This window comes from Rhodococcus sp. 5G237, assembly GCF_053764735.1.
The window spans coordinates 1-459,006 of record NZ_JBSNCD010000004.1; the positions used below are offsets into that span (position 1 = coordinate 1).

The window sequence follows — 459,006 nt, forward strand, 5'->3', positions numbered from 1 at the left end:
TCGGCAGCGGCGGCAGCGTCGGGACCGGCACTCCCAGCCCCGGGATGGTCGGAACCGGAGCGGGTGGAGGTTCGGGGGCCGGGGGGACCGGGCGCGGCGAATAGGTCGTCGGAGCCGGCTCCGGCTCGACCGTGGTGGTAGTCGTGGTGACCTGCGTGGGCGCCACCGCCGGCGCGGGGTTCTGCCGCGGCGCACCGGTCGTCGGGGGGGTGTACGACTGGGTCGGGCTCGTCTCGTCGGTCGACGAACTCGCGAAGCCGGTGCTCAGCGCCACCCCGATGACCGCGACGACCGCGAGGGCCGTGCCCGCGATACCGGCGCCGGAGATCTGCTTGCCGCTGACCGACGGACCGCGACCGGCCAGCGTCGACCACCACGGCTTCTTCGCGTCGGCGGACTCCGGCCCGGGTGCGGCGGCTGCGGTCGTCTGCGCGGGGGCCGCAGCGGCGACGACCGGGATTTGTTCGGTCTCGGCGCTGGTCGACGACGGGCGGCCCGGCACGATGCGGGTGAGGGTGCTCGCCGGCTGCGAGTTCGCAGGCTTCGCGGCGGCCATCGCCCCGCCCTTGGCGAGGACGAGTTCGGGCTCGTGCGGCACCACCAGCGGCAGTCCGAGCCACGAGCGCAGCACCTCCTGCACGAGCGGGATGTGCGCGCCGCCGCCGAGCAGGACCACGGCCTCGGGGTTGCGACCGGCACGGGAGATCACCTGGTGCACGAACTGCGCTGACGACTCGACGCACTGCGCGATGAGCGGATCGAAGGTCTCGCGTGACATGAGCACGACCCCTGCCGCGCCCGGCACGGCCACGGTCTCGCTCTGCGAGAGCTTCTCCTTGGCCTCGCGGCACTGGGCCGACAGTTCGTCGTCGGTGGCGGGATCGTCGGGGCGCCACACACCGTTGGTGTCGAGTTGGTGGTCGCGGATCACGTTGTCGAAGACGCGGCCGCCGATGCTGTCGGTGCGTTCGGCGAGCACCTCGCGGGAGACGAGGTCGACGACGGTGACGGTGAGCCCGGCGTCGCCGAGATCGTAGAAGACGGCGGTGTTGCTGCCGAGTTCGCCGGTGGCCTGCAGATAGGTGACGGCGGCCTCGGGTTCGGAGACGAGCAGGTAGCGGTCGATGTGTTCGACGGTCATCGCCGCACGCAGGCGCTCGGCCTGGGCCTGGTCGCGGTAGACCAGTCCGACCCGCTCGACCGGATCGCCCGCGACACCGGTCTGGAAGAGGACCCCGAGAGTGCCTGCCGCCAGCCGCGCCGGATCGTCCTTACCGGTTTCGACCACCTGGAACTGGAACCCCGCCGTCGGGGTCGTTCGATCCACCGGCCGCACCACCCGAACGGCGCTCTCCCCCACGGTCACACCGAGAATAGAACTCATCAGCCGCCTTCGACGTTGGATGCGCCAGCCGCGTCAGCTTCCCCCGGCGCCCGAAATCACCGACGATGGTACAGAACGTTACCGATCGGTCACGAGGGCCGTTCGGATGACGTACACCGGGACCGAGCACTCCGCAGATGTCTCCTGAGCGTCCGGGAGACGTCTCCCATAGGATCGCCGAATGCGGATTCTCTATGTGTGTACCGGAAACATCTGCCGATCACCCACCGCAGAAAGGCTGACCACCGCCTACGCGGCCGAGGCCGGTCGCGACGACCTCTCGGCGCACAGCGCCGGCACCCGGGCGATGGTCGGCTACGGCATGGAACCCACCGCGGCACTCGTGTTGCAGCAGCTCGGAGGCGATCCGGACGGATTCGCCGCGCGTCGGATCACCCCGCAGATCGCGGAGGACTCCGACATGATCATCACGATGAGCGAGCGGCACCGCGCCAAGGTCGTCCAGCTCGCACCGCGCAGGATGCGCGTGACGTTCACGCTGCGCGAGGCCGCCAGGCTGCAGAACGCCACCGGTGCGCGGACCATCGCAGAACTGACGACGGCCCGGGCGCAGATGTCTGCGCCCGGGCCGGAGGACATCGTCGACCCGATCGGCCGTGACGAGGAGACGTTCGTCACGGTCGGATCCGAGATCGCCGATCTGTTGCTACCTCTCCTCGCCGCTCTCCGAGCCTGAGTCGTTCACCGGGCGCCGCGGTGCGTGCACCACGGGTCGCGACAGCGGCTCGGCGGCGGAGTACGCCTGCGGCGCCTGGTAGGGCTCGCTGCCGTACCGCTCCGATGCCGGCTGCGGCGCCGGCGGGAACTGCTCCGTAGCGCGGTAGTGGTAGGCGTCGTTGCTCGGTGCCGGGTAGGCCTGCGTGGCCGGCGGCTCGACGTGACGGTGACCGTTCTGCGGCCGGGCCGGTCCCTCGACGGGTGCCTGTGCCTGCGGGGCCGGCTGGGCGGCCGGTGCAGTCGGGGCCGGTGCACCGACGCGCTGCGTCGCCGGCGTGCTCGTCTGGGCGGCGACCGCAGCGGCGCTGTCCTTGTCGGAGCTGTAGTAGTACCGGTACTCGTAGGCACTGCCGCGACCCTTGGTCGGGGTCATCGCCAGGATCGTGCCCAGCACGGGGGCGTTGACCGCACGCAGGTTGCCGACGGCCCGCGCGAACTGCTCGCGAGTGGTCTTGCCGTACCGCGCGATGAGCAGCGCACCGTCGGCGATGCTCGTGAGGATCGCCGCGTCGGTGACGGGCAGCAGCGGCGGCGCGTCGATGATGACGTAGTCGAAGCGCGACCGCAGGTCCTCGATGACCTCCCGCGCATGCGCGGAACCGAGGAGCTCGGACGGGTTGGGCGGCAGCCCGCCGGCGGCGAGCACCCACATGCCGTCGAAGCGCGTCGGCTGCAGCACGTCCTCGAGGGAGGCCTGGTTCGCCAGCACGGTCGACAGGCCGGCGTCGCCGAGCGTGCCGAGGTACTTCGTCACGCGCGGACGGCGCAGGTCGGCTTCGACAAGCACCACGGAGTGGCCGGCCTCGGCGAGCACGAGAGCCGTGTTGACGGCCGTGGTGGTCTTGCCCTCACTGGGCAGCGAGCTGGTGATGACGATCGCGCGCGGCGGGTTGTCGACCTCGAGGAACTGCAGGTTGGTCCGCATCTCGCGGTAGGCCTCGGCGTCGCCGCTGTTGGCGTCGGCGAAGACGATCGCCGGCTCTTCGTGCCGGGCCTTGTCGAGCGGGATCACACCCACCACACCGGTGCCGGCGATGTCCTCGACGGCGTTGCGGTCCTTGATGGTGTTGTCGAGTCGATCGCGCAGCACCGCGAGGGCGATACCGAGCAGCAGACCGACGGCCAGGCCCAGCGCGACGTTCCGCGTGGTCTTCGGCGTCACCGGCGACGACGGAGTGGCCGCGTACTGCTCGACCACCACGCGGGCGGTGGGCGGGCCGCCGTCCTCGGGGGTCTCCAGTTCGCGGGCCATAACGACGAACTCGTCCGACAGCGCGTTGGCGAGGTCGCGGGCACGTTCGGGCGACTCGTCGGTGACGGCGGTGTCGATGAGCACCGTGTCGGGGGTGGACGAGGCGGTCACCATGCCGGCGAGTGCCACGGCCGACAGGTCATCCAGACCGAGCTTGTCGAGGGTGCGCTGCGCGAGGGTGGTGCCCTCGAGCAGTTCGGTGTAGGAGGTGACGCGCTGCTGCGAGAACAGGTTGCCCTGATAGATCTCCTGCACCGACGCGCCCGACGATGTCGACACGAACAGGCGTGTCTTGGCTTCGTACTGCGGCGTGGTCAGCAGGGAGGCGCCGAGAGCGGCAAGGACCGCCACCACCGTCGTGACGGCGACGATCTTCCACCTCGCCTGCAGAATTCGCAGGTAATCATGTACTTCCATCAGGGCGTCTCCCTCGTTGCGGTAACACTGCGTGCGCACCCGGTGGGCGCGGTGTGGGGGTCGTCGTGGCGCTCGAGCACGCTGTCGAGCACCGGGCCGATCGCACGCACCGCGTCCGGATCGGCCAGTTCCGAGTGCGTGAACGGCACCGGATGTTCGACGACGAGACCGCGCACATATCGCTGCCAGGTGGCAACGAGATCTGGGTGCCGGTCGAGATCGGGGGCGGCGACCACCAAATCGATGTCGCCGTCGTATTCGCTGAGGGTGTGCCTGCGCACCGCGGCTTCGACGGCCTGGGCGGCGGCGTCGGTGCGGCGCCGGACCTCTGCGACGAGTTCTTCGGGCAGCCCGGCGATGTCGGGCACGTTCTCTGCCGCGGGGTGGGGCTCGGCAGGCACAGTCTCGGGCGTGAGCGTGTCGAGCAGCACTACCGCACCGACCTGCTCTCCGCGCTCGCGCAGTTGCACGGCCATCTCGTGTGCGATGGTGCCGCCCACCGACCAGCCCAGCAGGTGGTAGGGACCATCGGCCCTCACCTTACGGATTTCGACCACATACCGCGCGGCGAGTTCGCCGATGCTGTCCGGAATGTCGTCGAAGCCCGTTGCCTGCAGGCCGTATACGGTGCGGCCGTCCAGATGCGGTGCCAATCCTGCGTACATCCAGGCGAGTCCGCTGATGGGGTGCACGCAGAACAGCGGGGGCCGTTCGTCGCCGCGACCGGCGATCTCGACGATGCTGCCGAGCGGGTCGCGCTCGTTATTGCTGCGGCCGTGTTCGATCCGGTCGGCGAGAGCGGCGAGATCCGGGCTGGTGAACAGCCATTCGACGGGGACGTCGGTGCCGAGGGCCTCGCGCAGCTCACCGGCCATACCGACGGCGCCGATGGAACTGCCTCCGAGGTCGAAGAATCCGCGATCGGCGGAGATCTCGTCGACGGGCAGGTCGAGGTGGGCGGCGAACACCGCGGCGACGGTCTGCGCGATGCGTCCCTGCGGCGCCACGAGCGGTTCGTCGGTCGCGGCGTCGGGTGCGGGCAGCGACGCGCGGTCGACCTTGCCGGACGGCAACAGCGGCAGCGCGTCGACGACGGTGATGCTCGCCGGCCGCAGGTGCCGGGGCAGGTCGGCGACGAGCGCGCGGCGCAGTGCCGAGACGTCGGGTGCGGCGCCGGTCTCGGGCTGGATGTAGGAGACGAGCACGGTGTCTCCGGCCCGTCCGGAATGCGGCACGGTGACGGCCGCGGCGACTCCCGGGCGGGTCAGCAGAGCGGCGTCGACCTCGGCGGGTTCGATGCGGATCCCGTGGATCTTCACCTGATTGTCGATGCGGGCCACGTGATCCAGTACCCCGTTCGGCAGGATCCGAACCAGGTCGCCCGTACGGTACAGCCGCGACCCGCCGTCGCCGAACGGATTTGCGACGAATCGTGTTGCGGTGAGACCGGATCCGTAGCGGTAGCCGCGGGCGGTGCTGTCGCCGGTCACGTAGAGCTCGCCGACGGTGCCGCGCGGCACGGAGTGCAGGCGCGAGTCGAGCACGTAGGCGGTGGCTCCGGCGACGGGCGTGCCGATGCTCGGCTTCTCGTCGCCGCTCAGCGGAGCGGAATACGAGACGGCGACGGTGAACTCGGTGGGTCCGTAGCCGTTGACGATCCGGTGCCGCGACCAGCGGCCCACCAGCGCGCCGGGCAGCGACTCGCCGGCGGCGACGATCGTCGTGGGCTCGAATGCCTCGGGGTCGAGTGTGCCGAGCACAGTAGGTGTGAGGTTGAGGTGCGTGACGCGCTCGTCGACGATCAGTTCCTGCAAGGGTTCCCCGGCGAAGGTGTGATCGGGCGCGATCACGAGGGCGCCGCCGTGCGCGTGGGCGGAGAGCAGTTCGAAGACCGCGGCGTCGAAGGTGTGCGAGGCGACCTGCAGCACGCGCGATTCCGGACCGAGGTCGAGCAGGTCGGTCTGCACGTCGAGCAGCGCCGCAAGCCCGCGGTGGGTGACGTCGACGCCCTTCGGGGTGCCCGTGGTGCCGGACGTATAGATCGTGTAGGCGAGGTCGTCGGATGTCACTGCGGGACGCGGCGGTTCGACGGCGTCGAAGTCGATGCTGCGGTCGGCGGTGAGGTCGAGCCACGTCACATGTCCGAGTTCGCGGTAACCGACGGTCAGGCCGATGCGGGCGCCGGAGTCGGCGAGGATCGCAGCACTGCGGGCGTCGGGCTGGGTGAGGTCGACGGACACCCATGCCGCACCGAGTTTCGTGATCGCCCAGACGGCGAGCGGCCAGTACTCGCTGCGCGGCACGGCGATCGCGACGAGGTCTCCGCGTCGCACACCGTGGGAGGCGAGCACGGACGCGATCTCGTCGGCGCGGGCGTCGAGTCCGCCGTACGTCCACGCGACGGTGCCGGAGCGCACCGCGATGCGTCCGCGATGCCGCTCGACGGAAGTCTCCAGGATCTCGAGCAGCGTGCGCGGCGCGACGGCCGGAGCCGACAACGGTGCAGGCACCGGCACGGCGAGATCACCGACGGCGCGGTCGGGTTCGGCGAGCGCCGCGGCGAGCATCGCGACGAGGTCGGTGAGCATCGCGTCGCCGGTGGTGTCGTCGAACAGATCCGTCGCATAGACGAGGCGCAGGTCGAGTCCGGCCTCGCGCTCGACGAGTTCGACGACCACGTCGAACTGCGCGGCCGGTTCCCCGGCGTCGGTCTCGGCGATCTGCACGTCCGGCAGCTGCGGCAGCACCTCGCCGGCCTCGACGCGGTGCGTGAGCAGCACCTGGAAGAGCGGGCTGTACGACGGGGCGCGGCGCGGCGCGAGGCGGGCGACGACCTCGTCGAACGGCACGTCGGCGTGTGCGAGCGCACCGAGGTCGGTGGCCCTCGCCTCGCGCAGCAGGTCGGTGAACGGGCGGGACGGGTCGACGGCGGTGCGCAGCACCACGGTGCCGACGAACATGCCGACGAGCCGGTCGAGGCGCGCATCCGTGCGACCCGCGATCGCCGTGCCGACGGCGATGTCGGTGCGGCCGCTGCGACGCGCGAGCATCGCGGCGACGACGGCGTGGACGAGCATGAACACCGTGACGTCGTGGCTGCGCGCCACATCACGCAGGCGACGATGCGTCTCGGCGTCGATCGTCGAGACGATCTGCGCGCCACGGTGGCTCGGCTGCGCGGGCCGCGGCCGGTCGGCGGGCAGCGGCAAGGGGCTGTCGGGCAGGCCGGCGAGTGTGGTTGCCCAGTAGTCGAGTTGGCGGGCGGCGAGGGATGACGGGTCGGCGACATTGCCGAGCAGTTCGTGCTGCCAGCGCGCGTAGTCGCCGTAGGTGACGGGCAGCGGCTCGAAGACCGGTGCCTCTCCCCCGCGACGCGCGGCGTAGGCGGCGGCGAGATCGGTGAGCAGCGGACCGACGGATGCGCCGTCGAACGCGATGTGGTGCACGGCGGCGGCGAGGATCCAGCGGTCGGGTTCGACGTCGAACAACCGGATCCGCATCGGTGCCTGCGCGGTGATGTCGAAGGGCGTCGTGATGGTGGCGGTCACGGCCGCGGCGACATCTTCCGGTGCGGAGTGTTCGAGCACCGGCGGGTCGACGGGCACCTGCACATCGTCGATGAAGGCGGTGCGCAACACGCGGTGCCGGTCGACGACGTCGCTCACCGCGGCGGCGAGTGCGTCGGCGTCGAGCTCGCCGGTCAGCGACAGCACGACCGGCACGAGATAACCGGCGGTGCCGGTCTCGGCACGCGCGACGATGCCGAGGCGGCGCTGCGCGGGGGCGATCGGCGCCGGGCTGTCGTCCTCGTAATGCCGCAGCGCGATGCGGTGGTCGTCGCCGGATTCGATGCGGGCAGCGAGCGCGGCGAGGGTGGGGGCGGCGAGCACCTCGCGCACGGGCACGTCGGTGCCGAACGCCTCGCTGAGCCGCGCGGCGAAGACGACGGCCGAGAGCGAGTCGCCGCCGGCGGTGAAGAATCCGCGGCGCGCGGCCGGTCGGGCGCCGAGCACATCCTCGGCGACGGTGACGACGAGGTCCTCGGCGTCGGTGAGCGGCCGGTCGCGGGCGGCGTCGTCGTCGAGTGCGGCGGCGTCGTGCAGTTCGAGGGCGGCGACGTCGAGCTTGCCGTTGGGCGTGAGGGGCAGTTGGTCGAGCACGTGCACGCGGGTGGGCATGCGGTGGGGCGGCACGACGAGCGCGACTCGCGCGGTGATGTCGTCGGCCGACAGGTCCGGTCCGGCCGCGAACGCGACGAGCGTGCCCGCCACCGCGACCACCGCGGCCTGCCGGATGCCGGGCTGGGCGAGCAGCGTCGCCTCGAGTTCGCCGGGTTCGATGCGCACGCCGCGCACCTTGAGCTGGCGGTCGGTGCGGCCGAGATAGCCGAGGGAGTCGTCGACGCGGCGGTGGACGCGGTCGCCGGTGCGATACATGCGCGTGCCGCCGGGAGCGGCAATGAAACGTTCGGCGGTGCGGGCGGGGTCGTCGAGGTAACCGGCGGCGAGGCCTTCACCGGCGAGGTACAGCTCGCCGACGGCTCCGGCCGGGACGGGGCGCAGCCGCGCGTCGAGCACGTGGGCGACGGTGCCCGGCACGGGCCGGCCGATGCTCGGGCGGGTGCCGGGTTCGATGTCGACGAGGGTCGCGACGATCGTGGCTTCGGTCGGTCCGTACGCGTCGAGCATCACGCGGCCGTCGGCCCAGCGTGCCGCGAGCGACGGCGACAGCGATTCACCACCGGACGCAACGACCTTCAGGTCGGGCAGGCCCTCGGGGTCGAGAGTGCCGAGCACCGTGGGGGTCGACAGGTAGTGGGTGATGCGCTGGTCGGCGAGGTAGCGGTGCAGGTCCTTGCCCGCGTAGACGTCCGGGGGTGCGACGACGAGGGTCGCGCCGGTGGTGTGGGCGAGCAGCAGTTCGAGCAGTGCCGCGTCGAACTCGGGTGAATAACCGTGCAGCACGCGGTCTCCGGGCTCCACCCGGTAGCGCGTTGCCACTTCGGCGGCGAGCGGGGCGAGTCCGCGGTGCGTCACCGCGACCCGCTTCGGGGTGCCGGTGGATCCGGAGGTGGACACGACGTAGGCGGTGCCGGGCAGGCAGCTCTCCCCCGCCTGCCGCGAATGGGTGAAGGCCGCACCGGTCTTGGTGATGGCCCACAGGGTGCGGATGTAGTCGACGCTGCGCGGTGCGTCGATGCGCACGATCCGGCCGTCCCGCGCACCCTCGGCACGCAACTCGTCGGCGAGCGCGTCGGACTGCTCGTCGAGTTCGCGGTAGGTGAGCGATTCGCCGTCGCCGCGCAGGGCTTCCCGGTCGGGATGGGCACCGGCTGTGGCGCGCAGCATCTCGGCGAGCGTGCGTGCCGGGGCCGGCTCGCCGCCGTCGAGAGCCGAAGCCGGGGCGTCGACGGCCACTTCACCGATGGTTCTGCCGGGCGCGCTCGCCAGTGTGCCGAGCAGCGCGACGAAGCGGGTGGCGAGCAGTTCGGCGGTGCGGCCGGCGAAGCGGGCGGCGTCGAACACGAGCGTGCCGGTGTAGCCGTCGGGGCGCGGGGCGAGCGTGAACTGCAGGTCGAACTTCGGTGTGTCGTCGAGGACTTCGCGGGCCTCGACGGTGAGCTCCCCGAGGGTGATCGGGTCGAAGCCGAAGTCCTGCAACGCCAGCGCGACCTGCGGTGCGCCGCTCTGCCGCTCCGACAGCAGTTGCTCGTACGGCACGGCGACGTGGTCGAAGGCGGCGACGTCGAAATCGCGGACCTGGCCGAGCAGTCCGGCGAACGACATGTCGGGGGCCACTCGGGCGCGCAGCACGAGCGTGTCGAGGAACGGTCCGACGAGGTCTTCGAGCTGCGCCCAGCGACGTCCGCCCACCACGGCGGCGACGGCGATGTCGTCGCTGCCGCCGAGTCGCGCGAGCAGCACCGACAGTGCGGCGTGCAGCACCATGAACTCGGTGGCGCCATGCGCGCGGGCGAGTTCGGCGAGCGCGTCGCGTACGTCGGCGGGCACCGTGAAGTCCACGCTGCGCGCACCGGTATCGGTTCCGGAGGCGTCGGCGGGCAGTTCGGTGACGGTCAGTCCGTCGAGGGCGCGCCGCCAGTGCTCGACGTCGCGTTCGGGGATGCCGCGTTCGGCTTCCCACAGGGCGTAGTCGGCGTACTGCAGCGGCAAGGGCTCCCACTGCGGGGTGGTGCCGTCGACGCGGGCGAGGTAGGCGATGGTGAGGTCGCGGAGCAGTGGCCGCAGCGACGTGCCGTCGGCGATCGAATGGTCGACGTCGAGGTACAGCACGTGCTGGTCGGGGCCGGTGCGTTCGAGTCGCACACGCCACCGGTCGCTGCGCGGCGCCTCGTGGACCTGCTGGTACACCCCGTCGCCGTCGACGATGTAGTCGGTGCGCAGGATCTCGTGGCGCAGCGCGATGTCGCCGAGCGCGGCCTGCAGGGCGCCGAGGTCGAGCGGTCCGCTCAGGTTCACCTCGCTGCGCAGCCGGTACGCATCGGGTGCAAGGGAACTCAGACCCCACAGGCGGCGCTGGGCGCGGCTGAGCGGGATCCGTGCCGGTCGCGGCGACACCGCCACGGGCCCGGCGTCGGTGTCGAAACCACCGGCGTCGAGGGCGGCGGCGAGCGCGTCGACCGTGGGGTTCGCGAAGACGGTGCGCAGCGGCACGGCCGTGCCGGTCTCGTCGCGCAGTCGTCCGACGAGGACGGTGGCGAGCAGCGAGTTGCCGCCGACGGCGAAGAAGTCATCGGTGCGTCCCACCGCGGTGCCGTCACCGAGCACGTCGCCGACGATCCGGGCGACCAGCGCTTCGGTCTCCGTGCGCGGTTCGCTGCCTTCACCGGCGGTGGGTTCGGGCAGTGCGGCGGCGTCGACCTTGCCGTGGGAGGTGAGCGGGATGGCGGCGAGCGGCACGATCGCGGTGGGCACGAGATGAGCGGGCAGGACGGTGCGCAGCTGCGCCCGCAGGTCTGTGTCGTCCAGGTTATTGCCGTCGAGGTCCTCGCCGGTGACGTAGGAGACGAGGCGACCAGATCGCACGAGGGTCACGGCCCGGTCGACGCCGTCGAGCGCGGTGAGGGCGGTGTCGATCTCGCCGGGTTCGATGCGCACGCCGCGCAGCTTGATCTGGTTGTCGCTGCGGCCCACGAATTCGAGGGCGCCGGCGCGGGTCCAGCGCACGAGGTCGCCGGTGCGGTAGCGGCGGCCGCCGGGCCCGGCGACGAACCGCGAGGCGGTGCGCGCGGCGGCGTCGCGGTAGCCGGACGCGAGTCGCGGTCCCGAGACGTACAGTTCGCCGACCACACCGGCGGGCACGGGACGCAGCCGCTCGTCGAGGACCTCGACGGTGACGCCGCGGACGGGGGTGCCGATGACGATGTCGTCGCCCGGTCGCAGCGGCTGCGAGTTGGTGACGAACATCGTGGCCTCGGCCGGGCCGTAGCTGTTGACGAGGGTGCGCCCGTCTCCCCAGCGATCGACGATCTCGCGGGTGAGCCGGTCGCCGCCGAGCACGAGGGTGCGCAGCGCCGGCAGGTCGCGCACCGGCACGGTCGCGAGCGTCGACGGCGTCATCACCGCGTGGGTGATCGCGGCGCTGTCGAGCAGGTCGCCGAGGGCAGCGCCGCCATAGCTGTCGGCGTCGGCCACCACGAGCGTCGCTCCGGAGATACCGGCGGTGAGCATCTCGAGCATCGCGGCGTCGAACGACGGTGCCGCGACGTGCAGGACGCGATCCCCCGGGAAGGCTGCGAGGTATTCGCCGATGTCCTCGGCGAACGCGCTCGCGGCGCGCTGGGTGACGGTGACGGCCTTGGGGTGTCCGGTGGTGCCGGAGGTGAAGACGAAGTAGGCGGGGGCGTCGGGTGCGGGATCGACGACGTCGGCGAGCGGTTCCTCGTCGTCGGAGGTCACCTCGAGCCACCGCACGGTTGCCGGAAGTGTCGGCGCTTCACCGACTCCCACGCGCACGTCGGCGAGCATCTCGGCCAGGCGCGCTGTGGGGGCGGTGGGGTCGACGAGCATGGGTGCGGCGCCGGCGCCGATGATGCCCCACACGGCGAGCACCGACTCGAGCGAGCGCGGGTAGGCACACGCGACCGGATCGCCCGGGCTCACCCCGGCGAGCTGGAGGCGCGCGGCGAGAGCGTCGGAATAGTAGAGCAGTTCGGGATACGACAGTTCGCGGTCGTCGTCGATGATCGCGAGTTCCTCGCCGCCGGCAGCCGCGCCCTGCGCGAGCCACTGGCGCAGCGACCGGGGTGCGCCCGGCACAGCGCCGATGGTGGGCAGGCCGGCGGCGCCGTGCAGGTCGATCTCCCCGACCCGCACATCCGGATCCGCGACGGCCGCACTCAGGATCGTGCGCAGGCGTCCGGCATAGGCGGCGACGGTGTCGGCGTCGTACAGGTCTGTGCTGTAGAAGAATTCGAGGTCGATGCCGTCCTGCTGTTCGGTGACGGTGACCTGCACGTCGACGTTGACCGTTTCGGTGTCGACTGGCGCGGCGGTGACGTTGAGGCCGGGCAGCGCGAAGGTCGACGCGACGGGTCGTGCCTGCGACACCGCGATCTGGAACAGCGGGTGCCGCGCTTCGCTGCGGGCGGGCTGCAGCTTCTCGACGAGCGTCTCGAACGGTGCGTCCGGATTGCTGTAGGCGGCGAGGTCGCGGCGGTGCACCTGTGCGAGCAGGTCGGTGAAGGTGGCGTCGGGGTCGACGTCGGTGCGCAGCACGAGGGTGCCGGCGAACATACCGACGACGTCGTCGAGCTGCGGGTCGCCGCGACCGGAGACGGCGGTGCCGATGGGGATGTCGCGACCGGCACCGTGCCGCGCGAGCAGAGCCGCGAGGGCGGCGTGCAGCACCATGAACACCGTCGCGCGACCCTCACGGGCCAGCGTGTGCAGTCCGCGGACGAGGTCGGCGTCGAGTGAGACGGTATGGGCGGCGCCGTGTCCGGTGGGCTGTGCGGGGCGCGGCCGGTCGCCGGGCAGGGTCACCTCGTCGGGCAGGTCGGCGAGTTCGCCCAGCCAGTACTGGATCTGCTCGTCGGCGACGCTGCGCTGCCACCGCGCGTAGTCCGTGTACTGGACGGGCAACTCCGGGAGTTCGGGGGTCGCGCCGGTGAGGCGGGCGTCGTAGGCGACGGCGATGTCGCGCAGCAGCGGCGTGAGCGACCAGCCGTCGGCGGCGATGTGGTGCAGGACGACGAGCAGCACGTGCCGGTCGGGTGCCGTCCGGTACAGCCGCATGCGGGCCGGGGGTTCGACGGTGAGGTCGAAGCCGGTGGTGGCGTAGTCGCGGACGAACTCGTCGAGGGCGTCTTCCGGCACGGCCACCGGGTCGAGATCGGGGCGCGTGGCAGGCAGCACGGTGTATTCGTCGGCGGCCGGGTAGACGGTGCGCAGCGTGCGGTGCCGTTCGAGCACGTCGGCCACGGCAGCGGCGAGGGCGTCGACGTCGAGGTTCCCGTCGAGCCGCACCGCGAAGGGCAGGTTGTAACTCGGGGATGCCGGGTCGAAGCGGTTGATGAACCACAGGCGCTGCTGCGCCGCCGACAGCGGAGCCGGTGCGTGGGGGTCGGCGACGAGACGCGCACGGCGAGCAGGCTTATCGCTTCCACTGGTTATGTATGAGGTTAGAGACGCAATGGTCCGGTTCTCGAAGACGTCGCGCACGGTGACGCCGGTGTCGAGCACGTCCGACAGGCGACCGGCGAGGCGCGTGGCGAGCAGCGAGTTGCCGCCGAGGTGGAAGAAGTCGTCGTCGGCGCCGAGGGTCCCGGGGGCGATGCCGAGCAGTTCGGCGCACACGTCCGCGACGAGTTCCTCGACCGGTCCGTGCGGTGCCGCTCCCCCGCCGGCGGTGACGTCGGGGGTGGGCAGCGCGGCGCGGTCGAGCTTGCCGTTGGCGGTGAGCGGCAGTGCGTCGAGGACCACGGCGGCCGACGGCACGAGGTAGTCGGGCAGGCTGCGGCGCAGGTCGCGCAGGGCCGCGGTGGCGTCGCCACCGACGAGATAGGCGACGAGGCGGTCGTCGCGCAGCAGCACGACGGCCTGGCGCACGCCCTCGCTGCGCAGCAGGGCGGCTTCGATCTCGCCGGGTTCGATGCGATAGCCGCGCAGTTCGATCTGCTGGTCGGCGCGACCGAGATAGTGCAGGGCACCGCCGGTGTCGCGGCGGCCGAGGTCGCCGGTGCGGTAGCGGCGGGTGCCACCGGGGGCGGCGACGAAGCGCGTCGCGGTCTGGCCGGGGCGTCCGCGATAGCCGCGCGCGAGTTGGTCTCCGCGCACGTACAGTTCGCCGATCGCGCCGGGCAGTGCGGGTCGCAGCGACGAGTCGAGCACGTCCACGGCGAGACCGGGCAGCGGCGCACCGATGCCGGTCGCGGTGGCGTCGCCGAAGGTCACGTGCACGGTGGTCTCGGTGATGCCGAACATGTTGACCGCCCGCACATGCGGATGGCGTTCGGCCCACGGGCGCACGCGCGCGGGGTCGAGGGCTTCGCCGCCGAAGATCAGCAACCGCAGGTCCTCGAGCGGCGCGTGGTCGGTGGCGGCGAGCTGGTAGAAGGCCGTGGGGGTCTGGTTGAGCACGGTCACCCGGTTGCTCATGAGCACGTCGACGAAGGCCGCCGGGTCGCGCACGGTGAGGTGGTCGACCGCGACGACGGACGCGCCGGTGGCGAGCGGTGCCCACATTTCCCACACGGAGAAGTCGAAGGCCGGCGAGTGGAAGAAGGTCCACACGTCGTCGGCGCGCAATCCGAATTCGTCGACGGTCGCGGCGAGCAGCGAGAGCACGTTGCGGTGCGTCACCTGTACGCCCTTGGGGGTTCCGGTGGAGCCGGAGGTGTAGACGATGTAGGCGCCGAGATCCGCGACGAGCGGGAAGTCGAACAGGGCACCGTCCTCGAGGCGACCGGCGACCTCCGGGTCGTCGAGTCGCACCGTCGGCACGCGGACGTCGGTGAAGTCGCTGTCGGTGACGACCAGCGTGGGTTGCGCGTCGTCGAACAGGGCCTGCAGGCGCGTCGCGGGATGCGTGACGTCGACGGGCAGGTAGATGCCGCCGGCGCGGGAGACGGCGAGGATCGCGACGACGAGGTCGGGGGTGCGCGGCAGTGCGACGGCGACGACGTCCTCGGCGGTGACGCCGCGTTCGCGGAGGAGTTTGGCGAGCGCGCCCGAGCGCGACCACAGCGCGCCGTAGCTGAGGGAGTACCCGTCCCCCACCACGGCGACGGCCGCCGGATCGTCGGCCACGCGTTGCGCGACCAGCTCGGGCAGCGACTCGGCCGAAAGTTGTTGCACGACGCCGACGGGGGTGAGGTCGGCGTCGCCCAACTCGATACCGCCGACCGACACAGCCGGGTCGGCGGTAACGGCATCGAGGATACGCACGAACCACGACTGCCACTGCACAATCGTGTGCGAATCCACAAGTTCGTCCGCGTACGTAAGGATCGTCTCCAAACCGGCGGGCACACCGGTCTCGGAACGCCGTTCGCGGACGGTCAGCTCGAGGTCGACGCGGGCCGTGCCCACCGGGATCTCGCGGATCGTCGTAGAGCTGCCGGGCAGCGTGAACTCGTCGAGCGAGAACGATTCGTACGCCAGGATGACCTGGAACAACGGGTGGTGCGCGTCGGTGCCGGCACCCACCGCGTCGACGATGCGATCGAACGGCACGTCGGCGTGGGCGAAGGCGTCGAGATCGGCGCGGCGGGTATCGGCGAGGAGGTCGGCGAAGGTGCGGCGCGGATGCACCCGCAACCGCAGCGGCACGGTGCCGACGAACATGCCCACCACGTCGTCGACCGCGGCGTCGCTGCGTCCGGAGACCGGCGTGCCGATGGTGACGTCGTCGGTGGCGGCGAGCGCCGACAGCAGCGTCGCGAAGGCCGCGTGCATCACCATGAACGGCGTGACGTCGTGGGCGCGGGCGAGCTTGTCGATCGCGGCGTGCAGTTCGGCGGGGATCGTGAAGCTCGCGCGACCCGCGGTACCGGTGGTCGCCGCGGTGCGGGGACGGTCGGTGGGCAACGCGAGCAGCGGCGACGCGTCGTCGAGGGTCTGCTTCCAGAAGGCGAGCTGCCGGGCCACGAGGCTGTCGGGGTCGTTCTCGTCGCCGAGCACGACCCGGTGCCAGCGCGCGTAGTCGCGGTAGGTGACCGCCGGTGCCGGCAGGTCCAACGACTCCCCGTCGCGGTGGGCACGGTAGGCGGCGACGGCGTCGCGGCCGAGCGGTAGCAGCGACAGGCCGTCGGCAGCGATGTGGTCGATCACCACGGCGAGCACGTAGCCGGAATCCGTCCGGTACAGCCGGGTGCGGATCGGCGGATCGACGGTGAGATCGAAACGCGCGCGAGCGAATTCGGCCAGCTCCGCGTCGAGGTCGGTGCCGGCGTCGACGGGCTCGAGATCGAGCGTCACCGACGACAGCACGTGCTGGCGCGGGCCGGACGGGCTGTCGGGGAAGACCGTGCGCAGCGAGTCGTGGCGGGTCAGCACGGTGGCGGCGGCCGCGCGCACGGCGTCGAGATCGGTGTCGGCGTCGAGGTCGAGCGCGAAGGCGATGTGGTCGCCGCCGTCGATGCGGTCTGCCACGTCGAACCGATTGAGCAGCCACATGCGCTGCTGCGCCGGTGCGAGCGGCGCGTCGCTGTCGTCGTCGATGTGCACGAGCGGCAGGTGCTCGCCGGTGGGTTCCTCGGCGAGCAGGTTCGCGAGTTCGGCGACGGTGGGGTGCTCGAAGATGTCGCGCACACCCACCCGGCGACCCGCGACTCCCCGCAGACGCGCGGCGAGCTGGGTCGCGAGCAGCGAGTTGCCGCCGACGGCGAAGAAGTCGTCGGATCCGGCGACGCTCGGCAGGTCGAGCAGGTCGGCGACGACACCGGCGACGAGTTCTTCGGTGGCGCTGCGATATCCGTCGGTGCGGGTCGCGGTGACCACCGGCTCGGGCAGCGCGGCGCGGTCGATCTTGCCGGTGCTGGTGAGCGGGAACGCGTCGAGCACGGTGACGGTCGCGGGCACCATGTGCCGGGGCAGCCGCTCGGCGGCCCACTCGCGGATCTCGTGCGGGTCGAGGCGGCCGTTGCGGCTGTGCACATAGGTGGCGAGGGTGTCGCCGCGCACCACGGTCACGGCGGTGCCGATGCCCGGGTGGGTCTGCAGGGTCGCGTCGATCTCGCCGAGTTCGATGCGGAAGCCGCGGATCTTGACCTGGTGGTCGCTGCGGCCGACGAATTCGAGAGCGCGGTCGTCGTCGTGTCCCGTCCAGCGCACGAGATCGCCGGTGCGGTAGAGACGTCCGGTGCCGAACGGGTTGGCGACGAACCGGTCGGCGGTGAGCGCGGGTGCGTCGAGGTATCCGCGGGCGACGCCCTGTCCCCCGAGATACAGCTCGCCGGTCACACCCTCGGGCACGGGCCGCAGACGTTCGCTGAGCACCACCGCGGTGACGCCGACGAGGCCGGTGCCGATGGTGAGCCGGTCGCCGGGTTCGAAGGGTTCGCTCGACGTGGCAAGCACCGTCGTCTCGGTGGGGCCGTAGACGTTGAGCAGGGTGCGGCCGGGTGCCCAGCGTTCGGCGGTCTCGACAGGCCATGCCTCGCCGCCGATCGCGATGGTGCGCAGGGCGTCGAGTCCGGTGGGGTCGAGCTGGGTGGGTACCGAGGGCGTCGAGAACCAGTGGGTGATGCCTTCGGTGCGAAGCAGTTCCACGAGTTCGTCGCCACCGAACAGGTCGGGGGGCGCAACTACCAGCGTGCCGCCGGAGGTGAGCGCCAGGACGTATTCGAGCACCGCACCGTCGAAGGCAGGTGTAGCGAAGTGCAGCACCCGCGCTTCGGTGGCGGTGTCGGAGACGGCGGGCAGGTCGAAACGTTCCACGAACGACTGCGCGAGCGGGCCGAGTCCACGGTGCGAGACCACCACGCCCTTGGGCCGGCCGGTGGAGCCCGAGGTGTAGACGACGTAGGCAGTGTTGTCGACATGTAGCGGGCGCACGCGATCCGTGTCGGTGATCGGGCGGGTCTCGCCCTCGACGGTGAAGGTGATCGGCTCGACCCCGTCGGGCAGCGCGACATCGCCGTCGACGATCGCGTACCGCGCACCGGATGCGCCGAGCAGCTGGGCGATGCGCGCGGCGGGCTGGCTGGGGTCGACGGGCACGAAGGCCGCGCCGCTCAGCGCGACGGCCGCGGCGGCGAGCACCGACCGCGTCGACCGCGAGAGCACGACGGCCACGCGGTCTTCCGTCCCGATGCCCCGCTCGATCAGCGTCCACGCGAGCGGGCGTGCCGCGGTGCGGATCTCGACGGCCTGTCCACCGGGTTCGGTCACGCAGGCCGGCGAGCGGTCGATGATCTCGGCGAAGGTTGCCTCCGGGCCGGGTTCGGCCGGTTCGACGGAGAGGGTGCCGAGGTCGAGGTCGCCGACGGGCAGCGACGGATGCTGCGCGACCTGCTCGAGCACTCCGCTCAGGCGGGTCACCCAGCGGGCGATGGTGTCGTCGTCGAACAGTTTCGTGTCGTAGACGAGACGGCCGGTGAGCGATCCGTCGCGCAGTTCGCGCAGCGAGATCTCGAGGTCGAATCGTGCCTGCGACGAGGCGATCTCCTGCGGCCGCACCGTGAGGCCGGGCAGTTCGAGGTCGGGCACGTCCACGTTGTCGTAGGCGAGCATCACGTGGAAGGGCGAGAAACCGAGGGCGTCGACGACGTAGTCGAACGGCACCGTGGCGTGCGCGAAGGCGTCGAGGTCGGTGTCGCGGGCCTGCGCGAGCAGCGACGTGAACGGCTGTGCCGGGTCGACATTCGTTCGCAGCGTGACGGTGCCGACGAACATGCCGACGAGTGCGTCGAGGTCGGGGTGGTCGCGACCGGCCGTTCCGGTGCCGATGGCGATGTCGTGCCCGGAGGTCCAGGCGGCGAGCCACACGGCGACGGCGGCGTGCACGGCCATGAAGGTGGTGGCGTCGTGCGCGGCGGCAACGGACCGCAGTGACGCGACCTGCTCGGCCGGCACCGTGAAGTCCACGGCCGCAGCGGGACCGAAGCCGCCGTTGCGAGGACGGTCGGTGGGTAGCGGCGCCGCGTCGACGAGGCCGTCGAGTGTGCGTGTCCAGTAGTCGATCTCGCGACCGGCGCGGGTGTCGGGTGCCGCCGGATCGCCGAGGCGATCGAGATGCCACTGCGCGTAGTGCCGGTAGTGCAGCGGCAGCGGCGTCCACGCGGGCGCCTCCCCGGTCGTGCGGGCGAGGTAGGCGGTAGCGACATCGACGGTGAGCGGCACGAACGACGCACCGTCTAGCGCGATGTGATGGGCGACGACGGCGAGCACGTGCTTGTCGTCGGCGAGTCGCAGCAGGCGGATGCGGAACGGGATCTGCGCGGTGAGGTCGAACGGTTCGGCGGCCCACTCGGTGATGAGCGCTTCGACGTCGCCGTCGGCCGCTTCGGGTTCGAGTGCGAGACCGGTGACGGCACGCTTGAGCGGCAGCACGTCCTGCACCGGGCCGTCGAGCTCGAGGCGGAACAGTGTGCGGAGGGTTTCGTGCCGGTCGAGGACGTCCACCACCGCGGCCTGCAGCGCCGGCAGGTCGAGGGCGCCGTCGAGGTGCAACGCGAACGGCAGGTGGTAGGCGGCCGGGTCGCCGTGTGCCCGGGCAAGCAGGAACAGTCGGCGCTGCGCGGGAGCGAGCGGCGACGGTCCGATGTCGGGGGTGGCGACAGGTCGCGATTCCGATTCGGGTCGTTTCGCCGCGGCGGCCGCGAGGCGGGCGACGGTCGGGTGGGCGAACACGTCGCGCAGCTGCACGTCGCGGCCCAGTGCGGCACCGAGACGGGCAGCGAGTTGCGCGGCACCGAGCGAGTGACCGCCGAGCGCGAAGAAGTCGTCGTCGGCTCCGACGTCGTCGATGCCGGTGAGTTCGGCGAACAGCTCAGCGACGATCTTCTCGGTCGGGCCGTTGGGCGGCCGCGATCCGACGGCCACGGCGCGCTCGGGTGCGGGCAGCGCGCGCCGGTCGACCTTGCCGCCCGGCGTGAGCGGCAGCGCGTCGAGCACCGTGATCGACGACGGACGCAGATAGGTGGGCAGATCGTCGGCGAGACGGACGGTGAGGTCGGCGGGGTCGACGTCGCCCACGACGTAGGCGGCGATGTGCTCGCCGTGGACCGTGACGGTCGCGGCCTGCACCTCGTCGAAGGAGACGAGCGCGGCTTCGATCTCGCCGAGTTCGATGCGGTAGCCGCGGATCTTCACCTGCTGGTCGGCGCGGCCGAGGAACTCGAGGTGACCGTCGGTGGTCCAGCGGGCGCGGTCGCCCGTACGGTACATGCGCCCACCGAACGGTGAGGCGACGAAGCGTTCGGCGGTGAGGGCCGGTGCGCCGAGGTAGCCGCGCGCAACGCCCGGTCCCCCGAGATACAGCTCGCCGATCACTCCGGCGGGCACGGGATGCAGACGGGAATCGAGGACGACGGCGGTCATGCCGTCGATCGGCCGGCCGATCGGCACACCCGCGCCGGGCTGCAGCGGGTCGCTGAGCGTCGCGAGGATCGTGGTCTCGGTGGGCCCGTAGGCGTTGAGCATCGTGCGGCCGGTGGACCAGCGGTCGGCCACGGCCTGCGGCAGTGCTTCGCCACCGGCGTCGAGAACCTGCAGGTCGGGCAGGCCGTCGTCGGGGGTGACGGCGAGGATCGCGGGTGCGGTGATCGCGTGGGTGACCGCTTCGCTGCGCAGCAGGGTGGCCAGGGCCGGTCCGCCGACGGCGTCGGGCGGGCAGATCACCAGAGTGGCGCCGGAGTCGAAGGCGAGAAGCAGTTCCTGGAGCGACGCGTCGAAGGACGGCGACGCGAGGTGCAGCACCCGCGATGTCTCGTCGGCGCCGTAGCGATCGCGCAGCGTCGACACGAGCGCCGACACACCGCGGTGGCCCACCGCGACGGCCTTCGGGGTGCCGGTGGAACCGGATGTGTGGATGACCCACGCCGTGTTGTCGACGTGCAGCGGCCGCAGGCGATGCTCGGCCGTGAAGGTCTCAGCGGAGCCGTCGACAGGCGGCGCGATGCGGGTGACGTGCTCGGGCAACGCCGGGTGGTCGTGAGCGACAGCGATCCGCACGTCGCGCAGCACCTGCTCGAGGCGACGGGCGGGAAGTTCGGGGTCGAGCGGGGTGTAGGCGGCGCCGGTCTTGGCGACGGCCCACAGTGCGACCACCGAATCGATCGAACGGGGCAGCAGCACCGCGACGCGCTCTTCGGGGCCGGCACCGGCCGCGACCAGCGCATGTGCGAGCGCGTCGGAGCGAGCGTCGAGTTCGCGGTAGGTGATGCTGTCGTTTCCGTCCACGACGGCGACGGTGTCGCTCGCGGCGTGGCGGGTGAGGACGTCGGGCAGCAGTTCCGGCTCCGGCGCGGTGCGTCCGTGGGCGGGAGCCAGGCCGTCGAGTTCGGCCGGGTCGGCGAGGGCGAGATCGCCCACCGCGACGCCCGCGTTCTGCACGAATTCCTTCAGGAAGCCGCGGAAACGGCTGTGCAGCGACGAGAGGTGCTCGTCGCTGTAGAGATTGGGGTTGGCCTCGAAGTCGACGCGCATCGTGCGGCCGGCGACGCCCGGGTAGACGTTGACGGCGAGATCGTCGATCGGACCGCTGGACTGGTGGTGGTACTCCCCCGTCACGTCGCCGAAGGCGATCTCGGGATGAAACATCATCAAGTTGACGGTGGGGCCGAACGGGCTCGCCGCCTCGTCGCGGGAGCGGCCGAGGCTGCGCAGATCCGCGAGCATGTCTTCGTACCGATACCGCTGGTGGCGCAGGGTGCTGCTCAGTTCCACCTGCACGTCGCGGATGAGCTCGACGGGTGTGGTTGCAGGATCCACGCACAGGCGCAACGGCACGACGTTGGCGAGCACACCTGCAGACCGACGCAGCGCGGCGGTGGTGCGAGCGGAGACGGGCAGGCTGAGTACGACGTCGACCACGCCCGTCGTCCGGGCGAGGAACGCGCCGAACGCCGCGAGGACGATCGGCACGTTGGTGGAGTTCGCGTCGTGGGCGAGCGCCGAGACCGCGGCAGCCGTGTCGGCGTCGAGTTCGGAGTTCGTCCGCCGCGCCGGCACCCCGAGAGGGGCTTCGTGATCGACGAACGACACGGATTCGGGCAGGTCGGCGAGGCGCTCGAGCCAGTGCTGGCGATCGGTGTCCTGACGCTTCGAGCCCACATAGGCGGCCTCGACATCGAGAATGTCGGCAATCGGCATCGCCTTGAGCGGCGGCGCGTCGGAGCCCGAGACCCACGCCGAATACAACTCGGCGGCGCGGTTGAGCATGTTGACCGCGCCCTGACCGTCGAGCGCGATGTGGTGGACGTAGCTCGACAGGAAATAGCGGTCGTCCGCGATGCGCAGCACCGTGGTGGCGATGAGTCGGTCGCTCAGCAGGTCGAGGGGCTTCGTGTACTGCTCGGTCATCCAGCGATGAGCTGCAGCTTCTGGGTCCTTCTCGGACCGCAGGTCCAGATAACGCGGCGAGTCCTCGATATCGGGGACGACCTTCTGAAACGGCTTGCCGTCCTGTTCGACGAGCACGAGAGTGCCCGACTCGACCTCGCGCGCAGCCTGATTACAGGCGTCCCGAACCAGGTCCGCGTCGAGATCACCACGGAACTCCACGTACTGCGCCGTGGTGAACGGTATGTCGGGATTCAGTTGCTGCGCGAACCACAGGCCCCGCTGACTCGGGGACAGCGGAAGTAGATGCACCACGCTCCCCTCGTCCTCCCGACACAATTCAGGACACGGGAAGTGCAGAACCCTCCCCTGTCATGCGATCGTGGACGGAGCCTCCCAACTCCACGGTCACGATCACCGTGCAGAAGTTTACTTACAGTCACTGTTACCCACCACTTGAACGGTCGGCCAGATCGAATCGGGTTATCGTCTCGAGCGGAAACCACGAAGGGGGCACAAGCGGCGTGAACGATGTTACCGGTGAGTCAGTTTCGCCCGAACCGCGTCGACGCAAGGTGCGTAGGCGCCTGTCGGACGAGGAGATCGCAGCTCAGCGCAAGAAGCGCCGGCGCGTGCAGATCGGCTGCGGCGTAGGCGCACTCGTTGTCGTCGGATTCATCGGCTGGCTGGGTTATGAAGGCCTACAGGCGAAGTCGAACCTGGAAAAGGCACAGAACTTCGCGACGCAGGCGAAAGACGCACTGCTCGCAGGCGATACCGATAAGGCCCGCGTCGTCGCAGGCGACGCCGATCGTTACGCCCAGGACGCCCAGAGTTCGGTCGACTCGGTGCCGTGGCGTATTGCCGGCGCTGTTCCATTCTTGGGGAGCCCGTTCGATTCCACCCGCCAGATGACCACCATTGTGAGCGGTCTCACAGAGCAGGTTCTCCTCCCCGCGGTCGACGCAGGTAGCGCCGTGTCCCCCGATCAGTTGATTTTGGACGGTGCACGAATCAATCTTGCGGCTCTCCGCGATGCCGCGCCCGTCCTCGAGACGACCTCTGCGGCGATCACCGACCTCGACGAGCAGGCCCAGAACGTCGACAGCACGTGGCTCGGGCTGATCGACGACGCGCGGGTCGATCTGCAGGACCAGGTGTCCGAGTTGTCCGGCCTGCTGAACAACACCTCGCTCGCGGCACAGGTCGCGCCGGCGATGCTGGGCGCGGACGGTCCGCGCAGTTATTTCGTCGGTTTCCAGACGAACGCAGAGGCACGCGGTACGGGTGGACTCCTTGGCGGTTTTGCTGTCATTCGCGCGAACGACGGGGCCGTCTCCGTCGACGACGTCACGAGCAACCGGGAACTCCGGTTCGACTATGACCCGATCGACCTCGGCCCTGATTTTCAGCGCGCCTACGGTCACAGCCGGCCCACGCAGGACTTCCGCAACAGCAATGTGAGTCCGCACTTCCCGTATGCGGGCCAGATCTGGCAATCGATGTGGCAGCAGGAAACGGGCCAACGCATGGACGGAGCGATCGCGACCGATCCGGTGGCGTTGAGCTACGTCCTCGATGTGGTCGGTGACGTCACGCTCCCGAGCGGAGAGAAGATCACCGCGGAGAACGTGGTCGAACTGACCGAATCCACAGCGTACGCCCGCTTCGGCGACGATCAGACGGCCCGTAAGCGCTACCTGGAGACCGTGGCGAAGACTGTAGTTCAGAAACTCACAGGAAGCATCACCCGTCCGCAGGCGCTGCTCGAAGCACTGGGGCGCGCTGCGGGCGAGGGACGGCTCGCCGTATGGAGTTCAGCTCCGGACGAGCAAGCGGTACTGGAAACAACCCCGCTCGGCCACATCGTCCCCGACGACCCGGCTCCGTACGTCGGCGTCGTAGTCAACAATCTCGGCGGAAACAAGCTCGATTACTACCTGCAAAGAGCGATCGAGTACACCGCCGGACCGTGTGACGATGAGACTCGCGATTCCAAAGTCACTGTGCGCTTAACGAACTCATTACCAGACGGTGATTACACCAATTATGTCGCCGGCATGTTCGACAATCCCGTCGACGCCCCTGTAGGCACAAATCTCACTGACCTGGGCCTACTCGCCACACAGGGTGCCCAGCTTAAAAAGGTCACAATTAACGGCCGCCCAGGGTTCGCGTATACTTCCACGGAGCGTGGGCACCCGATGTTCAATATTCAAGCCGCAATTCCCCAAGGCGAGACGGTGGAAGTCGTCTACGAACTCACCGAACCCGTATCCGTCGGCGAACCTCAAATGCCTATACAGCCGCTCATCGACGAACCAAGCGTCATCCTCAATGCGCCAACATGTGGATAACCGTCCACCAAATACGCCAATAAGCGCAGCAAACCTCGTCCAAGATTGAGTATTTCGAAGGAAAGTCATGAAAAAGTCAGTTGCCATCATCGGAACCCGAGGATACCCGAGCTATTACGGCGGCTTCGAGACTCTCATCAGGCAACTAGCCCCTTACCTATCAGACCAAGGATGGGACGTCACCGTCTACGGACGGGACGGCGCCACCAAGGCCGACGATCCTGAAGTTGACCCAACCGTAAAAACTGTTGTCACGAAAGGAATCGAGTCGAAATCGCTCAGCACCCTTTCTTATGGACTGTCCTCCAGCGTTCATGCGACCATCAAGCGTCCTGATGTCGCCTTGGTTATGAATGTGGCAAACGGCTATTGGCTCCCCATCCTCAAGGCTCGCGGTATTCCTACGGTGGTCAACGTCGATGGCATCGAGTGGGAACGCGCAAAGTGGGGGAAGAAGGCAAAGACAGCTTTCAAGGTGGGCGCTCGCCTAACTGCTAAATTTGCAGATCGAATCGTAGTTGACTCCCGCGCGATCGGTAAGCGTTGGGAAGAAGAATTCGGCCGTTACGGCGATTTCATTCCTTACGGAGGCTCGCGCCCCGGCACTCTAGAGCCAGTAGCAGATCTTACCCCTGGCACCTATGCGCTTATGGTTGCCAGGTTTGTTCCAGAAAATTCGGTGGAAGAATTCTTTGATGCTACCGAGGAGATAGCGAAGGACCGAGACGTGGTTATTGTTGGCTCCTCCGGGTACGGTGGTGAACTCGATGAGAGAGCCGACCAGTTGTCTAGGAACTCTTCGCGAATTCATTGGATGGGCCATGTGAGCGATGATAGAAAACTATTCTCTCTGTGGCAGCACGCAGGTGCATACTTCCACGGTCATAGCGTTGGAGGAACTAACCCCGCTCTTGTACAAGCCATGGCTTGCGGAGCTCCCATCGTCGCTCGCGATACTGTATTTAACCGTGAAGTGCTTGGTCCGGACGGAAAATTCGTCGCACTTGATTCCGCTAACATTGCAGCCTCCCTGCTTTCAGTAATTAACGACAGAAATCTGCAAAATCGATTGCGAGCCAACGCGTTCGACCGCCAGGCTGCCGAGTACACCTGGGAAATTGTTTGCAAGAACTATGAGACGTCGCTTATTAGAGCCATGAAGCATGACTAACGCGTAATCAGTCATAGATTTCAGAGTTCAAAGGGTGGTCCCGGCAGTGCATGGACGGCTTTACTCTGCTTATCCGGTCCGACCTAACCTCAATCTTTCGCGCGGATCACGTGCCGGCCTGAGCGGATTCGGATTGGATACGGAGACCGTGGATCCGGTGTGCATCCACGGTCGACTGCCCGACACGGTCGGGTGACGCCGAGGTCCACGGCCTCGAAAATGGTTTCCTTTCGTCTTGATCGGACAGATACGTGCAGGTCACGCAGGCGCAGGAAGTGCCTCCAGCCGGTTCAGGCCGGCCACGAGGACATCGATATCGGGAGCTGTCGCGGCCAGCCGCAGCCGAACACGGCGGGCATGCCGGGCGACGCGACCGGCGATCGACAACAATCGCAGCCGCAGCCGCTTCGGCTCCCACCGCCGGGCCGCGACATCGGTCAACGCGAGCATCTGCATCCACGCGATCAGTTCACATGCGAGTTGCACGAGCGCCAACCAGATCCGATTCTGATCGAAACCGTGCAGCGGAAGATTCTGCAGCCCGGTGACTTTGGCTGTCCGAATCCGGTCCTCGCACCGAGCCCGACGCCGATGTCGCAGCTCCAGATCCGGGAGTTGCCCTCGGCGGGTATTGGTCACGAACGCGGTCAGGCGTAGGCCGTCACGGTCGGTGAACCGTAACTGCGCACCCGGATGCGGGCGCTCCTTCCTGACGATTACCCGCATGCCTTTCGGCCACGACGACAGATCGAGCAGGCCGGTCAACTCCGTCACCCAGGCGCCGTCGCGGACCTGTCCGTCCGAGTCGTAGGCCGGGGTCCATGCCTGGTCCGGGACGAGTTCGAGTGCGGCGACCATCGTCTCGGTCAATCCGAACCCCACCGAATACGACAGCCGCCGTTTGGTCAGATACTCGATCAACCCGTGGGTGCCGCCGGCCCCGTCGATACGCACCAGCACCTTCTTCCCGACCCGATATGCCGGGTCGACCGGCAACTGTGCGAGGGCGTCCTGCACCACGGTGATGTGATCGGCGGCGGTATTCGACCCCGAGTTACCCGGCCGCAGCAGCATCGCGACGGGTTCACCGGTGCCGCCTGTGCCGTGGTCGACGAACGCGCACAGCGGGTGGAAACCGAAGCCTCGCTTGAACGTCGGGGCGGCCTGTTCCTTCTCGGAGTGCGCGGTGACCAGCGTCGCATCGATGTCGAGGACCAGCGGATGCGCTTCGTCGATGGCGTGGTCCGGTGCCGACGTGCCGGCGGCGGCCCAGGCGTGGGAGCGGGCGGTGGCGCGGGCGCGTCCGATCGCGGCGAGCGCGGTGTCGGCGTCGGTGGCCAACACGCTGATCAGGCGGGAGACGGTCGGGTCGGAGGCCACTGCGCCGAAGATCTCCGGGTGAGCCCGCAGTTGTGCGATGTCGGCGAGGCAGTCCCCACCGATCGCCAATGCTGTCGCGAGATCGAGCACGATCTTGCCGGGATCGTGTCGGGCCAGCGGTTTTCGATACGGTGCGAGCTCGGTCGTCAACGCCGCAGCGAGGCCGGTCTTCTCCGCGGTGCGCAGCAGCAGGACCGTTCCGGCCTGCGACACGACGCCGGTCCCGGTGGCCGATGCGGACACGCGTGGGTAGGGGGACGTAGACTTGCTCACCTGAATGGTGCTCCTCGAACTGGTTGAAACTCGACCCTCAGCAAGTCGAATTATCCCAGTTCAGGGCACCATTCTTCGTATTCGACACGGGTGTCCGCTCGATCAGCACGAAAGCCCGAGGCTAATGGGAGCTACCGATCCCCACGACTGTGGCAAGGTTCGGTGTAGGTGGCGACCGGTGGATAACACTCTCAAGACCAGGCGTGGCCGTCCCCGAGCAGTCGGGCTGATGCCTGAACTCAGCCCGTGTACCCGCCGGTCGTGAGGGAAGCGGTGATCGCTGATGGGATGACGTACCCCGATGCCGTGCGTGTCGGTGAGTACTCGAGCCATGAGGTCGCCGACTGCTTTCCTCCGCTACCGGACCGAAAAATAGTGGATAGCAGCCTGTTCGGAGGGTCACTCCATGTTGTTCATCGGCGATGACTGGGCGGAAGGCCATCACGACATCGAGGTCGAAGACGACGTCGGCCGCCGGTTGGCGCGGATACGGCTGCCCGAGGGCGTCGAGGGGCTGGCCCGATTGCACGAGGTGGTGGCCGAACATCTCGATCCTGACAGGACCGGCAGCAGTGACCTCCCCGAGGGTGCGGTCGTGGTCGGGATCGAAACCGATCGTGGGGTGTGGGTGTCGGCGCTGCTGGCCTGTGGCTATCAGGTCTATGCGATCAACCCGATGTCGGCGGCACGATATCGGGAACGGCACGGCACCTCGGGAGCCAAATCCGACGCCGGCGACGCTCACGTTCTCGCCGAGATCGTCCGGCTGGACCGCGGCCATCACCGCCAGATCGCCGGGGATTCCCCGCAGGTCGAAGCCCTGAAACTGCTTGCCCGGGCCCACCAAGGCCTGATCTGGGACCGGACCCGGCACCTGCAGCGGATGCGGTCGGCGCTCCGCGAGTACTTCCCGGCCGCATTGACCGCGTTCGACAACCTCGCCGCCCCGGACACTCTGGCATTGCTGCGCAAGGCTCCCGATCCGGATCGCGCAGCACGACTGACCACCGCGCAGATCACCGCGGAACTGGCCCGGGCGCATCGGCGCGGGGACCGTACCACCAGGGCCACCCGCATCCGCGATGCGCTGCGGGCACCGTCGCTGCGGCAGCCGGCTGCAATCGAACATGCCTACGCGGTCGTCGTGGCCGGGCAAGCGCGCATGCTCGAGCACCTGGCCGAGCAGATCGAGGAGCTCGAGCAGGAGGTGAAGCGCAGTTTTCGTGGGCACCCGGCCGCTGAGATCGTCCGCAGCTGTCCCGGTCTGGGGGATGTGCTGGGCGCCCGGGTGCTGGCAGAATTCGGCGACGATCCGCACCGATACCGCAATGCCAAAGCCCGCAAGAACTACGCCGGGACCTCCCCGATCACCCGAGCATCGGGGAAGAGGAAGACGGTGTCGGCGCGCTACGCCCGCAACAAGCACCTGGCCGATGCGTGTCACCAGTGGGCGTTCTGCTCGATGAATACCTCACCGGGCTCGCGCCTATTACGACGCTCTGCGGGCCCGGGAGGTCGGCCACCATGGCGCGCTTCGTCAGCTCGGTAACCGGCTCGTCGGGATCCTCCACGGATGTCTCAAGACCGGCACGATCTACGACGAAAGCACCGCCTGGCCCCAAGTTCCCACACAAGCCGCGGCTTGACACAGATACGCCAGGGGATGTCTGAGTTAGCTCACATCTTCGGGATGAACGATGGCTTACGTCTGTGAACTGCAGTTTCTCGTCGGGATCGGTCTGATTTCACGCACTAACGACGCTGGTTCTAGGCTCGGCGGGTGGCGTTTGTCAGTAAGGTGCGCACCAAGTCCGGGGCCACGGCTGTGCAGGTCGCCTGATATGTGGGTGGCCGGCAAGAGATTCTCAAACACATCAGTTCCGCCTACACCGACGTCGAACTCGGGATGCTTCTCGAACGCGCTCGTGCCTCGCTCGAAGCCGGCCAGCAGGCCCTCGACCGGACGTCACGCCCCAGATTCCCGTGGAAAAAGCCGCTGGTCACCGGGCAGAGCGCACTGCTCGAACCTGCAGCTGAACCTATGCAGGTTGATGCGCCGGGACGTACCGAATCGACCGGGGCGGTGCTGCTGCGGCAGGTGCTGGCCGAGGTGTACGACCAGCTCGGCTTCGGGATCGTCGAAGATGCGGTGTTCCGGGATCTGGTGATCGCCCGCATCGTCGAACCCGGTTCGAAACTCGACGGCGGCCGAGTCCTGCAGGATCTCGGCGCGGACCCGCCGAGCTACGCGACGATCAAACGTCACCTCAAGCACGTCGTTGAGCGAAACTACCGGGACCGCATCGCCGAGAAGTGCTTTGCTCATGCCGCCAAAACCGGCGGCCTGAGCCTGTTGTTGTACGACGTGACGACCTTGTACTTCGAGGCCGAGAAAGAAGATGACCTGCGCAAAGTCGGGTACTCGAAAGAACGTCGAGTCGACCCGCAAATCGTCGTCGGATTGCTGGTGGATCGCACAGGTCCCCGCTCGAGATCGGCTGCTACGAAGGCAACTCCGCCGAAACACACACCATCGACCCGATCGTGCGGCAGTTCCAGGCCCGCCACGACCTCGACGGAGTCGAGATGGTCGTCGCCGCCGACGCCGGGATGCTGTCCGCGTCCATCTCGCAGCGTTGGACGAGGCCGGGCTGAAGTTCATCGTCGGCTCCCGCGCCACGAAAGCGCCCGGTGATCTCGCCTCCTACTTTCATTGGAACGGCAATGTTTTCACCGACGGGCAGATCATCGACACGATCACGTCACGGCACGGCCCCTCCGTGGTCGACAACTCTCGCAAGCGCGCCGAACCGGTATGGGCTCGGGCGGCGCATCCGAATGCGTGGCGGGCGGTGTGGCAGTACTCGCGCACCCGCGCCGCCCGGGACGAGAAGACACTCAACGCGCAGGAAGCCCGCGCCCGGGGCCGTGGTCGACGGGGACACCGCACCGAAGTCAACGGGATTGGTGAAGACGACTGCGAAAGGCCGGCGACTGGATACTGCGTCGCTCGAACGAGCCCGGATGCTCGTCGGGCTGAAGGGATATGTCAGCAATCTTCCTGTCTCACTGATGAATCCGGGCGAATTCATCGGTAAGTATCACGAGTTGTGGCATGTGGAGCCGACGTTTCGGATGTCGAAGACGGATCTGCGGGCACGGCCGATCTTCCACCGCACCCGCGACGCAATCGAGGCGCACCTCACGTGGTGTTCGCGGCCTTGGCTATCTCACGGGTGGTCCAGGACCGCAGCGGCCCCGCGATCGGCAAGGTCGTCTAACTGCTGCGACCGCTACGGTCGGCAACCATCGCGATCAACGGAACCCGACACACCTCCCCACCCGACGTCGACGCCGACAGGCAGACCCTGCTCGACCGGATTTCGCGGCCTGAACTCACGCACTACCGATATGAGCCAACTATGGAGATCTCGGCCGCTGAACAGGAGGTTCTCACCCGTCTCGGGTTCGAATCGGGACACTAAGCCAAATATCCTAACTCGGGTCTTAACTCGGGAGCGGGGCGGCGAGTTCGCTATCGATACGGGCCGATCCGAGGCGCTCGAGGACCTTGTCACGGCGGCCTTGCTTGACCACGATCTGCACCGCGGTCTCTCCCGAGGCGGTGCGGACCTTGCGCGGATACAAGCGGCCACGAGGCGGAGTCGACCGAGCCGTTACTGTACCGTTTTACGAACACGAACCGCCGCTACCTGCGCAGATACACCGACTACACCGAAAACCGATTCGCGTGGTGCGACTCAGGACTGAGGCGCCCCGATTGCAAGACGCGATGCGACCGAACCCGACGTGCGAACGGGAACCCCGCGCAGGCAGGCAGATGTTCCAGAAAGAACGAATCCTTGGGCAGCGCTGGCGTACTAGAACGGGCAATCGGCGAATCCAGTCGCAGACAAAAGAAACTTGGGCTCTCTCCCCGCACCACGACGCCATACCGCGAAAACCGCGCCGTCGATCTCCGCTTGTCTCACTTCAAGACCCGAACCAACTGAACGAAATCCGAACGTCGAAGTAAAAGGTCGGACCCTCTTATCCTAAGCGCCAACAGGACTATCACAAGTAGCGAGAAGTAAGCAATCGTGGACGCAAATGCAACGCCAGGAGCACCCAACCGAGGAGCCAACAGATACAACCCACAGAGACCAACGACCAACGAGACGACCTGACTACTCGTCATCATCCCTCCTCTTCCACGTGCCGCGAGCATCATGGAACCCACATAAGCTGTCGTCATTGCGACCGATCCGATTAGCGAAACCACCACTACTGGAATCGATCCCGAGAACTCGGCACCAAAGACCAACGGCACGACAAATGGACTAAGCACCCCAAGACTCAACGACACCATGAACGACGCGAGAAAACCCGAGCGCAATCCAAACCCTGACAGGCCACTCAAATCCTTCGCCTCCGCCTTAGCGGATTCGTTGAAGAAATGCGCACCTAGGGCATGTCCCACGCTCAACGGAATCGAGCTAATGGTAACTGCCACAGAATAAAGGCCGGCGCCATAAGCGCCAATCAGAGGGAGGACCAGTAGTTGATCAAGTCGATTCGACGCCGCCTCGGCGATCCCACTGCCCGCATATTTTATTCCACCCGCAAGTAGAGACCGCCGACTCGCGCGTGGACCAAGAAACGTAACGCGAGTTAGATATATCCCGAGACCACAGGTCACCAACGAACCCAGAATATTAGCACACAGCACGACGGGCACGGACAGAACACTGAATGCGAAGGCAAGCGCAACTAGAAGCACATATACTATCGATTGTGCCACCTGAATTGCAGCTACGGCACGATAGCGCGACAAAGCTATTAGAGCACTTTGATCGCAAAGCCAGCTGACGGTCAAAGGGGCACATAGCGCCCCGGTAAACGCTACCAACGCCGCTTCTGAAGACATCGACCTAAAAATAAAGACGCTCAACAGAAACGCAATCAATCCGGACGGCACAAACATCATGACGCTTAAATCTCGTGATGCCCGGATAATCCTCGACCAATCACCTTTCACCGATGCACGGCGAACTTCAAGCGGTACTCCGAGCGACACCAGAATGGGAACAAGAGCGAATGCAGCCAGCGCCGTAGCCGCTTCTCCTCGACCTTCAGGGCCCAACGCTCGCGCAATCACCGGCGCCGTAATAAGCGTCAGAAACATAGCCACAATCCGACTCAAGGCAATCAGCGAAACTGAATTTGTGCCGACTAGCGTCCTCACTCGCCCATAGCCGGCGACCAAGCCCACCTTCACGGCCGCTGGCCAATGCTTCCGAGCGCAATCGATCTTCTTGCCGTACCGACAATCGCCCGAAGGGTTCCAACCGGATTCCGTAGCGAAAGTCGTAAGAGTTCGTATCCGTAGTATCGCGGAATCCGCTTGCCGGACAGGAGCCGCCCCATCAATCTCCCGAGCAAGAAAAACTTTCTCTCAACCTGCAAGGGCTGAATCTTGGCAACATCATCCAAATTAACGCGCGATAGGACAATTATGCCATCCTCGGCTGCCTCCATCAGAATTTGGTGACCTCGCGCTGACCGCGCGATTACAACCGAGTTCCCGTCATCGTCATCAAACTTCGGATACCCACTCTCGTCAGCCAGCCAATAATCTCCGACGGATATATCTGCGTCGGAACCGGTACCATCGACACATAGCTTACAACGCCACTGAATATCCCTACCGATGTGACGACCCCAGGACTCGTCGTAGGACATTGAGACGCGTTTTCCACCACCTACGGCAACGAACTCCCCGGGCCAACCCTGCCCTCGATAGCGAACCTCGCTCACTACCGGGGCAGGAATACCTAGGAACTCAACCAATTTTTCCGTTCCAGTTTGACTTGGAGTACCTGCACAAAAGAAAGAAAGCCGTAACGGTCGGGCATCATCGGAGATGCCGACCGCTCGGTTTAATCGAGAAACGGCCGAAACTTCACACGGCTTCGCAACGAGCACACTATTCGCGTCATAGGGGTCAAACGCTAAAAGGTTCGATACGGGAGCATAGCGGGATCCAGCCGCAGAAATCGCGGACGTCGACTCTGTAATCCGGGTAGGCATCGTTCGCTTGGGATCACTGGTGCCGCTAACACTTGCCGTCACCGAATTAATGTCATCTCTCGTCAGGAGCCAAGCACTCAGGGCCGTCAGCACACCGCCACTGCTCCCGCGATACCGTATGGTGGGATCCGAAGCATACCCCTCCCAGGCGGAAATATAGGCGCCAAATACAGCATGAGACTTCTCGTCTCCATGCTTGGGTGCGTCCAGCCTTATTCCCGGACACACAGCCCTAAACGTCGATGCCTCTTCCCTTACTTGCCTTCTATCCGCACCTTCTTCGACGACAAAAGGCCTCAGAAAACCATCTTCACTAAGGTCCATAGAGACTCTCGGAGAAATCAACGAGCAAGCGCCGCACCCAGTGCAGTTCCCGTTCCTGACTACCCGACGAATTGATCTGCCAAGCTTGTCTACCACGCCCAGAGCCTTCCAATGCACAATTCAAATTCACCAAATCTGTTGACTCACCCACTATTGGAAAGGAAGGTGATAGCCCAATTCGTAGGTAAGTTCGCGAGAGCGTTCACCTATCGGCCGAGCAGGAACCCCACCGACGATTGTGTACGCGGATACATCGCGCGTGACGACCGCCCCAGCCGCGACCACCGCGCCTTCCCCGACCGTAACTCCAGGAAGCAGCGTGGAACGGGAGGCGATATAGGCGCGGTCTTGAATTTGAACTTCCCCACCTACCACGCCAAAATCCGGCGCATTTGGATCGTGCTCAAGCGTAAAGATTTGAACATGTCCGCTAATATTGACATTCGACCCGATTTTGATTCCACGGCGTCCGTCAAGGAAGCAATCGTTTCCCACGATCGAGTTCTCGCCAATACAAATTCCTTCCGGTGCAAAAAACACCGTCCTCCAATGCATCGACGTTCCGGTCCCGATCTTGACTCCAAACAGATTGCGATACACAAATAATCGGAACCGATGATTAGGCACACGACCTACTAAAAATATGCAATACAGCCGAAACCCTCGTAGGATGTCGGCAAGCTTGCGAAGGTAATTCATATATAATCCTATCGTGAAAGCGTATGACTGGCGTCTAGTACCCGACGCACCGCAAGGTCGCGTATATCTTGCGCGATCGAATCCGTACCCATTACCTTGGGGAGGACCGCAATGGTATCTTCCACGATGCGTGGATCGCGCCGACGTAGATCAAAATAGTATTCCCAACCTAAGTCGGCAAGAAGAGGTTCGAACTTCCGAGAGTAGGCCCAAGGAATTGCGGGGACTCCCGTTGATAAGGCGTTTAATGCCGCGTGCATGCGCGACGCAATAAGCACGTTAGCACCCGAAATCTCTGCCCTCGCATGATCTAGATCAGTTGGCTGCACAACCCGAAAGTCTTCTCCGGTGGATTTCTGAAGCTCCCTGATCGCGACCATGTCATTATCGGCGTTGTCCGAATCAAGGACGTGCGCCAGCAATGTTAACTCGTGACCACTTTCTTTAATAGATGCGACCAGGCGGGTAACTACAGAACGGTAGTAGACCGCGTCGACGTGCGGATTCTCATTCCAAAGAAGCCCCGAGACATTCAAGATCACGTCGTGCCGACACTTATCGGTCGGCTGTTCGATCAGAAAAACCACATCGGAACCATGCGTAATCACTCCGCTATGAATTCTCCTGGCAGTGTTGACGCTGACCGAATCACGTCCGATGACAAGCGCGGCATTGCGTATTGACCAACTAGCCAACGCCGTGGCCATCTTATGCTCAAAAGGACCAACTGTCTGAGGACCCATAACGAGCGGGATGCCAAGCCTAGACACCAGATTGCGCAGCAAGCTCATTTCCACGTGACGGCGCATTCCATATATGTCTGCGAAGCTGTCGCCGGCGCCCGTATCGATCACGAGGTCGAATTGCGACAAAAATCGTGTGAGGGTCGACGAGCCACCAATAGAAGCACCAACGATTGACTTCAGACCCAATCGAGGACTTCCGCCTATGCCGCCATAGCTCAGAAATTCGACGCTCGCTTCGGGCGCCAGCCGTCTTGCTAGTTGCCGAGTTCCCGCCGCTAGTGCCTGGACACCCAAATTCGTGCTGTTCTGATCAGCCCACAACACCAATATCCGTTGGAAGTCGTTAACGTCGCGCAAATTGTCCTCTTCCTGGAGCGGCAAGCGCCAAACCTGGCCCTATTGAAGCCTGGTATTGGCCGATACTCGGTTCGGGTTGCACAAGACGGTTTAGGTTGCGGTTTGCAATTACGGCACTGACGCCGGCGCCTAACACCATCCAGTAGTAATTTTGGTACTGAGTAATAGGTGCAACAGTGAGAATTAGTGGAATCTGAGCTATTAAGGCGATAGAGAACGGCTTCGAGCCATCTTTATACCCTCGCCACGCAACAAATATCACACCGGCTATATAGCACGCTGCCGCGAACCATCCCAGGTACAACCCTACGTACAAAACACCATTGTCGATGGAATAAAAGCTCGACCACACATATGTTACGCCATCCGGAGCTGGTACCCCCCCGGGAGCCAGACCTATGAGTCTGACTATGTTCATTAGATCGAGTAAACCTTCTCGGTACGCAGTACTGTCGGTTAGTTCAGCGCTATTCTCGGCCTTAGAGATGCGTTGGAGGAATAAGTTGCTGCCAATCCACGTCGCTAGTCCCATCCCGACTGAACCAGCGAACTTCGCAATCCCCGAAGCATTGGAGGCGACCAGTGTAAGAATTAGTACAATGACTCCTGCGACCATAGAGCTACGGCTTGACGTAGCGACAATGCCTAAAAGAATCCCTGCGATCATCACTTTGTCAGAGATTCTTGATCTCATGGCCAAGGCAAAGGGAAGGAGAAGGCACAGCGTAGCGCCCAGCGAAATTGAGTGACCAAACGTCAGCTCAGCCCTGATCTGGCCGCCGCGTTCCTGCAGCCCCATCCAGGGCCCGTCTCCACTTCCGAGCCTAAAGATGAATAAGGTCGACACATTAAACTTCAGCAGCATTTGAACTAAGGCTAACCAGCCGAGTATTCCCCCTAAGCGATTTGCAACGCGAGAAAAATTAGCCCCGGCGAACATGAACCGGCCAGCCGCATAGCAGGAGACCCATTCAAATAGTACTTGAGTTGTCAAGTGAAGCGGCGACGAAAATAGAGCTGTTGCTACTATCGCAGTGATCGCTAACGCAAGGACCGAGGTGTCGCACCAGTGCCAGGTAACTTTTCGTCGCCCGAGTAGGACTAGCACAATTCCAAATGAGATTATTGCCGCAAATGGGATTCTGTATCCGACAAACTGAAATGAAATCCACGGTGGAACCAGCGCGACACTAAGAATCCATACGGAGAGGATCGCATTAGGCTTATCCCTCAAGGAGACCAACAACAACGCGACTGCGAGAGTCCCGATGAGGAGGATACTCATATAGGGCCCGAAGAACGGGGTCGCAATAGCTAAGAGCAATCCGATAGCGAGGGACCCTAGCGACCATTTTGTTGTCATCATGATCCCCCAAGGCTGTTTTCTTGGGCCACCCGAATCCATCCCTCGTCGATGATTTTCGTCGCATGGTGGCGCCGGTCGTAAATTGTTTGTTTGTCGAGTGCTAAAACCCGTCGGACAGCTTGAGGCCAGTCCTCGTCGTCCTGGACGAAGCCTGGCCAATCCTCACCGAAAAGTTCTTCGATATGTTCATGTCGTGGTGCCACCACTGGAACCCCGGACTCAAAAGCGCGCACTGCGACGCCACTTTGAAAGAAATTTGAATACGGGACTACGATGCAGCCGGCCGTTTTGATGAGGTGATCGAACTCCTGTTCTGGCAAGAATTTGTCCGAAACGAACCAGCCATCCACGCTTGGCCATTGCCTCCCATGGATCTCCAGAGGGGCACGCAGGTTTTCCCAACTCGCTGCGATAGCTACGAGTGGCCACAGTGTACGTGCTTCCTTATACTGCCCGAGAACTCGAACTGCCGCCTCTTCAGCACCTTCCGGGCCTTCCGTGGAAGGAACCGACAACGGATGGCTCGCGATGATCGCCTTTACCCGGGAATTATCCCACAATGCCTCAGCTGCGTGCCTCGTGTGACATAGGGCAGTGATATGAAAACGCGAACTGATCCAAGAAAAAGCCCGCTTTGCAGGGCGCGAATGACCTAGCTGAGCTCGTAGTGGCGTGGGATCGTGGTGGATCAAGATTACATGATTTCGCTTGGCCAAAAATATCCACGTAATTATATCCAGGTATCCAAACAACGGCCATACTACGAGGATAACTTGATTTTGGTGGCGTGTAGCCATTCTAATCCGTCGGCATAATATTGCCGTCGCAACTCTGACCTTCTTGAGGATACCGACTTGCCCGTCGCCTGGCTCAGAAATAATTTCGATACGCTCGACTTTAACCCTACGAAGGGTGTCTGCTAATTCGGCTTGATAATGAGCCAATGTAAGTGGGAGCGGATTCACGATCACCACTGCAGCGGTATTCGACATAGATCAAGTTACCCCTCTCGGATTGATCCGTGCTGCAGCCTCAACCGTCCGGTTAAACCATCGAAGATTCCCCAGGCGCGGGCCCTTAGACGCTCCGTGCTCATGGATGGGAGATCTCTGAGCACCATCTTCGCAGCGGAACTCAGGCATGAAAGAAGTACGTTTTTCATGCCTTTTCTCTTTCGCCAGTACATTATTTGGTTTCTAGTGCCAAAATATATCGGGGTGGTGTTGGTATCCTGTGACGCGTACGCGTTCCGGATGCAGGCTACAGTTCCGATCGCCCTTATGCGAGATCCGAGATCGACATCTTCCCAATAGAGGAAGTAGTCCTCGTCGAATCCTTTGACCTCGCGATAAGCAGTGGATTCAACAAGGAGACAGGCTCCATCTAGCCAATCGGTGCTGGTTGGCTCGGGCGGCGTCAGACGATGATATACATTACCTTTGACGCCTATTCCGCCTCCAGCGGACCAGATTGTCTGGGTCTCTCCGCGACGCAAGATTGGGCCAGCGAGTGCGTGAGAGCCAGAACGTAAGCCTTCGACTAATCGCTCGACACAATCGCGCTCAAGAATTACTTCGTGGGTCATAAACAATACAAGAGGATACTCTTGCCCGAGGGCCTGGAAGCCGGCATTCATTCCCCCTGCGTACCCTTTATTCTCGGATAAGGTAACCGTCAATACATTAGAGCTACCCGAAAATAGCTCCTCGATGACGCCATCGCCGGATGCGTTATCTACGACTACGATCCGCGACGGCGCGGAAGTCTGGCCTTCAAGCGCATGGATCGTTTTGGCGATCGACGGGCCGAGTCGGTAATACAGAACTACAGCACCGTAGGAATTGTTCTGCGCCTGTACGGAGTTAGGATGTCGAACAGAAACTGAATCGTTCATTCGCTCCATCGTTTCGGTTTTACGACCTTCTGCACCGGCACGTTTTTCATCTCGACCCACTAATGCAATCCCGATCGATACTTGGCGAATACCATAGTGTGGTGTTTGCGGCCATACGCCTTGTAGGCATGACCGCTGTCTCCGGCCGCGTCAGCTGACCGCGGAGGCATGGCGGTGCGTGGTTTGGGGCCGTGCGATCGTGATAGGAAATAATCCCGCCCCCGAGCCAGGCTCGACCGGCGGAAGACCCAAAAACTCTGCATTCTGAGTTTTGCGTTTGCGCCTCGATTTGCGGCTGCGTACACGATAAATAGGCGTCGTACGAGCCCGAGAGATCTCTGTCGGCTCGCCTTTTACAACACCCCTTCGGCCGCGATGGCGACGGCTCAGTCGGGACGTGTAGCAGGAGTCGGCGCGCCTCCCACTCCAATCGTGCGAACGTTCTTGGCATGCGGTTCCTCCCCGAAATCCGCTGCGGATGCCACTCCGCTCATACCTGATGGGCTCGGTCGCCAACGACACGCAACTTCCTCCCCAGGCGTTGCTTGTGTGGCGACACGGCCGGTGGGCCGTAGATCCATATCCTTAGGCATCTGGTGCCAGTTCGCATCTTATAGCCTGCTCAGTTCGCGTCCCCCATGCTGATGGCGAGCAGACCTGTGGTGCGGCCGGGACTCGACTCTCCAAATAACCGCAGTTCTAAGCGAGGTTCCCTGTATGAGGCGTCACCGTGGTCGTCTTAGGACTGTTGGTCAAACGCCCTTACTGTGTCCAGAATCACAGTTCAATGTGGTTCTCTGCGACTTCTAGGGTGGCCGGCAGGCCGCCGACGCGCCTCAAGACGACTCGGTTGAACGAGAGCGCCCACCGACCTACCGGGGCGGATTAATACTTGTAACCGCATGAGGTGCTGATGCCGAGGACTCGGTTCGGCTGCACGACTTACTCATCACCAACGGGGCAGCATTCGCCCGGCAGCGGCTTGCGCAAGCGTCGGAGCCGCGCGGTCCTTCGAAGACAGCTCATATTCGAGAAGCGCTCCGTCACGCCCGACGGTTGGCCACTCGATACCTAAGTCCGGATCGAGAGGATTGATCTCGTGTTCGTGGTCGGGATCATAAGGAGTCGAGCACAGGTACATCACTGTCGAGTTGTCTTCCAACGCAAGGAAGCCATGTCCAAGTCCCTCGGACAGGAAAATGGCACGTCGGTCTCGCGTGTCGAGCAAGACCGAATCCCACTGCCCGTAGGTGGGCGATCCCATGCGCAGGTCCACGACCACATCGAGCACAGATCCGGATACGCAGGTCACGTATTTGGCTTGACCAGGCGGTACATCTGCGTAATGGATGCCGCGGAGCACCCCAGCAGCCGAGACCGAGCAGTTTGCTTGGGCCACATGCAGGGTTCGTCCAGCGGCGTCGGAAAATGTGGCTTGTTTAAACCACTCAAGGAACACGCCTCGGTCGTCACCAAACAGTTGAGGCGTGATTTCCCAGGAGCCCGCAATTTTCAGTTCGCGGTATCGCATCTACTTCTAACCCTTTCCTCGATTGAGCAAATCAAGTAGATAATTCCCGTATCCCGACTTAAGTAGAGGTTGTGCCAGTTCAGATAATTCATCGTCTGTGATGAATCCGCGCCGCCATGCCACCTCTTCAGGCGCACCGATCTTCAGTCCCTGGCGTTGCTCGATTGTGCGCACGTAATTTGACGCATCAAGCAGCGAGTCAAAGGTGCCGGTGTCGAGCCAGGCTGTGCCCCTCGGAAGCACCTCTACTTGCAGTTTCCCTGTCTCAAGATAAGCGCGATTTATATCGGTAATCTCATACTCGCCTCGCGCTGACGGCTTCAACGATCTGGCAATCTCGATGACGTCGTTGTCGTAGAAATACAGACCTGGCACGGCATAGTTAGACTTGGGGTCGGCTGGCTTTTCTTCAAGGGAGAGCGCTCGCCCGCCATCGTCGAATTCGACAACACCATAAGCGGTCGGATCCGAGACCCAATAGGCAAATACTGCTCCGCCGTCGATATTTCCGAATCGAGTGAGCTGCGTGCCCAAGCCGGGACCGTAGAAGATATTATCGCCGAGAATCAAAGCCGCTGGCTCACTACCGATGTGGTCCGCACCAAGCAAAAATGCTTGCGCCAAACCGTTCGGTGTCTCCTGAATTGTGTAATCAAGGTTTACACCGAATTTGGATCCGTCACCGAGCAGTCTTCGAAATTGCTCCGCATCATGCGGGGTTGTGATCATCAGGATGTCCCGAATCCCCGCGGCTATAAGCGTTGACAGTGGGTAGTAAATCATCGGCTTGTCATAGACGGGCGTCAGCTGCTTGCTTATCCCAACAGTGATCGGATGCAACCGCGAACCGGTTCCCCCGGCCAAGATGATTCCACGCATGACGAACAGTGTTTCATCTCAACACGCTTGCGGCGAATCGACCGTGAACTACAGCCGCGGCCCATGGATCGCAAAGCGCGTAGTTGTACATCCGTCAAGTAACAAACTCGTCTCACTCCCGGTAGGGTCTGCGTGCATGAGGCTGCTCGTCACCGGCGGTGCCGGATTCATCGGTGCAAATTTCGTCCATCAGACCGTCGCGGAACGACCCGACACTCAGGTCACCGTGCTCGACAAGCTCACCTACGCCGGCAACCGCGCCTCCCTCGACCCCGTCGCCGACACGATCACCTTCGTCCAGGGCGATGTCGCCGACGCCGACCTCGTCGACCGGCTCGTCGCCGACACCGATCTGGTGGTGCACTTCGCCGCCGAATCCCACAACGACAACTCGCTGGCGAACCCGGCGCCGTTCGTGCAGACCAATCTCGTGGGCACCTTCACGCTGCTCGAGGCCGTCCGCAAGTACGACGTGCGCTATCACCACATCTCCACCGACGAGGTGTACGGCGACCTCGCCCTCGACGACCCCGCTCGCTTCACCGAGGCCACCGCCTACAACCCGTCGAGCCCCTACTCGTCGACCAAGGCCGGTTCGGATCTGCTGGTACGCGCCTGGGTGCGCTCGTTCGGCGTCCGCGCGACCATCTCCAACTGCTCGAACAACTACGGCCCGTACCAGCACGTGGAGAAGTTCATCCCCCGCCAGATCACCAACGTGCTCACCGGCGTACGCCCCAAGCTCTACGGCACCGGCACCAACGTGCGGGACTGGATCCACGTCGACGACCACAACAGTGCCGTGTGGACGATCATCGAACACGGACAACTCGGGGAGACCTATCTGATCGGAGCGGACGGGGAGACCGACAACCGCACCGTCGTCGAAACCGTCCTCGAGCTGTGCGGCAAGGACCGCAGCGAGTTCGATTTCGTCACCGACCGCCCCGGCCACGACCTGCGCTATGCCATCGACGCGACCCGCCTGCGCACCGAACTGGGCTGGCAGCCCCGCTACCGCGACTTCCGTGAAGGCCTGGCCGCGACCATCGACTGGTACCGCGCCAACGAGCAGTGGTGGACGCCACACAAGCACGCCACCGAAACTGCCTACGGATCCATTGAAAAGATACTTTTTGGTAACTAATTTTGCGACCCGGCAACTTTGAAAGCCCGCCCGGGATAAATACCTAAATTGGGGCATGCACGAGGTAAAACTTAATTGGTCGCACAACTGACTGATTCGAAACTTCGCTGTCACATAAACGAACACAGTCGAACCTCGCGACTAAAACGGAGCAATGAGGCACCGCTCCTCGTAGGGGTTGAACAAAAATTAGGCTGGAACAGACTCGAACTTCAGGGGATTGATGCGCATGACGGACTCTAAGTCCCGGCTCAGATGGATGGATACGGTCCGAGGACTCGCTATTCTTCTGGTAATTGTCTGGCACTCCGTAGCCATCCCAGCACTCTTTGGATACGATATGCCGGTATGGCTACGATCCATTAACGATTTTTTCTTGCCGTTCCGAATGCCCGCATTGATGTTCTTGTCGGGATTCCTGCTTCAAAAATCCCTCAAAAAGCCCCTTAAGTCCTACTACACTGGCAAGTTAAAGATGCTTGTCTGGCCCTACTTGATCTGGGCGTTGATACATTTAAACATGTACGAGTATCAAACAGCACTCTTTAATCCACGAAGTTGGATTGCCACTGGGTACCTTTGGTTTCTCTTCTACATCACGTGCTTCTACTTCGTTGCTCCTATTGTTCGCTCAATAAATCCCGGCCTAGTTGCAATTGCAATGGCACTTGGATCACTTGTCGCACCCGAAGGATTGATTAATCACTTTCTGTATTTTGGCACATTTTTCTTCGCGGGACATTGGGCAGGTGTGCATTCGGAAAGGTTTGAGAGGATTCTTGCCAGCAAAAGGTGGGTAGCCATTGCGGGACTATTGGCCCTCTCGATAGGTGCAGCGTCGTCCATATTTGGCAAATCCCTTGCTTACCGAGCTGAGCTCGCGATTTTCAGCATGGGCGGGGTTGTATTCATCATCTGGGCCGTCAAGTCAATTCAGAAACGTGACCGGATCAGTGCTATTTCTTTTATCGGTGAGCGTTCAATCGTTTACTATGTTACTCACTTCCCCCTCATGCTAGGGATGTTTTACATTTTTAAAGAACTAGGCGTTGGCAATATCGAACTAATTTCCATTTCCGGGATATTAATCTCTTTGACTGTCGGGTGGGCAATGGCGCGGTGGTACCGGACCCCTCCAATCAAGTGGCTCTTCCAGGCTCCCCACATTCCTGGGACAGCACGGAAGCAAGTCGGCCAGCCTCGCCCGACCGCATCCGGCGATGTCATCCGAACAGATGAAACCCGAGATCGAGCGTAACGCTTGGTCACCTAATCTCGACGTGAGGGCGTGACCCTTGTTCGCTTAATTACTATGTGGCGAGAACTCATTGCGCAGACTCGTCGACCTCTGCATGAACCGTGGCCCTGCGACAGATGCCGGAAAATCGTCGAGCCGGGAAATGGCGTTCGACGCCGTTACCCGGGACTCGTCATTGTGTACTGCAGCCACGAATGCGATCTTGAAGACCAACTTGATTGCCTTTGAGCTTAGCCACTGGCCGTTGTTTCTAGGGTCTATGTGCCTGTCTAACTAACGCATGGGGGGGTCGAGCAAGACGTACAGGTGGACGAGCGCGCTTAGGAATCTGGTCACGAGACTGCATACTGCGCGCCAGTCACATCAAGATTCACTGCTAGATTGCAACCCACTCACCCTAGGCGCCCGCAACTCTTATAATTATACTTCGGATGACATTGCTGATGCGCGAACGTTAGCACTTCGTTTTTATTCAAATATTTTTGATCGCTTTCGCGGGTATACCCCCATAGACCGTATTAGCCTTACAATCGCTGGAAACGACCGCTCCTGCAGCAATAATTGCGCCTTCACCGATCGTTACACCGGGAAGAATAACAGCGCACGCTCCTATCCACACCCCGTTCTTCACTACGATTGGGCGGGACACTGCATCACCTGCCCTACGGGTGGCGCTACCAACCTCGTGGGAACTAGTCACGAAGGTCACGCGCATACCGATAGCGCAATTGTCTCCAATTTCGATTGGGGCACTTGTATTGAACATGCAATCATAATTTACAAAAGTTCCGTCTCCAATGCTGATCTTGTTACTCCCAAACCATACATGAGGAGAAATCGACGCCGAACCAATGCGCATCCCATAAAGACGAAGAATATGGGCGCGAAATGGTTTAGGAATCAGCGACGACGCTATGAATCGATTGAGTACGATATCTCGCCAAAGTCCCGGCCAGAACCGCTGAAGGAGCGTCATATGATCGCCAGAAGGCCGAGGCACACCTGTCGCTCACCGAGATGCATTTTTGCGCCCTCCATATCCATTAGCACCTTGCCTCTCCCATCAGGATCCTCCCTGCGTGCGCTGATCAACCGTTGCTCGACGGAACCATCTCATCGAGATCTAGGCAGATTATCCTGTTGACTAATGGTGCACCAATTAAACTGCCACAAATTAGATAACCTTCGGCGCCTCACAGTCGGTCGACACTACACACATCCGGTAGAGTCCCGAGCAGACTTTTGCAGCCACATTCGAGCGGTCACCTCATCGAAGTGCTCGCTGAAGCTCAACAACCGTGTACCGAACTTGCATGAGGATTCAGCTCGCATCAGCTCTAGAGGGGAGGCGACATCACCACTATGGAAGACGCAGCTAGAGAGTGCAATGTGATCCGGACGGCGGTGGTACCGGCGGCAGGGATGGGGACTAGGTTCCTGCCGGCCACAAAGACTGTGCCGAAGGAGCTCTTGCCGGTGGTGGACACACCGGGCATCGAACTCGTCGCGACGGAAGCCGCCCAGTCGGGAGCTCAACGACTTCTCATCGTGACGGCTCCCGGAAAGGACGGAGTCGTCGCGCATTTCGTCGACGACTTCGACCTTGAGAAGCACCTCGAAGCGAAGGGCAAGCTCAAACTGCTCAAGAAAGTACGACGGGCGCCCAATCTGCTCACGGTGGAATCGGTTGTCCAGGAGAAGCCACTCGGCCTGGGTCATGCTGTCGGTTGCGCGGAAGCTGCTCTGGAACCGGACGAGGACGCGATCGCTGTTCTCCTGCCGGACGACCTCGTGCAACCGAGCGGCATCCTGGAAACGATGGCTCGTGTCCGCGCCAAGCGCGGAGGAAGCGTGCTGTGCGCCATCGACGTTCCGAAGAGCCAGGTGAGCTCATACGGCGTATTCGAGGTCGAGGAAGTTCCCAACGTCGCGAATCCGGACGTTTTACGAGTCCGCGGCATGGTGGAGAAGCCGGCTCTTGCCGATGCTCCGTCCACACTTGCCGCCGCCGGCCGCTATCTGCTGGATCGTGAGATCTTCGAAGCCTTGCGTCGGATCAAGCCGGGCGCAGGCGGGGAACTTCAACTCACCGACGCGATCGCACTGCTGATCGAGGAAGGTCACCCGGTCCACGTCGTCGTGCATCGCGGGACTCGCCACGACTTGGGCAACCCGGGTGGATATCTCCGGGCAGCGATCGATACCGCTCTCGACAGCGAGGAATACGGCGACGGCCTCCGTAAATGGCTCCACCAGCGGCTGGACTTGGACGCCGACTGAGCAGGATGCGGTCGAATCACATCGATGGGACTTAGGTCCCTTCCTCGATATGCCGTATGACCCCGGTTCTGGTTAAATCCTCAAGTGTGTTGCCTCCCCGCAACATGCCCCTTCCCCTCCCCGGGAATCGGCGGCACCTGAGCCCCGCTGGCTCCTCCCCTCTGCCAGCGGGGCTCGCGCTGCTTGGGGATACCTATAGGCGTTGACGCCCCTCCGCATGGGTGCCAAGATGATCAACTACGTACTCGAATGCGTGTGCGAAAAACTGAAAACAGATGGCCCGCCGCGACTGGCATCGCGACGGGCCGGATGTCCGACTATGGAGGAGTCGAACATGCGTCAGCATACCCACGTGCAGGTGACATCGTGAGCATCGAAGCCATCACCTGGGCGCTCGAACGCGCCGACATTCCGTCCCCAACTCCTCCCGGCATGCCATCGGCGCCGGCGCTGACAGTGGTGCTACTCGGCCTGGCAAATCATGCGTCCCGGCATGGCGCGGATGCGTATCCGTCCGTGCGGAAGCTTGCCGGGTACGCCCGCATCAGCGAACGCCAGGTGCAGCGTTGTTTGAAGGCACTCGCCGCTCTCGGCCTCATTTCCACAGGCGACCAGGAGCGGATCGCGGCGACAATTCCTCGCGAAGACCGCCGCCCCGTCCTGTACAACCTCTCGATGAAGCGAGGTGACACGTCGTCACCCCGCAGCTCTGAACGAGGTGACAAGACGAAGCGCTACGGGGTGACAGGAACGACCGAGCGGGGTGACACCCCGGTCACCCGAACCGTCCTTGAACCAACAGATGAACCTGCTGCACTCCCCCACCCGACACATCACACCCGCGATGCAACACGCGCGCAGCAACCATCTCCCATCGACCGATTGGCCACGGCGTGCCGCCGGGCCGGCCTGTCTGCCCGGTTCGACACCCTGACGCAGGCGAAGTGCACCCTCGTCGAGCAATCGATTGACACTCACGGCGTAGATGCTCTCGTCCGTGCCGCGCTCGAACGTCATCGACCGTGGGACCCAGCTCGCTCCGCAGCGGCCTGGATCCCGATCTGGCAGTCGCTGCAACCACCCCGTCCGAAACTCCCGCCACGATGCGGTCGGTGCGATGAGTACGGCTGGTTGCCCGACGACGAACTCGGACGTGCAGTGCGGTGTCCATGCCGCCAAGTGGCGTCGCACAGGATTGCCACTTCACCCCGGGAGACGATGCTCTTGGCAGCATGAGCACACTGCCGCTGTCGGCCGTGCGCTGGCGCCGTAGTTGCCCTCATAGCAACGCATTCCGATCCCTTGATTGGTGCTGCGAGCGATACGACGACGTCGCGAATCAGACATCGCCGATTCCTTCTCTCGGTACCATGAGCCCGTATTTCGTGGAAACGAGCGGCGGCATGCCGCGGAGGATGTGAGGCAACTGGCACCCGAGGAAATCGAACATCGTCCGATCGCAGTGTGCGTGGTTGGGACTGGCGCGATCGGGCAGACGTTGATCGACGCTCTGCACGCCGGCTCAGTGCCGGAAGTAAGCCTCACGGCCGTGTTGAACTCACGAAGCAGCCCTGAGGAAGCCGCTGCTGCGTTCGACGCTGCCGACATCGTGGTCGAAGCTGCCACGGTCGATGCAGCCCGGACAGTGCTAGCCGAAGTGGTGAAACGCGGTAAGGACGTCATCGTCTGTTCGTGTGGAGTCTTCGCCGACCGCGGCTTCGAGGTGGAATCGTTCGGCTCCGGACCAGGCCGTGTACTGCTCCCGACGGGTGCGATCGGCGGTTTCGATGTTTTGGCCGCAGCGACACGAGCAGGAACCGGCGGCGCACGCCTGACCCACACCACGATCAAACGACCCAGTGCACTCGGCATCGAAGAACATCTGGACGCAGAACGTACCGTATTCCGAGGATCTGCCCGAGAGGCTGCGCTGGCCTTTCCGCGAACCTCGAATTCGTCGGTGGCTCTCGCCCTTGCGACGCTCGGGCTCGATCGGGTCGAGGTGGTGGTCATTGCCGACCCCGCCGCTGCGAGCACACGCCACGTCGTCGAGTGGGAGTCGCCGCTCGGCCGGTACGAGTTGACGTTCGAGAACGCGATCGACCCGGCGTCGAGTGGACGGACGTCTTCGATCACTGCCTGGTCGGTGATCGAGGTGCTTGCTGCGCTACCGCTCGGGATCGGTCCGGGCGCGGTCGTCATCGGGCCTTCCCGTAGGTCGTAGCCGACCCAAGAGGATCCGAACACTCAACGAGGGCGATTGTCGCTTTCGCGTGCTTGGAGCAGAATTTCGGGACGAAAGTCCCAGGCGCCCGGGCGGAATCGTAACCACTTCTGTCACATTCGGGTTTCCTGATGGTTGCCTGGGTAGCGGCGCGTGAACGGGTGCTGTACACAGTGTGAAACACCACATTTCGCAGGTGAAGGTGTAACTCCCTACCGGGAGTGGCAATTCGGTTTCACCTGACCTACTCGCACCCTGGAGCAGCCTGTGACGACATCATCGCTTTCGGACCGACCGGCACGGGTACTTTTCCTCGGCACCCCTTCCAGCACCGTCGCACTCGACAGGTGGACAGAACTGCAGGAGCGCCTCGACCTCGCGGGGATCGAGACCACCACCGCTTTCGAAGGCGAGGTGGACTACGCGATCCTCACCGAGGACATCCTCGACGGCTACTGCACCGCCGCCGAAGCTCTCATTCTTCAGAAGCTCCGTGCTCGTGGGATCACGTGCGCAAGCACATGCGCCGGCCCCGAGCAGATCCTCGCCGCGCTGGCGGAAACCTCGGCCGACGTTGCTTCTGTCGTGCCGATCTCGGCAGCCCGGGGAAGCACTTATCGGCACGCTGTATCCAGCGCAGTCTGAAACTCCAGAACGAGTCGTGCGCGCTAGTGGAGATTCACTGGCGCGCACGACTCGTTGATTACGGCTCGTTCTACGGCGACGGCATCCCGCCGTTGACGTGGATCGTCGCACCCACCACGTAGCTCGATTCGGGCGATGCCAGGAACACGTAGGCCGGCGCCAGTTCGGTCGGCTGCCCCGCACGTCCGAGCGGGGTGTTCTGCCCGAACTCGGGCAGCTCTTCCTTCGGCTGACCGTCCGACGGCTGCAGGGGCGTCCAGATCGGTCCGGGCGCAACCGCATTCACACGGATGCCCTTTTCCGCCAGCTGGGTCGCCATGTTCTTCGTGAAGTTGTTGATGGCGGCCTTCGTCGACGAGTAGTCGATCAACGCCGGCGACGGCTGGTACGCCACGATCGATGTGGTGTTGATGATCGTCGAACCCGGCTGCAGATGCTTCAACGCCGCACGCGTGGTGCGGAACATCGCGAGGATGTTCACCTGGAAGGTCTGCTCGAGCTGATCGTCGGGCAGGTCGTCCAGCCCTTCGACCGCAATCTGCTTTCCGGCATTGTTGACCAGGACGTCCAGTCCGCCGAGCTGCTCGACCGCCTGGTCGACGACGTCGGAGCAGAACGAGGCGTCCTTCAGATCACCGGGAAGCGTGATCGCCTTACGACCGCTCTCGCTGATGATGCGAGCGACGTTCTTTGCGTCAGGTTCCTCGTCCGGCAGGTACGAGATCGCGACGTCGGCGCCCTCCCGTGCGAAGGCGATGGCAGTGGCGGCACCGATGCCCGAGTCACCACCGGTGATCAGTGCCTTACGTCCTTCGAGTCGGCCCGTGCCTCGATACGAGAACTCGCCGATGTCGGCCTTGGGCACCATGTCGGCGTCGAGTCCCGGCTCGGGCTGATCCTGCTTCGGCGGTGAGATGGACGGGTAGCGAGTAGTCGGATCCTGGAACTTCAGTTGATCGGTCTTATTGGTGTGCACGTCTTGTTCAGCCATGAGTACCGCCTGTGAATCGGTGTGGTTCGAAGTGCTCGAAAGCTTGTTGCAAGTGGCTTCCCGGGGCGATAGACCCGCAAACCCCGGCACCCGCTACGACTTCTTCCACGACAGGGACTCGGACGTGTCGACGGCGGGTGAAGACTGACCCCCAGACGGCAATCGAAAACTGATCCCCTCGGAGATGCTGACCTCAGTCGAGGTCAGGAGGAAGCGGGTGTTGTCTGTGGAGGACTGGGCCGAGATCCGGCGACTGCACCGAGCCGAAGCAATGCCGATCAAAGCGATCGCCCGGACGATGGGATGCTCGAAGAACACCGTCAAGCAGGCTCTGCGATCGGCAGGACCCCCGAGATATCGGCGGGCCCCGAAAGGCTCTCTCGTCGACGAGGTCGAACCCCGAATCCGGGAACTGCTGACGGTGTGGCCGACGATGCCGGCCACGGTCATCGCCGAACGCCTCGGCTGGCAGCATTCGATCCGCATCCTGCGCGATCGCGTCCGTGAACTGCGTCCGGCGTATTTGCCGCCGGATCCGGTCTCGCGTACCACCTATCAGCCCGGCGAGATCGGGCAGTGTGATCTGTGGTTCCCCGACATCACCGTGCCGGTGGGTTACGGCCAGCACCGCACCGCTCCCCGGCTGCCGGTGTTGGTGATGGTCACCGGCTACTCCCGTACCCTCTCGGCCCGGCTGCTGCCGTCCCGGCGCGCCGAGGACCTGTTCGCCGGCTGGTGGCAGTTATGCCGTGGGCTCGGAGCAGTGCCCCGGACGCTGGTGTGGGACGGGGAAGGCGCGATCGGGCGATGGCGGCGCGGTGGCGCCGAGCTGACCGGTGAGTGCCAGGCGTTCCGCGGCACCCTCGGCGCCCAGGTGGTGATCTGCAAACCCGCCGACCCCGAAACCAAAGGGCTGGTCGAACGCGCCAACGGCTACCTCGAAACCTCGTTTCTGCCCGGCCGCACCTTCACCGGCCCGCAGGACTTCAACACCCAACTGCAGCGATGGTTGGAGACGGCGAATCGGAGGCGGATGCGGGTGCTCGGCTGCGCTCCCGCCGACCGGATCGCCGCCGATCGGGCGGCGATGCTGCCGTTGCCGCCGATCGCCCCGACGGTCGGATGGCGCCGATCGTTGCGGCTCCCACGCGATCATTACATCCGGCTCGACGCCAACGACTATTCGGTGCATCCGGCCGCGATCGGCCGACGCATCGAGCTCGTCGCCGGACTCGACCGGGTGCAGGCATTCTGCGACGGCCGGATCGTGGCCGACCATTCCCGCTGCTGGGCCACCCACCAGTCGATCACCGATCCCGACCATGCGGACGCCGCCCGGGCGCTGCGCCGCAGCCGACTGTCGATCGTCCCGGACCCGACCTCGGTGGAGGTCGAGCAACGCCGGCTCCGCGACTACGACACGCTGTTCGGACTCGACGACGAGGCATCGGGATGAGCACCCATCGCACGGCGGCGGAGCTGACCGCCGAGATCGCCTATCTCACCCGAGCGTTGAAGGCGCCGACGCTGCGGGACTCGGTTGATCGGCTCGCCGATCGTGCCCGTACCGAATCGTGGAGTCACGTCGAGTTTCTCGTCGCGTGCCTGCAACGCGAGGTCGCCGCCCGCGAAGCCCACGGCGGGGAAGGACGTATTCGCAGTGCCCGGTTCCCGGCCCGCAAGAGCCTCGAGGAGTTCGACTTCGACTACGCCCGTGGTCTGCGCCGGGAGGTGCTTGCGCATCTGGGCACCTTGGATTTCGTCGCGGCCAAGGACAATGTGGTCTTCCTCGGGCCACCGGGGACCGGCAAGACGCATCTGGCGATCGGGCTGGGGATTCGGGCGTGCCAGGCCGGCTACCGCACCTTGTTCGCCACCGCCGCCGAATGGGTCGCGCGGTTGGCCGAAGCACACCACCAGGACCGGCTGCAGCAGGAACTGGTTCGTCTGGGCCGCTATCCGCTGGTGATCGTCGACGAGGTCGGCTACATCCCGTTCGAGCCGGAGGCGGCGAATCTGTTCTTCCAGCTCGTGTCCTCGCGCTACGAGCGGGCCTCGCTGGTAGTCACCTCCAACAAGCCGTTCGGTCGGTGGGGTGAAGTCTTCGGTGACGACATCGTCGCCGCCGCGATGATCGACCGGCTCGTCCACCACGCCGAGGTCGTCGCCCTCAAAGGCGACTCCTACCGGCTCAAGGACCGCGACCTCGGCCGCGTCCCCACCGCCACGCCGGACGAAGCATGAGACCCGGCGCAGCAGGATCCGATACGCGATGATCATCCGGTGCAGTCCAACGGCGTGGTCCAGGTCGACCATCACCAGTTCAGCTTCGGCGACCCCACGGTCGACACCCTCGATCCGATCGCGCAGGGCACCTTGATCGATGTCGGTGACGGGGCCGTCTCGTTCTACACCGGCATCGCCTACGGCCCGGTCCGCGTCGGTGTCGAGCTACTCGATCAACCTCCGACCGATCCTCCGCAGGAGGACTGGGAGGTCATCGAGGAAACCACCCTCTCGGCGACACAGGCGATGGTCGTCTCCGCTCTCGACGGCACCGTCTGCACCACCATCGATCCGGTACCGGCGGGCACCTATCAGCTGCGAGCACACGCTCGTGGCCGCGACGCTCATTTCGGTCTCGACGTCGACGAGATCGTCGAGGATTATCTGATCTGCCTGTGGCCCACCAGCACCCGCACCACGGATGCGCAGGTACGAACACTGCGTAAGACCGACACCGCGTGGTCACCGCAGCCGCAGGTCGACCGCCCGGAACCGTCCCGGGAGTATGTCTACGTCCGGGACGAATCCGGGAAGGTGATCACCGTGCCCCCGCGCAGCCGCGAAGCGCTGGCCGTGCGCTCCGTCCTGCACACCTTCGGCGGAAAACCGCTCACGCCGGCTCTCGAGGCGATCTATGCCGCCCGGCACGTCGCCGGACTGGACCGCGACCTCATTGACCGCGTCGAAGCACTCGACGCCGACCGGCAACGCGCCTTCGCCCGCTGGTGCGTGCACCAAGCATGGGAACGCGCCGGACTCGTACGGTCCCCGTGGTTCCGCCAACGGCTCGCCGACATGGATGCAGGACAACCCGCCCACCCGGACTTCATCGCCAGCACCAACGCCCGCAACCGACTCGACACCGACCCGCGGATCCGGCTCACCCTCGTATCCGGGCTACCTGCGAGTGCGGAGCTCGTTCAGCAGTACGAGGCGATGCAGGCGTACGCACGGAGCATGTATTCCGAGGCGATACCGCTCGAGTCGGCGATCGAAGCGCTGCGGCACGCCGCGCAGACCTACGGGATGGACTATCCCGAGTTGTTCGCACATGCCCGCAGCGACTTCTTCGGCGACCACACCACAAGTGACCCCGAGAATCGCGGACCCGGTGATTCCTGACCCCATACGCAACGGGTCAGATTTCATCTGCCGCTAGGGGGTCAGTCTTCGATTGCCGTTGACACGACGAGCGCTCACCGAGAACGATCAGGGCTTGTCCACGCGACGCGCATGCTTCGTGAAGGTGTATCTGCGTCGCTTGGTGCCACGCCTCCGACGTCGAATCCCCTTCGGTGACGCGCGCTCCCCCTCGACCGGCGACTGCGCGTCTCGTAGGACGGGACGGGCAGCCACGTCGAGAGCCGACCAGCGCTCGACAGGGGATTCGCGTTCGTCACGCGTGCGGATGATTCGACCGAGAATCATCGCGACGGCAACGGAGACGACGATCCAGCCGAGCAGAGCCCAGAGAATCCAATGCACGACCTGGACAACGGTCCAAGTCTCACCATTGTTACGCCATCACGCGGACTTCACCCCGAAATTCACCCCATGAGGAGCCCTCGAACGCTTCCGAACTCGGAGAGAGTGCGCCGAAGAACAGAGAGACCCCGCCGGAAGGGCATGCGAGTAACCTTCCGGCGGGGCTCGACGTCACCGTGCAGGGGACGGCGACAGCCTGAAACACTACCGTGAAGTTGATCTTGGGGCGAGAATCGCTCGATCGAAGGTCAGTACGCGCCTTCGCTGGCGGCGACCGCCTTCACGGTCTTCATGATGATCAGCACGTCGGAGACCATGGACCAGTTCTCCACGTACGACAGGTCCAGACGCACCGACTCGTCCCACGACAGATCCGACCGGCCACTGACCTGCCACAGGCCCGTGACACCCGGACGCACCAGCAGGCGACGCTTGACCCGACCGTCGTAACTCTCCACCTCGCGACGCAGCGGCGGGCGCGGACCCACCACGCTCATCTCCCCGCGCACGACGTTGATGAACTGCGGCAGCTCGTCGATGCTGAACCGACGCAGGACCCGACCCACACGGGTGACGCGCGGATCCTCCTTCATCTTGAAGAGCAGGCCTGCGCCCTCGTTCTGATCGAGCAATTGGTCGACCAGCTTGTCGGCGTTCTGCACCATCGAGCGGAACTTGATCATTCCGAACGGAGTTCCGTCGAGTCCGATGCGCTCGGACCTGTAGAAGATCGGGCCGCCGTCCTCGAGCTTGATGAGCAGCGCTACGACAGCGAAGACCGGAGCCAGGCACAGCAGCGCGGTGAGCGAGAACGCGAGGTCGAACAGACGCTTCCCGCTGCGCTTCGCACCGTGATAGCTCGGCTTCTCCACATGGATCAGCGGCAAGCCGGCAACCGGGCGCATTTCGATGCGCGGGCCGGCGACGTCGACGACGCCGGTCGCCACCACCAGATCGGCGCGCTCGGGTTCGAGCTGCCACAGCAGGTCGCGGATGCCCTCGTGGCCGAGGGTCTCGGTGGCGGTCACCGCGACGGTGTCGGCCCCCGAGGCACGCAACGCTTCGACGACGGTGTTCTCGTCGCCGTGGATCGGGATCTGCCGACCGTCCACATCGATGCTCTCGCCCGGCACACCGGAATAGCGCGGCACGCACACGCCCACCACGCGATAACCCTCACCACTGCGACGCTGGAACGTGCTGGCCATGTGACGAACTGCGCGAGCACCGCCCACCACCAGCACCGACGTCGTGAACTCGCCCTTCCGGCGCCGACGTGCGACAGCCCTCCGCCAGACCCACCGGAAGAACAGCAGACCCGCCAGACCGACGGGCAGAGCGATGGCGAGATAGCCGCGGGCAAGCTCCATCCGGAAGATGAGCGCCACGATGGCGACGAGGCCGAAGAGATTGAGCGTCGCAGAGACGACGCGCTGGTACTCCTCGAAGCCGGCGCCGATCACTCGTCTGGACCGCGTACGGAACAGTGAAAGAAATGCGATCCACGCGATGCCGAACGCGATGGAGATGAGCGTGTAACTCAGCGTTCCGACGCCGTCCATGGTGACGAGCGAATCCTGCCCGAACCGCGTCACGTGCGCGAGCACGATAGCCAGCACGACGACCGCACTATCGGTCAGGAACAGAGTGTTGACGTAGGACTTCTGCCAGCTCCACCTGTTGGATGGTCCACCGACGACCGACTCGCCGGCACTGCTGTCGAGACCGGAAATACTTTGCACAGCATCGTAGTTCGTGTGACGAACTGTGGTCATGACGGAAGAACCCTCACAGTGTGTCTCCTCCCCGAGACGCGTCGACGCTCGAGCACCTCCCTGCACTCGGACGTCGACAACCCCGTATATCGAAGCCGCGTCCTCCGTAGCGGCCCCGATACGTTATGCGATTGAGATCGTCTCACAGAACTGTTGCGTGCGCGCGACAACAAAAGGGAAGTTATCGAGAAACTTATCCGTGAGTAGCGTGCTCGGGGTCGAGATCGAGGCGCCGGAGCGTCTGGGCGTTGAGCGCCACGACGATCGTCGACGCCGACATGAGCACCGCAGCCACGGCCGGGGAGATCGCGACACCGGCGAAAGCGAGCACCCCGGCCGCCAGCGGAACGGCGACGACGTTGTATCCGGTTGCCCAGAGCAGGTTCTGCCACATCTTGCGATAGCTCGCGTGCGAGAGCTCGACGATCGACAACACCGCCCGCGGATCGTTCGCCGCAAGGACGACGCCGGCCGACTCGATCGCGACGTCCGTGCCCGCTCCGATCGCGATGCCTACGTCGGCCCGCGCGAGGGCAGGCGCGTCGTTGACCCCGTCACCGACCATCGCGACGGTGTGCCCGCGCTTCTGCAGCTCGGCGACCTTCGCGTCCTTGTTCTCCGGCAACACTTCGGCGAACACTTCGTCGATGCCCAGATCGGCGGCCACGGCATCGGCCACCTGCTGGGCATCACCGGTGATCATCGCGACCGTCACGCCACGCGCATGCAGCGCGTCGACGGCCTGGCGGGATTCGTCGCGCACGGTGTCCTCGAGCGCCACTGCCCCGAGTACCCGCCCGTCGGAGGCGACGTGCAGCACCGATGCGCCGCGTCGTACCCATCCGTCAGTGACAGCGGCGACGTCGTCGGGCACCGACAGTTGCAGGGAGCTCAGCATGGACGGTCCGCCGATCGTCACCTCCACTCCGTCGACCAGTCCACGCACGCCACGGCCGGGCAACGAGCGGAAGTCCGTCACTGCCGTCCGCTCTGCCGACGGCACGCGGGCATCGGCAGCCGCCAAGATCGCTCGCGCGACCGGGTGCTCACTGTCGGCTTCGACCGCTGCTGCCAGGGCAAGCAGGTGCTCCTCGTCGGTCCCCGCCGTCGCGACGACACCGGTGACCTCGTGCTTGCCCTGCGTGAGGGTGCCGGTCTTGTCGAACAGCACCGCGTCGACGGTGCGCATGCGTTCGAGCGCCAGCCGATCCTTGACGAGCACACCCGCCCGCGCCGCGCGCTCGGTCGAGATCGCGATCACCAGCGGAATCGCAAGACCCAGCGCGTGGGGGCACGCGATGACCAGGACGGTCACGGTGCGCACCACGGCTTCGTCGAGATTGCCGAGCAACGTCCATACCAGGAAGGTGAGGGCACCCGTGATTGCGGCGAAATAGAAGAGGAAGGCCGCGGCGCGATCCGCCAACGCCTGCGCGCGGGACGAGGATGCCTGGGCGTCGGCGACCATGCGCTGGATGCCGGCCAACGCGGTGTCCTCCCCCACCGCCGTGATCCGCACCCGCAACGCGCTGTCGGTGGCGACCGTGCCGGCGACCACCGTGTCGCCGACATCGCGGGTGACGGTCTTGGACTCGCCGGTGACCATCGACTCGTCGACTTCGGCAGTGCCGTTGATGACCGTGCCATCGGCGGGCACGCGTGCTCCCGCGCGCACGAGCACCACGTCGTCGAGGGTCACTTCGTGCAACGGCACCTCGACCACGCCGTCGTCGGTGACCTTCTCGGCGGTGTCGGGCAACATCGCGGCCAGTGCTTCGAGTGCTCCGGAGGCCGAACCCAGCGCTCGCATCTCGAGCCAGTGACCAAGCAGCATGATGACGATCAGCAGTGCCAGTTCCCACCAGAAGTCCAGGTCGAAACCGCCGACCTCGAGAGTCGTGGCCCACGACGCGACGAAGGCCACCGTGATCGCCATGGCGATGAGCAGCATCATCCCCGGTCGGCGGGAACGTAGTTCGGCCCAGCCGCCGGTCAGGAACGGCACGCCGCCATAGAAGAAGATGACGGTGCCCAGCACGGGTGGGATCCACTCGACGCCCGGAACATCCGGGAGGTGATAACCGAAGAGCTCGGCGACCATGTGGCTGAAGACCACGACCGGCACCGACAGGATCAAACTGACCCAGAACCGTCGCCGGAACATCTCACCGTGCGCGCCGTGCCCTGCGTGACGATCGTGACCGGCGTGCTCGTGAGTGTGTTCGTGCACATGCTGGGACATCGACAGCTCCTGACTCGGCCGGCGGGACGAACCCGCGACGCGGATCGGCTACAGAGTGGTCAACAACTGACGCATCGTGTCGATTTCCTTCTGCTGGGTGTCGGCGATGGTGCGGGCCAGCTCGACGGTATCGGGGTACTGCCCGTCCTCGATCTCGTCCTGCGCCATCTCGATCGCTCCCTCGTGGTGGACGATCATCTGCTCCAGATACAGGCGGGCCGCGTCGACACCCTGCGCGTCGGACAGTGCCTGCATGTCCTGCTCGCTCATCATCCCGTCCATGTGCGGCATGTCGTCCATGTGCGGCATGCCGGGCATGTCGAGTCTGTCCATCCGGGGAGTGTCCTCCCTGTGCATGGGCGGCATGCCCCACTCGTCGAGCCACGCCTCGAACTGCTCGATCTCGGGTTGTTGCTCTGCCTTGATCTGCTCGGCCAGCGCCCTCACCGGCTCCGGGATGCCGTCCTTTGCCAGCAGCATGTCGCTCATCTCGATGGCCTGCGCATGGTGCGGGATCATCATGCGCGAGAACATCACATCGTCCTGGTCGAACCGCGCGGAGTTCGCCTCGGCGGATGTCGGAGCCGAAGTGGCGGTCGCCGTGGTTGCTTCGTTGCCACTGGAATCACTGCACGCAGACGTCGTGAATGCCACTGCCAGCGCGATCGCACCGGCGGCCAGAGCCTTCTTGTTCATGGCATCCACCCTCGCGTGTGCGCTCCCGGGTTCCGGTGGAGATCTCATGAAGATTTGCTCAAGAAGTGCGGGCACATCGTCAGCACCACGGCGGGTGACGATGATGGATCCCATGCCTTCCTCTGTTCGCCCGACGGGACCATCCGGCGGATCCACACCCGCCCCGAGCTCGACCGGCCGGATGCGAGCCATGGTCGTCGAGGACGAGGAGTCGTTGGCGAAGCTCGTGGGTTCGTATCTCGAACGCGACGGCTTCGACGTGACGATCACCGGCGACGGATCCGAGGCCGTGACCCTCGCGCGGCAGGTCGACCCCGACATCCTGGTGCTCGACCTCGGCCTACCTGGACTCGACGGTGTCGAGGTGTGCCGGCAGCTGCGAACCTTCTCCGACGCGTACGTCGTGATGCTCACCGCGCGCACCGAGGAAGTCGACACCCTGATCGGTCTGTCCGTCGGGGCAGACGACTACCTGACGAAGCCGTTCAGCCCGCGCGAACTGATGGCCCGCATCCAAGCGATGCTGCGTCGTCCTCGGACCACCGCGCGGGTCGTAGCGTCCGCGAGTCGGCAGACCCGGACGTTCGGGGAGCTGTCCATCGATGTCGACGGACGGGAGGTCGCCGTGCGCGGCACACCGGTCGCGCTCACCCGCACCGAGTTCGACATCCTCGCTGCCCTGGCGCAGGACCCAGGAGTCGTGTTCACCCGGGCGCAGCTCATCGCGGCCGTGTGGGGACAGAACTGGGTCGGCGACGACCACCTCGTGGACGTGCACATCGGCCATCTGCGCCGCAAACTCGGCGACGATGCGAACCAGGGACGTTTCGTGCGCACCGTCCGCGGCGTCGGCTACCGGATGGGTACAGGACGATGACGTCCGGCTCCCCCACCGCGACGAGTTTCGGCACCCGCCTGTTCCTCGCGCTCGTCGCCGTCGTCGTCGGATGTGCCGTCAGCGCATGGCTGGTCGCGTCCGCTCTCGCTCCCGGGATCTTCCACGACCATCTCGGACAAGCGGGCATCGATCACGATTCGAGCCAGGCCGCCCACGTCGAAGAAGCCTTCACCTGGGCCATCGTCCTCGCGTGGGGTCTGGCGGTCGCGATCGCGGTGCTGTTGGCCTCGGCGGTCAGTTGGTACATCGCGCGACGGATCCAGCGTTCGCTCGACACGGTGACCACCTCCACCGCACAGATCGCCGGAGGTCGCTACGACACCCGCGTCCCCAGCCCCGAGCTCGGCCACGAATTCGACGAACTGGCAACCAGTTTCAACGAGCTGGCACGACGCCTCGAAGCCACCGAAATCACAAGGCGCAGAATGCTCGCCGACCTCGGGCACGAAATGCGCACACCCATCGCCACACTCGACTCCTATCTGGAAGCACTCGAGGACGGCGTCCGCACTCTCGACGACGACACCCGGCAGATTCTGCGAGCCGCCACCCACCGGCTGAACCGCCTGGCACAGGACATCACCGCAGTCTCCCGGGCGGAAGAGCACCTCACCCGCATCCATCGGGTGCCCACGACCACCGGCGCCCTCGTCGCCACGGCGGTCGACGCGGTGCGCGAGCAGTACGACGGCAAAGGCGTGACGTTGCAGGCCGAGGTCGTCGAATCTGCGCCGGTGACGGTCGATCCCGACCGGCTCGGGCAGGTACTGGCGAACCTGCTGGACAACGCCCTACGGCACACACCGGTAGGAGGAAACGTCACCGTCGCCACTCGCATCCTGGGCCGCGGCCGAACGGAGATCACCGTGACCGACACGGGCGCCGGCATCGCGCCCGATCACCTCGACCACCTCTTCGACCGGTTCTACCGCGCGGACACCGCCCGCGACCGGAATCACGGCGGCAGCGGCATCGGCCTGACGATCGCGCGGGCACTCGTCGAAGCCCACGACGGTCGCATCCACGCGCACAGTGACGGACCGGGTTGTGGAGCCCGGTTCACTCTGGAACTGCCGACGGCGAGTCAGGCGTAATTGGACAGGACGAACTCGGTCAGCCCCTTCCGGACCGCTTCGACCGCGTGCTTCTGCCCGCGCTTCAGCACGAAGCCGGGAACCGGAACCTTCGGTTCGAGCGACATGGTGACGTGCACCCGGGTGCCGCGCGCGATCTGCTCCAGCGCGTATTCGCCGTCCTGACTGCGCTGCATCGCGCTCTCGACGAGCGTCCACGACGTCGACCGCTCGGTCCAATCGTGCTCGATGGTCTGGGTGTCGGAGAAGCCGAGCAGCGACAGGGTCATGCGGATCCGGAGCGGCCGGCCGTCATCGTCCCGGGTGAGCACCTCGACGCTCTTGTGCGCCGACGACCACTCGGGAATGCGCTCGACATCCTTCAGGGCGCGCATCACCTGCTCGGGTGTGGCCTCAATGTCGAATCGATCGGAGACGCTGGCCGCCATGTCGGGTCCTCCTCGTCGGAAACGCGGTACATCCACCAGATGACCCCGGATGCCCCACGCCGAAACCCCGCCGACGGTGCCGGCGGGGTTCGGGCCGCGCTGTCGATCAGCTGTCGACGCGCACCTCGTCGCCGGTGATGAGGAAGGTCATCAGGTCGGTGCCGACGGTCAGCGGGCCGTCGTAGTTCTCCCGGGTGCGTTCGACGAGCATCTCATCGGAGATCCCGGGGACGCGGCCCGGGATGCCGTTGACGATGTGGCTGTACACGGCCATCTTCGGCTGGGTCTGCTCGAAGATGTCGCCTGCCTGCTGCGGGTTCGTATGGTGCGCGTACACGCTGGGCAGCGCAGACGGATCCTCGAAGTCGGCCACCTCGTGCACCAGCACGTCGACACCTTCGCCGAACTTCAGGACGTTCTCGGTGGGCACGGTGTCGCCGCTGATGAGCACCGACTTGCCCGCATAGTCGACGCGATAGCCGACCGCCGGCTGGATGGCACCGACCGGATCGTGCTCCACGGTGAACATGGTGACGGTGACGCCGTCCTGATCGAAGACGACGCCGTCTTCCGCGAACTCGTGCGATTCGATCGGCGTGGTCGCGGGATCGACTTCCTTGTCCGCGACGCGCACGTCGATGTCGTTGCGGTAGGTGCTCTGCATTCCGTCGCCGATGTTCCGGACGCCGACGGGTCCGTAGAGCTGGAAGGCACCCTCGCGCCCACCGAGCGCCGGGACGTAGCTGCTCATCCAGAGGTCGGACAGGCCGTTGATGTGGTCGGAGTGGAAGTGGGTGAGGAAGACGGCGTCGACCTGACCGACCGGAACGCCGGCCTGCGTCAGGCGCACTGTGGCTCCGCGTCCCGCATCGAAGACGAGGTTCAGTCCGTTGGCCTGGACCAGCGTGGACATGCCGTAGCGCTCGGTGCTCGGCACCGGGCTGCCCGTGCCGAGCAGCGTCACGCGCATCTCGCCCTCGGCGGGAGCTTCGGAGGCCGGGTGAGCGGAGTCCGTGGGCCAACCATCCGACGCCGTCGTTTCCTGGGCTGCGGGTGTCTCCTGAGCTGCAGATTCACCGGAGCTGCAGCCCGTGAGTGCGAGCGCGAGAACACCCGACACCACTACTGCCGCCGTGCGGATCCGGCCGAATTCGAATGAGCGTCGTGACACCGAAGGTTCCTTCCAAGGGAACGAGAGATTCTGTACGCACTGCGTACGTAGTGAACGCTGTGCGTACATACTGTGCGGGTCATCACAGCGGAAAGTCAAATCACGGTTGCGTGTCGGAGATCGAGAACAGCCTCGGAGTCGAAACCCCGAGGCCGTTCCGATCGAGCTGCGGTCAGTTCTGCATGAGGACCTGCTGGCTCTTCACCAGCGGATACGACGCCAGTTCGCTCCCGTCGAGGTCCTCTTTGTGCATGTCCACACCGGTGATCTGACTGTTCTCGTAGGTGCGGTAGTAGTAGATGCCCCTGCGGGTGTTGCAGCACGACGAGTAGATGGTGATCTCGTACTTGTCGTCGAGCCGCACACATCCCCGCTGCTGCTCTACGGAGCCGAGGATGTGGAAGAACTGGCTGATCGCCTCGGACTCCGAGTCGCCTGATACCGAATTCACCTTGGTGAAGGCGGCCTTGACGAAGCGCGACATCGACGACAGGTCTCCCGGCAACCCCACAGCACCGAGGCCGCGACTGTAGGTATCGAAGGGGATCTCCTTCGAGAAGCGCGGCTCGGGTGGATCGACCGACAGACTCATGTAGTTGTTGATGTTGAACAACTGGATGTCGAAGGTCGGATTGTTCGTGAGGACCTGGATCGGGTTGTCGTGGACCTTCAAGCCCTCGGCGACGGATTCGACGGTGATGGACTCGTCCCGGTCGGAAATGATCCAGTGCAGCGGAGACGGCGGGAACTCCTCACTGAACGCAATGTCGACGATGCGCACGTCCGCAAGCGCGTCCCGCACCTGCGCGACGGTCTCGAACTGCCCGAGCACCCAGGGGATGAACTCGAACGACGCGACATTCGTCCCGTCCTCCGAAACGGGCTTGTAGTCGGCATTGTCGGGGAAGTTCAGCCCCGCCATGCTCAAGCCCTTCTCGTTGGTCGCGTCGTAGTAGAGCGGATAACCCTCGGCAACCGTCGCCATGCCGATCATGGCGTGATGCGTGTTCAGTGGCGGTGCCTTACGGAACTCGAACGGGAAGTTCCGCGGCGTGACCGTCACCGCTTCCCGGTAGGAGTATTCGAGGTCGAGATTCCGGCCGAAATAGTGGTCCTTGGCGGTGTAGTTGGCGGCTGTGCACATGCGGCTACCTCCGAACTGTTTCGTCCCACGGTATCGGCATATGCGTGGACGCATGGCGGTTCGGACGGTCCCATACGAGAACGGCCCCGGAGTCGAACTCCGAGGCCGTTCTCTTCGCGCTTGCTCAGTAGGCGCCGTCGCTGGCGAGCACTGCCTTGACGGTCTTACCGATGATCAACACATCCGAGACCATCGACCAGTTCTCCACATACGACAGGTCCAGGCGCACCGACTCGTCCCACGACAGATCCGACCGGCCACTGACCTGCCAGAGCCCGGTCACACCCGGACGCACCAGCAGACGACGCTTGACCCGACCGTCGTAGGCCTCCACCTCCCGCCGCAACGGCGGACGCGGACCCACCACACTCATCTCCCCGCGAATGACGTTGAGGAACTGAGGGAGTTCGTCGATGCTGAACCGGCGCATGATCTTGCCGATACGGGTGACGCGGGGGTCGTCCTTCATCTTGAACAACGGACCCGCACCCTCGTTCTGCGCCAACAGGGTGTCGACCATCTTGTCGGCGTTGGTGACCATCGACCGGAACTTGATCATCCCGAACGGCGTGCCATCGATACCGATGCGCTCGGCCTTGTAGAAGATCGGACCCCGATCCTCGAGCTTGATCAACAGCGCGACCACCGCGAACACCGGCGCCAACGCCACCAGCGCCGCGCCGGCGAAGACCAGATCGAAGATCCGCTTCCCCGACCGCTTCGCCCCGTGATAGCTCGGCTTCTCCACATGGATCAACGGCAGACCGGCCACCGGGCGCATCTCGATCCGCGGACCCGCGACATCGACCACACCGGTGGCGACGACCAGGTCGGTGTCGAGCGGCTCGAGCTGCCAGACCAGATCGTGCAGACCATCGCTGCCCAGGGTCTCGGTGGCGGTGACCACCACCGTGTCCGCCCCCGACAACTTGAGCGCCTCGACCACTGAATGCTCGTCACCGTAGATAGTGATCTCCCGGCCGTCGACATCGATCACATCCCCGGCCGCACCCGAATAGCGGGGCACACAGACACCGACCACGCGGTAACCCTCTCCGTCCTTCCGGGAGAAGGTGCTCGCCATGTGCCGCACCGCCCGCGCACCACCGACCACCAGCACCGACGTCTGGAACTCACCCCGAGCACGCTTACGCGCGACCACCTTCCGCCACAACCACCGCGACAGCAACAAACCGGCAAGACCCACCGGCAACGCGATAGCAAGAAAGCCGCGCGCGATCTGCTGGTTGGCGATGAGCGCGATGATGGCGATGGTGCCGAACATGGCGAGCGTCGCCGAAATGACTCGCTGATACTCGTCGTAGCCGGCACCGATCACTCGACGCGACCGCGTGCGGAACAGGCTCAGTGCGCCCAACCACGCGACGATGATGGTCACGGACGTCAACGAGTACTCGAGTGCTGCGCCCTCCCCGGCCAGCAAGAGTTCCTCGGATCCGAACCGCACCCACTGCGCCAGCAACACGGACAGCACCACGGCAAGCGCGTCCGTGACGTAGAGCCGCTTGACGTAGGCGTCCTGCCACCTCCACCGGTTGACGCCGGTGCCGGGCGACGCGTCCGCGGGGGCACGGTTCTGTGCACCCCGCGGAGCGTCGAACGGGTCGACCCCTCGATCATCGACCGTCGTCATCCCGCAGTCCTCCCCATAAGTGGTGTCTCCTCCCCGAGACAAAACTTTCCCGACGAGTCCAGCCCCGGCGTTGGAACCGGACTCGAGCGAGCGTTACCCGAACTATCTCTGAGAAATAGCTGAGCGTTACGTGTGAACTGAAGTCTTGTCGCAGATCAGCCGGGAAATCCAGACCCATCGTCCGAGACGATCGTGGGGTTGTGTCCTGTGTTCGGTTGAATCTCTTGGGCTTCGAGCGCGTATACCTGCATGTAACCCGAACAGCGGAGGCATCCTGAGTGACGTTAATCACGTTTATGTAGTGCCTAAAATTCGGCTTCGCCAGCTATATGGAAAGCGTGTTTCTGTTACTTCAGGTTGCGCAATTCGAGTGCCCGCGTAGTTGGACGAGGGGCCTCGTAATGCACCTTTGGGTCGATCGAGGCCGTTCTGTCCCCCATTCAACGTACAGACGACCCGAGAACCGAAATGCGACAGTGAGCCGTCGCGCCCTGTGCCCTGCCCGATCAGAACGGAGACGCCGTGGCGAACAACGCGCAAGACATCGCTCTTGGCATGCTTCTCGACGCTGTCGTGGTACGCGCTCGGCAACAAGCAGTCGACGAGCGCATCGCCGATGAAGAGAGGGAACGTCAACGGCAAGCCGCCGAGGTCCGGAAGCGGGCGGAACTCCGCGCGCAAGAGGAACGCGAACGCCGGGACAAGGTCCGACGGGTTCTGGGCCAAGGGGGTGCGCTGCTCGGGTGCTCGATCGTGGTTTGGTTGATCACTCCGATCGTCGGATCGATAGGAGCGGCCTTCAGCGAGACTATCGACAGGATGGTGTTCCTCGATGGCGACACCGGTGATACCTCGGGAAGCGGCCCCTTCGCCCTCTACAAGCTGTTGGCGATACTCCTTCTGTTCATGGTCGCGTCGTTGATGATGATCGGTCTGACTCTTCCCTTTCCGCGTGGAGGCGAAGTCTTGTCCGTTCCCGCCCTCGGTGGGGGCGCGATCGGACTTTTGATCCTGCTGTCCGAAGTCTTCACCGGCTCCGGCTCCGAATCGAGCTGGTGGTGGCCACCGATGCTTGCAGTCGTCTTCCACCTCGCATACGGCCTGATCCGCAAGTTGAACGAAGCCGGGCCGGCCACGTCGGCGAACAGATGAACTCTTGGAGCACACATGAGCGGTCCCAAAGGAGTCTCCTACCGAGTCGTACCTGAATCGGAGCTCAGGGAGACAGCCCTTCGCAACTGGCGCCTCACTTTCGGTAACGTCGAGTACTTCTGCACACGGGCGCGTGCTCTGGGACATCCGGATCTCACCTTCACCGCCGGCGCGCCACCCAGCGGTAGCTCGACCGAGGTAAACGCTGCACAGATGCACCTGCAAAGCAGGTTGGATGAGGCACAACGGGAACTCGACGCTCGATTGATGCAAGAGCGGAATCGCAGAATCGAACACGACCTGCAGCACGTCCTCGAGCAACTCGCACGTGAAGAAGAGAAGACATACCGTGCAGCAGCTCACGATCGGCATCATCAAGCGAACAACGCCCTCGACCCGTCGCGGGAGACAGAAAAACGAACGCGCATCGCCGAGCAGGTAGCTCGAAGACTGCACCGACTCATCGCACCCAGCTCGGAGCTCGAAGCACGGGCGAAAGGCATTCTGCAGGGCGACGTCGACCGTGCACCGATGCTGCTGGACGATCTCGACTCACGCATATCTGCTTTCAATCGAACAACCGAGCAGATCCAACGAGACCGACAACGTCTTGATGCTCTTCGGAACGAATCGGAAGTACTTCCCCCCACCCCCGCGCTCGAAGCACTGCTGCGTCACGCTGCCCGAGAAACCGAGAATGGTCGAACCACGACATCGGTATTGGACAATGCCTCTCAACTCGTCACCTCTCTACTCGAGCAACATCGCGCAGAACGGAACCGGAAGTTCGTCCTGGAGTCGGTCACCGCGTCGTTGGAGAACCTCGGTTACACGGTGAGCCCGGTGGACGTCGAAGAAGCCCACACTGTCGTCCTGCAACGTGCCGGAAACGGAGGACACGGGATCCGAGCTCACGTCACGGCCGACGAGATCAACCTCAGGACGGTTGCTTTCGACGACACCGAGGCGGTCGCAGACAAGGCAGCAGACGAGGCACTGTGCTCCGCACTCGACCCCCTCCTCGATTCGTTGAACGAGAGAGGGATCGAGGCCGGCCGTATCCGCCGGACGCCGGCCGGGCTGGTTTCCCCACAGCATGTACGGAGGTCGACCACCATCGCTGCGGGGAACGGCACCCGCCAAACACAACGCAGACCTGCCGAACGGAACACTGAAGGTGGTAGATGAACGAGTCGACGACGGTGCGTTTCACCGGAACCACCGATCGAGGCCTGGTCCGCACGAACAACGAAGACTGCATCGGCTGGAACGGCTGGTCGCTCCGCGGGCGCGCCCCCGCACCGCTGGCTCTCGAGATCCGCATCGAGCGGCCCACGGTCATCGTCGTAGCGGACGGAATGGGTGGACATGCCGGCGGTGAAGAGGCCAGCCGCATAGCGTGCGAAGTGCTCACTGCTCCGGGAGCACTCGTGCACAGTGAGTCCGCGGCGGCGACGCGCGAGCCGATACGCGCGCTGATCCAGGAAGCGTCCGACACGATCAACTCTGCAGCAGAGGAAAACCGAGAGCTTCACGGAATGGGATGCACGGTCGCAGGAGTCGTCGTACACCCGAACGGTTCGGTCCTGGTATTCAATGTCGGCGACTCGCGGGTCTATCGCGTCGAAGGTGAGTATCTCGCCCAACTCACAGTGGACCATCGATCGTCATCGAGCAACGCCCTCACCCAAGCTCTGGGTGGCGGACGCCGAGTCGTCCTCGAACCGGACTTCTTCGACTGCCACATTCCGGACGGTCCCGGTCTCGTTCTCTGCACGGACGGTCTCGATGATTACGCAGATCAAGCGGCGATGGAAACCGCGTGCGTCGAGAATCCGGTCGACCTACCGCTCGTTCTACGCGATCTTGCCTTCGCCGGCGGTGGAGGCGACAACGTCACTGTGGTTCAGCTGACTTGCACTTCGAACGATTACTCTCCCGCCCCCACGACCCCAGGAGACGACCATGACTGACGTGACAAGACTGGATTCGGGTGGGAATGCGGAGCCGGCTCGGACCCGCTTGGACGGCGTCGCGCCGCCCGCGAGCGCGGCGACCAGGATCGACGGGCCGACGCCAACCCCAGCAGGGGAAAGTGAATACCATCGAGATCGACTTCCGCCTGCCCTCGCCGAGCGCTTCCGTATGCGCCGCGAACTCGGCCGCGGTGGCGAAGCGAACGTCTGGCTGTGCGAGGACGAGAACGGCACCGAAGTCGCCATCAAGCTCTTCCACCATCCACCGACCTACCGGACGGACTTCGGAACACCCGAGTACGAGGCACAGTTTCGACCCGATTGGTCTGTGAAAGTCTACGAACGCGGTTCCTCCCACGGTGTTTTCTACGAGATCATGGAGTACTGCGACTACGGCACTCTCGAAGATCACATGACCCGGTTGGGCGGGAAGGCTTCCCACAAGGCAGCACGGGACATCGTGTCGCAAATCGCTACCTCTCTCCACGGGATGCAGACACCAGTCAGTGGACGACGGTTGGTGCACGGAGATATCAATCCGAAGAACATTCTCGTTCGTTCGGTCGCTCCCCTCGACCTCGTTCTCACCGACTTCGGACTCAGCGTCGATCTCGCGGGACGCTCACGCCTGTCGAACACCGGCAAGGGCACCATCGCGTACAGTGCCCCTGGCGCGCTGAAGGACTTCACCCAGGCCGCTGATTGGTGGAGCGTCGGAATGACGATGTACCAAGTTCTGGTGGGTCGCAATTACTTCCAACTCGAGGACGGCCACTGGGTCAGCGAGGATCGGATCGAGAACGAACTCAACATCCGTGACATATCGCTCGGGGCGATCGACGACTTGAGCATGAAGGACGACGACAAGCAGCGGTGGAAGTTGTTACTTGCCGGGCTGCTCACACGCGATCGAGATTATCGCTGGGGGTGGAGCCAGATCGAAGCCTGGCTCGAGGGCCAGTCACCCACGGTTCACCGTCTCATCGACGTCGACGGAGGGGTCGAATTCGGTGTCGGCACACCGACGCCCTCGGGACGCGCATCCGAACCGTTCGTGCTGCCAGGCGTCGGTGAGTTCTTCGATCCCGCTGAACTCGGACGGGCGATGGCGGAGAACCCCAAGAATACGGCTCGAGCGGTCAGTGGGCGCGGTCTCCAGGCATTGCTCGCATGGTTGACCGACGAAGCAAAGACCGGTGCTCCCTATTCGGATCTGAAGGTCTACAAGGATGAATGGGGACCGGACGAAGTAGGGGCATACTTCATATCCCAACTGAGCCCGGAATCTCCGGTCATGTACCGCGGCCATGCCGTTACGACCCCCGCAGATCTCCGTTCCCTCGCCGACGCGGAAGACGCGGATGACGTGATCACCAAACTGTTCGACTCGGCGTTGATCGCCGGGTTGGGTGTTGCGGACTCACCCCGCAGCGGTTACAAACTCACGAATGCGAACTGGCACGATATTGTGAGCGAAGCACTGGACCTGGCCGCCACCACAGGAATTCCCCTCACGACGGGTGAACGCACGCATATCCTGCGCCGCGCGCTACTCCTCGCAGCGTCTCCCGGCACGGTGGCCGACCAGTACGTCGAGAGTGTCCGGAACAGGCTCTCCCAACCGGATCTACACCCGGCGAAGGACACCGGATGGTTCGCCGCAATATGCGAAGGAACCGTGTTCGCTTGAGCGATCGCCCTGCAATTAAGAATCGGGACTCCGCCGGCCGCGTCGACGTCGATGCGGCCGGCGTTCGTCACCTGACGGCAAGTCCGCCGTTGCCCGCCTCGGCGAGGTTCGTCGACACGACGCGTCCGTCGGTAGTACGGGCGTTGAGCCACACCTGAGAGCGATCGTAGGCCCAGATCTCGAGACCCGAGTCGAAATATGTGTCGTTCGTCTGGGGGAGGTACACCCACATGTAGTCATTACCGGTGTCCTGGAACTCGGTGCCGTCGCGGAGAGTGAACTCCCCCATGAATTGCCAGCCGGCATAGACAAGAAACCGGTTGCATCCGTCGCCGGCGTAACCCATTTCGCTGCCGAGATACATCTGCCACTTCGTAAGATTGGTTCCTGCAAGTTGATCGGCTTCGGTGGGGTACTCGTCGAACTCGAATCCGTACCCACAGTTGAAGTACCTCGACTCGAATGGGAACTCCGTCGACCGCAGCTTTGCAACCGACTCTGCCTCGGCGGAATCGAAAAGCGAGGAGGCCGTCGACGCCAGCCAGAAGCCACCGATCACGAGAACCACACCGAGGACTGCAGCTACAACTCGCCCGGTCCACGGACGTAGTGCGAGCACTGCTCCGGCGAGAAGTCCGAGGATCGCCCAACCGGCCAGAAGTTCGGCCCAGAAGTACGGCAGAATCGGCCGGATCTCGGCGTCGAACACGCGAGAATCCTCTTGGAGAAACCATCCGCGCAACAGAAAGTGGCCGATCAACCACGGCACGACCAGGGTTATCGCCGCAAAGCCTGCCACCCCCATCACGTTCGAGTCGATCGAGCGACGTCGGCGAAGAGATGCTTCCTCTGCAGCACGACGTTCGGCTTCGAGGCGTTGCCGCTCGGCCTCCTGCGCTCGTCTGCGCTCCTCCGCCACCTGGTTACGACGTTCCACTTCGAGTTGAGCCGCGTGCACGGCTGTGGCATCGGCCAGGACAGCGCGTGCCAACAAGTTGTGGTCGACGGTCACGTCAAGTCCTCACGTCTATGGGTCACTGGTGGTTTCGCAGTTCGAGCACGACATCGGCGGCGAGGCGTAGCTCCTGACCCGGGCGGATCTCGTACTCTCGCTGCGGTTCGATGCGGATTCCACCGACGAAGGTCCCGTTTGCCGAATCGCTATCGGTGACGAAGAAGGCCGTTCCGTCGAATCGCAGAATACCGTGCATGCGAGAGACATTCGTGTGGCGGGCGAAGACCGAGGATGTCGGGTAGGCCTCGTCGCGCCCCAACAGCAACGTGCCCCCAGAGGAAATCTCGAGTGTGCTGTGTCCTGCGACAACGACCGAGGCACTCCTCGACGACTCTCTACTCGGTCCGTCGATTCTTGTGGCGGGTCCGGAGGGTCCGGGCTCGGGGGAAGCTGCAGACACGTCTTCATTCGGCTCCGGGAGGTCCCAGAGATCACTTCCGCAAGAAGGACATTGTGCATAGAGCATCCTGTCGGCGGCAGCGCCGCACAAGCACGTGACGATGTCGGCACTCATGAGAGCCACGACGTTCGATCGAGAACGATTCCGCGTTCGGCAAGGTTCTTCCGGAGCAGGGACATGTCCCCGTCGAGCGGGATCCCCACCATCCAGATCGTGTTGTCGTCCACATGTACTCCGATCTGTTTCCGTTGCACACCGTAGGTTTCTTCCAGAGTTGTCATCGCGTACCGCCGGCGACCGAGATCGGTGCGGGCGTCGACGACCTGGTTCGACGATCCACGCAAGGCGGTTCCGGCTGCCGAGTCCCTCTCGTACGGTCCGCTGACGAGAACATCCGCCCCGAGGAGGCGTGGTACACGCGCATCGGCATCGTCTGCGTCCCGCCCGGTGTACACCAGGACGTCGAGGAGACGCGGCCGGTCACGCCGCCAGACGTCGATGCCGTCCAGCAGGTAGGCGAGCGCGTCCGGTTGATCGGTGGGTTCTCCACCGGAAATCGTCACGCCGTCGACGTCATCGTCGAGTGCGCCGAGCCAGTCCAGCACATGGTCCACGTCGCACTCCATGGACCGGTCCGCGGGCCACGTGTCCCGCGATATGCATCCTCGGCAATACACCGTGCACCCCTGGAACCAGATTCCTGCCCGACGCCCGTAGCCGAGGGTGGTGACGGGATAGTGCAAACGCGACAACAGCATCTTGGTCACGACAGGGACACCACCCAACCCGTCGACTGTTCGTCCAGGGATGCCACGGTCACGCACCCCGGTTCGTCGTCACGTTCGAACAGTGCTCGCGACAACGGATTGATCAGCATCGTCTCGACGACCGTGCCGACTCCCCGGCCACCGAAGTCCAGGCGCTCGCAGGCAGCCGCAATCAACTGCTTGATGACGACGTCCGATACCGTGACCTGCACGCCGGTGATGCTGTGAACACGTTCGACCACGTTGCGTACGAACAGGGGGACCAAGGCCTCTGCTGTCTCGGGCGAGATGAAGTCGAACACCACGATATTGTCGCCGATACGATTGAGAAGTTCGGGGCGCCCGATCTCCTTCGTGAAATGCTCGGAGACCGCGGCGCGAATGGTCGAATCCACCTCGGTGTACGGTCGGCCACGGGCAACCACAGGTACGCGCTCTCCGTACTCGTCCGTGCGATAGACACCGAGATTGGACGTGAAGACGATCAAGGTTTCCGAGAAGTAGACCGTCGATCCGTTGCCGTCGGTCAAGCGACCGTCTTCGAGGATCTGCAGGAACTTGTCGAGAATCCGCGGGTGGGCCTTCTCGATTTCATCGAACAAGAGCAAACTGAACGGGTTGTGACGCACGGCGTTGGTCAGTTCCCCGCCGCTGTTGTGCCCGACATATCCAGGAGGAGCACCGATCAACCTGGCTTCGGCATGCTCGGAGGAGAACTCGCTCATGTCGAAACGAACGAACGCATCCTTACGGCCGAAAACCAGCTCGGCCATGGACTTTGCCAGTTCCGTCTTGCCTACGCCGGTCGGGCCGGCGAAGAACAGGATGCCCTGCGGTCGCGAACTGTCGCCGGACCCCTGGGCGCCGGTCAGACCGGTCGTCGAGCGGATCAGGATGTCGACAGATTTCCGAACGGCAGGACCCTGGCCCAGCACACGTTCGCCGAGATACCTGGCACCGTCCCGAATACGTTGTTTCAACGCCGGATCCTGCCATGGGTTGTCGGGGACGCCCACACGGAACGTCCGGACGGCGTCCTCGATCGAGGTGGCCGGAATCCGCCGATCGATTGCGAGACGGTTGATCTCCATGAGGGACCGCAGAGTAAGTCCGTTCGTGTGAGCGGCGTACCGCTCGACGACGGACTCACGGGTGGCAGCGTCCATCTCCGAGGCCCCCGGTAGGGACGACACAAGACTTGCGGCCACGGTACGACGGTTCCCGAAGGTCGGTGCGGGGATGGAGATCACCCGGACTGCATCCGTGCTCACCAACCAGTGAGGGAGATCGTTCTCCTGGTCGATCAACCAGAACACAGGGTTGTAGAGGGGGGTGAGGTGAGGACCTGCCACGGCATTCCGACGAGCAGTGGTGACCAGCTTTTCCGCTGTAACAAGGACGCGGTGGAAATCCGGGTCGGTGAAGTCCGGCCCCGGGGTGAGACGCGACGCGTTCTCGACGACGAGGCACACCGCCTGTTCGGACTGAGTGACCGATTCCAGCAACCTCTGCAGTAGGGCAAGATCGGAGTCGTTCGAGCCGGCCGTCGAACGCGCCTGAGCCAGAACAGCGGCTGCCACCCCTGAGGGATCTGTGCCGAGTACGCGGGGACCTCCGACGATGTCGAACACGATCTGCGCGGTATGTCCTGCGATCGACAGTAGGGTTCCGACTGCATCGAGCACCGTTGCGAACCGCGGGTGGGGCACGCCCGGCCGGGGAAGTACGACGTAATCGCGGAGATTCCCCGTGATGGCGATCTGTGGATTGGCCGCCAGTGCCACATCGACTTCCCGCAACCAGTTGGGCAGATCGCGAATGTGTTCGGGCGTCAGACCTGCGGTGGTCATGCCTGGTTCACGCTGCCCGAGGAGCTGTTCGACCCATCGGAAGATCTCATGCGCATCCTCGTTCCGGACGTCGAAAGTATCGGGCTCACCACAATTACCGTTTCCGTTCGCGCGATGCAGTACTCCGTTCGGAGGACATACGCGCTACACGGCTGCCCTGTCGCATGAACGGACGACAGAAAACCATGCATGGAAATGCAAGTGTGAAAGGTCGCGAAAGCAAGGGTCGCAACGGTTCGACAAGGAAGGATCCGTGTGGAAGCGCTGGGTGTCGTCCTGGTCCTGGTAGGAATGGTCTTCGTATACCGCCTGCTCCTCGGCAGATCGTTGGTACCCCACGTTCCTTCCCGTGTAAGTACCGGAGCTGGTGGCGCGACATTCTCGTTCGAGGACATCTTCGCCGGCGTGCTGGCAGCCCTGGCGGTTGCGACGGTCTTCGCCGTGACCGGACAAGGGTTTGCGGGGTTGATCGCCGGTGCACTCGTGGGTGTCATCACCGCACTCGTCTCGGCGACTCACGTGGAATCACCTCTCCGGACCGGAGTCGAGTTCTGCTATACCCTCGTCGGAGTCGTCGCGACCGTTCCCGCACTACAAGCGCTCGTCGCGTCCGAGGATTGCTATGGTCCGGTCGATCGGACCCTCAGGATCGCGGCATTGTTACTGTTCGGTTCCCTGTGGCTGCTCAGCCTCGTTGCCACAGTGCTCAGTAGACGCGCCCCGCACACGATCTTCGCGTCCATGGGCCTCGGCGTTTTCGGTTCGATCGAGGTTCTGGCCATGCTCGCAGGGCCGATCGGGGTGACGACGGTGCAACGCGACGGGATCCTCATCAGTCTGTTCATTGTGGCGTCGATAGCACTCGGGGCTCTGACCGGCTACCGGCCACGCCTCGTACTTGCCGTCACCGGCGGCTTCCTGGCCCTGGCAAGTCTGGTGGAGGTCACGGTTTCACCGACACCCGGCTGCGGGTCCACAACGTCGTGGGCCGCTGCAACGACGGTCGGCGGGTTTGCCGTCGCGTACGTCCTCGCAAGTCGCGTGGTACAGCGATGACACAGAAGATCCCGGGGTTCGGTTCGTACAGCAACCGTTCCGACGAACCGAGGAATACGATGACGCCCTCCCGCAACCAGGTTCCGGCCTCGTTGATCGGTTCTGCGCTGGAAAGCTCGACGGCGATCCGTCCCGACCACCTCGACTGGGTCGTTCCCGAATGGTGGGTGCCCCTCAATGGCAGACGAACCGACATCTCCCGCCAGGAATTGATCACGCTATGGGTGAAGCAACCTCCACCCCCCAACGGCAGTACATTCCGAGACCCGCTCAACGGATGGTGCACCGATGCGGCCACCGTCGAGTGGGTTCGTGAAAGGTACACGGCCTACGCGGTTGCGCGCTTGAGGGACAAGCAGTCCCATGTGGTCGAGGATGTGAACGGCTGGAACCGTGTCTCTGCGCTGATCGCCGAGTATCTCGACTCCTTCACCCGTTTCTCTCTCGGCTTTGCGTCCCTCGCCAAGTCGTACAGGCCCAGCGCACTACCGAAGACGTACTTCCCGGGGCGGACACAGACTGCGCGACGGCAGGCATTGAGTCTGCTCCTCGACGAAGCGTCTCGGAGTCCGGTTGTCACGGCGGTGAAGTGGGCGATGATCCACGACGACGAAGGCGGACTCGTGTTCGAGAGTCGCGCGAACGCCGATCGTTTCCTCGCCGATCCCGAACCCTACCGTCCTGCGATCGCCGCCGCGGTCATGCGCGCCTACGGATCCAAGCTCCTCGAACTCGTTGCGCGAGTCGACGACCATGATCTGTTCGACGATACGGTCCGCGAAGCCGTTGATCTGCTCGCCGACACGGCTGAGCGAATCCGCGACGAGTTCGGTGACCTCGACGAACCCCCGCGTCGGCTCACGCCCGAAGAGGACACTCTTGTACGCGAGTACATGAAGACCGCGCCGAGCCGGTGGCTTGCAGGTGAGGATTCGACCGGCACCGTCAGCTCGCGAACAAGCGAACACTGGCCCGATATCCTCTCCCGTGCTGTGGAGCGCACGGGGAAGGCTTTGCGGAAGGCCGTAGGGCAGGACAATCTCCACTTCAGCCCGGCTCCGGACGGGGTGGTCCTCCACAATCGCGCAGAACGGTCGCTGGCCGCGAGCATCTTCTGGTCGAGTGTGCGGTTCGCAGCACGCGATGTCCGGCGAGAGATCGTGCGTGAAAGGACCCGCAACACGACTCCGGTCATCACTTCCAGTGATCGTCACACCCCGACCCGCACGGAGCATTCGCCTCGTGGAGGACGCGAATACAACCTCGTCGACGCACTGGAATACCTCCGTCATACACCCCTCCGCGAGTTCAAGGCCGTTGGCGGCACCTATGCAGGTCCTGACGGATGCTGGGAGAAAACCGTCGCCAGCGGCTTCTTCACCACAATGCTCGGGCAGGCGGCGACGCTCGCAGTATCCACGCGCACTATCGGGCCCGCTGTACGCGCCTATACGCTGCAACGATTCGACGCGGACGACCCGTCCGACACGATCCGTTCCACGGATGAGGAATCCGCAGCCCTCGTGGTGGCGCTTGTACTGGAATCGATCAATGCTGCACGGATCGATGCCACCAGCAGACCGGGGATCCGGCCTTCGATCGCTCGTCGCGTGACCGAGTCCATCGATGCGTACAATCGCCGAATCACGATGAGCGGGACGGCAACATCATGAGCACTCCATCCACCGAGCGCCATCCTGTGCTGAGGGCCGAAGACGGGACGGTCTACTGGCACTCCCCTGTTGCGCCGGCGGTCGCGGAAGTGGCTGTAACCCTCGCGCCCGGCATTCGGGTTGAGGTCGATGCTGCAACCCCTGCACATATCCTGGCTTGGGAACTCGACAGCCATGCCGAGCCGTCGATACTCGCCAATGCCGTCGGGGATGCGACGGTGTCCGCAGAGGTGAGGAATGCTCGAGCAGGTACGTCCGCCTCCCTTTCTGCTCTCCGACTCGCCGAGAATTGGGCCCGCCTCGCTCTCACCATTGCCGTCTCGAGGTGGTCTCCGAAACCGATGAACGAGGCAGCACTTCTTCTCGATGAAGCAGCAGCGCACCAGCAGACCGGTAACAGAATCGCCGCAGCCCGCCTGGTCGCCTTGACGACACCGCTACTGGAGAATCTCGGTCACCGAAGACTGGAAGGACTCCTGGCCGGTGGACCGGGCAACGAACTCACCGCGATCGCACAATTGGCCGCCGACTCGGTTTCGGACAAGTTCTGGGGCGCAGAAGTACGTGTTCTCGCCGACCGACTCCGAGCTGAGGTCCCTTCGACCGATGAGGTCGATCGTTGGGCACATGGACTGATCGACGAACAGACCGGCGCCTCGGCACTGGCGTTGTCCGCGGACACACGTGGTGAACCCGAACCCGAACCGATGTTCGTCGTACGTTCTCATCGGATAGACCCACATGTAGTTCCGGCACGCGTATTCGGCTGGGCCGGAGCCGAATCGCCCGAGATGTTCGCCGAATATCAGCGCGGGGATGCACACGTTCTCGTCTCGTTGCGACTGGCAGATCACCTCGACCCGGGAGTGCTCTACGAGGGGCAATTTCTTGCCTATGCAGCCGACAGAACCACCGGCCGGCTCGTCTCCACGGAGCCGATGACGAACGACGACGACCGGATGCTCGTCGCGACCCTGCCGCTCTTCGGACACGAGTTCGACTCCTTGGTGTTCGGTGTCTTCGAATCGGACACCGACATCCGTGCGCTCCGCACCACCCCATTGAATCGCGAACTCGCGTACATCGATCGGCTCATGATCGACGCCTGGACACACCACCGGACGGCGCTCGCATTACTCCACTCCCTGGATTCATCTGCAGGGGATAGCACCATCGATTCGGCCCAGGACTCCGCCACAGCTCTGATGGCCCAGGCCCGCGCGAGCGCGGTGAACGCGCGTAACCGCATCCAGGCGACGATCGCTTCCCTGCCCTCGGACGCCACGGCGATTGCCGATTTGCTCGTCGCGCGGCTCGACGCGATACAGCGATACGTCGTGAGTCTGCGACGAACAGCGATCCCCGACGACGGCATGCGTCCCTTACTCGCCGAAATGCTCCCGATCGAACCGTGGGACGACAATCTGTGACGACCGCGACGAAAGTACACGAAGTTCTCCTCCGGTCAGCAGACGTCGGTCCGACCTACCTCTCGTGGACATGGATGACGGAACCGTTCATCTCGAATGCCCACCGGTTCGAGACGGACATCCTCGACGCCGTCCTCGGAGAGTTGGACGATGCGCTGCCGGCCCCTCTCGTCGGTGAGGACCCCGAAGTCGCTGTACTGCGGGCCCTTCGCACGGGCGCATTGGCAGACCGAGACCGGGAGGCCACTCTCGCACGTCGTCTCGCCGACGCTCTTCTTCCCGGACACCTGCTCGCGCAGATTCTGCGATACGTCACCGCCGGAGAGCGAGTACGCATCCGTCTGACACCGAGTCCCCGTCTCGCACGAGTGCCGTGGGAGATCCTGATGACCGACGACGGTCGGCGTCTCGTCGAGTTGGCCGAGATCCGTTACGACCCACCGGCAACTGTGCATGCCCGGCGCAGTGTTCGACCGAAATCATGGCGGCAGGTGTGCGATCGCCCTGCATTGCTCGTGATCGATCCTCTTCTGGCTCCGAGCACTCCGGCGAGCCAGGTTCTGGTCTCGCATTCCGACCGTGCGCCATTCGTCCGACGTCTCGAGGAACTCCGAGATGCCGGGCACGCCCTGTGGGAGGACGAGGAAGCCGTTGCACCGATCAACGGTCGCGTGACACGACTGGAGCTTGCCTCGGCGCTGCGAACCGAACGGTCGCGCCTGTTCTACTTCGGGCATGTGGACTCCGAACCCGACACGCCCGGATCTGCGGCGCTGCTGCTGTCGGACGAGCCTGCACCGCTCAGTGCCCTCGATATCCTTCTCGGCGCGGAAGTGTCGTCCGGGTCCCGAGCGGGAGCCCTTGCAGCTCACGGGTGGAAGATGCCGCCCCGGGTGGCTGTGATCGGATGCGAGGGTGGTGCCGACTACCGTGCGATCGAAACGTTTGGTCTGGTAATCGCCATGATCGACTCCGGTGCCGAACTCGTATCGACCACACGATGGACGATGCCTACGGACGCAGCCTTCCATGCGGCGTACCCGACACTGGCCGCCGACGTGCGGCCGACTACTGCCCTCGCGCTCGAGGTCGATCGCGCCCACATGACCGACGATCCGGTCGCGGAGTTGAATCGATGGCAACGTGCGCAGCTCGACGAATGGCGGAGACACGGAAGTATCGGGGAGTCTCCCCTTGTCTGGGCCTCACTGACGCACACGAGTGCCCCCGCCCGCTGACCGTTCGGAGGTCGGCGGCCAGGGGCACTCGTCGCGCCCGAGGTAGGCGCGATCACGCCGGTTCGCGACCTTCACACTTCCGGTCGTCGTGCTTGCCCGAGCAGGGGCACTCGACGATGCCGTCCTCGACAGCCCGCTTCAGCAGATCGATCTTCGAACCCGCGGCCCGGCCGGCGTTGCGGTACTTGTCCCGCGCACGTTGCAGATGCGTCGCGACGGTGCACTGCGCCAGAAAGTTCGTCTCCGCCAGCTGGGACCGCGTCAGACCCGATACGTAGCCGGCGACGATCCGACGCTCCACGGGAGACAGAGCAACCCCCGACGAAGGCGGCGGAGCGAGCAAGCAACGCAGCAGCGCGTCGAGCTGGGCGCGCCCCGCCTGCGGCGGAAGGAATCCGTCGACCGGGACACCGGGGATCGGTTCCGGTTCTGCGAACACGATCACCTTGCTGCGGTGGAAGGCAGCCGCACGACGATGGCGAAGAAGGTCGGCGCGGGACATGAAGAGCAACGCTCCGGCCGGGACAGGCAACGCAGCAGCGTCCGCAACCCGAGTCGGGTAACCGAGTTCGGTGGCGATAGCGGCGATGCCGTCCCGCAGGAGCGAAGGCGTGCCGACTACTACCAGGGCCGGTTCGTGAGCCGTATCGAACATGGGTGCGCCTTTCGCGATGTACTACGGCACATCAGTCGGCGGTGCCTCCGATGTGCCCTTACATCACAGAAACCGAACCCCGACGGTTATCTCACGGCGACAACTCCGTCACGACGCACAGCTCCGTACGCGGATTCAGCGGCATCCAACTGGGGACCGAGTGCAATGTGACCGTCGGGCATTCGTAACCTCGGCGGAGGAAGTAGCGGCAAACGTGGATCGATGAGGGCTGCCGAGCCGGCAGGTGACAGTATGCGCGCAGGCCCTGAATCTGCATCCGGACCTCGGGAACCCTCCGAGCCGTCGATGGGCCGTATCCCCTCGACAATGCTTGCGTCGAGCACCGCGCGAGTCATACCGGCGATTCCGGTCTCGGCGTCCGAATTGCTATCCCTATCCAGATCGCGTTCCGACGAGTGGATTCCGGAGTTCACGATCGACTCCACAAGGTCCGCCAACAACGCGGTATTTCCCGCCTCGGTCGCCCACTCGAAGACGGCCGCCATGAACACACGCGTCGTCTCCGCCCACCCGGCTCGGTCGCGGGCGGACGCGAACGAGAACCTCTGCGCGTCGATGAACAGAAGTGGCGGTAGGCCCCGCTCGAGTGCTCGAGCGTAGTCCGGCGAACCGGTTCCTCGCGATTGTTCCAACTCCGCTGCGGCTACCAGGAAGTCGCACCGGGCCACCTGGGGAAGTGCGTCCTGGACGGCGAACATCCTGCGCGCGGACCGAAGGTAGTGAAGAGCCTCGTCATATCTTCTCGACGAGACCGCGAGCATGCCCTGGTTGGTTGTCGAGATGGCGTTCTGCCATGCGAATTCCGGACGATCGCCGTATACCGCCTGGGCCGCAGCGAACTCGGCCTCTGCCTCTGCGTACCGGCCGGTGAGTATGTAGACCGCCGCAAGGTTCTGGAGGCACTGAGCCGCGCCCTCGTCGTACATTTCTGCCAGTGCCGTCGCCGCTCTACGCAACTGCGTCTCTGCCCGGGGGTAGTCCTTCATGCCGAAATAGATGCAGCCGAGGTTCGCATCGCAGATCGAGACCTGATGAGCGATGCCCGCAGTCTCACAGATTGCACGCGCCGCGAGGGTCGCTGTTTCGGCGGCAGCCCACTGCTGCAGCATCATGTAGACGACAGCGCGATGGGAGTCGAGAACTCCCATCTGGTACCTGTAGGTGTCGCCGTAGGTCGCATATATCGAGTGCGCCTCGTCGAACAATTCTGCAGCGCGCGCATAACCACCGGTGCGGTACTGCCCGATCCCCAGAGACTGCAGCACTGCGGCCCGCTTCACCACGGGCCCGGACTCGCGGTAGTACCGATCGGCCACGTCGAGTTCTCGTTGTGCTTCGACGTACTCTCCGGCGAGCGTGTGCGTAGCACCGAGTTCACTGCGGCAATCTGCGACGAACTCCCCCGAATCCTCGGCGGTCTGCCCGATGCGGATCGCAGCACGAAATGCGTCCACCGCCTGCCCGAATCGCCCTCTCGCGCGATGGAGCGCGCCGACGAGTCGGTGATACACCGGCATGGCGTCGACATGACCCTCTTTGTCGAAGACACGACTAGCCGACTCGAGAAGAGTTTCGGCCGTATCGAGCCGCCCCGCATCCAGGAGCGTGCCGGCCCGATAGACGTCGCATTCTGCGACCTCGAGGGCGAGGTCGTTCGTTGCGAAATAGTCGCGTGCTGCTCTGTACAGCGTGTCGGCTCGGTCGAACTCTCCGAGATCACCGAGGTGTCGTGCGCGCTCGACGTCGAATGCCGCCGCCAGTTCGTCGTCGCCGACAACGCGCAGGGCACTCGCGGTCGTCTCCAGGGACAGGAGGATTGCAGGTACATCCTCGCGAACGCGATGGAGATGCAGCAGATCGATCTCGCATCCGACGACGGACTCATGATCGCCGAGACCCGCAAACTCCTGCCTGGCAGTTCGCAGCGCAGCCTCCGCATCCCACGTCCGCCCGAGTGCGAGAAGCGCTGCTGCCGAATCGACTCGGCACACCGCGGCACGACCGCTCTCTTCGAGACTCTCGAACAGTCGAACTGCCTCCTGAAGTACCTCGGCGGCTTCGGCATCGCGGTCGCTTCGGCACCACGCGACTCCGAGCATGTTCAGGCACAAGGCGACGTCCGCAACATCCACGAGATGCCATCGCGCCTCGTCGAGCAGTCGCGCGGATTCCTCCACGTCACCGCTTGCGAGAAGAAGACGTCCGGCTTCCATGCTGCAGATCGCGAACTGTTCGAGGTTCCTGCAGTCCCTGTACAGCTCTACGGCAGCGCGGAAGGCTTGCAGGGCATCGTTGTCGCGACCGGCCTCCTCGTACGCCTCGGCCAGCACTGCCGTGCACAGCGCCACTGCTTCCGGATCCCCGCCCCTGCACTCCTCGAGCGCGTCGCGCAACAGCCCGATCCCGCGCTGCACGTCACCCTCGTCGAGCATCTCCAGGGCTAGATGGAACGGCGCAGGAAGAGACAGAGCGGCCTCATCGGAAGACGTCACGATACCTCCAAGGAAAATCCCGGAATCGTTCTCCGAGTGCGCAACATGATTCCACGATTGCCGAAGAACTGCACCGGCAGGTCCATCCCCTCGAAATGGGCCCGCCGGTGCTTCTCCCTACGGAAGCAAGATGAAGGACATTCCCGGAATATCCTTGACCGTCCGCGTGTTCCACTGGCCGACCCTGCCGCCGTAGTTCATCTCCGTGATCGTCACGTAGACACCGTCGGCACGGTGTTCGACGCGGTCAACCCACGCGACGTGCCCGTACGTACGATCGGCGTAGTGGACGCCCGGCTGGAACACCACGATCGATCGGGGCTGGGCATCGGCGACGACCGTCCAACCGGTCGCCCTCGCCGATGCCGCCCAGTCCTTCGCGTTACCCGACAATGCCGGGTAATGACGATTGCCCGAGGCGACGAACCACTTGTGGTAGGCACCCCACGTGCATTGACCCGAGACACCCGTGTTGGTGCCGCGGGTCTGCCCCGTCGCACGACCCGCTGTAGCCGGAGCTGCGCTCGAGCACGCCGGCACCACCGGGTTGTTGGAGCCGGTTTCGAGCATCGCGTCCGTGACGTACCCGCCGCCGTCGAGCTTGTTCCAGATGTTCGTGGTGACCCCGAAGGGGCCACCGCTGAAGCTCCGACCACGCACGTGGCACACGATCGTGACACGGGTCTTGTTGGGAATGGTGCGGATGATCCGGGTGTTCGTCCCGGCGCCCTCACGGACGTTGATGGGACCGGCACCCGTGGTGACCGTGACCGTCCTGGGGTTGGCATCGGCGGGCGGGGCGAGAGCGATGCCGGCCGAGAAGACCGCTCCCATGATGACCGGCGCCGCGAGGGCGCGCATCCACATCGTGCGGTGAGAAGTAGCGTTCATGGCGAAGAACCTTTCGGTCCGAAGGACCACCGACTTGCGGTGGCTTACGCCTCGGAAACCGAACCCCGAAGATTCGTACTGTCGTACATTCGACCGATACACACCGAGGACACTTCCGGCCTACCGTCACCACGGGCCGAAGTTACTTCGAGACAAAGGATTCGACTATGCCGTACGAACCACGCTGCCGGGATTGCCAGGCCGGACGGTGCTCGACCTGCAAAGGTGAGGGGAAGATCTGGGGCGCGTTCGGGAATTGCACCTCGTGCCGAGGACAGGGCGGTAGGCCCTGCGCTCGCCACCGTTGATCTGCACTCCTGCACAGCCGGCGTTCCTCGGGACCACGATGAATATCGTGGTCCCGAGGAACGCTCGTGTTGATCCTGGCCGGATACTCCGACATGACGAATGATCGCACCTGCACGAAGGGTCATCCCGCCGATCTGGGAAGGCCGACAGGATGACCCAGGAACTCCGTACAGCTCCGAAGCTCACCGATCAGGTCGGATCGGTGAGCTTCGGAATTACCGCAGGCATGCGGTCGATCAGCCGAAACCGTTCTCACGAGCCAAGGCAGCTGCGTAGGCTTCTGCATCCTGGCGAGCCCGGTCTCGCGTCATCACATGATCCGGGCACCTGCACAGGTCAGGATTCCGGAACTTGGGGAGAAAGAGCAGGATCGGCCACACGAACGAGATCGGAAACACGCTGCTGAAGATCGCGTCCGCTCCGCCGTTGATGACCTTCTTGTACACGCCGTGGCGGCGCTGCCAGTACCACTTGCCGACGGCCATTCCGACCATGACGTAGATCGCGACTCCGATGAAGAGTTCCACGTTCTTCAGTCCTTTCAGTGTACGAGCGTCCGAACCAACTTCGAACCGGACGATGAACGACACGGAAATGTTTGCACGAGAAGTGCATTGCAATCTGTCCTGCGTCCGGACGACACGAGGTTCGTACACATTCCGGCACGAGCAGAAGTGCATCCGCGACCCGCGGGGTATATCTGCGCACCGATGTCCCGCCAGTCGATGGACCTCACGACTGGCGCTCTGAAGGATCTCACTGGGAATGCGGTGAGGACGTTCCAGGTTCGCAGCGCACGACCGACGACTGTGGCCACACCTACGTCGCAGACATCCTTCCGTACGGAAGCGGCTGACCGGCGAAAGTTGACGCGCTGAAACGGGATTCGCCCAGCCTGTTGCAGGGGCGAATCTCGTTTCACCGCGTCAACCTGTGGGGGTCAGACGCCCTCGGGCGCGAGCACGATGTCGAACCGGGCCTTCGCCCAGGATCGGTCCCCCAGATCGCGTCCGTCCGGCGTCGGCGTGCCCGGCGCCTGCTGCGCGAATTCCTTGACGAGCGAGTCCTTCACGCCGAAAACGCTGTCGCCGATCTCGAGCTGCGGGTCGCCGTCGACGAAGATGTGGGTGACCAGGGTCCGCAGCTCATCGGCGCTGACCATGAAGTGCAGGTGCGCGGCACGCATGGGTAGGCGGCCGGTGGCCTCGAGCATCTTCCCTACCGGACCGTCGTGGGGGATCGGATACGGGACGGGCGTCAGTGCCCAGAATCGGTAGGCACCCTGGTCGTCGGTGAACAGATGCGCGCGACCCGCAATACGCCCGTCGGTGTACTGCACGTCGTAGAAGCCGTCCTCGTCGCACTCCCACACCTCGATGCGGGCGTTCGGCACCGGGTTGCCGTCGGTGTCGGTGACGGTGCCCTCGATCCAGCACGGCTGGCCCGCAGCGCCGCCGGCCATATCGCCGCCGAGCGGGATCTCGGGTGCGTCCTCGACGAAGAACGGACCGAAGACGGTCGCGTCCGTCGCTCCCTTGTACGCCTGGTTGTTCACCGCGATGGTCTGCATCGACGCGCCGAGAACGTCGGAGAGCAGGACGAATTCCTGACGCTTGTCGTCGGTGATGTGTCCGACGGCGGTGAGGAATTCGATGGCCTTGTTCCATTCGGTCTCGGTCAGACGCACGTCGCGGATGAAGGCGTGCAGGTGCGTCGTCAGCGACTGCATGATCTGCTTCAGCCGCGGGTCGGGGGTGTTGTCGAAGGACGCCAGCACCCGGCCGATCAGTTCTTCCTCGAGCGCCTGCTGGGCGGGGGTGGTGCGGGTAGCGGGTTCGGCGGTCATGACCGGTGTCCTTTCTACGACGGGAGGTTGTCGCCGGAGTGCGCTCTGCGGAGCAGGTCGCGCAGGTCGTCGGCGGAGACGGAGCGGGGATTCGACGGGGGTACGACGGGCAGGATCAGTTCGACCGCTTCGTCGATGTCGGCTTCGTCGAAGCCGTAATCCTTCAGTGCGCGCGGAGCGTTCAGCTCGGCGCGCAGCGCGTTCAGGCCCGCGACGGCGGTGTCGGCACCGAAGGCCGCGGCCATCCGGCGTTCGGCGTCGAGCGCAGCCGGTGCGTTGAACGCCAGCACGTAGGGCAGCACCGTGGCGTGGGTCTGGGCGTGCGGCAGGTCGTAGGCGCCGCCGAGAACATGACAGATCTTGTGGTGCAGGCCCGAGCCGGCGGAAGCGAATGCCACTGCCGAAAGGTAGGCGCCGTAGAGGGCCTGCTCGCGCCCGTCGAGATTCGAAGGATCGGCTTGGATCGCCGGCAGGCCTCCGGTGAGCGCCCGGATGCCTTCGGCGCCGAGGGCACGGTTGATCGGGTCGGCGCGCGGCGCCCACATGGAATCGACGCAGTGTGCGATGGCATTGAGGCCCGACGCCACCGACAATTCCGCCGGCAGCGACAGGGTCAGCTGCGCGTCGTAGACGACGCTGACGGGCAGCACCGCTGCATCCACACCGGTGGTCTTGCGCGACGCCTCGGTCAGACCCCACACGTCCGTCGCCTCGGATCCGGCGTAGGTGGTGGGCACCGCGACGATCGGGATACCTGACGTGAGCGCGACGGCCTTGGCGAGTCCGGTGGTCGAACCACCTCCGACACTCACGAGCAGATCGATTCCGTGCATTGTTGCGACGGCCCGGGCAGCCTCCGCACGTTCGATCGGCACGTGCGGGGCGACACCGTCGTGGAAGACGGCGACGTCGATGTCGCGGCACACCTGCTGCGCCACGGCCTTTTCGGCGGGTGAGGCCACGACCATCACGCGGGTCGCGCCGAGGCGGGACACTTCACCGGCAACATTCTCTGCCGACCGTCCCGCCCCGAACAACACGCGTTGGCCGAGGGTGACGTGGTGGAAATCCATAGCCATGGTCGATCTTCCTTTCACGCGACCGGAGCGGTCGCGTCGACGGTCAGGTGGAGGCCGGCGAGAATCGTGTCGAGCGACGTCTGCAGCCCGGCAGCGTCCGACGCGGTGGCCGCGACATAGAAGTCGGGGCGCAGGATCACGAACTCCGCTCCGATCTCGTCCAGCCATGCGTTGTACGTTCCGTCCACGTCCGTCACGTCGCCCTCCGCTTCTCCGATACGCACGCAGCGACCGTCGAGAGCGGCCCACCGCTGCGTCTGTTCGTCGCTCAGCAGGTCCGCCGGCGATGCGCCACGGCCCAGGATGATCCATCCGCGCCCGACCACGTCGTCGAACCGTCCGGCGCGGCCCTTCGTCTTCACGATGCCCTGCACCGACAGTTCTCCTGCGTGCGCGGTGCCGGCATGCCAGATGCCCGGGCCCAGGGAGGCGATGTCCGTGTCGACCGGGACGCCGTCGGACGATGCGGCCTCCGCGATCATGCGGCGATCTCGCTCGGCCGCTTCTTCTGCGCCGGCGATGCAGATGACCTGGCCGAGACGCATCGAGAAGTCGATGTAGTGGCGCACGTGGCCTTTGCGTTCGGTGCCGTACGAGTCGAGGACGGCGTCGCCAGCCCGCCCCGACAGCACCAGGTCGAGGCGCCACGCCAGGGCGACGGAATCGCGCAGGCCGGCACACATGCCCTCACCTGCGAAGGGCGGCATCAGATGCGCGGCGTCACCTGCAATCAAACCCCTTCCGCGACGCCATGTTTCGGCCCATCGCGCCTGGAAGCGGTAGACCGCGGAGCGTTCGAGCTCCGCATTGCCCGGATCGACGCCCCACGGCTCGAGCAACCGCCAGGCGGATTCCTCCGATGCGAGTTCGGTCGGGTCCTCGCCGGGCAGCACCATGTACTCCCAGCGACGACGGCCCGGACCGCCCGGGACGATGGTCGTCGGTCGCGCCGGGTCGCACAGCTGCCAATGGGTGGGACCGAGGTCGGGCAGGTCCCCCTTCGGGATCATGTCGAGGATCAGCCAGTCGAAGAAGAATCCGTGGTCGGTGAAGTCCAGGCCGAGCGCGTCGCGAACGAAGCTGTTGGCACCGTCGGCACCCACGACGTACTGGGCGCGGATCCGTTCCTGTGTGGAGCTGCCGGCCACGTCCGTCACGATGCCGCTGACCGTGATGCCGTTCTCGTCTTCGTCGAGTCCTACAGCGGTCCAACCACGATGGATGGTCACGGTGGGAAGTTCGGCCGCGACCTCGCGCAGACGCTTCTCGAGCGCGGGCTGGGAGAACCAGTAGCGCGTACGCCACCCCGAGGCGGCAACGGACTTCCAGTCCACTTCGAGCAGGGTCTCCCCGGCGGCGTTGCGCCAGTAGTAGAGGTCGTCGTGGAACTCGATGGCCGGATCGTCGTCCGAATCGATGCCGAGAACGGCGAGAATGCGCGCGATCTCGTGGTCGAACGTCACGGCGCGCGGCTGGTCGTAGGGGGTGGGCCACTTGTCGACGACTGTGACGCGGTGCCCCTGCCGGCCGAGGAGGACCGCCAGGAGGGTGCCGACCGGTCCGCATCCGACGACGGCGACATCGGTGTCGAACTGCCGGACGCCGTCAGCGGGGAGATTGTGGATGTTCTTCATGGCGATGCGCCTTTCGGGGTGATCTGCGTCATACCGACCGACACCATGGTGACACGGAACTCAATATTGAGCAATCCCTCAGTTTTGATTACATGCTCAGACGTCCGTTCGGATGACGTACGGTACGGACGTGCCCGACCTGTCGAACGAAGCCGCAACGCCTGCCGCGTCGCGCCACCAGCGCCGACGCGAGAAGACCCGCGCGCGCCTCATCGAGGCCGCACGCACACTGGTCGCCGAACGAGGTGTGGACGCGGTAGGACTGTCCGACATCACCGAAGCCGCCGACCTCGGTGTCGGCACGTTCTACAACTACTTCGCGTCCCGCGACGAGATCGTCGAAGCCGTCGCCGAAGAATCCATCGAATCCCTCGGCTCCCGAATGGATTCGATGACGGAGGACATGCCGGATACGGCAGAGAGGTTCGCGTCGTCGCTGCGGCACCTCGTGCGGCACGCGATGAGCGACCCACTGTGGGGATGGTTCGTCGTCCGGCTCGGAATCGCGCACCCGAAACTCATCGGCATCCTCGGCCCGCGCGCCGCCCGCGACCTGCGCTACGGCGTCGACGCCGGACGTTTCACCATCACCGATATCGACATCGCGACCGCGTGTGTGTTCGGTTCTCTGCTGTCGACGCTGCACCACGTGGTGTCGGCACAGACCCCCGACAACATCGACGAGATCTACGCGCGGGCGATGCTGTGCATGGTCGGGATGGATCCCGCCGAAGCCGAGGAAGTGGCGACGCGCCCTCTACCGGAACTGCCCTGACGGGCGTTGTTCAGAGTCCCTTCAGGAAACTGAAGAAGCCCGGCGTGTGCACCTCACGCAGGCGGGTGAGCTTGCGGTAGGAGATCAACCAGACACCGTCGACCTTGCGGTATTCCTCGTGGTAGTGACCCCACCCGTGCAGCGACTCCTCGACGCCGTCGTTGTCCCACCACAGCTGGTCCTCCATCGCCCAGATGCCGCGGGCCGTGGTGGCGGATTCGAGGACGATCTCCGGGCAGTGGCCGTGGTGCGCCGAGGTGATCGACACGGGCCCGTCGAGGAAGTTGCTGATGGCGCGGGTGAGCGCCTCGCGACCCACCACGCGACCGGCCTCTTCACCGGTGCGGGGCTGCTTGTCGCTGGGGAGTCCGCCCCACGTCTCGCTCACCACGTCCTCGGTGTGCAGAGTCGGGTACAGCTCCCACTGCTTGGTGTCCATCACCCGCAGCCGAGCTGCGAAGACCTGCTGGATCTCGTGGATGGCGAGAAGCTGTTCGGCCGCAGACAGATCACTGATCGGGCGGGCCGTGGTCTCGGTCATGGCGATCCTTCCGGAGCAGGCGGTCACCGGCCTGTCTACCGGCCCTCGGACGCAATCTCCTGCAACGTCCCGCTGATCGGAACAACAGTCGGTCCGTCGAAGGGGGCGGACCCCATCCGTGTTGCCCGGATGTCCCGTTCAACGGAAACATCGGTGCGCGATCACATCACGGGCTGGGACTGTTCGATACGCCACACCTGCACAGCGCAGGTCGCTCCGTTACGCGGAGCACCCCCTCCCACACAGTCCCGGCTCACAGCAGCCGATCCCAGGAAGAGTCACCGTCATGGGTCAGGTATTGGACAGGATCATGCAGCACGCGGACGAGATCCGCGCCGAGGGTGTCGAGGGCGACAAGCTCATGCGCCTCACCGACACCACCGCGAAGCGCCTGCGTGACTCCGGCATCATCCGCACCTTCCAGCCGAAAGAGTACGGCGGTTTCGAAGGCCACCCGCGTGAGGCGGCCGAGACCATCATGGCGCTCGGTGCACTCGACGGCGCGACGGGCTGGGTCGCCGGCATCGTCGGCGTTCATCCGTGGGAGCTCGCCTTCTTCGACCCCAAGGCCCAGGAGGAGATCTGGGGCGAGGACAACGACATGTGGATGGCCTCGCCGTACGCACCGATGGGTGTCGCGGTGCCCGTCGACGGCGGATACATCCTCAACGGCCGCTGGTCGTTCTCGTCCGGCACCGACCACTGCGGCTGGATCATGATCGGCGCCGCAGTCGGCGACAAGGACGGCAACCGTACCGGCAAGGTGCTGCACGTCGTGCTCCCCCGCTCCGATTACGAGATCGACCAGGACAGCTGGAACGTCATCGGCCTGCGCGGCACGGGTTCGAAGGACCTGATCATCAAGGACGCCTTCATCCCCGAGCACCGCACGATCGACGCCGACATCGTGCTCAGCGGCAACGGCTGGCGCCACGCGGGTCGCGACGAGACGCTGTACAAGTTCCCGTTCTCGTACATCTTCCCGCTGGGCATCACCTCGTCGCTGATCGGCATGACCGAGGGCGCACTGGCCTGCTACATCGCAGCGCAGAAGGAGCGCGTCCAGGTCACCGGTGTCCCCATCAAGGAGGACCCGTACGTCCTGTACGCCATCAGCGAGGCCGCTTCCGAGATCTCCGCGTCGCGACTCGCGCTGCTCGAGACCGTCGACCGCTTCTGGGACAAGACGGACCGCGGTGAGGAGATCAGCTTCGAGGAGCGCGCCATCGGACGTCGCACCCAGATCTCGGCCGCGTGGCGCGCCGTGCGGGCGATGGACGAGATCTTCGCGCGTGCCGGCGGTGCAGCGGTGCACCTGAAGACTCCGATGCAGCGTTTCTGGCGCGACGCACACGTCGGCCTGACGCACGCCATCCACGTGCCCGGCATGATCTACCACTCCGCAGCCCTGACGCAGCTCGGTGGCGACCCGCAGGGTCCCTACCGCGCGATGATCTGATTCCCCCCTTCACTTTCGAGGACGATGACATGACTGAACTGAGAGGTCTCGGCTACCTCCGCATCCAGACGCAGGACGTGCCGCGTTGGCGCGCCCTGCTCCTCGACGGGCTCGGCATGGCCGAGGGAACCGGCCCCGAGGCCGACGGCTTCTACGCCCGCATCGACGAGCGCCGCTCCCGCATCCAGGTGCTGCCCGGCGATTCCGACAAGGCCCTGGCCGTGGGCTGGGAGGTGCGTGACGAGTTCGCGCTCCAGCGAGTGCGCGAGGCCGTCGAGAAGTCGGGACGCACCGTCGAGGTGCTCTCGCACAAGGAAGCGACCTACATCGACGCCGAGGGCGCCATCGCGTTCGAGGATCCGGCCGGAACCCGCCTCGAAGTGTTCTTCGGGCCGGTTCTCGACCACAGCCCGGTGGTGACGCGGTTCGGCGGACGTTGGGTGACCGGCGGCCTCGGCCTGGGTCACGTCGTGCTGCCGACGGCGAACTTCGCCGAGACGTACGAGTTCTACACGCAGGTTCTCGGTTTCCTGCCGCGCGGCTCGATCCGTCTCGACGAGGACGGCCTCGTGCGGGTCCGCTTCCTCGGTATCAACGAACGCCACCACAGCCTCGCGCTGTGCCCGGCTCCGCCGAACGAGGAACCCGGCCTGGTGCACCTGATGACCGAGGTCGACACTCTCGACGCGGTCGGCCAGGCCCTCGATCGGGTGAACAAGCTCGACTTCTCGATCTCGTCGACGCTCGGCCGGCACACCAACGACAAGATGATCTCGTTCTACGTCCGCGCACCCGGCGGCTGGGATCTCGAGTTCGGTACCGAAGGCATGCTCGTCGACGAGCGTCACTACACGTCCGAGGAGATCACGGCGGATGCGTATTGGGGCCACGACCAGTCGGGATCCGAGCCGCTGAAGGCGTTCCTGCCTCCCATTGCCTGACATCCCACGGGCCTGTCCGACGAATGCACCGCGACTTCCGGTCGCGGTGCATTTTTCGTCGGTCTTGAAATTCGTTCTTCCGCAGAGCTCCGAGTGGCGCTACAGTCGTAGATACTCATTGATCGGTCGATCAATCAACGACACGCCACGGAGAAGACCATGTCCGAAGTCCTCCCCACCCCCTCGTCCGTCATGGACCGCGTCGGCCTCCTGCTCGAACCGTTCCGCGACACGGACGGACTGACCCTCACCGAACTGTGCCGACGAACGGGCTTCCCCCGCTCGTCGGCCCATCGCATGCTTCTCCAGCTCGTGCGGGTCGGATGGATGCGTCGCAGCGGCACCACCTATCACCTCGGCCCGAAGATCGTCGAGCTCGGCGCCCTCGCGCAGGCACACGACCGGATCCACAGCGCCGCCCTCCGCTCGATGTACGACCTTCACAGAGAGACCGGTCTCGCCGTCCACCTGACCGTTCTCGACGACGACCAGGTCGTCTACCTGGAGAAGGTGAGCGGCGCGCAGTTCACCGACACCACCTGGGCGGGCCAGCGGCGTCCCGCCGAGGACACCGTCGCCGGCCTGGCGCTGCTCGCCCGACGCGACGGGCACCATCCTGCGCTGAGCGGCCCCGACGGATACACGCTCGCCGGTGGTGTCGTGTACGGCGGTGAATGCTTCCGGCACGCCGTCGCCGCTTTCGCCGCAGGGGACGGGGAGATCGCCGCACTCTCACTTGCCGGCCCCGTCGAGGCGCTCGGCGAAGACGCGACCCGGCGGCTGCGTCGGGCAGCCGACCACCTGGAAGCGACCCTGACCGCGTGACACCACGCCCTGTCCACAGCCCCGTTGATCAATCGATCAACGGACGGTTCCGGCACATCGTGAGGATGCCATGACACACACCGACGACTTCTCCAACGCCTTCATCGCCCGCGTGGCCGGGCTCCTGGACGAGTTCCACACCGGCGATCGCCTCACCCTCTCCGAACTGTCGACGCGCACGGGCCTGCCCCGCTCGTCCACCCACCGGCTGCTCACCCAGCTCGCCGAGCACGGCTGGGTGAGCAAGCGCGGCAAGACCTACGCGCTCGGACGCACACCGCTCGAGTGGGGCGCGCTGGCGAGGAACCACGACCGCCTGCACCGAGCGGCCCATCCCGTCCTGCACGACCTGCATTCGGCGACAGGTCTCGTCGTACACCTGGCGGTTCTCGAAGGTGGCGATGTGCGCTACGTCGACAAGGTCGGCCGCGGACCTGTCGCACTCCCCTCCCGCATCGGCGGACGGCAGCCGGCGCATCGCACCGCACTCGGAAAGGCCCTTCTGGCCCACACCCGGATGCACGCCGCCTATCCTGCGACCGGATGCACGTACGCCACTGCTCCGAGGGCTGAGAATTTGCTCTCCCGCAACGAGATCGCACGTATCCGCGAACGCCACGTCGCGCACGAGTGCGGGGAATCGTTGCCGGGTATCGCATGCGTGGCGGCGCCGATCGGAAACGGGCAGATGTGCGTGGGAGCGCTGTCCGTGACCGGACCCGTCGACATCGTCGACACCGTCAGCCTGGCCACCCCGGTCCGGCTCGCGGCACGGGCCGTCTGGCGCTCCCTGTCCCCGGCCGATTCCCAGCCACACCTCGGCCGGCCGATGGCTCAGCGCACCAGCGCCTGACCTCCGTCCACCGGAAGCGAATGGCCCGTGATGTAGCGGGCCGCCTCGCTGCACAGGAAGACGACCGCGGGCCCGATATCGGTCTCGGGATCACCGAGTCGACCGAGCGGGATCGAACTCGCGTATGCGGCAGCTTCGTCCGGCTCGCGTTCCGCCCACTCCTGCATGGCCACCGAATCGGCGAGCGGAAGAATCGAATTGACGCGGATCCCGTCCGCCGCCCACTCACAGGCGGCGGTGCGGGTGAGAACCCGGATCGCTTCCTTCGCGGCGGCGTATCCACCCGTGCCCGAGGGGTTCCACCGGATACCGGCCGCCGATCCGAGATTGACGATCGAACCACCGCCGCGCAGGTGCGGGTGGCACGCCCGCATCATCCGCCAGGTGGCGGTCGGGCCGGACTCCATCCCGTCGCGGTACACGGCCTCGTCGAGTTCGAGCAGCGTTCCCGGAGCGGGTGATTGCGCGTTGTTCACCAGGATGTTCAGGCCACCGAACTCCTTCACCACGTCCGCGACGGTCGCCTCCACGGCCGCCGCGTCGGTCACGTCGCACACGTACGGCACCGCACGGCCGCCCCGAGCTTCGATCTCGACCGCGGTGGCACCGATCGTCTCCGCGGTGCGCCCCACGACGGCGACCGAGGCGCCGGCCGCGGCGAGCGCAAGTGCGATCCCTCGCCCGATGCCCTGGCCGGCGCCGGTCACGAGGGCGGTGCCACCCGCGAGGGGGGTGGTGGGAACGATCGGGTCCATGCGGGTCACGGCCATGCATACTCCTGAAGACGTCGGGACGGGACTCCATTGATCGGTTGATCAATGAATGTGGCAGAATACGGTCCGGAACAGGCCTCACCCAGGCCTTACGAGAGGACGACGGTGGACCCGCAGGAGCGTAAGAGACAGATACTCGACAGGTCGGCGGAGATCTTCGCCCGCAAGGGTGTCACCGCCACCACCATCCGCGAGATCGCCGATGCGGTCGGTGTCTACTCCGGAGCGCTCTACCACTACTTCCCGTCCAAGGAAGCGATCGTCACCGAGCTCATCCGCGAGTACATCACCGACCTCAACGAACGGTGCCGCGAGGTGCTCGCCCGGTCGCTACCGCCGGTCGAGCGACTCGAGGCCTTCACACAGATCGCGCTGGAAACCTCCGAGGACTATCACGGCGCGACCTCCATCTGGCGACGCGAGGGCGAGTACATGCGCGAGCGCGTCGTCGAGGCCGACATGGTCTCCTCTGCCGACGCCATGGAAGTCGCATGGCGCGAGGCCATCCGGGACGGCATCGCGGAAGGGGTCTTCCGCACCGACATCGATCCCGAAGCGTTCCGGGAACTGATCTACGACGCGGTCTGGCATGCCTCCCGCTGGTACCGGCCCGGACCGAACCGCACCCTCGCCGATCTCTCGCGCACCATCGTGTCGTTGTTCGTCGACGGCTTCCGCCGACGCGACACATGATCCGCCCCGCCGCGTACGGCGGGACGGATCATCGGATCACTCCGCCGAACCGCTGAGGTTCTCCTCGACCTCCTTGTGCCACGACTCGAGCGCACGGGAGGTGTCCACCTCGAACTCGAAACGCTGCGTCATGTCCGGCGTGACGTCCTCGAGGTCGACGTAGAACTGGTTGTACCAGCGACGCAGCTGGTAGACCGGGCCGTCCTCCTCCGTGAGGAGCGGATTCTCGATGCGGGACTTGTGCTTCCAGATCTCGATGTCCTGGGCGAACTGCTCCTCGAGACCGTCGGTGAACATCTTCGCCATCTCGGCGGCCTGCTCCTCGGACATGCCCTCGATCTTCTTGACGATCGTGCCGAACTGCAGCACGAACGAGTTGTTCGTGACCGGGTAGTGGCAGTTGATCAGCTTCGACTCGATGGTCGTGCCCTCGGAGACCGTGTAGATCGTATCGAGCATGAAGGACGGACCGTAGTAGAAGGCGTCCGAGATCGTCTGCGCCTCCGGCAGATCCATCTGCACACCGGTCTTGATGTCGTCGCGCCCGTAGGAGCGCATGTGCTGGCCGGCGATGTGCCCGTCGAAGACGTTCTTGAAGTACTCGGGCATCTGGAAGTGCACGTAGAAGAAGTGCGCCATATCGACGACGTTGTCGACGATCTCACGGCAGTGCGATCCCTCGACGTGGATGGTCGTCCACGTCCAGTCGCTCCACTGCCCGTCCTCGTAGCCCTCGATCTCGGGGATCGCGAGCTCGGGAGTGGGCTCACTACCCTGCGGGCAGTGCCAGACGAACAGAACGCCGTTGCGCTCCATCGTCGTCCACGCCTTGGTACGGCCGAGCTTCGGCGTGCGGCGCGCGTACGGCACCGCTTCGCAACGGCCCTGGCCGTTCCAGCGCCAGTCGTGGAACGGGCACGCGATGGTGTCGCCCTTGATCTCGCCGCGCGCGAGGTTGCCGCCCATGTGCCGGCAGAAGGCGTCGAGCACGTGCAGCTTTCCTGCCGTGTCGGCGAAGACCACCAGGTCGGTGCCGAACACCTTGACCTGATGCGGCTTTCCGTCACGGAAGTTCTTGGCGAGGCCGATGCAGTGCCATCCGCGCGCGAAGCGGGTGGGGTTGGTACCGGGATCGATGTTGCGGATCTCGATCCGCTCCTGGGGGACGGTCATGGTTTCTCCTGGGCTGGCAAGGGGTGAAGGCGAACGGCGGTCACCGGGCTGAGGTGACTGCCTCCGTGGAAGCGAGAGGAGCGATGGCGGGGTCGACTCGGTGGCCGGTCCGGATCACCCCGTCGGACACCGCCTCGTCCACCGTGCGGTCGAGTGCCTCACAGCGCATCACGTAGGCACCGGGACCGCACGCGGCGGCGGCCGCGATCTCGCGGCATGCCTGCCTGGCCTCGTCGGACCACTGGATACTGGTATGAGCGGGGCTGTACTTCGCGACGAGCACGCGAGCGTCACAGGTGTGACAGGCGAGCGACTGCATTGTTTCCGGTTCCCTTCCTCGGATGAGTCGAGAGTAGGAACCGCGATGTGGGCGGCGACACAGCTTTTCAGCCCAGCGGGACAATCGCTCTTCCACCGATCTCCCGGCGACTGCGTCAACGTGGGAGTAGGCGGGGGATGCGGACGCGGAAGGTCGAGCCGGCGCCCTTCTCCGACTCCACCTCCACCTTCCCGCCGTGCGCCGCGACCAGCGCTGCGACGATGGACAGACCCAGACCGCTCCCGCCTGATGCGCGGGTGCGGGAGGCGTCAGCGCGGTAGAAGCGTTCGAAGACGCGCTCGCGGTCGTCGGGGTCGAGGCCCGGGCCGGTGTCGGCGACTTCCAGAACAGCATCGGTGTCCGCGGTACCCACCCGAACGGTGACATCGGCGTCGGGTGGGGTGTGGGTCAGCGCGTTGGTGACGAGATTACTCAGCACCTGACGCAGACGGGCGTCGTCACCGAGAACCTCGGGAGTGCCTGGGCCGTCGATGATGTCGAGGGTGATGGCCCGTTCGGGTGCGACGGCACGCGCGTTGTGCACCGCGTCGGCGGCGACGGCGAGCAGGTCCACCGGGGAGCGGTCGAGCGGGCGTTGTTCGTCGAGTCGCGCGAGCATGAGCAGGTCTTCGACGAGCAGACCCATGCGGCGGGCCTCGCGTTCGATGCGTTCCATGAGCATGCCGGTGTCGGTGCTCGCGCCCTGCCGGTACAGCTCGGCGAAACCGCGGATGGTGGTGAGCGGGGTGCGGAGTTCGTGACCGGCGTCGGCGACGAAGCGACGCATCTTCTCCTCCGAGCGTCTCGCCGACTCCTCGGATGCCGCGGTCGCTGCGAATGCCGATTCGATCCTGCCCAGCATCGCGTTGAAGGTCACCGACAACCGGCCGATCTCGGTACGGGGATCGCCCTCGGGTACCCGCTCGCTGAGGTCGCCTTCGGCGATCGCTGCAGCGGTGCGCTCGACCTCGTCCAACGGACGCAGACTCATACGCACAACGACGCCGCCGGCCACCGCCAGCGCGACCAGCACGACGGCACCGATCACCGTCTGCAGCACGACGAGCCTGTCCACCGTCTCTTCGGTCTCGGCGAGGCTCATGCCGACCGTCGTCACGACACCCGACGCGTTCTCGGTGCTCATCACCCGCCAGTGCGGACCGTCGTCGCCCACGGCCCCGACGGTGACCGGCCTGCCCGTCGGGTCGTTCGCCACGTCGGGGGCGGTCGACTCGTCGTTGACGACGAACAGCACCCGGCCGTCGGCGTCGACGGCCTGCACGTAGAAGGGGCTCGGTGGTCGCCGGGAGTTGGGGGCGTCCAGCGGGGGCGCCGGTGGTGGTCGGTCGGGTCGCGCCCAGGTGCGTGCGGCCTCCTCGAGGTCGCGGTCGACACGCGAGAGCAGGGAGTTCTGCAGAGCCGACGTGACCGCGACACCCGACGCGAGCAGACCTATGCCGGCCAGGAGCACCAGGGCGGCCACCAGCGTCCAACGGAGTGGCAGCGCCCGTAGGCGGTTCATGTGCGGGGTTCCCGCATCACATAGCCGACGCCGCGCACGGTGTGGATGAGGGGGACGTCGCCGGTGTCGACCTTGCGTCGCAGATACGACACGTACGACTCGACCACCCCGACCTCACCGCCGAAGTCGTAGTTCCACACGTGTTCGAGGATGCGGGGCTTGCTCAGCACCGTCCCGGCGTTGAGCATCAAGTACCGCAGCAACGTGAACTCGGTGGGCGACAGCGACACGGGTTTGCCGGCCTTGAAGACCTCGTGGGTGTCCTCGTCGAGTTCGAGGTCGGCGAAGGTGATGCGCGAGCTGCGTTCGGCCTCGGACACCTTGCCGGCGCGACGCAGGATCGTGCGCAGCCGGGCGATGACCTCTTCGAGGCTGAACGGTTTGGTGACGTAGTCGTCGGCGCCGAGCGTCAGCCCCGCGACCTTGTCCTCCACGGCGTCCTTCGCGGTGAGGAACAGAACGGGCGCGTCGATGCCGTCGGCGCGCAGGCGACGCAGCATGCCCATGCCGTCCATCCCGGGCATCATCACGTCGAGGATCACCGCGTCGGGCCGGAAGCGACGCGCCTTGTCGAGTCCTTCGGCGCCGTTGCTCGCGGTCTCCACCTCGAAGCCCTGGAACTTCAGGCTCACGGACAGCAGTTCGACGATGCTGGGCTCGTCGTCGACGACGAGCACGCGCGCTTCGGGAATCCGGTCGGTCACGCATCGATTGTCGCGGGTGAGGCTGACGCCCCGCTCGAGGAAGCCTGGCAGTTTCCTGTGAGTCTCCCGATTGCCAGCGAACTGCCAGGAAACCTCCAAGGCTCCTCGAGGTGACGGGTGTGTGCTGTCGGGGTGAACAACGGCTTCCAGCAGACCGCGAGCAAACTGCACGCGTTCAACCGGTACGAGATCAAGTACTTCGTCGACGAGATGAAGGTGCCCGAGCTGCGGCGCGAGCTCGCCGCCCGGATGGACACCGATCCGCACTCCCCACACGGCGGGTATCCGGTGACGTCGCTCTACTACGACACCCCGGATCTGCGGTTCTACTGGGAGAAGATCGAGGGCCTGAAGTTCCGCCGCAAGGTGCGCATGCGGCTGTACGGAGATCCGGCCGCGTGCACCGACGACACTCCCGTGCAGGTCGAAATCAAGCAGCGCGTCAACCGGGTGACCCAGAAGCGTCGCACCGCCCTCCCCTACGGCGTCGCCCTGCGATGGCTGAACGGACGTGAGGACATCGAGTGCGACGACTCGCAGCGGCCGTTCGTGAACGAGGTCTCCGGCCTCATGGGGAATCTGGATCTGCGACCGATCGTGACGACCGGCTATCTGCGCGAGGCGTTCGTCGGACGCGACGCCGACCTCGGCCTGCGCGTGACGATCGACCACAAGGTGCACGGCCGCGACCGCGACTTCCACTTCGCGTCCGGCGCCGAGAACCGCTTCATCATCCCGCCGAAGCTGGCCATCGTGGAACTCAAGGCCAACGAGCGGGTGCCCTACTGGGCGACGGATCTGACGGCGCGGCTGGACATGTCGGTGATCCGGGTGTCGAAGTACTGCCAGTCGGTCGAGGCGTTCGGGCTCGCACCCCGGTCCCGTTTCGGCGCACCGGAATTGGTGCTGCCGGACGGCTTCGATGCGCGGGTACCCGCAGATCTTCTTTCCACCGAACCGATTCCGGTTCGCTGACTTTCCCTTTTCCGAAACAAGGACGGATATGAATTTCGATTTCCAGGATCTCAGTGGCACGTTCACGACCTTCGACATCGTGGTGTCGCTGGCGTTGTCGTTCGTGCTGTCGAGTGTGATCGCGTGGGTCTACCGCTACACGCACAAGAACGTCTCCTACAGCCAGTCCTACGTGCAGACGCTGGTGCTGGTCGGCATGGTCATCGCACTCATCATGCTGGTGGTCGGATCGAACATCGCCCGGGCGTTCGCTCTCGTCGGCGCGTTGTCGGTGGTGCGATTCCGCAACGCCATCAAGGAAACCCGTGATGTCGGGTTCATCTTCCTGGTGATGGCCATCGGCATGACCACCGGTACCCGCTTCTACGTGCTCGCCATCGCGGCGACCGTCGCGATCTGCCTCGTACTGCTGATCATGAACAAGTTCAACTGGTTCAAGCTCGACGTGCAGCGTCAGGTGGTCAAGGTGCAGGTGCCGCCGGAGCCCGCCTACACCAGCACCGTCGAGGACGTTCTCATCAAGCACTGCAGTGAATACGAGCTGGTGTCCACCGAATCCGTCCGCGCCGGCGCCCTGGTGGAGCTGTACTACACGGCTCAGTTGAAGAAGGGCACGAGCTCGAACGACCTGATCGCCGCTCTGAGCGCCGTCAACGCCGGCCAGCGGGTGAGCGTCCTGACCGGATACGACCAGACCGACCTGTGATGACGGCACCGACCCCGCGGCGCCGTTTGCGGCACCGGATACCGACCTCACTGCGTCGGCACTGGAAACTGCCGGTGGCGTTCATCGCGTTCGTCGCGATCGTGGCCACGGCATTCGGAACGACACGCGTGCGGCCCTACATCACCGGCGACCCGACGATCATTTCCTCGGATATCACCGAGAACGTCTCCGGCACAGTCGATTTGTTCGACACCTCCGTCACACACGAGTTGTCGATCGAGATCGGCGACGCCGAGTACGACGACATGATCTCCGCATACGAGAAGGACGGCGACAAGGAGTGGGTGGTCGCCGATGTGATCATCGACGGCACCCGCATCGACGACGTCGGTGTGCGACTGAAGGGCAACTCGACGCTGCGCGGCCTGCAGGGCGAGAACGGTGAAGGCCCGGGCGGCTTCGGACCCCCGGAAGGATTCGAACTGCCCGAAGGCTTCGAGTTGCCCGAAGGCTTCGATCCGGCACAAGGCCCACCCGAGATGGAGGGCATGACTCAGGTGGACCCGGAGGATCCGACCTCGCTGCCCTTGCTGATCCGTTTCGACAAGTACGTCGACGGTCGCGCCTATCAGGGCATGACCGAGCTGTCGGTGCGGCCCGGCTCACCGGTGCTCAACGAGGCGATGGCGTTGTCGCTCACCGCCGAGACCGATCAGCCCACCCAGCGGTACGCGTACACGGTGTACTCGGTCAACGACAGCGCCACCGCGACGCGACTGGTGCTCGAGCATCCCGACGAGCAGTACGCCAACTCGCTGTTCGACTCCCCCGGCTATCTCTACAAGGCCGATGCGTCGTCGCGGTTCGAGTACGTCGGCGACGACCAGTCGGACTACGCCGACCAGTTCGAGGAGATCAATGCCGCCGATTCCGGGACGCTGCAACCGATCATCAGCTTCCTGAAGTGGATGGACTCTGCCGACGACGCCGAGTTCGACGCGCACCTCGCCGACTGGGTCGACGTCGAGTCCTTCGCCCGGTACGTCGCCACCCAGAACCTGCTCGTCAACTTCGACGACATGGCCGGACCCGGTCAGAACTACTACCTCTGGTACGACCTCGACACGAAGAAACTGTCGGTGGTCTCGTGGGATCTGAACATGGCCATGCAGGGCGATACGTCCGCCGGCCCCGACGACACCATCTCCATGATGGGCGGCACAGGGCCGGGTGGTCCCCCACAGGGCATGCCGGGCGGCGCGCCACCCGAGGGGATGCCTCAGGGCATGCCACCCGGAATACCGGGAGGCGACGGTGGAGGTCGCAGCCCAGGCGGCGGCAATACCTTGAAGACCCGTTTCCTCGACTCCGACGCCTTCGCGGAGATCTACCGCCAGGCGTACCAGGAACTGTCCGAGCAGATCTACGGCAACGGTCTGGCGCTCGAGGTCCTCGACGAGGTGGCGGCGTCGGTGCCGACCTCCGACGGACTCACCGCCGCGGCGCTGCAGGAGAGCGTCGACTCGATGCGCTCGTGGATCGAGGAACGCACCCAGGCACAGCTTCAGTGGATCCAGCCCCGCTGAGCGGGGTCGGATCCACCGAAGTTACGGATACTGTCGGCCCATGACTTCCGAAGAGATCCTGCTCGTCGAGCAGCGCGATTCCGTCCGCATTCTCACCTTCAACCGCCCGGAGGCGCGGAATGCGCTGAGCTCGGCGCTCATCGATGCCCTGCGCACCGAGATCGCCGCCGCGGAGGTGGATGACGAGACGAACGTCGTGGTCCTCACCGGCACCGACCCGGCCTTCTGCGCCGGACTCGACCTGCAGGAACTCGGAGAAAGCGGAGGCAACCTGTCGCTGGTCTCCGGCGCCGACCTCCCCGTCGGTCATCCATGGAAGCCCATCTCCAAGCCGATCATCGGTGCGGTGAACGGTGCCGCCATCACCGGCGGTCTCGAAATGGCGCTCGCGTGCGACTTCCTCATCGCGTCCGAGCGCGCCCGCTTCGCCGACACCCACGCGCGCGTCGGTGTCCTGCCGGGGTGGGGACTCACCCAGCGCCTGCCCGCGGCGGTGGGTCCTGGCTTCGCGCGTCGCATGAGTCTGTCCGGCAACTTCGTCGGAGCCGAAGAGGCGCTGCGCGCGGGCCTGGTGACACAGGTCGTCGCGCACGACGAACTGCTCGACACCGCGGTGGAGCTCGCGCGGACGATCGCAGGCAACGACCAGCCGGGTGTGCGGGCGTTGCTCGCGTCGTACCGGCGCGCGGAGGAGCACGTCGTCGAACCTGCTCTGCGAGTGGAGCAGCAGACCTCGGAAGCGTGGATGCGGGAGTTCTCGCCGTCGCGGGTCGCCGAGCGACGGGCTGCGGTGATAGAACGCGGAAAGTCCCAGAACGCCGTGAATCCCAAGTCCTGAAACGCCCATAATTAAAGGACATTCCGGGTTAATCGGACAGATTTATCACGGAAGGATAACAACTAGTGACGGCAGGTAACAGGCTCTGACACCTTCGCGAAGTATGGGACGGAAGTGAATTGATCTTGCGGATCTTTCACTTCCCGCGTCCGTTCGCGGGCGTGCCCATCCACATCAACACGGAGGTATTCCTATGCTGCTCGGTTCTCTCGCCGCCACCGTCGGTGCTGCCGTCGCCGGCCTTCTGACCCCGGTCCTCGGTCTGCTCGCGGGCCTCGGCATCATTCTCTGATATCCGCCCGGATCGACTCCGCGCCCGCACTCCCCCTGTGTGCGGGCGCGGTTCGATCTATTCGGACGGATCCACCTCAGGAGTCCGAAAAACCGTGTCCTCGTCACGCTTTTCGGACATCCGCTTCTCGAGTTCGTCCTTCTCGCGCTGCGCCATCTCGGGGTCGACGTCCTCACCCGGGACGGGTCCGGGATCTGTGGCCGGCGCGCCCTGACCGGGATCGGCCGCGTCGATCTCGTTCGAGCCGGTGTTCTTGATCGGGAGAAAAGGTTCCATGCTTGCCATGGATACGGATTCCCGACACCGATGCGCGCAAACAATTACTCCGGCAACGGAACGTTCTGCAGTCGCAGCTGACCGCGAGCAAGGACCTTGCCGGTCGCGGTGTCGGTGATGATCACCAGCCACAGCTGCTGAGTCCTGCCCTGCTGCAACGGTTCTGCCGTGACCGACGCGCGGCATCCTGTCGTCGAGCGCAGGAAGTCGGTCGAGTTGTTGACGCCGACGGCGAACTGACCGCGCTCGAGTACCGCAGCGCTTGCGCCGATGCTGCCGGCAGTTTCGACGATGGTCGCGTAGAGCCCACCGTGCACGACTCCCCACGGGGTGTGGTGGTCGGGGCCCAGGTCGACGTATCCGGTGACCTTCGTTCCGGTGGCTTCCTCGACGACGAAGCCACTCGCCTCGACGAAGCGGCTCGGCGGCTTCTGCCCGTAGTCCTCGATGGTCGGACGGGCCTCGGTAGTTCCGGTCATGACAACTCCTCGTTCACGCTGACTTCGATAACCACAGTTAGCCACCGCAGAGGTCTGACTGTCAAGGATTAAGTCAGCTACCCTGTGGGCATGCAGTGGCTCGACTACAGCACCGACAACTGCTCGGTCCAGCGCACGATGGACGTCATCGGCGAGAAATGGACGATGATCGTTCTCCGCGAAGTGTTCAACGGCGTGCGACGTTTCGAGCAGATGCGTCGGCACACCGGCATCTCCGACCCCGTGCTGTCGGCCCGGCTGCGCACCCTCGTAGACGCCGGAATCCTCGACACCGTCCCCTACCGCGAGGAAGGCCGCCGCACGCGCAACGAGTACCGGCTCACCGACAAGGGCCGCGATCTCTACCCGATCCTCGTCGCCCTGCTCCAATGGGGGGACAAGTATTGCGCCGACCCTGAGGGTCCGTCGCTGCTCATCGAACACCGCGACTGCGGCGCTCCGGTCGAAACGGTCGTGCAATGCGCCCACGGCCACGGTCCGCTACGGCCGAGCGAATCGCAGACCCGGCCGGGTCCGACCGCGCGAAAACTCCCCGAGGGCACGAAAACATAACGAAGTGGATTTTCGATCCGCGGCAGTGTTTCGCGCCGAGGCGGTGGGTACTCCTGGCTCAGCGTCCCGGTGCGGACGCAGTCCGGATAACCGAACGACAGGAGGAACACATATGCACTTTGGATCTCTTGCGCTCCTCGGCGGACTGCCTGCGAAACCGGGCATCGCCCACTGAGCCGGCGCACGCCGCGTCCGCATCCGTGATGGGTGCGGACGCGGTCGTATGTGCGATGAATTTTCTGTGCGATGAATTTCTCGGGCGGCGCGGGTCGGTATGGTCACCGACCCAGAAGGAGCCGACATGCCCGAATTCGTCACCCACTCGATCGACGTCCCCGGCGCGACTCTCGTCTACGACATCCGCACCGTCCCCGGCGACACCACCCCGCTGCTGCTCGCCGGATCCCCGATGGACGCGAGCGGCTTCACCGGCCTCGTCTCCTACCTCGACGACCGGACGGTGATCACCTACGACCCGCGCGGCACAGGCCGCGGCACACGCACCGACACGTCGATGCAGTCCACCCCCGCCCTGCACGCCGACGATCTGCACCGGATCCTCGTCGAACTCGATCTCGGTCCCGTCGACGTCTTCGCCAGCAGCGGCGGCGCAGTCAACGCGCTCGAACTCGTCTCGCGCTATCCGGAGCAGGTGCGCACGCTGGTCGCGCACGAACCGCCGATCGTCGAACTGCTGCCCGATCGCATCGGGGCCGAAGCGGTGTGCGACGACATCCGCGATACCTATCAGCGCAGCGGCCTCGGGCCGGCCATGGCCAAGTTCATCGCCCTGGTCAGTTATGAAGGTGAGCTGACCTCCGATTATCTCGACCGGCCCGCTCCGAACCCGTCCGACTTCGGCCTGCCCACCGAGGACGACGGGACCCGCGACGACGTGTTGCTGGGCCAGAACTGGATGTCGTGCACGGGTTACCACCCCGATCTCGATGCTCTGGCGAACGCGTCCACGCACATCGTCGTCGCAGGTGGTCGCGAGTCGGTACGCCAACTGTGCGGCCGCGCCTCGGCAGCGCTCGCCGAGCGGCTCGGCACGAATCCGACGCTGTTCCCCGGCGATCACGGTGGCTTCATGGGCGCCTCAGAGGGTATGCCCGGCGATCCTGAAGCTTTCGCCGCCGTGCTCCGCGACGTGCTCCAACCGAGCCGCGTGTAATCCGCCCGATCCGCTCCCGCGCGCGTCGCGGTTCCCGCTTTCCGGAGGTCACCATGACCGAACCGCACTCCGGCCGTCCACCCGTGGTCGACCTCGCGACCTGGCAGGCCGCGCGCGACGAACTCCTCGTTCGCGAGAAAGCCCACACCGAGGAAGGCGACGCCATCGCCGCGGCTCGCCGACGACTCCCGATGGTGGAGTTCGACGGAACGGTCGAGGTGGTCGGGCCCGACGGCCCGGTCCCCTTCCTCGACCTCTTCCAGGGTCGCAACGAACTCGTCGTCTACAAGCACATGTGGTACGACGGCGCACCCCCGCAGGGGCAGTGCGAGGGGTGCACCACCACGGCCTGGCACGTCCGCGACGCCGTCTACCTCAATGCTCGCGGCGTGTCGCTCGCATTCGTCACCACCGGCCCGTGGGAGGAAGTGGCAGCGTTCGTCGAGTTCATGGGCTACACGCAGCCCTGGTATTCGGTGCGCGACCTCGACGAACCCGTGGGCGGAGCGATGGGTTATCTCACCTCCTATCTCCGGGACGGAGACCGGACCTTCCTCACCTACTCCACGACGGGTCGCGGCACCGAACGGGCCAACAGCTCGGCCGGCCTGCTCGACATGACCCCGTACGGGCGCGGCGAGAGGTGGGAGGACAAACCCGAGGGGTGGCCGGAGGGGAACGACCCGTGCTGGTTCTGGCGCGCCGACGCCGACGGCAACGCGACATGGGACGAGACGAGCCGCCCGGTGCCGCAGTGGATCCGGCCCGGTGCGACTCCCGTCGAGACCCTCGGGAGGCAGGGCAACTGGCACTGACCATCCGCGACCGGTACTGGTCACACCGACGGTGCCGCGCGCCTACCGTGGAACGAGGTGTTCCCGACGAAGGAGTGTGCGTGGCGGAATCGTCCGGGTCGAATCGTCCCGAGTCCGAATGGAACGGCCGGGATTGGTACGTGAACTTCGGCGAGCGCAGCCCGTCACGGAATTGGGACGACGGCCGCCGTTACGGTTTCGTCGCCGCCGGCGGTGGCCGCTGGTATTCGGATTCCTTGCAGGAGTTGCCGGTCGGTGGCCACGTCTTCGTCTACATCCCGAGGAGTGGGTACGTGGGCATCGGCGTCGTGACCGGCCCGGCGGCTCCGGCCGACGAGGCGACGCTCGTCGTCGACGGTCGGCCGGTACCGTTCCGCAGCCTCGACCTGAAGGCGCCGTACATCCACGAGAGCGAGGGCACGGACCCGCACGAGGACCACCGCGAGTGGATCGTACCGGTGCAGTGGACGCACACCGTCGCACGCGAGGATGCCTTCCGCATCCCGGGCCTGTTCGCGAACCAGAACTCGGCGTGCCGTCTGCGTCACCGCTTCACCGTCGACACCGTGACGTCGTTCTTCGAGAGCGATCCGGATCGGGAATCGGACTCCGCGCTCGCCTAACTCGAATCCGACGAGTGCAACCGCCACGGCACACTCGTCACCATCACCCCGGGCTGGAACAACAGGCGACTCTTGAGCCTCAGCGCGCTCTGATTGTGGAGCAGGTTCTCCCACCAGTGCCCGACGACGTATTCGGGGATGAAGACGGTGACCACATCACGCGGTGAGTTGCCCCGCACCCGTCTGACGTAGTCGAGCACCGGTCGTGTGATCTCCCGATACGGCGATTCCAGGACCTTCAGCGGAATCGTGATGTCGCTGGCCTCCCATTCGCGCACGAGAGCACGGGTGTCCTCCTCGTCGACGTCGACGGTGATCGCTTCGAGGGTGTCGGGATGGGTGGCCGAGGCGTACGCGAGCGCGCGACGAGTCGGGTGATGCAGTTTGGCCACGAGCACGATCGAATACGTGCGGCTGGGCAGCAGGCCGTCCCAGTTGCCGGCGTCGAGTTCGACGGCCACGCGTCGGTAATGGTGGTTCACGGCCCGCATCGTCACGAAGACGGCCACCATGGCGAGGATCGCGATCCACGCACCGGCAACGAATTTCGTGATGAGCACGATGACCAGGACGGTCCCCGTCATCACCAGACCCATACCGTTGACGACGCGCGAGCGCTGCATTCTCCGGCGGTGACGTGGGTCGGTTTCGGTGACCAACAGGCGGGTCCAATGACGCACCATGCCGGTCTGGCTCAACGTGAAGGAGACGAACACCCCGACGATGTAGAGCTGGATGAGATGGGTGACCTCGGCGTCGAACACCCAGACGAGCACGATCGCCGCGAGGGCCAGGAAGACGATGCCGTTACTGAACGCCAGCCTGTCGCCTCGGGTGCGCAGTTGCGTCGGCAGGTGTTTGTCCTGCGCGAGGATCGACGCAAGGACCGGGAAACCGTTGAATGCGGTGTTGGCGGCGAGGACGAGGATCAACGCGGTCACGGCGGTGACGAGGTAGAAGCCGAGGGGGAAGCCGGTGAAGACCGTCTCGGCGACCTGCGCGACCAGCGTCTTCTGATGGTATCCCTCCGGCGCCCCGAGCACTTGCGTCGCGGGGTCGGCGGCGACGACGACGCCCAGCCGCTCGGCGAGGACGATGATGCCCATCAGCAGCGTGATCGCGATGGCACCCAGCATCAGCAGCGTGGTGGCGGCGTTGTGCGATTTCGGTTTCCGGAAGGCCGGCACCCCGTTGCTGATGGCCTCCACTCCCGTCAGGGCCGCGCATCCCGACGAGAACGCGCGGGCGAGAAGAAACGCGAAGGCCAGTCCGGCCAGGTGTGATTGTTCGGCGGCCAGTTCGTAGTGCGACGACTCGGCGCGCAGCGGGGCGTCGAACACGACGAGACGCACGAAACCCCAGACGAGCATCACCCCGATGCAGAACATGAATGCGTAGGTGGGGATGGCGAAAGCTGTGCCCGCTTCGCGGAGTCCCCGCAGATTGACTGCGGTGAGGAGAGTGATCGCGACGATCGCGAACAGCACCTTGTGGTGTTCGACGAAGGGGATCGCCGACCCGATGTTCTGGGCCGCCGACGAGATCGACACGGCGACGGTCAGCACGTAGTCGACGATGAGCGCGCTGCCCACCGTCAGGCCGGCCATCGCTCCGAGGTTCTTCGTCGCTACCTCGTAGTCGCCACCCCCGGACGGGTAGGCATGCACGTTCTGCCGATAGCTCGCGACCACGACGACCAGGACGACGGCGACGGCGAGACCGATCCAACCGGAGAACGCGTAGGCGGACAGGCCCGCCACCGACAGCACGAGGAAGATTTCCTCCGGTGCATAGGCGACGGACGACAGGGCGTCGGACGCGAACACCGGCAGGGCTACGCGTTTCGGCAACAGAGTGTGGCCGAGGGTGTCGCTGCGCAGCGGCCTTCCCAGCAACATCCGTTTGGTGACGTTGTCACGGCCCTTGTGGATGGTTACGGCCACGACCATCGACTCCTGTCCGGCGCATACCCGCGCACGCAGAAGCGAACGGTACGCTTGTATTACCACGCTCGCCACGGGTGCAGATAGAGCGAATTCACCCCGTCGATCACCCGTCGGCAACGTTGGCAGATGAAAGAATCGTGGGTAGCGTGGAGTCGTTGTTGCTCCTCGCAACAAAGCGTGCCGCGTCTCCTCCCCTTTGACACGGCACGGACGGACCCCGTCGGCCCCTCCCCTCGTTAAGCCGACGGGGTTCTCTCATTGATTCCCGCCCGTATGGCGGTTCACACGTTTTCGTACAGAACGGTCCGTTTTACGGATTTTGCGGTGATCCCGTGCAGCGGCAGCAGAACTTGACTCCTTCACCGTGCGCGCGGTCGACTGCTTTCCTTCACCACGCTCACGATCCGGAGAACCCCGATGACCGATTCCATCCTCGAGCTCTACGTCGACGACGGACTGTCCGACGAGGAAATCGATCAGCAGAGGGCCACCTACGGTCCGCTCACCGAGGACGTGCGCGAGCTGATCCAGCTCGCACTGCAGACCCGTGTGGATGCCGACGATGTCGAGCGGGCACGGGAACATCTCGCAGCCGCGCGCGAGATCCTCGAACGCGACCGGGAGAACGGCCCGTACGGCACCCGGTTCAACGACTCGGGCCGATTCCGTAACTGGGGAAACGCCGCAATTGGCCTGCGCAACGCCATCGCCCCGATCGGCGACATCCACGAGGACGACGACGGACGTGTGTGGACGGAGGTCCACCTCGGTCCCGTCTACGAGGGGCCGGCCGGGCACGTGCACGGCGGGGTCTCCGCGCTGCTGCTCGACCAGATCCTCGGCGACGCCGCGCGCATCTCGGGATATCCGGGGATGACGGGCACGCTCACCATCCGCTACCGCAAGCGCACCCCTCTCGGCGCTCTGCGCGTGGAGGCGAAACTCGACCGCGTCGAAGGGCGCAAGGCGTTCGTCGTCGGGCACATCGCCGACTCGGAGGGGATCTGCGTGGAAGCAGAGGGCATCTTCATCGCGCCGGTGTGGATGGTGCAGCAGCGCGACTCGTTCGCGGAGCCCCCGAGGCCCGAATAAGCTCACAACCGAAAAGTGAGGCTCACAACGCCATGGGTCGACCACCAGGGTTGTGAGCCTCACCTGCGCGTTGTGAACCTCGGGACGAGGCAACTCTTCCGTCGGCGCTCGCATAATGGCAATATCACTCTCATGAGCGAGAATAGCATTTCCGCAAGCCTGGGGCCGTCGGTGACCATGAGTCAGCACACCTTCACCGCCGACTTCGGCCTGACGTCGCTCCAGGTGAGCAAGGAACGCGCCGTCATGCGCGTCGACCTGCACGACAAGCTGCGCAACGACGCCGGCGCCGCAGCACTCGGGATGCTCACCACCGTGGTCGACATCGTCACGTCCACCCCCGCTCTCGCCGCGTGCAGCCCGGACTGGACGGCGACGCAGGACCTGTCCATCCACACCTCCGAACCCCTCACCGAAGGGCCGGTCGTCGTCGATACCCACCTGGTGCGCATCGGCAAGAAGACCGTGCACGTCGCCGCGGAGATCTTCGACGGGTGCGGCATCACCGACATGGGTGAGCTCGTCACCGCCCTCGACGACGGCGCGCTGCGCCCGGCAGGACGCGGCCTCGTCACCTTCGCGCGACTCCCCCGCGCCGCAGCGGCCGGCTCGGACCACTACAACCCCGGCGAGTGGGTGGGCGCCATCCGCGAGTATCCCAGCGAACACGTCGAAGGATCGATCTACTCCCGTCTGGGGATGCGCACCCTCGACGCACAGACCGGCGTACTCGAGCTCGACCTCACTCCGTTCGTGGCCAATATGATCGGCACCATCCAGGGTGGCGCCCAGGCACTGCTCGCCGAGCACGCGGCGCACACCGTCCTCCCGGGTTTCGTGGCCACCGACATCCAGGCCCACTACCTGTCGCAGGTGAAGGTGGGGCCGGCACGGTCGCACGTCACAGTGGTCCGTGAGACGAAGGACCACGCGGTCGTCGACGTCCGCCTCGTGGACGCCGGAGCCGACGATCAGGTGCTCGCCCTGACGACGGTCACCCTGCAACGCCTGAGCTGATACCCATGTTGCGAGAGTCACGACTTGCGACTCGGTGGGCCCGGTTCCTCCGCCAGTACAGTTGATCGATATCCGGCAGGAGCGAGAGGAGTCGACCGTGCAGAATGCCGTGTTCTACTCGCTCGTCGCGATGTGCTCGTTGTTCGCCTCGTCGACCTGGTGTCTTTCGCGCCCTCATCTGCTGTCGAGCGCGGCCGCGCTCGTGGCCTCCGGACTCTGGGTGCTGATGAACGGCCCTCTCGAGGGGCGCGTGCTGTACTCGGTGACCCCGAACCACGGGTTGACCGAAGCCGATCTGCTCTCGGGAGTGGGTGTGTGCATTGCCGCCTGGGGGCTCTGGGCGACGCGGAACCGCCGACGTCGTCGGCGTTCGCAGCGGCCGTCGTCGTACCGCCGGCATCCGGACGGGTCCCGAGCGATGCCGACCCCCGTCTTTCCTGCGCAGAGCGATACCGAAACCGGTCCCATCCGTCGCAAAGCAGGATGAACGTTCCGGTTCGGGTCCGAGAAGATTTCTCAGGTCTCGTTTCAGTATCGACCCTGGACGAGTGCCCAGACGTCACCTAAGCTCCAAAGCGGCCACGGCGTAGGTGGCCGTGTCTCCCTAGAGTCCTCCCCGACACAGGAGATACAGCGCGAGGCCCCGCCGGCTCCTCCCCTCGATTCGCTGGCGGGGCCCTTCCCTGTCTGCCTCCCCGACGACAGGGGCAGATCGAATGGTAATCGGGTCCCCTCGTCCGATTCGTCCTGTGTTGGGACGAAACGCCGGGCAACCCTGTGACCTTCGTCTCTGCGGCGCTGTTCACAGCATAGAGCAATCTGCTCACTTGCGTGCATAGATCTTTCTCGGAATTCACCGAAGGTCGAGTCGCAGAGTCTGTTCTGCAACTTTCGCGCGCTTCGTACACTTTCCTCAGGCGCGATCCGTCAGTTCCGTGTGCCCGGCCTGACGTGCGCAGTGCGCGCAGCAGTAGACGGCCTCCGCCGACTCCACGCCGTGCCCGAGGATGCGGCAGTGGCAGTGGGCGCACTGCGGTGCCATCGCGGTGATCGCGCACTCGAAACTGTCGAAGGTGCCCGAGACATCCCCACGCGTGAGGGTGAAGGTCTTGTCGTAGTCGTTGCCGCACGTGTCGCAGGTGGCCATGACTCTCCTCCTCTTCCGGCATCGCGACCGGACGGCGTCCGGTCTCCTTCCGATCGGGTACCCGCAACCGCCGGAACACACGAGCCCGCCCGCACCGATTCGGTGCGGGCGGGCTCGTGGACGACGGATCTATACCGGTTCGGGTTCCTTCGCTTCGTGCTTCGCAGCTTCCTGCTGCGCGGCCTCGAGCTTCAGGCGCTGTCCGAGCACCGACTTGCGGCGACCGTAGACGAAGTAGATCGCCACGCCCAGGACCATCCAGACGGTGAATCGGATCCACGTCTCGACCGAGAGGTTGAGCATGAGCCAGCCGCAGGCGAGGACCGCGAGGATCGGGACCAGCGGCACGAGCGGCACCCGGAATCCGCGGGGCAGGTCGGGGCGGGTGCGACGGAGCACCATCACGCCGACGCACACCAGAACGAAGGCGAACAGGGTGCCGATGTTGACCATCTCCTCGAGCACACCCATGGGGAACACCGCGGCGAGGACGGCCACGACACCACCGACCATCAGGGTGATGCGCACGGGCACACCCTTGTGGTTCGTGACGGCGAGCTTGCGGGTGACGAGTCCGTCACGGGACATCGCGAACAGCACGCGGGTCTGGCCGAGCATCATCACCATCACGACGGTGGTGAGGCCGGCGAGACCGCCGATGTTGATGGCCATCTGCGCCCAGGTGATGCCGTGGGCCTCGAAGGCCGTGGCCAGCGTCGCGCTGCCGTCACCGACCAGCTCGCTGCCGGTGCGCAGGTCGGTGTACTTCACCATGCCGGTGAGCACGAGGGTGACGCCGACGTAGAGGACGGTGACGATCGCCAGCGAACCGAAGATGCCTCGGGGCAGTGCCTTCTGGGGGTTCTTGGTCTCCTCGGCGGTGGTGGCGACGACGTCGAAGCCGATGAAGGCGAAGAAGACCAGGCTCGCCGCGGCGAGGAGGCCGTACCAGCCGTAGGTGCTGCCGCCCGCGCCGGTGAGCGCCGAGAACAGCGACTGGTGCAGACCGGACGCGGTGCTCTCCGCTTCCTCGGGCTGCGGGACGTACGGCGAGTAGTTGGACTTGTCGATGTAGAAGATGCCGACGACGATGACGAGCAGGACCACCGCGACCTTGATGGCGGTGACGACCGCGGAGACCCGCGACGAGACCTTGGTGCCGATCGCGAGGATGATCGTGATGGCGCCGACGATGAGCAGCGATCCCCAGTCCACCGTGATCGGTCCGAGGTCGATCGACGCGTCTCCGCCGAACATGCCCCCGAGATACATCGACCATCCCTTGGCGACGACCGCGGAGGCGAGGGCGAACTCGAGGATCAGATCCCATCCGATGATCCAGGCGACGAATTCACCGAAGGTGGCATAGGAGAAGGTGTACGCGCTGCCGGCGACCGGTACTGCGGAGGCGAACTCCGCGTAACACAGGGCGGCGAGACCGCACGCGATCGCGGCGAGGACGAACGCCAGCGAGATGGACGGTCCGGCGAGATTGCCGGCGGTGCGGGCGGTGAGGGTGAAGATTCCGGCTCCGACCACGACGGCGACGCCGAACACGGTCAGATCCTTGGCGGTCAGTTCTCGTCGTAGCCGCGAACCGGGTTCATCGGTATCCGCGATCGACTGTTCGACGGATTTGGTCCGCCAGATGCCGACTCCGGGCATTGTGTGCTCCTCGGGGTGATTGCGGCGCCCACCACGCCCGGTCCGGGCGAGGGGTAGGCATGTCGCTCACTTCGCGCGCATTACGTTGCAGCAAGCCGTGTTTGCGTGAGCATTTGATGCAGCAATCATGGCACTGGCTCGTGAAGTGTCAATATCTTTCTGTTCGGCTGAGCATTATGCTCGAGTGGTGACGCGCATCACAACGGAAAGGGTGTCATCGTGTTCAGTCTCGACCGGCTCGACGCAGCTCTCCTCGGAGAGCTCACTCGCAACCCCCGGGCAGGAATCGTCGATCTGTCGGCGAAGCTCGGTGTCGCCCGCAACACCGTGCAGTCGCGCATCAGGAAACTCGAGGAGTCCGGTGCCGTCACCGGATACCGACCGGTCGTCGACCTGCCGAAGCTCGGCGTGCCGCTGCAGGCGTTCATCGGCGCCGAACTCGTCCAGGCACGGATGGGACACGTGATCGCCCAATTGGGGCGATTCCCCGAGGTATTGGAAGTACACGCGACGACGGGCCGGGAGGACCTCCTGATCCGGATGGCCGCGCAGTCCCAGGAGGACCTCCTGCTGGTCCTCGAGCGGATCCACGCCATCGAGGGCGTCGCGCACACCACCACGACGCTCGCGCTCACCACGCCGATCGAGTACCGGACGCAGCCGCTCGTCGAGCACATCACCCGCGATGCGGGGCACGGCCGTTCGTCGTCGCCCGGGCAATCCTGACAGCACGAGAAGGGGAGGCACCTCGCGGTGCCTCCCCTTGTTCCCCTGTGCGGATCAGTTCTCTGTGCGGATCAGGCAGTATCGATGCGCCGCTCGGCGATGCGGTTGGCGGCGGCGCCCGGCGTGACGCCGAGAGTGCCGGAGACGTCGAAGATCTCGGCGGTGCGGTCGAAGATCGACTCCACCCGCTCGCGGACGACCTCGGCGGCGGATCCGTCGACCTCACCGGCGACCTGGATCAGTCCGCCCGCGTTCGCGACATAGTCGGGCACCCAGACGATTCCGCGCTTACCGAGCAGTCCCTCCACCTCGGGCTGCGCGAGCTGGTTGTTGGCCGCACCGCACACGAGACGTGCGTCGAGGTGGGCAGCGGTGGTCGAGGTCAGCGTGCCACCGAGCGCGCACGGGGCGTAGACGTCGGCGGACGAAGCGACGACGTTGTCGGTGACCTGCGCCGGGAACTCGTCGACCACGCGGGCGATCGCAGCGGGGTTCACGTCGGAGACGATCACCTCGGCACCGTCTGCGACGAGCAACTTCACGAGTTCGTATCCGACCTTGCCGAGCCCCTCGACGCCGACCGTACGACCCGCGAGAGTCGTTTGGCCCCAGACCGTCTGCGCTCCGGCGCGCATGGCCTGGAAGACACCGAGTGCGGTCAGCGGTGAGCTGTCGCCGGATCCGCCGGCAGCGACGGTGCGCCCCACGGCATGGGCGGTGTGCCGGCCCACCACGTCGAGGTCCTCCGCGCGGGTTCCCACGTCGGCGGCGGTGATGTAGCGACCACCGAGCGACTCGACGAATCGTCCGTAGGCGGCGAGCAGTTCGTCGGTCTTGTCCGTCTTCGGATCCCCGATGATGACGGCCTTGCCGCCCCCGAGGTCCACGCCCGACACCGCGGCCTTGTAGGTCATGCCCCACGACAGTCGCAGCACGTCCTCGAGCGCCGACATCTCGTCCGCATAGGGATAGAAGCGGGTGCCGCCCAGGGCGGGACCGAGTGCGGTGGAGTGGATCGCGACGATCGCGCGCAGCCCGGTGGCCGCGTCGTGGTGGAAGACGACCCGCTCGTGGGGACGGTCGGTCAGGCGGGCGGAGCGGCCGAACACGCCGTCGGACGTGGTGAACTCGGGGAGGTCGAGGGCAGAAGTGGTCATCGGTGGGTTCCTTTGCAGCAGACGGTGTTCGTGCGTCAGAAGTCGGTGTCGACGCCGAGCTCGGCGAGGCGGGCCCGGTACTGCTCCACGGAGCGGAGCTTGACGTCCTCGTAGCCGCGCACCATGTCGGGCAGAGCCGCGATCTCGACGGCGCGGTCGTAGGAGTCGACGTGCAGGTCGGCGGCGAACCGCTGGATCGTTGCGGTGTAGTGGGCGAGCAGAGCACGCTCGACGCGGCGGACGTGGGCGTAGCCGAAGGGATCAAGCTTCGTGCCGCGCAGACGCTTCGCCTTGGCCAGAGCCTTCAGCACGACATGCGATTTCGGTCCGAAGCCGACCTTCTTCTCGCGGCCGAGTGCACGCAACGCCGGCGGGTGCAGGCGGTAGGTGAGCTTGTGCCCACCGGGGACCTGGCCCTGCACCTCGTCGAGGAAGGCCGGGTCGACGAGCATGCGGGCGACCTCGTACTCGTCCTTGTAGGCGGTGAACTTGAACAGCCCACGGGCGACGGCCTCGCTGAAGTCCGTGCGGTTCGTGACGCGCCGCTCGGCTTCCCAGGCTGCCTGCACCTGCCCGATGTAGCGGGCGGCGAGCGCTTCGCTCTGGAAGTCGATCAGCGACGCGGCGCGGATGCGCACGAGTCGCTCGACCTCACCGGTGAAGGTGGTGCCGGCGAACAGACGCTCCGGCGCGACGGTGGCGGCACGCTCCGGGCGGGCCGGTTCGGTCGCGGCGGCGAAGGCCGCGGGATCCGCGACGGCCACCCGGCCCCACCGGAAGGCGGCGATGTTGGTCGCGACGGCCACACCGTTGATCTCGATGGCCTCCTCGATGGCCTCGGCGGGGATCTCGAGTCCACCGAGCTGATGGGCGGCGCCCACGACGAGGAAGTTCGCGGCCGAGGTCTCACCGAACAGCGCCTGCGCTGCGGCGAGGGCGTCGAAGGAGACGGTCGTGCGGGTCGCGGTGTCGAGGCGGGCGAGCAGGTCCTGCTCGTCGGGGTGCCGGACCGAGCGGTCGTAGACCATGTCGCCCGTGGGGACGCGGCTCGTCGAGGCGACCGCGACGGTCTCCTCCCGGTTCGCGTAGGCGAGGTTCTTCGGCTCGGTCGCGGTGAGCAGGTCGAGCGCGAGCAGAGCGGTGGCACCGCCCGGGCCGACGCGGTTGCCGGGCTCGAGTCCGTCGGCGGCGAAGCGCAGGTGGGAGACCACCGGACCGGCCTTCTGGCTCATGCCGATCTGGTCGAGCGACTCGACCTCGAATCCGGCGCGCAGGGCTGCGGTGGCGAGCACCTGGTTGACGGTGACGATGCCGGTGCCGCCGATGCCCGCGAGGAAGACGTTGCGGGTTCCCTTGGGGGTGTCGATGGCGGCGTCCGGGATGCGGGGCGGGGTCGGAGCCTTGCGCCGCTTCGGCTTCTCGGGCGACGTCTCGACGGTCACGAAGGACGGGCAGTCGCCGTCGAGGCACGAGTAGTCGGTGTTGCAGGAGGTCTGGTCGATGCGGGTCTTCGAACCGAACTCGGTCTCGACCGGCTGCACCGACAGGCAATTGCTCTTGACGCCGCAGTCGCCGCAGCCCTCGCACACCGCTTCGTTGATGACGACGCGGGTGGTGCGGGCGGGCAGGGTGCCGCGCTTGCGCTGACGGCGTGCATCGGCGGCGCAGTGCTGGTCGTAGATGAGCACGGTGACGCCCTCGATCTCGCGCAGCAGCTTCTGTGCCTCGTCGAGCCGGTCGCGGTGCCAGACCTCGGTGCCGCGCGCGAGGGTGCGCTTGCGCAGACGCTTCGGCTCGTCGGAGCAGATGATGATCTTGCGGACGCCCTCGGTGGTGAGCTTGTGGGTCAGCGCCGGGATCTTCAGGGCGCCTTCGGCGTCCTGCGCGCCGGTCATCGCGACGACGTCGTTGTAGAGCAGCTTGAAGGTGATGTTCACACCGGCGGCGACGCACGCCTGCACGGCGAGCTGGCCGGAGTGGAAATAGGTTCCGTCGCCGAGGTTCTGGAACATGTGGCCGATGTCGGTGAACGGCGCCTGGCCGATCCACTGCGCACCTTCGCCGCCCATCTGGGTCAGGCCGGTGACGGCGCTGTCCTTGCGGCCCGAGAGGGTGACGAGGGTGTGGCAGCCGATACCGCCGCCGCCGATCGACCCCTCCGGCAGAGCGGTGGAGCGGTTGTGCGGGCAGCCGCTGCAGAAGTAGGGAGTGCGCTGGGTCGACAGCACCTCGAGCGACAACTGCGGCAGGGGTGCGGGGCCGAGTTCGACGTGGCCGCGCAGCACGCGACGCAGCGGGCCGCGCAGGCGACCGGCGGTGAGCTCACCGTCGACGGGCACGAGCGGGCGACCGTCGGCGTCCTTCTTGCCGACGATCTGCGGGGCGTTCGCGGTGCCGTAGAGGATCTCGCGGATCTGAGTCTCGACGAAGGCGGTCTTGTCCTCGACCACGATCAGTTCGTCGAGGCCGCGGGCGAATTCGCGGACGATCTCGGGGCCGATGGGGTACGGCATGCCGATGCGGAGCAGGCGGATGCCGGCGCGGTGCAGCGCGGCGTCGTCGACGCCGAGGTCGAGCAACGCCTGGCGCAGGGCGTCGAAGGTGGTGCCGGTGGCGGCGAGGCCGACACGGGCCTGCGGCGGGTCGACCTCGATCACGTCGAGGCCGTTGAGGCGGCCGTATTCCTGGACGATCTTCCAGCGCGGCCCGTAGAGGTCGGCCTCGGCGATGACGCTGTCGCCGGGCGCGGCCATGGGGCGCTGCTTGTAGACGAACGGCCGTCCTTCCCATTCGATCTCGGGGACCGTGATGGGCAGGTCGGAGATGGAGCCGTCGACGGACCAGGCGCCGTCGGCGACGTCCGCGACGATCTTGAGGGCGACGAGGCATCCCGAGGCACGCGACAGCGCGACGCCGTGCAGGCCCATCGTGACGATCTCGGCGGCGTTGCGCGGGAACAGGACCGGGATGCCGAGGGCGGCGAGGGACCGCTCGCTGACGGCGGGCACGGTCGACGACTTCGACGCGGGGTCGTCGCCCACCATGAGCAGCACGCCACCGTTCGGGTTCACCCCGTACATGTTGGCGTGACGCAGTGCGTCGGTGGCGCGGTCGAGGCCGGGGCCCTTGCCGTACCAGACGCCGACGACGCCGTCGTGGGTCGGTGTGCCGGCGCCGAGCTGTCCCTGGCTGCCCCACACGGCGGTGGCGGCGAGTTCCTCGTTGAATCCGGGTACGAAGGTGATGTCGTGCTCGGCGAGGACCTTCGGCATGCCGTGGAGCATCTTGTCGAGACCACCGAGGGGGCTGCCCTGGTATCCGGAGACGAAGGTCGCGACTCGGCGACCGTCCCGCATGGCCCGCACCTGCTGTTCGACGAACAGGCGGGCGATGGCCTGGACGCCGGTGAGCAGCACGGTGCCGGAGCCCGAGCGATATCGGTCGTCGAGGTCGTAGGGAAGTCGTTCGCTTTCGCGGATTACGGTCTCGGTCATTGCGTACCACCCGTCCTTCGTCGCGGCGTCCGATTGTGTCTGCGCCGCTTCGATCGCGTCATTTGGTACAGCAATGGTTGATTGAACTAGGCGAACTCGTCAACAAAAGATTTTCGAGCGCATCATTTCGCTCAAATGTGATGCACCGCACACACATGAAGTGTGCACGGTGCTCAGAATCATCGCCCGCGGCGGACGCAGGCGGTTCCACCTCTCCCCCCGGTTCACGAACCCGCCGAGGGGTGGACCGGGTTGCCATCGCCGCCGGGAGGGTAAATCCCTCGGTAGCCGGAAGCGGGGTCCGGACGCCGCACCCGGTGAGGTGCTGCCGGTTCAGACCTGCAGCCGGCAGCACCGTCCGGGCTACGCCGCCGAACCGGTCAGCGCGAACGGTCCATCAGACCGGTTCCCATCGCCGCCGTGGCCACGCCCAGGACGAACACGATCGCACCCACGATGACGTGGGACCAGATCATGGACGTACTGGTGTCGACGCCGCTGACCAGCCACGGCGACACGAACAGCCACAGACCGAGCAACGGCGCGACGAACGCCAGGCCGTGGGTGCGGCCGTAGGCCGAACCGAGTGCCAGGGCGAGCAGTGCGACCGCGAGGCCGCAGATCAGATTGGTGGTGGCGAGTGCCGTCTGATCGGCGAATCCGATGATCCAGGCGGATGCCGCCGCGTACAGACCGGCAACCATCATCAATCCGTCGGTGACCTGAGCTGTGGGCTGTTCACCCATCCGGTCGTAACGTTCGCGCATCTCGACGATGTCGGGATGGGTGTGCATTGCAGAATGAGCCGATGATGTCGACATTGTCCTCATCTCCTCGTGGGTGAGAAGTCCGAGGGGCCCTCCTGGGTCCGACACCATTATCGTCGCCCCGGGCGGGATGTTGCCGTAGGGTAGAAAGTCCCGACTTGGCGATCTCGGGCGGGAAGAACCGTATCGATCCGGCCCCTCAGGGGACGAGGACGGCAGCACCGCGCACGCGATCGCCGGCGAGATCCGCCAGCGCACGGTCGGCTTCGTCCAGCTCGTAGCGCATCGTCGCGACCCTGATGCGGTGCTGTCCGGCGAACGCGAGGAACTCCCGGGAATCCTTACGGGTGTTGGCGGTCACCGATCGGATCTCGCGCTCGTGGAACAGGTGCCGCTGATAGTTCAGCTGCGGTACGTCGGTCAGGTGGATGCCGGCGATCGAGAGGATGCCGCCACGGTCGAGCGCTTCGAGTGCGGGCGGCACGAGGTCGCCGACGGGTGCGAAGAGGATGGCGGCATCGAGGGGCACCGGCGGTGCGTCCGCGGCGCCCTGCACCGACGCGGCCCCGAGTTCGCGGGCGAGATTCCGCGCGTCCTCGCTCCTCGTCATGACGTGCACCTCGGCACCTCGCGCCAGGGCGACCTGCGCCGCGATATGGGCGCTGCCGCCGAAGCCGTAGATGCCGAGCCTGCCGCCGTCGGGGACCGAGGCGCGCTTCAGCGCGCGGTAGCCGATGATGCCGGCGCAGAGAAGCGGAGCGAGTTCGACGTCGTCGTATCCGTCGGGCAGCGGGAGGGCGTATGCCGCCGGTACGGCGACGAACTCGGCGTACCCGCCGTCCTCGTCCCAACCGGTGTATCTCGAATTCGGGCAGAGGTTCTCGTCGCCACGACGACAGTAGCGGCACTGCCCACAGGTCGACCGCAGCCAGGCAACGCCGACGCGGTCGCCGGCGGCGAACCCCTCGACCGCCTCCCCCACCCGATGGACCACACCGACCACCTCGTGCCCCGGGACGACACCCGCCCGGTGGACGGGGAGATCGCCCTCGGCGACATGCAGGTCGGTGCGGCACACACCGCACGCCAGCACACGCACCAGCAGATCGTTCGGTCCCGTCTCCGGAAGCGGGACGGATTCGAACCGCACAGGGTGACCGGCGACGGGGCCGGGCTCCACCACGCGCCACGCTCGCATCGATCGGGGCTCGTCCACGGCTCTCGCCTCCCGCGTATCTGTCGATCTTCCTGTGTTTGCCGATGTCGGCACCGGTGAACTCCTTCATACATGAGCAGCACAGACGGTTCTGCCGATCCGTACGACGCAGCCGAAGATCCCGACGCCGACCCCGACAACCTCCTCTCCAAGGCTCCGCAACAGCCCGACCAAGCGGAGGGCGAGGACGAACCGGACGAGACCGGCGATACCGGACATTCCTGACGATCCGAAGGAGATCCCGATGACCGAAACAGCCCACGAGGGCCCGAATTCCGGCGGCACGGATGTCGTCACCATCCTCACCGAGGACCACCGGGAGATGCTCGAACTTCTGGGCCGAGCGGAGATCACACTCGACGCGGAGGAGCGCCGCGATCTCACCGATGCGGCGATCGCCGAGGTGATGAGGCACTCGGTCGCCGAGGAGATGTTCGTCTATCCGGAGATGGAGAAGCACCTCCCCGGGGGCACGGAAGCCGTCGAACACGACAAGAAGGAGCACGACGAGATCGTGCAGGTGATGAAGCAACTCGAGGGCGCGGAAGCATCGAGTGCGGAGTTCACGACGTTGGTGAAGAAGTTACAGGATCTACTGCGTCACCACGCGAACGACGAAGAATCCGAACAGTTCCCGGCGTTGAGGACGCATCTCGGGCAGGACACCCTCGTGGAGGTCGGCACCAAGGTACAGGCCGCCAAGAAACTGGCCCCGACCCGACCGCATCCGTCCGCGCCGCATTCCGAACTGTTCCACAAGACCATCGGACCGGGGGTCGGCATGGTGGACCGACTGCGCGACGCACTGACCGGACGCAATACCTGAGCGTAGGAACAGGACGAGCGCACGGATCACGATTTCCATCAGGGCACCAGCCAGGTATCGAAATAGATTGTCACCGCCGATTTCTCGCCGTCCATCACCGAGACGGAGCCCGATTCGCCCCATTGCCTCCCGGCCTGGATCCGTACGTCGAGCGCGAAGGTGAACTCGTCGCCGGGTGGCGGATCGAAGGTCAGTTAGGCCGAACCGTCCCCCGCGGTCTCCGAGGACGCCTGTTCTCCATCTCTCCACGTTGACACAGAACCGGTGACAAACGGTGGATATCCATAGGGCGTTTGAGCTGCACAAGCAGGGGTAGTCGCACGTAGCACCACGGGCCAACCGAGGCGGCGTCGAGACCAGGCGTCACGGGGTGTCTTCACGGGCGCGTCTTCTCGCGCGACGCGTCCCCGCACGACAATCGGCATTCGAGGGAGCAACATGTTTCGTCACACAGACCATCTGCAGTTCGACGTCAAGCCGGAGAAGCCCGATCCCGTCTACGCCCGCAAGCTCCAGGAGCTGATCGGCGGTGCGTACGGTGAGATGACCGTGACCATGCAGTACCTGTTCCAGGGCTGGAACTGTCGAATGCCCGGGAAGTACAAGGACATGATCATGGACGTCGCCACCGAGGAGATCGGGCACGTCGAAATGATCGCCACCATGGTGGCGCGTCTCCTCGAAGGCGCACCCGCCACGGAGTCGACCAAGAACGCCGCCGCCGACCCCGTGGTCGCAGCCGTACTCGGCGGCATGGATCCGCAGCAGGCCATCATCTCCGGTGGCGGCCCCACTCTTTCCGACAGCAACGGTGTGCCCTGGAACGGGCGCTTCATCGTGGCCAGCGGTAACCTCCTCGCCGACTTCCATGCCAATGTCGCCGCCGAAGCGCAGGGCAGGGTGCAGACCGCACGCCTGTACAACATGACGGACGATCCGGGTGTCAAGGACATGCTCCGGTTCAACCTCGCCCGCGACACCTACCACCAGAACCTGTGGCTCGCGGCGATCGAGGAACTGAAGGCCGACGGCATCGAGCCCAGCCCGATCGCACCGAACGCATTGTTCGACGAGGAGCATTCCGAGCACGCGTCGAGCCTGTGGCACCTGTCGGATGGCGCGGCCGCCGATCAGGGCCGCTGGGCGCACGGAACCGGCCCCGACGGCACGACACCCATGTCGTTCCTCGCCGACCCGGTCCCGCTGGGCGATGTGGCGAGCGCCCCGCCGCCGGACCCGAAGCTGTACGCGACCTACGACGGATCGCAGGGCAAGCCCCGTTCTGCCGCAATGGGAACGGAGAAGGGCCTCATGGGCAAGATGAAGGACGCCCTCGACCCCGACAACCCCTGATCGATCGTTGCGACCCGACCGCCCCGGCTCCCCGCGAGCCGGGGCGGTTGCGCGTGAAAGTACCTTCCCCGCGGTTTGTTTCGTTACCGGTTTGTTTTGTGACGCAAGGGAGCGGGAAGGCTTCATCAATGAGCACCAACATCTTCGTCCTCGGACTCACCGACATCCAGCGCAAGGAACTGGAGACCGTACGCGGCGCCGACCAGCTGAGCTTCCACGGCCTCCTCGACTACGAAACATTGGTGGAGCCCGACGAATACGTGTTCGACGATCTTCTCGACGCCTGCCGGCGCGAACTCGACGACTTCCCCGGCAGCGTGGACGGGATCATCGCCCACTGGGACTTCCCCACGAGCGTCCTCGCCCCGATCCTCGCCGCCGAACGGAACATCCCCTCGCCGTCGCTGCGCAGCATCGTCGCCACCGAACACAAGTACTGGAGCCGTCTCGCCCAGAAGGAATCGGTTCCCGAGTGCGTCCCGCAGTTCAACTCGTTCGACCCCTTCGACGACAACGCCCTCGACAGCATCGAGCTCGACTTCCCGTTCTGGGTCAAGCCGGTGAAGTCGCATTCGTCGCAACTCGGATTCGAGATCCACAACGAGCAGGAGTTCGCCGACGCCCTCGTCGAGATCCGCGAGAAGATCGGACTCGTCGGTAACGCCTTCGACGAGGTCCTGCGCCGCGTCGACCTCCCCGACGAGATCGGGAAGAGCTCGGGCACCACCTGCCTCGCCGAGCAGGTCGTCAGCGGTATCCAGGCCGCCCCCGAGGGCACGATGTTCCAGGGACAGTTCAACGTCCACGGCGTGTTCGACATGCGCAAGGACGCCGCCGGGCACAGCTTCGAACGTCTCGACTACCCGGCGAGCACCGTGCCCGAGGACGTGCAGGCACGCATGATCGACATCACCGAGCGCTACCTGCGCCACGTCGGCTTCGACAACGGCTGCTTCAACTCCGAGTTCATGTGGGACGAGGAGAACGACAAGCTCTGGCTGATCGAGGTCAACACCCGGATCTCCCAGTCGCACAGCGAATTGTTCGCCAAGGTCGACGGCAGCTCCAACCACGAGGTGGCCATCGACATCGCCCTCGGCCGGCAGCCCCGGATGCCGCACCGGCAGGGCGAATACGCCGTCGCGGCGAAGTGCATCATCCCGCACTACGAGGACGGTATCGTCACGTCGGTGCCCTCGGAAGCGGACATCGCCCGTCTGCGCGAACGGATCCCCGGCGCCCTGGTGTGCATCGACGTCGCTCCCGGTGACCGGCTCGCCGATCTGCCCAACCAGGACGCCTACCGCTACGAACTGGGCACGATGTACATCGGCGCCGACAGTGTCGAACAGCTCGAGCAGCGCTATCACGAAGGGCTCGAAGCACTTCCGTTCACGTTCGATCCGGTGCCCGAGGACTAGGAGGACTACATGCGTACGATCACAGACCTCCCCCACGAGGTCCGTGTCATCGAGAACGTCTTCATCCCGATGCGCGACGGTGTACGGCTCGCGGCGCGGATCTGGCTGCCCGTCGATGCCGAAGCGAATCCGGTACCCGCTGTGCTGGAATACATTCCGTACCGCAAGCGGGATTCCACGCGTGGACGGGACGCGCTGAACCATCCCTACATGACCGGCCACGGCTACGCCTGCGTGCGAGTGGACATGCGCGGCAGCGGCGACTCCGACGGGGTGTTGCGCGACGAGTACCTCGCCGACGAGCACGACGACGCCTGCGAGGTCATCGAATGGCTGGCCGCCCAGCCGTGGTGCGACGGTTCGGTCGGCATGATGGGCATCTCGTGGGGCGGCTTCAACAGCCTGCAGGTCGCGGCGCGTCGACCACCGGCACTGAAGGCCATCGTCAGTGCCTCGGCCACCGAGGACCTCTACGTCGACAACATGCACTACATGGGTGGTTGCCTGTTGTCCGACAATCTCTCCGAGGCGACGGTGATGTTCGCCTTCAACAGCCTGCCTCCCGATCCCGCCATCGTCGGTGACCGCTGGCGCGAGATGTGGCACGAACGTCTCGAGGGCAGCGGCCTGTGGATCGAGAAGTGGCTCGAACACCAGCATCGGGACGACTACTGGAAACGCGCCTCCGTCAACGAGGACTACTCCTCGGTGCAGTGCCCGGTTCTCGCCGTGGGTGGCTGGGCCGACGGTTACACCAACGCCATCTTCCGGTTGATGGAACATCTCGACGTCCCCCGCAAGGGACTGATCGGACCGTGGGGCCACAAGTACCCGCATCTCGGGGTCCCCGGCCCGGAGATCGGCTTCCTGCAGGAGGTCGTGCGGTGGTGGGACCACTGGCTCAAGGGCATCGACACCGGGGTGATGGACGAACCGATGGTGCGCGCCTGGATGCAGGACTCCATCGAACCGAACCCGTCCTACGCGGAACGTCCGGGCCGCTGGGTGGCCGAACCATCGTGGCCGTCACCGAACATCGAGAACCGCCGCTACACCTTCGACCGGTACGCGCTGCACCCCGACGACGACGGCACCCTCACCGTCGACGAACGTCCCCTGGCACTGCAATCCCCTTTGAGTGTCGGCATGTTCGCCGGCAAGTGGGCGTCCTACGCCGCGACTCCCGACCTGCCGTCGGATCAGCGCGAGGAGGACGGCGGTGCGCTCGTCTTCGAGACCGAGGCGCTCGACACCACGACGGAGGTTCTCGGCCGTCCCGAGTTGGAACTCGAGGTCTCGTCCGATAGACCGGTGGCGATGCTCGCCGCTCGGCTGTCCGACGTCGCGCCCAACGGCGAGGCGACGCGCGTGACCTACGGGTTGCTCAATCTCACGCACCGCGACAGCAGCGAGAAGCCGGAAGCCCTCGAGCCGGGACGGCGCTACCGCGTCCGGATCGAACTCAACGGCATGGGCCACGTGTTCCCGGCCGGGCACCGTCTGCGCCTGTCGCTGTCCACCTCCTATTTCCCGCTGGCGTGGCCGTCGCCGACACCCGCGGAGGTCACGGTGTACACCGGTGGTGGTCTGCATCTGCCGGTGCGCCCGCCCCGACCGGAGGACGCGCACCTGCGCGAATTCGGCGAACCGGAGGCCGCCCCGGAACTCGGGATCACCCTGCTGCAGCCGGGCGAGCACCACTGGCGGACCACGCGCGACCTCGCGACCGGCGTGTCGACCCTCGACATCCTCGACGACCAGGGATCGTTCCGGATCGACGAGACCGGTACGGTCATCCGGCGTCGCACCCAGGAGTGGTTCAGTTTCGGGGGCAACGATCCCAACTCGGTGCGCGGCGAGACGCAGACCCTGCGCCGCTACGAGCGGGACGACTGGCGCACCGAGGTCCGTACCCGCACGATCCTCACGTCCACCCCGGAGGAGTTCGTGATCAACGCCGAGCTCGATGCCTTCGAACTCGACGACGATCACGGCGATCGACGGGTCCACTCGGAGAGCTGGCAGCGCCGGATTCCACGCGATCTGGTCTGACGACGGTGATCCGGTCTGACGGAATCACAACGGAAGCCCACCCCGCGACGTGGCGCGGGGTGGGCTTCCTGCGTTCTGCGCGAACCGTGTTCACGCGCTCCTGCGCGAATCGTTGCCGACGTCGAAGTGCTCGTCGTACCACTTCTTCGCCTCGTCGAGCACACCCCTGCTCAGACGGGCATGAGGCCGGACGTCGACGAGCAGCGGCTCGTGGTCGGGACCGCGCCCGACCATCCTGCCGGTCAGAAGCCACGCGAACCGTCCGTCCTCCTCGGCGAGCTCCGAGTACTTGCAGACGCGACGGGCGACCCAGTCCTTGACGGGCCGTCGCCACCATGGTTCGGGAGAGAGTGTGGTGGCCGAGAGCCCCGGCAGGGTCACGTTCGCCTCGTAGTCGCGGCTCGGTCCGTCCTCGGCGTCCGCCGCCGGCCCCTTCGAGTACCGCAGGTAGAGCAGCGGATCCGTCGCCAGATCGGCGAGCTGGTCGAGTGAGGTGATCAGCGGGATGTCGTCGGGATCGGGATGGAAACTTCGGACGGACGTGCTCACCTTCTCCTCCTCCTGCCGATACTCCAGGACGAATTCGAAGAGTTCCCCGCTCCCCTGCCGCGAAACCCCGCACCGCGGTCGGGTCAGCTCGGTCGGGTCAGTAGGCACCGTCGCTGGCGAGCACCGCCCGCACCGTCTTCACGACGATGAGCAGATCCTGCACCATCGACCAGTTCGCCACGTAGAACAGGTCGAGGCGGATGCGGTCGGCCTCGGACAGATCGGATCGGCCGGAAACCTGCCACAGTCCCGTCATGCCGGGACGCACGAGGATGCGGCGCGGAACGAAGCCCGGGATCGTCTCGCCCTCGCCGACCGCGAGGGGACGCGGCCCCACGAGACTCATGTCGCGAGCGAGGACGTTGAACAATTGCGGCAGTTCGTCGATGCTCGTGCGGCGGATGAACCGCCCCACGGGCGTGATCCGCGGGTCGCGGGCGGACTTGTAGAAGGTCGCGTCCTCCTGACCGGTCTGCGCGCGGACCGTATCGACCATCCGGTCGGCATCGACGACCATGGACCGGAACTTCCACATCCGGAAGACGCTTCCCCCCAGTCCGACACGTTCCTGCCGGTAGAAGACCGGGCCACCGTCCTGGAGTTTGATCAGCCCGGCGACCACGAGCATGACCGGTGCCGCGACAGTGAGGGCGAGCACCGCGCACACGAGGTCGAAGACCGTCTTGGCGAGTCGGTGAGACCCCCGGTACTGCGGCTCCTCGACGTGCACGAACGGCAGCCCACCCACGGGGTGCATCGACAGTCGCGGCAGAGCGATGTCGGTGACGCCGGGAGCCACTACGAGATCGACGCGGTAGGGCTCGAGTTCCCATGCGAGTTCGCCGATGTCGCCGTTGCCCCATTGGGTTCCGGCCGCAATCGCGACGGTGTCGGCTCCGGAGAGCTTGACGGCGTTGATCACGTCGGTCTCCGCACCGAGTACCGGGATCTCCTGGCCGGCGACGGTGATGGTGCGACCGCTCTCCCCGGTGTATCCGGTGGTGCAGACACCGACGACGCGGTAACCGGCCGAGGTGTCGCGGACGAACGATCCGGCCATCGCGTCCACCGCATGTTCCGAGCCGACGACGAGCACCGAGGTCCGGAACTCACCCCGGACACGGCGTCGTTCGATCGAACGACGGCACCACCGGCGTCCGAGCGGGAGAACGACCAGACCGACCGGCATGGCCAGCAACAGGTAGACCCGGATGGTGTCGAGGTCGGTGGCGAACGAGTCGACGACGAACGAGGCGATCGCGAGCAGGCCGAAGGTCTGCAGGGTCGCTCTCGTGACGAGCCGGTACTCCTCCTCTCCGCTGCCCACGACCGGCTTCTTACGAGTTCCTTTGAGCGCCAGAATCGCAAGCCACAGACCGGCCACCACGATCGCAGACGCGAGTCCGCGAGGCACCGAGGACACCGCGCCGACGGGTCCGCCGATCATCGTCCCGGCCCCCTGCGCCAGGACGACGATCGCGACGACGATCGTCGTGTCGGTGATCGCCAGCGATCGTAGGTAGGTGCGCTGCCATTGTCTGCGCGGGACACTTCCGTGGCCATCGCTCGTGTCGTGGGCCGGCGCGCGGCGACGCGCCAACTCGGGTCCGATCCCCATGCTTCTCCTGCTTGCCTACTCCACGCGAAGTGGCCCCGACAGCCAGATGAACGATTTGGTGATTATGTCCGTTTCAACACGAGAACGCGAATTACGTTCCAGTGCAACGGATCACAGTGACGTAGTTGATTCCACCCACGGAGGGCGAAGCTACACGCAACTCGAATTGCTTGTGCGCGTAGCTACTTCAACGAAGAACACATCCAGGGAGCAGCGACGAACGCAACTCGGTCGGCGACAATGAGCCATGACGATCCCCCATCGAACCCCATCAGCAGGCTCCCGACCCGGGAAAAAGGTACAACAGGGACGAACCGCCGACAAGAGGCCGACTACTCGTCGGTAGTATGACGTGAGTCACGCCCGGCCGACCTCCTCCCCGACCCAGTCGCGGATGCGCCGTCGAAAGTTCTCCGAGGACAGCGCGGCGACGGCATCGTTACGTCCCTTCGGCACGCCGTCGATCGCGGCGATGCACTCGGCGACCGCCTCCACCCTGTCCTCGCGGAAGCACAATCCGTCGACCCCTTCGGCAACCGTCTCACCAGCACCTCCGAGCGCATTGACGATCACGCGCGCTCCCGCCGCACGTGCCTCGACGGGCATGATCCCGAAGTCCTCCACCGCAGGAAAGACGTAGACGTGGGCCTGCTGGTAGAGCGCGTAGAGCAGGGCGTCCGACGGCCGCGCGAGCACGTGGACCGGCACCGTCGCCTCGGCGGCGAGTTGCCGCAGCCGGCTCTCCTTCGGCCCGGATCCCGCGATCACCGCCGGTACTCCGGCGAGGTCGGCGGCACGGATCACCCAATCCAGTCGCTTGTACGGTACGAACCTCGACGCTCCCAGTACGAAGGTCTCCGGAAGCCCCTCCAGCAGGGCGGTTTCGGCTGTGGACAGTTCGTCACGCCAGTCGGGCACCGACGAGATACGGGCCGTCTCGACGGGAGGAAAGATCACACGCGCCTCGACATCCCAGGCCCGCTCGATGCGGCGGCGCACGAAATCGCTGTTCGCGGCGAAGTGCGCACCCTCCCGGGCACGACGCCGATCGAGGACCCGCAACGGAGGTGCCGCGCACCGCACCGCGAGCGAGGCACCCCGATCGTCCAGCTCCGGATTCCACAGGTAGCGCGCCGGAGTGTGTACGTAGACGAACTTCTCGAACCCGCTCGGTGCGCGCCGGAAGGTCACATGATGAGCAAAGCAATGCGAGCTGACCAGGGCAAAGTCGTACGATCCGGGCCGGCGACGCCAGACGTACGGCATGGCCGACAGCGCCAGCGCCTTGCTCCGGCGCAGCGGCGTGCGCGCCAGCCCGCTCTCGTACACCGTCCGCCCCGGATACCGGTCGGCGTCGTCCCACAGGCACAGCACGTCGGCGTCGGGAAAGGTGCGAACGAACTCGTCGAGAACCTTCTCCGAACCTCCGTCGCGCGCGATCCATTCGTGCACCAAGATTCCGGGCACAACCATCCTTCCGAATACCCCGAGCCGATCGGGAAGGTACTTTATGACCCTGCCGGCGCCGAGAGGTAACGGGTCGGCACAATCCTTCGATACGAATACGTCCGAACGACAAGAAGATTCAGGGTCGAAGATGGGGTCGGGAAATCACCCCCTCTTTCACCCCCTCGACAGTGGAGGTCACGGAGTGGATGTGCGACAGGCGTCGTGGTTCGGCGACCCAGCGAGCCCACTCCTCGGCCACGTCCACCTTCCCGCCGATCGCCGCGCGCGCGGCGCGGTGGTGCTGTGCCCGCCTCTCGGCAAGGAACATCTCGACACCTATCGGGGCGTCAAGGCTCTCGCCGAGCAGCTAGCCGAGCGCGGGCTGGCGGCGTTGCGCTTCGACTACGCGGGCACCGGAGACTCCGCCGGCGATCAGGACTCGCCCGACGCGGTCGCGGCATGGCAGCGCAGTGTCGTCACCGCGGTGGAGACGGTCCGTGCGAGCGGCGCCGAGCACATCACCGTCGTAGGATTGCGCGCCGGCGCATTGATCGCGGCGACGGCGCTGCCGGAGTGCGGGCAGGTCGACGCCGTCGTGCTGTGGGATCCGATCGTGTCGGGCCGAGCGATGTTGCGCGAACAACGCGCTCTGTACCGGCTCGCCCTCGGCGCCGACGAGCCCGAGGACCCCCGGGTCTCGATCGTCGGCGGTGTCCTTGCCCCCGAGGCCGCCGAAGCACTCGGCACCTCGAAGATCGATCCGCGGGCGCTGACCGGCGCACGGTCCCTGCTCGCGACCCGGCCCACGGCCCGCGAGACCGCCGCGGTGTCGGCGCTCGCCGCCGCTCTCGGCGGTGACGAGATCTCCCTCGGCGCCCACGAATCCTTCGTCACTCCCAGCACACTCCACTCCGCGATGCCGACGGAGCCGCTCACTCGGATCGCCGACTGGGTCGCCGCGGGCGCGCCGGCCGCCACCCACGAGGTCCACTTCCCCGGCCGCGACCGCGCGGTCGTCACGACCACCGACTCCGGGCTCCCGATCCACGAGAGCGTCGAGTATCTCGGCCCGAACGAGATGTTCGCGCTGCGCACGCACGGTGTCGGTACCGAGGGGTTCGGCGTACCGCGCCCCTCCACCCCGACGGTGTTGTTCTTCGGCACCGCCTACGAGCACCGACTCGGCCCGAGTCGTCTCTGGGTCGAGCTCGCTCGCGAGTTCGCCGCGCACGGCATCTACACGATCCGGTTCGACCGCACCGGGGTCGGCGATACCGGCACGGCACACGGGGCGACTCCCACGCCGCTGTACTCCGGCGACTCCGACCGCGACGCCCTCGATGCTGTCGCCGCGCTCGGCGTCGATCCGCAGGACCTCGTGGTGATCGGGTTGTGCTCGGGTGCGTGGTACTCGTCATGGGTCGCCCTCCGGGGTGCAGCGCACTCCGCCGTGCTCGTGAACGTGATCCTGTGGTGCACCCACCGCCGGAAGTCGTTGCGGGCAGACCTCGGTCCGAACGCGCCCGACGTTCCGGCGATCGCAGCTCCGGCGGAACCGCAGACGGCGTCCCTGCGTGCCCGCATCAAGCCGTGGGCGCAGAAGTACCTGCCCTATCCGTTGTGGCTGCTGCTCGGCCGACTCGGCGTGACCCAGGTGCCCGAGGTCGGACTGGAGGCACTGCGTCGCGCGGGTGTGTCGACCACGGTCGTGCTGTCCGCCGAGGACCACCGATGGTTCCTGTCCCAGCGCGGAGAGGAAGGACTTCGCCGGGTACGCCGACGTGGCTTCACCGGGGACATCCTCACCGGTGAGGTCGGTGAGCACAGCGGTCGGCAGCGGGACGGCCGCGAATTCCTCCGCACGGCGATCACCTCGACCGTGCTCTCCCGGTTCCGGTCCCGCACCGCGGATCCCGCTGCAGGCGAGTACGTCTCATGACTTTCCTGCTGCTGCTCGCCGTTCCCGCCGTGCTCGTGCTGGGAGTGCTGCTCCGGCAGCGCCCCCAACGCGGGTTGCTGGCGATCGCTGCGCTCACCCCGTTCCACGGCCTGCTCGCGATCGTCCCCGGCGGTGAGTCCCTGTCGCCGTGGAAGGAGGGGCTGTTGCTCCTCACCCTCGCCGCGACCTTCGTAAGCCCGTACCGACGCCGGCTGCCGGCCCCGTCCTATCCGTGGTGGCCGGCCGTGGTCGCGTGGGTGGCGATCGGGGTTCTGTCGGCGCTGCTGGTCTCGGGACTCGCCGGCATCATCGCCATCAAGATCACCTACTTCTATCTCGTCATCCCGGTGATCCTGTGGCGAGCACCGTTCGACGCCCGCGACCGCGACCACCTGGTGTCGATCCTCATGGGCACCACGGCAATCACCGCCGTCGTCGGACTCGCGCAACAGGTGATCGGCGGTGAGCGACTCGCCGAACTCGGATACCGCTGGGACGAACATCTGCGTATCAGCGGCGGAATCCTGCGCAGTTTCAGCACGTTCACGACCCCCTTCGCCTTCGGCCTGTTCGTGATGATCGGGCTGATCGTGGGGTGTTCGGTTTCCTTCGCCGATCCGCACCGGCTCCGCAACAAGCTGTTCCTGTGCGCGACACCGGTCATGGTGCTCGGCATGGGTGTGACGATCGTGCGCGCCAGCTACATCGGGCTCGCCGTCGCACTGCTGTGGCTGGCGGTCCACCGCTACCGAGCCCTGTTCCTCGGCTTCGGCGCCGCCGCGGCGCTCGCACCGCTCGTCCTCTTCGCCGTGCCCAGTTCGATTCTCGCTCCGCTGTTCTCTTCGTCGAGCCTCGGTGAGCGCGGGGACGGCTGGTCGCAGACCCTGTCGTCGCTGTGGGTGCACCCCTTCGGTCAGGGTCTCGGCGCGACCGGCTCGGCTGCCGCCGACACGGTGGCGCAGAGCAACCCGATGCTGTCGGAACTGTCGTACACGGCAGCCGTGCAGTTCGGGTTCATGCCCTATCAGCCCGACAACTACTACATGAAGCTCGCCGTGGAACTCGGCCCGATCGGCGTGTGGCTGTTCGTCCTCGTACTCGTGTGCGCCGCGGTTTCGACGCTGCGTGCATCGCGGGTGCTGAGCGGGCAGGACGCCGCACTCGCACTCGGGGTGAGCGGCACGATCGTCGCTGCGGCGGTCGCCTCCACGGTGGCGACCTATCTCGAGATCTTCCCTCTCGACGTCTATTTCTGGTTACTGTTAGGAACTGTCGGATGCGCACTGACGCAACACTGGTCACCTCACCGAAGCTCGCTCACCGCATCGGATTCGGCGCCCTCGCACTCCGTCCGTCCGGCAGTGGAGTCCAGACCTACGTCCGCGAGCTGCTGACCGCGCTCGACCCGCTGCTCCCCTCGGCTGCGCTGCGCGCGACGGTGCAGTGCGATGCCACGGGTGAACTGCCCCCACGCGTGACCCCGTCGGTGCGGCCGGTCGCCGACGGGGTGCGACGGATGCTGTACGCCAAGATGCCCGTCCGCGGGGTCGACCTGTTCCACAGCCTCGACGTCGACCTGCCCGTCCTGTGCTCCGGTGTCACCGTCTCGACGTTCCACGACCTCGCCGTCTTCGACACCCCGTGGGCGTTCAGCAGGCACCGGGCCGCCGGTGAACGCGCACTGCTGCGCGATGCCATGCGGCGGGCCGACGTGCTCGTCGCGGTCTCGAACTTCACCGCCGAACGTCTCCACGCGCTGTGCGGCCGCGACGCCGTGGTCACCCCGCTCGCCCCCGCGGCGTGGGCGAAACCTCCCACCCCCGAAGAGGTACGGGACATCCGCAGGGCCTACCGGCTGCCCGAACGGTTCGTCCTGCAGGTCGGCACCGTCGAACCCCGCAAGGACGTCGCACTCGTCGCCGACGCGTGCCGCATCCTCGATATCCCGCTGGTGCTGGCCGGAGCCGGATCCACCGGACCGCACGCACCGGCCGGTTCGATCGGTCTCGGTTACGTTCCCACCGCGCATCTCCCCGCGCTGTACGCCGCAGCGACCGCCGTCGCATACGCCTCACGCTACGAGGGTTTCGGGTTACCGCCGCTCGAGGCGATGGCGTGCGGTGGGGCGGTGGTGACGAGCGCCGTCGGCGCACTGCCCGACGTCGTCGACGACGGGGCGCTGCTCGTCACCGAACACACCGTGACGTCGTGGACCGCGGCCCTGCGCGTCGTCGTCCACGACCGCGATACCGCGGATGCGCTGCGCACCCGAGGACGTGAGGTCTCGTCGGGCTCGACATGGACGCGCACCGCCGAGCTCACGCGCGATGCCTATCGCACCGCAGGCCTGAGAATCTGACAGGGCCGTCGCGTGGGTAGACATTCGCTGGCCGACCGGATGGCCGAAACCGTCGTGATGGAGCGGATCGTCGCGGCGCACGACCCCGGTGGCACCCTCCACGAACCGCAGACCCCCGAACTCGACGGGCGGGCCGCGCGACGCAACACCGTCGTGATGCTCGGCAGCCGGCTGGCCGTCGCCTCGATGGGCTGGGCCGGTTCGATGATCGTCGCCCGCGCACTGGCACCGGACGACTTCGGCAAGTTCTCCTTCGTCTTCGGGCTACTCGGGTTGCTGTCCGTCGTTACCGATCTCGGCGTGGGCCGAGTGGTGCTCGCCAAGCTCGTCGAATGCAATCCGTGGGAGGTCTCCTACGTCACCACCGCGTTCATTGCATTGCGCGGTGTACTCGGTCTGCTCGGGTACGCGCTGGCCGTCGGGTACGTGGTGCTGCTCGGATACTCGTCCGATGTCGTCTGGGCGACGGTGATCGCGGGTCTCGTCGTGGTGATCGCGACGCCCAACAACGCCCTGTCGGTGATGTATCAGAGTCGCCTGCGCATGGCGTCGGTCGCGATCGCCGAGACCTTCGGCCAGCTCGCGCAGCTGATCGCGACCATCGCCGCGGTGCTGTGGAATCCCGTGCTGCTCGTGCTCGTCGTGCCGGCCGTGATCAACGAGGTCGTCGGCGCAGGCATCCTCGTGCGCGGCGTGCGAGCGGGCAAGGCCGGACCCTTGCCCGCCGCACGTGCCCAGTTGTGGCGGTGGCGCGAGATGCTCGTCGAGGCGATCCCCCTCAGCATCGGTTTCGCTCTGCTCACCCTGCTGTCGAAGATCGACGTGCTGATGCTCGGGCGGATGGACACCTTCGACTCGGTAGGTCTCTACACCGTCGGATACAAGTTCGCCGACCTGCTGTCGATGGTGTCGTCGACCGTCGTGGGCCCGGTGACCACGCTGCTGGTCGCCACCTGGCCCGCGCAGAGCAACCAGTTCCGGCAGCGCACGCGGGAAGCGGCGATGCTCCTCGCGGTGCTGGGCGCGACCGCCACCGCGGCCTTCTGGTCGGCGGCGGACGGCGTGCTGTCCCTCCTCTACGGCGAGCGATTCGCCGAGGCGGCCGGCGCCTCGCGCATGCTGGTGCTCGGCAGCGCTCTGTCGATGCTCACCGAACTCGGGCTCATGGTGCTCATCGCGACCGGACGCCACCGTGTCTACCCGTGGGTGGCACTGGCTGCGCTCGCCGGGAACATCGGTGCGAACCTCGTCCTCATCCCCCGCATGTCGTTCGACGGGGCGGCGCTGGCGACGGTGCTCACCGAGGCCGCGATGCTCGTCGCGATCTGGATCGTGGTGATCCGGAGCGTCCGGATCAGGGGCCTGTTCCCCTTCACCCAGACCATGGCGATCGCGATGCTGGGTGTTGCGGTGGCCGTGTGGATGTCGCTCTTCGCGGAACGCTACGATCTTCCCTGGCCCGTCACCGCTGCTCTCTCGGCTGTCTGTGTTCTGGCCGGAACCCATGTCCTTCCCATCACCGGCGGGCTCGGCCTCGCCGGTCTCGTCAAGTCCCGTTGAGGTTGCAGTGTCCCTTTCGCGGTCGATGCCGCGTCGCGTGTCGCGGTCCATGCCGCTCCGCGCCGTTCTCACCCTTGTCGGTGTGTTCGCTCTGTCGTGTACCCAGAGCACCGAGCCACGCGACTGCCGAACCGATCTGACCGCCGACAGTCTCGGGGTCGCGACGGGAGCCGGCCTCGACTCCCTCGACTCCGCCGACCTCGACGCGTACATGTCGACGGTCGCCGACAGCGGCGCCGGCTGGATCCGGTTCGACATGGACTGGTCGATCATCGAACCTGCGCGCGGCCGCTTCGACTGGAGGGGCACCGACCGGGTCGTCGCCGCGGCCGACGCACACGACCTGCAGGTGCTGGGCCTGCTCACTCACACTCCGCGCTGGGCGCGGACGTCGGAGGCCGACCCCGGTGATCCGCACGGGATGCCCGCCGACCCCGGCGAATTCGGTCGCTTCGCAGGCGACGTCGCCGATCGCTACTCCGACAGCGTCACGCACTGGGAGATCTGGAACGAGCCGAACCTGACGGCTTTCTTCACCCCGCAACCCGATGTCGGCGCGTACGCCGACCTGCTCGTGGCGGCGTCGGACGCGATCCGCAACGTCGACCCCGGGGCGGTGGTGATCACCGGCGGCCTGTCCCCCGGCACCGACAACGGATCGGACATCGCCCCGACGACCTTCCTCACCGAGTTGTACGACGAGGGCGTGTCGTCGGCTTTCGACGTCGTGGGGATGCATCCCTACAGTTATCCCGCTCTGCCGTCCGACGCGTCGACGTCCGAGTGGAACTCCTTCTACCGCATGCGCGAGATGCGCACCGTCATGGTCGAGCGGGGGGATTCCGACAAGCCGATCTGGGCAACGGAGTTCGGGGCGCCGACGGGCACGGACACCGACGCGGTCGGGCCCACGGAACAGGCCGACATCCTGCGCGACGGGATCACCGAGCAGCGCGCGTTGGGATTCGTCGACAAGCTGTTCGTCTACAGTCTCCTCGACCGGGGCACCGAGGTGGCCGATCGCGAACAGAACTTCGGGGTCCTCGCGCACGACGGGGCACCCAAACCGGCCTGGGACGTGCTGCGCACGGCCGCGGTCACTCCGGGTTGCCTCTGATCAGCAGCGACTCGAGGTGAGGGCGTCGCGCGCCGCCAGGCGCAGGGGACGGACGAGGTCGGCTCCGAGATCTGCGGCGCGGAGGGTCCACCTATGGTGCGGTCGCGAGGTGGGGACGGCGACGATCCGCCCGACCCGGTATTCACCGTTCGCCCACTGCTCCTTGAATTCCGTCGTGCCGAGGAGGTAGTCGAAGCGGTCGATGCCCAGTTCGTCGTGCCGGTCGGCGAGGTGGCGCTGCAGCAATTGTCCGGGCTGGTAGCGGCGCACCTCGGGATGGAAGCGGCTCAACCACATCTCGGCCGTGGTTCCGGTGCGGAACATGATCTCGTGGGCCATCCACCGGTCGCCGATGAGCAGGCCCACGACGAGCAAACGGCCGGCGCGGGCTTCGGCGTCGAGCAGCGGCCGAGTGAACGCGGCGAACGGCGGCGCACAGAAGTTGTCGCGTCCGCGGTGTTCGTCGGCGGCCGCGGCAACCGCAGTGATGTCGTGCCATCTCTGCGCGAGATGGTCCGGATCGCACACCACTTCGACGGAGGCCGGTGTGCCCTCCCGTTCCAGCGATCGTTCGAGCCGGGACAGCGTCTTCAGTGTGCGTCGTCCACGCAACGATTCGGCGCCGTCACCGGTGGCGACATCGACGGTCAGGCACCGTTCGGTTCCGGCGATGTCGACGCTCCATCGAGGCGAGGCCTGCAGCATCTCCACCAGAGGGTCGGTGAGATCGACGTGGTCGAGTTGCAGTGCCATGTTCCGGTCGGCGATGCCGCCGAGCAGGTCGGCAAGCGCGGCGTCGTCGGTCGCGAGGAAGGTTCCTATCGTGGCGAGACCGTGGGCCGGGAGCCGTAGCGCGGTGACCCCGAGCCGGGTGCGGGTATGCAGGGGCGCGAGTCCGACGAGACGCCCGCCGCGCCGGACGGTGCACACGGCCGATCGGCCGCGTCCCATCCGATTCCAGGCCAGTGCGTAGGAGGGGCGGGTCGCGACGCGTCGCCCCGTCTCCTGTGCGAGGTCGTCCCATTCCGCGGAGAGCCGAACGGCCGACGCCTCGTCGTGGATCTCGAAACTCATGGTGCGCATGCACCGGAACCTTCGGTCCACAAATCCCGCATCTTCCGGCCTCCTGCTCGTTAGAGTGAATTCGCGGCGTCGGTCTGCCGCTCGCTCCACCGAAAAAATCGCAGGTCGGCGGCGCGGCGTTACGACCGATGCCGGAATTGTCGGGATTCTACTCCAGGAGAATCGATGGGTCGTCTCGCACGCGCCGCACTGGTCACCGCCCTCTCGTGCTCCCTCGCAGCACTCGCGGCGTGCGCCCCACCGACCCAACCGCCTCCACCGACGACCTGCACGACCGACGACATCGGAATCGCCGCCGGCGCACCGCTGATGTACCTGCCGGACTCCGAACTCGACCGCGAACTCGACGCGATCCGCGCGGTCGGCGCCCGGTGGCTGCGGGTGGACATCGACTGGTCGGTGATCGAACCGAACCGCGGGCAACAGAACTGGTCGGTGCCCGATCGCGTGGTGGATCGCGCTCGGGTACGCGGACTGGAGGTGGTCGGCGTCATCGCGTACACCCCGGTTTGGGCACGCGTCGCAGGTGGCGGCGACACGCACGGATATCCCGCCGACCCGGCGGCCTTCGCCGGCTTCGCTCGGCAGGCGGCACAGCGCTATTCGACCCGTGTGACCCACTGGGAGATCTGGAACGAACCGAATCTGACGAACTTCTTCCGTCCCCGTCCCGATGTCGGCAGGTACGTCGAGTTGCTCGCCGCGGCCGCTCCGGCCGTCAAGTCCGTGCAGCCGAATGCCCGGATCCTCAACGGCGGACTCGCACCGGCGGTGGACAACGGATCCGACATCTCCCCCGTCACCTTCGTGCAGCAGCTCTACGCGCGCGGGGCGCACCAGTACTTCGACATCCTCTCGGTGCACCCCTACAGCTATCCGGCGCTGCCGTCCGATGCGAGCACGCAGAGCTGGAACACCTTCTACCGCATGCGTCTGATGCGCGACACCATGGTGCAGTACGGCGACGCCGCGACACCGGTGTGGGCCACCGAGTTCGGTGCTCCCACCGGAACCGCCGCGAACGCGGTGAGCACGCAACGACAGGCCGACATCATCGCCGACGGCATCGCGGAGGCCCGCCGACTCGGCTGGGTGCAGAAGGTGTTCGTCTACTCGATGCGCGACCGCGGGACGAACCGCGCCGACGTCGAGCAGAACTTCGGATTGCTCTACCAGAACTTCTCGACCAAACCCTCACGCGCCGTGGTCGCTTCGGCCGCTTCGGGTTGTGCGGCCGCGAACGACACACTCGAATCCACGAACACGCCGGCCGACCCGGTGTGGTGAATGGATGTAGTGACGGTCAGGCGCCGAGCGCGTCGGTGACGCCGTCGAGGATCCGATCGAGGATCGGCCCCGACGTCGCGAAGTTGATGCGCAGGAAGTTGCGTGCCTCCGACCCGAATCGCACCCCACCGTCGGCGAGGACGCGTCCCCGATCGCGGACGGCCGACACCGGATCGTCGATGCCGAGCGGCCCGGTGTTCAACCAGGTCAGGTAGGTGCCCTGCGGCAGGTGATGCCGCAGGGCCGGGATCCGTTCGCGCAGAACCTCGTCCACCCGTCGGCGATTCCGGTCGAGGACCTGCAGCAGGTCGCGCTGCCACGCGTCGCCCTCGCGCCACGCGGCGAGCGTCGCGACGACTCCCGGAACCGAGACCGTCCCGTACAGGTCGAACGGTTCCGCGTCCCGGCGCTTCAGCAGGGTCTCGGAACCGTAGTGCACCACCGCGCACCGCATCCCTGCGAGGTTGAACGCTTTGCTGGCCGAGGTCAGTGTCACCGTGCGGGCAGCGGCCTCCGGCCCGAGCGAGGCGAACGGGATGTGCCGGTGCGGTTCGTAGATCAGCTCGGCATGGATCTCGTCGCTGACGACGAGCATGTCGAACCGTTCGGCGAGATCGGCGATCCGTTCGAGTTCCTCTCGCGTGAGCACCCGACCGGTGGGATTGTGCGGGTTGACGAGCACCAGCACCCGCGGACGACGCCGCGCCACCAACGACTCGAACGCATCGAAGTCGAGCACCCACCCGTCGCCTCGATCGACGAACGGAAAGTCGATCTGTTGCAGACCCATCCGTCGCAGCGACGCGAGGAACGGTGGGTAGTTGGGCGTCTGGATCGCCACCGCATCGCCGCGCGTGGTGCTCAGGTGCAGCACGAGCTGCAATGCCTGGATGAGATCCGTCTGCTCGCGGACCGCACCGGGATCGGGTTCCCAGCCGTAGCGCGTGCGCATGCGTTGCGCGAACTCCTCGCGCAGCGGCGTGCCGTGGAACCAGTCGGGATAGCCGAGATCGTTGCGGTCGACCAACTCGTGCAGCGCACGCGCGATCGGAGGTGCGACCGGGAAATCCATGTCGGCGACCCATGCGGGGCCAGCCCGTCGGCTGCCGCTCGTGCCCATTTGGCACCGGACCGCGCCGACAGGACGTCGAAGTCGAGGTCGTCGAACGCGGGCACCCCAGGACCGCCGACCGAGAGGCGCTCGTCGCTGGTCATGTGGATGAGAATCGCACGGTTCGCGGCGCTCCGCGCGCCGAAGTCAGGCGGCCGGTCGCTGGCCCGTGACGAAGAAGATCAACCGATCCGCGACGTCGACGGCCTGGTCGCCGAACCGCCCGTAGAAACGCGCGAGCAGGGCGGTGTCGACCGCGGTCCGGATGTCGCCGTCCCATTCGGGGCTCTCGAGCAGGGAGAGCAGTCGCGAGTGCACCACATCGAGTTCGGTCTCGATGGCGTGCGTGCCCTTGATCGTCTCGAGGTCGAAGTCCGTGAACGCGTCGCGCAGGATCGCGACGATCTGCGCCGCGAGATCGGCCATCCGGCGAAGATCGTCGCGCAGGAGATCGGACACCAGCGACTCGGGATGGCGACGCCGTACAACGCGCGCGATGTGCAGGCTCAGTTCGCCCATCCTGGTGAGATCGCTCGTGATACGAACCGCGGAGAACACCAACCGCAGGTCGGCGGCCACGGGCCCCTGCAGGGCGAGGATCCGCACCGCCCGCTCGGAACAGTCGGTGTCGAGTTCGGCGATCCGCGCGTCGAGATCGAGGGCGGCCTGGGCTGCGTCGAGATCGGTGTCGAACAGGGCGCGAGTGGCCAGGTCGAGCCCTTCGGCGGCAACCGCTGCAAGCTCACCGAGGCGTCCGACCAGGTCGTCGAGCTGTCCTCGGAACAACTCCCTCATGTCTCGCTCCCTCCGTCGCCCGGTTCACGGCACGTGTACCCGGCTGATCCTCGTTGCAGTCCTCGGAAGGAGCCTAACGACGCGCGTCGACGACGCTCTCTACGGCGACGTCCTCGGAGGACGATACAGAGCTCGCGCTGTCGTCCATGCGGGCGAGATGAGCCTTGATCCATTCGGTGCTTCCCGGCGTCGCGGTGCTGTGCTGCGGGGTGCCGGCAATGCAGATAGACAAATTGTTTCCCTCATCGTGACGCCGATGTGCTCGGCTGCGCAGGCCACACCCATCCCCTGGAGTGACCGCCATCACTATAGCTTGTCGGCGCGAAGCTTCAACTCGGGCAAGAACCCGATCAGTAGCGCGACGTCTCCCGAGGTTCGCCGTAACCGTTCTGCTCGGAGTAACCGTGCCCGTCCCGGTGGCCCGGGCGGTCGGCGTATCCGTAGTCGTATCCCTCGTCGTAGCGGTACTGCTGATAGGACCGATCCTCGGGCGGGACGAACAGCGACTCGGGCTGTGAAGACACCGGTGGCGTCGACACCGGCTGTGACGACACCGGTTGCGGGGCCCGATGACGGTCGTCGGGCACCGGGCGCGGTGCCGGCGCCGCGGGTACGGGTGCCGGCTGGGGTGTGGCAGCCGGGCTCGCAGGCGCCGGAGGTTCGGGAGTCGTCTCCACGGCCGTCTCGCGACGACGGGCCGGAAGGACGGGCACCAACTCGCGCCCGGCACCGAGCACGACGAGCCGAGTGGGCACCTCGATCTCGGCCAGAGCACGAAGTGTGTCCTCAGCCTGCGCTCGCTCCTCGGCACCGGCCTGCAGCACGATCACGGCGAGCGCGAGTCCCTCGGTGTTCGCCCTGGTCCACCACTGCTCCCCGATACCGCAGCACACGATCCGGTCGCGGGCATCGCCGAACGAGTCGGTCTCCACGGTCACGCCCTCCCCGCTCAGGAGGAGGATGTGGTCGCCGAGCGAGGCGCGCTGCTGCAGCATGACGATCGTGTCGAGCGGAAGTGCCTCCCGGTCGTCGCGCTCGACCTGCACGGCCGCCCGGTGTCGACGCGCGACCCGCCGTGCCCAGGCCGGACTGTTCGATGCTCCGAAGCGTCCGTTCAGCGCGACCAGCAACTCCGCGACGAGGACGAACACGGCGAGGAACGCGACCGCAGCCTCGGCACGCGGCATCGGGGACACCTTCGTCCCGGTACCGGCGGGCATCGACAGCACCTGGAGGTATTCGAGGCTCGCGCCCGAGCGTGCCTGCCGGAGCTGCTCGAGCCGCGCATCGAGTTCGGCCTGCACCACCGGATCGGCTGCGCTCTCCTCGTCGGCCGCGATACTCGCGGCGAGGTCGGCACGCAGACCGGCGACGACGGCGTCCAGTTCGGCGATGCGCGCGTCGAGGGCGACGCGATTGCGTTCGGTCTGCGCGCGGTCGAGCTGCGTGACGATCGTCTGCGCGAGCCGGTCGGCATCGACCTGCGAGTCGTCGCGGGCGGTCACGGTGAGCAGAGTGGGCGACGAGCCGTAGCCGACGTCGATCCTCGACGGCAGCTTCGCGGGATCCTCGTTCGTCTCGGTTGCGATTGCGGCCACGACCGCCGAGTCCTGCGACAGCGCGACGTACGGGGCGATGAGCTGCCCGAGGGTCGCGTCGTTGCCGGACACCGAGGACGACGAACGGATTTCCGCGACGAGCGACGATTCGTACACCCCGGGACCGCTGTCGCGGACGAAGAAGACCGCGATCGCGGCGAGCGCGGCGACGAGCGCGGCGGGCACGGCCACGCGGGCGAGATCGCGGGCATGCCCCACGAGATCGACGGTGGGAGGAACACCGAGCTCACGACGCAGTTCGGCGTCGCGGATGCTTCGTTCGGACACGATGCACAGGCCTTTCGCTGTCGCCCCGGGGAGTGGGCATGTCGCCAGTGTGTCGCGACGAATCGGGCAAATGTTACCGATCCGTACGTCAGTTGCCGAGCAGCCGGCGCGGGCGGGACCACATCTACAGCGTCGGTGCAGAAACGGCATCGACGGCACCCGCTGGAGGTGCCGCCGATGCCGTTACGTGCAGATCGGAGTGTGGACTCCGATCAGAGGTAGGCGCCGATCAGATCGCGCAGGAACTTGATCACGAACTGGAGCGGGTCGACCGGCTCCGGCTGCGACTGGGGGGCCGGCGGAACATTATCGGCCTGGGGCGCGGCCTCGCCCTGCGGTGCGGGCGCGGCCTCGGCCTGCGGCGCGGACTGTGCCTGCGGAGCCGACTCGCCCTGCGGTGCGGACTCGCCGCCGCCGACCGTCACGGAGATGCCACCGGTGAAGGGGCGACCGGACGCGTCGAAGATGTTCTCGTACTGCGCACCCGAGGCGTCCTGGCAGCCCCAGAAGACGTTGTAGGTGCCGTCGGTGATCGACTCCGGGCCGGCCTGCGAGGGTGCGCCGTCCTTGATGTACAGCGCGCTCGAGGTGCTCGTGTTGGTCACCGAGAAGCTCGTGCCGGCGGGCTGCGCGTCGATGCGGCCCGACGGATCGGCCGTGTCGACGGTGCCCGGCTTCAGGACGTAGGTGACGCAGGTGACGCCGCGGTCGACGTCGGCGCGCGTCAGATCGAAGTCGACGACGATGGCGCCGTTCTCCGCCTTCGCCGAGACGCTCGGACCCGCAGCGGACGAGACGCCCGGAACGACCAGTGCCAGCAGTGCGGCACCGGAGGCCGCGACTGCAGCCTTCTTCGCAACAGAATTCATCGATTTTCCTCCCCGTATTTCGATGTCGGCGACCACTTTCGTGAGCGGCACGCCGTCGACCGTGCCCGACGCGCGTAGAACGCGGGCACATATGCGAGAACGTTACCGCTAGATGTCGTTGCTGTCGCGACGAGGTGGGGCATCGGCCCGGGCGGCCCGATCCACATGCCCGAGATCACGATCCGGCTCCACGAGATCACGGACCCGCTGCTTGAGCGCGGCGATTTCGGGAAAACCCTTGTCCTCCTTGCGGTCCCACACGACCGTGTCGTCTACGACGATACGGAACACCCCACCGGTCCCGGGAACGAGCGCGACCTCGCCGAGCGCGGGACCGAAAGTGTTCAGCAGTTCCTGCGCCATCCAACCGGCGCGCAGCAGCCATTTGCACTGCGTGCAGTAGGTGATCGCGACACGGGGAGCCTGCTCGGTCATGAGCGACAGGATATCTCCGCCGGAAATAGGTGAAGCCCCGGCAATCGTGGTGGTGGATCGGCCGGGGCTTCTGCACGGACCGGTGATGGGGGGTAACCGACCCGTGCGGCCGTCCTCACATGGGGGGACAGGAGGACGACGCGGAACCGAGTCTAGACACGAGAAATTGTTACTCGCGAGTATCGCGCAGGCGGACGTCCGGCGTGTCAGGAAGCGACGGGAGGATTCGCAGAATCACGCTGTTCCCGCTGCATCTCGACGAGTTGTTCCTCCCTCTCGGAGACGAACAGGAACCGACCGACCGCGAGCGCGCCGAGAGCCGAGAGGCCCAGCCACGCCGCCAGCGCCGATGCGATCCACACCCACATGGCTCACAGTGTGCGCGAATCCGCCGCGAACACCAAACATCGGAGATCACAACATGGTTGCAAAAGCAATACTCGAGGACTCCTCACAATGTGACGCCCGTCTCCCACAAGGCGTTCACCATCGCGGGCACTGTCGTCTCGAGGTCGTGATGCTCCTCTACCCGGCGGCGCGCGGTGACGACGAGTTCGTTCCGCAGGTCGGGATCGGATATCAGTCGCTGCAACGCCACTGCCATGGCCTTCGCATCACCGGGTGGAACGAGCACTCCCGCACCGTCGGCCAAGTGCTCGGCGGTCCCTCCGTGATCGGTACCGACGACGGGCACACCGTGCGCCATCGCCTCGAGAGCGACCAGCGGCCCCGCCTCGGGTGAGGTGCTCGCCGAGACCATCACGTCCCAGACCGCGAAGACCTCGGCGGGATCGACGCGACCCAGGAACGACACTCGTCCGCGCAGGTCGGGGGCGTCTGCGCGACGCCGCAACTCGGCGAGGAAGGCTTCGTCGCCGGGGAACGGCTCCCCCGCCACGTCGAGGTGGGTGCCGGGCACCTCGGCCACCGCCTCGAGAAGGACGCGGTGCCCCTTCCACTCCGTCACCGACGCGAGGATGCCCACCCGCGCGGTCGAGCCCGCAGGAGATGCCGGCCTGGACGGAGGGGGCGGCGGGATCGGAACCCCGTGCGGTGCGACGACCACCGGATATCCGCATTCACGCACCGGGACCGCCGAGGCCCGCGAGACGGCGACCGCTCCCCCCACGGCTCCCCTGCCCATCCGGGCGACGATGCGTTGCTTCCGGGAGGACAGAGTGTCGTGCACCAGCCACCTGGCACGTTCCCGATGGGACGTGCCGAGTACCGCGAGTCGCAGGGAAGGCAACGCGAACAACGAGTTGCACACGATCCGAGGCCGCTCCGCGGCGAGCACGCAACGGAGTCTGCACGCTCCCACCAGCCACCGCACCGAAAGGCCTGCCAGTCCCGCGATCCGCCCGACTCCCGTCTGTCCCCACATGCCCAGCCGCGGTAACCGGACATGGATGCACCCGGCCGGAAGGGATTCGGCGAGCGGTCCGTCGGGACATGCCACGACGACCCGACGACCCTGTGCGAGGGCGACGCTGACGAGCATCAGCATGACCTTCTCGGCACCCGACCGCTCACCGGTGTGCCCGACGAACAACAACGAACGACTCACGGCGCAACAACCGTCCGATCGCTCGCCGGTTCCGCCACGGGACCTCCTGTTTCACCCGATTCATGGTCGTCGGCTGAAATCGATGCCGCGCCTGTTTTTGTTACAACAGCACAACGTCACATCGAATTCTCGCCGCGTCTGCAATATTCTCGTGACCCGACGCAATACGCTGTTCGGGTGACATCCCACCGAACCGGTCGCCGTTCCCGACGCAGCCTGATGCTGGCCCTTGCCGTCTCGATGACGTTGTGCGCGAACCCGATTACCGCTGCAGCGCAGGAGCCCGAGCCGACAGGAGCGACCGGTCCGAACGAGGTGACCTTCCCGACCCGCAATCTCGGCCTCGGCCCGGACATCGAATTCCGTGGCAATTCCGATATCGTCACGCTCACGGTTCCCGTCCCCGACGGTAATACTCCCGCTTTCCTGGACACCACCGCCCAGTTGCCCACGAATATCGCGCGCGGATCGATCGACGTCACCTCGGACGGACGCTTGCTCACCCGGGTGGAACTGCCGGCCGGTGGCGACATCGTGCCCCTGTCGATTCCACTCGCCGGCGCGAAGGTGGAGAACGACGCCGCGGTGATCTCGCTGGATCTGAGCCTGAGCGCCGTCGACAACATCTGCCCCCAGGACTGGACCCTCGGTTCGGTGCGGTTGCGCGACGGTGTGGTCCGGTACGCTGGCACCCCCACGCTCCCGTCCGTGGTCGCCGACTTTCTGCCACCCGTCCTCGAACGACTCGAGCTGTATCTGACGGAAGGACCGACGGACGCCGAGTCGACCGTCGCCCTGGATCTCGCCGCCGACGTGACCGCGCGCTATTCCGGACGTCAGGTGCCGGTGGACGTACGTGAACTGCCACCGAACGGCATTCCCCCGGCCGCCGACGGTCCGTTCGTCCGGCAGATCGTCGTCCGTGAAGGCGAGGAGACGGGAGTCGAGGTCGTGCCGGTGCCCGACGGGCCTCCCGCCCTGTACGTCCGAGGCGACGCCCAGACCCTCCTCGACCAGGGAGGCCTGGTGAACAGCATCCTGTCCGGTATTGCCGTCGGTTCCGACGTCGCCGTCGGCACCTTCGACGTCCCGCCCATCCTCGCTCCGGACTCGACCACCCTGTACGACCTACGAGTATCCGACCTCGAGACGAGCGGTCTCGGCCTCGCCGACGTACACCTGTTCCTCGACCAGGCCGAGTTCGGCCGCCCCGTCCGGGATGTCGCCATCGATCTGAAGGGCTCCTACACCCCCCTTCCCGCCGACCAGGGTGGGCTGATCACCGTCTCGGCCGGTGACGTCCAACTCGACGCGTGGGCAGCCGACGCGAGCGGCGTCATCGACCGCGTGGTCACGGTGCCGAACTCCTCCCTGGGGCGTCTCACCGACGTCACCGTCGCGCTCCGCACGACCGGTTCCCAGGAGCAGTGCGGTCTCCAGCAGCCCGTCACCCTCAGCATCGACGGCAACAGTCGCGTGTCGAGCACCGTCGCCGACCCGCCCGTTCCCGTCGGCTTCCCGTCGCTGCCCCAGACTCTGATGCCACAGCTGAACGTCGCCACCGCGGGTCGCACGCTCGTCGACGTCGGACGTGCCGTCGAACTCGTCGCCGGGCTCCAGTCGCTCACCACGCGCCCGCTGGATCCGACCTGGGTGTCGATCGACGACGCGCTCGCCTCGTCGGCGCCCGCGCTGGTCGTGGCGGCGAACGGCGTCATCCCCGAGCGACTGCAGTCGGAGTTGCCGCTCGTCCGCACCGAGGACCGCCGGTTCGAGGTCCGCAACGCCACCGGCGAGAACACCAGCCTCACTTTCGGCACCGAGGTGGACTTCGCCTCCCTGCAGGTCGTGCGCGACGACGGACGCACCGTGCTGGTCGCCACGTCCACCGACGTCCCCGAGGAACTCGATCGGACGATCGACTGGCTCTCCGCCGAGCCCGGCCGCTGGTTCGAACTCGAGGGCAGCGTGCTGTTCACCGCACCCGACCGCGATCCGGTCGCCCTCATCGATCCCCGGACCGAGGACGACGACGACGTCGACGCGGCGTCGCCGGGAACGAACAGCGCGGTGACCGTGGTGGTCGTCGCGGGTGTCGTCCTGCTCGTCGTCGGCGCGGCGGGCGCCGTGGTGTGGGCGCGCCCCCGCCGCCGCCCCCAGTCACGGTGAACGCCATGACCGCGACAGTGGAGCAACCGTCGTTCACCGAACGGTTCTTCACGAGCGCGCTGCGGCATACCACCCGCCGGTGGATCGTGATCGTCGCCGCGACGCTGATCGGCTTCCACTCCACCTGGCTGCAACTGATCGGAGAGATCCGCGCGGGCACCACCGGCGGTTACGTGCTGATCGTGCCGCCGCTGGTCGCGGTGGTCGCGATCGGCGTCACGCGCAGGCGCAGGAACGAACTGCCCATCCACGACCGGCAGACCGACATCATCACGTCGGTGCTCCTGCTGCTGATCGCGCTGGCGATCAAAGGCTTGCTGATGCCGAGATACGCGACGAACTACCAAGTGATGCACCTCGACGTGCTCGCCGCGTGGGTGTTCGTGTGCGGTGCGTGTGTCGCGATGTTCGGCCTGCGGGTGACCGCGGCGTACTGGGAAGCGTGGATGATGCTCTTCCTGAGCTCACCTGTCGTGTACCGCATGGTGCTCATCGAGTTCGGTGGCACGAAACTCGCCGCAGGACAGATCACCCTCGTGCTCGCCGCATCGGCGATCGGACTCGCCACGCGCCGCACCCGGGCCCGCGGATTCTTCTACGGCTCCGCGACATTCGTGACCGGTCTGATGGTGCTCGTCCTGGTCGATCAGCGGTGGCCGGACGCACCCATCGCCGTGTCGCAGTACGTGCCGGCGGTGGTCGCGACGGTGGTCGTCGGGGCCGGTGCCTATCTGTGGACCTACCGCGGGCTCGCGCCACGCACGCTGCCACCGAATCCGGTGTCGGTTCCCCAGGCCGTGCGCGGAGCGATGTGCGTCGCGGTGGCCGCCCTGCTCGCCGCACTCCTGCCGCTTCCCGACCAGCGCCTGACGCCGGTCTCGGTCGGGCCTCCTTACTCGGGCACCGCCACCCAGGTCGTCCCATCCGGATGGGTGCAGTTGTCGTCCGTCGACTACGACTGGCCCCGCGCATACTTCCGTCAGGGATCGGTGCTGCGCCGGCAGATGCTCCGGGCGGAGGAACCGAACCCGGAGTGGGATCGGCTGCTGCGTCCCCGCACCGTCGCCGTGCAGACCCTGCAGGTGCGTCGTGTCGGTTCGTTCGCGGTGTACCCCACCGAATCGATGTACGCACTGGGCAAATCACGGGTGAGCCCGAAGGAATATGTCGATCTGGGTCGCGGCGTCACCGCCGAGTACTTCACCGTCGTCGACGACAACCTGCTCCTGACGTGGAGCCTGCTCAGCTTCGTGTGGACCCGCAGCGACACCGTCGCCCAGCGGGTGAGCCTGCTGACGGTGGACAACCACGAACTCGATGCGCCGTTCCCACAGCCCGAGCCGAACACTGTCGCCAACGCACGCACTCTGATGCGAGTGTTGCTGCGCGGCAACGGCACCGTCGAGGACACCGATCCCGAGTACAAGGACCGTTCCATGCTCATCGACGTGGGTCGCGAACTCGTGGAGGCGCAATGGCAGGCCGAGTGAACGTCGGCTCGGGACACGATGTTCCGCCCGAAGACACCGTCGAGTTCGACGCCTACCGGACCGCGGCCCTGCACGAAGCGGTGCACGGACTGCGCGAACGCAGCCCCGTCTCGTCGGCGTCGGTCGCGTTCGTGCCGTGGCAGAAGTATCTCGGATTCGCGCTCGCCGGGGCCTTCGTTGCCTCGCTCGTCGTAGCGACGAAACCTACCCTGATCGTCTTCACCGTGCTGTGCACCTTCGGGTACATCGCGACCCTCGCCGACCGGCTGCTGCTGTTCACCCGCGGCATGGCGCGCGACGCGCAGTTCATCGTCGACGACGAGGAAGCGCTCGCCCTCACCGACGACCGGTTGCCGCCGTACACGGTGCTCGTCCCCGCTTACAACGAACCCGAGGTGGTCGGCGATCTGCTCGCTGCGATGGCCGCGCTCGACTATCCGGCCGACAAGCTCCAGGTGCTGTTGCTGCTCGAGGAGGACGACACCGTCACCATCGAGGCCGCGGAGAAGGCCGGGCTCGGCGAGAGCGTCGAGATCCTGCTCGTCCCGGCCGCCGACCCACGGACCAAACCGAAGGCGTGCAATTACGGACTGCACTTCACGACGGGCGAGATCGTGACGATCTTCGACGCCGAGGACCTCCCCGAACCCTTGCAGCTGCGCCGCGTGGTCGTCGTCTTCGACCGCCTCGGCGACGACGTGGCGTGCGTGCAGGCGAAGCTGGCCTTCCACAACGGAACCCAGAACCTGCTGACCGGCTGGTTCACCGCCGACTACGCACTGTGGTTCAACTTCATCCTCCCCGGACTGATGAAGTCGCACTCACCGATCCCACTGGGAGGCACGTCGAACCACATCCGCCGGTCGGTCTTCGACGAGATCGGCGCGTGGGATCCGTACAACGTCACCGAGGACGCCGACCTCGGCGTCCGGATCGCCGAATCCGGCTACTCCACCGCGGTTCTCGACTCGACCACGCTCGAGGAGGCGAACAGCGATCCGATCAACTGGGTGCGGCAGCGATCCCGGTGGTACAAGGGTTATCTGCAGACCTGGCTGGTCCACATGCGCCGGCCCGTCCGACTGTGGCGGGTCATCGGCACCGTAGGAATGCTGCGGTTCACCACCCTGCTCGCGGGCACACCGATCATCGCGTGCCTGAACATGGTGTTCTGGATGACGACGCTGTCGTGGCTGCTCGGACAGGCGGATCTCATCGAGGAGATCTTCCCGTGGTACGCCTACTTCCCCGCGTTGATCTCGCTCGTGTTCGGCAACGTCGCCGTGATGTACATGAATTTCGTCGCGTGTCGCGAGACGGGGCACGCGAACCTGTGGTGGCCGTGCCTGACCGTGCCGTTCTACTGGGTGCTCATGTCGATCGCGGCGATCAAGGGCACCTATCAGCTCATCCGTAATCCTTCCTACTGGGAGAAGACCTTCCACGGGTTGTCGTCGTGAGGGCCCGCAGCACGTGGGTGTTCTGGACCGCCTGCTCGATCTATCTCGTGGTAGGACTGTGGCTCGCGCTGGACGTGCAGTACTACCAGGGCGATTCGCTCAGCCGCGTGAGCGCCGCGCGGACGGTGCTCCTCAGTCGCGACCCGCACCTCGCCGCCATCGGCTTCGTGTTCACGCCGCTCACCGCGCTCGTCCAGGTACCCCTCCAGGGACTGTCGGCGTGGTTTCCCGCACTGTCCGCCTATGCCGTCACGGCGGTGCTCATGTCGGCGCCGTTCATGGCCGGTGCGGCGGTGCAGATCCACCGGGTCGCGTGCGATCGTGGATGCTCGCCTTGGTTCGTGTGGACGGTGACGGCGGTGTTCGCCCTGAACCCGATGATCGTCTACTACGGCGCGAACGGGATGAGTGAGGCGCCGTTCCTGTTCGCATTGTGCTGGGCCGCGCGTCGTCTGATCCGCTGGTGCAGCACCGACGACATCCACGACCTCGCGCTGACCGGAATCGCCCTGGCGCTGGGGTATCTCGCGCGGTACGACGCGCTGGCCGTCGGAGGGGCGGTGACGGTCTTCGTCGCGCTGCTCGTCCGGTACCGGTCGCGTCGCTACGCTCCCGGCTCGGGATGGCAACCGGCGATCATGGATGCGATCCTCGTCGCCGCTCCCCTCGCCCTGGCCTTCGTCGCGTTCGTCGTGACGAGCTGGCTCGTCACCGGTGAATGGCTCGCGCAGTTCACCTCGGCCTACGGCAACGCTGCCATCCTCGAGCAGAGCGGTGGCGGGTCGTCGGGCGGGCTCGGTGCGATCGCCTTCTCGCTCGCCGAGACCGTCGTGCTCGGACCGGCGCTACCACTGCTGATCCCGGTCGTGGCGGTGCTCGCGTGGCGGCGACGAGATCTCGAACCGCTCGTGCCGTTCGTCGTCTTCGGCGCGGTCCTGGGATTCGCCGCGCTGTCCTATGCGCGCGGGATGACCTTTCCGTTCCTGCGCTTCTACATCTGCGCGATCCCGCTGCTCGCGGTGTGGGTCGTGCAGCTGGCACCGCGACGCGGACTGCTCACGGCACGACGTCCCGGACCGCACGCCGTTCCGAGGACGGAGGACCGTAGCGGCGCGGCACCGTTGGGTGCGGTGCTCCTGGTGTGCAGTCTGCCCGTCACGTTCGTCGCGATGGGCTCGCCCACCCTGTCGCAGGAACAGCACGCGCTGCGCACGGTCCTGTTCCCGGACAACGACGATCCGTCCGAGGTGCGTGAGCAGCAGCGACGGGTGATCGCGGCGTTCTCCACCGAACGACGCATCGCCGAATATCTCGACGCGATGGACCTGCCGCCGGGCTCGGTGCTGATGGACACGGTCTACGGGTTCGCGATCTTCTCGGCCACCGAACGCCCCGAGACGTTCGTCATCCCTTCGGACTCCGACTTCACCGCGGTACTCAACCGTCCCTCCGTCTCCGGGGTCGAGTACATCCTGACCGTCCCCAACGAGGGCCGGGGAACCTCGGACGCCGTCAACCGCCGCTACCCCACCATCTACGAGACCGGCAGCGACATCGCGGTGCTCGAGCTCGAGATTCCCAACGACGGTGCCGACCAACCCGATTGGCGGCTGTTCCGGGTACTCGACCGTGCTTCAGCCTGAGCGGTGGTGGCGCCGTAGGACGTAGTGGACCGGGTCGTCCGGGCCGATGTCGTACGTGCATTCGTCCGTACGTGGATCGGGGACGAACGACCACATCAGTGCGCCGTCGGCCCCGAGTTCGCGGTACTGCGTGAGCGTGCGGTCGACGATGTCGGCACGCTCGTTCACCTCACGGCACGAGCCGGCCCGGACACCGAGTTCGGCGACGAGCATCGGCTTCGGCAACCCGTCGAGTCGCTGTTCGAGGAAGCGCGCGTCGTCGTAGTCGTGGTACTGCACCACATCGAGTTGCTCGGCGCCGGTGACGGTCGTGAAATCGTCGCCGGTCGAACCGCACTGGTCGCCTCCGATGGTGCCCACGGTGACGAGCCGGTCCGGGTCGTGCTCACGGACGATGCCGGCCGCGTCGTCGATCCAATCGCGGAGCAGCCGGGCACCGCCGGGCAGGCACTCGCGTCGTTCGAGGGTGCACTCGTCGTCGGTGCAGGTCGCGGTCTCGGGTTCGCCGATCAACTCCCACATCGCAACCACCGACGACGACCCCCACCGTTCGACGGCCGTCGCGACCCAGTCGTCGTAGGCGAGCACATGGCCCGGCAGCGGGTCGCGCCAACCGGTGTCGTACCAGTCCGCCGGCTTGTATCCGCCCGCGTCGCAATCGCTGTCCTGCGGGGCGAGAACCGGGATCAGGTACACCCTGTGCCGCTCGGCGGCGTCGAAGACGGCATCGAGCGCGGTGAAGTCGAGCGTGCCGCCGATCCGGTGCACAGCGTGGGACTGGAAGGCGTCGAAACGCACGACCGAGCGCGGTGCCAGTGCGCCGAAGAACTCGTCGAGATCCACCTCGGCACCGCATCCGTGGTTGACCTCCCAGCGGGTGCCGAGCTGGTAGGCGTTGAGACCGGCGGGCCACCACGGCCGGTCGTCGAGAACGAAACGGTCGCCGTCGGCGCGGACCATCGGGAGATCCTCGGGAGGCGAGGGGCGCGACGAAGTGTCCTGCGCACAGGCCGCGAGCAGGAGGAGCAAAATGGTGGCGACCGCAGCGACGCGCACGTCCAGAGATTAACCGCCACGGAGCCGTGTACGCAGGCACCCGGGACATCGGGTCGTCAGAGGTTGTCGAGCGTCCGGATGATCCGGCGCATGTCCTTGCTCTCGGTGTTGTGGACGAGGCCGACGAGGGCCGCCGTCAACGGGTCGGGGCGTGCGATGACCCTGCCGAGCACGGCGACGTTCCGGTCGAGGACGTCTATCGCGGCGGGGCGCAGGTTCGCATCCATCTGCGACAGCATCTCGGCCCACACCCATGCGGTCTCCCGCGCGCGGTCGAAGGCGAAGTCGAGGACCGGATGCACCGCGCCGACCGGTTCGAGGATCTTGATCAGGGGCGAGAACGACTCGATGGCGTCGCGCACCTTCGGCATCACCCCCGCGATGATGTCGTTGATCTTGTCGTAGTCGGTGCGGAAGGCGTCCAGTTCGTCACCCGACAGGTTCTCACCCACGACGACGGCGAGATCGAGATTGATGTGCGCGTTGATCCCCAGCAGCAGGTGTTGCAGCACGATCAACCGGTCGCGCTTCGCAGCGTCGAACGCGATCTGCCACGCTCTGGTCGGTGCGGTCGCTTCGTAGGCTTCGAAATAGCGGTTCGCGAACAGGGTGTCGATGCGGTTCATGCGATCCTTGTCCGCGAAGACGCCGGCCTTCACCGCCAAGGTCATCTGCCGATAGACGGCCGCGAAGCATCCCCGCGGATCACCGCGCTTCGCGGTCTCGTCGACGATGCCGTCGAGGATCCCGAGCACCTCGTCGAGGTCATTCGCATGCAGCGCCACGGTCCCCTCCTCCGTGCGGATGAGGATCATTGTGGACCCGCAGCTGCCGTCCCGGAAAGCATCGCGGGACGGGAAGAACTAACTGGGACGCGCGTCGGGGTGCTTGTGCACGAAGTTCAGGTACGCCTTCGACGGCGTGGGCCCGCGCTGGCCCTGGTACTTGGACCCGACCTTCGCGCTGCCGTAGGGGTGCTCGGCGGGGCTCGTCAGCCGGAACAGGCACAGCTGACCGATCTTCATGCCCGGCCACAGCGTGATCGGCAGGTTCGCGACGTTGGACAGCTCGAGGGTGATGTGCCCGTCGAAGCCCGGGTCGATGAACCCGGCCGTCGAGTGCGTGAGCAGACCGAGCCGGCCCAGCGACGACTTGCCTTCGAGGCGACCGGCGAGATCGGCCGGCAGGGTGCACCGCTCCATCGTCGACCCGAGCACGAACTCGCCGGGATGCAGCACGAACGGCTCACCCTCGGGCACCTGCACCAGCGACGTCAGTTCGTCCTGCTGCTTCGCCGGGTCGATGTGCGTGTAGCGCGTGTTGTTGAAGACGCGGAACAGGCTGTCGAGTTTGACGTCGACACTCGAGGGCTGCACGAGCTCCGGATCGAACGGGTCGATGCCCAGATGCCCGGAGGCGATCTGAGCGCGGATGTCGCGATCGGAGAGCAGCACGAGTAGAGGTTAACAATCTCCCCGTCGTGGGTTTCTACGTGGCCGAGTCGCGCCGCAGTTGGGCCGACATCGTGAGCAGCAGTTCGGTGCACTCCTCGACGACGTCGTCGTGACTCAGCGGCACGGTGCCGTCGAGCCAGGCCGTCAACGCCTGGGCGAGTCCGCCGACGACGTAGTGCGCCGCGAGATCGAGCCGGGGGCTCGGGGTGATGGCGTAGATGTTCTCGGCCTGAGCGGTGACCAGACCGGCGAACATGCGGGTCGAGTCGAGGCGCCGTTTCGCGAGCTGCGTGTTGGCCTGGCTGACGGAGAACAGCATGCGGCCGAGCCGCGGGTCCTCGTCGATCTCGCGGACGATGTTCTCGACGCAGGCCCGCACGATCGCGCGGTCGTCGTCGGCGGGTGCCGAGGTCACAGCGGCGAGCGTGCTCTCGGCGATGCGCTGGACGACGTGGTCGTAGACGGCACCCGTGAGCTCGTCACGGTCGGCGAAGCTCTCGTAGAAGTAGCGCGATGCCAGACCGGCGCGCTTGCAGACACCGCGCACCGACAGCGTGGCTTCCCCGTCGGCAGCTCCGAGGAGATCGAGACCGGCCTCGATCAGCTGCGCTCGCCGATCGGCCTGTCGTTCCTCGCCTGCGCGTCCACCGTAGAGCCGTCCAGTTGCCATGCCCCTATCTTCGCAGCGTCCGGTCTCCGTTCCGCGCAACCTCCGGTCTTTACCGTCGGCGCACATCTGAGTACAGTCGTGGTCACTTCGAACGATGGAGGGAATTCCGATGACGACGACCGTCGACAAGCCCGTCGGCCTGGACGACACGATGGACGGGCTCGGCCTGGCCGCCGGAGCAGCGAACATCATCATGCAGCTGTCGTGGCCCGGCGTCGGCTACGGCGTCTACGAATCCCGCGTGGAGTCGGGACGGCTGTTCGACCACCCGATCAAGCGCACCCGCACCACCCTCACCTACCTGGCCGTCGCAGCGCGGGGCACCGACGACGAGAAGCGCTTGTTCCGTCGCGGCGTCAACAAGGCGCACGCGCAGGTCCGTTCCACCGAGTCGAGCCCGGTCGAGTACAACGCGATGGATCCGGAACTGCAACTGTGGGTGGCGTCGTGCATCTACCGCGGATTCGAGGACGTGCACCGCGCGCTGTACGGGCCGATCCCCGACGACGCGATCGAGTACTTCTATCAGAACGGCGCGACCTTCGGTACGACGCTGCAGGTGCCGCAGCACATGTGGCCGAAGGACCGGGCGGCGTTCGAGCAGTACTGGGAGGACAACCTTCACAAGGTGAAGATCGACGACACGATCCGCGAGCACCTGCTGTCGATCGCCCGGATCGAGTTCCTGCCCCAGCCCGTCCCGGCCCTGTTCGGCAAGCTCAATCTCTTCTTCACCGCCGGCTTCCTGCCGCAGCTGTTCCGCGAGCAGATGCTGCTGCCGTGGACGCCGCGCGACCAGCGTCGCTTCGACCGCGTCATGCGAGCTCTGGGTGTGGTGAACAAGAGGCTGCCGGTCGCGGTGCGGGAGCTGCCCTACCGCGTGCTGCTGGCCGACATGCGGTGGCGGATCCGGACGGGCCGATCCCTGGTCTAGGGGTCCCGCGATCGACCCGGAGAGTCTGCTACAGTTTGCTCCGAAAGCTCGGGCCGGAGTCGGTGAGAATCGGCAAAAGCCCAGCGTGCCGATGTAGTTCAATGGTAGAACATCAGCTTCCCAAGCTGAATACGCGGGTTCGATTCCCGTCATCGGCTCCCACACGAAGGCCCCGACACGCGGTCGGGGCCTTCTTCGTTGTGGGGCGGGTCCGAGCCCGTCGTTCCTGCCGCAGGACGCTCCCGGCGCCGACTCGTGCGCGGATCACGACCGACCTTCCCGTACTGTGGGGGAATCGGGACCGTTCAGGTCCCCAATTGAGGGTGGCAACATGGCCGACAAATCGCCTCGCAGTTCGATGTCCAAGAAGTCCGGCAAGTCGCTGAAGGAAAAGCGCGCCGAGAAGAAGACCAGGACCAGCATCAAGGCCGAGGCTGAGATCGTCGCGAACGTCAGGAAGCGCTGATCTTTCTGAAGATGAAGGCCTCGACCGCACGGTCGGGGCCTTCGTCGTATCGAGTCTGTCGTTGTTGTCGATTTTCTCGCGTTCTTCGACAACAACACCTACCTCGACAGTCCTACCGGCGGCCTTCGAGGTACGAGCGGGCGGTGTCGAGGAGTTCGGGGAGCGAGCGGGTCGCGTCCAGGGTGACGCCGTCTTCGTCGGGTCCCAGCGGCTCGAGCGTCTCGAACTGGGAAGCCACCAGCGACTCGGAGAAGAAGTGGCCGCCGCGTCCGCGAACCCTGGACCGCACGACGTCGACGGGCACATCCAGATGGAGGAAGACGGCCGGGGTGCCGGCACGCAGGATGTCGCGGTAGGACCGCTTCAGTGCCGAGCACGCGACCACCGGGGTCTCGACGCTGTCGGCAGCGGCCGCGGCGACCGCACGCAACCACGGCTCACGATCCTCGTCGTCGAGCGCGCGCCCCGAGCGCATCTTCTCGATCGACGCGTCGCTGTGGTAATCGTCCGCCTCGATGAAGGCGCCGCCGATCGCGTCCGCGAGTTGCTTCGCGAAAGTCGTTTTGCCACATCCACTGACGCCCATCACCACAACAGCCATGCCACATCGTAACTTCGGGGAGGTTGTGGTCGCTCTCGTCGAAATTCCCGACCACGACCTCCCCGAAGTTCACTCGAGGTACGACGCGTAATCGGCGTAGGGCACCTGACCAGTGGGGCTCGCCTTGATGGCCTCGGCAACCTCCGGCGGGATGGGAGCCCAGTAGGCCGGCATCGCAGCCGCGAGGGAAGGACTCACGGCGTAGATGAGAGCGAAGTTCACGATCCACAGCGGCGGCGCCATCGACATGCCGACGGTCGAGACGACGTCGCCCTTCGTGTTGGTGACCAGCTGCGCGGCGCCGGACATCTGTTGCGCCGCAAAACCGAAGGCCGCCTCGATCGGGTACGCCGACCGGTACAGCGCCACCAGTGTGTCCGTTGCGTCGTTGTTGCGCAGCCAGGTGTCGACGTACCCGCCGGGCGCGATGAGCGTGTTGATCTGCCGTGTCGGCGCCGACGCGTTGGCCGGGCTCTGCAGTATGCCGTCGGGCGTCACGTAGAGGCCGTAACTACCGAGGACCGACGGGGTGGAGACACCGTTCACGTCGGAGTACAAGGGGCGGCCGGTCGTGTTGACGAGGATGTCGATGGAGCTCTGGATGATCTCGGCCGCCTCCTTGCTTCCGCCCACTCCCCCGCCGGTGGTGAAGTCGCGGGCCTGCTGCTCGGACAACGCATCCGACGGACGCAGCCCGATCTGCCGGGCGATGTCCTCGGCCCACTCCTGGCCGAGCGGGGCGTGCAACCGGGACGGGTCGGTGACCTGCGTCGGCGCCAGATGCTCGTAACCCGGTGCGCCGGAGAACGGGAGCGAGAAGCCGGTGACGTCGTCCGCAGATGCCGCGGGATTGACCCACAGGGCGAGCAACCCCATGAGCGCCACCACCGTGGCGGCTCTCCCTCCGCGTCTGTGCCGTCGGTCGGACTTCCGTGTGCTGCGCATAGGTCGACCTCCTGGGACACCGTCGCGATGGGGACACACGTGCGTATTTCAGTGAAACGCCGGGGTAAAGAGTGCGTCAATGCCCGCGCGGGGTGAATTGGGGGAGGATGTGGACGGTTTTCGCGAGATTCTCGGCAACGACCGCCCCCGACAAAGCAGCGTGGCCGCCACCCGGAAGGGTGACGGCCACGGGGCTGCAGTGACGCCTAGACGGTCGCAGCGACCGCTTCCTCGGCCTGGGCCGGGGCGCTCGTGCGGATGAGGTGGTCGAACGCGCCGAGCGCGGCAGTCGCACCCGCACCTGCGGAGACGATGATCTGCTTGTACGGGACGGTCGTGCAGTCGCCGGCAGCGAACACGCCGGGCACCGAGGTGCGGCCGTGGTCGTCGACGACGATCTCGCCGCGCGGGCTGAGTTCGACCGTGCCGGAGAGCCACTCGGTGTTCGGCAGCAGGCCGATCTGGACGAACACGCCGTCCAGCTCGAGGGTGCGCGACTCGTCGGTGGTGCGGTCGGTGTAGGTCAGGCCGGTGACCTTCGAACCGTCGCCGAGGACCTCGGTGGTGAGGGCGCTGACGATGATGTCGACGTTGGGCAGGCTGCGGAGCTTGCGCTGCAGCACCTCGTCGGCGCGCAGGACCGAGTCGAACTCGATGAGGGTCACGTGGGCGACGACGCCGGCGAGGTCGATCGCGGCCTCGACACCGGAGTTACCGCCACCGATGACCGCGACGCGCTTGCCCTTGAACAGCGGGCCGTCGCAGTGCGGGCAGTAGGTGACGCCCTTGTTGCGGTACTCCTGCTCGCCCGGCACGTTCATCGCGCGCCAGCGGGCACCGGTCGCGAGAACGACGCTGCGCGAAAGCAACCGGGCGCCGTTCTCGAGCTCGACCTCGACGAGACCACCCTCGGTGGGGGCCGGGGTGAGCTTCGAGGCCTTCTGGACGTTCATGATGTCGACGTCGTACTGGCGCACGTGGTTCTCGAGCTCGGCGGCGAACTTCGGGCCCTCCGTGTAGGGGACGGAGGAGAAGTTCTCGATGGCCATGGTGTCGAGCACCTGGCCGCCGAAGCGCTCGGCGAGAACGCCGGTGCGGATTCCCTTGCGGGAAGCGTAGATCGCGGCGGTCGCGCCGGCGGGGCCGCCACCGACGACGAGGACGTCGAAGGGATCCTTCTCGCTGATCGCGGCGGCGGTGCGCTCGGCGGAGCCGCTGTCGAGCTTGCCGACGATCTGCTCGAGGTTCATGCGTCCGGAGCCGAACAGCTCACCGTTGAGGAAGACGGTCGGCACTGCCATGACCTGGCGTGCATCGACCTCGTCCTGGAAGAGCGAGCCTTCGATCGCGGTGTGCTTGATGCGCGAGTTGGTCACGCACATCACGTTCAGGGCCTGCACCACGTCGGGGCAGTTCTGGCACGACAGCGAGAAGTAGGTCTCGAAGTGGAAGTCGCCCTCGAGGTCGCGCACCTGCTCGAGCAGTTCCACGGCCTCCTTCGAGGGGTGGCCGCCGACCTGCAGCAGGGCGAGCACGAGAGAGGTGAACTCGTGGCCGAGCGGGATGCCCGCGAACTCGACCGCGATGTCGGTGCCGACCCGGCGGATCAGGAAGGAGGGGCGACGGGTGGCTTCACCGTCGCGCACATGGGTGACCAGATCGGACATGCCGGCGATCTGATCGAGGAGGTCGGCGAGTTCCCTCGACTTCGGCCGGTCGTCGAGGGCCGACACGAGCTCGATCGGCTGGGTGACCTTTTCGAGAAGGGACTTCAACTGGGCGGCAAGGGAGGCGTCGAGCATGAGGATTCACTCCAGAGGTGGAAGAACTGTGACCGGAAGAGATGGGAGTCGGCGAACTTCTCAGCTCGAGCCGAGCGGACCCGGACGGTGCCCGGTGGCACGGGACGTTCGATCCCGTGCCACCGGAACGAATTTCCGTCGACGAATCAGATCTTGCCGACGAGCTCCAGCGACGGAGCGAGGGTGTCGTCGCCCTCTTCCCACTTGGCCGGGCAGACCTCGCCCGGGTGGCTGCGGACGTACTGAGCGGCCTTGACCTTGCGGACGAGCTCGGCGGCGTTGCGGCCGATGCCCTCAGCGGTGACCTCGGTGAACTGGACGACGCCGTCCGGGTCGACCAGGAAGGTGCCGCGGTCGGCGAGGCCCTGGTCCTCACGGAGGACCTCGAAGTCGGTGCTGATCTGCAGGGTCGGGTCACCGATCATGGCGTACTTGATCTTGCCGATGGTCTCCGACGAGCCGTGCCACGCCTTGTGCGTGAAGTGCGTGTCGGTCGAGACGGAGAAGACCTCGACGCCGAGCTTCTGCAGCTCCTCGTAGTGGTCCGCGAGGTCGCCGAGCTCCGTCGGGCAGACGAACGTGAAGTCTGCGGGGTAGAAGAAGAAGATCGCCCACTTGTCCTTGATGTCCTCGTCGGACACGGTCACGAAGGCGCCGTCCTTGAAAGCCTCGGCCTTGAAGGGCTTGATCTTCTTGTTGATCAGCGACATGTAAGAACCTCACTCGTCTCGATGGGGTTGACGGTTCAGACGTTATCCGCGAACTATTGATTGTGCCAATCGATAGTTTCTAGAAGTTCGATAAGAAAGGGCTATAACACGCCGTTCGACCAGGTCGTTGCTTTTCCTTCCTCACAAATGTGACAGAACACACAACCTTTGCGACAGGGCACTCCGGCCCGCCCGACAGGGAAGAATGGAACCGATGCACTCACGACCGAGCTACCGCCGCACCGGATCCGGTGAACCCCTACTCCTCCTGCACGGCATCGGCGCCACGATGGACGACTTCTCCACCCTCGTCCCGCGACTCGCCGAGCACTTCGACGTGCTGAACGTCGACCTACCCGGCCACGGTTCGTCGCCTAGACAGAGCGGCCGACCCACCGTCGGCGCCCTCACCGACACTCTCGAGGCGGAACTCGACGCCCACGGACTCGACCGGGTGCACGTTCTGGGCAACTCGCTCGGTGGACGACTCGCGATCGAACTCGCCGTGCGCGACCGCGCCCTGTCTGTGGTCGCCCTGTCACCCTCCGGACTCGGACTGCCGCCGGAACGCGTCTACCAGGGCGCGCTCATGACGACCGCGCGCCTGCTCAACAAGGTCCGCAGGCCGCTCATCGAACCGATGTCGCGCAGCGTCCTCGGCCGTACCGCACTCACTGCGGGTCTACGCGCGAAACCGTGGAAGACGACCCGCGCCGAAGCACTGGCGGTCAAGGGCGGATTCGCCGATTCGGCCGGTTTCTGGTCGATGCTGTGGGACGCGATCCTGACCGATGTGCCGACGGGACTCGACCGGATCGACTGTCCCGTCACTCTGGCGCAGGGCGTCCTCGACACCGTCGCGTCGGCGCAGACCGTGCGGTACGTCCCGCTGATCCCCGGGGCACGGTTCGTGCCGCTCCCCTGGGCCGGCCACGCGCCGCAGTCCGACCGCCCCGAGGCCATCGTCGACCTCGTGCGCCGGACCGCCGCGCGGGCGAGCACCTACTGCCGATAGGACTCGACCTCGTCGACCGGCCGTGCCTGCGCTTCGTCCGGATCGTCACCGAACTCGGCCTTCGCGCGACGCTGACGCAGCAGGTCCCAGCACTGGTCGAGTCGCTTCTCGACGGCGCGCAGGCGCTGCAGATCCTCGTCGCTCAGACCGTCCGAGCCCGTCCGCGAGCGCAGCGTCTTCTCCTCTTCCACCAGCTCCTCGATGTGCTGGAAGAGATCGTTCTCGTCCATGTGTGGCTCCCTCGACGTGGTGTTCCGACGGCATAGCCTGATCCGCCCGGAGTGAAACCGCCGACGGTTTCGCACCCGCCCGGCCGGGTATCTCCTCGACATGAGCATCGAAGACGGTCCCGGCGACACCCTCAGCCCCAGCGAAGGCCTCGACGCCGACGAGGTGCGGAACGACGACGGCGACGAGGTCGTCGATCCGCCCGAGGACTGGAGTGGAGCCGACAAGTTCGGAACGACCCAGCGTGAAGAGCAGGAAGGCGAGTCGCTCGACCAGCGTCTCGCCGAGGAGGAACCCGACGTCGAACCCGCCGAGCCGCTCGACAAGCCTGTCGCGGCGACGCCGGAGGACGAACTGACCGAAGACGTGGACGAGGTGGTCGACGACGCCACCACCGGCGCGCCCGAAGACTCGAAACTCGCGGACGAGGTCGACGGGGTGATCGTGGAGGATTCGCGCGTCGACCGCGGTCAGGTCAGCGGCGCGCCCGAGGACGGGGAGTCGATCTTTCCGATCGTGGAGTAGGAGTTCGGCGCACAACCTCCCCTTACTTCGCGCTACAGCACCTTCGAGCCGTACATCTCGCCGAGCGGGTCGGCGATCAGCTCGAGACGAACACCGTCGGGGTCGCGGAAGTACAACGAGACGTCGCTGTGTTCGACGAGCTCGACACCCGCGTCGATCAGCTTGTCGCGCAGGCGTTCCCAGGCGGGCAGGGCGACGCTGATCGCGATGTGGTGCAGACCGCCGATGACCTCCTGATAGGGGCCGACGTCGAGACCGGGGAAGTCGAAGAAGGCCAGCAGATTGCCGTTGCCGATGTCGAAGAAGAAGTGCGAAGAGCCGGGATAGTCGCGGTTCTCGATCAGCTCCGTCAGCGGGAACTCGAGGAGATCCTGGTAGAAGCGCACGGTCCGTTCGACGTCGCTGCTGATCAGCGCGGTGTGGTGCAGTCCCCGCGCCGACGACTGCGGGCGCGCGTCGGCGGGCTTCAGGTGCGCGTCGCGGATGAGTGCACGCCGACGCTCGAATTCTTCGGAGCGCTGCTGCTCGTCGGCGATCATCGATCCACCTTCCTCCCGATGTGGTTGCTTTCTCAACCAGGATGCTCCCAACTAGTTGCGTTGTCAACTAGTTGGGTCGAGGTGGTAGCACTTCGTGACCCGGGGAGTCACGGACCGAGTACGACGATCTCGTCGCCGTCACGTCTTCTTCACGAACATCCGATTCGCCCGTTCCCGCAGATATCGGGTGCGGACGATGAATGTGTCGGGGGCTCAACGCCGTTCCGAGGAGATCCCATGAACCATCGCAGGACCCTGCGTGCGACGGTCGCGTTGCTCGCACCGCTCGCACTGCTCGCCGGTTTCGCACCCGCCGCGAGCGCAGCGGCGGACACCGACACCCGAGGACTGTGGACCGTCAGCACCCGCGGAGACACCGTGCTGCTGAAGCTGATCTATACCTCTCCACCGGACGAGGACTACCCCTTCATCTGCGTCGCGGCGCTCGGCACCGGCGAGTCCGGAACCGCGGAGATCTTCGGAGCGAACTACCAGACCATCGAATTCACGGGGATCGCCGCGGGGCCCAATATCGCGACCGCCAGTTGCGAGGACAACGACGGGGAGCTGCGGCCGGTGGGCGCGATCGAATTCGACCTGCCCGGCCCACCGACCCTCCACTACGTCGCGACCGAGTCCTTCTGGTTCGACGACGCAGACGACTGAGCGTCACATCTTCGCGTCGCGGGCCATGACGAAGCTGTAGAGGCCGTAGACCGCGATACCGAGGCCCATGAGGACCAGCAGCACCGTGCCGAAAGGCTGCGAGCCCAACGTCTTCAGCGCGCCGTCGAGCCCCGCTGCCTTCTGCGGGTCGGCCTGGAAGACCGCGACGATCACCAGCACACCGACGAGACCGAGCGCGAGACCCTTCGCAACGTACCCGACGAGCCCGAGGCGCTTCACGAACATGCTCGGGTGGCTCTTCAGGTCGTCGACGAAGTTCTTCGACGCGCCCTTGTAGACGTGGTAGGCGCCCACCCCGAGGATGACGAGTCCCGCGACGACGAGGACGAACTTGCCGCCGCCGGACTGCAGCAGCTTCGCCGTCAGTCCCGCGTTCTGTTCACCGCTGGACTTGCCGCTGCCGCGGGCGAACCCGAACGCGGTGTACGCGAAGGCGAGGTAGACGACACCGACGCAGGCGGCCTTGAAACGGTCGAACGCCTTGTCCTTCATGTCGGCGCCGGGCTGTTCCGGCTCGGACGCCTTGCCGAAGGTCGCCTCGGCGAACCGCCACAGGCCCATCATCACGAAGACGACGACGGCGACCCACAACGCGATCTTCCCGCCGGGCTGCTCGCCCAGCTCCGCCATCGCACCGGACTGCGATGCCTCCTGCTCGCTGCGGCCGAACGCGACGCGGATCGCGAGGTAGCCGATGAGCAGGTGCACGATGCCACTGCCGACGTAGCCGGCACGGGCGAACTTCTCGAACACACCGTTCTGCGCGACGCGCTCGGCGGATGACGCCGCGCCACGCGATGCCGGGGCCTGACGGTTCACTCTCGTCTCCTCATCGGTCGGGACTGTCCCCTCGCGCTGTATTCCCGACACCGCGGACCACAAACGCGAACCGGCTCCTGTGGGTAGATTGGCGTCAGGTTCGAAACGCCGTCGATCGGAGGCGCACCGTGCGGATCGTCGAGGATGCTGTCGCCCTGGCCCGCCGGTGGGTGGAGGAATCGTCGGAGGTCGCACCCGACCGTGCGGCCCGCCGGCTCGCCGACGTCCTGAAGGATCCCCACGGACTCGAGTTCACGGTGCGCTTCGTCGACGAGGTCATCCGCCCCGAGGATCCGGCGACCGCAGCGCACGCCCTGGCCGAATTGTCCCGGAACATACCGGATTTCCTTCCCGTCCATCTCCGCGCGGCCGTGCGGGCGGGCGGCACGATCGGTCCCCGATTCCCCCACCTCGTCGTCCCTGCCGCGCGGCGCGCGCTCCGGGCGATGGTGGGTCACCTCGTCGTCGACACCGACGATGCCGCGCTGGGCCGGGCCATCGCACGACTGCAACGACCCGGCATCCGGCTCAACCTCAATCTGCTGGGAGAGGCCGTCCTCGGCGACGACGAGGCCCGCCGCCGTTTCGAGGGCACCCTCGCACTCCTGGCACGCGACGACGTCGACTACGTCTCGCTCAAGGTCTCGGCGGCCGTCGCGCCACACTCGCCGTGGGCCTTCGACGAGACCGTCGCGGACATCGTCGAGCGGCTCACCCCGCTGTACCGCCTCGCCGCGACCTCACCGACGCCGAAATTCGTCAACCTCGACATGGAGGAGTACCACGACCTGGATGTGACGGTCGCGGCGTTCACGACGCTGCTCGACCGTCCCGAGTTCCTCCGTCTCGAGGCCGGGATCGTGCTGCAGGCGTATCTACCCGACGCCCTGACCGCCATGATCGAACTGCAGCGGTGGGCGGCGGCGCGACGCGCACGCGGCGGCGCCGCGATCAAGATCCGGGTGGTCAAGGGTGCCAACCTGCCGATGGAACGAGTCGACGCGTCGTTGCACGGGTGGCCGCTCGCGACGTGGAACACCAAGCAGGAGACCGACACGAACTACAAGCGGCTGCTGCACTACGCGTTCACACCCGAGCGGATCGAGAACGTACGGATCGGGGTGGCCGGGCACAACCTCTTCGACATCGCCTACGCGTGGGAGCTCGCCGGTCGCCGGCACGTGCGGAACGGGATCGACGTCGAGATGCTGCTCGGCATGGCGCAGAGCCAGGCCGAGGTGATCCGTCGACACGTCGGCAGCCTGCTGCTCTACACGCCCGTCGTCCGCCCCGACGAGTTCGACGTCGCGATCTCGTATCTGGTGCGTCGACTCGACGAGGGTTCGGGGCAGGAGAACTTCATGTCGGCGGTGTTCGATCTCGCCGACGATCCCGCCCTGTTCGAACGCGAGGAGCAGCGGTTCCGCGCGTCGGTGGCGGCGCTCGACGAGGGCGTCCCCTCCCCCAACCGCACGCAGAACCGACAGGAGCCGCCCATCCCAGCGCCGGAGGTGTTCACGAACACGCCGGACACCGATCCGTCCCTGCCGCAGAACCGGGAGTGGGGTCGCCGCATCCTCGAGCGGGTGCCGTCGTCGAAGCTCGGCATCGACACCGTGCGTGCGCACACCCTCTCCTCCGAGGAACAACTCGAGCGCATGCTGGTCGACGCGACGGCGGCCGGTCGCGCCTGGGGTGCCCGCAGCGGTGCCGAGCGCGCACGGATCCTCGAACAGGTGGCCGACGTGCTCGAAGCGCGTCGCGCCGATCTGCTCGAGGTGATGGCGGCCGAGGGCGGTAAGACCCTCGACCAGTCCGATCCGGAGGTCTCGGAAGCGATCGACTTCGCCCGGTACTACGCCGAGCGGGCCCGCGCGCTCGACGCGATCGACGGTGCGCGGTTCGTGCCGTCGACCCTCACGGTCGTCACACCGCCCTGGAACTTCCCGGTCGCGATCCCGGCAGGGTCGACGCTCGGGGCGCTGGCCTCCGGTTCGGCGGTGGTCCTCAAACCCGCGACGCTCACGGCGCGGTGCGGGTCGGTGCTCGCCGAGGCGATGTGGGATGCCGGCGTGCCCCGCGACGTCCTGCACCTCGTCCATGCCGACGAACGATCGCTGGGCACGAAGCTCGTCTCCGACCCCCGCGTCGACCGGGTGGTGCTCACCGGTGCCTACGAGACCGCCGAACTGTTCCGTTCGCTGCGTCCGGGGATGCGGCTGCTGGCCGAGACGAGCGGCAAGAACGCGATCGTCGTGACGCCGAGCGCCGATCCGGATCTGGCGGTGCGCGACGTCGTGCAGTCGGCGTTCGGGCATGCCGGGCAGAAGTGCTCGGCGTCGTCGCTCGTGATCCTCGTCGGCTCCGTCGCGACCTCCCGCCGGTTCCGCGACCAGCTCGTCGACGCGGTGCGGTCGCTACCGGTCGGTCCTGCGCACGATCCGCGAACCCGTATGGGGCCGTTGATCGAACCGGCTCGGGGCAAGCTGCTCACCGCGCTCACCGAACTCGAGGACGGCGAGTCGTGGCTCGTCGAACCGCGACGGCTCGACGAGGAGGGTCTGCTGTGGACGCCCGGCGTGCGCACCGGGGTGCGACGCGGGTCGCGCACGCATCTCGTCGAGTTCTTCGGTCCGGTACTGGGGGTGATGACCGCCGCCGATCTGGACGAGGCGATCGCGATCCAGAACGAGGTGGACTACGGACTCACGGCGGGTCTGCACTCGCTGGATTCGGACGAGATCGCCCGCTGGCTCGATCGGGTGAAGGCCGGGAATCTGTACGTGAATCGCGGTATCACCGGTGCCATCGTGCGACGGCAGCCGTTCGGCGGTTGGAAGAAGTCGTCGGTAGGAGCCGGCTTCAAGGCGGGCGGGCCGAACTATCTCTTCGGCTTCGGTTCCTGGGAACCCTGTGTCCGGGACGAGGACGCGCTGCGCCGGGCGTTCGAGGACGACGAGCGAGCATGGACGTCGGAATTCGCTGTGGCACAGGATGTCACAGCGCTCTGGGCAGAGCGGAACCTGTTCCGGTACCGGCCCGTTCGCACACACGTACGCCTCGGTGAGGCGGGGCGGCCCGAGGAACTCGTGCGCGTACTCGGTGCCGCAGCCCGGGCGGGCGCGCCGGTCGAAATCTCTTCGGCTTTCGCCGTCGATCTCGTAAGATGCTCGATTACAGCACGTTTCGACGGTCGCGTGCGCGTGGAGAGTGATGCGGAATGGGAGGAACGGATCGTCGACGTGGCCCCGGCGCGGGTCCGTCTGATCGGTGCAGCGCCGCCCGGCGAATGGAACGCCCGATGCGACATCGCGGTGTTCGACCATCCGGCGACCGGATCCGGACGAATCGAAATGCTGCCGTTCCTGGCCGAACAGTCCGTCACGATCACCGCTCATCGATTCGGCACACCGAACCGGCTCACCGACGAGATCATCTGAAAACAAACCCCGAAGCGGTTCTGCCGAAGGCCCTGTGAACCCCGACACTGTGAGGTGGAATAGGAAAATGGATATCGCCACGACACCCCCGACCGAACGTCGCAAGCGCGCACTCGCCGCGGTGAAAGAACTGGGCCCCCAACGCACCGAGAAGGCCGTCGTCAAGGTGCGCTGCCCCAAGGGACACACCCTCGCCGCGGTCTACAAGACTTCCGAGGGACAGGTGGTGGTCTCCCGCAGTGGCCCGGGTGGACGCGGAAACCGCGATCGCGAAGCCACCCCGCACAACGGCACATCACTCAATTCGGAATTCGTGGACACCCTCGAGGCAACCCAGTTCGAGGACGACGAAATCCCCTCGGGCTGCGCGTGCGGTCCGCGAACGCTCTCGCGGAAGAAGATGCAGGACGCCGTCGCATCTCACGAACACGTCGTCAACCTGACCTGATCCCTCACAGACCGAACCGCAACTGCACCCGGAACACGTCGAGCACCTCGTCGACCCAACCCAGGATCGACAGCGTCGAATCGATGTTCTGCGGTGGCGTGCACACCAGGGTGTCGTGCCGGATCAGCCGATCGAAATCCACGGCGACAGGACCGTTTCGCACCGTTCCGTTCGGCGATCGGAATTCGACTCCGGCACGCACCATCACGTCGATGATCTCCTGCGCGAGGATCCCGTAGGCGACCGTCGTCGGGTGCACACCGTCGAGGGAGAACAACCCTCCACTGTCGCGACCGCCGTGACCGTCCGCCGACAGGAAACGTGTGTCGGGCACCGGATCGAGTGCGGCGAGCGCCGGCGGTAGCGGGTACGGCTGCCACCATGCGGGTCGCGCATCGAGGTCGTCGACGTAGCGGCGGGCGGCCAGGCGGTCGAGGATGCCCGCGGTGTCGAGCAGATACCAGTCCAGTCCCGCGCGACGCGCATCGGCGACCGCCTGGGTGATCGTCTCGTCGAACAGATCGATCGCGGCGTCGACCATGCGGGCCTGCGCACCGGTGATGTGTTCGTCGCGGCTCGCGTCGAAGCGGCGCGCGTCCACCCACGGCCGGGTGTAGTAGGGGAAGTACGGTGAGCCGTTCTTCGTCCCGATTCCCCGGGCGATGGGGGCGATGGTCACGTGCGGGACGGTGCACAGCACCACGTGCCGCGCGCCGATGTTCCGGAGCTTCGCGACGACCTCCGCGAACTCGCTGTCGAAATGCTCGGGTCGCCAGATCGTGTAGGCCTGTTTCGCGTCGAGGTCGCGGAAGTCGTCGCCGCTCCAGACGACCCGCAGTTCGGTGATGGTCCGCAGTGCATTGTTGGAACCGAGGAAAACGACGAGGGTCTCGATGCCCGCATCGGTGTCCTCGTCATGCTCGGCACCGAGTTCGGTGGCGACGTCGAACAGCGTCATCTCGCGACGCCGGTCGTCGGCGTTGGGGTAGACGTACAGCGCCGCCCGCTCCCCGTTGTTCTCGACGAGCTGCCGCACGAGATCGTCGCGGGGTGTGGCGATGCGGTCGGCGCAGTCGCGGGCGGTCTTCTGCAGCGCGTCGCGCAGATCCCAGCCGAAGCACGACAGGTTGTGGAGATATCCGACGAGCGGTGGTGTCGCACCGGGTCCGCGTTCCCAGTAGTCCTCGACCTCGTCCATGAAACCCCGCGCGGTGAACAGTGCGGTCGGCAGTTCCCATGGTTCGAGCGTGGATCCGTGCCGCTGCTCGATCCGGCGCAGCAGCACTTCGACGTTCAGCGGCAGTCCGCCCGGCCCGCCGAAGCGCGGGTACCGCAGGTCGGCGCCGAGCTCATGGGCGACGATCGCCGGGACGGAGACGTCGGTGTTGTAGATCGCGCCGCTCTGGAAGCCCTGCAGCAGGGAATCGCCGAGAGCCACCAATCGATGTGGTGGAGTGCCGCGGAAGGACCGGGGAACGTCGATGCCGAGCGTCGGGTCGAACACCGGCACCCGCGGCGGTTCGGCGGCACGGGCCACGACCGTGTCCGGTGTGCCGTCCGGGATCTCGTCGGCCGTCATCACGCCTCCTCAGCCCCCTCATCGAGGGTAGGCAGACAGCAACGTCGTGGTGGCCGGATCCGGCACCTCGTCGACGGCGAAGCCTGTCCGGGCCGGCGCGTACCTTCGGAGCATGAGCGACGCCGACTTCGCCCACACCGATCGCGCCGAGAAGAACCGGCGAGACAAGGCCGTGACCCTGGCCCGGTATGCATGGAACCGCGGCATCTCGGGAGCCGAACTGCTCGCCATGACCGACGAGACGCGACGCAAACTGGCACGGGCAGCGGATGCACATCCGCCGCGCACGATGGAGACCTGGGAACTCGCCGCGAGATTGATGGACGAGAAGACGGCGTGGGCGCAGAAGCACCCCGACCATCCTGCAGCGGTCCGCACCGACGAGGACGAGAAGATCATGTGGGTCAAACCGCCCGTGCGGTCCTGGTTCGAGTGACCGGGAGGAAATCGCCTTGCAGCAGAAGTTACCGAGTGCAACAATTCTCGATCGCCTCACTCCTGTGCAGGCCACCTTCACGTAACAGCTCGATATTCCTATTCCGACAGGAACACCGTGACCACCACTTCGGAACCACTGGTTCTCACCCAGCGACGGATCTGGATCATCTTCTCCGCGCTCATCGCGGGCATGATGCTCGCGAGCCTGGACCAGACGATCGTCTCAACCGCCATGCCCACGATCGTCGGGCAGCTCGGCGGCGTCGAACACCAGGCGTGGATCACCACCGCCTACCTGCTCGCGGTGACCATCGTGATGCCGATCTACGGCAAGTTCGGCGACGTCTTCGGGCGCCGGCACCTGTTCCTCATCGCGATCGGCGTGTTCACCCTCGCGTCCGCGGCGTGCTCGATGACCGACGACTTCTGGACGTTCGTCGTCTTCCGCGCGATCCAGGGCTTCGGCGGCGGCGGTCTGATGATCCTGTCGCAGGCGATCATCGCCGATATCGTGCCCGCGAGCGAACGCGGTAAGTACATGGGCCCGCTCGGTGCGATCTTCGGCCTGTCGGCCGTCGGCGGCCCGTTGCTGGGCGGCTTCTTCGTCGACCATCTGACGTGGGAGTGGTGCTTCTACATCAACATCCCGGTCGGGATCATCGCGTTCGTGATCACCTGGATCGCACTGCGCCTGCCGTCGAAGAAGCCCACGAAGCGGATCGACGTCCTCGGCGTGCTCACGCTGTCGCTGGCCACGACCTGCCTGATCTTCTTCACCGACTTCGGCGGCGACGCCGACCGCGGCTGGGACGATCCGCTGACGTGGGCGTTCGGCGCGGGTCTCGTGGTGTTCGTGTGCCTGTTCGTGCTCGTCGAGTCGCGCGCGCAGGACCCGATCATCCCGCTGTCGCTGTTCCGCAACTCGATCTTCGTCAACGCCACCGCCATCGGCTTCGTCCTCGGTCTCGGCATGTTCGCCGCGATCGCCTTCATGCCGACCTTCCTGCAGATGTCGTCGGGCACCTCGGCCGCGGTCTCGGGCCTGTTGCTGCTGCCGATGATGGCCGGTCTGATGATCACCTCGATCGGCTCAGGTCTGGCCATCACCAAGACCCAGCGCTACAAGATCTATCCGATCGCGGGTTCGCTGATCACCGCGGCGGGCATGCTGTGGCTGACCACGCTCGAGGGCGACACCCCGCTGTGGGTGATCTGCTCGATGCTGTTCGCCTTCGGTCTGGGTCTCGGCCTGATCATGCAGGTCGTCATCCTGATCGTGCAGAACGCCGTGCCCGCCGACGAGATCGGCACCGCGACGAGCTCGAACAACTACTTCCGCGAGGTCGGTGCGGCGCTCGGTGTGGCGATCTTCGGCACGATCTTCACCAACCGCCTGTCGGAGAAGCTCGTCGAGGTCTTCACCGCGGCCGGCGCGACGCCGGAGCAGGCCGGCCAGGCCACCGCGACCGTCGATCCGGCAGCGATGAAACTCCTGCCCGATCCCGTCCGCGAAGGTGTCATCGACGCCTACGCCGACTCGCTGGCACCGGTCTTCTGGTACCTCATCCCGTTCCTGCTCATCGCGTTCGTCCTCGCGTGCTTCATCAAGGAGATCCCGCTCTCCGACGAAGCACTCATGGTCGCGCGTGGCGAGGCCGTCGCCGACCCGTCGAAGACGGCGAAGGACGACGCCGTCGTGGTCGTCGAGGGAACCGAGGCCGGCGCGGACACTGCAGACAGCGGTTCGAAGCGGCCGTGATCGAATAGGTCCGGTCATCGGACGAGGGAACGGAGACGGCACGTGGGACGAACGATCACACCGGTTCGCGTCAAGGACGTGGTGATCGGTGAAGGCGCACCCACGATCGTCGTCCCCGTCACCGGCCGCACCCCCGAGGTGCTGCGCGAACAGATCGCGGCCGTCGCCGATCGGGCCGACGTCGTCGAATGGCGCGTGGACTTCTTCCACACCGTCGACGATGTCGCCTCGGTGGACGCGCAGGCCGGCGCCCTGGCCGAGCAGTTGCAGGGCACTCCCCTGCTCGCGACCTGCCGCACCGCGAACGAGGGCGGGGAGATCGCGATCGACGACGAGGCGTACGCCGATCTGACGGTCGCGCTCGCCGAGAGCGGCGCGGTGGATCTGGTGGACGTCGAGTACCGCCGCGACCGTGCCGCCGTCGAGCGGATCGTCGCGGCGGCGCACACCCGCGGTGTCGCGGTGGTGGCGTCGAACCACGACTTCGACGCCACTCCGCCGAAGGACGAGATCGTCGCGCGACTGTGCGAAATGCAGGAGCTCGGCGCCGACATCTGCAAGATCGCCGTCATGCCGCGGTCGACGGCCGACGTGCTCACGCTGCTCGACGCGACCCGCACCATGCACGAGGACCACGCCGACCGCCCGTTGATCACCATGTCGATGGGCGGTCTCGGCGTGGTGTCGCGGATCGCCGGGCAGGTCTTCGGATCGGCCGCGACGTTCGGGATGGTCGGCACCGCCTCGGCGCCCGGTCAGGTCGACGCCGAGGAACTGCGCTCGGTGCTCGGCCTCATCGACCGCGCCCTCTGATCACCACACGGCGGCGAGAGCGAGCCCGGCGGCCGCCGCGACGAGCGTGGTCGCGAGCGTGCCGAACGCGATCGCCGCGGCGGCGGCGTAGCGGCGCGCCACGATCAGACGAACGGAGTCGACGCTGGTCGTGCTGAAGGTCGTGTAGCCACCACAGAAACCGACTCCCGCGATCGTGAGCATCGCCGTGGGGGCGTCGTGGAACAGCACCGCACCGGCCAGTATACCCAGCAGCAGCGAACCGGTGACGTTGATCAGCACCGTCGGCCACGGCAGGGACGACCCGGAACGGGCACGCAGAGCGCTGTCGACGACGAAGCGGACGACCGCGCCGAGGCTGCCCGCCAGCGCCACCCACACCGCGATCATCGCCGTGCCCCTCGGCGATTCCCGAACCACGCGCCCAGCGCGACACCGACGCCGGTCGCGAGAAGGCCGACGAGCACGGTGCCCAGCGCGTAGGTCGCCGCGGCGAGCGGATGCCCGTCGCGCAGCAGCAGGTCGGTGTCGACGGCGAGCGCGCTGTAGGTGGTGAACGAGCCCAGCGCACCGGTACCCACTCCGAGCCGGGCCGCCTGCCGCCAGGAGGTGTCGGGACCGAGGCGGATCAGTGCCTCGAGCAGGAAGCCGAGCAGCAGTGCACCGAGGACGTTGATCGCGAAGGTCGTGACCGGCCAACCGCCGGACTCGACGGGCAACCACCGGCCGAGGCCGTAGCGGGCACTCGTCCCGAGTAGACCACCCACGGCGACCGCCGCCAGCGCCGACGGTCGCAGGTGCAGCGCTCTCGGCAGCGGGCGTTCGCCCCCGGTCAGTCCTGGTCCCACAACCCCAGAACAGTAGTGAGGATCTCCTCCGACGCCCCGAGACCCCCGAGATGACTTTCGCCGGGCAGGTGGTGGAACTGGGCGTCGGGCAGCAGGTCCACCATGTGCAGGCCGTGTTCGATCGGGATGATGTGGTCGGTGTCGCCGTGCCACCACCGCACGGGAACCTTCACGTCGGAGACGCGGAAACCCCAGTCGCGGGTGAACACGACGATGTCGGAGAACGGCGCGGAGATCTGACGTCGGCTGCCGTTGAGCAGGTCGTCGAGGAACATCGCCTTGAACTCGGGACGGGCGAGCAGGCGGCGGTCGGCCTCGGGTGAGAGCCGCCCGTACAGGTCGATGATCGGCGACGCGAACGGGCGCACCACGCGGATCGCCGCGCTCACCGCCACACCGATCGGGACGCCCGCGGTCTGCAGTGCCGGCGCGACGAAGGCGCCCAGCTTCATCAGGTTGCTGTCGATCGCCTCGGGACCGGCCACCGGGGCCACACCGCCGAGGACCGCGGCCGCGACGACCCGTTCACGCAGCGCATAGGCCGCCGCGAGGGTGTAGGGGCCGCCGCCGGACAGTCCGACGATAGCCATGCGGTCGACCCCGAGGGTGTCGGCGACGATGCGCAGATCGTCGCTGAAGGCGAGGACGTTCTCGTAGATGTGCGGCGTCGACGACCCGATCCCCGGGCGGTCGATCCCGATGAGGCGGACGTGGTTCCGTTCGGCGAAGGCGCGGGCCTCGATGGGAACCTGGCGACGCGCACCCGGTGTGCCGTGCAGCCAGAACACCGTGCGGCCCTGGGCCGACCCGAACTCGGCGAAACCGAGCCGGCGGCCCTCCCCGACCGCGACGGTGCCTTCGAGCTTGGGGCGTTCGACGTCCATGGCGCCAGCATGGCACGCACCCGCACACCCGACCAGCAACCGTCCCGTGGGACGAATCGACGCAACCGAGATGTGATGCACGCTACATTGGATCTGACAACAGTCAGCGTCAGATTCCGACCACCCGGAGATGCGCCCGTGACGAAGATGCTTGCTCCCCCACCTCCAGGCCTCGCTCCCGTCCCGGGCGACAGCGGCCTCCCCTACGTCGGCTACGCGCTGAAGTACATGCGCGATCCCATTGCGGCATATACGCATCGGTACCACGAGCACGGTCCGGTCTCGTGGTTCCGCTTCGCCGGCCGGCCCTGGGTGGTGCTGCTCGGACCCGACGCCGTCGGCGCGGCCCTGCAGAACCGCGACCGCGCGCTGCTGAACGGACCGGGCTGGCGTGCCCTGATCGGGCCGTTCTTCGACCGTGGACTCATGCTGCTCGACGGCGACGAGCACACCGCGCACCGTCGCATCATGTCGCAGGCCTTCACCCGCGACCGGCTGTCCCTCTACACCGACCGCATGCACCCGTCGATCGAACGGACCCTCGACGGATGGACGCCGCGCGACGACTTCCGCGTGTACCCGGCACTCAAGGAACTGACCCTGGGCCTCGCGACGGAGATCTTCATGGGCGGCGCCGAAGGGTCGTCCGACCGCGAGATGGACGAGGTGAACCGGGCTTTCATCGGATGTGTGCAGGCGGCCACCGCCATCGTGCGTTACCCGCTGCCGGGCACGCGGTGGCGTCGCGGCATCGTGGGACGGGCACGCCTCGAGAAGTTCTTCCGGCACTACCTCCCCGCGCGTCGCGCAGGGGACGGCGACGACATCTTCTCGGTGTTCTGCCACGTCGAATCCGAAGAAGGCGAACGGTTCTCGGACGACGACGTGGTCAATCACATGATCTTCCTGATGATGGCCGCGCACGACACCTCGACGATCACACTGTCGACGGCGATGCAGTATCTCGGCCAGTTCCCCGAATGGCAGCAACGCTGCCGCGAGGAGTCCGACGCGCTCGGCACCACCACGCCGAGTTTCGACCGACTCGACGAATTGACCTCGCTGGATCTGGTGATCAAGGAATGCCAGCGGCTCGTGACGCCGGTGCCGGGTGTCGTGCGACGCGCGGCGAAGGACACCGAGATCCTCGGCCACTTCGTCCCGAAGGGGACCCTCCTCAATCTCGGGATGCACTTCTCCCATCACATGCCCGAATTGTGGCCCGACCCGGAACGTTTCGATCCCGAGCGGTTCTCCCCGGAGCGCCGCGAGGACAAGGTGCACAAGTACGCATGGGCGCCCTTCGGCGGTGGCGCGCATCGGTGCCTGGGCATGCACTTCTCGGGAGCCGAGATCAAGACGGTGCTGCACCATCTGCTGTTGCGTTTCCGCTGGCACGTACCGGCCGACTACGTCGCGCCGATGAACTTCACGTCGTTGCCGTTCCCGAACGACGGGGGTCCGATCCACCTCCTTCCGAGGTGATCGGGGCGTAGAAAGAAGGAGTGACCGCCGCCGACGAACTCGACGAACGTTTCGTCACCGCGGTGCGCGCTCTGCCGGAGCACGCACCGCCGGAGCGGCGGGTCGACCGGCGGGTCGACGACGACCTGCTGATGCGGTACTTCGACGCCCAGGTGCAGTCGCGGCACCTCGATTTCGCGGCTCGCACCCTGCAGGGACGCGGTGAGGGTTTCTACACCATCGCGTCGGCCGGCCACGAATCGAACGCCGCGCTGGGCCTGTGCACGCGGGTGACGGATCCTGCTCTGCTGCACTACCGTTCGGGCGGTTTCTACGCGGGTCGCGCGTCGCTCGTCGAGGGCAGCACCCCGATCCGCGACGTGCTCGCCGGATGCGCGGCGTCCACGCTCGATCCGATCTCGGCCGGTCGGCACAAGGTGTTCGGCAACGCCGATCTGAACATCCTGCCGCAGACGTCGACGATCGCCTCGCACCTGCCACGGGCCGTCGGGCTCGCTCTCGCGTTACCGCGGATGCAGCGACTCGGGCTCGCCGCGGCGTGGCCGTGGGATGCGGTGGTGGTGTGCAGTTTCGGGGACGCCTCGGCGAACCACTCGACGGCGGTCGGCGCCCTGAACGCGGCCGCCTACTGCCGGCACCGCGGGTTGCCGTTTCCGTTGCTGCTGGTGTGCGAGGACAACGGGCTCGGCATCAGCGTGCCCACCCCGCCCGGCTGGCTCGAGCGGTCGCTGTCGTCGTATCCGGGGATCGAGTACCGGTCGGCGGACGGAGCCGATCCGGTGGAGATGCTCGCTACCGCAACCGATGCCGTGGAGACGGTACGGACGACCCGGGCTCCGATCCTGTTGCACGTGCGGACGGTGCGTTTCCTCGGTCATGCCGGTTCCGACGTCGAGTCGGCCTACCGCAGTCCATCGGATCTCGCCGCCGATCACGAACGGGACCCGCTGGTGGGCACCGCCCGCGAACTCGTCGCGCGTGGAGTGCTCGATGCTGCAGGGATTCTCGACCGGTACGAGCGGATCCGAGCCGAGGTCGACTCCGTCGCGGACTCACTGACCCGGCCGCCGCGACTGGCGACCGCCGCCGAGGTGATGCGACCGCTGGAATCCGGGCTCGTGCTCGTCGACGACGATCCGCATCCGGCCGGTGAACCACTCACGCTCGCCCGGGCCGTGACCCGCACGCTCGGGCAGCTCCTCGAGGAGGATCCCCACGCCTGTGTGTTCGGTGAGGATGTCGGCCTCAAGGGCGGGGTCTACGGGGTCACCCGAGGACTGCAGGAGCGCTTCGGACGCCTGCGCGTGTTCGACACCCTGCTCGACGAGCAGACGATCCTCGGCACCGCGCTGGGTTTCGCCGTCGCGGGCATGCTGCCGATCCCGGAGATCCAGTACCTGGCCTATCTGCACAACGCCGAGGATCAACTGCGCGGTGAGGCCGCGAGCCTGGCGTTCTTCTCCGACGGGCGGTACCGCAATCCGATGGTCGTGCGCATCGCGGGCCTGCCCTACCAGCGCGGCTTCGGTGGGCACTTCCACAACGACGATTCCGTCGCCGTACTGCGCGACATCCCCGGTCTCGTGCTGGCCGTGCCGAGCTCACCCGCCACGGCCGGCGCCCTGCTGCGCACGTGCGTCGAGCTGGCCCGTCAGGAGGGCCGGGTGTGCGTGTACCTGGAGCCGATCGCGCTGTACCACCGGCGCGACCTCTACGACGAGGGCGACGGACTGTGGCAGCAGGTCCCCGACACCGCCGGGCTTCCACTGGGATCGGTGTGCACCTACGGCGACGGGCGCGACGTGCTGGTGGTGACCTTCGGGAACGGGGTGCCGATGAGTCTGCGTGCCGTCCGTCGCGCGGGAGTCGCGGCGACCGTCCTCGACCTGCAGTGGTTGTCGCCGCTGCCGACGACCGCGCTGCTCGAACACGTCCGTCGCTTCGAGCGCGTGGTGGTGGTCGACGAGACGCGCCGCAGCGGAGGTGTCGCGGAAGCGGTCGTCGCAGCGCTCGTCGACGAGGCGTGGCAGGGCCGGATCGCGCGGGTCACCTCCCACGACAGCTACGTGCCGCTCGGGCCCGCAGCCGCGCACGTGCTGATGTCGGAGGACGACATCGTGCGGGCGCTGCTGGAGGCGTGATCAGCAGGAAGCGGTATCAGCAGGAGGAGAGGATCCGCGACATCGCGTCGTGTTCCGCCTGGGTGACCCACAGTTCGTAGGTCGTCTTCACCTCGATCTGCCGCACGACGTACTCGCAGTGGAAGGCGGTGTTCGGCGGCAGCCACTCCGACGCGTCGGAGTCGCCCTTGCCCTGGTTGGTGGGGCCGTCGACGGCGATCAGGTTGCGCGGATCGTTCGCGAGATTCCGCTTCTGCTGATCGTCCAGATGGCGGGCGCCCTTCTTCCACGCATCGGACAGGGCGACGACGTGGTCGATCTGCACTGCGGCCGAGGTCTCGACCCCGCGACGGAAGGAGATCGTCTTCCCCGTGTACGGGTCCTGGAGCGTGCCGGCGGTGACCGTGCACTGCTTCTTCCCGGGCTCGAAGGAGACGTCGACGAGGTCGCGCTGCAGGATGTCGTTACGGGTGTCGCAGCCGTTGCGCCCCAGGTCGACGGTCACCTCGTCGGTCCAGGCCGAACCGAACAGCGAGCGGTCGTAGCCGCTCTGCGATTCGGCGGGCCGGACGGACAGTGCCGCCAACGCCTCGAGCGCTTCGGAGGGGTTCTCGACCGTGCTCCCGCCGGGACCGGCCGGCTCGTCGTCCCCCACCGGTTCGAGGAGGACGACGACCACGCTGACCACGATGAAGCACAGGACCCAGACCCAGCGGGGAATGGACGACGTACGGGTACTCGCCATGTGTCGATACTGCTACGAAGTCGTACTGCTGCCGCTTTTCCTACTTCGCCAGCGGGGGCATCTTCACGACCTGGCCCGCGTACGACAGGCCGGCACCGAACGCGAGGAGCAGCGCGGTGGATCCGGCCTCGACCTGGCCGGTGCGCAGCATCTTCTCCATCGCCAGAGGGATGGACGCGGCGGAGGTGTTGCCGGTCTCGATGATGTCGTCGGCGACCGCGACCGTCTCGGGCAGCTCGAGCTGCTTGACGATGACGTCGTTGATACGCAGGTTTGCCTGGTGCGGGACGAAGGCGTCGAGGTCCTCGAGGGCCACGCCGGCCTTGTCGGCGATCTGCCGGGCGAACTTGCTCATCTCGAAGGCAGCCCAGCGGAAGACCGCGGTGCCCTCCATGATGATCCAGGGGCGCTTCTGATCGGGATTGTTCGCGAAGTCGACCCAGTCGGGTTCCTGACGGATCGCGTTGGCCTGCGAGCCGTCGGAACCCCAGACGGTCGGGCCCACTCCGACCTCGTCGGACGGGCCGACGACGACGGCACCGGCACCGTCGCCGAAGATGAAGCGCACCGAGCGATCGGTGGGCTCAGTGGTGTCGCTCATGCGCTCGACACCGACGACGAGCACGTGCTCGGCGGAACCGGCGCGCACGAGATCGGAGGCGACACCGAGGGCGTAACAGAAACCTGCGCAGCCCGCTGCGATGTCGAGGGCGGCGGCCCCGCCGGTGCCGATGCGGTCGGCGACGAGAGCCGCGGCCTGCGGGGTCTGGAAGGGGTAGGTGGAGGTCGCGACGATCACGGTGTCGATCTGCGCACCCGTGAGACCGGCGGCCGCGAGGGCCTGCTCGGCAGAGCTCGTCGCCATGTCGACGACCGATTCCTTCGGGTGTTCCTCGGCGAAGCGGCGCTCCTTGATACCGGATCGCGACTGGATCCATTCGTCGCTCGAGTCGATCTGCTCGCAGATCTCGTCGTTGGTGACGATGCGCTCGGGGCGGTGCACACCCAGACCGAGCAGCGCGCTGTTCCTCAGCGGGGCAGGGACAGCGATCTGTGCACCCATCAGACGAACTCCTCCTCCTCGATGTACCGCGTGTCGGCACATCGCATCCGGTCAACGATATCGCAGGTCACGGTTTCGTCACAGCGCTACCCCGACGATGCGCTTCCGTGACCCGTACCGCAAGTGGCCGTCTCGTTCACCGCACGCGGACTAGCGTCGCGGTATGGATGCACAGGACTGGAACGAGAAGTATGCGGCGTCGGAACTGATCTGGGGCGCGCCGCCCAATCCGGTGATCGTCGAACACGTGGCGTCGCTACCGCACGGTCGCGCCCTGGATCTCGGGTGTGGTGAAGGTCGTCACTCCTTGTGGTTGGCCACGCGTGGATGGGAGGTCGTGGGCATCGACTTCTCCGAGGTCGCCCTCGACAAGGCCCGCCGGATCGCGGCGCAGGCGCCGTCGCGTTCGCGAGACCGGCTCCGCTACGTCCGTGCAGATGTGACGGCCGACTCGTTCGAGGGCGAATATGACCTGATTCTCTCGGCTTTCTTGCATTTCCCTCCGCCACAGCGGAAGGCGCTTCTCGACCGCGCGATCAATTCACTGAAACCTGAAGGAATCCTCATATTCCTGGGGCACGACGCGATAAATCCCGAGGAGGGCGTGGGTGGACCACAGGACAAGGAAATCCTGTACACACCAACCGATCTCGTCGAGGAAATCGACGGCAGATTGGAAATCGGGATTGCCGAACGGCGATATCGGGAAACCGACGCGGGAACGGCTGTCGACGCGCTCGTCGTGGCGAGCAAACCACCTCTTGGCAGTTAGTTGCCCGACGAGTAACATGGAGATGTTACCGACGAGTAATAACTTGGGCGGTACTTGAAGCCAGCTGGACCGCACCACACTGGGAGACACCGACGACATGGGCCATTACAAGAGCAACCTCCGCGACCTCGAGTTCAACCTGTTCGAGTTCCTGAAGATTCAGAAGGTCCTCGAAGCCGGCAAGTTCGGCGATCTGGACGAGGACACCGCACGCGGCATCCTCGCCGAGGTCAAGGCGCTGGCCGAGGGGCCGGCCGCCGAAGGCTTCGCCGAAGCCGACCGCAACCCGCCGGTCTTCGACCCCGAGACCCATTCGGTGTCGCTTCCCGAGCCCTTCAAGAAGTCGTTCCGCGCCTGGTGGGACGCCGGTTACTGGTCGATGGGCATCCCCGAGGAGATCGGCGGCACCGACGCACCCCGCAGCCTCCTGTGGGCCGTCAACGAGATGATGCTCGGAGCCCAGCCTGCGGCGTTCATGTACGCGGCCGGCCCGGCCTTCGCGGGCGTGCTCTACGACAACGGCACCGATGAGCAGAAGCAGTGGGCCGCCACCTGCGTCGAGCGCGGCTGGGGCGCCACCATGGTCCTCACCGAGCCCGACGCCGGTTCCGACGTCGGCGCAGGTCGCACCAAGGCGATCAAGCAGGACGACGGCTCCTGGCACATCGAGGGCGTCAAACGGTTCATCACCTCGGCCGACTCCGACGACCTGTTCGAGAACATCTTCCACCTCGTCCTCGCCCGCCCCGAGGGCGCCGGCCCCGGCACCAAGGGCCTGTCGCTGTTCTTCGTCCCGAAGTTCCACTTCGACTTCGAGAAGAACGAGATGGGCGAGCGCAACGGCGTCTTCGTCACCAACGTCGAGCACAAGATGGGCATCAAGGCCTCCGCGACCTGCGAGGTCACTTTCGGCGGCCACGGTGTTCCGGCCCAGGGCTGGCTCGTCGGTGAGGTCCACAACGGCATCGCGCAGATGTTCGACGTCATCGAGCACGCCCGCATGATGGTCGGCACGAAGGCCATCGCGACCCTGTCGACCGGCTACCTCAACGCCCTCGACTACGCCAAGGAGCGCATCCAGGGCGCCGACCTGACCCAGATGTCCGACAAGACCGCCCCGCGCGTGTCGATCATGCACCACCCGGACGTCCGTCGTTCGCTCGCGATGCAGAAGGCCTACTCCGAGGGCCTGCGCGCCGTGTACCTGTACACCGCCGCCCACCAGGACGACGCCGTCGCCGAGCAGGTCTCCGGCGCCGACGCCGGTCTCGCGCACCGCATCAACGACCTGCTGCTGCCGGTCGTCAAGGGCTGCGGCTCCGAGCGGGCCTACCAGTACCTGAAGGATTCGCTCCAGACCCTCGGCGGTTCGGGCTTCCTGCAGGACTACCCGATCGAGCAGTACATCCGCGACTCGAAGATCGACTCGCTGTACGAGGGCACCACCGCCATCCAGGCGCAGGACTTCTTCTTCCGGAAGATCGCCCGCGACCGCGGTGTGGCGCTCGCCCACGTCGCCGGTGAGATCAAGAAGTTCGTCGAGCGCGACGACGCCGACCAGCGCCTGAAGAAGGAGCGCACGCTCCTGGCCACCGCCCTCGGCGAGACCCAGACGATGGTCGCCACGCTCACCCAGTACCTCATGGGTGCGCAGGAGCAGCCCACCGAGCTGTACAAGGTCGGCCTCGGTTCGGTCCGCTTCCTCGAGGCGTTCGGCGACCTGATGATCGGCTGGCTGCTGCTCGAGCACGCCGAGATCGCACTCTCCGCACTCGACGCCGGCGTCGATGCCTCGGACAAGGCGTTCTACGAGGGCAAGGTCGCGGCCGCGTCCTTCTTCGCCAAGAACGTCCTGCCGGAGCTGAGCGTCGCGCGTCAGATCATCACCGACGTCGACCTCGACATCATGGAGCTCGACGAAGCGGCGTTCTGATCGAACCGCTCACGGCGATAGCGCGATAGACGAGACCGACGTTGTGCGTGATTTCCCCACGGATTTCGCACACGACGTCGGTCTCGTCGTTTCGGGAGCAGCATTGACAACCTTTGTTGTCAGTAGCACTCTGAGCCCGTGACCATTACCGGCACGTCCACCACGACTCGGTACATGCGCGACCGCGAGAAGGCCGCCCGCATCACCGCACCCCTACGCCCGTTCGCGGGACGCGCTCCCGACGCCACGCCCGAGGAAGCGGACGCCCTGCGCCGTGCGCTGCTCGAGCGCGACGAACCGAGTGCCGAGTTGGTGCGGGCCATCCGGCGCGACCGCACCGTCACCCTCGCGCAGTTCCGCACCGCGCTCGCCGAGGGCATCGACGCTGTCCCCGACGCCCCTCCCGTGCTCCGGAAGTACTTCGAGATGCTCGAGGACACCCCCGACTGGGTCGACCGCGACAGGATCGCGCTCGGCGCCCGCACACTGCGCAGGGTCGGATCCGACGTCGGCGACGTCCTCGCATACGGCTCGCTGCTCGGCGGATACAACAACTCCGGTCCGCTGCCGGTGCTGACCTCGTCCGGTCGTCTCACAGGCGAGCGCACCCGTCGACGCATCGCCGAGACCGGGACGTGGTGGAACGGATGCGTCGCCGACGGCGGTCTCGAACGCTTCGGCGAAGGCTTCACGCTGTCGGTGCACGTGCGGCTGATGCACGCCTTCGTCGACTACCACCACGAGCACGACGGCGACTGGGACACCGAGTTCCGCGGGCTACCGGTCAACCAGTTCGACCAGGCCGGCACGCTGGGCCTGTTCTCGATCACCTTCCTGCTCCACACCCGCGTCCTGGGGGTGCGATACACCCGGCGCGAGGCCGAGGCCGTCCTGCACCTGTGGGCGTATGTGGGGTGGTTGATGGGCGTCGACCCGAAGTGGCTCCGGTTCGAGGAGCGCGCGGGACTGCGGATGATGTACCAGATCGGGTCGTCCTCACCCGCCGCCGACGAGAACAGCCACATGCTCGCCAGGTCGCTCGTCGAACTGCCGCTCCACACGCGGTATCCGCGTTTCCAGGCGTTGCGTCGACGGTACGAATACGAACGCGGGCTGTCGCTCGCGACGACACTTCTCGGCCCGTCCGGGGTCCTCGCGCTGAAGGTTCCGCTACGTCCGCCGTGGTATCCGGTGGGTCGCATCGCCGTGAACGTCGTCAAACACCATGTGATCGGCCGCTTCCCTGCCGGGAAGGCGTGGCTGCAGCGGCACGGCGAGAAACAACTGCGCGACGCACAGCTCCGCATCCTCGACGGCGAGATCCCCGACGTGGTGCCGCTTCCGGAGTGACGAAGTAAGGGGAGGTTGTGTGCGTGTTCTTCGCCGGAACCGCACACAACCTCCCCGAAGTTTCGAGGACGTCCGCTACTCCTCTTCGGTTCCACCCGCTGCAGGTGCCTCGGCTGCCGGCGCTTCGGCCGCAGGCGATTCGGGTGCGGGCGCCGGTGCGTCCTCGGCCTCGGCGTCCTCCGCTCCGGTGTCGCCGGAGGTCGCGTCGTCGCCCCCACCGGAAGGCTCGTCGCTCGGTTCCGGTTCGGGGCTGATGCACTTCACGATCGGGACCGGGTCGTACCGGACCGTGCGGGTCGCGTTCGAGATCTGCGCACCCGTCCGTGCGTCGGTGACGATCCGGGTGTCGGTGACGGTGAAGCCCTGCGCGCCGCTCGACGGGATGCAAGCCGAACCGGCGGGCAACGTGATCGTGTTGGGCGAGGTGAAGTTCGTGCGGTTGCCGGTGATCGACTGGACGTCGACGGTCTTGGTGCCCCAGATGCGCACTGTGATGTCGGAGCTCGTGCCGATCGTCTGGATCAGGACGCCCGTGTCGAACGGGTTGCGGAACTTCAGGTCGATGGCGCCGTCGTAGATCGTGGCCTCGCGGGCCGCCGGGTACCGGGAGATGTAGTAGCTGTGCTCGGTGTGCTCGACGTCCTCCATCCCGGCGAAGTAGGTCGCGTTGTAGAGGGTGGTCGCGAGCTGGCTGATGCCGCCGCCCACGGCCTTACCGGGACGTCCGGCCTCGATGATGCCCGACTCGATGTACCCCTGCGCCGCACCGCGCGGACCGGTGTAGTCGTTGAAGGAGAAGGTCTCCCCCGGCTTGACGATGGCACCGTTGATCTCCTGCGCGGCCAGCCGGATGTTGACGCCGGAGGCGTATTCGAAGCCGCTGGTGGTGAACTCCGAGACCACTTCCTTGATGCCGAGCTTCTCGGCGCCTTCGGTGGTGAGTTCGGGTTCGGCCTTCTTGTACACCGCGTCGGTGCTGCGGTCGCCCTCCTCCTTCAGCAGGTCGGGCAACCTCTCGAGGGTGACGGGCCAATCGACCATCTCGCCGGTCTCGCTGGGCACGATCGTCGGACGACCACCGTCGAGGACGATCCGCGCATCCTTCGGCTCCGTCTCCGACGGGGCGAGCTGCGGCGCGAGGATGCCGATCGCGGCCTCGGTGTTGTACTGCGGTTCGAGTCCGCCCGAACCGTCCGGCACGAACGACAGGACGGCGCCCACCGCATCGCGCGGCAGCACACCGACGGCCCCGTCGAGTCCCCGGACGACCAGATCCTGTGCCACGGCCGGAACGGCGACCTCCGCCAGCGCCCGGTCGAGGCCCTCGCGGGTGACGGTGACGTCGACGCTCTCGACGGGCAGCGAGACGTCGCCGTACGGCCAGCGCTCGGCGAAGACGTCGCCTGCGACGGCCACGTCGAGTTGCTGGCCGGGCTGCGGCGTCACCGGAACGGGTGTGCCGTCCTCGAAGACGATGTTGCCCTCGCGCGGTTCGTGCGCGGCGGCGGCAGCGGCCTTCTCGATGGCTGCGGAGAGAGCGACCTCGTCGCGCGTGGAGACCACGCCGACCTCGTCGTTCCCGAAGAACGACGCGAGTCGCGTGAACGGATTGAGCGGCTGCGAACCCACCTGGTCGAGCGTCGCGAGCCAGTCGATCCCGATCCCGGCCTCCGACGGCACGATCTGCCCCTGGGTGTCGCCGGCGGTGACGTCGACGGGCATGTCGAGACGCGGCGTCAGTTGCTCGGTGAGTTCGGCCTCGGCCGCGTCGAGCGACATGCCGCCGATCTCGACACCTGCGACGGTGACGCCGCGCGGCACCTTGCCCGACGACAACGCCAGATCCGCCACGTAGAACACGGCGAGCAGTGCGACGACGCCACCGACGACGAGCGCGATCGTGCGCCGGGGCAGATTCGATCCCGGCTTACCCGGTTCGTCGCCGTCTCCGCCGGAGCCTCCCGGTCCGCCGGTGGGCGGAGGAGTGACGGGAGGCGGCCCCTGCGGCGGCGGACCCGCCTGCATCTGCTGGGTCGGCTGGTCGCCCTGCGGTGGGTGGGCAGCCGAGGGCAGTGCCGTCGACGTGGGTGGGACGGGAGCCCCCGCCTGTTCGGGACCGGGTTGTGCCGGGTTCTGTTCCCCCTGCGAACGGAGGAGCCGATCGGTGGCGGCGGACGATCCGTCGTCCGGTGCCCGATCCCCCGGCGCGACGACCGGGATGACCGCGGTGGGCGCCTCCGAGGGATGGACGTTCTCGGTCGGGGGCTCGTCCGCGCCGGTGGAAGCTGCCGTGTTCTCGGTTCGGGCCTCTGCAAGAGCCTGCGGGGCAGCCATGACTTCGGTCTTCGGCTCTCCGACCTGCGTCTCCGCCGGTCCGCTCGCCTCCGGCGTTTCGGCGGCTGCCGGTTGCGGAGCCTCGGCCTGCGCCTCGGCCACCTCCCGGTGAGGATCGACCGCTTCGAAACGCTCGGTAGGAGCCGACGCACCCTCGGCCTCGCGAGCCGACTCCGCCGTCGAACCGACGTTCTCGGTTCGTGCGTCGTCGTGCTCGTGAGGGGACTCGTCGGTCCCGTTGCTGCCGCTCACCCGGATCCCTTCGCAAAGCTGGGCGCGCCGTCGAATTCGCGCGCCGACTACCTGGTTTCAAGGGTAGTGCCCCAGCTTCGGGCGGCTGCGCCCGGAATGCGAAGACCCCGCGTTGCTACCAGGTCGGGGGTCAGGCAGCAGCGCGGGGTCGCTGGGTCTATCGCTGTCCGTCGCGGAGCGTTACACACCGAACGGAACTTTTTTCCTCAACGACTTCCGAGGGGTGTCGATCAGGCCTCGAGAATCGCCGTCACACCCTGTCCACCTGCGGCGCAGATGGAGATCAGGCCGCGGACGGGCTTGCCGGTCTCCTGCTTCTTCTCGTGCAGCATCTTCGCCAGCGAGGCGACGATCCGGCCGCCGGTCGCGGCGAACGGGTGGCCGGCCGCCAGCGACGAGCCGTTGACGTTGAGCTTGCTGCGGTCGATCGAGCCGAGCGGGGCGTCGAGGCCCAGCTTGCCCTTGCAGTACTCCTCCGACTCGAACGCCTGGAGTGTGGCGAGCACCACGGAGGCGAACGCCTCGTGGATCTCGTAGAAGTCGAAGTCCTGCAGGGTCAGGCCGTTGCGCTGCAGCAGGCGCGGGATGGCGTAGGTGGGCGCCATGAGCAGCCCGTCGCCGCCGTGGATGTAGTCGACCGCAGCGGTCTCGGAGTCGACGAGGTAGGCGAGCACCGGCAGCTTGCGCTCGGCGGCCCACTCCTCGCTCGACAGCAGCGCGGCCGACGCGCCGTCGGTGAGCGGCGTCGAGTTGCCGGCAGTCATGGTGGCGTCACCGAGCTTGGTGCCGAAGACCGGTTTCAGCGTCGACAGCTTCTCCACCGACGAGTCGGGACGCAGGTTGTCGTCGCGGGTCAGCCCGAGGAACGGGGTGACGAGGTCGTCGAAGAAACCGCGGTCGTAGGCGGCGGCCATGTTGCGGTGGCTCGCGACGGCGAGCTCGTCCTGCGCCTCGCGGGCGATACCGAACTCCTTGGCGGTGATCGCGGCGTGCTCACCCATCGACAGGCCGGTGCGCGGCTCACCGTTGCGCGGGATCTCGATGCCGAGCATCGACGGGCGGACGTTGCCGAGCAGCTTGACCCGGTCGGCCGTGGTGCGGGCCCGGTTCAGAGAGAGCAGGAACTCGCGGAGCTGGTTGTTCACGGCGATCGGAGCGTCGGAGGTGGTATCGACGCCACCGCCGATACCCGCCTCGATCCGTCCGGCGGCGATGGCGTCGCCGACCGCGATGATCGACTGCAGGCCGGTGCCGCAGGCCTGCTGCAGATCCCAGGCCGGGGTGTAGGGGCTCAGCGCACTGCCGAGCACGCTTTCACGCACGAGGTTGAAGTCGCGGGCGTGCTTGAGGACCGCACCGCCGACGACGGCACCGAGGCGCTCACCCTGCAGGTTGAAGCGGCCGACGAGACCGTCGAGGGTGGCGGTGAACATGTCCTGGTTGGACGCGCGGGCGTACTTGCGGTCGGACCGGGCGAACGGGATCCGGTTGCCTCCGAGAACGGCGACACGGCGCTGCTGCGTGGAACGGGCTTTGGTGGTCACTGGTGTCTCCCGGTTTCGGACGGATTCGAATTCTGGCTACTATTCTTACTCACGGGTAAGTTTGTTGTCGAACACGCTTGCTGTCGAACACTGCACCGACGACCGAATCGAAGAAGGTGGAATCGTGGCCGAAGCCAAGGGCGCCCCCAAGCTCTACGCCCAGCTCATCTCGTCCGCACCCGGAGCGTTCCTCGCCAAGCAGTTCGGTCTGCCACAGCCCGAGAAGCTCCGGCGCTACCAGCCCGGCGAGCCCCCGCTCCCCGGCCCCGTCCTGCTCGGCGGCAACGGCCGCCTGGTCGAACCGATCCGCAACCTCCTGAGCGACTACACGTTCGCCGAGCCGTCCGACACGAAGTTCGGCGCACTCGTCTTCGACGCTACCGGCATCACCGACCCCGCGGGCCTCGAACAGCTCTTCACGTTCTTCCAGCCCACCCTGCGCAATCTCGCCCCGAGCGGCCGCGTCGTCGTCCTCGGCACCACGCCCGAGGAAGCCGGATCGGTCGACGAGCGCATCGCTCAGCGCGCCCTCGAGGGCTTCACGCGCAGCGTCGGCAAGGAACTGCGTCGCGGCGCGACCGTGCAGCTCGTCTACGTCTCCCCGAAGGCCGCGACCGGCCTGTCCGGTGTGGAGTCGACGCTGCGCTTCCTGCTCTCGGCGAAGTCGGCCTTCGTCGACGCCCAGGTGATCCGCATCGGTGAGGGCGACGCCACCGCCCCCGAGTCGTGGGAGCGCCCGCTCGCCGGCAAGGTCGCGGTCGTCACCGGCGCGGCCCGCGGCATCGGCGCGACGATCGCCGAGGTCCTCGCCCGCGACGGCGCGACCGTCGTCGCCGCCGACGTCCCCGCGGCCGGCGACGCGCTGACCCAGACCGCCAACAAGGTCGGCGGCACCGCCTTCGCGCTCGACGTCACCGCCCCCGACGCCGGCGAGAAGCTCGCCGCGCACCTGCTCGAGCGTCACGGCGGCGCCGACATCATCGTCCACAACGCCGGCATCACCCGCGACAAGCTGCTCGTCAACATGGACGCCGCCCGCTGGAACGCCGTGATGGGTGTGAACCTGATCGCCCCGCAGAAGATCACCGACGTGCTCGTCGAGAAGGGCGCGCTGAAGGAGGGCGGCCGGGTCATCGACGTGTCGTCGATCGCCGGTATCGCCGGTAACCGCGGCCAGACCAACTACGGCGCCTCGAAGGCCGGTGTCATCGGCCTCGTCCAGGCGACCAGCGAGGCGCTCGCCGACAAGAAGATCACCGTCAACGCCGTCGCTCCGGGCTTCATCGAGACCGCCATGACGGCCGCGATCCCGGTCGCCACCCGCGAGGCCGGCCGCCTGATGAGTTCGCTGCAGCAGGGCGGCGAGACCGTCGACGTCGCCGAGACCGTCGCGTGGTTCGCGAACCCCGCGTCGAGCGCCGTGACCGGGCAGGTCGTGCGCGTGTGCGGCCAGTCCATGCTGGGGGCCTAGATGGCACGGATCGAACTGCCCTCGCTGCCGTCGACCTTCGACATCTACAGCCGGGCCGTGCTCGGGGCACTGCCCGTCGTGGGCGCCTCGGGCGACAGCCTGCCCGACGACGTCCTGGTCCTGCGGTCGCTGAAGGTCGATCCCGACGATCTCGCCGAGTACACCAAGGTGTGCGGGTTGCGGTTCGGCGACAGCCTGCCGCTGACCTATCCGTTCGTCCTCACGTTCCCGCTCGTGATGAAACTGATGGTGTCGAAGGGCTTTCCGTTCGCCGCCGTCGGTTCGGTGCACGCCGAGAACGTGATCGAGCAGTTCCGGCCGATCTCGGTCACCGAGCCGCTCGACATCGCGGTGCACGCGGAGAACATGCGCGAACACCGTAAGGGCCTGCTCGTCGATCTCGTCAGCGAGGTCAACGTCGGACGCGAGCTGGTGTGGCGGCAGACGTCGACCTTCCTGCACCAGCAGCGCACGTCGCTGTCGGGTCAGCCCAAGCCGGAGCCGAAGGAGGAGGAGATCCCCCTGGTCCCCACCTCCACGCTGCGGGTCGACCAGAAGGTCATCGACCGCTACGCGGCGGTCTCCGGTGACCGCAACCCGATCCACGTCTCGACCCTGGGTGCCAAGGCCTTCGGATTTCCGAAGACCATCGCCCACGGCATGTGGAGCGCGGCGGCCACCCTGTCGGCAGTCGAGGGGCGGATTCCCGGCAAGGTGACCTACGCGGTGCGGTTCGGGAAGCCGGTGCTGTTGCCGTCGTCGCTGAGCCTGTACGCGCAGCACGTCGCCGACGGGTGGGATCTGGCACTGCGGCATCCGAAGAAGCAGTACCCGCACTTGACCGCCACGCTGCGGTAGGACGGGAACAACCCAGATTTCGGGCGGGACGGGACGCGATGGGGGCGTTCCGCCCCGCCCGAACCCTTGTGTGAATATCCTTGCGGCCGAAGCATTCCCGGCGAGAAGAATCAGTGCATCTGGTCGGAACGCTTGCGTCCCGCGAGACCGCGCCAGGCCAGGTTCTCGAGCAGATCCGCAGCCTGCTGCACGTCGATCTCACCGCCGGCGATGCGGTCGGCGACGGCCTCACCGGCACCGACGAGCGCGACGGCCATGATCGTGAAGTTCGTGTCGGGTTCCGGATCGCGCGTGCTCGATTCGAGCAGATGCGCGGTGAGTTCGATCAGCCGGTCGCGGCTGCCCTGTACCTGGGGCGCGAAGGCCTGCTGCGACAGCGCCTGACGATAGAGGACCATCCACGACGGCCGGTGCTCGTCGACGAAGCCGAGGAACGACTCGAGCGCGACCCGCAGTTGTTCACGCGGGGCGAGGGTGGGATCACCCGCCGGTGTGAGCGCCTCGACGAACCGCTGTCCCTCGCGGGCGATGCACGCCGCGAACAACTCGTCCTTCGACCCGTAGTACAGGTAGAGCATCGGCTTCGAGATCGACGCCCGCGCTGCGATGGCGTCCATGGACGTGTTGTGGAAACCGTGCTCGGAGAACACTTCGACGGCGGCGTCCAGCATCTGTTGCTCGCGGACCGCACGCGGCAGTCGCTTGGTTCCGCCCGCCATGACTCCTCCCGGACTCCTCGAATGAATTTCTTACTCTACGGTAGGAAGCCTGTGGTCGAAGCAACCTGCGACATTTCAGCAGTCCAGGGCGCCCTTCGCGCGTGTCACGGTCCGTACCGACTCGTCGACCCATTCCGGTGAGAGCGTGCCCTCCGCGACGACCTGCTCGAGATGGTCGAGCACGGCGGGCACCTCGTCGGTGGTCAGCCACAGTGCCTGGTTCACGCCCGCCACCATCGCGGCCTCGACGGCCTCGGTGATGCCGTAGGTGTCAGTGATCGCGCGCATCCCCGACAGGTCGTCGGTGAAGATCACGCCACCGAAGGCGGGGCCGCCGTAGGCACCCGAGCGGAGCAGGTCCACCGCTGCCGGGCTGATGCTCGCGGGCAGGCCGCCGGTCAGACCCGGCACGTCGAGGTGACCGAGCATGACGCCCACCTCGGGCGAGACCAGGCTGCGGTACGGCACGAGATCGCTCTGCTGCAGTTGCTCGATCGGCGGGGTCGTCACGGCACCGGTGTGCGAATCACCGGAGGCCGAGCCGTGACCCGGGAAGTGCTTGAGCACCGGCATGATTCCGGCGTCGATCAGTCCTCGCGCATAGGCGCCGGCGTACTGCGTGACGACCTCGGGATCGTCGGAGAACGAACGGTCGCCGATGACGGAGTCGTCGGGCTGGCTGCTCACGTCGACGTCCGGCGCGAAGTCGACGGTGATGCCCAGCGACTTCAGTTCCTGTCCGCGTTCGAACGCCATCCGGTAGGTCTCGTCGACCGTCATCGTCTGCGCCGTCACCCGCGCGGACGGATCGGGTCCGAACAGGTCGCCCACGCGCGACACGCGGCCGCCCTCCTCGTCGATCGTGACCATGAGCGGCAATGCGCTCTGCGCGGCCACCTGCGGCACGAGACCGTCGGTGAGCATCGACGCGTCGGTCCAGCTGCCGATGAAGATGCCGCCGATCTGCTCGGATTCGACGATGGTCTGCGCGTCGGCGGCTCCGGTGACTCCGACGTTGAGCAACTGGGCGAGCTTCTGCCGCAGCGTCAGCCGGGCGAGCAGATCGTCGCCGCAGGTCGCCGACGTCGCGGCCGCGGTCGCCTCGGTGGTCGTGGTGGTGGACGAGGCGGGCGCGGTGTCGGACGAGGCGGGCGCCGGGCTCGACGTCGTCTCGACCGGGTCGTCGCCGCCCGAATCGGACGAACCGCATCCCGCGGTGGTGAGGGCGACCGCGAGCACGGCGGCGACAGTGTGACGGATCCGCATGGTGCCGACGGTAGCGGACGAACCTCGAAGACCCACAGCTCGAACCTCCCCCAGGGACGCTCCGGCGGGTTAAGGTGCACCCGAGCATCCGAATCCGACCCAGGGGGTACGCGGTGGGCGCAGATCTGATCCTCATCGCCTACGACGGTTCCGAGAACTCGAAGCGTGCCGTGCAGTATGCGGGTCGTTTCCTCGAGTCGTGCCGCGCCGTCGTCGTCACCGCCTGGGAGCCGATGGTCCGGCAGGCCGCCCGCATGTCCGGCCTGTCCGGTGTCATGCAACCCGACTGGGTGCCCGACGAGGACAGCGAGGACGTCGCCCTGTCCGACGCCCGCATCACCAACGACGAGGGTCTCGAGATGGCACGCTCGGTAGGTCTGCACGCCGAGGGCCGCACCGTCGAGGTCGTCAACGCGGTGTGGTCGGCGATCATCGAGGCCGCCGACGAGCTGGACGTCGACATCATCGTCACCGGCACCCGCGGCACCACCGGTCTGCGGTCGCTGTTGCAGTCGTCGGTGGCCGATCACGTGCTCCGGCACAGTCACCGGCCGGTCCTGATCGTGCCGCCGGGTCGCTGACGCCCCGTACCGGGTCACCGGCGCCGGGTGCGGGCAGGGATATTGTCGATCCACCATGGACGGATTCCTGCTCTCGCGCGCCGAACGCTCGGTGCACGCCACCGGCACCCGCCGGTTCTTCGACGACGTCCACTCCGCCACGCAGGCACTCCGCAGCGGTAAGGCGACGATCGTCGTCGGTGCACTGCCGTTCTCGCGGCACCGTCCGGTGGCCCTCGCGCAGCCCGACGACGTCGAGATCGTCGACGGCCCGTGGCAGGCCCCTCCCGACCTGTCGGACCTGCCGCCGGTGCGGATCTCCGCCGAACTGCCGCTGCCCCGCGTGCACGTCGAGCGGGTGCGCCGGCTCGTGGAGCAGATGTCCCTCGGGGAGATGGAGAAGGTCGTCGCCGCCCGGCGGGTCACGCTCGAGGCCGACGAACCCCTCGACCCGCTCGCTCTCGCGGCCCGCATGATCGAACGCCATCCCGACGCGGCGACGTACGCGCTGGACCTGAGCGCGGCGGGCGAACGCTATTGGGGTCACACGCTGGTCGGGGCGACGCCCGAACTGCTCGTGAGCCGGCGCGGCGACACCGTCACGTGCCGTCCCCTCGCCGGGACCGCCGCACGCCGGGCCGATCCGGACGAGGACCGCCGCGCCGGTGAAGACCTGCTGACCTCGGACAAGAACCTCACCGAGCACGGTTACGTCGTCGACTGGATCCGCACCCGACTGGCCCCGCTGTGCAGCGACCTCGACATCCCCGACAAGCCCGAACTCACCGCGACACCCGATGTCTGGCATCTCGCCACGCCGATCACCGGCACCCTCCGCGACGCCGGCACCGACGCGCTCACCCTCGCCCACGTCCTGCACCCCACCCCGGCCGTGGCGGGCACCCCCACCGAGGCCGCGCTGGACGTGATCTCCCGGGTCGAGGGCGACCGGCGCTTCTACGGCGGCGCGGTGGGCTGGTGCGACGAACAGGGCGACGGCGACTGGTTCGTCGCCATCCGGTGCGCGGAGCTCAGTTCCGACGGCCGACGCGCCGTGACCTGGGCCGGAGGCGGCATCGTGGCCGATTCCGATCCCGTCGCCGAACTCGACGAGACCACCGCCAAACTGCGCACGCTGCTCGGCGTGCTGGGTGTGTAGCGCACCGCGGCAACGGTGAAGATCGACTCGGAGGCTCGCACCGTCCGCCGACGCCTTCCGGGGTGATAGTTTGGCGCGGACCGATAGACAGCGTGGCGGCCGGCGATGACTGCCTGCGTCACTGGAGATGGGGAGACGGAATGGGGAAGTTCCTGGGACCGGGCCTGGGTAGCGTGGTCGTCGGTGCCGTACTCGGTGCCGTGGCGGTCTTCGGTGTGACGGCCGCTGTGCAGGAGAATTCGCGCCCTCAGATCGATCGCAGTGGCAACGCCGATTCGTCCCTCCTGAACCAGGTTGAGTACGGCAGCCGCTGACGGCGCCGGCAACGCTTCGAGTTCACGCACGTACCGAGGCGAGACGGAGCTCCCGTCCGCCGAACCGCTGTCCCGCCGGTGGCTGTACGCAGTCACCGCGGTGGCGGTGATCCTGTCCTTCGCCCAGGTTCCGGGCCTGGTCGTCGCCGACACCAAGTACGACCTGACGCAGAACCCGATCGGATTCCTCACGCGCGCCGCTCACCAGTGGAGCAGTGTGGCGCCGCTCGGGCAGGTGCAGAACCAGGCGTACGGCTACTTCTTCCCGCACGGCTCGTTCTTCGCCGCGGGTCAACTTCTGCACATTCCCCCGTGGATCACCCAGCGGGTGTGGTGGGTGCTGCTACTCGTCGCCGGATTCTGGGGCCTCGTCCGCCTCGCCGAAGCCCTCGGCATCGGGAGCCGTAGCTCCCGTCTGATCGCGGCGACGGTGTTCGTGCTGTCCCCGCGCGTCCTCACGACGCTCGGTTCCATCTCGTCGGAAGCACATCCGATGATGCTGGCGCCGTGGGTGCTGCTACCGCTGGTGCGGTATCTGAACACGCCGAATCCGGGCTCGGCCCGCCGGCTCGCCGCGCAGTCCGCCGTGGCGGTGGCGCTCATGGGTGCGATCAACGCGGTCGCGACCGCCGCGGCCTGTCTCGTCGCGGCACTGTGGTGGGCCGCGCACCGCCCGAACCGGCGCTGGTGGCGCTTCACCCTGTGGTGGCTGCCGCTGTGCGTCGTCGCGGTGACCTGGTGGATGGTGCCGCTGCTGCTGCTCGGCCGCGTCAGCCCGCCCTTCCTCGACTTCATCGAATCGTCCGGTGTCACCACCGAGTGGACGTCGCTCGCCGAGGTGCTGCGCGGCACCAGCAGCTGGACGCCCTTCGTCTCCCCCGAACGCATCGCGGGCGCCGTGCTCGTCACGCAACCGGCCGCCGTCCTCGTCACCGGCGCTCTGGCCGCGGCCGGTCTCGCCGGCCTCGCGATGCGGTCGATGCCTGCGCGCGGTCGTTTCACCCTGATCCTCGTGGTGGGTCTCGTCGGCATGGGCGTCGGTTACGTCGGCGAGCTGGACTCACCGTTCGCCGAGCAGGTCCGGTTGTTCCTCGACACCGCCGGTGCGCCGCTGCGCAACGTCCACAAGCTCGAACCGCTCGTACGACTGCCGATCGTGCTCGGGATCGCGCACCTGTTGCGCGCCGTGCCACTGCCCGGATCGGTGCCGTGGTCGCGCGCCCGGAACGCCTTCGCGCATCCCGAACGCAATCCGACGGTCGCGGTGACGACGCTGATCCTCGTCGCGATGACGCTCGCGACCTCACTCGCGTGGACCGGGCGGCTCGCTCCGCGCGGCGCCTACGACGAGGTCCCCGAGCACTGGCACGCCGCGGCGGCCTGGCTCGAGGACAACACGAGCGAGCGCGGCGAACGCGCCCTCATCGTTCCCGGCGCGCCGTTCGGCAGCCAGATGTGGGGGCTCACCCGCGACGAACCGATGCAAGCACTCGCGTCGACGCCGTGGGCCGTGCGCGACGCCGTCCCGCTCGTGCCGCCCGGCGCCATCCGTGCCCTCGACGCCGTGCAACGCGACATCGCCGACGGTCGCCCGTCCGACGGTCTCGCCGCGACCCTGCGCGGTCAGGGCATCGGCTTCCTGGTGGTGCGCAACGACCTCGATCCCGACACCTCCCCCGCCGCGCGACCGGCACTCGTGCATCGCGCACTCGACGGTTCGCCGGGTATCGAGCGGGTCGCCGAGTTCGGTGACGACATCGTGTTCGACAACCCCGACGACTTCGTCACCGACGCCGACCTGCGACCTGCCTATCCGGCCGTGGAAATCTACCGCGTCGCCGAACCCGCCGCGGCGCCCGTCGGTCCCTACGTCGTGGACGTCGCCGACGTGCCGGTCGTGCAGGGCGGCCCCGAAGCGCTGCTGCGCCGCAACACCGCGCAGCCCGATTTCGTCGGTCCCACACTCCTCGCCGCCGACGCGGCCCGCGCGGGTCTGCCCGTCGACGAGCTGACGGTCACCGACACCCCGACGGACCGCGAGACGGACTACGGGCAGGTCGACCATCATTCGTCGACGATCCGCGCGGCCGACGACCCGCGCCGCACCCACAACGCCGTCCCCGACTATCCGGTGCCCGACACCGAACTCGTCCGCGCCGAATGGGAAGGCGCCCGCATCAGCGTGTCGAGCGCGGCGTCGGATGCCACCCAGCTCGGCGGCACGTCGGTCGCGAGCAGCCCGGCCGCGGTGGTCGACGGCGATCCGACGACCGGCTGGCACAGCAACGGTCTCGAATCGGCGATCGGCCAGTGGCTGCAGCTCGACCTCGACCGGCCGATCGAAGCGGGTCTGCTGCACCTGACGACGAGTTCCGGAGCCCTCGGCGATCCCGTCAAGTGGCTCGAGGTGTCCACCGACCGGGGCAGCACGGCGGTGCGCGTCGACGAACCGGGACGCGAACAGACGGTCGCGCTGCCGCTGGGCACCACCTCGTGGATCCGCATCACATCGGTCCACACCGAACGCGGCACGGTCGGCAACCAGTTCGGTCTCACCGAGGTGGTCGTCGAGGACTTCACCGACCGGAACGAACCGCACCCGATCGACATCCGTCGCCGCATCGTGGTGCCGGGCCCGGCCGAGGACGCCGCGGTGCGCGGATGGCAGCTCGGACAGGAATTCCCCGGCCGCGGCAGCTGTGTCGACACCGACGACCGCGTGCGCTGCGCGCGGGGACTCGCCACCTCCGCCGAGGAACCCGGCGTGTTCACCCGCACCCTGGACGTGCCGGAGGAGACCTGGGTCCGTCCGGAACTGCTCCTGCGCGGGCGTCCCGGGCCCGCGCTCGAGGATCTCGTGGACCGCTCGGATCGGGTCGTCGCGCGCGGTGACGCCGACGTCGTCGACCTGCAGGGCTCGGCGTTCGCCCTCACCGACGGTGATCCGCGGACGTCGTGGACCGCGGAGGAGAGCTCGCTCGAAGCAGGTGCGCCGCGGCCGTCGCTCACGCTGGAACTGCCCGAGGAACAACGCGTCACGGGATTGGACATCAGGGCGGCACTGGGAGCGCTGCCGGTCGCGCCGTCGCGGGTCGCGGTGAATCTCGGCAACGGACCGCAGGTGCGCGAACTCGACGGTGACGACACGACTGTCGACCTGACCCCGCACGTCACGGACCGGATCGAACTCACCGTGGTGCGCTGGCGCGACACCCTCGACCGCACCGTGCTGGGTTTCTCGAAACTCACCCCGCCCGGGCTCGCCGAGGTGTCGGTGCTCGGCGACGACGGGCCGATCGGGGCACAGGGATCCGTCTACGACGAGACGGTGACCGTCGACTGCGAGCGCGGACCCGTCGTGGAGATCGACGGGCGCAGCTACCGCACGTCGCTCACCGCGCGGGTCGCCGATCTCGCGGCGGGCGCGGAGGTTCCCGCGACGCTGTGCGACACCGACGTCGTCGGCACGAACCCGGGCCGGGTCGACATCGACGTCGATCCCGGTGCGGCCTTCGTCGTCTCGGGTCTGCGGCTCGACGTCCCCGGTTCCGATGCGCCCGTCGCGGAGCCGACGGAACTCGGCAAGGGCCGCTGGACGGAGAACCTGCGCGAGGTGACGGTTCCGGCGGGCGACGAGGACCGGCTCGTGGTGGTGCCCGAGAGCACCAACGTCGGCTGGGTCGCCCGCACCCCGGACGGTGCCGTGGCGACGCCGGTCGTCGTGGACGGCTGGCAGCAGGGCTGGATCGTGCCGGCCGGACCGGAGCAGACGCTGACCCTCGAGTTCGCGACCGACCGCTGGTACCGGCTCGGGATCTTCGGCGGGTTGCTGTTGCTCGTCCCGTTGTTCGCGGCGGCCGTGTGGCCGCGGCGGCGCGTCGACGATCCGGGCCCGATGCCGCAGACCTGGGGTTCGTCTGCTCTCGCGCTGACCGGTGTGCTGGTCGCGGCGACGCTCCTCGCGGGATGGATCGGTGCCGCCGTCGCGGTCGCCGGCGCGGTGGGGATCGGTGCGCTCGCGGTGCGCCGCGGACCCGACCTGGCGTCGCGCGTGCTCGTGGGCACCGCGGGCGGCGCGACGATGCTCGCGATGGCGCTGCTGTCCACAGGGCCGTGGCGATCACCCGACGGATATGTCGGGCACTCGTTCCTGATTCAGTTCGCGGCGCTCGTCGGCGTGGTCGCAGTGGGCCTGGCGGCGGTACCGCGCCGGGCCTTGTCCCAGCGGTGGAAGGCGGCCCGCGCCGGCTCCTCGACGAGGGCGTAGCTGACGGACGCGACGGCCAGGCTCAGCACGACCGTCACCGTCAGGACGAACCAGAAGTGCCCCGCGAAGGCCGGGATCCCGAAGACGGGGAAGACGATCGACAGCACCGCGAGGTGCCAGATGAACACGCCGTACGACCAGCGTCCGACGGCCAGCGCAGCCGGGCTCGCCAGGATGCGGTGCCGCCGGCGCGGCGCGAGGGTCAGCGGGGCGAGCAGCGCGAAGCTCATGATCGCGCCCAGGACGATCTTGGCGAGATATTCGGTGGGTGCGAGGTCGGTGAGCGTCTCCGGTCCGGCCAGCGGGGTGGCCGCGGCCGCGAAGGCGCCGACGGCGATCGCTCCCATCACCGCGCGCCGCGCCGCGAGCCGGTGCACCCACGTCTCGGGTCCGGTGACGAGTTCGGCGAGGATCATGCCTGCCGCGAACCAGGGCAGGTAGCCGGGCAGCCAGTTGGTGTGATTGATGTGGTCGGGGGTGCTCACCGGAACCCACGCCCACAGCAGCGACAGTCCGCTCACGGAAAGCAGCAGTGGGACGCGGTAGCGGGCAGCGTGCCCGCGCAGCCCACTCACCGCCAGGGCCAGCAGCGGCAGCACGAGGTAGAAGGCCACCTCCACCGACAGACTCCACATCTGGGTGAGGCCCTCGGTGAGGGTGAGTGGGACGAACACCTGCACGAGCGCAAGATTCGACCACCACACCGTCGCGCCGCCGCCCGCACCGGGCAGCAACCACAGCACCAGGATCACGACGGTCCAGTAGGCGGGGAGGATGCGGGTCGCGCGGGAGAGGAAATAGCGGGTCGTCGAGGGGGACGGTCCGAGCCCGCGGGCCGCCGCGGCGTGCGGACGCCACAGCAGGAAACCGGACAGGGCGAAGAACAGGGCGACGGCGAGGTCGAACCGTGCCCACACCCGGCCGATCAGCGGGTCGTGCACTGCGCCGGTCTGGAACGCGACGTGGGTGATCAACACACCCACTGCTGCGAAACCGCGCATCCCTTCGAGTGCAGGAAGGAATCCGCTCACGCTGCGGGTCCGGTCGGTGGTGGTGGTCATCGGGCACCAGTGTGCCGTGTCGCGGGGCGGCGGACAGAGCAGGATCGCCCGGAACGGGACGATCCCGGCAGCGACGAAGATCGACTACCGATCCGTCCCAGCGGTGAGCGGACGCGCATATTGCCATACCGGGCTGTTAGTGTCTGAGCTCACGTGGTGTTCGCGGGCCGGATGCCAGGCGATCCGTGCAGCCCTGCTGCTGCCGGTGGGGGTACTCGATGACGACCGTTGAGTGAGGAGAAAGCATGGCTGAGCGTTCGAGCTCCGGCCGGATACTGGCAATGATTCTGGTGGGCCTGGGGGCCTTCCTCCTGGTGATCGCGATTCTCGTGCCGACGTACACGCTCGGGAAGCTGAGGACGACACCGCTCGATCTCGAGGTGACCACGGTCGCCGAGGGCACGGGCGACATCCTCAACTCCCGTCAGCTGCTCGCCGGCAACGCTCAGGTCGATCGCGACGTGCCGATCGTCGCGCAGCGCTTCGTCACCGTCGAGGATCCTTCGGACGCCGAGATCATGACGCTTCAGTCCGGTCAGACTGTGCGACGACTCGACATGCAGGGGGACACGGGTCTGGTCTCCGCCATCGTCGACCGCGTCACGGTCGACCGGAAGACGTCCATGCCCGTCTCGGCGGAGGAGTTCCCGGATCGTGTGAGCACGGTCCAGGTCAACGCCGACCGGCCGCCGGTGGAGATCGACAACCGCGAGGGACTGCAGTACAAGTTCCCGTTCGACGTCCAGCAGGAGTCGTACCCGTACTACGACATCAACGCTCGCGACAATTTCCCCATCGACTTCGTCGGTGAGGAAGAGATCAACGGCATGAAGGTCTACCACTTCCATCAGGAGATCGGCCCGATCGACCTGTCGAAGGCCGACCGCGAGGTCCCGACCTACAAGCTCAGCCTGCCCGCCTCCACCTGGGGTGTCGGTGAGGGCGACGAGCCGATCACGATGACCCGCTGGTACAACAACACTCGCGACCTGTGGGTCGACCCGGTCACCGGCGTCGTCGTCAAGGGCCAGGAGCAGCAGGACCAGTACTACGCCCGCGAGGCCGACAAGCCCGAGGTGACCGTTCTGAACGTGACGCTCCCGTTCAACGAGGAGACGATCGAGTACCAGATCGAGCAGGCCAAGGACGGCCAGGACACCATCTCCCTGTTCGGCCGCACCCTGCCGATCATCCTCGGCATCCTCGGCGTCATCCTGCTGATCGTCGGCTTCCTGCTCGGCCTCCGCGGCGGCGGCAACCGTCGCCCGGCCACCGCGACCGGCGGTCCCGCTCCGGCAGGCCCGGCCACGACCACGGTCGGCCCGGCGCATTCGGCCGGCGCGCAGCGCGATCACACCGAGGACCGCACCGAGGTCATCCCGCGCCAGACCGATCCGAACGCGCAGCAGCGCGACTGGACGACCGATCAGACGCAGGAGATCCCGCGCACCGATCTGCGGAAGCCTCCGACGCAGGAGTGATCGTCCGGTAGACGAATCGAGCCGCCCCTCACCGATCCCGGTGGGGGGCGGTGTCGTTCGTGGGTGACTCATCGGTGGGCGGGATCGCCGCGTCGTCCGTGGACGACCGGGTCGCTGCAGCACCGCGCAGAGCGAGCACCGCGACCACCGCGGCCGTCGCGGCGGCCACACCGACGGCGACGGCGATGAACTGCCGCAGGGTCGACGCCACCGCGAACATCAGCACCGCCTCGAGGGCGAGTCCCGCCCACGCGACGAGCGCGAGATGCGTGCGCTCCCCGGCGATCGCCGACAGCAGCGCGCCCTGCAGGACGGCGAGACACGCGCCCTGCAACGCGAACAGCCACAGCAGCGACTGCACCGGCCCGTAGGCGTCGCCGACCAGCATCGGGACGATCGGTGCGCAGATCGCCGCGCCGGCGACGAGCACGGCGCCGATCGCGACGAGGACGGTGAGCGCCGACCGCACCGCGGCCGCCGACTGCGCGGGGTTCGCCATTCGCGGATAGAGCACCACACCGACCGCCTGCGGCAACCAGAAGGCGACCTTCGTCGCCACCGCCCCCAAGGCGTAGAGGCCCGCCGAATCGGGGTCGAGCAGCATGCGGGCGAGCAGCAGGTCGAGCGACGTGAGCGCGATGAGGGCCAGCTGCACCTGGGAGGCACGCAGCACCGCGCCGGCGGTCGGGACCGGTTCCGTCCTTCCACCCGACGTGCGGCCCACGAGCACGCTCGCGGCCAGCGCGACCACACCCGTGCCGAGCGCCCCGGCGAACAGGGCGGCGCCGGGACCGCCTCCGAGGGCGAGCACCGCCACGGCCGGCACCACCTTCGCGACGCCGGCGGCGGCCAGGACGGCGCTGAGCGCCGCGAACCTGCCCCTCCCCTGCAGCAGACCCTGTTCGGCGGCGAGGAGGACGAGCAGCGGCGCGGTGACGAGCGACCCGAACGCGCCCCCGATACTCGTGTCCAGCGCCCAGGCCACGACGGGCACGAGGAGCATCGCGACGACGAAGGCGAGCACGGCGCAGCGGTAACCGAGACGACGCAGCGCCGCGGCGCCGGTTCCGTGCACGGCCTCCCGGGCGACGACCGTCTGCAACGCCAGTGCCGGCACGGCGAGGACGAGCTGCGCGGCGAGCAGGCTCGCGAGTTCGCCGTATCCGGCGGGACCGAGCCAGCGTCCCGCCGGCAGGTGCAACAGATAGGACGCGAGGTTCGCGGTCATCGCGCCGACCGTCACCAGTGTCATGCCGGCGACGGCGGTTCCTGTCGCCGAACCACGGGTGGTCTCGGCACCCTCCGACGCGGGTCGGGGTGTTCGCGGCATCCGCTCATCCTCCCATCCGGAACGACACCGTATTCTGCCGCCATGTCCCGCCCGGAGTCGTCCCGCATGTCCACGACGGCGGCTCTCCCGGCGGTCTGGTCCCTCGTCCTGGCGGTCGCGGTGCTCGGTCCGTTCCTCGTCGCCCCCGGCTACCTGCTCTTCCGTGACGCGGTGAGCACTCCCCGATCGTTCCTCACCGATTCCGCCCTCGGTCTGTCCGACGCCGCCGCCCGCGCGGTGCCGCAGGATGCCCTGCTGGCGTGGGTGAGCACCGTCGTCGACGGTGGTGTCGCGGTCACGGCGCTGCTCGTCGCGTCGTTGTGGGCCGCGGGATGGGGCGCGGCACGGCTGGTCGCGGTGGTGCTGCCGGCGAGTGGAACCGGCGCCCGGCTCGTCGCGGCAACGGTCGCGATCTGGAATCCCTATGTCGCCGAGCGGCTGCTGCAGGGGCACTGGAGTCTGCTCGCCGGGTACGCCGCGCTGCCGTGGACGATCTGTGCGGCCGTCGCGATCCGGCGACGGAGACGCGGCGGGTGGGTGTCGCTCGCGGTCTGCCTGGCCGCTGCGGGGCTGACCCCGACCGGTGCCCTGCTGGCGATCGTGACGTCCTGCGCCGTCCTCGTCGCTCCGGGTGGACGGACGCGGGTGGTGCCGCGCGTGGGCGGCGCACTCGCGCTGGGTGTCGCGGTGTCGTTGCCGTGGCTGGTCGCGACGGCGCTCGCCGGTGGCGGCACCGAAGCGGACCCGGCCGGTGTACGCGCCTTCGCCGCCCGGGCCGAACCGCTGCTCGGCACGATCGGTTCGGTGGCAGGGCTCGGCGGGATCTGGAACGCCGAAGCCGTCCCCACCTCGCGCACCACGGCATGGGCGTTGATGGGCACCCTCCTGCTGCTCGCGGTGGTGGCGTGCGGGGTGCCGGCGCTGTGGCGGCGACGCAGGAATCCCGTGATCGTCGCGGTGGTGGTGCCCGCCGTCCTCACGGTGCTCGTCATCGCCCTCGCCGCGACCGGCCCGGGACTCGCCGTCGGCGAATGGGCGATGGTGAACGTGCCCGGCGCGGGACTGCTGCGCGACACCCAGAAGTGGGTCGCGTGGGCGATGCCCGCCTACGCGCTCGCCGCGGCGGCCGGCACGACCGTCCTCGCCCGGCGCTTCGCGGCGCCCGAACCGGTGTGGGCGACGGCCGCGATCGCCGCCATGCTGGTCGCGCTGCCCGACCTGGTGTGGGGTGTGGGCGGGCAACTGCGGCCCGCGCGCTATCCGGCGGGCTGGGAGAAGGTGTCGCAGATCGTCACGGCCGACGGCGGCGACGTGGCGGTGCTGCCCGCCGGCATGTTCCGGGTCTTCGACTTCTCCGGGCCCGTGCCGGTGCTCGATCCGTCCCCGCGCATGCTGCGCGCCGACGTCCTGCAGACCGGAACCCTGATCGTCGCCGAGGGCAGTGTCGCCGGGGAGGGTCGCCGCGCGGAGGACGTCGAAACCCTGCTGTTGTCCGGCGCGGATCCGAGTGCGCTCGCCGCCCGCGGGGTGGGCTGGGTGCTCGTCGAGCACGGCACACCGGGCGAATTGGGCGCCGCGAAGAGCACGCTCGGAGCCGTCGAACCCGCCTATCGCGACGACGATCTGAGCCTGTACCGGGTGGAGGGGGTCACCTCGACCCCGTCACCCCATCGCGCCCTGGCGATCGGGGCGCACGTGGTGTGGCTACTGGTACTGGCCGGCGGCGCTGGCTGCGCGCTCGGGCAGCGGGTCGGCGAGCATCGACGGCTCGTCGGCGCGCGGGAACAGTCCTGAGACGGTGTGCCCGAAGGTCGTGACGGACAGGACCTCGTGCACGCCCTCTCCCGTGGCCTCCCATGAGAACTCGCCGGCGCGGATGCGAGCCTTGTTGCCGAGCTGACGACGACGGTCGGCGTCGGCGAGCAGATCGGCGACGGCAGCGGTCAGTTCGGCGGGTGAGTCCACGAGCAGGCCGGTCACGCCGTCGATGATCGAGTCGGTCAGTCCCTTGGAGCTGCGGTAACCGATGGTGGGCACACCGTGCTGGGCGGCCTCGACCACCGCGAGACCCCACCCCTCCTTGCGCGAGGGCATCACGTGAACCCAGGCGCGGGAGAGCAATTCGTGCTTGCGCTGTTCGTCGACGTGGCCGTGGAAGGTGACGGCGTCGCCGATGCCGAGTTCGGCGGCCGCATCGCGGAGGTTCTGCTCCCACCAGCCGCCGCCGATGACGTCGAGATGCAGGCCCGGGACGGTGCCGCGCAGCGTCGCGACCGCGGCGAGGGCGTCCTCGATCTGCTTGTGCGGCACCAGCCGCGAGAGCACGCACACGCTCGGGTGGGCCGTGCGCGTGTCGTCGCCGCCCACCGCGACGCCCGCGGGGACGGCGTCGACACCGTTGCGGACCACCGCGATCCGCTCCCGATCGACGCCGAGAGCGCGCAGCTCGTCGGCGGACGGAAGGGAGACGGTGAGGTACTGGTTGCGGCGGTGTACGCGCGGCGACAGCGACGACTCGATCCACCAGCCGAGCTTGGCCATCAGCCTGCCCGCGACCGGCCACTGCTCACGATGGCAGTGGTGCACGAGCACCGTGACGGGCGCGCCGGCGACGAGCCGGGCGAAGAACGGGATGCCGTTCTGGGTGTCGATGACGGCGTCGGGGCGGATTCCGGCGAGGGGGCCGACACCGAATCTGCCCGCGAGGATCGCGGCGAGCGCGCGCGGGTAGACGGTGAGCCGTCCCCCGCCGCGGCTGACGGTGATGCCGTCGATCCGGTCTCGCTCGGCAGCTCCGGGATAGGAAGCGGTCCGCAGGACGACGCGGACGCCGCGCGCCGCGAGTTGCGCCCCGACCTGCTCGAGATACCGCTCGCTGCCACCGCCCTGCGGATGCCCGGTATCGCGCCAGCAGAGCAGCAGAACCTCCCGCACGCGGTGACCCCCCTGTATGTCGACTCGACCACCCGGCCGGGCAGATGTGACTCGGACGATGACAGGGACACAGTAGCGGGTGCCGGTCGGCGACAGGTGAGGGACGAGTGCGCGGCCCGCACTAAGGTGACTGGACGTGCCATCGACGACCCGACCCCGCACCGACGTGACCCGGCTGTTCGCCCGCCGCGCCACACTGCGCCGTTCCGTGGGGTTGCTCGGCAGCTTCCGCTTCGAGCAGACGGCACCCGAGAAGTTCTACGGCGGTCTCGCGCGCGACACCGTCGACCTCATCGGCGATCTCTACTCGGGTCTGACCGGCGCCGATCTGACGGGCACCACGGTCGTCGACGTCGGTGGCGGACCGGGCTACTTCGCCGACGCGTTCACCGAGGTGGGGTCGCGCTACGTGCCGATCGAGCCCGACCCGTCCGAGATGCACGCCGCCGGCCTGCAGGTCGGCGGTGCGATCCGCGGCTCGGGCCTGGCACTGCCGGTGCGTACCGGCTCGGTGGACGTGTGCTTCTCGTCGAACGTCGCCGAACACGTCGCGACGCCGTGGGTGATGGCCGACGAGATGCTGCGCGTCACGCGGCCCGGCGGACTGATGGTGTTGTCGTACACCCTGTGGTGGGGGCCGTTCGGCGGGCACGAGACCGGTCCGTGGCACGCCTTCGGCGGCGAGTACGCGGCCCGGCGCTACGCCCGCAAGCACGGCCGGGAGCCGAAGAACCGGTACGGGGTGTCACTGTTCGACGTGGGCGCGAGCGACGGTCTGCGCTGGGCACGTTCGACGCCCGACGGTGAACTGCTCGCGGCCTTCCCCCGCTACCACCCGAGTTGGGCGTGGTGGCTCGTGAACGTGCCCGGCGTCCGGGAGTTCCTCGTCAGCAACCTGGTACTGGTCCTGCGGCGACGCTGACCCGTCGCTTAGTGTCGTCGCCATGACCGCATTGGCCCTGGACGTCGGCGGCACCAAGCTCGCCGCGGCCGTCGCCGCCGACGACGGCACCCCGCTCGAAGCCCGATCCGTGCCGGTCCCCCGGAAGGACGTGTGGGGCGCGTGCGCGGGACTGTTGCGGGAGGTCGCGGAGATCGGCGAGGGACCGGTGACCGCCGTGGGTATCGCCGCGGCAGGACCGGTCGACACGAACGCCGGGACGATCGGTCCGATCAACATCTCCGAGTGGAGCTCCGGCTTCGCACTCGTCGACGCCGTGCGTTCCCTGTTCCCCGACGCCCGTGTCGATCTGGTGATGGACGGCGCGGCCGCGACCCTCGCCGAACAACGCTTCGGTGCCGGACGCGACGTCGCCGACCTGCTCGGGGTCGTGCTCGGCACCGGCATCGGCGGCGGTCTCGTGCTCGGCGGCCGGATCGTGCGCGGCCGCACCGGAAACGCCGGCCACATCGGGCACGTCGTCTCGCCCTACGGCACGACGGTGTGCGCATGCGGAGGGGTCGGCTGCATCGAGACCGTGGCGAGCGGCCCGTCGGCGGTGCGCTGGGCCCGTGCCCACGGCTGGGAAGGCCCCGACGGTGTCGCGCTGGCCGCGGACGCCGAGGCCGGGGTCGGCGTCGCCGCGGCGGCACTCGAGCGGGCCGGGACGGCACTGGGCCAGGTCATCGCCTCGGCAGCAGCACTGGCGGATGTGGGACGGGTGGTCGTCGGCGGGGGCTTCGCGCAATCGGGCGGGCACCTGTGGCGGCCGATGCTCGCGTCGGCGGCCCGGCACGCCCGCCTGCGGTTCGTACAGGACCTGCAGATCGTCCCCGCCGAACTCGGCGCACTGGGCACCCTCACCGGCGCATCGATCGTCGCCGCAGGTCACGACTGGATAACCTGACCCGGCACACCCGGCTTTCCGGCCTACCCTGAGGACCACATCGGAGTCCCGGCGGAAACCGGTAGCGGGCCGCCGGGATGCTCTGCGAGCAGATCGGCGGTACCGGATGCGGATTGCTGACATTTTGCGGAACAAGGGCTCGGCGGTGCACACGGTCGGGCCCGGCACCACGGTGTGCGAGCTCATCGGCGACTTCGCACGATTCAACATCGGCGCAATGGTGGTGTGCGAGGGCAAGAGCGTCGCCGGGATCGTCACCGAACGCGACGTCGTACGCGCCCTGCACGAACGCGGACCGTCGATCCTCGCCGCCCCGGCACACGAACTGATGTCCCGGACGGTGACGACCTGCCTGCCCACCGATTCGGTCGACAGTCTCGCCGAGACCATGACCGAACAACGGATCCGGCACCTGCCGGTCGTGGTGGACGCTCAGCTGGTCGGGATCGTCAGTATCGGCGACGTGGTCAAGAGCCGTATCGACGAACTACAGACCGAACGCGACCAGCTCGCCTCGTACATCCACGATGGCGGCTGACTTGTCGTTCCACGACGGTGGCTGACTTGCCGTTCCACGACGGTGGCCGAGAACTGATCAGTTCTCGCCGGTCGCAGCGTCGTCGGGAGCCGTGTCGCCGGTGGCACTCTCCTCTGCGGCACTGTCTTCGGTGGCGCTCGGGCGGTCGAGGATGCTCACGCTCATCCCGTAGGGCAGGAACCGCACCGAGCGTCGCGGGTCGGTGTTGCCCTTGAGCGTGCGCAGCGCGTCGAGTTCGGTGCGATGGACCTGGTCGACGCGGGCCACGCCGTCGTCGTCGGTGGTGTAGACGACCCAGACGCCGTCGCCCTTCTCACCGGTGGTCTCGGGCCGCGGCTGCGTGCGCGTCGGCGCCACCGGCGGTTCGAGGAACGAGAAGATGCGGTCCTTCAGTTCCCGCAGTTCCTCACCGGCTTCCCGCACCACGCGGTCGAGATCTTCGGGGTCGAACCCGAACGGATTGTTCTCCGCCATGACATGTCTCCTGACCGTTGGGCACCCTCCAGTGTGGTGACGGTCGCCGATTCGCGCCACCCGACTCCTCCCCCGCCCTACTGTGCAGCCGAGGGAGAAAGGAGACGTCCATGGTGAACGACACGGATCTGCAACATCTGAGGCGGTGCGTCGAACTCGCGGAGGAGGCGGTCGCGGCAGGTGACGAGCCGTTCGGGTCGGTGCTCGTCGACGCGGACGGCGAGGTCCTGGCCGAGGACCGCAACCGCGTCGCCGACGGCGACAGCACCCGGCATCCCGAGTTCACCCTCGCGCGGTGGGCGGCCGAACATCTCGAACCGGACCGGCGCGCCACCGCCACCGTCTACACCTCCGGTGAGCACTGCCCGATGTGCGCGGCCGCGCACGGCTGGGTGGGCCTGGGGCGGATCGTCTACGCGGCGTCCTCCGAGCAACTGGCCCGGTGGCTCGGCGAGATGGGTGTGCCGCCGGCGCCGGTCCGTCCGCTGCCGATCCGCGAGGTAGTGCCCGATGCCGTCGTCGACGGGCCCGTTCCCGAGCTCGAGCAGGCGATTCGGCTCCTGCACCGTCGCTGCCACGTCGGGGAGTGAGCCTTCCCGTCCAATCCGGTCTGGTCACCCCCTGGCCAATAGTTGTAACGTGTTCTAGTGTTCGAGGCCACACGAATACGGCCGATACACGAGCACAGCCAGGTGAGGAAGCGACATGACCGACTACGACAAGTTGTTCATCGGCGGCGAGTGGGTGGCACCGTCGACCGACGAGAGACTCGAGGTGTTCTCCCCCGCCACCGAGGAGCGCGTCGGCTCCGTGCCGGTCGCGGGACCGAAGGACGTCGACGCCGCGGTCGCCGCCGCCCGGCGCGCCTTCGACGACGGGCCGTGGCCGCGCACGTCGCCGGCCGAACGCGCACAGGTGCTCGCCAAGGCCATCTCGCTCATCGAGCAGCGCAATGACGAGATCGCCGGCGTCATCGCCTCCGAACTCGGCCAGCCGGGCCCCTCCGTCCAGATGGTGCAGATGACCCCGGCCCTGGGGACGCTGAACTACTACGCCGGACTGGCGGATTCGTTCAACTGGGTCGAGGAGCGGACCGGATCCTTCGGCCGCACCCGCGTCACTCGCGAACCGGTCGGCGTCGTCGCCGCCGTCATCGCGTGGAACGTGCCGCTGTTCCTGTGCGCCAACAAGATCGCGCCCGCTCTGCTCGCCGGATGCTCGGTGGTGCTCAAGCCCGCACCCGAGGCTCCGCTGGCCGTGAACCTCATCGCCGAGATCTTCACCGAGGCAGGCCTTCCCGAAGGTGTGCTGTCGGTGGTTCCGGGCGGCGCCGAGACCGGCGAGAACCTCGTGTCCCATCCCGACATCGACAAGATCACCTTCACCGGCTCGACCGCGGTGGGCAAGCACATCGGTGAGATCGCGGCGCGCAACCTCAAGCGCTGCTCACTCGAACTCGGTGGCAAGTCGGCGGCCATCGTCCTCGAGGACGCCGACCTCGACTCCACCATCGCCATGCTCGTGATGTCGGGTCTGATCAACACCGGTCAGGCGTGCGTCGGCCAGACGCGCATCCTGGCTCCGCGCTCCCGCTACGACGAGGTCGTCGAGAAGGTCGCCGGCGCAACCGCATTCTTCCCCGTGGGCCCTCCCGGCGACGAGGCCGCGCAGATCGGTCCGCTGATCTCCGCCAAGCAGCGCGACCGCGTCGAGGGCTACATCGCCAAGGGCAAGGAGGAGGGTGCCCGCGTCGTGATCGGCGGCGGCCGTCCGGCGCACCTCGACAAGGGTTACTTCGTCGAGCCGACGATCTTCGCCGACGTCGACAACTCGATGACGATCGCCCGCGAGGAGATCTTCGGTCCCGTGCTGTGCGTGCTGCCCTACGACAGCGTCGACGAGGCCGTGAAGATCGCCAACGACTCCGACTACGGCCTCGCCGGTTCGGTGTACACCACCGACATCGAGAAGGGTCTCGAGATCGCGTCGCGCGTGCGCACCGGAACGTACGGAATCAACTGGTACGCATTCGATCCCGGTTCGCCGTTCGGCGGGTTCAAGAACTCGGGCATCGGACGTGAGAACGGACCCGAAGGGCTCGAGGCGTTCTGCGAACTGAAGTCCGTGCTCTACCCGCCCGGCTACGAGGGCTGATCCCGCAAAAAAGGGGAGGATATGTGCGTTCTCGTCGGAGAACTCGCACATATCCTCCCCTTTTCGTGTTTCGGGAGGACGCGACCTCAGATGTACATCGCGGGATCGATGTACGTCGTCGGATCCACGAGCGGCTCGTGCTTCTTGCGGGACCGGACGGTCGCGGGGATACCAGTGGCGATCGAATCCGCCGGCACGTCGTGGGTGACCACGGCATTGGCGCCGATCGCGCTGTCGTCCCCGATCACCACCGGGCCGAGGACCTTCGCCCCCGCCCCGACGGTGACCCGGTTGCCCAGCGTCGGATGACGCTTCTCCTTCGCCAGCGACCGACCGCCGAGCGTCACGCCGTGGTAGAGCATCACGTCATCACCGATCTCGGCCGTCTCACCGATGACCACGCCCATGCCGTGGTCGATGAAGAAGCGCCGGCCGATGGTCGCGCCGGGGTGGATCTCGATGCCGGTGAGGAACCGGGTGAACTGCGCGAGGATCCGCGCAGGTCCCTTCAGGGCGGGCACCTGCCACATCCGGTGCGCGATGCGGTGCGACCAGATCGCGTGCAGCCCCGAATAGACGATGGCGTTCTCCGCGTCGCTGCGCGCGGCCGGATCGTGGCCGCGCGCCGACTGCAGATCCTCCCGGAGAGTGTGCAGGATACCCACGACGGCGATCAGTCCCGGATGTGCTCGAAGAGCGGGGTGGAGATGTAGCGCTCGCCGAAGTCGGGAACGACGACGACGATCAGCTTGCCGGCGTTCTCCGGACGCTTCGCGATCTCGAGTGCGGCCCACACGTTGGCGCCGGCCGAGATGCCGCCGAGGATACCCTCGTCGGTTCCCAGGCGACGGGCGACCTCGATGGCGTCGTCGAACTTCACGTCGACGATCTCGTCGTAGATCTCGCGGTCGAGGACCTCGGGCACGAAGTTCGCGCCGATGCCCTGGATCTTGTGCGGGCCGGGCTCACCGCCGGTGAGGATCGGCGAGTCGGCAGGCTCGACACCGACGATCTTCACGTCGGGCTTGCGGGCCTTGAGGGTGCGGCCGACACCGGTGAGCGTGCCACCCGTGCCGATGCCCGCGACGAAGATGTCCACGGCACCGTCGGTGTCGTTCCAGACCTCTTCACCGGTGGTGCGCTCGTGGATCTCCGGGTTGGCCGGGTTTCCGAACTGGCGGGCCAGGATGGCGTTCTCGGTGTTCGCGACGATCTCCTCGGCCTTCGCGACGGCACCCTTCATGCCCTCGGAGCCGGGGGTGAGGACGATCTCGGCACCGTAGGCGCGGAGCATCACGCGACGCTCGGTCGACATCGTCTCGGGCATCGTGAGGATGACCTTGTAGCCGCGCGCAGCGCCGACCATGGCGAGCGCGATACCGGTGTTGCCGGAGGTGCCCTCGACGATGGTGCCGCCGGGCTTCAGCTCACCGGACTTCTCGGCGGCGTCGATGATCGCGACACCGATGCGGTCCTTGACGCTGTTGGCCGGGTTGTAGAACTCGAGCTTCGCGGCGACGGTGGCGCCGGCCCCCTCGGTCAGACGGTTGAGCTTGACGATCGGGGTCCGCCCGACCAGCTCGGTGACGTTGTCGTAGATCCTGCTCATGCTCGATCCTCCTCATGGCCACACACGGCGGCTCGGGTCGCGGTCTCGGTCTATTGCACCATTTCGCCATCATCGGACGACTCGGCGGGCCCATCGATGTACGAACGTATCCGTACGCCGTCGTTATTCCCCGGCGAGTCGGCGTGTCTTCGCTCGGCTCGGCCTCGACGGGTTCGTGCCCGGCGAGATTTCGGACCGGCTCGACCGGGTTTGCCCGGCCACCGAGCACGGGTAGCCGACCATATGAGTCATCACGATCTTCCCGTCCCCGATTACGACGAACTGGCGCCGGGCACGCTCGCGCCGAGGATCCGCGCACTCGACGAAGCACAGTTGACGGTCCTCATCGAGCACGAGCGGAAGAACCAGAACCGGCCGAACTATCTCGAAGTGCTCACCGCCCGGCGCGACGAACTCGCCTCCGGCGCGGAACCCACCGGTGGCGATCCGACGAACGCCCCACCGGTCGACCACACGTCGAGCGGTTCACCGGTCGATCCGTCGCACTCCCCGGACGATCACACCCCGCTACGGCACGGTGTCGCCGAACAGACGCCGAAACGCGGAAAACCCTGACTCCACCGAACACCGAGTACCGGACACCGGCCCGAGCATCCGAACAAGGAGACCACCGTGGTCGACTTCGACAGAGTCGTGCAGAACGCAAGCCGAGTCGTGGAGAACGCGAACAGGGCGATCGACGACGCCGGTCGCTCGGTGGGCGGATTCGTCCGGCGCGCCGTCGACCGGCCCGTCGACGCTCGGAAACCGCAGACGGTGACCGTCGCGGCTCCACGGGCGCAGGTCATGCAGTTCTGGCGGGATCCCGAGAATCTGAGCAGAGTCTTCGGCGACCGCGTCCGGGTGGAGACGGTCGAAGCGAACCGGCTGCGCTGGACCTGGGAGGGCCCCGGCGGGACGACCTGGGACACCCGCGTCGACGTCACCTCGGAAGGACTCGCCTTCGTCGGCGAGGACGACGCGGACACCCCGGGCCCGCGCGTGGTCCTCGCGGTGTCCGACGCACCCCGGGGCGGCACCGCGATGACCCTGCGTGCCGAGGTTCCCGTCCCCGATCTCGTCACCGGCGCCCTGACCTTCACCGCGCTCTACCGTGCGCGAGCCCTCATGCAGACCGGTGAGATCCCCACCCTGCAGGGCAGTCCGAGTGCCCGTGAATCGGAAGGAGACGCGTGATGCGAGCCCTGTGCTGGATGGGCGTGAACGAGTTGTCGGTGGAGACGGTCGACGATCCCGGCCTGGTCAATCCGCACGACGTGATCGTGCGGGTCCGCCTCACCACGACCTGTGGGTCCGATCTGCACTTCCTCGGCGGGTATCTGCCGGGGATGCGGGAGGGCGACGTGATCGGCCACGAGTTCATGGGCGAGATCGTCGACACCGGCCCGGAGGTGACCACCGTGCGGGTCGGCGACCGGGTGGTCGTGCCGTCGTTCATCGGATGCGGGAAGTGCCCGTACTGCGCCGACGGCCTGCACGCGGTGTGCGACACCACCAACCCGAACGCCGCGATGCAGCAACCGGTGCTGGGCTATCCCACCGGCGGAATCTACGGCTACACCCACCCGTTCGGCGGGTACCAGGGTTCGCACGCCGAGTACATCCGCGTGCCCTTCGGCGACGTCAACTGCTTCCAGATCCCCGAGGGTGTCGGCGACGAACAGGCCCTGTTCCTGTCGGACGCGGTACCGACGGGTTACATGGGCGCCGACTTCTGCGACATCACCCCGGGCGACACCGTGGCGGTCTGGGGCGCCGGCGCCGTCGGTCTCATGGCCGCGGCAAGCGCGAGGATCATGGGCGCCGACAGGGTGATCGTGATCGACCGTTTCCGCGACCGCCTCGACCGCGCCGCGAAGAAGGTCGGCGCCGAAACCGTGAACTACACCGAGGTCGACAGCGTCTACGAGACGCTCCGCGAGAGCACCGGCGGACGCGGACCGGACGCCTGTATCGACGCCGTGGGCATGGAGGGTCACGGAACCGGCGTCATGCAGGCCTACGACAAGGTCAAGCAGGCGCTGCGGATGGAGAGCGACCGCGCGACCTCCCTGCGCGAGGCGATCCTGTCCTGCGGCAAGGGCGGAGTCGTGTCGGTGCTCGGCATCTACGGTGTCACCGACAAGTTCCCGATGGCGCTGCTCACGAACAAGAGCCTGACCCTGCGGACGGCGCAGCAACACGGCCAGCGGTACATGCCCACCCTGTTCGAACACGTCCTCGAGAGCCGCCTGGATCCGAGTTGGCTCATGACGCACGACCTTCCGCTCACCGACGCGGTGCGCGGATACGAGATGTTCAAGGAGAAGGAGGACAACTGCCTGCGGGCAGTCTTCCGGCCGTGAGTCGGATTTCTTCAATACGCATGCGGGGCCCGCGTCCGACACTGGCACCATGACGAACTCAGTGAACCCCGTCCCCGACGGATACACCTCCCTCACACCGTTCCTCGTCGTCGACGGCGCATCCGACGCGATCGTCTTCTACTGCGACGCGTTCGGCGCAACCGTCGTCGAGCGGATGGACGGCCCCGGCGGGACCGTGATGCACGCGGAACTCGACTTCGGTCGCGGCCGAATGCAATTGAGCGACCCGCACCGGGAACTGGGGCTGCGGGCCCCGGACGGAAGCGCGGACGTCGACCACTCCTATGTCCTGTACTGCGCAGACGTCGACACCGTTTTCGCGCGGGCCGTCGAACTCGGAGCCCGGGTATTCGAAGAACCGTCGACCTTCGTCACCGGCGACCGGTTCGCGTCGATCCTCGATCCCTTCGGTCATCGGTGGGCCGTGATGACGCGGGTTGAGAACGTGCCTGCGGAGGAAGCGAAGCGACGGCTCGACGAGTGGGCGGCAACGCGAACGCGTGAGGACGGCAGCATCGAGTGAAGACGAAGGTGCGCTTACGGATTCACCTTCCTCCCGTTCCGGTTCCGCTGCCTCGCTCCGCCACGAACTCCTGCCAGTGGCGCGCGACCTCCGCAGGCCGTTCCTGATGCACGAAGGATCCCGCCTCGTCGATCGTCTCGATCCGGACGTCGGGCAGGCTGTCGCGGGCACGCTCGTCGTAGGTGCGGTACGGCGCTCGCCCACCGTTGACCACCAGTGTCGGCACCTTCACCTCGGGAAGCAGATGAGCCACACCCGTCAGGCCCACGCCGCGTTCGGAGGGCCGCACCCACCGGCCGGCCGCCTGGCGCGAGAGGTCCTGCTCGGTGAGAATCCGGGGATCGTCGGTGGCGGCACGGTCGGCGGCGGCGGAGCCCAGGGACAGCGGCTCCCAGTCCGGGCCGAAGAGGTGCCGCACCGCACGGTCGTTGTCGAGGGTGCGTTCGAGGCTGTGTCTGTCCGTGAGGGACACCCCGACGAGGGCGAGCGTGACGACCAGTTCGGGACGGCCGACCGCCAGGTGCACACCGACGATGCCGCCCAGTGAATTGCCGATGACGTGAGCACGTTCGATGCCGAGCGCGGCGAGCAACTCCGCCACCCGGTTCGCGCTCGCGCTCGGAGGGTGAGCCCACGGGCTTCGCTCGTCCATCGTGGAACCACCGTGCCCGGGCAGGTCGACGGCCACGACGCGGTACCGCGCGGCGATCGGTTCCGCGACGTGCCGCCAGTCGGCGACCCAGCCGCCGAGTTTGTGCAACAGCACCACCACCGGCGCTGCGGGATCACCGCGCTCACCGAGGTCCACATAGTGCAGCCACCCGTCCTCCGAACGCATCCGGCGACCGGTGACCTCCTCCCACAACGGCACCGGGTACGTATCTTCGCCCGTCATCGCTCACCCTTCTGCTCTGCCGACCGCGCCGTCGCGCGACGGTGCCACTCCGCGGTCCTACGGCGCAGGTCGTCCCGGATGTTGCCTGCGAACAACTCGACGTCGATGCGGTGGAGGTTCCCGTCCGGGAGTGCGACCGCGTCGAGCGCTCCCTCACCGGCGGGCTCCACCTCGAGCACTCCGCCACGGCAGTGCGCCGCCACCCGCACGCCGTGGAGAGCGCACTGCGGGTCGTGTGCCGGACGGTGGGCGTGCGCCCCGGCCCCGGCCCCGGGGCGCACGGTGGTACCGGTGATCGGGTTGACGCACACGGAGTCGCCGCCGGCCGTTCCGGTGCCGGGCCGGCCGGCGAGCACGGACCTCCACCCGAGGGTGACACCGGGAGCATCCGCCTCGTTCGGTGGGGGGAACATAGCCAGGGCGAGTTTCCCTGCGGGAAGCGCGATCCCGATCGAGTAGACGGCGACGAGCCGCTCGGCGATGTCCGCTCTGGTGAAGTAGTCCTCCACGAGCGACAGCACGTGCCGGGCGCCCTGGCTGTGGCCGGCGAGCACGATCGGCCGGGGCGGTCCCGGATGTGCCGCGTCGTGGTCGAGGAAGGCCGCGAACGCGGCCGACACGTCCGGATACGCGAGATCGTATGCCTCGATCCCGCCGCTCTCGCGTTGGTGGAAGGCGCGCGTGGTGGCCTGCCGGTATCGCGGCGCCCACCATTTCCCCGGGAACGCGCCGAGTTGCCGTTCGACGACCCGGACCGTCTCCGCGTCGGTCCCCGGATCGCTGGGATCACCGAACCAGCCGGGTCCGTGCGCGGTCGTCGGGTGGACGTAGAAGACGACCGGATCATCGGAACTCCCCCGCGCGTCGTCGTGGTGCAGCCACGACGCCGGATCCTGGTAGTCGAGCGCGAGGTCTGCGGCGAACTCGTCGACGGGCATCACGGCCGTGGTCCGTCTGTCACGGCAGCCGCGCGCAGGGACAGCCCGGCGAGGTAGTCCCGCACTTCGTCCAGGCTGCGCACTTCGCCGCATTTGGCGGCGATGTCGCGCAGATTCGACTCGTGCGGGTCAGGATGCCGGTCCCCCACCGCGTCACGCACCACGACCGGCACGAAACCGTGTTGCAGGCTGTCGAGGGCGGTCGCCCGGATGCATCCACTCGTCGAGAGACCTGCGAGGAGCACGGTGTCGACACCTCTGGTGGTCAGCGACGCCGCGAGCGAGGTTCCCGCGAACGCGCTCGGATAGTGCTTCGTCACCACCGTCTCTCCGGCACGCGGTTCGAATCCGGGTACGAAATCGGCGAGCGGATTGCCCGCGACGAAACATCGCAGGGCCGGAACCTTGCGGAAGAAGAGTCCCCCGAGCATCCCGTCGCCGTCGTCGTAGAGCACCCGGGTCAGGTAGATCGGGATGCCTGCGAGCGCCGCCAGTTCGCGCAGTTCGAGCATCGCCGCGACCTCATGTTCGACACCGGCGTACAGCGGTGATCGCGGTTCCGTGTAGGCGCGGGCCGGATCGACCACGACGAGCGCCGGCCGGGCCCCCGGTTCGAGTCGTCCGCCGAAACCGGCACGAGCGTAGTCCTCCGCGAGCAGGTCCGTCACACGTCCACCGATCCGGTCTCGACGACCTGCGAATCGTCGTACTGCACGAATGATTTCGATTCCAGCACCGGGCCGATGCGCTCCGTGACGACGGCGACGTGTGCGGGATGGGCACGGTAGGCGGCCCAGTCGTCACGGGAGCCGAATCGCATGTGGAAGCGCAGAGTGGCGTTGCCCTCGACCAGGCCGGCATCGCGCACGACCTGCGCCGACACCAGACCCTCGACGAGTTCGGGCAGCTCGAGCAGTCCGTCGGCGATCCGGCCGATGTGGTCGGAGGTCGCAGTGGGCACGAGGGTCAGGTGTCCGACATGGTTGAACATGAGTCCTCTTTCGATCTCGGGTCGAGCGGAGTCAGAAGCGTTCGAGGAGCGAACCGAATCCGCTGATCTTGTCGTCGATTCCGTTGGTGCGCAGCGCGTGCCATATCGTCGCCGCATTGATCGCGACGACCGGCTTACCGAGTTCACGCTCGAGCTCCGCGGCGACGGCGATCGCCTCGAGGTTGGTGCCTGCCTGGATCAGCGCGTCGACATCCGGGCCGTCGACCTCGAGGAACGCCGCGCGCAGGGTCTCGGGCGTCTCGTCGGCGATCGAGGTGGCCGACGCCGAGCACAGACCGTGGATCGCGTGCACCTCGAAGCCGAGTTCGGTGAAGTAGGCCACGACCTGCTCGTCACCCACCGGCTGATAGGGCGTGACGATTCCGATCTTCTTCGCCCCGAAGGCTGTCAGCGCTTCCGCGGCGGCCGTCGCTCCCGTGGTGACCCCGAGGCCCGTCAAGGCGCGGACGTGGTCCTCGAAAGCGGCGTTGCCTGCGACGCCTCCCCAGAACGTCTCGGCGGACATACCCATCACGACGTACTCGGGTTCGCAGGTCATCACGATCTCGAGAGCGGACGGCAGAGCCGCGTTGAGTCCTTCCCGGAACAACCCGAAGGCCTCGGCGGAATCCAGTGCGGGAGCGTCGATCATGATGCGTCCGGTGTGCCATGAGCAGTCCTGCGGCCGGATCCGGTGGAACTCCCGCTCGACGGAGGTGTTGGTGGACGGGACGACGAGCGCGAACCGGCGCCCTTTCGGAGAGAATGTCACGCGATGCTCCTCGCTCGGGTGGGGGTGGCGAGCAGTGCCGCCTGGGACAGTTGTTCGGGCTGGCCCATCAAGTCGGTGAAGGCCCGCCAGTGATCACCGGACCGTCCGGATTCCCCGGTGGCCCGGATCGTGTCGTAGGCCTGCGCGACGGCGTCGGCGGCGGCGAGGACCGGAGCCACGGGATGGATGACGAGTGCGACGCCGCACTCGAACAGGATGCGCTCGGACGGCAACTGCGAATGATCGCCGGCCTCCGACAGACTGACCACCAGTGGAATCCCACCGGTGACGTCGCGCAGGGCACGCAGGTCCGCCTCGGTGGTCACACCTTCGGCGAAGATCAGGTCCGCGCCGGCTGCGGCGTACGCCCGCGCGCGGGTGAGGACCGCGTCGAAACCGTCGACCGTCAGCGCATCGGTGCGGGCGATGACGAGCATGGACGACCTCCGGGCACAGGCCATCTCGATCTTGGCGACCATCTCCTCCACCGGGACCAGTTCCTTGCCGGCGAGATGACCGCAACGCTTCGGGGCGAGCTGATCCTCGAGTTGCACCGCTGCCGCGCCTGCCGCCTCGAATCGGGCGATCGCGTCGCCCACCTGCAGGACGCCGCCGTAACCGGTGTCGCCGTCGACGATGAGGGGGATATCGCTCACGGCGGTGAGCCGTCGGACGTGCTCGGCCATGTCCGCCAGGCCGAGATATCCGAGATCGGGTCTGCCCAGCGCGACTGCGGATACCGCCGCCCCCGAGACATATCCGGCGCCGAAGCCGGATCGGCCGAGCGCGGCCATCGAAACGCCGTCGTAGACACCGGGCGCGAGAATCGGTCCATAGCAGAGCTTCTCCGACAGAACACGCCCGGCCGGGCGTGCCGAGTCGGGCACCGAGCGCAGTTCGCGGGCCAGCCTGCCCAGGGTGATCCGCAGCGACGTGAACATCGCCGCGGTGCGCTGGTGCTCACGCTTGTCGAACAGATCGCGGTCCAGTGCCGACAAGCTGTCGGCGCGCGATGCGCGGGCGGTCGCATCGTCGTCGCGCATGGAGTCGTAGTTGTTCTGCGCACGTGCCTGCACGTGGTTGAGCGCCGCGTCGCGACGCAGTTCGCTGTACAGGGAGGCCGCATGCACGGGATCGGTTCCGGTGAGCGCGGCGTCGATGCATTCGACCGCGGCCCAGGCGTCGTGGATTCCGCTGTTCATCCCCATGCCGCCGAGCGGGTTGTTGACGTGCGCGGAGTCGCCGGCGAGCAGGATCTGCCCGACCGCGAACGTCGAGGCGGCACGCATGTTCACGGCGTAGATCGAGGCGTGGGCGACCTCGTAGGGGGTCGGTTGTGCCGCGATGCGCTGCAATCGCGCTTCGATCACGCCGGGGTCGAGAGCGTGGTCGTCGGATTCCCCTTCACGGACCGGGAACAGCACGCGCCAGTGGTTGGGGGTGCGCAGCAGCACACCCCATTCCTCCGGATCCGAGATGTACGAGACGTAGGCGAGATCGGGGAAGTCGTCGCGGAATTCGTGCGTGGTGGAGACGACGAGGAATCGCTCGTCGTAGGTCCGCCCCTCGAACGACACTCCGAGCGACTTGCGTATCGCCGATTGTGCACCGTCGGCGGCGATCAGCCAGCGGGCGCGCATGGGGCGGTCGCGGTGCCCGCCCTCGAGGTGGATACGCACGTGCCGGTCGCCCTGTTCGGCTCGGACGACCGGGCTCGAGAACCGCAGAGTGACATTGGGCATCGTCACCAGCACATCGTGGATGATGCGGGTGAGGTTGTTCTGCTCGCTCTGCAAGCGGTAGGGATACTTCGTCTCCCCTGCCAGCATCGTCATGTCCATCTCGCTGAGCACGGCGCCGGTGCGTTCCCGGTACTGGTAGACAGGGGCTTTCAGTCCGACCTCGTGCAGGGCGTCGGCGACGCCGAGCCGATCGAGGAGTTCGAGGCTCGAGGGATGGAAGGTGGAGGCACGCGATTCGGCCGACAACTCGTCGCCGGCCTCGAGGACGAGGACATCGTGACCCATCTGCGCGAGACGGAGCGCGGCGACCATGCCGACCGGGCCCATGCCCGCCACAGCGACGGTGTGCATGTCGGGGAACGAAGGGTCGGGGGCAGCGTTAGCGGACACTCTCGGTGATCCTTTCGGTGAGCAGTGGGCCGTACAACCCGGGCTGACGGGTGCCGACAGGGTCGAGGTGGTAACCCATCATCTTGCTGTGGGATTCGCGCAGGTCGAGTCGCTGGAGGAGCTGCTCCTCGAATCCGTGCCGGGTCCACTGCGCGGACGGATAACGCATCAGGGCGATGGGCTGGCCGGGCTCGAACTCGTCGGCGCGGACGATCTGGCTGCCGATCCGGGCGGGGCTGTCGAGCCGGGTCACGGACACCAGGTGGACCCGGTTCTCCTCGGTGCGTTCGGTGGCCGCCATCTCCGCCGCTTCGATGCGGTCCCAGTCGGTCGGGTGCGCGACGAGTTCGGCGCCGCGCAGGGTGAGCAGCCGCATCACCTCGGGGACCCACACCTCGTTTCCGATCATCAGGCCGATGGCACCGATCCTCGTCTGCGCCACCGGGATGTCACCGCCCGGGGTCGCCCAGGTGCTGTCCACGTCGTCGAGGTGGGTCTTGCGGTAGCGCAGGGCGATCGCACCGGTGTCGTCGATCAGATAGGCGGTCGAGTAGTAGCGCACCGTGTCCGCGTCCGTGTCCGGCTCCGCCTCGACGAGGTGGACGACGAGCCACAGCCGGTGCTCGGCCGCAGCGGCCTGCAGGCGGGCGAGGACGATGGCGGATGTGCGTGCGGCGCCGGCAGGGTCGGCGGCCGGTTCGCCGCGACGGAAGCAGAAGAATTCCGGCAGGACTCCGAGCGTGGCGCCGCGGCGCGCCGCGTATTCGATCTGCCCGAGAGCGCGGGTGATGGTCCATTCCTGGTTGTGGAACCACGACACCTGCAGGGTCGCGACGTCGAGCGGCTTGGGAGGCATCTCGGGATCGGCCGGGCCGAGCATTGCGGCCACCGGGAGGTCGGCATGGTCGGCCATGAGGTCGCCGTACAGATCGGGCCTGCGCCAGGCGACGATGTCGGCGAGTCCGTCGACGTGCTTGTCGTCGGCGAGGCTGATGTCGATGTCGGCCCACACCAGCCCTTCCTGCTCCTCGCCGGCACACACCAGCGATTCGCCGGTGGGCGTGACGATCTGCGAGCCGCCCATCCAGGGCCATCCGTCGGCCGGGCCCCCGACGGTGTTCGAGGCGACGTGCCAGACGTGTGATTCGATCGATCGGAGGGGGACGTGGACGCGGAGTTCGTCCGGGCCACGCGAGTTGAGGGAGTTGCAGAACAGCTGGGCACCGAGCCGGCCGAGAACCCGTGGGACGTCGGGCACGATGCCGTCGGCACACATGAGCAGGCCGATGCGCCCGAGAGGGGTGTCGACGATCTCGAGCGGCTTGGTCCCGGGGACGAACAGCGTGTACTCGTAGTCCCAGAAGACGGTCTTGTGATGGACGTGGAGAATCTCTCCGTCCGGACCGAGCAGGAGGGAGGCGATGTGCACGTCCGGGCTCTGTGCGCCACGGATATCGACGCCGACGACGGCGTACATGCCCAGTTCGGCACATGCCTCCCGGAGAGTTCGGACGAAGCTGCCGTCGAGGTCTTCGGCGAGCTCCCAGCATTGTTCCCGGTCCGTATAGTCACGGACGCGGTTGCTGTTCTCGGGGAAGACGACCAGTCGTACGCCTGCCGCTGCGGCGGCCCGGAGGTACCGGACGCACAGGGCGGCGTTCGCGTCGACGTCGGTTCCGGAGAAGAACTGGGCGGCTCCGACGCGCACCGTGGTCTCCGTGGCATCCGGATCGGAGAACGTATCCAGCACCGAGATTGTTTCCATAATATGCGACTCCATCATGCAGACTGTGGAATTCGACTATGCGCGCCTCAGGTTTCGTACTCGTCTCCGTGGGAACTCCGCAGGTAACAACCATGTGAACATGCTCGCCGTGATTGCTTGGGGGAACAGTGATTGCCACATTATGAGAGAGTTCACGATCCGGATCCGACGTAGACGCCCGCGATCGTTCACGCCACTTCGACCGGCCCAGGAGAATCGACACCCATGCCACCCAGCCAGACCGAACATCAGGTATCCGGAGCGGGCAGCAGCCGCAAACTGCTCAAGGCCCTGCTGTGCTTCACCGAGGACCGCCCCACCTGGACGGTCGCGGAACTGTCCGAACGCCTGGACCTGTCGGTCACCTCGACCTACCGCTACGTCGCCCTGTTGCGCGAGGTGGGCCTGCTCGAAGCGTCGTCCGGAAACGGTTACCGCGTCACCGATCTCGTGATGTCACTGGCTGCGGCATGTGAAGCCGCCCGCCCCCCGATCATCGAGATCGCCATGCCGATCATGACACGCATCCGGGACGAGATCGACGAGACCGTGCTGGTCGCCCGGCGCGGAGGACGCGCTGCGTACTGCGTCGACCGTGTCGAATCGCAGCGCCCCGTCCGGTTGCAGTTCGACAAGGGCCAGGCCATGTCGCTGCATCGCGGTTCCATGTCCCGAGTCCTGCTCGCATCCATGAGCCGGCCGGAACGCGCCGCGGTCGTCGCGGCGATCGGCGACGGGATGGATCCGGGGCTCGCCGCTCAGCTCACCGACGACGCACTGGACGTCGTCCATCGTGACGGCTGGACGGAGAGTTTCGAGGAGATCGACGAAGGCATCTGGGGCACGGCCGCGGCGATCGTCTCGCACGGCAGTACCGTCGCCTCGATCGGGACCGCCGCCCCGATCTTCCGCACCGATGCCACGCGCCGCGCGCGGATCATCTCGCTGATCCGCGACGCCGCGTCCGAGATCTCCCACGCACTCGACGGATCCGACCCGTCGTGACGACAGGACTGCGGGCCCGGCGGTTGATCACCGCCGGGCCCGCAGTCCGTCCGTAGCGCGTCAGACCAGTTCGGGATTACGAGGAACGAGAGCCGAACTCGGATTGAAGGCGTCGCGCAACGCATCTCCGATCATGTTGAACGCCAATACGATCAGCAGGAGTGCCAAGCCCGGGAAGAGCACCGACCACCACGACAACCGCAATGCGATCTGACTGTCGGCGAGCATGCTGCCCAGGGAGAAGACGGGCGCCTGCACACCGAGACCGAGCAGACTCAGACCCGATTCGGCGAGGATGAGCACGCCCGCACTCGTCGACCACAGCACGACGACCGGGGCGAGCACGCTCGGCGCTACGTGCCGCAACATGAGCCGCGGCGTCGAGGCACCGAGAGTTCGTGCAGCGGTGACGAAGTCCTGACGCTTGATCTGGGAGACCGAGTTCGCGATGGTCCGCGCGTAGGTCGTCCATCCCCACACCGACAGGATGATCAGCAGTGGCGTGATGCCGGGGCCGATGACCGCGGTCAGGGCGATACCGACGGCGACGAACGGAACGGCGAACTGTACGTCGGCCATCCGCATGAGAATCTTGCCGGCGAACCGCTCGTACCAGCCGGCGACGATACCGAGGACCAGTCCGAGCGCCGCACTGATGGTGGCGGCGACGATGCCGATCACCAGCGACAGGCGCAGACCGTAGAGGATGCGGCTGAAGACGTCACGGCCGAGCGAGTCGGTCCCGAACAGGTAGCCGCCTTCCCCGCCCAGCCAGGCCGGCGCCCGGTCGGCAGCGGTGAGAACCTGCGCGGTCGGATCGTGGGGCGCGATGAGGGGCGCGACGAGCGCTGCGAGCACGAGCACCCCCAGTGTCAGGAAACCGAATTTTCCGGTGGGGTTCCTCCACGCCTTCGTGAGGATCTCGCGCATCCGGCCCGGTGACTTCACCACTGGCACGGTCGAAGCCGGGGATGCGGGGGCAGGAGAGGATGTCATCAGGCCACCTTCGTTCGGAGACGGGGATCGAGCACCCGCACGAGCGTGTCCATCACGATGTTCACCACGGTGATGAGGAGGGCGATGACGAACACGCACGCCTGCACCGCAGGGAAGTCGCGCTGGTTGACGCTGCGCACGAGGAGCTGGCCCATACCCGCGTAGTTGAGCAGAGGTTCGAGGATGAGCAGGGAGCCGATCAGGAAGGAGAACAGAATGCCCAGATAGGAGATCAGCGGGGGAACCGCCAGCGGCACAGTGTGTTTGAACAGCACCGTCCGGGGTGACAGTCCCTTGGACTTCGCCATGGTCACCGGGCCCTGGGACAGCGCGTCGATGAGCTGCCCTCGGGTCAACCGCGACAGTGTCGCGAATCCCTGGATGGTGAGCACGGCGATCGGCAGGATCAGGCTTGCGGTTCCTCCGCCGGTGGCGGGGAGCCAGCCGAGCTGGATCGCGAAGATCAGGACCAGGACCAGAGCGATCAGGAAGTACGGGATGCCGTCGAGCACGAAGGCACCTGCCATGAGCAGACGCCCCCGCACGTCCGCCTGGTGCAGCGCCGCGTAGGTACCGATCGCGAAGGCCAGCAGAGCGGCGAGCAGCAACGCCGGCACGACGATCGACAGGCTCGGCGCCATGCGCTCGAGGACGAGAGCACTCGCCGCTTCCTTCGTCACGAAGGACGTACCGAAATCGAAGGTGAACGCGCCGACGAGAGCATCGACGTACTGCACTATCAGCGGGGCATCGAGACCCAGCCGTTCACGGGTGGCCTCGACGACGGCGTCGGAGGCCTCGGGCGGCGACATGAGCACGGCGGCGTCGCCGGACAGTCGCGTGAGGGTGAACATCAACGTCGTCACACCGACGATGACGGTCACCAGCAGCAGGAGCTTCCACATCACGAAGCGAACGATCTTCATCGCCGATCACCGCCCGTCGGTCGCGGGTACGTCCTCGACGCACCCGAAGAGACGTCCGACGAACCGCTGCCTTTCCTCTTCCAGCAGAGCCGCCTGGGTGTCGTCGAAAGCGAGTTCCTCGAGTTCGGCCGCCGACATCAGGCCACGCCGGGTGAGTGTCCCCTCGAGCAGCAGCAACCGGTCGCGGGTGACCCACAGTTCGGATGCCACCTCGAGCAGCATCCGGTAGACGGTCTCGACGTCGGTGTCGGCGACCAGATATCGGGGGTGATCCGCTGCGAATCCGGGCATGAGAAACCTCCTAGGAAGCGGCTGCGGCCGCGGGGACGAGCGGGAGCGGTGCCGGGACGGCCGAGTGCGTGTGCAGCTCGGTCGCCAGCGTCAGCTCGCCGGGGAAGTGACAGGCGACAGCGCGTTCCTCCGCCGGTCCCCCGCCCGGGACGACCGTCAACAACGGCCGTTCGGTGGAACACTGCGGGCGGGCGATCGGGCACCGGCCGTGGAAGGCGCATCCCGACGGTGGATTCGCGGGAGACGGCAGCTCTCCCTGCGGGACGATCCGGTTCTCCGGCGACAGTTCCATCGACGCGAGCGAGGTGCTGTACGGGTGGAGGGGGCGCGTGAAGATGTCCTCGCTCGTGCCGATCTCGACGATGCGACCGAGATACATCACCGCGATCCGGTGGCTGATGCGGCGTACCAGCGCGAGATCGTGGCTGATGAACAGGTACGACAAACCGCGCTCCGTCTGGATGTCCTCGAGCAGGTTGACGATCTGCGCCTGGACGGAGACGTCGAGCGAGGCCGTCGGTTCGTCGGCGACGATGAGGGCGGGATCGAGCATCAGAGCACGGGCGATGCCGACACGTTGCCGTTGTCCACCGGACAACTCGTGCGGATAGCGGTACGCATAGGCCGCGCCCAGGCCGATCGAGTCGAGCATCTGCTCGACCTTCGCCACGCGTTCCGCCTTCGTCCCGACCCTGTGCACGTCCAGCGGCTCGCGCAGGATGTCGCCGAGGCGCATGTAGCCGTTGAGCGAGGTCGTGGGGTTCTGGAAGACCATCGCCGTGCGGCTGCGCAGTTTCTTCCGCAGTTCCGCACCCCTGATCCGGGTCACGTCGTCACCCTCGAACACGATCCGGCCGCCGGTCGGGTCGTACAAACGCAGCGCCGTCCGTCCCACGGTGGTCTTGCCACTGCCGGATTCACCGACGAGCCCGACGGTTTCGCCTCGGCGCACGGCGAGGGTCACACCGTTGACCGCGTGAATCCTGTGGCCGTTCGGGCCGGTGAACGTCTGCACCACGTCCTGGAGATCCAGGACGACATCCTCGGCGATCACACGACCTCCCGCGAAGTATCGACGGTGGCGGTACCGCCACCTGTTTCCGACCGGACACGAGTACACGCGGTGCGGTGGACGGTGGCCGAGTCGATCAGGACCAGTCGGGGGCGCGACTCGCGGCACACCTCGGTGGTGAACTCGCAGCGATCCGCGAAGGCACACCCGGGCGGCAGGGCGTCGAGGGCCGGTGGGCGTCCGTCGATCGTGCGCATCCGCGTGCCCGTGTTGTGCTTGGGCGCGGTCTGCATGAGCGCCCACGTGTAGGGATGCCGCGGCGCGGCCATCACCTCGGCGGTGGGGCCGTCTTCGACGACTCTGCCCGCATACATCACGACGAGACGGTCGGCGATGCCGGCGATGACGTCGAGGTCGTGTGTCGCGATCACGATCGTCAGCCCCATGTCGCGGTTCAGTTCGAGCAGCAGCTCGAGAATCTGGGCCTGGGTGGAGACGTCGAGCGCGGTGGTCGGCTCGTCGCACAGCAGCAACTGTGGCCGCGCCACGAGTGCCATCGCGATCAGGACCCGCTGCAACTGCCCACCCGACATCTCGTGCGGATAAGCGGTCATGCGCGACTCCGGATCGGGCAGACCGACCCGGCGCAGCATCTCGACGGACAGCTCCCGGGCCTGCCGCTTCGACAGCGCAGGATCGGCGGAACGCGCCGACTCGACGAGTTGGCCGCCGATCGAGTGCATGGGATGCAACGAGCTCCACGGGTCCTGCAGAACGATCCGGGCGTGGCCGGCGCGGAAGCGGCGCAATTCGTCGCGGCTCATGGCGGCGACGTCGCGGCCGTCGGCGAGGATCCGGCCCTTCACGCGTGCGCCCCAGGGCAGCAGCCGCATCGCCGACAGTGCGGCGGTGGACTTCCCGGAGCCGGATTCACCCGCGAGGGCGACGACCGAGCCCTTCGGTACATCGAAGGAGACGCCGTGCAGAATCTGCAGCTCGTCGTCGGCACGCGGAAGGTAGACCTCGAGGTCCTGCAGCGAGAGCGCCACGGGAGCCGTCTCGACCGCTGTCGCCGGGGCGACCGGCGCGAAGGCAACTGGGGACATGGTTACTCCTGGATCGAGGGCTTGCGCGCCGTGGTTCCCATGGGATGGAAACCCGGTGCGAGTTCGAACTGTTCGACGTCGACGAAACCGGCCTGTTCCGCCACCTCGAGGAGATCGAGGGTCGCGGAGGTGCGCCACCACGGTTCGTTGCCGTGTTCGGCATCCCAGTCGTCGTTCCATGCCTGGTAGGCGGGGCGACGGTCGTAGCGGCCGACGTCGGCGAAGTGGACGTGCCCGCCCGGTCGGAGCAGCCGGAACGCCTCGGCAAACACTGCTCGGACCGCGTGCGGGGGTATCTCGTGGAGCAGGATGAACGAGGTCACCAGGTCTGCAGACGCACCGGGAAGACCGGTGTCCTCCGCGGGTGCACGACGGAACTCCACGGTCGCTCCGGCATCCTCGGCCCGCCGCGCGGCGTAGGTAAGTTCTGCCCGGGACAGGTCCACGCCCGTGATCGACGCGCCGGGGTAGGCCTCCGCGAGTTTCAGGGTGTACTGGCCTGTGCCGCACCCGAGATCGACGATGTCGGTGTACGTTTCGGCCGGAGCATCGCGGGCGAAGGCGGCCCGTTGCGCGAAGATGTCGCCGTTCCCGCCGTAGACCTTGGTGAGCAGGTAGTGGTAGACGAGTTCGTGGTGGACGAACCCCATGTGCTCGTGCCCGTCCCAACCGCCGGTGGTGCCGTGGAACTCGTAGTTCCAGTAGCGCGGTGCGGTCTTCCCGTCCGCTTCGGTGACCGACGCCGAGGCGGGTACGGCCAGCGGCTCGAGCACACTACGACGCCGCTCGAAGGCGTCCGTCGCACGCGGTGTCGTGACGGTCCGGGTCCATCGGCGTGCTGCCGACGAGAATCGGTAGGAGGCGGACGCCTCGGCGATCGGGTCCGCCGCCGCACGGATCGCTGCGATGTCGGTGACCACGGCCGGCAGGACACCCGAGGCTTCGAGATCCTGCCGCACCTTCGCGCGAAGACCCGACGAGGCGGTGGTGATGGTACGGACGAATTCCAGTTCGGCCCGCCCACGCTGGTCGACGAGTTCGCCCTTCGTACGGCTGGGGACGGGGTCGTCGACGATGGATCGGGTGGTCGTCATCGTTGTGCCTTTCTCGGTCGGGGCGACGGGCGGGTCAGGACGTCTTGACCGCGTCGTCGAACAGCACCATCAGGCCCGAGGTGAAGTCCATGCCGGAGATCGAGGTCGTCGTCGCGCCGATGCTCGGGCTGGAATAGGTCCACAGGACGAAGTCCTTGTCGTGGACGTACTCGCTCGCCTCGGCGATCGTCTTCCTCCGCTCGTCCTCGTCGAGTTCGGTGCGGGTCGCCTGGTACAGCGCATCCCAGGCCGGATCGGCGACCATCGGGGCGGAGCCACGGGCGAGCTGGGAGAACGGGCGGTCCGCGTCGTACATACCGACATAGCCCAGGCCCTTGTAGAAAATGTCGGCACTGCTGCCCTCACGCAGCTGCTGCGACCACACGGCGATCTCGAGGGTTTCGACCGTCGGTGCGAAGCCCACTTCCGCCAGCTGTGCACCGACGGCTTCGAGCAGCGACTTGTACATGCTCAGGCCGGCAAGCTTGATCTGCGCCCCTTCGGCACCGGCCTCGGCGAGCAGACGCTTCGCCTTCTCCGGATCGTAGGCGGGACGGGTGATCGTGTCGGTATACCCGTTGATCGCCTCGAGCGGGAGCTGGCCGTCCTCCTTCTGGCCCGCGCCGTAGGTCAGCGCCTCGATGAGCTCGTCGATGTTGATCGCCGCATTGGCCGCCTCGCGGACGCGCTCGTCGGCGAACGGACCGGAAACCGAATTGAACTGCATCATGTTCTGGCTACCACCGAACTCGTTGGTGAGAACGAAGTTCGGGTTCGTACCCACCGTCTTGATCGCCTGGATACCGAGTTGGTGCGCGACGTCGACCTGGCCGGATTCCAGGGCAGACGCGAGCGAGGTGGGATCACTGAAATAGCGAAGGTCGATGTTCGGGGTCTTCGGCGCCTCACCCCAGTACCCCTCGTAGGCGTGGAACATCACGCCGGTGTTGAGGTCGAACTCGCCGATCCTGTACGGGCCGGTACCCACAGGGGCGGCTGCGAAGCCGTCGGGTCCGAGCTGTTCGTAGAGAGCTTTCGGAACGATCGACACCTGGCCGACCGCGTTGAGCAGCAACGCATCCGGACCCTTGGTGGTGATCCGGACCGTCGAGTCGTCGAGCGCGGTCACGGCGTCGATACCGGTGAGCACGCTGGCCGTGACGAAGGATTCCTCGAGGATCTCGGTGAACGAGAAGACGACGTCGTCGACCGTCAGCGGCGTTCCGTCGTGGAAGGTCACGCCCTCGCGGAGCGTGAAGTCCCAGGTGGTGTCGTCGACGCGGTTCCATTCGGTGGCCAGTCCCGGCTCCGGGTCGCTGCCGCCGATGATGCGCACCAGGGATTCGAAGGCGTTGTACTGAGCCGTCTGGTACTGCATGTCGAGGGGGTTGAGCGCGCGGATCGAGATGGTCGAGCCGACGACGATGGTGTCGGCCGCGGCGGCACCGCCGGAAGCGGAATCGGTACCCGGGGCGCACGCCGAGAGCAGCGCGGCGGACAGAGCGAGAGAGACTCCGGCAGTGGCGATCCGGCGTGTCCTCCGGCGGAGGGGGGCGGGGATGATAGCGGTCATGTCACGTTCCTGAGGGGTGTGAGAGGTGAAGTGCGGGTCGTCATCCGGCGACGTTGCCGAGAGCACGGTCCACTCGTTCGTGATGGTCGAGGACTGCGCCGAAGACACGGGAGACGTACGCATCGCGTTCGGTGGCGAGCACTGCAGCTGTCTCGGCATCGGGCAGATACCCGTCGAGCCGGGCCGGGTCGACGACTCCGGCCTCGGCGAGCATCTTCTCCAGAAGGATGGTGCGGTCCTTGAGAATCCAGAGCTGTGAGGTGAGTTCCGAGACGACGCGGGCGAGATCGTCGAGGCGGTCCTCGGGGAGGTAGTTCGGTCGGGGAGCGGCGGGATTGACTGTCATGTCGTTCGATCCTGTTGCGGTCGGTCGGGTTTGACGGCGTGGGTGATCCACGGGAAGACACCTCCGTTGGCACCGTAGGAGGTCACGTCGACGAATCCGGCCCGCTCGAGCATTCCCACGAGATCTCGCCTCAGAGCTTCACGCCAGTACGGTTCACCCCGGTTCTCGGTCTCCCAGTCGAGGACCACGGCGTCGAAGGCCGAGTGCCGGTCGTAGGGCGCGACCTCGCCGAGCAGGAACTCACCACCCGGCTCGAGCAGACGGAACGCCTCGGCGAGGACGGCCTCGGCGCCGGTGTCGGGGACCTCGTGGAAGAGCGAGAACATGGTGACGAGATCGGCTGTGCCGTCAGGGAGTCCGGTGCGCTCGATGTCGGCGTGCCGCCACTCGATACCGTCGATGCCCCGGGCATGCGCGGTGGCGATCCCGTGTCGCAACGAGCTCACAGCGAGATCGACTGCCGTCACGGATGATCCCGGATAGGCCTTCGTCAGGGCGAAGGTGTAACGCCCACTGGAAGCACCGAATTCGACGATGTGACGGTAGGACTCGCGATGTGCGGCCTCTGCGACGGTGGCCCGATGGTCCTTGCGCGCCTGACCCGTCCGGACCGCGCCGACGCCACCCGGGACGAGAACGTAGTGGAAGACGAGCTCCGTGATGGCCGGGCCCATGAGGTCGTGCCCGTTCCATCCTCCCGGCGTGAGGTGGAATTCGTTCTCCCAGTACGCCGGTGGTACGACGTCGGGGTCCTCGACGAGTTGCCGGCCCGACGGCGGTGAAGCGAGCCACGCCTCGACGACAGGGCGGATGCTCTCCACTGCGGGAAGTGCGCGTACGTACACTTCCTCGGCTACCCACCGGGTGAGAAATCGGTCGAACGCCCATGTCGGCGAGTCGGCGAGTGCCTGCGTCACCGAGGCTCTGCGTTCGTCGAGACCTGTGGGGGGCACCGGCACCGCGTCGTCGTACTCGCGCCGCGCGGTCGCCTGAAGGACGCCACCGGTGAATTTCTGTGTGGAGCCGAGGAATTCCAGTCCTGCCCGATGGGCTTGCCGAAGCCGAATATCCACTGGGTTCCTCCGAACGAGAATGATGCTGCGGACCTGATTGCCGCTATGTGGATAGTTCTACCGCACCATATGGCAGAGGCGAACATCCGAGACTTAATGTTTACTTCTACGCAATAACTGCTTTTGCGCAGGTCACACCGGATTCGGTGAGCGGAGCCTGCCGAGCCCGAGCGCGACCATGTTGCCGATGCACAGAGCGAACCCTGTCCCCCCCACCACCAGGCCCAGAGCGGTCAGCGACAGAGCTGTGGCACCGTCACCGGAGCCGGCGGCCATGGTGAACGCGACGATCACCGCGGAGAAGTTCGCTCCGACGAACTGCGCGGTGCGATACACCCCGCTGATGCTTCCGGCATGAGAAGTCGGGACGGATTCGTGCAGACTGAGCTGATTGCCGAGATTGTTGAAACCGTTCGGTATTCCGAGCAGGACTCCGACCAGCACGAGCAGCCAGATCGGGCTTCTCGCGTCGAGCATGCCGGCCATCATCGCACCGGCGACGAGGAGTGCGGTGGACCCGATGAGCAGCAGCCACCGCGGCGACAGGCGTTTCGACAACCTCGTCGCGGCCATCGTCCCGAGCACCCCGACCCCGAAGACCGGAAACATGAGCAGGCCCGACACCAGAGGGCCGAGGCCGCGACCGGCCTCGAACCACACGGGCATTCCGTAGAACACGCAATAGAAGGCGGTGAAGGTGGCCATGCCCCGCAGACACGTCAGGGACAACGCCGGATACCTGACCAGGAGCCGGACATCGACGAAAGGCGTGCGGGCGTACCACTCCCGCAGGACGAACGCGCCGGCCGCCGCGATCGTCACCACCAGCAGCGGCCAGAGGGCGCGCTCGGGAAGTTCGATCAGGAACACCAGCATGCTCACCAACGTGGCGACGAACAGCAGTACACCGAGTGGGTCCAGCTCGCGCAGCGTACGTACGATGCCGGGCCGGTCGGTCCGTGGCGGATCCGGAGGCACCGCCGACCACACCCACCACACCGAATTCAGAAGCAGGGGAACGTTGATCCAGAAGATCCCCTGCCATCCCATCGCCGCGACCACGAGGCCGCCGAGTGCCGGCCCGAGGGCGGCGCTGGTCTGACCGCACACGGCGATCACGCCCAGCGCGGAGGCCGGCGCAGCCTTCCGTTCGGCCGCGATCCGGCGGATGAGTGCCATCGCGGCCGGGAACTGGGCGGACGAGCCGAGACCCAACAGCACCCGGTCCGCGATCAACCACCCCGTCGACGGCATGAACGGCCCGGCGAGGGTGGCGACCGCAACGATCGCCAGACCCCAGAGATAGACGCGACGTGCACCGAAGACATCGCAGAGACGACCGGCGACCGGAGCCCCGACCGCTGCGGCGATGTACATCGACGAGATCAACCACGGTAACGACGACGAATCACCGAAGTGTTGTGCGATGGACACCAGCGCCACCGCGATGAGAGCGGAGTTGAACCCTTGCAGTACCGTTCCCGAGCCGAGTGCGAACGCAAGCGAACGGGGCAGGGACTCCCCCTGCCCCGCCGTTCGTGTCGCTGCTCGCCCCGTCGCCGGGGCGCTCAGAGTTCCGCCGCCTGAGCGGGGGTCAGGAACAGCACCTCGTCGCGGGCGGCGAGCTCGCCGAGCAGGCGATCGGCGACGTCGGCGTAGCAGGCCTGACCCAGAACCCAGCCGAACCAGTTCAGTCCGAGGAACCTGCCGCCGACGATATCCGCATCGGCGACGAGTCGGTCGACCGTGTCGTGGACGAGTTCCTCGTACGACAGGTACGGCAGGTTCCGCGTGTACATCGCGAACATGTCCTCGGTCTCCAGACCGAGCGGCACCGCCGTGAGTCCGGTCGCGCCACCTTCGAGCGGGACGGGACGTTCGTCCGCGGGCCAGTCGCCGAACCAGGCGAATCCTTCCTCGGCGAGCAGTCGCGGAGTCCTCTGTGACTGGCAGCGTTCCGGGGAGAACCATCCGGTCACGGCCGAACCGACGGCGGTTTCGACGGCCGCCTTCGATTCCCGGATGTAGGTCCGCTCCTGCTCTTCGGTCATCTGCGGACTCAGCACGAGAGTCGCAGCACGGCCACGGCAGACGATCTCGGCGGCACGTGGTGCGACGGCGCGCGCCAGTCCCGGCATCCGGCTCACTCCGTACTTGTCGAGAGCGACCGCGGCCGGGACGCCGTGCTTCTCCGCGATGGACAGCAGCCGGAAGATTCCGACCGTGAGCCCGAAATCCCACTGGGACAGCCGGGCCACCTGACCTTTCGGGGGATTCGCTTCGCGGCCCACACCTCCGGCGATGTATCCGGGGCCGAAATCGCCCGCCCCGAGTGCGTCCTGATAGTACGGCGCGTGGAGCACCAGACCCACCGCCAGCTTCTTACCAGGAGGCAGTTCGAGCGGCGGCCGGAATCCGTCGTAGGTGATCGTGACGTCCGGGGCGAAAACCACGGCGTCGGAGGGATTGTCGATCAGTTTTGCAGCGTTCGATGTCGTCATGCGGGAACCTCGCCGGCGCGAGCGGCGGCGTGTGCGACCTGCTCGTCGTAGAAGTGTTCGATGTAGTACTCGCTGATCTCCTCGGCGGTGGCGATCCAGATTCGCGGATCGCTGCGCAGATAGTCGAAGATCTCCTCGATGTACCGGATCATGTGCGGTTGCCCCGAGACGAACGGATGGGTGGCGACACATGTCACGCGCGCCTGACCGTCGTCCTCGGCATCGCGCAGCAGGCGGCTCACCTGAGCCTTGGCCTGATCGGCGAAGAACCGCCCGGTGTGATTGCGCGTGGTGACGATCGGGAAGTCGTTGAGCATGAAGCTGTACGGGATCGACACCAGTTTGCGGTCGCCGGACGTCCGCAGCGGCCGTGGTTGCTCGTCGTGGATCCAGTCCGCGTGGTAGATCATCCCGTGCTCGGCCATGAGATCGCAGGTGGCATCGGTACCCGAAACCCGAGGGCCGAGCATGCCTTTGATGGGCTTTCCCCAATACTTCTGCGCGAGAGACTGGTTGAGCCGGTAGAACTCGCTCTCCTGCTCGGCGTCGAGACCGAACAGCGGTCGCAGATTGGAGATGCCGTGGCTCATGATCTCCCAGTTCCTCTGCGCCATCGCATCCCGGATCTCGGGGAACTCCTCGAGGATCACCAGCGAGAGCGAGGCAGTGGTGGGGATGTCGTATTCGTCGATCGCGCGCAACATGCGCCAGAAGCCCACGCGGTTACCGAATTCCCGGTGGAAGTAGTGCTGGGGATCGGGGCTGGGCGCGCGACCGGTGGGCCCGCCCCCACCGGGCGCGACGAAGTCGTAGTGCTCGACGTTCGGAGCGTGCCAGACGGCAACGGTCTTCCCACCCGGCCAGGTGACACGCGGTCTGTCGGTGATGGGACTGTAGACGAGGCGTTCGTTGGACGAGATCACGACGATCGTCCCGTGACGGCGTGCGCGGCGCGTGCCCGGGCCCGCGCTGCGAGGCGCTCCATCGTCTCGTCCTTGGTCACGATGTCGGCGTAGCGGTCCTGCATGTCCCACAGGGCCACCTCGCCGGACAGGGTGCGGAAGTCGTCGACGCACTCCTCGACGACGCTCACCCGGTAGTTCCGGTAGGCGGCGTCGACCACGGTGGCCCGGACGCAGCCGCTCGTGCTGGTGCCGGTCACGATGATCTCGTCGACACCGAGCGACTGCAGCAGATCGTGGAGCCGGGTCTCGTAGAAGCCGCTCGCCACCGTCTTCTCGACGACGTGGTCGGTCTCGGAGACCGGGAGCAGCGGGTGCATCTCGGTCCAGGGATTGCCTCGCTCACACACCTCGGTCAGGCTCGACCGCACCCGCTGGGCGAGCATCCGATCGTCGAGGGAATCGAGGATCACCACGAGGAAGACCACGGGCACGTTCGCTGCGCGCGCGGCGTCGAGCAGTTCGGCTGTGTGGGTGACGGCGTCGAGCGCGGTGGATCCGCACTTCTCGTGCTGAGTGAACGCCTTCTGGAAGTCCACTACGACGACGGCCGGGTTCTCACCGGTCCCGATCCGAGTCCTCGCCGCGCGCAGGGCACGGATGCCGGCTACTTCTTCGTTCCAATCGACGGTCATGATTTCCTCGCATCTGTGGCTGTCCGAGCGTCACGCTCGTGAAACCATCATGCGGGAATCGTAAATCCATAATGTGAATCAATTGTTACAAGTAATCGCAATGTGGCATTTACCTTGCAGAGCTCAACCACATTGTGGAAATCCAATCGATCTCCAGAAATACGTGTGCCGCCCCCGACCGAAATCGGAGGCGGCACACGTGGCACTTACGCCGGGACTCAGCCCAAGCGCTGCTTGAGGGCCTCGAACTCGTCGCGGATGCCCGAAGGCACCTTCTCACCGAGGAACTCGAACCACTCGGCAATGCCGTCGATTTCGGCCTTCCACTCCTCGACGTCGACCTTCAGGGCCTCGTCGACGTCGGCGGGATCGACATCGAGACCGTCGAGGGTCAGATCGTTCGCAGTGGGCACGTAGCCGATCGGCGTGGACTGCGCGCCGGCCTTGTGCTCGATGCGGTCGACGATCCACTTGAGCACGCGCGAGTTCTCGCCGAAGCCGGGCCACAGGAAGCGGCCGTCGTCGCCGCGACGGAACCAGTTGACGTAGAAGATCTTCGGCAGCTTGTCCTCGTCGGCGTTCTTGCCGAGCGTGATCCAGTGGTTCAGGTAGTCGCCGGCGTTGTAGCCGAGGAAGGGCAGCATGGCCATCGGGTCGCGACGGACGCTACCGACCTTGCCCTCCGCCGCGGCGGTCTGCTCGGACGACAGGGTCGCGCCGAGGAAGGTGCCGTGCTGCCAGTCGAAGGACTCGCTGACGAGGGGCACCGTCGTCTTGCGGCGGCCACCGAACAGGATCGCGGAGATCGGCACACCCTGCGGGTCGTCCCACTCGGGGGCGAGGATCGGGCACTGCGACATCGGGGTGCAGTAGCGCGAGTTCGGGTGCGCGGCGTTGGTGCCGGACTCGGGGGTCCAGTCGTTGCCCAGCCAGTCGGTGAGGTGCGCCGGGGTCTCGCCGCCGATGCCCTCCCACCAGATGTCGCCGTCGTCGGTCTTCGCGACGTTGGTGTAGATGGTGTTGCCGGCCTCGATGGTCGCCATCGCGTTCGGGTTCGAGTCGGCGCTGGTGCCCGGCGCGACACCGAAGAAACCGAACTCGGGGTTGACGGCGTAGAGGCGGCCGTCCTTGCCGAAACGCATCCACGCGATGTCGTCACCGAGGGTCTCGGCACGCCAGCCCGGGATGGTCGGCTGGATCATCGCGAGGTTGGTCTTGCCACAGGCCGACGGGAACGCCGCGGCGATGTAGTAGGCCTTGTCCTCGGGCGAGATCAGCTTGAGGATCAGCATGTGCTCGGCCAGCCAGCCCTCGTCGTGGGCCATGGCCGACGCGATGCGCAGCGAGTAGCACTTCTTGCCGAGCAGGGCGTTGCCGCCGTAGCCGGAGCCGAAGCTCCAGATCTCACGGGTCTCGGGGAAGTGGGTGATGTACTTCGTGTCGTTGCACGGCCACGGGACATCCTGCTGACCGGCCTCGAGCGGCGCACCCACGGAGTGCAACGCCTTGACGAACGGACGGTCGGTGCCGAGCTTCTCGAGCGCCGCGCTGCCCATGCGGGTCATGATGCGCATCGAGACGACGACGTACTCCGAGTCGGTCAGCTCGACGCCGAGCTTCGGGTCCTCGGCACCGAGCGGGCCCATGCAGAAGGGCACGACGAAGAGGGTGCGTCCGCGCATGCTGCCGCGGTACAGCTCGGTCATCGTGGCGCGCATCTCGTCGGGGTCGACCCAGTTGTTGGTCGGGCCCGCGTCGATCTCGTTCTTCGAGCAGATGAAGGTGCGCGACTCGACGCGTGCGACGTCCGACGGATCGGAATTGGCCAGGAACGAGTTCGGCTTCTTCTCGTCGTTCAGACGCGTGAAGGTGCCGGCCTCGACCAGCTGAGAGGTCAGACGGTCCCATTCCTCATCGGATCCGTCGGCCCATACGACACGATCGGGCTGGGTGAGCTCGGCAATCTCCTGGACCCAGGCAAGCAACTCGGCATGCTGGGTCGGGAGCTTGTCGTCGGTACCGTTCAAACCGGGAATGGTCGCTGAGGTCATCAAAACTCTCCTGGGGTGTGCCCGGAACCGGGATCCCACCTCCGACCTGCACGTTCTTCTGTGCGGACGATGGCAGACCCGGGCTTGCCCCTCTCGGCAGGGGTACCACCTACTTCGTCCGTGGCCGAACAGGCGAAGTAGGCGCCGGATGTCCTTTTCATAGAGGTTAACGTCGGAATGCAGACCGGCGTCACTCGGGGCCGGTCGGAAATCTCACAGAAACGATTCAGAACTTGCGCACAATACCGTCCCCTCCCCCTGCTGCGCAGCCGGATATGAATCACTTCGACTCTTCTCCGTGGTGTACGTCGTATTCAAGGCTACCTGTGTCCAGTCGGCTCCACCGACCCGATCCGTCGAGCTCGCGACAGTATTCCCACACGCCGTAACGGCCGTCGTCCGCGATCACCGACAGGCGGTCGCTGCTGCCGTCGAGATCGGTGTCGGTGGCCACCACCAGGCCGTCGCCCCAGTCGCCACCGACCCCCCAGCGCTCGGTATCGGCGACGACCGTCTCGGCAGCGCCGTCACCGTCGAGGTCCGTGGTCGGGGCGAGCGCGTCGGCCCAGGCGGCCACCTCGGCCGGATCGAACCCGGACGGATCGAACGGATCGGTGAACGGCTGGGGTGCGCCACCCGAGCCGGCGAATTCGGCCATCGTCTCCCCTTTCCGACCCGGCACCCGCCGGATCGCTCCTATCCGGTTGGACGCACCCCGGCACCCTGCGGTTCCGGGATGTGTCCGAGTGCCGCCAGGTCGCGTTCGCACGCGGCGATGCGGGCACGCCGCTCGCCACGGCGACGGGTGATCTCCACGTCGATCGCGGCGACGCGCTCACGCACGCGGGTCGCGTGCCGGTCGCGCGCGGCGACCGCGAGCGCGGTGGACTGCAGTTCCGTCTCGTGGATGCGGGTGCGGATCCAGGTGTCGAGTTCCGCCCGTACGGTCGCGAGCTCGTCGGCGATCCACCGCCGCATCCGGTCGCGGTAGGCGATGCGCCTGCGGATCCGTATCAGCCATCCGGCCGCCGGGACCGCGCACGCGATCGCGACCACCAGCGACATCCAGCCCGGCAGGTCCCCGAACGGGGTGAGGAGCAGTCTGCCGAGACCGGCACCTGCCGACGCACCGAAGACCACCGTCAGCGTGTCCTCCATCGACCGCGCGGTCTGCGGTGGGCGGGCCGTGCGCGTGGGTTCCGGCGCCGGCGTGCCCGGTGCGATCCTGGCCGTCTCGTCGGTGAGCCGCGCGCACAGGTCGTCGACGTGGGCGTCGATCGTCGTGACCACCGCATCCGCGTCCGCGGTCTCGAGCACCTCGCCCGCAGCGGTGGACGCCGCCCGCACGCGCATCGCGACCTCCTGCAACAGCGTCACCTGCAGCCGGCGCAGGTCGGGACCGGAGGTCGCGGGTGGTGCTGCGGCGATGAGGCGGGAGCGCTCCGCACGCAGGTCGCCTTCCTCGTCCTCCGCGCTCAGGCGCCCGATCTCCTCCTCGATCATCGGCCGGGTGGCGGCGACGACCGCTGCTCGTGCTCGTCGCGGGTCGTGCGACGACCGGACCGTCGCGGCCAGGACGTCCCGCAGTTCGACGAGTCCGGACGCGGTGAACAGGGTCTGCCGGACCGCCTCGCTCGCGTCGTCTTCGAGTTCGCGTGCCCGCCGCGCGGCTGCGGCGCTCACGGGCAGGATCACGACCCGCGGCAACCAGGACGCGTGCCGCTGCAGGATCTCGACGTCGGCGTCGCGCACCGCACGCCAGTCGGGGAAGCGGTCGATGCCCGTCAACGCACAGACGACCTCGATCGACTCGGCTGCCGCCGCGCGCACGAGGTCCAGTTCGGTGCGGCCGATCGTCGCCGACGGGTCGAGCACCACGAGAGTGACGGCGCGGCCCTCGTCCGTGATGTCCGGCCCGCCCAGATGTCGTAGCTCTGCTGCCAGCGTGCCGGCGCCGGAACCGGGCACTCCGACGACCCGCACGCCGGTCGCGGCCGGCCCGTGCAGTCCCATCCATCCGCGCGGGTTCCATCGGCGCAGGACGTCGTCGGCCGGATCCACGAGTCCGCTCGGCGGTGTCACTGCGGTCCTGCGGCGACGGACTCCATCGGGCCCAGCCCGATCAGGTCGAGGGTCTGTTCGACGAGTTCGCGCGCCTGCGGTGCAGCCGGGACACCCGCCACGACCCGGGCGAGCTCCTCGTCGCGTAGGCGGCGGACCACGGCCGCACGCGCGGCGAGCGGTTCCGCGAGCCGCGCGTCGTCGTGGACGGCGACCACCTGATCCGGCGGCACCTCCGTCGCACGCGCGACGAGAGCGCACTCGGTGTCATCCGTCCCGCCCGTCACCACGAGGACGAGGCGACGAGGATCGACGGCCGCCAGCGCGGCGCGGTCGGCCGGATGGGCGACGGCCGGGTCGAGACGACGCGGCACGACGTAAACGACGAGGTCACCGTCGAGGACCGGATCGGGACCGTCCGGCGTGTCCACTGCCACTCCGGCCACGGCCGCGTCTACTTCCCCACCCTCGATATCGACCCTGCGGAGCAGCAGTTCGCGTACCTGCGCCTCGACGCACTCCCGGCCGGTTCCGGGCCGCCCCACGACCTGCACCCGCAGCGCGGCCGCATGCTCGGCCAGCGCCCTGCGAATCAACCGCCCTGCCTGCGCATCCAGTTGTTCGACCTGCGCGGCGAGGTGGTGCCACAACTCCCCCGTCATGATCCCCCGATCGTCGGCGGAGATTGTCGCAGAGAGACCGCTGACAGGCAGCCGAACGAATGCTTCCCTGAGAAAACACTGTGGCCACTCAGGTCACTCCCGCCACACACTCTCGGAATACGCGACAATGGACGGGTGAACGAAGCCGATCAGCACACCACCGAGACGCTCGACGAGCGCCCGACCCGCGGGAACCGCCTGTACCCCAGGGTGACGAGTTTCCGGTCCCGCCGTGGATCGCTGACCGACCCTCAGCAGCAGTGCTGGGACCGTCGTTGGCCCGAACTCGGTAAGGAGGTCGGCGACGAACCGCTCGACGTCGACGCATGGTTCGGCCGCTCCGCGCCCCTCGTCCTCGAGATCGGATCCGGAACGGGAACCGCCGCGGTCGCCATGGCCCAGGCCGAGCCTCAGGTGAACCTCATCGCCGTGGAGGTCTACAAGCCCGGCATCGCCCAGACACTGCAGAACATCGAACGCAGCTACGACACCGACGCGCCGATCCGGAACCTGCGGATCCTGCGCGGCGACGCCGTCGAGGTGCTCGAGAAGATGCTGACCACCGAGTCGCTCACCGGCGTGCGGGTCTTCTTCCCGGATCCGTGGCCCAAGGCCCGTCACCACAAGCGCCGGCTCTTGCAGGCCCCGACGTTCGCCCTGATCGCCGACCGGTTGAAGCCTGGTGGAGTGCTGCACGTGGCCACCGACCACGCCGATTACGCCGAGGCCATCGCCGAGGTGGGCGATGCCGAACCGCGCCTCGCCCGCTTCACCGGCACCTCCCCGATCAGCCTCGAACGCCCCGTCACCAAGTTCGAGGACAAGGCACACCAGGTGGGTAGCGCGATCAACGAGTTCGTCTGGGGGAAGATCGGAGCATGAGTGTCCATGAAGAGCTTCCCGGCGTGACCGATTCCTCCGCGATCGACGGCGTCGAGCCGGTCCGTAAGGTCCTGCTCGTCTGGGACGCACCCAACCTCGACATGGGCCTCGGCGCGATCCTCGGCGGCCGGCCCACCGCCGCCTACCGTCCGCGCTTCGACGCTCTCGGCCGATGGCTGCTCGGGCGCACCGCCGAACTGTCGCGTCTGCACTCCGCGACCCTCGAACCCGAGGCCACGGTGTTCACCAACATCGCCCCCGGCAGCGCGGACGTCGTCCGCCCCTGGGTCGAGGCCCTGCGTAATGTGGGCTTCGCGGTGTTCGCCAAGCCGAAAATCGACGAGGACAGCGATGTCGACTCCGACATGCTGAACCACATCGAGCTGAGGCACCGGGAGGGTCTCGCCGGCGTCATGGTGGCCTCCGCCGACGGGCAGGCGTTCCGTGAACCCCTCGAGAGGCTCGCTCAGGAGGGCATCGCGACCCAGGTGCTCGGTTTCCGCGAGCACGCCAGCTGGGCGGTGACCTCCGAGATCATCGAGTTCCTCGATCTCGAGGACATTCCCGGTGTGTTCCGCGAACCGCTGCCCCGCGTCAGCCTGGAATCGCTGCCCGACGAGGGTGCCTGGCTGCAGCCGTTCCGACCGCTTTCTGCTCTCCTGGTGGGGCGCAAGAGCGTCGCCGAATAGGAGACTTACGTGTTCGACCGTTGGGGAGAGCTCGTCTACCGCGCGCGCTTCACCGTCATTGCGGTGATGGTCGCGGGGTTGCTCGCGCTCGCCGGGTACGGGCTGAGCCTGAACGATCACCTCAGCCAGAGCGGCTGGGACGATCCCGGTTCGGAGTCCGTCGCCGCCGCCAAGCTCGCCGACGGCACCTTCGGCCGCGACACCGCGGGCGACGTGCTGGTGCTGTACACGGCGCCCGAGGGCAGCACGGTCGACGATCCCGCGTTCTCCGCGAAGATCACCGACAGCCTGAACTCGCTGGTCGCCGAGCACCCCGACGAAATCCTCAAGATCAACGGTGCGTACTGGCCCACGGACAACGCACCGTCGCTGCCGACGCTGGCCGACCCGTCGCGCCAGCACGCGATCGCGTCGATCGCCATCGCCGGCGAGGACGACACGGAGCTGACCGGCAACTTCCGCGAGGTCAAGGACGCCTTCTACATCGACGGCGTCGACGTGCAGCTCGCCGGTCTGCAGCCGATCTCCGGCGCGCTGAACGACACGATGGCCAACGACATCAAGCGCATGGAGATCCTCGCGATCCCCGCCGTCGGCATCCTGCTGTTCTTCGTCTTCGGCGGTGTCGTCGCGGCCGCTCTCCCGCTGATCACCGGTGGTCTCACGATCGTCGCGGCGAACGGCATCGTCCGGTTGATCACCAACTTCACCGAGGTCAACTCGTTCGTCGCACCGGTCGTCTCACTGATCGGTCTCGGCCTGGCGATCGACTACGGCCTGTTCATGGTGTCGCGTTTCCGTGAGGAACTCGCCGAGGGCTACGACACCCCGGCGGCGGTGCGACGCACCGTCATCACCGCAGGTCGCACGGTGGTGTTCTCGGCGACGATGGTCGTCACCAGCCTCGGTGGCCTCGTGCTCTTCCCGCAGGGCTTCCTCAAGTCGGTCGCCTACGGCGCGATCTCGGCGGTTTCGCTGGCCGCCCTGCTGTCGATCACGATCCTGCCCGCCATCCTGAGCATCCTCGGCCGGCGCATCGACAAGTTCGGCATGAAACGCTTCGGGCAGATCCAGTCGAACGAGCAGGTCGAGAACAGTTTCCTCGGCCGCCTCTGCCGCTGGGTGATGGTCAACCCGATGAAGGTGACCATCCCGACGGTCATCGGTCTGCTGCTGCTCATCATGCCGCTGACCGGCATCAAGTTCGGCGGCATCAACGAGACCTACCTGCCGCCCGAACACCCCACGCGCGTCGCGCAGGAGACCTTCGACGAACTGTTCCCCGGCCAGCGCGCCGAGCCGGTCAAGCTCGTCGTCCGCGGTGCCGAGGGCGGCGATCTCAACAAGATCATCACGACGGCCAGCGAGGCTCCCGGCCTCGTCGAGAAGTTCCAGATCACCGGCCCCGCGAAGGACGGCGTCCGCGTGCTCAAGGCCGGTCTGACCGACCGCAACGAGTCCGCCGACACCATCGAGTACCTGCACGCGGCCGAATGGCCCGAAGGTGTCGAAGTGCTCGTCGGCGGCACCCCGGCGATCGAGCAGGACTCCATCGCCGCCCTGCTCGAGACCCTGCCGCTGATGGTCGTGGTCGTCGTGCTGTTGACGACGTTGCTGATGTTCCTGGCGTTCGGCTCGCTCGTGCTGCCGGTCAAGGCCGTGTTGATGAGCGCCCTGGGCCTGGGTTCGACGCTGGGCATCCTCACCTGGATCTTCATCGACGGCAACGGCGCCGATCTGCTCAACTTCACCCCGGGACCGATCATGTCGCCGGTGCTCGTGCTGATCATCGCGATCGTGTACGGCCTGTCGACCGACTACGAGGTGTTCCTGCTCTCCAGAATGGTCGAGGCGAGATCGTTGGGGGCGAGCACCACCGAGTCGATCCGTATCGGTACCGCCCACACCGGTCGCATCATCACCGCGGCCGCCTTGATCCTCATCGTCGTCACCGGTGCCTTCGGGTTCTCGGAGCTGGTGATGATGAAGTACATCGCGTTCGGCATGATCGCCGCGCTGATCATCGACGCGACCGTCATCCGCATGTTCCTCGTGCCCGCCGTGATGAAGCTGCTCGGCGACGACTGCTGGTGGGCCCCGGCGTGGATGAAGCGGGTCCAGGAGAAGATCGGCCTGGGCGAACCGATCCTCGCTGACGAACTGATGCCCGAGGACGTTCCCGAGCTCATCACCGTCGGCATGTTCGGTCCGGCGACGGTCGCGGCCACGGGCGCGCACCGCTTCCCGACAGGCGCCTTCGAGGGCGGCTCCGACCTCACGCAGCCGTTGCCCAAGATCGCTCCGCCGAGGCCTGCCGCCGAACAGCGCAAGCTCCGCGATCTCACGCCGCCGCCGGTGCGACGGCAGGCCCCGGGCCGTCCTTCGGTCCGTCCGGCCGCGCCCGCATCCGGTCGTCCCCCTGCTGCTCCGCGGAACGGCGAACGGGTGCCGCCGGCAGCCGGGCGTCCGATGCCGGCGAGCCGTCCGGTGCAGCCCGGTACGGGTCCGGGGCGTCCGTCGCGTCCGGTCCCGGAGCCGCGTCGTCGCCCGGAGGATCGGCCGCCGGTGGACGAGCGCAACGGCTCGGCTCTTCCGGGGCGCGGTGTCCCGGAGAAGGGTGTCCCGGAGAAGCCCGAACGTCGTGCCCCCGAGATGCCGCAGCGCGATGTCACGCAGCGCGGTGCGCTCGATCAGGCACAGCGTGGTGCGTCCGACCCGTCGTCGCCGTCGTCGGTGCCTCCGCTCCCCCGCCGTCAGCGGGGGGAGGTTCCGCCGCCGTTGCCGCAGTCCTTCGTCCGGCCGCCCGCTGCCCCGGGCGATGCGGAGGCTCTGCCCGGTGCCCAGGCTCCGCGGCCGAGCGGGCCCGGCACCGGTCGTGGACGGGATCCGCAGGCGATCGAGAACTGGTTGTCCCAGTTGCGCCGCACGTCGCCCGGCGGGGAGTCTTCGGCCCAGCGGTCGAGGCCCACTTCCGGCGCACCGCGCCCCTCGGCCGCCGGAACGCAGCGACCCTCGGCGCCAGAGCCCCAGCGACCTTCGGCACCGGAGCCCCAGCGACCTTCGGCACCGGAGCCCCAGCGACCTTCGGCACCGGACTCGCAGCGTCCCCCGACATCGGAGGCACCGCGACCTCCGGCGCAGGGACCTGCCCGGCCGCCCGTGCCGGGTACTCAGCAGCCGCCCACGCAGGGCATGCTGCCGCCGACACAGGGCATGCAGCCGTCGACACAGAACGGTCCCCGTCCGCCTCTACCCTCCCGGTCCCGTGGTCCGGAGCAGCCGTCCAGCCCGGCCGGCGAGCGGCCGGAAGCGCGGGCGGACGAATCGCAGCCGGAGCAGAACGACGCGGAGTCGCGGAGGCGGGGACGCCACGGTCCCGACAGCGGTCGTTCGATCAGCGTCAGTGAGCTGATCGCCCGGCAGCGTCGCGACTGATCTCCCGAACGAACTCGAGGCGACCCGCAGAGCGGGTCGCCTCGGGTGTTTCCGGGTCAGCTGCCGTTGAAGAACTTCCGCAGCCGCGTGGACAGCGGATGGGTGACGTTGAAACTCCCGCCGCGGACCTTGCCCGTCACCACGACGTGCAGCGGCCCGTACGGCGCTCCGCCGCGCACCTTCGACGACACGCTCGACGCGACGTTCTCGACGCCGTTGACGTCGGCCGTGGCCTCGGCGGGGAGCACGATGTTGATCGAGCTGAGGTAGTCGCTCACGTCGATCCGCACGACCTGCGTCTGCATCACCGCCTCGGTGAAGTCGAGGGTCACGGAGGACGCGACGGTGTCGAGGACGATGGTGGGCGGCACGTGCCAGCGACCCTTGCGTTCGATGCCGGAGACACGGCCCTTGATCACGAGAGGAGCGCCCTGGCCGGTCGCGGGGAATGCAGCTGCACTCGGCGCCGGGTAGCCGGCCGCACTCGGCGCGGGGTAGTGCGCCTGCGACATACCCGGCAGATTCTGTTCCTGGAACTCGGGCCGGATCTGGATACCGGGTAGGTCGACGAGCACCTGGTTCAGGTCGCCTCGGGTCTTGGCCGCGAGGACGGTGTCCATCCGTTCGGTGAACTCCCCGAGCGAGAGCATTCCCTGCCCGACCGCCCGCTGCAGAAGTTCGCCGACGTGCTCGCGTTCGGCGTCCGACACCCGCAGATCCTTCGGTTCCATGCCCCCGAGCTTAACGGGACGAACGGTATGCCTCCGAAGTCGTCCGGGCCACTGTGCAGGGCGCTATTCGAGGCCCTGTTCGATGACGTAGCGGGTGAGTTCGACGCGGTTGGCGAGCTGCAGTTTGCGCAGCGTCGCCTGGACGTGGTTCTCCACCGTGCGGTGGCTGAGCGTCAGTCGCGCTGCGATCTGTTTCGCCGACAACCCTTTCGCGACGAGACGCAGCACTTCGGTCTCCCGGCCCGTGAGCGTCGGTGGGGGTCTCCGGTCGGCGACGTCGTTCGACATCCGGCGGTACTCGCCGAGCACGAGCCCGGCCAGGCCGGGGGTGAAGACGGCCTGTCCGCGTGCGGTCGCGAGAACGGCATCGACGAGTTCGTGCACCGAGGCGCTCTTCACGAGATAGCCGGACGCGCCCGCCTTGATCGCGCCGAGCACGTCGTCGCGTTCGGAGGACGCCGACAAGACCAGCACCCGGCTGTCCGGAGAGACCTCGAGGACCGCGCGGGTCGCCTCGGTGCCGGTGCCGTCGGGCATCGCCATGTCCATGAGCACGACGTCGGGACGGACGACCGCGGCGCGACGCGCGGCGCTCGCGACACCGTCGGCCTCGGCGACGACGGTGAACCCGGCCTCCTCGAGGTCACGTCCGACGGCGTTGCGCCAGATCGGGTGGTCGTCGACCACCATCACGCTGACGGTGCCGCGTTCCTCCGTGGTGTTCCCGTGTGTTTCCGCGCTGATCTCGGCCACTCATTCCCCCTTCGGTACCCGGATCTCCCATTCGGTTCCTTCGCCTACGTCGCTGTCGAGCAGTGCGACGCCGCCGAGCCATTTCGCTCGCCCGACGATCGACTTGGACACCCCCATGCGTCCCTGTTCGCGAGCTTCGTCGAGTCTGCCCGGTTCGATCCCGACGCCGTCGTCCCGGATGCTGAGCACGATCTCGTCGCCGAGGTCCTCGAGGAGGATGTAGGCGGCGGCACCGGCACCGGCGTGCAGTTGCGTGTTCGACAGCGCCGCCGTCGTGAGCGCCGCGAGCTCCTCCGCTCGATCCCGCGGGATCATGATCGGGTCGGCGGGCGCGGACACCGTCGCACCGGTCCCGGCCCGGGCCCGGACGAGGGCGGTGAGGTCGGCGCTCTCACCGCCGCGGTCGACGTCGGTGTCCTGCTCGGAGATCAGCTGCCGCAACGCAGCCTCCTGCTCCCGTGCCAGCTCGGCGAGTTCCGTCGCATCGCCGCCCAGCTCGAGTCCGCGCCGTTGCACGAGCGCGAGCACCTGGAGCACGCCGTCGTGCACCTGCCGGGCGAGCCGGTCCCGTTCCTCGGTGGCCGCTGCCACGCGCACGGCCTGCTCGAGTTGCCGGTGCGCACTGCGCGCGGTGGTGGTGGCGAAACCCATCGCCACACCGCACGCGACGAGCACGGGCGCCGTCGCGTCCCGCCACAGGTCGAGGTTGATCTGGTCGCGCACGACCGCGCTGACGACGGACATCAGCAGCGCCGAGCCGATGCCGGTGAGCGGACCGCCGAGGATCGCGGCCGACAGCACGGCGTTGGCGACCCACAGCGTGGTGGGCATGGTCTGGTGGTTGCTGTACCAGTCGTGGTCGGCGACCAGCCGGGTCGCCGCCATCAACGCGACGGCGAGGATCTGGTCCACCACGGTGACCGTGCGCCTCAGTCGTGCCTCGCGGGAGAGCAGCACCGCCGAGACGAGCGACCACGTCACGAGCACTCCGACGAAGAACCACGACAGCCCCGGACGGGTGTAGTTCACGACGGTCGAGAACTGCGATCCCACCGCGTATGCGACGGTCACGAGCCGGAAGACCTGGGCGGCCCGCCACAGGGGCGCATCCGCATCCGGACCGGTCGGAGACGGCCTCATGTGTACGTTTCGCACCTTTCGTCACAATGGCTGGGGCGAGTGAATCCAACCACTCCTCGCCCCCAACGGTGACCGCCCCATCCTGTGACCGTCCGCACAGTGGTTTGATTTGAAGTCGTGCTGAGGTCGTACCGAGCTGTCGCCGCCACCTTGCGGAGTCGTTGGCCGCTCTACATGGTCTCCATGGGTGCGTCGAACCTGTTCGGTGCGATGCTCGTGTTCGCCTTCGTCCGATACGGCATCCCGATCGCCGAGACCGACGCCATCATCGCGGATCGGGTCCGCAACTTCGCGGTCTTCGCGGTGTACCTGGTCTTCGCCGGGATCGTGAGCCTCGGCGCCGCGGCGATCACGCTGCGCTCGGTCGTGCGGTGGCAACTCCGCGGCGGCCCACCCACCCGGGCCGAACAGATGGCGGCCCTGCACGCCCCGCTGCGACAGGCGATCGTGCATCTCGGCCTGTGGCTGCTCGGCGGCGTGCTCTTCGTCTTCCTCACCGCCGAGGAGATGCCGTCGCTCGCGGTGGCGGTCTCGCTTACCGTCGCAATGGCCGCGACCAGCACCTTCGGTTTCACCTACATGCTCGGTGAACGCATCCTGCGGCCGGTCGCCGCGCGGGCGCTGAGCGAGGGGAACTTCGACCGGACGATGGCTCCCGGCGTCGGTACGCGCCTGGCCATGACCTGGGGTCTGGGCACGCTCATGCCGGTCGCCGGGATCGTGCTGCTGTGCGTGACGCAGTTGAGCGCCAACACCGACTTCGACGCCGACGCGCTCGCCCTGTCCGTACTCGCGCTCGCGGTGACGTCGATCGGCCTCGCGCTCGTGTTGTCACTGCTGACGTCGGCGCAGATCTCCGACCCGATCAAGCAGTTGCGCTGGGCGATCGAACGCGTGCAGCGCGGCGCCTCGGGAGTGCAGGTCGAGGTGTTCGACGGCAGTGAGATCGGACGCCTGCAGGTCGGCTTCAACCGCATGATGGCCGAGTCCGACGAACGCCGACGTCTGCGGGAGTTGTTCGGTCAGCACGTCGGCGAGGACGTCGCGCGCCGGGCCCTGCAGTACGGCACCGAACTCGGTGGTGAGACGCGCTACGTCGCGGTGCTGTTCGTCGACATGGTGGGTTCGACGGCGACGGCCGCAGAGCGCCCGCCGAGCGAGGTCGTCGAACTGCTCAACGAGTTCTTCCGTGTCGTCGTCGAGGTGGTCGACCACCATCACGGCTTCGTCAACAAGTTCATGGGCGACGCGGCATTGGTGATCTTCGGCGCTCCCCTCGACCGGCCCGACGCCCCCACGGCGGCGCTCGCGGCGGCCCGCGAACTGCGTTTCGCTCTGGACGAGATCACCGGACTCGATGTCGGGATCGGCGTGTCGGCGGGACTCGCGGTGGCCGGCAACATCGGCGCGGCGGAGCGCTTCGAGTACACGGTGATCGGCGACCCGGTCAACGAGGCCTCGCGCCTGACCGAGCTCGCGAAACTGCGTCCGAGCAGGGTTCTCGCGTCATCGAGCGCGTTGTACTTCGCGGACGACGAGGAGCGCAGCCACTGGGAACTCGGCGACGAGGTGCAGCTGCGCGGCCGGCGGCGGATGACCCATCTCGCCTGGCCCGTGCGCTATCCCGGCGCCCCCGGAGAAGCGAACGGGACGGACGAATCGAACACTTCGACGGACGAGTGACGGCCCGTCCCGCAGGACCCGCGAACGACGCGGAACGGCCATAGCGCCCTCTTCGTGACCCGACGGTCGGTTACGGTGAACAGCGTGGCGCAGCCGCACGACGATCCTCCATGCCCCGACGCCACGCCGCGTCGGGGCTCGTTCCGGTGGATCAAGTGGGTGTCGGCGATCGCCCTCGTTGCTCTGCTGACGGTCGAGGCGATCTACCTGTGGCCGACGATGAGCGACTCGTGGCGCGCGGTCACGGAGATGCACTGGGGCTGGTTCGCGGCGGCCGTGCTGGCTCAGATGATCTCCCTCAGCGGCTTCGCGGGAGTGCAGCAGCGACTGCTCCGCGCCGGCGGGGTGCGCGTCGGGCACTGGCGGTCGGCGTCGGTGATCTACGGCAGCACGGCGATGGCGGTGACCCTGCCCGCAGGCCCGGTCTTCTCCACGGCCTTCACCTACAAGCAGACCCGCAAGTGGGGGGCGACCCCCGTGGTCGCCTCGTGGCAGCTCGCGGTTTCCGGTGTCATCGCGGCCGTGACCCTGGCGTCGGTGGGCATGATCGGTGCGTTCGCGGTCGGCAGCCGGATCAGCCCCGTCACGCTCGTGTTGTCGCTCGCCGGGGCGATCGCGTTGATCTTCGGCCTGCGGTACGTCGCGAAGAACCCCATGTCGATCGAAGCGGCGGGCACGTGGGTGCTCCATCGGGTCAACCGCATCACGAGGAAGCCGAGGGACACCGGCTTCGACGTCTTCGAACGCACCCTCGCGCAGCTCGAGGCCGTCGAACTCGCGCGTCGCGACGGTGTGGCCGCGGTGGCGTGGTCGGCCGTGCACCGCGCCGCCGATGTCGCGTGCCTCGGACTCGCATGCTGGGCTGTCGGCGGCTCCCCGTCGGTGGCGGGGTTGTTCATCGCGTTCGCGGCGGCGAAGACCGTAGGCAGTGTGCCGCTCGCGCCGGGCGGCCTCGGATTCGTGGACGGCACCCTCATCGCGACGCTCACCGCCGCCGGACTGAGCGCGTCGCAGTCGCTGGCAGCGGTCTTCGTGTACCGGATGGTGAGCTTCGCGTTCGTGGCCCTGGCGGGCTGGGCCACCGTCGCCGCGATGTACCGGGGCAACGGACCCGACGAGATCGATCCGATCGCCGAGCGCGCAGAACACGAGCGCAGCACCCTCGAACGGCGACGTCGTCCGGTCGAGAATCCCGAGCCGGCGTGATCCGCATCACAATATAGTTGCGCAAGCAACTATTCGGTGGCATGGTTGTCGACAAGCAGTTGAAAGTTTAATCATCGAGGAGGACCACCATGACCACCGCCACCACCACCTTCCCCGGCCTGACCACCGGCACCTGGGCCATCGACCCCGTCCACTCGAACGTGGGCTTCACCGTCCGGCACCTCGTCGTCAGCAAGGTTCGCGGCACCTTCGAGAACTTCTCCGGCGCCATCACCGTCGCCGAGGACGGCACCGCATCGGTGAACGCCGAGATCGACGTCAAGTCGATCAACACCAAGAACGCCGACCGCGACGCGCACATCCGCTCCGCCGACTTCTTCGACGCCGAGCAGTTCCCCGTCGCCACCTTCACCTCGACCGACGTGCGTGCCGACGGTGACGACTACATCGTCACGGGCGACTTCACGCTCCACGGTGTCACCCGCCCGGTCGACCTGAAGCTCGAGTTCAACGGCGTCAACCCCGGCATGGGCCAGGGTCCGGTCGCCGGCTTCGAGGCCACCACCGTCATCAACCGCAAGGATTTCGGCATCAGCATCGAGATGCCGCTCGAAGGCGGCGGAGCCGTCGTCGGCGACAAGATCACCATCACCCTCGAGATCGAGGCCGGCCTGCAGGCCTGACCCCTCTCGCAGACGACAGCGCCCCTGCTCCGGCAGGGGCGCTGTCGCGTTCCACCCGCTCCACCGGCCCGAATCGTGCTCGAGAGCACGCACCGGAGATTCCGACGCGCCCCGCGCCGCCGCTACTCTGGACCCGTGAAGAAGTACACCCCGGCGTTGGCGATCGACGTCGTTCTCGTCGTCGTATTCGCCGTGCTCGGTCGTTCCAGCCACGACGAAGTGCTCGATCTCGTGGGGCTCGCAGGAACGGCATGGCCGTTCCTCGGCGGCCTCACCGCCGGATGGTTCTTCACCGCGTCGCTCTACCGCGACAAGTTCGACGCCTTCGCAGCCGTCCCCACCGGACTACTCGTGTGGGTGAGCACCCTCGTCGTCGGGATGCTGCTGCGGGCCGTCACCGGTCAGGGCACCGCGACCGCCTTCATCATCGTCGCGACGATCTTCCTGGGCCTGTTCCTGGTGGGCTGGCGCGTCGTCGTCGGACTGCTCCAGCGTCGCAGGGTCGACGCTCACTGACCGCCCCGCGGTCGACGCCCACTGACCTGCACCGACTTCCCGGTCTCGTTTCTCACACTCGCACCGAAGTGTGATCTGCGACCGCGGGATACGCGAATTTTTCGCGCTCGCGCCCCGTGCGGTGGAACAGTGGAGATCATGTCCACGCTGGAACCACCTACCCTGACCGGGTCGCGATCCGACCATCGGTTCTTCGGTCAGCCACTACCCCTGGCCAACCTGTTCGGTGTCGAGATGTGGGAGCGATTCTCCTTCTACGGCATGCAGGGCATCCTGATCTACTACCTGTACTACTCGGCATCCGAGGGCGGGTTGGGGATCAGCCAGGGGGCCGCGACCTCCATCGTCGGCGCCTACGGCGGCACGGTCTACCTGTCGACGATTCTCGGGGCGTGGATCGCCGACCGATTGCTGGGTTCCGAACGGACCCTGTTCTACAGCGCCGTGCTCATCATGTTCGGCCACATCGCGCTCGCGGTGCTGCCCGGTTTCGTCGGGGTGGGTGTCGGCCTGGTGCTGGTCGCGTTCGGTAGCGGTGGTCTGAAGGCCACGGCGACGTCGATCGTCGGCGATCTCTACGACGAGCAGGACACCCGCCGCGACGCCGGTTTCTCCATCTTCTACATGGGCGTGAACATCGGCGCGCTCGTCGGCCCGCTGCTCACCGGCTTCCTGCAGACGCGCTACGGCTTCCACTGGGGCTTCGGTCTCGCCGCGGTCGGCATGTTCCTCGGCCTGCTGCAGTACACGATCTACCGCAAGCATCTCGGCGACATCGGCAAGGTGCCGCCCCACCCGCTGCCCGCCGAGACGCGCACGAAAGCCGCCGGGATCGGTCTGGTCGCCGTGGTCCTCATCGCGGTCGCCGCGCTGACCGGCCTCGTCACGACGAGCAACATGTCCGACATCGTCGTCGCCCTGACCATCATCGCGACGATCACCTATTTCGTCATCATGCTGTCGAGCAAGCAGATCACGCCGATCGAGCGCAGCCGGGTGCTGTCGTTCATCCCGATGTTCATCGCCAGCGCGGTGTTCTGGTCGCTCTTCCAGCAGCAGTTCACGATGGTCGCCGTCTACGCCGACACACGCCTGGACCGCGATCTGTTCGGGTGGGAGTTCCCGCCGTCCTGGGTGCAGTCGATCAACCCGGTCTTCATCATCCTGTTCGCGGGTGTCTTCGCCGCCGTGTGGACCAAACTCGGACCGCGTCAGCCCTCGTCGCCCATCAAGTTCGCCGCGGGCACGATCATCATGGGCATCGCCTTCCTGTGCTTCATCCCCATGGCCGGTGGCGGCCCCAACAGCGCTCCGTTGCTCGGACTCGTCTTCATCCTGCTGCTGTTCACCTTCGCCGAGCTGTTCCTGTCCCCCGTCGGACTGTCGCTGTCGACGAAGCTCGCGCCGAAGAACTTCCACACACAGATGGTCGCGTTGTTCTACCTGTCCGTCGCGTGCGGCACGGCCATGGCCGGGACCCTCGCCGGGTTCTACGACGAGAACAACGAGGTGCCGTACTACCTGTGGATCGGCGGAGCATCGATCGCAGTGGGCATCGTGCTGGCACTGTTCGCGCCGCGCATCAAGAAGCTCATGCACGGCGTGCAGTAATACCGCTGCACAGGGACACCGCTCAGCGGAGAGCGAGCCATACCGCCAACCCGAACCCTGCGAGCGCGACACCCACGCGCAGCAGGTTCGGGGGTATGCGCCGGACGAGCGGCGGGCCGCAGTAGCCACCGGCGAACGCGCCGACGGCCATCGCGGCCGCCGCTCCCCAGTGCACGGGCCCGAAGACGGCGAACCCGATCGCCGCGACGAGATTGGCGACGCCGAGCAGGTAGCTCTTGAGGATGCTCGCGCGCCAGATCTGCTCGGAGGTGCAGATCAGCACCAGCGCGTAGAAGACGACGCCCGCGCCGGCCCCGAAGTATCCGCCGTAGACCGCGACGACGAAGACCGCCACGGAGAACACCCGCGGCAGGTCGCGGCCGCCGGCCAGAGTGCGGATGCGTGGTTGGAGCAGCAGCGCGAGAGCGGCGAGCGCGACAAATCCGGGGACGATCGCCTCGAACGAGTCGGGCGGGGCGACGAGCAGGACAGCCGCGCCGACCACGCCGCCGAGCGCGGCGTAGAGCGTCCACCACCACACGCGGGGGCCGGTGTCGACGACCTCCCGCGTCGAATTGGTCAGCGCCCCGACACCGACACCGACCATCGCGACGGTGTTGGTGACGTTCGCCGCGACCGGCGGGAGGCCGACGGCGAGCAACGCCGGATACGAGACGATCGACGCCAGGCCGGTGACGAACCCGACGGCACCCGCGAAGAATCCGGCAACCACGAGCAGGGCCAGATCGAGGACGGTCACGGTCGCTCAACGTACCTGTACGCCGCGGACCGACCTCCGGCCGATCAGTGCACCATGGACCGGCCTCCGGCCGATCAGTCCCCGAGCAGTGGTTCTCCGAGCTTGCGCAGGAAGGTGTCGGCCATCTTGATCGCGCGGTCGCCGCCGTCGGCATCGGCGACGAAGACCGCGAAGGCCAGGTCGCCGCCGGTGTAACCGAAGAACCAGCGGTCCTCGCCGCTCGCCGCGGCGATACCCGCGAGACCGGCGTGTCCGCGGAGGAAGGACGCCGGACCGTTCTGCACGTTGTCGATCATCATGCCGCGCAGGGCGTCGATCACCGAACCGGGCAGCGCTTCGGGGGCGTCGTGGACGACCGTCTCCTGTCCCTGCACGATCGTCGGGACAGCGGCACTGCCCCGCGCGACCGAGGCGGCCAGCACCGCAGCGCCGAGCGGCGTGATCAGGTTCTCGTCGGAGTCCGATCCGGCGAACTGGACCACTCCGGAGCGGTTGTGCCCGATCTGCGAGGTCTCGAACTCGAAGCCCGGCACGTCGTAGTCGACACCGAGGCCGAGGCGACGGGCGGTGGAGGCGACGTCGTCGGACCCCACGTCGTTCGGATCGACGCCGCGCTCGAGGCCGGCCGCCAGCCGGACCGGATCGAGAACGCCGCCGGCCGGGTAGAGGCCGTGGGTGATGACGGGACCGAGTTCCATGGCCCAGTTGTTGACGTCGGCGGCGAGGATGCCACCGGTCGACGGCTGGATGGCCACCAGCGCGGCCGGGGTACCGGCGGTGACGACCGCTTCCTTCGCGGCGAGCTGCACCTGGGAGTCGACGGTCGCCTGCAGGTCCGGGGGCGGCGGGCCCTGGAAGCCGGCCACCTGGATCGGACCGTCCTCGGGATCCTCGAGGGTGACCGCCCAGCCCGCCGTCCGGTCGCGTTCGAGCTGCCACGCCGAGCGCAGCGAGTCGAGCAGTGGCGTGGAGATCCGCCGATCCGCGCTGATCAGGGTGGGTGTAGTGAGCACCTCGACCCCAGGGATCGACACGATGCCGTCCTCGAGGAACTGGTAGTCCTGGTCGCGGAGCTTGACCGCCGTGATCCGGTTGCCGGGGTTCTCCGCCATCCGCTCCTGCATCAGCTGGGCGGTGATGACGGGCGCGACTGGCTCGAGAACCGCCGCGAGACGAGTGGTGGTGTCGACGGGATCGGGCATCGCCGCCGGGTCGAGCACCACGGCGTTGATGGTCTGTTCCTCCATGAGGAGACGGCCCGTGCGGTCGAAGATCTTCGGCGGTGCGGCGTCGGTGCGCACGTGGTGGACGGTGCGTCCGCCCGACAGGTCGGGGACGACGACCTCCGGGTCCCAGGACACACGCCAGCCGACGGCGAGCTTCCGTACCGAACCGGTGACCTGATACGACCAGTCCTTGCCCTCGCCGAAATTCCATCCGGCGGAGAGCGTGAAGTATCCCGAGTCGTCGTTGAGTTCGACGAGCTGGGTGACGTCGTAGTCGACGGTGCCGTCGGACAGTCCGTCGTACATCTGCGAGATCGTTTCCTCCGCCGCGTTCGGGTAGGAGGTCAGGGCCGCTGCTGCGCCCGCATCACGCTCGTCGAGTGCGGCGACGAAGTCGTCGACGAGGCGTTGCGCCTCGCTTCGAGAATCCGAGAACACAACCGTCGTCAGCGCGACGACAGCCACGACGAGGCACACGGCCAGCGCGACGATGCGCCCCCGCTTCCCCCGCCAATCACGAAATCTCATATGTAACAACCTTCACTTCAGTCACACGAGATACCAGCACGCGTTGTGCACGAACACATCACAATTGCGCCACGCGTCCCTACCCCCTCAGCCATCGCCCCGCCGCCTCGACGGCAGGGGCCGAGCCGTCCGCCCCCGACACGAACACCGCAAAGGCAAGATTATCCTGTGATCCGATAAACCAGCCGTGCGCCCCGACGTTGTCACCGTACTCCGCGGTCCCCGTCTTCCCCGCCAGATCGGGAATGTCGCGCAACGTGCCGGCTGTACCCTCGATCACAGTCTCGCGCATCATCTCTCGCAGTGCCGCGAGCACGTTCTCGGGCATCGGTTCGGCGTCCCGATCCGCGGTCGCCGGCTGCCCCTCGACAATCGCCGGAACCGGCGTTCGACCGTTCGCCACCGAGGCTGCGACCAGCGCCATCCCGAACGGCGACGCCGTCACCTGCCCCTGCCCGATCGCTGCCTCCACGCGGGCCGCATCGGTGTCGGCGACCGGCACGTCACCCGTGACCGTGACGAGACCGGGCGTGACGTAATCGATGCCGAGACCGAACCGTTCTGCAGTCGCGCGCAGGGCGTCGGGCGGCAGGTCCAGAGCGAGCCGCCCCATCGTCGTATTGCACGAGAACGCGAACGCGGTGTGCAGCGGCACCGGGCCGAGATCGAAGTTCTCGTCGTTGGGGATCGTGCGCGAACCGATCGAGGCGACGCCCGGGCACGGCAGCACGGTGTCGGGTTCGGCGAGCCCGGCATCGAGCGCCGCCGCGGTCGTCACCACCTTGAACGTCGACCCCGGCGGGTAGAGGCCGGTCGCGGCGATCGGCCCCTCGGCGTCGGCCTCGTCGTTCTGGGCCATCGTGCGGATCGCGCCCGTCGAGGGTTCGATCCCGACGATTACCGCGGGCGTGTCGAAACCGGCGAGGACCTCCTCGGCCCGTCGCTGCAGGTCGAGATCGATCGTGCTGGTCAGGTCGGGTGCCTCCGGTCCCGCTTCGCCGGCGACCTGGCTCGTCGTGCCGTCCGCCGCGACCCGCCGGATCACCCAGCCCGCCGAGGCGTCCTGCCCCTCCTGCCAGAGTTCGGCGAGGCCGGACCACACGGGCGAGGCGAGATCGCGCTCGGTGGTGAGCAGACGGGTCTGCGGCACGAGCGTCACACCGGGCAGCGCGGCGAGGCGATCCTCGATCGGCGCGAGGTCCTCCTCACGCAGCGTGATCACTCCCGCAGTCCCGCCGGCGGCCGCCGCGACCTGCTCGGCGAGGCTCTCCGCCGTGATGGTCGGAACGACCGTGGCCAGCACGGGAGCGACCGCGGCGGGATCGGCGGTCGCATCCAGGTTCACGACGGTGACGACCTGCTCCCCCATGAGCGGCCGCCCGGCCCGGTCGAAGATCGTGGGCGGGGCACCGACGGTGGTCAGGTACTCCAGCGACGCGCCACCCGCCAGCTCCGGCGACAGCACCGTGGGATCCCAGCGGACCCGCCACGCATCGGCCTCCGGATCCTCCGTCGCGCTGCCGGTGGTGCGGTACGACCAGTCGCGACCCTCCCCGAAGGTCCACGTCACGTCGAGCTCGAAGGTGTCGTCGTCGCCCGTCCCCGCGACACTCACGGTGGGATCGTCGTGGCCGAGCCCGGCGAAGAGGGCGTCGATCGCGGACTCCGCGGCCACCGGATCGGTGGTCGACGCCGCCGCGCCGGAGACGTCGCCGGCGTCGAGAGCGGCAGCGAACTCCTCCGCGATCGTCTCCGGCTGATCGGGGCCGGTCGCACACGCCGACAGCGACAGCACCGTGGCTGCCGCGACACCCATACCAATCAGTCGGATCCGCACGGTCCCGATCATGCCTGCACTTCCGAGCCCGTGCCTGTTATCGCAGGTAGGAGTCGGGGTGAAATATTCGGTTGCATACCGGACGGTGCGGGATCACCATGGTGTTCGCATCCCGTACCCGTCGATCGGAGAAGTCCGTTGCTCCTGTGAGAGGTCCCGTCCCCCGCGCACTCGCGCAATCGACCCTCACCCTTCGGGAGCCACCATGTCTTCATCCGGTATCACGCTGTCCGCACTCTCCTACGTCCATCCGGACGGCACCGTCGCCGTGCAGGATCTCGACGCCGTCGTCCCGGCCGGGCGGATCGGCCTGGTGGGCCGCAACGGAAGTGGGAAGACCACCCTGCTGCGGCTCATCGCGGGTGAACTCCGCCCGACCTCCGGTTCGTCGACGGTGCGCGGACGGGTCGCCTACCTTCCCCAGGACGTGACCCTCGATCCGACGGTGCCGGTCGATTCCGTCCTCGGTATCGGAGAGATCCGGAAGTCACTGCGACGCATCGAATCCGGATCGTTCGACGATCGGGACTTCGAGGTCGTCGCCGACCGGTGGGACATCGAGGACCGCGCCCTCGCGCTCATGCACCGAGTCGGCCTCGACCGGATCCTGCACGACGCCGGGGATTTCGATCGCACCGTCGGTCAGCTCTCCGGTGGGGAGACGGTGCTGCTCGCCTTCACCGCCCGCCTGCTCGACGACCCGGACGTGCTGCTGCTCGACGAGCCGACGAACAATCTCGACGCCGACGGTCGCGCGCGCCTGCAGGATGCACTCGACCGGTTCCCCGGCACGGTGCTCGTCGCCGGGCACGACCGGGAACTGCTCGACCGCACGGATGCGATCGCCGAACTGCGCAACGGTGCGTTGCGCCTGTTCGGCGGCGGGTTCGGCGAATACGAGCGGATCGTCGCGGAGGAACAGGAGGCGGCACGGGCTGCGGTGCGGGATGCCCGCAACGACGTGCGGCGCCAGGCACGCGAACTGGCGGCAGCGCACGTCACGATCGCCCGGCGGCAACGCTACGGGCAGAAGATGTACGAACAGAAGCGCGAACCCAAGATCGTCATGGGCGCGCGCAAACGGCAGGCGCAGGAATCCGCCGGGCGTTTCCGCCGCGAGCACGAAGAGGATCTGACCACGGCACGGGAGAACCTGGACCGTGCGAAGGACGCGGTGCGCGACGATCCGGAGATCCGCATCGACCTGCCCGGGACCGCGGTTCCGCCCGGTCGGCGGGTGGCGGACGCACCGCTCGAGATCGTCGGGCCGGAGCGGATCGCGCTGCGCGGGCCCAACGGGTCGGGGAAGACGACCCTGCTGCACCGCATCGTCGAAGCGGAACCCCACGTTCCCTTCGCGTTGCTCCCGCAGCGGCTCGACATCTTCGACGACGATCGTTCGGTCGCGGAGAACGCCGAGGATCGGGCGCCGCACCTGACTCCGCAGCAGGTGCGGGCGCGTCTGGCGCGCTTCCTGTTCCGCGGCCGTCACGCCGAGGTCGCCGTGGGAGCGCTGTCGGGTGGGGAGCGACTGCGGGCCGCGCTCGCGATCGTGCTCGCGGCCGATCCCGCTCCGCAGTTGCTGCTGTTGGACGAGCCCACCAACAACCTCGACCTGGCCGGTCTCGCGCACCTGACCCAGGCCCTGCGCGCCTACAGCGGTGCGCTCGTGGTGGTCTCGCACGACGAACGATTCCTCGAGGAGGTGGCGGTGGATCGGTCGGTCGAACTCGAAAGATGAACCGTTCGGCGATACTGCTGGGATGAGCCATGCGACGAATCCCGCCGACGGCACCCGGATCCGGTTCACCACGGCAGGCCCCGAGGGGGCACCGGTCGTGCTGCTGGTCCACGGCAGTGCCCTGTCGTCGGCGGTGTGGCGGGCCTTCGGGTACGTGAAGGCGCTCGGCGGGGATTTCCGCCTGGTCATGCCCGATCTGCGTGGCCACGGCCGCAGCGACACCCCGCACGACGAGGACGCCTACGCGATGGACGCGATCGTCGGGGACCTGCTCGCCGTCCTGGACGCGGCGGGAGCCGACCGGGTGCACTACGTCGGCTATTCGTTCGGCGCCCGTGCAGGACTCGCGCTCGCCGTCGCCGCTCCGGAGCGGCTGGCGAGTCTGACCCTGCTCGGCGGGAGCGCACGCCCCCAGGAGGGAGCGATGGACGCGATGTTCTTCCCCGGCACCGTCGACGTGCTCGAGCGCGAGGGCATGGACGGTTTCATCCGTGCCTGGGAGGAAAGGCGTCGCACGCCGGTCGATCCCGCGACGCGTTCGGCCTTTTCGAAGAACGACGCGCAGGCTCTCGCCGCCTATTTCCGCCGGTCGGATCGGGAACCGGGAATCGGCGACGAGACACTCGCGGGCATCGACGTGCCCGTGCTCGCCGTCGTCGGGTCGGACGACCGCCTGCGTGTGGAGGACACCCGCGCGTTGTCGCGCACCGTCCCCGGTGCGCGACTCGCGATTCTGCGCGGGGTGGACCATGCCGAGACGGTCTCGGCCGCACTACCTGCGGTCGAGACCTTCCTCTCGGCACGCGCCGGCCGGAAACCGACCGACACGCGCTGATACTCGGTTCGGGCGCTCAGGCCGGGACGACGACCTGTTCCCGCGGTGTCATCGCCGGCACCGGCCGGGACTGCTGCGCCTTCCGGTGCGGTGCGACCACGGCCTTCTCCTGCGCAGCACGGGCAACCGCCTGCTGCCGGCCGACTCCGGATGCCTCCGCGAGCAGCGCCGACACCGACCGCTTCATGACCTCGACCGCCTCGGGCACCGACAGGCGCAGTACGTCCCGCAGCGATACCCAGGTAGGCCAGGTCGTCGACACTCCCAGCAGGTTCTCGATGTGGGTGCGGACGGTGTCGTCGACGCCCTCGAACTGGTCGGAGAACAACGCCCTGATCTCGTATCGCGCCCGGTCGAGATAGCGCAGGCGGTTGCGCTGCAATTCGCGCGAGAACGGCGCGCGGATCTCGGACGACCGCGCGAACGGCGCGATGTATTCGAGCAGTTCCGCTCGCTGCCTGCAGTAGGCGTCGATCCGTTCGTCGAGCGGCAGCGACGGATCGATCGGCTCGTAGGCGTCGTCCTGGCGCCGCATCAGTTCGGCACCGGTGGCGGCGAACAACGTCTCGAGATCGCCGAAGTGTCCCCACAACGATCGCAGGGACACCCCGGCCCGCGAGGCGATCTGCGCCCCTGTGGGTTTGAGCTCTCCCGCCCTGATGAGCGCGATATGAGCCTCTATGACGGCCTGCCGGGTGCGCTCTGCGCGAGCACTCCTGCCGTCCGTCGTGACCGACGGCTTGTCGCCGTCCTTTCGTTCCGCGTACATCGCTCCCCCGATTTCCGCTCGGATTCCCCTCCGGACCGGTCACTCCCCTCGTCGGTGACCGGCATAACTTTTCTCATGGCGAACAATAGTCGACACAGCGGGGGAATTGTCATCCCCCATCCGAAAATTGTCCCGTTTGCGAATTTCGAGCGGCCGTACGCAGGGATTACTGTGTAAGCAATCCCTTCGCGATATGTGTTACTTGAATTTCGTTGCTACCCGCGTAGATCATCAGCGATTTCGCATCACGTGCAAGTTGTTCGACACGATATTCGGCCATGTACCCGTTCCCCCCGAACAGTTGCACGGCCTCCATCGCCACCTCGGTCGCCGCCCGCGACGAGTACAGCTTCATCGCCGACGCCTCCGACAGGCTCACCGGCTTCCCCGCCTGCGCGCGCTCGATCGCGCTGAAGACCATGTTGCGGACATTCACCCGCGCGATCTCCATCTCGGCGAGCTTGAGCTGGATCAACTGGAACTGTGCGATCTCCTTGCCCCACAGCTTCCGCGATTTCGCGTACTCGGTGCACAGTTTCAGGCACTGCTCGATGATGCCCAGGGCCAGATAGGCGATGCCGATGCGTTCGGTGGCAAAGGACTCGCGCGCGCTGTCCTTGCCGTCGCTGCGACCGCCCTCCTCGGTCTCCCCCAGCAGCCGGTCGCGGGTCAGGCGCACGTTGTCGAAGAACAACTCGCCCGTCGGCGAGGAGTTCATGCCCATCTTCTTGAAGGGCGGGCTCTGGGTGAGCCCCTCCATGCCCTTGTCCAGCACGAATGCGAGCACCTTGCGGTCGCGGCGATCCACCGAGGGGTCGCCTTCGTCGAGCTTCGCGTACACGATGATCACGTCGGCGTACGGACCGTTGGTGATGAAGGTCTTCTGGCCGTTGAGGATGTAGTCCTCCCCGTCGCGGCGCACCGTCGTCTTCATCCCGCCGAACGCATCGGAACCCGAATCGGGTTCGGTGATCGCCCACGCACCGACCTTCTCGAAGGTCACCAGCTCGGGCAGCCACCGCTTCTTCTGCGCGAGGGTGCCGCGGCTGCGGATCGTGCCCGCCGTCAGGCCCAGGCTGACACCCAGCGAGGCGATGAGCCCGAGACTCACCCCGGCGATCTCGATGTTGAGCAACGCCGCCATCCCTGGAGAACCGCCGGTACCCCCGGACGATCCCGAAGGCTTCTCTCCGCGTTCCTCTTTCGCGAGGGCCCGTTCGAGTGACTCACGCGCCATCTCGTCGATGCCGAAAGTCGCGTACAACTTCCGGATGATGTCGTACGGCGGCAATTCTCCCGACTCGAGACTGTCGACGTGCGGACGGATTTCCTTCTCGATGAAACCGCGAAGTGCGTCGCGGAACATGAGGTCTGTGTCGGACCACTCGTACATGCACCGAACATAGAACAGGTGTCGATTCCGTCCCGGCCTTTCGTCCCACTGGGCATCCGAAAACGCTCCACGTACAGCGTGCCGGTACTAGCCTTCGCCGCAGAGCGCTCCGTCGGCGAGAGGGACATCGGAGATGGTCGATTCGAGTGGGTTTGCCGGCACGGACGTCCTCGCCCTGCACATGGGCGACGGCCTGATCGCCGACCGCGCGTCCGCGTGGTTCTTCGTCATCGCCGTGATCGGGGTCAGCATCGCCGCCTGGTACGCACGCAGCGACCTGAACAAGAGGTCGGTGCCGACGGCGGCGGCGGTCTGCGCCCTGTTGTTCGCCCTGCAGGTGGTCGACGTGCCGGTGCTGCCGGACGTCAGCGGCCATGTCGTGGGCGGCGCACTCGCGGCGATCCTGCTCGGCCCGTTCGTGGGGGCGGTCGCATTGACGATCGTCCTCGTGGTGCAGGCCTTCGTCTTCGCCGACGGCGGCCTGTCGGCGCTGGGCGCCAATGTCACCAACATGGTGCTCGTCGCCATCGCCGCCGGTTTCCTCACCGCGACGGCGCTGCGTGCGCTGTGTGAGCACCGCGGTGTGCGGCGGTTCGTCATGCTCGGCCTGGTCTCGTTCGTCGGGGGGTTCGTCTCGGTCCTTGCGGCCGTGACGGGTTTCGTCGTCGAGTACGCCCTCGGAGGCACCTTTGCGGTGCCGGTGTCGAACATCGGATTCCTCTATGCGACGCACATTCCCGTCGGGCTGGTCGAGGGTGTGGTGACGGCCGCCGTCGTGCTCGCCGTCGCGCGGGTCTTCCCCGGAATCCGTCCAGCTCACGCGACTGCCGGTCAATCCTCTCGACGCGACCACGTCTCCGCCCCCTCCTCCTCGTCCACGCGCTCAGGGGACGCTGTTCATCGGTTTGGCGTTCACCTCGCTCGTGGTCGCGGGGATCGTCGCGCCGCTCGCCGTCGACACCCCCGGTGCTCTCGAGGTGGCCACCACGCGGGGCTGTGAGATCGACTCGCTCGCCGAGGATCTCACGGGCGACTGTATGGCCCGGGACGTCGAGGAACACCGGCTCGCCGACAGCGCGCTGGCCGACTACACGATCGACGACCGCCCCGGTTCGACGGGCGTGGCCGCGGTGCTGGGCACGCTCGGCACCTTCGTCCTGGCCAGCGTGTGTTTCCGCGCTCTCGTGCCGCGGCCGGCGAAGACCACCGCCGAGCAGCGCACGCAGCAACGGAGCAGCTCTGCGGGCTGAGTCCGCAGGCTGCCGCGGCGGCACGGATCAGCGGGAGAGGTGCGCCTCGATGGTCGCCGCAGCCATCTCCCTACCGAACCGGATGGGCTCGACCGAGTGCTCGAACTTGCTGCCCGACAGGGCACCGTCGTAGATCAGCTGCACGCGCCGTGCCACCGCCTCGAACTCGGACACCCCGGCGAGACCGAGCAGTTCGACGAGCGTCGAGTTCAGCCATTCCCGGTGCGCGAGTACCGGTTCGAGTGGTTCCTGCGGAAACTCCGTCGCAGCGTTGGCGTACTGGCATCCCCGGAAGTTCTTCTTCGGCGCCGACTGCATCGCGAGATCGAAGAAGGTGAGGATCTTCGCGATCGGATCGTCGAGCGGTTCGACGGCAGCGTGCCACCGCTGCCGGTCGCGCCGGTCGAGGTCGTGCAGATAGGCGAGCACCAGTGCATCCTTCGACCCGTACGACGAGTAGAGGCTCGCGCGGGCGACGCCGGCCTCGGCGAGGATGCGGTCGATGCCCACCGCGCGGATGCCGTGCTCGGCGAAGAGCGCGCTCGCGGTGTCGAGCAGGCGTGTGGCGGGTGAGGGCTTGGACGGCGATCCCTCGGCTTTCCCCTTCGGACCGGCCGTGCCCTTCGGAGTGCCGGTTGATTCACTCTCGACGAACGTACGCACGTACCCAGCGTAACGGACAGGGCGCGATAGACAGACCGTTCTATTCACAGTACGGTGGAGCACGTGACACACAGCCTTCTGACTCGCCGCCTGCACGTGGATCTCGTGCGGGTGTCGACTGCTGCGTGTTGTCGCTCCACTCTCTGACCGGCCTCGTCTGCGTGCACCGCATGCCGTAGTCGCCCCGTCCGAAGACGAAACGGCGCCCCGTCGTGCCCGGACCGGTCACAGTTCCAACCCGCTTTCCCGGAAGGTGACCCCATGTCGCTGTATCTCTACGAACTCGTCCCCACCGAAGGCCAGGCCGAGGCTGCCATCAAGGCCTTCGACGATGCTGTCGTCGCCGCGGGCGGCGAACTGATCGAATCGCAGGTCACCACCGGTGGCACGCGCGTCTTCGCGATCGCCGAGTTCGACGCGTGCCGCCCCGCGCAGCTCGAGTCGGCCTCCCTCGATGTCGCCGAGATCGTCGGCCCGAACGAGGTCCGTCTCGTCGGCGCCGAGCTCGACCAGATCAAGGCCACCCGCCCCGAGGCCGGTTACCTCGTCGAATGGGACATCCCCGACACGATCGACATGGAGACCTACCTCGCGCGCAAGAAGGCGAACTCGCCGAAGTACGCCGACGTCCCCGAGGTGAGCTTCCTGCGCACCTACGTCCGCGAGGACATGGACAAGTGCCTGTGCTTCTACAACGCCCCCGACGAGGCCGCCGTCGTGCGTGCCCGCGAGGTCGTCAGCACGCCCATCGACCGTCTCCACTCCCTCGAAGGATAATCATCCGATGACCGCGGCCATTGACCGAGCGAGCGAGCAACAGCGCGCGGCGATCGCAGAATTCGTACGCGATCGCGCCGCTGCTCTCGATCGCGGAGAAACCGACATCCGCACCGACATCGCCCGCACGGGTGAGCTCGGCCTGCTCCGCAAGGGGCTGGACGGGGAGTGTCTCTCCGAGATGGTCGCGGTCATCGACGAGGTCGCCGGCGAATCGCTCACCGTCGGCTTCTCGCTGTGGGCGCAGCGCATGGCGCTCGAATACATCGACCGCGCACCGCAGTTCCTGCGCGATCGTTATCGGGACGACCTCGCATCCGGTCGCACGATCGGCGTCACCGCCATGGCCGCGGCCCTCAAGCATCTCGCCGGCCTCGGCGAACTGCCCCTCGTCGCCGAACGGACCGACGACGGCATCACCGTCACCGGTCCGATCCACTGGGCGTCCAACGTCTTTCCCGACTCGGTGATCGTCTTCCCGGCCCGCACCGCCGACGGCGATCGCCTCGTCGCCGTGGTCCGCGCCGATGCCGAGGGCATCACCATCGCGGATTCGCCCGAACTGCTCGCGCTCGGTGCCACGTCGTCGACCTCGCTGAAGTTCGACGGTGTGCGGATTCCGCAGTCGCACATCCTCACCGAGGATCTCGCGAACTTCTGCGGTTCGATCCGGCCGACCTTCATGATGTTGCAGACGTCGTTCTGCGTCGGCATCGCACGCGCGTCGCTCACGGAGGCGGCCGGCCGTCTGCACGGACTCGGCGAGCAGTTCACCGGTGAGTACGAAGAACTTTCGGCGCGTTACGAGTCGCTGCGCGAGCGGTTGTACCGCTTCGCCACCGATCCCGCCTCGATCGCTCCCGCGGAGTTCATCCGTCTGCGTCTCGACGGTTCGGTGGTCGCGGTCGCCGCGACCCGCCTCGAGGCGACGCTGCGCGGCGGCGCCGGATACGCGACGGCCAGCGCCACCAACCGCCGATTCCGGGAGGCGGCCTTCCTGCCCATTCAATCGCCGTCGGAAGGACAGCTTCGGTGGGAACTGTCGCAGTACGAATAACGAACGGATACAAGAGTTTCGCCGGCCGCCGTAGCCCGGTCCTCCAGGGGGTGGACCTGGATATCGCGACCGGCGAGTTCCTCGTCGTGCTGGGCAGCAGCGGTAGCGGCAAGTCGACGCTGCTACGGATCGTCGCGGGTCTCGATCACCTCGATCGCGGTTCCGTCGACTGGCCCGACACCGAGGGCGACAACCGTCCGCACACCGGAATGGTCTTCCAGCAGCCCTTCCTGATGCCGTGGCTCACCGTGCGCGAGAACATCGCCTTCGGTGGACGTTTCGCCGCGCACCGCGAGCGGTTCGACACCGCCTACGCCGATTCGCTCCTCGAGCGTTTCGGCCTTTCCGCGCTCGCCGGCTACTACCCCGACCAGCTGTCCGGTGGTCAGGCCCAGCGTATCGCCGTCATCCGCGCCGTCGCGGTGCGTCCGCGACTGCTGCTGCTCGACGAGCCGTTCAGCGCCCTCGACCCGGCCACCCGTTCCGATCTGCGGTCGTGGCTCGGCGAACTCGCGCGCGATCTCGGTTTCACGACGGTCCTCGTCACGCACGACATCGACGAGGCGCTCGAACTCGCCGACCGCATCGCACTGTTCGGGAGTTCGGGCGTGGTGCAGCAGGAATGGACGCTCGGCGGCATGTCGGCGCTCGACCGCGACGCGCTGCGTCCGGCCATCCTGGCGCACTACCGCGATTCGTCGCTGTCCGCGACATGACCGATTCGGGCCTGTTCAGCCGTCGCACCCTCATGCGCGGTGCGCTCGGCCTCGCGGCTGCCGGTGGTATCGCCGGCACGATCGACCTCGCGCGCACCGCGACCACCGACCGCGCCAACCGCACGGGGCAGTTGCGCATCGGTTACCTGCCGATCACCGACGCCGCGCCGCTGCTCGTCGCGCACGGGTCGAGTCTGTATCCCACCGGCGTCGTCGATTCCGCGAAGCCGGTGCTCTTCCGAAGCTGGGCATCGCTGGCGGAGGCCTTCATCAGCCGACGCGTCGACGTCGTGCACCTGCTCATGCCCATGGCCGTCCAGTTGCGGTACAGCCTCGGCAGTTCCGTGCGGATCCTCGGCTGGAACCACACCAACGGCTCGGCGCTGACGGTCGCCCCGCACATCACCGATCTGAGCGATCTCGCCGGGCAGACGGTGGCCATCCCGTTCTGGTGGTCGATCCACAACATCGCCCTGCAGCAGCTGCTGCGGGCGCACGGACTGACACCGGTCGTGCGGGAGGCGCCGTCGAAGTCCGCGCGCACCGTGGGTCTCGTCGTCATGGGTCCGTCCGACATGATCCCGGCCCTGGCGAACGGCTCGATCGCCGCGTTCACGGTCGCCGATCCGTTCAACGCCGCGGCGGAGGTTCGCGGGGTGGGGCGGATCCACCGCTTCCTCGGCGATGTGTGGCGCGACCACGCGTGCTGCGCCCTGCTCGTGCACGAGGACCTGATCGAACGCGACCCCGTCGCCGTGCAGGCCCTCACCGACTCCGTGGTCTCCGCCCAGCTGCAGATCGGCGCCGACCGTCCGGCCGCGGCCGCGATGCTGTCCGCCGGATACCTGCCGCAGCCGTTGCCCGCGATCACGAAGGCGCTGACCTATCCCGATCGCGAGGCCGGCACGGTGCACCCGCAGTGGCAACCGCAGCGCATCGGCTACCAGCCGTTCCCCTTCCCGACCTTCACCGCGGCGCTGATCGAGGCGATGCACGACACCGTCGTCGACGGCGACACGCGGTTCCTCTCGCGCCTCGACCCTGCGACCGTGCACGACGACCTCGTCGACGACCGGTTCGTCCGCACGTCCCTCACCCGCGTCGACGGCACCGATGCCTTCGGCCTTCCCGCCGATCTCACCCGCACAGAGGAGGTCGATCCTTCGTGAGCGCCCCGACCAGCACGGCGCCGGAGACGGCCCGCACCGCCCGGCAGTTGCCTCTCGTCCCCCAGGCCGTCGCCATCGTCATCGCCGTGGCTCTGTGGTGGCTCGTGACGACGGTGCTCGTCGCGCCGGATTCGCTCGTGCGGGACTTCGCCCCGCAGTACGTCTTCCCGGCGATCGTCGATCTGTTCGCACGCGGCGTGCTGCTGCCCGACACCCTCGCGAGTCTGTGGCGGTTGCTGGTGGGTCTGCTGATCGCCGCGACGCTCGGCATCCCGCTCGGGCTGCTGATCGGACTCAACCCGCTCGTCGAGCGCGCGACGATGCCCATCATGCAGTTCCTGCGGATGATCTCGCCGCTGTCCTGGGCGCCCATCGCCGTGGCGCTGTTCGGCATCGGGCACCAGCCGGTCTTCTTCCTCATCGCCGCCGCCGCGATCTGGCCGATCGTCATCAACACGGCTGCCGGGGTGCACGGCATCGACCAGGGCTATCTGATGGTCGCCCGCTCGTTCGGCGCGACGCGTCTCGAACTGCTCACCACCGTCGTCCTACCGGCCATCCGCGCGCAGGTGCAGACCGGTCTGCGGGTCGGCCTCGGTATCGCGTGGGTCGTGCTCGTGCCTGCCGAGATGCTCGGCGTGCGGTCCGGTCTCGGCTACCAGATCCTCAACGCCCGCGACCAGCTCGCCTACGACCAGGTCATGGCCGTGATCGTCGTGATCGGCTTCCTCGGGTTCTGGCTCGACTGGGCGGCGCGGCACCTGCTGCGCGAACGGCGTAAGCCGGTGAGCGTCGAGGAAGCCGACCGTCCGCTCTGATCTGAGGTCAGGACTCGAGCGGCGTCAGCACGAAGACGGGAAGCACCCGGTCGGTGCGCTTCGCGTACAGCGCGTAGTTCGGCCACGTCTGCAGCAGCACCTGCCACAGCCGCTCGCGTTCGTCGCCCTCCGCGATCCGCACCGACACCGCGTATTCGTGCCCGTCGTACAGCACCTGCGCGCGGTCGGCCGCACGCAGGTTGACGGCCCAGGACGGCGCCTTGGGGTGCCCCCAGTTCGAGCCCACCACGAGCCATCCCCCGTCGTGCGGCACGCACAGCAACGGTGTGGACCGCGGCTCCCCGGTCTTGCGGCCCTTCACGGTGAGCACGAGCGACGGAAGTCCCGCGATCGCGAGCAGGGTGACCTTGCCGCGTGTGAGCCGTTGGATGGTCTTGTCCACCGCGATGATCGGCCGTGAATACCGCGGCAGCCACGGCAACGCTCCGATACGGACAGCGACCGGTCGGAGCGGATTCATGCGGCTATCTCCCCCAGGCTCCCAGCAGCGTTCGGGCTGCAGCGACGACGGCCAGCGGCTGATCGATCATCGGATGGTGGCCGGAAGCCGGAAGATCGATCAGCAACGCATCAGGGCCGAGATTATCGACGATCCGCCCGTAGAGCGCGTCGTCGATGATGCCGCGTTCGCAGCGGAAGTAGGCGACGGCGCATCCCGGATTCATCACCTCGAGGCTACGGCGCCCCTCACGTCCCATGCGGAGATTGTCGAATTTCCACGACCAGCCGCCGTCGACCTGCTTCAGCGACCCGCGGGCGATGTGCTCGAGCACGTAGGGTTCGGCGTCGTCCTGCGGCGGCACGAGGCGGAACCGTGCGACGGCGTCCTCCGCCGCGGCGTAGACCTTCGGCGGTCCGGCGTTCGCGACGGCCTTCGCGCGCATCTCGAGTTCCTCGGGCGTCATGTCGCGGATCGGCGAATCGATGATCACCACACCGGCAAGTTCGTCGCCGTGGAGATGGGAGGCCGCGAACGACACGATCCCGCCCATGCTGTGGCCGATGAGGACCGGCGGACCGCTGATACCGCCGGCCCGGGCCGCGGCGAGAACCTCCGCGGACCACGCTTCCAGGGTGTAGTGCTCGCGGTGGTCGCTGTCGCCGTGACCGCTCAGATCGAGAGCGACGACGCGACGTCCGGCGGCGAGCTGCGGGCCGATGTGGTCCCACCACCCCGAATGCGCCATGCCGCCGTGGACCAGCACGACGCCCGGCAGACCGGATTCGCCCCACGCCCGGAAGGCGATGGTCGCACCCGCTGCCTCGACCTTCCCGGTCTCGACGGGTGCGGCCAGGGCGTCGACGAACCACTGAGGAGCAGATCCGTTATTGCTCATCACCCGAACTTATGTCAGATGTGACGAGCGCCAACATCCGGGCCATCAGTTCGATCCGTTGCACGTCGAATTCCGGCTGCGGATGCACCGTCGACGCCAGCGCTTCGCCGTCGAACATGTGCACGAGCGACAGCAGCAGGGTGTCGAAGACGTCGGACGGGAACCGGGCCGCGACCGGCAGCGACCTGCCGAAATCGACGATCTGGGCGTGGTAGCGCTCGGCCATCGGCGCCAGATGCTCCCGCAGCGCCGGATCGGTGCGCGCCGCGCCGAGCAGTTCGTACCAGGCGGCGTTCATCGGCGCCCGGCAGGCGGTGCGCAGCAGTTCGAGGCACACCCGCAGCGACTCGGAGATGTCCGCGTGCTCGTCACCGAGCGCCGCGAGGCCGGCCTCGAAGTTCGCGAACTGGCGTTCCCGGACCGCATCGGCCGCCGCGATCATCAGGTCGAGACGCGTCGGGAAGTGCCGGAACACCCCACCCGACGACACCCCCGAGCGCCGGCACACCTCACCGATCGTCGTCGCGGTGTAGCCGAGCTCGGCGAGGGAGGTGATGGTCGCGTCGAGGATGCGACCGATCGTCTCCTCCCTGCGCTCCTGCTGGGTGCGGCGTACTGCGGGTGCGCTCACGCGACGGGCTCACCCGCCGGGGTGCGGATCGGCGCGGGTCCACGTTCCTCCACTCCCGCGCTCAGGAACCGGCCGGTGCCGACGGTGCGTCCGTAGCCGGGCACGAACTCACCCTCGCGGTAGACCACCCGGCCGGCGACCGCCGTCGCCGTCACGGCGCGATCGTTGCGGTCGACCATGCGGCGGATTCCGCCGAACTCCTCGAGCGGAGCCTCGTGGTAGGCGTCGACATCGGCGTTCAGCCCGGCAGGATCGACGACGACGAAGTCGGCGCGGTCGCCCACCCGCAGGTGGCCGGCGTCGATTCCGTAGAAGTCGCCGAGTTCGCCGGTGAGCTTGTGGACGGCCTCGGGCAGCGTGAGGAACGGCTTGCCCGCCTTCTCGGCGTCGTGGACGCGGCGCAGCAGGCAGATCGCGAAGTTGTAGAAGGCCATGTTCCGTAGGTGGGCGCCGGCATCCGAGAATCCCACGGTGACGCCGGGGGTGCGGATGAGCCGGTCGGCGACCTTGCTGCGGTCGTTGGCGATCACGGTGTGCCACCGGAACTTCCGGCCGTGCTCGACGACGAGGTCGAGGAAGGTGTCGACCGGGTGCAGTTTCCTCTCGCGCGCGACGTCACCGATCGACCGGCCGACGAGCGAGGCGTCGGGGCATTCGACGATCCGGGTGTCGTCGAAGTCGCGGTGCCACACGCGGGGTGAGAACTTCTTCTCGAAGTCCTGCCGGAACCAGCGACGGTAGGCCTCGTCGCGCAGCAGGTCGTTGCGGACGAGTTCGTCCTGCAGATGCAGTGCGGCACGACCCGATCCGAACTCCTCGAAGACGACGAGGTCGATGCCGTCGGAGTACACCTCGAAGGTCGTGGGCAGGTGCTGCCAGCGGAAGGCACCCTTGCCGATTCGATTGGCCGCGAACGCGATCGGACCGAAGATGCGGTTGACCCACCGTTCGGCCTTCGTGTCGGCCGCGGCGAGCACCGACGCCTTCATCGGCTTGCGTCCGATGCCCGTGCTGGCGAGGGCGAAGAACGCGACGTCGTACTTGGTGTTGAGGTTCGGCACGGCCTGCAGGATGCGACCGCGTCGGCGCAGGATCTTGTGCAGGCGGCGGAATTCCGACCACGACGCGTGGGTCGACGGCAGGGTGCGCGAGCGGTAACGGTCGCCGTCCATCTTGTCCCACGGGTTCGTCATCGTCGACACTCCGAGGAAGCCCGCGTCGAGGGCGTCCTCGACACGCGCGTCGATGTCGGCGAGTTCGGCGCGGGTCGGGCGGTTCGCCGACTCCGTGGAGCGTCCGAGTCCCATCACCGACGCGCGGACGTCCGAATGTCCCACGAAGGCCGTCACATTCGGGCCGAGCGGCAGCTTGTTCAGCGCCTCGATGTATTCGCGCGGCGTGCTCCAGGTCTTGGACTTCTCGAGGGCCGAGAGGACGTGCTCGCGCGGAAGTGCCTCGACGCGGCTGAACAGGTCGGCAGCGTCGACCGGCGGCACGAACACCGTCGAGATCGAGCAGTTGCCCATGAGCACGGTCGTGACGCCGTGCCGCACCGACTCGGACAGACCCGGACCCACGAGCACTTCGGCGTCGTAGTGGGTGTGGGTGTCGACGAAGCCGGGCATCACCCAGCGGCCGTGCGCGTCGACGACCTCGGTGTCCGGGCCGGCGGGAAGGCTCTCGGAGGTCGCGGTGACGACGACCCCGTCGCGGATGCCGAGGTTGCGGACGACGCCGGGCGCGCCCGTCCCGTCGAACCAGAGACCCCCTCGGACGATGACGTCGAAATCCCCATGATTGTGATCCACACCACTCATGGCGCGAGGGTAACACGAAAAAGAGGTCGCGCACTCTCTAAATTTCCGGTTCCGACGGTCTACGGTTCGGCCATGGATCTCGACACCACTCCGGCACTGCTCGTCGACCGCGACATCCTCGATCGCAACATCGCGCGGATGGCGCAGTCCGCTGCCTCGCGAGGCCTGTCGCTGCGACCCCACGCGAAGACGCACAAGTGCTCCGAGATCGGACGACGCCAGCTCGACGCGGGAGCCCGAGGTCTCACGGTTGCGACCGTCTCCGAGGCCGAGGTCTTCATCGAAGAGGGCTTCGACGACCTGTTCATCGCGTATCCGCTGTGGGTCGACGCCGCCCGCGGTGCACGGTTGCGTGCGCTGGCCGACCGGGTGCGCCTCACGGTCGGGATCGATTCGGCGACCGGAGCCCGGCAACTCGTCGAGCACGCCGGCACGGCGATCGGTGTGCTCGTCGAGATCGACAGCGGCCACCATCGCACCGGCGTGCTGCCCGAGCAGGCCGGAGCCGTGGCGTCGGCGGCGCGTGAGGCAGGCCTCGACGTGCGCGGTGTCTTCACCTTTCCCGGCCACTCGTACGCACCCGACGCGCCGGGCAGCGCCGCCCGGGAGGAAGCCGACGCTCTGGCGGCCGCCGCGGAGTCGCTACGAGCAGCCGGGATCGAGCCGTCCGTGATCAGTGGTGGCTCCTCCCCCACTGCTCTTCTCGAAGTACCCACGGTCGCAACCGAACTGCGCCCCGGGGTATACGTCTTCGGCGACGCCCAGCAACTCGAACTCGGCGCGGTGAGCGAATCCGACATCGCGCTGACCGCCCTGGCGACCGTCGTGTCCGCTCGCGACGAGGTGGTCGTGCTCGATGCCGGTTCCAAGGTGCTCGGCGCCGACCGGGCCGCGTGGGCCACGGGGTACGGACGCATCCTCGGGGAACCGGACGCACGCACCACGGCACTGTCGGAGCACCACGCGACGGTTCAGTGGCCGGAGGCGTCGACCCGCCCACGACTCGGCGACAGGGTCCGGGTGATTCCCAACCACGTCTGCAATGCCGTGAACCTCGCGGACGAACTGATCGTGATCTCGAACGATGAAGTGGTGGACACCTGGCGGGTGGTCGCGCGAGGATGTACGACGTGATGCGCAGACGTCTGGCCTGCCTGACCGCGGCGGTGGTACTGCCGCTGAGTGCGTGCGCGTCCGAATCGACCGCGCCGGATACCGAGACCATCACAGGGACGACCACCACAGGGGCGGCGGCCACCGAGACCGTCACGGACGCAACCGCCTCCGCGGTGTCCGGAGCCGGTGGGGCGGACAGGGTGGACGGGGTGCCCCGCGTGGTCGGGACCGTGGCGTCCGGACTCGACACGCCGTGGGGGATCGCCTTCCTGCCCACCGGTTCCGCGCTGGTCACCGAACGCAACAGTGGCCGGATCGTCGAGATCACCGACGGCGAGGTCCGCGAGGTGGGCCGCGTCGGCGAGACCCTCGCGCAGGGCGAGTCGGGATTGCTGGGGATCGCGGTGTCGCCGACCTTCGACACCGACCGCTTCGTCTATCTCTACGCGACCACCGCCAGCGACAACCGGGTACTTCGAGCCGTTTTCGACGGCACCACGCTCACCGAACCGGAGGTGATCCTCGACGGCATCCCGGCCGCCCGGATCCACGACGGCGGGCGGATGATCTTCGGTCCCGACGGGATGCTGTACGTCGCGACCGGTGAGGCGGGCCGCCGCGAACTGGCGCAGGATCCGAATTCGCTCGGCGGCAAGATCCTTCGCATCACGGGCGACGGCGAACCCGCGTCCGGCAATCCCGATCCGGCATCGCCGGTGTACTCGCTCGGTCACCGCAACGTACAAGGACTCGCGTTCGACGACCGGGGACGGTTGTGGGCGTCGGAATTCGGGCAGAACGACGTCGACGAGTTGAATCTCGTGGCGGCGGGCGCGAACTACGGCTGGCCCGTGGTCGAAGGAGCCGGGGGCTCCGGCGAATTCGTCGATCCGGTTCTCACCTGGCCGGTCTCGCAGGCGTCGCCGTCGGGCCTGGCGTGGTTCGGCGGCAGCCTCTGGATGGCAGGCCTGCGCGGAGAACGACTGTGGCGCATCGATGTTCAGGACACCGCAGCAACCGCGACCGACTTCTTCGTCGGCGAGTACGGAAGATTGCGGACCGTCGTCGCCGCGCCGGACGGCTCACTGTGGCTGACGACGTCCAATCGAGACGGTCGCGGCAGCCCGGCCGGCGACGACGATCGCATCCTCCGGATCGAGATCTCCTGACGATCAGGGGACGAGAACGACGACCGTCTCGGCGACCAGCGCCGGGCGCTCTCCACCCTCGGTCTCGATGGTGTATCCGACGACGAGGTTCGCACCCTTGGCGGTGCGCTCGAGCGACTTGAACTCCGCGCCGGCACGGATCCGCGAGCCGACGGGGACCGGCGCGGGGTAACGAACCTTGTTGCTGCCGTAATTGACCTTCATCTTCAGGCCTTCGAGGGAGAAGATCTGGGTGCCGAGGACCGGCAGCAGCGACAGGGTCAGATAACCGTGGGCGATGGTCTTGCCGTACGGGCCGTCCTTCGCGCGCTCGGGGTCGACGTGGATCCACTGGTGATCGCCGGTGGCCTCGGCGAACAGGTCGATGCGCTTCTGGTCGATCTCGATCCAGTCGCTGTAGCCGAGGTGCTCGCCGACGGCCTTCTCGACCTCGTCGATTCCGTTGAAAACCCGCATTGTTGCTCCTGTCGATGTGCGGCGACGGTCAGAGACCGGCTCGCCTGAGGGTGACGCGATAGGTGTAATGCTCGGGCAGAAAGTAACTCACCGACAACTCGGTGGGCACCCCGTCGTCGTTCGAGTACAACCGGTCGACGCGCAGCAGGGGATGTCCCACTTCGCAGTTCAGCTCGCTCGCCACCTGGTCGGTGGCGAGCGCGACCGTGATGGACTGTGCTGCTTCGACGATCGGGCTGTCGAGATGCGGTTCGAGCAGCCCGATCATCGTGTTCCGGCTGGACGCTCCCGCTTGGAGCTCCGGCGACTCGAGTACGTGCGCGGCGACAGGTTCGGGCAGGTGAACCGTGGTGAGCACGAACGGGATTCCGTCGTGCAGTCGCTTGAACACCGCCGTGTACAGCACGTCGGTGTCGAGACGCAGTCGGCTCGCGGCGTCGATGTCGACTCCGCGTCGCAGCGGCGAGACGATCTGCATGACCGTGTCGGCCGACAACGCGAGCAGATCCTCGATCGAGCCGAGCTGGCGCCGGTAGCGCCGGCCCGACTCGTTCGCGAAGGTGCCGCGGCCGGGAACGCGGTAGACGATGCCGTCGGCCACGAGATCCTGGAAGGCGCGACGCACCGTCTGCCGGCTCACGCCGTGCTCCTCGGCGAGTTCGGCCTCCGTGGGCAGCCGTGTGCCGTCGCTGTACCGTCCCGCCTCGACGGCCTCCCGGAGCTGGCGCGCGAGTTGCGCGTACGCCGGTTCCGTTTCCCGCACCTTGTAGTCCATGACGGACCGATCCTAGCGGCCGGTCGTCACAGTCCGCCGCGTGCTACGAGCTGGCCGGCGATGACGTTGCGCTGGATCTCGTTGGTGCCCTCGCCGACGATCATCAGCGGCGCGTCGCGGAAGTAACGCTCGACGTCGTACTCGGTGGAGTAGCCGTAACCGCCGTGGATGCGTACCGCGTTGAGGGCGATCTCCATCGCGATCTCCGAGCAGTACAACTTGGCCATGCCGGCCTCCATGTCGCAGCGCTCGCCGCTGTCGTACTTCTCCGCCGCGTAACGCGCCAGCTGCCGCGCCGCGGTGAGCTTGGTGGCCATCTCCGCCAGGTAGTTGCCGATGGACTGGTGCTTCCAGATCGGCTGACCGAAGCTCTCGCGCTGCTGCGCGTAGGCGAGCGAATCCTCGAGTGCGGCGGTCGCGACACCGAGGGCGCGGGAGGCGACCTGCAGACGGCCGGTCTCGAGGCCCTTCATCATGTGGGCGAAGCCCTTGCCGGGCTCACCGCCGAGGATCGCGTCGGCGGAGATGCGGTAGTTGTCGAAGCTCAGCTCGCACGACTCGACGCCCTTGTAGCCGAGCTTGGGCAGGTCGCGCGAGACGGTCAGGCCCGGGCCGTGCTCGACGAGCACCACGGAGATGCCCTTGTGGCGCGGCTGCGCGGTGGGGTCGGTCTTGCACAGCAGGGCGATCAAGCCGGCCCGACGGGCGTTGGTGATCCACGTCTTGGCGCCGTTGATGACCAGCTCGTCGCCGTCCCGCTTGGCGGTGGTGGTCATCGCCTGCAGGTCGGAGCCACCGCCGGGCTCGGTGAGCGCCATCGTCGCGCGGATCTCACCGGTGGCCAGCTTGGGCAGGTACTTGCTCTTCTGCTCCTCGGTACCGAACAACGCGAGCAGCTTCGCGACGACGGTGTGCCCTCCCATCGCACCCGACAGCGACATCCATCCGCGGGCGAGTTCCTCGGTGACCTGGACGTAGCAGGGCATCGACACCGGCGATCCGCCGTACTCCTCGGGCACGGCGAGCCCGTAGATGCCGATCTGCTTCATCTGCTCGATCCACTTCTCGGGGTACTCGTTGGCGTGCTCGACCTCCTGCACCGACGGCTTGACCTCCCGATCGATGAAGTCGCGGACGGTCTTGACCAGAAAAGTCTCTTCGTCGTTCAGGTAGGTCACGGGGCATCCTTCGCTTGGGACGGGCCATACGGACCCGGGAAACTTTGTACGGCCATTTTGTGGACCAAGTTCGGACGTTGTCAACGCGAAGACCGCCATTCGACGTCGTGATTGCAAAGTTTTCGACGATACGAACGACTGCACCTTCCTATGAGCACACCTCTCCGTGGGGTGGCATACCGCCAACAATGGCCGTACATTTAGCGCCGTCATTGCCGACCGAACTCCCCGAGGTCCCCGTGTCTTCCGAGCAACACCTCCGCCGGCGCGCCGTTCTCGTCGCCCCCGGCTCCGACGAACGCAAAGCCGGTAAGGCCCTCGCCTCCGCCGCCGACGAGGTCGTCCTCGACCTCGAGGACGCCGTCACCGCCGCCCAGAAGGACGCCGCCCGCGAACTCGTGGCTCCCCTGGTCCGCGAACACGGCGCCACGCGCACCGTCTCCGTTCGTATCAACGGACGCGGCACCCCCTGGTTCGAGGACGACCTGCGCGCGTGCGCCGCACTCGGCGACGCCCTCGCCTCGATCGTGATTCCCAAGGTCGAGAGCGCCGACGATCTCGTCGAGGCCGACCGCATCCTCGGCAGCGAGTCGACCGTCACGGTGCAGGCCCTCATCGAGACCCCCGCCGGCGTGCAGCGCATCGACGAGATCGTCGCCGGTCCCCGGGTGGCCGGCGTGATCATCGGTTACGCCGACCTCGGCGCCTCACTGGGCCGCGCCCGCACCGCCGCCCCCGAGCACTGGCTCTACGTCCAGGACCGCGTACTGCACGCCGCCCGGGCCGCCGGTGTCCAGGCGATCGACGGACCGTTCCTCGGCATCGCCGACGACGACGCCTTCCGTCACTCGGCGCAGTGGGTGTCCGATCTCGGATTCGACGGCAAGTGGGTCATCCATCCTGCGCAGATCACCTCTGCCGCAGCGGCCTTCACCCCCACCGACGATCAGGTCGACGCCGCCCGCAAGGTCCTCGCCGCACTCGAGGAAGCCGAGAACCGCGGCGCCGGAGCTGCCCAGCTCGACGGCCAGATGCTCGACGAGGCCGTCGCCGTCGCCGCCCGTCGCACACTGTCGAAGATCGGAGCCTGAAAGCCATGACCACCTCGTACGTCGGCGGACCCTATTTCGACGAACTGACCGTCGGTCAGGTCTTCGACACCGCCCCCGCCGTGACGCTCACCGACGGCCTCGCCGCCGCGCACCAGAGCATTCTCGGTGACCGCCTGCGTCTTCCGCTCGACAAGCACCTCTCGACCGCCGTCGCGGGCGGGCCGGTCGCACACGCCGGCTTCGTCACCGACATCGCGATCGGGCAGTCCACGCTCGTCACACACCACGTCAAGGCCAACCTCTTCTACCGCGGCCTGCGTTTCCGTCGTTTCCCGCACATCGGCGACACCCTCTACACCACCACCGAAGTCGTGGGGCTGAAGGAGAATTCGGCCAAGCCCGGACGCAAACCCACCGGCCTCGCGGCGCTGCGCATGAACACCGTCGACCAGGACGGCAACACCGTCCTCGACTTCTACCGCTGCGCGATGCTGCCGCTGAGCGAGAATCCCGACCCCGACCGCGTCGTGCACTCCGACGACCTGTCGGCCATCGGACCGCAGGACGAAACGCAGTGGTCCGCGCCCGCCGACTGGGATCTGGATGTCTACCGCTCGAAGGTGCCGGGTGAGCACTTCGACAAGTCCCTCGCCGGTGCCGTGCTGCAGTCCAGCGGCGACGTCGTCTCGAGCGCACCGGAACTCGCGCGCCTGAGCCTCAACATCGCGGCGACGCACCACGACGAGCGGGTCGGCGCATCCGGTCGTCTCGTCTACGGCGGCCACACCATCGGCCTGGCCTTCTCACAGGCGACCCGCGCTCTGCCGAATCTCGTGACGGTGCTGGGCTGGAAGTCGTGCGACCACACCGGTCCGGTGCAGGAGGGCGACACCCTCACCAGCGACCTGCACGTCGAATCCGCCGAGCCCCTCGCGGAGGGTGGTGGCGTGCTGAACCTGCGGTCGCTCGTCTACGCACACCGCGGCGGTGCCGCGAATAGCGACCGCGGTGATGCCGAGCCGGCGCCCGTGCTGGATTGGCGGTTCACCGCTCTCATGGCCTGACGGCCACCGCTGCCGAGACCGACGTTGTGCGCGAAATCCCTTGAGAAATCGTGCACAACGTCGGTTTCGTCGTTATGCGTCGACCCGTTTGACGAGGCGTTCGTAGCGCTGCCGGGCCGCCTGGGTGCTTCCCAGGCCCAGGCCGAAGGCGATCTCCTGCCAGGTCATCCCGCGTTCCCGCGCGATCCGGAGGATCAGCGCCTCGAGTTGGTCCATCTCGGCGCGCGCCTTCGGGACGAGGCCGAGCGCGGCGATGACGTCGGCGTCGTCGACCTCGGGTTCGTCGGGGCCGGGACTGTGCACGCCGCCCGCCAGTGCCGCGACGAGACGGATGGCGCCGAGCGGGTCGAGCATCTCGGGGTGCGACTGCCTGGCCCGTTGCTCAGGAGTACTGCCGTGCCGTTCGGCGATTCGGAACAGGCCCGCGTACTCACGATGGGCGCGTTCGCGACTCGGATTCGGTGGGGTGAAGCCGTCCTCGGACATGAATCCAGGATCGCGTGTGAACAAGTTGTTGTCAACAGTTTGTTCACATGTCGCGGATCTCGTCCACCAATCCCCAGTCGAGTGCGCGGGAGGCGTCGAGGGGCGCAGCCGTGACGAACAGGTGCAGCGACCGCCACCGGCCGATCCGCCGCGGGATGCTGACCGTCCCCCCGGCCCCGGGGATGAGACCCATCGAGACCTCCGGGAGACGGAAGACGGTGCCGGGAGTCGCGACCACCCGGCCCGCGAAGGCCGGGATCTCGATCCCTGCACCGATGCAGTGACCGTGCAACCGCACCTCCATGCGACCGGCGAGCTGCGCAACGAGACGACCCGCTCCCCCACGCGTGCGGACGAAGTGCGCGAGCGTGATGTCGGGAGTGCGGCCGAACTCGTCGAGATCACCTCCGGCGCAGAACGACGACCCCGCCCCGTCGAGCACCACCCGTTCGATGCTGTCGTCGACGACCGCGAGGCGCAGAGCGTCCACAAGAGCGTCGCGCAGCACCGTTCCGTAGGCGTTGCGGCGCTCGGGCCGATTGAGGGTGATGTGCAGGAGGTCGCCCTCGCGGGCGATCAGCACCGGTTCGTCCGAGGGCGGAGGCAGCGGGCGCGGGCCGCGTCCGGCAAGCCACGCGGCGAACTCGGGTCCGCCCTGCAGCGTCGAGTAGCCGAGCGACTCCACGTCGATCGCCTCCGGCACCGCGAGCGTCTCCGAGGCCCGCACGACCTGCCGTGCCACCAGCGCGGCCTGCGGGTTCGCGGCGACCGCCTCGGCGAAGGCGGCGATGCTCGCATCCGGGTCCGGTGTCTCCACCACGCCGCGGGACGAAGCGACCGGCGCGTAGGTGAGGTCGAGCGCGTCGATCAACGGCCGGACCCCGGCGGGAACCTCACGGGTCGCGCGGCCGACGAGGATCCGGTCGGCGAGCGCGGCCTGTTCGACGGCACGCTCGATCAGGGGAATGTCTCCGTCGAGATCGACGACGACCATCGGCCGGGAGACCACACCGCCCTCACCGAGAAGGGGCTCTCCCGCCGCGCCGTTCGCCAGATCCGCAGCAGAGAGAAGCATCGCTCGTGCCGTGTCCATATGGTCCGTCCTTGTACTCCACCAGGCCCCATCCGGCACGAAATGTAACATCACGGTCGTGGCCACCGACCTCGCCGCAGACCCGGTACGCGACTGGGCCGACAGCGGAATCGCCTCCCTGACCGGCAGAGTCGACGGTCCCCCACTGCTTCCTCCCGGCCGTGCCGCCACTGTTGCGCGCGAGCGCTCCACGTGGATCGCCGCCGCCTCCGGGGGCGTCGTCGAGGTCGACGGTGCGCGCTTGTTGTCCGAGCGTGCCGCGTTCACCGGTCATCGTCGCGGTGGGGCGGTCTCGGCCGGAGGTGCGTGTCGTCTGCTGCCGACGATCGACGGGTGGGCGGCGGTCTCGTGCGCGCGTCCCGACGACCCGCTCCTGCTCGGCGCCCTGATCGGCGACGAGATCCCCGACGATCCGTGGCCCTCCGTCGCCGACTGGCTCGTCGAACACACCGGGGCGGAGCTGGCCGAGCGAGCCGAACTGCTCGGGATCGCGGCGGGTCCTGTCGTCCACGGCGTCGCCGCTCCGCTGACGCCGTCGGAACCCCGTTCGGTCGACGGGTTGCTCGTCGTCGACTTCAGCGCCCTGTGGGCCGGCCCGTTGTGCGCGCATCTGCTCGGTCTCGCCGGTGCGCACGTCGTCAAGGTCGAGACACCGTCGCGGCCGGACGGTGCGCGTCGCGGCAATGCCGACTTCTACCGGCTCCTGCACGGCGGACACGAATCCGTCGTGCTCGACCCAAACGATCCCACGCAGCGACGCGAACTCGCGGAACTGGTGGCAGCGGCCGACATCGTGATCGAAGCGTCGAGACCGCGGGCACTCGCCGGTTTCGGCCTCGACGCGGTGAAGGCCGTCGACGACGGCACCACGTGGATCTCGATCACCGCGCACGGACGGGGTTCGCACCGCGTGGGTTTCGGCGACGACATCGCGGCCTCCGCCGGCCTGATCGCCTACGACGCAGAGGGTCCCGTCTTCGTCGGCGATGCGATCGCCGATCCCCTCACGGGTCTCACCGCCGCTGCGCTGGCCATGTCGGCGCCACCCGACGGGCGCGGAAAGCTCTGGGACATCTCGATGTCCGCTGTCGTCGCGGCGACTCTCGACGAACCCACGGCCATCTCGCAACCCGCCATCCGCGAGGGCGAGCAGTGGGTGCTGCAGACAGCGGACGGTGGCGTTGCCGTCACCGAACCGCAGAAGCGTGAAATCTCCGGTGACGTCGCCGAATCCGGACGCGACACCCAGCGCGTGCTCACCGATCTGGGCATCCGGTCGTGAGCGTCCTCGTCGTCCGCGACGTCGAGATCGACGGCGTCGGCGGAACCGATGTCCTCATCCGCGACGGAGTCGTGACAGCCATTGGGTCGGACGTGCCGGTGCCCACGTCTGCGGACGTCGTCGACGGCCGTGGAGGCGCACTGCTTCCGGGCCTGCACGACCACCACATCCACCTGCACGCTCTCGCGGCCGACCGCGCATCGGTCCGCTGTGGTCCGCCTGCCGTCCGCACCGCCGACGAACTCGCCCGCACACTCGCACGCGCGGCCGGCGACGGATGGATCCGGGGCGTCGGGTATTCGGAAGACGTTGCGGGTCTGCTGGATTCCATCTCGCTCGATGCGTTGCACGCCGAGCGTCCCGTGCGCATCCAACATCGCAGTGGCGCAGTGTGGTTCCTGAACTCCATTGCCGCCGGGCTCACGGGCCTCGCGACCGCTGATCACCCCGGTGTCGAACGCGACGAGAAGGGACATCCGACAGGACGGGTATGGCGCGCCGACACATGGCTCCGCGACCGGCTACCCGACACCGGCCCTCCGTCGCTCGCAGATGTGGGCGTCGAACTGGCGTCCTACGGCATCACCGGCCTCACCGACGCGACGCCCGACCTCACCCCGTCGACCCTCGAACACCTCCACGCTTCCCACGTCGACGGATCAGTCCCGCAACACATCCGACTTCTCGGTGCACCACTGGATTTCGTCGACTCCGAGACGTTCGCCGCCGGCCCGTACAAGATCGTGCTCGCCGACTCCGGACTGCCCGACCTCGACGACCTCGCGACGACGATCCGCCGCGCCCACGATGCGGGTCGCGGGGTGGCGGTGCACTGCGTCAGTCGCGAGGCGTTCGCGATCCTGCTCGCCGTCCTCACCGAGGTGGGCACCGTCCCCGGCGACCGCATCGAACACGGCGCCCTCATCCCGGCCGAGTCGATCGACGACCTGAGGCGCCTGGGCCTGCAGGTCGTCACCCAGCCAGGCTTCCTCACCGACCGCGGCGACGCCTATCTCCGCGACGTGCCCGCCGTCGACCTGCCCGACCTCTACCGTTGCAGGAGTCTCCTCGACGGCGACGTGCCGGTCGCGCTGTCCAGCGACGCCCCTTACGGCCCCGCCGACCCGTGGGCGGTGATCTCCGCCGCGGTCTCCCGCACGTGCCCGACCGGTGAGGTCGTCGGAGTGGACGAACGCATCCCTGCCGCGACCGCGCTCGACCGGTATCTGGCCCCGCTCGACGATCCCGGTGGTGCTGCCCGTCGCGTGCGGGTCGGCGCGCCGGCCGATCTCGTCCTGCTCGACCGCCCCCTGGCCGAGGCCCTCGCAGCACCGACCGCAGATGCGGTCCGCGCGACCGTCATCGCCGGTCGCGTCGTCCACCACGCCTGATCCGCTACAACTTCGGCCATCCTGACAACCAACGACATTGCCGTAGCAGATGACCAGGACGGTAGCGGATACGGCCATCAGGGCACGGTCCACGTGTTGTCGCCCCGCAACAACTGCTGCAGGTCGGCGGTACCGGCCTCCTGCGCGGTCCGCACCCTGGCGCGCTCGGCGTCGTCGTAGGTCGTCCGCGCGACCTGCCGCACGATCCCCGTGACGACGTAACGCAGGTCCTGGTCCGACAGCCGCGACAGTGCGTACGCGTACTCGGGGTCGTCGGTGTGCGCGTCGTGCACGACGATGTCGGCGGCATCCACCTCGGAACGTTGCACCACCCGCAGGCCGAAACCCTTTCTGACGACGCACAGCTCGTCGTCGACCCCGAAGACGATCGGTTCGCCGTGCCGCAGCGGGATCAGATGCGACGGCGCTTCGTCCTTGCGCAGCACGTCGAACGAGCCGTCGTTGAAGATCGGGCAGTCCTGCAGGATCTCGACGAACGCCGCACCGCGATGGTGCGCTGCCGCGCGCAGGACCTCCGTCAGCCCGGCGCGGTCGGAGTCGAGAGCACGTGCGACGAAGGACGCTTCGGCGCCGAGCGCGAGTGAGAGGGTGTTGAACGGCGCGTCGACCGACCCGCCGGGTGAGGACTTGGTGACCTTGCCGACCTCCGAGGTGGGCGAGTACTGCCCCTTGGTGAGGCCGTAGATGCGGTTGTTGAACAACAGGATCCGCATGTTCACGTTACGGCGCAGGGCGTGGACGAGATGGTTGCCGCCGATCGACAGGGCGTCGCCGTCGCCGGTGACGACCCACACCGACAGATCGGGGCGCGTCACCGCGAGACCGGTCGCGAGAGTCGGGGCGCGTCCGTGGATCGAGTGCACACCGTAGGTGTCGAGATAGTAGGGGAACCGCGACGAACAGCCGATGCCGGAGACGAACACGAGATTCTCGCGCCGGACACCCAATTCGGGCAGCAGGCTGCGGACCGTGGCGAGGATGACGTAGTCGCCGCAGCCCGGACACCACCGCACCTCCTGGTCGGAGGTGAAGTCCTTCGCCTTCTGCGGGTCCTCCGTGCGGGGCACACCGTCGAGTGCGTCGGTGTGCGGGCGGAGTCCGAGATCGTGGCCGAGGAGTCCGGTCATGCTCGTGCCCTCTCTGCTGTGGGATCGAGTTTCGTCGAGGAGGCGACCGCGGCCGGCGTCCGGAATCGTTCGGTGTCGGCGAGTGTTCCGGCGAACTCGGCCTCGATGGCGTCGTGGAGTTCGTCGGCACGGAACGCCATGCCCGCCACCTTCGTCACCGGCTGGATATCGGCGTCGAACCGCGACCGCAGCAGGAACGACAGCTGGCCGAGGTTCATCTCGGGGACCAGCACGCGCCGGTAGCGGCCGAGCACGTCGCCGAGATTCTTCGGCATCGGCGCCAGGTGCCGGAGGTGCGCGCGGGCGACGACATGCCCCGATCGCCGGGCGCGGCGCACGGCTTCGCCGATCGGCCCGTACGACGAACCCCAGCCGAGCACCAGTACCTCGGCGTCGCCGGTGGGGTCGTCGACGTCGAGATCCGGGACGTCGATGCCGGCCACCCGCGCGACCCGCAGTCGGGTCATCAACTCGTGGTTGGTGTGGTGGTACGAGATGTCGCCGGTGCCGTCGGCCTTCTCGAGTCCACCGATCCGGTGCTCACGACCTGCGGTTCCGGGTATCGCCCAGTCGCGGGCGAGGGTGTCGGCATGGCGAGCGTAGGGCTGGTAGCCGGGGTCGTCGTCGCCCGGCGCCCCGGCGAAGCGCGGATCGATGCGCGGCAGGTCGTCGATGTCGGGGATCCGCCACGGTTCGGATCCGTTGGCGATCGCGCCGTCGGACAACAGCATGACCGGGGTGCGGTAGGTGATCGCGATGCGCGCGGCCTCGAGTGCCGCGTCGAAGCAGTCGGCGGGCGACTGCGGAGCGACGATCGCGACGGGTGATTCGCCGTTGCGGCCGAACATCGCCTGCATCAGGTCGGCCTGTTCGGTCTTCGTCGGCAAGCCTGTGGACGGTCCGCCGCGCTGGACGTCGACGACGATCAGCGGCAGCTCGGTCATCACCGCCAGACCGATGGCCTCGGATTGCAGGGCGATCCCCGGGCCCGACGTGCTGGTGACGCCGAGCGCACCGCCATAGGATGCGCCGATCGCAGCGCCGATACCCGCGATCTCGTCCTCGGCCTGGAAGGTGTGCACGCCGAAGCGTTCGAGCCTGCTCAGTTCGTGGAGGATGTCGGAGGCCGGAGTGATCGGGTAGGTGCCGAGGAAGACGTCCATCCCCACCGCGCGACCCGCCGCGACGAGTCCGTAGGCGAGGGCGGTGTTGCCGGTGATCTGCCGGTACATCCCGGGTGGCAGCGACGCGCGGGCCACCTCGTAGGTCGTGGCGAACGTCTCGGTGGTCTCCCCGTAGTTCCAGCCGGCGCGCAGAGCGAGGACGTTCGCGTGCGCGATGTCGGGCTTCGACGCGAACTTGCGCCCGAGGAACGTCTCGACCGGCGCGATCGGCCGCCCGTACATCCACGACAGGAGACCGAGCGCGAACATGTTCTTCGAGCGCTGCGCGTCCTTCTTGCCGACGCCGGCGGGCTCGACGGCTCCGGCGGTGAGCGTGCTCATCGGCAGGGCGTGGACGGTCAGGTGCTCCACGGCGTCGGTGCCGAGCGGATCGGCGTCGTAACCCGCCTTGCTCAGGTTCCGTTTGGTGAACTCGTCGCTGTTGACGATGACGGTGCCGCCTCGGGGCAGGTCTCCGACGTTGGCCTTGAAGGCCGCCGGGTTCATCGCGACCAGCACGTCGGGCCGGTCGCCGGCGGTGAGGATGTCGTGGTCGGCGATCTGGATCTGGAAGCTCGAGACCCCGGGAAGAGTTCCCTGAGGTGCGCGGATCTCGGCGGGGAAGTTGGGTTGTGTGGCCAGGTCGTTGCCGAAGGCGGCCGCCTCGGCGGTGAACCTGTCACCGGCGAGTTGCATGCCGTCGCCGGAGTCGCCGGCGATGCGGATGACGACCTGTTCGAGTTTCGCGCTCGACGCCATGCGCTCCATCGTGGCCCTCACGCGCGCATGTGCAACCGTTTCTCCCGAAAATTTCTGCTCATCCGCTACAAGATCGGCTTTCCGCTACGGCAATTGCCAGCAATCACCGCAGCGGAAAGCCATTTCTGTAGCGAACGCGTCAGGACCTGACGGTGTCGCCGATGTCAGGACCTGACGGTGTCGCCGATGTCAGGACCTGACGGTGTCGCCGATGTCAGGACCTGACGGTGTCCCCGACGAAGCTCAGCGCCTGGGGCCACGACACGGCGTAGGCGTCGGCGTTGACGGGGTTGCCGTGCCGGCCGCGGGAGGAGAAGCCGTGTTCGGCACCCGGGTAGACGTGGGTGATGGTCGCGCCGGTCTCGCGCTGTTGCAGCGTCGCCTGCAGGTCCGCGAAGGTCTCGGCGCTCATGATCGTGTCGGCGCCGGCGTGCAGCACCATGACGGGTGCCGCGACGCGACCTGCCTGCTCGACGGCGTCGATCGTGTGGTTCGGGGCGGGCGGCACCGCGATCGACGGGTGGTAGGCCACGACGTTCGCGACCCGCGTGTCGCGGGCGCCGAGGATCAGGGCGAGACGTCCGCCGAGGCACCATCCGATCACGCCGACCTTCTCCAGGCGTAGTTCACCGAACGCGTGGTCGAGCAAGATCGCCATTTCCGCGAGGCACTTCTCGTCGTCGAGACCGTGCATCAACTCCATGAGCTCCTCGCGCGAGGTGTCGTCGGCGCTCGGTCCGTGCCAGGGGTCCCAGACGAGCGCGGTCACACCGGTTCCGGCGATGTCGTGCGCGTACTCGCGGACCTGGGCGTCGATGCCGGTGATCATGGGCAGCAACAGCATTCCTCCGGTGGCACCGCCGAGCGGCCTGGCCAGATAGGCGCGCAGACCTGCGATGTGAACGAATTCTGCCTCGATGTCGGTCATCGACCGTCCTTCCACTTGCGTCGTTTGTTCGTCATGATCTTCGTACGAAGTCGTTCAGCGGGCAGCGCATCCACGCGTCGCTGCAGCTCAGGGACCGCCCGTCCCACCCACCGAAAAAATGAGAACATCATTTCCGTTTTACGGTATCGTTCCTCTCGTGCACCGGCGGACGCTCGGAGCACAGCAGACGGCTCGCTCGAAAGGGATACAGGCAGATGGCTCGCACCGTATTGGTCAGTGGTGGCACCGGCGGCCTCGGCAGCGCCGTGACGAAACATCTCCTCGACACCGGATGGCGGGTCGTGGTGCCGTGGCTGGTCCGTGACGAGCTCGAGCGCGTGGGCACGCATCCGAACCTCCAGCTCGTCCAGGCCGACCTGTCCGACGAGCAGCAACTCGAGGACGCCCTGAACCTGGCGTGCGACGACCCCGACGCTCCCCTCTTCGGCGTCGTCAACCTCGTCGGCGGTTTCACCTCGGGACCGCGGGTGCACGAGACCCCGATCGAGGTGCTCGACTCCCAGCTCGACCTCAACCTGCGCACCGCCTATTCCGTCAGCCAGGCGGCGCTGCCCCACCTGATCCGCCGCGGCGGTGGATCGATCGTCTGCATCTCCACCGCCGCGACGCTCAACCCCTTCCCGGGCGGCGCCTCCTACATCGCCTCCAAGGCGGCGGTGTCGGCGCTGGTCGAGACGATGGCGCTCGAGTACCGCGACGATCACATCCGCGTCAACGCGCTGCTGCCGGTCGTCATCGACACCCCGGCCAACCGCGCCGCGATGCCCGACGCCGACACGAGCCGCTGGTCGAAGCCGGCCGACATCGCGAAGGTCATCGAGTTCCTGATCTCCGATGCGGGCGCCTCCATCACCGGTGGTCTGATCCCCGTCACCAACGTCGGCTGACAGCGTCAGGCCGACTGGAGGCGACCGAGTTTCATCGAGCGTTCGAACGCCCGCCGTTCGGCGTAGTTCATGCCGCCCCACACGCCGTGCGTCTCTCCGGTGCGCACGGCGTGCGCTCGGCACGCGTCGATCACCGGGCAGGAGCGGCAGACCTCCTTCGCCTGCCGCTCGGCCCGGAGCACCGCACCGCGGCCGTCCTCGGGCTGAGGGAAGAACATCGACGTGTCCACCCCGCGGCACCGCGCCGCGACCACCCAATCACGGTCGCCGGATCCGTACATCGCCGCCTCCTTGCCCATCGGGCCATCGCGGACCCGCACTCGTCGAACGAGTATTTGTACGGCCATTTTTCGGTACCCGGCGGTGATCGTCAATCGCTGAGCAGCACGAATCCATCAGAATCGACGATGCCAGTCGCTTCGGATACCTATAAGCACCGGACGCTATGGCCGCACATTTGACGAGCGGACGGGACAGGGCGGATCAGCCGACGATGCCGGCCTTCTTCAGACCAGCGATCTGCTCGTCGGTGAGCCCGAGATCGGCGAGCACCGTGTCGGTGTGCTGACCGAGACCCGGAACCGCACCCATGGGCAGTTCGACGTCGCGGAAGTTCATCGGCGGCAGGATGCCACGCACCGGGCCCGCCTCGGTCTGCACCTCACGCCAGCGGTCGCGCGTCGCGAGCTGGGGGTGTTCGATGAGCCCGCGTAGATCCCGCAGCTGCGCAGCCGGCACACCGGCATCGGCGAGCTTCTCGTCGAGCTCTGCGCTCGTGAACTGCTTGGTGGCCTGCCCGACCAGCGCATCGACCTCCTCGCGGCGACGCACCCGCTCGAGATTGGTGGCGTAGCGCGGATCGTCGCCCAGTTCGGGCATGCCGAGCACATCGGTGAGCGTGCGCCAGCCCCGGTCGTTCTGCACGCCGATGAGGATCTCGCCGTCCGAGGTGGGGTACTTGTCGTACGGCGCGATCGACGTGTGCGACAGACCCATCCGCGGCACCTGGCGTCCCTGGTACATCTGCAGGTACATCGGGTAGCCGAGCCATTCGGCGGTCGCATCGAACATCGACACGTCGATCGTCGCGCCGACGCCGGTGCGGTGCCGGCGCAGCAGCGCCGCCTGGATCGAGGTGAGCGCGTACATACCCGCGGCGATGTCCGAGGTGGGGATGCCCGTCTTCACTGCCGTCTCGGGCGTGCCGGTGATCGAGCACAGGCCCGTCTCGGACTGCACGAGCATGTCGTAGGCCTTGCGGTCGCGCATCGGTCCGTCGGTGCCGTATCCCGACATGTTGACCACTACCAGTTCCGGGTGGTCGGCACGCAGGTCGTCGGCACCGAGTCCGAGACGCTCCACCGCGCCGGGTGCGAGATTCTGCAGGAAGACGTCGGCGCCGCTGATCAGCTTCTTCACCGCGTCGATGCCCTCGGGCGACTTGAGGTCCACGGCGAAGGACTCCTTGCCGCGGTTGAGCCACACGAAGTGGGCGGCCAGTCCCTGCACGGCGCTGTCGTAGGCGCGGGCGAAGTCGCCGTCGCCGACGCGTTCGACCTTGACGACCCGGGCGCCGAGATCCGCGAGATGGCGCGTCGCGAGGGGCGCGGCGACCGCCTGCTCGAGGCTCACCACGGTGATGCCCTCCAGCGGCAGGCCTGCAGAAACCTCGACCTCGCTCCGATTGGTTCCGTCGCTCGTCACCCTGTGTGTCCTTTCGCGTCCGCGGTTCCCGTCCGGCGTCGGTGTATGTCTACCAGGCCGAACACCGACTCCCCGGTAATACCTCTGGGGTATCGATCTGCGTTCCATTGGGTATTGGACTGGAAAGCCGAGCCCTGCCACTCTCTGATGAGACGCAGACCACATTCCACCCGCCTCGTCGGGGGCGTAAGAGACGGAGGGCGCATGAGTTCGTCCACACCCACCGATCAGGAGATCGCGAAGAAGGCCCGCAAGGCCGGCATCGCCTCCTTCATCGGCACCACCATCGAGTGGTACGACTTCTACATCTACGGCACGGCCGCCGCGCTGGTGTTCGGCCAGATCTTCTTCTCGGACGAACTCTCGAGTGGCGTCGCGACCCTCCTCGCGTTCGTCACCCTCTGGGCCGGCTTCCTCGCCCGCCCGCTCGGCGGCGTCATCTTCGGCCATCTCGGCGACCGCATCGGACGCAAGAACACCCTCGTCATCACGCTCGTCATGATGGGCATCGCGACGGTGGGTATCGGCCTGCTCCCGACCTACGCACAGATCGGGATGTGGGCGCCGGTCCTGCTGGTCTTCCTGCGCATCGTGCAGGGCGTCGCGGTCGGCGGCGAATGGGGCGGTGCCGTCCTCATCGCCAGCGAGAACGCCCCGAAGGGCAAGGGAATCCTGTATTCGGCGTTCGCGCAGCAGGGTTCGCCCGCCGGCAACCTGCTGTCGACGATGGCGTTCTTCTTCCTCGCCGCGCTGCCCACCCCGCAGTTCATGATGTGGGGCTGGCGTATCCCGTTCCTGCTCTCGGGCGTGCTGGTCGTCATCGGCATGGTGATCCGCCTCAAGCTCGAGGAATCGGACGCGATGAAAGCCGTTCTGGCACGCAAGAAGACCGTCAAGCTCCCGATCAAGGAAGTGCTGCGCAAGCACTGGGTCCTGGTCCTGCTCGGCGCCGGCGCACTGCCCCTCGCCCAGGTGACCTACTTCAAGAACACCTTCGCGCTGTCGTGGGCGACGAGCGAACTCGGTTACGAGCGCGGCACCTTCCTCGCGATCATCGCCATCGCCCTCGTCGTGCAGTTCATCGTGCAGCCATTCGGTGCCGTGCTGGTGTCGAAGATCGACATGCGCAAGGCCATGCTCCTGATGATCGTCCCGGAGCTGTTCCTCATGCCGGCGATGTTCTTCGCGATCCGCACCGAGACCTTCGCGATCGCTGTGATCGGTATGTGCCTCGCGACGATTCCGCACTCGATGTTCTACGGCGCGATCGCCGGCATCCTGGCCCGCGCCTTCCCGGCGAACATCCGCTACTCGGGCCTGTCGCTCGCCTACCAGCTGTGCTCGCTGATCGTCGGCGGTGGCACCCCGGTGCTCGCCCAGTACCTGCTCAACACGTCCGGCGACGTCACCGGCGTGGCCATCGCGGCGGCCTGCTACGCAGCGGTCTCCCTCGTGTGCACCCTGGCACTGCTCAAGCGCACCGGATACGACCCGAAGGCACCCTCGGTCGCCGAGAAGTCCGACGCCGACGAACTCGCCCTCGAGCAGTCGGAGGCGGCCGAGCGCGACCGCCGCACGCCGGGCACCGAGGACACCCCTCGCTCCGACGACACCCCACGAGATCGCGTCCATGCCTAGGACGGATCCTTCGCACTCCGGGCCGGCCGGCGCAGTCGCCGGCCGGCCCCGGTCACTCCGGAGTCGGCAGCGCTTCCTCGGAGAGGCGGAGAACCTCTCGCAGCGCGGCACTGTCGTCGTCCTCCCGCCACACGAGCCGCACGTCGAGCGGCTCGGGATGATCGGCGAGAGGGACGAACACGACTTCGGGGTTGATGACGTTCGCCGCGACCGACGAGACCGTCATCGAACATCCCACCCCGGCCGAGACCAGGGCGATCAGCGACAGCGAATCCGGGGCGCTCTGAACGATTCTGGGTGTGAAGCCGACGTCGTGGGCGAGACGGAGCAACAGCTCGCGCAACATCGATCCGGGTTCGGCGGGCAGCATCACCCACGCCTCGTGCGCGAGGTCCTCGAGCCGGACCTCCTCACGGTCGGCGAGCGGGTGTTCCTTGGGCAGCGCCACGACGAGGTTCTCGCGGGCCACGACGCGCGACGCGATCCCCGGTGGGAAGAACAACAGGCGCACGATGCCGATGTCGAGCTTGCCCGCGGCCAGTTTGTTGAGCGCCTCGCTCGCGTACGCCGAACTGTCGAGCACGAATTCGATACCGGGATGGGTGCGCCGCACGAGCTTCGCCCACCGACCCACGAGATAGTGCGAGGACGAACCGGCGAAACCGATACGGACCCTGCCGGTCTGACCCGACCCCGCGGCGGTCACCGCCATCTCGGCCAGCCGGCAGGCGTCGAGGATGTTCCGGGCCGGCTCCACGAGCGCGCGACCGCTCTCCGTCAACCGCACGCTGCGGGTGTTGCGTTCGAAGAGTTCGGCACCGAGTTCCTTCTCGAGCCTGCGGATCGTGCGGCTGAGCGGCGGCTGGGCCATGTGCAGCCGTTGCGCCGCCCGACCGAAATGCAGTTCCTCCGCCACCGCCAGGAACGCCTTCACCTGCTGGATCTCCACCCGTCGATTATTGCGCCTGCGGGCGCCTGATATCCGACACCGAATTACCGACCACACGGAGGACGACCGGTATGCCGGACAAACTCATGACCATGCGCGAGGCGATCGCCACCTATGTCGAGGACGGCATGACCGTTGCCCTCGAGGGTTTCTCGCACCTCATCCCGTTCGCCGCGGCGCACGAGATCATCCGGCAGGGCAGGCGCGACCTGACGTTGTGCCGCATGACCCCCGACATCATCTCCGATCAGCTCATCGCCGCCGACTGCGTCTCGAAGCTCGTCGCCTCGTTCTTCGCCAGCGGCTCGGCCGGTTCGCTCTACGAGATCCGCCGGCGCATCGAGGACCACGACCCTGTCTCACTCGAGGTCGAGGAGTACAGCCACTACGGCATGGTCTGCCGCTACCAGGCCGGCGCGGCCGGGCTGCCCTTCTTCCCGCTGCGCTCGTATGCCGGCAGCGACCTGCCGAAGATCAACCCGAACATCCGGCTCGTCGAGGACCCCTTCGGCGGTGGCAGCGTCTACGTCGTGCCTCCACTGAACCCGGACGTGACGATCATCCACGCCCAGCGCGCCGACCGCTCCGGCAACGTCCAGATCTGGGGCATCGCCGGTGTGCAGCAGGAAGCGGTCTACGCCGCGAAGAAGGCCATCGTGGTGGTCGAGGAGATCGTCGACGACGACGTCATCCGCTCCGATCCCAGCCGCACCCTCGTCCCCTCGCACGCGGTGGACGCGGTGGTGCTGAGCCCGCGCGGAGCGCACCCCTCCTACGCGCAGGGCTACTACGACCGCGACTGCGCTTTCTACCGCCGCTGGACCGCGATCAGCAAGGACCCCCAGCAGCTGCGCACCTGGTTGAAGGAATGGGTCCTCACCACCGCCGATCACGCCGAATACCTCGAGAAACTGGGCGAGGAGTACTGGGCCGACCTCGAGGTCGCGCCGCGCCCCTCCGGGACCGTCGACTACGGGAGCCGTAAGTGACCGCCACCGAAACCTTCTCCACCACCGAACTGATCGTCTCCGTCGCTGCGCGGGCCCTGGCCGGCAAGGCCCGGGTCTTCGCCGGGGTGGGTCTGCCCACCCTCGCCGTCGACCTCGCCGCCCGCACCTCCAACCCCGACGTCGAGCTGATCTACGAGTCCGGGGTCTGCGGTGCGCACCCCGAGGCGATGGCCGAGGGCATCGCCGACTCCGTCGTGGTCTCCGGCGCCGAATCCGTGGTGTCCATGGCGTCGCTGTTCGGGTACGTGCTGCAAGGCGGCAACGTCGACGTCGGCTTCCTCGGTGCGGCGCAGATCGACCGCTACGGCAGCCTCAACACCAGCATCATCGGTGACTGGGACAAGCCCACCGTGCGTCTGCCGGGCGGCGGCGGAGCCGTCGAGATCATGCCCAACGCCGGCGAGGTGTTCGTGATCATGCGACGCCACGATCCGAGCGCCTTCCCCGCCGAACTGGACTTCTGCACCACCCCGAGCCCGGTGCGCGCCCGCGAGGCCGGCGTCGGCATCATGCCCCGCGGCCGCGGCGTGACGAAGGTGTTCACCAGCTTGGGCGTGCTGTCGCGGCAGGATCCCTTCGACGAACTCGAACTGACCAGCATCCACCGCGGTGTCACCGTCGACCAGGTCCGCGCCGCGACCGGCTGGGATCTGAAGATCTCCGACGAACTGACGCTGACCGAGGATCCCACAGCCGAGGAGATCGACCTGCTGCGCAACGAGATCGACAAGGTCCGCCTGTATCTGCGGTGATCCCGTCGACGTGACCGACGTGGCGGCTGGCAGGATGTCCGCAGCGGACGATGCCCCGGATCCTGCGAGCCTGCGCGCGTCCGCGTGATGCCCGGCGGACGGACCGTCGCGTGATGCGGGAAGGCGGCACGTCATGCACGCGAGCGCGATCCACGACCTCGTGGACGGCACGGTCGTCGCGGCCGTGATGCCGTCGACCGTGGCGGACTCCGGCTCGGATCGGGGCGTCCCCGTCCTGATGCCCTTGACCGACCTCGCGCGTGGGTCGGTGGCCGGTCGCGCTGCCGTCGCACTGGTCGACGAGCACGAGGTGTTCGCCGATCCCGCGACGGTCCTGCGCGGGATCGCGGCCGTGCGCGAGCGCGGATTCGCCGTGGCGGTACGCATCGCGGAATCGGCGTCGCGCGCCACGGTGGTCCTGGCCCTGGTGGAACCGGAGGTGGTCGTCGTACCGGCCGAGGCACTCGTCGCATCCGATGTGCGGGCCGCCACGACCCTGCTGTCGTTGCGGGCCCACTGCGAGCGCACGAACTCCGTCGTTCTCGCCGAGGGCGTCGACTCCGACCTGCATCGCGAGGCGGTCCTCGCCCACGGCATCGGCTTCGGTTGCGGTGCAGCACTACACACTGTGGAGGGCAAGTCCGATCCTTCCTCGCCGCGCGGTGGGTTGTTCCGTGAACCCACCTGGAGCGCACCGCTCGACGATGCGACCGCCACGCCCTTCCGTATCCTGTCTGCCGGGCGGGAACGCGTGCGGAGCGGCAAGGGTCTGCTCGTGTCCATGAGCGCCGACCTCGAGGCGCGAGCCGGGGAGGCCGGCCCCGACACGGTCGCCCTCGGCACCTTCCAGCACCACGACCACTTCACGGGAGCCGCACGCAGGCGATGGATGTCGATGGCCGACACCCTCGCGCACGTCGCGGTCTTCGCGGTCGGCTTCGGCACGAGCGCCTCGGGCCCGGACCTCGTCCCGATCGAGCCGCACGATCCCCTCGTCGACGAGTGGAACGTCATCCTCCTGGGAGAGTCGTTCGCGTGCGCACTCTCGGCCCTCGACCTGCACCGTCGCACGGCCGGCGGCGAGCGGGAGTTCGAGTACGTCGTCTCCTACGACCGGGAGGCCGTCGCCCGCGCGGCGCGCGCGACCCTGTCCCGCCCACGACCGGTACCCGTGGAGATCCCACCGTCGTCCTGAGCCGCTCTCCCGCGGGTCACCCCTCGAAGCGCGCCAGGATGCTGTGGGCGCACCGGATCACGGTGCCGCGGTCGTAGGACAGCACGTAGTGGAACTCTCGGTCGAGATCCGCTGCGTCGGTGTGCATGTCGAGCGCGGCGAGCACGCACGCGAAGTGCGGGCCGAGGACGACGACGTTCCATTCGTCGACCATCGGATCGTTCGGGTCCAACGGCGCGTGGTGTACCGCGGAGTCGACGTAGGGATCGATTCCGACGCCGTAGACCCCGGTGTAGGCGACTTGTTCGGCGAGCTGCGCCCATCGTGCCCGGGAGGTCGGGGTGAAGTGCTCGGCGCGCTGGAATGTGCCGAGCACGATCGTCTCCGGTCCGGCTCCCACCGCGTTGGTCTCGAGCAGCTTGCTCATCGACACCAGAAGTCGCTTGAAACTACGTGTGCGCCTGCGCCCTTCGGATGCCAGAGCGAAGGGGGTGAGTTCGGGGTCGTCCGGAGCGGCCGGTCGCGGACGCAGCGACATCGGTTCGACATCCGAATCCGCTTGCGCGGGATCCCCGGTCGATCCGACTGCCGGATACAGCGCGCCCATTCCGTATTCGGCGGCCAATCCCAGAGCGCGGCGGCGATGCAGTTCCGAATCGACACCCTGCGCGATGACGACCGCGCTGCTGGATTCGGTGTACGCGGCGACGGCGTGTGCGATCCTCGCCGTCGAGGCGTCGGCCGCACGCGCGATCAGGGCCGGCGACGTGATGATCACATCCGGTTCGACGAGCGGCAGCAGCGCGAGGGCCTGGACACGCGCTCCCACACCGTCCACCGCGACGAGCATGCCGGCGGTGCGCGCCGCCGCGATGGTGCGCAGCGTCCTGGCAGGGGCGGCGATCAGCGCCTGTTCGGTGATGAGCACGACCGTCGTCGGGCTCCGGCGGTCATCGAGCGCGCCGAGTTCGTCGAGGGAATCGAGATCGAGGGTGACCAGATGCGGCACGGCCGACTCGACGTGCCGGCCGGCCCTGCGCCATTTGATGCGGTCCAGCTGCGACTTCTGGTGCATGGCCCGGGCGGCCTCGCTCAGCGCGGTGGCGTCGTGCAACGATGATCCTCCCGGACCACGCAGTTGCAGTTCGACGGCGGACAGCGCACCGCTGCCGAGCCGGTGGATGGGGGCGAGCTCCGTCTCCACGGTGAGGCCGCCGAACGCGGCCTCCGCGTCGGCGGCAGCGTCGGCAGGAACAGCGCTCATGAATCCAGCATCCCATCTCCGGGCACCGATCGTCCGCTCGGGCCGACGGAGTCGAGACATAGGACATTTTCGCAGTTCAGACGGATGCGTTATCGAACCGTGATTTTGCGTTACCGTTCCGTTACCGGACGGGTCGTCGGGAAGCGACCTCCGTCGGACAGGCTCTGTGCAAGCCCGAGGCGAGTTCTCACCGCGACCCCGACGTTCTCACCGGGACCCACAGCAGGCCGACCGCCTGCGCATGATCCAGCCCGCACCGGACGGCACGAATCCACGCCGACAGGAGACCGCAATGAGCACACGTACGAGCACCACCCGCAGGATCATCACCGACACCGGGGCACTCTCACGAGCCGGTGCGGCGACCGTCGCCCGAGCGCCGCGCTACCGCCTCGACGTCCACTCGCCGTCCCGTCGCTGCAGTGTCCTGCGGGCGAAGGGCGATCTCGACATGACCGCCCGAGCGGAGTTCGCCTCCACTCTCGGCGACCTCGCACACTCGGGCGACCACGTCGTCGTCGACCTGTCCGAGGTGACCTTCATGTACTCCGAGGTCGCCTCGGCACTCGCCGACGCCGATCACATCCGGCCCGGCCGTTTCCACGTCGTCGCACCCACACGTCAGGTGCGCATGCTGCTCGAGATCCTCGCTCCCGACCTCGACGTCACCGAGGACGACCTCGTGGGGAGCGTGTCCGCCGCCTGATACGGCGACGAACGCCCTCAGCGGGTGGGGCCGCCCGTGATCAACCCCCACACGTCCCCGGCCTCGCCGGCCGCGGCGAGCAGTTCGGAATCCCACGACGCGACCGTGCCGAATTCGCTGCGCCACGACAGGATCCGGTTGGCGTGCCGATGCAGCTCGTGTTCCATCGTGAAGCCGATCGCACCGAGCGCCTGATGCGCGTTGCGGGCGACGACCGAGGCCGCATGTCCGGCGCACGACGCGGCCGCTGCGATCGCGAAGCGGGTCGACGCGTCACCGAAACCTCCGGCGAGAACGGCATCGACTGCGCCATCCGCGGCGGCGTGCACGAGCGAGGCCTCGGTGGCGATGTCGGCGACGAGCGCCTGCACCGCCTGGAACTTGCCCAGCGGACGACCGAACTGCACGCGCGCGGTGGTGTGTTCGACGACGAGCTCGAGGATCCGATCCATCGCACCCGCGGTGGCCAGTGCGCGGACGAGCGCGCCCCGGTAGCGGAACTCGTCGGCGGTGCCCGCCGGAACGTCGCGTCCCGACAGTGCCGACAGGTCGACGCGCACGTGATCGCGAGGCTCCGCGGCCAGATTCACGGCCTCGACGATCTCGACGTCGTCGCGTGCGACATCGGCGATCTGCCATCCCTGCGGCGACTGCCACAGCACGACGATCGAATCCGCGAACCGGCCCCACGGCACGTGGCGCGCGCGGCCGTCGGCGTCGAGCACCGCAGCGGTGCGCACGGCCGGCGCCGCATCGAGGCCCGCCTGTTCGAGGAGCCAGCCCGCGAGCAGATCGTTCTCGGCGACCGGCACGGCAGCAGCGGCGCTGCCGGCGGCTTCGAGCAGCAGTGCGGCCTCCAGCCATCCCGCGCCGCTTCCGCCGCTCTCCTCCGAACCGGTGAGCCGATCGAGGCCGAGCTCGGTGAGGGTGCTCCACAGGGCACGATCGAGTTCGACGACCTCACCGATGCGGTGATCGTCACCCGAGGTGAACACCTCGGACAGCATCTGTGCGAAGTCGCGCAGTTCCGTCGACTGCAGTGCGTCCTGCCCGCTCATCTCATCCCCAATCCTCGTGCGATGACCCCGCGGAGGATCTCGCTCGTGCCGCCGCGCAGTGTGAAGCCCGGTCGTTGCATGACGCCTGCCCGGACGAGCTCGGCCAGATGTGTGTCGGCCGCGGTGTATCCCGCGATCTCGTCGGCGAGGTCCGCCAGGTCGCCCTCGGTCTTCGTGCCGAGTACCTTCACGACAGACGCCGCGAGTTCGGCGTTCTCGCCGCGTTCGAGGGACTCGGAGACCGCGGTGGACATGCGGTGCAGGCCCGCCATGCGCCCGATGGTCGCTCCGATGCGGGTGTCCGCTTCGACGCTGCCGTCGGCCACACCGTGTACGAGGGATTCGAGCACCCCGAAGGTCGACAGGAAACGCTCGGGACCGCTGCGCTCGTAGCCGAGCTCACTCGTCACCTGTTCCCAACCGGCACCGATCTGCCCGAGCACCAGGTCGTCCGGGACGAAGACGTCGTCGAGCAGCACCTCGTTGAAGTGGTGGTCGCCGGACATCGACAGGATCGGGCGGATGGTCACGCCCGGGGAGTCGAGCAGCACGATGAACTGGCTCAGCCCGTCGTGGCGGTGCGCCGGATCGAGCGGTGCGGAGCGCGCGAGGCCGAAGAAGGCGTCGGCGTGGTGCGCCCCGGACGTCCACAGCTTGGTGCCGGAGATCCGCCACCCGCCGTCCACCTTCGTGGCCTTCGTCTTGACGCTCGCGAGGTCGGATCCGGAGTCGGGCTCGGACATGCCGATGGCCCAGCAGATCTCACCGGCCGCGATGCCCGGCAGGAACCGCTTCTTCTGTTGCTCGGTGCCGTACTTCAGCAGCGACGGTGCGGCCTGGCGGTCGGCGACCCATTGGGCGGCGACCGGAGCACCCACCGCGAGCAGCTCCTCGGTGACGACGAAGCGTTCCATGAAGGTGCGTCCGTGTCCGCCGTACTCGACAGGGATCGTCATGCCGACCCAGCCGCGAGCGGCGAGCGCGCGCGTGAACTCGGGGTTCCATCGCGTCAGCCAGGTGTCGATGCCCGGGGTGAACACGCCCGCGTCGATCTGTTCCTTCAGGAACGCCCGTACCTCGGCACGGAGTTCCGTCAGTGCCGGGTCGGGGGTGCCCGCCCTCGGCACGAGTCGTGCACTCATCGTGAATCTCCTTCTCCACCGGTGATGGTGGGACACAGCAGCGCCAGCGACAGGTCCGCGTAGCGTTCGGCGATCTCGTCCGGGCCGTCCGGGCCCGCAGGGTCGTACCAGTTGGCGATCGCCGAGACCATCGCCAGGATCGACCGGCGGCAGTCGTCGGGGTACTTCGTGGTGAAGACGCCCTGTGCGACACCGCGATCGATGATGTCGCGGATCCGTCGCCGACCGGCGCGCCGGCGTTCCTCGTACAGTCGCGCACCCTCGGGTTCGAGGTTGCGCACCTCCGTCGCGATCATGCGACCCTGCTCGGGGAACTGGGTGCGGAAGATGACGTTCCCCTTGACGAACGCGCGGATCTGCTCGACCGGATCGTCGCCGACGCGGGCGAGTTCGGCGTCGCAGACCGCGTCGTAGGTGTCGACGCCGTCGAGCAGGATCGCCAGCAGCAGATCCTGTTTGTTCTTGTAGTGGTAGTACAGGGCGGACAAGCTCACGCCTGCCTCCTGCGCGATCGTCCGGATCGACGACGAGCCGTATCCGTTGCGCACGAACTCCTTCCGGCCCGCTTCGATGAAGACGCGCTGTTTCGGCGACAGCACTCTCACGACAATGCTCCCGTGTCGGCGTACTGCGCGATCAGCTCGCCGAGCCTGCCCTTGACCATCTTGCCCGTCGGCGTGCGCGGCAGTTCGTCGACGAACCGCACGTGCCGGGGGCACTTGAAACGCGAGAGGCGTTCCCGGCAGAACCCGATGATCTCGTCCTCGAGCTCGTCTGATCCCGCTGACTCGGGGACGAGCTGCACGAATGCTTCGACACGTTCACCGCGGTCCGCGTCCGGCACACCGACCACCGCGACATCCGCGATCGACGGGTGCAGCGCGAGCACGTTCTCGATCTCCTGCGGGTAGATGTTCACCCCACCCGAGATGATCGTGAACTTGTCCCTTCCGGTGAGGAACAGATAGTCATCTTCGTCGAGATATCCGATGTCGCCGGTCGTGTACCAGTTGCCCTCGAAGGGGTGCCTGGTGGACGCCGTCTTCTCCGGATCCTTGTGGTACTCGAACGAGAAGTCGTCCCGCTCGAAGTAGACGGTGCCGATCTCCCCGGTGGGCAGCCGGTTGCCGTTCTCGTCGCAGATCCGCGCCAGGCCGAGTGTGCCCGGGCCGCCGGTCTTCCCGACCGTTCCGGGCTTGTCGAGCCACTCCTGCGGGGTGACGAGGGTGTTGCCGATCGCCTCGGTCGCGGAGTAGTACTCGTAGACGATCTCGCCCCACCACCGCATGAGTTCCTGCTTGACCTCGACCGGGCACGGCGCCGCCGAGTGCAGCGCGCACCGCATCGACGACAGGTCGTAGCGCTCGCGGACCTCGCGGGGAAGTTTCAGCAGGCGCACGAAATGCGTGGGCACCCACTGGCTGTGGGTCACGCGATAGCGCTCGATGCACGCGAGACTGAGCTCGGGATCGAACCGGTCCATGAGCACGACCGTGCCGCCAAGTGCCTGCGTCGACACGCTGTACCGCAACGGCGCCGAATGGTAGATCGGTGCCGGCGACAGGTAGACGGTGCTCTCGTCGAAGCCGAAGCGGCGCACCTGTTTCAGCAGCGGCGAACCCGGCTCGTCCCCCACCTGCGCACCGGTGAGCGCGGGCTTGATCCCCTTGGGGCGGCCCGTCGTACCCGAGGAGTACAGCATGTCGCTGCCGCGAGGCTGGTCCGCCATGGGGGTGACGGGAAGACCGGCCACCTCCTCTTCGTACACGAGATGTCCGGGCACCCGACCTCCGAAGGCGACGCGGTGCGTCACCTTCGGGGTGAGCGGCACGATCGCCTCGGCGAGTTCGGTGAGAGGCGCCGAGACGACGAGCACCTTCGCGTCGCAGTCGTCGACGATGTACGCGGCCTCGGCGGGTGCGAGGTGCCTGTTCACCAGCGTGATGTAGACACCGGAACGCAGTGCACCCCAGTACAGTTCGAACACCGTCAGGTCGTTGACGGTGATCACCGCGATGTGGTCGCCCCTGCCGACGTCGTGCGCGCGCAGCCAGTGCGCGAACCGGACGGACGCGTCCTCGAGTTCCCGATAGGTGAGCGTCCGTCCGGTCGCGGCCTCGTGCACGGCGGGCCGGTCCGGGGCGACCGCGGCGTAACGGCCCGGGTACATCCCTACAGCCCCAGATCCTTGGAGATGATCGTCTTCATGACCTCGCTGGTGCCACCGTAGATCCGGGTCACGCGGGTGTCGGCGTACAGCCGGGCGATGGGGTACTCGGTGATGTAGCCGTAGCCGCCGTGCAGCTGCAGGCACTTGTCGATGACGCGGCCGGAGACCTCGGTGCAGAACAGCTTCGCGCGGGCCGCATCGGCGACCGTGAGTTCCTTGCGGTCGAGCAGTTCGAGGCAGTGGTCGACGTAGACACGCGCGGCCTGGGTCTCGGCCGAGCACTCGGCGAGCACGAACTTGGTGTTCTGGAACGAGGCGACAGGCTTGCCGAACACCTTGCGTTCCTTGGTGTATGCGATCGCGTGCGCGATGGCGGCCTCGGCGAAGCCGACCTGGTTCAGGGCGATGCTCAGACGCTCCTGCGGCAGGTTGTGGGTGAGGTACCCGAAGCCCGCGCCTTCCTCGCCGAGGAGGTTCTCGACCGGCACCTTGACGTCGGTGTACGACAGTTCGGCGGTGTCCTGCTGGTGCAGGCCGATCTTGTCGAGCTTGCGGCCCACCGCGAAGCCCTCGCTGTCGGTGGGCACCGCGATGATCGACAGGCCGCCGCGGCGGTTCTCGGGATCGAACGGGCTGGTGCGGCAGACCGTGAGGATGAGGTCGGCGGTGACGCCGCCGGTGATGAAGGTCTTCGCGCCGTTGATGATGTAGTGCGTGCCGTCCTCGGACAGCTTCGCCGAGGTCGCGATGTTGGCGAGGTCGGAGCCGGTGCCGGGCTCGGTCATCGCTATCGCGGTCATGATCGAGCCGTCGGCGAAGCCGGGCAGCCAGCGCTGCTTCTGCTCCTCGGTCGCGTATTCGAGCAGGTAAGGCAGGATCAGGCAGGCGTGCACGGTGTAGGAGCCGAACGAGACTCCCGCGCGCGCAACCTCTTCGAAGACGATCGTGTTGAACTTGAAGCTGGACTCGCCGCCTCCGCCGAACTCCTCGGGGACCTGGATTCCCAGGATGCCGAGTTCGCCCAGCCGACGGAAGAACTCGCGGGGCGGGCGACCCATCTCGTCCCATTCCTCGCGATGCGGCGCGACCTCACGTTCGATGAAGTCGCGCACCATCTTCCGGAACTGCTCGTGTTCTTCGGTGAAGATCGTCCGCTGCATGGCTTGTCCTCTGGGGTGTGGGGGAAGGAGAGGGGAAGGTCAGTTGCCGGTGAAGTTGCCGGTGCGTCGTTCGAGGAACGCCGAGAGGGCTTCGCGGTGGTCCTCGGTGTGGTGCGAGAGCGCCTGGAGGGAGGCCGACAGTTCGAGGAGCGTGTCGAGATCGACGCGCTGACCCTCGCGCAGCAGCTTCTTCGTCATGCGCAGGGCGTTCGGGGGGTTGACGGCGACGCGGGCGGCGAGCGCGTTCGCGGCGTCGAGGAGCTGCTCGGGTTCGACGACCTGCGAGACCATGCCCCAGTCGAGGGCGGTCGCGGCGTCGACGCGGTCTCCGGTGAAGGCCATCTCGGCAGCGCGCGCCGCACCGACCGCGCGCGGCAGCAGCCAGGCGCCGCCGTCACCGGGGATGATGCCGAGCTTGACGAAGCTCTCCGCGAAGAACGCCTTCGACGAGGCGATCCGCATGTCGCACATCATCGCGAGGTCGCAGCCGGCGCCCACGGCGGGTCCGTTGACCGCGGCGATGATCGGGACCTCGCAGTGGTAGATGGCCCGGGGCAGGCGCTGGATGCCGCGGCGGTAACCCTCGCGCAGGGCGTGGGGTGCGCCGCCGAACATGCCGCGACGCTCGTCCATGTCCTTGACGTTGCCGCCGGCGGAGAAGGCCGATCCGGCACCGGTGAGGATGACGACGCGGGTGTCGATGTCGCGGTTGGCCTCCTCGACGAGCTCGACGAGACGGTCGACGACGTCGTCACCCGAGATCGGGTTGCGCGCCTCCGGAAGGTTGATCGTCCAGGTCACGACGTTTCCGTCGCGCGTGCTCAGTACGACGTCCTGCGAAGTTGCCATTGCGGTCGCGGTCCTTCCGGTAGCCAGTGTGTGGCTCGCACCATAATTAGGTCGAACGATCGTTCAAATTACGGGGCGCGTCGGATTCTGTAAAGACCCAACGGGCTCGTGCCTCAGTCGGGGAGGCTCACGTTCGATTCGGCGATTCTTATGGCTACCTCGTCCGGGAAGATGTTCCGGAAGACGAAGGGATCACGGCCGAGCACCCAGCCCGGCGCCAGCGCGGTCGCATAGCGCTCGAAATATCCGAGCTGCTTCCCGAACAACACGAGCTCCTCGGGAGTCGACGTGTTCCACTTGCGTCCGAGCGAGACGAGCGCACCGATCAGCTCGCTGAGCCGCAACTCCCCCACGTCCTGACCGAGCAGCGGACCGAAGATCTCCGCCACCTGCCGGCCGACCGCCGCGTCGTCGACGTCGAGGTCGGCGGCGACACCGAGCGCCCGCACACTCTGCGCGACCGCGGTGAAGTCCCCGTCGAGCAGCGCGGCGCGGAACAACGCCCGCAGCAGTGCGCGCCACTTCTCGGGCAGTTCGCCGACGATGCCGAAGTCGAGCAGCGCGACACGTCCGTCGTCGAGCAGCCAGAGATTGCCCGCGTGCACGTCGCCGTGGAACGGGCCGTGACAGAGCACCGCCTCCATCCACACCTTCACTCCGCGGCGTACGAGCAGGGAGGTGTCGAGCTCGTCCTGTCCCGGCACCACCCGGTCGACGGGCTTGCCCTGCAGGCGCTCCATGCAGATCACCCGCGGACCGCACCACTGCCAGTACACCTCGGGCACCGTGACGTAGGTGTTGTCGCCGAAGGCGGAGATGTTGCGGCGGAAGCGATCCTGACGCTCCGCTTCGACCGCCGCGTTGAGTTCGGTCATCGTCGCGTTGTAGAGATCGCGGATGATCCCCGGCGTGTTCGCGATGCGGAAGAACTCGAAGAGCTGCAGCAGCTTCGCGCCCATGTAGGCGGCGCGCAGATCGACGAGCATGCGATGCGCGATCCCGGGTCGCTGTACCTTCACCACGGCCCGGCGGCCGTCGCGCAGCACGCACCCGTGCACCTGGGCCACGGACGCCGCGGCGAGCGGCACATCGTCGAACGACTCGAACATCTCGTCGATGCGGTGTCCGAGATCCTCCTCGATCACCGCGCGGGCCTGCTCGGAGGGGAAGGTCGGCACGTCGTCGAGCATGCGCAGGCACGCGTCGGCGAGCGCCGCGGGGAACAGTCCGGGCGACGAGGCGATGAGCTGGCCCAGCTTCACGAAGGTCGGCCCGAGATGCTCGAAGGCGTCGACGGTGCCGTGCGCGGCCGCTTCGACGACGCTGTGCTGCCGGGGCCGGACGGTCCACCGCAGCACCGCCCACACCACGAAGGCGATCAGGACGGCGGCGACGACCACTGCCCGTCCGAGCTCGGCCGGACCGAACCGGTCGAGCGGAGGCCGCTCGACGTCCAGGGCACCGGGTGGAAGACCTTCGGCGAAGGGGCCGACGGGCCCGTTGCGCTCGGGCCTGCTGTGCCCCTGCGCTCCGGATACGCCTTCGCGCAGCGTGTACTCGTGCACGACCTGTCCCCACTCCGTCCACCACGCGCTCACCTCGGCGCGACTTCGTGCACGGTACCTGCATCCGGCGCCCCGATCGAGACCCGGCGATCATCTGTCTTCTGTCGGTGCCCCCGACTACTCTCTGACGGGTACCGGATTCGGGTCCGACCAGCCGGGGGTATCGCGCTCATGACCGAACAACTGCTCGAAGAATCTGCCGGTTCGACATCGACGTCGACCGATTTCATGGAACTCGCCGAGCCGTTCCGTCGCGAACTGCTCGCCCACTGTTATCGCATGAGCGGGTCGCTGCACGATGCGGAAGACCTGGTCCAGGAGACCTATCTGCGCGCCTGGCGCGGTTACGAGAACTTCGGCGGCCGCTCCTCACTGCGCACGTGGTTGCACCGTATCGCCACCAACGTGTGCCTGACGGCGCTCGAAGGTCGCAGTCGCCGGCCGTTGCCCACCGGGCTCGGCGCGCCCAGTTCCGATCCCACCGACGACCTGGTCACCCGCCCCGAGGTGCCGTGGCTCGAGCCGTTCCCCGTCGGGTACGCCACCGACGACCCGTCGGATCCCGCCACCATCGCCGCCTCCCGCGATTCCGTCCGCCTCGCGTTCGTCGCCGCTCTGCAACACCTGTCCGCCCGCCAGCGCGCGGTCCTGCTGCTCCGCGAGGTCCTGCAGTGGCGCGCCACCGAGGTCGCAGCCGCGCTCGACACGTCGACGGCGGCGGTCAACAGCCTTCTGCAGCGGGCACGTGCGCAACTGAAGGACGCCCAGGTCCGCGACGACGACCTCGCCGAACCCGACAGCGCCGAGACCAAGGCGTTGCTGCAGCGCTGGGTCGACGGCTTCGAGAAGTACGACATCGATTCGCTCGTCGAGATGCTCACCCAGGACGCCGTCTGGGAGATGCCGCCCTTCGAGGGCTGGTACCAGGGCCCCGAGGCGATCGTCACCCTCATCAAGCAGAAGTGCCCCGCGAAGGGCCCCGGCGACCAGGTGCTGCTTCCCACCGTGGCCAACGGCCAGCCGGCCTTCGGGCTGTACATGCGAGGGGAGGACGGCCGCCACCACCCTTTCCAACTGCAGGTGCTCGACATCGTCGACGGTAGGGTCACGCACGCCACCGTCTTCTTCTCCGACGACACCGCCGGGTTGTTCGCCAGGTTCGGGCTGCCGGAGGACCCGGCAGCCCGCTGACGTCGAAGGTCACGCCTCGGCAGGCGCAGCTTCCGTGGCGTCGGCCTGCTGAGCGGCGGCCATGTCCATCCACATGACCTCCCAGACGTGGTTGTCGAGGTCGCGGAACGCCCGCTGGTACGCGTAGTCGCCCATGTCCTCCTTCGCCTTCTCGGCCCCGGCGGTCACCCATTCGGTGCCGCCGGCCGCGATCGCGCCGTCGACGAGCGTGTCGACACCTTCGCGACTGTCGGCCGAGACGCACATCAGCACCTCGCGGGCCTTCGTGGTGTCGCAGATGTCGTCGTTGGTGAACATCCGGAACATCTGCTTCTCGAGCAGCATCACGTAGGTCTGGTCGTTGATCTTCAGGCAGGCGGCGTTCTCGTCGCAGAACGACTCGTCGAACGTGAATCCGAGCTTGTCGAAGAATGCGCGGGTGGCGGTGATGTTCTCGACGGCGAGATTGACGAACAGCATGCGCGACATGGTTTCTCCTGTGTTCGGTTCGTCCTGCGGGGACGCGGTGTGGGTGTCACGGATACAGACCGGCCACCCCGCGAGAACTCATCGCACACCCGGAAGTTTCTCGGAGCCACGTGATTGTCACTGCTTGCCGAGCACCCAGACCGGGCCCGTGATCAGCCAGATCACCGTGATCGTGGCGAGGGTGGGGAAGATTCCGTACAGCGCCGAGGCCTGTTCGCCGTTCGCGACGGTCGACCCGAGCCCGAGCACGGCGGCCGCGCTGATCCCGGCTGCGAGCAGCCATCGCCCGAAGTCCGCACATTCCTTGCGGAAGGCCTCCGGGCCTTCCTTCGGAGCGCGTTCCGGTTTCGCACCACCCGCGAAGTGGTAGGCGAACCGCCGGTCGGCCCACCGGACGACGCTCGGGCCGAAGGCGACACTCACACCGAGATAGATGCCGGCCACACGGTGGACCCAGCCGACCTCCGCGCCGTTGTGCAGATCCACGGCGACGGCCGCGAGCAGGACGACGTCGATCAGCGGGATCAGGGCGAGCAGCACCGCACCCGTCCTGCCGAGCCGGAGCAGATACCGGAACACGAGTCCGGCCGCGAGCACGACCCAGAACGCGATCTCGCATCCGACGATGAAGGCGGCGATGTGGCTGAACATGACCTCAGAATCGCGCGCATATCCCCACGCGCGCGTCGCCCGATGGGCGGCAGATGCCTCATCACTTCGGGTGACGCCGACCCTGATCCTCCCCCGGTTGTGGTCGAATCGTTGCTGTGGACAACCGTGAATCCGAGATTCGAGTGGGATTCGTGAACCCGCGGTACAACTCCCTGCTCGTCGCCCTCGCGTACTTCGCGGGTGGCGCACTGTTGTACGCCCTGGATCTCGGTGTGCTCGTCGAGGACCGGCCGCCGCAGCCGCTGTGGGTGTGGCTCGTTCTGCTCGCGTGCGTGTGTGCACCGATGACGATGCGCCGCACGCGACCGCTTCTCGCACTCCTGCTGGGTACGGTTCCGGTACTGGTCGACCTCGTCGTCGGTCCTTCGCTGCCGGTCTGGATCGCATACGGCGACCTGTTGTATGCCGCAGCGCTCTTCGGCTCGGCGCGGACCAGTCGCTTCCTCGAACGCGCCCCGGTGGTCCCGATCGTCGTCGGCGCCGTCGCGCTCGGTGTGTACTTCGGAGAACTGCGCATCGCCGTGTGGGCCGTGTCGATCGCCGCGCTCGTGATCGTCGTCCCGATCTGGTGGGCCCGATCCGTCCGCACACATAGGGACGCCGCCGAGATCGAACGGGCACGCGCCGAGGCCCTCTCGCGGGTCGCGGAACTGGACCGTCGCGCCGCCATCACCACCGAGCGGCAGCGTCTGGCCCGCGACCTGCACGACGTGGTGGCCGGGCACCTGTCGTCGATCGCGATCCAGAGCGAGGCCGCGCTCCGCCTCCGCGATTCCGATCCCGACAGAGCGCTGACCGTGCTCGAGTCCGTGCGCTCCGGCAGCGTGGCCGCCCTGCAGGAGATGCAGTCGATGGTGCGCCTGTTGCGCAGCGACGACACCGACGACGAGATCACCACGGCGGGTCGTCTCGCCGACCTCGAACCGCTCACCGCCTCCGCACGTGCCGCCGGCACCTCCGTCCGGATCGACGGTCGTCCACCCGCAGACCTCGACGCGGAGGTCGATCTCACGGCCTACCGCATCGTCCAGGAGACCCTGACGAACGCGGTCAAGCATGCACCCGGACGGCCGGTGACCCTTCGTTTCGACGACACCGACGGCCGTCTCGGGATCGAGGTGGTGAACCCGATCGGCGACTCGGATCCCGCAGACCCGTCACCGGCCCGCGGCGCCGGGCACGGCCTGCGCAACATCGCCGAACGCGCCGCCGCGGTGGGTGGGCACGCCCGCTCGGGTCGCGACGGGAACGAATGGAGGACATACGTGCAACTGCCGCTCGCGAGGAGGAGCACGACGTGACGATCAGGGTGTTGCTCGCCGACGATCACAGCGCCATCCGCGCGGGCCTGCGGCTCCTGCTCGATACGAGCGAGGACATCGAGGTGGTGGGCGAAGCCGCCGACGGCGCCGTCGCGGTGTCGCAGACGCGCGCGCTCGCCCCGGATGTCGTCCTCATGGACATCCGCATGCCGCATGTCGACGGGATCGCCGCGACCCGCACCATCACCGAGGAGACGAGCGCCCGGGTGCTGGTGCTGACGAGTTTCGAGATCGACGAGTACGTCTTCGAAAGTCTTCGTGCCGGGGCGGCCGGATATCTCCTCAAGACCGCCTCGGCGGATGCCATGCTCGACGCGATCCGGGCGGTGCACTCCGGGGAGTCCGTGCTCTCACCGCAGGTCACCCGAACCGTCATCGACGCGTTCGTCTCGAAATCCGCTCGGCGGGAAGGTGTTCCGGACGGGCCGGATTTCGACGCCCTCACCGCACGCGAACAGGAGGTCTTCGCGTGTCTGGGCGAGGGACTGTCCAACCGCCAGATCGCCACCCGTCTCGGCATCGGTGAGAACACGGCGAAGACGCACGTCGCCCGGGTGCTCCACAAACTCGGACTGCAATCGCGGATCCAGGCGGCCATCCTCGCCCGGGACATGCCCGATCATCGGCTCTAGGATCAGGGATGCACCAGGATTCGACAACCGACTCCGAAAGCGCGGGAAAAGCAATGACCGGCAACTCCGATCACGACGACCTGCTGCTCAGCGACGCCGAACGCATGCACGCGTTGAACGCACTCGGCGAACACTACGCCGCGGGCCGGCTCGACAGCGCCGAGTTCTACGAACGATCCGGGGAGATATCCTCGGCGCGAACGTTTTCGGCGTTGCTCCCGTCGTTCCGAGGGCTGCCCGGCGGTGTGCCCCTCGAACAGGTCGACGGTCACATCCGGATGATTCACGACTCCTCCGCGCCGGCGGTCCGACACGACAGTTCCCCTGCGGCGGCGTCCCAGTCTCCGGAGGACGAACTGGCCTCGCTCCGCGAACGCGGCAGCATGGTGGAGACGCTGGACTGGATCATCATCGGCGTCACGCTCGTGACCTTCCTCGTCCTGCAGATCGCTCTCGACTGGAGTTACGCGTGGATCGTGTGGCCGTCGCTGATCGTCACGCTCAGCGTTCCGCGGTTGATCCTGAAGTACAGCGACGACGACGAGAAGGTCTACGAGGAGCTCAAGAAGTCGGAGGCCGCCGAGCGGAAGAAGCGGCTCGAGGAGGCGTCGAAGAGGATCCGGGAACTCGAGGGTCGTCGCGGTCCGGAGACGCCACGGAGCTGAAGCGACCGACGGTCACGGAGCTGAAGCGACCGACGGTCACGGAGCTGAAGCGACCGACGGTCACGGAGCTGAAGCGACCGACGGTCACGGAGCTGAAGCGACCGACGGTCACGGAGCTGAGCCGAGGGGCGACCGCGAATCGGGGCGAACCGCTCCCCGACTGCTCCTCGCTGCACTGTTCCTGGTAGAAGCAAGGAATGGCAATCGAGACCGCACAGTTCACCGTCGACCGTCCGGGTCGTTTCATGGGCGTCGGCATCGAGGTCGCCGACGACGCGTCGGTCTCGGTCACCCAGTCCGTCGGATCGCACCTGTTCGACCACCGCGGGCAGACCACGCTCGCCTCCATCGGCGTCTTCACCGACGTTGCCGCGGGCGCACCCGCCGGCATCGCGCGGTTCGCGGAGACCGGTGAGCGACCGCAGAGCGTGTTGTCGCACGTGACGGCGACGCTCGCCCACCCCTTCCCCATCTCGGGGACCCTCGTCGGTCACGGCAGCAGCCTGTTCTTCGACGAGTCCACCGCCGTGTCGGGCACCGACGTGCGCGACGAGCAGGGTGCTCTCGTCGCGCACCTGGTCGGCCGATCCATCGTCGTCGGGCGTACGCCGATGGATCTCGGCACGGAAGAACCGGAGACCGCACCTGAGCGGGACGATCCGGAACCGTGGTCGGATGCGGCGATCCTGGCCGAACTGCCCGGCCTCGACATCGTCACGGGCATCTCCACCGGAACTCTTCCGCGGGGACCGCTCGCCGGTCTGCTCGGACTCGAGGTGACGGCCGCCGAGCGCGGCGTCGTGCAGGCCCGTCTGTCGCCGCGCGAGTGGATGGCCAACGTGATCGGTTCGGTGCAGGGCGGTGTGCTCGTGTCGATGGCGGAGGCCGTCACCGGCCTGGCCGCGCAGACGCTGACCGGCATCGATCAGGACTATCGCGTGTTGGAGATCGGCCTCGACTATCTCCGCTCGCCTGCCGTCCCCGGGCCGGTCATCGAACTGCGGTCCGCATCGGTGCGGGCCGGACGGCGACTCGCGTCCTTCGAGACGACGCTGTGCGCCGCCGACGGCACCGTCTACGTGCGCGCGCACGCCAACGTCCAGCTGTTCCCCCGCGCGTAACGGATTCGCAGGAATCTCCCAGCTTTCTCGCACCGTGCCTCGAGCGTCCGGACGCACGATGGTCGGAACGAGGACGCACGGAGGAGAGATCATGAACGAGGACGTCGAGGCGAGCCGCAGACGTGTCAGCCGCCGACGGGCGTTGGCGCTCGGCGGGACGATCGGCCTGGGTGGGCTGATCGCGGCGGCGTGCGGCACGAACGAATCGACCACCGCGACGACCGGCACCGCATCGGCGGCGACCACCGCGACACCCACCGCGACCGGCATCGACGCGCAGCTCGTCGCGATGCTCGACGACGCACCGAGCTGCGTGATGAGCGCCGAGGTGACGCAGGGACCGTACTGGTTCGACGTCGACTCCATCCGCCGCGACATCGTCGAGGACCGGCCCGGCCTTCCCCTCACACTGGCGATACGGGTGCAGGATCTCGCGAACTGCGACCTCGGTGGGTCCGCGGCTCCGGTCTCGAACGCCGTCGTCGAGATCTGGCACTGCGACGCCGGGGGCGAGTACTCGGGCTTCGAATCGGGCACGGCCTTCCCGGGTGGCCCGGTTCCGCCGGCCGGTGGGCGCCCACCCGAGGGGATGACACCACCGGAAGGCATGCAGCCGTCCGCCGGGATGGGCCCACCTCCCGGGGCGCCCGGAGCACCGGGCGGTGGCGAGACGTCCGACGGCTCGTACAGCTCGGGGGACGTGGAGGCCACGACCACCGACGACGGCACCTACCTGCGCGGCGCGCAGGTGACGAACGCCGACGGCATCGTCTTCTTCGACACCATCTATCCCGGCTGGTATCGCGGCCGCACCGTGCATATCCACCTGAAGGTGCACATCGACCGGTCGACGGTGCTCACCACGCAGCTGTACTTCGACGACGCGCTCACCGACGAGATCTTCTCGACGGTCGAGCCGTACACCGAGCACAGCGGCCGCGACACTCGCAACGACACCGACTCGATCCACGACCCGACGGGGACGACGGTCACCGCACGTCAGGGCGACCGGGTCCTCGCCGCGGTCAACGCGGGTGTCGACGTCTGATCACCCTGCTCGGCGCGCGGCCGTCACCGCCGCGGCGCCGAGCCTCGGGAACCGGCCGTCGGAGATCGTGGTGAAGGTGTTGCCCATGCGGTTGGTGACGAACGCGACCGACAGTCCGGTCTCCGGGTCGGCGAACGCTCCCGAACCGCCGAAGCCGTAGTGGCCGACCGACCGCAGCGGCTGCTGCCTCAGGGCGACCCATCCGGGGTGGTAACCCAGCCGCCAGTTGGGCCGGATGCCGAGGACGTAGTCGCGTCGCCGGGTCTGCACTTCGAGCAACTGGTCGACGGTGTCCTCCTTCAACAGGCGGGCACCGTCGATCGCTCCGCCGTTCGCGATCGCCGCGTACATGCGGGCCAGGGCCCGAGCGGTGAACACACCGTTCCATCCCGGCATGACGGCGTCGTGCGCGGACGGACTGCGCATCAACTCGTCGAAGCCCTCCGCCATGCCTGCCTCGGCGAGACCCCGCACGCCCGGCGCGCGCGACAGCACCGCCGACGCCGTCGTCCACGGTGCCGGCAGGAAGTTGACCTTGGGGAACACCCGGGCGATGCGGTGCCGCTGGTCCTCGGGCACGTGGTACCAGAACTCGTCCGTGCCGAGCGGCTCGGCGATCTCGGTGCGCACGAGTTCCTGGAAGGGCGCCCCGGTCACGCGTGAGGCGACCTCGGCGACCAGGTTGCCGTAGGTGACGGCGTGATAACCCGGCCCGTGGAAGCGTCGCGGATCGGCTGGGGAGGCGGCGAGCGCGGCGGCCACCGCCTCGGAGTCGAGCAGCCCCTCCCGACCCGGCACGAGACCGCGCGATTTGTGCAGTCCGGCGCGGTGCGACATGAGCTGCCGCAGGGTGATGGTCTCTTTGCCGGCCGCGGCGAACTCCGGCCAGTACTCGGCCACGGCCGCGTCGTAGTCGAGCAGGCCGCGCTCGGCGAGGCGGTGCACCACCGTGCTGGCCACCCCCTTGCCGGTGGAGAACGACAGCACGACGGTGTCGCGGGTCCATCGCTTGTCGCGTGCGGCCCAGCCCGCCCAGATGTCGAGGACGGGTTCGCCGTGCAGGTAGCAGGCGAGAGCACCGCCGCCCTGGCCCGGCTTGTAGAACATCCGGAAGAACAGATCCGCGACAGGCATGAAGCGGGGATCGACCAGCATCTGTGTCGACGGGGTCGCCGCGGGCGGCTCCGTCGTGGAACCTTCGGTCATGAGGGCGATGTTAGGAGTATGTAAACGCTCCCGAGGGTGTTCTCCCACTTCCACGGCGGTCCGGTCCGCGGGTGACTGCACGACCTGCCCATCCGGTGTAAGGATGGGGAGCATGACCCTCGCGCAGAACTCGGAGATTCGCTCCGGCATCGATCTCGGACACGTCGACGAACGGGTCCGCCCCCAGGACGACCTCTTCGAACACGTGAACGGCCGATGGCTCGCCGAACACGAGATCCCCGCCGACCGCGCGCTCGACGGAGCCTTCCGCACGCTCGCCGACAAGGCCGAGGTCGACGTGCGGACCATCATCGAAGAGGCCGCGGCCTCCGGCGCCGAGGCGGGCACCGACGCCCAGAAGATCGGCGAGCTGTACACCTCGTTCATGGACACCGCGACGATCGAGGCCGCCGGTCTCGATCCGATCCGCGAGGAACTCGGGGCGGTCTCGGGAGCTGCCGACCGCGCCGCGCTCGCGGCGGTGCTGGGCCGGTTGCAGCGCGCCGGCGTGACGGGCGCGCTCGCCCACTACGTCGACACCGATTCGAAGAACTCCGAGCGGTATCTCATGCATGTCTCGCAGGGCGGGCTCGGGCTGCCCGACGAGTCGTACTACCGCGAGGACCGCTACGCCGAGATCCGCGGCCAGTACACCGCCCACATCGGGCGGATGTTCGCCCTCGCCGACCTGCCCTACGACGCGGCGAAGGTGGTCGCGCTCGAGACGAAGCTGGCCGCCGGGCACTGGGACGTCGTCAAGCGTCGCGACGCCGACCTGAGTTACAACCTGCTCACCCTCGACTCGCTGCTCACCGATCTTCCGCAGTTCGATTGGACCGGATGGATCACCGCGACCGGGGCGACCACCGAACAGTGGGCGGAGATCGTGGTCCGTCAGCCGAGCTTCCTCGAGACGTTCGCGACGCTGTGGGCCGACGAGGACCTCGACGACTGGAAGGCCTGGGCGGTGTGGCGGGTGCTGCGCGCGCGGGCTCCGTATCTGTCCGAGGCGTTCGTCGACGAGAACTTCGCCTTCTACGGCCGCACGCTCACCGGTACGCAGGAGATCCGCGATCGCTGGAAGCGCGGCGTGTCGCTCGTGCAGGATCTGCTCGGCGAGGCCGTCGGCAAGCTCTACGTCGAACGGCACTTCCCCGCCGAGGCGAAGACGCGTATGCAGGTGCTCGTCGACAATCTCACCGAGGCGTACCGGCAGTCCATCACCGACCTCGAATGGATGAGCCCGGCCACGCGCGAGGCCGCGCTGCGCAAGCTCGAGAAGTTCACGCCCAAGGTCGGCTATCCCGACACCTGGCGCGACTACTCCGCCGTGACGATCACCGCGGACGACGTGGTGGGCAACTACCGCAGCGGGTACGCCGCGGAGTACGACCGCGATCTCGGCAAGCTCGGTGGTCCGGTCGATCGCGGCGAGTGGTTCATGACGCCGCAGACGGTCAACGCCTACTACAACCCGGGGATGAACGAGATCGTCTTCCCCGCCGCGATTCTCCAGCCTCCGTTCTTCGACCTGCATGCCGACGACGCCGCGAACTACGGCGGTATCGGCGCGGTCATCGGGCACGAGATCGGCCACGGTTTCGACGACCAGGGCGCGAAGTACGACGGCGACGGCAATCTGGAGAACTGGTGGACCGATTCGGACCGCGAGGAATTCGGCAAGCGCACCGCCGCACTCATCGCGCAGTACGACGAGTTCGAGCCGAAAGCCCTTCCCGGACAGCGCGTCAACGGCAGCTTCACGATCGGCGAGAACATCGGTGATCTCGGTGGTCTGTCGATCGCGTTGAAGGCCTACGAGATCGCGCTCGACGGCAAGCCCGCGCCCGTCATCGACGGCCTGACCGGGCTGCAGCGCGTGTTCTTCGGGTGGGCGCAGGTGTGGCGTACGAAGGTTCGTGACGAAGAGGCGTCACGACGCCTCGCCGTCGACCCGCACTCGCCGCCGGAGTTCCGCTGCAACGGCGTGATCCGCAACATCGACGCGTTCTACGACGCGTTCGAGGTCAGCGAGGGCGACGGGCTGTATCTCGAACCTTCGGAGCGCGTGCGTATCTGGTAGCTCCACGCACGACCACTGCCCCGACGCGGAATGCGTCGGGGCAGTGGTCGTTTTCAGGTTTCGTTCCCGGGCTGTCGCCTACCGGATCAGCCGAGGTGCGAGCTCGGCACCGGAACGCCGCGCGCGTGGAACCACGGGATGGGGTCGACCTTGGCGCCGCCCGGCTGCCACACCTCGTAGTGCAGGTGCGGTCCGGTGGACTGGCCGCGGTTGCCCATCGTGGCGATCTGCTCGCCGGCGCGGACGTGCTGGCCGACCGAGACGAGGGACTGATCGATGTGGCCGTAGACGCCGGTCGTGCCGTCGTCCTGCGCGATGCGCACCCACAGGCCGAAGCCCGAGGCCGGACCGGATTCGATCACGACGCCGTCGGTGACGGAGACGATGGGCGTGCCGATCGAGTTGGCGACGTCGATACCGTTGTGGTTGGTGCCCCAACGCGGGCCGAAGCCGGACGTCAGCGTTCCTGCAGCGGGGAAGGCGAGTGCGGGGCGACGCGCAGCCTCCTCGCGGGCGGCCTGCTCGGCGGCCTCACGGGCGATCCGCTCGGCCTCGGCACGCTGTGCTGCCTCCTGGGCAGCGATCGCCTCGGCGACACGCTGTGCTTCCCGCTCGGCGGCGCGGTTCAGCTTCTCGGTGTAGTGCGATGCGTCGACACCGGCGACCTTCAGCACCTGCGGTGCGGTCGAGAGGTTCTCCCCGGCGCCCGTCCATGCGGTGGCGGACTCGACGCGGACCCGGTCGCCTGCGGCGTTCGCGACCGTCGTTCCGCCGACGGTGACGGCGCTCGCGAGGACCGCGACTGCCATCCACCTGCCGGCGCGGGTTGCGCGCCGCCGCAGATCGGTGGCTTCTCGGGTGTGGGTGGATTCAGGATTTCGGATCACAGCAGTTTCCTCTGGGACAGGCCCTCGGTAACGAAAGGGTCACGATTCCATCACAGAGTACTTCTACCTTTGACGACCTCAGCGTGTCGCCTTGACTCCAAACCGACCGGTATCGGACAAAAGACGCCCGATTTGCCTTACTCGATTCACATCGACACCATCGACCTCACGCGTTGGACGCAAAACCAGGGTAAACAGTGAGTGACGTCACGCCATCGGATAACGGGGAACTGCTCTCCGATGGGGTAATGAGGCGGTATCGCGGCCCCAGCCGAAGGGGCCCTACCGCACCGCGAAACGCAGACCGAAATTGTCGAACGTCGCGGGCAACGGACGCGCCGGATCCGGCTTCACATCCGACACCACGGTGAACTCGGCGGACCGGAGCAGTGTCGCGAGGAAGGTGCTCGCCGCGAACAGCACGATGCTGCGCCCAGGGCACACCGTCGGTCCGGCGCTGAACGGCACGAGCGCGGGATAGCGCTCGGCGCGACCGTCGAGCCAGATCTCGGGTTCGAAGGTGTCGGCGAACGGCAGGTCGTCGGCGCGGTGGAAGGCCGAGGACAGGATCACGAAGCCCGTACCGGCGGGAATCGTCGAGGTACCACCCGCACCGTCGCTCCACGTGGTCTCCTCCACGGAGTCCCGGAGGATCACCGGAGTGGTGGGCCACAGCCGGGTCGTGTCCAGCACGCAGGCCCGCAGGTACTCGTAGACCTGCGGTGTCCCGGCCTCGGTCCCCGACAGTTCCGACTCGACGCGCAGGCGCTGCTCGGAATGGGTCGACAACACCGCCAGGGTTCGGGCGCCGACCATGCCCGCGGCGTCGAACGCGAACAACCAGTGCGGCATCTGTCCGATCGGGTCGACGGACGCCGGCGCCGCAAGGTCCCGGACCACCCCGGCCAGACTCTCGGCCGGAGCCGCCGTGACATGACGGTGCAGGTTCTGGGTGAAGCGGTCGCGCAGGCGGTGCCGGAGCGGATGCGCGAACGACCAGTTCCCGTTCGAGCGCAGTGTCCACAGCTGGTCGGTGATGCTCTCGTCGTCGCGGGCGGCGTCACCGAACGCGAGTCGCCGGACGAGCCGCCACCAGGTCTTCACGAAAGCGGGAGCGTCGAGTTCACCGCGCGACCTCGCGTGCTCGAGCAGGCCCTGCGCCTCCTGCTCGATCACGGGAACCCACTCGGACGCGAGACGGTGCAGGGCGTGTTCCGGTTCGAGGACCGACTCGTTGAACGCGCGTCGCTGGGCGCGGATGTCCCCTCGGGAGATGAGCACCCCGTTGGGCTGGAACGGACTGAGGGCGGCCACCTTCTCCTTGTTGGCCGCAGTGAACGACGCCGTGTCGGTGCGCAGGATCCGGTCCACGTCCTCGGGCGTCAGGACGATCGCGAGGGCGCGACCGGGGATCGGCACGACGACCGGTCCGTCACCATGACGCTTGCGCAGATCGGCGACCAGGCGGACCACGCCGGCATCGGACTGGTTCTTCTCGAGCAGCTTCATCGCCCAGCGCCGACGAGCGATCGGTCCCACCGCCACGAACGGCACGGCCACCTGTCCGAGGAGTCGAGCGGCGTCGGTGGGCGAAACGGTCGCGGTCGATGCAGGCACAGGTGCTCCCGGCGTCGGGGGGACAGGACCTATGCAGGCTTCCCGCCGAGAGTGCATCCAAACGTCCGTCCGGACCCGCAGGGGGAGATCACCGCAACCCTGGAACGAGCAGGCGTGCACGGTCCGCGGACAGAAGCACGCCTTCGGACGGCATGCAACTGTCTTCAGGGCGCGCAAACGTTCGGCGCTGCAGTGACAACTACCCGTCCTGGTTTCCCTGTGCCCTATTTTCCGCGCGCCTGCTTGCCGCGCGAGAGCACCTTGTCGGCCGCTTCCCAGTGCGCATCGCCGATCCACAACCGCGCGAACGCGTCGACCGCTTCCTCCGGACTCGCGCCGTTCACGACATGCTTGATCGACGCGGAGGACGGATTGGCGAGGGCGCGGCCGAGAGTGCGCCACCCTTCGTCGAAGGTCTCCCGCGGGATCACCTTGTCGACGAGGCCGATGCGTTCGGCCTCCTCGGCTCGCAGGATGTCGCCGGTCCCGGCGAGCATGAGGGCACGCCCGCGTCCGACCAGCGAGGCCAGCCGTTCGGCACCGCCCCACGCGGGCATGATCGCCAGCGACACCTGATTGAAGCCGATCTTGATGTCGTCCGCGGCGATGCGGATATCGGCGGCGACGGCCACCTCGGCACCACCGCCGAGTGCGTGACCGTTGAGCGCGGCGACGACGGGCGCCGGGAAACCTGCGATCCGGTCGCACACGGCGCGCATCTGCCGGGCCATGTCGGCGGCCTGCTCGTGGGTGCGGAGCTTGGCGAGTTCCTTCAGGTCGCCGCCGGAGACGAAGGCGCGGTCGCCACCACCACGGATCACCAGGGCACGCGCCTGCGCCTGCTCGGCCTCGTCGAGCACCTTCTCGAGCTGGTCCATCGTCTCGGGGGCGATGGCGTTGCGCGCGTGCGGGCGATCGATGGTGACGACGGCGAGTCCGTCGTCGAGCTCCAGCTCCACCATGGTCTGCTCTCCGAACTGATATTGGAATTCTACTTTTCGGAGAATACCATCTCCACATCCGGCCAAGGCCGGTCCGAACCGGTCGCGCCGCGACGAACGGCGGCGTGACGCCATCCCGGACACTGGAGCTTTCAGATGCGGCAGATCCCCTCCGAACTGGTCGAACGCTACGAGAGCGAAGGGTGGTGGACTCGCGAGACGATCGGCGACATGCTGGCGCGCGGCCTGAAGGCCGCACCCGACACCGAGTTCCGCATCCACTCGACCATCCGACCGTGGTCGGGCACCGTGAGCGAGGTCGAGCACGTCGCGCGGCGCCTCGCAGCCGGCCTGCACCGCCGTGGGGTCGGCCCCGGCGACGTGGTGGCCTTTCAGCTCCCCAACTGGATGGAGGCCGCGGCCGTCTTCTGGGCCTCGTCCTTCCTGGGCGCGACCGTCGTGCCGATCGTCCACTTCTACGGTCCCAAGGAACTCGGGTACATCCTGCGCGAGTCCGCTCCCAAGGTGTTCGTGTGTGCCGAGAAGTTCGGATACACCGAGTACCGGCCCGAACTGTGCGCCGACATCCCTGTCGTCGGTGTCGTGGGACGCGACTTCGACGACCTGCTCGACGACGAACCCTTCGAGGGCGTACTTCCCGTCGATCCCTCGCAGCCGGCACTGCTGGCGTTCACCTCCGGCACCACGAGCGATCCGAAGGGCGTGATCCACACGCACCGGACGCTCGGCTTCGAGACGAGGCAGCTCTCCGAGCGCTACCCCGACGACCGCGGCTCACAACTCACGGGGGCGCCGGTGGGTCACTTCATCGGCATGGTCAACGCCTTCCTCATCCCGATCCTCGACCACACCCCCATCAACCTGCTCGACGTCTGGGATCCGGCGCGCGCGATCGAACTGATGGAGAGCGACGGACTCGTGATCGGCGGTGGTGCAACCTATTTCATCACCAGCCTGCTCGACCACCCGAACTTCGATCCGGACCGGCACCTGCAGTACATGAAGTACGCCGGCCTGGGTGGGTCGACCGTGCCCGCCGCGGTCACCCGTCGTCTCGACGATCTCGGCATCACGGTGTTCCGCGCCTACGGCAGCACCGAGCACCCGTCGATCACGAGCTCGCTCGTCACCGATCCGGTGGACAAGCGTCTGTTCACCGACGGCAGCGTGTGTCCCGGCGTGGAGGTCCGCATCGGGGAGGACGGAGAGATCCTCAGCCGTGGTCCGGATCTGTGCATGGGCTACACCGACCCCGAACTCACCGCCCGGGCCTTCGACGAGGAGGGCTGGTACCACACCGGGGACGTCGCGGTGGTCGACGAGGACGGCTTCCTCACCATCACCGACCGCAAGGCCGATTTCATCATCCGGGGCGGGGAGAACATCAGCGCCCTCGAGGTCGAGGAGGTCCTGCTGACGCTGCCCGCGGTCGCCGAGGCAGCCGTGGTGTCGGCGCCGGACGAACGTCTCGGTGAACACGCCGCCGCGGTCCTGCGCCTGCGCCCTGGTCACCCGATGCCGACGCTCGACGACGTGCGCGCGCACTTCCTGCAGGCGGGCATCGCCAAGCAGAAGTGGCCCGAGGAGCTGCACCGCGTCGACGACTTCCCACGCACGGCCAGCGGCAAGATCCAGAAGTTCCGCGTGCGTCAGGATATTGCGACCGCCCAACTATGAGAATAGTATTCTCTCAACAGGAGAAGGAGGATTCGATGCCCGCGAAAGAATTGCCGTACCCGTTGTTCGATGCGGACAACCACCTGTACGAGACCGAGGAAGCTCTCACCAAGTTCCTCCCGGACAAGTACAAGGGCGCCATCAAGTACGTGCAGGTCGACGGCCGCACGAAGATCGCGATACGTGGCCAGATCAGTGAGTACATCCCCAACCCGACCTTCGAGGTCGTCGCCCGCCCGGGTGCGATGGAGGACTACTTCAAGAACGGCAATCCCGAAGGCAAGAGCAAGCGGGAGATCTTCGGAAAGCCGATGAAGTCGATCCCGGCCTTCCGCGATCCCGCCGCGCGCCTCGAGCTCATGGACGAGCTCCAGATCGACCGCACCCTGATGTTCCCGACGCTGGCCAGCCTCGTCGAGGAGCGCATGCGCGACAACCCCGAGCTGATCCACGCGGTCGTCCACTCGCTCAACCAGTGGCTGTACGAGACCTGGGGATTCAACTACAAGGACCGCATCTTCACCGTTCCCGTCATCAGCCTCCCCATCGTCGAGAAGGCGATCGAGGAGTTGGAGTGGTGCGTCGAGCGCGGCGCGAAGGCCATCCTCGTGCGCCCGGCACCGGTCCCCGGCTACAAGGGACCGCGCTCGTTCGCGCTCCCCGAGTTCGACCCGTTCTGGAAGCGCGTCGTCGAGCTGGACGTGCTGGTCACCCAGCACTCCTCCGACAGCGGTTACGCCCGCTACAACCAGGAGTGGGACGGCACCGGCGAGGAGATGCTTCCCTTCGTCACCAACGCCTTCCGCATGGTCAGCGAGTGGCGGCCCATCCAGGACGCGGTGGCGTCGTGGGTGTGCCACGGAGCTCTCTTCCGTTTCCCGGAGCTGCGGATCGCGGTGATCGAGAACGGCGCGTCCTGGCTCCCGCACGTCCTCCAGACCCTCGCCGACGTCTACAAGAAGGCACCCGAGGGCTTCGGCATGCAGGACCCGGTCGCCGCCATCAAGAAGAGCATCCACGTCAGCCCCTTCTGGGAAGAGGATTTCAGCAAGCTCACCGCCCTCATCGGCGCCGAGCGCGTGCTGTTCGGTTCCGACTACCCGCACCCCGAGGGCCTGGCCGAGCCGACCACCTACATCGATCACATCCAGCACCTGCCCTTCGAGGACCAGAAGCTGGTCATGGGCGGAAATCTCGCGCGGCTCCTCAAGGTATGAACTGGCGGACCATCCCCGAGATGGTCCTCAGCGCCGGCGACCGCTTCGGTGATGCCGAAGCGGTCGTCGACGGGGACCTCCGGATCTCCTTCACCGATCTCACCGATCGAATTCGCCGCGCCGCCGGGGCATTCGCCGACGCAGGTGTCGGCAAGGGTGATCGGGTGGCGATCTGGGCCCCCAACTCCGCCGCGTGGATCGTCGCGGCCTTCGGCCTGCTCACCGCGGGTGGTGTGCTCGTCCCGGTGAACACCCGCTACCGCGAGGACGAGGCGGGCGACATCATCCGGCGCAGCGGAGCGAAGCTGACCCTCGTGCAGGACGGCTTCCTCGACCAGGAGTACGCGGTGCCGGCCGGTGTCCACCGGATCGACATCGCCTCCGGTTTCCTCGACAGCGGAAGGCCTTTCGTCCGCGAGGTGGCCGGTGAGGACATTGCCGACATCATGTACACCTCGGGCACCACCGGACGCCCCAAGGGCGTGATGATGAACCACCTGCAGACCCTCCGGATGTTCTCCGAGTGGTGCGATCTGGCCGATCTGCGACGCGGCGACCGCTATCTGCTCGTCAACCCGTTCTTCCACATGTTCGGCTACAAGGCCGGTCTCGTCGCGTCGTTCATCCGCGGCGCCACGATGATTCCCGTCCCGGTCTTCGAGACGGACACCGTCCTCGACCTGATCGAGCGAGAACATGTGACCATGCTGCCCGGACCTCCCACGCTCTACCACTCGCTCCTCGCAGCGCAGCAGGACCGGACGCACGACCTGTCGTCGCTGCGCGCGGCCGTGACCGGATCGGCCGACATCCCGGTCGATCTGATCCGGCGGATCCGGAACGAACTGCCCTTCGAGACGATCATGACGGGATACGGTCTGAGCGAGGCCGGCACCGCGACGGCCTCCCGCCGCGGCGATACCTTCGAACAGATCGCCACGACCGTCGGAAAACCCTGTGACGGTGTGGAAGTGAGCATCGCCGACGACAGCGAGGTGCTCATCCGCGGATACAACGTGATGCAGGGTTATCTCGACGATCCGGAGGCCACCGCCGCAGCCGTCGATGCCGAAGGGTGGCTCCACACGGGTGATCTCGGCGAGATCGACGCCGACGGCCACCTCCGGATCATCGGACGCAAGAAGGACATGTTCGTCGTCGGCGGCTTCAACGCCTATCCCGCCGAGATCGAAGGTTTCCTGCTCGAACACCCGGCCGTCGACCAGGTGGCCGTGATCGGGATTCCCGACGACCGGCTCGGCCAGGTGGGCAAGGCGTTCGTCGTCTCGTCCGATCCCGTCCCCGCCGAGGACCTCATCGCCTGGAGCCGCACACGCATGGCGGGATTCAAGGTTCCGCGTGTCGTCGAGTACATCGACGCGCTCCCCCTCAACGCGACCGGCAAGGTCGTCAAAGAACTACTCCATTGACACATCCCCCATCAGACAGGAGTTCCGGCATGTCGGACGAAGCTGCGATGATCGCTTTCGCCGTGAAGTGGCGGCACTGGAACGGTGGGCCCGACGAGGACATCTGGGTCACCTTCGGGATCACCCCCGAGAACTACTTCCACCGCCTCCGCGGCCTGCTGACCAAGCACCGGTGGAACCAGTTGGAACCACACATCCTCGAGCAACTCGTGCGCATCTGCGACGAGCGGCTCGACACCGTCGACCTCGCCGCCGCGGCGGACCGACGTGACCGGGCACGGTACGTCTCGTCGGCGCATCCCCTCAGCAGACTGTCCGCCTGACCACGGCTTCGAGGAACTTCACGGGAATCGGTTTCGTCCTCCTCCGCCTCGGGTATCCGCCGAGGCACCGAGCTCGATCGGAGGGGGCAATCGTGGAGAACGGTTCCGTCGACCCGACACCGGACGCTCACGAAGAGCGGCCGGAGACGGTACGGCGCGCCATCGGCGCGTCGGCCATGGGCAATTTCACCGAGTGGTTCGATTACGGCGTCTACGCCTACACCGCCACCTACATCGCCGATTCGTTCTTTCCCGGCGATCTCGAATCCGCGACACTGCTCACGCTGGGCGTCTTCGCAGTCTCCTTCATCATGCGGCCGCTGGGCGGTTTCGTGTGGGGTCCGCTCGGCGACCGGCTGGGTCGTCGTCAGATCCTGGCGCTCACCATCCTGCTGATGGGTGGTTCGACGGTGCTGCTCGGCGCTGTCCCCTCGTACGAATCGATCGGGTTCTGGGCGCCGCTGCTGCTCGTGCTGTTGCGCATGATCCAGGGCTTCTCCACCGGCGGTGAGTACGGCGGCGCGGCGACCTTCATGGCCGAGTACTCCCCCGACCGCAAGCGTGGTTTCTACGGCAGCTTCCTCGAGTTCGGCACGCTGGGCGGTTTCTCCGTCGGTGCGTTCCTCGTCCTGATGATCGATCTGCTGTCCACCGACGCCTTCATGGCGACCTGGGGCTGGCGACTGCCGTTCTTCGTCGCCGGCCCGCTCGCACTGGTGGGCCTCTACCTCCGTTCGAAACTCGACGAGACACCGGTCTTCAAGGAACTCGAGGAGGCGCACCAGGAGGAGGCCAGCATCGGCGCCGAGTTCAAAGACCTGATCACCCGGTACTGGCGGCCGATCGTCAAGATGATGGGTCTGGTCATCGCGCTGAACGTCTGCAACTACACGTTGCTGAGCTACATGCCGACCTATCTCGAGGATCGGATCGGTCTGACGACCACCTCGGCACTGATCCTGGTCTTGATCGGTCAGCTCGCGATGATGGCGGTCATCCCGTTCTCCGGGGCGTTGTCGGACCGGATCGGGCGCAAGCCCCTCTGGGCGGCGTCGCTGGCAGGTCTGTTCGTTCTCGCCGTGCCGATGTACATGTTGATGTCGGTGGGCTTCGGCTGGGCCATCCTGGGATTCACCGTGCTCGGCCTGCTGTACGTGATGCAGCTGTCGACGATCTCGGCGACCTTCCCCGCGATGTTCCCCACTCAGGTCCGGTTCGCCGGGTTCGCGATCTCGTACAACGTGTCCACCTCGATCTTCGGCGGTACGGCTCCCGCGATCAACGAATGGCTCGTCGAGCGGACCGGCAACGCCCTCATGCCCGCCTTCTACATGATGGGCGCATGCGCAGTCGGCCTCGTCGCCCTCTACTTCGTGGCGGAGACCGCGGGTGCATCGCTGCGTGGACGCGGCATCCCGGGTATCGACAACGAAGCACACCCCACCGCTCTCTCCCATCACTGACGCTCTCCCGCCTCCCGGCCGGGTCCGATCACGGCCGGGAGGCGGCCGGCGCAGCTTCTGTATCGACCCGGTCTGCGGGTCGGACACGTCGGATGGCCAGGGTCACCGCGGCGGCCAGCAGTGCGGACGCCGCCCCGATCAGCATGCCGGTGAGGAGTCCTCCTTCGGACGGGATCGGTGTTCCTCGGAAGGCGACGGTCGTTTGCGCCAGCACGACCCCCGCGACCGCGGCCGACGCCGTGCCTCCGACCGAACGAAGCAGGGTGTTGACACTGTTGGCGGACGAGATCTGCGTCGGCGGAACCGCTCCCATGATCAAGGTGGGGATGGCCCCGTATGCCAGTCCGATTCCGGCCGCGACGCAGCAGGTGAGCGCCATGAGCCCCCACGGCGACCTCATGAGGAGTCCCGTGGAGGCATAGGCCGCGGCGATCATCAGACAGCCCGCGAACAGGGTCGTGCGGGGGCCGCGCAGGGTCGTCAGCCGTGCCCCCAGCGGGGAGATCGCCATCATGAGCAGACCGGCCGGCGCGCACCACAAGCCCATGGCCACCATGGACTGTCCCAGTCCGTATCCCGTCTCCGTGGGCAGCATCAGGATCTGGGGAACCAGCAGCGCCTGGAAGTACATCGAGAAACCGATCAGGGTCGCGACGATGTTGGTGACGAGGACCCGGTTCCCCTTCGAGACCCGAAGATCGACGAGTGGTGCCGAAGCCCTCAGTTCCCACCGGCCCCACACCACGAACGCGACGATCGAGACCGCGAACAGGATCGGGATCGTCGCACCGGTCCAACCCCAGTCGCCGCCTTTGGATATCGCTAGCAACCCGGCGACCAGCGCGACCGAGAGCCCGAGGGTGCCGACGAGGTCGAATCGACCCGCCTCCGCCGGCACCGGGGTGTCCCGCACCAGCCAGGCGATGAGCACCGCGACGAGCACACTGGCGAGACCTGCTCCCCAGAACAGCATCCGCCAGTTCGTGTACTGGACGACGGCTGCTGCGAGCGGCAGGCCGAGTGCTCCCCCGATCCCCAGGGACGAACTCATCAGGGCGATGGCCGAGCCGAGACGCGCCGGTGGCACGAGGGAACGCAACGCACTGATGCCGAGGGGCACGATCCCGAAGCCCGCGCCCTGGAGGGCACGGCCGACGAGCATGGGTGCCAGGGACGACGACAGTGCACACAGGAACGACCCGACGATGAGCGGGATCGTGCACACCAGCAGCATCCGGCGCGCGCCGTACATGTCGCCCAGGCGTCCCGTGACGGGCGTCGCGACGGCACCTGCGAGCAGGGTCACCGTGACCACCCAGGACGCATTGGACGGGCTGGTCCCGAGCAGGGCGGGCAGTTCACCGAGCAGCGGGATGACGAGGGTCGACATCACCGTGGTGACGATGCCGGCGAACACCAGTACCCAGATCGTGCGACCGGCGAAACCTGTCGTCGATGTTCCGTCCACTCCGGCGTCTCCTCGTTCGAACGTTCACGGCGCGCGCGCCGTTGCCCTCTGTATCGGCCTCGGGTTCGGCCCCCGGGGTCGCGCCCCGGGAGCCGAACCGACATCAGTCCTCGATCCAGATCTCCTCGGGGCGAAGCGATCCGAGGGTGTACATCTCGATGCCCTGCACTTCGGGTGAGGCCATCAGCGAGGGCGCCGCGGCGATGTAGAAGATCGCCGGAGTGAGCTCGACGATCCGCTGCTCGGCCTCCGCGTAGACGTCCTTGCGTTCGTCCGTCGACTCCGAGAGACGACCCCGATCGAGTGCCGCGTCGAGTTCGGGATCCGCAACACCGGTGAAGTTGCCCGGCGACCTGCTGTGGAATGCCGTCCACAGTGTGTAGTCGGGATCCTGCACGGCGGCGGAGGACACCATCATGTCGAAGTCGCGGGCGTTCGATCGGGCCGTGGCCTGCGCGTAGTCGAGCACCTCGACCTGCACGTCGACATTGTCGAAGGCGCTCAGCTGTGCCTGGATGGTCTCGCCCGTGGTTCGCGTGTCGGTCGTCGGGTACGACAGGAAGGTGAAGGAGACGGGCTTGCCCTCGGCCGCGAGTTCGTCGAACAACTTCTGGGCCTCCTCGGCGTTCGCCGTCGGCCACTCCACGTCCGTGTAGAGCGGTGAACCCTCGGCGAACAGCGAGGTCGGCACGACACCGTCGCCGTTGTAGACCACGCTGTTGAGACCGTCGAGATCGAGCGCCAGAGCCACCGCACGTCGTGCACGTTCGTCGTCGAAGGGTGCGCGTCGGAGGTTCAGGGCGAGGGTCTGGCCGCCACCGACCTCGGTCACCACGGTCTGCAGTCCGGCGGCGTCCGCCTTGGCGAGATTCGACCAGTTCGCCTCCAACGAGAGGTCCGCGGCCCCGGTCGTGACAGCGTTGATCCGCTGGGGCCCGTCCGAGACACCGCGCACGACCAGCCGGTCGAGATACGGCTTCGGGGCATCCCAGTAGTCCGGGTTCTTCTCGAAGGTCATCTCGGCCTGACGGGTCCAGTTCACCAACGTGAACGGTCCGGCACCTACGGGATTCGCGTCGAACTCGGCCTGTCCCTTCTGCAGTGCGGTGGGAGAGGCGATCCAGTTGAGCGCGTTGGCGATCACGCCCTGCGCGAAGTGCGGATTGGGTTCGGCGAGTGTGATCGTCAGGGTTCCGGGATCGACCACCTCGTAACCGGTGATCTGCGCGGCCTGCCGGATGCCGCTCGAGCCGGTCGCCGGGTCGGCGATGCGCCTCCAGTTGAACTCGACCGCAGCCGCGTCGAAAGGTGTTCCGTCGGTGAAGGTCACGTCCGGTCGCAACGTGAGGGTGAAGGTGCGACCTCCGTCGTCGGTCGTGAACCCCGTGGCGAGTCCGTACTCGACCTCGAGCGTCGTCGGGTCGTTGGTCATCAACGTCCCGTACAACGCGTTGCCCACGATCGGGTGGTGGGCCCAGGTATTGGACAGCCCTCCCGGGTCGAGGGTGCGGGGCTCGCTCAGCTGGAGTGCGACGAGTTCACCGCCCGCGACGGGATCGCCGGCCGCTGTGGTCTCATTCGCGTCTGCGGTGTCGCCACCGCCGCAACCGGACAGCAGGAGAACGCCGGCGCAGGCCGCCGCGAATCCCTTGGCGAGATGTCTCTTTCCGAACATGCGTCACCTTTCGAACACCGAACCCGGATACGGACCGGCCCTGCAGCACACAGGCACTGCAGGGCCGAGAAAGAAGATCAGGAGGAACGTGCGGTCGCGGCGAAGGAGGCCTGGCGGGCGGCGGCTTCCCGGACCGCTTCACTGCGTGTCATGGATGTCATGTCCCGCCACGCCTGTTGCAGTTGTTCCCCGACGAGATGGGTCGGCCCGTCGGCCAGATTGTCGAGCGCCTCGGCGACGACGGATGCGGGCGTCGCGAGGCCGGGAACGTCGGCGTCGAGGCTGTCGATCGCTCCGCGGGCGAAGAGGAGTCGACGCAGGGCCGGGGTGTCGGTGCGGCCCACCACGAGGGACAGGACGTCGACGCCGTGAGGCTTCAGCTCGGACCACAGCCCTTCGGCCATCACCATGTCGAACGCCTTGGAGGCACCGTAGGCCACCATGTTCGCCCCACCGCGCAGACCGGCGGCGGACGACATGAGGATCAGTGCTCCCTTTCCCCGCTCGACCATGCCGTGTGCGAAGTGATGACACACACGCATGTTCGTGATGCAGTTGCGCTGGACGAGTCCGACGGCGGTCTCGACCGGATTGTCCAGGAAGGGCTGGAAATTCGGATCTGCGCCCGCGCAGTACACGACGGTGCCGATCTCGAGATCGGCCGTACCCTCCGCGATGACGTCCATGGCGTCGGGAGCGGACAGGTCGACCGCCAGGATCCTCGTCTCCACGTCGCCGTGCGAACTGATCTCGGTGGCGACCTCCTCGAGCGCCTCGGGGCGGCGGGAGAGCAGGACGACGTTCGACCCGCGCGCCGCGAACGTCCGCGCGAACTCTGCTCCCACCCCCTCCGATGCCCCGAGGATCAGCACCCACGGGCCGTATCGATCGGCGAACTCTGCAGAATCGGTCATGGAATGATCCTTTTGTCGGTCAGGCGTCCGTACCGGCACCGACGGCGGCGGGTTCGGGAAGATCGCGTCCGGTCACGGACGGGAGCGGGAAATGGCAGGCCGCGTACTGGCCCGGACGGACCTCACGCATCTCGGGTTCCTCTTCGGCACAACGGTCCTGGGCCATCGGGCAGCGGGTGCGGAACCGGCAGCCCGTGGGAGGTGCCAGTGGCGACGGCACATCGCCGGCCAGAGGCGGTCCGGCGAAACCCTTCTCCGGGTCGGTCAGCGGCACCGAATCGAGCAGCGCGCGCGTGTAGGGATGCGCGGGGTCGTCGTACATCTCGATGGAGTCACCGAATTCGCAGACCTTGCCCAGGTACATGACCATGACCTTGTCGCTCACCGTGCGCACCACACCGAGATCGTGGGCGATGAACACGACGGTGAGGTCGAACTCCGCCTTGAGTTCCTCGATCAGGTTGAGGATCTGAGCCTGCACCGACACGTCGAGCGCCGAGACCGGTTCGTCGCAGATGAGCAGGCGGGGATTCAGGGCGAGCGCTCGCGCGATGGCGACGCGCTGTGCCTGACCACCCGAGAGCTGACGAGGCAGCATGCCGGCGAAACGTTCGCCGGGCAGGCCGACCTGTTCCAGGACCGACACCGATGTCGTCGCCCGTTCCTTCGCAGGTGTCTTCGCGACCGTCAGGCCCTCGACGACGATGTCGGCGACCGACCGGCGCGGATTGAGCGAGGCGACCGGGTCCTGGAAGATCATCTGCATGTCGCGCCGGAGGGAGCGCATGCGCTTCTCGCTCGCCTCCTCGATCCACTCGTCGCCGAACCGGATACGGCCGGAGGTGATGCGGTCCAGGCGCAGCACCGCACGACCGGTGGTCGACTTTCCGCACCCGGATTCGCCCACGATGCCGAGGGTTTCGCCGGGGAGGATGTCGAAGCTGATCTTCGAGACGGCCTGCACCGTGCCGTTGTCGGTGGGATATTCGACCACCAGGTCCTGCACACTGAGCAGGGCCTCGTCGCCGCGCAGATGAGTGGCGCCACTACCGGCCATGGGATTCACCTCCGGAAACGGCCCCGACCGGAACGGTCACCGGGCTCAGACACGCAACGTGATGATCGACGCCCACCGACTCGAGCGGGGGCGGTGTGGTGTGGCATTCGTCCGACGCGTGGTTGCAGCGCGGCGCGAACCGGCAACCGTCCGGTGGCGACGTCGGGTCGGGCAGCGACCCGCCGATCACCCGCAACGGCGCATGCCGCACGTGGTCGATCGTCGGGGTCGCCCCGAGCAGTGCGTGGGTGTAGCGGTGCATCGGCTGCTCGAACACCTCACGGGTGGAACCGACCTCCGCGAGCCGTCCGGCGTACATCACCGACACCCGGTCGGTGCGACCCGCGACCACCGCGAGGTCGTGACTGATGAGCATCATCGACATGCCCCGGTCGCGTTGGACGCGCCGCAGCAGGTCGAGGATCTGACGCTGGATCGTCACGTCCAGGGCGGTGGTCGGTTCGTCGGCGATGAGCAGATCCGGTTCGCACGCCAGCGCGATCGCGATCATCACGCGCTGGCGCATGCCACCGGACATCTCGTGGGGATAATTGCGGAGGCGCCGTTCCGGGTCGGGGACGCCCACCTCCTCGAGGAGCTTCAGCGCCCGGGTGTGTGCCTCGGACCTGCTGACGCCGAGGTGCTTGCGCATCCCCTCGGTGAGCTGTCGCTCGACCCGGACGACCGGGTTGAGCGACCGGCCCGGATCCTGGAAGACCATCGCGATCTGTTTGCCCCAGATCTCGCGCTTCTCCTTCTTGGTCAGGGCCAACAGGTCGCGGCCCTGGAAGGTCACCGATCCGGATCGTCCCGAGCGGGGCGGCATGAGCCCCATGATGGCCCGGGCCATCACCGACTTTCCGGAGCCCGACTCGCCGACGATACCCAGCGCCTGTCCGGAGTCCAGATCGAGCGACACGTCGTCCACTGCGCGGACGGTGCCTCGCGGCGTGCCGATGTAGGCACGGAGATTTCTCACTTCGAGAATCGGCTGAGTGGTCACGGCGAGCCGGCCCCTTCCGTCTTGTCGGCTGTATCGGCTAGTTGTTGCTGAGCCAGAACTCGGCCGGGATCGGCGATCCGAGGGTGTAGAGCTGCACGCCCTGCAGATCCTTCGAGTAGGCGACCGAGGGGGTGGCCCGGACGTACCACAGACCCACCACCTGATCGGCGAGGCGCTGCTGGACGACGTCGTACGCTTCCTTGCGTTCCTCGACGGTCGCACCGAACCGGCCACGCTCGAGAGCTGCGTCGAGCTCGGGATCGTTGACACCGGTGAAGTTGCCGGTGGACGTGGAGTCGAACGCGATCGACAGCGGGAAGTCGGGGTCCTGCGTGATGGACGACGAGATGACCATGTCGAAGTCACGCGCGCCGTTCCGTGCCGTGAGCGTCGGGAAGTCGAGCACCTCGACCTTCATGTCCACGTTGTCGAAGGCGGCCAGTTGGGCCTGGATCGCCTCACCGAGCGAGCGGCTCTCGGTGGTGGGGTACGACAGGTAGGTGAACGAGACGGGCTTGCCTTCGGCCGCGAGTTCGTCGAACAGCTTCTGTGCTTCCTCGGCATTCGTCTCCGAGAGCTTGATGTCGGAGTAGTACGGCGAGCTCTCCGGGAACAGCGTGTGGGGTACCTCGCCCTCGCCGTTGTAGACCACGGTGTTCAGCGCGTCGAGGTCGACCGCGAGCGACACGGCGCGGCGTGCGCGCTCGTCGTCGAAAGGAGCCCTGCGGAAGTTCATCGCGACGAACTGCCCACCGCCGGTCTCGGTCACCTGGGTGGCCAGGCCGGCGCCCTCGGCACGGTTGAGGCTGGTCCAGCTCGACTCCATGGACAGGTCGGCTGCACCGGTCGATGCGGCGTTGATCCGCTGGTTGTAGTCGGCGACCGTCCGGATGGTGAGGCGGTCGAGGTAGGGCTTCGGTGTGTCCCAGTAGGATTCGTTCTTCTCGAGTTCGACCGCATCCTGCCGGGTCCAGCTGACGAGGGTGAACGGTCCCGCGCCGATCGGGTTCTCGTCGAACGCCTGCTGCCCCTGCTCGAGGGCGGCCGGCGATGCGATCCAGTTCAGCGCACCGGCCACGATGGCCTGGGCGAACTGCGGATTGGGTTCGACCATCGTCACGCGCAGGGTGGCCGGGTCGACGACTTCGGTGGACTCGATCTGGACGGCCTGACGGATCGTCGTCGAGGCGAGCGCGGGATCCTTGAGACGGTCCCAGTTGAACTTCACCGCGGCGGCGTCGAGCGGCGTGCTGTCGCTGAACTTCAGGTCGGGTCGCAGCGTGAGCGTGAAGGTCTTCCCGTTGTCCTCGGTCGAGAAGTCCGTCGCCATGCGGTATTCGACGTCGAAGGTGTCGTTGTTCGTGATCATCAGCTCGCCGTAGAGAGCGTTGCCCAGCACCGGCTGATGAGCCCAGGTATTGGACAGCGCGGCCGGATCGAGCGAACGGGGTTCACCGGCCTGGAGGATGGTGGCGGAACCACCCGCCACGGGATCGCCGACCGCCGCGGTGTCCTGGGCCGAGGCGGTGTCGGAACCGCCCGATCCACAGGCCCCGAGGACCAGTACGGCGGAACAGGCCACGGCGACCGCCGCGAACATTCTTCTACGTCCAATCATGGTCGACCTTTCATCGGAAATTCTGAGCACGAGGGGTTTTCGAATCTCAGTCGTGGAGCGTGCGGTCGTACTTGGTGCGAAGGTGGTCACCGACCTGATTGAGGGCGAACACCGTGAAGAAGATGACGAGCGCCGGAACGAACACCAGGTGCGGCGACGTGGCGATGGCGTCCTTGCCGTCGTTGATCATTCCGCCCCAGCTGGGCTGCGGCGGCGGGATACCCAGGCCGAGGAAGCTCAACGATCCCTCCGCGACGATGAGCGCCGCGATCACGATGGGCATGTACGACGCGAGGGGCGCAAGGACGTTGGGCATGATCTCCCGGAACAGGATCCGTCCGCTGCCGGCACCCATGTTCTTCGCGGCCCTGACGAATTCACGCGACGACCAGGCGAGGGTGTTCGCTCGCGACAGGCGGATGAACGACGGGATCGCCAGCAGGCCGAGACCGAAGAGGATGGTCCGCACGCTCGGGGTGAGGATCGAGGCGAGGGCCAGGAGCAGGATCAGCGGCGGGAAGGCGAGCATCGCGTCGGCCAGCAGCGAGATCACGGCGTCGACGCGCTTGCCGAAGTAGCCGGCGATCATGCCGAAGAACGATCCGATCAGGAAGCCGACGAGACCGGCGACGGCGCCGATGACGAGGGAGACCTGGGCGCCGTAGACGACGCGGGACAGGATCGACCTGCCGAGGGTGTCGGTTCCCAGGAGAGTGTCGAGGGAATCGAGGTTCGGGGGCGTCCGCGGTGGCCCGACCGGAACGCTGTACGGCGCCAGCGGAAGCACGCTTGCGAAGATCGCGGCACCGATGATGAGCACCAGCCACACGATCGACAGGTAAACCAGCACCGAGCGGGTCTTCTTGGCCGCGGGTACCTTCGGCAGATCCTGCGTGGCCGACTCGACCCGCTGTGCGTCGTCCTTCTTCTCGAGCGCGACCTGCGTCATGCTCCGACCACCTTCCTGACCCGCGGGTCGATGACTTGGTAGCTGAGGTCGACGAGGGTGTTGATGCCCACGTAGACGACGGCGATGAAGACCACGACCCCCTGCACCATGATCACGTCGCGGGAGGTGATCGAGGAGGCGACGAGCTGACCCAGACCCGGGAGGCCGAACAGGGTCTCGACGATCACCGTGCCACCGATGAGACGGCCGAGGTTGATACCGGCGACGGTGATGAGGGAGAACGACGAGGGCCGCAGTGCGTGCCGGAACATCACGTACCAGGAGGGCATCCCCTTGGCCCGGGCCGCGGCGATGAAATCCTCACGGAGTGTGCCGATGAGGTCGGTACGGAGCAGGCGGTGGAAGGCCGCGATCTCGGTGAGAGCGATGGCGAGCGCCGGGAGCATCGCGCTGCGCAAGTTGTCGCCGAGACCTTCGCCGATCCGGGACCAGCCCATCACCGGGAAGATCTGGAGCTTGATCGCGAGGAAGTAGATCAGGACGGGGCCGGCGATGAAGGCGGGCACCGAGAGGAAGACGGCCGACAGGGCGTTCATGCCGCGGTCGACGGCGCTACCCGGGCGGGACGCGGAGATCACACCCATGACGAGTGCGACCACCAGTGCGATCAGCAGCCCCATCGCGGCGAGCTGGAGCGTGACCGGCAGCCGTTCGGCGATGGCCTCGCTCACGGATTGACCCGTCAGCGGCGAGGTTCCGAGATCGCCCCGGACCGCGTCGGACAGCCACCCGAAGTACTGGCTCCAGAAAGGCGCGTCGAGACCGAGCTTGGCGTTCAGTTCGGCGACCGCCTGGGGAGTTGCGTTCTCCCCCAGGATGACCTGGGCGACGGAGCCGGGCGCGAGACCGAGCAGGCCGACGACCGCGATGGTCACCAGCAGGACCACCAGCAGGCTGCGGCCCACCTTCTTCGAAACTGTGAGAAACATCCGACTCAACTTTCGTCGTACTACCGAGGCCGTGGATCACGGCGACGCAGAACACGAGCAGAGTGCACTACCTGTGATGCCCCACACATTAGAGCCTGTCTGTGGCCGCGGCAATATGGATTACATAAAAGGCGAATGGAGTTTCTAATTATTCAGAACGGCAATCTTGCAGTGCTGCAAGATATTCGAGATATGAGACGAAAAAGTGTGCCGGGCCGGCTCGTATGCACGGCGAGGACCCGTGCACCGAACAGGTGCACGGGTCCTCGCCGATCAGCGATGCCGGGTGAAATTACGGATCAGTCCCCGGGGCCCTCCAGGATCGTCACGGCGGCAACGGCCGTCGGCCCTCCGACATTGTGCGCGAGACCTGTTCGAGCTCCGTCGACCTGATTGACCGCCTGTCCGCGGAGCTGCTCGAACAACTCCACGCACTGCGCAACACCGGTCGCTCCCGGCGGATGACCCTTCGTGTTCAGACCGCCACTGGGATTGACCGGCAACGACCCACCGACCTCGGTGACTCCCGCCTCGAGAAGCTTGAAACCCTCGAAGCGTTCGGCGAATCCGAGATCCTCGTAGCTGATGATCTCGATTCCGGTGAAATAGTCATGGATCTCGGCGACGTCGATGTCCCCCGGCGACAGGCCCGCGGTACCGAACGCCTGCTTCGCCGCGCGCCTGGTCGCCGCGAACGAGGTGAGATCACGCTTGTGCTGGTGCATCACGGCGTCGAAACCCACACCGGTGCCACGGATCCACACGGGCCTGTCGGTGTAACGGTCGACGACGTCGTCCGCCACCAGGATCAGGGCCGCCGCACCGTCGCTCTGCGGTGCGCAGTCGTAGACCCCGAAAGGGGTCACCACGGTATCGGCTGCGAGGACCTCCTCCACCGACAGCTCGAATCGGCGGCACGCCTTAGGATTGCTCAACGCGTTGCGGTGGTTCTTCACCGCGACCATCGCCATGTGTTCACGGGTGGCCGGCGACTCGTACAGATAGCGGCGCATGTGCAGCGCGAAACCCGCCTGCGCGAGGCCGAGCGGGAAATCCCACGCCATGTCGCGCGTCATGGATTCCCATTCCCAGAGCATGCCCTTCGAGGCCGTCTCCCGGAGTTTGTCGGCACCCATCACGAGCGCGACGTCGCACGCCCCCGACGCGATGCCGTAGACCGCGTTGCGGATCGCGTCGTGTCCGGTCGCGCAGGAGTTCTCGACCCGCGTCACCGGAACGTCGTGCAGCCCTAAGGTGTCGGCGAGGATCCCGGACGGGAAACCGTCCGTCGTCCCCATCGATCCGAACCACGCCGCGTCGATGTCCGACTTCCTCACGCCCTTGTCGACGCTCGCCGCGCATTCGGCGAAGGCCATCGGAAGCAGGTCCCGGATGCCCAGAGCGAAATGTTCGGCGAAGGGTGTCATTCCTGCGCCGACGATCGCGACCTTCCTCATGCCGCTTCCTCCTCGTCCACGGGATCCGAATCGGGTTCGAAGGCGTACCCGTAATCGGGGACACCCGAGCGCACCGCGATACGGCGGAGCACCAGCCGTCCCCGGTCTCCGATGTCGACACTGCCGGCGACGGTGCCGGTGACCCGCACCAGCGCACGCACTCCGACACCGTCGAGGTCGACGACGACGAGCGAGTACGGGGTGCGCAGACCCGGCACCGGCACGTGCACGGTGACCTCGGTGTAGACCGTGCCGGTGCGCGGCAGTTCGACGAAGGTGTACTCGGTGTCGAGCGAGCCGTCCTCGTCGACCCGGTAGCGGGGCGGGAAGTCGACCTGGTCGCTGTCGAGGAAACGCCCGCCCTCCCATCGCACCTTGGCTTCGAAGGCGCGCTCGTAGGCCGCCAGCGAGATCGGGATCTCGCCGGGCAGGGTCTGTGCCGAATCGAGCACGGGCCGTGCCGGTCTCTCCCGGCGACGGACCTCGGCCGCCCCCTCCGCGACGGTCAGTCCCGACAGGCTGGCCTGTTCGACTCCGACGAGAGGTCCGGTGAGACCGGCCTCCGCCATCGCGGCCAGGGCGAAGAGCGCCGAACTCGCGCCCGTCGTGGGCAGATCCGTGGTCTGCGTGGCCGCGAGCGAGGCGGCGTGCTGCGCCGGGACCCCCGCCACGACGGCCGGGGTGTCCACCCAGGCCGTCGCGAGCGAGGCGAGATATCCCCGCTTCCGGAGCAGTCTCGGGTCGCCGTAGTCGTGGATGTCGCCGGAGGCGTTCCGCGTACGTACGGGCAGGCTGCGCGACACGCGTGCGGCGGTGCGCACCTGCAGCCCGTGGTCGGAGGTGAGGGCCGCCGCCGCACCCGCCGAGTTCAGGTCGACCCCGATGACCAGTGTCCGTGGTCGAGCCGAGCCGAGGGCGTCCAGCGTCGCCGGCGCGCCACCTAGTCGCTCGATCACTTCGAGTTCGGGATCGAGTCCGAGTCCTGCGAGCAGAACGGCGGCGTTGCTGCTCTCGGTCAGCGGTAGATCCCGACCGACGAGGACGACGTACTCGACGGATCCGCCCGCTTCGAGCGCGGCGCGGCCCGCCTCGACGGCGAGGGTGACGGCGTCCTCGTCGTCACCGGCGATCCTGGCGTCGGGAGTACCCCAGCACGGCAGGTACGTTCCGATCGATGCGATGTAAGGCATTGGCCCTCCCTGAACCGGGTGCAGCCCCCGACTAGGTGACTGCGCCCGCTGTCTTGAGCTCGATGATGCGCTCCCAGTCCAGCCCGAGCTCCTGCAGGATCTCCTCGGTCTGGGCGGCGAACTCGGGTGCCGGTCCGGTCTGCGGCGGCGTCACGTCGAACTGCACCGGATTGGCGACGAGTTCGAGTTCCCCTGCCTTGACCAGATATTCGTTGTCGCGGACCTGCGGGTCGCTCACGACCTGCAGCGAGTCCTGGACCGGCGCCCACGGCCCGGCGAGTGTGCCGAACCGCTGGACCCATTCCGCGAGCGGGCGGCTGCCGATGACCTCGCGCAGGATCTCGACGGCCTCGACGGTGTTCGCGGCGATCGACTGCGCGTCCGCGAACCGGGGATCGTCGATGAGGTCGGGGCGGTCGATGTGCGTGCACACATCGGCCCAGAACCTCGCCGGTTGCAGCATCACGAACGAGATGTAGCGTCCGTCCGCGGTGCCGTAGACACCCGAGAGCGGGTTCGTCGGAGCACCGTGGCCACCGGCCTTCGGTGCCTCCATGTGCTGTCCGAGATGCGCGGACAGTGCGATGGTGTGGCCCATCGCCCACACCCCGCTGCTGAGCAGCGAGACGTCGACCACCGAGGGTTCGCCCGTGCGTTCACGCTTGAACAACGCCGCCGCGATACCGCCGGCGAGGTTCGTGCCCGAGATCGTGTCGCCGAAGGCGGGCCCGGGAGGTGCGATCATCCCGTCGATGCCGGGCGGGGTGAGCGTGGCGGCGACACCGGCACGTGCCCAGAAGGCCGTCATGTCGTATCCGCCCTTGCCGGACTCGACACCGCGCGGGCCGAGCGCACTCCCCCGCGCGTAGACGATCTTCGGGTTGACCGCGCGGATGTCGTCGACGTCGATCTGCAGCTTGGTCCGCACCTTGGGCAGGAAGCTGGTGAGGAAGACATCGGCGGTGCGCACGAGCTCGAGCAGCACCTCTCGGCCCTCGGGGATCGAGATGTCGAGGCCGAGGCTGCGCTTGCCGCGGTTGGCGTGCTCGACGTTGGGGTTCGGATCACCTTCGACGCGAAGGGTTCCCGTCTGTCGCAGACCGCGCTGCGGGTCGCCGGTCACCGCGTGCTCGATCTTGACGACGTCGGCGCCCCACTCCGCGAGCACTGCGCCCGCGGAGGGAACGAAACCGTACATCGCGACCTCGACGACGCGGACGCCTTCGAGTGGCTTCACGAGGTCACCGCCTTCGAGAACGCCTTGAGCTGCTGGAACTCCTCGAGTCCGGCCCTGCCCATCTCACGGCCGATGCCGGACTGCTTGTAGCCGCCGAACGGGACGTCGGGGCTGAAGTAGTTGCCGCCGTTGACGGAGAAGGTTCCGGTGCGGATGCGGCGACCGATCGCGATGCCGCGCTCCTCGTCGGCGGTGAGCACGCCGCCCGACAGGCCGTACTTGGAGTTGTTGGCGATCCGCACGGCATCGTCGTCGTCGTCGAACGGGATGACGGCGAGGACCGGTCCGAAGACCTCCTCCTGTGCGATCTCGCTGTCGGGGTCGACGTTCGCGAGCAGGGTGGGCTTGTAGAACCAGCCCGGATCGACCTTCTCCCCACCGGTGACGAGGGTGGCACCGTCGGCCACGGCGCGCTCGACCATGCCGTGGATCTTCTCGCGCTGCTTCTCGCTGATGACCGGGCCCATGTAGATCTTCGGGTTCGACGGATCGCCGTAGGGCACGTGCTGCATCATCCCGGCGACCTGCGCGACGATCTCGTCGTGCAGGTCGCGGGGGACGAGCAGACGCGTGGTCAGAGCGCAGCCCTGGCCGGCGTGCGAGCAGATGCTGAAGGCGGCGAACTGCGCGGCGGTCGCGAAGTCGGCGTCCTCGAGGACGATGAGCGCCGACTTGCCGCCGAGTTCGAGGAAGACCTTCTTCAGCGAGTCCGCGGCCGCGGCCATGATCTTCTTGCCCACGGGGGTCGAGCCGGTGAAGGTGACGACGTCGACGTCCGGATGGGTGGTCATGAGCTCACCGGGGGCGACCTGCGACGACGAGATGATGTTGACGACACCGGCCGGGATGTCGGTGTGCTCGGCGATGATCTCGGCGAGCGCCTGGGTGACGAGCGGGGTGTCGGGTGCGCCCTTGAGCACCACCGTGCAGCCCGCGGCGAGCGCGGCCGGCAGTTTCGCCATGGCCAGCTGGGTCGGGTAGTTGTAGGCGACGATCGCGGCGACGACGCCGGCCGCTTCCTTCTCGACCCAGCGGCGGTGCGGCTGTCCGCGGAACTCGACGTCGCCGAGGTCCTCCGTGAACTCGGTGTTCCGCAGCAGGTCGGCGTAGTACTTCACGATCTCGAGCGGTGCGTCGACCTGGTTGCCGTGGGTGAGGATGCGCGGGGCGCCGACCTCGGCGATCGTCAGTTCGCGCAGTTCCTCGACGTTGTCGCGCAGGGCCTTGTAGAGCTGGTCGAGGCACTTGATCCGGAACTCGACGTCGGTCGACCAGGTGGTCGTGTCGAATGCGCGTCGCGCTGCGCGGATGGCGGCTTCCGCCTCCTCGACACCCGCGTCGGGTGCGTAACCCACCAGTTCACCGGTCGCCGGATTGTAGGAAGCGAAGGTGCGCTCGGTGGTGGTGAGCTTCCCGTCGATCAGCAGCCGCTTCGCCACTTCGGTGGTCGCGGCGTCGGCCACCGCGGTGGCTCCGTTCTCCTGCACTGACATCCCATCTCCTCCGCATTGTGTGGAAATCACATTCTCAGATCAGAGAATTAATCTGTTCGACTTTCGAGAACTTTAGCAAGGAGCAGTCCGGCAGGATAGCCCCGGAAGTGATCCCCACCACTTGACAACGGCTCACATGGGCGAATTCTCCGGGTCTTGCGGCCCGCAATCGAGCGAGAGTATGGTTCTCGCAACCGGAAGGGAGATTCTTGTGATCAGCACTACAGCCCTCAGCCCGTCACTCGGTGTGGAAGTCACCGGCCTGGACAGCCTCGACGACGAGCGTGTGGTCGCCCAGTTGCTCGAAGCACTCAAATGGCGTGGCGTACTTCTCGTTCGCGGTATCGACCTCGACGACGAGGCCCAGCTCGCCTTCAGCCGCAAGCTCGGCAAGGTCGTCATGCCCGCCCCCGGGCAGGAGATCTTCACCGTCTCGCTCGACCCCGCCAAGACGCCGTCGGCCGAATACCTCAAGGGCACGTTCCACTGGCACATCGACGACACCACCAACGAGGTGCCGGCGAAGGCCACCACGCTCACCGCCCGCCACGTCGCAATGGTCGGTGGCGGAACGGAATTCGCCAGCACCTACGCCGCCTACGAGAATCTTCCCGACCACGAGAAGAAGCGGTACGAAGGTCTGCGCGTCGTCCACAGCTTCGAGGCCGCCCAGCGTCTGGTCTACCCCGACCCCACCGAGGAGCAGGTCGCACGCTGGCGTGCGCTTCCGCCTCGCGAGTCCTCCCTCGTCTGGGAGCGCCGCGACGGACGACGCTCCCTCGTCATCGGCGCCACGGCCGATCACATCGTCGGCATGCGCCCCGAGGAGAGCCGCGAACTCCTCGACGAGCTGCTCGCGTGGACCACGCAGGAACGCTTCTCCTACTCCCACGAATGGCAGGTCGGCGACCTCGTCGTCTGGGACAACACCGGCATGCTGCACCGGGCACTGCCCTACGACCCGTCGTCCGAGCGCCTCATGCGCCGCACCACGATCGTCGGTGACGAACCGTGGCAGTGAAGACAGCGGTCGTCACGGGCGGAAGCTCCGGAATCGGCAAGGCGATCGCCGAACGCCTGCGCAAGGACGGCCACCAGGTCGCGGTGCTCGATCTCAACCCCTCCGGTGAGGAGCTCGAGTACAAGGTCGACGTCTCCGACCGCGCACAGGTCGACGACGCCTTCGCCCGGATCCGCGAGCAGCTCGGCCCCGTCACGATTCTCGTCAACGGCGCGGGACTCGAGCTCTACAAGCGCTTCCACAACATCGACTACGCGACCTGGCAGAAGGTCGTCGACGTCAACCTCGGCGGCGTCTTCCACTGCGTGCAGGCCGCCCTGCCCGACATGCTCGAGGCCGGCTGGGGACGCATCGTCAACATCTCGTCGTCGAGCGCGCAGTCGGGTCAGCAGTTCATGACCGCCTACGTCTCGTCCAAGGCCGGCGTCAACGGACTCACCAAATCACTTGCGCTGGAATACGGTCCGTCCGGCATCACCGTCAACGCCGTACCTCCCGGCTTCGTCGAGACCCCGATGCTGCACCGCTCCGCCGAGAAGGGTCTGCTCGGCGGCACCATCGAGGAACACGTCCAGCGCACCCCCGTCCGCCGAGTCGGACAACCCGAGGACATCGCCGCCGCCTGCTCCTTCCTGATCTCCGAGGAGGCCGGATACATCACCGGCCAGATCCTCGGGGTCAACGGCGGACGCAACACCTGATCCACCCTCTCCGCCGAAACCCGATCGAAAGGACAATCCAGTGGGACGTGTCGAAGGCAAGGTCGCGTTCGTCACCGGTGCGGCGCGCGGCCAGGGCCGCAGCCACGCGGTCAAGCTCGCGTCCGAGGGCGCCGACATCATCGCTGTCGACATCTGCACGGACATCGACTCGATGGGGTACTCCATGGCCACGCCGGAGGACCTCGAGGAAACCGTGAGGCTCGTCGAGAAGGAAGGCCGCCGGATCGTCGCGATCCAGGCCGACGTCCGCGACGCAGCCCAGATGGAAGACGCTGTGGCGCAGGGCATCGCCGAGTTCGGCAAGCTCGACGTCGTCGTCGCGCAGGCCGGTGTCGCCGGCATGAAGGGCGAGCCCCAGACCCAGGCCTGGACCGACGTCGTCAACACCAACCTCGTGGGCACGATGAACGCCGTCCACGCCGCCCTGCCGCACCTGAAGGCAGGCGCCTCCATCATCGCCACCGGTTCCACCGCGGCACTGATGGACGTGTCGAAGGTCGACCAGCCCGGCAAGGATCTCGGCGGCGTCGCCTACGTGTTCTCCAAGCGGGCCCTGTCCCAATTCATCGACACCCTCGCAACCCATCTCGCGCCGCGCATGATCCGCGCGAACGTTCTGCACCCCACCAACTGCAACACCGACATGCTGCAGAGCGAACCGATGTACCGCTCCTTCCGCCCCGACCTCGAGCACCCCCGGCGCGAGGATGCGGAGCCCGCCTTCGGTGTGCAGCAGGCCATGCCGATCCCGTACATCGAGCCCGAGGATTCGAGCAACATGGTGCTCTTCCTCGCGTCCGACGAATCGCGCTACGTGACCGGCATGCAGATGCGCGTCGACGGTGGCGGCTACCTCAAGTGGTACGACTACCACATCTGACCGTTCGATCGTGGCGGGCGACCCCCGCACGCGGCAGAACGTTGCCGGACCGGACCAGTACACATCATCGACCGGGAGGAACATCGTGAAGGTCAGAGTCGACCCCGACCGCTGCCAGGGCCACACCCTGTGTGCCATGGCCGCACCAGAAGTATTCGAACTGAGCGACATCGACGGCCACGCGACCGCCGTCGTGGAGGACGTGCCCGCGCATCTCGAGGAGAACGTGCGCGAAGCAGCCCGGTCCTGCCCCGAGCAGGCCATCGAGATCTCCTGACCACCAGCGTTTCGACAGCCCCGATCGAAGCGTCAGAGAGGACAGTCATGAGCGTCGACGACGTCGTTGCCGACACATCCCACCGCACTCCGGTCTACCAGTTCGACCGGCACGCACCCGACTACCGCGACAACTTCCTTCCGATCACGGAAGAGATGCAGTCCAAATGCCCGATGGCCTGGTCGGACACCCACGGCGGCCACTGGGTCGCCGCGGGCAGCGACGAGGTGTTCAACCTCGTCCGGTCCCCGAACGTCTCCAACGACCACGACATCAAGGGTGTCCGAAAAGGCTACAAGGGCATCATGATTCCGACGGCCGAGCGCGCCTCCGGCGTGCGCGGTGGAATCCTCGAAATGGACGACCCCGAGCATCGGGAGTTCCGCGCCCTGCTCAACCCCTACCTCTCCCCCGCGGCGATCAAGAAGTGGATCCCCGTCATCGACGAGGTCGTGCGCGCGAGCCTCGACGAGAAGATCGAGAGCGGACGGATCGACTTCGTCGACGATCTCGCGAACATCGTGCCGGCCGTCATCACCCTGGCCATGCTCGGTGTCCCGATCAAGAAGTGGGAGGTGTACTGCGAGCCGGTCCACGCCGCGATCTACACCCCGCCGGACTCGCCGGACGTCGCCCGCGTCAGCGAACTGCACCGCAACATGGGCATCGACCTGATCACGAACCTGTTCGAGATCCGCGAGAAGCCGCGTCCCGGCCTGATCAACGCGATCGCCGACGTCGAGGTGCTCGGCGAGAAGCCCGACGACATGGAGCTTCTCGGCATCCTGAGCCTGCTGATCGGTGGCGGATTCGACACCACCACGGCACTGACCTCGCACGCCCTCGAATGGCTCAGCCAGAATCCCGACGAGCGCGAGCGTCTCAGCCAGGAACGCGACAGCCTGCTCGACAGCGCCACCGAGGAGTTCCTGCGGTACTTCACCCCCTCGCCGGGTGACGGTCGTACCTTCTCCACCGACTGCGAGTTCAAGGGCACGCAGTTCAAGGAGGGTGAGCGTCTGTGGCTGTCGTGGGCGATGGCCAACCGCGATCCCGCTCTGTTCGACGACCCGAACTCGATCGATCTCGAGCGGAAGGGCAACCGTCACTTCAGCTTCGGTCTGGGTGTCCACCGGTGCATCGGATCGAACCTGGCGCGCACGGTGTTCAAGCGGATGCTGCTCGCCGTGCTCGACCGGATGCCCGACTACACGTGCGATCCGGAGACGACGGTGCACTACGACTCCATCGGCGTCATCCAGGGCATGCGGCACCTCCCGGCGACGTTCACACCGGGCAAGCGCCTCGGCGCCGGCCTCGACGAAACGCTGGAGAAGCTGCAGGTCCAGATCGACGAGCAGGAACTCGCGGCACCCATCACGGCTGCCAGGTAACACCGCTCGGACGTAACCAGGAGTGAGGAAGGCCGGTATCGGTGGCTGAGACGACAGTGGTCGAACGGGAGACGGGCGACGCCCCTGCGAAGGCGTCGGGACGCCCCCTCCCCCAGTTGACCCTGCAGAACAAGTTCTTCTGGACCTCCGGCGAGGACGGCCGGTTGCGGATCCAGGAATGCGAGTCGTGCTCGGCTCTCATCCATCCGCCGCAACCGGTCTGCCGGTACTGCCGGGAGAAGAAGATGGGTGTGCGCGTGGTCTCCGGATACGCGACACTCATCGGGTTCACCGTCAACCACCGTTTCGGGCTGCCCGGCCTTCCCCCTCCGTTCGTCATCGCGCAGGTCGCACTCGAGGAGGATTCGCGGGTGCGCCTGACCACCAACGTGGTCGAATGCGATGCCGAACAGCTCGAACTCGGCATGCGCATGGAGGTCGTCTTCCATCGGGACGGCGACGTCTGGCTGCCGCTCTTCCGCCCGGCAGCGGAACAGGGCACACCTGCTCCGCTGCCCGTGGACGAGATCGAACCCGAGCAGATCCGCTTCCACATCCGTCCGCCCGCGAGCCCGGACAAGTTCGAGGACAAGGTCGCCATCACCGGTATCGGCATGTCCGACATCGGGCGCCGCCTCATGGTCGATCCCGTCTCCCTCACCGTGCAGGCGTGCGAACGTGCCGTCGCCGACGCCGGACTGACGATGGACGACATCGACGGCCTGTCGACCTATCCCGGTGCCGGCCCGATCATCGGTTTCGGTGAAGGCGGTGTCGCCGCCGTCGAATCCGCTCTCGGACTGCGCCCCACCTGGTTCAACGGCGGCATCGAGACCCCCGGGCCCAGCGGCTCGGTGATCGCCGCGATGCTCGCCGTCGCGAGCGGTCTCGCCCGGCACGTGCTCTGCTACCGCACCCTGTGGGAATCGAGTTACAACGAACTCGTCAAGGCCGGGCAGATCACGCCGCCCGGCGGACGGACCCCCAGCTGGATGGTGCCCTTCGGTGGTGTCTCCGCCGCTCACACCCTCGCCCAGAACGCCCAGCGGCACTTCCACCGCTACGGCACCACCCGCGAGACGCTCGGCTGGATCGCGCTCAACCAACGCGCGAACGCCGCCCTCAATCCCGGCGCGATCTACCGCGACCCGCTGACGATGGACGACTACCTGTCGGCGCGACCGGTCACCACGCCGTTCGGCCTGTACGACTGCGACGTGCCCTGCGACGGCGCTGTGGCGGTGATCGTCTCCGCCGTCGACACCGTGAAGGACCTGCCCGGCCCGGCGATCCGCGTGGAGGCCGTCGGCACCCAGGTCGTCGAACGCATCGAGTGGGACCAGAGCACCCTCGCCCACGAACCGCAGGTCCTCGGCCCGGCCGCGCACCTGTGGACCCGCACGTCGCTGCGACCCGAGGACGTCGACGTCGCCCAGCTCTACGACGGCTTCACCTTCAACGCCCTGTCGTGGATCGAGGCACTCGGCTTCTGCGGGATCGGCGAGGCGAAGGACTTCCTCGACGGCGGGAAGAACATCGCACGCGACGGCGTCCTCCCCCTCAACACCCACGGCGGCCAGCTCTCGCACGGACGCACTCACGGCATGGGTCTCGTGCACGAGGCGGTCACGCAGCTGCGCGGCACCGCAGGAGATCGCCAGGTGCGCGACGCCCGCGTGGCCGTGGTCAGCAGTGGCGGACTCACTCCCGGCAGCGCGATGCTGCTGCGGAGCGACTCATGAGCACCGTCCGCGCACAGTCCTCACCGATCGAGGAGGCTCACGTCGGCGGCGCGGGAGACGTCTCACCCGTAGCCCGCGTCGTCGATGTCGAGGGCATCCCGATGTCGGCGCTGGTCGCCGAGGCACCCGAGCCGCGCGCCGTGATCGTGGCACTGCACGGCGGTGCCGCCCGCGCGGCCTACTGGGACTGCCCCGACCATCCCGAACTGTCGATGATGCGCGAGGCCGTGGCGCACGGATTCACTGTGATTGCCCCGGATCGCCCCGGTTACGGCGAGTCGCGGCCGCACCGCGACGAGCTCGGCGACCCCGAACGCCGCGTCGATCTGGCCTACCGCACCGTCGACGCGCTGCTCGGCACGGCACCCCGTGGCGCCGGCCTGTTCCTGTGGGGGCACTCGGTCGGAAGCGAGCTGACGACGCGCATGGCCGTCGAGAACCGGCACGACGAGGTACTCGGCATCGAGCTGTCCGGCACGGGTCGCGAACACCACGCCCTCGCCGCAGGGATTCTCGGCACGCGCGAACGGTACGCGAACGCTCGCGGGGTCGGCGAACTGCTGTGGACACCCGCCGAGCTGTACCCGCCCGACATCGTCGGTGGCGCCGTGATCGCCGCACGCACACCCGACTACGAGGCCGACGTGACGGCCGGCTGGCCGACCGTCGACTTTCCCGCCCTCGCCGCGCAGGTTCGCGTGCCCGTGCACTTCACCGCCGCCGAGCACGAGAAGGTCTGGCGCAACGATCCGCACGCGCTCGAGGACGTCGCTGCGATGTTCACGGCGGCGCCGGGCGTGACCCTGCATCTCCATCCTGGCGGTGGACACAATCTCAGCATCGGTTTCGCCGGGCCGGCCTACCACCGGACGGTGTTCGCATTCGTCGACGAGTGCATCGCACACCAGGAGGTACCGGCCCTATGACGTCCCATCCCCGATCGGAGGCACTGTGATGCGTGTCGGATTCATCGGACTCGGAAGCCAGGGCGGGCCGATGGCACGCCGGATCGTCGAGTCGGGATACGAGACGACGCTCTGGGCCCGACGCCCAGAATCTCTTGCTCCCTATGCCGATACGGCGGCGAAGTACGCGGAGTCACCCGCCGAACTCGGCGCGGTCAGCGACCTCGTCTGCCTGTGCGTGGTGAACGACGACGACGTCCGCCAGGTGATCACCGGTAAGAACGGTGTCCTCGAGGGCATGAACGAGGGCGGCATCATCGCCGTCCACAGCACGATCCATCCGGATACCTGCCGCGAACTCGCCGCGGCCGCGCGCGAACGCGGCGTGTCGCTCGTCGACGCCCCGGTCAGCGGCGGCGGAATGGGAGCTGCTGCAGGAACTTTGCTCGTCATGGTCGGTGGTGAGAGCGACGTCGTGGAACGGTGCCGGCCGGTGTTCTCCACCTATGGCGATCCGGTGGTGCACCTCGGGGAGATCGGAGCGGGCCTGGTCGCCAAGCTCCTCAACAACCTGTTGTTCACGGCGAACCTGGCGCTGGCCGAGAACACTCTGGCGCTCGGCGCGGAACTCGGCGTCGATCCCACCCGCCTCGGTGAGGTCGTCTCACACGGCTCGGCGAACAGCTTCGCGCTCGGACGCGTCGTGTCCGCCGGGGGCAGCCTTGCCCGGATCGGCGGCCACGCCGGTGAGCTGCTGAAGAAGGACGTGAACCTCGTGGCGGGTCTCGCCGCAGCAGCCGGGGCGGTGGAGGGCATCACCTTCACCACTGCCGATGCGAGCCTCGAGCGGATGGGGTACCCGCGATGAGCCGCGTGCACTTCGTCGGCGCCGGACGTATGGGGCTGCCGATGGTCGAACGTCTGGTGGCCGACGGACACGAGGTGCACGTGCTCGCGCGGCACGACGGCGCCCGGGTGGCCGCGGAGAAGACCGGCGCAACCGCGGTCGGCGACATCACCGCCGTCGGCACCGACGCCGAGCTCGTCGTCGTCTGTGTGTTCACCGACGAGCAGGTACGCCAGGTGTGCCTCGACGACGGCGTGCTGGGGCGTATGCCGAAGGGTTCGACCCTCGTCGTCCACACCACGATCAGCCCGCGCACCGTGGAGACACTGGCTTCCGCGGCCGAGCCGTTCGGGGTCGCGGTGATCGACGCCGCCGTGAGCGGTGGCCCGCACGACATCGCCGCCGGTGCCCTGACGCTGTTCCTCGGTGGAGCGGACGAGGCCGTCGCCGCCGTGACGCCCGTGCTGAAGAGCTACGGCGATCCCGTCCTGCACGTCGGCGCGCCCGGCAGCGGACAGAAGGTGAAGCTGGTCAACAACGCCCTGTTCGCCGCCGAGATCGGGTTGCTCGCCGAAGCCGCCGAGCTCGGCCGGCAACTGGGGGTCGACGAGGCGGCGCTGTTCTCCGCCCTCCCCCACGGCAGTTCGTCGTGCAAGGTCATGGGGAACATCGCTATGCGTGGTTCGGTGTCGGAATTCCGCAGTGCCGTGGGTGAATTCCTCACCAAGGACGTGGCGGTGGTGCGGGCCGCCGTGTCGGAGCTCGGAGGAGACCTCGGGGTCCTCGACACGGCCATCGACGCACACACCCGGTAGAGGCGGTCCGGCGAGGCGTCCCGGGTGGTGGTCCTGCTCCACTGCACGGGACGCCGTCCGCACCGTCGTATCCCGCGTTTGCCCACCGGTGCGGACAGATGCACCTGGTGTACACCGAGTTTCCGTCCCCCGGGATACGCAAACGCTCACCCGGGGCATCCCGTCGAAGCGAAAGGGCATTCCATGGAAGGTCTGAAGGACAAGATCGTGCTGGTCGCCGGTGCCGCAACGGGTCTCGGCGCCGATTCCGCCCGCCGCCTCGCCCGGGAGGGTGCCCGGGTGGTCGTCGGCGATCTCAACCACGCCGGGGCACAGAGCACCGCCGCGTCCATCACGGAGACCGGCGGCACGGCCGTCGCGGTCGAGTTCGACATCTCCGACGACGACTCCGTGCGGGAACTCGTCGCGACGACGGTCGAGACCTACGGCGGGCTCGATGCCGTCCACATCAATGCCGGCGACATGGGTGCCGTCACGAAGGACACCGACGTCGTCGACATCGACCTCGAGATCTGGGACCGCACGGTCGCGGTGAATCTGCGCGGCCACATGCTCGTCACCCGTCACAGCGTCCCGAAGTTGCTCGAACGCGGCGGCGGCGCGATCGTCTACACCTCGTCCATCGCCTCGTTCACCGGCGACCCGCAACGGCCGGCCTATTCGGCGACGAAGGCGGGTATCAATGCGCTCGCGCGGCACGTCGCGTCGCGATGGGGCCGGGAGGGCGTCCGGGCGAACGCGGTGACGCCGGGACTGATCCTCACCGACGAGATCCGGAACGGAGCGGCACCGGAACTGCTGGCCGGCATGCTCGCGCGCACGCGCAGCACCCGGCTCGGTGAGGCCGCGGACATCTCGAGCATGGTCGCCTACCTGATGTCCGACGACGGCTCGTGGATCAACGGCCAGGTGGTCAACGTGGACGGCGGAACCGTGCTCCGGTGACGGGTCTCACCGGGTGATTCGCCCGGTTAATCAACCAGGTTGATAAACCCGGTTGTATATTCGGCCGGGTGGACACGATCGAAGGAACCCTCGCCCAGTCCCTCAGGGAATCCCTGCGGCCGCTGTGGAGACAGCTCAACGCACACAAGACGCTCTCCACGGGCAAGCTCGACGTGCTCGTCCACCTCGCCGACCGCGGTCGTGCCACGTCCGCAGAACTCGCGACGGCCGCGAAGATCAGCCCGCAGGCGATCGCGACCGCTGTCCGCGAGATCGAGAGCCTCGGGCTCATCACCCGCACACCCGACGACCGCGACCGACGTCGGGTGTGGATCGAACTCACCGAGGCCGGCCGGGAACGGCTCGCCCACGAACGCTCGATCGGCAACGCGTGGCTCGAACGGGCGATCGCCGAGCAGCTGACCGACGACGAGAGACAACTGCTCGGCGCCGCCGTCCCACTCCTGCGGAAACTGACGGGCGGTGCTGCCGTTGAGTGAGCGCACCGCACGATCCCTGCTGCTTCCCGCCCTCGTCTACACCGCTCTGACCAGTGCGATCGTCAGTTCCCTGGGCATGCTGCTCGTGCCGACCATCGCCGAGGAGTTGTCGGTCTCCGTCAGCTCCGCACAGTGGATGCTCACCATCAATCTGCTCGTCGGCGCCGTCGCCACCCCGATCATGGGGCGGCTCAGCGACGGCCCGCACAAGAAGCGGCTGCTGTTGGTGTCCCTGGCGACCATCCTGGTGGGCTCCGTCCTGGCGGCGTGCGCCCCGAACTTCACCGTCTTCCTCATCGGACGAGCGCTGCAGGGACTGTCCTACGGCATCGTGCCCGTGACCATCGCCCTCGCCCGCCGATACCTGGCGGAGGACACGGTGCGTGTAGGTATCTCCAGCCTGTCGGTCACCGTCTCCACCGGACTCGGAATCGGCTACCCGCTCACCGGCATCCTGGCCAGTGCCGCCGGTTTCCGCGCGGCCTTCGCATTCGCCGCCGTCTTCCTCGTGACCGCGTCGATCGTGGTGTGGCGCATCGTCCCGAACGGACCGGACGAGCGTGGTCTGCGCACGAGGTTCGACACCCTCGGCGCCCTCCTCCTCGGTACGGGGCTCGCGGCTCTGCTCGTCGCGGTCAGCGAAGGCTCGAACTGGGGCTGGTCCTCGGCATGGACCCTCTCCTGCTTCCTCGCCGCCGCCGTTCTGCTGGCCGGGTGGGCGTTCGTCGAACTGCGCATCCCGAACCCGCTCGTGAATCTGCGGGTGGTCCGCAACAAGGACGTGCTGCTCGCCAACAGCACCGCCATCGGCCTCGGCGCCGCGATGTACATCGGGTTGTCGGTGAGCAGCCTCATCGCCCAAGCACCCACCTCCACCGGCTACGGCATCGCCCTACCGTTGTTCTGGGCCGGCTTCGTCATGCTGCCGCTGTCGGTGGGAAGCCTCGGCGCCAACCGTGTCGTGCGCGCGCTCTCACGCCGCACCCGTTTGACCACCTTCCTCCCCCTCGGCGCCGCCGTAACGACAGCCTCGGCCATCCTGCTGTGGTTCGTTCACGACCAACTCTGGGAGATCCTCATCGGCATGCTCCTGTTCGGCATCGGCATGGGCACGACCTACGCCGCGATGCCCGCGCTCATCGCGCGCAGCGTGGCCGACACCGAGCTCGGCAGCGCCGTCAGCTTCAACCAGGTCCTGCGCACCGTCGGTGGCGCCTTCGGCAGCGCCCTGTCCGGCGCCGTCCTTGCCGCGCACATGGGCACCGACCTGCATCCGACCGACGGTGGCATCACCCTCGCATTCGCCCTCGCAGCGTGCGGCAGCGCGATCGTGTTCGCCGGGCTCGCGGTCAACCACGTCCGGACACTCCGTCGATCCGATACCCCGGTGGGCACGCCACCCCTCGACGGCGCCGATCTACGCCGTTGACCTGACACCGCCGATACACGGAGGCCGTGTTCACGTAGTGACGTGAACACGGCCTCCGTGTTCCTGTGTCGGACTCGGCCCGGGACTCAGTGGAAGTACTCGGCGAACTTCCTGTCCCATTCAGCAAGGACCTCCGCGGGATACTTGCTCGAATCCAGTACGTCCAGCCCCTCGTCGACGAGGGCACCGTCCACATCGCTACGGCCCGTATAGGACAAGCCGTCACCGGACAGCGCCTGCTGTCCCTCCTGCGACATCACGAAGTCGAGGAAGACCTTTGCCGAGTTCGGGTGATGCGCGGTCGCGACAGCTGCGGCCGCGTACTTCGTGGCATATCCCGGCTCGGGGACCACGGCGTCCACCGGAGCGCCGAGTTCCTGGAGATCGATGACGGTCGCGGGTTGGGTGATGTTCGCGACGCCGATCTCCCCCGACGCCACGGCCTGTGCCAGGGTCACCGACGACGAGTAGAACTTCGGATTCTGCTTCCCGAGTGCCGGTAGATAGTCGGGACCCATCTCGCGTTCCAGGAAGTCGAGGTATCCCGCATAGGTAGGGGTGACGTCCGATCGAGTTCCCAGCTGTCCTCGGACCTTCGGATCGAGAAGATCGTCCCAGGAGTCGAATCCCTCGGGGAATACCTCCGTGTTCCACATGAGCATCCCGAAGGGCGCCGCGACCGCGACCACCGACTTCTCCGGGACCGCCCAGTAATCGTCGGCCCAGTTCGCGGCTTCCGGACCGTCGAGAATCATCAGGTGGTCGGCGTTCTTCGTGAACCATGCGGGGTCGCTGTACATGAAGACGTCCGCGCCCCTCGATCCCGACTGGATCTCCGCAGAGACCCGGGACGACAGGTCACCCGCACCACGCAGGACACGCACCTTGATGTCGGGATACTTCTCGTTGAAAGCCTCTACCAACCGTACGTTCTGCAGTTCGGGGGCGATCGAGTAGAAGTTGACCACTCCCTCGTCGTTCGCTCTGTCCACCACGACATCCCACGAGGCATCCTCCGACGCCGACGTCGACAAGTCGTTCTCCGTACCGCACCCCGCCAGCACAGCGCTCGCCAGCGCCCCTCCGAGGACGAGGGCGGCGAGACGTCTCCACCGCTTCGTAGTCACGTCAGCTCCTTCGGCTCACGCAGCGCTTCGCTGCCGGAACGATCAGTGGACACGAGAGGGCTCCCGCTCCAGTACGACCAAGGCGCCGTCTGCGTCGTAGCAGTGCGTCGATTCGACTGGCAGGCCGACCTCTACTCGGTCTCCGATGTGGAATTTTCTGCCCATCGCAGGAATCTCCACGTAGACGATGGCCTCGCCCACCTCGACGATGTACTCGGTCCGATCTGCACCCGGAAGAATCTCCACGATTTGTCCGTCCCGGATCCACGTCGTGCCCGTGGCTCCGTCGATCTCGTCGGCATCACGAAGCTGCACGTGGGCCGGCCGGATGCGGAGCGTGTACGAGCCACGTGCCGGAGGGGCACCTGCCGCTGTGGACGGTCGATCGGCGATGGTCACACCTGCACGGTCGACGGTCATCGGCAGCGAATTCCGCGCACCCAGGAAGTCCGCGATCTTTTCGCTGACCGGATTGCGGTAGACCTCCTGCGGCGGGCCGATCTGCTCGATCCGCCCGTTGTTCATCACCGCGACACGCGTGCCGAGCGACAACGCCTCCTCCTGGTCGTGCGTGACGTAGACCGCAGTGAACCCCAGAGACCGGTGTAGTCGCCGCAACTGCGCTCGCATCTCGATCCGCAGCAGTGCGTCGAGGTTGCTCAGCGGCTCGTCGAACAACAACACCGCAGGCTGTGGCGCGAGAGCGCGAGCCAATGAGACACGTTGCTGCTGACCACCACTCAGTTCAAGCGGATAGCGATCTGCGAGGTGATCGCACTGCACGACACCGAGCACCTCGTTAACCCGGCCGGCCTTCAGTTCGTCCTTGAGTTTCCGAGCCTTGAGCGGGTAGGCGACGTTCTCGGAGACCTTCATGTGCGGCCACAGAGCGTAGTTCTGGAAGACCATTCCGACGTTCCGGCGATTGGGTGGCGTCAGGATGCCCCGCTCGGAATCGGCGACCACATCACCGCCGAGTTCGATGACGCCGCCGGTGGGCCGTTCGAGCCCGACCAGGCACCGGAGGAGAGTCGTCTTGCCGCAGCCGCTCGGGCCGAGCAACACCAGGAGCTCACCCTTCCGTACCTCGACATCGACCTGCTTCAGGACGTGGACGGACTCCTTCTTACGCTGAAATGTCTTGGTAAGACCTGATACCCGAACCTCTACGGAATTCGACGCAGCCGGGTCGATCGAGGTGGACGGTCGGTTGACAGATGTTGTAGTCACAGGCGCTCCATTGCTTTGCTTCCGCCGAAGGCGAGTGCAGCCACGACACCGCCACCGGTGATGACGGTCATGATGAGGGCGATCACCGCCACTCTCGGGTACGACCCGCTACTGAATTCTTCGAACAGCAACACGGACATGACCGTGCTGTCGGGCGAGCGCAGGAGAAGAGAGACCCCGAACTCGTGGATGAGCAGCACGAACATCACCGCCGCCGACGCCGCCATCCCGCCGCGAGAGAGCGGGAGAACGATCCGGAAGAACGTCCGCAGCGGTCCGGCACCACTGACCTGGGACGCTTCCATCGTCTGCGGACCGAGAGCGATGAGAGTGGTCAACTGATACCGCACTGCGTACGGCAACATGATGCACAGATAGGCGATCAACAGTGCCGTCTTCGTGCCGTAGAGACCGAAACTGCTCGCCGAGAACGCGAAAAGGAAACCGAATCCGATCAGGGCGGCCGGCATCGCGAGCGGAAGCCCGGCAGCAACATCGAGGACCGCACCTACCGGTCGCCAGATCCGGTCACGTTTCGTCACGGCAAGCGCGATCAGCAACCCCACCGGCATGGCGATCAGGATCCCGGCCAAAGTGACGGTGAGGCTCGTCGTGATCGATTCGAGCATACGGGCATCCGAGAACGCGCGGGCGAAGTGCGCCGTCGTGAACTTGTCGAAGTTCGGATCCCCGGACCAGAACGGCGAGAAGGCGACGAATGCCAGAGCGAGCAGGGGAAGTACGGCGGAGAGCAGAACGAACGCCACGACGTAGGCCGTCGCTCCGACGGTCACTCCGCGCCCGACGGGAGCCCGTTCCATGCTCATCGCTCCGCGTCCGACATACCGACGCTGGTCGCCGGTGAGATTCTTCTGCACGAACATCACGAAGAATGCGAGCACCAGCAGGGGCGTTCCCAATGCGGCGACAAGTCCGAAGTTGATGGGATATTCCACGGTGAGCACATACATCCGGGTGGTGAGGACGTCCAGGCCCTCTCGCCGGCCGAGGATCAACGGTCCTGTGAACTGTCCCAGAGCGAGCAGGAACACCACGACACCCGAGTAGACGAAGACGGGCCGCAACATGGGCAACGTGATGGTCCGGAGGATCCGGAGACTTCCGGCACCGTTCGCCTGTGCGGCGAGTCCGTAGTCCTCGCCCAGACCTTGAAGTCCGCTGTACACGAACAGATATACGAAGGCGGACAGGTGGATACCCGTGTAGACGATGATCCAGAACGGCGTGTAGACGTTGATCGGCCCGGAGGCATCGGCGTCGAAGAACGGGGTGGCGCGCAGCAGGGTGTTCGCGTAGCCGTTCTCGGGTGAGAACAGGAAGACGAACCCGATGACGTGCGCTACTGCCGGCACCACGATCGGAAGCACCGGCGCGAACGACAATGCGCTCCGTAGTCGTGGCGGAAGGGCGTAGACGGCAAGTGCCAGCGTGGTACCGAGCACCAGGCCGACGACGGTCGCACCGACACCGAGATACACGGTGTTGAGCAGGACCGAGCCGAGTCCGCGCATCTCCGCCAGTTGCCTGAAGCCGGATGCGCCGTCGGAGAAGGCCATTCCTTGCAGGGGAAGGATGGGGATGAGAACGAGTACAGCGACGAATACGGTCAATGCGATCCACGGCCCCTGCCGGCCGAGTTCTCTTCGCTGACGTTGTATCGAAGCTGAGGCAGTCAATTGTCCGCTCATGCGGCACTCCTCATGGGATGGGTGAGCCTCGTCACGTATCATGGATAATATACGATGTGCCACAGTTGACCGCAAGCGTTCGAAGGCGGTCCGGAGATCCCACCCTCGCTTGATCTCCTTCGTTTCAACGTATTTCGAATTCGTTCCAGATGGATCACGCCGACCGGAGGGATTCCGATGCCTCGATCCGTAGCCGAGATACTCGATCTGTTCGAGCTCGAGGAAATCGACCGCACACGCTTCCGTGGTCGACAACCAGAGAACACTCGTCTGTCGAAGGTGTACGGGGGCCAGGTCGTGGCCCAAGCCCTGCGGGCTGCCGTTCACACCGTGCCCGAGGACCGGGCCGTACACTCGGCGCACGGGCATTTCCTCATCGGCGGAGACCCCAGGATTCCGATCGGATACGAGGTCGAAATACTGAGACACGGAAGGGCTTTCTCATCGAGACGTGTCGTTGCTCGACAACACGACCGGACGATTTTCCACCTCACCGCCTCGTTCCAACGAACCGAGTCCGGATTCGAGCACGCTCCGGACATGCCCGCTGTTCGACCACCGTCCGGGACTCCGACTCTGGTGGAAGTTATGGAGGGAATCGATCCGCCGAGTGCCGAGTTCTGGCGAGAGGAGTGGTCGGCCTTGGACATCCGGTACCTGGAAGTGTCGACGACTCTCGCCGGCGGACCGAGCGTTCCCGCTGTGCAGCGGGCGTGGATCCGCCTGTCGAACCACTTCCGGAGGACGCGATCCTTCGCACCTGCATGATCGCCTATCTCAGTGACCTCGGGTTACTCTCGACTTCCCTTGCACCGCACGGATTCACCTGCTGGGCACCGGGCGTCCCCCGAGCGTCGCTCGATCACACGATCTGGTTCCACTCTCCTGCCCTTTCTGCGGAGTGGATCCTGTTCGACCAGTCTTCGGAATGGGCGGGAGGAGCACGCGGTCTCTCCACCGGCCGAGTCTTCGATGCCACCGGGCGATTGGTCGCATCACTTGCGCAGGAGGGGCTGATCCGACCTTCCTGATCGGATCAGCCCGGATCTCGTTCATTCAGGACGAGAAGAGTACGCCGGCGCCCACAAGATCGTCGATTTGATTCTCGTTCAGAACTTCTCGCGCGATTTCTCGTGTGTGCTCCCCTACCTTGGGTGTCGTTCCGGACCGATGCGGTCGACCGCCGTCGAAGCGCCACGGTGGACGAACGAGGGCCAGACCGTCCTCCTCCGGCTCGGTCATCTCGAGCAATCGGGTTTGGGGATGGTCGAGGTACTTCGAGACAGTCATCACCGGAGTGAAAGGAACATCGTGCTTGTCCAGCAGCCGCTCCCATTCCTCTGCAGTGCGTTTCGCGAAGGCCTCCTCGACGATAGGCACCAGGTCGAAATAGTGGTCGGTCCGCTGGGCGTAGGTCGCGAAGCGCGGATCGTCGGCGAGATCCGGCCTGTCGAGCACCAAGGTGAAGGATTTCCAGAATTTCTGCGAGGACGAAAGATGGACAGCGAGCGCGTCACCAGTAGCCGTCCTGAGCACGAAGATCTGCCCTTGGGGGCGCCGGCTGTTCAAGTCCGGATCGACCCCACCGTCGGCGTAGTACTGGGTGATGGCATCGATGGTGAGGGTGCTGACCGCCTCGGCGAGTGAAGTCTCCACCCGCACGCCATTTCCCGTTGCTCCGCGGCCCACCAGTGCGGCCAGGATGCCGGTGACCGTCATCGACCCGGTGATGAGGTCGGCCAGGCAGGTACCTGAGAGTTGTTCTTTTCCACGCGGATTCAGGATAGAGTACACGCCCCCGAACGCCTGGCCGATAGTGTCGTAAGCGGGACGCTGAGCCATCGGTCCGTCGGCACCGAATCCGGTCACCGAGGTGTAGATGATATCGGGACGCGCGCTGCGGCAGGCTTCGTATCCGAGCCCCAGAGCATCCACCTTTCCCGGACGCATGTTCTCGACGACGACGTCGAAACGCGGCACCAATGAGCGCACGAACTCTGCGCCCTCCGGTCGCTTGATGTCGACCGCGATACTCCGCTTGCCGGCGTTGTACTGACGGAAGTACGGCTCCGTCTCGTTCTTGCCTCGACGGAACTCGTCGCCCCCACCGGGCCGTTCGACCTTGACGACCTCGGCGCCCAACGCCGCCAGCATGGAGGTTCCGAACGGCGCCGAGATGTACCCGCCGAGTTCCATCACCCTGACTCCGGTCAACGGCAGCATCATCCCGACTCCTCGTCTCGTTGTCTGCGTGTTCTCATGATGTGCTCTCACGTTCGATTCCGGGCGTCGTGAAAAGAACGGGGATCCGATCCGCCATATCGCTCACCGCCCGGGGATATGACCTGAATCATATATTATGTTTAGCAGTGGCGCGAGGCATAGCGAGAGAAATTTTGGCGCGTGACATCGTGAGCGAGCAGGTCGCAAGTACACGGAACGGCCGGTACGAGGTGCACCGGCCGTTCGAAGTGTGCGCCCCGAGCTGGGACGCGGGGTCGCCCCGACGCTCAGGCACTCACCTCGCCTGCCATCCACGCTCCCCTGTGCTCGAGCGACTCGATCAACCGTGTCGCACCGCTGTCCAGATGCGCTTCCATCAGTGAACGGGCACGACGTGCGTCGCGCCGCCGGAGTGCATCGACCAGCTCGGAATGCTCCTGGCTGGTCGCATCGACGTGACCTTCGATCGTCGCGTAGAAGCGATTCGGAAGTTGTCTCACCATCGAGCCGAGTAGGAGTGCGAGACGACGAGAGTCCGCTGCCAGATTGATCCTGCGGTGGAACTCGTGCCCGAGATGGGCGATGGCGGACTCGTCGCTGCCCTCCACCGCAGTTTCGTACTCTTCGAGCAGTCGCTCGAGGCTCTCGATCTGCTCCGAACTCATCCTCTTCGCCGCACGCGCCGCCAGTTCGCCGGCGAGCTTGCCCTGCGCCCAGAAGAGATCGCGCAGGTCCTGCTCCTCGAAGGGTGCCACGACAAATCCCCGGCGCGGCACGAGTTCGACGAACCCTTCGCTCCGGAGAGTCAGCATGCCTTCACGCACCGGCGTGTTGCTCACCCCGACGGCCTCCGCGATGGGCTCCATCCGGAGGAACTCTCCGGGCTTGACCTCGCCGGAGATGATCAGTTCGCGCACGTAGGAGGCCACCTCCTCGGGAAGTTGCTGGCGCCCGCCTCGACGTTGCACAGTGTTGCCCGAACTTCCCACTGCGTGCCTCCTCTCCTGTAATCCGGATTATGTATCGTACATAAAGTACGTGTAGCGCCATATTTTCGGAAGGCATCGCCCGCTCATACCACCATGCCGGTCACGGCGTCGGAGGTCTTTTCGCCGGTCCGGACGGTACCCTGTGTCAGATCGCGTAGTCGGCGAGAAGCCGCCGACCGATGATCATCTTCTGGATGTCCGACGTTCCTTCACCGATCAGCATGAACGCGGCCTCACGGTAGAGCCGTTCGATCTCGTATTCCTTCGAGTATCCGTAACCACCGTGGATGCGGAAGGACTCCTCGACCACGTCGCTGCAGTACTCGGAGGCAACCATCTTGGCCATTCCGGCCTCGACATCCATCCGATGCCCGGTGTCCTTCAAACGCGCGGCCCGGACCATCATGTTGTGAGCCGTCTCGACCTTGGTCGCCATCTCCGCGATCCTGAAGAGGATCGCCTGGTGCTGCGCGATCGGTTTCCCGAAGGTCTCCCGCTGTTGTGCATACGCAATGCCCAACTCGAATGCCCGCCAAGCGATCCCGCAGGCACGCGCGGCGACGTTGACCCGCCCGACCTCGACACCGTCCATCATGTGGAAGAAGCCCCTGCCCGGTTCTCCACCGAGGATCCGATCGGCCGAGATCCGATGATCGTCCAGGATCAGCTCCGTCGTCTCGATGCCCTTGTAACCCATTTTGTCGATCTTGCCCGGTACCGTGATTCCCTGGGCTGTCCCACCGAAACCGGGTTCCTTCTCCACCAGGAAGGTCGTCAGGTTCCGGTAGACCGAGTCGGACCCCTCGTCGGTTCGGCACAGGACCGCGACGAGTGTGGACGTGCCACCGTTGGTCAACCACATCTTCTGCCCGGTGATCGAATACGAACCGTCGGACTGCTTCACCGCCTTGGTCGAGACCGCGGCGACATCCGATCCCAGACCCGGCTCCGACATCGAGAACGCACCGCGCACCTCGCCGGTCGCCATCCGGGGGAGGTACTTCCGCTTCTGTTCCTCGGTACCGTGCTGCATGAGCATGTAGGCGACTATGAAGTGCGTGTTGATGACACCGGAGACGCTCATCCAGCCCCGGGCGATCTCCTCCACGCACAGGGCGTAGGTCAACAGCGATTCGCCGAGGCCGCCGTATTCCTCGGGGATCATGAGGCCGAAGACGCCGAGTTCCTTCAGCCCCTCGACGATCTCTTCGGGATACTCGTCGGCGTGCTCGAGTTTCTGCGCGACGGGAATGATCCGCTGGTCGGTGAACTCTTTCACCGTCCGGAGGATCTCCTCCTGGACATCGGTCAGCCCTTCGGTGCGGCACAAAGTGGGCACAGTGTCGTTCTCCTTCGATGACGGGTGATCAGTGCAGGTAGGAACTACCGACGGCCGAGGAGAACCGCACGAGCCGGGCGATACTCCCGACTGCTCGCTGTGGGTCCGGATAGGTCGGTACGCCCGCCTCGAGCAATGCGGTCCTGGCACGTCCGCTTCCCCCGGTCCACGACACGAAGAACGGTTTGGTCGTGCTGCTGCGAAGTTTCGCGAGTCGCTCGACGATCTCGTCGATACCGTTCTCCGCATTGCCCATGACGACGAGAACGACGTCGGTGTCCTCGTTGTCGTTGACGATCTGCAGGGTGCGTTCGAGCAACGACAGGTCGTTGATCATGGCTCCCGTGACGTCGATCGGGTTCTTCACCGATCCGAAGTAGGGAAGCTCGTCGGCGAGGGCGGCCCGATCCTCGTCGGAGGCCCAGGTGTCGACGACGAGTCCGGCGCCGACGGCGTAATCCGTCGCCAGCGCACCAGCACCTCCCGACAGGGTGATGATGGTGAGACGTCCGCCCCGAGGACGGCGGCCATCCGCGAAGGACAGTGCCGTATCGGCCAGTTCTTCCATGCTCCCGACGCGGATGGCGCCTTCACCGACCGTTGCGTTCTCGAACGCCTGATCGTCGCCGGCGACACTTCCGGTGTGCGCGGCGACCGCTCTGGCCCCGGGGGCGCTGCGACCGGACTTGAGCAGGATCAACGGCTTGCGCGCATGATTGGCAGCCTTCGACAGCGCGGACAGTGCATCGAGGTCCTGACCGTCCTCGAGATGCCCCAGCAGAAGTTCGACGGAATCATCCTCGACGAGTGCCTTCAGAATCTCCACGACGGTCACGTCGCATCCATTGCCCGGGTTGGCGAAGTAACTGACCCCGAGACCGAGATTGTTCATCGTGGTGAAGGTGAACGTGCCTACCGCACCGCTCTGCGTGACGAGTGCGATCGGAGACACGGGGCGTTCGCTGTCGTCGTCGAAAGCCGTGGAGAACGTCGCGAAGGAACGTGTGGGAGCGCCGAAAGTACCAAGGCAGTTCGGGCCGACGACGCGCATACCGGCCCGGCGCGCGATCGAGACGATTTCCTCCTGCAAGGGCTCCCCGGCTCCACCGATCTCACCGAAACCGGACGCGAAGATGGTGACCGCGCCTACACCGGCACTCGCACAATCGGCGACGGCGGCGCACACGGCCGAGGCGGGAACGACGATGATCGCCAGATCCACCGGGCCGGGTACGTCGGCGATACTGCGGTAGGCGGTGAAGCCCTGCACCTCGTCCCGGTGCGGATTCACCGCATACACCTGTCCCTCGTAGCCGAATTTCTTCAGGTACGCGAGAGGACGCCCCGACAACTTGTCGGGATCCGACGATGCTCCGTAGACGACGATGCTCCTCGGCCGGAAATAGAGGTCGACGATCGATCGAGTCATGAGAACGCCTCGGGACGGAAGACCGGTGCACGCCGTTCACGGTGCGACGCGACACCTTCTCGCACATCCGGCCCACCGAAGCCGAGGAATTCCAGCGCCAACGCGGAATCGAAGATCGGACCGTGCTGGCGGTACCACTGATTGAGCGAGTACTTGGTCCAGCGGATGGCCTCCTGGGCACCACTGCTCAGATCGTCTGCGAGACCCCGCGCCGTCTCCAGCAGCTCGTCGGGTTCGACGCAGAGCGAGACCAGGCCGGCGCGTTCGGCATCGACACCGGAGATCTCCCGGCATGTGAGGAGCAGGTACTTCGACTTCGCCATTCCGCACAGCAACGGCCAGACCGCGGACGCATGGTCCCCGGCGGCCACCCCGAGCCGGGTATGGCCGTCGATGATGCGGGCGGTGGTCGCTGCAACGGAAATGTCGGCCATCAACGCGACGACGAGACCTGCGCCCACGGCCGGGCCGTGAATGGCCGAGATGATCGGCTTGGAGCAGTTGACGATGTTGTAGAACAGGTCGCGGGATTCACGCATGACGCGCATCCGGACGTCGTAGTCCTCGATCTGCGCGTCGATCAGCGCGAAATCCCCGCCGGCGGAGAACGCTTTGCCCTCACCGCGGACGAGCACTGCACGGACTTCCGGATCCGCGTCGAGCACGGGCCAGATGTCGGCGATCTCGGTGTGGGTGTCCTCGTCGACGGCATTCAGGTTGGGACCGTCGAATACGACCTCGACCACTCCCGGCCGGGTCCGCTCGATCCTGAGCCTCTTGAACTGGTCGTACACGTCGGTCATGGCAGGTCCTTTCGGTTCCTGGACAGGTTGTCGTTCCAATCCCGGAGCACCTCCCGGGCGAGGCGCGTTCCGGTGGCGGGCGCCGACGGCCGACGGCCCGGCGTCCGGCTCAACCGTGGAGCAGGCGCAGGATGAAGTGCGCCGCCGATATCGGTGTAGAGCTGGCGTTCGGCGTTGTGCGGGTGCCGTGCGGCTTCGGCGAAGTCGAGCACGGGGGTCACACACGCATCGGTCCCCTCGTAGATCTCGGCCCACTCGTCGCGGGTCCGGGTCGCGATGGTCCGGGTGATGAGTTCACGTAGCCACGGCCACGAATCCGAGTCCTGCTGTTCGGGCCATTCGGTGGTGTCGACGCCGAGACGATCGACGAATTCCCGGTAGAAGTCCGGCTCGAGTGCTCCCAGCGCCAGCCACCGTCCGTCCGCACACCGATAGGTGCCGTAGAACGGTGCTCCACCGTCGAGGAAGTTCGTGCCGGCGTCGTCCGAGAACGAACCCGCGGCACGCAACCCTTGGATGCGGGCCGTGAGTGCAGCGACACCGTCGATCATCGCCGCGTCGATCACCTGACCGTGTCCGGACGACCTCGCTTCGAGGACGGCGCAGACGATCCCGAAGGCTGCGAACGTTCCACCGCCCGCATAGTCCCCCAGAATGTTGACGGGAGGATTGGGATCTTCTCCCCTACGGCGCAACGCGCTCAGGATCCCGGTCTGGGCAACGTAATTGATGTCGTGGCCTGCGGTACGGGACAGAACTCCGTCCTGACCGTAACCCGTCAGCCGCGCGTAGACGAGCTCGGGACGTCGTCGGATCAGTTCCTCCGGGCCAAGCCCGAGACCTTCGACGACGCCGGGACGGAACCCCTCGACGAACACTTCGGCGCGGTCGACCATCGCGAGGAGCTCCTCGCGTCCTGCAGGGCTCTTGAGATCGAGTTCGACGGTGTCGACTCCGCGGTTGGCGATGTCGAACTCCGGTCGTGCCGAACCCGATTGCTCGAGCTTTCTCGCCGGCCGGTGCGAGGGCCGGGCCACTCGCACCACATGGGCTCCCATGTCCGCAAGGAGCATCGAGGCGTAGGGGGTAGGTCCCATACCTGCGAGGACGAGCACCCGCAGTCCGTCGAGAGGTCCGTTCATCGTGATCCTGTTCTTCGTCGTGTTCCGCAACATCGATCGCACCGTTCCGATTCGTCGCCGCGGTGGCGCCGCAGTCGGACCTGCGACGCCACCCCGTTGTTCGGCGGACGGAACGACCGTGGTCGATCAGTACGACTTCGGCAGGTCCAGAACCTTGGTCGAGATGAAGTTCAGGACCATCTCCTGGGAGACCGGAGCGACTTTCAGCAGTCGCGATTCGCGCCAGAATCGCTCTACGTAGTACTCCTTGGCGTAGGAGTAACCGCCCAGGGTCTGCATCGCGCGGTCACAGGCCTGGAAGCCGGCCTCGCTGCCGAGGAACTTCGCCGCGTTCGCCTCGGGACCGCACGGGAGCCGGTCGTCGTACAACCGGGCAGCCTTCATCGCGATCTCCTCTGCGGCCTGCAGGCGGATCCAGGAATCGGCGAGCGGATGTGCCACCGCCTGGTTCTTGCCGATGGGCCGGTCGAACACGACGCGGGTCTTCGCGTACTGCACGGCCTGGTTGAGGGCAGCGCGGCCGAGACCGACCTGCTCCATCGCCACGACGATGCGCTCCGGGTTCAGGCCGTCGAGCAGGTAGTAGAAGCCCTTGCCGACCTCGCCGACGACCTCGTCGTCGGAGACCTCGAGGTTGTCGATGAAGAGCTCGTTCGAGTCGATGGCGGCACGGCCGAGCTTGTCGATCTCCGTCACCGTGATCCGCTCACGGTTCAGGTCGGTGAAGAAGAGGGTCATACCGTCCAGCGGCTTGTCCTCGTTGCGCGGCGAGGTGCGGGCGAGGAGCAGGATGCGCTTGGCGTTCTGGGCGTTGCTGATCCAGACCTTCTGGCCGTTGACGACCCAGCCGCCCTCGGTCTTCTTCGCCCGGGTCGTGATCCGGGAAGTGTCGACACCGGCGGTCGGCTCGGTGACACCGAAGGCGGTGAGCAACTTGCCCTGCGACAGCAGCGGCAGGTATTTCTTCTTCATCTCCTCCGAGCCGTGACGGATGATCGGCCCCGGCGGGAAGATGTAGAAGTGGAGGGCGGAGGCGCCGGACATACCCGCGCCGGACAGTCCCACCTCGTGGAGCATGATGGCCGACTCGACCAGGCCGAGTCCCAGTCCGCCGTACTCCTCGGGCACCATCGCCCCGAGCCAGCCCGCTTCGGCGAAAGCGTTGACGAACTCCCACGGGTACTTGTGGTTCTTGTCCTTGTCGCGCCAGTACTCGAGGTCGAACTTGCTCGCGAGTTCGCGGACGGACTTGCGGATCAGTTCGAGATCGCTCGGATCTGAGGTCATCGCTGTACTCCTGTTTCTTCGTGGGTGGGGATGTCTTCGAGAGGTGTGGCCGGATCGAGTGACGACATGTCACCGGCCGGGAGTCCGAGGAATCGCGCCCGGATCGCGCGGCGCATGATCTTGCCGTTCTTGGTCTTCGGAAGTGTTCGGGTCGCGTACAGGGTGGGGGCGAAGGAGCGGCCGACGTTGTGCACCGCGGTCGAGAGGATCTCGTCCGTGAGTGGACCGCCGTCCCTGAGGACGATGAACGCCACGACGCGCTGGCCCCGCTGTGGATCGGGTACACCGACGACGGCCGCTTCGGCGATCCTCGGATCCTTCAGCAGCGATGCTTCGAGTTCCGCAGGGCCGACCCGCCGGCCCGACACCTTGATGGTGTCGTCGGATCTGCCGTGGATGCGCCACGTGCCGTTCTCGTCGACGCTCGCGAGGTCACCGTGGACCCAGATGTCGGCCCACTTGTTCCAGTACGTCTCGAGGTAACGATCCCGATCACGCCAGAACGCGTGCGTCATGCCCGGCCAGGTGTTGCGGACGACCAACTCGCCCACCTGTCCGATGGCGGGTTCGCCGTTCTCGTCCGCCACCGCGACATCCATGCCCGGCAGTGGACCGTTGAATCCGGCTGCATCACTGGGCAGGAACGGATAGCTGACGAGAATGCCGCCGCCGACCTCGGTTCCCCCGCTGTAGTTGATGATCGGACGCCGACTTCCACCGACCGTGTCGAACAACCAGTGCCAGGTGGGCGAATCCCAGGCCTCTCCTGTCGAGGCGAAGGACCGCAGACTCGTCAGGTCACCGAAGTCCTCGAGTCCGGATGCCATCACGGCCCGGGCAGCGGTCGGTGCGATGCCCTGGAAGGTGACCCGGTTCCGTTCGATGATGTCGAACAGTCGCGAGTTCGTCGGGTAGGTGGGTACGCCCTCGGTCAGGACGAGAGTCGCACCGACCTGCAGTCCCCCGACGATCAACATCGGCCCGAGCATCCAGCCCATGTCCGCGATCCAGGCGACGACGTCGTCGTCGTGAATGTCGAATCCGTAGGCGAAGTCCACTCCGGCCTTGACAGCGAAACCGGCGTGGGACAACACGATTCCCTTGGGCGCTCCGGTGGTCCCCGAGGTGTAGATGAGTGTGAGCGGGGTGTCGGACCCGACCTCGCGGGTCTCGACGGGAGCAGGTTCGGGGTCGAGTTCGTCCCAGTAGATATCGCGTTCACGACTTGTGGCCTCGCCGTCGTCGAGGTGCCGGACGACGACCACCTTGCGGATCGTCGGGCACATGTCGACGGCTTCGTCGGCTGTGACCTTCAGGCCCACGCGGCTTCCTCGACGGGTCGTCCCGTCGGCGGTGACCAGTACGACCGCTTCCGACTCGCGGATCCTCATCGCGAGTGCCTCGGCACCGTATCCGGTGAAGGCGGGCACCGAGATCGCACCGATCGCAGCGCATCCGAGGAACGCGACGACGGCTTCGGGCACCACGGGGAGGAAGAGGACCACCCGGTCCCCCGCCTCGACCCCCAGGGTGACCAGATTCGCTGCGAATCGCCGGACCTCACGGTCGAGCTCCGCGAAAGTCATACTCCGGCGTTGACCGAGATCTCCCTCGTACACGACGGCGTCCTTGTCGGCGAGAGGTCCCGTGGCGTGCCGATGCGAGCACAGGCGCGCGACGTTGATCTCGCCGCCGACGAACCAGCCTGGAAACGCCTTGCCTGCGCTGTCGTCGCACACTGCAGAGAAGGGTTGCGAGAATTCGATATCCAGGTCGGTGACGACGGCACGCCAGAACCACTCCGGATCCTCGAGAGACGCCTTGTGCAGGCTAGCAAGGTCCTCGAATCCCCATCGTTCGGCTGCCGCGAGCAATCGGCTCCGGGAGACGGTCTCCAGGTCGGGCTGCCAGGCTGCAGCCGGTGATGCACCGAAACCGGTCCAGTGGCGTGCCGTTGTCACTACGATGCCTTTCTCTCAGTTCGTGGCGGCGGCGACGGCAGAGCCGGCGACCGGACGGGCGTCGCGCTTGAGCATCAGGCCGGCGCGGTCGCACTGGCAGACGATCTCGTCGCGCTGGTTCAGGGCGATGTGACGGAAGAAGACGATGCCGGAGTCGTCGCGGCTCTTGGACTCCCGCTTGTCGAGGATCTCCGTCCGGATGCGCACGGTGTCGCCGTGGAACAGCGGCTTGGGGAACTTGACCTCGGAGAAGCCGAGGTTGCCCAGTGTGGTGCCCTGCGTGAGCTCCTGCATCGAGATGCCGCCCACCAGTCCCAGTGTGAAGAGGCTGTTCATGAGGCGCTGACCGTAGATGCTGTCCTTGCTGTACTCCGCGTCGAGGTGCAGCGGAGCCAGGTTGAGGGTGAGAGCGGAGAACAGGACGTTGTCCATCTCGGTGACGGTGCGTCGCGTCGCGTGCTCGATGATCGTGCCGGGTTCGAACTCTTCGAAGTACAGGCCTGCCATGACGGATTCCTCTCGGTGGTGGTGTGTTCGGTGTTCTGTGGCCGGTTCAGCCGGCCACGCGCTCGGTGATGAGCTGGTTGTAGGCCAGAACCTCGCGGGCGGTCTTGATGTGGGCGTAGTCGACGTGCATTCCCTCGTATCGGACCGCTGCAGCGCCGTCGGCGACTGCAGCGTCGAAGGCGTCGATCATCCCCTGGTAGAAGTCCACCTCGAACTTCGACGGGCTGAAGATCTCGTTCGCCAGCGCGACGTGCGAGGGATGGATGAGGACCTGTCCCCGGAAGCCGAGTTCCCTGTTCTGGATGAAGTGGTTCCGAGCCCCTTCGGTGTCCTCGAGGTCCTGCCACACCCCGACGATCGGGAAGTCGAGGCCGTTGGACCTGCAGGCGAGCACGGCACGGCTGCGCAGGTAGATGGTCTCGAGACCGCCCGGGGTGAACTGGAAGCCGATCGAGCGCGAGACATCGGCATCGCGGGCGGTGCCGGCAAAGAGGGTGGCGACACGCGGAAGGGCAGCCATGGCCTCGCATTCCGCGTATGCCTCTGCGGTCTCGAGGTCGACGATGATCTCGACACTGCCCGGCTCGACGCCGTTCTTGATCTCGAAGTGCGAGATCAGTGCCGACAGACTCACGACGTCGTCGCGGCCGAATACCTTCGGCAACACGATTCCGTCGAGACCCGGTACGACGACAGCCGCGAGGTCGTCACCGGTCAGCCCCGTGTCCAGCGAGTTGACTCGGACGTACAGGCCGACGGTGTCGTTGGTTTCGCGTACCCGGCGGATGGACTCGGCGGCAACGGGCCTCGCTTCGTCCTTGAGATCCACCGGAACCGAATCCTCGAGGTCGATGATCAGGCCGTCCGCGCCGGCGGCGATGGCCTTCTCGGTCCAGTTCCCGCGGTGCGCGGGGACGAACAGAATTGAACGCATGGGTTTCATCAGAGACTCCAGTCCGAAGGGATTTGTCGGTGGATGACTGCGGTTCGGTCGGAGAGGTGATCACTCTCGCCGCGCCCCGATCTACACATAATATATTATGTTATTTTCTTACCGCCAGTACTTCGCGGAATTTTTTCTCGAGATATCGGGGAAGGCGCTATCCCAGGGTTCCGTAACCGCAGTCGACGGGCAGAACGACCCCGGTGAGAGCGGATCCGGCCTTGGATGCCAGGAAGATCGCCGCACCGACGAGGTCGTCGTCCTCGACGAAGCGGCCGAGAGGAATCGGAGCGAGCAGAGGGTCGGCCCCCTCGAGTTCGATGGCGCGCTCGAGCATCTCGCTCCGGTAGCGCCCAGGTGCGATCACGTTCACGGTCACCTGATCCGAGGCCAGCTGTGCTGCAAGGTGCTTGCTCAGTTGATGAACTGCGGCCTTCGACGAGGAGTACGCGTAGGTCTCGTGATCGGGCACCCGGAAACCTGCGATGGAACCGATGTTGACGACACGCGCCGGCGATTCCACAGAGGCGGAGGCCTTCAACATCCCGAGCAACGACTGGACGAGGAAGAACGTTCCCTTGACGTTGAGATCGAAGACCTTGGTCCATCCCGATTCGGGATATTCCGCAAGTGGTTGTGTCCAGATCGTTCCGGCATTGTTCACCAGGACGTCCACGCGCGACTCCCGCGCAGCGAGCCGCGCGGCGAAGTCCTTGCACCCTTCTGCGTTTCCGAGATCTGCCGGGATGGAGACACATTCGCCCCACTCGGACAGTTCCCGAGCGGTCGCGTCGCACACCTGCGCATCACGTGCACAGATGTACGTACGTGCGCCGGCCTGTACGAAGCCACGGGCGATCGCTCGGCCGATACCGCGACTACCACCGGTGACGACGACGATCTTGCCCGATACGTCGTACAGATCCCTTGACGGTCGATCCCGCACAGCCTTCCTCCGATCGGTGTCGATGGAATCCACGCTCAGTGGTTGAGCGGGGTGGGAGAGGCTGTCAATTGCAGTTCGTGTGTCCAGGCAGAGGGGTCCTGGCGGTAGAGATAGACGAATGCGTCCGCGATGCTTGCCGGGCTCATGAGTGCGTCCACGTTGTCGCGGAACTGCGGGAGGGCGCGTGTACCCGGCGAGTCGATGAATCCGTCCACCACCACGTTGGCAACGTGCACGCCGTGTTCCGAGTATTCCTCCGTCAACGCCTGTGACAGTGCCCGCATCATCGTCCGGGGGTAGTACAGCGACTCGCCCGTCCGACGCTTACGGCCACGCAGGGAGTACTGGTTGTTCGAGAAGAGCACGGCACCGTGTCCCCGCTCCCGCATGGCTCCGAGAACTTCGCGCACGACGAGAAACGTCCCACGGCAAGCTATGTCGATTGCAGTCTCGAAGAGGTCAGGGGGGAAGTTCTCCATGAGCTCCTGTTCCGGAGGCAGAGCACGTCCCGCCATGTACCCGGCGTTGTAGATGAGCACCTCCGGATCACCGAAGGTCGCTCGGATCTCCCCGAAGACTCGCGAGATCGACAGCGGATCGCTCACATCCAGTTCTACGGGAGCGCACTGTCCCCCCTCATTGCGGATCGCCGAGACCAGAGAGTCGGCATTGCTCAGCTTTCGGGTGGTCGGGACGACGAAGTGCTTCTCGCGTGCGAACTTCAGCGCGAGTGCGCCACCCAGTCCCCATCGGGAGTCGGTGGGGATGTCGTCCCCCGAGAGTGTCTGCCCGTGAGCCAGAAGTGTGTTCGGACCGTCGGCCTGCCACTTCGACGTGGCCCCGACGATCACGGTCACAGGCAAGCCGTCGGGGTTTCCTACCGCCTCGTGTCCCGAGGTCGTTCCTTGTGTCGCCATGCATTCGGCCTTTCGTCCGGATGACGACGGTGGCCGTGCGATCGTGCCGATTCGTGATCACTTCTCGCAGCGATCCCCGACTCGGCCGGGTCACCGTCGACCCTCATGATGATGGCCGTCACATTACACACAATATATTATGTTGGCAATGATTCGAGGGCGCGGAGGGCGTGACGTCAGCACTCGCACGCCGAAATGCCCTGATCAGAGCCATCGGAATGCGTCTGTCGCGCCAGGAGGACTCGATGAACAACGCTCGCGTTATCCCCTTGTTCAAACCGATCGCATGGTTGATCGCATCCCCGGTCATAATCCTCGACCGCTTGCTCACCACCGACCCCGCGAGCCTCCCGGCACGTGTCGAAGGGAGCGACGGTTGAAGACGAAATCGGAACGTCGACATCGACCCGGCCACCGGATCGATATACATCTGCTCCGTTACTTCCTGGCCGTGGTCGAAGCCGGCAACATCACGAGGGCAGCCGAGTCGCTCTATCTGGCGCAGCCGTCGCTGTCACAGGCGATTCGCGGATTGGAAAAACGAATCGGGGCCGCCCTCTTCGACCGATCCGTCCATCCGATCCGTCTGACCCCGGCGGGTAAGAGGTTCGTGCCGGTTGCACGCGGCCTCCTGTCGGATCTGGACGCGGCTCGCGCCGCAGTGCACGCCGTACAGGAACTCCGGACGGGAAGACTACGGATCGCGACCCACGCCGCGTTCTCCGTCGATCCCATGATCGAACTGATCAGGAGGTTCAATGCTGCACACCCCCACATCCTGATCGACATCCTTGCAGCCGAGAACTCCGAAGCCGCAAGGGAATTGGTTCGTCGAGGAACTGCGGAGCTTGCGCTCGGATACGGGAGGGTCCGCGCGGGAGGCCTTTCCGCGATTCCGTTGGAACCTCACGAGATAGTAGTTGCTGCTGTTCCGAGTCTGATCGATTCGCTGCCCTCACGACTCCCCCGGCCGACGGCCTCCGAGATCCCTCTCGTTCTCGATACCGGGGACTGCGGAGCCGAATCTCTGCTCCGTCGGCTGGGAACCGACGAGAAACAACCCTGGGTTGTGGCGACGTGCACCAATCCGAGAGCGCTGTGGGGTCTGGTCGGCCGAGGAACGGGTGCCGCTCTCCTGTCGCGTCGGGTTGCGGAGACCTATGTTCCGGGCACGAGAACCCTGTCGCTCGATCCACCCCTGTTCCGCACACCCACACTGTTCACCCGATCCGACTATCTCTCCGCTGCCGCCGAGGCCTTCGTCCGCCTCGCGACACGGAACGACGAAGAGAGCGGCACCTGATGGAGATCCGGCACATCGAGTACTTCCTCGCCATCGTCGACCAGGGCAACGTCGTTGCGGCCGCACGCGAGCTCGACATCGCACAACCCACCGTGTCGCAGGCGATCAGAGCGCTCGAACGAGAACTCGGCACTTCCCTGTTCCATCGTGCCGAGCGAGGTCTGACGCCGACCCCGGCAGGTCGTGCCCTGATCGGTCCCGGCCGTCGGCTCGTGCGCAACGCGCTGAGCTGGCCGGACACCCTGGCGTCGAGCCCGGACGATCTTCACGGAAGGCTCGATATCGCGGTCTTCCCACCTCTTGCCGACTCTGTGCTGGAAGTCTTCGCACAGTTCTGCGAGCGGTACCCGCACGTAGAGCTTCGCCTGTCGGACATGCATGACGACCAACCGTGGGCGACGGACATCATCCGCAACGGCCGAGTCGATGCCATGGTGATGCACCTTCCCGCTCCGGACGACAACCTGGCGGTACTTCCCCTCGGCGAACAGCAGTACGTCGCGGTCTACCCGCCGGGTACCGAACTGCCACCCGGTCCGGTGGACCTCGCCGCCCTTCCCGACCATCCGATGGTGTTCGTTCCCGAAGCCCACACGCTCACCCGCGACGTCGCCAAGAGGATGCGGTCGCGGGGAGTCCGTCCGCGTGTGGCTGCTCTGACCGAACACAGGGAGACCCTCATTCCTCTCGTCGCCGCCGGCCTCGGCGGTGCCATCGTGGACCATCGGATGGTCGACTCCGAGAACGACCTCGTCGTCCGACCGATCCATCCCCCGGTGATACGTCGGTTCGGTGTCGTCTACGACGAGGCCCGTCTCGCGCCCGTTGCCGAGGCGTTCCTCGAGGTTGTTCGGGGAACGGCCTCGGCTGCGGACCGGGACCTCGTCACTGCAGAAGGCGCTTCCTGTCCCGGACCGGATCGACAGCGAGGATCGCAGCCAGAGCACATAGTGCCGATACCAGGCCGATGAGCTGGAAGGCGGTGGTGTATCCGTCGACCTTCGTCGCGGCGGCATCGACGAGGAGTCCGGTCGCCCACGGTGCGATGACGCCACCGATGGATTGGATCGCAAGGAACGCACCGAGCGTGCCCGCGATCTGGGCCGGTGGGCAGGTCTCGACGACGGCGGTGTTCATCAACGGGAAGATCGCGATGACGAATCCGTACGCCAGGGATACGGCGGCCACGGCCAGAGGCGCCGAACCGAGCCACGGCAGGCTCAACAGCAACGCACCGCTGACGACCACGCCCGCACACGGTGCAACGACCCGCACCGCCCGAACGGACCATCCACGTGAGAGGGCACGGTCGCTGAGGAAGGAACCGCCGAGGACCGTCACCAGCCCGATGAGGCTCGGGAGGGAGAACAAGGCGCCGGACTGCAGACGCGAGTATCCGAGACCGGTCTCGAAGTAGGACGGCAGCCACGTGAGTACCACCGTGACGAGCATGTAGGACGTGACTACCACGAGGGCACACATGACGAAGGTCCGAGACGTGAACAGACGCAGCCACGGCACGGCCGGTGCGTCGGAGCGCCCGGCGACGACCGTTCCTTTCTGTGAGGAGACGAACGGGCCCGGTCGCCAGGTGAGCAGCCAGGGGACGCACCACACCACGGTCGTGGCCGTGAGCACGACAATGGTCATCCGCCATCCGTAGTTGGCGAGGATGACCGCCATTGCAGGTACGACTGCGATCTTCGCCAACGCCGTACCCGACGTGATGAACGCTCCGGGAAGCCCGCGGCGCGCCGGAGGGTGCCATGAGTATGCGGCCGCGTGGACCAGCGCCAGGGTGGGGCCCTCGGTGAAGCCCAAAAGCACCCGGCTCAACAGCAGGACCAGGAACGAGGCCCACAGCACGAGCGGAAGCATCACCGCGCCCCAGGCGACAGCAAGAATCACGAGTGCCCACCGCAGGCTCATCATCCGCGTGATCGGACCGGCAAGGAAGCCGCCGACCGTGTAGGCGAGGAAGAACATGCTTCCGGCGAGACCGAGCTGGGACGAGCTCAGACCCAGCTCCTCAGCCAGAGGCTGCGCGATGAGTCCGAAGATCGCCTTGTCGGCAGAGTTCAGAATGTAGAGCACTACCAGGAGACCGGTGAGTCCCCAGGCGGTGCGACGACCACCCGAGCCGGAGGACAGCAGGGATTCGTCGTCCGACGGCGCCGTGGCGCTCGTACTGGGCACAGCTACAGCCATAGCGGAAGAGCTCCTCCTTGTTCGATATGACCGCCGCCTCGGATAGTGAATGGCGCGTGTCACAACAAGTAGGTCATCTCCGTCACAGTCGGGCAACCGGCGACAGTGAATACACACCTGTGGCAGTTCCTATAACTCCAGGTCATTCCATGGAGACCCCGTACACCTGCTCGAGATGGCGCACCACCGCCATCTGATCCACGCCCGGCTCCAGTGCTTCGACGGCGGCGTTCCACATCTGCCCGATCGCTTCCCCGAGCACGGGGCTGATGCCCTGGTCGTGGGCGAGGTCGAGTGCAATCCCGACGTCCTTGCGCATCAGCGCCGCCGCGAACCCCGAATCGAAGGTGCGGGAGAGCACGAACTTCTCGTACTTCGTCTCGGTGGCCTGGTTGCGACCGCTGCCGGCATTGAAGACCGAGAGCAGGGTCGCCGGGTCGATCCCGAACTTCTTTCCGACCAACAGGGCCTCCGCGGCGACGAGCACGTTGTTCGCCGCGAGGAGGTTGTTCAGCGCCTTGGCGGCATGACCCGATCCGACGGGTCCGACCCGGATGATCTCGCTGCCCGTCTCCTGCAGCAGCGGCGTCACCCCGTCGACCACGGTGGCGTCGCCCCCGGCCATCACGGCGAGGGTGCCCTGCTCGGCGCGCGCGACGCCACCGCTCACGGGAGCGTCGACGAGGCGCACGCCCTTCTCCGCTGCGATCTCGGCGAGACGTTGCGTGCGGGTCGGCACGCTCGAGCCCATGTCGACGATGACCGAACCCGGTCGCAGGTGCTGCAGCAGACCGTCCTCGGACAGCACGACGGAATCGACGATGTCGCTCGTGGGCAACATGAGGACGACGACGTCGCACTCGGCGAAGTCCTCGGTACCGCCTGCACCGACGGCGGTGGGGTGCTCGTCGACGAACCGCTGTTGAGCGGCGGGATCCGCGTCGCGCACGATCAGGTTCCGGCCGCCGCGGACGAAGTTCCGGGCGATGGGGCGTCCCATCGCGCCGAGACCGATATGGCCCACGGTCCTGAGGGTCACCGGCGCACTCCGGTCGCTCATGCGTCCTCCTCCGTCGTCTCGTCGGCCTGCAGCGGGCCGAGTTCCTCGACGAGGACCTGCTGCACGACGCGCATCGCCGCGATGCCCGCGGGGCATCCGACATACGCCGTCGCGTGAACCACCGCCTCGGAGATCTCCCTCCGCGACAATCCGTTCCGGATGCCGGTGCGGACGTGGGTGGCGAGTTCGTTGTGCTGTCCGAGCGCGATCAGCAACGAGATGGTCACGAGCGACCGGTCGCGGCGCTCGAGACCGTCCCGGGTCCACACGCCACCCCAGACGAATTCGCTGACGTACTCCTGCAGTCCCTCACCGTCGGTGCCGGCATTGCGCGACAGCGCGGCGTCGACGTACTCGTCGCCGAGAACGTCGCGACGTACCGCGAGCCCGGAGTCGAGGACCGTCCGGTGCGCCGCCTGCACGGCATCGTCGAGCGCGACCTGTGTTGTCATCGTTGGCCTTTCACATCCGCGACGAATCGAGTTTGACGGTCACGCATTTGACCTGACCGTAATGGTGCAGCGCCTCGACGCCTTTCTCGCGTCCGTAGCCACTGTTCTTCCATCCCCCGAAGGGGGTCTGCACGGAACCGGTGGACCAGGTGTTGACGAACACCTGCCCGGTGCGCAGACGTCCGCTCACGGCGAGTGCGCGGGAGACGTCGCGGGTCCACACCCCGGCGACGAGTCCGTAGTCGGAATCGTTCGCGATCTCCACGGCGTCGTCGGCGGTGCCGAAGGGGACGACGACGAGTACCGGTCCGAAGATCTCCTCCCGCGCGATCCGCATCGAGTTGTCCACCCCGGTATAGACGGTGGGTTCGACGAAGAAGCCGCCGGTCTCCTCGGCCACGGCGGAGACCTTCCCGCCCGCCTCGAGGCGCACACCCTCCGCCTCCGCGATCCCGAAGTACTGCTGCACCTTCTCGAACTGGGCCCGGGTGATGATCGGACCGATGTCGACGCCGACACGCAGTTCCGACACGCGATCGACCACGCGGCGGACGACCTCGTCGTGCACCTCCCGCTGCACGAGCAATCGTGTCCCGGCCGAGCACACCTGGCCGGCGTTGGCGGTGAACGCCTGCACCGCGCCGGCCACGGCAGCATCGAGATCCGCATCGGCGAACACGATGTTCGCCGACTTGCCTCCGAGCTCGAGGGTGACGGGCACGATCCGGTCGGCGGCGATCCCGCCGATGACCCGTCCCGTCGGCACCGATCCGGTGAAGGCCACCTTGGCCACGTCGGGGTGGTGGACGAGAGCGGCACCGGCCTCCCCACCGGTGCCCAGCACGACGCCGAGGACGCCGGGTGGGAAGCCCACCGCACTCGCGAGTTCCGCGAGGCGCACACTCGACGCCGAAGTGTTCTCGGACGGCTTGAGCACCACGGTGTTGCCCGCCGCGAGCGCGGGGGCGCACGCCCGCGCCGACTGGTTGAGCGGCAGATTCCACGGAGTGACCACGCCGATCACCCCGTAGGGTTCCCGCACCGTGTAGACGTGCTGGTCGGGGGCGATGTCGAGGGTCTCCCCCACCGGCATGCCCACGAGACCGCCGTAGAACTCGAAGTAGATCGCCGAGTTCTCCACCTCGGCCAGCGCGACCTTCTCGGGTTTCCCGGTCTCGCTGACCTCGAGTGCGGCGAGCCTCGGTGCGTCGGCCCGGATCGCGCGTGCAAGGTCGACGAGCAGCCGGCCGCGGTCGAGTGCGGGGATCCGCAGCCACTGCGCGCCCGCTGCGGAAGCAGCGCGCACGGCCGCACCGACGTCGATGGCATTGCCCCGGGCGATACGCCGGACGGGACGGCCGGTCGCGGGATCGGTGACGTCGAGGTAGTCGCCGCCGGACGGTGCCGTCGATGCCCCGTCGATCCAATGGTCGAGTGTCTCCACGATGTCACCTCCCGCCGGTGCTCTGGAGAGCACCGGTCATCGACGGCAGAGCGTCCGGTTCGAACATCGCCCGGCGTTGCCCCAGGAAGTCGTGCGGGTATCCGGCCGAGATCGCCGAGGCCTCCTCCAGCCGCGCCAGCTGGTCGTCGCTCAACTGCAGGGACAGTGCTCCGAGATTGTCGCGGAGCTGTTGGGCCGTGCGGGCACCGACCGACAGCAGCAGCCCCTGTCGACGCACCCAGGCGAGAGCCACCCGGGCGCTGGACGTGCCGAGTTCGTCGGCGATCTCCCGGGTCACCTTCACGATGCGTTGCATCCGGAGGGTGAGGGCGGTCAGGGATTCGTCCGTGTGGTCGCGGGCCAGTGCACCCCGCGCGAGCGGACTCCACGCATACACCGGGAGTCCGAGATGCTCTGCCATCGGCAGCAGTTCGCGTTCGGGTGTACGGGCCAGGAGGGAGTACTCGACCTGCAGGGCACAGAACGACGTCCAGCCACGCAGCTCGGCGATGGCGTTCGACCGGGAGATCACCCACGCCGGGGTGTTGGAGATCCCGATCGACAGCACCGTGCCCGCCCGTACGAGATCGTCGAGCGCACGCAGAGTTTCGGCTTCGGGTGTGCAGCGGTCCCACGCGTGGACCCAGAGCACGTCGAGATAGTCGGTGCCGAGTCGTCGCAGGCTCGTCTCCACACTCCGGCGCAGACTCTTCCGGTTGCTGCCGCCGGAGTTGGCGTCGCGGGGGTCGGTGGGGAGCGTGTACTTGGTGCTCACCACCACCGCGTCGCGTTCGGAGGCGATGAACCGGCCGAGCATCTCCTCGCTCGCCCCGTTCGTGTAGTTGTTCGCGGTGTCGACGAAGTTGCCTCCGGCCGCGCGGTATTCGTCGTAGACCGCGCGGGACTCGGTCTCGTCGGCGCCGAAGCCCCATTCGGTGCCGAAGGTCATCGCACCGAGGCACAGTTCGCTCACGCGGATACCGGACGAGCCGAGCACGCATTGCGCCATGATTTCGTCAGGCATCGTCGTCCACCACCCAGTTGACGAAGCGGTGCAGCGGGTACATGCCGTCGTGCGGGCTGCCCATGCTGCCCTTCAGCGCGCTGCCCAGGCGGACGATGCGCTGCACCCCGGCGGTGGCGAGCCGGTCGCGGATCTCGGCCTTGCGGTGGAACGGGTAGACACCGACTGTCTGGGTGGCCACGGTGGCGTAGGAGGCGGCCTCGTCGAGCGTCGAGATCGGCAGGACGTTGACGGTCTTGTTGGTCGGGTGGAAGTCCACCATCTCCGGCGAGCGCACCACGAGGCCGCTGCCGTCGGGCTTGCCCCACACCTTGTAATCCGGTTCGAGGAAGCGCATTCCCTCGACGGCGTCGCGGATCTCGGCGTCGGGCTTCGGTCCGACGGCCTCCGCGAAGTCGCGGTCCACGCCGAGTCGTTCGTGCAGCAGGGCACAGAACCGGTCGATCTGGTCGTCGTCGCCCTCCACGCAGATGTGCCGCGCCGCCAGGCACGCATCCTGGTTGAAGATCGTCGCATCGAGGGCCGCCAGTTCGGCGACCTCGCGCAGGGTCTCCTCGGATTCGAAGGCCTCGCGGCCGACGATCGACATCGACACCTTGGGGTCGAAGGAGATCAATTGGAAACCCGGTCCGGCATAGCGCGCGGCGTTCTCGATGGCCGAGCCACCACCCCACGCGACGAGCTTGTCGAAGTACTGGGAGCGGTAGAGGATGTTCTCGACCTTCTCGTCACCACCGCGCCAGTACACGGCGGACATCGACCGCAGTACCGGATGGCCGGGGGCGATGTCGGCCATGGTCCGCAGCACCGCGACGGTGGTGAACGGGTCGGCCGAGGGCATCTTGAACAGGTTGACGCCCTTGGTGAGTGCGGCGTCGGCGATGGTCGTCATCGCGGCGCTCGGCGAGTTCCCGGCCATCATGTGGACCAGGCGCGGCGGGAAGGCGCGGACGCGGCTGACGTTGCCGTTCGGGTCGGTGCGCTCGGCCCAGCCGTCGAGCACGTCGAGGCCGCCGAAGGTGCGTTCGAGCCGGTATTCGAGGGCCTGCCGGGTGAGGAACTGACCGGGCCGCGCGAAGGTGTTCTCGATGATGCGGCGCGGCAGGGCGCTCACCTGGACGGTCATCTCGAGGGATTCCTGGAGGTATTCGTTCTTCTCCAGGGTCAGGTACTGCGCGGTCTCGACGAGGAAGTCGATGATCTCGGAGATCGGCACGTCGAATGCCGGCCCGACCTCCGAGCGCGGCGCGAACAGACCGTTGTATTCGAGTTTCGGGGTGACGAAGGGGACGCCGAAGTCGCGGGAGAGGTATTCGCTGTCCTCACCCCAGACGATCTCGCCGCGGACGAAGTGGGGGACCTTGATGCGGGTACGGGCCGGTGCGGTGGTGGTCATGGCTCACTCTCCCGAGAGTCCGCGGACGTAGGCGTCCATCGTTCCGGCACAGGTGATCTTGTCGTCGTCACCGAGGTCGGAGTAGCGGACGATGTTCGGCAGCACGGTCTCGCCGGGCCGGCCGCACGGGCACGTTCCGAGGTCGACGGTGATCCGGTCGCCGGAGATCGTTCCGCCCCACCGGCCATCGACGGTGGTGTCGACGAAGGCCGCGCGTCCTTCGACGATGGCGCCCTCCGGTTCGGCGAGGGCGCTTCCGTCCTTGGTGAGGACGAACAGCACGATCTCGTCCGGCACGTGGTAGCGGCCCTCCTCGGGGCACTTGAACATGCGGTTGTTGAGTTCCTGCATCGAGTAGTAGTGCAGGAAGCGCTCCGGCACGATGTTGAGGAGCCGGTAGATCTGTTCCTGGTAGTCGGCGGGAAGGTTCGTGCCCTTCAGTCCGCCGCCGCTGGTGAGCGCGTTGTTGCCGGTGATGTCGCCGTCGCGGATGCCCTTCTCCCGCAGGATCTCGCAGAGCCGGAACAGTTGCGGGAACTGGGAACTGAAGAGGATGTCCTCGGACTTGTGCGCGATGATCTGGTCGGCGAAGTGGTGCAGTCGCCGATCCTGCTGGGCGGCGCGCTCGGCGGATTCGGCCTCGAAGCGTGCGATGTCGTCGGGGGCGGCGGTGCCGTCGGCCATCGCACGGCGCATGGCCGACAACTTGGCCATGTAACGGTGGAAGCCCCCGGCGGGCGCCCCCTCGAAAAGCGGAAGGGCGTCCGGGCGGGAGAACTCGCGGATGATCAGGTCGCGGACACCGTTGTGCTGGGTCTGGCCGGTCTCGGGACCGACCGGGATGACGTGCCAGCGCTTCTCCGGCGGCAGTCCGAGCGCGGTGAAGCAGTCGAGCAGATTCTGCTTGTTGACCTCGAGGTCGCGCTGGGACTTGTTGAGGAAGGAGCCCTTGCCGCTGGTCCCGCTCGAACTCGACACCATGTGGCCGGCCTTCTCGAGGGCGGCGATCCAGTCGTCGACGTCGGCGACCCCCGAGACGTCGACGTCGTCGACCGGGCGGCTCGACAGGGAACCGAGCCAGCGGTTCATCTGCTCCCACCGGCCCTTGGCGATGAGCATGTCGGGGTAGCTCTTGTAGGTGGTGTGGGGGAAGAGCAGAGGGATCATGTCCTCGCGCGAGCGGATCTCCTCGATGCCCTGGTCGGCGGCGCGCTGTGCGAGCACGGGGACCCGGTCGCGTCGTTGCTGGAAGTACGCGTTCAGCGTCGCGACGACGTCTTTCTGCAGGGTTGTTTCTGTCATCTGGTGTCCTCCGGCCCTCTGGATACGGAACGTCGATAACTTGACTGGGAGGTATAGATAAAGAATTGCTGCAACCATACCCATGGGGAAAGTTTTGTGTCCAGACCCGGAACGATTTGGCACACTTCCCTCATGACCCCGACCCGCAGCGAGCAGGACACACGACGCCGTGGCGGACGCCCCACCAGGGAGGAAGCGAGCCGGCTCGACGACGCGGTACGCGAGTCCGCCCTCCGGCTGTTCCTCGAGAACGGCTACGAGGGCACGACGATGAACGCCATCGCCGCGGCGGCCGGCACCACGAAACCGTCGCTCTACGCGCGTTTCCCGACCAAGGAGGACGTCTTCCGGTACGTCCTCGGCTGGGCCATGCAGCGCACCGACTGGCCCGCACCCGAACCGGAGATCCCCGACTACGACGATCTCGGGGACTCACTGACCGCCATCGCGGAGGCCGCCGTCCGGCGCGCCCTGGACCCGTCGATGATCAAGCTCCAGCAGGTCGCCATCGCCTACGCCTCGCGCTATCCGGACATCGCCCGGAAGGCCCTCGGCCCCGGTTACTGGCCGCGCAGGAAACAGGTCGCGGATCTGCTCCGCCGGCACGCCGCGACGGGGAGCATCGTCGCCGACGACCCCGACACGCTCGCGGAACTGTTCCTGGCGATGGCGTCGGGTGGTCCCGCGCGCCTGGCCTCGTTCGGGATCGTGCGCGGAGCGGAGGACGTCGACGCCCACGTGCGGGCCGTCGTCGATCTGTTCCTGCGCGGCCTTCGTCCGTGACCGATCGCGTTCGGACTACTGCGCGGCCCGGGCGATCTCGTCGAGCGCCGGGAGCACCACGTGCTCGCCGGCGGTCGGGACGTCCACGATCACACGTTCGACGGGCATGCCCCGGAACCGGTCGAGAACGTCGGCGAGATCCGGGCGGGGTGCCTGCAGGACGGTGACCCGGATGCCCGCGGGATCCCGGCCCACCCGCTCCCATTCCTCGGCGAGCCGTTTCAGATCGTCCTCGAGCCGGTCCACGACGTTGTGTCCCATCGGGATCCATCCGTCGGCCCACCGCGCGATCCGGCGGAACCCGACCCGGCCGGCTCGACACCCCAACAGCACGGGAGGATGCGGGTGCTGCGCGGGTTTCGGGCGCACCCGGCTCGGCGACAAGCGGACGTGGTTCCCCTCGTACGCCGCTTCGTCCTCGGTCCACAACGCCTTCATCAGGGCGATCTTCTCCTCGACGACCGCGTACTTGTCGCGCGGATCGAAGCCATGGTCCTCGAATTCGTCGTCGTTCCAGCCGAATCCGACACCGAGTACGAGACGACCTCCGGACAGGACGTCGAGGGTCGCCACGGCCTTCGCGTACGAGATGGGGTCGTGTCCGCCCGGCAGCGCCGTGCACGTCCCCACGGTCAGACTCGTCGATGCTGCGACGAACGACAGGCTCACCAGCGGATCCCACAATCCGAAATAGCGCTCGGGGACCTCCCCGCCGCCCGGGAACGGCGTGCGGCGCACAGAGGGGATGTGCGAATGTTCGGGCACGAAGATCGAGTCGAGACCCCGTTCCTCCGCAGCCCGCGCGAGGTCCACCGGCGGCACGGAATCCTCCGTTCCGCCGTAGTGGATCCCGACCCGCAGCGGTGGCGTCACACCGAATTCGTCGCGCGCGCGGCGAGCGAGGCGACCACACCGCCGTCGACGAGCACGTCGGTGCCGTTGACGAAGCTCGCCTCGTCGGACAACAGGAATGCGACGACGGCGGCGAGTTCCTCGGCACGGCCCGTGCGGCCGAGCGGCGTCGCCCGTACCATCTCGCCCATCGACTCGTTGTGGTCCGCCTCCTGCCGGCCCTGGGGAGTGTCGATGATGCCCGGCGACACCGAGCATGCGCGGGCACCGACCGCCCCGAGCCGCACGGCTTCGTCGCGTGCGAACTGCTGCACACCGTATTTCGCCCACGCATAGGCGACGCCGGGATGTTCGATCGCCTCCCCCACGACCTCCCGGAGACGGTCGAGGAAATCCTCGGCGAGCGGATCCGTGAGCACGGCGATCTCTTCCGGTGACGGTTGCATCCGCCCGATGTTCGGTGCCATCGAAGCGAAGTAGACCGACGCGGTGCCCGCGGTCGCAAGTGGACGGAGCGCTCGGGCGAGCCGTGCGGTCCCGACCAGGTCGACGGCGAAGATCCGTCGCCAGTCGGCCATGGTCGGCGAGATGCCCGCGGCGTGTGCGACCGATCGCAGGGTCCCGAGTTCCGTCACGCGCGCAGCCAGTCGTTCGAGTCCGTCGACGTCGGTGACGTCGAGGACGAACGGTTCGACCCGTGTCCGATCACCGTTCAACTCGTCGGCGGTGGCGCGGACGGTGTCGGCGTCCAGGTCGACGAGCAGCACGGTGTCGACCGTGCCGATCATGCGTTGCGCGCACGCGTATCCCATTCCGCGACCGGCTCCGGTCGCGATCCCCACCGTGGTCATGACATGCAGTCCTTTCGGATCATCAGGATGCCGCCCAGCACCGTGAGAGTCCGGATTCGGCGGTGCGGGTGACGAGTTCGACGAGTACGCCCCGTCGGCTGCGGGCGAATGCGAAGAACATACCGCCGTCCGGCAGCGCGCGGGTGGCCTCGACGACGAATCCTTCCTTCTCGAGAAGACGGCAGTCCGACTCGACGTCGTCCGACCAGTAGCCGAGGTGGTGGATACCGGAGGTCGCGGCCCACAGGGGTGTGTCGGGCACGGCCGAGACGATCTCGATCCGCGGTTCGGTGACCGAATAGGAGCACTGCAGATCGACGCTCCGGTCGCCGTCCGGCAGCGTCACGTCGACGGCTCCGCCCACCTGCGGTCCCCACTGGTAGCCGAGCAACGTCGAGAGTTCGTCCCGGGCGGCGCGCGGGTCGTCGGTGACGATCCCGAGGTGGAAGAGGTCTTCGGCCTTCATGTCTGCGCCTTTCGGATGTAGATGTTCCAATTGCTCTTCGGTCGTGTAAGAATGGGATTCTTGGTATCGAGATAGATATTCTCACCGATGGAAGGGAGGCGCAATGGCCTGGGACTTCGAAACCGAGCCCGAGTACCAGAAGAAGCTGGACTGGGCCGATGCGTTCGTGCGCGAGGAGGTCGAGCCTCTCGACCTCGTGTGGGAACACGAACAGTTCGTCCCTCTCGACGGACTCCGCCGCAAGGCCATCGACCCTCTCAAGGAGAAGGTTCGCGCAGAAGGTCTGTGGGCCACCCATCTCGGCCCCGAACTCGGCGGTCAGGGATACGGACAGCTGAAGCTCGCACTGCTCAACGAGATCCTCGGGCGCTCGTCGTGGGCACCGATCGTGTTCGGTTGCCAGGCACCCGATACCGGCAACGCCGAGATCATCGCCCATTTCGGCACCCCCGAGCAGAAGGAGCGCTACCTGCAGCCGCTGCTCGACGGCGAGGTGTTCTCCTCGTACTCGATGACCGAACCGCAGGGCGGTGCCGATCCCGCCCAGTTCCGGTGCCGCGCGGTCAAGGACGGCGACCACTGGGTCATCAACGGGTGGAAGTTCTTCTCCTCCAACGCCCGCACCGCCGAGTTCCTCATCGTCATGGTTGTGACGGATCCCGACGTCCCCGTGTACAAGGGCACGTCGATGTTCCTCGTCCCCACCGACACCCCGGGCGTGAACATCGTGCGCAACGTCGGCCTCTACGGCGAACCGCTGAACGAGGGCACCCACGCGCTGATCCACTACGACAACGTGCGTGTGCCCGCCGACGCGCTCCTCGGCGAGGAGGGCCAGGCGTTCGCCGCCGCGCAGGTGCGACTCGGTGGCGGTCGCATCCACCACGCGATGCGCACCATCGGCCTGGCCCAGAAGGCCCTGGACATGATGTGCGAACGCGCCCTCAGCCGCGAGACGGCCGGCAGCCGCCTCTCCGACAAGCAGGCCGTGCAGGGCTACATCGCCGACTCCTACGCACAGCTCGCACAGTTCCGTCTGTTCGTGCTCAACACCGCGTGGAAGATCGACAAGTACAACGACTACAAGAAGGTCCGCAAGGACATCGCGACAGCGAAGATCATCATGCCCACCGTGCTCCACGACATCGCGTGGCGCGCCATGCAGGTGCACGGTGCACTGGGCGTCACCAACGAGATGCCGTTCTTCAAGATGATCCACGGCGCAGCGGTGATGGGCCTGGCCGACGGGCCGACCGAAGTGCACAAGACCACCGTCGCCAAGCAGGTCCTCCGCGACTACAGCCCGGTCGACGACATGTGGCCCTCGGAGTGGATCCCGAAGAAGCAGGAAGAAGCCCGGAAGAAGTACGCCGACTACATCGAACTCGAAGTGGGGAACCTGTGATCGACACCGAGCGTCTCGCCGAATGGATGGACGAGCAGGGCCTGCCCGGCAAGGGCGCGCCGCTCGACGCGAAGTATCTCTCCGGCGGTACACAGAACGAGATCTACAAGCTCACGCGCGACGACTTCACGTGCGTCATCCGCATCCCTCCGACCGGCGCGCCGGTCGACCGCGACAGCGGGATCATGCGCGAGTGGCGGATCATCCAGGGACTGGCCGGAACCGACGTCCCGCACACGAAAGCCGTAGCCGCATGTGAGGACACGTCCGTTCTCGGCCGCTCCTTCTACCTCATGGGTCATGTCGACGGATGGTCGCCGATGGACCACCGCGGCACCTGGCCCGCGCCGTTCGACACCGATCTCGACGCTCGCGCCGGCCTGGCCTACCAGCTCGCCGAGGGCATCGCCCTGCTGTCGAAGGTGGACTGGAAGGCACAGGGCCTGGAGGATCTGGGACGTCCCGACGGTTTCCACGACCGGCAGGTGAGCCGGTGGACCCGCTTCTTCGAGCGGATCAAGGCCCGCGAGATCGAGGGCATGGACGTCGCGACGAAGTGGCTCGAGACCCATCGTCCGCTCGACTACATCCCCGGTCTGATGCACGGCGACTACCAGTTCGCCAACGTGATGTTCGAGCACGGCGCCCCCGCGAAGCTCGCGGCGCTCGTCGACTGGGAGATGGGTACCGTCGGCGATCCGAAGCTCGATCTCGGCTGGATGCTCATGAACTGGCCCGAGGATACGAGCGCGAACGAGGACAGCGCGGTCAGCTACGTCGACCTGACCGGGATGCCCGGTCGCGCGCAGATGCTCGCGCACTACGCCGAGGTCTCCGGCCGCCAGGTCGACGACATCGACTACTACCTGATCCTCGCCAAGTGGAAGCTCGCCATCGTCCTCGAACAGGGATTCCAGCGGGCCGGGGACGATCCCAAGTTGCAGTCGTACGGACCGGTCATTACCAGTCTCATGAAGTCGGCCGCCGATCTCGCCGAGTCGACGGACTACAAGGGCTGAAGGGGTCTGCGATGACGACTGTCGTGGAAGGGCTGGTGGAGGAACGGCACGGACCGGTGCTCGTCCTCCGCATCGATCGGCCCGAGGCGCGTAATGCCCTCAACGGAGCAGTACTCCGCGGAATCGGCGCTGCGGCCCTTCGGGCAGAAGCGGATCCGGAGATCCGGGCGATCGTGCTCACCGGCACGGGCGACCGGGCATTCTGTGCGGGCATGGACCTGCGAGCGTTCGCGGAAGGCGAGGACATCGGCACGGACTCCGACGAGGCCGCCGGATACGCCCGGCTGTCCAAGGGCGAACTCACCGTCCCGGTCGTCGGCGCCGCCAATGGCAGCGCTGTGGGCGGCGGGCTCGAACTCCTCCTCGGCGCCGACATCATCGTGGCGTCCTCCGAGGCGAAGTTCGGCCTGCCCGAGGTGAAGCGGGGTCTCTTCCCCGCCGGCGGCGGCACCGCCATCGGCACCCGCATCCCTGTCGGGGCGGCACTCGAGCTGACCCTGACGGGGGATCCGATCACGGCACAGCGCGGCTACGAACTCGGATTGATCAATGCCGTGGTGGCGCCCGATCAGGTCCTGGACACCGCACTCGACTACGCCCGGCGGATCGCGGCGAATGCCCCCCTCGGCCTGTCCGCGGTGAAGGAACTCGTCCGGCTCGCGCAGGCCGATCCCGAGCGCGCCGGCGAGCGACTCTCCCATTGGCAGTCGGTCGTCTTCACCAGCAACGACGCCAAGGAAGGCGCCACCGCGTTCATGGAGAAGCGGACGCCGGTCTGGCAGGGACAGTGACCGCCCCGGCAGAGCCGACGAGCACCGTGCGCGCCGTCGTCTGCACCGAATACGGGGAACCCGAATCCCTTCGGATGGAGTCGCGACCGTCGTCCCCGCTCGCCCCCGGTCACGTCCGGGTGCGCGTGGGGGCGGCGGCAGTCAACTTCCCCGACGTCCTCCTCGTGGCGAACAGGTACCAGATCAGCGTGCCGCCGCCCTTCGTTCCGGGCAGCGAGTACGCGGGCACGGTCGTCGAGGTCGCGGACGATGTGGACGGATTCTCGGTGGGCGATCGTGTCACCGGCACCGGGCTGGTCGGAGCGTTCGCCGACGAGGTGGTCGCTCCTACGAAGGCCCTGAAGAAGATCCCGGACGGGATCGACGACCGCACCGCCGCGTCCTTCGGGGTGGCGCACCGGACGGCCTATCACACGCTCCGGTCGGTGGCGCGGCTGCAGCCGGGAGAACGACTCGTCGTCCTCGGGGCCGGCGGGGGTGTCGGTCTGGCGGCCGTGCAACTCGGTGTGGCGCTGGGCGCTTCGGTCACGGCCGTCGCCTCGTCGGCCGACAAACTCGCGGTCGCGTCGTCCTACGGCGCCGCGCACACGATCGATCACCGGACGAGCGACCTGCGTTCGGCCCTGAAGGACGCGTTGCCGGAGGGGGCCGACGTCGTCGTCGATCCGGTGGGCGGCGAACTCTCGGAGCCGGCGCTCCGGTCGCTCGCCCGCGGTGGACGTTTCGTCACCATCGGGTACGCGTCCGGGTCGATCCCCCGGATCCCTCTGAATCTCGTTCTGGTCAAGGGCATCCGGATCATGGGTTTCCAGTTCCAGGATCTCGATCCGGAGGAGTACCGGCGGAACGAGGCCGAACTCGTGGACCTGCTCGTCTCGGGCACGGCGGTTCCGCACATCGGCGCGGACTATCCGCTCGAGGACGCCGCGCGGGCGCTTCGTCATGTCGCCGACGGACGAGCGGTCGGGAAGGTCGTCATCGACATGTCCCGCTGATCGTCCTCGCGCGACGAACCGATCCTTGCGCGCCCTACACGCCGGGCGAACCCCGATTCGACGCGCGAGGATCGGGAAGCGCGTCATTTGTGTTGCGGCGCTACGACTGTGGCCCGACCTCCGAGCAAGGAGACCGGGCCACAGTCGTCGTGGTGCTCAGGCCATGGAGACGAGGTTGCCGCGCATACGGAGCGTGTCGGCACCTCCGGTGAGGAACGATTCGGTGGCGGCGATCGCGGTCGCCGGTGCCGCGGCAGCGGCGAGGGCATGCGACTTGAAGACCTGGGCCGCGCGGCTCAGGCGATGCTGCAGCGGCACGATGCGCGAGTCGAGTTCGGAGGGGACGTTCTCGCCCCACAGCGCAACCGTGGTGGGACTGTCCGACATCGCCTCGAGCACACCGTTGCGGATCCGCTCGTCGGACGCATAGAGATCGGCGGCGACGGCGACCATGTCGGGCATGGGACCGTAGGGTGCAGAACTCAGAGCGGACTCGAGGTCGACCGCCTTGGTCGCGCCGAGGATCTCGAACGGACGCAGATCGGAACTCTGCGGAACGACGACCACCACTTCCCAGCCTGCCGCAACCTGGTCGTACAGCCAGCCGCCGGTGTACCGGACGGCGTCCGCGACCTTGGGCGCGACGACGGCGACCCTTCGTCTCAGGATGTGGCGGCGGGCATGAGCTGTTGCTCGAGCGACTGTATGTAGTCCTCGAATATTGCGGTCAGTGGGAGCGAACGATCGAGCAGCCATGAGGTTTCCATTCCATTCAGGAAAGCGACGATCTCCACCGCTTTGACGGCTGGGTCCACATCCGTTCGATATCGCCCGGCGTGTTGTCCACGCCGGATGCCGGCTTCGACCGCGTCGAGAGCCGCTTGATACCGCCCGAGTAGGCGATCGTGCAGAGGGGCATCCGGTTCCAGGTTCTCGATGAGAAGTACCGCATACATTCCGACCAGTTCGGGCGACTCCTCGAAACGCTTCGGGAGTTTCCTGAGCTGATCGACGAGATCTCCCGTCCGATCCACACGAGCGTTGTCGTCGTTGTCGCGGGCGTCGAGCACCGCGTGCAACAACTGCTCCTTCGACTCGAAGTGATGCAACAACCCTGCCGGGGTCAATCCTGCTTCCCGGGCGATCTGGGCGAGGCTTGTGCTCCGCCACCCGTTCCGCGCCAGAAACCGCTGGGCAACGCTGAGAATCAGCTCCCTGCGATCCTCACCTCTGGCGAGGAGAGTGTCGTATGCACGCTGGGACAAGAGCCCTCACTTGGTCGAAGAAGAACAACCTACTGAACGCACATTAGGTCATTTTCCCGAATGTGACAAGGGTCTCATCACATATATGTTTCGCACTGGATCACACGAGTTCGACGACGGTCGCGTTCGCGGTCCCGCCGCCCTCGCACATCGTCTGGAGACCGAAGCGAATGCCCTGATCACGCATGTGATGAATCATCCGGGTCATCAGCACCGCACCCGAACCGCCGAGCGGATGACCGAGCGCGATCGCCCCACCGAGCGGATTCAGCTTCTCCGGATCCGCGCCCGTCTCGGCCAGCCACGCCAGCGGCACGGACGCGAATGCCTCGTTGACCTCGAAGACACCGATGTCTCCCAACGCGATGCCGGCCTTCGCGAGGGCCTTCTCCGTCGCGGGGATGGGTCCGGTCAGCATGAGGACGGGATCGGCTCCGGCGACGACACCTGCCCGGTACCGGACCAGCGGAGTGAGCCCGAGCTCGCGGGCCTTCTCCGGCGTCGTCACGAGCAGCGCTGCCGCACCGTCGGAGATCTGCGACGAATTACCGGCGTGGATGACGCCGTCCTCGGCGAAGGCGGGCTTCAGACCGGCCAGCTTCTCGACGGTCGATCCCCGCCGCACTCCTTCGTCCACCGACACCACGCCCGCCTCGGTGGGCACCGGGACGATCTGCGCGTCGAACGCACCGCGGTCCAGCGCAGCGGCGGCCCGCTCGTGCGAGAGCACCGAGAACTCGTCGAGACGCGTCCGGGAGAAACCCCACTTCTGAGCGATCTTCTCGGCAGAGATGCCCTGGTTGAACGAGAACCCGTCGTACCGGGCCAGCGCCTTCGGTCCGTACGGCTGACCCGACGCCCGCGCCGAGCCCAGCGGCACACGGCTCATCACCTCGACACCACCTGCGACGACGACGTCCTGCTGACCGGACATCACCGCCTGCGCCGCGAAGTCGAGTGCCTGCTGGCTCGACCCGCACGCGCGGTTGATCGTCGTACCCGGGATCGATTCGGGCCAGCCGGCCGCGAGGACCGAGTACCGGCCGATGTTGCTCGACTGGTCTCCCACCTGCGAGACACAGCCCCATACGACGTCGTCGACGACCGCCGGATCGATACCCGCGCGCTCGGCGAGGGCCTGCAGGACGTGCGCCGACAGATCCGCCGGATGCTCGCCCGCCAGTCCCCCGTTGCGCTTGCCGACCGGCGTGCGGACGGCCTCGACGATGACTGCTTCACGCATGTACTTCTTCTCCACTCGTAGTCTGCGGTTCCGGAGTCTGTGTTTCCGGGTTCAGTGCCCACCGGCCGGTGAAGCGGACCTCACGCTTCTCGGCGAAGGCCCGGAACGCCTCAGGGGCGTCGACGGTTCCGAAGTTGACCGCCTGGGCACGCGCTTCACCGGCGAGAGAATCCCGCAGGCCGCGGTCGACGGCTTCGTTGAGCAATGCCTTGGTCTGTGCCAGGGCGACGGGCGGCCCGGCCGACAGCCGAGCGCAGAGATCGTCGACGAACGCGTCGATGCCCTCCTCGGATTCGATCCAGGTCACCAACCCCAGCCGGTGCGCCTCGTCGGCGTCGATGGCCTCGGCCAGCAACGCGAGTCGTTTCGCCTGTTGCAGACCGACGAGCCTCGGCAGCAGCCATGTACCGCCGAGATCGGGTGACAGTCCCCGCTTGGCGAAGATCTGCGAGAAGGTCGAGCGCGGTGTCGCGACCACCAGATCGCATCCGAGCGCCAGGTTCCAGCCGGCCCCGTAGGCGACGCCGTCGACCTTCGCAACGGTGGGAACGGGCAGTTCGTGGAGCAGCAACGCGACGTCCGTCAGTTTGCGTAGCTTGCGCAAGGGATGTGCGACACCCGGATTGGCGATGTCGGCACCGGAACAGAACGCACCGGAAGCTCCGGTGACGACGAGGACACGCACGTCCGGGTCGTCGGCGGTGTCGACGAGCACGTCGTGCAGCGCCTGCCAGAGCGGACCGTCGATCGCGTTCTTGCGACGCGGCCGGTTCAACGCGAGGGTCCGGACCCCGTCGCGGTCGTCGACGAGAAGGGAATCGGTGCTCATTCGGCCGCCTCCGTACCCGGTGCGCGGTATGCGGGACCGATCGCGCCGGTCTCGCGCAGCTGCGCGATCTCGGTGCGGGTGATCCCGAAGTCCTGCAGCACCGCGTCGGTGTGCTCGCCGAGCCCCGGCACCGCCCCCATGGGCAATTCGAAGCCCGCGACCACCGGTGGGGGAAGCAGCGCCTCGATCGGCCCGTTGGGGGTTGCGACCTCCCGCCAGCGATCCCGGGCCTGCAGCTGCGGATGCGCGATCACGTCGCTGGGCAGGTTGTACCGGGAGTTGCCGATACCGGCCTCGTCGGCGATCTTCTGGATGTGCGCGAGGGGGTGCAGGGCGCACCACTGCGCGATCGCCTCGTCGAGCACGGCGCGATGTTCGCAGCGACCGGCATTGGAGCGGAATCGCTCGTCGTCGGCCAGATCGTCGCGTTCGATGATCTCCCGTGCGAGTCGCTGCCATTCCCGGTCGTTGGTGGTGCCGAGCACGACGACCTGGTCGTCGGCGGTGCGGTACGACCCGTACGGCGAGACGGCGGGCGACGACATGCCCAGCGGTTGCTGGTTCACCCCGGAATAGCGTGTGTAGGTCAGCGGATATCCCATGAGCTCGGTCATCGTGTCGAACAGGCTCACCGACACCTTCGACAGGCTGCCGCCGCGACCGCGGTGCCGTTCCTTGCCGCACAGCAGGGCGAGGATCGACACGGCCGAGTACAGGCCGGTGGTGATGTCCGCGACGGGCGGCCCGGGTTTCGCCGGCATGCCGGGATGACCGGTGACCGCGCACGCCCCCGATTCCGCCTGGATCAGAAGGTCGTAGGCGCGTTTGTGCGAGAGCGGACCACCGGGACCGTAACCGTCGATCTCGACCGAGATCAGTTCGGGATAGAGCTCCTCGAGCCGGTCGGGTGACAGTCCGAGCCGCGCGGTCGCGCCCGGCGCCAGATTCGACACCAGCACGTCGGAGCGGGCGAGGATCCGGTGCAGCACCGCGATCCCGTCGTCCGACTTCAGGTCGAGTGTCACCGATTCCTTGCCGCGGTTGGCCCATACGAAATGTGCTGCCATGCCACCGACGACGTCGTCGTAGTCGCGCGCGAAGTCACCACCGCGGGGGTTCTCGATCTTGATGACCCGCGCACCGAAATCGGCGAGCGTCCGCGTGCACATCGGTGCCGACACGGCCTGCTCGAGGGTGACGACGGTGACGCCCGCGAGCGGGCCGTCCGAGCCCACAGAACCTGTTGTCACCGTCTCGGTCATCACATCACCATGCCACCGTCGACCGGCAACACCTGCCCGGTGACGAACGATGCCGCGTCGGTGGCCAGGAAGACGAACGCTCCGGCAACCTCCTCCGGGGATGCCCAGCGACGCAGCGGAATACGATTGAGCATGTTGGCGGCGAACTTCTCGTTGGTGCGGATCGTCTCCGTCATGGGAGTCGCGGCGAGCGGGGCCAGCGCGTTGACGAGGATGTTCTTGCGGGCCAGCTCGCGGGCGAGCGACTTGGTGATGCCGATGATCCCCGCTTTGGCCGCGGAGTAGTTCACCTGCCCGAGCGTGCCGGTGATGCCCGCCGAGGAGGTCACGTTGATGATGCGTCCCTTGCCGTCGGTGGCGAGGAAGGGCAGTGCCGCCTGCGAGCAGTTGAAGGCGCCGAGCACGTGGATGTCGTGGATGCGCTGGAACGAGTCGACGGTGGTGTCGGCGAACATCGCCGGGTCGGTGACACCGGCGTTGTTGACGAGGATGTGGAGCACGCCCTCGGTCAGACCGGCGGCACGCGCCATCGCGGCGTCGGCCGCCTCCCGGTCGCGGACGTCGAGCGCGGCGCTGTCGGCCTTACCACCGTTCACCGAGATCCGTTCGGCAACAGCGGCTGCGGCGTCGCCGTTCACATCGGTGACGAGCACGGCCGCACCGGCGGCCGCGAGGGCTTCGGCGACGGCCGAGCCGATACCGCCGGCCGCGCCGGTCACCACGGCCGACCGCCCGGTGAGATCGAAGAGAGAATTGTTCACGGCCATCAGTAGCTCCTCGGCAGTCCCAGAGTGTGTGAGCTCAGGAAATTCAGGATCATCTCCTGGCTGATCGGTGCAATGCGCATGACGCGCGCTTCGCGGAAGTACCGCGAGACGTTGTACTCCTCCGAGTAGCCCATGCCGCCGTGCGTCTGCAGCGCACGGTCGGCAGCGGTGAATCCCGCATCGGCACAGAGGTATTTGGCGGTGTTGGCTTCCCGTCCGCACGGCTTGCCGTTGTCGTAGAGCCAGGTCGCCTTGCGCAGGACGAGTTCGGCGGCATCGAGGTGGGCGAGCGAATCGGCGAGGGGGAACTGGATTCCCTGGTTCATGCCGATCGGGCGGCCGAAGACTTCGCGTTCGTTGCCGTACCTGACCGCCTTGTCGAGCGCCACGCGACCGATGCCGAGGGCCTCGGCGGCGATGAGCATGCGCTCGGGGTTGAGGCCGTCGAGCAGATACTCGAAACCCTTCCCCTCCTCACCCACGCGGTCCTCCACCGGCACCCGCAGGTCGTCGATGAACAGCTCGTTCGACGTGACGGCGTTGCGCCCCATCTTGCGGATCGGGCGGATGTCGACGCGGCTGCGGTCGAGATCGGTGAGGAACAACGTCATGCCGTCGGTCTTCTTCTGCACCTCGTCGTACCGCTGGGTACGGGTCAGCAGCAGGATCTTCTCGGATTCCTGCGCCTTCGAGATCCACACCTTGCGGCCGTTGACGACGTAGTGGTCGCCGTCCCGCCGGGCGAAGGTGGTGATCCGCGAGGTGTCGAGGCCTGCTCCGGGCTCGGTGACACCGAAGCAGACGTGCAGGTCGCCGCTGACGATGCGCGGCAGGGTGCGGGCCTTGAGCTCGTCGGAACCGTGCTTGACGACCGGCTGCATGCCGAAGATGTTGAGGTGAATCGAGCTCGCGGCGTTCATGCCGCCGCCCGAACGCGCGACCTCCTCGAGCAACAGGGTGGCCTCGGTGATGCCGTATCCGTGCCCGCCGTACTCCTCGGGCATGGTGATACCGAGCCAACCACCGTCGGCCATGGCCTTGTAGAACTCCGAGGGGAACTCGTGGGCGAGGTCCTTCTCCATCCAGTACTGGTCGTCGAACCTCTTCGTCAGTTCGGCCACCGACTTGCGGATGAGCTCCTGATCCTCGCTGAGTTCGAAACTCATTCCGCTCATCGTCGGCACCGCCGGCCCTGCGGGCGGGGCTGCACGTCATCGAGGTTCATGGGGGGTCCCTTTCGTGTCGGTCAGTCGGAGGCGGGAAGCGGCTTCGCGGCCTTGAGAGTCATGGGGATACCGCCGTAGCCGAGTTCCCCGGGCCCCGAGGAGGTGCACAGCACCTCGACCGTGTCGTCCGCGTCGACGTAGCGCTTGCCGAGAACGGTGACGGCGTCGCCGGCCGACGGTTCGGGTCGGCCCGGCGGCGCCGGAATCATCGGGGCGCCACCGCATGTGAGTTCCTGTGCGTTCTCCGCAGGGGCGCGGACGACGACGACCCTCGTGGAGCCTTCGGCGGCGGCGAGCTGCACTCCTGGACGAAGTGGTGCGGGTGTGGTCACGGCGTACCTCTCTTTCGATCGCTCGACGGCGAGCGCGACCCCGGGTGGCTCGTGCGATGAAAACTATCCTCTCTTTTGAGGAGAATCAACCTTCGCGACGCGCCGCCCACAAGAGGAGGAGGCTCGTAGATCTCATGCATCCACCGGCAGCGTGGAGCGACAGCCGCTCCGCGCGCGAGCTTCCCACCAGCAGAAACGGGACATTTCTCGCGGAACGTTGACTATCCGGCGCGGACGTGGAAATCTATCGATCAGAAATGAGAATGCAATTCTCTCGAACAGGGAGGAGGTTGATGTGGCACTGCTATCCCCGCTGCCGGCGGAACTCTGGGACGAGGACGTCGACGCAGCACTGAAAGGTCTTATGCCCCGGCACATGAGGAATCCGGAGCAGGCCGGCACCGCGATGGCGACGCTCGTCCACCATCCGGAGTTGACCAAGGCCTTTCTCGGCTTCAGCGTGCATCTTCTGTTCCGATCCACACTCCCGGCCAGGCTGCGCGAACTCGTGATCCTGCGGGTCGCCGCACTGCACGACTGCTCGTACGAGCGGGAGCACCACATCGAGATCGCGCGCACCGAGGCCGGCCTCACGCCGGACGAGATCGCCGCGGCCGTCGACGGGTCGGCCGAGGATCCGTTCGAGCAGCGCCTGCTCGACTCCGTTCGGGAGTTGACCGAGACCTCGCGCATGTCCGAGGAGACCTGGACAGCGCTCTCGGAGCATCTCACCACCAAACAACTGATGGACCTCATCTTCACCGTGGGTGGCTACAGCCTGATGGCCATGGCCTACAACACCTTCGGTATCGAGTTCGAAGACGAAAGGTAGAACCTTGCCCCACTTCACCAAGCCGGCCGAGGGAAGCTGGACCGAGCACTATCCCGAACTCGGCACCGCACCCGTCGACTACACCGACTCCATCGATCCCGCCTTCTTCGAGGCGGAGCGCGAGGCGATCTTCAAGCGCACGTGGCTCTACATGGGTCGCGTCGAGCAGCTGCCGCGCGTCGGCAGCTACTTCACCAAGGAGATCCCGTCGGCCGGGCCCGGCACCTCGCTGGTCATCGTCAAGGGCAACGACGGCGTCATCCGCGCGTTCCACAACGTGTGCCGCCACCGCGGAAACAAGCTGGTGTGGAACGACTTCCCCAACGAGGAGACCGCCGGTAGCTGCAAGCAGTTCACCTGCAAGTACCACGCCTGGCGCTACAGCCTCGAGGGCGATCTGACCTTCGTGCAGCAGGAGGGCGAGTTCTTCGATCTCGACAAGAAGGACTTCGGACTCAAGGCGGTTCGCTGCGAGACGTGGGAAGGGTTCATCTACATCAACCTCGACGACGACGCAGCTCCGCTCGTCGACTACCTCGGCGACTTCGCCAAGGGTCTCGAAGGCTACCCCTTCGACAAGATGACCGAGGTCTACAGCTACCGCTCTGAGATCAACGCGAACTGGAAACTGTTCATCGACGCCTTCGCCGAGTTCTACCACGCACCGATCCTGCACATGAAGCAGGCGGTCAAGGACGAGGCCGAGAAGCTCGCCGGCTACGGCTACGAGGCGCTGCACTACGAGATCAAGTCGCCGCACTCGATGATCTCCTCGTGGGGCGGCATGGCCCCGCCCAAGGACCCGAACATGGTCAAGCCCATCGAGCGCGTCCTGCGTTCGGGTCTCTTCGGCCCGTGGGACGTTCCGGACATCGAGGGCCTGGCCGAGGATCAGCTGCCTCCGGCGGTCAACCCCACCAAGTTCCACAGCTGGGGCCAGGACAGCTTCGAGTTCTTCCCGAACATGACGCTGCTCATCTGGAAGCCGGGCTGGTACCTCACCTACACCTACTGGCCCACCGCCGTCGACAAGCACATCTTCGAGACGAGCCTGTACTTCGTCCCGCCGAAGAACGCTCGCGACCGCCTCGCGCAGGAACTCGCCGCGGTGACTTTCAAGGAGTACGCGCTCCAGGACGCGAACACCCTCGAAGCGACCCAGACCATGATCGGCACCCGCGCAGTGACCGATTTCCCACTCAACGACCAGGAAATCCTCCTGCGCCACCTCCACAAGACCGTCGCCGATTACGTCAAGGAGTACCAGAAGTGACGACTCTGCCCACCGAATTCGCCGACCTCGAACCGTATGCCGACTGGGCTCTGGCCACCGAGCCCGAGCGCTACGCCAAGCGGCTGGCGTCGAGCATGCCCGAGATGCAGCAGTTCTACGACGCCGCCTTCGGCCGACTCGAGGACGCCATCACCTACCTCGACAAGTTCGATCTGGACGACCTCGACGACGATGCCCGCGCGCTCATGCACCTGATGCAGTCGCTCGTGATGGTCTCGTTCCCCGTCGAGGTCTGGAAGCAGCCCCGCGTGCCGGACAGTGGCGCCGCCTGGGTCACCATCACCAAGGAACCGGTGGTGTGATGCCACCCGTCGGGACACTCCGGCGATGAGCACACCTCGCGCCCGTACCCGAACCCTCCGGGGTTCGAGTACGGGCGCGTTGTGGTTTCTTCGGTTCCACGCCGTCCGTATTTCAAGATCGAACACAGTTGGTCGATTGTCGTCACGTGATCGATCACAAGTCCGATATGCACTAAAGATCCCCTCGCGCCGGACTTTCCGACCCATGGTTGGATGTGCGGGCGAGACACGGCTTCGAGCGCGGGACGGCCGCGGGGCGAGGTCGAACTCTGCACCAGCCCACAGCCTGCCCCGGGAGGAAACATGACCGACATCGAGACGAAGAACTTCTTCACCGATCCGGATCTCGTCGAGGACCCGTACCCCTATTACGACGCCCTGCGCGAGGGATGCCCGGTCAGGCGCGAACCCCACCACAACGTCATGATGGTCACCGGCTACGAGGAGGCGATCCAGGTCCTGAGCGACGAGCAGACCTTCTCGTCGTGCATCTCGGTGACCGGCCCGTTCTCCGGCCTTCCGGCCTGCCCCGAGAGCGACGACATCACCGACTTCATCGAGGAGCACCGTCCCTCGCTGCCGATGAACGACCAGCTCCCCACCATGGATCCCCCGCAGCACACCGACCATCGCGGCCTGCTGATGCGGCTCATCACTCCCAAGCGCCTCAAGGAGAACGAGGCCTTCATCGAGCGCATCGCCGACCGCCTCCTCGACGACCTGCTCGCCCGGGGCGAAGGCGACTACATCACCGGTTTCGCTGCGCCGTTCGCGATGCTCGTCATCGCCGACCTGCTGGGCGTGCCGGAGAGCGACCACCAGGAGTTCATCGAGGGCCTGAACATCCAGGTGGAGAAGGGCTTCTCGCTCGGCAGCACCGAGGGTGAGGCACTGAAGCTCAACCCGCTCGAGTTCCTGTACAAGAAGTTCGGCCAGTACATCGAGGACCGCCGCGCGAACCCCACCGACGACGTGCTGACGGGCCTCGCCACCGCGACCTTCCCCGACGGAACCCTGCCGCCCGTCGACGACGTCCTGCGCATCGCCGCGAACGTGTTCTCCGCCGGCCAGGAGACCACCGTGCGCCTGCTGAGCTCCGCGCTGCGGATCATCGCCGAGCAGCCCGAACTCCAGAAGACCCTGCGCAGCGAGCCCGACCGCATCCCGAACTTCATCGAGGAGACGTTGCGTTTCGAAAGCCCCATCAAGGGCGACTTCCGGCTCGCGAAGACCCCCACCACCATCGGCGGGGTCGACGTCTCGGCCGGCACCATCATGATGCTGGTCAACGGTGCCGCCAACCGCGACCCGCGTCAGTTCTCCGATCCGAACGACTTCGACATCGACCGCCGCAACGCCCGCACCCACATCGCGTTCGGCCGCGGCGTGCACTCGTGCCCCGGCGCCCCGCTCGCCCGCACGGAAGGGCGCGTGGGCATCCAGCGCCTGCTCGAGCGCACCAGCGAGATCCGGATCTCCGAGAAGGTGCACGGCCCCGAGGACGACCGGAAGTTCGGTTACCTGCCGACCTTCATCCTGCGCGGCCTGCTCGCGTTGCACCTCGAGTACGCGCCGGTGGAAGGTGAGTCGAAGTGAAGGTTTTCGTCGACGACGACGCCTGCCGCGGACACGGTGTCTGCCTCGCCGCCTGCCCGGAGGTCTTCGACCTGAGCGACGGCGGGTACGCGGTCACCCTCGTGTCCGAGGTCCCGGCCGAGCACGAGGAATCCGTGCGGGAGGCCGCAGCGGGTTGCCCCGAAAGGGCGATCCGGCTCGACTGAGTCACGATCGAAGCCGAACACGGGCGTCGGCCCGGACCGAAAGGTTCGGGCCGACGCCCTTTTTCGTTTCACTCACCGAGGGTCGATTGACGCCGTCCGGGGTTGTATGAAAACCTCATAATCAAGATAGAGAGTGACATTCTCACGATGTGTCGCTCTCCGATGAAAGGACGAGCGATGCTGACCCTGAAGGCAGCCGGAATGCTCGACGTCGACACGGGCGAGATCGTCCGTCCGGGAATCATCCGCGTCGACGGCGAACGCATCGCCGGAGTGGGCGGAACCCCGGAAGGGGACGTCATCGACCTCGGCGACCTGATCCTCATGCCCGGCCTGATGGACATGGAGGTCAACCTCCTCATGGGTGGACGCGGCGAGAAGCCCGTCTATTCGACGGTCCAGGACGACCCGCCCCTGCGCATGCTACGTGCCGTCGGAAACGCCCGCCGCACCCTGCGCGCGGGATTCACCACCGTCCGCAATCTCGGACTGTTCGTCAAGACCGGCGGATACCTCCTCGACGTGGCCCTCGGAACGGCCATCGACAAGGGCTGGGTGGACGGCCCGCGCGTCGTCCCCGCCGGTCACGCCATCACCCCCACCGGCGGACACCTCGATCCGACGATGTTCGCGGCGTTCGCGCCCGGCGTCCTCGACCTCACGATCGAGGAGGGCATCGCCAACGGCGTCGACGAGGTCCGCAAGGCGGTGCGCTACCAGATCAAGCACGGCGCCCAGCTCATCAAGGTGTGCGTATCGGGCGGCGTCATGTCGATGACCGGATCCGCAGGTGCCCAGCACTATTCGGACGAAGAGCTGCGCGCGATCGTCGACGAGGCCCACCGTCGCGGCATGAAGGTCGCCTCGCACACGCACGGCGCCGAAGCCGTGCGACACGCGATCGAAGCCGGAATCGACTGCATCGAACACGGATTCCTCATCGACGACGACACCATCGACCTCATGGTCGAGCGCGGAACATGGCTCGTGCCCACCACCCGTCTCGCCGACGCGATGGACACCTCCCACGCGCCGCCGGAGCTGCAGGCCAAGGCCGCCGAGATGTTCCCCAAGGCACGCACCTCGGTGCTCGCCGCATACAAGGCCGGGGTGAAGATCGCGGTCGGCACCGACGCGCCGGCCATCCCCCACGGCAAGAACGCCGACGAGATCGTTGCCCTCGTCGACCGCGGAATCCCTCCCCTCGCGGTGATCCAGGCCGCCACGATCAATGCGGCAGAACTCATCGGCGTCGACGACCGCGGTCGCCTCGCCGAAGGTCTGCTCGCCGACATCATCGCCGTCCCCGGCGATCCCACCGAAGACATCACCGTCACCCAGAACGTGCGGTTCGTGATGAAAGGCGGAAAGGTCTATGTCCACAACTGACCGTTCGATCACCGACGACCTCGTCGAGATCAACCAGCTGCTCGCCCGCTACGCGGTGAACATGACGAAGAACGACGTCGAAGGCGTCGTCTCGGTGTTCACCCCCGACGGCACCTACAGTGCCTTCGGCGACGCGTTCCCCCTCGACCGGTTCCCCGAGCTCGTCGCGGCCGCACCGAAGGGCCTGTTCATGACGGGCACGGCCCTCATCGACATCGACGGCGACACCGCGACCGGCACCCAGCCGCTGTGCTTCGTCGAACATTCCACGCACGACATGCGGATCGGCTACTACAACGACACCTACGTCCGCACGGCCGACGGCTGGCGTCTGCGCACCCGCGCGATGACCTTCATCCGCCGCAGCGGAACCCACGACTCCGGCATCCCCCACGCCTTCGAACCGGCATGAACGTCACCGAATTCAGGACCGCCGTCCGAGCCTGGCTCGACGAGAACGATCTGACCCCCGGACCGGATCACTCGTTCGACGCGCAGGTCGAACAGCTCGCCCGCGTGCGGCGGGAACTCTACGACGCGGGCTGGATGCGCTACGGCTGGCCCGAGGAGGTCGGCGGACTCGGCGGCGAGGCCGTCCTGCGTGCCGTGCTCGGCGAGGAGGTCGCGACCCGCGACCTCGCCGAGCCGGGCATCTATTCGATGATCGAGGTGCTCGCGCCCACCATGATCTCCTACGCACGGCCCGAACTCGCCGCGGAGATGGTGCCGAAACTGCTCCGCGGCGAGGAACAGTGGTGCCAGGGCTTTTCGGAGCCCGGCTCGGGCAGCGACCTCGCGTCGCTGTCCACCCGGGCCGAGCAACGCGGTGACGAATGGGTGATCAACGGGCAGAAGGTCTGGACGTCGCTCGCCCAGTTCGCCTCCCGCTGCGTGCTGCTCACCCGTACCGCGCCGGGGCACAAGGGCATCACCGCCTTCTTCGTCGACATGGACACCCCGGGCATCACCGTCCGGCCGCTGCGCACGATGCACGGCGTCGACGAATTCGCCGAGGTGTACTTCGACGACGTCGTCGTGCCGGCCGACCGTATGCTGGGCAATCCCGGCGACGGCTGGAAGCTCGCGATGGATCTGCTGCCGCACGAACGGTCGACATGCTTCTGGCATCGCATCGCCTACCTGTTCACCCGGTTGGATCGCCTTGTGGACGAGACCGATTCGACGGCCGACGACGAACTCGGCGCGGCCTACCTCGCGCTGCACACCGTGCGGTGCCGGTCGCTCGCCACCCAGCAGCGACTCGCGTCGGGCGCGTCGCTCGGCCCCGAGACCTCCGTCGACAAGATCCTCCTCGCGACCGCCGAACAGCAGTTGTTCGACACCGCACGGGATCTGCTTCCCGGCGTGCTCGAACTGTCCGACACCGAATGGCGGACCGAATTCCTGTATTCCCGTGCGGCGACGATCTACGGCGGCACCGCCGAGATCCAACGCAACATCGTCGCGCGCCGACTTCTCGATCTGGGGGCGGAGTGACGACCTACAGCACTGCACCGGCGCCGGATTCGGACCTCGGCCTGCTCGAGGACGCACTGCGCAAGACCATGGAGAGCACGACCGGCGCCGCGCTCGACGCGGCCCTGGTCGATCTGGGCTGGCACGACATGCTCACCGAGATGCCCGACGACACGATCCCCCTGGTATTCCGGCTGCTCGGTGAAACCGGCGCGCACGCCCCGGTGATCAACGACGTCGTGCTCGTCGACGCGGGTCGGGAGGCCGGTGGGGTCCTATCCCTCCCCTACACCGGCGGACAGTGGATCGAATGGGCACGCGAGGACCGGGACACCACCGCACTCGACACGGAACTACCGATCGCGACGGTCGGATCCGGTGATCCGGTGCCGGTCGCAGCGGCACGTCGTGCGCTCGGCTGGTGGCTGGTGGGAACGAGCCGGGCGATGCTCGACCTGGCCCGTACCCACGCTCTCGACCGCACGCAGTTCGGCAAGCCCATCGCCGGCTTTCAGGCGGTGCGGCACCGGCTCGCAGAGACATACGTCGCCGTCGAGGGCGCGGAGGCCACCCTGCGTGCCGCCACCGACGAACTCGGTTCCCTGCTCGCGAAGGCCGCCGCGGGTCGCGCGGCGATCATCGCGGCACGGCACTGCCAGCAGGTCCTCGGCGGTATCGGCTTCACCGCCGAGCACGACCTGCACCGGCACATCAAGCGGGCGCTGGTGCTCGACGGCCTGCTCGGCAGCTCACGCGAGTTGACCCGCGAGGCCGGTGCCCTCATCCGCGCGGAGGGTTCGGCGCCGCGCCTGGTGCACCTCTGACTCGGCTGTCCGGTTCGGCGTCAGCCCTCGACGACCACACGGAACTCGTCGAGGGTGCTGTCGGTCGCGTCGGGCACGTTCATGCCGGCACCCACACCGCTGTGGAGGTAGTCGACGACCGCGCGGTCGAGCCGCTCACCCGGTACGACCGCGGGGATACCCGGCGGGTACGGCGTGAGCTGTTCCGCCGCGATGCGGCCGACGGCGCGGGCGGCGGAGACCATCTCGGTCCTGCCGAAGAACGCGTCGCGCGGAGACATCACCGATTCGAGCTGCAGTTCGTCCGGACTCGGCAGCTCGATCCGGGGCGGCGGATCGAAGGACTCCGCCGCCCGGGACAGTGCTTCGAGCGCGGAGACGAGCCGATCGGCGGTGTCCTCGTCGTCGGACATGGACATCGTGGCGAGGATCCTGCGGTGGTCGCTCATGCCGACGTCGAGACGACAGTTCTCCCGCAGCCAGTCGGCGCACTGATAACCCGAGACGCCGAGTTCGTCGAGGTCCATGAGCACCTGGAGGCGGTCGAGATCGTGCGAGGCCTCGTCGCCGAGCAGCCGGTCGTCGAGGACGGAGATCCCGTCGATCCTCTCGATGCGTTCGCGCGTAGTCCGGGCCAGGTCGAGCGCACTGCCGAGCAGTTCGGTGCCGTGCTCGACCATCTGCCGTCGCCATCCGTCGATCGCCGAGTAGATCAACACGTTGGGGCTGGTGGTCATGAGCAGATCGGCGCAATCCGACAGGTGGGAGGCGTCGACCAGGTCTCCCTGGACGTGGTACACCGAGCCCTGCTCGAAACCGGCACCCATCTTGTGCACACTCACCACGCAGACATCGGCACCGGCATCCATCGCCCAGGTCGGCAGGTCGTCGTGGAAGGGCAGATGCGCGCCCCACGCCTCGTCGACGATGAGTGGCTTTCCGCGTTCGTGGCAGACGTCCGCGATGCCCGCGATGTCGGCGCACGTCCCGTACGGACTGGGGCTGACGATCAGTGCACCGGCCGCGTCGGGGTACTTGTCCCACATTTCTCGAACCTGCTGTGGTGAGGGTGGATGGGAGAAGTGCATCTCCTCGTCCCACTGCGGGGTGATCCAACGCGGGGTGACACCGCTGAAGATCAGGCCGGCGACGATCGACTTGTGCGAGTCGCGTCCGAGCAGCAGACCACCGGGATCGTTGCCGGCGACGGCCATCATCGCGGCCTTGACCGACAGGGAGCTTCCGCAGGTCGAGAAGAAGGCCTGCTCGGCTCCGACCGCCTCGGCCATGAGTTCTTCTGCTCTGCTCAGATATCCGTTGCGCGTCAGACGGTCGTCGAGGCCGCCGGAGGCGAGCACATCCGCACGGAACGAGTCCCGCCCGAGCACTTCCGCGACGCGTTCGTCCACGCCGCGACCCTGCCGGTGGCCCGGCGGGGAGAAGCCGTAGCGGTCGAGCCGGCGGTATTCCTCGAGAGCGCTGAGCAACGGGGTTTCCGACTGGTCCATGCCTGTCGGTTACCCGGGCCCGCGATCTGCAATCAGCTCGATCGGTGCGCCCCGTTCTTCGACGGGTCGGGGTGATTCGAGAACCACAGGCTCTCCTCGGTGAGCCGGCAACTCTTCCATCCGTCTTCCGTGCGCACGACCTCGTGGTGGTAGTTGCCCCCGCAATAGGTCAGGCCGTCGACGCCGGGGAGTTGCATGGGGTTGTAGAACATCGCCCGTACCGTCGCACGGTCGCCGTCGAGGTCGACCTCGACATTGGTGACGAAGTGCTGCGACATCGGCAGGTACGACAGCGCCTTCTGCAGCTGCGCGAGCACTTCGTCCCTCGGTCCGGGCTGGTATCCCACGGAGCTGTAGTCGAGATGGGCGTCCTCGGTGAAGACCGATTCCATCTTCTTCCAATCCTTGGTGTCCACCGCCGTCGCATAGCGGTAGAGGAGTTCGGTGATGGCGTACTTGTCGCACAGCTCGTCGGGCGTCATGAGGCTCCTTCGACTTCGTCCGGAATTTCATTCTTTCAGAAGAGAACCCCCTTTCCAAGACCCTTGTTCTGAGGCATGATCCGTATATGGGACAACTTGACTCTCTTCACGATCTGAGCGGGAAAACCGCTGTCGTCACAGGTGGTTCGCGTGGCATCGGCCGCGCCATCGCCCAGATCCTCGCCGAACACGGCGCCGACGTCGTCGTCGCCTCCCGCAAGCTCGACGCGTGCGAACTCGCCGCGAAGGAGATCGAGGCATCCACCGGCAGCAAGGTGCTCCCCGTCGCCTGCCATGTCGGACAGTGGGACGACTGCAACACGCTCGTCGACACGACCCTCGACCATTTCGGGCGCCTCGACATCCTCGTCAACAATGCCGGAATGTCGCCGCTCTACCAGGATCTCGAATCCATCACCGAAGAGCTGTACGACAAGACCTTCGGCGTGAACCTCAAGGGCCCGTTCCGGCTTGCGGTCCGCGCCGGCACGTACATGGCGGAGCACGACGGCGGGTCGATCGTCAACATCGGCACCGCCGGGTCGCTCACGGCGAGTGTGCGCGAACTCCCCTACGCGTGCGCGAAGGCCGGCCTGAACGCCCTCACGGTGGGCCTGGCAGAGGCTTACGCACCGAAAGTGCGTGTCAATTCGATCCTTCCGGGTCCGTTCCGCACCGACCTGTCGAAGGCATGGGCTCCGCCGGAAGACGAGGAGGCATCCTTCGTGCCGTTGCGTCGCATGGGCCGGCCCGAGGAGGTCGCGCCACTCGCACTCCATCTGGCCAGCGACGCGTCGAGTTTCACCACCGGCGCGATCATCCGCGTCGACGGTGGTGTCACCCGTAAGGTCTGAGACACACGCGTGCGGGGCCGCCTCCGGGATTCGGAGGCGGCCCCACACGTAACTGCGTTGTCCATCGGCTACCGGAATCGCCATACGCTACAACAATTTCCGCGGCGAATGGCGAAAGCGGTAGCGAATGCCCCGTGCGCTAGCGGATGTTGTCCTTCATCTCGTCGAGATTCATCAGGACCGGCCACCCACTGTCGCTGAGGGCGTTGCCGTGTCCCGTCTGGTGGATGTCGAAGACCGACTGGATCGCGGCGTAGAAGCCCTGCACGTCGAGAGTCTGGTTGACGGCCCGCTTGGCCTGCCGCAGGCCGAAGGGATGCATCTTCGCGATCTGCTCTGCGAGCGTGCGTACTTCGGTGTCGAGATCGGCGCGGGGCACGACGCGGTTCACCATGCCCGTCTGCTCCGCCTCCTCCGCGGTGACCGGTCGGCCGGTGAAGAGGATCTCCTTGGCCTTGCGCGGGCCGAGCTCCCATGTGTGGCCGTGATATTCGACGCCGCCGATACCCATGAGGACCACGGGATCGGAGAACGACGCGTCGTCGGCCGCGACGATGAGATCGCACGGCCAGCACAACAGGAGGCCACCGGAGATGCACCGACCCTGCACTGCGGCGATGGACGGCTTCGGGATGTTGCGCCACCTCAGCGAGTACTCGAGATAACGCCGGGACTCGTTGCGATAGATCATCTCGAGGGTGATCTTGTCGGGGACCGGTTCCCCGCTGCGGAGATCGTGCCCGGCCGAGAAGTGCTTACCCTCGGCGCGGAGCACGATCACGGAGACCTCGGGATCGTCGCCGGCGCGGGTCCAGGCGGAGTCCAGTTCGTCCAGGAGGGCGCCGTTCTGCGCGTTGGCGACCTCCGGCCGGTTCAGCGTGATCGTTGCGATCCTGTCCGTGACCTCGTAGAGGATGTAGTCCTCAGCCACGGGGCAACCCCAGGACGCGTTCGGCGATGATGTTTCTCTGGATCTCCGACGTGCCACCCGCGATGGTGCCGGCGAAGCTCCGGACGAACCTCTCGAACCAGCTCGACGAGAAGTTGTCGAGATTCCACGGCACATACGCTGATGTCGTCGCCGGATGGACGAGACCGTCCTGGCCGGACGCGTCGAGGGCGTGTTCGGCGGCGGTCTGCACCGCCTCGGATCCGAGGAGCTTGAGTACCGACAGGGCGGGAACGTCCTGCGCTCCGCGGGATTCGCGGACGAGGGCGGCCGAGCCGAGCAGCTTCAGTGCCTGGTGGTCCATCACGAGTGTGGCGTAGCGGTCGCGGTCGAGCGCCGTGCGGGGGCGGAAGTCCTCGACGAAATCCTGCAGCCGGTCGGCGAAACTGAGCCACAGCAGGGTGCGTTCGTGCCCGAGCGATCCGTTCGCGACCGACCAGCCGCCGTTCAGCTCGCCGATGAGGTTTTCGGCGGGCACACGCACGTCGGTGAAGAACACCTCGTTGAAGTCGCGGTCGTCGCCGTCGGCGACCGACGGGAACGGTCTGCGGACGACGCCGGGCAGATCGGTGGGGATGAGCAGGACGCTGATTCCCTTGTGCTTCGGCGCATCCGGATCGGTACGGACGAAGGTCAGCAGCACGTCGGCGTCGTGGGCACCGGAGGTCCACACCTTCTGGCCGTTGACGACGAAGTGGTCGCCGTCGCGCACCGCCCGGGTGCGCAGGGAGGCGAGGTCGGATCCCGCGCCGGGCTCGCTCATCCCGAGGGCCGCGGTGATCTCCGCTCGGAGGATGGGCACCGCCCAGCCTTGCTTCTGTTCGTCCGTACCGAACGACAGCAGCGAGGCCGCGATGATCCCGAGCCCTTGCGGGTTGAAGCTGTGGTAGATCCGCCGCTTCGACAGTTCCTCGAGGTGGACGTACTGCTGCAGGATCGTCGCGTTGCGGCCACCGAACTCGGGTGGATTGCCGGGCAGCAGCCAGCCGTGGTCGAACTGGACCCGTTGCCAGCGGCGTGCCCATTCGGGGACGTCGGCGCTCGACCGGGCGCGGACGGTGGCCTCGGACGGATCGGGCAGGTGCTCGTCGAGAAAGGCCACGAACTCGGCGCGGAACTCCTCGACGTCGGAATCAAACGAGAGTTGCACGGTACTCCTCGGCGATCAGTGCGCGGTGCTCCGCGGCGGATCCGAGCATGTGCTCCCCCGCCCGGGCACGCTTGAGCGCGAACTGCAGGTCGTTCTCCCAGGTGAAGCCCATGGCGCCGAACAACTGCAGACCACTGCGGAAGACCGTCGACTGGCATTCTCCCGCAGCGGCTTTGGCCATGGAGGCGGCGAGGCGACGGCGCGGGTCGTCCTCCGCGATCGTCAGTGCCGCGAAATACGCGAGGGCGCCGGCACGTTCGACGGCGACGTGCATGTCGGCGGCGCGATGCTTGACGGCCTGGAACGACCCGATCGGCACACCGAACTGCTGCCGGTTGCGTACGTGGTCGAGTGCGAGATCCAGGATGCGGCGGCAGGCACCGACCATGGTGACGGCGAGTCCGGCGAGGGCGACGTGCCGTGCCTTCTCCACGTCGACGTCGGTGTCCGGGTCCGCTTCGGCCCGCACGTCGTCGAAGACGATGTCGGCCAGGTGCAGGACCGGGTCGAAAGCGGAGGTACGGCGGGCCGACACCTGATCGGCCCGGACGGTGAACACACCTGCATCGGTGACGACGGCGATGTCGTCGGCGCGGTCGCCGTCGAGCACCCGGTGTGCGGTGCCGCGGAGCAGCCAGCCGTCCGCGTCGCGCACGGCGGAGATGCCCTCGTAGACGGCAGCGCCCGCACGATCGGGCCGGGTCCGGCCGGCGACGAGCGGGGCGAATTGGGTGGTGGTGGCGAGAAAGGGGGTCGGGTCGGTTGCCCGGCCGAGTTCCTCCAGGACGATCGCGAGCTCCACCGCGGCCTCGGACTCGACCAGTTCCGTCCATCCCAGGCCCACGTAGGTCTTCCACAACGGGGCCGGATCGGCGCCGTTGTCGACGACGGTGCGGACGAGTGTCGACGGGCATTCCTTCGCCGTCACTTCCCGGACGGTCTTCTGCCACAACTGCTGATCGGAGTCGAACTCGAAAAGCATTCCGACTTGCCTCCTTCCTGGCACTGAGCCTGGTATCCCGATGAGAATAACATTCTCTTTTCAAGATAGTAATAGTCTCTGATCGGTGCGGGAAACGGAAGGACAGTCCCGCAATGCGCCCCTACCCTCCGGTACAGTGCTCCTATGTCCACTCCACGCGACACAGGGCGATCCGGGCAGTGACGGGCGCCAGCGAAGAACCGGCCTGGAAGCAACGCGCAGTCGAGCGCTCCATCCGGACCGCCAAACTGCGCGCCGAACAGCGCGTACAGCGCTTCCTCGACGCAGCGCAGGCGATCATCACGGAAAAGGGCAGCACCGACTTCACGGTCCAGGAGGTCGTCGACCGGTCGAAGCAGTCGCTTCGCAGCTTCTACCTGCAGTTCGACGGTAAGCACGAGCTGTTGCTCGCGCTCTTCGAAGATGCTCTGAGTCGCTCTGCCGATCAAATCCGTGCGGCTGCCGCCGGCGAGAAGGCCCCTCTCGACCAGTTGCGCGTCGCGGTGGAACTGCTGTTCGAGTCGTCCCGGCCCGACCCGACGGCCCAGCGACCGCTGTTCACCGATTTCGCGCCGCAGCTGCTTCTCACCCACCCCGCCGAGGTGAAGGTCGCGCACGCACCGATGCTCGCGCTGTTCACGGAGCTGATGGAGAAGGTCGACGCCGAGGGCAGCCTCCGCGAGGGACTGAACCCGAAGCGGATGGCCGCCATGACGATGCAGACCGTGATGTTCATCGCTCAGTCGAGCGGAGGCGACGACAGCACGACCCGTCCCATCACGGCCGACGAGGTCTGGAACTTCTGCTCGCAGGGTTTCGCTGCCCACTGACGAGAACACCATTCTCAAATCGGAGTAGTTCACTTACACTCGGCTCGTGACCGAGTTGTGGAACGACCTCCTCGCCTGTCTCGATCTGCGCTCGTCCCCCGGGGACGAGGAGCGCCCCGAGCCGGTGGTGTTCGAGGGCAGCAATCAGCACCTCGAATACCACCGGCTCTTCGGAGGCCAGTTGCTCGGTCAGTTCGTGCGTGCCGCCGAGCTGACCTGCCCAGAGAAGAGCATCAAATCCCTGCACACCGTCTTCGCCCGTGAAGGACGCGCCGACGAGCCCGTCCGCTACGAGATCACCCGCCTGCACGAGGGCCGGACCTTCGCCACGTTGACGGCGGTCGCGCGCCAGTCGAAGGGCGTCCTCGCCACGGCATCGGTGTCCATGCACGTCGGCGAGGACGGCCCCGAGGTGCAGACCGTGCCGTCCGTACCCCAGGTGTTCGACGAGAGCACACGCACCCCGTTCTCGTTGATCCCGTGGGAGACCCGCACGACGACCGACCTCGAGGATCGCGGAGTCTCCGCACCCGAGTTCGAGATGTGGATGCGCACCCCCGAGATCGACGGGGCGTATGCGCCGGCGCTCGCCGCCTACGCCACCGACCTCAACCTCATCGGTACCGCGCTTCTTGCCGTCGACGGCTTCGACCACACCGGCAACGGAACGGCGTTCACGTCTGCGGTCACCTCGCACAATCTGTGGTTCCACCGCCCGTTCCGCAGCGACGACTGGTTGCTTCTGCGACAGCACAGTCCCCTCGTCGCCCACGGACGGTGCTTCGGCCGCGGCGACCTGCTCACCGAGAAGGGTTCCCTCGTCGCCTCTTTCGCCCAGGAAGCCCTGCTGCGTCTGCCCTGACGGTTCTTCCCACGAACACCGATCGAGATCGAGGTGTCATGCAACAACAGTCCGCCCCCGACAATGCCGTCGTCGAGACTCCGACACCCCGCCCTCTGCGCGTGGTGCAGTGGGCGACCGGAACGATCGGCGCCCGCGCGCTGCGCGCGGTGATCGACCATCCCTCCGTCGAACTCGTCGGCGTGTACGTGCACAGCGACGACAAGGCCGGTCGCGACGCGGGCGAGCTGTGCGGGCGCGAGCCGGTCGGCGTACGCGCCACGAACGACGCCGACGAGATCGTCGATCTCGGGGCCGACTGCGTGCTGTACATGCCGCTGCTGTTCGACCTCGACGAAGTGTGCCGAATCCTCGCCTCCGGCACGAATATCGTCACCACCCGTGGAGAGTTCCACCGCCCGGCGGGCATGGATCCGGTGGTGCGTGAAGCCGTGGAGGCCGCGTGCGCACTCGGCGGTACGTCGATCCACAGCACCGGCAGCAGTCCCGGTTTCGTCACGGAGGCTGTGCCACTCGTGCTGGCCTCCATCCAGCGGAGGATGGACCACCTCGCCATCGACGAGTACGCCGACCTCTCCCAGCGGAACTCCCCCGGAATCCTGTTCGACGTCATGGGATTCGGTGGTGATGCAGGAGAATTCGCCGACGTCCGGCTCGCCCACGTGGAATCCAATTTCGGACCGTCGCTGGCCGCCCTGGCCGACGCGCTCGGCCTCACCCTCGACACGATCCGAACGACGGGCGAACTCGCCACGGCACGCTCGACGGTCACCATCGCCGCCGGCACGATCGAGGCGGGAACGGTGGCCGCGCAACGCATCACGGTGTCGGGCATCCGCGACGGCCGCGAGCTGATGCGATTCCGGCCCACCTGGTACTGCACGGATCAGCTCGATGCCGATTGGGACCTGCACGCCACCGGCTGGCACATCACCGTCGACGGCGACGCACCCCTCGACATCGACATGCGTTTCCCCATCCCGCTCGAGCGGATGAGCGAGATCTCCCCGTCCTACACCGCCAATCGTGCAGTGAACTCGATCGCGGCGGTGTGCGCGGCGCGGTCCGGGATCCGGACGACGGTCGAACTCCCGCTCGTGGTCCCCGTTCTGACCTGAGATCGAAACTGCGCTGTCACTCGGCGCTCTCGTCGCCCTCGTCCCGCCGGCGCTGCTCCTGCGCGAGCCGCCGTTGCTGCTCGACCCGCGCACGGAAGCGCCGCTGGAACTCCTCGTCGTTCTCGGGATCGACGGCAGGGCGGAATCGACTCGGGTGCTGGGGAGTGGACCTGGACGTCAGCATGTCCACCACCCCCTGCGGTCGCCCGAGGACCAGCCAAAGCCCCGACCCGATCAACGGCAGGAAGAGAACGATCGTCACCCAGAGCAGTTTGGGCAGGCGCCGGACCCGTTGCTCGTCGGCGCAGATCACGTCGACGAGGCATCCCACCCACAACACTGTCACGATCAATCCGAGATACGGCACCTTCGCAAGCTAACAGGCCGTGCGGACTCACGCCGCCGCTCGGGTAGGCCCCGGTTACGCCGAAATGGTTGTTCCGACCGCGGATGACGCCGTCGGAACAACCGGATCGAGCGCGCTAGTGGGACGAAACCCCGGCGCCCACACCGTCGACGAGTCGTGCGGCCGCCGAGTACGGATCGTCGCGACCGTCCGCGACGGCCTCTGCCAGCGCCTCCAATTCCGCGTGGTTGCGCAGGAGGGTGTGTGCCAGCGACAGGATCTGGCTGCGGGCCCGCGCGGTGCGACGTTCCGCGGTGTCGGCCCGCTGGTGCGCCTCGATCGCGTCGACGAGGTCGTCGACGCCCTGGCCGGTCGCGGCGACGAGCTTGAGGATCGGGACCTTCACGTCGCCACGGAGATCGCGCACCGTCTGATCCGCACCGTCGCGGTCGGCCTTGTTGACCACGACGAGATCGGCGACCTCGAGCAGTCCGGCCTTGGCGGCCTGGACGGCATCTCCCCCACCCGGATTGAGGATGACGACGGTGGGTTCGGCGACCGACGCGATCTCGATCTCCGACTGCCCCACCCCGACGGATTCGAGCAGGATCACGTCGTAACCCAAGGCTGCCAGCAATCGGATCGACGCGGGGACGGCGGCCGCGAGTCCGCCGAGATGTCCGCGGGAGGCCACCGACCGGACGAACACACCCGCGTCGCCGACGTGCGCGGCCATGCGGATGCGGTCGCCGAGCAGTGCGCCGCCGCTGTAGGGGGACGACGGGTCGACGGCCAGCACCGCGACCCGCAGTCCCCGTTCGCGGTAGGCGGTGGTGAGTGCCCCGACCGTGGTGGACTTGCCGGCGCCGGGCGGGCCCGTGAATCCGACGACCCGCGCGCGGGCGGGTTCGAGCAGCTCGAGTACCTCGTCCCGGCGCGGTCCTTCGACGAGGGTCAGCAATCGACCCGCGGCACGCGGGGAGCCCCCGCGTGCCGCGTCGATCAGTTCACCGATGTTCACGGCGTATCCCGGTTCACGGTGCCGGCACCTCGATCACGACGGCCGAGCCCATGCCACCACCCGCGCACATCGACGCGACACCGATGCCACCGCCGCGGCGGCGCAGTTCGTAGGTGAGGGTGACGAGCATGCGGGCGCCGGTCGCGGCGACCGGATGGCCGAGGGAGCAACCGCTGCCGTTGACGTTGACCTTCTCGGGGTCGATCTCGAGCAGCTTGATGCACGCGACGCACTGCGCAGCAAATGCCTCGTTGATCTCGAACAGGTCGACGTCACCGATGGACAGGCCGGCACGCTGGAGCGCCTTCGGGATCGCCTCGACCGGCGCGAGTCCGGTGATGGCCGGGTCGACACCCACCGACGCCCACGACAGCACCGTGCCGAGCGCGGGCAGACCGAGATCGCTGCTCGCGATGGCCAGCGCGGCCGCCGCATCGTTGCCGCCGCAGGCGTTGCCGGCGGTGATGCTGAAGCCCTCGATCTCCGGGTGCAGCACCTTCAGGGACGCGAGCTTCTCGAGGCTCGTCTCCCGGCGCGGGTGTTCGTCGGTGTCGAACAGGCCGTGCGGGGTGTCGATCGGGACGATCTCCTCCTTGAAGCGGCCCTCGTCGATGGCGCGGATCGCGACCTGGTGCGAGCGCAGCGCCCAGGCGTCCATTTCCTCGCGGCTGATACCGGCCTTCACCGCGGCGTTCCAGCCGACGGTGATGGACATGTCGCGGTTGGGGGCCTCGGGGCTGTCGGGGTGGCTGGGCGACATCCACGGCACCCACTCCTCGCCCTTCCGGATGAGCGATCGAGGCGAGGTCGACGCGGAGTTGACGCCACCGGCGATCACGATGCGGTCCATGCCGGAGCGGATACTCGCCGCGGCGGACTGCACGGTGGACAGGCTCGCTGCGCAGTGCCGGTTCTGTGCGAGACCGGGCACGTGGGTCAGGCCGGCGGTGAGGGCCGCGTGGCGGGCGATCACACCGCCGCCGTACAGGCCCTCGCCGAGGATCACGTCGTCGATCAGGTTCTTGTCGAGGTCCTCGGTGGTCGCGGTGACGATGCGCTCCGCGAGGGCGAACGCGTCGGTGTCGCGGAGCGTGCCCTTGACGGCGGTGCCGACCGGGGTGCGCAGGGCGGAAACGATCACGGCATCAGGCATGGGTGGCCTCCAGTTCGGCGAGAAGGGTGCGACGCAAGAGTTTTCCGGTCTCGGTCTTGGGCAGTTCGTCCCGGAAGACGATGTTGTCGGGGGTCTTCGAGGAACGCAGACGTTCCTTGACCCACTGTCGGATCTCGTCCGGATCGCCGTCGCCGACGAGGACCGCCACGATGCGTTGTCCCCATTCGGTATCCGACACGCCGATGACGGCGGCCTCGGTGATGCCCGGATGGGCGAGCAGGACGTCCTCGATCTCGGCGGGAGCGATGTTCTCGCCGCCGCGGATGATGGTGTCGTCGGAACGGCCCTCGACGTACAGATATCCGTCGGTGTCGAGCCGGCCGAGATCGCGGGTGGAGAACCATCCCTCGGCGTCGAGGACGCTGCGGTTGCCGTATTCGCCGGAGATCTGTTCGCCGCGGACGAAGATCAGGCCGGTCTCGCCGGCCGGGACGGGTTCGCCCTCCTCGGAACGGATCTCGATCTCGATGCCGGGGAGCGGGCGGCCCACCGAACCGAGGCGGTCGCGGACGGCCGGATCGGTGGAGTCGAAGGCGGTGCGGTGGTCGTCGGGTCCGAGAACCGCGACGGACGACGCGGTTTCGGTGAGACCGTAGGCGTTGACGAAGCCGGTGTCGGGGAAGGCGCGCAGCGCGTGCTCGAGGACCGGGCGCGGCGTGCGCGACCCGCCGTAGGCGAGACTCGCCAGTGTGGGGGTGTCGGCCGTGTCGTCGCCGAGGGCGGTCACGATGCGGGCGAGCATGGTCGGGACGAGCATCGCGTGGGTGACGCGTTCGCGCCGGACCGTCTCGAGCCAGACCTGCGGGTCGAAGGCCGGCAGGTACACCACGCGGCGGCCGGTGTAGAAGTTCGACAGCAGGTTGGTCAGGCCGGCGATGTGGTACGGCGGGACCGAGACGAGCGATGCGTCGGTCTCGGCGGCCGATCCGAACTCCATGGTGTTGAGCACGTAGGCGAGCAGGTGCCGGTGCCGCAGGATCGCGGGCTTCGGATCCGAGGTGGTGCCGCTGGTGTAGATGATCGCGGCGACCGTGTCGCCGTCCCACTGAGGTTCGAGTGGCGGTTCGGGGTCGCCTGTGGCGTAGGAGTCGTCGACGAGGGCGTCGAGGTCGTCCTGCTCGAGTACGAGCGCACCGGGGTGCTTGGCCTTCAGCGCACCGAGTTGTTGTTCGCCGAGCCGGTAGTTGAGCGGCACGAAAGGAACCCCGGCCAGTGCCGAACCGAACAGCGCCACCGGATACGCGAGGTGGTTGGACCCCAGGTAGAGCACCGCCGGATGATTCCGGAACTGCGCGGCGGCACGACGTGCGAGGGCGTCGAGACCGGCAGCGGTGAGGGTCCGGTTCCCGACGGTCGCAACTGCTCGCTCGCCGGTGCTTGCGGCCATTTCTAGAATCATGCTTAGGTTCATGAGAACATTATTCTCACAGACAGAGAGCTTTACTTTCAAGAGCTCGAATCTCGAAGGAGGCAGCATGCAGGTAGCAGGAAGCTCCGCGATCGTCGTCGGCGGCACGGGTGGCCTCGGGCAGGCCACCGTCCGGCGTCTCCACGAGGCGGGTGCGAAGGTCGTCGTCGCCGACGTCAACGACGAGAAGGGCAAGGAACTCGAGCAGGAACTCGGTGTGCGGTACGTGCGCACCGACGCCAGCAGCGAAGAATCCGTCTCGGCCGCCATCGCGGAAGCGGACTCGCTCGCGCCGCTGCGCATCTCCGTCGACTGCCACGGTGGCCCGGCCGGTGGCGGACGCCTCGTCGGCAAGGACGGCAGCGCCATGCCGCTCGAGAACTTCACCAAGACCATCGAGTCGTACCTGACGTCGTCGTTCAACGTCATGCGCCTGGCCGCCGCCGCCATCGCCAAGCAGGACCCCTTCGACGACGAGGGCTCCCGCGGCGTCATCGTGAACACCGCGTCCATCGCCGGTTACGAAGGCCAGATCGGGCAGCTCCCCTACGCGGCCGCGAAGGGCGGCGTCATCGGCATGACGCTGGTCGCCGCACGCGACCTGTCGCCGCTCGGCATCCGCGTCAACACCATCGCGCCGGGCACGATCCTCACCCCCGCCTACGGCAAGGCCGGCGACCAGCTCGAGGCGTACTGGGGCCCGCAGATCCCGCATCCCAAGCGCATGGGCCGCCCCGCCGAGTACGCGACGCTCGTCGCGTCCATCGTCGAGAACGACTACCTCAACGGCGAGGTCATCCGCCTCGACGGTGCACTGAGGTTCCCGCCGAAGTGAGACCCCTCGCAGGGAAGGTCGCGTTCGTCGCCGGTGCCAGTCGTGGCATCGGCGCGGCGATCGCCGTCGCTCTCGCCGAGGCGGGAGCCTCTGTGGCGGTCGCGGCACGCTCCGAGCAGGAGGGCAAGCTGCCCGGCACCATCGGCTCGGTCGCCGAGCGGATCACCGACGCCGGAGGCCGGGCTCTCCCGGTGCCGTGCGACGTCACCGACGAACAGTCCGTCGACTCCGCGATCGCCGCGACGGTCGCCGAGTTCGGCGGGCTCGACATCCTCGTCGCGAACGCCGGGGTGCTGTGGATGGGGCCGATCGAGACGACCCCGGCGAAACGCTGGCAGTTGTGCCTCGACGTCAACCTCACCGGCGTGTTCACCGTGACCAAGGCAGCGATCCCGCACCTGCGCGAGCGCGGCGGCGGGTCGATGATCGCGGTGACCACCAGCGGTGTGACGATGACCGACCACGGCTCGAACGCCTACTGGGTGTCCAAGGCCGCGGTGGAACGCCTCTACGTCGGGCTCGCGGCCGACCTGCGGCAGGACAACATCGCGGTCAACTGCCTCGCGCCCTCACGGGTCGTCCTCACCGAGGGCTGGACCGCCGGCGGTGGCGGACGGGAGATCCCGCCCGAGATGGTGGAACCACCGGAGACGATGGGCGCCGCCGCGGTGCTGCTCGCGCAGCAGGACGCGAACGGGATCTCCGGCACCGTGCAGCGTTCGGAGAGCCTCGTGTCCGCGAGGGGATGAGGTTGCCGCACGAAGGGAGGTCCGGCACCGGGCCTCCCTTCGTGCTTCCGGGCGCGAATCCGCTTCGACGGTTCAGCGGTCCAACCGCGCGACGAGCCGTCCGGTCACTTCGTTGCGACGAAGGCGTTCCAGGCCATCACCGATCTCCTCGAAGCCGATCTCGGTGTATGCGGGTTCGATCTCCCGTCTCACGAACAGGTCGTACACCTCCTCGATGTCCTCGACGGTCCCACCGAGGGAACCCACGAGCGTCCTGCCGAGGAGCGTCGGCGTCTTCACGGTGAACGTCGGCAGGCCCAGACCGACCTGCACCACGGTGCCGCCCCGGGCGACGGCGTCGATCGCCTTCTGTGTGGTGTCGAAACCCGCGTAGTCGACCACGAGGTCGAATCCTCGGCCCGCCCATTCGGCCGCGTCCCGCACGACGTCCGTCGCGCCGGCCTGCCGGGCGAGATCCCATGCCGATTCCTTCGTCTCTGCCACGTGCACCTCCGCACCGGCCAGCACGGCCGCACGAGTCCCGATCTGCCCCAGACCGCCGTAGCCGATCACACCGACCTTCATTCCCGTCGACGCACCACCGACCTTGATGATGGCGTGGTACGAGGTCATTCCCGCATCCGTCGCGAGGGCGGCCAGTGACAGGTCCAGCCCTTCGGGCACCCGGGCGAGATCGCGGGCATCGGCGACCAGCTTGTCGGCGAACCCACCGTGGGAGAACATGCCGAGCGGCGGACGCACGCCCGACGAGCAGACGCCGACGACGTCACCGATGCTCCAGCCCTCGACCCCGTCGCCCAGTGCGCTGATGACGCCGGCGTTCTCGTGTCCCTGCGTCATGGGCAGGAACGGCATCGTCTCCTCTCCGACCTCCATGTACATCAGGTCGCTGTGACACAGTCCGGCCGCCGCGACGTCGATGACCACCTCACCCGGCCCCGGTTCCGGTTCCGAGACCTCGTTCAACGAGATCGGTCGCCCGGCTCCTTCGAACTGCCATGCCCTCATATCCGCACCGTCCTCATATCCGCACCGTCCTCACGCTCCACTTCTTCGATCGCACCCCTTGCAGGCCGACACCTGTGACATTACTGTTCTCACCAACCGGAACGGCATTCTTGGAACAAAGATCGTGAAAATGTTTACAGGGAACACGAATCGAGTCGCGGTGCAGTTCCGAACCGACTGCAGAACAACAGAATTCGCCGACGATCGGAGAACGTCATGAAGGTGGAAGTCGATCCTCACCGCTGCCAAGGACACACCCTGTGCGCTATGGCTGCCCCCACGCTCTTCGAACTGAGCGACATCGACGGGCACGCCACGGCCGTCGACACCGAAGTACCCGCCGACCTCACAGAATCCGCACGCGAGGCCTACCGCAGCTGCCCCGAACAGGCGATCTCCGTTCTGTGACACCACCCGACCGCACCACCATCCATCGGACGCACGAGAGGGCAACACCGTGAGCGCTGACGAGGCCGTCGTCGACACCGAGCACCGGACACCGGTCTATCAGTTCGACAGGCACGCACCGGACTACCGCGACCGTTTCTCGGAGATCACCACGGAGATGCACTCGAAGTGCCCCGTGGCCTGGTCCGACACCCACGGAGGGCACTGGGTCGCCGCAGGCGGCGAGGCAGTATTCACCCTCGCACGCTCGGCGAACATCTCGAACGACCACGACGTGAAGGGAGTACGGCGCGGCTACAAGGGCATAATGATCCCCACGGCCGTCCGGGCATCCGGCGTGCGCGGTGGGATCCTGGAGATGGACGACCCCGAACACCGGGAATTCCGAAGCGTACTCAATCCGTATCTGTCTCCCGCTGCCGTGAAGAAGTGGGTTCCCCTCATCGACGAGGTGATCCGCGCGTGCCTCGACGAGAAGATCGAGACCGGCAGCATCGACTTCATCGACGACATGGTGAACATCGTTCCCGCCGTCATCACCCTCGCGATGCTCGGGATTCCGGTCGCCAAGTGGAACGTCTACTGCGAGCCCGTCCACGCCGCGATGTACACGCCGCCGGACTCGCCCGATGTCCACCGCGTCGCGGAACTGCACCGGTTGATGGGGATGGATCTTCTCGCCAGCCTCCACGAGATCCGGGAGAACCCCCGCCCGGGCATGGTCGACGCCGTCGCCCGCGCGACCATCGACGGCGAGACGCCCGACGATCTCGAACTGCTCGGTGTGCTGAGCCTGCTCATCGGTGGCGGTTTCGACACGACGACGGCCTTGACCTCGCACGCACTCGAGTGGCTGTCACAGAACCCCGATCAGCGCGAAATCCTCAGCGCCGAGCGGGACACGCTGCTGGATTCGGCAACAGAAGAATTCCTGCGCTTCTATTGTCCGTCGGCCGGGGACGGCCGCACGTTCTCCGCCGACACCCAACTCGACGGCGTCGAGTTCAAGGAGGGCGAACGCATCTGGCTGTCGTGGGCGATGGCGAACCGCGATCCCGAACTGTTCACGGATCCGAACGAGATCGACCTGGAACGCAAGGGCAACCGGCACTTCAGCTTCGGACTCGGGGTGCACCGCTGCATCGGATCCAACCTGGCGCGAACCATGTTCAAGCGGATGCTGACCGCGGTACTCGACCGGATGCCGGACTACCGCTGCGACCCCGAAGGCACGGTCCACTACGAGTCCATCGGCGTCATCCAGGGCATGCGGCAGCTTCCGGCCACCTTCACGCCCGGTCCGCGCCTCGGCGACGGACTCGACGAGACCCTCGACCGGATCCAGAAGATCGTCGACGAGCAGGGAATCGCAGCGCCGGTGACGGCACAGAAGTAACCGGCACCGGCTGCGGAAAGGGATCCTCATGAAGACCGAAGACATGGTGATGATCAGCATCGACGATCACGTCGTCGAACCCGCGGACATCTTCGAGAAGCACTTCCCCAAGAGCCTGATGGACCAGGCTCCCAAACTCACCGCCCACCCCCGCAACCCCAACGTGCAGGCCTGGCAGTTCCAGGGCACCGTCGTCGGCAGCTCCGGCCTCAACGCCGTGGTGTCGTGGCCCAAACACGAATGGGGCATGGACCCCACCGGCTACGCGGAGATGCGCCCCGCCGTCTACGACATGGACATGCGCGTGCGCGACATGGACGCCAACGGCACCCTCGCCGCGACACTGTTCGCCACCTTCCCCGGCTTCGCCGGCACCCACCTGGCGAGCCTGCCCGACAAGAAACTCTCCTTCGCCGCGTGCAGGGCTTTCAACGACTGGGTCGTCGGTGAGGTCCCGGACGCGCACCCGGGCCGGTTCATACCGATCGGCATCATCCCGTTCTTCGATGCGGACGAATCTGTTGCCGAGGTTCACCGGATCGCAGCCATGGGATGTCGCTCCATCAGCATCCCCGAAACGCCCTACGGTGTCGGGGAAGGGTTCCCCGACTTCAAGTCCGGCTATTGGGACCCGATCTTCGAGGTGTGCGTGGAGCACAACATCGTGCTGTCGTTGCACATCGGCGGTGGAATCAACCTGGTCAAGCGGCCCGAGGGATTCGACATCGACAACATGCTGATGCTCACGCCGCTCATCTCGACGATCGCCGCCACCGACATGATGCTCAGCGGCGCGTTCAAGAAGTTCCCCGACCTCAAGGTCGCGATGAGCGAGGGCGGCGTCGGATGGGTGGCGCCGTGGCTGGACCGCCTCGACCGGCACATCGTCAACCAGTCCTGGACCGGCACGAGCTTCCTTCCCGACGGGATGAGCCCGACGGACGTGTGGCGCAAGAACTTCCTCGCCTGCTACATCACCGAACCCAGCGGACTGAACAACCGCCACCGCCTCGGCATCGACACCATCGCGTGGGAATGCGACTACCCGCACTCGGATTCCACCTGGCCGCACTCACCCGAGATCCTGAAGAGCGAACTGGACGCGGCTCGGTGCACCGACGAGGAGATCGACAAGATCACCTTCGCCAACGCCGCGCGATTCTTCGACTGGGATCCGTTCGCGCACACCCCGCGTGAGCAGGCCACCGTCGGCGCTCTGCGGGCTCGGGCGACCGATGTGGACATCAGCGAGACCTCCAAAGAGGAGTACCGCCGCCGCTACGAGCTCGCCAATTCGTGAGCCGACCCGGAACATCCGCTTCGACCGACAGGAAAGAAATGACAGACAGCCCCCAACTGGACGGCAAGGTCGCCATCGTCACCGGCGCCGGAGGTGGGATCGGCCGCGCCTACTCCCGCGGTCTCGCCGAAGCGGGTGCCGCGGTAGTACTCGCAGACGTCAACCTCGAGGCTGCCACCGCCGCCGCGAAGGAACTCGAAACGGACGGCCATCGCGTGCTGGCCGTCGGCGTCGACGTCCGCGACGAGGCCAGCACGACCGAAATGGCAGCTGCCGCAGCCCAGCACTTCGGCTCCGTCGACATCCTCGTCAACAATGCCGGCCTGATGGCCGAGGTGGTCGGCGAAGGGTCCCTCACGACGATGGACATCGAGCTGTGGAACCGTACCCTCGCCGTCAACCTGACCGGTCCTCTTCTGTGCACCCGCGCGGTGGTGCCGTACATGAAGGAACGCGGCTACGGCAAGATCGTGAACCAGTCCTCGAGCGGCGCATTCATGGCGGCGCAGGCCTACGGCATCACCAAGCTCGGACTCGTGAGCATGACGGTCTCGCTGTCACGCGAATTGGCGCCCTTCGGTATCCGCGTGAATGCCATCGCGCCGGGCATGGTCAACACCGAGGCCGGCTCGATCGCCTCACCGCCCGAGCTCAAGGAGATGGTCAAGCACGCCATTCCGTTCCCGTTCGGCGAACCCGAGGAACTGATCCCGGGCCTGCTGTACCTCGTGTCGTCCGGCAGCGACTGGGTCACCGGACACACTCTCAACATCGACGGCGGCTGGGTCGTCCGAGTCTGAGTCCCGCTCTATTACAACCATTCCGAAAGACAGGACATGAGAATGAAGCACTACCTGCTCGTCGAGTCCTACCCTTCCCATCCCGAGCGGCTGGAAGAGTTCAACAAGTGGTACGACGAGGTGCACATCCCCGAAGTTGTGGCCCTCGACGGGTTCGTCGGCGCCACACGGCTGACGCCGGCCGACGCGGATGGCGGACCGTCGGTCACCCTGTACGAACTCGAAGGTGATCCCAACGCCGCCAAGGCGAACGTTCATGCTGCGGCGGCAGCGAAGCAACTGAACATGTCGGACTCGCTCAGCTACGGCCCGATTCCGAAGATGCGGATCATGGAAGTGAGCACGGAGTACGCCAAACCGCGTACGTAAGTCGAACCTCGTGGGGCCGCTACCGAGAACAAGGTAGCGGCCCCACGAGTCTCAGATGGAAAGAGCGGCTCTCAGCGCAGCGCACTGTTCGGCGAAGAACCCCCGCGCGACACTGCTGCGGGAAGCCACGGAGTCGAATCCGTGGAAAGCGCCGTCGACGATGTGGAACTCGCAGTCCACTCCTGCGTTCCGCAAGCGCTCCGCGTACACGCGGTTCTCCTCGAAGAAGAGATCCCGGGTGCCCACCCCGATCCAAGCGGGTGGCAGACCCGACAGGTCGGTGCGACGCGCCGGCACCGCAATCTCCGGATCGGCCGTGCCCAGATAACTCGACCAGCCGAACCGGTTGCTGCGCGCATCCCACATGCGGGTGTGGGCAGGTCCGTCGGCGGTGCGGTCGTCGAGCATCGGATAGACGAGCAACTGGAAGACCGGCGACGCATCACCAATGTCGCGGGTGCGGAATGCCAGTGCCGCAGCGAGTCCCGCGCCGGCACTGGCACCGCCGATTGCGATCCGGGTGGAATCGATCTCCGGCCGATGGTGTAACCAGTCGTAGGCCCGCCGGCAATCGTCGAGCGGCGCCGGATAGGGATGTTCGGGCGCCGGCCGGTACTCGACCGACGCCGCGGTGATTCCGAGCGTGTCCGCAAATCTGCGGCACAGTGCGTCGTCCTGCGCGGCCCGCCCGAACACGTAGCCACCGCCGTGGATCCACAGGAGAGCGGGTCCGGGAGGCTCGACGTGGGTGGACCGCGGCCGGAAGTACCGCACCCCGACACCCGGCTCGAAGACGTACACGTCCGGGTCGGTGCCCCGAATCGCGCGAGTGAGCGTACGCATCACCGGTAGAGACCGGGGAGACACGGTGCGAGTCGGCGCGACGAGCGCGACTGCACGCAGATCCGGATGGAAGCCGGGCAGTGCGCGCAGTCGCTCGATCACACCGGTGCTCCGATCACGCCTTACCCGCCGTCAACCGGGCGATGTTGGCGTGGAAGTCCTCGCTCTGGAAGGTCATCTCCTCGGCGCTCATCGCGTAGTCGAGCGTCGCGAGCACCGCCCGCTCGAGGTGGATGTTCAGCAACCGCTTGGTGGCCTCCACAGCCTTCTGCGGTTGCTCCACGAGGCGCTTGGCGCACGCGAGTGCCTCGGCGAGCGGATCGGCGACGACATGGTTCGCCAGTCCGAGTTCGCGGGCCCGCTCGGCGGGGATCCGCTCTCCGAAGAAGGCGAACTCCTTCGCGTGCAAGAGGCTGATCTGCAGCGGCCAGGTCAGCGGACCACCGTCGGCCGCGACCAGCCCGACCTGCACGTGGGGATCGGCGAGATAGGTGCCCTCTCCCATGTAGACGACGTCGCTGAGGGCGACCAGGCTGCACCCGAGTCCCACCGCCGGGCCGTTGACCGCGGCGACCACCGGCACGCGGCAGCGCGCCATGCCCAGGACGATCTCGCGTCCGTCGGCGATGGTCTTCGCCCGCAGTTCGGCGTCCTGCCCCAGTTCGGCGAGATAGTCGAGATCCCCGCCGGCGGAGAACGCCTTTCCGGCACCGGTGATCACCACGGCGCGGACCTCGCGGTCGGCACTCAGCTGCGGCCACAGTCGGGCCAGTCCCGCGTGCAGCGGATCGTTGACCGCGTTGTACTTCGACGGCCGGTTGAGCGTGACGATCCGCAGCGGCCCCTCGGCGCGGACCTCGATCTCGTCGGGCATGCCGTACATGTCAGACCCCCAATCCGAGGATGCGCGAAGCGATGATGTTCTTCTGGATCTGCGACGTGCCACCCATGACGGATTGGGCGCGGCTGTACATGTACGAGCCGAGGAGTTCCTCGTCGCGGCTGCCCGCGACCGCCAGGGCCGCGTGCCCGACCGACTGGTCCACCCACGTCATGAGGAGCTTGTCGAGCGACCCCTCGGAGCCGTGCGAGACACCGTCGAGCTGCTCGGACAGTCGTCGCCGCACGTGCAGACGCAGCATCTCCGACTGCACCGCCGCCCAGGCCAGATCCTGCGGGGGCGGACCGTCGACGCGCTTGGCGAGTTGACGCACGAGTTTGCCGTAGCGGGCGGCGAATCCGAGGGTGGACGGTTCGCGCTCGTGGCCGACGACGGTCATCGCGACCCGCCAGCCCTCTCCGGGAGCCCCGACCATGCGGCTTGCCGGCACGCGGGCACCGTCGAACAGCACCTGGCCGAACTCCTTGGTGACGCCGCTGATCATCTTCAGCGGTCGCTGTTCGATGCCGTCCTGGTGCATCGAGACGATGAACGCCGAGATACCGCGGTGCCGCGGCGCATCCGGATCGGTGCGGGCGAGCAGCAGGCACCAGTCGGCGACGTCGGAGTAACTCGTCCAGACCTTGTGGCCGTGGATGACGTATTCGTCGCCGTCGCGGGTCGCGGTGGTGGTGAGCGACGCGAGGTCGGAGCCGGCACCGGGTTCGCTGAATCCCTGGCACCACCGTTCGGTGCCGTCGATCATGCCGGGCAGGAACCGTTCGCACAGTTCGTCACTGGCATGGTGGCCGAGGCCGACCACGAGATATCCCAGGCTCGGGCGCGGCGGGCATCCGGCGACGGCGAGTTCCTCGTCGAGGATCACATCGTAGACGGGCGGAAGATCCTGCCCGCCGTACTTCTTCGGCCACGACAGACCGAAGAACCCTGCGCTGTAGAGCGCCTGATGCCATTCGCCCTGCCGAGCCCAGTACTCGTCACCCGAGGTGGGGAACTTTCCGGCCTGATCGGCGAGCCAGGTCCGCAGCCGGGCGCGGAATGCGGCTTCTTCCGGCGAGTCACGAAAGTCCAAGGTCGATCTCCTCCAGGCTCACGGGGAACAGTTCGGTGGACGTCAGGGCCCGCCGTAGGTACACGTGCTCGATGCACTCCCAGGTGTTGCCGATCCCGCCGTGCACCTGAACGGCGGTCTCGCAGACGGTGCGCGCGGCGCGCGCGGTGTAGATCTTGGCGATGCGCGCGGCGCGGATCGCGTCCTCGGGCGTCAGCTCGTCGACGGCCCACGCCGCGTGCCGCAGCACGCTGATCGAGCCTTCGATGAGGGCTTCGCTCTCGGCCAGCATGTGCGCGACCGCCTGGTACGACCCGATCGTGTTTCCGTACTGCTCACGGATCTTCGCGTAGTCGACGGCCACCGCCTGCGCGCCCCGCGACACCCCGACGAGGTCGGCGCACGTGACGACGAGCGTGAGAGCATGTGCGCGGTCGGCGTTCTCGGCGGAGAGTTCACCGAGCGTCTCGTCCGGTTCGACGAACGTCGCGAACGAACGGGTCAGGTCCGCACCGGGCGCGGGTTCACCGACGGCCGCGGTCGACACCGTCCGGTCCCGGAGGACGAGGACGCGATCGAGGCCGTGCGCGTCGAAGGCGTCGGCACCGACGGCGATGGCGCACGTCGGCTGGTCGTCGGAGAAATGCCGGTGCAGGTCGTCGGCGAGCACCGGACCGAAGAACGGCGCGTCGACGAGGCCGCGCCCGAATTCCTCTGCCACGATGGCGACTTCGACTCCCGACGCGCCGTCGGAGCGCAGGGAGCGCCAGCCCGTCGAGGCGACGGTCTTCTCCAACCGTGCCCGGCGTGCCGCGTCGTCCAGATCCGACACCGAGCGGGCACCCAGATCGTCGGCCAGTTTGGCGGCGGCGTCGCGCAACTGCTGTTGTTCAATGGTCAGACGTACGTCCATGGCGCTCCTCGAGTTGTCGGCGCAAGACCTTGCCGGACGGCAGGCGGGGAATGTCGGGCACGAAGATCACGCGTCCCGGTCGCTTGTACGACGCGAGTCGTTCGGCCACATAGGTGGAGATGTCGTCGGGATCGAGTGTCGCGGTGGTGGCGATCGCCGCGACGACCGTCTCGCCGGCCGCACCGTTCTTCGTTCCGAAGACGGCGCAGTCGGCGATGTCGGGGTGGCCGTGCAGCACCGCTTCGACCTCGGCGGGAGCGACCTGGAATCCGTTGACCTTGATCATGTCCTTGGCGCGGTCGGTGATCCGCAGCCGGCCGTCGGCGTCGAGCCATCCGACGTCGCCGGTGCGGTACCAGCCGTCGCAGAACGCCCCGGCGGTCGCGTCGTCGGGCAGGTAGCCGGCCATCGCCGAGGGCGACCGCACCTGGATCTCACCGGTCTCGCCGGCCGGGACCTCCCGGTCGGTCCCGAGTTCGACGATCCGCAGTTCGACGCCGGGCGCAGGCACTCCGACACTGTCGAGTCGGGCGTCGCCCACCGGATTGCAGGTGATGACGGGGACCTCACTGGCTCCGTAGGCCGGCAGCCAGGTCACTCCGGTGCGCCGGGTGACGGTCTCCGCGACACTCGCGGTGACGGGCGTGGCGCCCCACATGATGTAGCGCAGCGACGACAGGTCGAACGATTCGAGATCCGGATGCGAGGCGATCGCGAGGGCGATCGGTGCGACGGCCATCTCGACGGTGATCCGGTCGCGTTCGATGGATTTCAGCATCGTGTCGAGGTCGAATCGCCGGTGCAGCCGCATCCATCCGCCGGCGTCGAGCACGGTGGCGATGTTGAGCAGGCCGAGGATGTGCGAGGGCGGGGTGACGATCTGGAGCCGGTCGTCGGCGGTGAGTCCGAGGACCTGCTGCCAGTGCCCCACGGCCGCGGCGAACGAGGAGCGGGTGTGCCGCACGGCCTTCGGCAGGCCCGTCGTACCGGAACTGAAGACGAGCAGTGCATCGGCGTCGGGGTCCACGGGGGTTGCGGTGAAGTCGCCGTGATGGGGTTCGATCGGGTCGTCGAGGTGGAGCATCGGCACCGCGGCGGCGAGGACGGGGTTGTCGCCGACGGCGAAGGCCGGTTCGGTGAGCCGGAGGGCGTGCTCGACCTCGCCGCTTTTCCAGGCCGGGCTCAGCAGGACGACGACGGCGCCGAGCCTGTCGATGGCCCGGTAGGCCACGACGAATTCGGGCCGGTTCGACGACATGAGTGCCACGCGGTCGCCGGGACCGACGCCGCGATCGACCAGGACGCGAGCGAGTCCGCAGGTGAGCGCCTCGAGTTCCGCGAGGGTGTACTCGCGGTCTTCGAAGGCCAACACGGTGGGCTCTGTCATGGTGCTCTCTCGCGTCGCAGCGATACCGGTCGAGAGGTCTTGCTCTCCTGAATGAGAATAGTACTCTCGTTCTTGCAGAACATTGATACCAGGAGGAGACGGTCCATGGCGAGACCACCTTTGTTTCAGCGCGCGACCGTGACCCGGATCGTGAAGGAGACCGACGACGCCCGCACCTACGTGCTCGCTCCCCTCGACGGGCCCTTCACCTACAAGTCAGGGCAGTTCTGCACCTTCAAGGTGAAGGTCGACGGCACCGATCTGTACCGCTCGTACTCGATGTCGAGCGCGCCCGAGACCGACACCGAGATGATGACCACCGTCAAGCGGGTCACCGGCGGAGCCGTCTCGAATTGGCTGCACGACAACATCGCGGAAGGCGACGAGGTCGAGATCACCCGACCCGCAGGCACTTTCCTTCTCCGCGACGCAGCCGGTCCGGTGCTCGGCTTCGCCGGCGGAAGCGGCATCACGCCGATCCTGTCGCTTGCCAAGAGCGCACTCGCGACGACCGATCGTCCGGTGCGCCTGCTGATCGCCGACCGCGACCGCGCGTCCGCGATCTTCGCGAGCCTCACCGACGAACTCGTCGACCGGTACGCGGGTCGCCTCGAGGTGGTGCGGCACTTCGACGACGAGAGCGGACTGCTCACCCCCGACGCCGTGCGCGCCTTCGTCGGATCCGACGGCGGCGCCGACAGTTACCTGTGCGGCCCGGAAGCGTTCATGGACATGGTCGAGGCCGCGCTCCCCGGCCCCGGCAACATCTACAGCGAACGGTTCGGCAGCGCAGCCGAACCCATCAAGGCCGAGGACGCCCAGGAGGCGGAGTCCGCCCCGAGCGGGGAGGTGCAGGGCACCGTCTCGATCCGCCTCGGCAACCAGCGCGTCTCCGTGCCCCGGCACGCCGGTGAGACACTGCTCGAGAGCGCGCGTCGCGCGGGCCTGGCGCCGCCGTTCTCGTGCGAGGCCGGCAACTGCGCGACCTGCATCGCGAAGATCACCCACGGCAGCGCGACGATGCGCGTCAACGACGCATTGTCCGAGGAGGAGATCGCCGACGGCTACATCCTCACCTGCCAGGGCGTGCCCGACAGCGAGGACATCAAGGTCAAGTACGTCTGATGCCGATTCGGTTGTTTCGACGGCGTCATACGCGGTGGAAACAACCGGATTTTCACTGGTAGGTCAGGGCGGCCGAATGCGCCACCCTGCGACCCACCTCGATCGGTGACGACGGCCGGCCGCGCAGGAAGCTCGCGAGGGTTCCGTTGTAGGCGGTGAGCACGTCGTCGGCGAGGTCCTGCGCGTTCGCCCCGGCCACCGGTTTCGCAAGGTGCAGGAGTCGCTCGGCGAGCAGGTCGCTGTCCGCCGCGAGCATCTCGCCGATCTCGTCGGTGGGTTCGGCGAACTCCGTCGCTGTCGCGAGGAAGGCGCACCAGCGGGCGGGTGATTCCGAATCGTCGCGGTACGCAGCGAGGGCGTCGAAGATCGCCAGCAGACGTCCGATGTCGTCGTCGGCGTCGACCACGTGGCGGTCCCACACCGCGCGCCATTCCGTCAACCGGACCCGCAGCGCCTCGGCGACCAGGGATTCCTTGCTGCCGAAGTGCGTGTACAGGGACGCCGCGGAGGCTTCGGCCCGGCGCAGCAGATCGTCGACGGGTGTCGCCCTGATCCCGCGGTCGAAGAGCATCTCCTCGGCGGCCCGGAGCAGACGGGTACGTGCAGCAGGACGAGCCGTGGACATGACCACACTGTAACGCTCGTTCTGATGAAACGATCGTTTCGGCGTAGAGTAACGATCGTTCTGGTCTTCGATCCGTTCGGGGGACGCGATGCATCCACTCGTCATCGCCGGCACAGCCCTGATCGCGACCACCTACGGGCTGGCGCGGTTCGGCTACGGACTCTTCCTGCCCGAGTTCACCGACTCGTTCGGGATAGGGTCGACGGTTGCCGGCGCCGTCCAGGCCGGCAGTTTCCTCTCGTACTGTCTCGCGGCGATCGTCGCGTCGAGGACGAGCGGACGCCCACGTCTCGTCGTGGCCTGCGCCGGAGCCACGGCGGCGATCGGTGCGCTGGGGGTGGCGGCTTCGACGCACACGGTCGTCTTCGCGCTGAGCGTGGTCGTCGCCGGAGCCGGGGCCGGTTTCGCCACTCCCGGTCTGGTGACCCTCGTGGAACGCAATATCGCACCCGCGCGGCAGGAGAACGCGCAGACGATCGTCAATTCGGGAACGGGGGTGGGCCTCGTCGCCGCCGGGGCTCTGGTGTTCGCCACCGCAGGTCAGTGGCGTGTGGGATGGGTCGTCATCGCGGTTCTCACCGGCGGGGTCGCTCTCGCCGTCCTCCGCACCGACCGACGTTCCGACGATCGACGAGATCCTTCACAGACCACACCTGTGCGGATCGGCGAACTGTCCCCGCTGATCCGTCCCCTCGTCGCCGCGGCACTGGCCGGTGCGTCGAGCGCGGCGATCTGGACGTTCGGGCGTTCCGTCATGAGCGACGGCACCGGCGGGGAGACCTACTCGGTGCTCGCGTGGATGGTTCTGGGCGCCTTCGGAGTGCTGGGGGCGACCGCGGGCCGGATCGTGCAGACCTGGAACCTGTTGGTCGCGTGGACGTTCACCACCACCGCCATGTCCGTGGCCACCGTTCTGCTGGGCCTGCTCCCCACATCACCGGTCCCCGCCTACATGTCCGTCGCCCTGTTCGGCGCGAGCTACATCGCGATGAGCGGGGTGCTCATCGTGTGGGCCGTGCGGTCGGTCGCCGAACGCGCAGCCGAGGGCACGGTCGCGTTGTTCATCGCTCTCGCCGTCGGCCAGGCCGCCGGGTCGGTCGTGTTCGGAGCCCTGCTGGGTTCGACGTCGACCGCGACCGCCTTCGTGGTGGCGGGCATCGTCGGTCTTCTCGCGGTGGTGCCGGCCGTGTCGCTCCCCCGGTCCCGCACTCTCACACCTGTCGGTCGGTGATCACGAGAAGCCAATCCTCATCTCCGTCCGTATTCGGCCCAGGTGTGGAGATGTCGCCGTTCTCGTCGGGAGTCGCCGGCTGCCGAGGCCCGGTCGCGTCGGCGGGGTCGATCCACTCGAGGGTCGCCGACTCCGGTACCAGAGCAGGATCGAGCCGGATCGTGCGCTGCGTCGGAACATAGACGACGGCGAGTGAACCGTCCGGTGTCCGGGCTGCGGTGACGTACTCGTCGTCGAGGACGTCGATCATCTCGTCGCTCGTCCACGGGGTGCCTCGACCTGCGACGACGAGCGGTTCGTCGACATCCGGCACGAGTTCCCACCACGGCCACGACTGCCACAGCTCGCGTATCGCCCGCAGTTGCGCGACGGCGGAGGTGTCCAGTCGGGATTCCCACCCGTCCGGGAACTCCCAATCGTCGGAACCCCGGAACTCGCCGGGTGAACCGGAGGTCAGTGCCCACAACGCCTGACGTCGGAGCGTCTCCTCGGTGGTCGGCGCCGTGTCCTCCTGGTTGTTCTCGCCTTCGTAGTTGCCCTCCGAGAACAGTGCGGGTCGCGGGTAGCGGGTTCCGTCGGCACGCTCGTAGGCCTGCAGGACCGCCTGATAGGTCGGCGCGTAGGTGTAGACGAAGTTCCAGTCCACGATCGGCTCCCAGAACGGATGATCCGTCGAGAGCAGCTTGTCCCAGCCCAGCTGGATCGTGAACGGTGCGTCGGAGCCTGCATCACGGATCCCGTCGAGCATCGCGCGCAGCACGAGGTCCGACTCGGCACCGGCCGCGAGATCCTCCGCCTCCGGCGAGTAGTCCCCACCGGTCATCCAGACGATGTTCGGGAACTCCGCGTACCGCTGCGCGAATCTCCGCCCGTATTCGAAGGCTTCCTCGGGTGTGGTCGAGGCGAACACGTGGGTGAGATTCCATCCGTCCATCGGATACAGGAACACCGTGTTCCCGTGGCGGCACGCGATCCGGAGATAGTCGTCGACGCGCGACCAGTACGCCTCGTTCCACTGCGTGATGTCGCCGTCGACGAACGGTTCGATGCCGTCGAAGGTGGCGCCTTCATAGCTCGGCCCGCCGTTCACCGGCACGACGATCGCCGACATGATCGACGCGTTGAACCCGTTGCTCTCGCGGTCGGTGAAGTACAGCTCGGCCTGTTCGGGTGACCAGTCGGCCATCCCGGACCACGGCGAGTCGCCGCGGACGAGGACGGGATCGCCGTACTGATCCTCGAAATGGCGACCGTCGGCGCTGACGGACGCGACGAATCGATGGTCGGCGGCGTCGCATTCCGCATCCACCGCCGGGACATTCGTCGGCTGCTGCTGGTCTCCGGCATCGGAGCAGGCCGCGACCAGGAGCAACACCATCGCCAGGACTGCTCGTTTCATCGCCACCCCCACCGCGCCCGTGGTACGTCCAGGCTACGGAGGAGGCGGCGCTGCGGAGCAGAATCACGGAACGCAGAATCACGGAACCCGCCGTCGGATCAGGCAGGTCCCACGGTCACCGGCGCGTCGGTGTGCTCACCCAGCTTCGGAGGCGGTCCGTACTGCGGTTCGTACCCGATCACCCGGATCGGGCTACCCACCAGACGGAAATCACCGGCGGTGACGACCATCTCGGGAGTCGCGTCGAGGGCGTCGGGCAGCGAACGGACCGCGGCCGCCGGCACCCCGAGCGGACGGAGACGGGCCTCCCAGCCGGCAGCGGTGTCGCGCGAGAGCGCCTCGGTGACCACCGCGAGCACCTCGTCGCGTCGCTGTGCGCGTTCGGCCATGGTCGGGAACCCGTCGATCCCTGCCTCGGCCGCGAAGATCCGCCAGAAGCCGTCGTGCGTGACGAACAGCGCAAGCGTGCCCTCGGCGGTCGGGAACAATTGCGCGGGAACGTAGTACGAGTGTGCCCCGTTCGGCATGCGTCGCGGCTCGGTGCCCTCGTTCAGATATGCCGAGGCGCGGTAATTGAGCTGCGACAGCATGACGTCGCGCAGCGACACGTCGACCTGTCCCCCGCGACCGGACACGATCTGCGCGAGCAGACCGAGCGCGGCGGTCATGCCCGTGGAGTTGTCGGCCGCCGAGTAACCGGGCAGCATCGGCGGGCCGTCGGGGTCGCCGGTCAGCGACGCGACACCGGTCTGGGCCTGCACGACGTAGTCGAAGGCCGGATCGTCGCCACCGTCGAGCCCGTATCCCGTGATCGCGACGCAGACGATCGTCTCGTTCCATCTGCGCAGCGCGTCGTAGGTCAGGCCGAACTTCCGGATGGCCGACGGTTTGAGATTGACGAGCAGCGCATGAGATTCGGCAGCAAGCTCGCCGAGGCGGCGCATGCCGTCGTCGGTCATCAGGTCGAGGCAGATACTGCGTTTCCCCCGGTTGAGACTCGCGAAGTAGGCGTCGCTCACCTGGCGGGAGAGATCCCCGGTGGGCGGCTCGATCTTCGTCACCTCGGCCCCGAGATCGGCCAGCAACATCGTCGCGTACGGGCCCGCGAGGATGTGGCCGACCTCGAGGATCCTGATCCCCGCGAGCGGACCTGCCGTCACCGCAGTTCCTTCACGAGTTCGGCGACGACCTCGCGGGTGCGGTACTTCGACGCGACCAGCTCGTCGCGGGTGTTGCCGATGGGCAGCAGCCGCATCGACAAGTCGGTGACGCCGGCCTCCTCGTAGCGGCGGAAACCGGCGAGGATCGCGTCTTCGTCGCCGACGATCGCCATGTCGCCGATGTCCTTCGCCTGTCCGTGTTCGAGGAGCCGCTGGTAGTTGGGCGAGATCTCCGCCTCGGCGAGAATGCGATTGGCGCGCTCGCGGGCGACGTCGACCTCCGACGGTGCGCACAGGCAGACCGGTACGCCGGCGACGATCCGCGGTTTCGGCTTACCCGCTTCCTCCGCGGCCTTGGTGATGCGCGGCGCGATGTGTTCGGCGATGGCGCGTTCGTCGGCCATCCACAGCACGGTGCCGTCGGCGAGTTCGCCGGCGATCTTCAGCATCACCGGGCCGAGCGCCGCGACGAGCATCGGCATCGGTGCGACCGGCGCGATGTCGAGGGGATTGTGGACCTTGAAGGTGTCGTTCTCGACGTCGATCGAACCCGGCAGGTCGCGCGCGGCGTTCAGCACCTCGAGATAGTCGCGCGTGTACTTCGCTGGCTTGTCGTAGGGCAGGCCGAGCATGTCCTGCACGATCCAGTGGTGCGACGGGCCGACACCGAGGGCGAGGCGGCCACCGAGCGCGGCGTGCGTCGACAGCGACTGCCGCACCAGGTGGACCGGGTGCTGTGCCTGTAGAGGCACGACGGCCGTACCGATCTCGATACGCGACGTCCGCGTGCCCATCAGGGCGACGGCCGTCAATGCGTCGAAGTCGGTGGGGATCTGCGGCACCCACACGGTGTCGAGGTCGGCCGACTCGGCCCACTCCACGTCCTTCAGCATGCGGTCGACCTTGCGGTTGGTGTCGCCCTGTTCCGGGCCGACCATCACTCCGATACGCACGATTCCTCCAGGTTCCCGAACTCGATGATGTGGGTGTGTACCGGGCTCAGGACGCCTCGGACGTCCCGGTGAGCTTGCGGATCTCGGTGACGAGCACGTCCAGCGGTGTGCTCGTGGGGAACACCGCCGCGGCGCCGGCATCGAGCAGTTTCGGCACGTCGCCCTGCGGGATCGTTCCACCGACGATGACGTCGATGTCGCCGGCGTCCGCCGCGCGCAGACCTTCGACGACCTTCGTGGTGAGGGCGACGTGGGCACCCGACAGGATGCTCAGTCCGACCACCGCGACGTCCTCCTGCACGGCGATCGAGACGATGTCCTCGACCTTCTGGCGGATGCCGGTGTAGACGACCTCGAAACCGGCGTCGCGCAGGGCACGCGCGACGATCTTCGCTCCGCGGTCGTGTCCGTCGAGTCCGGGCTTGGCGACGAGAATGCGGGCGCTCATCAGAACACCACCGGCTGCTGGAACTCGCCCCACACGTTCTTCAGTGCGGAGACCATCTCTCCCACCGTACAATACGCGTTGGCGCAATCGATCAGGGCATGCATGAGGTTGTCGGTTCCTTCCGCTGCGCGGGACAGGGCCGCGAGTGTCGTGCGCACCGCGTCGGGGTCGCGTTCGGCCTTGACCTTCGCGAGTCGCTTGAGCTGCATCTCGCGGCCTTCGGCGTCGAGTTCGTAGGTGGAGATCTCGGGTTGCGGCTCGTCGGAGGCGAACTTGTTCACACCGACCACCGGGCGGTCGCCGTTCTCGATCTCCTGGTGGATCTTGTAGGCCTCGTCGGCGATGAGGCCCTGCAGGTAGCCGTCCTCGATCGCGCGGACCATGCCGCCGTGCTTCTCGAGATCGGCCATGATCTCGACGATGCGCTCCTCGGTCGCGTCGGTGAGCGCTTCGACGAAGTACGAACCACCGAGCGGATCGGCGACGCGGGTGACGCCGGTCTCGTAGGCGAGAATCTGCTGCGTACGGAGCGCGAGGGTCGCCGATTCTTCACTGGGCAGGGCGAACGGTTCGTCCCAGGCCGCGGTGAACATCGACTGCACGCCACCGAGCACCGAGGCCATGGCCTCGTAGGCGACGCGCACGAGGTTGTTCTGCGCCTGCGGCGCATACAACGACGCTCCGCCGGCGACGCATCCGAAGCGGAACATCGACGCCTTGTCGGTGGTGGCGCCGTAGCGCTCGCGCACGATCGTCGCCCAACGGCGACGTCCGGCACGATATTTGGCGATCTCCTCGAAGAAGTCGCCGTGGGTGTAGAAGAAGAACGAGATCTGCGGGGCGAACTGGTCGATGGTCATCCGTCCGCGCTCGACCACCGTGTCGCAGTAGGTAACACCGTCGGCGAGGGTGAATGCCATCTCCTGCACAGCGTTCGCGCCGGCATCGCGGAAGTGGGCGCCGGCCACCGAGATCGCGTTGAAGCGCGGCACTTCCGCGGCGCAGAACTCGATGGTGTCGGCGATGAGACGGAGCGACGGTTCGGGTGGCCAGATCCACGTGCCGCGGGAGGCGTACTCCTTGAGGATGTCGTTCTGGATGGTGCCGGTGAGCTTTTCGCGCGGCACCCCCTTCTTCTCCGCGGCGGCGACGTAGAAGGCGAGCAGGATCGCGGCGGTGCCGTTGATGGTGAAGCTCGTGCTGATCTTGTCGAGTGGGATGCCGTCGAACAGCACTTCCGCATCGGCGAGGGTGTCGACGGCGACGCCGACGCGGCCCACCTCCTCACCGACCTCGGGGTCGTCGGAGTCGTAGCCGCACTGGGTCGGCAGGTCCAGCGCGACCGACAGTCCGGTTCCGCCCTGCTCGAGCAGGTAGCGGTAGCGGCGGTTGGACTCCTCCGCAGTACCGAACCCGGAGTACTGACGAAACGTCCACAACCGGCCCCGATAACCGTTGGGGAAGTTCCCGCGCGTGAAGGGGAAGCTTCCCGGCGCCGGCGGTTCGGCAGCGCGGTCGCCCGGCCCATAGACAGGCTCGAGCGGTATACCCGACGAGGTTTCTGCGAAGTCGTTCACGCCGGATACATTACTTGCAGAAAAAGAGAATGCCAATATCATTGCGGAGAACAGAGCTGGACAATCGAAGGCGACCAGGGAGAACGATGTCGAGTCAGAATGCCCTCAGCGACCGCACCATGGTCATCTCCGGCGCGAGCCGCGGTATCGGACTGGCCATCGCGGTCGCCGCCGCCCGTCAGGGCGCGAACGCGGTGCTCCTGGCGAAGACCGCCGAACCCCACCCGAAACTGAAGGGGACGGTGCACACCGCCGTCGCCGACATCGAGGCCGCCGGCGGCAAAGCTGTCGCGGTGGTGGGCGACGTCCGGAAGGAGGACGATGTCCAGCGGGCCGTCGACACAGCGCTCGAACGGTTCGGCGGCGTGGACATCTGCGTCAACAACGCCAGCGCCATCGCCACCGAACCCACCGAATCCCTCTCGGTGAAGAAGTACGACCTGATGCAGGAGATCAACTGCCGCGGAACGTTCCTGCTCTCCAAGGCGGCGCTGCCGCACCTGCGGGAGTCGCCCAACCCGCACATCCTCACCATCGCCCCGCCGGTCAACATGAACCCGCACTGGCTCGGCGTGCACCCCTCGTACACGCTGTCGAAGTACGGAATGTCGCTGCTCACTCTGGGATTCGCGGCCGAATACGCCGACGCGGGCGTCGCGGCGAACTGCCTGTGGCCCGAGACCTACATCGCGACCTCCGCCGTGGCCAACACCCCCGACGGTGAAGCGCTGCTCGCCGCCTCCCGCAGCCCGGAGATCATGGCCGACGCCGCGGTCGAGATCCTCTCGCGACCGGCGAAGGAGACCACTGGGCAGTGCTTCGTCGACGCCGACGTCCTGGCCGAGGCCGGGGTAACGGACCTGTCGCGGTACGGCGGCGGCGACAACCCGCGCTGGGACTTCTTCCTCGACAAGGACTGACGTTCAGTTCCGACGGACGCGGACGGCGGTGCCGGCACACAGCACGACGACGGCACCGCCCGCCACCACCGCCCAGGTCAACGGTTCTCCCAGCAGCCAGGCGGCCCAGCCGACCGTCATGATCGGCTGGGTCAGTTGCACCTGCCCGACCCGCGCCATCGGCCCGATCGCCAGGCCTCGGTACCACGCGAAGAACCCGAGGAACATGCTGACGATACCGAGATACGCGAACGACGCCCAGTGCGTCACCCCGCCCTGCGGCAGTCCGTCGGCGAACGAGACGAGGGTGAGCGTCACCATCAGTGGCGACCCCAGCACCAGCGCCCACGAGATCGTCTGCCACGCACCGATCTCCCGCGACAGCAGTCCGCCTTCCGCGTAGCCGAACGCCGCGGCGACCACCGCGCCGAGCAACAGCAGATCGGCTCGACCGAATCCTGCGACACCTCCGCCACGCAGGCCCGCGAAGGCCATGACGGCGACCGTCCCCGCACCCGCAGCCACCCAGAACGGAATCGGCGGCCGTTCGTGGGCCCGCAGCACCGCGACCACCGCGGTCGCGGCGGGAAGGATCGCGATGACGATCGCGCTGTGGTTCGCCGGTGCCGTGGTCAGGGCGTACGAGGTGAGCATCGGAAATCCGATCACTACTCCACCCGTGACGACGGCGATCCTGCGCCATTGATGTCCGTTCGGGAGTCGTTGTCCCGTGAGGGCAAGTGCGAGAGCGGCGAGGACCGCCGCGACGACCGCGCGGCCGGCGGCAACGAACAGCGGTGACATCGCTCCACTTTCGACGGCGATGCGGGTGAGCGGCACGGTCAGGGAGAAACCTGCGACGCCGAGCAGACCCCAGGCGAGCCCGCGAGGATCGGGCGATAGCACTGGCCGGTCGGATACGATAGCGCTACTCTTTGCTCTCATGTCGAACAGTAGCAGTTCCCAGCTCGTTGCGGAACTGACCCGATGGGTCGCCACCGCCGCACCCGGCGCCCGGTTGCCGTCGACGAGGTCGCTCGTCGCGCAGTACGGCGTCAGCCCCGTCACGGTGCAGAAGGCACTGAAGACACTCCAGACCCGAGGTCTCGTGGAGAGCCGCACGGGAGTCGGCACCTTCGTCCGTCAGATCCGCACGTCGAACACGATCGATCACAGTTGGCAGACGGAAGCGCTCGGAACGGCACCGCCGCTCCCCCGTGCCTCCGCCGCCCTGCGCACCGTGCCGAACGACGTGATCACGCTCCACTCCGGCTACCCCGATCGCACATTGCTCCCCGAACGCCTTGTCCGCGGAGCATATTCACGCGCGTCCCGCAGCGATGCCGCCGTCGGACGGACACCGGCGGCGGGACTTCCCGAACTGCAGGCGTGGTTCGCCGCGGAACTGGCGGAAGCGACGAATGCGCGCACCGCTCCGCCGTCCGCGGGGGACGTGATCATCACCCCCGGCAGCCAGAGCGGACTCGGGTCGATCTTCCGCGCGCTCGTCGGCGCCGGCAATCCCCTCGTCGTGGAGTCACCGACCTATTGGGGTGCGATCCTCGCGGCCACGAAGGCGGGTGTGCAGCTCGTCCCGGTTTCCAGCGGACCCAACGGACCCGATCCCGACGAACTGGCCCGCGCCTTCGACCGGACCCGGGCGCGCGCCTTCTACGCGCAACCGAACTTCGCGAATCCCAGCGGGGCGCAATGGTCGTCGTCGACCGGTGATCGGGTCCTCGACGTCGTGCGCGATGCGGGAGCATTCGTCATCGAGGACGACTGGGCCCACGACTTCGGGATCTCGACCGAGTCCGTTCCGCTCTTCGCACGCGACGACTCCGGCCACGTCGTCTACGTCCGCTCGCTGACCAAGAGTGTCGCGCCGTCGGTGCGGGTCGCGGCGATCGTCGCGCGAGGACCCGCTCGCGAACGCATCCTCGCCGACGTGCAGGCCGAATCCGTCTATGTGAGCGGCGTTCTCCAGACGGTCGCGCTCGACGTCGTCACCCAGCCGGCATGGCAGACCCATCTGCGAGCCGTGCGTCGCGAGCTCGAATCGCGTCGTAACCTCCTCGCGAGCGAACTTCGCGAGCTTGCACCGGATGTGGCTGTCGACGGGCTGCCACCCGGTGGTCTGAACCTGTGGGGCAGGCTCCCGGACGACGTCGACGCCGAGGTCGTAGCGCGCGAGTGCGAGGCTGCCGGGGTGCTCGTCGCGGCGGGCGGCGAATGGTTCCCGGCGGAGCCCACCGGTCAGTACCTCCGGCTCAACTTCGCAGGACCGAATCCCGCGGCCTTCCGGGAGGCCGCCCGGGTCATCGGGCGGGTCGTCTCCGGCGGGTGAGGACGGGCGGTCATCACCGGCTCGTGCGGCGCCGGCGGGCCCTTCGCACCCGGGTGCGTTCGTCCTCCGTGAGCCCACCCCAGATCCCGTAGCGTTCACCGGAATCGAGAGCGTACTGAAGGCACTTCTCCCGCACCGGACAACGAGCGCAGACCTTCTTGGCCGAGGCCATGCGGTTCTCTCTCGCGTCGCCCCGCTCGTTGTCCGGGTGGAAGAACAACGAGCCGTCCGCGTCGCGACAAGCCGCGTCCATCTGCCAATCCCATTCCTCGGCAACGGGAGGCGGCAGATAGAGCAACTTCAGCGCGGGCATGTCCTATCTCCCTCCGTCGCGCAGGGTGCGGTAGACCTCGATCAGGTGGTCGGTCGAGGCGTCGCCGGTATCGGGGGTCTCATCACCCGCGAGCACCGCCTGCAGCGCGGTGGCCTGGGTCTTGCCGAGTTCGACGCCCCACTGATCGAACGAGTCGATCCCCCAGACGATGCCCTGGACGAAGGTCTGGTGTTCGTAGAAGGCGATGATCTGCCCCACCACCGACGGGGTCAGTTCGGGGGCGAGGATCGTCGTCGACGGCCGATCACCGGGCATGACCTTGTGCGCCACCAACGCCTCGTCGACCCCTTCGGCACGCACCTCGTCGGCATCACGGCCGAAGGCCAACACTTTGGCCTGGGCGAACATGTTCGCCAGCAACAACACCTGCATGCTGGTGGCGCCGTCGCGGGCCGGTAGATCATCGCCGCTACGGGCCAGGCCGAGAAAGTCGACGGGGACGATCTCGGTGCCCTGGTGCAGCAACTGGAAGAAGGCATGCTGACCGTTGGTACCCGGCTCGCCCCAGAACACTTCTCCGGTCGGACACGAGACCGCGGTGCCGTCGGCGCGCACGGACTTGCCGTTCGATTCCATGGTCAGTTGCTGCAGATAGGCCGGCAACCGCGCCAGATCCTGCGCATAGGGCACCACCGCCCGCGACCGGTGGCCGAGGACGCTCGCATTCCACACCCCGATCAACCCCGCCAGCAGCGGTGCGTTCTGTGCCGGGTCGGCGGTGGCGAAGTGGGTGTCGAGGGCGTGCATGCCGGCGAGGAACTCACCGAACCGGTCGCGGCCGATGGCGCACATGACCGCCAGCCCGATCGCCGAACCGACCGAATAGCGCCCGCCGACCCAGTCCCAGAACTCGAACATGTTCGCCGGGTCGATGCCGAACTCGACCACCCGCTCGGTGTGGGTCGAGACGGCGACGAAGTGCTGGGCGACGGCGTCTTCGCCGAGAGTGTCGACGAGCCAGCGGCGGGCGGCGGTGGCATTCGACAGGGTTTCGAGGGTGGAAAACGTCTTCGACGCGACGATGAACAAGGTGGTGGCCGGGTCCAGATCGGCCAGCGCCGCGGTCAGATCGGCGGGGTCGACGTTGGAGACGAACCGCGCCGCCGGCCCGTCGTGGAAACGCCGTAGTGCGCGGGTGACCATCGCCGGCCCGAGATCGGAACCGCCGATGCCGATGTTGACGACCGTGGCGATCTTCTCGCCGGTGGCGCCGCGCCAGTCGCCGCTGCGGAGGCGGTCGGTGAACTGGCCCATCCGGTCGAGCACGGCGTGGACATCGGCGACGACATCGACCCCGTCGACCACCAGTGCCGCGTCGCGGGGCAGGCGCAGGGCGGTGTGCAGCACCGCGCGGTCCTCGGTGACGTTGATGTGCGCACCCGAGAGCATCGCCTCGCGAGCCGCGGCCACACCCGTCTGCTCCGCCAGCTGCAGGAGCAATTCGAGAGTGCGACCGGTGAGGCGTTGTTTGCTGAAGTCGACCACCAGATCCCCGGCGTGCGCGGTCAACGCCTGCGCCCGCTGCGGCTCGATCGCAAACAACTCCCGCAGGGACACCGCGGCGATCTCGTCCCGGTGGGCATCGAGGGCTCGCCAGGCCTCCGTGGTCGTCACATCCTGTGTTTCCGTATCCATGTTTCTTCCAACGTCTTTCGTCACGCGAGTGCGCGCAGGCGCGGGGCGAGGTCGCGCTCGAACAACTCCAGGAACCGCTTCTGATCATGACCCGGCGCATGGAACACCAGATGATTCAATCCCGCATCGACATACGCCTTGACCTTCTCGACCGCCTCGTCCGGATCCGACGCCACGATCCACCGCTTGGCGACCTGCTCGATCGGCAACGCATCGGCCGCCGCCTCCATCTCCATCGGATCGTCGATGGAATGCTTCTGCTCCGGCGTCAGCGACAGCGGCGCCCAGAACCGGGTGTTCTCCAGCGCCTTGTCCGGATCGGTGTCGTACGAGATCTTGATCTCGATCATCTTGTCGATCTGCGCGACATCCCGCTCCGCCTTCCCCGCACCCTCGGCCACGGCCGGCAGGAGTTTGTCGGTGTAGAGCTCCATGCCCTTACCCGAGGTGCAGATGAACCCGTCCCCCGCGCGTCCGGCATAGCGCGCCACCACCGGGCCGCCGGCGGCGACATAGACCGGGATACCGCCCTCGGGCACGTCGTAGATCGACGCCCCCTTCGTCGTGTAGTACTCGCCCTCGAAATCCACCCGATCGCCGCGCCACAGCTCGCGCATCAACCGCACCGATTCGCGCAGCCGGGCGAAGCGTTCCTTGAACTCCGGCCACTCCCCGGCGTATCCGGTGGCGATCTCGTTCAGAGCCTCACCGGTGCCGACACCGAGGAAGATCCGCCCCGGATACAGACACCCCATCGTCGCGAACGCCTGCGCGATCACCGCCGGGTTGTACCGGAACGTCGGGGTCAGCACGCTCGTGCCCAACTGCAAGCGTTCGGTGCGCTCCCCCACGGCGGTCATCCACGCCAACGAGAACGGCGCATGCCCACCGTTGTGCCGCCACGGCTGGAAATGATCCGACACCGTCGCCGAATCCATCCCGTGCGACTCGGCCAGCACACCCAACTCCACCAACTCGCGCGGGCCGAACTGCTCCGCCGACGCCTTGTATCCCAACTTCAGCATTACCGTGCAACCTCCGAACAACGTGGTGCCAGCGAAACGATCACGCACAATCGCGCAAATCCTGCACGAAATCATGCACACTGAGCGTCGACAGTGTCAATATCCACGCAAAGGTGTGTCGCCCGTGCGTTATGGTCGTGCACCGACCCCGACCACGGCGTCCGAGTACCCAGAAATTCGAGTGCCCAGAGCCCTAGGAGCAATCGTGTCCGCGACCGCACGGCGACGTGAGATCTTCCACCGAATCCTCGCCGACGGATATGTCGATGCGAAGACCCTCTCGGCCGATCTCGGCGTCGACGCGTCCACGATCCGTCGCGATCTCGATTCGCTCGCCCGCGAAGGGAAGGTCGAGCGCACGCACGGGGGTGCCCGAGCGGTCGAGGGCGCGGGTCACGAAGTGCCGTACGCCCTCAAGAAGGACGTGCGCCGCGAGGAGAAGGCGGCGATCGCGGCGGTAGCGGCCGCCATGGTGTCCGACGGCGACAGCGTGGTGCTCGACAGCGGTTCCACGACCTACGAGGTGGCCGTGGCACTGCGCCACAAGGCGTCGCTGACGATCCTCACGAACGACCTGCGTATCGCGAAGTATGTTGCGGCATTTCCCGACGTCCGGCTTCTCGTGTCCGGAGGCGAGCTCCTCGGTTCGGTGTACACCCTGGTCGGCGACCACGCCGTGCAGTTCCTCTCGGACTACTCCGCCGACTGGGCGTTCCTCGGCGCCGACGCCGTGCACCCCACCGCCGGCATCACCAACACCAACACGCTGGAGATCCCGATCAAGCGAGCGATGATCCGGTCGGCCGAGAAGACGATCGTCGTGACGGATCATTCGAAGTTCGGAGAGCGCGCACTCGCCCGCGTGGCGACTCTCGACGAGATCACCTCCATCGTCACCGACGACGGTCTCGACGAGGAGCATCGCGCAGCCTACGGCGACCGACTCGTCATCGCTCCGAAGTCTTGACATACAACCATTCGGTTGTACATTTGGAGATGTGAGCGGAGACGACGAGGACCGGGCCGATGCCCTGTTCCACGCGCTCTCCGACCGGACCCGTCGCGACATCATGCGACGCGTCCTGGCCGGGGAACACTCGGTGTCCGCTCTCGCAGCGAACTACGACATGTCCTTCGCTGCAGTGCAGAAACACGTCGCCGTGCTGGAGAAGGCCGGTCTGCTCGTGAAGCGACGCAGCGGTCGCGAGCAGTTGGCCAGTGGTGACGTGACGGCAGTGCGGTCGGTGGCGTCCATGCTCACCGAGCTGGAGCAGGTCTGGCGCGGTCGCATCGCGCGCATCGACGAACTCATCGCATTCGAATCCCCCGAGGAAGGCTGAGAAATGCCTGTAACCGACGTCCGGCACGACTCCGACACATTGACTCTGACAATCACCGCCGAGTTCGCCGCCCCGGTGTCCCGTATTTGGCAGATCTACGCCGATCCCCGTCAGCTGGAGAAGATCTGGGGACCCCCGACCTTCCCCGCGACGGTGGTCGACCACGATCTGAAGCCCGGCACCCGCACCACCTACTTCATGACCGGCCCCGACGGCGAGAAGTACGCCGGCTACTGGGACATCACGGCCGTCGACGAACCGACGAGCTTCTCGTTCGCGGACGGTTTCGCAGAGCCGGACTTCACCCCGAAGCCGGAGCTGCCCGTCTCACGCAGCGTCTACAACTTCGAGGAGTTCGAAGGCGGCACGCGCGCAACCTATGTCAGCACCTACGAGAGCGCCGAGGCGCTCCAGCAGGTACTGGACATGGGGGTGGTCGAGGGCGCCTCGTCCGCCATCAACCAGATCGACGACCTGGTGGCTGCCTAGCAGCACCGAAAAGCCGACGTCCCCTGCTCTTTCCGGACGAAACGATCCGGAGAGCAGGGGACGTCGGAAACCTTGCCGTCTGCGCGACGGAGAATCGAAGATTCAGTCGCCCAACGGAATCAGAGATTCCAGTCGCCGAGACCGTCCCAGCCGTTGAGGGTTCCGCCGGCGGTGTTCTGCACGATCACCGGATCGCCCTTCTTCGCATTCTCGTAGAACCACTTGCCGTCCTCGGTGCTGACATTGAGGCAACCGTGGCTGACGTTGGTGTTGCCCTGCGCGCCGACCGACCACGGTGCGGCGTGGAGGAAGATGCCGCTGTTGGACATCCGCGTCGCGTACTCGACGTAGGTGCGGTACCCCTCGGGGCTGTCGACGGGAACTCCGTAGGTCGACGAATCCATGTACATGTCGCGGTACTTCTCACCGACGATGTACGTGCCGTTGGGAGTGTCGTGGCCGGGCTTGCCGAAGGACGTCGGCATGGTGCGGACGACCTCCCCGTTGCGGGTCACGGTGATGGTCTTGGTGTTGTTGTCGGCGACCGTCACCAGGGCATCGCCGATGGTGAACGACGACTGCGCGTCGCCGGCCTTCACCGTGACCGCGGTGTTCGCGGGCCAGAACTCGAACGGCTTCCAGCGGACCTGCGTGTTCGACGCCCAGTAGAAGTGCCCGTCGACGGGCGGCTGCGTGGTGATGCGGATGGCGCGTTCGGCGGCTGCACGATCTCCGACGGCCTCGTTGAAGCGGATGATGATCGGCTGTGCGACACCCACTGTCTCCCCGTTCGACGGGTTGACGGACGGAGCGGAGAACGGGGCGGCCGGCTCGGGAACGAGCTGGGGCGGAAGCTGCGGCGGCGTCACCCCGGGCGGCGTGAGTCCTTCGATCAGCTCCTGGACACTCGGCACCTCGGGCCCACCGGGCCACAGCGGTGCCGCGCTCGCAGGACCGGCGGTGGCCAGTGCCACGGCGGCTGCGCCCACGAGTGCAGCACCGATCCGCGCAGATCGGCGGCCCGTGCGGCGACGGTTCGACAAAGCTCGCTTTTCGAACATTCCACAACCCATCGTTCAGCGGTGCGCCGCGCCTTATTTCCCCTGCGCGGCGTGCTCGTACCCGTTCATTAGATACAGGACGGTTACGGACGGGCAATTCGAATGCGGGCCGTTCCGGCGTTTTCCCAGGTCAGCGGACCGAGTGGTCTATTACGAATGCAGACGGCCACGGCGCGAGTGAACGGATATCACCCGCGCCGCGGACCGGCGGTCACACCATTTCGGGCACGTCGAGGTGTGCGATCGCGAGTTCGAACTCACCGGTGTCGAGAACCGTGGCGCCCGCCGCCCGGGTCACCTCGGCACGGATACCATCAACGCGTTCCTTGTTGCGGTCCATCGCCTCGGCGCTGTCGAACGTCAGCGAGGACACTCCGCGACCGCGGGTGCGGTCGATCATCAGGCTGGCGCTGCAGAAACCCTCGAGTTCCTCCATCCTGGGCAGCGCCGCCATCTTCCACATGTCCGCGCCACGCTCCAGCTGGGCAGGATCGAGCTCTACCCACGTGACACGGCAGCAGGACCCTCGGCTCGCATGGTGATCGCGGTGCATGACCGCGATCTCCCAATTGGCCACGTCCGTGGTGGCGTGGAACATCCGGGCCGCCTCGTCCCGGAGCATGCGTGCCATGCCTTCGCTGGAGCGCAGCACGTCCCCGTCCCGCCAGGAGCTGGTGGCGATGCATCGGCCCGAGCCGCGGTCGATCAGCAGGGACAGCCCCAGGCAACCGTCGATGTCCGCCAGGGCAGGCATCACGATGTCGCGTATGTGCTTGATCCCGGCGTCGATATACGACGGATGCGCATGAATTGTGGTGGAGCGTGCAAACACGATCGGCACCCCTCTCCTCAGGGCGGCGCCGACACGGCGTCGCCGGTCGTTTCGGCGCGACCCCCCACCCGAAACCACCCGTGTTCACACTGCTCCCCTACTCGGCCGTAGGCAATAGACGACCGGTCTGCGTCTGCCATCCTCGAAGGGTGGCGGCATCGAGCGGTATCGACCGCATCGGTCCCGGCGACCTGACCGAACTCGTCTCGGACGTGGGACGGGCACCTCTGAATGTCGGTGCTGCGATCTTCTTCGCCGGTGAGAACCTGCGTGATCCGACGACACTGATGGCGGTGCTCACCGAACGACTCGTCGGGATCCGCCGGCTGCGGCAATGCCTGATCGAGCCGGCGCTCGGGCTCGGACGTCCCTACTGGATCGACGACGACCACTTCGACGTCGATGCTCACTTCTCACAGATGCGCTGCCCAGCTCCCTGCGACAGGGACGCTGCACTGATGCTCGCCGTGGACGCGGTCACCCGTCCGCTGTCTCGATCCCGACCGTTGTGGCGCGCGGTTCTCGTCACCGACATCGCGGACCCGAACGGGCACACGGCGTTGGTGATGGTGCTGCACCACGTCATGGCCGACGGGATCGGCGGTCTGGCGATCCTGGCGCATCTCGTCGACGGCATGGACAGCACGCCGTCCATGCGCGAACAGCGCACATCCGGGCAACCGAGTGCGCGAGAACTTCTCTACGACAACATGATCGGCCGTCTGCACACGCTCCGCCGGGCACCGCGGGCCGTCGCACGACTTCCTGCCGCATGGGCGGAACTCGGGCGAGGCGCCGGCGGACGTGCCCCGCGTTGTTCGCTCAACGCGCCCACCGGTGTTCGTCGTGCGGTCGGGACCGTCGAGGTGGAGCTGGGCACCGTCCGCCGAGCGGGAGGCCGATGGGACGCGACGGTCGACGACGTGCTGCTGGTCGCGGTCGGTGGTGCCCTCGGCACGATTCTGCACAGGCGCGGCGAGTTCCCGCCCGAGCTGGTGATCTCGGTACCGATCTCCGCCCGCACCGCCGACACGAGTGGGCAGCTGGGTAATCGCGTCGGTGTCATGCCCGTCCGGGTACCGCTGGACGGGACCCCGGAGGGCCGGCTGGTATCCGTCTCCCGCACCACCCGGCTACAGAAGACGAACGTGCGGGGGTTGTCCGCCGAGCTGCTGGGTCCGGTCTTCCGCGCGCTCGCGGCCGCGGGGGTGTTCCGTCGGTTCGTGGACCGGCAGCGTCGGGTCAATTCTTTCCTGTCCGACCTGCCGGGACCGTCGTCGACGATCGCCGTGGCCGACGCACCCGTCACGTCGATCGTGCCGTTGATCGTCAGCACGGGGAACGTCGCTGTCGCCTTCGCGGCACTGTCGTATGCCGGCACGCTGACGGTCGCGGTCGTCGTCGATCCCGACGTCGCCCCCGAGGTCCGTGACCTCACGGAGGCCGTGCGAGAACAGTTCCGCTCGATCGTTGCCTCCGCACAGTGACCGCGGGTCGCTCCGATGTGGCGGTCGGGAAGCGAGGATCGGGGTACCTTGCTGGGCATGTCGGAGGAGATCGCCGAGATCCGTACCCTCGCCGATGCCCGGAAGGTGTTGGCATCGCAACCGTTCAGCGTCCTGCTCGGAGCTCGTCTGACCGAATACGAGCGCGGCCGAGCGGTACTGGAGATACCTTTCAGGGAGGAACTGCTCCAGCAGTTCGGTTTCGCGCACGGCGGGGTTCTGGCCTACGCGGCCGACAATGCGCTCACGTTCGCCGCGGGCACGGCCCTCGGACCCTCGATCGTGACGACCGGCATGAGTCTCGACTACCTGCGGCCCGCCGGGGGCACGCTCCTACGCGCGGTCGCCACCGTCGTCAGCAACAGTCGCAGGCAGGCGTTGTGTCGTTGCGAGATCTACGCCCTCGCGGAGGACGGCGTGGAGAAACTGTGTGCCGCAGCGCAGGGAAGCGCTCGCGTGATCGACCTGAACGGGTGAACGACGGAACCACCGCATGAAGGTCAGTTGGGTTGGGGTCCGAGTTCGACGATGCGGGCGGCGATCGTCGCTACCGGCACATTCGATTCCTGCGACAAGGCGACCATCATCGCGAAGGCACGATCGGCGTCCACGGCGAAGCGTTCCATGAGCATGCCCTTGGCCTGGCCTATGAGATCCCGGGATGCGATTGCCGAGTGCAACTGCATCTGCCGACGACTCGAGACGAAAGCGATCGCGGCGTGGGCTGCGAGCACCTCCCCGATGTGAATCGCCGCCTCGTCGAAGGCATGTGCTTCGGCGGAGAACAGGTTCAGCGCTCCGGCCTGCATGTCGTGGGTATAGAGCCGGAACGACACGACGCTGCGTACCCCGGCTTCGACGGCTGCAGGCGTGAACATGGGCCAGCGCGACTCGGTGGCCAGATCGTCACTGCGGGTGAACACCGTGTCGACAGCGGAATCGACGCACGGCCCTTCTCCGACCCGGGCCTGCAATGCATCGATCTGTGGCGGCAACTGTGACGTCGCTGCGTGCGATTCGAACTTTCCGCGGCCGGTGATGACGAGGACGTCGGCACTGTCGGTGCCGGGAATCAGTTCCACAGCGGCGGTCGTGATCCGTTGCAGAGTCGTGTCGAGATCCGTACCCGCACCGTCGAAGGACCGCGCGAGCTCGGCCATCGTGCGGCTCAGACGGTCGGGGTTCAGGTCGGACATGAGGCACACCTTCCGAAAGGTCGGTGCGCTCGTCGGCGGCACCGATGGCAGTACAAGCATCGGCACCGTCACAGCGACACCGAGGTACGGGACCACCAGCCTATCCGCGTGATCGGTCCGGACAAGGGGCCCAGCGGCACATGCAGAGACGCTCGAGACCTCGGTCCGTCGTTCAGGCCAGTCCGAAGATCCTGGCCAGACGCATATCGGAGTCGTACAGGGCGTCGGTGTCGAAGGTGGAGGCGGAGCTGAGCACCTCGTTCGCGCCGGTGGAGGCGATCAGCTTCTCGAGCCCCTCGGCCACCTGATCCTCGGTTCCGGCCAGCGAACCCTTCGCGGTCTCGTCGACGATGCGGCGGCGACGCTCGGTCATCGGCTGCCGGCGGATCTCCTCGACCGGGGACAGCGGCGGAAACGCACCCGCTTCGCGCGAGACGGCCATCGCCCAGGCCTCCGGAAGCTGCAACTCCCGAACTTCCGCTTCTGTATCGGCGATGAGGATGTCGAGGCCGACGACCACATAGGGCTCCGCGCCGGGTGTGCCCGGGCGGAAGTCGGCGCGATAACGATCGAACGGTTCCGATCCCTGCCGCAGAAGAGGCCCGGCGACGACGACGGGCAACCCCAGACGCGCTGCCAGTCGCATACCCTGCCCCGTGCCAAGGACGAAGATCGGAGGCGGCTCGGACAGTCGAGGGCGCACCGTCAGTTCGGCGGTGCCGTGCAGATAGCCGCGCAGTTCCTCGATGTCGGCGGCGAAGTCGTCCGCGTCGGCCGTGTGAGTACGCAGCGCATCGCGCACGGGTGCGGTGAATCCGAGGGAACGACCGACACCCAGATCGATTCGTCCGGGGTGCATCGCTTCGAGCATCGCGAACTGTTCGGCGACGACGATCGGTTGGTGATTGGGCAGCATCACCCCACCCGAGCCCACCCGGATCCGGCTCGTCCGATCCGCGATCGCACCGATGAGCAGCGGCGGAGCACCCGACGCGATGCCCGGGACGGCATGGTGTTCGGCCACCCAGAAGCGGTGGTAACCGGCTGCCTCGGCGAGTTCGGCGCGACGCAGGGTCTGCCGCAATGCGGCAGCGTCCGGCTGCCCCTCCCGGGTCCGGGAGCGGTCCAGCAACGACAACGCCACCTGCACGGTCGTCTCAACACCACAACCGTCGCGGATCTTCCCTGCGGGTCAGGGATCTTCGGGCCCCCAGGCGCGACCGGCTGCGATCCAGTCCCCGTGGAAGTGGAGTTGCCCGTGCTCCGACGCCTTCTGCGCCGCGGCGACACCGTGCGCATCGGCGACGTACAGCAGGAGGTTGGCAATGGCGTTTCCGACAGCGACGACCTGGTCGCGGGCATCGCTCGCTCGGATCGCCACCTCGGCGAGTGCGCGCCCGGCACCGATGGCCCCCGCCAGGGACTGGTGCTGGAGCTGGGTGCAGCCGGGACGACCGCAGGACAGACACAGGTCCGATACGTGATCACCCGTCGGAGTCCTCATGTCATTTCCTGCCGAAACATAAAGCCAATTATGTCCGATTTCGTTTCGGTGCCGAATGGGAGGTGCCGACGCGCTCGACAATTCCACTCCGAGCGGCGAGCCGAGACAGCCTGCACACGGCATGGAAATGCACCGCTCTGCGCGTAATGACTTGCGAGTCAGCGCAATTCGACGTTCATCATTTCGGTACGAGCGACCGTGCGATCACGCTCGTCGGCAAGAGCGAGACGACGCTCGTCGTTCATGTAGCCGTCCAGCGCGTCCTGCGATTCGAAGGTGAAGAATTGGATTTCGCGGGGTCGGCCCTCGGGGCCGTCGGTGACGGACCGCTGCACAGCACCGTCGGTGACGCCCCGCTGCACGACGCGACCACCGTGGTCGCCGACGAGCCGGAGGACCGCGTCCTCGTACGCGCTCATCGCCTCATCCATACCGGGCTTCGCCCACAACAGGACACACAGTGAGATCGCCATGGCGGCACGCTACCCGACCCGACGCCGCATCCCACTCGGCGTCCCGGACGAACTGTTCACGGCCGCGGGTTCTTCCGGGTCCACCGTGGCCGGTCGCTGCGGGTGGCCGCCGTGCAGCGACGACACGGGACGACTCCGTGCTCGCCCAGTTCCGCCAGGTACAGCGCGTCGCTCCACGGCACGTGCGGAAAGCGATCGAGGCGGGCGCGGGAGAGTTGCACCCCGCACAGGGTCTGATTGGTGCCGGGCGTCCATGCGTGGGTGTCGCCGGACGGGTAGCGGATCCCGTCGGTATCGGTCCATCGGCCCGACGCAGCGACCGCCGGGCTGGTGTGCTGAGCCATGGGTCCGGATTCCCGCTACCGGACGGGATCACGCCCTCGTCCCTACGGCTCCTTCGACTCGCTGTCGCTGTCGCTGTCGTGGGAGGTGCGCGGCACGTTCAGCACGATGGTGCCGTTGGGGTCGGTCGGGAACGGTTCCACCTCGACCACCAACGAACTCTCCGGGGCGTCCGGTTCGACGTCGAACGGATCGTCCCAGGTGCGTCCCACCAGGTCCAGAGCTCCGATGTTCTCCACCGCGCGCCCCAGCCGGGCCCGACGACTCCTCACAGACTCCCCCTTCGGCGACCGGCGGCTCACGATTCGATACGGGATGCTGCGAGCATCTCCTCGATCGAGACGAACTTCAGGCGCGAGCGTCCCACCGCCGAACCGCGGGCCTTCTCCTGCTTGTCGATCTGCAACCAGCCCCGGTAATCGATGTGCTCCGGGCGCCGCTCGGCCACCAAGGTGGCGAGCTTCTCCCGATCGGCGACCGGCTCGGGCAGCTTGCCCTCGACGAAATCGTCGAGGATCTTCTCGACGGTTTCGGCCGAGCACTGCTTGTTGGTGCCGATCACCCCACTCGGACCGCGCTTGATCCAGCCGGCGGTGTAGACACCGGGCACGGGCGTTCCGGTCTCGGCGTCGATCACCCGGCCGCAGTCGTTCGGGATGACCCCGCGCCGCTCGTCGAAAGGCAGCCCGGCCAGCGCGGTGCCGCGGTAGCCGATCGAGCGCAGCACCAATCCCGCTTCGAGGGTTTCGGTCTGCCCGGTCGGGCGGGCCTCGAGACGGCCGTCGACCTCGACGAGTTCGTTGCGTTCGAGCGTGATCGACTCGACCACACCGTCGCCGGAGATCTCCACCGGCGAGGCGAGAAAGCGCAGCACGATCCGCTTGTTGCCCTCGGTGGGGGTGCGCTGCGCAAAGCCCTCGACCTGCCGCACCTTCAGCGCCAGGCGGGGTTCGACCTCCGGATCGTCGATCAGCGCGCGGCTGACCGGATCGAGTTCGACCTCGACCGGGTCGACGACCACGTCGACGCCGGGCAGCGAGCCGAGCGCGAGCAGTTCCGGGTTGGTGCAGGCGGCCTGCGCCGGGCCGCGCCGGCCCACCACCACGACCTCACGGATGTTCGACTTGCGCAACGCCTCGAGCGCGTGCTCGGCGATGTCGGTGTGGGCCAGATCGTCCGGGTCCATCACCAGCGCCCGCGCCACGTCCAGGGCGACGTTGCCGTTGCCGATGATCACCGCGCGCTCGGCCGACAGGTCGAAGCTGCGGTCGGCGAAATCCGGGTGCCCGTTGTACCAGGCGACGAACTCCGTCGCGGCGTGCGAACCCGCGAGATCCTCACCGGGGATGTTCAGCGTGCGATCACTTGCCGCGCCGACGGCGTAGATCACCGCGTGATGGTGCGCGAGCAACTCCTCGTGGGTGATGTGGGTGCCGACCTCGACGTTGAAATAGCACTGGGTGTTCTTGTGGCCGATGGCACTGCGGAAGACGTCCCCGACACCCTTGGTGCTCTGATGATCGGGGGCCACACCGGCACGCACCAGCCCGTAGGGGGTGGGCAGGCGATCGAAGATGTCGACCTGCACCGCCGAATGCGTCACCAGATCCATCGCGGCATAGCACGCCGCCGGGCCGGATCCGACGATCGCGACCCGCAAGGTGCCCAGCTCGGCGGGCAGCTTGCGGCGCGTGCGCAGTTCGGGCCAGTCCGGCCCGATCGGGTATCGCCGGTAGTACTCGGCGTTGATCTCGAGATACGGCTCCTGCGCCGGGGTCAGTTCGTTGTCGGCGGCGATCGCGTCGACCGGGCACTCGTCGACGCATGCTCCGCAGTCGATGCACGTGTCCGGATCGATGTACAGCATCTCCGTCGTCGCGAAGGGGGCTTCGTCGGGCGTCGGGTGGATGCAGTTGACCGGGCAGACCTCGACACAGGAGACGTCGTTGCAACACGCCTGGGTGATTACATAAGCCACAGTTCTACCTGCCTACAGTGCCGATTCCGGACAACGAACGGCCTCAGACTAGTACACGTTCCAGTTTCGGTCGAGAACCGCGTTCTCGAAATAATATCATTGTATTTCCGACTGTCGAGACACGTCAGATGTCCGTTTCGGTGCTCGACTCGATGCGGAAACCGATCTTCAGAGTGACCTGCGTGTGGGCCACCCGACCGTCGTCGATATGGCCCCGGATGTTGACCGTCTCGAACCACTCGAGATGACGCGTGGTCTCCGCTGCTCGCGCCACCGCTTTCGCGATCGCGTCGTCGACTCCCGTCGTCGACGATCCGACGACCTCGATCACCCGGTAGACATGGCTCATGGCTGAACTCCTCGAATCGGCGATGCTCCGATTCGGATCGTCCCGCCCCCGAGCGACCCCCGTCCCCGGAACCACGAAAATGACAGGAAGATTCAGGCACGACGCGCGAGCGACCGGGCGAGTTCGCCCAGACGGGCTAGACGCAGGTCCCCGAGCGGGATCGCGCCGGCACCGAGCCGATTGGTGACGAAGGCGAGCGACAATCCGGTGTCGAGATCGGCGTACGCCCCCGAGCCACCCACTCCGTAGTGCCCGAGCGCACCGCGCGGACGCTGGATGCTCGCGAAGATGGGCTGGTGGTAGCCGAGCCGCCACGCCATCGGCACCCCGAGCACATAGTCCCGGCTGCGCACCCGCACGCGCGACATCTCGTCGATCGTGGTGGCGTCGAGGAACTTCACGCCGTCGATCGTCCCGCCGGCGGCGATCGCCCCGTACATGCGCGCGAGCGAGCGCGCCGTGAACACACCGTTCCAGCCCGGCATCACCGAGTCGTGCACCGCCGGGTCGCCGACGAGCCGGTCGAAGCCGTCGGGCATTGCAGCTTCGGCGAGACCGCGGGTCGGTTCGAGTCGCGACAGCACCGCGGCGCTCGCACCCCAGTGCAGTCCGACCGGGGCGAGTCGCGGGAAGAGCTTCGCGATGCGGCCCCGTTCGTCGTGCGGCACGCGGTACCAGAAATCGGGATCGCCGAGCGGCCGGGCGATCTCCCGCTCCACGACCTCCACGAAGGGCAGACCGGTCACCCGCTGCACGAGTTCGGCGACGAGCCATCCGTAGGTGACGGCGTGATAGCCCGATCCGCGCCGACGCCGACGATCCGGCGCCGCCTGCTCGAGAGCCGCGACGGTCGCCTCGTAGTCGAGGATCCCGCGCGTCCCGGGAACCAGGCCGCGCACGCGGTGCAGGCCGGATCGGTGGGTCATGACATCCGCGACGGTGATGTCTTCCTTGCCGTTCGCGGCGAACTCCGGCCAGTACTGCGCGACGGGCGCGAAGTAGTCGATCGCTCCGCGCTCGGCCAGACGGTGCACGACGGTCGACGCCACGCCCTTGCCGGTCGAGAACGACAACGCCATGGTGTCGCGGCTCCACCGCTTGTCGGGGGCCGACCAGCCGGACCAGATGTCGAGGACCTTTTCGCCGTGGAGATAGGCGGTGAGTGCACCCCCGCCGTCCCGGGGACGCTTGTACAGCGAGAAGAAGGCGTCGGCCAGGCGCAGGAATCGCGGATCGACGACCATCTCGGTGGGCGCCGCCGGACCCGGCCGGGCGTCGATCTGCCCGGGAACGTGCACCGGTGCGAACGACGCTGTCGCCCCGGCAGGTTCGAAGACTGCTCCGGTCGTCATGTGCGACAGGCTACGACGACACGGAACGTAAAGGAAGGGTTTACGTACAGCCTGTTTGTCGACGCTCCCCGGCGAGACGCGCCGAATCTACGGCAGGGGCGACGGCGGCGTCTGCGCGCCAGGAGTGAAGTACCGGAAGTCGCCCAGCACGACGCACCCGCGTGCGGCCTCGAGGTCGAACGCGGCCGCCGCGGTGCCCTCGCACAACACCGGATCGTCGGCGTCGCCCACATAGGCCTGCGACTGCGGACCCGCAGCGACGACCGCCGTGCCGGGACTTTCGAGGACACCGAGCGCCAGGGCCTGCGCGCCCACACCGATCGCGAACAGCCGGCCCGACGTGCTCTCTCCGGCGCCGACACCGCCGTCGAATCCGGCAGCCACCACCTGTGCGGCGCTGCGGGCATCGGCGAATCCCACGCCCCGCTCGCCGTAACTCCACGCCTCGGCGGTGCCGTCGGTGGACGCGCCGCACGCTTCGTCGCCGTCGATCTGTACGACCTCGGCCGGGGCGCCCGGCGGTGCCGTGCACGTCGTGGCCGCGGACGCGGTCTGAGGAAGCAGGAAACCGACACCGATGGCAGCAGCGAATGCTGCCCCGACGCCGAGAACCCGACCGGACGCCCACGAGCGAATCACGACATCGACCTTTCCGAACCTCACGCGACTGTTTTCTCGGACAGTTTATGGACTCGCGCTTCGGGAGGTCTCATAGTCGAGGTCACGACAGGGACGCGATTCCCCGAACGTTCCGGTTCACGTGTCCTTCGCCCGGTCGGTGTCGCGGGACGGTTGGACGCGTTTCGGCTCCCCCGGCATCTTCGGGTGATTCGGCGGATACGGCAGGTCGCCGAGACCGTTCGCCGCGTCCCGCTCCGCCATCTCGAGCAGGACGTCCAGCGAGTGCGCGTGCGCGTCCAGATCCGCCATCGGATCGCCGCGCTTCGCCAGCAGATCCGGCACGGTGGCGATCGTGAAGTCGTCGGGTTCGGCGTCGACCAGCTCGTCCCAGGTCAGCGGGGTCGAGACGGTCGCGATCGGGGTGCGGCGGACCGAGTAGGCCGAGGCGATCGTCTTGTCGCGCGCGTTCTGGTTGTAGTCGAGGAAGAGCCGCTCTCCGCGCTCCTCCTTCCACCACGCCGTCGTCGCCCGCCCGTCGCTGCGCCGCTCGATCTCACGCATCAGCGCGATCCCGGCGCGACGGACTCCGACGAAATCCCATTCGGGCACGATCCGCAGATAGATATGGAGCCCCCGCCCACCGGACGTCTTGGGATATCCGGTGAGCCCCAGTTCGTCGAGGAGCGGGCGCACGACCTCCAGCGCCACGGCCCGCGCGTCGCCGAAGTCGGTTCCCGGTTGCGGGTCGAGGTCGATGCGCAGTTCGTCGGGACGGTCGGTGTCGCCGCACCGCACCGGCCACGGATGGAAGGTCACGCACCCGAGATTCGCCGCCCACACCACGTCGGCGGCCGAACACACACGCAGCGCATCGGCGGTGCGCCCCGACGGGAAGGTGATCTCGCAGGTCGCCACGTGGTCGGGTCGCTTGACCGGTGCCCGCTTCTGATAGATCTCCTCCCCCTCGATGCCGTCGGGAAAGCGCTGCAGATGCGTCGGCCGGTCGCGCAGGGCCGTCAGGATCGGTGCGTCGAACTCGGTGGCGACCCTGCGGTAGTACTCCACGAGGTGCCGCTTCGTGCCACCTGCGGCGCCGAGCTGCGGGAAGTAGATCTTGTCGGGGTTCGACAACCGCACGGGCGTGCCGTCGACGTCCAGCTCTTCCGCGGGCGAACGCTTCGTGGCCATGTCAGTCCTCCGTCCGGTCGAGCACATCCGACAGGTCGTAGCGCACCGGCACCTCCAGCTGGTCGAACGTGCAGCTCTCGGGGTCGCGGTCGGGACGCCACCGCAGGAACTTCGCAGCGTGCCGGAACCGCATCCCCGCTCCCGACACACCTTCCATCTGGTCGTACGCGACCTCCACGACACGTTCGGGACGCAACGGCACCCAGCTGCGGTCCACCGCCGAACGCCACCGCGTCGGTTCGCCCTGCTCGACGACGTCGTCCCCGAGTCGCAGCGGTTGCAGTTCGACGAGCAGTTCCTCGCGTCGCTCCCGCGTGAACGCCGAGGCTCCGCCGACCATCGCGAGTTCACCGTCGTGGTAGAGCCCGAGTAGCAGCGACCCGACGCCCTCGACGCTCTTGTGCATGCGGTAACCCATGA

The 459,006-nt window shown here is 66.9% G+C and carries 410 protein-coding genes, 1 tRNA gene and 5 pseudogenes (1 of these 416 only partly in view); 183 read left to right on the forward strand and 233 right to left on the reverse strand.

Annotated elements, in window-relative coordinates:
* Positions 1-1,384: Hsp70 family protein (locus ACWPOC_RS09535; RefSeq protein ID WP_455408480.1), on the reverse strand; the 1,384-nt coding region annotated here is incomplete at its 3' end.
* 181 nt (positions 1,385-1,565) lie between these two features.
* Here ACWPOC_RS09535 and ACWPOC_RS09540 point away from each other — a divergent pair.
* On the forward strand, positions 1,566-2,081 hold the full coding sequence (locus tag ACWPOC_RS09540) for an arsenate reductase/protein-tyrosine-phosphatase family protein (RefSeq protein ID WP_120280268.1): 516 nt from the start codon (positions 1,566-1,568) through the stop codon (positions 2,079-2,081).
* On the opposite strand, the gene ACWPOC_RS09545 is transcribed toward ACWPOC_RS09540, so the two are convergent.
* Together ACWPOC_RS09545 and ACWPOC_RS09550 are read right to left on the reverse strand one after the other, a co-directional pair.
* Entirely contained in the window at positions 2,052-3,791 is a 1,740-nt protein-coding gene (locus tag ACWPOC_RS09545; RefSeq protein ID WP_455408481.1) for a polysaccharide biosynthesis tyrosine autokinase, read from the reverse strand. The genes ACWPOC_RS09540 and ACWPOC_RS09545 overlap by 30 nt on opposite strands.
* Positions 3,791-22,573, reverse strand: a complete 18,783-nt coding sequence (locus tag ACWPOC_RS09550) for an amino acid adenylation domain-containing protein (RefSeq protein ID WP_455408482.1) — start codon at positions 22,571-22,573, stop codon at positions 3,791-3,793. Before ACWPOC_RS09550 ends, ACWPOC_RS09545 begins: the two co-directional genes overlap by 1 nt.
* A gap of 209 nt (positions 22,574-22,782) precedes the next feature.
* On the opposite strand from ACWPOC_RS09550, the gene ACWPOC_RS09555 reads away from it, so the two are divergent.
* Positions 22,783-24,615: a DUF4012 domain-containing protein gene (locus tag ACWPOC_RS09555; RefSeq protein ID WP_455408483.1), complete on the forward strand. Its 1,833-nt coding sequence runs from the start codon at positions 22,783-22,785 to the stop codon at positions 24,613-24,615.
* A gap of 67 nt (positions 24,616-24,682) precedes the next feature.
* Positions 24,683-25,786, forward strand: coding sequence for a DUF1972 domain-containing protein (locus tag ACWPOC_RS09560; RefSeq protein ID WP_455408484.1), 1,104 nt, complete (start codon positions 24,683-24,685; stop codon positions 25,784-25,786).
* A gap of 258 nt (positions 25,787-26,044) precedes the next feature.
* Here the strand turns inward: ACWPOC_RS09560 and ACWPOC_RS09565 are convergent, their stop codons facing one another.
* Positions 26,045-27,439 (reverse strand): IS1380-like element ISRer1 family transposase, encoded by a 1,395-nt coding sequence (locus ACWPOC_RS09565; RefSeq protein ID WP_011133493.1) that lies wholly within the window; start codon positions 27,437-27,439, stop codon positions 26,045-26,047.
* 406 nt (positions 27,440-27,845) lie between these two features.
* Here ACWPOC_RS09565 and ACWPOC_RS09570 point away from each other — a divergent pair.
* Together ACWPOC_RS09570 and ACWPOC_RS09575 are read left to right on the forward strand one after the other, a co-directional pair.
* Positions 27,846-29,085, forward strand: a pseudogene (locus tag ACWPOC_RS09570) (IS110 family RNA-guided transposase).
* Between the two features lie 197 nt (positions 29,086-29,282).
* Positions 29,283-30,924 (forward strand): annotated as a pseudogene (locus tag ACWPOC_RS09575) (IS1634 family transposase).
* A gap of 503 nt (positions 30,925-31,427) precedes the next feature.
* On the opposite strand, the gene ACWPOC_RS09580 reads toward ACWPOC_RS09575, so the two are convergent.
* The 8 genes from ACWPOC_RS09580 to rfbA all read right to left on the reverse strand — a co-directional run bounded on the left by ACWPOC_RS09580 (position 31,428) and on the right by rfbA (position 41,325).
* Entirely contained in the window at positions 31,428-32,717 is a 1,290-nt protein-coding gene (locus ACWPOC_RS09580; RefSeq protein ID WP_455408485.1) for an oligosaccharide flippase family protein, read from the reverse strand.
* On the reverse strand, positions 32,714-33,853 hold the full coding sequence (locus ACWPOC_RS09585) for a Coenzyme F420 hydrogenase/dehydrogenase, beta subunit C-terminal domain (RefSeq protein WP_455408486.1): 1,140 nt from the start codon (positions 33,851-33,853) through the stop codon (positions 32,714-32,716). Before ACWPOC_RS09585 ends, ACWPOC_RS09580 begins: the two co-directional genes overlap by 4 nt.
* Before the next feature lie 150 nt (positions 33,854-34,003).
* Entirely contained in the window at positions 34,004-34,552 is a 549-nt protein-coding gene (locus ACWPOC_RS09590; protein WP_455408487.1) for an acyltransferase, read from the reverse strand.
* Positions 34,553-34,560: 8 nt separating this feature from the next.
* Entirely contained in the window at positions 34,561-35,679 is a 1,119-nt protein-coding gene (locus ACWPOC_RS09595) for a polysaccharide pyruvyl transferase family protein (RefSeq protein WP_455408488.1), read from the reverse strand.
* 1,338 nt (positions 35,680-37,017) lie between these two features.
* On the reverse strand, positions 37,018-37,818 hold the full coding sequence (locus ACWPOC_RS09600; RefSeq protein ID WP_455408489.1) for a hypothetical protein: 801 nt from the start codon (positions 37,816-37,818) through the stop codon (positions 37,018-37,020).
* A 203-nt stretch (positions 37,819-38,021) separates the two neighbouring features.
* Positions 38,022-38,975 carry a glycosyltransferase gene (locus ACWPOC_RS09605; protein WP_455408490.1) on the reverse strand — a complete coding sequence of 318 codons (954 nt, stop codon included), beginning with the start codon at positions 38,973-38,975 and terminating at the stop codon, positions 38,022-38,024.
* A gap of 889 nt (positions 38,976-39,864) precedes the next feature.
* Positions 39,865-40,446, reverse strand: a complete 582-nt coding sequence (gene rfbC / locus ACWPOC_RS09610) for a dTDP-4-dehydrorhamnose 3,5-epimerase (protein ID WP_455408491.1) — start codon at positions 40,444-40,446, stop codon at positions 39,865-39,867.
* Between the two features lie 6 nt (positions 40,447-40,452).
* Positions 40,453-41,325, reverse strand: coding sequence for a glucose-1-phosphate thymidylyltransferase RfbA (rfbA, locus tag ACWPOC_RS09615; protein ID WP_455408492.1), 873 nt, complete (start codon positions 41,323-41,325; stop codon positions 40,453-40,455).
* Positions 41,326-41,461: 136 nt separating this feature from the next.
* On the opposite strand from rfbA, the gene rfbB reads away from it, so the two are divergent.
* Both rfbB and ACWPOC_RS09625 read left to right on the forward strand, forming a co-directional pair.
* Positions 41,462-42,472 carry a dTDP-glucose 4,6-dehydratase gene (gene rfbB / locus ACWPOC_RS09620; RefSeq protein ID WP_455408493.1) on the forward strand — a complete coding sequence of 337 codons (1,011 nt, stop codon included), beginning with the start codon at positions 41,462-41,464 and terminating at the stop codon, positions 42,470-42,472.
* 229 nt (positions 42,473-42,701) lie between these two features.
* Positions 42,702-43,730: an acyltransferase family protein gene (locus ACWPOC_RS09625; protein ID WP_455408494.1), complete on the forward strand. Its 1,029-nt coding sequence runs from the start codon at positions 42,702-42,704 to the stop codon at positions 43,728-43,730.
* 472 nt (positions 43,731-44,202) lie between these two features.
* On the opposite strand, the gene ACWPOC_RS09630 is transcribed toward ACWPOC_RS09625, so the two are convergent.
* Positions 44,203-44,706, reverse strand: coding sequence for a DapH/DapD/GlmU-related protein (locus ACWPOC_RS09630; RefSeq protein ID WP_455408495.1), 504 nt, complete (start codon positions 44,704-44,706; stop codon positions 44,203-44,205).
* 386 nt (positions 44,707-45,092) lie between these two features.
* Between ACWPOC_RS09630 and ACWPOC_RS09635 the strand changes: the two genes are divergently transcribed.
* The 4 genes from ACWPOC_RS09635 (at position 45,093) to ACWPOC_RS09650 (ending at position 48,879) form a co-directional block, all read left to right on the forward strand.
* Positions 45,093-46,010, forward strand: a complete 918-nt coding sequence (locus ACWPOC_RS09635; protein ID WP_455408496.1) for a UTP--glucose-1-phosphate uridylyltransferase — start codon at positions 45,093-45,095, stop codon at positions 46,008-46,010.
* Positions 46,011-46,376: 366 nt separating this feature from the next.
* The gene (locus tag ACWPOC_RS09640) at positions 46,377-47,246 is read left to right on the forward strand and encodes a helix-turn-helix domain-containing protein (RefSeq protein ID WP_455408497.1); all 870 of its coding nucleotides are present in this window, start codon (positions 46,377-46,379) and stop codon (positions 47,244-47,246) included.
* A 181-nt stretch (positions 47,247-47,427) separates the two neighbouring features.
* Positions 47,428-48,234 (forward strand): aspartate dehydrogenase domain-containing protein, encoded by an 807-nt coding sequence (locus tag ACWPOC_RS09645; protein ID WP_455408498.1) that lies wholly within the window; start codon positions 47,428-47,430, stop codon positions 48,232-48,234.
* Positions 48,235-48,648: 414 nt separating this feature from the next.
* The gene (locus ACWPOC_RS09650; protein WP_455408499.1) at positions 48,649-48,879 is read left to right on the forward strand and encodes a hypothetical protein; all 231 of its coding nucleotides are present in this window, start codon (positions 48,649-48,651) and stop codon (positions 48,877-48,879) included.
* 70 nt (positions 48,880-48,949) lie between these two features.
* Here ACWPOC_RS09650 and ACWPOC_RS09655 read toward each other — a convergent pair whose 3' ends face one another.
* Positions 48,950-49,870 (reverse strand): SDR family oxidoreductase, encoded by a 921-nt coding sequence (locus ACWPOC_RS09655; RefSeq protein WP_455408500.1) that lies wholly within the window; start codon positions 49,868-49,870, stop codon positions 48,950-48,952.
* A gap of 217 nt (positions 49,871-50,087) precedes the next feature.
* Between ACWPOC_RS09655 and istA the strand changes: the two genes are divergently transcribed.
* The 3 genes from istA to ACWPOC_RS09670 are packed head-to-tail and all read left to right on the forward strand — an operon-like array spanning position 50,088 to position 53,278.
* Positions 50,088-51,326, forward strand: coding sequence for an IS21 family transposase (gene istA / locus ACWPOC_RS09660; protein ID WP_296549579.1), 1,239 nt, complete (start codon positions 50,088-50,090; stop codon positions 51,324-51,326).
* Positions 51,323-52,114 (forward strand): IS21-like element helper ATPase IstB, encoded by a 792-nt coding sequence (gene istB / locus ACWPOC_RS09665; protein ID WP_169651804.1) that lies wholly within the window; start codon positions 51,323-51,325, stop codon positions 52,112-52,114. Before istA ends, istB begins: the two co-directional genes overlap by 4 nt.
* A 39-nt stretch (positions 52,115-52,153) precedes the next feature.
* A complete protein-coding gene (locus ACWPOC_RS09670) occupies positions 52,154-53,278 on the forward strand; it encodes a hypothetical protein (RefSeq protein WP_455408501.1) in 1,125 nt (374 codons plus the stop codon).
* Between the two features lie 87 nt (positions 53,279-53,365).
* Here ACWPOC_RS09670 and ACWPOC_RS09675 read toward each other — a convergent pair whose 3' ends face one another.
* The 4 genes from ACWPOC_RS09675 to ACWPOC_RS09690 form a co-directional block, all read right to left on the reverse strand.
* Complete coding sequence (locus tag ACWPOC_RS09675; protein WP_455408502.1) at positions 53,366-53,641, reverse strand: hypothetical protein; 276 nt, start codon at positions 53,639-53,641, stop codon at positions 53,366-53,368.
* Between the two features lie 248 nt (positions 53,642-53,889).
* On the reverse strand, positions 53,890-55,416 hold the full coding sequence (locus ACWPOC_RS09680; protein ID WP_455408503.1) for a sugar transferase: 1,527 nt from the start codon (positions 55,414-55,416) through the stop codon (positions 53,890-53,892).
* A gap of 193 nt (positions 55,417-55,609) precedes the next feature.
* Entirely contained in the window at positions 55,610-57,658 is a 2,049-nt protein-coding gene (locus ACWPOC_RS09685; protein WP_455408504.1) for a heavy metal translocating P-type ATPase, read from the reverse strand.
* Between the two features lie 48 nt (positions 57,659-57,706).
* On the reverse strand, positions 57,707-58,546 hold the full coding sequence (locus tag ACWPOC_RS09690) for a DUF305 domain-containing protein (RefSeq protein ID WP_455408505.1): 840 nt from the start codon (positions 58,544-58,546) through the stop codon (positions 57,707-57,709).
* Here ACWPOC_RS09690 and ACWPOC_RS09695 point away from each other — a divergent pair.
* Positions 58,545-59,231, forward strand: coding sequence for a response regulator transcription factor (locus ACWPOC_RS09695; RefSeq protein WP_016694859.1), 687 nt, complete (start codon positions 58,545-58,547; stop codon positions 59,229-59,231). The genes ACWPOC_RS09690 and ACWPOC_RS09695 overlap by 2 nt on opposite strands.
* A complete protein-coding gene (locus tag ACWPOC_RS09700) occupies positions 59,228-60,346 on the forward strand; it encodes a sensor histidine kinase (protein WP_145692277.1) in 1,119 nt (372 codons plus the stop codon). The genes ACWPOC_RS09695 and ACWPOC_RS09700 overlap by 4 nt, the downstream gene beginning before the upstream one ends.
* Here ACWPOC_RS09700 and ACWPOC_RS09705 read toward each other — a convergent pair.
* From ACWPOC_RS09705 to ACWPOC_RS09720, 4 genes are all read right to left on the reverse strand, one after another.
* Positions 60,337-60,774 (reverse strand): SRPBCC family protein, encoded by a 438-nt coding sequence (locus ACWPOC_RS09705; protein WP_120280290.1) that lies wholly within the window; start codon positions 60,772-60,774, stop codon positions 60,337-60,339. The genes ACWPOC_RS09700 and ACWPOC_RS09705 overlap by 10 nt on opposite strands.
* Positions 60,775-60,880: 106 nt before the next feature.
* The gene (locus tag ACWPOC_RS09710; protein ID WP_455408506.1) at positions 60,881-61,945 is read right to left on the reverse strand and encodes an MBL fold metallo-hydrolase; all 1,065 of its coding nucleotides are present in this window, start codon (positions 61,943-61,945) and stop codon (positions 60,881-60,883) included.
* 172 nt (positions 61,946-62,117) lie between these two features.
* Complete coding sequence (gene bsh, locus ACWPOC_RS09715) at positions 62,118-63,089, reverse strand: choloylglycine hydrolase (RefSeq protein ID WP_455408507.1); 972 nt, start codon at positions 63,087-63,089, stop codon at positions 62,118-62,120.
* 124 nt (positions 63,090-63,213) lie between these two features.
* Complete coding sequence (locus ACWPOC_RS09720; protein WP_455408508.1) at positions 63,214-64,743, reverse strand: sugar transferase; 1,530 nt, start codon at positions 64,741-64,743, stop codon at positions 63,214-63,216.
* Positions 64,744-65,265: 522 nt separating this feature from the next.
* Here ACWPOC_RS09720 and ACWPOC_RS09725 point away from each other — a divergent pair.
* Genes ACWPOC_RS09725 through ACWPOC_RS09740 form a run of 4 tightly spaced genes read left to right on the forward strand, consistent with a single transcriptional unit; the run spans position 65,266 to position 69,561 of the window.
* Positions 65,266-65,895, forward strand: coding sequence for a hypothetical protein (locus tag ACWPOC_RS09725; RefSeq protein WP_455408509.1), 630 nt, complete (start codon positions 65,266-65,268; stop codon positions 65,893-65,895).
* Between the two features lie 15 nt (positions 65,896-65,910).
* Positions 65,911-67,083: a hypothetical protein gene (locus tag ACWPOC_RS09730; protein WP_455408510.1), complete on the forward strand. Its 1,173-nt coding sequence runs from the start codon at positions 65,911-65,913 to the stop codon at positions 67,081-67,083.
* On the forward strand, positions 67,080-67,868 hold the full coding sequence (locus ACWPOC_RS09735) for a PP2C family protein-serine/threonine phosphatase (protein ID WP_455408511.1): 789 nt from the start codon (positions 67,080-67,082) through the stop codon (positions 67,866-67,868). The genes ACWPOC_RS09730 and ACWPOC_RS09735 overlap by 4 nt, the downstream gene beginning before the upstream one ends.
* Positions 67,861-69,561 (forward strand): serine/threonine protein kinase, encoded by a 1,701-nt coding sequence (locus ACWPOC_RS09740; protein WP_455408512.1) that lies wholly within the window; start codon positions 67,861-67,863, stop codon positions 69,559-69,561. Before ACWPOC_RS09735 ends, ACWPOC_RS09740 begins: the two co-directional genes overlap by 8 nt.
* A 67-nt stretch (positions 69,562-69,628) precedes the next feature.
* On the opposite strand, the gene ACWPOC_RS09745 is transcribed toward ACWPOC_RS09740, so the two are convergent.
* The 4 genes from ACWPOC_RS09745 to ACWPOC_RS09760 form a co-directional block, all read right to left on the reverse strand.
* Complete coding sequence (locus tag ACWPOC_RS09745) at positions 69,629-70,573, reverse strand: hypothetical protein (RefSeq protein ID WP_455408513.1); 945 nt, start codon at positions 70,571-70,573, stop codon at positions 69,629-69,631.
* Positions 70,574-70,595: 22 nt separating this feature from the next.
* Positions 70,596-70,835, reverse strand: coding sequence for an FHA domain-containing protein (locus ACWPOC_RS09750; protein WP_455408514.1), 240 nt, complete (start codon positions 70,833-70,835; stop codon positions 70,596-70,598).
* Between the two features lie 251 nt (positions 70,836-71,086).
* A complete protein-coding gene (locus ACWPOC_RS09755; protein WP_455408728.1) occupies positions 71,087-71,734 on the reverse strand; it encodes a 4Fe-4S cluster-binding domain-containing protein in 648 nt (215 codons plus the stop codon).
* Between the two features lie 5 nt (positions 71,735-71,739).
* The gene (locus ACWPOC_RS09760) at positions 71,740-73,593 is read right to left on the reverse strand and encodes an AAA family ATPase (protein WP_455408515.1); all 1,854 of its coding nucleotides are present in this window, start codon (positions 73,591-73,593) and stop codon (positions 71,740-71,742) included.
* A 255-nt stretch (positions 73,594-73,848) separates the two neighbouring features.
* On the opposite strand from ACWPOC_RS09760, the gene ACWPOC_RS09765 reads away from it, so the two are divergent.
* The 4 genes from ACWPOC_RS09765 (at position 73,849) to ACWPOC_RS09780 (ending at position 78,990) form a co-directional block, all read left to right on the forward strand.
* Positions 73,849-74,649 carry a hypothetical protein gene (locus tag ACWPOC_RS09765; protein ID WP_455408516.1) on the forward strand — a complete coding sequence of 267 codons (801 nt, stop codon included), beginning with the start codon at positions 73,849-73,851 and terminating at the stop codon, positions 74,647-74,649.
* A complete protein-coding gene (locus ACWPOC_RS09770) occupies positions 74,646-76,322 on the forward strand; it encodes a hypothetical protein (protein ID WP_455408517.1) in 1,677 nt (558 codons plus the stop codon). Before ACWPOC_RS09765 ends, ACWPOC_RS09770 begins: the two co-directional genes overlap by 4 nt.
* 341 nt (positions 76,323-76,663) lie before the next feature.
* Entirely contained in the window at positions 76,664-77,752 is a 1,089-nt protein-coding gene (locus ACWPOC_RS09775; RefSeq protein WP_455408518.1) for a hypothetical protein, read from the forward strand.
* 74 nt (positions 77,753-77,826) lie between these two features.
* Complete coding sequence (locus tag ACWPOC_RS09780) at positions 77,827-78,990, forward strand: CHAT domain-containing protein (protein ID WP_455408519.1); 1,164 nt, start codon at positions 77,827-77,829, stop codon at positions 78,988-78,990.
* A 52-nt stretch (positions 78,991-79,042) separates the two neighbouring features.
* Here the strand turns inward: ACWPOC_RS09780 and ACWPOC_RS09785 are convergent, their stop codons facing one another.
* The 7 genes from ACWPOC_RS09785 to mhpA all read right to left on the reverse strand — a co-directional run bounded on the left by ACWPOC_RS09785 (position 79,043) and on the right by mhpA (position 87,917).
* On the reverse strand, positions 79,043-79,645 hold the full coding sequence (locus ACWPOC_RS09785; RefSeq protein WP_455408520.1) for a helix-turn-helix transcriptional regulator: 603 nt from the start codon (positions 79,643-79,645) through the stop codon (positions 79,043-79,045).
* Positions 79,646-79,731: 86 nt separating this feature from the next.
* A complete protein-coding gene (locus ACWPOC_RS09790; RefSeq protein WP_455408521.1) occupies positions 79,732-82,158 on the reverse strand; it encodes a tetratricopeptide repeat protein in 2,427 nt (808 codons plus the stop codon).
* A gap of 117 nt (positions 82,159-82,275) precedes the next feature.
* Positions 82,276-83,049, reverse strand: a complete 774-nt coding sequence (locus tag ACWPOC_RS09795; RefSeq protein ID WP_455408522.1) for a CHAP domain-containing protein — start codon at positions 83,047-83,049, stop codon at positions 82,276-82,278.
* Positions 83,050-83,594: 545 nt separating this feature from the next.
* On the reverse strand, positions 83,595-83,885 hold the full coding sequence (locus ACWPOC_RS09800; RefSeq protein WP_252173162.1) for a hypothetical protein: 291 nt from the start codon (positions 83,883-83,885) through the stop codon (positions 83,595-83,597).
* A gap of 413 nt (positions 83,886-84,298) precedes the next feature.
* Positions 84,299-85,204, reverse strand: coding sequence for a dioxygenase family protein (locus ACWPOC_RS09805; protein ID WP_455408523.1), 906 nt, complete (start codon positions 85,202-85,204; stop codon positions 84,299-84,301).
* 14 nt (positions 85,205-85,218) lie between these two features.
* Positions 85,219-86,283, reverse strand: a complete 1,065-nt coding sequence (locus ACWPOC_RS09810; RefSeq protein ID WP_455408524.1) for a maleylacetate reductase — start codon at positions 86,281-86,283, stop codon at positions 85,219-85,221.
* 14 nt (positions 86,284-86,297) lie between these two features.
* Positions 86,298-87,917 (reverse strand): bifunctional 3-(3-hydroxy-phenyl)propionate/3-hydroxycinnamic acid hydroxylase MhpA, encoded by a 1,620-nt coding sequence (mhpA, locus tag ACWPOC_RS09815; protein WP_455408525.1) that lies wholly within the window; start codon positions 87,915-87,917, stop codon positions 86,298-86,300.
* Between the two features lie 130 nt (positions 87,918-88,047).
* Between mhpA and ACWPOC_RS09820 the strand changes: the two genes are divergently transcribed.
* Complete coding sequence (locus ACWPOC_RS09820) at positions 88,048-88,692, forward strand: TetR/AcrR family transcriptional regulator (RefSeq protein ID WP_455408526.1); 645 nt, start codon at positions 88,048-88,050, stop codon at positions 88,690-88,692.
* Between the two features lie 10 nt (positions 88,693-88,702).
* Here ACWPOC_RS09820 and ACWPOC_RS09825 read toward each other — a convergent pair whose 3' ends face one another.
* The gene (locus tag ACWPOC_RS09825; RefSeq protein WP_455408527.1) at positions 88,703-89,233 is read right to left on the reverse strand and encodes a nuclear transport factor 2 family protein; all 531 of its coding nucleotides are present in this window, start codon (positions 89,231-89,233) and stop codon (positions 88,703-88,705) included.
* Between the two features lie 286 nt (positions 89,234-89,519).
* Between ACWPOC_RS09825 and ACWPOC_RS09830 the strand changes: the two genes are divergently transcribed.
* The 4 genes from ACWPOC_RS09830 to ACWPOC_RS09845 all read left to right on the forward strand — a co-directional run bounded on the left by ACWPOC_RS09830 (position 89,520) and on the right by ACWPOC_RS09845 (position 93,311).
* Complete coding sequence (locus tag ACWPOC_RS09830; protein ID WP_159417557.1) at positions 89,520-90,692, forward strand: acyl-CoA dehydrogenase family protein; 1,173 nt, start codon at positions 89,520-89,522, stop codon at positions 90,690-90,692.
* Positions 90,693-90,721: 29 nt separating this feature from the next.
* Positions 90,722-91,633: a biphenyl-2,3-diol 1,2-dioxygenase gene (bphC, locus tag ACWPOC_RS09835; protein ID WP_120280296.1), complete on the forward strand. Its 912-nt coding sequence runs from the start codon at positions 90,722-90,724 to the stop codon at positions 91,631-91,633.
* A 159-nt stretch (positions 91,634-91,792) separates the two neighbouring features.
* Positions 91,793-92,458 (forward strand): helix-turn-helix domain-containing protein, encoded by a 666-nt coding sequence (locus ACWPOC_RS09840; RefSeq protein ID WP_237451096.1) that lies wholly within the window; start codon positions 91,793-91,795, stop codon positions 92,456-92,458.
* 70 nt (positions 92,459-92,528) lie between these two features.
* Entirely contained in the window at positions 92,529-93,311 is a 783-nt protein-coding gene (locus tag ACWPOC_RS09845; protein WP_088897946.1) for an IclR family transcriptional regulator, read from the forward strand.
* On the opposite strand, the gene ACWPOC_RS09850 is transcribed toward ACWPOC_RS09845, so the two are convergent.
* Positions 93,293-94,081 carry an SDR family NAD(P)-dependent oxidoreductase gene (locus tag ACWPOC_RS09850; protein ID WP_088897945.1) on the reverse strand — a complete coding sequence of 263 codons (789 nt, stop codon included), beginning with the start codon at positions 94,079-94,081 and terminating at the stop codon, positions 93,293-93,295. The two genes, ACWPOC_RS09845 and ACWPOC_RS09850, sit on opposite strands and share 19 nt — an antisense overlap.
* A 108-nt stretch (positions 94,082-94,189) precedes the next feature.
* On the opposite strand from ACWPOC_RS09850, the gene ACWPOC_RS09855 reads away from it, so the two are divergent.
* Entirely contained in the window at positions 94,190-94,777 is a 588-nt protein-coding gene (locus ACWPOC_RS09855; protein WP_088897944.1) for a TetR/AcrR family transcriptional regulator, read from the forward strand.
* Positions 94,778-94,813: 36 nt separating this feature from the next.
* Here the strand turns inward: ACWPOC_RS09855 and ACWPOC_RS09860 are convergent, their stop codons facing one another.
* The 4 genes from ACWPOC_RS09860 to ACWPOC_RS09875 all read right to left on the reverse strand — a co-directional run bounded on the left by ACWPOC_RS09860 (position 94,814) and on the right by ACWPOC_RS09875 (position 98,495).
* Positions 94,814-95,950, reverse strand: coding sequence for a Rieske 2Fe-2S domain-containing protein (locus ACWPOC_RS09860; protein WP_088897943.1), 1,137 nt, complete (start codon positions 95,948-95,950; stop codon positions 94,814-94,816).
* Positions 95,951-95,990: 40 nt separating this feature from the next.
* The gene (locus ACWPOC_RS09865) at positions 95,991-96,269 is read right to left on the reverse strand and encodes a hypothetical protein (RefSeq protein WP_088897942.1); all 279 of its coding nucleotides are present in this window, start codon (positions 96,267-96,269) and stop codon (positions 95,991-95,993) included.
* A 115-nt stretch (positions 96,270-96,384) separates the two neighbouring features.
* Positions 96,385-97,791: a sensor histidine kinase gene (locus ACWPOC_RS09870; protein ID WP_455408528.1), complete on the reverse strand. Its 1,407-nt coding sequence runs from the start codon at positions 97,789-97,791 to the stop codon at positions 96,385-96,387.
* Positions 97,788-98,495, reverse strand: a complete 708-nt coding sequence (locus ACWPOC_RS09875; protein WP_016694841.1) for a response regulator transcription factor — start codon at positions 98,493-98,495, stop codon at positions 97,788-97,790. Before ACWPOC_RS09875 ends, ACWPOC_RS09870 begins: the two co-directional genes overlap by 4 nt.
* Before the next feature lie 117 nt (positions 98,496-98,612).
* On the opposite strand from ACWPOC_RS09875, the gene ACWPOC_RS09880 reads away from it, so the two are divergent.
* The 4 genes from ACWPOC_RS09880 to ACWPOC_RS09895 are packed head-to-tail and all read left to right on the forward strand — an operon-like array spanning position 98,613 to position 102,561.
* Positions 98,613-99,470, forward strand: a complete 858-nt coding sequence (locus ACWPOC_RS09880; RefSeq protein WP_455408529.1) for a VTC domain-containing protein — start codon at positions 98,613-98,615, stop codon at positions 99,468-99,470.
* Between the two features lie 28 nt (positions 99,471-99,498).
* On the forward strand, positions 99,499-100,176 hold the full coding sequence (locus ACWPOC_RS09885; protein ID WP_088897938.1) for a DUF4956 domain-containing protein: 678 nt from the start codon (positions 99,499-99,501) through the stop codon (positions 100,174-100,176).
* Positions 100,176-101,723: a CotH kinase family protein gene (locus ACWPOC_RS09890; protein ID WP_455408530.1), complete on the forward strand. Its 1,548-nt coding sequence runs from the start codon at positions 100,176-100,178 to the stop codon at positions 101,721-101,723. The genes ACWPOC_RS09885 and ACWPOC_RS09890 overlap by 1 nt, the downstream gene beginning before the upstream one ends.
* 40 nt (positions 101,724-101,763) lie before the next feature.
* The gene (locus ACWPOC_RS09895) at positions 101,764-102,561 is read left to right on the forward strand and encodes an enoyl-CoA hydratase (RefSeq protein ID WP_455408531.1); all 798 of its coding nucleotides are present in this window, start codon (positions 101,764-101,766) and stop codon (positions 102,559-102,561) included.
* Between the two features lie 349 nt (positions 102,562-102,910).
* Here the strand turns inward: ACWPOC_RS09895 and ACWPOC_RS09900 are convergent, their stop codons facing one another.
* Together ACWPOC_RS09900 and ACWPOC_RS09905 are read right to left on the reverse strand one after the other, a co-directional pair.
* Positions 102,911-103,129: a hypothetical protein gene (locus ACWPOC_RS09900; protein WP_120280301.1), complete on the reverse strand. Its 219-nt coding sequence runs from the start codon at positions 103,127-103,129 to the stop codon at positions 102,911-102,913.
* A gap of 44 nt (positions 103,130-103,173) precedes the next feature.
* Positions 103,174-103,608 carry a PaaI family thioesterase gene (locus ACWPOC_RS09905; RefSeq protein WP_192378558.1) on the reverse strand — a complete coding sequence of 145 codons (435 nt, stop codon included), beginning with the start codon at positions 103,606-103,608 and terminating at the stop codon, positions 103,174-103,176.
* A gap of 90 nt (positions 103,609-103,698) precedes the next feature.
* Here ACWPOC_RS09905 and ACWPOC_RS09910 point away from each other — a divergent pair, with 90 nt between their 5' ends.
* The 4 genes from ACWPOC_RS09910 (at position 103,699) to ACWPOC_RS09925 (ending at position 106,793) form a co-directional block, all read left to right on the forward strand.
* Positions 103,699-104,181: a winged helix-turn-helix transcriptional regulator gene (locus ACWPOC_RS09910; RefSeq protein WP_455408532.1), complete on the forward strand. Its 483-nt coding sequence runs from the start codon at positions 103,699-103,701 to the stop codon at positions 104,179-104,181.
* 301 nt (positions 104,182-104,482) lie between these two features.
* A complete protein-coding gene (locus ACWPOC_RS09915; RefSeq protein ID WP_455408533.1) occupies positions 104,483-105,355 on the forward strand; it encodes an alpha/beta fold hydrolase in 873 nt (290 codons plus the stop codon).
* Positions 105,356-105,408: 53 nt separating this feature from the next.
* Entirely contained in the window at positions 105,409-106,170 is a 762-nt protein-coding gene (locus ACWPOC_RS09920; protein WP_455408534.1) for a DUF899 family protein, read from the forward strand.
* 80 nt (positions 106,171-106,250) lie between these two features.
* Positions 106,251-106,793 carry a hypothetical protein gene (locus ACWPOC_RS09925; RefSeq protein ID WP_455408535.1) on the forward strand — a complete coding sequence of 181 codons (543 nt, stop codon included), beginning with the start codon at positions 106,251-106,253 and terminating at the stop codon, positions 106,791-106,793.
* Here the strand turns inward: ACWPOC_RS09925 and ACWPOC_RS09930 are convergent.
* On the reverse strand, positions 106,790-108,742 hold the full coding sequence (locus ACWPOC_RS09930; RefSeq protein ID WP_455408536.1) for an APC family permease: 1,953 nt from the start codon (positions 108,740-108,742) through the stop codon (positions 106,790-106,792). The two genes, ACWPOC_RS09925 and ACWPOC_RS09930, sit on opposite strands and share 4 nt — an antisense overlap.
* 414 nt (positions 108,743-109,156) lie before the next feature.
* Here ACWPOC_RS09930 and ACWPOC_RS09935 point away from each other — a divergent pair, with 414 nt between their 5' ends.
* The 3 genes from ACWPOC_RS09935 (at position 109,157) to ACWPOC_RS09945 (ending at position 111,335) form a co-directional block, all read left to right on the forward strand.
* Positions 109,157-109,831, forward strand: coding sequence for a hotdog domain-containing protein (locus ACWPOC_RS09935; protein ID WP_455408537.1), 675 nt, complete (start codon positions 109,157-109,159; stop codon positions 109,829-109,831).
* Between the two features lie 132 nt (positions 109,832-109,963).
* On the forward strand, positions 109,964-110,848 hold the full coding sequence (locus tag ACWPOC_RS09940) for a PaaI family thioesterase (RefSeq protein WP_455408538.1): 885 nt from the start codon (positions 109,964-109,966) through the stop codon (positions 110,846-110,848).
* A 97-nt stretch (positions 110,849-110,945) separates the two neighbouring features.
* Positions 110,946-111,335, forward strand: coding sequence for a hypothetical protein (locus ACWPOC_RS09945; RefSeq protein ID WP_455408539.1), 390 nt, complete (start codon positions 110,946-110,948; stop codon positions 111,333-111,335).
* A 426-nt stretch (positions 111,336-111,761) separates the two neighbouring features.
* Here the strand turns inward: ACWPOC_RS09945 and ACWPOC_RS09950 are convergent, their stop codons facing one another.
* Complete coding sequence (locus ACWPOC_RS09950; protein ID WP_120280309.1) at positions 111,762-111,995, reverse strand: hypothetical protein; 234 nt, start codon at positions 111,993-111,995, stop codon at positions 111,762-111,764.
* 129 nt (positions 111,996-112,124) lie between these two features.
* Entirely contained in the window at positions 112,125-113,660 is a 1,536-nt protein-coding gene (locus tag ACWPOC_RS09955) for an amino acid permease (RefSeq protein WP_192378565.1), read from the reverse strand.
* A gap of 219 nt (positions 113,661-113,879) precedes the next feature.
* Here ACWPOC_RS09955 and ACWPOC_RS09960 point away from each other — a divergent pair, with 219 nt between their 5' ends.
* Positions 113,880-114,386: an Lrp/AsnC family transcriptional regulator gene (locus tag ACWPOC_RS09960; protein WP_159417544.1), complete on the forward strand. Its 507-nt coding sequence runs from the start codon at positions 113,880-113,882 to the stop codon at positions 114,384-114,386.
* A 71-nt stretch (positions 114,387-114,457) separates the two neighbouring features.
* Here the strand turns inward: ACWPOC_RS09960 and ACWPOC_RS09965 are convergent, their stop codons facing one another.
* The 4 genes from ACWPOC_RS09965 to ACWPOC_RS09980 form a co-directional block, all read right to left on the reverse strand.
* Complete coding sequence (locus ACWPOC_RS09965; RefSeq protein ID WP_159417543.1) at positions 114,458-115,543, reverse strand: Glu/Leu/Phe/Val family dehydrogenase; 1,086 nt, start codon at positions 115,541-115,543, stop codon at positions 114,458-114,460.
* Positions 115,544-115,578: 35 nt separating this feature from the next.
* A complete protein-coding gene (locus tag ACWPOC_RS09970; RefSeq protein ID WP_455408540.1) occupies positions 115,579-119,037 on the reverse strand; it encodes an indolepyruvate ferredoxin oxidoreductase family protein in 3,459 nt (1,152 codons plus the stop codon).
* Between the two features lie 380 nt (positions 119,038-119,417).
* Entirely contained in the window at positions 119,418-119,831 is a 414-nt protein-coding gene (locus ACWPOC_RS09975; protein ID WP_060650397.1) for an SPW repeat protein, read from the reverse strand.
* A gap of 172 nt (positions 119,832-120,003) precedes the next feature.
* Positions 120,004-121,002: a zinc-binding alcohol dehydrogenase family protein gene (locus ACWPOC_RS09980; protein WP_455408729.1), complete on the reverse strand. Its 999-nt coding sequence runs from the start codon at positions 121,000-121,002 to the stop codon at positions 120,004-120,006.
* A gap of 90 nt (positions 121,003-121,092) precedes the next feature.
* Between ACWPOC_RS09980 and ACWPOC_RS09985 the strand changes: the two genes are divergently transcribed.
* The 5 genes from ACWPOC_RS09985 to ACWPOC_RS10005 all read left to right on the forward strand — a co-directional run bounded on the left by ACWPOC_RS09985 (position 121,093) and on the right by ACWPOC_RS10005 (position 126,672).
* Positions 121,093-121,245 (forward strand): hypothetical protein, encoded by a 153-nt coding sequence (locus ACWPOC_RS09985; protein ID WP_174246987.1) that lies wholly within the window; start codon positions 121,093-121,095, stop codon positions 121,243-121,245.
* Between the two features lie 19 nt (positions 121,246-121,264).
* Positions 121,265-121,846: a hemerythrin domain-containing protein gene (locus ACWPOC_RS09990; protein WP_455408541.1), complete on the forward strand. Its 582-nt coding sequence runs from the start codon at positions 121,265-121,267 to the stop codon at positions 121,844-121,846.
* A 438-nt stretch (positions 121,847-122,284) separates the two neighbouring features.
* Positions 122,285-123,199 carry a manganese catalase family protein gene (locus ACWPOC_RS09995; protein WP_447818393.1) on the forward strand — a complete coding sequence of 305 codons (915 nt, stop codon included), beginning with the start codon at positions 122,285-122,287 and terminating at the stop codon, positions 123,197-123,199.
* A gap of 128 nt (positions 123,200-123,327) precedes the next feature.
* Complete coding sequence (locus tag ACWPOC_RS10000) at positions 123,328-124,620, forward strand: ATP-grasp domain-containing protein (protein WP_455408542.1); 1,293 nt, start codon at positions 123,328-123,330, stop codon at positions 124,618-124,620.
* A gap of 9 nt (positions 124,621-124,629) precedes the next feature.
* Complete coding sequence (locus ACWPOC_RS10005; protein WP_455408543.1) at positions 124,630-126,672, forward strand: CocE/NonD family hydrolase; 2,043 nt, start codon at positions 124,630-124,632, stop codon at positions 126,670-126,672.
* A gap of 90 nt (positions 126,673-126,762) precedes the next feature.
* Here the strand turns inward: ACWPOC_RS10005 and ACWPOC_RS10010 are convergent, their stop codons facing one another.
* The 3 genes from ACWPOC_RS10010 to ACWPOC_RS10020 all read right to left on the reverse strand — a co-directional run bounded on the left by ACWPOC_RS10010 (position 126,763) and on the right by ACWPOC_RS10020 (position 130,312).
* Positions 126,763-127,221, reverse strand: a complete 459-nt coding sequence (locus tag ACWPOC_RS10010; RefSeq protein WP_455408544.1) for a DUF6098 family protein — start codon at positions 127,219-127,221, stop codon at positions 126,763-126,765.
* 97 nt (positions 127,222-127,318) lie between these two features.
* Positions 127,319-128,839 (reverse strand): sugar transferase, encoded by a 1,521-nt coding sequence (locus tag ACWPOC_RS10015; RefSeq protein ID WP_455408545.1) that lies wholly within the window; start codon positions 128,837-128,839, stop codon positions 127,319-127,321.
* Between the two features lie 357 nt (positions 128,840-129,196).
* Positions 129,197-130,312 (reverse strand): glycosyltransferase, encoded by a 1,116-nt coding sequence (locus tag ACWPOC_RS10020; RefSeq protein ID WP_455408546.1) that lies wholly within the window; start codon positions 130,310-130,312, stop codon positions 129,197-129,199.
* Positions 130,313-130,490: 178 nt separating this feature from the next.
* Between ACWPOC_RS10020 and ACWPOC_RS10025 the strand changes: the two genes are divergently transcribed.
* From ACWPOC_RS10025 to ACWPOC_RS10045, 5 genes are all read left to right on the forward strand, one after another.
* Positions 130,491-132,227 (forward strand): alpha/beta fold hydrolase, encoded by a 1,737-nt coding sequence (locus ACWPOC_RS10025; RefSeq protein ID WP_455408547.1) that lies wholly within the window; start codon positions 130,491-130,493, stop codon positions 132,225-132,227.
* Entirely contained in the window at positions 132,224-133,621 is a 1,398-nt protein-coding gene (locus ACWPOC_RS10030) for an O-antigen ligase family protein (RefSeq protein ID WP_455408548.1), read from the forward strand. Before ACWPOC_RS10025 ends, ACWPOC_RS10030 begins: the two co-directional genes overlap by 4 nt.
* The gene (locus ACWPOC_RS10035; RefSeq protein ID WP_120280328.1) at positions 133,504-134,586 is read left to right on the forward strand and encodes a glycosyltransferase family 4 protein; all 1,083 of its coding nucleotides are present in this window, start codon (positions 133,504-133,506) and stop codon (positions 134,584-134,586) included. The genes ACWPOC_RS10030 and ACWPOC_RS10035 overlap by 118 nt, the downstream gene beginning before the upstream one ends.
* A gap of 12 nt (positions 134,587-134,598) precedes the next feature.
* Complete coding sequence (locus tag ACWPOC_RS10040) at positions 134,599-136,146, forward strand: flippase (RefSeq protein WP_455408549.1); 1,548 nt, start codon at positions 134,599-134,601, stop codon at positions 136,144-136,146.
* Between the two features lie 82 nt (positions 136,147-136,228).
* The gene (locus ACWPOC_RS10045; protein ID WP_455408550.1) at positions 136,229-137,263 is read left to right on the forward strand and encodes a GH39 family glycosyl hydrolase; all 1,035 of its coding nucleotides are present in this window, start codon (positions 136,229-136,231) and stop codon (positions 137,261-137,263) included.
* Here the strand turns inward: ACWPOC_RS10045 and ACWPOC_RS10050 are convergent, their stop codons facing one another.
* On the reverse strand, positions 137,264-138,346 hold the full coding sequence (locus ACWPOC_RS10050) for a GNAT family N-acetyltransferase (protein ID WP_455408551.1): 1,083 nt from the start codon (positions 138,344-138,346) through the stop codon (positions 137,264-137,266). It lies immediately after the preceding gene.
* A 165-nt stretch (positions 138,347-138,511) separates the two neighbouring features.
* Between ACWPOC_RS10050 and ACWPOC_RS10055 the strand changes: the two genes are divergently transcribed.
* Entirely contained in the window at positions 138,512-139,633 is a 1,122-nt protein-coding gene (locus tag ACWPOC_RS10055) for a GH39 family glycosyl hydrolase (RefSeq protein ID WP_455408552.1), read from the forward strand.
* Between the two features lie 16 nt (positions 139,634-139,649).
* Here ACWPOC_RS10055 and ACWPOC_RS10060 read toward each other — a convergent pair.
* From ACWPOC_RS10060 to ACWPOC_RS10095, 8 genes and pseudogenes are all read right to left on the reverse strand, one after another.
* A pseudogene (locus ACWPOC_RS10060) lies at positions 139,650-140,848 on the reverse strand (MalY/PatB family protein).
* A 43-nt stretch (positions 140,849-140,891) separates the two neighbouring features.
* Complete coding sequence (locus ACWPOC_RS10065; protein ID WP_455408553.1) at positions 140,892-141,539, reverse strand: phosphate signaling complex PhoU family protein; 648 nt, start codon at positions 141,537-141,539, stop codon at positions 140,892-140,894.
* A 73-nt stretch (positions 141,540-141,612) separates the two neighbouring features.
* The gene (locus ACWPOC_RS10070; RefSeq protein WP_159417534.1) at positions 141,613-141,771 is read right to left on the reverse strand and encodes a hypothetical protein; all 159 of its coding nucleotides are present in this window, start codon (positions 141,769-141,771) and stop codon (positions 141,613-141,615) included.
* Positions 141,772-141,889: 118 nt separating this feature from the next.
* On the reverse strand, positions 141,890-143,425 hold the full coding sequence (locus tag ACWPOC_RS10075) for a hypothetical protein (protein WP_455408554.1): 1,536 nt from the start codon (positions 143,423-143,425) through the stop codon (positions 141,890-141,892).
* 212 nt (positions 143,426-143,637) lie between these two features.
* The gene (locus tag ACWPOC_RS10080) at positions 143,638-144,294 is read right to left on the reverse strand and encodes a hypothetical protein (RefSeq protein ID WP_120280335.1); all 657 of its coding nucleotides are present in this window, start codon (positions 144,292-144,294) and stop codon (positions 143,638-143,640) included.
* A 108-nt stretch (positions 144,295-144,402) separates the two neighbouring features.
* Complete coding sequence (locus tag ACWPOC_RS10085; protein ID WP_120280336.1) at positions 144,403-144,729, reverse strand: SelT/SelW/SelH family protein; 327 nt, start codon at positions 144,727-144,729, stop codon at positions 144,403-144,405.
* Positions 144,730-144,935: 206 nt separating this feature from the next.
* Positions 144,936-145,097 carry a hypothetical protein gene (locus ACWPOC_RS10090; RefSeq protein WP_016696211.1) on the reverse strand — a complete coding sequence of 54 codons (162 nt, stop codon included), beginning with the start codon at positions 145,095-145,097 and terminating at the stop codon, positions 144,936-144,938.
* A gap of 83 nt (positions 145,098-145,180) precedes the next feature.
* A complete protein-coding gene (locus ACWPOC_RS10095) occupies positions 145,181-146,296 on the reverse strand; it encodes a glycosyltransferase family 4 protein (protein WP_120280337.1) in 1,116 nt (371 codons plus the stop codon).
* A gap of 177 nt (positions 146,297-146,473) precedes the next feature.
* On the opposite strand from ACWPOC_RS10095, the gene ACWPOC_RS10100 reads away from it, so the two are divergent.
* The 4 genes from ACWPOC_RS10100 to ACWPOC_RS10115 are packed head-to-tail and all read left to right on the forward strand — an operon-like array spanning position 146,474 to position 153,058.
* Positions 146,474-148,465, forward strand: coding sequence for a hypothetical protein (locus ACWPOC_RS10100; RefSeq protein ID WP_455408555.1), 1,992 nt, complete (start codon positions 146,474-146,476; stop codon positions 148,463-148,465).
* 5 nt (positions 148,466-148,470) lie between these two features.
* Positions 148,471-149,955, forward strand: a complete 1,485-nt coding sequence (locus ACWPOC_RS10105; protein ID WP_455408556.1) for an archaeosortase/exosortase family protein — start codon at positions 148,471-148,473, stop codon at positions 149,953-149,955.
* Complete coding sequence (locus tag ACWPOC_RS10110; RefSeq protein WP_455408557.1) at positions 149,940-151,415, forward strand: glycosyltransferase; 1,476 nt, start codon at positions 149,940-149,942, stop codon at positions 151,413-151,415. Before ACWPOC_RS10105 ends, ACWPOC_RS10110 begins: the two co-directional genes overlap by 16 nt.
* Positions 151,412-153,058, forward strand: coding sequence for an ArnT family glycosyltransferase (locus ACWPOC_RS10115; protein ID WP_455408558.1), 1,647 nt, complete (start codon positions 151,412-151,414; stop codon positions 153,056-153,058). The genes ACWPOC_RS10110 and ACWPOC_RS10115 overlap by 4 nt, the downstream gene beginning before the upstream one ends.
* Here ACWPOC_RS10115 and ACWPOC_RS10120 read toward each other — a convergent pair.
* From ACWPOC_RS10120 to ACWPOC_RS10135, 4 genes are all read right to left on the reverse strand, one after another.
* A complete protein-coding gene (locus tag ACWPOC_RS10120) occupies positions 153,050-154,114 on the reverse strand; it encodes a beta-mannosidase (protein WP_455408559.1) in 1,065 nt (354 codons plus the stop codon). The genes ACWPOC_RS10115 and ACWPOC_RS10120 overlap by 9 nt on opposite strands.
* 56 nt (positions 154,115-154,170) lie before the next feature.
* A complete protein-coding gene (locus ACWPOC_RS10125) occupies positions 154,171-154,899 on the reverse strand; it encodes a DUF5995 family protein (protein WP_455408560.1) in 729 nt (242 codons plus the stop codon).
* 78 nt (positions 154,900-154,977) lie between these two features.
* The gene (gene dcd / locus ACWPOC_RS10130; RefSeq protein WP_016696219.1) at positions 154,978-155,568 is read right to left on the reverse strand and encodes a dCTP deaminase; all 591 of its coding nucleotides are present in this window, start codon (positions 155,566-155,568) and stop codon (positions 154,978-154,980) included.
* A gap of 34 nt (positions 155,569-155,602) precedes the next feature.
* Positions 155,603-156,238 carry a TetR/AcrR family transcriptional regulator gene (locus ACWPOC_RS10135; RefSeq protein ID WP_120280344.1) on the reverse strand — a complete coding sequence of 212 codons (636 nt, stop codon included), beginning with the start codon at positions 156,236-156,238 and terminating at the stop codon, positions 155,603-155,605.
* A 109-nt stretch (positions 156,239-156,347) separates the two neighbouring features.
* On the opposite strand from ACWPOC_RS10135, the gene ACWPOC_RS10140 reads away from it, so the two are divergent.
* The 3 genes from ACWPOC_RS10140 (at position 156,348) to ACWPOC_RS10150 (ending at position 157,638) form a co-directional block, all read left to right on the forward strand.
* Complete coding sequence (locus tag ACWPOC_RS10140; protein WP_026061909.1) at positions 156,348-157,172, forward strand: oxygenase MpaB family protein; 825 nt, start codon at positions 156,348-156,350, stop codon at positions 157,170-157,172.
* Between the two features lie 87 nt (positions 157,173-157,259).
* Positions 157,260-157,330: transfer RNA gene (locus tag ACWPOC_RS10145), tRNA-Gly, on the forward strand.
* A 173-nt stretch (positions 157,331-157,503) separates the two neighbouring features.
* Positions 157,504-157,638 carry a hypothetical protein gene (locus ACWPOC_RS10150; RefSeq protein ID WP_263869916.1) on the forward strand — a complete coding sequence of 45 codons (135 nt, stop codon included), beginning with the start codon at positions 157,504-157,506 and terminating at the stop codon, positions 157,636-157,638.
* A 112-nt stretch (positions 157,639-157,750) separates the two neighbouring features.
* On the opposite strand, the gene ACWPOC_RS10155 is transcribed toward ACWPOC_RS10150, so the two are convergent.
* The 4 genes from ACWPOC_RS10155 to ahpC form a co-directional block, all read right to left on the reverse strand.
* A complete protein-coding gene (locus tag ACWPOC_RS10155) occupies positions 157,751-158,239 on the reverse strand; it encodes a gluconokinase (protein WP_455408561.1) in 489 nt (162 codons plus the stop codon).
* 69 nt (positions 158,240-158,308) lie between these two features.
* Entirely contained in the window at positions 158,309-159,184 is an 876-nt protein-coding gene (locus ACWPOC_RS10160; RefSeq protein ID WP_120280345.1) for a hypothetical protein, read from the reverse strand.
* A gap of 206 nt (positions 159,185-159,390) precedes the next feature.
* Positions 159,391-160,986, reverse strand: coding sequence for an alkyl hydroperoxide reductase subunit F (ahpF, locus tag ACWPOC_RS10165; RefSeq protein ID WP_455408562.1), 1,596 nt, complete (start codon positions 160,984-160,986; stop codon positions 159,391-159,393).
* Positions 160,987-161,132: 146 nt separating this feature from the next.
* A complete protein-coding gene (ahpC, locus tag ACWPOC_RS10170; protein ID WP_024102020.1) occupies positions 161,133-161,696 on the reverse strand; it encodes an alkyl hydroperoxide reductase subunit C in 564 nt (187 codons plus the stop codon).
* Positions 161,697-161,910: 214 nt separating this feature from the next.
* On the opposite strand from ahpC, the gene ACWPOC_RS10175 reads away from it, so the two are divergent.
* A complete protein-coding gene (locus ACWPOC_RS10175; protein ID WP_268654582.1) occupies positions 161,911-162,711 on the forward strand; it encodes an alpha/beta fold hydrolase in 801 nt (266 codons plus the stop codon).
* Here ACWPOC_RS10175 and ACWPOC_RS10180 read toward each other — a convergent pair.
* Entirely contained in the window at positions 162,699-162,941 is a 243-nt protein-coding gene (locus ACWPOC_RS10180; protein WP_120280348.1) for a DUF2630 family protein, read from the reverse strand. The genes ACWPOC_RS10175 and ACWPOC_RS10180 overlap by 13 nt on opposite strands.
* 100 nt (positions 162,942-163,041) lie before the next feature.
* Between ACWPOC_RS10180 and ACWPOC_RS10185 the strand changes: the two genes are divergently transcribed.
* Entirely contained in the window at positions 163,042-163,464 is a 423-nt protein-coding gene (locus tag ACWPOC_RS10185) for a hypothetical protein (protein ID WP_120280349.1), read from the forward strand.
* 32 nt (positions 163,465-163,496) lie between these two features.
* Here ACWPOC_RS10185 and ACWPOC_RS10190 read toward each other — a convergent pair whose 3' ends face one another.
* Positions 163,497-164,003, reverse strand: coding sequence for a VOC family protein (locus ACWPOC_RS10190; protein ID WP_120280350.1), 507 nt, complete (start codon positions 164,001-164,003; stop codon positions 163,497-163,499).
* Between the two features lie 237 nt (positions 164,004-164,240).
* Here ACWPOC_RS10190 and ACWPOC_RS10195 point away from each other — a divergent pair, with 237 nt between their 5' ends.
* The gene (locus ACWPOC_RS10195) at positions 164,241-164,669 is read left to right on the forward strand and encodes a hypothetical protein (RefSeq protein WP_120280351.1); all 429 of its coding nucleotides are present in this window, start codon (positions 164,241-164,243) and stop codon (positions 164,667-164,669) included.
* Between the two features lie 3 nt (positions 164,670-164,672).
* Here the strand turns inward: ACWPOC_RS10195 and ACWPOC_RS10200 are convergent, their stop codons facing one another.
* A complete protein-coding gene (locus ACWPOC_RS10200; protein ID WP_455408563.1) occupies positions 164,673-165,509 on the reverse strand; it encodes a DUF1206 domain-containing protein in 837 nt (278 codons plus the stop codon).
* A gap of 128 nt (positions 165,510-165,637) precedes the next feature.
* Between ACWPOC_RS10200 and ACWPOC_RS10205 the strand changes: the two genes are divergently transcribed.
* Positions 165,638-168,949: a bifunctional proline dehydrogenase/L-glutamate gamma-semialdehyde dehydrogenase gene (locus ACWPOC_RS10205; protein ID WP_455408564.1), complete on the forward strand. Its 3,312-nt coding sequence runs from the start codon at positions 165,638-165,640 to the stop codon at positions 168,947-168,949.
* A 67-nt stretch (positions 168,950-169,016) separates the two neighbouring features.
* On the forward strand, positions 169,017-169,397 hold the full coding sequence (locus ACWPOC_RS10210; protein ID WP_120280354.1) for a hypothetical protein: 381 nt from the start codon (positions 169,017-169,019) through the stop codon (positions 169,395-169,397).
* Positions 169,398-169,401: 4 nt separating this feature from the next.
* Here ACWPOC_RS10210 and ACWPOC_RS10215 read toward each other — a convergent pair whose 3' ends face one another.
* Positions 169,402-170,976 carry an SGNH/GDSL hydrolase family protein gene (locus tag ACWPOC_RS10215; protein ID WP_230792491.1) on the reverse strand — a complete coding sequence of 525 codons (1,575 nt, stop codon included), beginning with the start codon at positions 170,974-170,976 and terminating at the stop codon, positions 169,402-169,404.
* 112 nt (positions 170,977-171,088) lie between these two features.
* Here ACWPOC_RS10215 and ACWPOC_RS10220 point away from each other — a divergent pair, with 112 nt between their 5' ends.
* The 3 genes from ACWPOC_RS10220 (at position 171,089) to aroD (ending at position 173,986) form a co-directional block, all read left to right on the forward strand.
* Complete coding sequence (locus ACWPOC_RS10220; protein WP_024102029.1) at positions 171,089-171,412, forward strand: hypothetical protein; 324 nt, start codon at positions 171,089-171,091, stop codon at positions 171,410-171,412.
* Between the two features lie 117 nt (positions 171,413-171,529).
* On the forward strand, positions 171,530-173,173 hold the full coding sequence (locus ACWPOC_RS10225; RefSeq protein ID WP_159417520.1) for an MDR family MFS transporter: 1,644 nt from the start codon (positions 171,530-171,532) through the stop codon (positions 173,171-173,173).
* Between the two features lie 42 nt (positions 173,174-173,215).
* Entirely contained in the window at positions 173,216-173,986 is a 771-nt protein-coding gene (aroD, locus tag ACWPOC_RS10230) for a type I 3-dehydroquinate dehydratase (RefSeq protein WP_455408565.1), read from the forward strand.
* Here the strand turns inward: aroD and ACWPOC_RS10235 are convergent, their stop codons facing one another.
* From ACWPOC_RS10235 to ACWPOC_RS10245, 3 genes are read right to left on the reverse strand one after another with little or no spacing between them, the layout of a single operon-like run.
* Positions 173,987-174,355 (reverse strand): fluoride efflux transporter FluC, encoded by a 369-nt coding sequence (locus tag ACWPOC_RS10235; RefSeq protein WP_159417518.1) that lies wholly within the window; start codon positions 174,353-174,355, stop codon positions 173,987-173,989. It abuts the gene before it with no gap.
* On the reverse strand, positions 174,352-174,813 hold the full coding sequence (locus ACWPOC_RS10240) for a fluoride efflux transporter FluC (protein WP_230792488.1): 462 nt from the start codon (positions 174,811-174,813) through the stop codon (positions 174,352-174,354). The genes ACWPOC_RS10235 and ACWPOC_RS10240 overlap by 4 nt, the downstream gene beginning before the upstream one ends.
* A complete protein-coding gene (locus ACWPOC_RS10245; RefSeq protein ID WP_230792487.1) occupies positions 174,798-175,697 on the reverse strand; it encodes an alpha/beta fold hydrolase in 900 nt (299 codons plus the stop codon). The genes ACWPOC_RS10240 and ACWPOC_RS10245 overlap by 16 nt, the downstream gene beginning before the upstream one ends.
* Positions 175,698-175,835: 138 nt before the next feature.
* Between ACWPOC_RS10245 and ACWPOC_RS10250 the strand changes: the two genes are divergently transcribed.
* Both ACWPOC_RS10250 and ACWPOC_RS10255 read left to right on the forward strand, forming a co-directional pair.
* Positions 175,836-177,182 carry a cytochrome P450 gene (locus ACWPOC_RS10250; protein WP_120280361.1) on the forward strand — a complete coding sequence of 449 codons (1,347 nt, stop codon included), beginning with the start codon at positions 175,836-175,838 and terminating at the stop codon, positions 177,180-177,182.
* A 20-nt stretch (positions 177,183-177,202) separates the two neighbouring features.
* Positions 177,203-179,323 carry a thiamine pyrophosphate-dependent enzyme gene (locus tag ACWPOC_RS10255; protein ID WP_455408566.1) on the forward strand — a complete coding sequence of 707 codons (2,121 nt, stop codon included), beginning with the start codon at positions 177,203-177,205 and terminating at the stop codon, positions 179,321-179,323.
* 16 nt (positions 179,324-179,339) lie between these two features.
* Here the strand turns inward: ACWPOC_RS10255 and ACWPOC_RS10260 are convergent, their stop codons facing one another.
* Both ACWPOC_RS10260 and ACWPOC_RS10265 read right to left on the reverse strand, forming a co-directional pair.
* Positions 179,340-180,047, reverse strand: coding sequence for an HNH endonuclease family protein (locus tag ACWPOC_RS10260; protein ID WP_455408567.1), 708 nt, complete (start codon positions 180,045-180,047; stop codon positions 179,340-179,342).
* Positions 180,048-180,087: 40 nt separating this feature from the next.
* A complete protein-coding gene (locus tag ACWPOC_RS10265; protein WP_120280364.1) occupies positions 180,088-181,110 on the reverse strand; it encodes a beta-ketoacyl-ACP synthase III in 1,023 nt (340 codons plus the stop codon).
* Positions 181,111-181,273: 163 nt separating this feature from the next.
* On the opposite strand from ACWPOC_RS10265, the gene ACWPOC_RS10270 reads away from it, so the two are divergent.
* The 3 genes from ACWPOC_RS10270 to ACWPOC_RS10280 all read left to right on the forward strand — a co-directional run bounded on the left by ACWPOC_RS10270 (position 181,274) and on the right by ACWPOC_RS10280 (position 185,165).
* On the forward strand, positions 181,274-181,882 hold the full coding sequence (locus tag ACWPOC_RS10270) for a class I SAM-dependent methyltransferase (RefSeq protein ID WP_120280365.1): 609 nt from the start codon (positions 181,274-181,276) through the stop codon (positions 181,880-181,882).
* Between the two features lie 97 nt (positions 181,883-181,979).
* Positions 181,980-183,815: an acyl-CoA dehydrogenase gene (locus ACWPOC_RS10275; protein ID WP_455408568.1), complete on the forward strand. Its 1,836-nt coding sequence runs from the start codon at positions 181,980-181,982 to the stop codon at positions 183,813-183,815.
* 138 nt (positions 183,816-183,953) lie between these two features.
* Positions 183,954-185,165, forward strand: a complete 1,212-nt coding sequence (locus tag ACWPOC_RS10280) for an oxygenase MpaB family protein (RefSeq protein WP_455408569.1) — start codon at positions 183,954-183,956, stop codon at positions 185,163-185,165.
* Positions 185,166-185,240: 75 nt separating this feature from the next.
* Here ACWPOC_RS10280 and ACWPOC_RS10285 read toward each other — a convergent pair whose 3' ends face one another.
* Together ACWPOC_RS10285 and ACWPOC_RS10290 are read right to left on the reverse strand one after the other, a co-directional pair.
* A complete protein-coding gene (locus ACWPOC_RS10285) occupies positions 185,241-187,751 on the reverse strand; it encodes a VanW family protein (protein ID WP_455408570.1) in 2,511 nt (836 codons plus the stop codon).
* 230 nt (positions 187,752-187,981) lie between these two features.
* Positions 187,982-189,295, reverse strand: a complete 1,314-nt coding sequence (locus tag ACWPOC_RS10290; protein ID WP_230790631.1) for an acetyl-CoA C-acetyltransferase — start codon at positions 189,293-189,295, stop codon at positions 187,982-187,984.
* 124 nt (positions 189,296-189,419) lie between these two features.
* Between ACWPOC_RS10290 and ACWPOC_RS10295 the strand changes: the two genes are divergently transcribed.
* The gene (locus ACWPOC_RS10295; protein ID WP_120283685.1) at positions 189,420-190,766 is read left to right on the forward strand and encodes a 3-oxoacyl-ACP reductase; all 1,347 of its coding nucleotides are present in this window, start codon (positions 189,420-189,422) and stop codon (positions 190,764-190,766) included.
* A complete protein-coding gene (locus ACWPOC_RS10300; RefSeq protein ID WP_120280368.1) occupies positions 190,767-191,624 on the forward strand; it encodes a MaoC/PaaZ C-terminal domain-containing protein in 858 nt (285 codons plus the stop codon).
* A gap of 110 nt (positions 191,625-191,734) precedes the next feature.
* On the opposite strand, the gene ACWPOC_RS10305 is transcribed toward ACWPOC_RS10300, so the two are convergent.
* Both ACWPOC_RS10305 and ACWPOC_RS10310 read right to left on the reverse strand, forming a co-directional pair.
* Positions 191,735-192,343, reverse strand: coding sequence for a TetR/AcrR family transcriptional regulator (locus ACWPOC_RS10305; protein WP_006552668.1), 609 nt, complete (start codon positions 192,341-192,343; stop codon positions 191,735-191,737).
* A gap of 75 nt (positions 192,344-192,418) precedes the next feature.
* Positions 192,419-193,609, reverse strand: coding sequence for a glycoside hydrolase family 3 N-terminal domain-containing protein (locus ACWPOC_RS10310; RefSeq protein WP_120280369.1), 1,191 nt, complete (start codon positions 193,607-193,609; stop codon positions 192,419-192,421).
* A gap of 113 nt (positions 193,610-193,722) precedes the next feature.
* Between ACWPOC_RS10310 and ACWPOC_RS10315 the strand changes: the two genes are divergently transcribed.
* From ACWPOC_RS10315 to ACWPOC_RS10330, 4 genes are all read left to right on the forward strand, one after another.
* A complete protein-coding gene (locus tag ACWPOC_RS10315; protein ID WP_019290888.1) occupies positions 193,723-194,190 on the forward strand; it encodes a universal stress protein in 468 nt (155 codons plus the stop codon).
* 55 nt (positions 194,191-194,245) lie between these two features.
* Positions 194,246-195,328 carry an isochorismate synthase gene (locus ACWPOC_RS10320; RefSeq protein WP_268654603.1) on the forward strand — a complete coding sequence of 361 codons (1,083 nt, stop codon included), beginning with the start codon at positions 194,246-194,248 and terminating at the stop codon, positions 195,326-195,328.
* A gap of 140 nt (positions 195,329-195,468) precedes the next feature.
* Positions 195,469-195,642 carry a DUF2613 domain-containing protein gene (locus ACWPOC_RS10325; RefSeq protein WP_006552672.1) on the forward strand — a complete coding sequence of 58 codons (174 nt, stop codon included), beginning with the start codon at positions 195,469-195,471 and terminating at the stop codon, positions 195,640-195,642.
* Positions 195,623-199,909: an alpha-(1->3)-arabinofuranosyltransferase domain-containing protein gene (locus tag ACWPOC_RS10330; RefSeq protein WP_455408571.1), complete on the forward strand. Its 4,287-nt coding sequence runs from the start codon at positions 195,623-195,625 to the stop codon at positions 199,907-199,909. The genes ACWPOC_RS10325 and ACWPOC_RS10330 overlap by 20 nt, the downstream gene beginning before the upstream one ends.
* Here the strand turns inward: ACWPOC_RS10330 and ACWPOC_RS10335 are convergent.
* Entirely contained in the window at positions 199,798-200,970 is a 1,173-nt protein-coding gene (locus ACWPOC_RS10335; protein ID WP_455408572.1) for an acyltransferase family protein, read from the reverse strand. The two genes, ACWPOC_RS10330 and ACWPOC_RS10335, sit on opposite strands and share 112 nt — an antisense overlap.
* Positions 200,971-201,215: 245 nt before the next feature.
* Between ACWPOC_RS10335 and ACWPOC_RS10340 the strand changes: the two genes are divergently transcribed.
* On the forward strand, positions 201,216-202,451 hold the full coding sequence (locus ACWPOC_RS10340; protein ID WP_159417507.1) for a DUF3068 domain-containing protein: 1,236 nt from the start codon (positions 201,216-201,218) through the stop codon (positions 202,449-202,451).
* A gap of 28 nt (positions 202,452-202,479) precedes the next feature.
* Here ACWPOC_RS10340 and ACWPOC_RS10345 read toward each other — a convergent pair whose 3' ends face one another.
* Positions 202,480-203,781, reverse strand: a complete 1,302-nt coding sequence (locus ACWPOC_RS10345; protein WP_455408573.1) for a lipopolysaccharide biosynthesis protein — start codon at positions 203,779-203,781, stop codon at positions 202,480-202,482.
* A 42-nt stretch (positions 203,782-203,823) separates the two neighbouring features.
* Between ACWPOC_RS10345 and ACWPOC_RS10350 the strand changes: the two genes are divergently transcribed.
* Positions 203,824-205,575, forward strand: coding sequence for a hypothetical protein (locus tag ACWPOC_RS10350; RefSeq protein WP_455408574.1), 1,752 nt, complete (start codon positions 203,824-203,826; stop codon positions 205,573-205,575).
* Here ACWPOC_RS10350 and ACWPOC_RS10355 read toward each other — a convergent pair.
* Positions 205,486-206,715, reverse strand: coding sequence for a glycosyltransferase family 4 protein (locus tag ACWPOC_RS10355; protein WP_120280375.1), 1,230 nt, complete (start codon positions 206,713-206,715; stop codon positions 205,486-205,488). The two genes, ACWPOC_RS10350 and ACWPOC_RS10355, sit on opposite strands and share 90 nt — an antisense overlap.
* 166 nt (positions 206,716-206,881) lie before the next feature.
* Here ACWPOC_RS10355 and ACWPOC_RS10360 point away from each other — a divergent pair, with 166 nt between their 5' ends.
* The 3 genes from ACWPOC_RS10360 to ACWPOC_RS10370 all read left to right on the forward strand — a co-directional run bounded on the left by ACWPOC_RS10360 (position 206,882) and on the right by ACWPOC_RS10370 (position 209,100).
* A complete protein-coding gene (locus tag ACWPOC_RS10360) occupies positions 206,882-207,637 on the forward strand; it encodes a class I SAM-dependent methyltransferase (protein ID WP_120283687.1) in 756 nt (251 codons plus the stop codon).
* A gap of 22 nt (positions 207,638-207,659) precedes the next feature.
* Entirely contained in the window at positions 207,660-208,562 is a 903-nt protein-coding gene (locus ACWPOC_RS10365; RefSeq protein WP_455408575.1) for an ROK family protein, read from the forward strand.
* Between the two features lie 106 nt (positions 208,563-208,668).
* Positions 208,669-209,100 carry a CBS domain-containing protein gene (locus tag ACWPOC_RS10370; protein ID WP_174246985.1) on the forward strand — a complete coding sequence of 144 codons (432 nt, stop codon included), beginning with the start codon at positions 208,669-208,671 and terminating at the stop codon, positions 209,098-209,100.
* A gap of 57 nt (positions 209,101-209,157) precedes the next feature.
* Here the strand turns inward: ACWPOC_RS10370 and ACWPOC_RS10375 are convergent, their stop codons facing one another.
* Positions 209,158-209,574, reverse strand: coding sequence for a hypothetical protein (locus ACWPOC_RS10375; protein WP_230790623.1), 417 nt, complete (start codon positions 209,572-209,574; stop codon positions 209,158-209,160).
* Positions 209,575-209,684: 110 nt separating this feature from the next.
* On the opposite strand from ACWPOC_RS10375, the gene ACWPOC_RS10380 reads away from it, so the two are divergent.
* Together ACWPOC_RS10380 and ACWPOC_RS10385 are read left to right on the forward strand one after the other, a co-directional pair.
* On the forward strand, positions 209,685-210,164 hold the full coding sequence (locus ACWPOC_RS10380; protein WP_455408576.1) for a nucleoside deaminase: 480 nt from the start codon (positions 209,685-209,687) through the stop codon (positions 210,162-210,164).
* A gap of 115 nt (positions 210,165-210,279) precedes the next feature.
* Complete coding sequence (locus ACWPOC_RS10385; protein ID WP_059383777.1) at positions 210,280-211,728, forward strand: aldehyde dehydrogenase; 1,449 nt, start codon at positions 210,280-210,282, stop codon at positions 211,726-211,728.
* A gap of 86 nt (positions 211,729-211,814) precedes the next feature.
* Here ACWPOC_RS10385 and epsC read toward each other — a convergent pair whose 3' ends face one another.
* Together epsC and cysK are read right to left on the reverse strand one after the other, a co-directional pair.
* On the reverse strand, positions 211,815-212,393 hold the full coding sequence (gene epsC / locus ACWPOC_RS10390) for a serine O-acetyltransferase EpsC (protein WP_006552687.1): 579 nt from the start codon (positions 212,391-212,393) through the stop codon (positions 211,815-211,817).
* Positions 212,394-212,401: 8 nt separating this feature from the next.
* The gene (cysK, locus tag ACWPOC_RS10395) at positions 212,402-213,337 is read right to left on the reverse strand and encodes a cysteine synthase A (RefSeq protein ID WP_016694541.1); all 936 of its coding nucleotides are present in this window, start codon (positions 213,335-213,337) and stop codon (positions 212,402-212,404) included.
* 243 nt (positions 213,338-213,580) lie between these two features.
* Here cysK and ACWPOC_RS10400 point away from each other — a divergent pair, with 243 nt between their 5' ends.
* The 4 genes from ACWPOC_RS10400 to ACWPOC_RS10415 are packed head-to-tail and all read left to right on the forward strand — an operon-like array spanning position 213,581 to position 216,247.
* The gene (locus ACWPOC_RS10400) at positions 213,581-213,913 is read left to right on the forward strand and encodes a hypothetical protein (protein ID WP_230790619.1); all 333 of its coding nucleotides are present in this window, start codon (positions 213,581-213,583) and stop codon (positions 213,911-213,913) included.
* A gap of 57 nt (positions 213,914-213,970) precedes the next feature.
* Positions 213,971-214,534 carry an SRPBCC family protein gene (locus ACWPOC_RS10405; protein ID WP_120280382.1) on the forward strand — a complete coding sequence of 188 codons (564 nt, stop codon included), beginning with the start codon at positions 213,971-213,973 and terminating at the stop codon, positions 214,532-214,534.
* Complete coding sequence (locus tag ACWPOC_RS10410) at positions 214,534-215,703, forward strand: zinc-dependent alcohol dehydrogenase (RefSeq protein ID WP_120280383.1); 1,170 nt, start codon at positions 214,534-214,536, stop codon at positions 215,701-215,703. Before ACWPOC_RS10405 ends, ACWPOC_RS10410 begins: the two co-directional genes overlap by 1 nt.
* 49 nt (positions 215,704-215,752) lie before the next feature.
* Positions 215,753-216,247 (forward strand): VOC family protein, encoded by a 495-nt coding sequence (locus ACWPOC_RS10415; RefSeq protein WP_455408577.1) that lies wholly within the window; start codon positions 215,753-215,755, stop codon positions 216,245-216,247.
* Positions 216,248-216,269: 22 nt separating this feature from the next.
* Here the strand turns inward: ACWPOC_RS10415 and ACWPOC_RS10420 are convergent, their stop codons facing one another.
* From ACWPOC_RS10420 to ACWPOC_RS10450, 7 genes are read right to left on the reverse strand one after another with little or no spacing between them, the layout of a single operon-like run.
* Positions 216,270-217,142: an alpha/beta fold hydrolase gene (locus ACWPOC_RS10420; RefSeq protein WP_455408578.1), complete on the reverse strand. Its 873-nt coding sequence runs from the start codon at positions 217,140-217,142 to the stop codon at positions 216,270-216,272.
* A complete protein-coding gene (locus ACWPOC_RS10425) occupies positions 217,139-218,080 on the reverse strand; it encodes a DUF3089 domain-containing protein (protein WP_455408579.1) in 942 nt (313 codons plus the stop codon). The genes ACWPOC_RS10420 and ACWPOC_RS10425 overlap by 4 nt, the downstream gene beginning before the upstream one ends.
* Positions 218,080-218,748, reverse strand: coding sequence for an isochorismatase family protein (locus ACWPOC_RS10430; RefSeq protein ID WP_120280387.1), 669 nt, complete (start codon positions 218,746-218,748; stop codon positions 218,080-218,082). The genes ACWPOC_RS10425 and ACWPOC_RS10430 overlap by 1 nt, the downstream gene beginning before the upstream one ends.
* Positions 218,745-219,071 carry a Dabb family protein gene (locus ACWPOC_RS10435; protein WP_120280388.1) on the reverse strand — a complete coding sequence of 109 codons (327 nt, stop codon included), beginning with the start codon at positions 219,069-219,071 and terminating at the stop codon, positions 218,745-218,747. The genes ACWPOC_RS10430 and ACWPOC_RS10435 overlap by 4 nt, the downstream gene beginning before the upstream one ends.
* Positions 219,072-219,102: 31 nt before the next feature.
* Positions 219,103-219,843 (reverse strand): maleate cis-trans isomerase family protein, encoded by a 741-nt coding sequence (locus ACWPOC_RS10440; protein WP_455408580.1) that lies wholly within the window; start codon positions 219,841-219,843, stop codon positions 219,103-219,105.
* Positions 219,840-221,975: an FAD-dependent monooxygenase gene (locus ACWPOC_RS10445; RefSeq protein ID WP_455408581.1), complete on the reverse strand. Its 2,136-nt coding sequence runs from the start codon at positions 221,973-221,975 to the stop codon at positions 219,840-219,842. The genes ACWPOC_RS10440 and ACWPOC_RS10445 overlap by 4 nt, the downstream gene beginning before the upstream one ends.
* Entirely contained in the window at positions 221,965-223,740 is a 1,776-nt protein-coding gene (locus ACWPOC_RS10450; RefSeq protein ID WP_455408582.1) for a nitrilase-related carbon-nitrogen hydrolase, read from the reverse strand. Before ACWPOC_RS10450 ends, ACWPOC_RS10445 begins: the two co-directional genes overlap by 11 nt.
* Before the next feature lie 225 nt (positions 223,741-223,965).
* Between ACWPOC_RS10450 and ACWPOC_RS10455 the strand changes: the two genes are divergently transcribed.
* Entirely contained in the window at positions 223,966-224,745 is a 780-nt protein-coding gene (locus ACWPOC_RS10455; protein ID WP_120280392.1) for an IclR family transcriptional regulator, read from the forward strand.
* Positions 224,746-224,805: 60 nt separating this feature from the next.
* Here the strand turns inward: ACWPOC_RS10455 and ACWPOC_RS10460 are convergent, their stop codons facing one another.
* The 17 genes from ACWPOC_RS10460 to ACWPOC_RS10540 all read right to left on the reverse strand — a co-directional run bounded on the left by ACWPOC_RS10460 (position 224,806) and on the right by ACWPOC_RS10540 (position 242,034).
* Positions 224,806-225,693 carry an ABC transporter permease gene (locus ACWPOC_RS10460; protein WP_455408583.1) on the reverse strand — a complete coding sequence of 296 codons (888 nt, stop codon included), beginning with the start codon at positions 225,691-225,693 and terminating at the stop codon, positions 224,806-224,808.
* A gap of 47 nt (positions 225,694-225,740) precedes the next feature.
* Positions 225,741-226,667, reverse strand: coding sequence for an ABC transporter permease (locus tag ACWPOC_RS10465; protein WP_241384953.1), 927 nt, complete (start codon positions 226,665-226,667; stop codon positions 225,741-225,743).
* Between the two features lie 6 nt (positions 226,668-226,673).
* On the reverse strand, positions 226,674-226,958 hold the full coding sequence (locus ACWPOC_RS10470; protein WP_455408584.1) for a hypothetical protein: 285 nt from the start codon (positions 226,956-226,958) through the stop codon (positions 226,674-226,676).
* Positions 226,959-226,968: 10 nt separating this feature from the next.
* Positions 226,969-228,012 (reverse strand): ABC transporter ATP-binding protein, encoded by a 1,044-nt coding sequence (locus ACWPOC_RS10475; RefSeq protein WP_455408585.1) that lies wholly within the window; start codon positions 228,010-228,012, stop codon positions 226,969-226,971.
* A complete protein-coding gene (locus ACWPOC_RS10480; RefSeq protein WP_455408586.1) occupies positions 228,009-229,076 on the reverse strand; it encodes an ABC transporter ATP-binding protein in 1,068 nt (355 codons plus the stop codon). The genes ACWPOC_RS10475 and ACWPOC_RS10480 overlap by 4 nt, the downstream gene beginning before the upstream one ends.
* Positions 229,077-229,078: 2 nt before the next feature.
* A complete protein-coding gene (locus ACWPOC_RS10485) occupies positions 229,079-230,170 on the reverse strand; it encodes a class I SAM-dependent methyltransferase (protein WP_455408587.1) in 1,092 nt (363 codons plus the stop codon).
* Positions 230,171-230,204: 34 nt separating this feature from the next.
* Positions 230,205-231,743, reverse strand: a complete 1,539-nt coding sequence (locus ACWPOC_RS10490; protein WP_455408588.1) for an ABC transporter substrate-binding protein — start codon at positions 231,741-231,743, stop codon at positions 230,205-230,207.
* A gap of 40 nt (positions 231,744-231,783) precedes the next feature.
* Positions 231,784-232,089 (reverse strand): hypothetical protein, encoded by a 306-nt coding sequence (locus ACWPOC_RS10495; protein WP_455408589.1) that lies wholly within the window; start codon positions 232,087-232,089, stop codon positions 231,784-231,786.
* Positions 232,086-233,162, reverse strand: a complete 1,077-nt coding sequence (locus ACWPOC_RS10500; protein ID WP_455408590.1) for a class I SAM-dependent methyltransferase — start codon at positions 233,160-233,162, stop codon at positions 232,086-232,088. The genes ACWPOC_RS10495 and ACWPOC_RS10500 overlap by 4 nt, the downstream gene beginning before the upstream one ends.
* Positions 233,163-233,294: 132 nt before the next feature.
* The gene (locus ACWPOC_RS10505; protein ID WP_455408730.1) at positions 233,295-234,842 is read right to left on the reverse strand and encodes an MFS transporter; all 1,548 of its coding nucleotides are present in this window, start codon (positions 234,840-234,842) and stop codon (positions 233,295-233,297) included.
* Positions 234,731-235,663 carry a hypothetical protein gene (locus ACWPOC_RS10510; RefSeq protein WP_455408591.1) on the reverse strand — a complete coding sequence of 311 codons (933 nt, stop codon included), beginning with the start codon at positions 235,661-235,663 and terminating at the stop codon, positions 234,731-234,733. The genes ACWPOC_RS10505 and ACWPOC_RS10510 overlap by 112 nt, the downstream gene beginning before the upstream one ends.
* The gene (locus ACWPOC_RS10515) at positions 235,660-236,586 is read right to left on the reverse strand and encodes a polysaccharide deacetylase family protein (protein ID WP_455408592.1); all 927 of its coding nucleotides are present in this window, start codon (positions 236,584-236,586) and stop codon (positions 235,660-235,662) included. Before ACWPOC_RS10515 ends, ACWPOC_RS10510 begins: the two co-directional genes overlap by 4 nt.
* Complete coding sequence (locus tag ACWPOC_RS10520) at positions 236,583-237,260, reverse strand: isochorismatase family cysteine hydrolase (RefSeq protein WP_120280404.1); 678 nt, start codon at positions 237,258-237,260, stop codon at positions 236,583-236,585. Before ACWPOC_RS10520 ends, ACWPOC_RS10515 begins: the two co-directional genes overlap by 4 nt.
* 218 nt (positions 237,261-237,478) lie before the next feature.
* Positions 237,479-239,311 (reverse strand): phosphoenolpyruvate carboxykinase (GTP), encoded by a 1,833-nt coding sequence (locus tag ACWPOC_RS10525; RefSeq protein WP_120280405.1) that lies wholly within the window; start codon positions 239,309-239,311, stop codon positions 237,479-237,481.
* A 280-nt stretch (positions 239,312-239,591) separates the two neighbouring features.
* On the reverse strand, positions 239,592-239,969 hold the full coding sequence (locus tag ACWPOC_RS10530; RefSeq protein ID WP_120280406.1) for a DUF6802 family protein: 378 nt from the start codon (positions 239,967-239,969) through the stop codon (positions 239,592-239,594).
* Between the two features lie 38 nt (positions 239,970-240,007).
* Entirely contained in the window at positions 240,008-241,393 is a 1,386-nt protein-coding gene (locus tag ACWPOC_RS10535) for a hypothetical protein (protein WP_120280407.1), read from the reverse strand.
* Positions 241,390-242,034, reverse strand: coding sequence for a hypothetical protein (locus ACWPOC_RS10540; protein WP_120280408.1), 645 nt, complete (start codon positions 242,032-242,034; stop codon positions 241,390-241,392). Before ACWPOC_RS10540 ends, ACWPOC_RS10535 begins: the two co-directional genes overlap by 4 nt.
* Before the next feature lie 135 nt (positions 242,035-242,169).
* On the opposite strand from ACWPOC_RS10540, the gene trmB reads away from it, so the two are divergent.
* Genes trmB through ACWPOC_RS10555 form a run of 3 tightly spaced genes read left to right on the forward strand, consistent with a single transcriptional unit; the run spans position 242,170 to position 247,040 of the window.
* A complete protein-coding gene (gene trmB / locus ACWPOC_RS10545; RefSeq protein ID WP_120280409.1) occupies positions 242,170-242,916 on the forward strand; it encodes a tRNA (guanosine(46)-N7)-methyltransferase TrmB in 747 nt (248 codons plus the stop codon).
* Positions 242,913-243,605 (forward strand): NYN domain-containing protein, encoded by a 693-nt coding sequence (locus tag ACWPOC_RS10550; protein ID WP_026061641.1) that lies wholly within the window; start codon positions 242,913-242,915, stop codon positions 243,603-243,605. Before trmB ends, ACWPOC_RS10550 begins: the two co-directional genes overlap by 4 nt.
* A 9-nt stretch (positions 243,606-243,614) precedes the next feature.
* On the forward strand, positions 243,615-247,040 hold the full coding sequence (locus ACWPOC_RS10555) for an MMPL family transporter (protein WP_120280410.1): 3,426 nt from the start codon (positions 243,615-243,617) through the stop codon (positions 247,038-247,040).
* Between the two features lie 56 nt (positions 247,041-247,096).
* Here the strand turns inward: ACWPOC_RS10555 and ACWPOC_RS10560 are convergent, their stop codons facing one another.
* The 3 genes from ACWPOC_RS10560 to macS all read right to left on the reverse strand — a co-directional run bounded on the left by ACWPOC_RS10560 (position 247,097) and on the right by macS (position 249,664).
* Positions 247,097-247,771: a DUF1707 SHOCT-like domain-containing protein gene (locus ACWPOC_RS10560; protein WP_060650327.1), complete on the reverse strand. Its 675-nt coding sequence runs from the start codon at positions 247,769-247,771 to the stop codon at positions 247,097-247,099.
* A 63-nt stretch (positions 247,772-247,834) separates the two neighbouring features.
* A complete protein-coding gene (locus ACWPOC_RS10565) occupies positions 247,835-248,461 on the reverse strand; it encodes a response regulator (protein ID WP_120283689.1) in 627 nt (208 codons plus the stop codon).
* Between the two features lie 63 nt (positions 248,462-248,524).
* The gene (macS, locus tag ACWPOC_RS10570) at positions 248,525-249,664 is read right to left on the reverse strand and encodes a MacS family sensor histidine kinase (RefSeq protein WP_120280411.1); all 1,140 of its coding nucleotides are present in this window, start codon (positions 249,662-249,664) and stop codon (positions 248,525-248,527) included.
* Positions 249,665-249,838: 174 nt separating this feature from the next.
* On the opposite strand from macS, the gene ACWPOC_RS10575 reads away from it, so the two are divergent.
* The 5 genes from ACWPOC_RS10575 (at position 249,839) to ACWPOC_RS10595 (ending at position 255,324) form a co-directional block, all read left to right on the forward strand.
* Positions 249,839-251,347, forward strand: coding sequence for an adenylate/guanylate cyclase domain-containing protein (locus ACWPOC_RS10575; protein WP_120280412.1), 1,509 nt, complete (start codon positions 249,839-249,841; stop codon positions 251,345-251,347).
* Positions 251,348-251,431: 84 nt separating this feature from the next.
* Positions 251,432-252,553, forward strand: a complete 1,122-nt coding sequence (locus ACWPOC_RS10580) for a lysylphosphatidylglycerol synthase transmembrane domain-containing protein (RefSeq protein ID WP_455408593.1) — start codon at positions 251,432-251,434, stop codon at positions 252,551-252,553.
* Between the two features lie 89 nt (positions 252,554-252,642).
* The gene (locus tag ACWPOC_RS10585; protein WP_120280414.1) at positions 252,643-253,197 is read left to right on the forward strand and encodes a YceI family protein; all 555 of its coding nucleotides are present in this window, start codon (positions 252,643-252,645) and stop codon (positions 253,195-253,197) included.
* A gap of 135 nt (positions 253,198-253,332) precedes the next feature.
* Entirely contained in the window at positions 253,333-253,713 is a 381-nt protein-coding gene (locus ACWPOC_RS10590; protein WP_120280415.1) for a DUF3054 domain-containing protein, read from the forward strand.
* Positions 253,714-253,851: 138 nt separating this feature from the next.
* Positions 253,852-255,324, forward strand: coding sequence for a peptide MFS transporter (locus tag ACWPOC_RS10595; protein WP_120283691.1), 1,473 nt, complete (start codon positions 253,852-253,854; stop codon positions 255,322-255,324).
* A 22-nt stretch (positions 255,325-255,346) separates the two neighbouring features.
* Here the strand turns inward: ACWPOC_RS10595 and ACWPOC_RS10600 are convergent, their stop codons facing one another.
* The 3 genes from ACWPOC_RS10600 to ACWPOC_RS10610 all read right to left on the reverse strand — a co-directional run bounded on the left by ACWPOC_RS10600 (position 255,347) and on the right by ACWPOC_RS10610 (position 259,687).
* Positions 255,347-256,084: a sulfite exporter TauE/SafE family protein gene (locus ACWPOC_RS10600; protein ID WP_455408594.1), complete on the reverse strand. Its 738-nt coding sequence runs from the start codon at positions 256,082-256,084 to the stop codon at positions 255,347-255,349.
* Positions 256,085-256,158: 74 nt separating this feature from the next.
* Positions 256,159-257,838, reverse strand: a complete 1,680-nt coding sequence (locus ACWPOC_RS10605) for an NTF2-like N-terminal transpeptidase domain-containing protein (RefSeq protein WP_225623647.1) — start codon at positions 257,836-257,838, stop codon at positions 256,159-256,161.
* 79 nt (positions 257,839-257,917) lie between these two features.
* Positions 257,918-259,687 carry a penicillin-binding transpeptidase domain-containing protein gene (locus ACWPOC_RS10610; protein ID WP_120280418.1) on the reverse strand — a complete coding sequence of 590 codons (1,770 nt, stop codon included), beginning with the start codon at positions 259,685-259,687 and terminating at the stop codon, positions 257,918-257,920.
* Between the two features lie 193 nt (positions 259,688-259,880).
* On the opposite strand from ACWPOC_RS10610, the gene ACWPOC_RS10615 reads away from it, so the two are divergent.
* The gene (locus tag ACWPOC_RS10615; RefSeq protein WP_120280419.1) at positions 259,881-261,416 is read left to right on the forward strand and encodes an ATP-binding cassette domain-containing protein; all 1,536 of its coding nucleotides are present in this window, start codon (positions 259,881-259,883) and stop codon (positions 261,414-261,416) included.
* 22 nt (positions 261,417-261,438) lie between these two features.
* Positions 261,439-262,251, forward strand: coding sequence for an alpha/beta fold hydrolase (locus tag ACWPOC_RS10620; RefSeq protein ID WP_120280420.1), 813 nt, complete (start codon positions 261,439-261,441; stop codon positions 262,249-262,251).
* A 16-nt stretch (positions 262,252-262,267) separates the two neighbouring features.
* Here the strand turns inward: ACWPOC_RS10620 and ACWPOC_RS10625 are convergent, their stop codons facing one another.
* Both ACWPOC_RS10625 and ACWPOC_RS10630 read right to left on the reverse strand, forming a co-directional pair.
* Complete coding sequence (locus ACWPOC_RS10625; RefSeq protein ID WP_120283693.1) at positions 262,268-262,858, reverse strand: TetR family transcriptional regulator; 591 nt, start codon at positions 262,856-262,858, stop codon at positions 262,268-262,270.
* A 328-nt stretch (positions 262,859-263,186) separates the two neighbouring features.
* Complete coding sequence (locus ACWPOC_RS10630; protein ID WP_120280421.1) at positions 263,187-264,413, reverse strand: acyl-CoA dehydrogenase family protein; 1,227 nt, start codon at positions 264,411-264,413, stop codon at positions 263,187-263,189.
* 133 nt (positions 264,414-264,546) lie between these two features.
* Here ACWPOC_RS10630 and ACWPOC_RS10635 point away from each other — a divergent pair, with 133 nt between their 5' ends.
* Complete coding sequence (locus ACWPOC_RS10635; protein ID WP_455408595.1) at positions 264,547-265,413, forward strand: energy-coupling factor ABC transporter permease; 867 nt, start codon at positions 264,547-264,549, stop codon at positions 265,411-265,413.
* Positions 265,337-265,663, forward strand: coding sequence for a PDGLE domain-containing protein (locus ACWPOC_RS10640; protein WP_455408596.1), 327 nt, complete (start codon positions 265,337-265,339; stop codon positions 265,661-265,663). The genes ACWPOC_RS10635 and ACWPOC_RS10640 overlap by 77 nt, the downstream gene beginning before the upstream one ends.
* A gap of 27 nt (positions 265,664-265,690) precedes the next feature.
* On the opposite strand, the gene ACWPOC_RS10645 is transcribed toward ACWPOC_RS10640, so the two are convergent.
* Positions 265,691-266,326, reverse strand: a complete 636-nt coding sequence (locus ACWPOC_RS10645; RefSeq protein ID WP_455408597.1) for a TetR/AcrR family transcriptional regulator — start codon at positions 266,324-266,326, stop codon at positions 265,691-265,693.
* 96 nt (positions 266,327-266,422) lie between these two features.
* On the opposite strand from ACWPOC_RS10645, the gene ACWPOC_RS10650 reads away from it, so the two are divergent.
* From ACWPOC_RS10650 to ACWPOC_RS10675, 6 genes are all read left to right on the forward strand, one after another.
* Positions 266,423-266,473 carry a hypothetical protein gene (locus tag ACWPOC_RS10650; protein ID WP_404817807.1) on the forward strand — a complete coding sequence of 17 codons (51 nt, stop codon included), beginning with the start codon at positions 266,423-266,425 and terminating at the stop codon, positions 266,471-266,473.
* 114 nt (positions 266,474-266,587) lie between these two features.
* Complete coding sequence (locus ACWPOC_RS10655; protein ID WP_016694511.1) at positions 266,588-267,103, forward strand: DUF4242 domain-containing protein; 516 nt, start codon at positions 266,588-266,590, stop codon at positions 267,101-267,103.
* 7 nt (positions 267,104-267,110) lie between these two features.
* Entirely contained in the window at positions 267,111-268,160 is a 1,050-nt protein-coding gene (locus tag ACWPOC_RS10660) for an acyl-CoA dehydrogenase family protein (RefSeq protein WP_088898274.1), read from the forward strand.
* A complete protein-coding gene (locus ACWPOC_RS10665) occupies positions 268,136-268,876 on the forward strand; it encodes an ABC transporter ATP-binding protein (protein WP_172414956.1) in 741 nt (246 codons plus the stop codon). Before ACWPOC_RS10660 ends, ACWPOC_RS10665 begins: the two co-directional genes overlap by 25 nt.
* A complete protein-coding gene (locus tag ACWPOC_RS10670; protein ID WP_088898275.1) occupies positions 268,873-270,045 on the forward strand; it encodes an ABC transporter substrate-binding protein in 1,173 nt (390 codons plus the stop codon). Before ACWPOC_RS10665 ends, ACWPOC_RS10670 begins: the two co-directional genes overlap by 4 nt.
* 47 nt (positions 270,046-270,092) lie before the next feature.
* Positions 270,093-270,863 carry an ABC transporter permease gene (locus tag ACWPOC_RS10675; protein WP_269072686.1) on the forward strand — a complete coding sequence of 257 codons (771 nt, stop codon included), beginning with the start codon at positions 270,093-270,095 and terminating at the stop codon, positions 270,861-270,863.
* 7 nt (positions 270,864-270,870) lie between these two features.
* On the opposite strand, the gene ACWPOC_RS10680 is transcribed toward ACWPOC_RS10675, so the two are convergent.
* From ACWPOC_RS10680 to ACWPOC_RS10695, 4 genes are read right to left on the reverse strand one after another with little or no spacing between them, the layout of a single operon-like run.
* Positions 270,871-271,344: a nitroreductase family deazaflavin-dependent oxidoreductase gene (locus ACWPOC_RS10680; protein WP_230790592.1), complete on the reverse strand. Its 474-nt coding sequence runs from the start codon at positions 271,342-271,344 to the stop codon at positions 270,871-270,873.
* Positions 271,345-271,348: 4 nt separating this feature from the next.
* The gene (locus tag ACWPOC_RS10685) at positions 271,349-272,221 is read right to left on the reverse strand and encodes an alpha/beta fold hydrolase (RefSeq protein ID WP_183070576.1); all 873 of its coding nucleotides are present in this window, start codon (positions 272,219-272,221) and stop codon (positions 271,349-271,351) included.
* Positions 272,211-272,852, reverse strand: a complete 642-nt coding sequence (locus ACWPOC_RS10690) for a TetR/AcrR family transcriptional regulator (RefSeq protein ID WP_455408598.1) — start codon at positions 272,850-272,852, stop codon at positions 272,211-272,213. Before ACWPOC_RS10690 ends, ACWPOC_RS10685 begins: the two co-directional genes overlap by 11 nt.
* A complete protein-coding gene (locus ACWPOC_RS10695; protein ID WP_120280427.1) occupies positions 272,849-274,669 on the reverse strand; it encodes an amidohydrolase family protein in 1,821 nt (606 codons plus the stop codon). The genes ACWPOC_RS10690 and ACWPOC_RS10695 overlap by 4 nt, the downstream gene beginning before the upstream one ends.
* Positions 274,670-274,741: 72 nt before the next feature.
* Between ACWPOC_RS10695 and ACWPOC_RS10700 the strand changes: the two genes are divergently transcribed.
* Both ACWPOC_RS10700 and ACWPOC_RS10705 read left to right on the forward strand, forming a co-directional pair.
* Positions 274,742-275,803, forward strand: a complete 1,062-nt coding sequence (locus tag ACWPOC_RS10700) for an alanine racemase (protein ID WP_120280428.1) — start codon at positions 274,742-274,744, stop codon at positions 275,801-275,803.
* On the forward strand, positions 275,803-276,954 hold the full coding sequence (locus ACWPOC_RS10705; protein WP_120283695.1) for a PQQ-dependent sugar dehydrogenase: 1,152 nt from the start codon (positions 275,803-275,805) through the stop codon (positions 276,952-276,954). The genes ACWPOC_RS10700 and ACWPOC_RS10705 overlap by 1 nt, the downstream gene beginning before the upstream one ends.
* A gap of 3 nt (positions 276,955-276,957) precedes the next feature.
* Here the strand turns inward: ACWPOC_RS10705 and ACWPOC_RS10710 are convergent, their stop codons facing one another.
* Genes ACWPOC_RS10710 through ACWPOC_RS10720 form a run of 3 tightly spaced genes read right to left on the reverse strand, consistent with a single transcriptional unit; the run spans position 276,958 to position 279,363 of the window.
* Complete coding sequence (locus ACWPOC_RS10710; RefSeq protein ID WP_120280429.1) at positions 276,958-277,410, reverse strand: MaoC family dehydratase; 453 nt, start codon at positions 277,408-277,410, stop codon at positions 276,958-276,960.
* A gap of 28 nt (positions 277,411-277,438) precedes the next feature.
* Positions 277,439-278,185 (reverse strand): GntR family transcriptional regulator, encoded by a 747-nt coding sequence (locus tag ACWPOC_RS10715; protein ID WP_120280430.1) that lies wholly within the window; start codon positions 278,183-278,185, stop codon positions 277,439-277,441.
* A 26-nt stretch (positions 278,186-278,211) separates the two neighbouring features.
* Positions 278,212-279,363, reverse strand: coding sequence for an acyl-CoA dehydrogenase family protein (locus ACWPOC_RS10720; RefSeq protein WP_120280431.1), 1,152 nt, complete (start codon positions 279,361-279,363; stop codon positions 278,212-278,214).
* A gap of 212 nt (positions 279,364-279,575) precedes the next feature.
* Here ACWPOC_RS10720 and ACWPOC_RS10725 point away from each other — a divergent pair, with 212 nt between their 5' ends.
* Both ACWPOC_RS10725 and ACWPOC_RS10730 read left to right on the forward strand, forming a co-directional pair.
* The gene (locus ACWPOC_RS10725) at positions 279,576-280,454 is read left to right on the forward strand and encodes an HpcH/HpaI aldolase/citrate lyase family protein (RefSeq protein ID WP_120280432.1); all 879 of its coding nucleotides are present in this window, start codon (positions 279,576-279,578) and stop codon (positions 280,452-280,454) included.
* Positions 280,455-280,459: 5 nt separating this feature from the next.
* Positions 280,460-281,479, forward strand: coding sequence for a MaoC family dehydratase (locus ACWPOC_RS10730; protein WP_455408599.1), 1,020 nt, complete (start codon positions 280,460-280,462; stop codon positions 281,477-281,479).
* 72 nt (positions 281,480-281,551) lie between these two features.
* On the opposite strand, the gene ACWPOC_RS10735 is transcribed toward ACWPOC_RS10730, so the two are convergent.
* Both ACWPOC_RS10735 and ACWPOC_RS10740 read right to left on the reverse strand, forming a co-directional pair.
* Entirely contained in the window at positions 281,552-281,965 is a 414-nt protein-coding gene (locus ACWPOC_RS10735; RefSeq protein WP_120280434.1) for a DNA-binding protein, read from the reverse strand.
* Between the two features lie 43 nt (positions 281,966-282,008).
* Positions 282,009-283,058: an enoyl-CoA hydratase/isomerase family protein gene (locus ACWPOC_RS10740; RefSeq protein ID WP_455408600.1), complete on the reverse strand. Its 1,050-nt coding sequence runs from the start codon at positions 283,056-283,058 to the stop codon at positions 282,009-282,011.
* A gap of 58 nt (positions 283,059-283,116) precedes the next feature.
* Between ACWPOC_RS10740 and ACWPOC_RS10745 the strand changes: the two genes are divergently transcribed.
* Both ACWPOC_RS10745 and ACWPOC_RS10750 read left to right on the forward strand, forming a co-directional pair.
* Positions 283,117-284,340: a CoA transferase gene (locus ACWPOC_RS10745; RefSeq protein WP_455408601.1), complete on the forward strand. Its 1,224-nt coding sequence runs from the start codon at positions 283,117-283,119 to the stop codon at positions 284,338-284,340.
* Positions 284,337-285,731 carry an amidohydrolase family protein gene (locus tag ACWPOC_RS10750; RefSeq protein ID WP_455408602.1) on the forward strand — a complete coding sequence of 465 codons (1,395 nt, stop codon included), beginning with the start codon at positions 284,337-284,339 and terminating at the stop codon, positions 285,729-285,731. The genes ACWPOC_RS10745 and ACWPOC_RS10750 overlap by 4 nt, the downstream gene beginning before the upstream one ends.
* Before the next feature lie 77 nt (positions 285,732-285,808).
* Here ACWPOC_RS10750 and ACWPOC_RS10755 read toward each other — a convergent pair whose 3' ends face one another.
* From ACWPOC_RS10755 to ACWPOC_RS10765, 3 genes are all read right to left on the reverse strand, one after another.
* Positions 285,809-286,879 (reverse strand): 2-oxoacid:ferredoxin oxidoreductase subunit beta, encoded by a 1,071-nt coding sequence (locus ACWPOC_RS10755; protein ID WP_230790579.1) that lies wholly within the window; start codon positions 286,877-286,879, stop codon positions 285,809-285,811.
* On the reverse strand, positions 286,876-288,810 hold the full coding sequence (locus ACWPOC_RS10760; protein ID WP_455408731.1) for a 2-oxoacid:acceptor oxidoreductase subunit alpha: 1,935 nt from the start codon (positions 288,808-288,810) through the stop codon (positions 286,876-286,878). The genes ACWPOC_RS10755 and ACWPOC_RS10760 overlap by 4 nt, the downstream gene beginning before the upstream one ends.
* Before the next feature lie 205 nt (positions 288,811-289,015).
* Positions 289,016-289,729: a dienelactone hydrolase family protein gene (locus ACWPOC_RS10765; protein WP_455408603.1), complete on the reverse strand. Its 714-nt coding sequence runs from the start codon at positions 289,727-289,729 to the stop codon at positions 289,016-289,018.
* 215 nt (positions 289,730-289,944) lie between these two features.
* Between ACWPOC_RS10765 and ACWPOC_RS10770 the strand changes: the two genes are divergently transcribed.
* Positions 289,945-290,637, forward strand: a complete 693-nt coding sequence (locus tag ACWPOC_RS10770) for an SDR family NAD(P)-dependent oxidoreductase (RefSeq protein ID WP_016692368.1) — start codon at positions 289,945-289,947, stop codon at positions 290,635-290,637.
* A gap of 5 nt (positions 290,638-290,642) precedes the next feature.
* On the opposite strand, the gene ACWPOC_RS10775 is transcribed toward ACWPOC_RS10770, so the two are convergent.
* The gene (locus tag ACWPOC_RS10775; RefSeq protein WP_301951975.1) at positions 290,643-290,918 is read right to left on the reverse strand and encodes a WhiB family transcriptional regulator; all 276 of its coding nucleotides are present in this window, start codon (positions 290,916-290,918) and stop codon (positions 290,643-290,645) included.
* 202 nt (positions 290,919-291,120) lie between these two features.
* The gene (locus tag ACWPOC_RS10780; protein WP_455408604.1) at positions 291,121-292,341 is read right to left on the reverse strand and encodes a CaiB/BaiF CoA transferase family protein; all 1,221 of its coding nucleotides are present in this window, start codon (positions 292,339-292,341) and stop codon (positions 291,121-291,123) included.
* 204 nt (positions 292,342-292,545) lie between these two features.
* Between ACWPOC_RS10780 and ACWPOC_RS10785 the strand changes: the two genes are divergently transcribed.
* Entirely contained in the window at positions 292,546-293,979 is a 1,434-nt protein-coding gene (locus ACWPOC_RS10785; RefSeq protein WP_455408605.1) for an MFS transporter, read from the forward strand.
* A 52-nt stretch (positions 293,980-294,031) separates the two neighbouring features.
* Here ACWPOC_RS10785 and ACWPOC_RS10790 read toward each other — a convergent pair whose 3' ends face one another.
* Positions 294,032-294,928, reverse strand: coding sequence for a LysR family transcriptional regulator (locus tag ACWPOC_RS10790; protein ID WP_271039180.1), 897 nt, complete (start codon positions 294,926-294,928; stop codon positions 294,032-294,034).
* Between the two features lie 71 nt (positions 294,929-294,999).
* On the opposite strand from ACWPOC_RS10790, the gene ACWPOC_RS10795 reads away from it, so the two are divergent.
* The 3 genes from ACWPOC_RS10795 (at position 295,000) to ACWPOC_RS10805 (ending at position 297,885) form a co-directional block, all read left to right on the forward strand.
* On the forward strand, positions 295,000-295,917 hold the full coding sequence (locus ACWPOC_RS10795; RefSeq protein ID WP_455408606.1) for a CoA transferase subunit A: 918 nt from the start codon (positions 295,000-295,002) through the stop codon (positions 295,915-295,917).
* The gene (locus ACWPOC_RS10800) at positions 295,914-296,690 is read left to right on the forward strand and encodes a CoA-transferase subunit beta (protein WP_455408607.1); all 777 of its coding nucleotides are present in this window, start codon (positions 295,914-295,916) and stop codon (positions 296,688-296,690) included. The genes ACWPOC_RS10795 and ACWPOC_RS10800 overlap by 4 nt, the downstream gene beginning before the upstream one ends.
* Before the next feature lie 133 nt (positions 296,691-296,823).
* Positions 296,824-297,885: a DICT sensory domain-containing protein gene (locus ACWPOC_RS10805; protein ID WP_455408608.1), complete on the forward strand. Its 1,062-nt coding sequence runs from the start codon at positions 296,824-296,826 to the stop codon at positions 297,883-297,885.
* A 16-nt stretch (positions 297,886-297,901) separates the two neighbouring features.
* On the opposite strand, the gene ACWPOC_RS10810 is transcribed toward ACWPOC_RS10805, so the two are convergent.
* A complete protein-coding gene (locus ACWPOC_RS10810) occupies positions 297,902-299,128 on the reverse strand; it encodes an EAL domain-containing protein (RefSeq protein ID WP_120280447.1) in 1,227 nt (408 codons plus the stop codon).
* Positions 299,129-299,420: 292 nt separating this feature from the next.
* Here ACWPOC_RS10810 and ACWPOC_RS10815 point away from each other — a divergent pair, with 292 nt between their 5' ends.
* Positions 299,421-299,834: an STAS domain-containing protein gene (locus ACWPOC_RS10815; protein ID WP_455408609.1), complete on the forward strand. Its 414-nt coding sequence runs from the start codon at positions 299,421-299,423 to the stop codon at positions 299,832-299,834.
* A 17-nt stretch (positions 299,835-299,851) separates the two neighbouring features.
* Here the strand turns inward: ACWPOC_RS10815 and ACWPOC_RS10820 are convergent, their stop codons facing one another.
* The 7 genes from ACWPOC_RS10820 to ACWPOC_RS10850 all read right to left on the reverse strand — a co-directional run bounded on the left by ACWPOC_RS10820 (position 299,852) and on the right by ACWPOC_RS10850 (position 307,763).
* On the reverse strand, positions 299,852-300,892 hold the full coding sequence (locus ACWPOC_RS10820) for an acyl-CoA dehydrogenase family protein (protein WP_455408610.1): 1,041 nt from the start codon (positions 300,890-300,892) through the stop codon (positions 299,852-299,854).
* On the reverse strand, positions 300,889-302,034 hold the full coding sequence (locus ACWPOC_RS10825) for an acyl-CoA dehydrogenase family protein (RefSeq protein WP_455408611.1): 1,146 nt from the start codon (positions 302,032-302,034) through the stop codon (positions 300,889-300,891). Before ACWPOC_RS10825 ends, ACWPOC_RS10820 begins: the two co-directional genes overlap by 4 nt.
* Positions 302,031-302,639: a TetR/AcrR family transcriptional regulator gene (locus tag ACWPOC_RS10830; RefSeq protein WP_271039172.1), complete on the reverse strand. Its 609-nt coding sequence runs from the start codon at positions 302,637-302,639 to the stop codon at positions 302,031-302,033. Before ACWPOC_RS10830 ends, ACWPOC_RS10825 begins: the two co-directional genes overlap by 4 nt.
* Entirely contained in the window at positions 302,636-304,204 is a 1,569-nt protein-coding gene (locus ACWPOC_RS10835; RefSeq protein WP_455408612.1) for an acyl-CoA synthetase, read from the reverse strand. The genes ACWPOC_RS10830 and ACWPOC_RS10835 overlap by 4 nt, the downstream gene beginning before the upstream one ends.
* Positions 304,205-304,206: 2 nt before the next feature.
* On the reverse strand, positions 304,207-305,364 hold the full coding sequence (locus ACWPOC_RS10840) for an acyl-CoA dehydrogenase family protein (protein WP_455408613.1): 1,158 nt from the start codon (positions 305,362-305,364) through the stop codon (positions 304,207-304,209).
* Between the two features lie 39 nt (positions 305,365-305,403).
* Complete coding sequence (locus ACWPOC_RS10845; RefSeq protein WP_455408614.1) at positions 305,404-306,213, reverse strand: crotonase/enoyl-CoA hydratase family protein; 810 nt, start codon at positions 306,211-306,213, stop codon at positions 305,404-305,406.
* 113 nt (positions 306,214-306,326) lie between these two features.
* Entirely contained in the window at positions 306,327-307,763 is a 1,437-nt protein-coding gene (locus ACWPOC_RS10850; protein ID WP_455408732.1) for an ABC1 kinase family protein, read from the reverse strand.
* Between the two features lie 186 nt (positions 307,764-307,949).
* Here ACWPOC_RS10850 and ACWPOC_RS10855 point away from each other — a divergent pair, with 186 nt between their 5' ends.
* Positions 307,950-308,969 (forward strand): sigma-70 family RNA polymerase sigma factor, encoded by a 1,020-nt coding sequence (locus ACWPOC_RS10855; RefSeq protein ID WP_283479360.1) that lies wholly within the window; start codon positions 307,950-307,952, stop codon positions 308,967-308,969.
* A 9-nt stretch (positions 308,970-308,978) separates the two neighbouring features.
* Here ACWPOC_RS10855 and ACWPOC_RS10860 read toward each other — a convergent pair whose 3' ends face one another.
* Together ACWPOC_RS10860 and ACWPOC_RS10865 are read right to left on the reverse strand one after the other, a co-directional pair.
* Complete coding sequence (locus tag ACWPOC_RS10860) at positions 308,979-309,437, reverse strand: VOC family protein (protein WP_106201166.1); 459 nt, start codon at positions 309,435-309,437, stop codon at positions 308,979-308,981.
* Positions 309,438-309,554: 117 nt separating this feature from the next.
* Positions 309,555-310,088, reverse strand: a complete 534-nt coding sequence (locus ACWPOC_RS10865; protein WP_283479358.1) for a hypothetical protein — start codon at positions 310,086-310,088, stop codon at positions 309,555-309,557.
* Between the two features lie 116 nt (positions 310,089-310,204).
* Here ACWPOC_RS10865 and ACWPOC_RS10870 point away from each other — a divergent pair, with 116 nt between their 5' ends.
* From ACWPOC_RS10870 to ACWPOC_RS10890, 5 genes are all read left to right on the forward strand, one after another.
* Positions 310,205-311,410 (forward strand): histidine kinase, encoded by a 1,206-nt coding sequence (locus ACWPOC_RS10870; protein ID WP_120280458.1) that lies wholly within the window; start codon positions 310,205-310,207, stop codon positions 311,408-311,410.
* Positions 311,407-312,063 carry a response regulator gene (locus ACWPOC_RS10875; protein WP_455408615.1) on the forward strand — a complete coding sequence of 219 codons (657 nt, stop codon included), beginning with the start codon at positions 311,407-311,409 and terminating at the stop codon, positions 312,061-312,063. The genes ACWPOC_RS10870 and ACWPOC_RS10875 overlap by 4 nt, the downstream gene beginning before the upstream one ends.
* A gap of 53 nt (positions 312,064-312,116) precedes the next feature.
* The gene (locus tag ACWPOC_RS10880; protein ID WP_059384079.1) at positions 312,117-312,728 is read left to right on the forward strand and encodes a DUF1707 SHOCT-like domain-containing protein; all 612 of its coding nucleotides are present in this window, start codon (positions 312,117-312,119) and stop codon (positions 312,726-312,728) included.
* A gap of 197 nt (positions 312,729-312,925) precedes the next feature.
* Positions 312,926-313,849, forward strand: coding sequence for a PaaI family thioesterase (locus tag ACWPOC_RS10885; protein WP_120280460.1), 924 nt, complete (start codon positions 312,926-312,928; stop codon positions 313,847-313,849).
* A gap of 91 nt (positions 313,850-313,940) precedes the next feature.
* Positions 313,941-314,897 carry a protocatechuate dioxygenase gene (locus ACWPOC_RS10890; RefSeq protein WP_455408616.1) on the forward strand — a complete coding sequence of 319 codons (957 nt, stop codon included), beginning with the start codon at positions 313,941-313,943 and terminating at the stop codon, positions 314,895-314,897.
* Here the strand turns inward: ACWPOC_RS10890 and ACWPOC_RS10895 are convergent, their stop codons facing one another.
* Positions 314,898-316,103, reverse strand: a complete 1,206-nt coding sequence (locus tag ACWPOC_RS10895) for a serine hydrolase domain-containing protein (RefSeq protein WP_120280461.1) — start codon at positions 316,101-316,103, stop codon at positions 314,898-314,900.
* Between the two features lie 112 nt (positions 316,104-316,215).
* On the opposite strand from ACWPOC_RS10895, the gene ACWPOC_RS10900 reads away from it, so the two are divergent.
* The gene (locus tag ACWPOC_RS10900; protein WP_455408617.1) at positions 316,216-318,186 is read left to right on the forward strand and encodes a M13 family metallopeptidase; all 1,971 of its coding nucleotides are present in this window, start codon (positions 316,216-316,218) and stop codon (positions 318,184-318,186) included.
* An 86-nt stretch (positions 318,187-318,272) separates the two neighbouring features.
* Here ACWPOC_RS10900 and ACWPOC_RS10905 read toward each other — a convergent pair whose 3' ends face one another.
* The 3 genes from ACWPOC_RS10905 to ACWPOC_RS10915 form a co-directional block, all read right to left on the reverse strand.
* Positions 318,273-318,995, reverse strand: a complete 723-nt coding sequence (locus ACWPOC_RS10905) for a M23 family metallopeptidase (RefSeq protein ID WP_060650268.1) — start codon at positions 318,993-318,995, stop codon at positions 318,273-318,275.
* Between the two features lie 360 nt (positions 318,996-319,355).
* On the reverse strand, positions 319,356-320,690 hold the full coding sequence (locus ACWPOC_RS10910; RefSeq protein ID WP_455408618.1) for a cytochrome P450: 1,335 nt from the start codon (positions 320,688-320,690) through the stop codon (positions 319,356-319,358).
* Between the two features lie 224 nt (positions 320,691-320,914).
* Positions 320,915-321,652, reverse strand: a complete 738-nt coding sequence (locus ACWPOC_RS10915; RefSeq protein ID WP_120280465.1) for an enoyl-CoA hydratase/isomerase family protein — start codon at positions 321,650-321,652, stop codon at positions 320,915-320,917.
* Positions 321,653-321,787: 135 nt separating this feature from the next.
* Between ACWPOC_RS10915 and ACWPOC_RS10920 the strand changes: the two genes are divergently transcribed.
* From ACWPOC_RS10920 to ACWPOC_RS10940, 5 genes are all read left to right on the forward strand, one after another.
* Positions 321,788-323,329, forward strand: a complete 1,542-nt coding sequence (locus ACWPOC_RS10920) for an AMP-binding protein (RefSeq protein WP_120280466.1) — start codon at positions 321,788-321,790, stop codon at positions 323,327-323,329.
* Positions 323,330-323,364: 35 nt separating this feature from the next.
* Positions 323,365-324,546, forward strand: coding sequence for an amidohydrolase family protein (locus ACWPOC_RS10925; RefSeq protein ID WP_120280467.1), 1,182 nt, complete (start codon positions 323,365-323,367; stop codon positions 324,544-324,546).
* A complete protein-coding gene (locus tag ACWPOC_RS10930) occupies positions 324,543-325,976 on the forward strand; it encodes a FadD3 family acyl-CoA ligase (protein WP_120280468.1) in 1,434 nt (477 codons plus the stop codon). Before ACWPOC_RS10925 ends, ACWPOC_RS10930 begins: the two co-directional genes overlap by 4 nt.
* Positions 325,977-326,005: 29 nt before the next feature.
* Entirely contained in the window at positions 326,006-326,299 is a 294-nt protein-coding gene (locus tag ACWPOC_RS10935) for a DUF3263 domain-containing protein (protein ID WP_120280469.1), read from the forward strand.
* A 176-nt stretch (positions 326,300-326,475) separates the two neighbouring features.
* Positions 326,476-327,762: an MFS transporter gene (locus ACWPOC_RS10940; protein ID WP_455408733.1), complete on the forward strand. Its 1,287-nt coding sequence runs from the start codon at positions 326,476-326,478 to the stop codon at positions 327,760-327,762.
* 28 nt (positions 327,763-327,790) lie between these two features.
* On the opposite strand, the gene ACWPOC_RS10945 is transcribed toward ACWPOC_RS10940, so the two are convergent.
* From ACWPOC_RS10945 to ACWPOC_RS11000, 12 genes are all read right to left on the reverse strand, one after another.
* Positions 327,791-329,230 carry an MFS transporter gene (locus ACWPOC_RS10945; protein ID WP_455408619.1) on the reverse strand — a complete coding sequence of 480 codons (1,440 nt, stop codon included), beginning with the start codon at positions 329,228-329,230 and terminating at the stop codon, positions 327,791-327,793.
* 103 nt (positions 329,231-329,333) lie between these two features.
* Complete coding sequence (locus tag ACWPOC_RS10950; protein ID WP_120280472.1) at positions 329,334-330,905, reverse strand: ABC transporter substrate-binding protein; 1,572 nt, start codon at positions 330,903-330,905, stop codon at positions 329,334-329,336.
* 77 nt (positions 330,906-330,982) lie between these two features.
* Positions 330,983-331,819 carry an SDR family NAD(P)-dependent oxidoreductase gene (locus ACWPOC_RS10955; protein ID WP_120280473.1) on the reverse strand — a complete coding sequence of 279 codons (837 nt, stop codon included), beginning with the start codon at positions 331,817-331,819 and terminating at the stop codon, positions 330,983-330,985.
* A gap of 19 nt (positions 331,820-331,838) precedes the next feature.
* Entirely contained in the window at positions 331,839-332,876 is a 1,038-nt protein-coding gene (locus tag ACWPOC_RS10960) for an ABC transporter ATP-binding protein (protein ID WP_120280474.1), read from the reverse strand.
* Positions 332,866-333,879 (reverse strand): ABC transporter ATP-binding protein, encoded by a 1,014-nt coding sequence (locus ACWPOC_RS10965; RefSeq protein WP_455408620.1) that lies wholly within the window; start codon positions 333,877-333,879, stop codon positions 332,866-332,868. Before ACWPOC_RS10965 ends, ACWPOC_RS10960 begins: the two co-directional genes overlap by 11 nt.
* 37 nt (positions 333,880-333,916) lie before the next feature.
* Complete coding sequence (locus ACWPOC_RS10970; protein WP_455408621.1) at positions 333,917-335,497, reverse strand: ABC transporter substrate-binding protein; 1,581 nt, start codon at positions 335,495-335,497, stop codon at positions 333,917-333,919.
* 46 nt (positions 335,498-335,543) lie between these two features.
* Positions 335,544-336,446 (reverse strand): ABC transporter permease, encoded by a 903-nt coding sequence (locus ACWPOC_RS10975; protein WP_277370382.1) that lies wholly within the window; start codon positions 336,444-336,446, stop codon positions 335,544-335,546.
* The gene (locus ACWPOC_RS10980) at positions 336,443-337,396 is read right to left on the reverse strand and encodes an ABC transporter permease (protein ID WP_277370383.1); all 954 of its coding nucleotides are present in this window, start codon (positions 337,394-337,396) and stop codon (positions 336,443-336,445) included. Before ACWPOC_RS10980 ends, ACWPOC_RS10975 begins: the two co-directional genes overlap by 4 nt.
* A 299-nt stretch (positions 337,397-337,695) precedes the next feature.
* Entirely contained in the window at positions 337,696-338,853 is a 1,158-nt protein-coding gene (locus tag ACWPOC_RS10985) for a thiolase family protein (protein WP_455408622.1), read from the reverse strand.
* Positions 338,850-340,043, reverse strand: coding sequence for an OB-fold domain-containing protein (locus ACWPOC_RS10990; protein WP_455408623.1), 1,194 nt, complete (start codon positions 340,041-340,043; stop codon positions 338,850-338,852). Before ACWPOC_RS10990 ends, ACWPOC_RS10985 begins: the two co-directional genes overlap by 4 nt.
* Positions 340,044-340,074: 31 nt before the next feature.
* Positions 340,075-341,280: a CaiB/BaiF CoA transferase family protein gene (locus ACWPOC_RS10995; protein ID WP_016692320.1), complete on the reverse strand. Its 1,206-nt coding sequence runs from the start codon at positions 341,278-341,280 to the stop codon at positions 340,075-340,077.
* A complete protein-coding gene (locus ACWPOC_RS11000) occupies positions 341,277-342,773 on the reverse strand; it encodes an aldehyde dehydrogenase family protein (protein WP_455408624.1) in 1,497 nt (498 codons plus the stop codon). The genes ACWPOC_RS10995 and ACWPOC_RS11000 overlap by 4 nt, the downstream gene beginning before the upstream one ends.
* A 211-nt stretch (positions 342,774-342,984) precedes the next feature.
* Between ACWPOC_RS11000 and ACWPOC_RS11005 the strand changes: the two genes are divergently transcribed.
* From ACWPOC_RS11005 to ACWPOC_RS11060, 12 genes are all read left to right on the forward strand, one after another.
* Positions 342,985-343,794 (forward strand): TauD/TfdA family dioxygenase, encoded by an 810-nt coding sequence (locus ACWPOC_RS11005; protein WP_183070577.1) that lies wholly within the window; start codon positions 342,985-342,987, stop codon positions 343,792-343,794.
* Positions 343,791-344,495: an SDR family NAD(P)-dependent oxidoreductase gene (locus ACWPOC_RS11010; RefSeq protein WP_016692316.1), complete on the forward strand. Its 705-nt coding sequence runs from the start codon at positions 343,791-343,793 to the stop codon at positions 344,493-344,495. Before ACWPOC_RS11005 ends, ACWPOC_RS11010 begins: the two co-directional genes overlap by 4 nt.
* Before the next feature lie 40 nt (positions 344,496-344,535).
* Entirely contained in the window at positions 344,536-345,396 is an 861-nt protein-coding gene (locus ACWPOC_RS11015) for a mycofactocin-coupled SDR family oxidoreductase (protein ID WP_059384059.1), read from the forward strand.
* Between the two features lie 85 nt (positions 345,397-345,481).
* On the forward strand, positions 345,482-345,673 hold the full coding sequence (locus tag ACWPOC_RS11020; protein ID WP_016692314.1) for a ferredoxin: 192 nt from the start codon (positions 345,482-345,484) through the stop codon (positions 345,671-345,673).
* 47 nt (positions 345,674-345,720) lie between these two features.
* Complete coding sequence (locus tag ACWPOC_RS11025) at positions 345,721-347,067, forward strand: cytochrome P450 (protein WP_326600254.1); 1,347 nt, start codon at positions 345,721-345,723, stop codon at positions 347,065-347,067.
* Positions 347,068-347,123: 56 nt separating this feature from the next.
* Entirely contained in the window at positions 347,124-348,809 is a 1,686-nt protein-coding gene (locus ACWPOC_RS11030; RefSeq protein ID WP_455408734.1) for a thiolase C-terminal domain-containing protein, read from the forward strand.
* Positions 348,806-349,735, forward strand: a complete 930-nt coding sequence (locus ACWPOC_RS11035) for an alpha/beta hydrolase (RefSeq protein WP_455408625.1) — start codon at positions 348,806-348,808, stop codon at positions 349,733-349,735. Before ACWPOC_RS11030 ends, ACWPOC_RS11035 begins: the two co-directional genes overlap by 4 nt.
* A 28-nt stretch (positions 349,736-349,763) precedes the next feature.
* Positions 349,764-350,582, forward strand: a complete 819-nt coding sequence (locus ACWPOC_RS11040; protein ID WP_455408626.1) for an NAD(P)-dependent oxidoreductase — start codon at positions 349,764-349,766, stop codon at positions 350,580-350,582.
* Entirely contained in the window at positions 350,579-351,376 is a 798-nt protein-coding gene (locus ACWPOC_RS11045; RefSeq protein ID WP_455408627.1) for an NAD(P)-dependent oxidoreductase, read from the forward strand. Before ACWPOC_RS11040 ends, ACWPOC_RS11045 begins: the two co-directional genes overlap by 4 nt.
* 183 nt (positions 351,377-351,559) lie before the next feature.
* Positions 351,560-352,321, forward strand: coding sequence for an SDR family NAD(P)-dependent oxidoreductase (locus ACWPOC_RS11050; protein WP_455408628.1), 762 nt, complete (start codon positions 351,560-351,562; stop codon positions 352,319-352,321).
* A 68-nt stretch (positions 352,322-352,389) separates the two neighbouring features.
* Complete coding sequence (locus ACWPOC_RS11055) at positions 352,390-352,821, forward strand: MarR family winged helix-turn-helix transcriptional regulator (protein ID WP_349536010.1); 432 nt, start codon at positions 352,390-352,392, stop codon at positions 352,819-352,821.
* Positions 352,808-354,250 carry an MFS transporter gene (locus tag ACWPOC_RS11060; protein ID WP_455408735.1) on the forward strand — a complete coding sequence of 481 codons (1,443 nt, stop codon included), beginning with the start codon at positions 352,808-352,810 and terminating at the stop codon, positions 354,248-354,250. Before ACWPOC_RS11055 ends, ACWPOC_RS11060 begins: the two co-directional genes overlap by 14 nt.
* 86 nt (positions 354,251-354,336) lie before the next feature.
* On the opposite strand, the gene ACWPOC_RS11065 is transcribed toward ACWPOC_RS11060, so the two are convergent.
* From ACWPOC_RS11065 to ACWPOC_RS11075, 3 genes are read right to left on the reverse strand one after another with little or no spacing between them, the layout of a single operon-like run.
* Positions 354,337-355,377, reverse strand: a complete 1,041-nt coding sequence (locus tag ACWPOC_RS11065) for an extracellular solute-binding protein (protein ID WP_120280491.1) — start codon at positions 355,375-355,377, stop codon at positions 354,337-354,339.
* A gap of 42 nt (positions 355,378-355,419) precedes the next feature.
* On the reverse strand, positions 355,420-356,607 hold the full coding sequence (locus tag ACWPOC_RS11070; protein WP_455408629.1) for an ABC transporter ATP-binding protein: 1,188 nt from the start codon (positions 356,605-356,607) through the stop codon (positions 355,420-355,422).
* Complete coding sequence (locus ACWPOC_RS11075) at positions 356,604-358,184, reverse strand: ABC transporter permease (RefSeq protein WP_455408630.1); 1,581 nt, start codon at positions 358,182-358,184, stop codon at positions 356,604-356,606. Before ACWPOC_RS11075 ends, ACWPOC_RS11070 begins: the two co-directional genes overlap by 4 nt.
* A 309-nt stretch (positions 358,185-358,493) precedes the next feature.
* Here ACWPOC_RS11075 and ACWPOC_RS11080 point away from each other — a divergent pair.
* Positions 358,494-358,811: pseudogene (locus tag ACWPOC_RS11080) on the forward strand (acyl-CoA thioesterase); the annotation flags it as partial.
* A gap of 137 nt (positions 358,812-358,948) precedes the next feature.
* A complete protein-coding gene (locus ACWPOC_RS11085; protein WP_455408631.1) occupies positions 358,949-359,347 on the forward strand; it encodes an acyl-CoA thioesterase in 399 nt (132 codons plus the stop codon).
* 25 nt (positions 359,348-359,372) lie between these two features.
* On the opposite strand, the gene ACWPOC_RS11090 is transcribed toward ACWPOC_RS11085, so the two are convergent.
* The 12 genes and pseudogenes from ACWPOC_RS11090 to ACWPOC_RS11145 all read right to left on the reverse strand — a co-directional run bounded on the left by ACWPOC_RS11090 (position 359,373) and on the right by ACWPOC_RS11145 (position 372,802).
* Positions 359,373-360,542, reverse strand: coding sequence for a CaiB/BaiF CoA transferase family protein (locus ACWPOC_RS11090; protein ID WP_120280493.1), 1,170 nt, complete (start codon positions 360,540-360,542; stop codon positions 359,373-359,375).
* 284 nt (positions 360,543-360,826) lie between these two features.
* Entirely contained in the window at positions 360,827-361,528 is a 702-nt protein-coding gene (locus tag ACWPOC_RS11095; RefSeq protein ID WP_220659974.1) for a GntR family transcriptional regulator, read from the reverse strand.
* Positions 361,529-361,673: 145 nt separating this feature from the next.
* On the reverse strand, positions 361,674-362,867 hold the full coding sequence (locus ACWPOC_RS11100; RefSeq protein ID WP_120280494.1) for an acyl-CoA dehydrogenase family protein: 1,194 nt from the start codon (positions 362,865-362,867) through the stop codon (positions 361,674-361,676).
* Between the two features lie 28 nt (positions 362,868-362,895).
* Complete coding sequence (locus ACWPOC_RS11105; protein WP_120280495.1) at positions 362,896-364,296, reverse strand: CoA-binding protein; 1,401 nt, start codon at positions 364,294-364,296, stop codon at positions 362,896-362,898.
* Positions 364,293-365,099 (reverse strand): enoyl-CoA hydratase/isomerase family protein, encoded by an 807-nt coding sequence (locus tag ACWPOC_RS11110; protein ID WP_120280496.1) that lies wholly within the window; start codon positions 365,097-365,099, stop codon positions 364,293-364,295. Before ACWPOC_RS11110 ends, ACWPOC_RS11105 begins: the two co-directional genes overlap by 4 nt.
* Positions 365,096-366,241, reverse strand: coding sequence for a CaiB/BaiF CoA transferase family protein (locus tag ACWPOC_RS11115; RefSeq protein WP_455408632.1), 1,146 nt, complete (start codon positions 366,239-366,241; stop codon positions 365,096-365,098). The genes ACWPOC_RS11110 and ACWPOC_RS11115 overlap by 4 nt, the downstream gene beginning before the upstream one ends.
* 126 nt (positions 366,242-366,367) lie before the next feature.
* Entirely contained in the window at positions 366,368-367,528 is a 1,161-nt protein-coding gene (locus ACWPOC_RS11120) for an acyl-CoA dehydrogenase family protein (RefSeq protein ID WP_120280497.1), read from the reverse strand.
* Positions 367,525-369,489: an AMP-binding protein gene (locus tag ACWPOC_RS11125; RefSeq protein WP_183070579.1), complete on the reverse strand. Its 1,965-nt coding sequence runs from the start codon at positions 369,487-369,489 to the stop codon at positions 367,525-367,527. The genes ACWPOC_RS11120 and ACWPOC_RS11125 overlap by 4 nt, the downstream gene beginning before the upstream one ends.
* Positions 369,490-369,504: 15 nt before the next feature.
* A pseudogene (locus ACWPOC_RS11130) lies at positions 369,505-370,038 on the reverse strand (MaoC family dehydratase); the annotation flags it as partial.
* A gap of 4 nt (positions 370,039-370,042) precedes the next feature.
* Positions 370,043-370,939, reverse strand: coding sequence for an HpcH/HpaI aldolase/citrate lyase family protein (locus tag ACWPOC_RS11135; protein WP_120280499.1), 897 nt, complete (start codon positions 370,937-370,939; stop codon positions 370,043-370,045).
* Between the two features lie 157 nt (positions 370,940-371,096).
* The gene (locus tag ACWPOC_RS11140) at positions 371,097-371,885 is read right to left on the reverse strand and encodes an SDR family NAD(P)-dependent oxidoreductase (RefSeq protein WP_120283709.1); all 789 of its coding nucleotides are present in this window, start codon (positions 371,883-371,885) and stop codon (positions 371,097-371,099) included.
* Between the two features lie 35 nt (positions 371,886-371,920).
* Complete coding sequence (locus ACWPOC_RS11145) at positions 371,921-372,802, reverse strand: SDR family NAD(P)-dependent oxidoreductase (RefSeq protein ID WP_120280500.1); 882 nt, start codon at positions 372,800-372,802, stop codon at positions 371,921-371,923.
* A 148-nt stretch (positions 372,803-372,950) separates the two neighbouring features.
* Here ACWPOC_RS11145 and ACWPOC_RS11150 point away from each other — a divergent pair, with 148 nt between their 5' ends.
* Together ACWPOC_RS11150 and ACWPOC_RS11155 are read left to right on the forward strand one after the other, a co-directional pair.
* Positions 372,951-374,105: a LysR family transcriptional regulator gene (locus tag ACWPOC_RS11150; RefSeq protein WP_455408633.1), complete on the forward strand. Its 1,155-nt coding sequence runs from the start codon at positions 372,951-372,953 to the stop codon at positions 374,103-374,105.
* Positions 374,105-375,076: a LysR family transcriptional regulator gene (locus ACWPOC_RS11155; protein ID WP_455408634.1), complete on the forward strand. Its 972-nt coding sequence runs from the start codon at positions 374,105-374,107 to the stop codon at positions 375,074-375,076. The genes ACWPOC_RS11150 and ACWPOC_RS11155 overlap by 1 nt, the downstream gene beginning before the upstream one ends.
* Here ACWPOC_RS11155 and ACWPOC_RS11160 read toward each other — a convergent pair.
* The 7 genes from ACWPOC_RS11160 to ACWPOC_RS11190 form a co-directional block, all read right to left on the reverse strand.
* Positions 374,991-376,313, reverse strand: a complete 1,323-nt coding sequence (locus ACWPOC_RS11160; protein ID WP_120280503.1) for an MFS transporter — start codon at positions 376,311-376,313, stop codon at positions 374,991-374,993. The two genes, ACWPOC_RS11155 and ACWPOC_RS11160, sit on opposite strands and share 86 nt — an antisense overlap.
* 142 nt (positions 376,314-376,455) lie before the next feature.
* A complete protein-coding gene (locus ACWPOC_RS11165; protein ID WP_183070582.1) occupies positions 376,456-377,373 on the reverse strand; it encodes an NAD(P)-dependent oxidoreductase in 918 nt (305 codons plus the stop codon).
* The gene (locus ACWPOC_RS11170) at positions 377,370-377,825 is read right to left on the reverse strand and encodes a carboxymuconolactone decarboxylase family protein (protein WP_120280505.1); all 456 of its coding nucleotides are present in this window, start codon (positions 377,823-377,825) and stop codon (positions 377,370-377,372) included. The genes ACWPOC_RS11165 and ACWPOC_RS11170 overlap by 4 nt, the downstream gene beginning before the upstream one ends.
* 10 nt (positions 377,826-377,835) lie before the next feature.
* A complete protein-coding gene (locus ACWPOC_RS11175) occupies positions 377,836-379,272 on the reverse strand; it encodes an aldehyde dehydrogenase family protein (RefSeq protein ID WP_372466050.1) in 1,437 nt (478 codons plus the stop codon).
* A 1-nt stretch (position 379,273) separates the two neighbouring features.
* Positions 379,274-380,293 (reverse strand): aldo/keto reductase, encoded by a 1,020-nt coding sequence (locus ACWPOC_RS11180; protein WP_229579653.1) that lies wholly within the window; start codon positions 380,291-380,293, stop codon positions 379,274-379,276.
* The gene (locus ACWPOC_RS11185; RefSeq protein WP_016692301.1) at positions 380,286-381,689 is read right to left on the reverse strand and encodes an acyl-CoA reductase; all 1,404 of its coding nucleotides are present in this window, start codon (positions 381,687-381,689) and stop codon (positions 380,286-380,288) included. Before ACWPOC_RS11185 ends, ACWPOC_RS11180 begins: the two co-directional genes overlap by 8 nt.
* 3 nt (positions 381,690-381,692) lie before the next feature.
* Positions 381,693-382,991, reverse strand: coding sequence for a hypothetical protein (locus ACWPOC_RS11190; RefSeq protein ID WP_120280509.1), 1,299 nt, complete (start codon positions 382,989-382,991; stop codon positions 381,693-381,695).
* A 132-nt stretch (positions 382,992-383,123) separates the two neighbouring features.
* Here ACWPOC_RS11190 and ACWPOC_RS11195 point away from each other — a divergent pair, with 132 nt between their 5' ends.
* Entirely contained in the window at positions 383,124-383,774 is a 651-nt protein-coding gene (locus ACWPOC_RS11195) for a TetR/AcrR family transcriptional regulator (RefSeq protein ID WP_120280510.1), read from the forward strand.
* Between the two features lie 15 nt (positions 383,775-383,789).
* On the opposite strand, the gene ACWPOC_RS11200 is transcribed toward ACWPOC_RS11195, so the two are convergent.
* The 3 genes from ACWPOC_RS11200 to ACWPOC_RS11210 are packed head-to-tail and all read right to left on the reverse strand — an operon-like array spanning position 383,790 to position 385,943.
* Positions 383,790-384,647, reverse strand: a complete 858-nt coding sequence (locus ACWPOC_RS11200; RefSeq protein ID WP_220659975.1) for an LLM class F420-dependent oxidoreductase — start codon at positions 384,645-384,647, stop codon at positions 383,790-383,792.
* Positions 384,644-385,477 carry an SDR family oxidoreductase gene (locus ACWPOC_RS11205; protein ID WP_120280511.1) on the reverse strand — a complete coding sequence of 278 codons (834 nt, stop codon included), beginning with the start codon at positions 385,475-385,477 and terminating at the stop codon, positions 384,644-384,646. The genes ACWPOC_RS11200 and ACWPOC_RS11205 overlap by 4 nt, the downstream gene beginning before the upstream one ends.
* Positions 385,478-385,499: 22 nt before the next feature.
* On the reverse strand, positions 385,500-385,943 hold the full coding sequence (locus ACWPOC_RS11210; protein ID WP_120280512.1) for a VOC family protein: 444 nt from the start codon (positions 385,941-385,943) through the stop codon (positions 385,500-385,502).
* 103 nt (positions 385,944-386,046) lie between these two features.
* On the opposite strand from ACWPOC_RS11210, the gene ACWPOC_RS11215 reads away from it, so the two are divergent.
* The 4 genes from ACWPOC_RS11215 to ACWPOC_RS11230 are packed head-to-tail and all read left to right on the forward strand — an operon-like array spanning position 386,047 to position 390,153.
* Positions 386,047-387,348: an acyl-CoA dehydrogenase family protein gene (locus tag ACWPOC_RS11215; protein ID WP_059384044.1), complete on the forward strand. Its 1,302-nt coding sequence runs from the start codon at positions 386,047-386,049 to the stop codon at positions 387,346-387,348.
* Positions 387,345-388,367, forward strand: coding sequence for a phosphotransferase family protein (locus tag ACWPOC_RS11220; RefSeq protein ID WP_225623654.1), 1,023 nt, complete (start codon positions 387,345-387,347; stop codon positions 388,365-388,367). Before ACWPOC_RS11215 ends, ACWPOC_RS11220 begins: the two co-directional genes overlap by 4 nt.
* Positions 388,368-388,378: 11 nt before the next feature.
* Positions 388,379-389,158, forward strand: coding sequence for an enoyl-CoA hydratase-related protein (locus ACWPOC_RS11225; RefSeq protein ID WP_120280513.1), 780 nt, complete (start codon positions 388,379-388,381; stop codon positions 389,156-389,158).
* Positions 389,159-389,184: 26 nt separating this feature from the next.
* Positions 389,185-390,153: an NADPH:quinone oxidoreductase family protein gene (locus ACWPOC_RS11230; protein WP_120283715.1), complete on the forward strand. Its 969-nt coding sequence runs from the start codon at positions 389,185-389,187 to the stop codon at positions 390,151-390,153.
* 156 nt (positions 390,154-390,309) lie between these two features.
* Here ACWPOC_RS11230 and ACWPOC_RS11235 read toward each other — a convergent pair whose 3' ends face one another.
* The 8 genes from ACWPOC_RS11235 to ACWPOC_RS11270 all read right to left on the reverse strand — a co-directional run bounded on the left by ACWPOC_RS11235 (position 390,310) and on the right by ACWPOC_RS11270 (position 397,077).
* Positions 390,310-390,720, reverse strand: a complete 411-nt coding sequence (locus tag ACWPOC_RS11235) for a hypothetical protein (RefSeq protein ID WP_338109881.1) — start codon at positions 390,718-390,720, stop codon at positions 390,310-390,312.
* A gap of 95 nt (positions 390,721-390,815) precedes the next feature.
* Positions 390,816-391,418, reverse strand: a complete 603-nt coding sequence (locus tag ACWPOC_RS11240; protein ID WP_120280514.1) for a TetR/AcrR family transcriptional regulator — start codon at positions 391,416-391,418, stop codon at positions 390,816-390,818.
* A gap of 100 nt (positions 391,419-391,518) precedes the next feature.
* Entirely contained in the window at positions 391,519-392,661 is a 1,143-nt protein-coding gene (locus tag ACWPOC_RS11245; protein WP_120280515.1) for a thiolase family protein, read from the reverse strand.
* The gene (locus ACWPOC_RS11250) at positions 392,654-393,490 is read right to left on the reverse strand and encodes an enoyl-CoA hydratase-related protein (protein ID WP_120280516.1); all 837 of its coding nucleotides are present in this window, start codon (positions 393,488-393,490) and stop codon (positions 392,654-392,656) included. The genes ACWPOC_RS11245 and ACWPOC_RS11250 overlap by 8 nt, the downstream gene beginning before the upstream one ends.
* The gene (locus tag ACWPOC_RS11255; RefSeq protein WP_455408635.1) at positions 393,487-394,752 is read right to left on the reverse strand and encodes a CaiB/BaiF CoA transferase family protein; all 1,266 of its coding nucleotides are present in this window, start codon (positions 394,750-394,752) and stop codon (positions 393,487-393,489) included. Before ACWPOC_RS11255 ends, ACWPOC_RS11250 begins: the two co-directional genes overlap by 4 nt.
* The gene (locus ACWPOC_RS11260) at positions 394,752-395,519 is read right to left on the reverse strand and encodes an SDR family NAD(P)-dependent oxidoreductase (protein WP_059384039.1); all 768 of its coding nucleotides are present in this window, start codon (positions 395,517-395,519) and stop codon (positions 394,752-394,754) included. Before ACWPOC_RS11260 ends, ACWPOC_RS11255 begins: the two co-directional genes overlap by 1 nt.
* Positions 395,519-396,685: an acyl-CoA dehydrogenase family protein gene (locus ACWPOC_RS11265; RefSeq protein ID WP_085470198.1), complete on the reverse strand. Its 1,167-nt coding sequence runs from the start codon at positions 396,683-396,685 to the stop codon at positions 395,519-395,521. Before ACWPOC_RS11265 ends, ACWPOC_RS11260 begins: the two co-directional genes overlap by 1 nt.
* Before the next feature lie 80 nt (positions 396,686-396,765).
* The gene (locus ACWPOC_RS11270; RefSeq protein WP_059384038.1) at positions 396,766-397,077 is read right to left on the reverse strand and encodes a hypothetical protein; all 312 of its coding nucleotides are present in this window, start codon (positions 397,075-397,077) and stop codon (positions 396,766-396,768) included.
* A 295-nt stretch (positions 397,078-397,372) separates the two neighbouring features.
* Between ACWPOC_RS11270 and ACWPOC_RS11275 the strand changes: the two genes are divergently transcribed.
* The 9 genes from ACWPOC_RS11275 (at position 397,373) to ACWPOC_RS11315 (ending at position 404,975) form a co-directional block, all read left to right on the forward strand.
* A complete protein-coding gene (locus ACWPOC_RS11275) occupies positions 397,373-397,909 on the forward strand; it encodes a carboxymuconolactone decarboxylase family protein (protein WP_159417420.1) in 537 nt (178 codons plus the stop codon).
* A gap of 4 nt (positions 397,910-397,913) precedes the next feature.
* On the forward strand, positions 397,914-399,182 hold the full coding sequence (locus tag ACWPOC_RS11280; RefSeq protein ID WP_120280520.1) for an aromatic ring-hydroxylating oxygenase subunit alpha: 1,269 nt from the start codon (positions 397,914-397,916) through the stop codon (positions 399,180-399,182).
* Positions 399,179-399,505 carry a hypothetical protein gene (locus ACWPOC_RS11285; protein WP_059384037.1) on the forward strand — a complete coding sequence of 109 codons (327 nt, stop codon included), beginning with the start codon at positions 399,179-399,181 and terminating at the stop codon, positions 399,503-399,505. Before ACWPOC_RS11280 ends, ACWPOC_RS11285 begins: the two co-directional genes overlap by 4 nt.
* Positions 399,506-399,808: 303 nt before the next feature.
* On the forward strand, positions 399,809-401,101 hold the full coding sequence (locus ACWPOC_RS11290; protein ID WP_229582819.1) for a cytochrome P450: 1,293 nt from the start codon (positions 399,809-399,811) through the stop codon (positions 401,099-401,101).
* A complete protein-coding gene (locus ACWPOC_RS11295) occupies positions 401,098-401,286 on the forward strand; it encodes a ferredoxin (RefSeq protein ID WP_059384035.1) in 189 nt (62 codons plus the stop codon). The genes ACWPOC_RS11290 and ACWPOC_RS11295 overlap by 4 nt, the downstream gene beginning before the upstream one ends.
* A 177-nt stretch (positions 401,287-401,463) precedes the next feature.
* Positions 401,464-402,675 (forward strand): amidohydrolase family protein, encoded by a 1,212-nt coding sequence (locus tag ACWPOC_RS11300; RefSeq protein WP_455408636.1) that lies wholly within the window; start codon positions 401,464-401,466, stop codon positions 402,673-402,675.
* Positions 402,662-403,087 (forward strand): nuclear transport factor 2 family protein, encoded by a 426-nt coding sequence (locus ACWPOC_RS11305; RefSeq protein ID WP_060650211.1) that lies wholly within the window; start codon positions 402,662-402,664, stop codon positions 403,085-403,087. Before ACWPOC_RS11300 ends, ACWPOC_RS11305 begins: the two co-directional genes overlap by 14 nt.
* On the forward strand, positions 403,084-404,172 hold the full coding sequence (locus tag ACWPOC_RS11310) for an acyl-CoA dehydrogenase family protein (RefSeq protein WP_120280522.1): 1,089 nt from the start codon (positions 403,084-403,086) through the stop codon (positions 404,170-404,172). Before ACWPOC_RS11305 ends, ACWPOC_RS11310 begins: the two co-directional genes overlap by 4 nt.
* A gap of 68 nt (positions 404,173-404,240) precedes the next feature.
* On the forward strand, positions 404,241-404,975 hold the full coding sequence (locus ACWPOC_RS11315) for an acyl-CoA dehydrogenase family protein (protein ID WP_455408736.1): 735 nt from the start codon (positions 404,241-404,243) through the stop codon (positions 404,973-404,975).
* A 20-nt stretch (positions 404,976-404,995) separates the two neighbouring features.
* Here ACWPOC_RS11315 and ACWPOC_RS11320 read toward each other — a convergent pair whose 3' ends face one another.
* On the reverse strand, positions 404,996-406,462 hold the full coding sequence (locus tag ACWPOC_RS11320; protein WP_455408637.1) for an aminotransferase class I/II-fold pyridoxal phosphate-dependent enzyme: 1,467 nt from the start codon (positions 406,460-406,462) through the stop codon (positions 404,996-404,998).
* A gap of 32 nt (positions 406,463-406,494) precedes the next feature.
* Complete coding sequence (locus ACWPOC_RS11325) at positions 406,495-406,944, reverse strand: nuclear transport factor 2 family protein (protein ID WP_230790437.1); 450 nt, start codon at positions 406,942-406,944, stop codon at positions 406,495-406,497.
* Between the two features lie 86 nt (positions 406,945-407,030).
* On the opposite strand from ACWPOC_RS11325, the gene ACWPOC_RS11330 reads away from it, so the two are divergent.
* The gene (locus ACWPOC_RS11330; RefSeq protein WP_230790435.1) at positions 407,031-407,798 is read left to right on the forward strand and encodes an SDR family NAD(P)-dependent oxidoreductase; all 768 of its coding nucleotides are present in this window, start codon (positions 407,031-407,033) and stop codon (positions 407,796-407,798) included.
* 139 nt (positions 407,799-407,937) lie between these two features.
* On the opposite strand, the gene ACWPOC_RS11335 is transcribed toward ACWPOC_RS11330, so the two are convergent.
* From ACWPOC_RS11335 to ACWPOC_RS11345, 3 genes are read right to left on the reverse strand one after another with little or no spacing between them, the layout of a single operon-like run.
* Positions 407,938-408,729: an enoyl-CoA hydratase gene (locus tag ACWPOC_RS11335; protein WP_120280527.1), complete on the reverse strand. Its 792-nt coding sequence runs from the start codon at positions 408,727-408,729 to the stop codon at positions 407,938-407,940.
* Positions 408,722-409,897: an acyl-CoA dehydrogenase family protein gene (locus ACWPOC_RS11340; RefSeq protein ID WP_120280528.1), complete on the reverse strand. Its 1,176-nt coding sequence runs from the start codon at positions 409,895-409,897 to the stop codon at positions 408,722-408,724. Before ACWPOC_RS11340 ends, ACWPOC_RS11335 begins: the two co-directional genes overlap by 8 nt.
* Positions 409,881-410,879, reverse strand: a complete 999-nt coding sequence (locus tag ACWPOC_RS11345) for an acyl-CoA dehydrogenase family protein (RefSeq protein ID WP_085470207.1) — start codon at positions 410,877-410,879, stop codon at positions 409,881-409,883. The genes ACWPOC_RS11340 and ACWPOC_RS11345 overlap by 17 nt, the downstream gene beginning before the upstream one ends.
* A 179-nt stretch (positions 410,880-411,058) precedes the next feature.
* On the opposite strand from ACWPOC_RS11345, the gene ACWPOC_RS11350 reads away from it, so the two are divergent.
* Genes ACWPOC_RS11350 through ACWPOC_RS11360 form a run of 3 tightly spaced genes read left to right on the forward strand, consistent with a single transcriptional unit; the run spans position 411,059 to position 413,689 of the window.
* Entirely contained in the window at positions 411,059-411,709 is a 651-nt protein-coding gene (locus ACWPOC_RS11350) for a TetR/AcrR family transcriptional regulator (protein ID WP_016695480.1), read from the forward strand.
* A gap of 46 nt (positions 411,710-411,755) precedes the next feature.
* Positions 411,756-412,571 (forward strand): acyl-CoA thioesterase, encoded by an 816-nt coding sequence (locus ACWPOC_RS11355; RefSeq protein ID WP_455408638.1) that lies wholly within the window; start codon positions 411,756-411,758, stop codon positions 412,569-412,571.
* Between the two features lie 38 nt (positions 412,572-412,609).
* Positions 412,610-413,689 (forward strand): dihydrodipicolinate reductase, encoded by a 1,080-nt coding sequence (locus ACWPOC_RS11360; RefSeq protein WP_120280530.1) that lies wholly within the window; start codon positions 412,610-412,612, stop codon positions 413,687-413,689.
* A gap of 16 nt (positions 413,690-413,705) precedes the next feature.
* Here the strand turns inward: ACWPOC_RS11360 and ACWPOC_RS11365 are convergent, their stop codons facing one another.
* The 4 genes from ACWPOC_RS11365 to ACWPOC_RS11380 all read right to left on the reverse strand — a co-directional run bounded on the left by ACWPOC_RS11365 (position 413,706) and on the right by ACWPOC_RS11380 (position 417,641).
* Positions 413,706-414,035: a PLD nuclease N-terminal domain-containing protein gene (locus ACWPOC_RS11365; protein WP_225623655.1), complete on the reverse strand. Its 330-nt coding sequence runs from the start codon at positions 414,033-414,035 to the stop codon at positions 413,706-413,708.
* Positions 414,036-414,171: 136 nt separating this feature from the next.
* Complete coding sequence (gene meaB, locus ACWPOC_RS11370; RefSeq protein WP_120280532.1) at positions 414,172-415,056, reverse strand: methylmalonyl Co-A mutase-associated GTPase MeaB; 885 nt, start codon at positions 415,054-415,056, stop codon at positions 414,172-414,174.
* Between the two features lie 13 nt (positions 415,057-415,069).
* Positions 415,070-416,209 carry a thiolase family protein gene (locus ACWPOC_RS11375; RefSeq protein WP_085470211.1) on the reverse strand — a complete coding sequence of 380 codons (1,140 nt, stop codon included), beginning with the start codon at positions 416,207-416,209 and terminating at the stop codon, positions 415,070-415,072.
* Positions 416,202-417,641 carry a class I adenylate-forming enzyme family protein gene (locus tag ACWPOC_RS11380; protein WP_120280533.1) on the reverse strand — a complete coding sequence of 480 codons (1,440 nt, stop codon included), beginning with the start codon at positions 417,639-417,641 and terminating at the stop codon, positions 416,202-416,204. The genes ACWPOC_RS11375 and ACWPOC_RS11380 overlap by 8 nt, the downstream gene beginning before the upstream one ends.
* A gap of 64 nt (positions 417,642-417,705) precedes the next feature.
* Here ACWPOC_RS11380 and ACWPOC_RS11385 point away from each other — a divergent pair, with 64 nt between their 5' ends.
* Together ACWPOC_RS11385 and ACWPOC_RS11390 are read left to right on the forward strand one after the other, a co-directional pair.
* A complete protein-coding gene (locus ACWPOC_RS11385; RefSeq protein WP_455408639.1) occupies positions 417,706-418,473 on the forward strand; it encodes an SDR family oxidoreductase in 768 nt (255 codons plus the stop codon).
* Positions 418,470-419,222 (forward strand): SDR family NAD(P)-dependent oxidoreductase, encoded by a 753-nt coding sequence (locus tag ACWPOC_RS11390; protein ID WP_229582826.1) that lies wholly within the window; start codon positions 418,470-418,472, stop codon positions 419,220-419,222. Before ACWPOC_RS11385 ends, ACWPOC_RS11390 begins: the two co-directional genes overlap by 4 nt.
* Before the next feature lie 72 nt (positions 419,223-419,294).
* Here the strand turns inward: ACWPOC_RS11390 and ACWPOC_RS11395 are convergent, their stop codons facing one another.
* Entirely contained in the window at positions 419,295-420,230 is a 936-nt protein-coding gene (locus ACWPOC_RS11395; RefSeq protein ID WP_455408640.1) for a zinc-binding dehydrogenase, read from the reverse strand.
* A gap of 216 nt (positions 420,231-420,446) precedes the next feature.
* On the opposite strand from ACWPOC_RS11395, the gene ACWPOC_RS11400 reads away from it, so the two are divergent.
* From ACWPOC_RS11400 to ACWPOC_RS11420, 5 genes are read left to right on the forward strand one after another with little or no spacing between them, the layout of a single operon-like run.
* Positions 420,447-420,638 carry a ferredoxin gene (locus tag ACWPOC_RS11400; RefSeq protein ID WP_455408641.1) on the forward strand — a complete coding sequence of 64 codons (192 nt, stop codon included), beginning with the start codon at positions 420,447-420,449 and terminating at the stop codon, positions 420,636-420,638.
* Between the two features lie 49 nt (positions 420,639-420,687).
* Positions 420,688-422,034 (forward strand): cytochrome P450, encoded by a 1,347-nt coding sequence (locus ACWPOC_RS11405; protein ID WP_455408642.1) that lies wholly within the window; start codon positions 420,688-420,690, stop codon positions 422,032-422,034.
* Between the two features lie 28 nt (positions 422,035-422,062).
* A complete protein-coding gene (locus ACWPOC_RS11410; RefSeq protein WP_455408643.1) occupies positions 422,063-423,334 on the forward strand; it encodes an amidohydrolase family protein in 1,272 nt (423 codons plus the stop codon).
* 38 nt (positions 423,335-423,372) lie between these two features.
* The gene (locus ACWPOC_RS11415) at positions 423,373-424,134 is read left to right on the forward strand and encodes an SDR family oxidoreductase (protein ID WP_455408644.1); all 762 of its coding nucleotides are present in this window, start codon (positions 423,373-423,375) and stop codon (positions 424,132-424,134) included.
* Positions 424,135-424,176: 42 nt separating this feature from the next.
* Positions 424,177-424,503, forward strand: coding sequence for a hypothetical protein (locus ACWPOC_RS11420; protein ID WP_455408645.1), 327 nt, complete (start codon positions 424,177-424,179; stop codon positions 424,501-424,503).
* A gap of 51 nt (positions 424,504-424,554) precedes the next feature.
* Here the strand turns inward: ACWPOC_RS11420 and ACWPOC_RS11425 are convergent, their stop codons facing one another.
* The 5 genes from ACWPOC_RS11425 to ACWPOC_RS11445 are packed head-to-tail and all read right to left on the reverse strand — an operon-like array spanning position 424,555 to position 429,598.
* The gene (locus ACWPOC_RS11425) at positions 424,555-425,448 is read right to left on the reverse strand and encodes an alpha/beta hydrolase (RefSeq protein WP_455408646.1); all 894 of its coding nucleotides are present in this window, start codon (positions 425,446-425,448) and stop codon (positions 424,555-424,557) included.
* 13 nt (positions 425,449-425,461) lie between these two features.
* Positions 425,462-426,229, reverse strand: coding sequence for an enoyl-CoA hydratase/isomerase family protein (locus tag ACWPOC_RS11430; RefSeq protein WP_455408647.1), 768 nt, complete (start codon positions 426,227-426,229; stop codon positions 425,462-425,464).
* 1 nt (position 426,230) lies between these two features.
* Positions 426,231-427,319, reverse strand: coding sequence for an acyl-CoA dehydrogenase family protein (locus ACWPOC_RS11435; RefSeq protein WP_145707366.1), 1,089 nt, complete (start codon positions 427,317-427,319; stop codon positions 426,231-426,233).
* Positions 427,306-428,211: an acyl-CoA dehydrogenase family protein gene (locus ACWPOC_RS11440; protein WP_455408648.1), complete on the reverse strand. Its 906-nt coding sequence runs from the start codon at positions 428,209-428,211 to the stop codon at positions 427,306-427,308. Before ACWPOC_RS11440 ends, ACWPOC_RS11435 begins: the two co-directional genes overlap by 14 nt.
* Positions 428,189-429,598, reverse strand: a complete 1,410-nt coding sequence (locus tag ACWPOC_RS11445) for a class I adenylate-forming enzyme family protein (protein WP_085470220.1) — start codon at positions 429,596-429,598, stop codon at positions 428,189-428,191. The genes ACWPOC_RS11440 and ACWPOC_RS11445 overlap by 23 nt, the downstream gene beginning before the upstream one ends.
* Positions 429,599-429,703: 105 nt before the next feature.
* Between ACWPOC_RS11445 and ACWPOC_RS11450 the strand changes: the two genes are divergently transcribed.
* Positions 429,704-430,723, forward strand: a complete 1,020-nt coding sequence (locus tag ACWPOC_RS11450) for a ferredoxin--NADP reductase (RefSeq protein WP_230790409.1) — start codon at positions 429,704-429,706, stop codon at positions 430,721-430,723.
* Positions 430,724-430,775: 52 nt separating this feature from the next.
* On the opposite strand, the gene ACWPOC_RS11455 is transcribed toward ACWPOC_RS11450, so the two are convergent.
* A complete protein-coding gene (locus tag ACWPOC_RS11455) occupies positions 430,776-431,348 on the reverse strand; it encodes a TetR/AcrR family transcriptional regulator (RefSeq protein ID WP_230790406.1) in 573 nt (190 codons plus the stop codon).
* Between the two features lie 88 nt (positions 431,349-431,436).
* Between ACWPOC_RS11455 and ACWPOC_RS11460 the strand changes: the two genes are divergently transcribed.
* The gene (locus tag ACWPOC_RS11460; RefSeq protein WP_120280541.1) at positions 431,437-432,579 is read left to right on the forward strand and encodes an MFS transporter; all 1,143 of its coding nucleotides are present in this window, start codon (positions 431,437-431,439) and stop codon (positions 432,577-432,579) included.
* Here ACWPOC_RS11460 and ACWPOC_RS11465 read toward each other — a convergent pair.
* The 5 genes from ACWPOC_RS11465 to ACWPOC_RS11485 form a co-directional block, all read right to left on the reverse strand.
* Positions 432,560-433,978, reverse strand: coding sequence for an apiosidase-like domain-containing protein (locus ACWPOC_RS11465; protein ID WP_455408649.1), 1,419 nt, complete (start codon positions 433,976-433,978; stop codon positions 432,560-432,562). The genes ACWPOC_RS11460 and ACWPOC_RS11465 overlap by 20 nt on opposite strands.
* Before the next feature lie 98 nt (positions 433,979-434,076).
* Positions 434,077-435,138, reverse strand: a complete 1,062-nt coding sequence (locus ACWPOC_RS11470) for a CaiB/BaiF CoA transferase family protein (protein WP_230790399.1) — start codon at positions 435,136-435,138, stop codon at positions 434,077-434,079.
* Positions 435,135-436,091 carry an LLM class F420-dependent oxidoreductase gene (locus ACWPOC_RS11475; protein ID WP_059384009.1) on the reverse strand — a complete coding sequence of 319 codons (957 nt, stop codon included), beginning with the start codon at positions 436,089-436,091 and terminating at the stop codon, positions 435,135-435,137. The genes ACWPOC_RS11470 and ACWPOC_RS11475 overlap by 4 nt, the downstream gene beginning before the upstream one ends.
* A gap of 46 nt (positions 436,092-436,137) precedes the next feature.
* Entirely contained in the window at positions 436,138-436,539 is a 402-nt protein-coding gene (locus tag ACWPOC_RS11480; RefSeq protein WP_059384008.1) for a cobalamin B12-binding domain-containing protein, read from the reverse strand.
* Positions 436,539-438,116, reverse strand: coding sequence for a methylmalonyl-CoA mutase family protein (locus ACWPOC_RS11485; protein WP_229582837.1), 1,578 nt, complete (start codon positions 438,114-438,116; stop codon positions 436,539-436,541). The genes ACWPOC_RS11480 and ACWPOC_RS11485 overlap by 1 nt, the downstream gene beginning before the upstream one ends.
* An 86-nt stretch (positions 438,117-438,202) precedes the next feature.
* Between ACWPOC_RS11485 and ACWPOC_RS11490 the strand changes: the two genes are divergently transcribed.
* Positions 438,203-439,036 (forward strand): SDR family oxidoreductase, encoded by an 834-nt coding sequence (locus ACWPOC_RS11490; RefSeq protein WP_455408650.1) that lies wholly within the window; start codon positions 438,203-438,205, stop codon positions 439,034-439,036.
* Positions 439,037-439,039: 3 nt separating this feature from the next.
* On the opposite strand, the gene ACWPOC_RS11495 is transcribed toward ACWPOC_RS11490, so the two are convergent.
* Complete coding sequence (locus ACWPOC_RS11495; protein ID WP_455408651.1) at positions 439,040-439,921, reverse strand: DMT family transporter; 882 nt, start codon at positions 439,919-439,921, stop codon at positions 439,040-439,042.
* A 37-nt stretch (positions 439,922-439,958) separates the two neighbouring features.
* On the opposite strand from ACWPOC_RS11495, the gene ACWPOC_RS11500 reads away from it, so the two are divergent.
* On the forward strand, positions 439,959-441,362 hold the full coding sequence (locus ACWPOC_RS11500) for an aminotransferase-like domain-containing protein (RefSeq protein ID WP_230790383.1): 1,404 nt from the start codon (positions 439,959-439,961) through the stop codon (positions 441,360-441,362).
* Positions 441,363-441,375: 13 nt separating this feature from the next.
* Here the strand turns inward: ACWPOC_RS11500 and ACWPOC_RS11505 are convergent, their stop codons facing one another.
* Genes ACWPOC_RS11505 through fgd form a run of 3 tightly spaced genes read right to left on the reverse strand, consistent with a single transcriptional unit; the run spans position 441,376 to position 444,356 of the window.
* Positions 441,376-441,675, reverse strand: coding sequence for a WhiB family transcriptional regulator (locus tag ACWPOC_RS11505; protein ID WP_016696178.1), 300 nt, complete (start codon positions 441,673-441,675; stop codon positions 441,376-441,378).
* 3 nt (positions 441,676-441,678) lie between these two features.
* Positions 441,679-443,331 carry a glucose-6-phosphate isomerase gene (pgi, locus tag ACWPOC_RS11510; RefSeq protein WP_455408652.1) on the reverse strand — a complete coding sequence of 551 codons (1,653 nt, stop codon included), beginning with the start codon at positions 443,329-443,331 and terminating at the stop codon, positions 441,679-441,681.
* A 20-nt stretch (positions 443,332-443,351) separates the two neighbouring features.
* Positions 443,352-444,356 carry a glucose-6-phosphate dehydrogenase (coenzyme-F420) gene (gene fgd, locus ACWPOC_RS11515; RefSeq protein WP_455408653.1) on the reverse strand — a complete coding sequence of 335 codons (1,005 nt, stop codon included), beginning with the start codon at positions 444,354-444,356 and terminating at the stop codon, positions 443,352-443,354.
* A gap of 205 nt (positions 444,357-444,561) precedes the next feature.
* On the opposite strand from fgd, the gene ACWPOC_RS11520 reads away from it, so the two are divergent.
* The 3 genes from ACWPOC_RS11520 to ACWPOC_RS11530 are packed head-to-tail and all read left to right on the forward strand — an operon-like array spanning position 444,562 to position 446,185.
* Complete coding sequence (locus ACWPOC_RS11520) at positions 444,562-445,323, forward strand: DeoR/GlpR family DNA-binding transcription regulator (RefSeq protein WP_230825069.1); 762 nt, start codon at positions 444,562-444,564, stop codon at positions 445,321-445,323.
* Between the two features lie 31 nt (positions 445,324-445,354).
* Complete coding sequence (locus ACWPOC_RS11525) at positions 445,355-445,696, forward strand: ArsR/SmtB family transcription factor (RefSeq protein ID WP_016693669.1); 342 nt, start codon at positions 445,355-445,357, stop codon at positions 445,694-445,696.
* Between the two features lie 3 nt (positions 445,697-445,699).
* On the forward strand, positions 445,700-446,185 hold the full coding sequence (locus ACWPOC_RS11530; protein ID WP_455408654.1) for an SRPBCC family protein: 486 nt from the start codon (positions 445,700-445,702) through the stop codon (positions 446,183-446,185).
* A gap of 119 nt (positions 446,186-446,304) precedes the next feature.
* Here the strand turns inward: ACWPOC_RS11530 and ACWPOC_RS11535 are convergent, their stop codons facing one another.
* Both ACWPOC_RS11535 and ACWPOC_RS11540 read right to left on the reverse strand, forming a co-directional pair.
* A complete protein-coding gene (locus ACWPOC_RS11535) occupies positions 446,305-447,246 on the reverse strand; it encodes a L,D-transpeptidase (RefSeq protein WP_455408655.1) in 942 nt (313 codons plus the stop codon).
* 211 nt (positions 447,247-447,457) lie between these two features.
* The gene (locus tag ACWPOC_RS11540) at positions 447,458-448,087 is read right to left on the reverse strand and encodes a hypothetical protein (RefSeq protein ID WP_455408656.1); all 630 of its coding nucleotides are present in this window, start codon (positions 448,085-448,087) and stop codon (positions 447,458-447,460) included.
* A gap of 140 nt (positions 448,088-448,227) precedes the next feature.
* On the opposite strand from ACWPOC_RS11540, the gene ACWPOC_RS11545 reads away from it, so the two are divergent.
* Both ACWPOC_RS11545 and ACWPOC_RS11550 read left to right on the forward strand, forming a co-directional pair.
* Complete coding sequence (locus tag ACWPOC_RS11545) at positions 448,228-449,565, forward strand: wax ester/triacylglycerol synthase domain-containing protein (RefSeq protein ID WP_455408657.1); 1,338 nt, start codon at positions 448,228-448,230, stop codon at positions 449,563-449,565.
* Between the two features lie 57 nt (positions 449,566-449,622).
* Complete coding sequence (locus tag ACWPOC_RS11550) at positions 449,623-450,060, forward strand: PaaI family thioesterase (protein WP_059384713.1); 438 nt, start codon at positions 449,623-449,625, stop codon at positions 450,058-450,060.
* A 23-nt stretch (positions 450,061-450,083) separates the two neighbouring features.
* On the opposite strand, the gene ACWPOC_RS11555 is transcribed toward ACWPOC_RS11550, so the two are convergent.
* The 12 genes from ACWPOC_RS11555 to ACWPOC_RS11610 form a co-directional block, all read right to left on the reverse strand.
* A complete protein-coding gene (locus tag ACWPOC_RS11555) occupies positions 450,084-450,779 on the reverse strand; it encodes a GAF and ANTAR domain-containing protein (RefSeq protein ID WP_455408658.1) in 696 nt (231 codons plus the stop codon).
* 172 nt (positions 450,780-450,951) lie between these two features.
* Positions 450,952-451,923 carry an MsnO8 family LLM class oxidoreductase gene (locus tag ACWPOC_RS11560; protein ID WP_455408659.1) on the reverse strand — a complete coding sequence of 324 codons (972 nt, stop codon included), beginning with the start codon at positions 451,921-451,923 and terminating at the stop codon, positions 450,952-450,954.
* Positions 451,924-451,971: 48 nt separating this feature from the next.
* Positions 451,972-452,283, reverse strand: a complete 312-nt coding sequence (locus ACWPOC_RS11565; RefSeq protein WP_228525410.1) for a hypothetical protein — start codon at positions 452,281-452,283, stop codon at positions 451,972-451,974.
* Positions 452,284-452,441: 158 nt separating this feature from the next.
* Positions 452,442-452,756, reverse strand: a complete 315-nt coding sequence (locus ACWPOC_RS11570) for a hypothetical protein (RefSeq protein WP_059384702.1) — start codon at positions 452,754-452,756, stop codon at positions 452,442-452,444.
* A 56-nt stretch (positions 452,757-452,812) separates the two neighbouring features.
* Positions 452,813-453,100, reverse strand: coding sequence for a hypothetical protein (locus tag ACWPOC_RS11575; protein ID WP_059384701.1), 288 nt, complete (start codon positions 453,098-453,100; stop codon positions 452,813-452,815).
* Between the two features lie 42 nt (positions 453,101-453,142).
* Positions 453,143-453,370 carry a hypothetical protein gene (locus ACWPOC_RS11580; RefSeq protein WP_155418986.1) on the reverse strand — a complete coding sequence of 76 codons (228 nt, stop codon included), beginning with the start codon at positions 453,368-453,370 and terminating at the stop codon, positions 453,143-453,145.
* A gap of 26 nt (positions 453,371-453,396) precedes the next feature.
* The gene (locus ACWPOC_RS11585) at positions 453,397-455,076 is read right to left on the reverse strand and encodes an FAD-dependent oxidoreductase (protein WP_455408660.1); all 1,680 of its coding nucleotides are present in this window, start codon (positions 455,074-455,076) and stop codon (positions 453,397-453,399) included.
* A gap of 124 nt (positions 455,077-455,200) precedes the next feature.
* Positions 455,201-455,425, reverse strand: a complete 225-nt coding sequence (locus tag ACWPOC_RS11590; protein WP_060650173.1) for a dodecin — start codon at positions 455,423-455,425, stop codon at positions 455,201-455,203.
* 92 nt (positions 455,426-455,517) lie between these two features.
* On the reverse strand, positions 455,518-456,777 hold the full coding sequence (locus ACWPOC_RS11595; RefSeq protein ID WP_120280559.1) for a serine hydrolase domain-containing protein: 1,260 nt from the start codon (positions 456,775-456,777) through the stop codon (positions 455,518-455,520).
* Positions 456,778-456,864: 87 nt separating this feature from the next.
* Complete coding sequence (locus ACWPOC_RS11600) at positions 456,865-457,416, reverse strand: DUF6764 family protein (protein WP_120283721.1); 552 nt, start codon at positions 457,414-457,416, stop codon at positions 456,865-456,867.
* Positions 457,417-457,533: 117 nt separating this feature from the next.
* Positions 457,534-458,586: a DNA polymerase domain-containing protein gene (locus tag ACWPOC_RS11605; protein ID WP_230790353.1), complete on the reverse strand. Its 1,053-nt coding sequence runs from the start codon at positions 458,584-458,586 to the stop codon at positions 457,534-457,536.
* 1 nt (position 458,587) lies between these two features.
* A protein-coding gene (locus tag ACWPOC_RS11610; protein WP_455408661.1) for an ATP-dependent DNA ligase crosses the window boundary here: on the reverse strand, positions 458,588-459,006 show its end. Its footprint extends 646 nt past the window's final position; the window shows 419 of its 1,065 coding nt (coding positions 647-1,065); the start codon falls outside the window, past its right edge; its stop codon occupies positions 458,588-458,590.

What these genes read in the sequence shown, in the direction of transcription:
- ACWPOC_RS10520 (WP_120280404.1), bottom strand. Translation starts at nt 237,260, where the DNA reads ATGACCGTCGATTGGAACGAAGAAGTAGCCGGCATCCGTGCCCTGCGC.
- ACWPOC_RS09770 (WP_455408517.1), top strand. Translation starts at nt 74,646, where the DNA reads ATGACACAGAAGATCCCGGGGTTCGGTTCGTACAGCAACCGTTCCGAC.
- ACWPOC_RS10380 (WP_455408576.1), top strand. Translation starts at nt 209,685, where the DNA reads ATGGTGAACGACACGGATCTGCAACATCTGAGGCGGTGCGTCGAACTC.
- ACWPOC_RS09970 (WP_455408540.1), bottom strand. Translation starts at nt 119,037, where the DNA reads ATGACCGAGACCGTAATCCGCGAAAGCGAACGACTTCCCTACGACCTC.
- ACWPOC_RS10810 (WP_120280447.1), bottom strand. Translation starts at nt 299,128, where the DNA reads ATGAGCGCTGTTCCTGCCGACGCTGCCGCCGACGCGGAGGCCGCGTTC.
- ACWPOC_RS10900 (WP_455408617.1), top strand. Translation starts at nt 316,216, where the DNA reads ATGACCCTCGCGCAGAACTCGGAGATTCGCTCCGGCATCGATCTCGGA.
- ACWPOC_RS11265 (WP_085470198.1), bottom strand. Translation starts at nt 396,685, where the DNA reads ATGAGTTTCGAACTCAGCGAGGATCAGGAGCTCATCCGCAAGTCGGTG.
- ACWPOC_RS11135 (WP_120280499.1), bottom strand. Translation starts at nt 370,939, where the DNA reads ATGAAACCCATGCGTTCAATTCTGTTCGTCCCCGCGCACCGCGGGAAC.
- ACWPOC_RS09850 (WP_088897945.1), bottom strand. Translation starts at nt 94,081, where the DNA reads ATGGCCGTGACCCGCATGGACCCGATCGTTCCCACCACCCCCCTCGCG.
- ACWPOC_RS11120 (WP_120280497.1), bottom strand. Translation starts at nt 367,528, where the DNA reads ATGACCTCAGATCCGAGCGATCTCGAACTGATCCGCAAGTCCGTCCGC.
- ACWPOC_RS10435 (WP_120280388.1), bottom strand. Translation starts at nt 219,071, where the DNA reads ATGTTCAACCATGTCGGACACCTGACCCTCGTGCCCACTGCGACCTCC.
- ACWPOC_RS10990 (WP_455408623.1), bottom strand. Translation starts at nt 340,043, where the DNA reads ATGCCTTACATCGCATCGATCGGAACGTACCTGCCGTGCTGGGGTACT.
- ACWPOC_RS10635 (WP_455408595.1), top strand. Translation starts at nt 264,547, where the DNA reads ATGGTCGATTCGAGTGGGTTTGCCGGCACGGACGTCCTCGCCCTGCAC.
- ACWPOC_RS10710 (WP_120280429.1), bottom strand. Translation starts at nt 277,410, where the DNA reads ATGCGGGTTTTCAACGGAATCGACGAGGTCGAGAAGGCCGTCGGCGAG.
- ACWPOC_RS11575 (WP_059384701.1), bottom strand. Translation starts at nt 453,100, where the DNA reads ATGGCTCAGCACACCAGCCCGGCGGTCGCTGCGTCGGGCCGATGGACC.
- ACWPOC_RS11415 (WP_455408644.1), top strand. Translation starts at nt 423,373, where the DNA reads ATGACAGACAGCCCCCAACTGGACGGCAAGGTCGCCATCGTCACCGGC.
- ACWPOC_RS09860 (WP_088897943.1), bottom strand. Translation starts at nt 95,950, where the DNA reads ATGACCGTCCCCCAGGAGCGGATCGAGATCCGCAACATCGATCCCGGT.
- ACWPOC_RS11570 (WP_059384702.1), bottom strand. Translation starts at nt 452,756, where the DNA reads ATGGCGATCTCACTGTGTGTCCTGTTGTGGGCGAAGCCCGGTATGGAT.
- ACWPOC_RS11400 (WP_455408641.1), top strand. Translation starts at nt 420,447, where the DNA reads ATGAAGGTGGAAGTCGATCCTCACCGCTGCCAAGGACACACCCTGTGC.
- ACWPOC_RS09890 (WP_455408530.1), top strand. Translation starts at nt 100,176, where the DNA reads ATGACGGCACCGACCCCGCGGCGCCGTTTGCGGCACCGGATACCGACC.
- ACWPOC_RS10935 (WP_120280469.1), top strand. Translation starts at nt 326,006, where the DNA reads ATGTCGGACGAAGCTGCGATGATCGCTTTCGCCGTGAAGTGGCGGCAC.
- ACWPOC_RS10340 (WP_159417507.1), top strand. Translation starts at nt 201,216, where the DNA reads ATGGCTGAGCGTTCGAGCTCCGGCCGGATACTGGCAATGATTCTGGTG.
- ACWPOC_RS10605 (WP_225623647.1), bottom strand. Translation starts at nt 257,838, where the DNA reads ATGAGATTTCGTGATTGGCGGGGGAAGCGGGGGCGCATCGTCGCGCTG.
- ACWPOC_RS10700 (WP_120280428.1), top strand. Translation starts at nt 274,742, where the DNA reads ATGGATCTCGACACCACTCCGGCACTGCTCGTCGACCGCGACATCCTC.
- ACWPOC_RS10765 (WP_455408603.1), bottom strand. Translation starts at nt 289,729, where the DNA reads ATGACCGACATCGAGGCAGAATTCGTTCACATCGCAGGTCTGCGCGCC.
- ACWPOC_RS10275 (WP_455408568.1), top strand. Translation starts at nt 181,980, where the DNA reads ATGGGCCATTACAAGAGCAACCTCCGCGACCTCGAGTTCAACCTGTTC.
- ACWPOC_RS09700 (WP_145692277.1), top strand. Translation starts at nt 59,228, where the DNA reads ATGACGTCCGGCTCCCCCACCGCGACGAGTTTCGGCACCCGCCTGTTC.
- ACWPOC_RS11075 (WP_455408630.1), bottom strand. Translation starts at nt 358,184, where the DNA reads ATGGCCTTCTCCGACGGCGCATCCGGCTTCAGGCAACTGGCGGAGATG.
- ACWPOC_RS10975 (WP_277370382.1), bottom strand. Translation starts at nt 336,446, where the DNA reads ATGACGCAGGTCGCGCTCGAGAAGAAGGACGACGCACAGCGGGTCGAG.
- ACWPOC_RS09585 (WP_455408486.1), bottom strand. Translation starts at nt 33,853, where the DNA reads ATGGACCTTAGTGAAGATGGTTTTCTGAGGCCTTTTGTCGTCGAAGAA.
- ACWPOC_RS10760 (WP_455408731.1), bottom strand. Translation starts at nt 288,810, where the DNA reads ATGGAGCGCATGGCGTCGAGCGCGAAACTCGAACAGGTCGTCATCCGC.
- ACWPOC_RS10310 (WP_120280369.1), bottom strand. Translation starts at nt 193,609, where the DNA reads ATGCGGATCCGTCACACTGTCGCCGCCGTGCTCGCGGTCGCCCTCACC.
- ACWPOC_RS10860 (WP_106201166.1), bottom strand. Translation starts at nt 309,437, where the DNA reads ATGTCGCGCATGCTGTTCGTCAATCTCGCCGTCGAGAACATCACCGCC.
- ACWPOC_RS10260 (WP_455408567.1), bottom strand. Translation starts at nt 180,047, where the DNA reads ATGGCGAGTACCCGTACGTCGTCCATTCCCCGCTGGGTCTGGGTCCTG.
- ACWPOC_RS11325 (WP_230790437.1), bottom strand. Translation starts at nt 406,944, where the DNA reads ATGACGCCCGACGAGCTGTGCGACAAGTACGCCATCACCGAACTCCTC.
- ACWPOC_RS09625 (WP_455408494.1), top strand. Translation starts at nt 42,702, where the DNA reads ATGACGGACTCTAAGTCCCGGCTCAGATGGATGGATACGGTCCGAGGA.
- ACWPOC_RS11110 (WP_120280496.1), bottom strand. Translation starts at nt 365,099, where the DNA reads ATGACCGACGTGTACGACCAGTTCAAGAGGCTCAGGATCGAGCGGACC.
- ACWPOC_RS09635 (WP_455408496.1), top strand. Translation starts at nt 45,093, where the DNA reads ATGGAAGACGCAGCTAGAGAGTGCAATGTGATCCGGACGGCGGTGGTA.
- ACWPOC_RS11450 (WP_230790409.1), top strand. Translation starts at nt 429,704, where the DNA reads ATGGCGAGACCACCTTTGTTTCAGCGCGCGACCGTGACCCGGATCGTG.
- ACWPOC_RS10345 (WP_455408573.1), bottom strand. Translation starts at nt 203,781, where the DNA reads ATGCCGCGAACACCCCGACCCGCGTCGGAGGGTGCCGAGACCACCCGT.
- ACWPOC_RS09995 (WP_447818393.1), top strand. Translation starts at nt 122,285, where the DNA reads ATGTTTCGTCACACAGACCATCTGCAGTTCGACGTCAAGCCGGAGAAG.
- macS (WP_120280411.1), bottom strand. Translation starts at nt 249,664, where the DNA reads ATGAGGCCGTCTCCGACCGGTCCGGATGCGGATGCGCCCCTGTGGCGG.
- ACWPOC_RS09655 (WP_455408500.1), bottom strand. Translation starts at nt 49,870, where the DNA reads ATGGCTGAACAAGACGTGCACACCAATAAGACCGATCAACTGAAGTTC.
- ACWPOC_RS11305 (WP_060650211.1), top strand. Translation starts at nt 402,662, where the DNA reads ATGTCCACAACTGACCGTTCGATCACCGACGACCTCGTCGAGATCAAC.
- ACWPOC_RS09740 (WP_455408512.1), top strand. Translation starts at nt 67,861, where the DNA reads ATGACTGACGTGACAAGACTGGATTCGGGTGGGAATGCGGAGCCGGCT.
- ACWPOC_RS10385 (WP_059383777.1), top strand. Translation starts at nt 210,280, where the DNA reads ATGACCGACTACGACAAGTTGTTCATCGGCGGCGAGTGGGTGGCACCG.
- ACWPOC_RS09705 (WP_120280290.1), bottom strand. Translation starts at nt 60,774, where the DNA reads ATGGCGGCCAGCGTCTCCGATCGATTCGACATTGAGGCCACACCCGAG.
- ACWPOC_RS10375 (WP_230790623.1), bottom strand. Translation starts at nt 209,574, where the DNA reads ATGGCGGAGAACAATCCGTTCGGGTTCGACCCCGAAGATCTCGACCGC.
- ACWPOC_RS10550 (WP_026061641.1), top strand. Translation starts at nt 242,913, where the DNA reads ATGAGTGTCCATGAAGAGCTTCCCGGCGTGACCGATTCCTCCGCGATC.
- ACWPOC_RS10880 (WP_059384079.1), top strand. Translation starts at nt 312,117, where the DNA reads ATGACCGGCAACTCCGATCACGACGACCTGCTGCTCAGCGACGCCGAA.
- ACWPOC_RS09895 (WP_455408531.1), top strand. Translation starts at nt 101,764, where the DNA reads ATGACTTCCGAAGAGATCCTGCTCGTCGAGCAGCGCGATTCCGTCCGC.
- ACWPOC_RS10930 (WP_120280468.1), top strand. Translation starts at nt 324,543, where the DNA reads ATGAACTGGCGGACCATCCCCGAGATGGTCCTCAGCGCCGGCGACCGC.
- ACWPOC_RS11165 (WP_183070582.1), bottom strand. Translation starts at nt 377,373, where the DNA reads ATGAGCGACCGGAGTGCGCCGGTGACCCTCAGGACCGTGGGCCATATC.
- ACWPOC_RS11530 (WP_455408654.1), top strand. Translation starts at nt 445,700, where the DNA reads ATGCCTGTAACCGACGTCCGGCACGACTCCGACACATTGACTCTGACA.
- ACWPOC_RS10755 (WP_230790579.1), bottom strand. Translation starts at nt 286,879, where the DNA reads ATGACCGGACTCCTCGGCCACGATCTCGGACTCCGCCCGCACACCGAC.
- ACWPOC_RS09920 (WP_455408534.1), top strand. Translation starts at nt 105,409, where the DNA reads ATGACCGAACCGCACTCCGGCCGTCCACCCGTGGTCGACCTCGCGACC.
- ACWPOC_RS10425 (WP_455408579.1), bottom strand. Translation starts at nt 218,080, where the DNA reads ATGCCCGTCGACGAGTTCGCCGCAGACCTCGCGCTCGACTACCAGGAT.
- ACWPOC_RS11090 (WP_120280493.1), bottom strand. Translation starts at nt 360,542, where the DNA reads ATGATGCTGCCGTTGACCGGAGTCAGGGTGATGGAACTCGGCGGGTAC.
- ACWPOC_RS11310 (WP_120280522.1), top strand. Translation starts at nt 403,084, where the DNA reads ATGAACGTCACCGAATTCAGGACCGCCGTCCGAGCCTGGCTCGACGAG.
- ACWPOC_RS10585 (WP_120280414.1), top strand. Translation starts at nt 252,643, where the DNA reads ATGACCACCGCCACCACCACCTTCCCCGGCCTGACCACCGGCACCTGG.
- ACWPOC_RS09690 (WP_455408505.1), bottom strand. Translation starts at nt 58,546, where the DNA reads ATGGCTCGCATCCGGCCGGTCGAGCTCGGGGCGGGTGTGGATCCGCCG.
- ACWPOC_RS09975 (WP_060650397.1), bottom strand. Translation starts at nt 119,831, where the DNA reads ATGCACACCCATCCCGACATCGTCGAGATGCGCGAACGTTACGACCGG.
- ACWPOC_RS10865 (WP_283479358.1), bottom strand. Translation starts at nt 310,088, where the DNA reads ATGTTCAGCCACATCGCCGCCTTCATCGTCGGATGCGAGATCGCGTTC.
- ACWPOC_RS09630 (WP_455408495.1), bottom strand. Translation starts at nt 44,706, where the DNA reads ATGACGCTCCTTCAGCGGTTCTGGCCGGGACTTTGGCGAGATATCGTA.
- ACWPOC_RS11595 (WP_120280559.1), bottom strand. Translation starts at nt 456,777, where the DNA reads ATGACGACCGGAGCAGTCTTCGAACCTGCCGGGGCGACAGCGTCGTTC.
- ACWPOC_RS11035 (WP_455408625.1), top strand. Translation starts at nt 348,806, where the DNA reads ATGAGCACCGTCCGCGCACAGTCCTCACCGATCGAGGAGGCTCACGTC.
- ACWPOC_RS09810 (WP_455408524.1), bottom strand. Translation starts at nt 86,283, where the DNA reads ATGGCTATGGATTTCCACCACGTCACCCTCGGCCAACGCGTGTTGTTC.
- pgi (WP_455408652.1), bottom strand. Translation starts at nt 443,331, where the DNA reads ATGGATACGGAAACACAGGATGTGACGACCACGGAGGCCTGGCGAGCC.
- ACWPOC_RS11190 (WP_120280509.1), bottom strand. Translation starts at nt 382,991, where the DNA reads ATGACAGAAACAACCCTGCAGAAAGACGTCGTCGCGACGCTGAACGCG.
- ACWPOC_RS10630 (WP_120280421.1), bottom strand. Translation starts at nt 264,413, where the DNA reads ATGTACGAGTGGTCCGACACAGACCTCATGTTCCGCGACGCACTTCGC.
- ACWPOC_RS10925 (WP_120280467.1), top strand. Translation starts at nt 323,365, where the DNA reads ATGCCCGCGAAAGAATTGCCGTACCCGTTGTTCGATGCGGACAACCAC.
- ACWPOC_RS09825 (WP_455408527.1), bottom strand. Translation starts at nt 89,233, where the DNA reads ATGACCGAGACCACGGCCCGCCCGATCAGTGATCTGTCTGCGGCCGAA.
- ACWPOC_RS11500 (WP_230790383.1), top strand. Translation starts at nt 439,959, where the DNA reads ATGTCGAACAGTAGCAGTTCCCAGCTCGTTGCGGAACTGACCCGATGG.
- ACWPOC_RS10035 (WP_120280328.1), top strand. Translation starts at nt 133,504, where the DNA reads ATGCGCACTGACGCAACACTGGTCACCTCACCGAAGCTCGCTCACCGC.
- ACWPOC_RS09685 (WP_455408504.1), bottom strand. Translation starts at nt 57,658, where the DNA reads ATGTCCCAGCATGTGCACGAACACACTCACGAGCACGCCGGTCACGAT.
- ACWPOC_RS10135 (WP_120280344.1), bottom strand. Translation starts at nt 156,238, where the DNA reads ATGGCAACTGGACGGCTCTACGGTGGACGCGCAGGCGAGGAACGACAG.
- ACWPOC_RS10090 (WP_016696211.1), bottom strand. Translation starts at nt 145,097, where the DNA reads ATGTGGGTGTGGATCGCATCGGCGCTGGCGGCGTGGCTGGGCCTCTCG.
- ACWPOC_RS11320 (WP_455408637.1), bottom strand. Translation starts at nt 406,462, where the DNA reads ATGGACCAGTCGGAAACCCCGTTGCTCAGCGCTCTCGAGGAATACCGC.
- ACWPOC_RS11590 (WP_060650173.1), bottom strand. Translation starts at nt 455,425, where the DNA reads ATGAGCCATGTCTACCGGGTGATCGAGGTCGTCGGATCGTCGACGACG.
- ACWPOC_RS11170 (WP_120280505.1), bottom strand. Translation starts at nt 377,825, where the DNA reads ATGACAACACAGGTCGCGCTCGACGATGCCGTGCAGGCGGCGCACCGG.
- ACWPOC_RS10265 (WP_120280364.1), bottom strand. Translation starts at nt 181,110, where the DNA reads ATGGGTGCACAGATCGCTGTCCCTGCCCCGCTGAGGAACAGCGCGCTG.
- ACWPOC_RS10770 (WP_016692368.1), top strand. Translation starts at nt 289,945, where the DNA reads ATGGCTCGCACCGTATTGGTCAGTGGTGGCACCGGCGGCCTCGGCAGC.
- ACWPOC_RS10785 (WP_455408605.1), top strand. Translation starts at nt 292,546, where the DNA reads ATGAGTTCGTCCACACCCACCGATCAGGAGATCGCGAAGAAGGCCCGC.
- ACWPOC_RS10495 (WP_455408589.1), bottom strand. Translation starts at nt 232,089, where the DNA reads ATGACAGTCAATCCCGCCGCTCCCCGACCGAACTACCTCCCCGAGGAC.
- ACWPOC_RS11440 (WP_455408648.1), bottom strand. Translation starts at nt 428,211, where the DNA reads ATGGACGTACGTCTGACCATTGAACAACAGCAGTTGCGCGACGCCGCC.
- ACWPOC_RS10695 (WP_120280427.1), bottom strand. Translation starts at nt 274,669, where the DNA reads ATGAGTGGTGTGGATCACAATCATGGGGATTTCGACGTCATCGTCCGA.
- ACWPOC_RS11315 (WP_455408736.1), top strand. Translation starts at nt 404,241, where the DNA reads ATGGAGAGCACGACCGGCGCCGCGCTCGACGCGGCCCTGGTCGATCTG.
- ACWPOC_RS11000 (WP_455408624.1), bottom strand. Translation starts at nt 342,773, where the DNA reads ATGTCAGTGCAGGAGAACGGAGCCACCGCGGTGGCCGACGCCGCGACC.
- ACWPOC_RS09735 (WP_455408511.1), top strand. Translation starts at nt 67,080, where the DNA reads ATGAACGAGTCGACGACGGTGCGTTTCACCGGAACCACCGATCGAGGC.
- ACWPOC_RS10825 (WP_455408611.1), bottom strand. Translation starts at nt 302,034, where the DNA reads ATGAGTGCACGACTCGTGCCGAGGGCGGGCACCCCCGACCCGGCACTG.
- ACWPOC_RS10325 (WP_006552672.1), top strand. Translation starts at nt 195,469, where the DNA reads ATGGGGAAGTTCCTGGGACCGGGCCTGGGTAGCGTGGTCGTCGGTGCC.
- ACWPOC_RS10140 (WP_026061909.1), top strand. Translation starts at nt 156,348, where the DNA reads ATGACGACGACCGTCGACAAGCCCGTCGGCCTGGACGACACGATGGAC.
- ACWPOC_RS10195 (WP_120280351.1), top strand. Translation starts at nt 164,241, where the DNA reads ATGAACCATCGCAGGACCCTGCGTGCGACGGTCGCGTTGCTCGCACCG.
- ACWPOC_RS11150 (WP_455408633.1), top strand. Translation starts at nt 372,951, where the DNA reads ATGATTCGAGGGCGCGGAGGGCGTGACGTCAGCACTCGCACGCCGAAA.
- ACWPOC_RS09940 (WP_455408538.1), top strand. Translation starts at nt 109,964, where the DNA reads ATGAGCGAGAATAGCATTTCCGCAAGCCTGGGGCCGTCGGTGACCATG.
- ACWPOC_RS11565 (WP_228525410.1), bottom strand. Translation starts at nt 452,283, where the DNA reads ATGAGGACTCCGACGGGTGATCACGTATCGGACCTGTGTCTGTCCTGC.
- ACWPOC_RS09965 (WP_159417543.1), bottom strand. Translation starts at nt 115,543, where the DNA reads ATGACCACTTCTGCCCTCGACCTCCCCGAGTTCACCACGTCCGACGGC.
- ACWPOC_RS10235 (WP_159417518.1), bottom strand. Translation starts at nt 174,355, where the DNA reads ATGATCGCGGTGTGGGTGGCGCTGGCGGGCAGCCTCGGCGCGGTCGTC.
- ACWPOC_RS10245 (WP_230792487.1), bottom strand. Translation starts at nt 175,697, where the DNA reads ATGGACGTCGAACGCCCCAAGCTCGAAGGCACCGTCGCGGTCGGGGAG.
- ACWPOC_RS09930 (WP_455408536.1), bottom strand. Translation starts at nt 108,742, where the DNA reads ATGGTCGTGGCCGTAACCATCCACAAGGGCCGTGACAACGTCACCAAA.
- ACWPOC_RS10730 (WP_455408599.1), top strand. Translation starts at nt 280,460, where the DNA reads ATGACCACCTCGTACGTCGGCGGACCCTATTTCGACGAACTGACCGTC.
- ACWPOC_RS11115 (WP_455408632.1), bottom strand. Translation starts at nt 366,241, where the DNA reads ATGAACGGACCTCTCGACGGACTGCGGGTGCTCGTCCTCGCAGGTATG.
- ACWPOC_RS11380 (WP_120280533.1), bottom strand. Translation starts at nt 417,641, where the DNA reads ATGAACCTAAGCATGATTCTAGAAATGGCCGCAAGCACCGGCGAGCGA.
- ACWPOC_RS09950 (WP_120280309.1), bottom strand. Translation starts at nt 111,995, where the DNA reads ATGGCCACCTGCGACACGTGCGGCAACGACTACGACAAGACCTTCACC.
- ACWPOC_RS09990 (WP_455408541.1), top strand. Translation starts at nt 121,265, where the DNA reads ATGACCGAAACAGCCCACGAGGGCCCGAATTCCGGCGGCACGGATGTC.
- ACWPOC_RS10305 (WP_006552668.1), bottom strand. Translation starts at nt 192,343, where the DNA reads ATGGCGGGCGGAACCAAGCGACTGCCGCGTGCGGTCCGCGAGCAACAG.
- ACWPOC_RS11040 (WP_455408626.1), top strand. Translation starts at nt 349,764, where the DNA reads ATGCGTGTCGGATTCATCGGACTCGGAAGCCAGGGCGGGCCGATGGCA.
- ACWPOC_RS11420 (WP_455408645.1), top strand. Translation starts at nt 424,177, where the DNA reads ATGAAGCACTACCTGCTCGTCGAGTCCTACCCTTCCCATCCCGAGCGG.
- ACWPOC_RS09955 (WP_192378565.1), bottom strand. Translation starts at nt 113,660, where the DNA reads ATGCCCGGAGTCGGCATCTGGCGGACCAAATCCGTCGAACAGTCGATC.
- ACWPOC_RS11605 (WP_230790353.1), bottom strand. Translation starts at nt 458,586, where the DNA reads ATGGCCACGAAGCGTTCGCCCGCGGAAGAGCTGGACGTCGACGGCACG.
- ACWPOC_RS10015 (WP_455408545.1), bottom strand. Translation starts at nt 128,839, where the DNA reads ATGGGGATCGGACCCGAGTTGGCGCGTCGCCGCGCGCCGGCCCACGAC.
- ACWPOC_RS09695 (WP_016694859.1), top strand. Translation starts at nt 58,545, where the DNA reads ATGGTCGTCGAGGACGAGGAGTCGTTGGCGAAGCTCGTGGGTTCGTAT.
- ACWPOC_RS10190 (WP_120280350.1), bottom strand. Translation starts at nt 164,003, where the DNA reads ATGATCGCCGACGAGCAGCAGCGCTCCGAAGAATTCGAGCGTCGGCGT.
- ACWPOC_RS10740 (WP_455408600.1), bottom strand. Translation starts at nt 283,058, where the DNA reads ATGGACACGGCACGAGCGATGCTTCTCTCTGCTGCGGATCTGGCGAAC.
- ACWPOC_RS09775 (WP_455408518.1), top strand. Translation starts at nt 76,664, where the DNA reads ATGAACGAGGCAGCACTTCTTCTCGATGAAGCAGCAGCGCACCAGCAG.
- ACWPOC_RS10510 (WP_455408591.1), bottom strand. Translation starts at nt 235,663, where the DNA reads ATGACGACATCGAACGCTGCAAAACTGATCGACAATCCCTCCGACGCC.
- ACWPOC_RS11025 (WP_326600254.1), top strand. Translation starts at nt 345,721, where the DNA reads ATGAGCGTCGACGACGTCGTTGCCGACACATCCCACCGCACTCCGGTC.
- ACWPOC_RS10525 (WP_120280405.1), bottom strand. Translation starts at nt 239,311, where the DNA reads ATGACCTCAGCGACCATTCCCGGTTTGAACGGTACCGACGACAAGCTC.
- ACWPOC_RS10415 (WP_455408577.1), top strand. Translation starts at nt 215,753, where the DNA reads ATGACGAACTCAGTGAACCCCGTCCCCGACGGATACACCTCCCTCACA.
- ACWPOC_RS11555 (WP_455408658.1), bottom strand. Translation starts at nt 450,779, where the DNA reads ATGTCCGACCTGAACCCCGACCGTCTGAGCCGCACGATGGCCGAGCTC.
- ACWPOC_RS11480 (WP_059384008.1), bottom strand. Translation starts at nt 436,539, where the DNA reads ATGAGCGCCCGCATTCTCGTCGCCAAGCCCGGACTCGACGGACACGAC.
- ACWPOC_RS09755 (WP_455408728.1), bottom strand. Translation starts at nt 71,734, where the DNA reads ATGCTGTTGTCGCGTTTGCACTATCCCGTCACCACCCTCGGCTACGGG.
- ACWPOC_RS11430 (WP_455408647.1), bottom strand. Translation starts at nt 426,229, where the DNA reads ATGTACGGCATGCCCGACGAGATCGAGGTCCGCGCCGAGGGGCCGCTG.
- ACWPOC_RS10915 (WP_120280465.1), bottom strand. Translation starts at nt 321,652, where the DNA reads ATGGTGGAGCTGGAGCTCGACGACGGACTCGCCGTCGTCACCATCGAT.
- ACWPOC_RS11260 (WP_059384039.1), bottom strand. Translation starts at nt 395,519, where the DNA reads ATGGCCGTGAACAATTCTCTCTTCGATCTCACCGGGCGGTCGGCCGTG.
- ACWPOC_RS09560 (WP_455408484.1), top strand. Translation starts at nt 24,683, where the DNA reads ATGAAAAAGTCAGTTGCCATCATCGGAACCCGAGGATACCCGAGCTAT.
- ACWPOC_RS11195 (WP_120280510.1), top strand. Translation starts at nt 383,124, where the DNA reads ATGACCCCGACCCGCAGCGAGCAGGACACACGACGCCGTGGCGGACGC.
- ACWPOC_RS09865 (WP_088897942.1), bottom strand. Translation starts at nt 96,269, where the DNA reads ATGCAGTCGCTCGCCTGTCACACCTGTGACGCTCGCGTGCTCGTCGCG.
- ACWPOC_RS11410 (WP_455408643.1), top strand. Translation starts at nt 422,063, where the DNA reads ATGAAGACCGAAGACATGGTGATGATCAGCATCGACGATCACGTCGTC.
- ACWPOC_RS11385 (WP_455408639.1), top strand. Translation starts at nt 417,706, where the DNA reads ATGCAGGTAGCAGGAAGCTCCGCGATCGTCGTCGGCGGCACGGGTGGC.
- ACWPOC_RS10490 (WP_455408588.1), bottom strand. Translation starts at nt 231,743, where the DNA reads ATGACCGCTATCATCCCCGCCCCCCTCCGCCGGAGGACACGCCGGATC.
- ACWPOC_RS09600 (WP_455408489.1), bottom strand. Translation starts at nt 37,818, where the DNA reads ATGGCTACACGCCACCAAAATCAAGTTATCCTCGTAGTATGGCCGTTG.
- ACWPOC_RS10610 (WP_120280418.1), bottom strand. Translation starts at nt 259,687, where the DNA reads ATGATCGGGACCGTGCGGATCCGACTGATTGGTATGGGTGTCGCGGCA.
- ACWPOC_RS10410 (WP_120280383.1), top strand. Translation starts at nt 214,534, where the DNA reads ATGCGAGCCCTGTGCTGGATGGGCGTGAACGAGTTGTCGGTGGAGACG.
- ACWPOC_RS10080 (WP_120280335.1), bottom strand. Translation starts at nt 144,294, where the DNA reads ATGAATTCTGTTGCGAAGAAGGCTGCAGTCGCGGCCTCCGGTGCCGCA.
- ACWPOC_RS10155 (WP_455408561.1), bottom strand. Translation starts at nt 158,239, where the DNA reads ATGGCTGTTGTGGTGATGGGCGTCAGTGGATGTGGCAAAACGACTTTC.
- ACWPOC_RS10020 (WP_455408546.1), bottom strand. Translation starts at nt 130,312, where the DNA reads ATGGTTGTGCCCGGAATCTTGGTGCACGAATGGATCGCGCGCGACGGA.
- ACWPOC_RS09805 (WP_455408523.1), bottom strand. Translation starts at nt 85,204, where the DNA reads ATGACCGCCGAACCCGCTACCCGCACCACCCCCGCCCAGCAGGCGCTC.
- ACWPOC_RS09985 (WP_174246987.1), top strand. Translation starts at nt 121,093, where the DNA reads ATGAGCAGCACAGACGGTTCTGCCGATCCGTACGACGCAGCCGAAGAT.
- ACWPOC_RS11105 (WP_120280495.1), bottom strand. Translation starts at nt 364,296, where the DNA reads ATGACTCGATCGATCGTCGACCTCTATTTCCGGCCGAGGAGCATCGTC.
- ACWPOC_RS10150 (WP_263869916.1), top strand. Translation starts at nt 157,504, where the DNA reads ATGGCCGACAAATCGCCTCGCAGTTCGATGTCCAAGAAGTCCGGCAAG.
- ACWPOC_RS10950 (WP_120280472.1), bottom strand. Translation starts at nt 330,905, where the DNA reads ATGTTCGGAAAGAGACATCTCGCCAAGGGATTCGCGGCGGCCTGCGCC.
- ACWPOC_RS11250 (WP_120280516.1), bottom strand. Translation starts at nt 393,490, where the DNA reads ATGAGCACCGATTCCCTTCTCGTCGACGACCGCGACGGGGTCCGGACC.
- ACWPOC_RS09760 (WP_455408515.1), bottom strand. Translation starts at nt 73,593, where the DNA reads ATGACCACCGCAGGTCTGACGCCCGAACACATTCGCGATCTGCCCAAC.
- ahpC (WP_024102020.1), bottom strand. Translation starts at nt 161,696, where the DNA reads ATGTCGCTGATCAACAAGAAGATCAAGCCCTTCAAGGCCGAGGCTTTC.
- ACWPOC_RS10815 (WP_455408609.1), top strand. Translation starts at nt 299,421, where the DNA reads ATGAGCACACGTACGAGCACCACCCGCAGGATCATCACCGACACCGGG.
- ACWPOC_RS10715 (WP_120280430.1), bottom strand. Translation starts at nt 278,185, where the DNA reads ATGGACTACAAGGTGCGGGAAACGGAACCGGCGTACGCGCAACTCGCG.
- ACWPOC_RS10530 (WP_120280406.1), bottom strand. Translation starts at nt 239,969, where the DNA reads ATGGCCGAATTCGCCGGCTCGGGTGGCGCACCCCAGCCGTTCACCGAT.
- ACWPOC_RS09780 (WP_455408519.1), top strand. Translation starts at nt 77,827, where the DNA reads ATGACGGAACCGTTCATCTCGAATGCCCACCGGTTCGAGACGGACATC.
- ACWPOC_RS10895 (WP_120280461.1), bottom strand. Translation starts at nt 316,103, where the DNA reads ATGACCGAAGGTTCCACGACGGAGCCGCCCGCGGCGACCCCGTCGACA.
- ACWPOC_RS10215 (WP_230792491.1), bottom strand. Translation starts at nt 170,976, where the DNA reads ATGACGGCCGACGAGATCCCGGACGGCACACCGGACACGGTCGTGGCC.
- ACWPOC_RS11490 (WP_455408650.1), top strand. Translation starts at nt 438,203, where the DNA reads ATGTCGAGTCAGAATGCCCTCAGCGACCGCACCATGGTCATCTCCGGC.
- ACWPOC_RS11205 (WP_120280511.1), bottom strand. Translation starts at nt 385,477, where the DNA reads ATGACCACGGTGGGGATCGCGACCGGAGCCGGTCGCGGAATGGGATAC.
- ACWPOC_RS10855 (WP_283479360.1), top strand. Translation starts at nt 307,950, where the DNA reads ATGACCGAACAACTGCTCGAAGAATCTGCCGGTTCGACATCGACGTCG.
- ACWPOC_RS10160 (WP_120280345.1), bottom strand. Translation starts at nt 159,184, where the DNA reads ATGCGCAGCACACGGAAGTCCGACCGACGGCACAGACGCGGAGGGAGA.
- ACWPOC_RS10400 (WP_230790619.1), top strand. Translation starts at nt 213,581, where the DNA reads ATGAGTCATCACGATCTTCCCGTCCCCGATTACGACGAACTGGCGCCG.
- ACWPOC_RS10365 (WP_455408575.1), top strand. Translation starts at nt 207,660, where the DNA reads ATGACCGCATTGGCCCTGGACGTCGGCGGCACCAAGCTCGCCGCGGCC.
- ACWPOC_RS11145 (WP_120280500.1), bottom strand. Translation starts at nt 372,802, where the DNA reads ATGGCGACACAAGGAACGACCTCGGGACACGAGGCGGTAGGAAACCCC.
- ACWPOC_RS10595 (WP_120283691.1), top strand. Translation starts at nt 253,852, where the DNA reads ATGTCCACGCTGGAACCACCTACCCTGACCGGGTCGCGATCCGACCAT.
- ACWPOC_RS10565 (WP_120283689.1), bottom strand. Translation starts at nt 248,461, where the DNA reads ATGGTGGTCGACGACCACCCGATCTGGCGCAACGCCGTCGGACGTGAC.
- ACWPOC_RS09540 (WP_120280268.1), top strand. Translation starts at nt 1,566, where the DNA reads ATGCGGATTCTCTATGTGTGTACCGGAAACATCTGCCGATCACCCACC.
- ACWPOC_RS11160 (WP_120280503.1), bottom strand. Translation starts at nt 376,313, where the DNA reads ATGGCTGTAGCTGTGCCCAGTACGAGCGCCACGGCGCCGTCGGACGAC.
- ACWPOC_RS11535 (WP_455408655.1), bottom strand. Translation starts at nt 447,246, where the DNA reads ATGTTCGAAAAGCGAGCTTTGTCGAACCGTCGCCGCACGGGCCGCCGA.
- ACWPOC_RS11155 (WP_455408634.1), top strand. Translation starts at nt 374,105, where the DNA reads ATGGAGATCCGGCACATCGAGTACTTCCTCGCCATCGTCGACCAGGGC.
- ACWPOC_RS09795 (WP_455408522.1), bottom strand. Translation starts at nt 83,049, where the DNA reads ATGAACGCTACTTCTCACCGCACGATGTGGATGCGCGCCCTCGCGGCG.
- ACWPOC_RS11300 (WP_455408636.1), top strand. Translation starts at nt 401,464, where the DNA reads ATGCTGACCCTGAAGGCAGCCGGAATGCTCGACGTCGACACGGGCGAG.
- bsh (WP_455408507.1), bottom strand. Translation starts at nt 63,089, where the DNA reads ATGTGCACAGCCGCCAACTACACCGCCAAGGACCACTATTTCGGCCGG.
- ACWPOC_RS10350 (WP_455408574.1), top strand. Translation starts at nt 203,824, where the DNA reads ATGTCCCGCCCGGAGTCGTCCCGCATGTCCACGACGGCGGCTCTCCCG.
- ACWPOC_RS10985 (WP_455408622.1), bottom strand. Translation starts at nt 338,853, where the DNA reads ATGAGGAAGGTCGCGATCGTCGGCGCAGGAATGACACCCTTCGCCGAA.
- ACWPOC_RS09545 (WP_455408481.1), bottom strand. Translation starts at nt 3,791, where the DNA reads ATGGAAGTACATGATTACCTGCGAATTCTGCAGGCGAGGTGGAAGATC.
- ACWPOC_RS10105 (WP_455408556.1), top strand. Translation starts at nt 148,471, where the DNA reads ATGACCGCGACAGTGGAGCAACCGTCGTTCACCGAACGGTTCTTCACG.
- ACWPOC_RS10335 (WP_455408572.1), bottom strand. Translation starts at nt 200,970, where the DNA reads ATGACCACCACCACCGACCGGACCCGCAGCGTGAGCGGATTCCTTCCT.
- ACWPOC_RS10680 (WP_230790592.1), bottom strand. Translation starts at nt 271,344, where the DNA reads ATGAATCCGCTCCGACCGGTCGCTGTCCGTATCGGAGCGTTGCCGTGG.
- istB (WP_169651804.1), top strand. Translation starts at nt 51,323, where the DNA reads ATGAGCACCCATCGCACGGCGGCGGAGCTGACCGCCGAGATCGCCTAT.
- ACWPOC_RS10840 (WP_455408613.1), bottom strand. Translation starts at nt 305,364, where the DNA reads ATGCAGCGGACGATCTTCACCGAAGAACACGAGCAGTTCCGGAAGATG.
- ACWPOC_RS09785 (WP_455408520.1), bottom strand. Translation starts at nt 79,645, where the DNA reads ATGTTCGATACGGCTCACGAACCGGCCCTGGTAGTAGTCGGCACGCCT.
- fgd (WP_455408653.1), bottom strand. Translation starts at nt 444,356, where the DNA reads ATGCTGAAGTTGGGATACAAGGCGTCGGCGGAGCAGTTCGGCCCGCGC.
- ACWPOC_RS11255 (WP_455408635.1), bottom strand. Translation starts at nt 394,752, where the DNA reads ATGACCGAGACGGTGACAACAGGTTCTGTGGGCTCGGACGGCCCGCTC.
- ACWPOC_RS11210 (WP_120280512.1), bottom strand. Translation starts at nt 385,943, where the DNA reads ATGAAGGCCGAAGACCTCTTCCACCTCGGGATCGTCACCGACGACCCG.
- ACWPOC_RS10485 (WP_455408587.1), bottom strand. Translation starts at nt 230,170, where the DNA reads ATGACGACCACCCGATCCATCGTCGACGACCCCGTCCCCAGCCGTACG.
- ACWPOC_RS10065 (WP_455408553.1), bottom strand. Translation starts at nt 141,539, where the DNA reads ATGAGGGAGTTGTTCCGAGGACAGCTCGACGACCTGGTCGGACGCCTC.
- ACWPOC_RS09840 (WP_237451096.1), top strand. Translation starts at nt 91,793, where the DNA reads ATGTCCGAAGTCCTCCCCACCCCCTCGTCCGTCATGGACCGCGTCGGC.
- ACWPOC_RS10030 (WP_455408548.1), top strand. Translation starts at nt 132,224, where the DNA reads ATGACTTTCCTGCTGCTGCTCGCCGTTCCCGCCGTGCTCGTGCTGGGA.
- ACWPOC_RS10480 (WP_455408586.1), bottom strand. Translation starts at nt 229,076, where the DNA reads ATGTCCCCAGTTGCCTTCGCGCCGGTCGCCCCGGCGACAGCGGTCGAG.
- ACWPOC_RS10180 (WP_120280348.1), bottom strand. Translation starts at nt 162,941, where the DNA reads ATGGACGAGAACGATCTCTTCCAGCACATCGAGGAGCTGGTGGAAGAG.
- ACWPOC_RS10455 (WP_120280392.1), top strand. Translation starts at nt 223,966, where the DNA reads ATGCCACCCAGCCAGACCGAACATCAGGTATCCGGAGCGGGCAGCAGC.
- mhpA (WP_455408525.1), bottom strand. Translation starts at nt 87,917, where the DNA reads ATGAAGAACATCCACAATCTCCCCGCTGACGGCGTCCGGCAGTTCGAC.
- ACWPOC_RS10775 (WP_301951975.1), bottom strand. Translation starts at nt 290,918, where the DNA reads ATGTACGGATCCGGCGACCGTGATTGGGTGGTCGCGGCGCGGTGCCGC.
- ACWPOC_RS11185 (WP_016692301.1), bottom strand. Translation starts at nt 381,689, where the DNA reads ATGACCACCACCGCACCGGCCCGTACCCGCATCAAGGTCCCCCACTTC.
- bphC (WP_120280296.1), top strand. Translation starts at nt 90,722, where the DNA reads ATGACTGAACTGAGAGGTCTCGGCTACCTCCGCATCCAGACGCAGGAC.
- ACWPOC_RS11445 (WP_085470220.1), bottom strand. Translation starts at nt 429,598, where the DNA reads ATGACAGAGCCCACCGTGTTGGCCTTCGAAGACCGCGAGTACACCCTC.
- ACWPOC_RS11215 (WP_059384044.1), top strand. Translation starts at nt 386,047, where the DNA reads ATGGCCTGGGACTTCGAAACCGAGCCCGAGTACCAGAAGAAGCTGGAC.
- cysK (WP_016694541.1), bottom strand. Translation starts at nt 213,337, where the DNA reads ATGAGCAGGATCTACGACAACGTCACCGAGCTGGTCGGGCGGACCCCG.
- ACWPOC_RS10670 (WP_088898275.1), top strand. Translation starts at nt 268,873, where the DNA reads ATGACCGATTCGGGCCTGTTCAGCCGTCGCACCCTCATGCGCGGTGCG.
- ACWPOC_RS10705 (WP_120283695.1), top strand. Translation starts at nt 275,803, where the DNA reads ATGCGCAGACGTCTGGCCTGCCTGACCGCGGCGGTGGTACTGCCGCTG.
- ACWPOC_RS11330 (WP_230790435.1), top strand. Translation starts at nt 407,031, where the DNA reads ATGGGACAACTTGACTCTCTTCACGATCTGAGCGGGAAAACCGCTGTC.
- ACWPOC_RS11550 (WP_059384713.1), top strand. Translation starts at nt 449,623, where the DNA reads ATGTCGGAGGAGATCGCCGAGATCCGTACCCTCGCCGATGCCCGGAAG.
- ACWPOC_RS10940 (WP_455408733.1), top strand. Translation starts at nt 326,476, where the DNA reads ATGGGCAATTTCACCGAGTGGTTCGATTACGGCGTCTACGCCTACACC.
- ACWPOC_RS09830 (WP_159417557.1), top strand. Translation starts at nt 89,520, where the DNA reads ATGGGTCAGGTATTGGACAGGATCATGCAGCACGCGGACGAGATCCGC.
- ACWPOC_RS10175 (WP_268654582.1), top strand. Translation starts at nt 161,911, where the DNA reads ATGCACTCACGACCGAGCTACCGCCGCACCGGATCCGGTGAACCCCTA.
- ACWPOC_RS10370 (WP_174246985.1), top strand. Translation starts at nt 208,669, where the DNA reads ATGCGGATTGCTGACATTTTGCGGAACAAGGGCTCGGCGGTGCACACG.
- ACWPOC_RS11345 (WP_085470207.1), bottom strand. Translation starts at nt 410,879, where the DNA reads ATGCTTTTCGAGTTCGACTCCGATCAGCAGTTGTGGCAGAAGACCGTC.
- ACWPOC_RS10110 (WP_455408557.1), top strand. Translation starts at nt 149,940, where the DNA reads ATGGCAGGCCGAGTGAACGTCGGCTCGGGACACGATGTTCCGCCCGAA.
- ACWPOC_RS11460 (WP_120280541.1), top strand. Translation starts at nt 431,437, where the DNA reads ATGCATCCACTCGTCATCGCCGGCACAGCCCTGATCGCGACCACCTAC.
- ACWPOC_RS10920 (WP_120280466.1), top strand. Translation starts at nt 321,788, where the DNA reads ATGCGGCAGATCCCCTCCGAACTGGTCGAACGCTACGAGAGCGAAGGG.
- ACWPOC_RS11375 (WP_085470211.1), bottom strand. Translation starts at nt 416,209, where the DNA reads ATGCCTGATGCCGTGATCGTTTCCGCCCTGCGCACCCCGGTCGGCACC.
- ACWPOC_RS10735 (WP_120280434.1), bottom strand. Translation starts at nt 281,965, where the DNA reads ATGTCCGAGGACGGCTTCACCCCACCGAATCCGAGTCGCGAACGCGCC.
- ACWPOC_RS11225 (WP_120280513.1), top strand. Translation starts at nt 388,379, where the DNA reads ATGACGACTGTCGTGGAAGGGCTGGTGGAGGAACGGCACGGACCGGTG.
- ACWPOC_RS10820 (WP_455408610.1), bottom strand. Translation starts at nt 300,892, where the DNA reads ATGAGCGGGCAGGACGCACTGCAGTCGACGGAACTGCGCGACTTCGCA.
- ACWPOC_RS09870 (WP_455408528.1), bottom strand. Translation starts at nt 97,791, where the DNA reads ATGAACCGCCTACGGGCGCTGCCACTCCGTTGGACGCTGGTGGCCGCC.
- ACWPOC_RS10000 (WP_455408542.1), top strand. Translation starts at nt 123,328, where the DNA reads ATGAGCACCAACATCTTCGTCCTCGGACTCACCGACATCCAGCGCAAG.
- ACWPOC_RS11050 (WP_455408628.1), top strand. Translation starts at nt 351,560, where the DNA reads ATGGAAGGTCTGAAGGACAAGATCGTGCTGGTCGCCGGTGCCGCAACG.
- ACWPOC_RS09720 (WP_455408508.1), bottom strand. Translation starts at nt 64,743, where the DNA reads ATGACGACGGTCGATGATCGAGGGGTCGACCCGTTCGACGCTCCGCGG.
- ACWPOC_RS11455 (WP_230790406.1), bottom strand. Translation starts at nt 431,348, where the DNA reads ATGTCCACGGCTCGTCCTGCTGCACGTACCCGTCTGCTCCGGGCCGCC.
- ACWPOC_RS10655 (WP_016694511.1), top strand. Translation starts at nt 266,588, where the DNA reads ATGTCGCTGTATCTCTACGAACTCGTCCCCACCGAAGGCCAGGCCGAG.
- ACWPOC_RS10660 (WP_088898274.1), top strand. Translation starts at nt 267,111, where the DNA reads ATGACCGCGGCCATTGACCGAGCGAGCGAGCAACAGCGCGCGGCGATC.
- ACWPOC_RS10615 (WP_120280419.1), top strand. Translation starts at nt 259,881, where the DNA reads ATGTCTTCATCCGGTATCACGCTGTCCGCACTCTCCTACGTCCATCCG.
- ACWPOC_RS09935 (WP_455408537.1), top strand. Translation starts at nt 109,157, where the DNA reads ATGACCGATTCCATCCTCGAGCTCTACGTCGACGACGGACTGTCCGAC.
- ACWPOC_RS09905 (WP_192378558.1), bottom strand. Translation starts at nt 103,608, where the DNA reads ATGACCGGAACTACCGAGGCCCGTCCGACCATCGAGGACTACGGGCAG.
- ACWPOC_RS10055 (WP_455408552.1), top strand. Translation starts at nt 138,512, where the DNA reads ATGGGTCGTCTCGCACGCGCCGCACTGGTCACCGCCCTCTCGTGCTCC.
- ACWPOC_RS10835 (WP_455408612.1), bottom strand. Translation starts at nt 304,204, where the DNA reads ATGTACCCGGGCCGTTACGCCGCGGTCGCCCCGGACCGGCCCGCCGTG.
- ACWPOC_RS10005 (WP_455408543.1), top strand. Translation starts at nt 124,630, where the DNA reads ATGCGTACGATCACAGACCTCCCCCACGAGGTCCGTGTCATCGAGAAC.
- ACWPOC_RS10885 (WP_120280460.1), top strand. Translation starts at nt 312,926, where the DNA reads ATGGCAATCGAGACCGCACAGTTCACCGTCGACCGTCCGGGTCGTTTC.
- ACWPOC_RS10300 (WP_120280368.1), top strand. Translation starts at nt 190,767, where the DNA reads ATGGCACGGATCGAACTGCCCTCGCTGCCGTCGACCTTCGACATCTAC.
- ACWPOC_RS09900 (WP_120280301.1), bottom strand. Translation starts at nt 103,129, where the DNA reads ATGGAACCTTTTCTCCCGATCAAGAACACCGGCTCGAACGAGATCGAC.
- ACWPOC_RS11505 (WP_016696178.1), bottom strand. Translation starts at nt 441,675, where the DNA reads ATGCCCGCGCTGAAGTTGCTCTATCTGCCGCCTCCCGTTGCCGAGGAA.
- ACWPOC_RS10185 (WP_120280349.1), top strand. Translation starts at nt 163,042, where the DNA reads ATGAGCATCGAAGACGGTCCCGGCGACACCCTCAGCCCCAGCGAAGGC.
- ACWPOC_RS10420 (WP_455408578.1), bottom strand. Translation starts at nt 217,142, where the DNA reads ATGACGGGCGAAGATACGTACCCGGTGCCGTTGTGGGAGGAGGTCACC.
- ACWPOC_RS09885 (WP_088897938.1), top strand. Translation starts at nt 99,499, where the DNA reads ATGAATTTCGATTTCCAGGATCTCAGTGGCACGTTCACGACCTTCGAC.
- ACWPOC_RS10960 (WP_120280474.1), bottom strand. Translation starts at nt 332,876, where the DNA reads ATGGCCGGTAGTGGCGCCACTCATCTGCGCGGCGACGAGGCCCTGCTC.
- ACWPOC_RS10085 (WP_120280336.1), bottom strand. Translation starts at nt 144,729, where the DNA reads ATGACCGAGCAGGCTCCCCGTGTCGCGATCACCTACTGCACGCAGTGC.
- ACWPOC_RS10685 (WP_183070576.1), bottom strand. Translation starts at nt 272,221, where the DNA reads ATGAGCAATAACGGATCTGCTCCTCAGTGGTTCGTCGACGCCCTGGCC.
- ACWPOC_RS10560 (WP_060650327.1), bottom strand. Translation starts at nt 247,771, where the DNA reads ATGGAACCGAAGGATCTGCGGGTGTCGGACGCCGAACGCGAGCACGTC.
- ACWPOC_RS09910 (WP_455408532.1), top strand. Translation starts at nt 103,699, where the DNA reads ATGCAGTGGCTCGACTACAGCACCGACAACTGCTCGGTCCAGCGCACG.
- ACWPOC_RS09980 (WP_455408729.1), bottom strand. Translation starts at nt 121,002, where the DNA reads ATGCGAGCGTGGCGCGTGGTGGAGCCCGGCCCCGTCGCCGGTCACCCT.
- ACWPOC_RS10795 (WP_455408606.1), top strand. Translation starts at nt 295,000, where the DNA reads ATGCCGGACAAACTCATGACCATGCGCGAGGCGATCGCCACCTATGTC.
- ACWPOC_RS10220 (WP_024102029.1), top strand. Translation starts at nt 171,089, where the DNA reads ATGAGCGACGCCGACTTCGCCCACACCGATCGCGCCGAGAAGAACCGG.
- ACWPOC_RS10905 (WP_060650268.1), bottom strand. Translation starts at nt 318,995, where the DNA reads ATGGCAGTCGCGGTCCTCGCGAGCGCCGTCACCGTCGGCGGAACGACG.
- ACWPOC_RS10845 (WP_455408614.1), bottom strand. Translation starts at nt 306,213, where the DNA reads ATGGCAACTTCGCAGGACGTCGTACTGAGCACGCGCGACGGAAACGTC.
- ACWPOC_RS10575 (WP_120280412.1), top strand. Translation starts at nt 249,839, where the DNA reads ATGGTCTCCATGGGTGCGTCGAACCTGTTCGGTGCGATGCTCGTGTTC.
- ACWPOC_RS09915 (WP_455408533.1), top strand. Translation starts at nt 104,483, where the DNA reads ATGCCCGAATTCGTCACCCACTCGATCGACGTCCCCGGCGCGACTCTC.
- ACWPOC_RS11045 (WP_455408627.1), top strand. Translation starts at nt 350,579, where the DNA reads ATGAGCCGCGTGCACTTCGTCGGCGCCGGACGTATGGGGCTGCCGATG.
- rfbB (WP_455408493.1), top strand. Translation starts at nt 41,462, where the DNA reads ATGAGGCTGCTCGTCACCGGCGGTGCCGGATTCATCGGTGCAAATTTC.
- ACWPOC_RS10955 (WP_120280473.1), bottom strand. Translation starts at nt 331,819, where the DNA reads ATGACCGATTCTGCAGAGTTCGCCGATCGATACGGCCCGTGGGTGCTG.
- ACWPOC_RS11395 (WP_455408640.1), bottom strand. Translation starts at nt 420,230, where the DNA reads ATGAGGGCATGGCAGTTCGAAGGAGCCGGGCGACCGATCTCGTTGAAC.
- ACWPOC_RS11245 (WP_120280515.1), bottom strand. Translation starts at nt 392,661, where the DNA reads ATGCGTGAAGCAGTCATCGTCGAGGCCGTCCGCACGCCGGTCGGCAAG.
- ahpF (WP_455408562.1), bottom strand. Translation starts at nt 160,986, where the DNA reads ATGCTCGACGCCTCCCTTGCCGCCCAGTTGAAGTCCCTTCTCGAAAAG.
- ACWPOC_RS09590 (WP_455408487.1), bottom strand. Translation starts at nt 34,552, where the DNA reads ATGAATTACCTTCGCAAGCTTGCCGACATCCTACGAGGGTTTCGGCTG.
- ACWPOC_RS10540 (WP_120280408.1), bottom strand. Translation starts at nt 242,034, where the DNA reads ATGACGGGGGAGTTGTGGCACCACCTCGCCGCGCAGGTCGAACAACTG.
- ACWPOC_RS10470 (WP_455408584.1), bottom strand. Translation starts at nt 226,958, where the DNA reads ATGCCCGGATTCGCAGCGGATCACCCCCGATATCTGGTCGCCGACACC.
- ACWPOC_RS10270 (WP_120280365.1), top strand. Translation starts at nt 181,274, where the DNA reads ATGGATGCACAGGACTGGAACGAGAAGTATGCGGCGTCGGAACTGATC.
- ACWPOC_RS10450 (WP_455408582.1), bottom strand. Translation starts at nt 223,740, where the DNA reads ATGGAAACAATCTCGGTGCTGGATACGTTCTCCGATCCGGATGCCACG.
- ACWPOC_RS10805 (WP_455408608.1), top strand. Translation starts at nt 296,824, where the DNA reads ATGCACGCGAGCGCGATCCACGACCTCGTGGACGGCACGGTCGTCGCG.
- ACWPOC_RS10980 (WP_277370383.1), bottom strand. Translation starts at nt 337,396, where the DNA reads ATGTTTCTCACAGTTTCGAAGAAGGTGGGCCGCAGCCTGCTGGTGGTC.
- ACWPOC_RS09730 (WP_455408510.1), top strand. Translation starts at nt 65,911, where the DNA reads ATGAGCGGTCCCAAAGGAGTCTCCTACCGAGTCGTACCTGAATCGGAG.
- ACWPOC_RS11465 (WP_455408649.1), bottom strand. Translation starts at nt 433,978, where the DNA reads ATGAAACGAGCAGTCCTGGCGATGGTGTTGCTCCTGGTCGCGGCCTGC.
- ACWPOC_RS11360 (WP_120280530.1), top strand. Translation starts at nt 412,610, where the DNA reads ATGCAACAACAGTCCGCCCCCGACAATGCCGTCGTCGAGACTCCGACA.
- ACWPOC_RS10890 (WP_455408616.1), top strand. Translation starts at nt 313,941, where the DNA reads ATGAACGAGGACGTCGAGGCGAGCCGCAGACGTGTCAGCCGCCGACGG.
- ACWPOC_RS09845 (WP_088897946.1), top strand. Translation starts at nt 92,529, where the DNA reads ATGACACACACCGACGACTTCTCCAACGCCTTCATCGCCCGCGTGGCC.
- rfbA (WP_455408492.1), bottom strand. Translation starts at nt 41,325, where the DNA reads ATGCGTGGAATCATCTTGGCCGGGGGAACCGGTTCGCGGTTGCATCCG.
- ACWPOC_RS09680 (WP_455408503.1), bottom strand. Translation starts at nt 55,416, where the DNA reads ATGACCACAGTTCGTCACACGAACTACGATGCTGTGCAAAGTATTTCC.
- ACWPOC_RS11290 (WP_229582819.1), top strand. Translation starts at nt 399,809, where the DNA reads ATGACCGACATCGAGACGAAGAACTTCTTCACCGATCCGGATCTCGTC.
- ACWPOC_RS10465 (WP_241384953.1), bottom strand. Translation starts at nt 226,667, where the DNA reads ATGAAGATCGTTCGCTTCGTGATGTGGAAGCTCCTGCTGCTGGTGACC.
- rfbC (WP_455408491.1), bottom strand. Translation starts at nt 40,446, where the DNA reads ATGCGATACCGCGAACTGAAAATTGCGGGCTCCTGGGAAATCACGCCT.
- ACWPOC_RS11180 (WP_229579653.1), bottom strand. Translation starts at nt 380,293, where the DNA reads ATGCCTGACGAAATCATGGCGCAATGCGTGCTCGGCTCGTCCGGTATC.
- ACWPOC_RS10320 (WP_268654603.1), top strand. Translation starts at nt 194,246, where the DNA reads ATGGACGGATTCCTGCTCTCGCGCGCCGAACGCTCGGTGCACGCCACC.
- ACWPOC_RS10050 (WP_455408551.1), bottom strand. Translation starts at nt 138,346, where the DNA reads ATGCGCACCATGAGTTTCGAGATCCACGACGAGGCGTCGGCCGTTCGG.
- ACWPOC_RS10210 (WP_120280354.1), top strand. Translation starts at nt 169,017, where the DNA reads ATGGATATCGCCACGACACCCCCGACCGAACGTCGCAAGCGCGCACTC.
- ACWPOC_RS10970 (WP_455408621.1), bottom strand. Translation starts at nt 335,497, where the DNA reads ATGATTGGACGTAGAAGAATGTTCGCGGCGGTCGCCGTGGCCTGTTCC.
- ACWPOC_RS10620 (WP_120280420.1), top strand. Translation starts at nt 261,439, where the DNA reads ATGAGCCATGCGACGAATCCCGCCGACGGCACCCGGATCCGGTTCACC.